This window comes from Bradyrhizobium sp. USDA 4452 (assembly GCF_054063575.1).
The window spans coordinates 6,317,321-6,778,693 of sequence record NZ_JBSSGK010000001.1 but is presented as its reverse complement, the minus strand read 5'-3'; the positions used below and the strand labels follow the sequence as shown (position 1 = coordinate 6,778,693).

Here is a 461,373-nt window from a genome sequence, read left to right as displayed (position 1 = left end):
TCGCGGGTACGCGGCGCCGAGACGGCGGATGAACTCGCCGCGATGCAGGGCGACGCAGACGCGCTGCTGCGCGAGGCGCTCGATTGCTACGACGACGGCGCGATCGAGGAAGGCGATCTCTCAGCGATCGGGCTGACGCTCGAGCAATTCCATCACGCGGTCTCCGACCGCCGCGCGGTGATCAACGGCGAGAAGCCGGCCCTGCCGAGGACACGGGCCAGCTAGGCGCGCACGGCGATTGCACCGAGAGCAATGTGCACCGAGAGCAATGTTTGGATTGCGCGTGCATCCGCGCGTGGCCATATCAGTACGACCACAACGCTCTGCACGACATTATGACCACATCCCTCATCGCCGACATGCCCGCGCCGTTCGTACTCGCGGTCGCCCTCGCCGGCGTGCTCCTGATCTCCTTCATGAAGGGCGCGTTCGGCGGCGGCTTTGCCATCGTCGGCATTCCGCTGCTCTCGCTGGCGATGGACCCGATCGCGGCCGGCGCGCTGCTCGCGCCGCTGTTCGTCGTCATGGACATCACGGCGCTGCGGTTCTGGCGCCCCAATACGTGGTCGCGCGCCGACCTCGCGATGCTGCTGCCGGCGCTCGTCGTCGGCATCGGCCTCGGCTATTTCGTGCTGCGCGACCTCGACCGGCACGCCGTCGAGATCGTGATGGGCCTGGTGACGCTGGTGTTCGCCGCGCTGTGGTTCATCGGCGGCGGCGAGATCAAGCCGCGGCCGCGCTCGACGGTCAAGGCGACGCTCGCGGGGCTCTCTTCCGGCGTCACAACCATGGTTGCCCATTCGGGCGGACCACCGCTTGCGATGTACCTGCTCCCGCTCGGCATGCCGAAGGCGCTCTACGCCGGCACCACCAGCCTGTTCTTCACGGTCGGCAATTTGCTGAAGGCCGGACCGTGGCTGGTGCTCGCGACGCCGTCGCGCAGCCTGTGGATGCTGATGGCGCTTTGCGTGCCGGCCGTGCCGGTCGGCGTCTGGGCCGGCTGGCGGCTGCATGAACGCCTCGACCAGCGCGCGCTCTACCGTCTCTGCTATGCCATTCTCGTCGTCACCGCGGCCAAGCTGCTGTGGGACGGACTGGCCGGATACGTTCGTTTCTGAGCGTCGGCGGCGCTCCTGCAGCTCTGGGCACGGACGGCGTTGTGGTGCCCGTCAGGAAGATCGTGCGCTCCGGCTGCCGCTCACACTGACGGCGAGTGGCCCGATCCCCTCGAGCGTTCGGGCCATATCGTCCGGCTCGAGCCGCCTGCGGGCCACGAACGAGAAACGGCGGCGCAGCTTCAGGACCGGCTTCTCGATCCAGTGCCAGGAGAACGCCGCGAACGTCGTGATCAGCACCAGCGCGACGGCGAACTGGACAATCGGCGATGCGTTCGGCAGCCAGACCTTCACCACCTGCTGCATCGGAAAACCGTACAGATAGATCCCGTAGGAATAGTCGCCCCTTGAAAACAGCGGCAGCCGCGGCAGCTTCGAGAGACCGAGGAACACGGTGATATAGACCAGCGCCGGAGCAACGACGGCGTTGAGGAGGGGCTGGGTGATCCAGGCAGCCGGTCCAAGTAGTGCGGCTCCGACGCAGAGCGCGCAGCAGACGGCGAGGATGCGCCCGTCATAGGGAATGCGGTCGCGGTAAAGGTAGATCGCGATCCCGAGCAGGCAGGCAACCGGCAGCTTCGCGCCGCGCCCGAGGAACAGCGCCGTGCTGAAGATCTTGTCGTACAGAGTGCCGGCGACGCCGGGAGGCAGTTGCGACGGCGTTGCGACATGTCCGGTGATCTGCACGGCAAAGCCGATTCCGACCAGCACGACCGCGCCGAGCACGATCAGCGCCGGCCTGCGCAGCAGCCCCAGCGTCATGATGACCGCCATCACGGCGTAGCAGCCATATTCGAACGGCACGGTCCACAGCGAGCTGTTGACCTCCGGCGCGGGATTGCCGGTGAACACGCCCGGCAGGGTGTAGTTCACAAGCCCGACGACATTGGTGAAATATTTCCAGGTGCCGGCGCTGGTGAAATAGTCCCAGAGCGGCAGCGTGGTGAAGATCGGCCCGAGGATCAGCGCCGACAGCACGATCTCGACCGCAAGCGCCGGAATGATCCGCATGCCGCGATTGATCAGGAATTCCTTCAGGCTGAGCCGCAGCCCGCTTGCGGCGATCAGGAAGCCGCTCAATGCGAAGAACATCACGAGGATGGCAAATTGCGGGAACCAGAGGATCCACGACGGATCGGCGTCGCCGCGACCGGTGGCGACATAGGACGTATGACCGGCGACCACCGAGATCGCGAGCGCAACGCGGAGAAAATCGAACCCGGGACCAAAGCCTTCCTGCTGATCCAGCATGCTGCCGATCGAAGGCGCTGGCATGATTTCCACTCCATTCCAAACCACGCCTTTGGGCAGCAAGCCTCGTGCCAGGATAGATGTCCTGATGCGGTACAACCTACCCGGCAACCGGCCCTTAACCGTTCGACGAAACACCCACGAAACAAATCCCTAACGGCACGAAACCATTTTGGCGATTTCGTGCAAACGTCCGGAAACGCCTCACCTGTACTGGTTTGACCCAACGACGCGCCGGAACTGGCGCGCAAGGCGCAAACAACAGGGGTCGACAATGTTCAATTCCATCAAGCTGAACGCACGTCTCGCTGCCGCCGCCTTCGGTGCGCTGGCGATCGGCACCGTCGCTGTCTCGAATTCCGCCGCGGCCGCGCCGCTGCCGATATTCCCCTTCATCCTGATGCCGCCGACCGAGGCGGTGCAGCCGCCGGTGCAGTCGATGCCGCAGGCGCAGGACCAAGACCGCTCCGTCGAATTGCCCGCCCGCCTGCGCCGCCAGGTCGTCGCCTATCCGACCCGCGAGGCGCCCGGCACCGTCATCATCGATACCCCGCACACCTATCTCTATCTCGTGCTCGGAGGCGGCCAGGCCATGCGCTACGGCATCGGCGTCGGCCGCGACGGCTTCACCTGGTCGGGCACCCAGACCATCACCAAGAAAGCGGAGTGGCCGGATTGGACCCCGCCGCCGGAAATGATCGCCCGCCAGCCCTATCTGCCGCGCCACATGGCCGGCGGCCCCGGCAACCCGCTCGGCGCCCGCGCCATGTATCTCGGCGGCACCGTGTACCGCATCCACGGCACCAACGCGCCGGAGACGATCGGCACCCACGTCTCCTCCGGCTGCCTGCGCCTCACCAATGAGGACGTCACCGACCTCTATTCGCGGGTCAACGTCGGGACCAAGGTGATCGTGCTGCCGATGACCGATCGCCGCGCCGATCTCGGCTCGGCCGTCCGCTGAGCCCGACACGTCAAGACATTGAGGGCGGCTCCGGCACCATGCCGGGGCCGTCGTCGCGTTCATAATCATTAACGTCCCGGTGATCTCGGGCGACCCGCCCGCCTCCGCCCCCGAAGCAGCTTGATCCCGCCACACTGGCGCCCTCGTCGGCGGGCCTGTACAACCCGTCAAGTTGATTTGATCCGGGGGAATGATGCGTCTACCGATGCATCCAAGAACAATCGCGCTCGCGCTCACGGTGGTGCTGGTCTCGTTCGCGATCAGCCTCAAGGCCATGGACTGGCTGGCGCCGAGCGTCACGGTGCAGGCGCCGCCGCTGGTGCAACTGCCGCCGCTGCCGGCGGCGCCGCGCTCTTCGACGGTCGTGGCGCAGGTCTCGGTCGCGCTGTCGGCGATCCGCGATGCCGCCGAACGCGGTGCGCCGAAGACCTTCGGCGGCAAGGCCGACAACCCGGTCCAGCAAATCCTGCAAAATGCCGACATCGGCTGGACCGCCTCGCGCGGCCCGATCGCAGCCACCGGCGCGCAGGACGTGCTGACGCTGACGACGCCGATCAACGGCACGCTGAAGGTCACCGGCTCGCTGTCGGCACAGGCGACCGGCGCGGTCAGCAACGCGCTTGGCAGCCTGCTCGGCGGCAACGTCGCCAAGCAGATCGGCGCGGTGAACATCAAGAACATCAACGCCAATGCGGACATCAAGGGCAGCGTCACGCTGACCGCGCGGCCGAAGCTCGGCGCGTCCTGGCGGATCGAGCCGAACCTGCAGGCGCAGGTCAATCTCGGCGACACCAGCCTGTCGGCTGCCGGCGTCCGCATCAGCGTGCCGGCCCAGGTCAAGCCTGTCATCGACAAGGCGGTCGCCGACCAGATTTCCGTGGTCGAGGCCCGGTTGCAGAACAATCCGGTGTTCCAGAACGCCGCCCGCGAGCAATGGGCCAAGGCCTGCCGCTCGATCCCGCTGCAGGGCACCGGCGGCACCGCATCGATGCCGCCGATGTGGCTCGAGTTGCGGCCGACCCGCGCGATCGCCGCGCAGCCGAAGGTCGATGCGTCCTCGCTGATCCTGACCATGGGGATCGAGGCCGAGACGCGGATCACGGAGACGCAGACCACGCCGAACTGCCCGTTCCCCGACAAGCTCTCGATCGTGCCGCCGATGCCGAGCCAGGTCTCGGTCGGCCTGCCGGTCGACATGTCCTTCACCACCCTGACGCAGCTGGTCGAGGCGCAGTTGAAGGGCAAGACCTTCCCCGAGGACGGCTCCGGCCCGGTCGACGTGACGGTCAAGAGCGCGAGCATCGCCGCCTCCGGCGACCGGCTGTTGATCTCGCTCCTGGTGCACGCCAAGGAGAAGAAGAGCTTCTTCGGCCTCGGCGCCGAGGCGACCGTGCACATCTGGGGCCGGCCGCGGCTCGATCAGGCGGCGCAGACGCTGCGGCTGGCCGACGTCGAGCTGGCGGTGGAGTCCGAGGCCGCGTTCGGCCTGCTCGGCGCCGCCGCGCGCGCGGCAGTCCCGCATCTGCAGCAGGCGCTCGCCGACCGCCTGGTGGTCGATCTGAAGCCTTTCGCGACCAACGCGCAGCGGAAGATCACCGCCGCGATCGCCGACCTGCAGAAGAACGAGGAAGGCATCCGCGTCGACGCCGACGTCACCAGCATCCGCCTTGCCGGCATTGCGTTCGATTCGAAGACGCTCCGGGTGATCGTGGAAACCGACGGCACCATCAAGGCCGCCGTCACCGCGCTACCGGCGCTGTAGGACGCAGCTCGATCGGATTGCTCTTTTACCTCTCCCCGCTTGCGGGGAGAGGGAGAAGTCTGGATCCGCCGCGCCCTGCGCATGCCCAAAAAGTCGTCTTTGCGACAGGTTGCCGCACCGGATAGAAGGTGCCCCGTGGAAGCCACCTCGAACGAAACATCAGGGAGAGAAACACGATGAAATCGCTCTTGGCCGCAGCGGCGGCCAGCCTCGCGCTTGCGGCCTCCGGCACGGCGGCTCACGCCCAGATCTCCGACGATGTCGTCAAGCTCGGCGTGCTCACCGACATGTCGAGCCTTTATGCGGACGCCACCGGCAAGGGCTCGGTCGCGGCGGTCGAGATGGCGGTCGCCGATTACGGCGGCAAGGTCAAGGGCAAGCCGATCCAGGTCGTCGTGGCCGATCATCAGAACAAGCCCGACGTCGGTGTCAGCATCGCGCGCAACTGGTACGACAACGAGAAGGTCGATGCGATCCTCGACGTGCCGACCTCCTCGGTCGCGCTGCCGATCTCGGCGCTGACGCGCGAGAAGAACAAGATCCACATCAACTCCGGCGGCGGCTCCTCCGATATCACCGGCAGCGCCTGCTCGCCCAACACCGTGCACTGGACCTACGACACCTACGCGCTGTCGAACGTCGCCGGCAAGGCGATGGTCAAGCGCGGCGAGGACACCTGGTTCTTCGTCACCGCGGACTACGCCTTCGGCATGGCGCTGCAGCGCGACGCCGCCAACGTCGTCAAGGAGACCGGCGGCAAGGTGCTCGGCGAAGTCCGCCATCCGCTCAACTCGTCGGACTTCTCGTCCTTCCTGCTGCAGGCGCAGGCCTCCAAGGCCAAGGTCGTGGCGCTGGCGAATGCCGGCGGCGACACCACCACCGCGCTGAAGCAGGCCGCCGAGTTCGGCCTGACCCAGGGCGGCCAGAAACTGATCGCGCTGCTGATGGAAATCACCGACACCCATGCACTGGGGCTGAAGGCGACACAGGGCCTGATCGTCACCGACGCATTCTACTGGGACATGAACGACGAGACCCGTGCCTTCTCGAAGCGCTTCAACGAGAAGGTCGGCCATATGCCGACCATGATCCAGGCCGGCCTCTACTCGGCGACCATGCATTACCTGAAGGCGATCGAAGCGATCGGCACCGACGAGGCGCCGAAGGTGATGGAGCAGATGCGCAAGACGCCGGTCAACGACTTCTTCGCCAAGAACGGCCATATCCGGATCGACGGCCGCATGGTGCACGACATGTACTTGTTCGAAACCAAGAAGCCCGAGGAATCCAAGGGCGAGTGGGATCTCTACAAGCTGATCGCCACCGTGCCCGGCGACGAAGCCTTCCGTCCGCTCGACAAGGGCGGCTGCCCGCTGGTGAAGTCGAACTGACGGACGCGTCGCTAAAGCGCGATGAGATGGGGTTGAACCGTCATCGCGCTTTAGCTTCTTGTTTGCGCATGATCTTTTCGGAAAACCGCTTCACACTTTTCCGCATCATGCTCTAACGGGCGGCCGGGCCGCCCGGCCACAGCAAACAAGAGAGCGCCCGGCTACCAACCGGGCGCTTTTCTTCGTGCGATCAATTCCGATCGACCGTCTGGTCAGTCAGCGTTGAAGCGGTCTCACCGTTATTTCATCGCTTCAATCGGCATTGCCGCGCGGGATCATCCAGGTCGAGAACGTCTGCCAGACGCCGGCGCCGAGATTGCGCTGATAAGCGATGAAATCGGCATGGTCGCCGTGCACCAGTTCGTAGCGATAGTAGTTCGAGAGGTCGTTGGTCTGCTGGGTCATGGAACGTCTCCGTCGTGAGGGAAGGTCCTGTGGTTCGAGTTAGTCCCGGCACGCCCGGCGTCAATAGAATGACATGTATCATTCAATCACAGCCGCGCGAGCGGCCCGCACCGTCAGCGCCTGGCGCGATGCGAAACGTGGCGCGGCACATCCGCAACGCCGATGCCGGCCTCCCGCTGCTGGATCGCCTGCAACACCGCCGGCGGTTGCAGCACCAGCGCGGCCGCGCGGGTCGGCGCGCCGTTATTGAGCACGTCACGATAGGGATACAGCGCCTGGTAGGCTGCCGGCTCGGAGATTGCAGCCTGGGCCGAGGCCGCCGTCGCCGTGATGGCCGACAGCGCTGCTGCCAGCGCGATGGATTTGAACGTCCTTGTTCTGAACGTCCCGGCGAGGTGAGAAATCCTGGTAGTCATGGTAACGCTCCCGCGATTTACATCGCATACGATTAATTCGTTCCCGCCTGATAAAGGCCTGACGCAATCGGTCTTCAAGTATCTTGATTTAATCGGATGCGATTTATTCGGGCGCGCGGCTTCAAATATCCGTGTCACCGGCGATGCCATGCGCAGCCCGCAATGGCGGCCTGCTCAGGCCACGCGACTGGTGCGGCTTCAGGCACGGATCTGGGCGGAATCCGACTTCGACGTCACGGCAGGATGGCTCGTCATTTGCGCCGAGCACGCGAGCTGCGCGCGCTTCAAGGCGTCCAGCCGATGCGCGGCACTAATCCGCCGCTGGAATCGTGCACCCAACCGCGCGTCGATGCGGCACACATCGAAACGAGTTCGCTTCGGCTACACCGGACGCGGTTACTTCGGTCAAATTCGAGCCGGATCGGACAGGCTGCCGAGGTTGGCAGGATTTAACATCCACGCCATAGTGAATGACTATCCTGGTCGTGAGCCAATGTGGGGGCAGCTATGGACGTGTCACCTTCTGGTAGCGAGAGCCGAAGCACGTCGGAGCCACCACAAGCAGCGCACGAGGCCAACGCACACGCGTCAACGCGCATGCCGGCCATCATCGTCGGCGTCATTGCCGCGATCATCATTGCGCTGTCCGTCTATTATCTGCTGCGGCCCGAGCCGCTGCTCGTGCAGGGCGAAGTCGATGCAACGCGGCTCGATATCGCCGCGCGCGTCGACGGACGCGTCAAGGAGATCCCGGTCGAGCGCGGCCAGAACGTGGCGGCGGGCGCCGTCCTGGTGAAGATCGACAATCCGGAAACGCTGGCAAAGCAGGATCAGATGCGCGCCGCCAAGGCGGTCGCCGACGCGCAACTCGCCAACGTCATGGTTGGAACGCGGGTCGAGACCATCGCCGCGCGGAAGGCGGAAATGCAGCGCGCGGAGGCCGCGCAGGTGCTGGCGCAGAAGACCTTCGATCGCGCCAAGACGTTGACCGAGCAAGGCAACGCGCCGCAGGCCCGCCTCGACCAGACCACCGATGCGCTGCACGAGGCCGAGCGCGGGCTCGATCAGGCGAAATCGGCCTATGAGCAGGCGGTCAACGGCTACACCAAGGAAGAACGCGCGATCGCGAAAGCCAATGTCGAGAAGGCCGAAGCGGACATTCAGAGTGTGCAATCGGTCATCGATCAGCTCGCGGTCTACGCGCCGGTCGCGGCGCAGGTTTATCAGCGCAACGTCGAGCCGGGCGAGTTCGTCTCGCCGGGCGCGCCGCTGGTGACGCTGATCAATCTCGGCGATCTCTGGATCCACTTCGATCTGCGCGAGGACCTCGTCAAGGGCCTGAAGGTCGGCGACAAGTTCGACGTCCGGATTCCGGCGCTCGACGACCGTCATGTCACGGTCGAGGTCAAGCTGATCGCGACCAAGGGCGAATATGCGAGCTGGCGCGCGACCCGCGCCACCGGCGATTTCGATCTGCGGACATTCTCGATCCGCGCCTATCCGGTGCAGCCGGTGCCCGAGCTGCGGCCCGGCATGAGCGCCTATCTCGACTGGCGGTCGCGGCAATGAGGCTGGCATCGCAGCCCGGATTCTGGCGGGTCGCGCAGCGCGAGTGGCGGTGGCTGCTCGGTGACCGCGTGGCATTGCTCTTGATCTTCGGCGTGCCGCTGTTCGCCTTCGTGGTGCTGACCACGGTGTTCAGCCAACCGGTGATCCGCGGCCTCGGCGTCACCGTCGTCGACACCGACAAGTCGGATACTTCGCGCGCGCTGACGCAGCACGTCGCAGCGTCGCCGAGTCTGCGGATCGTCGACGATTCCGGTTCGCTGGCGACCGCGGTGCAGGACATCCGGTCCGGCAAGGCGATCTCGGCGATCTTCATCCCGCCGAATTTCGAACGCGACCTGAAGGCCGATCGCCGCCCGCAGGTGGTCGGCTTCTACAACCAGCAATTCCTGACCGCGGCCGGCATCGCCTCGTCGGGCCTGAACGATGTGTTGTCCGCAGCTGCGAGCGCGGCAGCTCCGGCCAACCGCGCCGCGCCCGGCCCGGCATCGATGGGAACGCTATCCGCGGAGACCATCGCGCTGGTCAATCCGCAGAAGAACTATGCGCAATTCCTGCTGCGCGCGCTGCTGCCGACGATCATCCACGTCGTGATCACGCTCGCCGCGGGCTATTCGGTTGGCTCCGAATTCCGCCGCCGCAATGCGCGCGAGTGGCTGGAAAGCGCCGGCGGCGATCCGATCGCCGCACTCGCCGGCAAGCTGGCGCCGCTGTTCGTGATCTTCATCCTGATCATGCTGGCCCAGCCGCTGATCCTCGAGGGCGTGCTGCAGATTCCGTTCAAGGGCGACGTGCTGCTGATGATCGCCGCGGGCCTGCTGCTGATCATCGCTTATCTGTCGCTCGGCGCCCTGCTGCAGCTTTTGGTCGGCGACCTCGCGACCGGGCTCGGCCTTGCCGGCCTGATCGCCTCCCCTGCCTTCGGATATGCCGGTGTCGGCTTTCCCATCATCGGCATGAATACGTTCGCACAGGTCTGGAGCGCGATCCTGCCGCTGCGCTGGTACATGGCAGTCCTGATGGGACAGGCGGCGCGCGGATTGCCGGCATCGGAATCGGCAATCCCCTTCGCGGCGCTCGCGGGCCTCACGCTGCTGTTTGCCGCGCTCGCCTTGCTGCGCATGGCGAGCCTAACGCGCAGGGGCTGGTTCGCGGCGGCGCGGCCAAGCGAACCGGCGGTCAGCGAGCAGGTCGCACCCGGCGTCGGCGGCGCCTTCGTGGCGGAGTGGCGGCGCGTGCTCGGCACGCGCAACGCCTTCAGCCTGCTGTTCCTCGCGCCGCTGGTCTACGGCATCTATTATCCGCAGCCTTATCTGAGCCAGATCCTGCGCAAGCTGCCGATTGCAGTCGTCGACAACGATCTCAGCGATCTCTCGCGCCAGATCGTCGAGACGCTCGACGCCAGCGGCACGTTGAGCGTGACGGTGCGCGCCCGCACCCTTGCGGAGGCGAGCAGCGCGATCGATCGCGGCTATGCATTTGCCGCCGTGCAGATCCCCCCTGGCACCGAGCGCGATGTGCTCAAGGGCCTCACCGCGCACATCCCGGTCTACGCGGACGCCACCTATCTGTTCATCTTCCGGTCGACCGCAGGCGCCGTCGCCACCGCGATCGGCACGCTGACATCCGAGCTGGTGTCGCGCGGCGCCCGCGCCGACGCAAGCCTGGTCAAGGCGAAGCTCGCAAGCCTCAGCCCGGCCAACGTCCTGCTGCAACCGATCTTCAACCCGGTCGGCGGCTATGCGAGCTACATCGTCCCGGCGGCGTTCATCCTGATCCTGCAACAGACGCTGCTGATCGGCGCGGCGATGCTGACCGGCACGGCGCTGGCGAACTCCCGCAGCACGGTCGCGGGCGTGCTCGGTCGCAGCGTGGCCCATCTGACCCTCTATCTGCCGGCGCTCGCGCTGTATCTGATCGTGCTGCCGCGGATCTATGGCTTTTCGACGCTGGGCCATCTGCCGCAGATCTTCGCGCTGGCGACCGTCTTCCTGCTGGCGACGAGCTTCCTGGGACAGGCGATCGGCGCCTGGTTCACACGGCCGGAGAACGCCACCATCCTGCTGCTGGCAACCAGCCTGCCGCAATTCTTCACCGCCGGCTTCGCATGGCCGCGCGAGGCCATCCCCCCTGCGGCGACGGCGCTCGGCCGGCTGTTCCCCGCGGACTCGGCGATCGACGGCCTCGTGCGCATCAACCAGCTCGGCGCCAGCCTCTGGGAGGTCTCGCACGACTGGCTCAGGCTATGGTGCCTGGCGCTCGGCTATTTCGTGCTCGCCGTGATCTCCGCGCTGGTGTTCAAGAGAGGACAGCAACATGCCCAACGCTAGGCGCGTCGCCATTGTCGCGATCCCGCTCGTGCTCGTCGCGGGTGCGCTGGTCTATGCCGAGAGCCGCGCGACGCCGGCGCCCGCAATCGTCGGCGTGGTCCGCTCGACCGAGGTCAGGATCGAACCGGAAGTGAACGGCCAGCTGGTGTCGATCGCGGTCGAGAAAGGCGCGCAGGTGCACGCCGGCGACGTCCTCGCCAAGCTTTCCGCCGTCGAGCTGACCGCACAGGCGGACCAGGCGCGGGCCGCGCTCGCCGCCGCGGTGGCGAGCCGCAACAACGTCTATGCCGGCGTCCGGCGCGAGCAGATCGATGCGCTGAAAGCCGCGATCTCCAAGGCCAATTCGCGCCTCGACTATGTTGAGACGCAGCTCAAGCGGATCACCACGCTGGCGAGCCAAAGTTTTGAAACCCAGCAGGCGCTCGACCAGTCCGAGAACGACGTTGCCGCCGCGCGCGCCGGCGTGGCCGCGGCCCAGGCCAATTACGATGCCGCCGTCGCGGGACCGACCAAGGAGGAACGCGCCATCGCCGACGCACAAGTGCAGGCGGCCGCGGCCGCCGTCGCGGTGCTCGAGCGCCGTCTCGACAAGATGGTGCTGCGCGCACCGGTCGACGGCGTGGTCAGCGTGATCGCGGCCGAAGTCGGCGAGAACGTGCGTGCGGGTCAGCCGATCCTGATGATTGCGGCGGCCGGCAAGCAATGGCTGTCGTTCAATGTGCGCGAGGACCATCTGGACGGCCTTGCGATGCGCAAGACCGTGAGCGTGATACCGAACGGTTCCGGCGCCACCACCAAGGCTGCCATCACTGAATTGCGGCCGCTCGGGGTGTTCGCCACCTGGCAGGCCGAGCGCGTGATCGGCGATCACGACCGCAACACGTTGCGCCTGCGTCTCGATCCCGCAGGCGCCGCGGAAGGTCTCGAGCCCGGCATGAGCGTCCGGATCGAGCGTTGACAATGCGCGGCGTCTGGCTGCGTGCCACGATGACCAGCGTGCTGCCCCGGGCGCATCTCAATGCTTTTGACGGCCCGCCTCGGCCAACAGTCATCGGACTGTCAGAAGATTGAGACAAGACAGCAGCCCGGACCTTGTGGCATCGAGCCGCAGAAAAGATGGAGACTTGGCCGTGAAGCAGATTCGTTCGCGACGGAAGGTGCATGTTGGCGCGATGCTGCTGGGTGTGGCGGCCCTGGCCGTTCTGCCGCCGTCGATGGCATCGGCGCAAACCGGCGCGGCGCCATCAGGCGCGAAACCATTCCTGACCGTCGACGGCAAGCTGCCGCTCGTGATCGGGCATCGCGGCGTGCCGGGCCTGGTGCCCGAGGAGACCGAGGCATCGTATGAACTTGCCGCCGACCTCGGCACCGACTCGCTCGAGGAGGACCTGCATCTGACCAAGGATTGCGTGCTGGTGGCGCGCCACAATCCATGGCTCGGCGACAACACCAACGTCGCCGAGGTGGCGAAGACCAATCCGGAAGTCGCTAAGCGCAAGCGCACCGTGCCGGGCGTTCCGGTCAAGGTGAAATGGGCGCAAACCTCGACCAGCGGCCCCGTTGAATATCCCACCGATCTCGTCGACCCGGCCGATCCGAAATCGGTGCTGAAGGCGCTGATCGCCGATGGCGACGACCATACCAATGACTGGTCGATCACCGATTTCACCATGGCTGAGCTGAGAGAATGGATCGCCGGCACCACCTATGATGCGGCCAACGAACGGCCGAAACTGTTCAACGGCAAGTTTCCGATCATCAGTTTCCAGGACATCATCGACATCGCCAAGGCCAAGAGCAAGGCGACGGGGCGCACGATCTCGGTCTATCCGGAAACCAAGAACCCGACCTGGAACAATGCCCAGGCGATCGCCAATGGCTGCGGCGCGCCCGGCAGCCGCCCGCTCGAGGACGCCCTGATCAAGATCATCAAGGAGAACGGCCTCAACGCGAAAGACGCTCCGATCATCGTGCAGAGCTTCGAGCCCGGCAGCCTGAAATACATGCGCGGCCACGGACTGGAAACCCGGCAGGTCCAGCTGATCGACGGCAACGGCGTCGACTTCAAGACCGGCAAGGTGCTGCTCAACAACATCGCCAATTCCCGTCCGTATGACTGGACGGTCGCGGGTGACGGCCGCACCTTCGATGCGATGCTGACGCCCGAGGGCCTCGCCGAGATCAAGACCTATGCCGACGGCATCGGTCCGTGGAAGGCCTATATCGTGCCCTACAAGATCTCACCGTGGAAGGACAGCGGCGCCGACGGCAAGCCCACCAAGGGATCGACGGCGGAAGCTTCGACGCAGGAGCCAACCAGCGTCATCGCCGACGCGCACAAGCTCGGCCTGTTCGTGCATGTCTTCACGTTCCGGAACGAGAAGAAATATCTGGCTGCCGACTACCGCGGCGATCCGAGCCAGGAATATCTGAAGTTCTTCCGTCTCGGCGTCGACGGAGTGTTCACCGATTTCACCCACACCGGCGTCGCCGCCCGCGCTGCGTATTTGGGTGAACTCGGCTGGTGACGCCCACAAGGGAGCTGTCGTTCACCCCATTGACAAATGCGCCCGGCATCGCCGGGCGCATTCGACTTTCAGGCAACGCGATCCGGGTTACTCGGTCGTGTATTTGAACTCGGGCATCGCCTTCAGCTCATCCTTGGTCGCGCTGAACACCGCGTGATCCGGATACCAGGGATTCGTCTTCGACGTGGTGGCCGCGGGCGCCGCGCCCGTGGTGGTCGTCGACTTGTTGGTGCTGCCAGTGTTTGCCGCGCTGGTCGAGGCGACGGGCTCGTTGACGAACTTCACCTTGTCGAGCGGCACGGCGACCAGATGCTCGCCGACGCCAAGGAAGCCGCCGACGCCGATCACGACCGCCTTGATGGCACCACCCTTGTCCATCAGAAGGTCATTGATCGAGCCGACGCTCTCGTTGCTGTCGTTATACACGCTGAGGCCGACGACCTTCGAGGCGCGCCAGTCGCCCTTGTACGAGCTCGGCGACGTGGCCGTTGTCGTTGCCGCAGGATCCATCTTGTCGCCTTTGTCAGCGGGTGCCTGCGCAAACGCAACGGTCGCAAGCAGTGCGGAGCCGGCCACGCCGGCAACGATGGATTTGATCAACATCATGCGCTCTCCTCAGTTCGCAAAATCGATGCTGGGAAAACTCGTGATGTGCGCGACCGTTCCTAATCGGCCTGCGCCCAAACGCCGCCCGAGGTTTGGGAACGCATGCCCGGGAACGCCGTCGAGACGATACGGCAAGCCCGAAAGCTGCGCATATTGCAACGCATGGACGTTGCGGTCCTTGACGACAGCGATCGCGATCTCTCGAGCAGGCTGCGGTTGAGCCTTACCGCTGCACCGGGCGCGCAGTCCCTGATGTGACGATGTTTGGCTCACCAACCGTCCCGGCGAACCCCGCGCTACGAAAGCTGATCGAGCGTGACGTGCCTCGCTCAGAAGCCGCCCCAATAGGGCGGCACGCCGTAGAAGCGATGCAGCTCGACTTCCTGCGAGCGGTCGCCCCAATCGAAGTCCTTGTCGGCACGGAACGAGGGCGCACGCTTCAATTCGTCGTCCTCGATGTCGAGCTCGTAAGCCTCGAATTTGGGGTTGTAGTGCAGCCGGCCCCAAGGCAGCGGAATCAGATTGGATCCGATACCGAGGAAGCCGCCGAAGCTCAGCACCGCGTACGACACCTTGCCCGAGATCTTGTCGATCATCAGCCGTTCGATATGGCCGATCATGTCGCCATTGGTCCGGCGCACCGCCGTCCCCTCGACGCGATCGCTTGCAATGAGCTGATGCGGCCTTGTCCTGACCTCGACAGCCATCTCACCCTCCTGGCCTGAAAGAGAAACAACGCGGCGCCCGGGTAACGGGTTCCGGCACTGGATATGACAGCCGCCCTTCCCTTTTCCGGGCCGCCATGGCGCCGCGGGACCGACGCGCGCCATGGGACAGTTCTACCCGGATTTCAACCGATTAGGCTTGATGACAGAACGCTGACTTTTCTCCACGGTGCCAACCTGTTAACTCGTTATGCCGGGCAAGATTTCAGACATACACTGAAACAAAATTCCTGAGCCGCCTTCCCCCGAATCACGGACAAAAAGATCGGTATGACCCAGGCTGCGCCCAATATCCTCGTCGTCGAGGACGACCGCGAAACGCGGTCTCTCATCGCAAAATATCTCCGCACCAATTGCTGCCATGTCACGACCGCCTCCGACGGCCGTGAAATGGCCAAGGCCATGACCGACCACCGCGTGGATCTGCTGGTGCTCGACGTCATGTTGCCGGGCGAGGACGGCCTCAGCCTGTGCCGCAAGGTGCGCGCGGAGTCGCAGACGCCGATCATCATGCTGACCGCTCGCGGCGAGGACGTCGACCGCATCCTCGGCCTCGAGATGGGCGCCGACGATTACCTCGCCAAGCCGTTCAACCCGCGCGAGCTGCTGGCGCGGATCAACGCGGTGCTGCGCCGGCAGGCCGCCGCGCGCAACGCCAGCGCGATCGAGGGTGCGACCACGCTGACCTTCCTCGGCTGGCGCATCGACATCCGTCTGCGCGAGCTGCGCAATCCCGAAGGGGCGCGCGTCGCCATGACCAGCGCCGAGTTCGACCTGCTGCGCACCTTCTGCGAGCGGCCCGGCCGCGTGCTGTCGCGCGACAGCCTGCTCGATCTGACGCAGGGCCGCAGCGCCGGCTCATTCGAGCGATCGATCGACGTCTTGGTCAGCCGTATCAGACGCAAGATCGAGCCCGATCCGCAGGAAGCCACCATGATCAAGACGGTGCGGTCCGGCGGCTATGTGTTCACTCCGAGGGTGGAGGCGGTTGCCGCCACGAGCAACTGACCATGAAGCTGCTGCGCGTGCTGAGTCTGCGGGGGATCGGCGCCCAGATGGCGGCGCTGGTCGTCGTCTCGATCGTCGCGCTGCACCTGATCATCACCGCTACCTTCCTGATCCATCGCCCGGACCGGCCGGAGCCGTCCGACCGGTGGCACACCCAGCTCGCCGCCACCGCGCAGCTGCTCGGGCATGCCCCGGCATCGGAGCGGCCGCGGCTGCAGGCCGACATCATCAGAGCGTTCCCGCAGCTCGCGATCGGTGACTTCACGTCCGATGCCAGCGGCCTCACCGAGACCGACACGCCGAACCTCCATGCGCTGCGCCGGCTCGGCGCCGGCTATCGCGTCTTCCAGCTGCCGCGCGAGGCGGGCGGCACGCCGCATGACAACGAGATCCGCCGCGTCGCCATCCGCCTGCCTGACGGCGGCATGTTCGCCGCGAACCTGATGCCGGACCAGCACATCAGGCCATTCTGGGGCGGGCCGTGGATGATGACGGTGCTGTTCGCCGTCATCAGCGTCACCCTGCTCGGCCTGTGGGCGGCCTGGGCGCTGACGGCGCCGCTGTCGTCCTTCGTCAAGGCCGCGGAGACCTTCAGCCTGAACGGCGCGGCGGCGCCGCTGCCCGAACGCGGTCCCGAGGAGATCCGCTCGCTGGCCAAGGCGCTGAACCGGATGCGCGAGCGCATCACCGCATTGATCGACGACCGCACCAAGATGCTGGCCGCCATCAGCCACGACCTGCGCACGCCGATCACGCGGATGCGGCTGCGCGCCGAATTCATCGAGGACGAGGCCCATCGCCACCGCATGCTGCGCGACCTCGACCAGATGCGCTCGATGCTGGAATCGGTGCTGTCGTTCCTGCGCAACGACCGCAAGCTCGAGGAGATGACGCTGGTCGACATCGCGAGCACGCTGCACCTCGTCACCGACCAGTTCGCCGACATGGGACACAAGGTCAGCTATGAGGGTCCGCAGCACGCGATGGCGACCGCGCGGCCGGCCGACCTGCATCGCAGCATCACCAACCTGGTCGACAATGCCGTGCGCTTCGGCGGCGAAGTCGCGGTTCGCCTCGACGTCCAGCCGGATCGCCTCGTCATCGACATCGAGGATGACGGTCCCGGCATTTCGGACGCGCACAAGGCAAGCGTGCTGGAGCCGTTCGTGCGCGGCGACCAGGCGCGCAACATGGACGAGGCCGAGGGCTTCGGCCTTGGCCTGTCGATCGCCAACGCCATCGTGCTCGCGCATGGCGGCACGTTGTCGCTGCACGATCGCAAGCCGCATGGGCTGGTGGTCCGGATCGAATTGCCGACGCGGCAGCAGCTGCTGCACCCGCCGCGGAAATCCGCAGCCTGATCAGCCGGAGCTGATCGGCGCGAAGCGGACCGATCATCAAGACATCAGGCGGCGAGCGGCGTGAGTTGCGCGGCGTCGTAGATCGCGATCGCCTCGAAGCGGTAATTGCAGGCGCGGCAATTCCACAGGAACGACGTGCGCCCCTCGCTGTGCTCCACCCAATCGGGCCGGGCGATCGGCTTGCCGCATTGCGCGCAGGGATTTTCGCGAGGCATATAGCCGGTGTCCTGACGGACCATGGCGCATCTCCCGAATGTTGTTTCTTGCGTGCTTTGGAATGGACAGACGTGCTGACTCAACACGCGCGCTGTCATCCACAAGTGTAGCCCTTGATCGAGTCGTTTGCACGACAATCCGCTGTAGATAGCGTGCGGCAAAAAGCGGGCGCGAGAATCGGAGAAGAAATCAGGGGCCAGAACAATTTTCGGCTGAGACGATCGAAGCAAACAATTTGAAGCATCCCTCTGCGCAATCGCGTCGTCCGCTTCGCCCGCGCCCGGACAGTCACGGAGGCAGAACGTTCGCCGATGCGAAGGTTTTGCCACATTCCTGCCCGCTCGCCGTACCATTGAGACCGCAGAACCGACGCGCATTTGATCACCCCGGGCGACCCGAGATGAAGACCCTTCAGAGCCTTAGCTACCTTGCCGCCGCGATCGCGGTACTGGCGTCCTGCGCCGGTGCGCATGCACAATCGCGGGCGCAATATGAGGCGATGGTGGCGGCGGAGGCCCAGGCCAATCTGGTGCCGGAAGATCTGGTGCATCGCGTCATTGTGCGCGAGAGCAAATACCATCCGCAGCTGATCGGGCGCGGCGGCGCCATCGGGATGATGCAGATCAAGCTCGCGACCGCCCGCGGGGTCGGCTACACCGGTACCGCCGAAGGGCTGCGCGACGCCGCGACCAACCTCAAATACGGCGTCAAATACCTCGCCGGCGCCTATCGCGCCGCCAATGGCGATTTCGATCGAGCTGTGCGTTATTTCGCGGGCGGGTATTACTACGTCGCAAAGCGGCAGCGCGGCGGTCACCTCAAGGAGGCGATGCATGGCGGCGCAGGCGCGCCACTGAAAGAGCTCGCCAGGCAGGACCAGATGTCGGCGGATAATGCCGAGCCGAAGCCGGAACAGACAGAAAAATAAGGCTGATCGCGGCCACACCATCCTCACGTCCACGCCACGGCCGGCTGTCCTTCCCGCTGCAAATCACGCGATCGTTCCGCCGGCACCTCGCGCGCAGAGGTGCGGCACTGCAGCGCCGCCGCGCCTGGCATACAAGTTGACACGTCCGCCCATCCGCCTACATTAGGGGCGTTCCGAGGGGTGCTCCGAAGGAGGAGCTGAGATACCGCAAGCTTGGACTTCGCCGTCAGGCGATCAGTTCGGGACCGCGGTGACCCTTTGAACCTGATCCGGGTCATGCCGGCGAAGGGACAGGGATGTATCAGACATCAAGACTGCGGGGGGATTCCCCCGTCTCCATCATCGGCGCAGGCATAACCGGCGCCTGGCATGCGTTGTTGCTCGCAGAGGCCGGACGTGCCGTCACCCTGCACGAGCGCAGTGACGCGGCGATGACGCAATCCACAAGCCACTGGGCGGGCGGCATGCTGGCGCCGTGGTGCGAGGAGGAGGCTGCCGAGCCCGTCATCACCCGGCTCGGCATCCGCTCGCTCGCGCTGTGGCGGCAGCACGTTCCGGAAACCGCGTTCAACGGCTCGCTGGTGGTGACGCATCCGCGCGACCGCGCCGATTTTGAGCGCTTCGCCCGTCTCACGTCGGGCCATCAAAGGCTCGACGCCGAGGGCGTCCGCGCGCTCGAGCCGGCGCTCGAGGGCCGCTTCCGTGACGGCCTGTTCTATCCCGAGGAGGGCCATGTCGAGCCGCGCCGCGTGCTGCCGCGGCTGCATGCCGCGATCGCGAAGGCCGGCGGCGCCATCAAGTTCGGCAGCGAGGCCGAGGTTGATGATCTCGACGGCCTCGTGATCGACTGCCGCGGTCTTGCCGGGCGCGACCGCGAGCCGAGCCTGCGCGGCGTCAAGGGCGAGATGATCGTCATCGAGACCACCGAGGTCGAATTGTCGCGTCCGGTGCGGCTGATCCATCCGCGCTGGCCGCTGTACGTGATCCCGCGCGGCGACGGCCGCTTCATGCTGGGCGCGACCTCGATCGAGGCCGAGGACAGCGGCGTCAGCGTGCGCTCGGCGCTGGAGCTGCTCGGAGCCGCCTATGTGGTGCATCCGGCGTTCGGCGAGGCGCGCATCGTCGAATTCGGCGCCGGGCTCCGTCCGGCCTTCCCCGACAATCTGCCGAAGATCAGGATCGAGCAGGAACGCATCACGGTGAACGGACTCTACCGTCACGGCTTCCTGCTGGCGCCGGCGCTGGCCGAGCTGACGCTCGCCTATCTTTCGCGCGGCGAAATCGACAATGAGGTGATGCAATGCGCGTGATCGTGAACGGCGAGCAGCGGGAGATCAACGCCGGCAGCGTCGATGCGCTCTTGGCCGAGCTCGACTACGAGGGCACCCATTTCGCGATCGCACTGAATTACGACGTGGTGCCGAAGAGCCGCTGGGCCGAGACCCATCTCAAAGCCGGCGACGAGATCGAGATCATCACGCCGCGGCAGGGAGGGTGATGGTGAGTTTGTTCGCACGCTCCCTCCTCCCGTCGTCCCTGCGAAAGCAGGGACCCATAACCACGACCGGCTATTGGCGGAACGAACGCCTCCCCGTGTGCCTCATCGAAGGGCCGCGGCGTATCGGTCCCTGCTTTCGCAGGGACGACAGATTGATTTGAGGAGACACATGGTCACCTTCTACGGCAAATCCTTTCCCTCCCGCCTCCTGATCGGCACGGCGCTATATCCTTCGCCTGCAATCATGCAGAACGCGATCCGCGCCTCAGGCGCCAGCATCGTTACCGTATCACTCCGCCGAGAAGCCGCGGGCGGCAAGACCGGCGATGCGTTCTGGTCCTTGATCCGCGAGCTCGGCGTCACCGTGCTGCCGAACACCGCGGGCTGCCGCAGCGTCAAGGAGGCGGTGACCACGGCAAAGCTCGCGCGCGAATTGTTCGGCACGCCCTGGATCAAGCTCGAGGTGATCGCCGACAACGACACGCTGCAGCCCGACGTGGTCGGCCTGGTCGAGGCCGCCGCCATCCTGATCAAGGACGGCTTCGAGGTGTTTCCCTATTGCACCGAGGATTTTTCGGTCGCTTCGCGGCTGGTCGAAGCCGGCTGCAAGGTGGTGATGCCGTGGGCAGCTCCTATCGGCAGCGCCAAGGGCATCACCAACCGCGACGCGCTGAAGCTGCTGCGCGACCGCCTGCCCGACATCACGCTGGTGGTCGACGCCGGCTTGGGTGCGCCGTCGCATGCGGCGCAGGCGCTCGAACTCGGCTATGACGCCGTGCTGCTCAACACCGCGGTGGCGAAAGCCGCCGATCCGGTTGCGATGGCCAATGCCTTCCGGCTCGGCGTCGAGGCCGGCCGCACCGCTTATGAAGCCGGGCTGATGGAAGCCCGCGACTTCGCCTCCCCCTCCACCCCTGTCGTTGGGACCCCGTTCTGGCATGCCGTATCCTGATCCTTTCTATCCCGTCGTCGACAGCGTGGCCTGGGTCGAACGACTGACCAAGCTCGGCGTCGGCACCATCCAGCTCCGCGCCAAGGAGCTCGACGATGCCGGGGCGCTGCAGATCGTCACCGACGCGCTGGCTGTGACCAAGGGCACGGGCACGAGGCTCGTCGTCAACGACTATTGGCGTGCCGCGATCGTTGCCGGCGCCGAGCATCTGCATCTCGGCCAGGAAGACCTCGCCGATGCGGACCTGGCGGAAATCCGCAAGGCAAAGCTGACGCTCGGCGTCTCCACCCATGACGATGCCGAGCTCGCCACCGCGCTGGCCGCGAAGCCCGATTACGTCGCGCTCGGCCCGATCTTCTTCACCACGCTCAAATCGATGCGGTTCGCGCCGCAGGGCATCCCGAAGGTCACCGAGTGGAAGAAGCGGATCGGCGCGATCCCGCTTGTCGCGATCGGCGGCATCAAGTTCGAGCACGCCGCCGAGATCTTCGCCGCCGGCGCCGATTCGATCGCCGTCGTCAGCGACGTCACCCAGAACGCAGACCCCGACGCGCGGGTCCGGCAATGGCTCGGCATCCGTGCGGAGGCCGCGTGATGCACACAGCTCTCACCACCGTCATTGCGAGGAGCGCAAGCGACGAAGCAATCCATTCCTCCGCTTGCGGGTCCATGGATTGCTTCGCTGCGCTCGCAATGACGAATTCAACTGACACGAATTAAAACGGAGGATCCCTCATGAACATCCGCTCCAACCCCGACACCACGCTCCCCGCCGTCACCACAGGCTCCCTGCCCGCCTCGCGCAAGATCTTCGCGACGCCCGCAAGCGCACCCGACATCCGCGTGCCGCTGCGCGAGATCATCCTGTCGGAGGGCGCCGGCGAGCCGAACCTGCCGGTCTACGACACCTCGGGCCCCTACACCGATCCGACTGTCACGATCGACGTCAACGCCGGCCTGCCCCGCAATCGGCTCGCCTGGGTCAAGGAGCGCGGCGGTGTCGAGGAATATGAGGGCCGCACCATCAAGCCCGAGGACAACGGCAATGTCGGCGCATCCCACGCCGCCAAGGCCTTCACCGCGCATCACAAGCCGCTGCGCGGCCTCGACGGCCACAAGATCACGCAACTTGAATTTGCCCGCGCCGGCATCATCACCAAGGAGATGATCTACGTCGCCGAGCGCGAGAATCTCGGCCGCAAGCAACAGCTCGAGCGCGCGGAAGCGGCGCTTGCCGACGGCGAGAGCTTCGGCGCGTCGGTGCCGGCCTTCATCACGCCGGAATTCGTCCGCGACGAGATCGCGCGCGGCCGCGCCATCATCCCCTCGAACATCAACCACGCCGAGCTCGAGCCGATGATCATCGGCCGCAACTTCCTGACCAAGATCAACGCCAATATCGGCAACTCGGCGGTGACCTCGTCGGTCGAGGAAGAGGTCGACAAGATGGTGTGGGCGATCCGCTGGGGCGCCGACACCGTGATGGACCTCTCCACCGGGCGCAACATCCACACCACCCGCGAATGGATTTTGCGCAACTCGCCGGTGCCGATCGGCACCGTGCCGATCTACCAGGCGCTGGAGAAGTGCGACGGCGATCCCGTCAAGCTGACCTGGGAGCTCTACAAGGACACCCTGATCGAGCAGTGCGAACAGGGCGTCGACTATTTCACGATCCATGCCGGCGTGCGCCTCGCCTATATCCACCTCACCGCCAACCGCGTCACCGGCATCGTCTCGCGCGGCGGCTCGATCATGGCGAAGTGGTGCCTCGCGCATCACAAGGAGAGCTTCCTCTACACCCATTTCGACGAGATCTGCGACCTCATGCGCAAGTACGACGTCTCGTTCTCGCTCGGCGACGGCTTGCGCCCCGGCTCGATCGCCGACGCCAACGACCGCGCCCAGTTCGCCGAGCTTGAGACGCTTGGCGAGCTGACCAAGATCGCGTGGGACAAGGGCTGCCAGGTCATGATCGAGGGCCCCGGCCATGTGCCGATGCACAAGATCAAGATCAACATGGACAAGCAGCTCAAGGAATGCGGCGAGGCGCCGTTCTACACCCTCGGACCGCTGACGACCGACATCGCACCGGGCTACGACCACATCACCTCGGGCATCGGCGCTGCGATGATCGGCTGGTTCGGCTGCGCGATGCTGTGCTACGTCACGCCGAAGGAGCATCTCGGCCTGCCCGACCGCAACGACGTCAAGGTCGGCGTCATCACCTACAAGATCGCCGCCCACGCCGCCGATCTCGCCAAGGGCCACCCCGCAGCCCAGCTCCGCGACGACGCGCTCAGCCGTGCCCGCTTCGACTTCCGCTGGCAGGACCAGTTCAACCTCGGCCTCGATCCCGAGACCGCGAAGAACTTCCACGACGAGACCCTGCCGAAGGAAGCCCACAAGGTCGCGCATTTCTGCTCGATGTGCGGCCCGAAATTCTGCTCGATGAAGATCACCCAGGACGTCCGCGACTACGCCGCGACGCTCAATGACCCGACCGGCGTCGGGGCGTCGATCTCAGGCACCATCGAGGACGGCATGGCGACGATGAGCGCCAAGTTCAAGGAGATGGGCGAGAACCTGTATCTCGACGCCGACAAGGTGAAGGAGAGCAATCGGGTGTTGTGAGATTCACCGCTCGTCATGCCCGGCCCCTGAGCCGGGCATCCGTCAAAAGCGAAGAGGCCGGGCGAAAGCCCGGTCTTTTTTGCTTTGAAGGCACGCCCGTCCGGGAGCCGCACAGATTTGATCTGGATCAACGAAAGATCCGCGATCTCATCGCTTTCTATGAGGCTCAAAGTCGGGGGCTCCGTTGGAGGTGCCATCCCGGTTGCCTTGCAGACGACGATAATTCCCACGTCCGGTCCACAGTGAATGCTGCTGTACATTGCCTCATCAACTGGAGAGTTTCATGAAAGCCTACCTTGCGGCGTTATTCGTCCTTCTCGTTGCGCCATCGGGATCGACACAGGCCGGGAATTTGGACGGGGCCTGGGCGATGGACGCCTCGACATGCAACGACATATTCATCAAGGTGAACAACAAGCTCGCGTTCAAGCAGAATGCCGATCTCCATGCAGGCGGCTTGATCGTGCAGGGAAAGCAAATCACCGGCACTTTTCAAAAGTGCACGGTCAAATCGATGCACGATGATGGACAGAATGTACGAATGGTCGCGGCCTGCTCGGACGGCATCGCGATTTCGGACGTCACATTCGACGTGAAACTCTCCGGAGAGAACACGATCACGCTCAGCTCCAAGGAACCGGTGCCGGTGGAAACGCCCTATGTTCGCTGCTCGATGTGAGACGGCGGCGACGGCTTGAGATCAACGTTGATGATCCGGCTCTCGAAGCAAGCAGCTCGGACGAGCGAAGCGACGGCGACATCCGGGCAACGGCGACCCCGCTGGGCAGCTCCGCAAGGTTGCGCATTTCCGTTCGATGTGCGGCCCGCCGGCTCCAGCGTGTCCATGGTTGGATCGGTAGTCGTCCCTCACAGAACCGCCATGGGCCACAACAGCTTCACGATACGGTCGGCTGGTCCGCCTCCGGAGTTCAGTCAGTTGGCCTACGTGCAGTCGCCTTGATTGACGAACCGCAAGCAGCAGGTAGCCCGAATGAGCGAAGCGATATCCGGGTTTGCACCGGTCCCGCATATCGCTTCACTCATGCGGGCTACAGGCTTGCTGCTACGTCCGCTTGGGGTTCCACGCCTTGTGCACGAACTCGAGACGATTGCCGTCGAAGTCGGCGACGTTGGCGGCGTAGTAGCCGGGGGCGAAGTAGGTGCGGTCGGCTGGTCGCCCCTCGTCGGTGCCGCCGGCCTTGATTGCGGCGGCGTAGGCGGCGTCGACGAGCTCATTGGTGTTGCAGACAATTCCGAGATACAGCCCGGTCTCGCCGGGCATGCGTTGGCGCAGCCAGATGCTTGATCCGACCGCCTTGCCGCTGCCGTAGACATCGTCAACGATGCCGTAGAGATCAGGGACGCCTTCGGGACCCGAGGCGGAGTCGTAGTTGCCGAAGACCCTCCAGCCGAGTGGCTTCAGCGCCTCAGAGTAGAAGGCCAGCGACTTCTCGATATTGGTGACGGAGATGTAAACGTGATCGATCATTCGCCCGCCTTCCAGCTGGATGGTATCGCTTGCATTTTACGCCACTGAGCCCGACAAGCCAGTGGCCGCTGCATGCAAGGCACTCCGCGCCCCAGCCCTAAACTCAATCTCCCGATACCCCTCCGCCGCGACGCGGTTGATGATCCCCAGAAACTTCGGCGTGCCGCCGTTGTAGACGAAATACCTCACCGTCCCCTCCTCATGGCCGGGGACGTTGGAGTTGTAGCCGGTGAACCAGCCCTTGGCTTTGCGCATCAGCATGATCTCGTACATCTTGACGACATGCGCGGTCCAGCGCTGCTGCGCCTCGAGCGTCGCGTCGGCGCGGGTCAGGCCGCGGTCCCACATGTATTGCAGCAAATTGGTGCACCAGTTGACGCCGTTCTCGATGCCGCGCGGAAAGTTCGTCGAGGCGGAGGCGCTTTGCGGGCCCGTGGGCATCAACAGGTTCGGGAAGCCGTGGACCATCATGCCGAGGAAGGTCGAGGGCGCGTGCTTCCATTTGTCGGCGAGCTTTTCGCCGCCGATGCCTTCGATGTCGATCAGGTCGTAGGCGCCGGTGATAGCGTCGAAGCCGGTGGCGTAGACGATGATGTCGAACGCGTAGTCGCGCGCGGTGGTACGCAGGCCTGTCTCGGTGACGCGGAGCAGCGGCGTCTCGCTGAGATCGACGAGATGGACGTTGTCGCGGTTGTAGGCCTCGAAATAGTTGGTCTCCAACGGCAGGCGCTGCACGCCGAAGCCGTGATCTTTCGGGATCAGCTTTTCGGCGACATCAGGATCCTTCACGCGTTGGCGGATGCGGCCTGCGATGTATTCCGACAGCTCCGCATTGGCGGCTTCATCCATGAAGATCTCGCGGAAGTTTGCCAGCCAGATGCCGAAGCCGGGCTCGTCGTAGAGCCTGTCCCACAGCTTCAGCCGCTCCTCGCGGCTGACCTCGTAGAAGCCACGCTTGTCGGGGCCATGGACGAAGCTGCCTGGCGTCAGCGCACAGGCGGCGAAGATCTCGTCATAGCGCGCGCGGATGTCGGCCATTTCGGCTTCCGAGATTTCGCTGTTGTTGAGCGGCGCGCTCCAGTTGGGCCGGCGCTGGAACACGGTGAGCTCGCCGACCTTGTCGGCGATCTCTCCGATCACCTGAATGCCTGTCGCGCCGGTGCCGATCACGGCGACCTTCTTGCCGGAGAGATCGACCGGCTCGTGCGGCCAAAAGTAGGTGTGGAAGGAACGTCCCTTGAAGTCATCGATGCCGGGCACGCGCGGCATGGTCGGCGCCGACAAGAGACCGATCCCGAGCACGACGAAGTGGCAGGTGAGCGTGCGGCCGTCGCTGATCCTGAGCTGCCAGAGATCGCGCGCCGCGTCGAACTGCATGGCCTCGACCTTGCAATTGAACTGCATGTATTTGCGCAGGTCGAACTTGTCGGCGACGTAGTTGAGGTAGCGCAGGTTCTCGGGCTGACCGGAGAAGCGCTCCTTCCAGTGCCATTCGTCGAGCAGTTCGCGCGAGAACGAGAAGCCGTAGGTGTAGCTCTCCGAGTCAAAACGGCAGCCGGGATAGCGGTTCCAGTACCAGGTGCCGCCGAGATCGGGCGCGGCTTCCAGCACGGTGGCGTCGATGCCGAGATCGGCGAGCCGCTTGATCTGGTAGATGCCGGCGACGCCGGCGCCGACCACGATCACCTCGAAATGGGTTTTCGGCTCTCCCGTCATTGTCAGCTCCCAAAATTCTTCTTGATCTGTTGCGCCGGATTACAGACCGTTTTGCCGGATCAGGCAACCGCGCCGCCGCGCGTGCGACTTGCGTTGAGGCGCTGCCTGCACCACATCGATCCCAGCAGTTCAACGCGCGGACATCCGGGCCAGCGACATGGACGACAATCTCACCGGCGTCTGGGACGGCAGCTACATGCAGCCGAGCGGCATGGTCACGTTCCTGGCGACGCTGATCGACGCCGGCGGCGCGCTCGGCGGCAGCGTGACCGAACCCTGCGTCGCGCCGGGCTGCCCGATCAGCACCCACAATGCCTCGCTCGCGGGTCACCGTTCCGGCAACGCGGTGACGTTCGTCAAGCGCTACGAGCCATCGGGCTACGGCTACGACACCGTGCACTATGAAGGCGCCGTCAATGCCGACGCGACCGAGATCGACGGCCGCTGGAGCATCCGCGGCACGGCGTTCTCGGGACGGTTCCTGATGGTGCGCGCGACGGGGCCGGCGCAGGCAGCGACGGCCGAAGACGAGGTCAAGGAGCCGGCGCGCTAGCGCCGGATGAGATCAGGGGAATTGAGCCGCGACCTCGCTCGGCGGATGGCAGGCGGTCGCATATAGTTACGGCCATGTCCCTGGCGCGGGGTGGGGCGCGCCTGCACAACTTCGGAATAATCGAATAATGCCGCTGAGTTGCCCGACATGTCAAGTGGCCATATCGAGCGCCGACACGCCGCCGGCTACTGTGCATGGGGTTGTTTTCGATATTTTGGCCATGCGGTAGGCAGGAGCCCGAATGAACGACCTGCCCGACAGCAATCTCCACCGCCTTCCCGACCAGCTCCGCGCCGATCTGCGCCTGGTGTTCGCCGGCACGGCAGCGAGCACGCGGTCGGCGGCAGTCGGGCACTACTACGCGCATCCCGGCAATCGATTCTGGCGCGCGCTGCATGAGGTCGGCATCACGCCGCGGCTCTATCGGCCGGATGAGTTCACCGCGCTGCTGGAACTCGGCATCGGCTTCACCGATCTCTGCAAGACCGGCGCCGGGATGGATCACGAGATCGCACGGCAGTCGTTCGATGTCGTGGGCTTCAGGGCGAAGATCGAGACGTTCCGGCCGAAGACCATCGCCTTCACCAGCAGGAAGGCCGCGAGCCTGTTCTACAACAAGCCGACCAGCGCGCTTGTGCTCGGGCGGCAGCCGGCAACAAGCGGCTTTCCTGATGTGTTCGTATTGCCGTCGCCGTCAGGTGCAGCGTCCGGGCACTGGACGTTGCAGCCGTGGCGTGACCTCGCCGAGACGATCGCATAGACCTCCGGATGGAGCGACTTTCTCCGTCATTCCGGGGCGCGCTTCTTAGCGCGAGCCCCGGAACGACGAAGCGTTATTCCTTCAACGTGATCGCAAGCCCGCTGAGATCGACATTGGCCATCAGCCCGATCTGCTTGCCGCTCAGTTCGAGCACGGCACCGTTCTGGTTGGTCAACAGGATGCCGCGCACGCCGGCGCCGAGCGCAACGCCCATGCCCGCCGCGGCGTAGACGCCGGCGATATCCTGGGCGCGGCGGATGTTGCGCACCCGCCCCTGCAACGTGGTCTGCGAGCCGCCGAACACGAGGCCGTAATCCAGTCCGCCCGCCGTGAGCCCATAGGTCTGGCCGTGGAAGGTCAGGACGCCCTTGCCGGCGGAGCCGCCGAAGATCCAGCCGCCCTTGAAGATGACGAGCGTCACCGCGCCCTCGTCGGCCAGCGCGGCGGACGATCCGGTGAGCAGCGCCAGCGCAAACAGCACGGCGCGGGCGGCGGATGACAGTCTCATGGGGAATTCTCCAGATCGAATCGCGGCAATCCGACCGGGCGGCGGCACCTCGAAATGCCGGCAAAACACGCGGGATTGCGCTTGTTCATGTTGTCGCGGAGTCTATCATCGGCCACGCAGCCACGCGACCATCGGCGCATGTGCGCCCACCGCTTTGCGCCATCGCTGAGGAGTTTGCGCAACAGGGACCCGCACCGATGCACGATTTCACCCCAGTTTCCGGCTTCGCCGGCGGCGCACTGATCGGCCTCGCCGCCGCGCTCCTGATGCTGTTGACCGGGCGGATCGCAGGGGTCACCGGCATCGTCGGCGGCCTGCTCCAGCCCGGTACCGCCGACCGCTTCTGGCGCATCGCGTTCATCGCGGGACTGATCGCAGCGCCCTTGATTGCGGCGCTATTCGGCGCGCCGCTGCCGCGGCCGGCGATGAATGCGAGCCTCGTGGTGACCGCGATCGCAGGCCTGCTGGTCGGATTCGGCACGAGGATGGGCAATGGCTGCACCTCGGGCCACGGCGTCTGCGGCTTCGCACGGCTGTCCGGCCGCTCGATCGTGGCGACGTTCATCTTCATGACGGCGGCGATCATCACGGTCGCCATCGTCAGGCACGGGATCGGAGGCTAGCCATGCCGGTTCTTGCAAGCTTCGTGTGCGGGCTGATCTTCGGCGCGGGCCTGCTGATCTCGGGCATGACCGATCCGCAGAAGGTGCTCGGCTTCCTCGATCTGTTCGGCGCCTGGGATGCGACGCTCGCCTTCGTGATGGCGGGTGCGGTCGCGGTCGCAGCAACCGGCTTTGCGATCGCGCGGCGGCGCACCGCGCCCGCCTTCTCGGCGCGCTTCCTCTGGCCTGACCGCAACGACATCGATGCGCCGCTGGTCGGGGGCGCAATCCTGTTCGGCATCGGCTGGGGCCTCGCCGGCATCTGCCCCGGCCCCGCATTGGTCAATCTTGCCGGGCTCTCGCTGCCGATCGTGGTGTTCGTCATCGCGATGCTGGCCGGCATGATCGGCCAGAATCTGCTCGGCAAGAATCTCTGGCGCCGGCGTGCCGCTTCGCCGCGCGCCATCGAACCTTCTCCCCTTCCATCTCGCGCAGACGGGTAACCTCATGACAGAAAACACAGCGATCAAGCACTTCCCTCCTCCGCCCGGCATCCAGGCGCCGCCGCTCTCGTTCGGCGCCCGCGTCGGCGATCTCCTGTTCATCTCGGGCATTCCCGGCTTCGACGCCAACCGCGAGCTGCCCGACGGTTTCGAGGCGCAGTTCGCCAATGTCGTGACCAATTTCAAACGCGTGCTGAATGAAGCGGGCGCGACGATGCGCGATCTCGTCAAGGTCAACGTGCTGCTGACCCGCGCCAGCGACGTCGCCACGATGAACGCGCTCTATGCCGGCGCGTTTGGCCCCGCGCCCTATCCCGCCCGCACCACCTGCGTCGTGGTGGCGCTGCCCAATCCGAAGATGCTGATCGAGATCGAGGGCGTCGCGTCGGTGAAGGGGTGATCTCCGCACGCTCAGTGTCGCCCCGGCGAAGGCCGGGACGACGATGTGGGAAGAGCGGCGCGTGATCCTCCTCGCGCATCGCGCTCCTGCCGCTAGAATAACGAGCCCTGCCCGTCGTCCTCGCGCACCGGCGTCTTGCGCGGCGCGGCCTTCTTCGGCGCCGGCGCATCCTCCGCTGCGATCTCCTCGGCGGTCATCGGCAGCAGCAATTGTGCGTCGTCGTTGGCGACGGCGTTGACGCGCATCGTCACCTGGTGCCAGGCGAACTCGCCGACATCGGGCCCCTTCAGCATCGGCATCACGTCGTCGACATCGTTGGGCAGGCAGTCGAGCCAGCGCGCGAATTGCTCGGGCCTGATCGTGACCGGCACGCGGTGATGCAGTTGCGCGAGGTCCGCGCTCGCGGGTGCGGTGACGATCGCGACCGTGTCCTGCTCCTCGCCGTTCGGTCCCATCCAGGTCTCGGCCAGCGCGGCGAAGGCGAGCGGATGGCCGTCGCGGCGATGGATGAAGAACGGCCGCTTGCGGCCGCCGGCATCCTGCCATTCGTAATAGCCGTCGGCCGGGATCAGCGCGCGGCGCCGCTTGATCGCGTTCTTGAAGGCCGGCTTCTCTCGCACCGTTTCGGAGCGGGCGTTGATCAAAAGCGAGAACGTGCGGGGATCCTTGACCCAGGACGGGATCAGGCCCCAGCGCATCAATTGAAAATGCCGGCCGCCATTCTGCAGCAGCACGACGGGGATCGGCTGGGTCGGCGCAACATTATACCGCGGCGGAAAATTCGGCTGCTCGATGTAGCCGAACATCTCTCGCAAGGCCGCCGGCGGCGAGGTAATGACAAAGCGTCCGCACATATCCCGTCCCGGGTGGTATCCGTTTATTCCGCCTTAACTTGGACCGTTAAGACTGCGACCAATGACCTCAACGGCCGCCATAGCGGGCTCTTCCCCGCGACCGACGTACCCCGACGAGGCGCGGGCGGCGCAGTTGCGCGCCGCCAACATCAATCCCCGCACCGGGCTTGCGACCGACTACCTCAATCACTTCAACGAAGCCATCATGTTGCTGGAGATGGTCCCGGACCTGCCGGAATGCGCCGACGATTTCCTGGAATGGCAGCCGCTGTCCTATGCCGAGCATTTCACCGCGTCCAATTTCAAGGCACGCGACCTCGCGATCGAGGCCTATGAGATGGCGAACGCCAGTATCCGGGCCGAATTCGATCAGCTCACCGACAGCATGACCAGGATCCTGACCGAGGTCGGCGCCGCGATGCGGCAATTGCACCAGGACAAGAGCCGGGTCGCGCTCGCCGAGCAGGCGATCGTCTGGGTCAAGCCGCTGGTGATGCAGACCGCCGGTGTCATCAACGGCGCCGCAGAGGCCGATGTCGAGAGCATCATGGCGGGCGCCTGATTTATCGGGCATGATGGCCGTCAAAACTGGTTGTCGTCTTGAGCCCTCCCGAACCTCCGATCCGCCCGCAGCTCGCCGTCTCCGGCGTGATTTTCCGCGACGGCAAGGTGCTGCTGGTGCGCCGCGCCCGCTCGCCGGGCAAGGGCTTCTATTCGCTGCCCGGCGGCCGGGTCGAGTTCGGCGAGACCCTGCACACCGCCCTGCACCGGGAGATCGACGAGGAGACGGGCCTCAGGGTCGAGATAGTGGGGTTGGCCGGCTGGCGCGAGGTGCTGCCGACCGGCCCCGGCACCGGGCACTATCTGATCATGACGTTCGCGGCGCGCTGGGCCTTCCGCGAGCCCGTGCTGAACGACGAGCACGACGATTTCAAATGGCTGGCGCCGGAACAGATCGGCGATCTCAAGGTCACCGGGGGGCTGCACGAGGTCATTGCGGCCGCCCGGCGGCTGGTTTGAGGGCCGTGTCGGCGCTTTGGACCCGTCCTGCCGCCTTGCCTCGGGCGCATTGAGGGGGCATACCACGGCGATTCCGGAACCCCTGATGATCAGAGCCTTTCTCGCCGTTGTGATCCTGATGTCGGCATGCCTCGCGACGCCCGCCCGGGCGCAGGACGCGGCTGCGCCGTTCGACGGCGACCTGCAGCGGCTGGCCGAAATCCTCGGCGCCCTGCACTATCTGCGCGGCATCTGCGGCTCCAACGAGGGCGCCAAATGGCGCAACGAGATGCAGGCCCTGATCGATGCCGAAACCCCCTCCGGCGACCGCCGCGCCCGCATGGTTGCGGGCTTCAACCGCGGCTATAACGGCTTCCAGCAGACCTACCGGACCTGCACCCCCGCGGCCTCCGTGGCGATCCGCCGCTACATCGAGGAAGGCTCAAAAATCTCGCGCGACCTGACGGCTCGCTATGCCAACTGACCGCGCGATCTTCTTCGACCTCGACGGCACCCTGACCAACCCGAAGCCCGGCATCACCGGCTCGATCCAGTATGCGCTGGGCAAGCTCGGCCGCCCGGTTCCCTCGCAGGACGAATTGACCTGGTGCATCGGGCCGCCGCTGCGGGCGAGCTTTGCGATGCTGCTCGGCGGCGAGGAACTCGCCGACCGCGCCGTCGAACTGTACCGCGAGCGATTCGGCGACGTCGGGCTGTTCGAGAACAGCGTCTATCCCGATATCGCCGAGGTGCTGGCGGAGCTGCGGCAGGCGCCGGGGCGCATCTTCGTCGCGACCTCGAAGCCGCACGTGTTCGCGACCCGGATCGTCGCGCATTTCGGCTTGAGCAGCTATTTCGACCACGTGTTCGGCTCCGAGCTCGACGGAACGCGGGTCAACAAGGTCGACCTGCTGGCCTATGCGCTGGCGCAGACCGGGACCGATCCGGCGCATGCCGTGATGATCGGCGACCGCAGCCACGACGTGATCGGGGCCGTCAGCAACGGCATCCGCGCGGTCGGCGTCACCTATGGCTACGGCACGCCGGAGGAGCTGACCTCGGCCGGCGCCAGCCATCTGTGCGCCTCGCCGCGCGCGGTGCTGGATCATATCCACAGCTCATTTGGTTGATCGCGTCGGCGACGTCCGAAATTCCCCTTTAAATGCCGTGGTGGGCGTTAACCTTTTCGAAAGATGTGGGCTAGGCGGTACCCGCATGCGTGGTACATCTCGCGCGTCGCAGTGGTTCGCTCCCCGGACCGCGCGCATCCATTTTGCAGAGTTTCATGCGCCATCCAGCGTCCTTTCCCCATCACCAAGACCCGCGTCCCGATCACGAACAGAAGCAAGCCGCGCTGGGCTACCTGAACGAGGCCTGGGCGGAAGCGCGTCACGACGGTGTCGATGGCGACTGCCTCGCGCAGGCGAGCCTGTTTGCGGCGCTCGCCGAGCTGGTCGGCACCTATGGCGAGGATGCGGTGGCGAAGTTCGCCGAGGGACTCGCCGCGCGGGTGCGCAACGGCGAGTTCTCGCTGGCATTGGCCCGGCAGTAATCCAATCCGCTACGGCTTGAGAGTCTCCAGGAAGCGGACCGGCTCGCCAGTCGACGGCGTCGTGACTTCGCCCTGCCACATCACCCGCTTGCCGCGCACGAAGGTGCCGACCGGCCAGCCCTGCACGCGCACGCCGTCATACGGCGTCCAGGCGGCGCGCGAGGCGATCCATTTGTTGGTGATGGTCTCGCTGCGCTTCAGATCGACCACGGTGAAGTCGGCATCATAGCCCGCCGCGATGCGGCCCTTGCAGGCGATGTTGAACAACCGCGCCGGACCCGCACTGGTGAGATCGACGAAGCGCGCCAGCGACAGCCGCCCGGCGTTGACGTGATCGAGCATCAAGGGCACCAGCGTCTGCACGCCGGTCATGCCCGATGGCGAGGCCGGATAGGTCTTCTCCTTCTCCTCCAGCGTATGCGGCGCGTGGTCCGAGCCGAGCACGTCGATGATGCCCTGCTCGATGCCGTACCAGATGCCGGCGCGATGATCGGCCGAGCGCACCGGCGGGTTCATCTGCGCCAGCGTGCCGAGCCGCTCGTAGCATTCCGGCGCGGCCATGGTGAGGTGGTGCGGCGTTGCCTCGCAGGAGGCGACATCCTTGTGGTCGCGCAGATACAGGATCTCTTCCTTGGTCGAGATGTGCAGCACATGGATGCGCTTGCCGGTCTCGCGCGCGAGATTGACCAGACGCTCGGTCGCCATCAGCGCCGCGGTCTCGTCGCGCCACACCGGATGCGAGCGCGGATCGCCCTCGATCCGCAGCGGCTTGCGCTCGTTCAACCGATACTCGTCCTCGGCGTGGAACGCGGCGCGGCGCCGGATCACCTGGAAGATCCGCCGCAGGCTCTCGTCGTCCTCGACCAAGAGCGCGCCGGTGGACGAGCCGATGAACACCTTGACGCCGGCGCAGCCCGGCGCCCGCTCGAGCTCCGGCAGGTCCTGCACGTTCTCGCGGGTGCCGCCGATGAAGAAGGCGAAATCGCAATGCATGCGATGGTGACCGCGCTTGATCTTGTCGGTGAACGCTTCTTCGGTGACCGTCAGCGGGTTGGTGTTCGGCATCTCGAACACCGCGGTGACGCCGCCCATTACGGCGCTGCGCGAGCCGGTCTCGAGATCTTCCTTCTGCGTCAGCCCGGGCTCACGGAAATGCACCTGGGTGTCCATCACGCCGGGCAGGATATGCAGGCCCTTGCAGTCGATCACCTCGCCGGCCGAGGCCTGGCTGAGCGAGCCGATCGCGGCGATGCGGCCGTTGGTGACGCCGACATCGCGCACGCCCTCGCCGTCCTGATTGACCACGGTGCCGGATTTTAGAATGGTGTCAAAATGCTGATTCATCGGTCCTCGGCGCCCGCTTTCGGGTGTCGCGCGGGCCTTGTTCGGCGCATTGTAGCGCCTTAGCTAGGCTGGGGATATCCGCGCGGACCGCGTTTCCCAAGGAACTTGGAAAAGAGCGAATTTTGCGAATGAAAGCAGCGTTTCTTCCAGATCGGGGCGTGATCAAGGTCTCTGGCGAGGACGCCCGCAACTTCCTCAACGGCCTCATCACGACCGATGTCGAGCAACTGGCCCCGGGACAGGCCCGGTTCGGCGCGCTGCTGACGCCGCAGGGCAAGATCATCGTCGACTTCCTGATCACCGAGATACCCACAGGTCATGGCGGCGGCTTCCTGATCGATGCGCCGCGCGCGCTCGCCAAGGGGCTTGCCGACAAGCTCGGCTTCTACAAGCTGCGCGCCAAGGTCGTGGTCGAGAACCTCTCCGACAGCCTTGGCGTGCTGGCCGCCTGGGATGGCGAGCCCGCGGCGATTCCCGATCTCGCCTTCGCCGATCCGCGCAACGCGGCGCTCGGCTGGCGCGTCCTGATCCCGGAAGATCTGAAGCAGAAACTCGCTGACCTGATCGGCGCCGATCTCGTCGACAGCGGCGCATATGAAGCGCATCGGATCGCGACCGGCGTGCCGCGCGGCGGGCTCGACTTCATGTACGGCGACGCCTTCCCGCACGAGACCAATATGGACCGCCTCAACGGCGTCGATTTCGACAAGGGCTGCTATGTCGGCCAGGAAGTCGTGTCGCGCATGCAGCATCGCGGCACGGCGCGCACGCGCACGGTGAAGATCATTCTCGACGGCCCCGCCCCCGAGACCGGCGCGACGATCCAGGCCGGCGACAAGCAGGTCGGCACCATGGGCTCGACCGCCGGCGAGAAAGGCCTCGCGCTGGTGCGTATCGACCGCGTTGCCGATGCGCTCGACGCCGGCCTGCCGCTGACCGCGGGAGGGCTCGCGCTTCATCTCGCCGATCCTGATGCTGTCCGCATCACCCCTAAGAAGACCGTTGCATGAGTCGTACCGCACAGCTGCATCCTGACGGCAAGACGCGCTGCCCTTGGCCGGGCGAGGACGCGTTCTACGTCGCCTATCACGACAATGAATGGGGCGTGCCGGAATATGACGACCGTGCGCTCTACGAAAAGCTGATCCTCGACGGCTTCCAGGCCGGCCTGTCCTGGATCACGATCCTGCGCAAGCGCGACAACTTCCGCAAAGCCTTCGACGATTTCCAGCCCGAGAAGATCGCGCGCTACACCGACAAGAAGGTGCATGCGCTGATGAACGACGCCGGCATCGTTCGTAACCGCGCCAAGATCGAAGGCACGATCGCGAGCGCGAAGGGCTATCTGGAGATCATGGAGAAGGGTCCCGGCTTCTCGAAATTCCTGTGGGACTTCGTCGACGGCAAGCCGAAGGTCAATCAGTTCAAGACCACCGCGAGCGTGCCGGCCTCGACGCCGGTCTCGATCAAGGTCTCCAAGGAGCTCGGCGCCCGCGGCTTCAAGTTCGTCGGCCCCACCATCGTCTATGCCTTCATGCAGGCAACCGGCATGGTCAACGATCACCTCGTGACCTGCTTCTGCCACGAGGCCTGCAGCGGCAAGCTCCGCATGCCGCGGCTCAAGAAGAAATGACGGCACGCAGATCGACGGAGACGACCCGCGCCTGGCAGCGGATGTTGTCGGGGCGCCGGCTGGACCTGCTCGACCCGTCGCCGCTCGATATCGAAATCGTCGACATCGCACATGGACTGGCGCGGGTCGCGCGCTGGAATGGACAGACCTCAGGCGCGCACATCTTCTCAGTGGCCCAGCACACGCTGCTGGTCGAAGCCGTGATGCGGCAGCAGATGCCGCGGGTCGATATCAGCCATCGGCTCGCCGCACTGCTGCACGACGCGCCCGAATACGTCATCGGCGACATGATCTCGCCGTTCAAAGCGGTGCTGGCCGGTGAATACAAGGTGGTGGAAAAGCGGCTGCTGTCGGCGATCCATATCCGCTTCGGCCTGCCGGCGGTGCTGGCGGACGAGATCACCCTGCAGATCAAGGCCGCCGATCGTGGCGCAGCCTATCTGGAGGCGACGCATCTGGCGGGCTTTTCGCAGGCCGAAGCCAAGCGGTTGTTCGGCCGCGACCCGGAATTGCCGGAAGCGACCGAGCGCGACTATCTGACGCCCTGGACCGCAGCGAGGGCCGAAAAGCAGTTCCTCGAACGCTTCAAGGCATTGCACGCATCGTAGGCGTGCGGCGCGTAGCGTGCTGCCGGTTGCGCCGCAAAACGCAGCGCGGGCATCGCGCCGCGTACCTTTGCCCGCCCGGGAGCAGCCGTTATAATCGGGCGTACCGATAGCCAAGGACCATCATGCTTCACGTCTGCTCGCTTGCCGCGCTCTCCGACACGGTTCGTGCCACCGGCGCCAGCCACGTGCTGACCGTGATGGCCAATGTCGACCAGGTGCAGCGGCCGCCCTCCGTGCTTCCGGCCAACCACCTGAAGGTGTCGATGGACGACATCGTCGAACAGATGGACGGATTCGTTGCGCCGAACGAGACGCATATCGAGCGGGTGCTCGCCTTCGTGCGCGGCTGGGATCGCCGCGCGCCGATGGTGGTGCATTGCTACGCCGGCATCAGCCGCTCGACCGCCAGCGCCTTCGCCACGGTCTGCGCGCTCAATCCGCACCGCGACGAAATGTCCATCGCCCGGCTGATCCGCGCGGCCTCGCCGATCGCAGCGCCCAACCGGCTGATCGTCAGCCTCGCCGACAAGGCGCTGGGGCGCGAGGGCCGGATGCTGCGCGCACTCGATGCGATGGGCCCCGGCAGCATGAGCGTCGAGGGCCGACCCTTCCACATCGATCTGGAATAGCCAGAGCCTGCCAGGCCGGTGGCTTGAACTTCCAGTCCTCTCAACTGCACTACTAGGTTGCGACGGGCGGCCGGCTGGCCGATGGTCCGGCGCGTCCCGCCGGAGGCCCGATGTTCGATTCGCCGTTCGATTTCCTCACGCTTGTCATCGCCATTGTCGCGATCATTTTCGCGCGCAAGGCGCTGGGCCAGATTGCGGTGCTGCAGCGCCGGCTGGACGCGATCGAGGCCGCAGGTGGATCCGCCGCGCGGAGGGCCGCGCCGCCGCCGCTGGCGCCGCTCGAGGCGTTCGAGCAGACGCTGCCGGCAGCGCCTCCCATCGCGCCGCCGCCGCTCCCCGAGATGGCTGCGCGCGAGCCGGCCGCGCATGCAGAGGCAGCCGCAGACGCGGCAGGCGCCGCCCCGCCGCCGCTGCCAGAGCCGCCCGCCCCACAGCAAGCGGCGCCCGGCTTCGAGGAGACGCTCGGCACGCGCTGGGTGGTGTGGATCGGCGGCCTGACGCTGGCGCTCGGCGGCTTCTTCATGGTGCGCTATTCGATCGAGGCCGGGCTGCTCGGCCCCGGCGTACGCACGATGCTCGCCGCGCTGTTTGCGCTCGCTTTGCTCGGCGCCAGCGAGTGGACGCGGCGCAGGGAAAGCATCTCCAGCATCGCGGCACTGCCGGTCGCCAACATTCCGGCGATCCTCACCGCGGCCGGCACCGCGGTGGCGTTCGCCACGGTCTATGCCGCCTACGCGCTGTACGACTTCCTCGCACCGGCAACCGCCTTCATCCTGCTCGGCATGGTTGCGCTCGGCACGCTCGCGGCCGCGCTGCTGCACGGGCCTGCGCTGGCCGGGCTCGGCATCGTCGGCGCCTTCGTCACCCCGATCCTGGTTTCATCCGACAAGCCGGACTTCTGGTCGCTCTACATTTATCTTGCGATCGTCACCGCGGCGGCGTTCGGCCTCGCGCGGATCCGACTGTGGCGCTGGCTCGCCGTCACGACGATCGCCTTCGCGCTGCTATGGACCTTGCCGTGCCTGCAATGCGGGCCGGAGATGATCGCGCCGCACGTCTTCCACGTCATCGCGGGCTTCGTGCTGGCGGCGCTGCTGGTGGTCTGCGGTTTCATGTTCGGCCCCGACGGCGATGGCGAGGAGATCGAGCCGATCTCGTCCGGCTCGCTCGCGGCCTATCTGTTCGGCGCGACGCTGATCGTGCTCAACAGCGCGCATGCCGACAGCGCGATGATTGGCTTTGCGCTGCTGACGGCGGGCAGCCTTTTCGTCGCCTGGCGCGCGCCGGCCGCTGCCGGCGCCATCGCCGCCGCGTCGGTATTCGTCTTCGTCGTGTTCGGCGAATGGGCGGTGCGCCGCAACGTCGACATGCTGGTGCTGCCGGGCGGTGCGATCCCGGGCATCGGCCCGTCCGCGACCGATGGCTCGGTCTCGCTGCATCTCGTCACCGCGGCGCTGTTCGCGGCTGCCTTCGGCATCGCCGGCTTCCTCGCGCAATTCCGGTTTGTCACCACGAAGGTCATGGTGACCTGGGCCGCGGCAGCCGTGTTCACGCCGGTCGCACTGCTGGTCGCACTCTATGCACGCATCGCGCATCTCGATCGCTCGATCCCGTTTGCAATCCTTGCCGTGCTGCTCGCTGCGGCCTATGCCGCCGCGACCGAAGCGCTGACCCGGCGCCGCGAGCGGCCGGAACTGTCGCCTTCGATTGCGCTGTCAGCCACCGGCGCCCTCGCTTCGCTGGCGCTGGCGCTGACCTTCGCGCTCGACAAGGGCTGGCTCACCATCGCGCTGGCGCTGGTGTCGATGGGCACGGCATGGCTGTCAGTACAGCGGCCGATCCCGTTCCTGCGCTGGCTTGCCGCGATCCTGGCCGGCATCGTGGTGCTGCGCATCGGCTACGAGCCGCGGATCGCGGGCGATGCCGTCGGCGCCACGCCGATCTTCAACTGGCTGCTGTGGGGGTATGGCGTTCCGGCGCTGTCATTCTGGGCGGCAAGCCATTTCCTGCGCCGCAATGGCGACGACGTCCCGCTGCGGATGGTCGAGTCCGCCGCGATCCTGTTCACGGTGCTGCTCGCCTTCATGGAGATCCGCCATGCGGTCAATGCCGGCGATGTCTATTACGCCAGTGCCGGGCTGACCGAGGTCGCATTGCAGGTCGGCGTAACGCTCGCGATGGCGATCGGGCTGGAGCGGCTGCGGCTGCGCAGCGGCAGCATCGTCCACAATGTCGGTGCGATCCTGCTCACCGCGTTCGCCGGGCTTGCCAGCCTGTTCGGGCTGCTGGGGCTCGAGAACCCGATGCTGTGGTGGCAGGACGTCGGCGGCAGCTTCATCAATCTCTTGCTGCTCGGCTACGCATTGCCGGCCGTGCTGGCGCTGCTGCTGTCCTATGCGGTGGCGGGCCATCGTCCCGCGGGCTACGCCAACACGATCGCAGCCGGCGCGCTGGTGCTAGCGCTCGCTTACGTCACGTTCGAAATCCGCAGGCTCTATCATGGACCGGTGTTGACGCGCGGCGAGACCACAGGCGCCGAGCAATACACCTATTCGATCGCCTGGCTGATGTTCGGCGTCGCGCTGCTCGGTATCGGCATCGTCGTCAACTCGCAGCGGGCGCGGCTCGCCTCCGCTGCGGTGATCGGGCTGACGATCCTGAAGGCGTTCCTGGTCGACATGTCGACGCTCACGGGCGCCTACCGGGCGCTGTCGTTCATGTGCCTCGGCATCGTGCTGGTCGCGATCGGCTGGCTTTATCAGCGGATCCTGTTCCGCAGGCGGGCCGCTCCGCCTCTCCCGCAGGCTGAGGGTTCAAGTTAGTCGTCCTGAACGGCGAGCGCCTCAGTCGACGGATTCGGCAACCAGCCGAATCCTGAACACGGGCTTGCGGCTCTCGTCGAGCAGCTCCATGTGCCATTCGCTGTCTTGCTTCATGTTGCGCGAAATGCTGCCAAGGAAATTGCCGCACACCTTGGTCATCTCGGCCCAGGCCACGTCACGGCTCTCGAACTCCGTCGCGTGGTCGGATGCACCAGCGTAATCGCCATCACTGATACGGAAAAAATACTGCGCCATATGACTACTCAAATCGGTATCCTCGGCATCCCGCCTGTCGGCGAACGCTAGGCTATTGAGTAGCTATCAACGCGTGGCGACCGCCATCCGTATGACTACGGCTCGGCAGCTATTCCCGCTAGCGCGCAGATGAGAAATTAGTCGGTGGAGCGGCGCAATTCCGGCGCGCTCTCGACCTTCGCTGGCTCGGCCTTGACCGGCTCGAGCTTCGCCCTTTCGACCTGCGGCGTCTCGACGCGCGACACCTCGGTCGGCGAGGCATCCGCGGACCGGGTGCGCGGGTGCAGCGAACGCGGCCGCGCCGCCGCGCGGGCCATCAGCATCTGCTGACCGCCCTGGTGATGGAAATCGCAGTAGGCGAAGCCCATGCCGGAGACCGAGCCGCGGAACGTGCGGTCGTCCTGCTTGTCGAGATTGAAGCACGGTTCGAACGGAATGCCCTTCAGCGACGCGCAAACGCTCTGGCCGCGGATTTGCAGCGTATTGCCGGGCAGTCGCACGTGGCGGATCGGTCCGGAGCCGGAGAACTGGATCGAGCCCGTGGCGCCCAGATCGTCGAGGATCCGGCCGGCTCCGCGGGTACCGTCGAAACAGGTGAAGGCGAACACCTTGCCGGCGACGAACCTGCGCGCTTCATCGGCGTTCATCATGCCTGCGAATGCCGGCACGACCATTGCTCCGGCCGTGACGGCCCCCAACACCAAACGCGCAAGCATGAGCTACTCCACTTACGAGCGCGGGCACCCGCTCCTTGTTGAGCATGACCCCCGCTACCGACGCTACTCGAACGTCTGCGCGAGGAAACCCGGCCCCCCGGGATCATGCCGCAAGTCTCTTTACCCGCTGCTTACCATACCAACCGTGGCAACATTGGAGCAGCTTGGTTGGTAAAGTCTGAACGTCCTCAGACTATTTTTACCACGATCCGGCCGCGGACCTGGCCATCGAGGATTTTCGTACCATACGACATGACGTCGCCCAGGGCGATTTCATGAGTGATATCAGCCAGTTTTGCCTTATCGAGATCGCTGGCAAGGCGCCGCCAGGCGATCCTTCTGAGCTCGATCGGGCACATCACGGAATCGATGCCGAGAAGGCACACGCCGCGCAAAATGAAGGGCGCGACCGACGACGGCAGGTCCATGCCGGCCGCCAGGCCGCAAGCCGCGATGGCGCCGCCGTATTTGGTCATCGAAAGCAGATTGGCGAGCGTGGTCGACCCGACGCTGTCGACGCCGCCGGCCCAGCGCTCCTTGGCAAGCGCCTTGGGGGCACCCGACAGATCGGCGCGGTCGATCACCTCGGCGGCGCCGAGCCCCTTGAGGTAGTCGGCCTCTGACATCCGCCCGGTCGAGGCGATGACGTGGTAGCCGAGCTTCGACAGCACGGCGATCGCGACCGAGCCGACGCCGCCGGCGGCGCCGGTCACCACCACCGGACCGCTCTTCGGCGTGAGACCGTGCTTCTCCAGCGCCAGCACCGACAGCATCGCGGTATAGCCGGCGGTGCCGACCGCCATCGCGTCACGGGCCGAGATGCCGTCCGGCAGCCGTACCAGCCAATCGCCCTTGACGCGGGCCTTTTCCGCATAGGCGCCGAGATGGGTCTCGCCCATGCCCCAGCCGTTGCAGACGACCTTGTCGCCCGCCTTCCAGTCGGGATGGCTGGATTGCTCGACGGTGCCGGCGAAATCGATGCCGGCGATCATCGGGAAGCGGCGCACCACCGGCGCCTTGCCGGTCAGCGCCAGGCCGTCCTTGTAGTTCAGCGTCGACCATTCGACGCGGACGGTGACGTCGCCGTCCATCAATTCCGCGTCGTCGAATTGGGTCAGTGCGGCGGTGGTACCCTTGTCCGCCTTGTCGATCCTGATTGCCTTGAACGTTGCCACGATGAGCACTCCCGTAATCTTGGTTTCGGGGAGTGTTTAACCCATCAGGCAGGCTGCGCAACCGGGCGCACGACGGGCTTTTCGACGATCGGCAGGTTGATCAGCGCCGACAGCACGCCGAACAGCACCGACAGCCACCAGATCGGCGTGTAGGAGCCATACTGCTCGAACACGACGCCGCCGAGCCAGACCCCGAGGAAGCCGCCCACCTGATGGCTGACGAAGGCGAAGCCGTAGAGCGTGGAGAACCAGCGGGTGCCGAACATCAGCGCCACCAGCGCCGAGGTCGGCGGCACGCTCGACAGCCACAGCAGTCCCGAGACCGCGCCGAAGGCGATTGCTGAGAACGGCGTCACCGGGAACGAGATGAAGGCGACGGTCGCCAGCGCGCGCGAAAAGTAGATCACCGAGAGCAAATAGCGCTTCGGAAAGAAGTTCTGCAGCCAGCCGACGCTGAGCGAGCCCACGATGTTGAACAGGCCGATCGCCGCGACCACCCAACCGCCGGTCGAGGCCGAAATGCCGCGATCGGCGAGATAGGCCGGCAGATGGATGGTGATGAAGGCGAGCTGGAAGCCGCAGGTGAAGAAGCCGAGCACCAGCAGCACGTAGGAGCGATGGCCGAAGGCCTCGGCCAGCGCGGTCTTGAACGATTGCTGGTCGGCGGCCGGCACCTTGCTGGTCGCGGCGGGCGGGGTCGCAAGCGCGAGCGAGAGCGGCAGGATCAGCAGCATCAACGCGCTGAACACCACGAGCGCAGTCTGCCAGCCGAAATTGTCGATCATCGCAACGCCGAACGGCGCGAACAGGAACTGGCCGAACGAGCCGGCGGCGGTGCCGGCGCCGAGCGCAATGCCGCGCTTCTCCGGCGGCAACAGCTTGCTGAACGCCGCCAGTACCAGATTGAACGATGAGCCCGACAAACCGAAACCGATCAGCACGCCGGCGCTGATGTCGAGCGACAACGAGGTGGTCGAGTAACGCATCAGCAGCAGGCCGGCGGCATACAGCAAGGCGCCGACGATCATGACGCGCAGCAGGCCGAAGCGGTCGGCGATGGCCCCTGCGATCGGCTGGCCGAGACCCCACAACAGGTTCTGCAGCGCGATGGCAAGGCCAAACACGTCGCGGCCCCAGGCGAATTCGCGGCCCATCGGCTGCACGAAGAAGCCGAGGCTGGAGCGCGGGCCGAAACTCAACAGCGCGATCGCACAGCCGCAGACGATGATGACGAGCGGCGTGCGCCAGGTGCCGGACGTCGGTCGCAGATTCCCGGTGGTAGCGGCCATTTTGTCTCCCCCCGCAAACGCTGCGGGGGAACCGCCCCGCGAAACATTGCCAGGAGTTAATGCATCTGCATGAAAAGCCCAAGAGGCGAAGGAGAAAAATATTCGCTCGCAAGGCAGCTCTGCAGAATCCGAGAGGATGACGAGCGTCATTCCGGGGCATGGCCTGCGGGCCCGTCTTCTCCTTCCCTCTGAAAGGGGGAAGGTCGGGATGGGAGTCAGCCAGACGCACCGCTGCTCGTGGAGAGACCAGATCCTCACCCGCTTTGCTCTGATGAGCAAAGCGACCTCCCCTTTTCAAGGGGCGGGTGGGTTAGCGGCCCTACCGCTTGGCGCTGGCCTGCTCGGCCGAGCTCTGGGCCGCTTCGGCGAGTTGCGCCGAGATCTTGGCTGTCTCGGCTGCGCTGCCCCAGCTCGGCGCGTCACTGCCGTCGCCCCAGGCGCGCGGGCGATAGAAGGTGTGGACGCCGAACTTGTACATCTTCTTCATTTCACTGACCCAGGACGGCCGCACCCAATAGGCGTGGTAATGGGTCGAGCGATCGACCTCCGGCAGCCACAATTTGCCGTCGAGGATCGCCTTAGAGATCTTCTTGGCGCGATCCCACATGTCGGGCTCGCGAACGACGTCGGGGATGTTGTCGCAGGCGAAGGTGAACTGGCAGGCGTAGTGGCGGTTCTTGTTCTGGTAGACCACGCCGCACACCGTATCCGGATATTTGCCGGAGAAGGCGCGGTTCAGCACCACCTGGGCGACTGCGATCTGGCCGCGCACCGCTTCGCCGCGCGCTTCGAAATAGACCGCCTCGGCAAGGCACTTCTCCGACTTGGCGCGCGATTTCGCGTCGAACAGGCCGAGCCGTTCCGCCGGCGTCTTGGTGTGCTGGTCGTCGGCGTTGACTTCGCCCTTCGGCGCGATGCTCTCGCCGATCTCGCCGGCCTTGACCGGGCCGTCGGCATCGACCGGCAGTGACGCCATCACCTTCATGTCGGGATCGGGCTGCGCTGCGGGCGCGACGACGACCGGCGCCTCGCCCGGCTGCCAGCGCTCGAGATTCTCGGGCGTGCCGAGCGACGAGCCGAAGAACAGGCTGGCGGTCTTGAATGCGAACGGGTCGCGCTCGTGCGTTGCATCCGCAGGCGCAGCAGCGGGCTTGGCGGGCGCAGGCTTCAGATCATCGAGCGGACTGGCCTCAAGCGACATCGACACGTCGTATTGCTGCGGCGACGGCTTGGCATATTGCGGCAACGGCGGTGCTCGCAGCGCCTCCTGCAATTCGGGATCAAGTGGGGTGTTTTCGGCCGGCGCCGTCGCGGTCTTCATGCCCTTGACCGACGCATTCGATGTCGCGGGATCCTCGTTCGCCGGAGCCGTGTTCGTCGGCTGCGCAGGATCGGCCTGGTCCGGCCGCCCGACGACGAGACGATCGCCCTTCAGCGTGCGATCGACCTTGGGGAAATCGGATGCCTGGTAGCGCGGCGGCGGCGCTGTGATCGGATTGTGCGTCACCGCGCCGGTGATGTCGGCGCTCGGACTGTCGAGCCTTGCGAGCAGGATTTGCGGATCCTGCGGCGCGGAAGTTCCGATCGGACGGCCGAAGCTGTAGGTCGCGACCTGGATCGAGCCGACCGCGGAGGCGAAGACGCGCTTCTGCCAGCGCTCGGCGACGCCGGGCTGCCGGGCCAGGAGCGAGGCAATATCCTGATATCCGAGCTCGGTCGGCATCAGTGCGAAGATGCCAAGACCGAGACCAAAGAGCGCAAGACGTGCGCCCTTCGGCCGGTTACGCGACACAAACATCGTACGCTCACGCAACGCTTACTGAGTGCAATCGAACGCGGTACATCCGCGCAATTCGACCTTTCCCGTTGCTAACTTGTTTAGGTTGCCGCGGAGTTAATCGGCGTTGCCCGCGCGCTACACTCAAGCGGTCGCACACATGATGCGCGCTGCATCGCGCGCCTTGGTAAACGCGCGGCGCATGATAGTCGTAAACAGCAGGTCAACAAGGATGGTGAACAAGGCGTTACGCGCCGTCCTTCCACTGGCATTGCGAGGAGCGACAAGCGACGGAGCAATCCATGTCTCGGCAGGTGGAGACATGGATTGCTTCGCTTCGCTCGCAATGACGGTGCTCGTTGGCAGCCTAACCAAACAAAATGGCCGGGACTTGGTCCCGGCCATTTCACTTTCCGAATTGCTTGATCGCTCACGCCTGGCTGGCGATCTCCTTGCCGAGCGCGGCCTGGGCTGCGGCAAGCCGCGCGATCGGCACGCGATAGGGCGAGCAGGAGACGTAATCGAGCCCGACCTCGTGGCAGAACGCGACCGAGGCCGGATCGCCGCCGTGCTCGCCGCAGATGCCGACCTTGAGGCTCGGCCGCGTCTTGCGGCCGCGCGTCACGCCGATCCTGACCAGCTCGCCGACGCCGTCGCGATCGACCGAGATGAACGGATCGATCTCCAGGATGCCCTTGGCGACGTAGGTGCCGAGGAAGCTCGCGGCGTCGTCGCGGCTGATGCCGTAGGTGGTCTGCGTCAGGTCATTGGTGCCGAAGGAGAAGAACTCCGCGGTCTCCGCCACCTGGCCGGCCATCAGGCAGGCGCGCGGCAGCTCGATCATGGTGCCGACCTGGTAGGTCAGCTTGACACCTGTCTCCTTCATGACAGCGTTGGCGGTCGCATCGATCCGCGCCTTGACCAGATCGAACTCGGCCTTGGTCGCGATCAGCGGCACCATCACCTCGAGTCCGACCGGCTTGCCGGTGCGCTTGCCGGCTTCGACAGCGGCCTCGAAGATCGCGCGCGCCTGCATCTCGGCGATCTCAGGGTAGGCGATCGCGAGACGGCAGCCGCGGAAGCCGAGCATCGGATTGAACTCGGACAGTTCGCGGGCCCGATCGGCGAGCTTGCGCGGATCGGTGTTCATGGCGCGCGCCACTTCCTCGATCTCGGCCTGGGTGTGCGGCAGGAACTCGTGCAGCGGCGGATCGAGCAAGCGGATCGTGACCGGCAGGCCCTTCATGATCTCGAACAGCTCGACGAAGTCGGCGCGCTGCATCGGCAGCAGCTTCGACAGCGCGGCGCGGCGCGACTGCTCGTCCTCGGAGAGGATCATCTCGCGCACGGTGCGGATGCGGGTCTCCTCGAAGAACATGTGCTCGGTGCGACAGAGGCCGATGCCCTCGGCGCCGAACTTCACCGCGGTGCGCGCGTCATCCGGCGTGTCGCCGTTGACGCGGACGCCGAGCTTGCGGACCTCGTCGGCCCAGCCCATCAGCGTGCCGAACTCGCCGGACAGTTCCGGCTCGATCATCGGCATGCGGCCGGCCAGCACCTGCCCGACCGAGCCGTCGATGGTGATGACGTCGCCGGTCTTGAAGGTGCGCGAGCCGACGCTCATGGTGCCGCGGCCGTAATCGACGCGGATGGTGCCGCAGCCGGAGACGCAGGGCTTGCCCATGCCGCGCGCGACCACCGCCGCATGCGACGTCATGCCGCCGCGGGTGGTCAGGATGCCTTCCGCGGCGTGCATGCCGTGGATGTCTTCCGGGCTGGTCTCGATGCGGACCAGAATCACCTTGCGTCCGTCGGCCTGCAGCTTGGCCGCTTCGTCCGACGAGAACACGATCTCGCCGGAGGCAGCACCAGGCGAAGCCGGCAGGCCGGTCGCGATCACGTCGCGCTTGGCGGCGGGATCGATGGTCGGGTGCAGCAGCTGGTCCAGCGACGCCGGATCGATCCGCGTCACCGCGTCCTTGCGCGAGATCAGGCCCTCATTGGCGAGCTCGACCGCGATGCGCAGCGCCGCCTTGGCGGTGCGCTTGCCGCCGCGGGTCTGCAGCATCCACAGCTTGCCCTGCTCGACCGTGAATTCCATGTCCTGCATGTCGCGGTAGTGCTTCTCGAGCAGCGTGTAGATCCGCGTCAGCTCCTTGAACGCAGCCGGCATCGCGGCTTCCATCGACGGCTTGTCGGAGCCGCTCTCCTGGCGCGCCTCTTCGGTGATGTCCTGCGGGGTGCGGATGCCGGCGACGACGTCCTCACCCTGCGCGTTGATCAGGAACTCGCCGTACAGCTTGCTCTCGCCGGTCGAGGGGTTGCGGGTGAACGCGACGCCGGTCGCCGAGGTCTCGCCCATGTTGCCGAACACCATCGCCTGCACGTTGACGGCGGTGCCCCAGGACTCCGGAATGTCGTGCAGCTTGCGATAGGTCACCGCGCGCGCGTTCATCCAGGATGAGAACACCGCACCGATCGCACCCCACAGCTGGTCGTGCGGATCCTGCGGGAAATCGTGCCCGGTCTCCTTGGCGACGGCTTCCTTGTACTTGCCGACCAGCTCGACCCAGTCGTCGCCGGTGAGGTCGGTGTCGAGCGAGTAGCCCTGGCCATCCTTGAAGGTGTCGAGGATGTCCTCGAAATGATGATGCTCGAAGCCGAGCACCACGTCCGAATACATCGTGATGAAACGGCGATAGCTGTCATAGGCGAAGCGGCGGTCGCCGGAGAGCTCGGCGAGCGCTTCGACCGTGCGGTCGTTGAGGCCGAGATTGAGCACGGTGTCCATCATGCCCGGCATCGAGGCGCGCGCGCCCGAGCGCACCGACACCAGCAGCGGGTTCTTGGCGTCGCCGAAGGTCTTGCCGGTCAGCTTGCCGACATAGTCGAGCGCCTTCTCAACCTGCGCTTTCAATTCCTTCGGATACGTCTTGTCGTGGTCGTAGAAATAGGTGCAGACCGAGGTCGGAATGGTGAAGCCGGGGGGCACCGGAAGGCCGAGATTGGCCATTTCCGCGAGGTTGGCACCCTTGCCGCCGAGCAGATTGCGCAAGGTCGCCTGGCCCTCGGCCTTGCCGTCACCGAACGTATAGACCCACTTGCCGGCCTTGATCGCCGGCGGAGCCGCCTTTTTCGCAGCGGTGACGGCCTTTACCGGCGCCTTGCTGGCGGGCTTTGCGGCCGGCTTCGCAACCGATTTGGCGGCAGGCTTCGGGGCGCTCTTCTTCAGCGCCTTGCGCGCTGGAGCGGCCTTCCGGGCCGGCGCCGAGGACTTTGATTTCGCTGCGGTTTTCTCGGCATTTTTCTTGGACTTCGCGACGGCTTTGGCCATGTCAGACAACAATCCGAAAAGAGGGGTCGAAGATGCGCGCCTTACACCATTTTGAGGGGTTCCGCGCAAGCCGCGAAACCCCGCTTTCCCGCTACAGGTGCAGCCAGCGCAGCAGGCCCATCCCGACGAGCCCGACGAAGATCAGGTAGATCGCGACGATGTAATTGAGCAGCCGCGGCATGATCAGGATCAAGATGCCTGCGATCAGAGCGACGATGGCAGGCAGATGCGCAGCGGTGATGACCATTGACGTGTTCTCCGGCGATTTTTGGAAGAGCGAATCGAGCGGCAGTTTATCCGCTGCGGGGGGGTTCCCACATCAAGACGCCTGCACGGCCTGAGAGTTCCCGCAACTCACGAAAATTGCTCCAAATTGCCGCGTATATGGCGGCGGATTTCCGGAACATCGCCGCGGCCGATGCATTGGCTCGCCGTGCGCATCGGCCAAGGCTGGCGCGCGCGTGAAAAGAATGGAGCGAGCCATGCGAAACAGAATACTTGCCGTTGCGGCGGTTGCTGCTGCGATCACGGTGCCGGCTGTTGCCGCACAGGCCCAGACCGTTGGCGTCGTCCGCGGTGGCCCGCCGGTTGCGGTCGAGGATGACGAGGGCATTGCGATCGAGCAGCGCCCGGCGTTCCGCGAGTACATCGTGCGCGAGCGCGTGCCGAACTACACCGTTCCGGATCGCGTCGTGGTCGGCACCATACTGCCGGACGCCGGCGTGACCACTTACGACGTGCCGCAACGGTTCGGCGCGACGCCGTATCGCTACACCGTCGTGAATGGCGAGACCGTTCTGGTCGAGCCGCGTTCGCGGCGAATCGTTCAGGTGGTCGACTAGCGCAATGCCTACGCGATAGCCTGAACGGAGCAGTCCGGGCGCCGCGCAAGCGGATGTGCGCGAGGATCGACCGGACCAGAAAGCCCCGCCCGGCCTCCCCTCCGGGCGGGGCTCTTCGGTTGTCCTGCGCACCCAATTAGGACTTCAGGATCGAGAGCAGCGTCGAGGTCGACTTGTAGCTCTTGATCGCGGCGTCTTGGAAATCCTGCGTCCAGTTGGCCGCCTGGCGCTCCTCTGCGCTCATCGAGGAGTATTGCTTGAGGATGCCGAGTGAGAACTGGCGCGGATCGCCGGCGGACTGGCTCTGCTTCAACGCATCGAGCACCGCAAGACGCGTTCGCGTGTTGAGTTCCTGCTTGGCCGCGAAGATCTCCTCGCCGGAAAACTTGTTGTCCTGGTTCAGCGTGATCGCCGACAGCGAACGGTTGTCGAGCGAGGACAGATCGGCGAGTTGGCCGGTCTTGCGGCGGGAATCGTAGACCAGTTCCTTGCCGCTCTTCGCCGCCTCGCTCTTCTGCCGATCGAGGAAGGCGCGCACATCGCTTGCCACGCTGCTGAAATCGCGTGGCTTGCTGGTCGTGGGCGGCGTCGTCCCCGCCAGCGCGGCCGCGATCGGGTCTCCCGTAATTCCCGTCGGCGCCTTGTTCGGATCCTGCTGCGTCGCCTGAACCCCTTTCAGCACCGCGGCGCGCTCGCTGGCCCAGGTTGCGGTGGCCTTCTCCTCGTCGCTGGCGCCGTCAAGATAGTCGAGCGCGGCCTTGTAGCTGACGCTGTAGTCGCCGGTCAGCCGTGTGGTCGCAAGCGACGGCGCCATCGCCTCGTCGAAGCGCTGCTTCAGCTCGGTGGCGGCGACCGCCTGCTCGTCCGGGGTGAACTTGCCGCCATTGTTGGTCGAGATCGCAAACAGCGTGCGGCGGTCCAGTGTCGAGAGATCGATCGTGGTCTTGCCATCGACGATCGGCTTCTTGACGCCGGCGACCGTGTAGAGCCGGTCGAGCGTGACGCGCGCGTCATTGGTGACGGTCGCGAAATCCGGCAGCGGCGCCTTGACCGATGTCTTGGCGAGTTGCGCGCGGGCGGCATCCGACAGCGTGAGGTTGGTTGCAGCACTAGGCGTCGCGGACGCCGACAGGTCACCGGCCGTGCCGTCGCCCGACAACGTCGCTGCCAGCGAGGGCGTCGCTGCAGCCCGCGCGTAGGCCGAACCGTATTGGGCATAGGGATTGGGGGTGGTGCCGATCGAGGTCATCGGGGCGATCCCTGCATTGGCGCGAGGGGCGATTTCTTAAGAAATCGTTGATCCGCCAGGACCTTCGCAGGGCATGGTTAACAAATTGCAAATTGTGTCTAGATATTTCCGAGACCGCTTCAGCCGCGCTGGCGCGCCACGATGCGGTGAACGACCTTGCCGGACGAGGCGCTGACGACCTCCGTGTCGAGCAGCAACTCGGCCGCCGCAAGTTCAGTCCGCACCAGCGCAGCATCGAACGCCGCGTAGAGCCGGCCGTGCGCATCGCGTGCGTCGTCGCCGGCAGTGACGCGCCAGCTCAGATAGAAGATGCCGCCGGGCTTCACGATGTCGAACATGCGGCGCACCGATGGCCCGATCAGTGTGGGGGCGAGATGCATGATCACGGTCTCGCACAGCACATTGTCGAAGCTGCCGGAGGCGATGCCTGACAGATCAGGCAATTCGGCGCGCGTGAAGCGCAACGCCGGGTAGCGCGCACGAGCTTCCGCGAGCAGCCCCTCGGAGGCATCAAATCCTTCGGCCGGAAAGCCGTTGGCATTGAGCCAGGCCACCTCGCGGCCGCTGCCGCAGCCGATATCGGCGGTCGCGCCGCCCTTGATGAAGAATTGCCCGACGATCTCCTGCAGATCGCGAGGTGCCGGCTGGTCGTGCCAGTCCTGCGCAAACGCCGCCGCCTCCTTGTCGTAAGCGGCGAGCGTTGCACGGTCCATCGGTCAGCCCTCGATCCGGGAGAAATCTGCCACCGCGCGCGTCGCGGCGCGGATCTCGTTGAGCAGTTTTAGGCGATTTTCCCGCACCTTCGGGTCGTCGTCGTTGACCTTGACCTTGTCGAAGAACGCATCGACCGCCGGACGCAGTTTTGCCATCGCGCTCATCGCAGCGGCGAAGTCCTTCTTCGCTACCGCGGAGGAAGCATCGCTCTTCACTTGGCGGATCGCCTCCGCAAGCGCCTTCTCCTCACCAAGATTATAGAGCGCGGGGTCAGGCTCGTCGTCGAACTCACGTTTGTCTTTCTTCTCTTCGATGGTGAGAATATTGCTGGCCCGCCGCGTCCCTGCGAGGAGATTCTTACCGTCATCACTCTCAAGAAATTTGCCGAGGGCATCTACACGATCGACAATGGGTGTGAGCGGATGCCCTTGGAGTAACGAGCCGGTCGCGAGCACCGCGTCTACCAAATCGTGACGCGCCTTCTGATCTCGCAACTGAACCTTAAGGCGATCCTCGAAAAAGATCATCAGTTGATCAATAACCTCGGCGGTCCTCAAACCGTTCTTGGCATCGACCATATCCAAATAGTCTTTGCCAAATGAATGCTTGAAGTGAGACTCGACAACGTTGCGCAATCCAATGTTGGCTCGATTTTCAAGAATGATCCGAATTACTCCCAACGCGGCGCGCCGCAGCGCGTACGGGTCCTTCGATCCCGTCGGCTTCTCATCGATCGCCCAGAACCCCGCCAGCGTGTCGAGCTTGTCCGCCAGCGCCACAGCGACGCTGACCCGATCGGTCGGCACGCGATCGGTCGGCCCTTGCGGCTTCCAGTGCTCCTCGCTCGCGGCAGCAACCGACGCATCCTCGCCTTGCGCCAGCGCGTAGTATTTCCCCATCAAGCCCTGCAATTCAGGGAACTCGCCGACCACTTCGGTCAGCAAATCCGCCTTGGCAAGGCGCGCGGCGCGCCTGGTCTTCTCGACATCGGCGCCGACCAGCGGGGCGATCTCGGCAGCGAGCCGCTCGATCCGCTTGATCCGCTCCGCCTGCGTCCCGAGCTTCTCATGGAACACGATCTGCTCGAACTTGGGCAGCCGGTCTTCGAGCTTGGTCCTCAGGTCGGTCTCGTAGAAGAACTTCGCATCCGACAGCCGCGGGCGGATCACGCGCTCATTGCCGGCAACGATGGTCTTGCCGCCGTCGGGCGCCTCGATGTTGGCGGTCAGCACGAACTTGTTGGTCAGCTTGCCCGTCTTGGGGTCTTTGACCACGAAGCACTTCTGGTTGTTGCGGATGGTGGCGCGGATCACTTCGTCCGGGATCGACAGGAATTCCTTCTCGAACGATCCCATCATCACGACCGGCCATTCGACCAGGCCGGAGACCTCATCCAGCAGCACCTGATCCTCGACCAGTTCGAGGCCCTGCGCGAACGCCAGCTCCTTGGCGTCCTCGAGGATAATGTCCTTGCGCGCCTGCGGATCGAGGATCACCTTGGCGGCCTTCAGCTTGGCCTCGTAATCCTCGAAGCGGCGCACCGAGATCGCACCCGGCGCCATGAAGCGGTGGCCATAGGTGGTCTGCCCGGCCTCGATGCCGTCGACCGAGAATTTCACAATGTCCGGCTCTTCGGTCTCGAGCCCGAAAGTCGCGGTGATCGCGTGCAGCGGCCGCACCCAGGTGAGCGAGCCTGACTTCGCCGAGCGTGCGCCCCAGCGCATCGATTTCGGCCAGGGGAAGGTGCGGATGATCACCGGCAGAATTTCGGCGATAACATCGATCGCGGCGCGGCCGGGCTTCTCGATCAGCGCGATGTAGAAGTCGCCTTTCGCGTCCTTCTGGATCTTCGCTTCGTCCAGCGACTTGAGACCGGTCGCTTTCAGAAAGCCCTGCACCGCCGCATCCGGGGCACCGATCTTCGGACCGCGACGCTCGGTCTTCAGGTCGGGCTGGCGCGCGGGAACGCCGTGCACGGTGAGCGCAAGGCGACGCGGGGTCGCGAATGCCTTGGCGCCCTCGTAGACGAGGCCTTCGGCGACCAGTCTGTCGGTCACCATGCGGCGCAGATCGTCGGCCGCCTTGGCCTGCATGCGCGCGGGAATTTCTTCGGAGAACAGTTCGAGGAGAAGATCGGGCATCAGACCGCCCTGCCCGTTTCAGTGTGGATCCAAGCCTCGCCGCAGGCCTTCGCCAGATCGCGAACCCGGCCGATGTAGCTCTGCCGCTCGGTCACCGAGATGACGCCGCGGGCGTCGAGCAGATTGAACACGTGGCTCGCCTTGATGCACTGGTCGTAGGCCGGCAAGGCCATCAGATGTTCCTTGTGGTTGCTCCCCTCGCGCCAGCCGGCGGCGAGATATTTGCGGCAGGCCTCTTCTGCCATTTTGAACTGCTCGAACAGCATCGCGGTGTCGGCATATTCGAAATTGTGCCGCGAATATTCCTGCTCGGCCTGCAGGAAGACGTCGCCATAGGTGACCTTCTCGGCGCCCTCGCGGCCGTTGAAATTGAGATCGTAGACGCGGTCGACGCCCTGCACATACATCGCGAGCCGCTCGAGCCCGTAGGTGAGCTCGCCCGCGACCGGCGCGCATTCGACGCCGGCGACCTGCTGGAAGTAGGTGAACTGGCTGACCTCCATGCCGTCGCACCAGCATTCCCAACCAAGACCCCAGGCGCCCAGGGTCGGGCTCTCCCAGTCGTCCTCGACGAAGCGGATGTCATGAACCGCCGAATCGATCCCGATCGCGGCCAGCGACTTCAGGTACAGCTCCTGAAGGTTCGGCGGCGACGGCTTCATGATCACCTGGAACTGGTAATAGTGCTGCAGGCGGTTGGGGTTTTCGCCATAGCGGCCGTCCTTGGGCCGCCGCGAGGGCTGCACATAGGCCGCATTCCAGGGCTTTGGCCCCAGCGCGCGCAGCGTGGTCGCGGGATGGAAGGTGCCGGCGCCCATTTCCATGTCATAGGGCTGCAGGATGACGCAACCCTGCTCGGCCCAGAATCGCTGGAGAGCCAGGATGAAGCCCTGGAACGAACGTTCCGGGCGCATGTGATCAGGCAGGGCGTCCATCGTCTTGACAGGTCTCGCGAGGGGGTTGTGAAGCGCGCGGGACCGTATCGGCGGCGGCCAATGGAATCAAGGCGATGCGGGAAAATCCGGCACCGCCATCTTGCGGAATCCGACGGCTATTAGCCCGGGCGATAGGCCCCGGTCACGGGGTCGCGGCGCAGGGTCTTGATTTCGCTCGCACGCGTGGTCTCGGCCACGCGGGACAATCGCGCCTCTTCCAGTTCCTGGTTGATCCGGACGGCCGTCTTGTATGCCCAGCGGACCACGGCCAGGCCACCCAGGACGCCTGCGAATGCAATCAGCGGCGGCATCGGTCGATCCTTGTCGTTCACGTCTGTCAGGCCCCCAATGGCAGCCATTCTCGCCCAAGGCGGCCTGCGCCGCAATCACGCTTTTGGGGCTAAATGGCGCGCTCAAATCCCCGTGTTCAGAGCCCGAATCTGGCCCAGATCGCCCTCGTTTCGACCGCTGAGATCAAATCGTCCGGCAAGCTCGCCAGCCCATCCAGCGCCGCCATCGATCCCGCCCCCGGCGCCCGCCGGCCGAGCAGGCCGGACAGCATGCCACTGGCGGGCGCGATCACCGGGGTCAGCACCTTCTCGCCATAGCGGGCGCGCAAAACGGAGCGGAGATCGCCGATGCTGTCGGCGAGACCGAGGCCGATCGCGGTCTCGCCGGCCCAGTATTCACCGGTGAACAGCACGTCGTCGGCGGCCTTCAGACGACTGCCGCGGCTCTGCTTCACGAGGTTGATGAAGGTCGCATGGATCTCTCGCTGGATCGTCTTCAGCCGGGCGACGTCGTCGGGGTTCTCCGGGAGGAACGGATCGAGCATCGCCTTGTGGCTGCCGGCCGTGTACAGGCGCCGCTCGACCCCGATCTTCTTGATCAGCCCCTCGAGGCCGAAGCTGCCGCCGACCACGCCGATCGAACCCAGGATCGAGGACGGGTCGCAATAGATCTCGTCGCCGGCGCAGGCGATCATGTAGCCGCCGGAGGCCGCGACATCCTCCGCGAACACCAGCACCGGCAGCTTCTTCTCGGCCGCGAGTTGCCGGATGCGCAAATAGATTTGGCGCGACTGCACCGGCGAGCCGCCCGGCGAATTGATCACCAGCGCCACCGCCTTGGCATTCCGAGTACCAAACGCGCGCTCCAGCATCTTGGCGACGCCGGAGAGCGTCATGCCGGGCCGCAGCGGCGTCACCGCGCCGATCACGCCTGACAGCCGCACCACCGGCACGACGGCCGTGCCGCGCCTGAACCGCGCCGGCAGCATTTCCTGCACGCGATCGAGCAGTCCCGAACGTCCTCCAGAATGTCCTTGGCGATCACTTAATTGTTCATTCATGCCGCTACCTCGGATTAACCACTTTTTATCACGCCAGTGTCATTGGATTTCATGGAACGCGTTTTGCATTTTGTCATTGGGGATGCAACGCGCGGGCAAAGAGGGACCCATGAAGATCTACCTGCTGATTTTGCTGATCGGTACGCTCCTCACGGCGATCCACTTCACGTCCAGGCCGGATCGCCAGTCGGAAACGGCCTCGCAGTAGCTTTGTGCCAATGACGACGCGGGCAGCGCGCCTGCCCGCTAGCGCCGCGCCAGCGGCAATTCTCCCTTTCCAGCCAAAATCTCCTGCACCCATTTATTGGGCACACCTGACTCTTCATTGAGCAACAGCGCGGCATGCAGCCGCGTCGGCGCCCGGCCGCCCTTGATGGCCCGCACCAGGATTCGGATCGCCGGTGACGCCGCCTCGCCATGAACCGGCAGGATCTCGAGGCTGCCGAAGCCGCGGTCCAGCGCGGCCAGCAGCTCGGCAATTCCGTCGGCCCGCCAGATCAGCGCAAGCTGCCCGTTCGACTTCAAAATCCGCCGCGCCGCATGAACCCAGGCCGCAAGCGTGGTCACGGTCGCGACATGGGCGCGCTGCCGCAAGCCGTCCGGCGAGGCGCGGTGTCTCCCGGGATCGTTGAATGGCGGGTTCATCAGCACGACGTCGGCGCTGTCGGGTGTCAGGCCGGCTGCATCGAATGCTGAGGCGGCGGCCTCGACATCGAGCACGATCACGTCGGCCATGATCGCGTTGGCGGTGGCGTTATTCCGCGCAAGCTCGGCCAATGCAGGGTCGATCTCGACCAGGACCAGATCGATCCCGCCGACCCGCCGCGCCACCGCAAGTCCGGCTGCGCCGACGCCGGAGCCGAGATCCACGACCCGGTCGCCCGACCTTGCCGGCGTCGCCGCAGCCAGCAGGATCGCGTCGTGGCCGGCGCGGTGACCGCTGCGCGGCTGCCGCAGCCGCAATTGTCCGCCGAGGAATCCGTCCTCGGTGATCTCGGCGGCCACAGACTGCTTACTTGACGCGCTTTCCTCCCGCGAACCGGCGCCCCTTTCGCCTGAAAACGCTCTAGTCATCGGCCCGCAATTCGTGGCCCAGGCCGGCATCGGTCAGGAGCTGGCGGGCCTCGTGGTTGTCGTCCTCGTGCACCAGGATCCGCCGCGGCAGCACGCCGAGCGAGCCCTCGATGATGCTCATGTTCTGGTCCAGCACCAGATGATGGATGTTAGCGCTGTCGAGCAACGCCCCGATGGCGGAGACCAGCACCGCGTCATTGGTCCGTACCAATTCCCGCAAACCCACTCTCCTCTTGGCCCGGCTGTGCGGCCAATGCGTCACATGTCAACAACTTCGTGGCCTTGCCGCATACCTTCGCAGTTTCTATTGTTATAGCTGAGCTAGAGCGAATTCGGCAAAATTGGAGACCAGCGTGGCGGTTATTGTACCCTTCGAAAGCCCGTCCAATGCTTCGATCGACGGGCTGGTGGGACTTGTCGCCGCCGACATGGAGCGCGTCAACGCGACGATCATTTCGCGGACCGGCTCCGAGGTCACCATGATCCCCGAGGTCGCCAATCATCTGATCTCCTCCGGGGGAAAACGGCTGCGCCCGATGCTGACCCTGGCGATGGCCCAGCTCGCCGACTACACCGGCGACGGCCATATCAAGCTCGCCGCCGCGGTCGAGTTCATGCACACCGCGACCCTGCTGCACGACGACGTAGTCGACGAGAGCGAGCTGCGCCGTGGCAAATTGTCGGCGCGGATGCTGTGGGGCAACGAGGCCAGCGTGCTGGTCGGCGACTTCCTGCTCGGCCAGGCGTTCCGGATGATGGTCGAGGTCGGCTCGCTGCGCGCGCTCGACATTCTCTCAGCCGCCGCCGCCACCATCGCCGAGGGCGAGGTGATGCAGCTTGCCGCCGCCAAGAACACCGCGACCACCGAGGACGAATATCTCGCCGTGATCCGCGGCAAGACCGCCGAGCTGTTCGCCGCCGCCTGCGAGGTCGGTCCCGTGATCGCGGGCCGGCCGAAGGCCGAGCAGACCGCGTGCCGCTCGGTCGGCATGAATCTCGGCATCGCCTTCCAGCTGGTCGACGACGTGCTCGATTATGGCGGCAAATCCGCCAAACTGGGCAAGAACGTCGGCGACGATTTCCGCGAGGGCAAGATTACGCTTCCCGTGGTGCTCGCCTTCCGCCGCGGCAACGACACCGAGCGCCAGTTCTGGATCCGCGCACTGGAGCGCGGCGAGATCGGATCAGCCGATCTCGATCACGCGATCGGGCTGATGACCAAGCACCGGGCGCTGGAAGACACCATCAGCCGCGCCCAGCACTACGGTGCAATGGCGGTCGACGCGCTGGCGCTGTTCCCGTCCTCGCCGATGAAGACGGCGCTGGAACAGGTCGTGGCGTTCTGCCTCGCGCGCACGCACTAGGTTTGCGTGTAAGTCAATCCCCGCTATCTCTGCCGTCATTCCGGGGCTTGCGAAGCAAGAGCCCGGAATCCATTTCTCCACAGTCGGTGCGGCTTGACGGATTCCAGGTTCTCGCCTTCGGCGAGCCCCGGAATGACGAGCCAGAGGAAAGCAGCTACCCTTCCACCGGCACCCAGATCTCCAGCCCGCCATTGCCGCTGTTCTTGTCGAACGTCGCGCCGTAGCGCTCGAAGTTCGGCGCGTCTGCGACCTTCATGCCGGATTGCGGCAGCCAGCGATTCCAGATCGTGTTGACGGTGCGGCGGATGGTCGAGATGTGGTCGGCGTGGGTGAACACCACGTATTTCTGCGCCGGGATCCGGACCCGCGCGAACTCGCGCGGCAGGTCGGAGAAATCCGCGACCTCGACACCTGCGATGTAGTCGAAATTGCCGGCATCGTCGCCGTTGCAGCAGACGCCATAGGCGACATCGCCGACCTGGCGGGGAATATGCGCGCATTGCTGGTGGAAGCCGCTCCACTGGTTCGGAATGCCGGCCGTGCTGTCATTGGCGTGGTTGTAGCGATCGCCGACGCCGGCGACGAGAAGGGCTCTCCCCGTCTCAATGCGTGGCGGATCGATGTGATCGAGGGCGGTCGAGATCATGGTGATCGGCTCCTGCAGCTTGAGCTGTGTCAGACACGTCGTCGCACGCACGGTTTCCGGCGTGACGCCGAAATGGTCGCGGAACGCGCGGGTGAATGCTTCGTGGGAGCCGTAATCCGCATCCAGCGCCAGCGTGAGAATGTCGGGCGCACCGGCCGCGAGCGCGTGCGCGGCCTCGCTCAGCCGCCGCGCCCGCAGGTAGCGCATCACCGAAAACCCGGTCGCCTCCGCGAACGCGCGTACCAGATGGAAGCGGGAGACCCCGGCGACGACTGCGATGTCGTCGAGCGTCAGGGACCTGTGAAGGTGGCCTTCGATGTACCAGAGCGCCTTCTGGGCTGGATTCATTGGACGACGGCCTTCCTGCAAAGCTCCGGCATCATGCACGGCTGCGGTGCGCGCATTTGACAGTCCTTGCTGCGCGGCGGCGAAACCGTGGTTCCGCTCAGCGAAATTTTACCGCAAAGCCGTCGCTGGCAACACCGCTGCAATCGTGCATACTCGCAGTTGCATCGATCCGACGGCTCACTAAGCTGCCCGAAAATCAAGACTGCACGAGCCGCGGCCAGCATGTCAGGGAGGACAAGGATGCACCACCAACGCCTGAGCTATGCCAACTGCGTCATGTCAGCGGCGCTTGCGGGGCTTTTGACGATCGCCACCGCCGGCGCCGCCAACGCCCAGAAGAAGTACGATCCGGGTGCGACCGACACCGAGATCAAGGTCGGCAACATCATGCCCTATTCGGGCCCGGCATCCGCTTACGCCACGATCGGCAAGACCGAAGCGGCCTATTTCAACAAGCTCAACAGCGAGGGCGGCATCAACGGTCGCAAGGTCAACTTCATCTCCTACGATGACGCCTACTCGCCGCCGAAGATGGTCGAGCAGGCCCGCAAGCTGGTCGAGAGCGACGAGGTGCTGTTGATCTTCAATCCGCTCGGCACACCGGGCAACACCGCGATCCAGAAATACATGAACGCCAAGAAGGTGCCGCAGCTGTTCGTCTCCACCGGCGCCGCCAAGTGGAACGACCCGAAGAATTTTCCCTGGACCATGGGCTGGCAGCCGAGCTACCAGGTCGAGGCGCGCATCTATGCCAAGTACATCCTGCAGAAATATCCCGGCAAGACCATCGGCGTGCTCTACCAGAACGACGATTTCGGCAAGGACTATCTGATCGGCCTGCATGAGGGACTCGGCGATGCGGCCAAGAAACTGATCGTCGTCGAATCCTCCTACGAGACCTCGTCGCCGACGGTGGATTCGCAGATCGTACAGATCAAGGGCGCCAATCCGGATATCTTCATCAACATCGCGACGCCGAAATTCGCGGCGCAGGCGATCAAGAAGGCCGCCGAGCTGGATTGGCATCCGGTCCAGTTCCTGACCAACGTCTCGGTCTCGATCGGCGGCGTGATGAAGCCGGCCGGCTATGAGGCGAGCCAGGACATCCTGTCGACCCAGTATCTGAAGGATCCCGCCGATCACGAGTGGAAGAACGATCCGGCCATGAACGAGTGGCGCGCTTTCATGACCAAGTGGTATCCCGAGGGCGACCAGAACGACGCCTCGACCGTGTTCGGTTACGGCGTCGCCAAGGGGCTCGAGCAGGTGCTGCGGCAATGCGGCGACAACCTCACCCGCGAGAACCTGATGAAGCAGGCGGCCAGCCTCAACTTCGAGATCGGCATCTATCTGCCCGGCACCAAGATCAAGACCGGGCCGGACGACTACGCTCCGATCGAGCAGTTGCAGATGATGCGCTTCAAGGGCGAGAGCTGGGAGCGGTTCGGCCCCGTGATGAGCGGCGAGAAGAGCTCGTAAGTTCCGGCCAAATAACCGCCGTCATTGCGAGCGAAGCGAAGCAATCCATCGTGTCCGAGTACGCGGAGGGGTGGATTGCTTCGTCGCTCGCGCTCCTCGCAATGACGAACAAGGGAAGAGGACAACAACAATGAAAATCACCGACGTCCGCGCCCACCATATCCGCATTCCCTATGACGCAGGCCCCGCGAGCTTCCGCCAGGGCGCATCCGCGATCTCCGCGCTCGACATGGTGCTGGTCGAGGTATCGACCGATGCCGGCCTGACCGGCTGGGGCGATGCTTTTGCCTATGTCTGCCCGAAAACGAGTTGCACGGCGGTGACCGAGATGATCGCGCCGCAGGCCCGCGGCCTCGAGGTACCCGACGCCGCCCAAATTCCCGCCGCGATGGAGCAGATCCAGCGAAATCTGCATCTGTTCGGCCGCTACGGCATCACGATGTTTGCGATCTCCGCGCTCGACATCGCGCTGTGGGATCTCGCCGGCAAGGTGAACGGCGTGCCGCTGCATCAATTGATCGGCGGCGCCAAGCGCAGCACGATCCCGGCCTATGCAAGCCTGATGCGGATCGGCAACCCCGCGCACATCGCCGCCGAATGCAGGAAGGCGATCAAGCTCGGCTACGCCGCGATCAAGCTGCACGAGACCACCGTGCCCGCGGTGACCGCCGCGCGCGAGGCGATCGGCCCCGACGTGCCGCTGATGGTCGACATGAATTGCCCGCTGGACGGACCGGCCGCGATCCAGTTCGCCCGCGATTGCAAGCAGGCCGCGCCGATGTTCCTGGAGGAGCCGGTCTGGCCGCCGGAGGATTTCGCGACGCTCGCAGAGGTGCGCAGAGAGGGCCGGCTCGACATCGCGGCCGGCGAGAACGCCTGCACCGTGCATCAATTCCGCCAGATGATGACCGCGGGGGCGGTCAGTCACGCGCAACCGTCGGTGATCAAGGTCGGCGGCGTCACCGAATTCCTGCGCGTGGCCGTGCTCGCCGACGAGTTCGGCGTCCAGGTGATTCCGCACTCGCCCTATTTCGGACCGGGCTTCCTCGCCACGCTGCACCTGATGGCGATCCGCGACGCGGGGCTGATCGAGGTCTTCTTCATGAAGCGCCCCGCCTGCCTGTGGGGCGACCACATCGATGTCGACGCCACTGGCCACATCGCCGTGCCGCAGGGCCCCGGCCTCGGCTACGAACCGGATCGCGATGTGATGGAGAAGTATAGGGTGGCGTGAGCTGCGACCACGCCGGACCCGTCATTGCGAGGAGCGAAGCGACGAAGCAATCCATCGCTCCGCGTGCGCGGTGAAAATGGATTGCTTCGCTGTGCTCGCAATGACGGCCGCAGGCTACTTCGTCCCGTCCTTTGCGGCCGGCGTTGCATCCTTGGCCGGCGGCGCGTCGACCTTCTTCTTCATATCCTCGGTCAGCTTGACCTGCGCCGCCTGCAAATCGGTGACGAGCTTCTGCAAGCTTGCCAGCGCATTCTGCAAGCTCGCGATCTGCCGGTTGGCGGCATCGAGCTTCTGCTGATGATCCGATGTGAGCTTGCCGATCGTCTTCTGCAGGAAATCGACGTTGCTCTGCAGGCAGCTGGTGCGCCGCTCCATCGTTTTCTCGACGGTGCATATCTCGATGCCGGGAACGTCCTGCGCATGCGCGGTTGTAGTAATGTAGAATACAATCGGCATGAGCAGGACAAGAACGAAACGAGCGATCATCGGCATCCCCAATCACAGGCGTCATTCACAGATTTGTGCTCGCGACGCTGAAAGCGGGGCAGACATACCACACTGAAACCGCATTCGAGCGGTGTGCTTCACCCATTACGGGGACTACTCGTGGGGACGGGGGCCTTCGGAACTTGTTTGGTTCGACCCCTTTGGCTCGACCTTGGGCAGTGGAGATAGATCGCATGGCAACGCGCGAAAAACGTCTGGCGCAATTCGATGGCAATGGCGAACCCTCGCCGGAACAACGCGTGGAAGTGCTGTGTGAGGATCACAGCGGAACGTATCAGCTGCCGTTCGCCTGCCGTTTCATCGACGGCCAGTGGCGGAATGACGCAACCGGTGGCGCGCTGGAGGTCAACGTCATTGCCTGGCGGATGCCGCGCGTGAAGCAGGCGGGCATGGCCTGAGGGACGCATGGCGCGCGCTGTTTCAAAACGCGACGCGCGCGCACACGCGCCTTAAGATTTGGAACGCGGATGGAACGAACCGCGTCCGAATCGCTGATTGAGCTACGTACTCCGTTGTTCACGGCTAGATGTGGTCATCAGCCCGAGGCGGCGCACCACATACAGAAGCATGACGATCGGCCGCAGCCAGCGGCCGACGACAAAGGTTAACTCTTCCGCAGACGACATTTGTGATCCCCTCTCTGATCCTTCTTGGCGATCATTTCCACGGCGTGACCGGCGGTACCGTCTCGGTTGCCGGCGGCACATCCACGGTCTTGAAATCGGCGGGGCTGACGATCTCGAGGTATTCCATGTCCTTCGAGTAATCGAACAGATAGTGCGTGATGCCGGGGCGCTGATGGATCACGTCGCCGGCCTCGACCAGCGTCTCCTTGTCCTCGTACATGAAGCGCGCCCAACCCTTGGTCATGATCACGATCTGGAAATCGCACAGATGCTTGTGCCAGCCGGTGCCTTGTTCCGGCGGCAGGTCGGGATTGGCCTTGACCAGATGGCAGATCACCTGCCCGCCGGTGGCATCGGCGATACCGAGATCGCGATACAGGAAGAAGTCGCGCAGACCTCCGCCCTTGAACTCGGTGTCACCGGGTTTGACGTGGGAGAATTTGCTGACGATGGCGTGCTGGTTCATTTCAAGCCTCCACGGTTCTCGTATTCGCGAGATCGCGGCGCGGCTCAGCGTCCAAATTTTCGGCAGCGTCGCATCGTCGCGGTCACAGCTCGCTTGTTGCTATGCGAAATCCTTGCCAGCCCGGTCGTGCCGCGGCGATCGGCCTCGCCATGCGCTGGCATCGCAGCGGAAGCATTTGGCGTGAGGCGCGAATTTGAGTTCGGCGCGCGCTGCGCCCGATCGCCGCGCGACGCCGATGCCGGGCGGCGACGGCACGTCCATTGAGCAAAGCTTGCCCGGAGCTTGAGCCGCCGGCGCAGGCAGGCCGGACGCGCGCTGCCTAATATTCGACCTCGAGCTCCTCGACATCGGCCGGCTCGGCCTTCGCCGCCTCGATCCACTCCTGCATCTCGGGCATCGCCATGATGGTGCGGGCATACGCCGCCAGAACCGGGTCGAGTTTCACGTCATAGGTCATGAAGCGGGTCACCACGGGGGCATACATCGCGTCCGCCATGGTGCGGCGTTCGCCGAACAGGAACGGTCCGCCTGATTTGCCGAGGCAATCGCCCCAGATGGTGCAGACGCGATCGATATCGGCCTGCGCCCGCGACCAGATCTTGAAGCCGGGAAAATGCCCCTTCAGGTTGACCGGCAGCGACGACCGCAGCGTGGTGAAGCCGGAATGGATTTCGCCCGAGATCGAGCGGCAATGCGCGCGCTGGATCCGGTCCGCCGGCAGCAGCCCGGCATGCGGCATGATCTCGTTGAGGTACTCGCCGATCGCCAGCGTATCCCAGACCGTCGCGCCCTCGTGGCGCAGGCAGGGCACCAGGATCGACGACGACAACAGCAGCAGCTCGGCCCGCGCCGAGGGGTCATCGGGCGCGGTGACCACCTCCTCGAACTCCAGCCCAGCGAATTTGGCCAGCAGCCAGCCGCGCAGCGACCAGGACGAGTAATTCTTGCTGCTGATGGTGAGTGTCGCCTTCGCCATATCGGTCCCTCACGCCCTGAACGCGTCCTTACCGCCGGACACCGCGCGCCGGTCCAAACCGCCGCGCCCCCCGAAGCCGTTCATTTTTGCAGCAAGCCACGTGCCAATTTGCCGGGCACCCCGCCCCTCTCTGGCGTCGATATTGCATATCCAGCCGGGCAAGGGCGGATGCGTATGATGTCAATGCTTTACCAGGCCTATCAGAACCACATGGACCTCACGGCGCCGTGGCGGACCGGCGCCGCGGCGGCATTGCGGTATCTCAATCTGGTGCCGCGGGGCACCTCCGACCGGACGTTCGGCCGGCTCGCGGCGGCGCTCGAGCTGATCTCGCGCTCCACCCTGACCTACGCCCGTCCCGACTACGCCATCGGCAGCGTGTCCTCCGGCAACAGGGAATACGAGGTGACCGAGGAGGTTGCCTATGCGACGCCGTTCGGCTCGCTGCTGCATTTCAGGAAGGTGGACGGACCGGAGCAGCCGCGGCTGCTGTTGGTGGCGCCGATGTCCGGTCATTTCGCAACGCTGCTGCGGAGCACCGTGAAGACGCTGCTGCAGGATCACGACGTCTACATCACCGACTGGCACAATCCGCGCGACATTCCGCGCAGCGAGGGCCGCTTCGGGCTCGAGGACTACACCGACCACCTGATCGACTTCCTCGGCCAGCTCGGCCCGCGCGCGCATATGGTGGCGATCTGCCAGCCTTCGGTGTCGGCGCTGGCGGCGGCCGCGATCATGTCCGAAGACAATCATCCGGCGCGGCCGGCGTCGCTGACCCTGATGGCCGGGCCGATCGACACAAGGATCCAGCCGACCAAGGTGAACGAATTCGCCAAGAGCAAGCCGATCAAATGGTTCGAGGACAATCTGATCAACTACGTGCCGATGCAGTGCAAGGGCGCGCTGCGTCAGGTCTATCCCGGCTTCGTGCAGCTGACGGCGTTCGTCTCGATGAACCTCGAGCGTCACATCAAGCAGCACATCGACCTCGCCGACCATCTCGCCAAGGGCGAGACCGCGAAGGCCGAGGTGATCAAGACCTTCTACGACGAGTATTTCGCCGTGATGGATCTGCCGGCGGAATTCTACATCGAGACGGTGCGCGATGTGTTCCAGGAGCATCTGCTGCCGCAGGGCATGCTGATGCATCGCGGCCGCGCGGTGAATCCGGCAGCGATCCGGCGCATGGGCCTGATGACGGTGGAAGGCGAGAAGGACGACATCTGCTCGATCGGCCAGACCCTCGCCGCCCAGGACCTCTGCACCGGCGTGCGCACCTATCGCAAGGTGCACCACATGCAGGCCGGCGTCGGCCATTACGGCGTGTTTTCCGGCAAACGCTGGAACAACGAGATATACCCGCTGCTGCGCGATTTCGTGCACGTGAATTCGTGAGTGGATCCGGTAGCCCGACCGCTCCATCTGAGTCAGTGCGCGCCTCGCAAAGACGCAGCGGCTAGCCACGCATCCCCTCGCGCAGTACTCTCCCCGGCCACGACGACCCACGCGCCGCAAGAATCGTCCAGGGAGAAACTCCATGCGCGCCGCCTTCCGCACCCTCACGCTCGCCTTGATCGGCGCCCTCGCCCTCGCCCTCGCGTCAGCCGCATCCGCCGCCGACGTCCATGTCATGATCTCGGGTGGACTGACCGCGGCTTACAAGGCGCTGGTGCCGGAGTTCGAGCGCAAGACCGGGCACAGGGTGGTGACCGCCTTCGGGCCGTCGATGGGCACCACGACCAACGCCATTCCGGTGCGGCTCGCGCGCGGCGAGCCGGCCGACGTGCTGATCATGGTCGGCTATGCGCTGGGTGACCTCGTCAAGCAGGGCAAGGTGGTGGCCGACAGCCGCGTCGACCTCGTGAAGTCGCCGATCGGGATTGCGGTGAAATCAGGCGCACCGAGGCCGGACATCAGCTCGGCCGACGCCGTCAAGCAGGCGCTGCTTGCGGCGAAGTCGGTCGCCTATTCCGACAGCGCCAGCGGCGTCTATGTCTCGACCGAGATGTTCGCAAAACTCGGCATCGCCGACCAGATGAAGGACAAGGCGCGGATGATCCCGGCAACCCCGGTCGGCGAGATCGTCGCCAAGGGCGAGGCCGAGATCGGCTTGCAGCAGATCTCGGAGCTGAAGCCGGTTGCCGGCATCGACATCATAGGTCCGCTACCGGAGCCATTGCAGAAGATCACGGTGTTCTCCGCCGGGATCGCGACCGTCTCAAAAGAGCCCGACGCCGGCAAGGCGCTGATCAGCTTCCTCGCCTCATCAGATGCCCGCGACGCGCTGGTCAGGAGCGGCCTCGATCCGATCGCCGCCGGCGCGACGCATTAGCGAGACATCGCCAACTTTTTCGGCGCCCCTACCGCAAATGATGCGCGCCGTAAGCGAGCAGCAGCACCACGACCAGCGCCAGCACCAGCGTGGTCGACTTCCAGAACAGCACCGGGTTGCGCTCGATCAGCGGGGTCGATGACGTCGTCAGATATCTCGCATTGGGATTGCGCAGGTCGAACAGAAACTCCGAGAAGCTGTCGTAACGCCTCAGCGGATTGACCTGCACGGCATGCTCCAGCGTGCCGTCGACCCAGTTGGGAATGTCGCGGCCGCCATGCGCGGCCGGACGGTAGACCAGCCGGTTGAAGTCGGACCAGGTGCGGGCGCGCGCGATCTGCGCGCCGTAGGGCAAGCGGCCGGTCAGCATCTGATAGGTGACGACGCCGAGCGAAAACAGGTCCGAGCGCGCGGTACCGCCCTCGCCCAGGAAATACTCCGGCGCGGTGTATTGCTGAGTGCCCAGGATGTTCTCGACGCCCGCCGCCACCGCGTCGGCGACGCCAGAGATCCGCGTCGAGCCGAAGTCGATGATCTTCACCGTGCCGGTCCGGTCGATCATGATGTTGTCCGGCCTGACGTCCTGGTGCAGCATCTCCTTGCGGTGGAACGCGCGCAGCCCTTTTGCGATCTGCTCGGTGATGTCGCGCACCGTCTCCAGCGATGGCGCCGGGTTGTCGATCATCCACTGCGTCAAGGTCTGGCCGTCGATATACTCCATCGCGACATAGAGGAAGTTACGCTTGCGCTGCGGCAGGAACGGCTTCAGCACGTGCGGGCTGTCGATCCGCCGCGCGACCCACTCCTCCAGCATGAAGCGTTTCAGATAGGCGCCGTCGTCGCGCAGGTCGATCGAGGGGATCTTGATCGTGACCGTGGTGCCGCTCTCCTCGTCGACCGCGAGATAGATGTGGCTGCGATGCGATGCATGCAATTCGCGGACGATCCGGTAACCGTCGAACAGCATCCGTGCATCGAGCAGCGGCGGCAGCGGCAGCTCGGTCGGCTGGCCGAACACCTCGCTGGCTTCGCCATCGGGCAATTCGTCGATCCGGATGATCTGCGCGGTGAGATTGTCCGGGCTGCCGTTGTCATAGGCCTGCGCCACGATCGACTTCGCGGCGGCATCGAGATCGGCAGCGCCATCCCTGATCGTCTTCGCCAGCTGCCGCGCGGCAACGTGCTCGTAGATGCCGTCGGTCACCAGCAGGAAAGTGTCGCCGCGCTCCAGCCACAGATTCCGGTAGTCGATCTCGAGCTGCGGATTCACGCCGAGCGCGCGGCCGAGATAGCTCTGCTGCGACGACAGCACGACGCGGTGGTCGTTGGTCAATTGCTCGAGGCTGTTGCCCGCGACGCGGTAGATCCTCGAGTCGCCGACATGGAACAGATGCGCCGTGGTCGAGCGGATGACGAGCGCGCTCAGCGTGCAGACGTAGCCCTTGTCCTTGTCGTAGGGGTTCTGGCTGCGCCGCGTCTGCGCATGCAGCCAGGAATTGGTCGCCTCCAGCACCCGCTGTGCCGAGGTCTTCACCGACCAGGATTCCGAGGTGCAGTAGTAATCGGTCAGGAAGCTCTTGACCGCGGACTCCGCGGCGATGCGGCCGACGCTGCTCGAGGAGACGCCGTCGGCAAGCACCACGGCGATGCCCTTCAGCCCAAGCAGCGGCTCGTCGGGGATCAGGATGCCGTGGAAATCCTGATTGGTGTCCTTGCGGCCCTGATCAGAGAATTGCCCGACCGATATTGTCAGCGCGCGCGGCATCGACCGTCCCAATGCGAATGGGGCTCTCCGCGACAGGAGAGCCCCATAAGCCGTCCGGGATCAAGCCGCGAGGCGCTGGCGCTTCGGCGCCGTCTTCACATGCGTCGTGTAGAGCGTGAGCCCGGTGAAGGCGAGGCCCCCGGCGAGGTTGCCGAGCACGGTCGGGATCTCGTTCCAGATCAAATAGTCCATGATCGAGAACTTGGCGTGCAGCATCAGTCCCGACGGGAACAGGAACATGTTCACCACCGAATGCTCGAACACCATGTAGAAGAACACCAGGATCGGCATCCACATCGCGATGACCTTGCCGGGCACCGTCGTCGAGATCATGGCGCCGACGACGCCGGTGGACACCATCCAGTTGCAGAGCATGCCGCGGATGAAGAGCGTGGCCATGCCCGCCGCGCCATGCGCCGCATAGCCCAGCGTTCGCGCCTCGCCGACGTTTCCGATGGTCATTCCGACCTTGTCGGGCTCCTGCGTGAAACCGAACGTGGTCACGAACGCCATCATGAACGCCACCGTCAGCGCGCCGGCGAAGTTGCCGATGAAGACGAGGCCCCAGTTGCGCAGCACGCCGCCGAGCGTGACGCCGGGCCGCTTGTCGAGCAGCGCGAGCGGCGACAGCACGAACACGCCCGTCAGCAGGTCGAAGCCGAGCAGATAGAGCATCACGAAGCCGACCGGAAACAGCAATGCGCCGACCAGCGGCTGGCCCGTGTTGACGTTGATCGTCACGGCAAACCAGGCCGCCAGCGCCAGGATCGCACCGGCCATGTAGGCGCGGATCACGGTGTCGCGCGTCGACATGAAGATCTTGGATTCGCCGGCGTCCACCATCTTGGTGACGAATTCGGACGGTGCGAGATAAGCCATTCGTGAATTCCCCTTGCGCAATTCGGCCGCGCCGGCTGCCTGCCGGAAGCGACGCGGGTTGGTTGTAATGCTCATCCGTCCGGGGAGATGGGGTGACGATTGCTCACGACGCCCGGCCGGGCACCTTGGTCCCCTTGCCTCGGCCTGCACTGGCTTCGGCCATCCGGAGAACGGCAGTCGTCATTGACTGATGCAATCAAAAGCAATCGATGTGCCAACCGCCCTCGTCGGGGAAAAGCTAAAAACATATTGCAATACAATGGCTTAATCGAATGAACGCTGCCCGGCGCGATGGCGCGGAATTATGCAGCATGCCCAGATGTCGCCCACGGTGATCGGGATCGGATCGATACGCGCCGCTACTTCACCTCGGTACGGACCGGCGTGTCCTTCAGCCCGTTATCGTCGTAGGCCTTGCGCAGCGTGCCGTTGGCGATCGCCTCGGTCATGAACTTCGCGACGAACGCTGCGGCCAGCGGGCGGTCGAGCGGCACTGCGACCGCGGTGACGGTCTGCTTGAAGGTCTCGTCCAGCACGCAGGTGCCCGGAATCTTCTTGGCCATCGCCATCAGCTGATCGCGCGACAATGCGAAGGCGTCGACCTCGCCGTTCGCCAGGAGATGGAAGATCTCGTCATAGGTCTGATAACCCGTGACCTTGGCATGCTTGAGATGCGCGATCGCGCCACGCATGGTCGTGGTGTTGTTGACGGCAGCGACCTTGACGCCGTCCTGGTCGAGCGTGGCGAAGTTCGCGATCCTGGAACCCGGCCTGACGATATAGGTGGCGTCGGCGACCTCGTAGATCGGCCCGAACGTCATCCTGGTCTCGCGTTCGGGATCCTTGGGCAGGAATGTGACGTCCCAACTGTTCTTCGCCGCAGCGTCGGTGATCTGTCCGGAATTCTGGTGCACGACATATTCGACGGGAACGCCGAGCTGCGCCGCCATCTCGCGGCCGAGATCGACGGGAACGCCGGCATAGCCGTTCGCGGTCCGCGTCGACCAGAACGCGCCGCCCGCCGGGCTGATCGCGATCGCGACCCGGAGCTTTCCGGTCGGCGCGATCTGATCCTTCAAGGCGTCGGCGTTGGCGGATACGGCCATCACAATCACTCCCAGAACGACGCAGACCAGACGCAGCAGTCGAGACGACATCGGACGCCCTCCACGCCGGTCTTGCGCCCGGCGGCGCGCAACAAACCGCACGAGGCCGCTTTGCGCAAGCGGCGGTTCGCGCAAGGGAGCTATCCGTGTCGGTCTATTTGACCCGGATGGTGATCTTCTCGGAGACGACCGGCGGGTTGAATGGATAGTGCTTGGCGTCGCCCAGCACTAGCTGCAAGGTATGCTTGCCGGGCGCCAGATCGAGCTGCGTCTCGGTCTGGCCCGCACCGAAGTGCTGGTGAGACTTGTCCGACGGGATCGGCTCGTTCGGATTGAGCGGCTCATTCACATCGATCAGTAGATGGTGATGGCCACTGTTCGGATATTCGTCGCCGGCATGGGTGACGCCCATATTGCGCAGCCCAAAGCGGCACCAGAACGGGCTTTTGACCTTGGCTCCGTCGTGCGGCCAGATGAAATACAGCTTGGTGTCTTTCCCCGCCGGTTTGTTTTGCGCCGTGGCGGGACTGGCGAGCAATGCCAGTGCCGCAGCCAGGATGATCAAGCGTGAACTCTTCATAGCCCCTCCATGAACCTGGCGATTGCAGACGATCTCTCAGGGAGACAGCGCGACCCGGAAACCATGGGTCGGGTAGCGAACATTGGTGTCGTAATTGTCGCGATTGGCCGGACGGACATAGCGCGCGTCGTTCTTCCAGGAGCCGGAACGAATGACATGGGAGCCGCAGTCGCCACCAAGCCACACCGCACCGTCGACAGGGGCGCCCTGGTAGTTCCTGTGCCAGCAATCCTCGACCCACTGATCGACACTGCCGCCCATGTCGTAGAGACCAAACGGATTCGGCTTGAAGCTGCCGACCTTGACCGGCTGTTCGGCGGCAGCATCACCACCGCAATCCTTGCAGCCGGCATGGCCCGATTGCACCTGGTCGCCCCACCAGTATTTCGATTGCGTTCCGCCACGCGCCGCATATTCCCATTCGGCTTCGCTCGGCAGCCGGTAAGCCTTCCCGGTGCGCTCGGCGAGCCACGCCACATACTGCTTCGCGTCGCTCCAGCTCACATTGGTGACCGGCACGTCGTCCTTGCCAGTGGCGACGAAGCCGCATGCCTTGGCCGCCGCGCAGGCGTTCCATTCCCGCACGGTGACCGGATATTTGCCCATCGCGAAGGACTTGACCGTCACCCTGCGGATCGGCCGCTCCGAGGGATCGTCATTGCTCCCCATCGAGAAACTGCCGCCTTGAAGCGACACCATTTCGGGCTCCGGCACGGACGCTGTGGGACTGACGGAAGGGGCGACCTGAGGTGACGCCTGCTGGGCCGGCGTTGCGCTTGGAGCCGGACTTGCGGTCTGCGCTGGAGCCGGGCTCGGTGCAGGCTGCTGAGCCGCCGGCGGAGCCGAAGGCGCCCGCGCCACCTCGGACAGCTTGCCGCGCGGCTGCGCGAGCATATACCAAAGCGCGCCCGCGGCGATGATCGCGACGGCCAGTCCGAGCAGCGTAAGCAGGATGGACTCACGGCGCCGGCGGGTCCTCTGGTACGCGGCGGCGTCCGGCAGCACGCGATAAACCCTGACCGGATCGGTGATGTTCTTGACCTTCTTGTCGCCGAGCGATTCATACCCACAGACCATCTTGTGCTTGATCTGCTCGTAGATGCCGCCGGAGATGAAGACTTCACCGGGCGCCGCAATCCCCTCCAGGCGCGAGGCCACGTTGACGCCGTCGCCATAGATGTCGTCGGCCTCGATGATGACATCGCCGAGATTGACGCCGATCCGATACTCGATCCAGCGATCTCTCGCGATCGCCGCGTTGCGGCCGATCATGTTCTGCTGAATCACGATGCTGCACCGGACGGCCTCGACCGGACTGTCGAACATCGCGATGAAGCCGTCGCCGGTGGTCTTGACCAGCTTGCCATGGTGCTCGGCAATGGTCGGCTCGATCAGGTCGCGCTCGGCCCGCTTGACGCGGGTATGCGTGCCCTCCTCATCGAGTTGCATCAGCCGGCTGTAGCCGGCGATATCGCCGACCACGATCGCCGCCAGGCGCCGCGGCATCGAAGTGCCGGGCGGCTGTGTGTTGTCGGACGGTGACCGGCCTGACTTAAAGTCGCGAATTTCGCCCATGGCGCTCCGGCTGCTCCAAAATACGTGCAAGGAGGCGCAACCGGCGCCTTCGTCCCCGAGGCCCGGCTCAAGCTACCACACCTGCGGGTTGGAACAAAGTTCGCGAAGCGTGACCAAGTCACGAATGCCGGCAGGCCCCGATCAGCGCACCCGCTCGCCGACGGGTGCGCTTTGCCTCGACGGCAACGGCGCGCGGGACGCCCGGCATCAGCCCCCTTGCGGGGCCGGGGTGCGGATCTCGCGCGGCAGGATGATCGCGGCCGCAATCGCCAACAGGCACAGCGCCGCGAAGGCGCGCAGCATCATGGAGAAGCCGCCCTGGTCGTACAGCCATGCCACCAGGCCGACGGAAGCGCCCGCCCGCGGTGAAGCCGACGAAATAACGCACCGCATAGGCGCGCGAGCGCCATTCCTCCGTCGTGTACTTGCCGACCATGGCGTCGTTCACCGTGACCTGGCCGAACGCGCCCATCACGATGCCGATCGAGACCACGATCAGCGGCAGGTTGGACAGGCTCGCCGCCAGGTAGAGGAACGGTGCCAACATGAACGACAGCGGCAGCGCCACCGTCTTCAGCGAATGCCGGTCGAGCAGCTTGCCGATGGTGTACTGCGTCATCGCACCGAACACATACACCCCGGCCGCGATCACGCCGAGCAGCGCCGGGCTTTTGGTCAGATCGGCGAGCCGTTCGGCGAACAGCTTTGGCAGCGCCACCGTCACCGCGTTGAACGTCGTCGAAATCGCGATCACCACGATCAAGAGCGACAACACCACCCGCCACATGTCTTCCTTGGCGACGCGCACCTGCGCCGCGGCCTGTTTGGTGCCCTTGCGGTCCTCATGCACCACGGTCATCGCAAAGGCGATGCCGATCAGCACGGTGACCGCGCCGGGCACGATGAAGGCCCAGCGCCAGCCGAGATACTGGCCGATCACGCCGGTGACCAGCGCCGACGAGGCGACCCCGAGATTGCCCCAGACGCCGTTGATGCCCATCTGGGCGCCGAGCTTCTCGGCATAGGACACGATCATCGCGGTGCCGACCGGATGGTAGATCGAGGCGAAGATGCCGATCGAAAGCAGTGCCGCGCCGAGTTGCAGCGGCGTCTGCACGAAGCCGACCGAGATCATCGACAGGCCGATGCCGACGAAGAAGATCACCATCATGTGGCGGCGGCTCCAGCGATCGCCGAGCCAGCCAGTGACCAGCGAGCCGGCGCCGAACGCGATGAAGCCCGGCGTCGCATAGGGCAAGAGTTCCGAATAGGCCATGCCGAGCGCCGGGCCCATGATGATGACGGCGGCCGCGAAGATCAGCATCGCATAATGGTCGATGAAATGGCCGGCGTTGACGAAGCTGATCACCCGGCTCGGATTATTGCTTGGACTGTTCATAGGCACGTCTTTTCACGCGATTCTTCAATTGCTCGAAAATAGGTTATAGGTGCTTGCCCTGACGGGATGTCGCCAATGACTATCGCTGAGCCGCCAATAAGAGCCCTCCACAAGGACCGGCGCGTCACCGGCGACGGCGTGCATCTGGTGGCGCGCTCCTATGAGAAGGGCATCCGGCTCGAGGCCCACATGCACCGCGAGGCACAGCTGGTCTATGCCGCGAGCGGCACCATGCAGGTGACGACGCCGAAGGGCCGCTGGCTGGTGCCGCCGGACCGCGCGGTGTGGGTCCCCGCGCTGCTTCCGCATGCGATCGACGTGCTCGCCGACATCGAGATGCGCACGCTTTATTTCGACCAGGCCTGGCTCGCGCGCGAGAAGCGCAGCAACAGCCTCGGCCATGAATTCGTGGTGCGGGTGTCGCCGTTGGTGCACCAGGCGATCCTTGCGCTGTTCGACGCCGCATGCGGACGCGAGCGCACCGACCTCCTGATCAGGCTGGTGATGCTGGAACTGCACCAGGCCGAGGATTCCGCGACCTTCATTCCGCTGCCGCAGGAGCCGCGCTGCCGCCGCGCCGCGGACATCGTGCTGTCCGATCCGACCAGGGACCACGAGATCGATGCGCTGGCGCGCACGGTCGGCACCTCGGCACGGACGCTGTCGCGCCTGTTCGCTGCGGAGACGCAACTGTCCTTCAAGAGCTGGTGCCAGCGCGCCCGTATCGCGGCCGCGATCGAACGCCTCTCGACCAACGCAAACGTTTCGGTCAAGCAGGTCGCCTCCGACCTCGGTTATGCCAGCGTGCCGGCGTTCTCCCACGCGTTCCGCCAGGTTACCGGCAAGACACCGACCGCGTTCGCGGAGAAAACGTGAACGGGATTTGTCGCCGCACGCAGCGACGACGAATTATACCGCTGTCGGGCTGCGACATATTTCCGTACGATCCAAGCGCTTGATTGCATTCCTGCCGACCTTAAATCCCGTGTAAGGTCCGGCTTCACTGGATACGACCCGCTGGATACGAACTGCCCATGGCCAACGCCTTCTTCTCCGATCTGCTCTCGACGATTTCCGAACGCGGCCGCGTCCTGCTCGGCCGCGCCAGCCCGGCCGACGACAAGCAGGATGCGTCCGAACTGCTGGAATTGTGCGAGGCGCTGCTGTCCGGCCGCGGCGAGGCCTCCGGCACCGCGATGGCGCGCGAAGTGCTCGACCGCTACCACCACCTCGACGCCGCCGGGCGGCTGTCGTTCTTCCAGACGCTGGCGCGCGACTTCGGCCCCGATCACGCCAGGCTGGCGCAGGCGATCGAGAGCTGGCGCGCCAAAGCCAACGGCGAGGACGCCAGCGACCTGCATTTCGCGTCCGAGCCGCGTCGCCAGGAATTGATCCGGCGGCTCAACCGCGCACCGGGCGGCACCGGCGAGCTGGTGTCGATCCGCTCGGATCTGCTTTCACTGATGAAGGGCAACAAGGACCTTGCCGCGCTCGATCGCGACGTGGTGCATCTGCTCTCATCCTGGTTCAACAGGGGATTCCTCGTGCTGCGCAGGATAGACTGGTCGTCGCCGGCCAATATTCTGGAGAAGATCATCCGCTATGAGGCCGTGCACGAGATCCGCGACTGGGACGATCTGCGCCGCCGCATCGATCCGGTCGATCGCCGCTGCTACGCGTTCTTCCACCCGGCGCTGGCCGACGAGCCGCTGATCTTCGTCGAGGTCGCGCTGACCGAAGCCATCCCAGGCGCGATCGCGCCGCTGCTGGCGGAAGAGCGCGAGCCGGTGCCGGTCGAGCGAGCCCGCACCGCGGTGTTCTATTCGATCTCCAACACCCAGCGCGGGCTCGGCGGCATCTCGTTCGGCAGCTTCCTGATCAAGCAGGTGGTCGAGGAACTGCGCCGCGAATTGCCCAAGCTCGACAATTTCGTGACGCTGTCGCCGGTGCCGGGCTTCATGCAGTGGGTGAAGCAGGCCGACGACGTGCCGCTGACGGATGAAGACCGTCAGCTGCTGGAAAGCCTCGGCAAGCCGGACTGGTTCGAGAACGCCGAGCTCGCCACGCAGCTGCGCGCCGTGCTGGAGCCGCTCGCCGCCTACTACTTCCTCAAGGCGCGTACGCCGAAGGGACGGCAGATCGATTCAGTCGCGCGCTTCCATCTCGGCAACGGCGCCCGGCTGGAGCGGATCAACTGGCTCGGCGACCTCTCGCCCAAGGGCCTGCGCGAATCCGCCGGCGTCATGGTCAACTATCTCTACCGCCTCGACGACATCGAGAAGAACCACGAGGCCTATGCCAACAACGGCGAGGTGATCGCCTCCAGCGCGGTGAAGAAGCTGTTGAAGGGCGAAGGCCGGCGGCTGCTGGACATGCGGCTGTCGTAGGCGACAGCCGCGTTCTCGATGATGAACGCGCAGCGATCATGCGGTCGCGGAGCGCGGCCGCAGCCCGGCCGGCAGATGCGCCGCGAGCCAGGCGGCGATCGCATGCTCGTTGCGATGGTAGAGCAGGCCCGCGGCGATCACCGCAATTCCGATCAGCGACAGCGAGAACGGAAACCACAGCGAGTCCTTGAAGACGACGTCGGCGAGATGTCCGAGATAGATGCAGATGCCGAACGCGCCGAACACCGCATACGCGCGCCGCATCAGGATCACGGCGATCGCGATGAGACCGACATTGAGCAGGCAATAGAGCGCTTTCGAGAGTTCGGTTGAACTCGAGGACGCGGTAATGCCGCCCCAGAACGCCATCAGGCCGAACAGATGCAGCCAGAACGCAAAGTCGCCATTGCGGCTGCGATAATCGACGATCAAGGCCACCGCGAGCACGGCCAATCCGAACCACACCGACACCCGGCGCCGCATCTCGAAGTCGGCATAATTCGAGCCGCTGAACCACGGCGCCAGATCCATCGACATGAACCACAGCGCGAACGCGATGATCGCGACGATGAAGGCGAAGCGGAAGTAGCGCAGCGCAACGACGCCGGCGGCGACGGTTGCGATCTCCATGAAGATCCAGCTGCCCTTCACCCAGATGTAGAAGTCCTGCACGGTTCCGGGCTTGCCGAACTTGCCCCACCAGCCGAGCTCGTCCTGGATGCCGTAGACCGCGAGCGGCGCCATCGAAACCGCGATCGCGATCAGCAAGCCGCCGGGAACCCGCAGATTCTTGCCGTACCAGAGGTGGTGACCGGCCACAGTGAAGGCAGTGGCATAGGCGATCGCGCAGGCCGTCAGCGCCCGGCCGCCCATCTGGGTGAACGCCAGGGTCGAGAACAGTCCCATGGCGCCGATCACGATCAGTGCGCCGGCGTACCAGAGCACGTGGGCGGCATCGAACCGGGCCGCCGGAGCTGCCTCGCCGGCCGGGCCCTGCCCTTCATGGCTTGCCAGGAAGGCGAGCAACCGGTCCAGATCAGCGGCGCTGATCACCCCGGCATCGGCGGCGTCCCGGAGATTCTTCGCTGAATATGGCATGCGGCTATCCTCGTGGCCGGTTCGGGCGCCTGCTCCGGTGCCCTGGCAGAGGCGCCTCTGCTCCATGAGTATACCGAAACGTGAGCAACGTTCAATAATTTATTGAGCGTCGCTCAAAAGATTTTGCGAGCAGACTCGGCCTCCCGGGTGGCCGGACAGGCACTCCCTACTCCGCCAGCGCCTTCATCTCCCTGTAGAGATCCGACTTGCCCTCGAAGCCGATGCCGGGGAGGTCGGGCATCACGATGTGGCCAGCCTCGACGCGCACGCCGTCCGGGAACCCGCCATAGGGCTGGAACAGGTCGGGATAGCTCTCATTGCCGCCGAGGCCGAGCCCAGCCGCGATGTTGAGCGACATCTGGTGGCCGCCATGCGGGATGCAGCGGCTCGGCGACCAGCCATGGGTCTTCAGTACGGCGAGCGTGCGCTGATATTCGCAGAGCCCGTAGGACAGCGCGCAATCGAACTGCAACCAGTCGCGGTCCGGCCGCATGCCGCCGTAGCGGATCAGGTTGCGCGCATCCTGATGGCTGAACAGGTTCTCGCCGGTCGCCATCGCCCCCGGATAGAATTCGGCCAGCGCGGCCTGCAACGCATAATCGAGCGGGTCGCCGGCCTCCTCGTACCAGAACAGTGGATACTCGCGCAGCATCTTGGCATAGGCGATCGCGGTCTCCAGATCGAAGCGGCCGTTGGCGTCGACTGCGAGCTGCGCCTCGCTGCCGATCTCCTTCAGCACCGCCTCGATCCGCTCGCGGTCCTCGGCAAGCGGCGCGCCGCCGATCTTCATCTTCACGACGTTGTAGCCGCGGTCGAGATAGCCGCGCATTTCCTTGCGGAGCGCGCCGAGGTCCTTGCCCGGATAGTAATAGCCGCCGGCCGCATAGACGAAGACGCGCGGATTGGCGGTCAGGCCGTGGCGCTCGGCGAGCAGCCGGAACAGCGGCTTGCCGGCGATCTTGGCCACCGCGTCCCACACCGCCATGTCGATGGTGCCGACCGCGACCGAACGCTCGCCATGGCCGCCCGGCTTCTCGTTCGACATCAGCGTCGACCAGACCTTGTCCGGATCGAGGTTGGCGCCGGAGGGATCGAGCAGCGATGTCGGATCAGCCTCGAGCAAACGCGGCGCAAAGCGCTCGCGGATCAGACCGCCCTGCCCGTAACGGCCATTGGAATTGAAGCCGTAGCCGATCACCCGCCTGCCGTCGCGCACCACGTCGGTGACCACGGCGACCAGGCTCGAGGTCATCTTGCTGAAGTCGATATAGGCGTTGCGGATCGGCGAGGAGATCGGCTTCGTCACCTCGCGGACGTCGACGATGCGGACGGACATTGGGGAGCTCGTTGAGTTAGGCTTGATCCTCATCGTCATTGCGAGGAGCGAAGCGACGAAGCAATCCATTTCTCAGCGAGCGGAGGCATGGATTGCTTCGCTTCGCTCGCAATGACGGCGGGGGTGTCCGTCAGGACTTCGTCTTGTCCCGGAAATACGGCTCGACCGGCCCGTGCACCTTGATGGTCAGCGGATTGCCGTAGCGGTCCTTGGCATTGCCGGCCGTGACCCGCACCCAGCCTTCGCTGATGCAGTACTCCTCGACATTGGTCTTCTCCGCACCCTTGAAGCGGATGCCGACATCACGCGCGAGAATCTCCGCATTGTAGTACGGGCTGTTCGGATCGACCGAGAGGCGGTCGGGGAACTGGTCGTTGGTGTCGTCGCTCATAGCAGCGCCTCGATTTCCTTCTTCAATCCTTCGGGCCGGGCGGTCGGCGCATGCCGCGCCACGACCTTGCCGGCGCGATCGACCAGGAACTTGGTGAAGTTCCATTTGATCGCAGGCCCGAGCAGGCCCGACTTCTCACGTTTCAGGTGTTCGTACAATGGATGCGCGCCTGAGCCGTTGACGTCGATCTTGGCGAACATCGGGAACGTCACGGCGTAGTTGGTCTCGCAGAACGCGGCGATCTGCTTGGCATCGCCCGGCTCCTGCGCGCCGAACTGGTTGCAGGGGAATCCGAGCACCGCGAAGCCGCGCGGCGACAGGCCGGCGTGCAGCTCCTGCAGGCCCTTGTATTGCGGCGTGAACCCGCAGGCGCTCGCCGTGTTCACGATCAGCAGCACCTGCCCCTCGAACTGCCGCAACGGCATGTCCTCGCCGGCGAGCGACTTGGCGGTGAAATCGTAGACCGTCGCCATCTCAAGTCACCGGATCGATCGGCGACGACGGCACGCCGCCGGCTTCCACCGCCTCACCCGCGGCAAGGCAGAGGTCCTCGCGGTAGCGGGCCGCGACCAGCTGCACGCCGACCGGAATCCGTCCCACCAGCCCGGTGGAGACGACGAGCCCGGGAAGCCCCATGAACGGGATTGCGATCTGCGGCAGTTGCGCGTGCCATACCCGCGCGAACGAGGCCTCGTCCTTGCGGTCGAGATGATCGGGGAACGGCAGCTCGCCGGACACCGGCATCAGCAGCACCGGATATTTGTCGAGGAAGGCAAACCATTCACGCGTCAGCGTGGCGCGGCGGGTCAGCGCCTGCGACAGGTCGAACGGATGCACTCTTGAGCGGACGCCGCGCAGGCAGGCCAGCGCGCCGGGATCGCCCTCACGCTCCGCGAACGCGAGCTGGGCCTCGAAGCCGTCGCCGAGCCAGAGCCGGGTCTGGATCTCGGCCGCCTCGCGCAAGGACGGCGTGTCGGGGATTTCCTCGACGATCCAGCCGGCGTCTTGCAGGCGCTTGCCCGCATCGGCCACCGCGGCGACGACCTCGGGCACCGGGTTGAGGCCATCCGGGTTGAGGCACATCGCAACGCGCTTCTCGCGCGGCGGCCCGTTGAGCGGCACCGGCGCGTACCAGGGATCGCGATAGTCCGGCGCCGACATCGCCGCGAGCGAGATGCGCAGGTCGCCAATGGTGCGCGCCAGCGGACCCGACACCGCGCTGATCTGCGGGCCGATCGGCCGCTCCGGCAATGCCGAATTGAAAGCGGGAATCCGGCCCATGCTCGGCCGCAGGCCGTGCACGCCGCAGGCATAGGCCGGATAGCGGATCGAACCGGCGATGTCGGTGCCATGCGCAATGTGGCCGATGCCGGCCGCGACCGCGGAGCCCGCGCCGCCCGACGAACCGCCCGGGGTGATGCCGGGATCGCGCGGGTTCTTGGTGTCGCCGTGAATGAGATTGGTGGTGAACCAGCGATAGGACACTGCCGGACAATTGGTGCGGCCGAGCAGCACCGCGCCGGCCTTGCGCAGATTGGCGACCACCGGATTGTCGATCTTGGCGACGACGTCGCGCTGCGCCTTCAGCCCGTTGGTGGTGGCGTAACCCTCCTGGTCGACATTGACCTTGATGGTGACAGGTACGCCGGCCAGCGGCCCGACCGCCTCGCCGCGCGCAATGGCCGCATCGACCTTCGCGGCCTGCGCCAGCACGTCGTCCGGCCGGTGATCGACCACCGCATTGATCTTCGGGTTGACCGCATCGAGCCGGGCGAGCCCGGCCTCGGCCGCCTCCTTCGCCGATACCTTTTTCGATTTGATGAGAGAGGCGAGCTCGGCCGCCGACAGACGCCAAAGATCCTGCATGAGATACTCCGTATGACGCAGGCGTTTTAGCCCCACACGAACAGCAAGGCCAGCGGTCCGCCGCCCGATGTTTCAGCGGACATGCGCGATGTAATAGGCAAGGTCGCCGATCTGCTCCTTGGTGACCGTCTGCATCACGTCAGCCATGGTGGCGTCGTAGCCGTGGCGGCTGTTGTCCTTGTATTCGGCGAGCGTCTTGGCGAGGTAGTCCTCGCGCTGGTTGGCGATGCGCGGGACGTTGTCCTTGCCCGAGAAATCGGTGTTGTGGCAGCTGTTGCAGCGGTTCTGCTGCGCCAGCGCCTGGCCGCGCGCCATCCGTGCCGGATCGCCGGCATCCGCGGGCGGCGCAGGCTTCGGCAAGGTGGCGATGAAATCGGAGAAGGCGCGCAGATCGTCGTCGGTCATCGGTTTGGCCATCTCGTTCATCGGCTCAAACACCCTGAGCTTCTCGCGAAACATGAAGAGCTGGATCAGCGCATAGGGCGCCTGCTGGCCGCCGAGCGAGGGCGTGTTCTCGGTCTCGGACGTGCCATGCTCGCCATGGCAGGCAAAGCACGCCACCGCACGCTCCTGGATGGTCTCGGCATTTGCGGAGAATGCGATGGAGGCAAGTGCCAGGGTGGCGACGATCGTTTTGTGCATTGGCGGCTCCCGGCATGTTGCGTCATTGCGAGGAGCGAAGCGACGAAGCAATCCATAGTTCCGCAAGTGGCGGTATGGATTGCTTCGCTTCGCTCGCAATGACGACGATAGGTACTTACTGGTTCGCGACCTTCGGCTTGCCGTAGCTGACGCGATAGACCGCGCCGTTCCAGTCGTCGGAGACCAGCAGCGAGCCGTCCTTCAGCAGCATCACGTCGACCGGACGGCCGACATACTTGTTGTCCTCGAGGAAGCCGGTCATGAACGGCTCGACCGACTTCACGGTGCCGTCCTTGTTCAGCTTGACGACGACGACATCGCCGCCCTGCTTCTGCGACTTGTTCCAGGAGCCGTGACGCGCGATGAAGATCGCGTTCTTGTAGGACTTCGGGAACATGTTGCCGGTGTAGAAGCGCATGCCGAGCGAAGCGGTATGCGGACCCATCAGGCCGACCGGCGGCGTATAGTCCTTGCAGGACTTACCCCAGCCGAGCTCCTGGTCGATGATGTTGCCCTGGTAGCAGTACGGCGCGCCGAAATCCTCGCCCGCCTTGGTGACGCGGTTGAGCTCGTCTTCCGGCACCGTCTCCGACAGCCAGTCGCGGCCGTTATCGGTGAAGTACATCTGCTTGGTCTCGGGATTCCAGTCGAAGCCGACCGAGTTGCGGACGCCCAGCGCGTAGACCTCGGCGCCCGAGCCGTCGAGATTCATGCGGCGGATCTGGCCGTGGTCGGCATCATGCAGCACGTTGTTGCCGGGCTGGCCGACCGGGACATAGAGCTTGTTGTCGGGGCCGATGGCGATGAACTTCCAGCCATGCGCCTCGTCCTTCGGCAGCTTGTCGTAGATCACGGTCGGCTTCGGCGGGTTGTCGAGATTGTCCTCGATCTTGTCGATCTTGGAGATCTTCGACAGCTCGGCGATGTAGAGCGTGCCGTCCTTGAAGGCGACGCCGTTCGGGCGGTAGAGGCCGGAGGCGATCACCTTGACCGAACGTTTGCCGTCCTTGTTGACGATCGCATAGACCTTGTCGACGAGCCGGCTGCCGACGAACACGGTGCCCTTGTCGCCGAGCGCCAGCGAGCGTGCATTGGCCATGCCGGCGGCATAGACCTCGACATTGAAGCCGGCCGGCACCTTGAGCTTGGCGAGCGGTAGCTTGTCCGGCGCGGAGGGCAGTGGCGGGGGAGCCACCGGCGCCAGCTTGGCGGCGGCTTCATTGTCCGGACGCCCGATCAGGGGCGAGCCCGGCGGCAGCGGCTGGGCGGCCGGCGCGGCCGCCGGTTGTTGCGCCGCAGCAGAGAGCGTGAACGCCCCGAGCATGACGCCCGCGAGCAGCAGGCTGCGCGGTACGAACGATTGTTTTTTCATGATGATCTCCCCTGGGTGGAAGCCGTTGTTGATTGCGCCATTGACGTCGAGCGGCGCGGTTCGGCTTTCCGTTCATAGTCTTGCGAATTTGTCCGGACAATTGCAATCGGAAACATGCCGAGATCGGCCAACGCATGGTTGTGGCCGCGCGTCCCTTTCGGCCTGTCTCAGTGCCTTGTCATCGAGCGGTCCGGGCGATCGAGAATCGCCTCGGTGAATGGAAATTCGAGCACGATCTCGCCCTCGTCGTCGGTGACCTCGATCACCGCGCCGAGCAGCGCGCCGTCGGCCCCTTCGGTCTTGAGCAGCTCACGAATCATGGCCCGCGCCATTTCCCACGCGCGATCCGGGTCGCGCAGGATCTCGCCGTCGGGATCGGAGATCAGCTCGTCGCCGATACGGGTATTGAAGAAATAGCGTGGCATCGGCTGAACTCGGCTCGGTTAGTCGCTTCCCGTCACCGGGAAGCACAGGATCGTCATCAGGACCTTCGGAGGATCGAACGGCCTCCGTCTCTTAGTCCAAGATCACCATTCGCCGTGTGGCGAACAACAGGAAAAAGGTCTGATGGCACCGGGTTTTGACGGGAAAAGCGCGCACAAATTTGTGACTGGCCGGAGTTCACCCTTCGCAGTGCAGCATGCCCTCGAGCAGGGCAGCTTGCGAAAAATTTAAGTGGCGAACTTTTCGAACCGCAGTAGTTTACTCTGCAGGGCGGAAAGTTCGTCCGGTTGCAACAAGGAGAGCCAAATGGCCTGGAAAGCACCGAAGATTGTCGAAGTATCGGTCGGCATGGAAATCAACATGTATATGTGCGCCACCCGCAAGTAAGCGGCGGCGCCTTATACACGTTTAGCGTTTTAGCGCAGGTGGACATCCGGGCGTGACGCGCTCCCGAGCATGGGGGTGTGTGCCTAAGCCGGGGTCCACCTCGTAACGTTTCTGGGCCCAGCCTATCAAACGTCTCCAGGGGACGGATCATGCTTCGTGTCGTCGTCCTGGGTGCCGCGGCGGGTGGCGGCGTTCCCCAGTGGAACTGCGGATGTGCCGTCTGCAGGGCGGCGCGAGGTGAGCATCCCGAACTGCAGAGCACGCAAGCCTCGATCGCGATCAGCAGCGATGGCGCGCAATGGTTCCTGGTCAACGCCTCCCCGGATCTCCGTCAGCAATTGATCGCGACGTCGCAGCTGCATCCGAAGCACGGCGCGCTGCGCCACAGCCCGATCGCGGGCGTCATCCTCACCAATGGCGAGATCGATGCCGTCGCCGGGCTGCTCTCGATGCGCGAGGGCTCGCCGTTTGCGATCTATGCGCATGAACGGGTGCTGGCGATCCTGCGCTCCAACAGCATCTTCAATGTGCTGAGCGAGAAGAACGTCGCCCGCCGGCCGATCGCGGTCGACCAGGCCTTCGAGCCGGCACTGCCCGACGGATCGCCGTCCGGGCTCGAGGTGCTGCCGTTCGAGGTTCCCGGCAAGGGCGCCTGGTATCTCGAGGGCAAGGCGCACCCGGCAGGCGCCGACGGCGTCGGCGATACGCTCGGCCTGCGTATTGCGGACAAGCAGAGCGGCAAATATTTCTACTTCCTGGCCGCCTGCGCCCGGGTGACCGACGATTTGAAATCGCGGCTCAAGGGCGCCCCGCTGGTGTTCTTCGACGGCACGGTGTGGCGCGACGACGAGCTGATCGCGGCAGGGCTTGGCAACAAGACCGGCCAGGGCATGGGACATATCGCGATGTCCGGCGATCAGGGCGCGATTGCGAGCCTCGCCGGGCTCGACATCGGACGAAAAGTGTTTTTGCATATCAACAACTCCAACCCGGCACTGCTTGGGACGTCGGCCGAACGCAAGGCGGCCGAACAGGCGGGTTGGCAGATTCCCGCCGACGGAACGGAGATCGTGCTGTGAACGCCGTGCCCACCTCTGGAATGACCGCGCTCTCGATCGGCAAGGGCATCACGCTCGACAGCGCCGAGGCGATGGAGGCGACGCTGCGCACGATCGGCGCGACGCGCTATCACAGCCTGCATCCGTTCCACCGCCTGCTGCATGGCGGCAAGCTCAACAAGGGCCAGGTCCAGGCCTGGGCGCTGAACCGCTATTATTACCAGAGCACGATCCCGCTGAAGGACGCGATGGTGATGACACGCTTCCGCGACCGCATGACGCGGGTCGAGTGGCGCCATCGCATCGAGGATCATGACGGCGATCTCGGCAGCGAAGGCGGCATCGAGCGCTGGCTGAAGCTGACCGAAGGGCTCGGCCTCGACACCGCCTATGTCGAGTCCACCGAAGGCATCCTGCCGGCGACGCGCTTTGCCGTGGAAGCCTATGTGCATTTCTGCCGCGACCGCACGCCGCTGGAGGCGATCGCCTCCTCGCTCACCGAATTGTTCGCGCCGAACCTGCACGAGGAGCGCATCTCGGGGATGCTCAAGCACTACGACTTCGTCAATCCCGACATCATGAGCTATTTCAGCCGCCGCCTGACCCAGGCGCCGCGCGACGCCGGCTTCGCGCTCGACTACGTCAAGCAGCACGCCAGGACGCCCGCCGAGCGCGAGGCGGTGTGCAACGCGCTGATCTTCAAGACCAACGTGCTGTGGGTGCAGCTCGATGCGCTGTATCACGCCTATGTCGAAGGCCACATTCCGCCCGGTGCCTTCGTGCCCAAAGCGGGCTAGGGACGCTATCATGGCCAGCCGCAACATCAGTGTCAGCGAGACCAGCCGGCCGAAACTGCCGCGGCACACCAAGCTGAAATTCGACGAGACGCGGCAGGTCTGGGTGATCCTGGCGCCGGAGCGCGTGCTGGCGCCCGACGAAATCGCGGTCGAGGTGCTGCAGCTCTGCGACGGCGTGCGCAGCGTCGCCCAGATGGTGGACCAGCTCGCGGAAAAATACGCAGCCCCACGCGAGGCGATCTTAACCGACGTGGTCGCGATGCTGCAGGATCTGGCCGACAAGGGCTTTCTCACCGAAGCGCGCGAGAGCACAGCATGACTGACACGCTCGCCGGCAACAAGACAGCGACGGCAGGCCCGGCCGACGGGCTCGCCGTGCTCGAGCAAACCCGGTCGGCGGCCGAGACCTACGGCATCCCGCTCGCGGTGCTGCTCGAGGTCACCCACCGCTGCCCGCTGCAATGCCCGTATTGCTCCAACCCGGTCGAGCTCGACCGCGGCTCGACCGAGCTCAGCACCGAGGAATGGAAGAAGGTGCTGAGCGAGCTTGCCGAGCTCGGCGTATTGCAGGTCCATTTCTCCGGCGGCGAGCCGACCGCGCGCAAGGACATCGTCGAGCTGGTGCAGCACGCATCCGATGTCGGGCTCTATTCCAACCTGATCACCTCGGCGGTGCTGCTGACCAAAGACAAGCTGTCGGCGCTGGCCGATGCCGGCCTCAGCCATGTGCAGATCAGTTTTCAAGGCAACGAGCCCAACGTCGCCGACCGCGTCGCAGGGCTGAAGGACGCGCACAAGAAGAAGCTCGAGGTCGCGAAATGGACCCGCGAGCTCGACATGCCGCTGACGGTCAATGCGGTGATGCACCGGCAGAACCTGCATCAACTGCCCGACATCATCCAGATGGCGGTCGACCTCGACGCCGACCGGCTCGAAGTCGCCAACGTGCAGTATTACGGGTGGGCGCTGAAGAACCGCGCCGCGCTGATGCCGACCATCGCGCAGATCGAGGAAACCAGCCGCATCGTCGAGGACGCACAGGTGCGCCTGAAGGGCACGCTCGCGATCGACTATGTGGTGCCGGACTACTACGCGCTGCGGCCGAAGAAGTGCATGGGCGGCTGGGGCCGCCAGTTCTTCAACATCTCGCCGGCCGGCAAGGTGCTGCCCTGCCACGCCGCCGAAAGCATCACCGGGCTGGAATTCGAATCGGTGCGCTCGAACCATTCGATCGCCTGGATCTGGCAGAACTCGGAGGCCTTCAACCGCTATCGCGGCACCGGCTGGATGCCGGAGCCGTGCAAATCCTGCGAATTCCGCGAGGTCGACTACGGCGGCTGCCGCTGCCAGGCCTTCGCGCTGACCGGCGATGCCGGCAACACCGACCCGGCCTGCGCGCTGTCGCCGCGGCACGAGGAGATCTTCAAGCAGGCCGAGCGGGAATCCGCCGGCACGCAGAACCGCTTCCTCTATCGCAATTTTGCCGGCGGCACGCTGGAGACGAACGAACGTCAGGACGATCCTCATGGCGCCTGACGCTGATGCCGGTAAGGCTGCGAGGCGCGCCGATCCGTTTGCTCCGCTGACGTCGGAATGGCTCGATGTCGGCGACGGCCACGAGCTCCATGTCGAGAGCGTCGGGCGCGAGGGCGGCATCCCCGCGGTCTATCTGCATGGCGGTCCCGGCAGCGGCTGCCAGCCGGATCATCGCCGGCTGTTCGATCCCGAACGCTTTCACGCGGTGCTGTTCGACCAGCGCGGCTGCGGCCGCAGCCGGCCGAAGGGCAGCCGCGAGCACAACACGACGCAGCATCTGATCGCCGACCTGGAGAAGATCCGGGAGCGTTTCGGCTTCGCGCGCTGGATGGTGGTCGGCGGCTCCTGGGGCGCGACGCTGGCGCTGGCCTATGCACAAGCGCATCCCGAGCGGGTCAGCGGGCTGGTGCTGCGCGCGACGTTTCTCGGCACCAGTGAAGAGCTGGAAGACGTGTTCCTGCGCGCTTTGCCGCGCTTCTATCCCGGCCTCTACGAAGACTTCCTCAACGTCCTGCCCGAGGCCGAACGTGCGGCGCCGCTCGCCGCCTATTACCGCCGCATCCTCGATCCCGACGCCGCCGTACATGCACCGGCCGCGCGCGCCTGGCACGACACCGAGCGCACGCTATCGGAGCACACGCCAAAGCAGACGCGGCTCAACCTCTCGAACACGACGGGCGCCCTGCCCTCGACGCCGTTCATGGAGGCGCACTACTTCGCCAACGATTGCTTCATGCGGCCGAACCAACTGATGGAGGAGGCCGGCAAACTCGCCGGCATTCCCGGCATCCTGGTGCAGGGCCGCTATGATCTGCTGTGCCCGCCCGCGACATCGCACGCGCTCGCCGCGCGCTGGCCCGGCAGCGAAGTCCGCATCATCGATGGCGCCGGCCACATCCTCTACGACCCCGGCATCCGCAATGCCGTGATGAAGGCGATCGCGGATTTGGCGGCGAGACAATGACTACGCGCGCGCTCATAAACTGAATCGCCCGCACGGCCCATTGCTTGGACTTTGATGGCGACCTGAGCTCCGACGGGTCTGTTGGGTTTGTGGTGCAAGGTCGTTTGCGGCCTTGTCTGTCCAATCGGGATTGTGACAAGCCAGCCGGCGCGATCGACAAGATCGGGCCGTGCGATTTCATGCGCGGCCCCAGATTCCGGCTGCCCCTCTCCCACCTGCCGAATGGGTGGCCCCACGAAAATGTTCCGCCGTTAACCGACCGAATGGCCGAAATAGAGTTCCTTGTCTGAGGGAGCCAATCGCCGTCGCGCGCGTTCTGTTCCAGGAACAATGAAGGACAGGAGCATGGGTTTGAGCAGGATCGTCCTCTCTGACTCACACCTCAGAGGCGATGGTTGTGTTCACTAGTGAACATTTTGATCGGCGGCGGGCGACGTACCTTGGCAGCAGCCTTTTGCCTCTGCCGTCGTGTGCAGAACAACAAATATTGAGCCAGATACCAAACGCGCCATGGATCACACACGCAATCGCATTTCGACCGGAAACGCTGGTCTGGACTATATCCTTCGTGGCGGCTTGCCACGCAACCGCTTGTACCTTGTCGAGGGAACGCCCGGTTCGGGCAAAACTACGCTCGCACTCGAATTTCTCCAGGACGGTCAATCCGAGAATGAGCGGGTGCTCTACATCACATTGTCGGAAACGAAGGAAGAACTCGAGGTCGTCGCGGCCTCGCACGGTTGGAATCTGAGCGGAACTGATATTTTTGAACTGAGCGCTGCCGACGAAGTCCTCGGTCCAGGAAGAGATCAGTCGATACTCCATAGCTGGGAGATTGAGCTTGGAGAAACGATCAAGCTCATCAAGGCGCGGGTCGAGGAGATCAAGCCGACAAGGGTCGTGTTCGACAGTCTTTCCGAGATGCGGCTGCTCGCCCAGGATCCACTCCGATATCGGCGGCAGCTTCTCGTTCTGAAGCAATTTTTCTCCGGTCTCAGTACAACGGTCTTGCTGGTGGACGACTTGACCGGGTCAGGCGGCAATTTGGATAATCACTTACACAGCCTTTGCCACGGCGTGGTTACCCTGTCGCGGCTAACGCTGGACTTTGGCGCAGCACGGCGACGGCTTCAGGTTCAAAAACTTCGCGGCGTCGATTTCATCGCGGGATTTCATGATTTCGTCATTCGTCGTGGCGGCTTGGATATTTTTCCTCGACTGGTCGCAGCCGAGCATGAGATCGCAAACTCGCATGAACTCGTTGGTAGTGGCATACCGGAACTTGATGCGCTGCTGAATGGCGGCCCTGCGCGCGGCACAGGAGTGCTTATCACCGGGCCTTCCGGCGCAGGAAAGACGACTCTCGGGCTGCAATACCTTGCTGCCGCTTGCGAGAGAGGAGAGAAGGCAACGGTCTATCAATTCGACGAGCGCACCGACACCCTTCTCGCACGTGCGGAAGCAATGGGCCTCAACCTTCGAGCGTGCATCGACAGCGGGCAGCTTGTCGTTCGGCAGATCGACCCTGCCGAGATATCGCCAGGCGAGTTCGCCGCCAACGTTATCAAGGAAGTTCAACAACGCTCCATCAAGATCCTCATGATCGACAGCCTCAGCGGCTACGTCGCCGCGATGCCGCAGGAGCAGCAACTCATTCTGCAACTTCACGAACTCCTGTCCTATCTCAGCCAGTCCGGCGTCCTGACACTGATGATCAATCCCCAAACCGGCTTCTTCGGAAACATGCAGACGAATGGTTTGGATATTTCGTATTTGGCCGACACGGTCATCCTTCTCCGGTTCTTCGAGGCTGCAGGACGGATCCGGAAGGCTATCTCCGTCGTCAAGAACAGGTCCGGAAGGCACGAAGATACGATACGCGAGATGCGCATCGACGACCGAGGCGTGAGGGTCGGCGAGCCGCTGTCGGGGTTCAAGGGCGTCTTGACCGGAACGCCGGAATACATGGGCGCAGCCAATCCCCTCATGGAAGATCGCGGTTCAGGTGCATAGAACAGCCGCCGAAGGCCACCGCGTCCTGATCATCGCGCCTTACGGCCGCGATGCCGAGAGCGTATCGGGACTATTGGTGTCCCAGGGTTACGATACGAAGATCTGCGAAAGCTTCGTCGAACTCGCGCCACTGGTGGATGCTCATGCGGGCGTCGTTCTGATGACCGAGGAAGCACTCCGCGCAGACACGTCCGCGCTGCAATCCGCCTTGACGGCACAACCGGCGTGGTCGGACATTCCGTTCGTTCTGCTGTTCGGCCGACGAGCAGGACGCGAGCATCCGAATGAAGCTGTCCGCCGCAAACTGCCGCCAAGCGCAACGAATGTGGTCTTGCTCGAGAGGCCACTCAGCACCGAATCCCTGCTGAGCACGATCACGTCGGCTATGCGGGCGCGACAGCGACAATTCTTGATGCGCGATCAACTCGCGGAGCTCGAGACGCAGCGGGCCAGCTTGAGGACACTTCTCGACAATCTCCCGGTCGGGGTCGTGTTCCTTGACAAGACCGGAACCGGTCTGGTCTCGAATCCAGCATTCAAACGTTTTTCCAAGTCCGGCAAAAGCCCCGCTTTCGACTCTGCAGCGGAGCGTGAATGGCTTGCGCAGGACAGCGACGGCTCTCCGCTCTCGCGAAACCGTTTCCCGAGCGCGCGTGCACTGCAGGGCGAACATGTGACCGGGGTCGAATTTCTCTACACGGGCTTGGCAGAGGGACCAGTATGGACCCGCATCAGCAGCGTGCCAATCTTGAGAGACGACGGCGCGATCATGGGGGCGATAAGTGTCGTCGTCGACATCAACGAGCAAAAGCTTGCGCAGCAAAGGCTGGCAAAGGCTGCCGAGACCCTCGAGTTGCAGGTAGCCGAACGCACTGCGGAGCTTGAAAAGGCTTTGTCCGATCTCCGCAAGGAGACGGCAGAGCGGTCGCGGGCGGAATCCGCGCTGATCCAGGCTCAAAAAATGGAAGCTGTCGGCCAGCTTACCGGCGGCATTGCGCACGACTTCAACAACATGCTCACGGGCGTCATCGGCGCCATCGATTTGATGAAACGGCGCATTGCATCCAATCGGCTTGACGACTTGAATCGCTTCATGGATGCGGCGAGTACGTCGGCGCACCGGGCCGCCAATCTGACATCACGGCTTCTCGCCTTCTCGCGCCGGCAATCTCTCGACAGCAAACCGACCGACATCAATGCTCTGGTCCGGTCGCTCTCGGACCTGCTGCATCACACTGTGGACGAGAACATCTCGATCGCCATCGAAACCAACGAGGACGTGCCCGCCGCCATCGTGGATGCCAATCAACTCGAGAACGCCATCCTAAACCTCGCCATCAACGCGCGAGACGCGATGCCTCACGGAGGCAAGCTTACCGTCGAGACGTCCGTAGTTGACCTCGACGCGACATATACAAAGTCTCGACCAGGCATTTCGCCCGGCCGCTACGTGGTCTTGGCGGTTTCGGACACCGGTGTCGGAATGACGCCAGACCTGATCGAAAAGGTCTTTGATCCGTTCTTCACGACCAAGCCTGTGGGGCAAGGTACCGGTCTCGGTCTATCGATGGTCTACGGGTTCGCACGGCAGTCAAACGGCCAGGTCCGGATCCATTCGACGCCGGGCCAAGGCACCTCCGCGAAGATCTACCTGCCGGCCGCGGATCAAAGGGCGATCGAGACCACCGTCCATCATGAAGCGTCTCCGCAAGGAGCCGGTCAGCCCGTTCTGCTTGTCGAAGACGACCCTTCGGTTCGTCTTCTCATCGGCGAACTGCTCTCGGAGCTGGGGTACGGAACGATCGAAGCACCTGATTCTGAAACCGCAATCAAGCTGCTGGAAAGCGGCCGTCCGATAGACATGATGATTTCCGATGTTGGACTGCCCGGCATGAACGGCCGGCAACTCGCCGAAGTCGCTCGCAAGCATCACCCGAAGGTGCCGATCCTGTTCGTCACCGGCTATGCCGCAAACGCCGCCATTCGAGCCGGTTTCCTCGGAACGAACATGGCGATGATAAGCAAGCCCTTTCAGATCGAGGAACTGGCGGCGAAGATAGGTGAGATGCTGTCCTAGAAACCGGATTTAACTTCGGCATGTCGACCCGGTCGCGCATGTCGGCAATCGGCATGATTTCGGAATAATGGAAAAATACCGCTGAGTTGCCCGACGTGTCAAGTCGTCGTGCCGAGCCCCGGCGGCTACTGTGCATGGGGTTGTTTTCGATATTTTTGCCAGTACCCCCTTCAAACCAGGTTCAGATCCTTCGGCTTGATGCCGGTGAAGATGCGCTCGAGGCTCGCCTGCTGCAGGCCGTAGACGTGCTGGATCAGGCCGGCGAAGAACGCCTTGTAGTCGGTCAGGACAGGATAGTCGCGGTTCTGGAACAGCGTCGCCTGCGTGACCTGGACCTGCTCGCCGGCCATGCGTCCGCCGTTGATGCCGCCGCCCATCACCCAATAGACGCTGCCATGGCCGTGATCGGTGCCGCGATCGCCGTTCTCGCGGAAGGTGCGGCCGAACTCGGAGATGACGACCACCACGGTGTCGCGCCACATCGCCGGGCCGATCTCCTCGGAGAAGCCGGCAAGGCCCCTGCCGAGTTCGCCGAGCCGGTCGGCGAGATAGCCGGTCGCCGCGCCCTGGTTGACGTGGGTGTCCCAGCCGCCGACGTCGACGAAGCCGAGGTTGAACTGCTCGCGCATCAGGCGGCCGATCCGCCGCGCCGACAATTCGAAGCCGCGCGGCGACACCGCGCCGCGGTTGGCCGCCATCATCTCCTCGGAGACCGATTTGTAGACGTCGTCGCGGACGCGAAAGCCTTCCGACACCGAATTGGCGAGATCGCCCTTCGCATACATCTCCCGGATCAGCCGCGCCTGGCGATCGTCGACACCGGGCTTGCTGACGCTGGCGATGCCGATGTTCGGGATCTGGTTCTGGCCGCGGAAGATCAGCGGCAGCTGGTCGGTGAAGGAGATCGGCTTCACCCGCGTCAGTTCGGTCGCGAGCCGGCTCATGAAGCCGGAGCGGTAGTCGCGGCTGCCGCCGACCGCCTGCCCGAGTTCGATCGTGTCCTGGGTCTCGAAATGGCTGCGCGAGAGGTCGTCGCTGGTGCCGGCGAACGGGACGAACGCGATCTCGCGCTTGGCCCACAGCGGATAGATCGAATCGCGCAATGCCGGATGCAGCCCCCATCCGGCGTCGAGCGCCAGCGCCGCATTCGGATTGCCGGCGTCGGGCCGCGCAACTGCAAGCGTCGGGCGCGAGGCGTAATAGAACTCGCTGCCGACCGGCACCACCACATTGGCCGCGTCATAGGCGCCGCGCAGGAATACGACGAGCAGGCGCGCGTCGGTCGCGGGCGCGGCCCAGACCCGGCCGGCAAGGGTGAGCGAAGCGGAAGCGGCGAAGGCCTTGAGCAGTTCACGGCGGTCCATTGGCGAACCTCCCTTTCAGTGCATGAACTCGGGTGACGACAGAAACAGCGTGTTCCAGTCCTGCGGCGACACCGCCTGGTCGAGCGCGGCGAGCGTGGTCGGGCTCAGCGTCTGCCTGATATTGCTGAAGTAGAGCCCGTTCATGACCAGCGGAAACGCCGGCTGGTCGACCGCGTTGGGCTCGTTCGGCTTGAACAGGCCGGCCGATCCCGAGCCGATCGCACGCGCGATCTCGAACCGCAGCATCATCTGCCCGGGACCGTTCCAGGCCGCCGACAGCATCGAATAGCCGTCGGGCGTCTCGTGATTGAACAGGCCCTCCGACAGGCGGTTGAGCCAGCCCTGGATCGGCAGCGTGTTGAGGATGACCTTGGTGTCGTAGGCGAGCCGCACCGACGACATCACGTACAGCATCGGGTCCTTGAACTTGGCGCCGCCCTTCAGGCTGGCGACGAATTCGGGGGCATGAACCAGCGTCGACATCACGGCCGCGATATCGCCGTCGGTCTTCTGGAAGGTCTGCGCCATCTGCTGCACCAGCGCGGGCGGCGGATTGTCCGACACGAAATAGGTCGCAAGCTGCTTTGCGATGTGCGTCGCGGTCGCGGGATGATGGCAGAGGATGTCGAGCGCCTCGTCGACTTCGGCAAGGCCGCGGCCCTTGACCTGATGGCCGAGGAAGGTCTTGTCGCCGAAATCGTGGCGCGCCGGATTGAACTCGAAGGCACCCTCGCGGACCAGCTGGGATTGCTGCTCGGGCTTCAGCTTCGGATCCTCCGACTTGAAGTCGATGCCGACGCCGGTGAGGATTCGCGCCAGCGCCTCGACGTCGGCCTGGGTATAGCCGGAGCCGACGCCCATGGTGTGCAGCTCCATGATCTCGCGGGCGTAGTTCTCGTTGAGGTGGCCGGCTGCGTTGTCGGCATTGTCGAGATAGCGCAGCATCACGGGGTGATGCAGCGTCGCCGACAACAGGGTACGGAACTTGCCGAGCGCATTGGCGCGGATCGCGCGATCCTCGTAGTCGCCGACCAGCACGCGGATGTTGGACTTGTACTGGTGGACATTGAAGTGGTTGAACCAGAACCAGGTCAGCCGTTCGCGCAATTGATCCGGCGCGTAGAGCGCGTGCAGGATGGTGCGCGCCGCGGCCTGCCTGGCGCGATCGTTCATGGCCTGCTGATAGACCTGCTGCGCCGCCTTGCGCTGCTCGGGATCGGCGACCTGGTTGGCGGATTTCGCTTGCTGGTCGAACGAGGCCGCAATGTCGAACGGGAAGCGATGCACGTCCGGCATCGCCTCGATCTGCTTCTGCGCGGCGGCCGGCAATGCGACATTGGCCGGATGCAGCTGCTCCTGCAGCCAGCGTTCGGTGCCGACCTCGCGCAGATGCGCCGCGCTCGTGGCGTTGACGCCCCAGGTCAATCGATCGAGCAGCGCGATGTCCTGGCTCGCGAGTTCGGCTGCCCGAACCGGCTGGTGGAGAATCACCAGCCCCGCGATCGTGCCGATCATCAGTTTCGCTGATGTCGGCAATCCGAGTGTGGCCGTGATGCTCATGAAGGCTGACCTGCTCGGCTCATGGTGTCATGCCCTCAGTGTTTGCATTTGCCGGGAGGACATGCCGGCGCGGCGGGGCGTGGTGCTGCGGGTCTCGGCGGCGGCGCGGCCATCCGCGGCGGTGGCGCTGCACGCTGCGCCTGCACAGCCGGTCGTAGTGGCGGCGGCGCGGCGCGTGGAGCCGGTGCCGGATGCGGTGCAACGGCTGCGGCACGAGGCGGTGGGGGAGCTGCGCGGGCCGGAGCTGTGACCCGCGCCGGCGCGGACCGGGAGACCGGTGCCGGCGACACCGCGGCATGCGCGGGGGCCGAACGCGCGGCCGGCGTCTGCCGTGCCGGCGGTGTGCGGCTCGCCGGCGACGGCGCCGTCGCGGGCTTCACGTTTGCGGTCGGTGCGGTCGCGGCATGCGAGAGCGGTTGCGCGTTTGGCTTGCCGGCAGTCGCGGGCGAGGCCGGCGCGTTGGTCGCAGGGGCAACGCCGGGCTTGGACGGCGGAGCCGGCTGCGCATTGGCAGGCGCCATGGCTGTCGCCGGCTTGCCTGGCGTCACCGCGTTCGGCTTTGCTCCGGACTGCGCGGCACCGGGTTGCGCGGCACCAGGTTGCACGGTGCCCGGCTGCGCGGCGCCATGCTGCTGCGTCGGGTTGGCCGGCGCGGTCGCCGATTGCGGCAGCGGCGGTCCATTCTTTGCGCCAGGCAAAGTGTGCGCGCCCGTCGCATTCGGCGCGACGGTTGCGTTCGGCGTAGCGCCGGGTGCTCCCATCGCCGCCCCCTGCGCCGGTGTCGCGCCTTGCGGACCGCCCGGCTGGGCCAGATTGGCCCGCTGCATCGCCGCGGCCGGCAGTTGCGGCGCCGCCCTGACCGGCGCGCCGCCCATGGCCGCCGTCACGCCGGCCGCCTGGAGTTGCGCCGGCGTGGGGTTGGGATTGTTGATCACGGTGTTGATGACCGTCGTGTTGTGAATGTTGTTGAACACGATGTTGTTCTGCGGCGGCACGACATAGGCCGGTGCGGCGACGTAGGCCGGCATCGCCACGAAGAACGGCGTCGGCAGCACGAACAGGCCGATTGGCGGTGGCGGCGGCGGCAGCACGACGAAGTCCGGCGGCGGCGGCGGCAGGAAGAACACCGGCGGCGGTGGCGGTGGCGCGAAGTCGAACACCGGATCGCTGTAGTAGAGCACCGGGCGGTCGACATAGACGACCTCGTCGGGCGGCGGCGGTGGCACGTCGTAGTCGAGCGCCGTGAACTGCGGCGGCGGCTCCAGCGCGGCCGACAGATAGGCGAGCCGGCGCCGGGCGTCGTAGGCATGCGGCCCGCGCGGATAACGCCGCAGGTACGACCAATAGGCGTCAGGCGTGTCGGCGTTGTAGGTGCGCCGCCAGGTGATGGCCTCGCGCCGCGCCGCCACGATCGCCCGCACGCGCTTGGCCAGCGGATCGGTCGGATAGGCCTGCAGATAGTCCTCGTAGCCTTGCAGCGTGTCGCGCTCCAGCGCCGCGGCATAGGCGTCCCGCGCCGGGAAATCACGGATCGGCTTGGTGCGCAGCCCGGCATCGACCTGCTGCGGCGGCGCGTCCGGCTTGCGCTCGAAGAACATGAAGGGCGCGTCGACCTTCTGGGCATTCCATGGGATCTGGCCGCCCTTGGTCATTTCGTTGACGCGCAGGCGAACGCGGTCGAACACTTCGGGCAGAGTCAGGCCGCCGGCGCGAATCATTTCCGCCAGCGCCTGTGCATAGGGCCCGTAAGGCGGCGCGCCGTCAGGGGCGACGGTGCCGGGCGCCGAATTGAAGGCGATCAGCATCTTCGGATCAGGATCGACCAGCGCAAGGCCGCCGGCCAGCGGCTGGCCGTCCTTGGCGAAGGGATTGCTGCGCGCCGCATCGAGCACGATGACGCCGGCCTTGATCGGCAACGCCGAGAGCTGATGGCTGTAGTCGGAGAGGCGGATAGCCTCGACCGGGACGTCGGTGTCGCGGGCGATCTTGGCATCGACCGGCACGAAGTAGTTCTCGCCGGTGAGCTGCACGCCGTAGCCGGCAAGATAGACGAAGGCCACCGCATTGGGCCCTGCATCCTGCACCTTCTGGATGAAATCGCGGAACGACTTGCGCAGTGTTTCGCCGTCGAGATCGCGCGCCCCGACCACGTCGAAGCCGGCGGCCTGCAATGTCTGCGCGATCAGGCCGGCATCGTTTGCGGCGGTCTGCAACGCACCGGCCTGATAGGCGCCGTTGCCGACGACGAGCGCAAGGCGTTTCTCCTGATCCTGCGCATGGACGGGAAGCGACACGAGCGACACCAGACCGACGATCAGAGCCCACAGAATGCGCGCCATAGTGGTCGTCCCTTTTCTTCTCAAGAGTTGGCGTTACGGATGGAAAGGCTACTTCCGTGAATGCGCGCTGAACAGGATTGCGGCAATTGTGGCAATCCTTGGTCTGCACGGTCGCGGGCACCCCAGAATCGGCTTCCCGGGCGGGCGCGATCAGGCGATATTGCGCAGATAAAACAGGCAAAAAAGGAGCACTCGATGCCGATCGCCGGACAAGGCATGCTGCTGACCTCGATGGATATCGACAGCTTACACGAAGCTGAATTCAACCGCTGGTACGATCGCGAGCACCTCGAAGAACGGGTCGCCATCGACGGCTTCCTGGAAGCCCGACGCTACGTCGCTCATGACGGCAAGCCGAAATATCTCAGCCTCTACTCGACCGCGACCTTCGAGGTGCTCGAGAGCCCGGCCTACCGCACGGCGCTCGCCAACCAGACCGACTGGTCGAAGGCCAACATCGCGCGCTTCCAGAACATGATCCGCGGGGTCGCGCGCATCACGATCAGCCGCGGCGTCGGCAGAGGCGCGGCGCTCGGCATCATCCGGCTGCGCCCGCCCGCCGATGGAGCGGACAAACTCCGCGCTGCATTGCGGGAGCAACTCGATCCCGCCGCGCGCGACGGCATCATTTCGATGCATCTGCTCGAGAATGACCCCGTGCTCTCGAAGCCGCTGACGCCGGACGCCGGGAAAGCCGATCCCGGCGCCGGCGACTGGTTCGTCCTGATCGACGCCACCGATGTCAGCGCGGTGCCTGCAGCCGCGGCAAGCATCACCGGCAACCCTGCCTTGAAGCCGCTCGTGATCACCAGCGGCGTCTACCGGCTGTTGTGGGATATCGCGAAGAGCGATCTTCCGCGCGGCTGACGCTCAATCCGGCAAAGTGCGAAGCGGTTTTGGCTCGCGAGCAACGCGCTGCGCTTGCGCGGAAATCATGCTCAACACACGCGGCATCGCGGTGCAGACCATGCTGCACCGCGACATAACGCAATCGAGATTAACGCTACACGCGCATCAGCCGCGCGAAAGCTGATGATCGGACAATTTAGCCTTTGCCTTCTCTGGAACGGCTCTAATAAGATAAGCCTATGATCCAATTCAAAAACCAGAACAACGCCGTGTGAGCGTTCGTCGTCAACGATAAGGCCGCGCGGCCAGGCATTTTCGCGCGGGTCAAAGGTAGGAATGAAACCGACTGATATCTCGGCGCCGGATTACTTTCATAAAGTAGTCGATTGCCAATGGGCTTGTCCCGCACACACCCCCGTTCCCGAGTACATCCGGTTGATTGCTGAGGGGCGTTACAGCGACGCCTATATGATCAATTGGAAGTCGAACGTGTTCCCCGGGATTCTCGGGCGCACCTGTGACCGACCCTGCGAGCCCGCGTGTCGCCGCGGCCGGGTCGAGGACAATCCGGTCGCGATCTGCCGCCTGAAGCGCGTCGCCGCCGATTTCAAGGACGACATCAAGCACCGCCTGCCGAAGCCCGGCCCGAAGAACGGCAAGCGCATCGCGCTGGTCGGCGGCGGCCCCGCCTCGCTCGCGGTGGCGCGCGATCTTGCCCCACTCGGCTATCACTGCACCGTGTTCGACGGCGATCCCAAGGCCGGCGGCATGATGCGCAGCCAGATTCCGAAATTCCGTCTGCCCGACAGCGTGATCGACGAGGAGACCGACTACATCCTGGGCCTCGGCGTCGACTTCAAGGGCGGCCAGCGCATCGACAGCCTGAAGCAGCTGCTCGCCGAGAACTATGACGCGATCTTCGTCGGAAGCGGCGCGCCGCGCGGCCGCGAGCTCGACATTCCCGGCCGCAAGGAAGCCGCCGCCAACATCCATATCGGCATCGAGTGGCTGGCCAACGTGTCGTTCGGCCATGTCGACAAGATCGGCCGCCGCGTCATCGTGCTCGGCGGCGGCAACACCGCGATGGATTGCTGCCGCACCGCGCGCCGTCTCGGCGGCGAGAGCGTCAAGGTGGTCGTCCGCTCCGGCTTCGAGGAAATGAAGGCCTCTCCGTGGGAGAAGGAAGACGCCATCCACGAGGACATTCCGATCCTCAACTACATGGTGCCGGTGGCGTTCAAGCATGTGGCCGGCAAGCTGATCGGCGTCACTTTCCAGAAGGTGAAGGCCGAATACGACGCCAAGGGTCGGCGTAACCTGGTGCCGTCGGGCGAGCCGGACGAGACCATCCCCTGCGACGACGTGCTCGTTGCGGTCGGCCAGGAGAACGCGTTCCCCTGGATCGAAGCCGATTGCGGCATCGAGTTCGATAAGTGGCACATGCCGAAGGTCGACCCCAAGACGTTCGTCTCGACCAATCCCGAAGGTGTTCTTCGGCGGCGACGCGGCGTTCGGGCCGAAGAACATCATCTGGGCGGTGGCGCACGGCCATGACGCCGCGCTGTCCATCCACCGGATGCTGTCCGGCGAGGACATCAACGAGCGCCCGCTGCCCGAAGTGCACGTCTCCTCGCAGAAGATGGGCATCCACGAATGGAGCTATGACAACGACATCTCCGCCGACAAGCGCTTCAAGGTGCCGCATCGCGACAAGGTGGTCGCGCTGAAGGACATCCGCACCGAGGTCGAGCTCGGTTACGACCTCAAGCTCGCGCTCGGCGAGGCGCAGCGCTGCCTGAACTGCGACGTGCAGACGGTGTTTTCCGCGCCGCTGTGCATCGAGTGCGACGCCTGCGTGGACATCTGTCCGATGGACTGCATCACCTTCACCGAGAATGGCGAAGAGGACGACCTGCGGCAGCGCCTGAAGGCGCCCTCGCCGCATCACGACCAGGCGCTCTACGTCTCCGGCGACCTGAAGACCGGCCGCGTCATGGTGAAAGACGAAGACGTCTGCCTGCATTGCGGGCTGTGTGCCGAGCGCTGCCCGACCGGCGCCTGGGACATGCAGAAGTACCTCATCGATATGGTTCAAGCGGGATCAACATGTCAGTCCAAAGCCCGATCAGCAGCGTAAACGACTTCGTCGTCCGCTTCGCCAACGTCAACGGTTCGGGCTCGGCCTCCGCCAACGAACTGTTCGCGCGTTCGATCCTGCGTCACGGCGTGCCGGTGTCGCCGCGCAACATCTTCCCCTCCAACATCCAGGGCTTGCCGACCTGGTATGAGGTGCGCGTCACCGAGGACGGCCATCTCGGCGCCCGTGGCGGCGTCGACATGATGGTGGCGATGAACCCGCAGACCTGGGACAAGGACGTCGCCTCGATCGAGCCCGGCGGCTATCTGTTCTACGATTCGACCAAGCCGATGCCGACGTCGAAATTCCGCGAGGACATCACGGTGATCGGCGTGCCGCTGACCGCGATCACCAACTCGACCTACACCGATCCCAGGCAGCGCCAGCTGTTCAAGAACATCATCTATCTCGGCGCGCTCTGCGCCCTGCTCGACCTCGATCCCAAGCTGGTCGAGCAGCTGATCGGCGAGCAGTACAAGGGCAAAGAGAAGCTGCTCTCCTCCAACGTCCATGCGCTGCATCTCGGCCGCGACTGGGCGCTGCAGAACCTGAAATGCCCGATCGGGCTCCGGGTCAAGAAGTCCGACAAGGTCGGCGACCGCATTTTCGTGGAAGGCAACAGCGCCGCCGCGCTCGGCGCCGTCTATGGCGGCGCGACCGTGTGTGCCTGGTATCCGATCACGCCGTCGTCGTCGGTGGCGGAAGCCTTCACCAGCCACTGCAAGAAGTACCGCCACGATCCCGAGACCGGCAAGGCGAAATACGCCATCGTGCAGGGCGAAGACGAGCTCGCCTCGATCGGCATCGTGATCGGCGCCTCCTGGAACGGCGCGCGGGCTTTCACCGCGACCTCGGGTCCCGGCATCTCGCTGATGACCGAGTTCATCGGCCTGTCCTACTTCGCCGAGATCCCAGCCGTGATCATGAACATCCAGCGCGCCGGGCCTTCCACGGGCATGCCGACCCGCACCCAGCAATGCGACGTGATCGCCTGCGCCTATGCCTCGCACGGCGACACCAAGCACGTGCTGCTGTTCCCGGAAGATCCGGCGGAAGCGTTCGAGTTCGCCGCCGCTTCCTTCGATCTCGCCGAGCGGCTGCAGACCACGATCTTCCTGATGCTCGACCTCGACATCGGAATGAATCACCGGCTGTGCCGCCCGCTGAAATGGGACGATGCCAAGCAATATGACCGCGGCAAGGTGATGACCGCGGAGATGCTCGAGGAAGGCCGCGACTTCGGCCGCTATCTCGACGTCGACGGCGACGGCATCCCCTATCGCACCTATCCCGGCACGCATCCGACCAAGGGCTCCTACTTCACCCGCGGCACCTCGCGCGACCGCTACGCGCGCTATTCCGAGGAAGGCGCGGTTTACGCCGACAACATGCAGCGCCTGGTGCGCAAGTTCGAGACCGCCCAGGACATGGTGCCGCGACCGCTGCAGGCCAACGCGGCAAAGCCGACCAAGTACGGCGTGCTGTATTTCGGCTCGACCTCGCCCGCGATGGACGAGGCGATCGGGATTTTGGAGGCGCGCGGCCATCAGCTCGACCGCATGCGCATTCGCGCCTTCCCGTTCCACTCCAGCGTCGCGAGCTTCATCGCCGATCACGACTTCGTCTACGTGGTCGAACAGAACCGCGACGCCCAGCTCCGTCAACTGATCGTCAACGAGAACGGCATCGACCCGGTGCGGCTGGTGCCGATCCTGCACTATGACGGCACGCCGATCACCGCACGCTTCATCGCAGGCGCGATCGGCGACCACCAGGATCATCTCAAGGTGACCCCTCTCCGCAAGGCCGTGACATGACCTACATTGCAAAACCGAAGTTTCATCACCCCGGCCTGAAGAAGAACGAGCTGGGCTATACTCATCGCGACTACGAGGGGAAGATTTCGACCCTGTGCGCCGGCTGCGGCCATGATTCGATCACCGCCTCGATCATCGAAGCCTGCTACGAGCTCTCGATCGAGCCGCACCGGGTGGCGAAGATATCCGGCATCGGCTGCTCGTCGAAGACGCCGGACTATTTCCTCGGCAATTCGCATGGCTTCAACTCGGTGCATGGCCGCATGCCGTCGGTGCTGACCGGCGCCAACCTCGCCAACCGCGACCTGATCTATCTCGGCGTCTCCGGCGACGGCGATTCCGCATCGATCGGCTTCGGCCAGTTCGCGCATTCGATCCGGCGCGCCGTCAACATGACCTACATCGTCGAGAACAACGGCGTGTACGGCCTGACCAAAGGTCAGTTCTCGGCGACCGCCGACCGTGGCTCGAAATCCAAGAAGGGCGTCACCAACACCGACAATGCGATCGATCTGGTCGCGATCGCGCTGCAACTCGGCGCAACCTTCGTGGCGCGCAGCTTCTCCGGCGACAAGGCGCAGTTGGTTCCCTTGATTGCCGCCGCAATCCGCCACAAGGGCGCGTCGTTCATCGACGTGATCAGCCCCTGCATCGCCTTCAACAACCATGCCGGCTCGACCAAGAGCTTCGACTACGTCCGCGAGCACAATGACGCGGTGAACCGGCTCGACGTGCTGGTCGGCCGCGAGCCGATCAGCGTCGACTACGCGCCCGGCACCGTGCAGCTCGTCGAGCAGCATGACGGCACGCGGCTCGCGCTGCGCAAGCTCGACGCCGACTACGATCCGCACGATCGGCTCGGCGCAATGACCTTCCTGCAGAAGCACGCGGCGAAGGGCCAGATCGTCACCGGCCTGCTTTACGTCGATCCCGACGCCGAGGACCTGCACACCCATCTCGACACCGTCGAGACGCCGCTCAACACCCTGGACGAGCAGGCGCTCTGCCCCGGCTCGGCCGTGCTGGACAAGATCAACGCCAGCCTGCGCTGACATTCAATTCGGTTTCAAATCGGGCCTCCTGGCACTGCCAAGAGGCCCGATTTCTGTTTGGTACTACTTGTCGCTCAGGACGTCGCCGAACAGCGCCCAGGACTTGCCGTCGAACCGCGCCATCTGGATTTGGCGGATCGGCGTGACATTATCGGGCTCGGTCTGCACCTTGATGCCCGGCAGCAGCATCGGTAGTTCGAGCGGCTTCAGATTGGTCGCCTGCTTGATGATGTTGTCGCGGCTGTAGTCGCCATTGCAGTTCTTCAGCACCGCCGCCATCACCTGCGCGACCGTGTAGCCCTGCACGTTGAATAGGTCGCCCGGGCTGGCATTCGGCTGATACTTCTTCATCCAGGCGGAAAACACCTGCTGCGCGGGATCGTCGGCCCAACGCGGATCGGTCGGGTCCTTGAGATAGAGCCCGGTCACGACACCGATGACGTTCTCGAGCCCGGCCGGCTCGAGCACCGCGGAGACCGAGTTGGAGACGGTCGGCAGGATGGTGAGCGGCTTCCAGCCCATGCTGGCGGCCTTGCGCAGCGCCTGCGCCGCGAATTTCGGCGTCGCTTCGGCAAAGAACACGTCGGCACCGGACTCGCGCATCGTCACCATCTGGGAATCGATGGTCGGATCGGTGGTGAGGTAGGTGGTCTCCGCTACGATCTGGCCGACGTGCTCGCCGAGCCCGTCCTTGAAGCCCCTGAGATAGTCCTTGCCGGCGTCTTCGTTCGGCGTGATGACGGCGATCTTCGCGTCCGGCCTGGTCTTCAGGATGTACTTTGCGTAGAGCCGGCCCTCGAGCTCGTAGGTCGGATTGAAGCCGACGGTCCACGGGAACTGCTTCGGATCGTTCCAGCGCGTCGCGCCCGAGGATACGAATAGCTGCGGCACGTGCCTGATGTTGAGATATTTCTGCACCGAGATGTTGGGTGCGGTGCCGACTGCGCTGAAGATTGCCAGCACCTCGTCCTGCTCGACCAGCTTGCGGGTCTGCTCGACGGTTTTCGACGGCGAATAGGCGTCGTCGAGACTTTCGAAGTCGATCTTGCGCCCGCTGATGCCTCCCTGGTCGTTGAGCATCTGGAAGTACGCGGCTTCGGCGCGTGCGATCGTGCCGTAGGCGGAGGCCGGGCCGCTATACGGTGCGGTGTTTCCGATCCTGATGACGCTTTCTGTTGCGATGGATGTCGCAATCGATGAAGCTGCGAGCGCGGCGACGGCGATGACGCCCGCGAGGCGGGAGCGAGTTGACAAGGGCATATCCTTTTCTTGGTTTTCTTGACGCGGCGCACCTTATCAATCGCGCCCGCGCAGGCAATCGCCAACACCGTCTTGCGAAATCTCCGCATGACGGCATCTCGTTCGCGCATGGAACGTGATGCGATTGCAAATCCGGAATGTTGCCGGGATGTTCATGATGTGAGCCTTCGATGGAAATGAAGGTTCACCGAGCAAGAATGGCATTCCGCGCGGCGGTGTGCGCCGCGCTCATGATCGCGAGAGCGTGATCCTCAAGCAGCGACCGCAGCCGCGCGCGGGCTGACGACGTATTCCTTCAGCACCTTGTCGGTGCCGTCGACTTCGGTCAGTGCGACGTCGTAGGACCACAGATCGGCGAGATGCTGCAGCACGCGCCGCGTGTCGGTCTCGTTGAGCTGCGCGCCCTTCACGGTGGTGTGACGCAGCATCAGGCGGCGGTCGCCGTCGAGATCGACATCCATGACCTCGATATTGGCGTCGACGAAGCCGACATCGTATTGCCGCGCCAGCTCGCGGCGCACCCGGCGGTAACCACGTTCGTCATGGATCGCATCGACCTTGATCCCCTGGCTTTCGGCGGGGTCGTCGTGCAGATGGAACATGCGGAAGCGCCGGATCAGCGCCGGGCTGAGGAACTGGTTGATGAAACTCTCGTCGCGGTAGTTGCTCCAGATCTCGCGCAGCACGCCCTCGACGTCGCCCTTGCCGGCAATGTCGGGGAACCAGTCGCGATCCTCGTTCTCCGGGTTCTTCACGATCCGCTCGATGTCCTGCATCATGGCGAAGCCGAGCGCATAGGGATTGAAGCCGGAATAGCGGCGATCGTCGAACTCGGGCTGGAACACCACATTGGTGTGCGACTGCAGGAATTCGAGGAAATTGCCGTCGGTGAGCCGCCCCTGCTGATGCAGCCGGCTCATGATCCGGTAATGCACGTAGGTCGCGGTGCCCTCGTTCATCACCTTGGTCTGGCCCTGCGGGTAGAAGTACTGCGCGATGTGACGCACGATGCGGATCAGCTCGCGCTGCCAGCCTTGCAGGCGCGGCGCGGTCTTCTCGAGGAAATAGAGGATGTTCTCCTGCGGCAGGCCGAGCAGCGCGCGGCGCCGCTCGGCAGAGAGCGTCGCCTTGCTCTTGGCCCTGGTGTTCGGCACCGTCCGCCACAGATCGTTGAACACGGCCTCCTCGTGCTGCCGGCGCTCGCCGGCGCGCTTCTCCTCGGCACGCAGGTCGAGCGTCTTCTTGCCGGGATAGCGGTCGACGCCATGCGACATCAGCGCATGCGCGGCATCCAGCGTCCGCTCCACCGTCTCGCGGCCGTGGCGGTCCTCGCAGGCCGCGATGTAGCCCTTGGCGAATTCGAGATAATCGAGGATGCCGTCCGCATCGGTCCACTGCTTGAACAGATAGTTGTTCTTGAAGAAGTGATTGTGCCCGAACGCCGCGTGCGCGATCACCAGCGTCTGCATCGTCGCGGTGTTCTCCTCCATCAGATAGGAGATGCACGGCGAGGAGTTGATCACGATTTCATAGGCGAGGCCCATCAGGCCCTTGCGGTAGGAGGCTTCCTGGAAGGCGAACTGCTTGCCGAACGACCAGTGCTTGTAGAACAGCGGCATGCCGACCGAGGAATAGGCGTCGAGCATCTGCTCGGCGGTGATCACCTCGATCTGGTTGGGATAGACGTCGAGCCCGAGCTCCTTGCGGGCGACCTCTTCGCAGGCATCGTGAATCCGCTGCAACGTCTGGAAATCCCAGTCGGCGCCCTCGAACAGCCGTTCGCCGGAAGACCCCATCAACCTATACCCTTTCCTGACTGGTAGAGCGACGCTTGAACAGGTCCTGAAACACCGGGAAGATCTCGCCGCGCTCGCTCACCTTGCGCATCGACAACGGCGCGCCCTCGTTGCGCAGACGCTCATAGAGGGTCCAGAGCGAGGAGTCCGGCATGTCGAAGGTGTAGTTGGCGGCCTCGCCGACCTCGAGATAGGCGAAGAACTGGCAGACCGGCAGGATCTTGTCGGTCAACAGATGCCCGGTCACTCCGCTGTCGGAGGTCATGTTGTCGCCGTCGGAAGCCTGCGCGGCGTAGATGTTCCAGTCGGCGGGACGGAAGCGGGTGCGGACGATGTCATTCATCGCAACCAGCGCGCTCGACACCAGCGTGCCGCCGGACGCCGGTCCATGGAAGAACGTATCCTCGTCCACCTCCTCGGCGCGGTCGGTGTGCCGGATGAACACGATCTCGACATGCTTGTAGCGCCGCTTCAGGAAGACGTAGAGCAGCATGTAGAACCGCTTGGCGAGATCCTTCATGTGCTCGGACATCGAGCCCGAGACGTCCATCAGGCAGAACATCACGGCCTGCGCCACCGGCTTCGGCACCGTCTCGAAGCGGCGGTAGCGGATGTCGATCGGATCGATGAAAGGGATCCGCTTGGCCTTGGCCTTCAGTGCTTCGAGCAGCGTGAGCAGCTCGCGGCGGCGCGTCTCGTCCTCGCACTCCGCAAGCTCCGCCTCGAGCGCCTCGATCTCGTCCTTGCGCGGCCGGCGCAGCGCCACGCGGCGCGCCAGGGCCCGGCTCACGGTGCGGCTGATCGAGATGTTGGCGGGCGAGCCCGAGGTCGCATAGCCGGCGCGCTGGATGCCCTCGCTCTCGGTTTCCGCGAGCTTGCGCTTGGCAAGGTCGGGCAATTCGAGGTCGTCGAGGAAGAGGTCGACGAACTCCTCGCGGCTGAGCACGAAGCGGAACGCGTCCTCGCTGTCGCCCTCGCCCGCGCCGGAACCCTTGCCGCCGCTCTGGTTCGGGCGTTGCAGCCAGTCGCCCTCGACGAATTTCTTGTTGCCGGGCAGCACCATGTCACGCGTGCCGCCCTCGCGCCGGAACCGCGGCTCATCCATGCCGTCCAGCGGGATGGTCACCTCGCCGCCCTCCAGGACATCCTTGATGTCCCGGTCCTGCGACGACTTCTTGACGGCTCCCTGCACCAGCGCCTTGGCACGCCGCAGGAAGCGCTGGCGGTTCTCCAGGCTCTTGCTACCCGGATTCAACCGCCGATCGACGATATGCATGACCACGTTGCATCTGCCTCACCGGATGCGATCATGACAGTCGCATCGCATTCTTATTGGAAGGGACGTAACGAGACGGAAAGCCGTTACCGGCTTTCCGGACCGCGCATTAGCCGGCCTGCTTGACCCGCATGTACCACTCGACCAGCCGGCGGACCTGGCGCTCGGTGTAACCGCGCTCCACCATCCGCTCGACGAACTCGCCGTGCTTCTTCTCGGTCTCGCCGTCCTTCTTGGAGCCGAACGAGATGACCGGAAGCAAATCCTCGACCTGGGAGAATATCCGCTTCTCGATCACGTCGCGAACCTTTTCGTACGAGGTCCAGCTCGGATTCTTGCCGCCATTGTGCGCCCGCGAACGCAGCGAGAACTTGACGACCTCGTTGCGGAAGTCCTTCGGGTTGGCGATGCCGGCCGGCTTCTCGATCTTGGTCAGCTCCTGGTTCAAAAGCTCGCGGTTCATCAATTGGCCGGTGTCGGGATCCTTGAAGTCCTGGTCCTCGATCCAGGCATCGGCGTAGTCGACGTAGCGGTCGAACAGATTCTGGCCGTAGTCGGCGTAGGATTCCAGATAGGCCTTCTGGATCTCGTTGCCGATGAACTCGGCATAGCGCGGCGCGAGGTCGGCCTTGATGAATTCGAGATAGCGTTTCTCGGTCTCGTCAGGCAGCTGCTCGCGGCGGATCGCCTGCTCCAGCACGTACATGAGATGCACGGCGTCGGCGCCGACCTCGGTGGTATCGTGGTTGAAGGTCGAGGCCAGCACCTTGAAGGCAAAGCGGGTCGAGACGCCGTCCATGCCCTCGTCGACCCCGGCGGCGTCCTTGTACTCCTGAACGCTGCGCGCCTTGGGATCGGATTCCTTCAGGCTCTCGCCGTCATAGACGCGCATCTTGCCGAACAGCGTCGAGTTCTCGTGCTTGCGCAGCCGCGACATCACCGAGAAGCGGGCCAGCGTCTCCAGCGTGGCCGGCGCGCACGGCGCGGCGGCAAGCTCGGAGCCCTGGATCAGCTTCTCGTAGATCTTCTGCTCCTCGGTGACCCGCAGGCAGTACGGCACCTTGATGACGCAGATGCGGTCGATGAAAGCCTCGTTGTTCTTGTTGGTCTTGAAGCTCTGCCACTCGGCTTCGTTGGAGTGCGCGAGGATGATGCCGGTGAACGGGATCGCACCGATGTTCTCGGTGCCAATGTAGTTGCCCTCCTGCGTCGCCGTCAGCAGCGGGTGCAGCATCTTGATCGGCGCCTTGAACATTTCGACGAACTCGAGCACGCCCTGGTTGGCGCGGTTGAGGCCGCCGGAATAGCTGTAGGCATCCGGATCGTTCTGGGCGTAGGTCTCGAGCTTGCGGATGTCGACCTTGCCGACCAGCGAGGAGATGTCCTGGTTGTTCTCGTCGCCGGGCTCGGTCTTGGCGACCGCGATCTGGCGCAGCCGGGAGGGCTGGATGCGCGCGACGCGGAATTGCGAGATGTCGCCGCCGAAGGCCTCCAGCCGCTTATAGGCCCAGGGCGACATCAGCCCGCTGAGCCGGCGGCGCGGAATGCCGTACTTCTCCTCGATCATCGGCCCGAGCTGCTCGGGATCGAACAGCCCGAGCGGGCTCTCGAACACCGGCGACAACTCGTCACCCGCCTTCAGCACGTAGATCGGATGGATTTCCATCAGCGCCTTGATGCGCTCGGCGAGCGACGACTTGCCGCCGCCGACCGGTCCGAGCAGATAAAGGATCTGCTTGCGCTCTTCGAGGCCCTGCGCGGCGTGACGGAAGAAGCCGACGAGGCGCTCGATCGTGTCCTCCATGCCGTAGAAGCCGGCGAAGGCCGGATACGACCTGATCGTACGGTTCAAAAAGATACGGCCAAGGCGTGGGTCCTTGGCCGTGTCGATCATCTGGGGCTCACCGATTGCCGCTAATAACCGCTCGGCCGCATTGGCGTATCGCATCGGATCACTTCGACACGACTCCAGATACTCGGCCATCGACATGTCGGTCTGGCTTCGTGCTTCAAACGACCTTGCGAAGGCGTTGAACAAAGAATCGTTGTACATGATCCCTATCTCCACGATATGTATCGCCGCACGACTGACACGAGTCGCAACCAGAGCGTCCTAGGATCGAATCAGCGTCGGCACGCTGGGTCCATTGGACACTCGACCGACTCATTTCGGCAATGCACGGCGCGTGCAGCCTCTGCCTTATCAACAGGCAGGAAGCTTAATGGTTCATCAATATCCCCCGTTGGTAACCTGATTTTAGCGGTTGTAGCCCCTTAGCCACATCCGTGGTTTACCGGGGCCAGGCTTCCGAGGCGGACATCCGAGCGGGGCAACTTCCCCGTCCGGCGATGAACGTTAGGCTCCCTGAAAACGTGTGGCTGTCCAGCCTTGGCGTCAAGATGTGCGCGTCACAGATTCGGATGAACAAACATTCAGAAGCCGTTGAACGTGCCTCCTTGTCGCCGCGACTAAGGCAACGAGCCCGTGCAGTTCCACGCGGCACCATTGCCGCGCTGTAAAGATGACAGCTTGGAGACGTCGGCTATTCCCGAGGCGGTCATGAAGCAGACATTCCTCGTTGTCGCACTTGCCGCCGCAGCCTGCGTCGGCGCGGCGTTAACCGTCGAGGCGCAGGAAGGCATCGACAAGGCCAAGGCGGCCGCCTTCGACAACAGGATGTTTGCAGGCCCGCCGGGCGCGAAAGCCTATGCCTGCTTCGTGCGGCGATACGATGCAAATCATCTGGCGCAGCATCCGAAGCAGAAGGTCAGCGCGATGAAGCTCCTCGTCGCCGCCGAAGATGCGCCGGAGGACGGGACTACCAGTTACTCGTTCCGGCTTGGCGTTACCTATCGTCATCGCCCCGGCAATTTCGACTCCAGCGGCTACTGCAACCATGCGATCGCGACCGAATCCGGACACGAAATCCGCTTCGAATGCGGCGTGGATTGTGAAGGCGGCGGTATCAGCGTGGCGTTGTCGAAGGACGATAAGTCCGCGATCGCACGCCTCGCCAGCATCAGGATGTGGAATCGCAACAAGCCCGACGATGAGGCGAGCGAAGAGCTGCTTGCCGGCGCCGATGACAAGATCTTCCGCGTCGATCGGGCGGCTCCAGGCGAATGCGCCGAACTTGTGACCGACCGCAAGGAACTCGCTGCGCTCCGCCACAAGTGATAGGCTCGGCCCGGTCGACAACAATTGCGCGAGGGACGCCATGCAGCGACGCAGCATCCTGTGGGGTACGCTCTCGGCGGTCGGCGCGGCCTTCGCGGCGTCACGGGCGAACGCCGCTACTGAGACTCCACCACCGGCAAAGCTGAGGGTGGCCTACCACCTCGACGACCTCGACAAGGTCAATTTCGTGATCGGCAACATCCAGAACCATCTCGACGGCGTCGGCGGACCCGGCCATGTGACGATCGCGCTCGTGGTGCATGGCCGGGCGCTGAAGGCGTTTCATGCGGCGGCGGCCAATCCCGACCTGTCGAAGCGTGTCGGACAGTTCGCCAAGGATGGCATCGAGCTCGCCGCCTGCGGCAACACCATGAAATCGCAGAACATCACCCTCGCCGACCTGCTCCCGGGCTTCGTCGCCGCCGAGCGCGGCGGCGTGGTCCGGCTCGCCGAGCTGCAATCCGAAGGCTACCTCTACCTGCGGCCCTGACGCGCGCTGCGGCCGTGACGCACAGGCATGCGCCGCACGCGTCATAAAAATGTGCCTAGATCAGGGTCTGCTCCTACCACGCTCCGAGGGGATCGAACTGTTGTGAATGGCGTTATCCCTTGGGAATGCTGATATTCCGCCCGGGCCCCCAGTCATGTTGACAATCCGCCTCCACCCCCGAAAGCTGCCCGGGAACCCAAAAATCGACCCTCGATCGAACGAGAACAGGCACCCATGAACCCCGTCAAAGCACTCGAAAATCACCGCCAGGCCGTCTGGCTGGACTTCCTCGCCCGCGGCTTCGTCGCCAAGGGCGACCTGAAGCGGCTGATCGAGACCGACGGCGTCAAAGGCGTGACGTCCAACCCCTCGATCTTCGAGAAGGCGATCGGCAGCTCGGACGAGTATGACGGGGCGATCGGCCAGGCCCTCAAGAAGGGCGACCGCTCGGTCGCCGACCTGTTCGAGCATCTTGCCGTTGTGGATATCCAACATGCCGCCGACGTGCTGCGCCCGGTCTACGACCACAGCCATGGCGGCGACGGCTTCGTCAGCCTCGAAGTGTCGCCCTATCTGGCGATGGATACCAAGGGCACGATCGTGGAGGCCGAGCGGCTCTGGAAGGACGTCCGTCGCAAGAACCTGATGGTCAAGGTGCCGGCGACGCCGGAGGGTCTGCCGGCGATCGAGTATCTGATCGGCGAAGGCATCAGCATCAACATCACGCTGCTGTTCTCGCAGAAGGTCTATCGGCAGGTCGCGGAGGCCTATCTCAAGGGCCTGGAGAAGTACGTCGCCAAGGGTGGCGATCCTTCCCATGTCGCCAGCGTCGCCAGCTTCTTCGTCAGCCGCATCGATAGCGCCGTCGACAAGCAGCTCGACGAGAAGATCGCGCGCGCCAACGACCCATCCGAGAAGGAGCGGCTCGCGGCGCTGAAGGGCAAGGTCGCGATCGCCAATGCAAAGCTCGCCTACCAGGACTACAAGCGCCTGTTCTCGGGGGCGCGCTGGGACAAGCTCACCGCCAAGGGTGCCAAGCCGCAGCGGCTGCTGTGGGCGTCCACCGGTACCAAGAACAAGGACTATAGCGATGTGCTCTATGTCGAGGAGCTGATCGGCCCCGACACGGTCAACACCGTCCCGCCGGCGACGCTCGACGCCTTCCGCGACCACGGCAAGGTCCGCGACAGCCTCGAGGAGAATGTCGCGGACGCCCGCCACGTGCTGGAGCAGCTGGAGAAGTCCGGCATCTCGCTCGATGCGATCACCGAGGAGCTGGTGAAGGACGGCGTCAAGCTGTTCGCCGACGCGGCCGACAAGCTGTACGGCGCGGTTGCCCACAAGCGCGCGACCTCGCTCGGCGGCGGCATCGACCAGCAGAAGCTGGCGCTCGGCGCCGGCATCGCGAAGGCGGTCGAGAAGAGCACCGAGGACTGGCGCGCCTCCGCCAAGATCCGAAGGCTCTGGCACAAGGACAAGTCGGTCTGGACCGGCGATGACGAGGACAAATGGCTGGGCTGGCTGACCAGCGCCGCTTCCGCCGACGTCGCCGACTACGAGGATTTCGCCAAACGCGTGAAGGGCCAGAACTTCACCGACGCCGTCGTGCTCGGCATGGGCGGATCGAGCCTCGGGCCGGAGGTCCTGGCCCAGACCTTCCCGCACAAGTCCGGCTTCCCGCGGCTGCACGTGCTCGACTCCACCGATCCGGCGCAGGTGCGCGCGATGGAGGAGTATGTCGATATCGCAAAAACGCTGTTCATCGTCTCGTCCAAGTCCGGCGGCACCACCGAGCCGAATGTGATGAAGGACTATTTCTTCGACCGGGTGGCCAAGGCGATCGGCAAGGACAAGGCCGGACATCGTTTCATCGCGGTGACCGATCCCGGCTCGTCGCTGCAGAAGGTCGCGATCAAGCAGGGCTTTGCCCGCATCTTCTACGGCGACCCCGCGATCGGCGGCCGCTATTCCGTGCTGTCGCCGTTCGGCCTGGTGCCGGCAGCGGCCGCGGGCATCGACGTCCGCAGCCTGCTCGGCCATACGCTCGCCATGGTGCGCTCCTGCGGCGCCGACGTGCCGCCGCAGGAAAACCCGGGCGTCCAGCTCGGACTGGCAATGGGCATCGCCGGGCTGGAAGGCCGCGACAAGGTGACGATCTTCGCCTCGCCCGACGTCGCCGATTTCGGCGCCTGGGCCGAGCAGCTGATCGCCGAATCGACCGGCAAGGACGGCAAGGGCCTGATCCCGATCGAGGGCGAGACCATCGGCGATGCTGTGGTCTACGGCAACGACCGCTTCTTCATCGACCTGCGCACCGAGGGCGAGCACGATGCTGCGCATGAGGCCAAGCTCGCTGCGCTCGAGGCCGCCGGCCATCCCGTCGTCCGGATCGTGATGAAGTCGATCGACCATATCGGCCAGGAGTTCTTCCGCTTCGAGATTGCGACCGCGGTCGCAGGCTCGATCCTCGGCATCAACCCGTTCAACCAGCCCGACGTCGAGGCCGCCAAGATCAAGACCCGCGAGCTGACGGCGGCGTTCGAGAAGACCGGATCGCTGCCGGCCGAGCAGCCGGTGGTGTCGGCGGACGGGATCGAGCTCTACACCGACGCGCAGAACGCCGAGGATCTGCGCAAGGCCGGCGCCAATGGCGACCTCAATTCCTGGATCAAGACCCACCTGTCGCGCTCCGGCCGCGGCGACTATGTCGCCCTGCTCGCCTATATCGAGCGCGACGGCGACACCATCGACGCCATGCAGGCGATGCGGCTGAAAGTGCGCGACGCAAAGCACCTGGCGACCTGCGCCGAGTTCGGCCCGCGCTTCCTGCACTCGACCGGGCAGGCCTACAAGGGCGGGCCCGACAGCGGCGTGTTCCTGCAGGTCACGACCCACGATAGCCAGGACCTTCCGGTGCCCGGCCAGAAGGCGAGCTTCGGCGTGATCAAGGCGGCGCAGGCGCGTGGCGATTTCGACGTGCTCACCGAGCGCGGCCGGCGCGCGCTGCGGGTGCATCTCAAGGGCGATCTCACCTCCGGGCTTGCGGCACTCGATGCCGCGATCTCGGCCGCACTGAACTGACGGAGGCAGGGATGCAACTCGGCATGATCGGCCTCGGGCGGATGGGCGGCAATATCGTCCGCCGTTTGATGAGCAATGGCCACACCACCGTGGTCTACGACAAGGATCCGAAGGCGGTCGCGGCGCTGGTCGCCGACAACGCCACCGGCGCCTCGTCGCTGGAGGATTTCGTCCTCAAGCTGGAAGCGCCGCGCACCGCCTGGGTGATGCTGCCGGCCGGCAAGATCACCGAAGCCACCATCGAGGCGCTGTCGAAGCTGATGCAGCCGGGCGACGTCATCATCGACGGCGGCAACACCTTCTGGCAGGACGACGTCCGCCGCGGCAAGGCACTCCGGGAGCGTGGGCTGCATTACGTCGATGTCGGCACCAGCGGCGGCATCTGGGGCATCGAGCGCGGCTACTGCATGATGATCGGCGGCGACAAAAAGGTGGTCGACCGGCTCGACCCGATCTTCAAGACGCTGGCGCCGGGCATCGGCGACATCCCGCGCACCTCCGGCCGCGAGGGCCGGGATCCGCGCATCGAACAGGGCTACATCCACGCCGGTCCTGTTGGTGCCGGGCACTTCGTCAAGATGATCCACAACGGCATCGAATACGGTCTGATGCAGGCCTATGCCGAGGGCTTCGACATCCTGAAGAACGCCAATATCGAGGCGCTGCCGCCGGAGCATCGCTTCGATCTCGACATCGCCGACATCGCCGAGGTGTGGCGGCGCGGGAGCGTGATCCCATCCTGGCTGCTCGACCTCACGGCCTCGGCGCTGGCGCAGAACCACACGCTCGACAATTATTCCGGCTTCGTCGAGGATTCCGGCGAAGGCCGCTGGACCGTCAACGCGGCGGTCGACGAGGCAGTGCCGGCGGAGGTGCTGACGGCCGCGCTCTACACCCGCTTCCGCTCGCGCAAGGATCACACCTTCGCCGAGAAGATCCTCTCGGCGATGCGCGCAGGTTTTGGCGGCCACAAGGAGCCGCCGAAGAAGGCTTGAATTGAACGCGGAAGGTCACGTGCAGAAGAAACCCGATCCTTGCTCCTTCATCATTTTCGGCGCCACCGGTGATCTGACGCACCGGCTGGTGGTCCCGGCGCTCTACAATCTCGCCGCCGGCAACCTGCTGCCGGAGAAATTCTGCGTTGTCGGCATCGTCCGCAAGGGCATGTCGAACGAGCAGCTGACCGACAGCCTGATGCAGGGGCTGCGCAAGTTCGCCACCCGCCCGGTCGACGAGACGATCGCGAAACGGCTGTTCGAATGCGTCACCGCGATCGAGGCCGATCCGAGGGATCCGTCGTCCTTTGACGCCATGAACGAACGGCTCGATAAGCTCGAGACGGCGCGCGGCACCGGCGGCAACCGGCTGTTCTATCTCGCGACCCCGCCGAGCGCCTTCCTGCCGATCAGCGAACAGCTCGGGCGCACCGGCATGCTGGAGGAGAACGGCGCCTGGCGGCGGCTGATCATCGAAAAGCCGTTCGGCACCGATCTGGCGTCGGCCAGGGCGCTGAACGCCGCCCTGCTGAAGCTGATGGACGAGCACCAGATCTACCGGATCGACCATTACCTCGGCAAGGAAACCGTCCAGAACATCCTGGTGCTGCGCTTTGCCAACGGCATGTTCGAGCCGATCTGGAATCGCAACCACATCGACCACGTCCAGATCACCGTCGACGAGAAGCTCGGCGTCGGCCACCGCGGCAGCTTCTACGACGCCACCGGCGCGCTGCGCGACATGGTGCCGAACCATCTGTTCCAGCTGCTGTCGCTGGTGACGATGGAGCCGCCGGCGCGGTTCGACGCGCATGCGGTGCGCTCCGAGAAGGCCGAGGTCCTGAGCGCGATCCAGATCCAGAGCGCGCAGGAGGCGCTGTCCAACTCGGTGCGCGGCCAGTATCGCGGCGGCCGGATCGGCGACGCCGAGATCGAGGACTATCTCAAGACACCGGATGTCAGGCCGGACAGCTCGACCGAGACCTATGCCGCGCTGAAGCTGACCATCGACAATTGGCGCTGGGCCGGCGTGCCGTTCTATTTGCGCACCGGCAAGGCGCTGGCGACCAAGCGCACCGAGATCGCGATCAAGTTCAAGCAGGCGCCGTTCGCGATGTTCCGAGACACCGCGGTCGACCGCCTGTCGCAGAATTACCTCGTCATCTCCACCGAGCCGACCGAAGGCATCGAGCTGCAATTCAACACCAAGGTGCCTGGCCCGGCCATCGACATCGACGGCGTCGAGATGAAGTTCCGCTACAAGGACTACTTCAAGGCCGAGCCGTCGACCGGCTACGAGACGCTGATCTATGACTGCATGATCGGCGACAATTTACTGTTCCAGCGCGCCGATAGCGTCGAGGCCGGATGGCAGGCGGTGCAGCCCTTCATCGACGCCTGGAAGAGCGCCGGCGGGCGCGGCCTGCAGCCCTATAAGGCCGGCAGCGAGGGCCCCGAGGCGGCCAACGCGCTGCTGACCCGCGATGGCCGCAGCTGGCGGAAGCTCAGCTGAGATGACCACGCCCGGCGAGCGCAGGATCATCACGGTCGCCGATCCAGCGGCACTGGCGAAGACGGCGGCCGAGCGGGTACTCGCCCGGTTCGATCAGAACAGCGGCCGGATCGCGGTCTGCCTCACCGGCGGCTCCAGCCCCAAGGCGCTCTACCAGCTGCTGGCGACGCCGGATTATCGCGCGAGGATTCCGTGGGACCGCGTCGACTGGTTCATCGGCGACGAGCGCCTGGTGCCACGCAAAGACAAGCTGCACAATATGAGCATGGCGCGCCAGGCCTTCCTCGACCGCTGCGCTCCGGCCGCCAACGTCCACCCGATCGCAACCGACACCGCCGATCTCAGGGATCCTGACATCAGCGCGGCGCTCTATGAGAACGAGCTGATGGCGTTCTATGGCGCCGAGCAGCTCGATCCGAAGCGGCCGCTGTTCGACCTCGTGCTGATGGGCATCGGCCCCGATGGCCATACCGCCTCGCTGTTTCCGGGCTATCCCACGGTCGAGGAGACGCAGCGCTGGGTGGTCGGGGTCCCGAAGGCCAACGTCGAACCGTTCGTGCCGCGGGTGTCGCTGACCCTGCCCGCGCTCGCCTCCTGCCGCGAGATGCTGTTCGAGGTGGCAGGCGAAACCAAGCGCGCGATCTTGACGCGCCTGTTCGCAGGCGAGAACCTGCCGGCAAACCGCGCGCGATCGCTGGGCGAAACCGTCTGGCTGATCGATCAGGCTGCGCTGCCGGAGGATTCTGTTTGATGATTTGTTTGGGTGACTTTCTTGGGTGACGGGCAAAACCCCTGTGCACTGGTCGTGATGGGCGTCTCCGGCTCGGGCAAGAGCACCATCGCCGACCGCCTCGCGATCAGGATCGGCTGGCGCTTCGAGGACGGCGACAGCTTCCACCCGCCGAGCAATGTCGCGAAGATGCATTCCGGCCAGCCGCTCACCGACGAGGATCGCTGGCCCTGGCTGCGCGCGATCGCCGCCGAGATCGACCGTACCTGCGGCGTCCGCGAACCCGCCGTGATCGCCTGCTCCGCCCTGAAGCGCAGCTATCGCGACATCCTGGTGCATGGCCGCGACGATATCCGCCTCGTCTTCCTCGACGGCACGCAGGAGCTGATCGCGACGCGGCTGGCCGCGCGCAAGGACCATTTCATGCCGCCGGGCTTGCTCGCCAGCCAGTTCAAGACGCTGGAGCCGCCGACGCCGGACGAGCACCCGATCACGGTTGCGATCGACCGTTCGGTCGACACCATCGTCGCAGACATCGTCAATCAACTGAAGCTGGACCGCTCATGACCCGCATCGCCCTTGTCGTATCCGATGTCGACGGCACGCTGCTCACCAAGGACAAGACCTTGACCGACGGCGCCAGGGCGGCCGTGCGCAGGCTGCATGAGGCCGGCATCGGCTTCACCATCGTCTCCAGCCGGCCGACCATCGGGATGGGCTTCCTGGTCGCGCCGCTCGCGATCGCGCTGCCGATCGGCGCCTTCAACGGCTCCTCGATCGTCGATCCGCAATTGAAGCCGCTCGAACAGCATGTGATCCCGCCGGCCATCGCCAGGCGCTGCATCGAGCTGCTCCGCGAGCGCGGCATCGACATCTGGCTGTTCACCAACGACCGCTGGCTGACCCGAAATCCCGACGGCGAATATACCGCGCACGAGCAGCGCACGATCAAGCATGATCCGACCATCGTCGACGATTTCACGCCCTATCTCGACCAGGCTTGCAAGATCGTCGGCGCGAGCTCGGATGCGCCCCTGCTGCAGCGCTGCGAGGCGGAGATGCAGCAGATGGTCGGCCAGGATGCCACCGCGGTCCGCTCGCAAACCTACTATCTCGACGTCACCCCACCCGGCCACGACAAGGGTACCTTCGTCGAGGGTATCGCGAAACGTCTTGGCGTGTCGCTCGAGAATGTCGCCACGATCGGCGACATGCAGAACGATCTGCCGATGTTCGCGCGAAGCGGCGTCTCGTTCGCGATGGGCAACGCCAGCGACGACGTGAAGGCCCGCGCCACGCATGTCACCGAGACCAACGAGCGCGACGGTTTCGCGCGCGCGATGGACATGTTGCTGCAGCTCCACTGAAGCAGCGACCCCCCAGGATGCCCTGATCAGGTCGACCGCTGGACCGCCGGCTTCTCGGCGTCGGCCCTGGCGGCACTGAGATTGTGCGCGGTATTGATCAGCGCGATATGGGTCAGCGCCTGCGGGAAGTTGCCGGTCTGCCGGCCGGCGCCGGGGTCGAACTCCTCCGCCAGCAGCCCGAGATCGTTGGCGACCGCCACGACGCGGTCGAACATGGTCTGTGCCTTGTCGACGTCCCCCGCCAGCACATAGGCATCGGCGAGCCACAGGCTGCAGGCCAGGAATGCGCCCTCGATCGGCTGGACTTCGTCGGACACCTCGCGCGGATCGTGCCGCAGCACGAAGCCGTCGCGCATCATGTGGCGTTCGACCGCCGCGATCGTGCCACGGATGCGTGGATCGTCCGGCGGCAGGAAGCCGACCGACGGCAGCAGCAGCAGGCTGGCGTCGAGCAGCTTCGAGCCGTAGCTCTCGACGAAGCTGTCGAGATCAGGATCGAAGCCACGCCGGCAGACCTCGCGATGGATCGCCTCGCGCAGCACCCGCCATTTGACCAGCGGCCCCTTGAAACCGAACCGCTCCGCGCTCTTGATCGCGCGGTCGAAGGCGACCCAACACATCACCTTGGAGAACACATAGTGTCTCGGAGTGCCGCGCCGCTCCCAGATACCATGATCCGGCTGGTCCCAAACCTCGGCGAGATGGCTGACGACGGTGCACTCGAGCGACCAGCTTTCCTTGTCGAGATTCAACTTCGCCATGCGGGACTGATGGAAGGCGTCGATCAGCTCGCCATAGACATCGAGTTGAAGCTGCGCATGCGCGGCGTTGCCGATGCGGACCGGCTGTGCCCCCTCATAGCCGGACAGCCATCCGGCCTCCCATTCCAGGAGGCGCCGCTGGCCCAGGATGCCGTACATGATCTGCATGTTGGCCGGCGCGCCGGCCGCGGCCCGCAGCAGCCAATTGTGCCAAGCCGCCGCTTCCTCGGTGTAGCCCGAATTCATCAGAGCCAGCATCGTGAAGGTGGCGTCGCGCAGCCAGCAGAACCGGTAGTCCCAGTTGCGCGCGCCGCCGAGCTTCTCCGGCAACGAGGTGGTCGGTGCCGCGACGATGCCGCCGGTCGGCCTGAAGGTCAGCGCCTTCAGCGTGATGAGCGAACGCATCACGAGATCGCGCTGAAGGCTGCCGTCATAGGTCGAACGGCTGCACCATTCCTTCCAGTAGTCCTCGGTATCCTTCAGCGCCGCCTCCGGATCGATCGGCTCCGGCAGCTGCTGAAAGGACGCGCCATAGGTCATGACGAACGGCACGGTATCGCCCTCGCCTACCTCGAAATCAGCGATCGTGGTCAGGTCCTTGCCCGATGTCCTAACCGGCGTGCGCAGCACGGTCATGTCCTGCCCGCTGATCGCCAGCAGCCCCTCGCCGTCCGGGTTCTTCTTCACCCAGGGGACATCGACCCCGAAGCCGAAGCGGATCACCAGCTCCATGTGCATCTTGACTCGGCCGCTGATGCCTCGAACCAAGCGAACCACGTCGGAGGCATTGCCGCGCGGCGGCATGAAGTCGATCAGCGCGACCACGCCGCCCTCGGTCTCGAACCGCGTCTCCAGGATCAACGTATCGTCCCAATAACGCCGCGAGATCTGCCTGATCTCGCCAGTGGGCGCCAGCAGCCAGCGGCCATTTCGCGACGTGCCGAGCAGCGCAGCGAAGCAGGCGTCGGAGTCGAATCCCGGCCAGCACAGCCAGTCAATCGAGCCGTCACGGCCGACCAGCGCCGCGGTCTCGCAGTCGCCGATCAGTCCATAGTCTTCGATGCGAGAGGCCACGCGCCGTGCTCCGCGTTATTCCGCGTGCGACCGCTCGCGGGTTGCACGCTTGAGCGCGTCGATATCGATCGCCGACGCGAGATGCTCGAGCGAGACCGGCAGGCGCCGTTTCCAGTTCGGATGCTCGTAGACGGTGCCGGGGATATTCGGCTGCTCGACAATGCCGAGCAGATCCTCCATCGAAACCGCCATCATCCGCGAACGCGTCCGTGCCAAGAAGCTCGCGACCGAATAGAAGTCGTGGCTATTGATGCCGTGCCGGTGCAGCACCTCGTCGAGCTGGCCGAGCGCGTGCCAGCGTCGCTCGTCGGTCTCGCCGGGATCGATGCCGAGCGCGCGCTTGGTCTTGAGGTCGCTGAACGAACGCCAGCCGGCATAGGTCGACAGGTCGTGGGTGTTGAACGTCACCAGCGCGTTCGGCAGATAGTAGTCGGCGTTGCGGAAGGTGCCCTGGTCGTCGGTCTCGAACATCATCACGAGATAGGACCAGATGCCCCAGCCGTTCATCTGCTCGCGGAACCCCGGGGGCACCGTGCCGAGGTCCTCGCCAATCACGACGCAGCGGCTTGCAACGCTCTCCTGCGCGGTCGCCGCCAGCAGCGCCTCGAACGGCATCAGTACATACGCGCCGTTGGCCGGGCCGAAGCCGCGCGGTACCAGATAGAGCCGCTTCAATCCGAAAGCATGGTCGAGCCTGATGGCGCCGGCATGGTGCATCGAGGCGCGCAGCATCTGCCTGAACGGCTCGAACGCGCGCTGCTCGAGGCCCGCGGCATTGAAGCCGGCAAGTCCCCAGTCCTGGCCCGCGGTGTTGAGCGGATCAGGCGGCGCTCCGACGCCGAGGCGACGCGAGATCGCGGTCTGCTCATTCCAGGCGTCGAAGCCATCCGACTGCACGCCGACGGCAACGTCGAGATAGAGCCCGACCCGCATGCCGAGCCTGTGCGCCAGCGCCTGGCAAGCGCCGAGCTGCCGGTCCGCGGTCCATTGCACGAATTCGACGAACTCGACCTCGGCGGCGGTGTCGCGCGCCCGGCGCAATTTCGTGCACGCCGCATCATTGGGCTGCCGCCACTCGTCCGGCCATTCCCACCACGGCGTGTTGAATTTGTGCCGCATCACCTCGAAGCAGGCGAAGCGCGACAGCAGCGCGCCCTGCTCCTTGCGATAGGCCTCGAAATCCTGCCAGCGGCCGAGGCCCGGATTGGCCTTGAAGGCCGCGAAGGCGGCCCGCAGCGCCGGCCATTTCAGCGCGGCCGCACCGACATAGTCGACCATGTCGCGGCTACGAAGCTGCGCCAGCGCGGCTTGCACCTCGGCATCGATGTGGAATTCGGGAATCTTCGCGACGTCGATATAAAGCGCGTTGAGAAACAGCCGGCTGTTCGGCGAGTACGGGCTGCAATCGCCGGGCCGATCGTCGAACAGCGCGTGCAACGGATTGAGCCCGATACCGTCGGCGCCGAGCCGATGAGCGAATTCGAGCAGGCCCTGCAGATCGGTGAAGTCGCCGATGCCCCAGTTGTGGGCGGACCGCACGCCATAGAGCTGCACCGCGATCACCCAGCAGCGGTCGAACGCGCCGCCGAACGCAGCCTCGGGCGCTACCAGGAACGGCAGCTCCTCGCTGCCCGATGCGTCCTTGAGCTGCAACCGGTGCACGCCCTCGGGCAGGCCGGATGGCCACGCCACGCTCCTCCCATGCGCCTCGCCCTGCGCGAGCAGCGTGGCGCCATTGGTGATCGTCCACTGCACGGGAAGCCGGGCCGCCTCGGAGAGCTGCGTCTGTCCGCTATGGCTGCCTCTGACAACCACGGGATCGGCGATGATCCGCCGCGGCGTCTGGGGCGGCAGCGCCGCGAGGATCGCCGTCAGCGCCTCGGGGGTTGTCACACGGCGGTGACCGCTACCATCGATATACTCGGTCTGGATTCCCAGGGTCTGGGCTTTGGCGTAAAGGTCCATTCGGCACGCTGCCTGCTCGCAACGGTATTGGGATCGTTGCTAAATTGTACAGATACGGGAAAGGGATAGTTGATGTTCAACGCTCTACCCTATCCAGCGTTCCCACCGGGAACCATTGCCCGGCGAGCGGCTTTCTATATGGGTCTGGCGTGCCTCCTTCCCGGCGCGGGGGGTTCATTTGCCTATTCAATGGCGGCATCACCGTGAACAAAACCACCCGGCCTGTCGAGAGTGCCAATGGCACTTTTCATATCACCGATGTCTATCCGTCGGTTGATGGCGGCCGCTTTGCGGTCAAGCGCATTGCGGGCGAACCTGTCGAGGTGTGGGCCGACATCTACCGTGACGGACATGATGTGATCGCAGCGGCATTGGTGTGGCGGCATGAGGGCGACGGCGAATGGCAACGTGCGCCCATGACGCTGCACAGCGATGACCGCTGGGGCGGCGCCTTCGTGCCCGACCGGCCCGGCCGATACAGCTTCGCGATCGAGGCCTGGACCGACGAATTCGCCAGCTGGCGGGATCGCTTCGAGCAGAAGCAGCGCGACGGCGGCGACCACACGCTGGATGCCGTCGAAGGCGCGGGCATGCTGACCCAGGCGCAAGCCGGGGGACCTGCCGCAGCCGCAATCATCATCAGGCAGTGCGAGATCTTTCTGCAGACCGGCGAGCCCGGCGCGCTGCTCGCTCCCGAATTATGCGAGGCGATGGCCGGCAGCCAATTTCGCCGCGACCTGATGCGGTCGCAGCTCTATCCGCTCACCGCCGACCGGCCGCGGGCGCGCAGCGGCGCGTGGTACCAGATGTTTCCGCGCAGCCAGGGCAGGACGCCGGGCGTGCACGCGACCTTCAAAGACTGCATCGCGCGGTTGCCCGATATCGCCGCGATGGGCTTCGACGTCGTGCTACTGGCGCCGATCCACCCGATCGGGCGGACCCATCGCAAAGGCCGCAACAATGCCGCCATCGCGCAGCCAGGCGATCCCGGCAGCCCCTACGCGATCGGCGCGGCGGAGGGCGGCCACGACGCGGTGCATCCGGAGCTCGGCACGCTCGACGATTTTCGCGCCTTCGTCGCGGCATGCCATGCCCACGGCCTCGAGGTCGCGCTCGATTTCGCCGTGCAGTGCGCGCCCGATCATCCCTGGCTGACCGCACATCCGCAGTGGTTCAAGCGCCGTCCGGACGGCTCGATGCGCGCGGCCGAACATCCGCCGCAGCGCTGGGACGACGTTGTCAACCCGGATTTCGGTTCCGAGGACGCAGCCGCACTGTGGCGCGCGCTGCGCGATGTCGTGCTGTCCTGGGTCGAACAGGGCGTCAAGATCTTCCGGGTCGACAATCCGCACACCAAGCCGCTGGCATTCTGGGAATGGCTGATCCGCGAGGTGAGGGATCGGGATGCCGACGTGCTGTTCCTTTCCGAAGCCTTCGCGCGGCCAAAACTGATGAAGGGTCTCGCCAAGCTCGGCTTCACGCAGTCCTATACTTACTTCACCTGGCGCACGCAGCGCTTCGAGCTCGAACAGTATCTCGGCGAGTTGACCTCCTATCCCGATCGTGACTTCTTTCGGCCGAATTTCTTCGTCAACACACCTGACATCCTGCCCTTCCACCTGCAAAGCGGCGAATCCTGGATGTTCAAGTCGCGTCTCGCGCTGGCCGCGACGCTTTCAAGCAGCTACGGAATCTATAGCGGCTTCGAATTGCTCGAGCACGCGCCGATCCCCGGCCGCGAGGAATATCTCAACTCCGAGAAATACGAGATCAGGGTTCGGGACTGGGATCAGGCCGGGAACATCAAGCCCTATATCGCGGGCCTCAACCAAATCAGGCGCGGCAATCCGGCCCTGCAACAATTCGCCAATCTGCGCTTTATCAATGTCGATGACGGCGGCGTGATCGGCTTCGTCAAGGAGGCAGTCGATCAGGGCAATGTGATCGCGGCCGCGATTGCATTGTCGGCTGAGCCGCGTGAGGTCTGGCTTCCGCTCGGCGACGTCATGGTCGGCTGCGGCGATGGCCGCCGCCCCGTCACGGAAGTGGAAGACCTTGTTACCGGCGAGCGCCATGCGCTCGAATGGGGTGGCATCCGCCTGCGTCTAGATCCTGCGCGCGATCCCGCGTTGCTGTTGCGCTGTGTCGCCTGAAGGGGCCCTCATGAACGTATTCTCCTCCGTCAACACCGACGTGAAGGTCGCGACCGAGACCGCGGACCAGCTGTGGTACAAGGACGCGATCATCTACCAGCTGCACGTCAAGGCATTCGCCGACAGCAACAATGACGGCATCGGCGACTTCACAGGTCTGACGGAGAAGCTCGGCTATCTGCAGGAGCTCGGCGTCACCGCGCTGTGGCTGCTGCCGTTCTACCCCTCGCCCGGCCGCGACGACGGCTACGACATCGCGGACTATGGCGACATCAATCCCGATTTCGGGACGATGAAGGACTTCAAGCGCTTCATCCAGGAGGCCAAGCGGCGCGGCCTGCGCGTCATCACCGAGCTCGTCGTCAACCACACGTCGGACCAGCACGCCTGGTTCAAGCGCGCGCGCCGCAGCCCGCCGAATTCGAGCGCGCGCAGCTGGTACGTCTGGAGCGACACCGACCAGAAATACCTCGATACCCGCATCATCTTCACCGACACCGAAAAGTCGAACTGGACCTGGGATCCGGAGGCCGGCCAGTTCTACTGGCACCGCTTCTTCTCGCACCAGCCGGACTTGAATTTCGACAATCCGCGCGTGGTGCGCGCCATCGTGCAGGTGATGAAGCGCTGGCTCGACACCGGCGTCGACGGCTTCCGGCTCGACGCCATTCCCTATCTGTGCGAGCGCGACGGCACCAACAACGAGAACCTGCCGGAGACGCATGCCATCATCAAGCGGCTGCGCCAGGAGCTCGACGCCTATGCCAAGGGCAAGATCCTGCTGGCCGAGGCCAATCAATGGCCGGAGGACGTGCAGGAATATTTCGGCCATGGCGACGAATGCCACATGGCCTATCATTTCCCGTTGATGCCGCGCATCTACATGGCGATCGCGCAGGAAGACCGCTTTCCGATCACCGACATCCTGAGGCAGACGCCCGACATCCCGTCGGCGTGCCAGTGGGCGCTGTTCCTGCGCAATCACGACGAGCTGACCCTGGAAATGGTCACCGACGTCGAGCGCGACTATCTGTGGTCGACCTACGCCAACGACCCGCGCGCCCGCATCAATGTCGGCATTCGCCGTCGCCTTGCGCCGCTGATGGACAACGACCGACGCAAGATCGAGCTGATGAACTCGCTGTTGCTGTCGTTCCCCGGCACGCCGATCATCTATTACGGCGACGAGATCGGGATGGGCGACAACATCTATCTCGGCGACCGCAACGGCGTGCGGACCCCGATGCAATGGTCGCCGGACCGCAACGGCGGCTTCTCGCGCGCCGACCCGGCGCGGCTCTATGCGCCGATGATCATGGACCCGGTCTATGGCTATGAGGCCGTCAATGTCGAGGCGCAATCGCGCAGCCTGTCGTCGCTGCTGTCGGCGACCAAGCGGCTGATCGCGGTGCGCAAGTCGACGCTTGCCTTCGGGCGCGGCACAATGACCTTCATCCGCCCCGAGAACCGCTCGGTGCTTGCCTATGTCAGGCAGTACCAGGGCGAGGTCATCCTGTGCGTCGCCAACCTGTCGCGCTCGGCGCAGGCGACCGAGCTCGACCTCTCCGCCTTCAAGGACCGCATTCCGCTCGAGATGCTCGGGCGTACGCGCTTCCCGGCAATCGGCGAGCTGCCGTACATGATCACGCTGGCGCCTTACGGCTTCTATTGGTTCCAGCTGCAGGAGCGCGACAAGTCCGAGCCGGTGAAGCCGCGGGCGGTGCCGGAATTCGAGACCCTGGTGGTGCCGCTCAATTCGACCTGGACCTCGCTGGCGCGGGAGCGCGGCGTGTTCGAGCACGAAGTGCTGCCCGGCCATCTCGCGCGCACGCGCTGGTACCCGGAGCATTCCGCGAAGGCGATCCAGCCGACGCTGGTCGCCGCGATCCCGTTCTGCGACATCGGCGACAACCGGCCCTGGCTGATCTTCTTCGAAACCACCGAGCGCGGCACCACCAGCCGCTACGTGCTGCCGATGCAGATCGAATGGGTGCGCTTCGATCGCGAGCGCTACAACCCGCGCGCCTTTGCTGCGGTTCGTCAGGGCGCGCGCGAGGGCACGCTGCTCGATGTCGCCACCGACCAGATCTTCACCGGCCTGTTCCTGCGCAATTTGCGGGAAAACCTCACCGTCGACGAGGGCGAGCAGGGCCTGAAGCTCGAATTCCGGCCGACCAGCCGCTTCTCCGACCGCCCGGTGCGGCAGCCGGAGCGGATCCGCGTGTTCGAGAACGATCAGCCGCACTCGACCGCGCTGGTCGACAACGAGTATGTCACCAAGATCTACCGGAAGCTCGAGGTCGGCATCAATCCGGAGATCGAGATGGGCCGCTTCCTCACCGAAGTGGTCAATTTCCCCAACACGCCGGCGTTGCTCGGCACGTCCGAACTGGTGGACGGCGACAATCGCAGCGCGATCGCGGTGCTGCACGCGATGGTGGTCAACCAGGGCGACCTCTGGAACGTCGGCGCCGCGCACCTCGACCGCCTGGTCGAGCGGCAACGTCTGCTGGCGGCGAGCGAACATCCGGAGGAGGACGGCGATCAGGCCACTTATCTGCGTCACCTGTCGCACAGCGGAAAGCGTCTCGCCGAGCTGCACATCGCGCTCGCCAGCAACCGCGACCTGGCGGACTTCGCGCCCGAGCCGACCAGGCCCGAGGACCTGCAGCGCTGGAACGACGAGATCATGGCGCGCGCCGAGCGCGTGTTCGACACGCTGAAGCAGCGGCGCGGCTCTCTGAAGGAGGCCGACCGGGTGCTGGCCGATCAGTTGCAGGCTCAGCACGACGTGCTGCCGGAGCGGCTCAAGGCGCTGTTGCCGCGCGAGACCGACGGGCTGAGCATCCGCCATCATGGCGACCTGCATCTCGGCCAGCTGCTGGTGGTCAAGGACGACGTTTTCATCATCGATTTCGACGGCGGACCGGGCCGCACCATCGCCGAGCGGCGCCGCAAGGCACCGCCGGCGCGCGACGTCGCCGGCCTGATTCGCTCGATCGACTATGCCGCGATCGCAGCGCTGGAACGCGCGCTCAAGGTCGCTCCCGACGAGAGCGGCAGGGTGAGCCTTGCTTTGGCCGAATGGCGCGACCAGGCGACGGACGCCCTGCTGGCCGCCTACCGCGAGACCATGGCCGGGCAACGCCTGTGGCCCACTGAGGCCAGGGCAGCCGATCGCCTGCTCAACTTTTTCCTGCTTGAGAAAGCCTTCTACGAGATCGAGTATGAGCTGGCCAACCGGCCGGATTGGCTGCGGGTGCCGCTCGCCGGCCTGCTGAGGATCCTGGCGCAACAGCCGCATGAGGTTGCATGAACAAACTGCCCGCCGAGGCCTATGCCATCATCGAGGGCCGCCATTCCGATCCGTTCCACTATCTCGGGCTCCACGCCGAGGGGGATCGCAAGGTCGTGCGCGCCTTCCTGCCGGATGCAACCAATGTCGAGGCGATCGGCGAACATGGCGAAACGGCACCGCTGGCGCGGATCCATGACGCGGGCCTGTTCGCAGGTCCCCTGCCGAACGGCTCGACGCGCTACCAGCTCCGCGCCCGCTTCGGCGACAACATCGTCGAACTGGAGGACGCCTACCGCTTTCCGCCGATCCTGAGCGATTTCGATCTCTATCTGCTCGGCGAAGGCACGCATCAGCGCATCTACGACACGCTCGGCGCCCATCCGATGACGCTCGACGGCGTCGACGGCATCGGCTTCGTGGTGCTGGCGCCGAATGCGCGGCGGGTCAGCGTGGTCGGCGACTTCAATTTCTGGGACGGTAGGCGGCATCCGATGCGGGTGCGCGGCCCGGGCTATTGGGAGCTGTTCATCCCGCGCGCACGCGTCGGCGACCACTACAAGTTCGAGATCATCGGGCGCAACGGCCAGCATCTGCCGCTGAAGTCCGATCCGCTGGCGTTCGCCGCCGAGGTGCGCCCGAAGACCGCCTCGATCGTGATCGACGAGCGCAAGATCCCGCATCCGCGCCCGGCGCCCGATCGCGTCAACGCGCTGAGCTCGCCGATGTCGATCTACGAGGTCCATCTCGGCTCGTGGCGGCGCAAGGGCCGCAATGAGTGGCTGACCTATCGCGAGATGGCGGAGCAGCTTCCCGCCTATGCCAGCGACATGGGCTTCACCCATGTCGAATTCCTGCCCATATCAGAGCATCCGTTCGACGGCTCCTGGGGCTATCAGCCGACCGGCATGTTCGCCCCGACCAGCCGGTTCGGCTCGCCGGATGATTTCGCCGCGCTGATCGACGCCTGCCACGGCGCAGGCCTCGCGGTGATGCTCGACTGGGTCCCCGGACACTTCCCAGACGATCCGCACGGACTCGGCAATTTCGACGGCACCGCGCTCTACGAGCACGCCAATCCGTTGCAGGGCCGGCACCTCGACTGGGGGACGCTGATCTACAATTACGGGCGCACCGAGGTCACCAACTTCCTGGTGTCGAACGCGCTGTTCTGGCTCGATCGCTACGGCATCGACGGGCTGCGCGTCGATGCCGTCGCCTCCATGCTCTATCTCGACTACAGCCGCCCCGCCGGGGGCTGGATCCCGAACAAATATGGCGGGCGGGAAAACATCGAGGCGATCGACTTCCTGCGCCGTTTCAATACCGAGCTGTTCGCGCGCTTCCCGCAGGCGACGACGGCGGCCGAAGAATCCACCGCGTGGCCGCAGGTGTCGCGTCCGGTCGAATATGGCGGGCTCGGCTTCGGCTACAAGTGGAACATGGGCTGGATGCACGACACGCTGAAATACATCGGCAAGGATCCCATCCACCGCAAATTCCATCACGGCGACATCCTGTTCGGCCTGCACTACGCCTTCTCGGAGAACTTCATCCTGCCGCTGTCCCACGACGAGGTCGTGCACGGCAAGCGCTCGATCCTCGGCCGCATGCCCGGCGACGACTGGCAGCGCTTCGCCAATCTGCGCGCCTATTACAGCTTCATGTTCGGCCATCCCGGCAAGAAGCTGATGTTCATGGGCTGCGAGTTCGGCCAGGAGCGCGAGTGGAATCACGACTATTCGATCGATTGGCATCTGCTGCAGCAGCCGAGGCACAGCGGCATCCAGAAATTGGTCCGCGACCTCAACCGGCTCTATCGCGCACTGCCGGCGCTGCATGAGCTCGACTGCGACCAGGCCGGCTTCGAATGGGTCATCACCGACGATGCCAATAACAACATGTTCGGCTGGATCCGCAAGGGCAATGACGCGCGCGCCCGCTGCCTCGTGGTCCTGAACTTCTCGCCCAACGTCTACCGCAACTATCGCGTCCGGGTGCCGTTCGCGGGCAAGTGGCACGAGGTGTTCAACTCGGATTCCTCCCATTACGGCGGCACCAATGTCGGCAATATCGGCGAGGTCCGCGCTTCGGAAGGTACCGCGCCCGAGTTGAGCCTGACCATTCCGCCGCTGGCTGCGATCTTCCTCGTACCGGAAAGCTGACTCATGCGACTGACTGGGGGAACGTCCGCACGGCTCGGTGCAAGCTGGGACGGCAGAGGCACCAATTTTGCGCTGTTCTCGGCGAATGCGGAGAAGGTCGAGCTGTGCCTGTTCGACGGCCAGGGCCGCCGCGAGCTCGAGCGGATCGAGATGCCGGAGCGCACCGAGGACGTCTGGCACTGCTATCTCAACGACGTCTCGCCGGGCCAGCTTTACGGTTACCGCGTCTACGGGCCGTACGCGCCGGAGCGTGGCCACCGCTTCAACGCCAACAAGCTGCTGCTCGATCCCTATGCCAGGCGGCTCGCCGGCCGGCTGGTGTGGAGCGATGCGCATTTTGCCTACCGCACCGGCAGCGCCCGCGAGGACCTCTCGTTCGACCGGCGCGACAATGCCCGCGGCATGCCGAAGGCTGTGGTGGTCGACGAGAGCTTCAACTGGGGCCGCCGCGAGATCCGCCCGCAGATTCCCTGGGAAGACACCATCATCTACGAGGCCCACGTCAAGGGCCTGACGCAGAAGCGCGAGGACGTGCCGCCGAATTTGCGCGGCACCTATGGCGGCCTGTCGTCGCCGGCGATCATCGATCACCTCAAGCGGCTCGGCGTCACCACCATCGAACTGCTGCCGATCCACGGCCTGATCGACGACCGCGTGCTGGTCGAGAAGAAGCTGTCGAATTACTGGGGCTACAACACCATCGCGTTCTTCGCGCCGGAGGCGCGCTACGCCCAGGACAATGCGCTGGATTCGTTCCGCACCACGGTGGCGCGGCTGCACGATGCCGGCATCGAGGTTCTGCTCGACGTGGTCTACAACCACACCGCCGAGGGCAACCACATGGGCCCGACGCTGTGCTTCCGCGGCATCGACAATGCCTCCTACTACTGGCTGAACCGCGAGAACCCGCGCTTCTACGACGACTTCACCGGCTGCGGCAGCTCGGTCAACCTCACCCATCCGCGCGTGCTGCAGATGGTGATGGATTCGCTGCGCTACTGGGTCGAGGTCTGCCATGTCGACGGCTTCCGCTTCGATCTCGCCACGACCCTGGCGCGCGGCCCGAACGGCTTCGAGCGCAACCATCCCTTCCTCGCCGCGATCCGCCAGGACCCGGTGCTGGCAACCGTGAAGATGGTCGCCGAGCCCTGGGACCTGGGTCTCGGCGGCTACCAGGTCGGCGGCTTTCCGTCGCAATGGTCGGAGTGGAACGACCGCTACCGCAGCGCGATGCGGCGCTACTGGAGCGGCGAAGGCAGCTTGATCGGCGACATCTCGGGCCGCATGACCGCGTCCTCCGACCTGTTTCACCACGACAACCGCGCGACCCGCGCCAGCATCAACCACATCACGGTGCATGACGGCTTCACGCTCGCCGACCTCTTCAGCTACAACGAGAAGCACAATGAGGCCAATGGCGAGGACAATCGCGACGGTTCCAACGACAACCACAGCAACAATTGCGGCCATGAAGGCCCGACCGACGATCCCGCGATCATCGCGCTGCGCCGCCAGCTCAGGAAGAATGCGCTGGCCTGCCTGCTGCTGGCGCAGGGCACGCCGCTGATCCTCGCCGGCGACGAGGTCGCCAACACGCAAGGCGGCAACAACAACGCCTATTGCCAGGACAATGAGACCGGCTGGATCGGCTGGGAGAATCTCGGCACCGACGACGACGCCATCGCCTTCATCGGCCACCTCACCGCGCTGCGCCAGCGCTTCAGCCAGATCCGCTGCCAGCGCTGGCTGGACGGCCGCCGCACCGACGGCAGCTATGGCGTGCTCTGGCTAACGCCGGCTGCCGAGGAAATGACGGAGTCCGACTGGAAATTCCCGGAGAGCCGGTTCCTCGCCTACGTGCTGGGACCGATGGAACAAGGGCACGCGCCGATCTTTATTGTGCTGAATGCCGCGCCGCAGGAGATCGTGTTCAGGATGCCGAGGATGGCGGAATACAAGAGTTGGCAGCAGGTCTTGAACACGACCAAGGCAGAGCAAACGGCCGAGCAATTCGCAGCCGGCGCCGACATGACGGCACCGCCGCGCTCGGTGCTGGCATTTGCAGGCTCCCCATGAGCGCACGGCATTTCGGCCCTGAGCTGACACCTGATGGCACGCGCTTGCGGCTCTGGGCGCCGGCGGCCAAACGCGTCGATCTCCTGCTCGATAAACCGCATCCACTCACGCGCGATGCCGCCGGCTGGTACGTCGCCGAGATCCCGGGCGCGCGCGCCGGCACGCGCTACAAATTCCGCATCGATGACGAGGTCGATGTGCCCGATCCGGCCTCCGCGTTCCAGCCGGACGACGTGTTCGGCCCAAGCGAGGTGATCGATCACTCAGCCTTCAAATGGCGCGCAACGGAATGGCGCGGCCGCCCCTGGCATGAGGCGGTCATTCTCGAGGCCCATGTCGGCACCTTCACGCGGGAGGGCACTTATCTTGCCATGATCGACAAGCTCGATCATCTCGTCGCAACCGGCATCACCGCGCTCGAGCTGATGCCGCTGGCGGATTTCGCAGGCAAGCGCAACTGGGGCTATGACGGCGTGCTGTGGTACGCGCCCGACAGTACCTACGGCCGCCCCGAGGACCTCAAGACCCTGATCGACGAGGCGCATCTGCGCGGGCTGATGGTGATGCTCGACGTCGTCTACAACCATTTCGGGCCCGAGGGGAATTATCTCGGCCGCTATGCGCCCGCCTTCTTCAGCGACGCGCATACGCCGTGGGGCAGCGCCATCGATTATCGCGTACCCGAGGTGCGCGCGTTCGCGATCGGCAGCGTCGTGAGCTGGCTGCGCGACTATCGCTTCGACGGACTGCGCTTCGACGCGGTCAACACCATCGTCGAAGCCGGCGAAGTATCGATCCTGCATGACTTCAGCAAGGCCGCAGGCCAGCTCGCCACCGAGACCGGGCGGCAGATCAACCTCGTGCTCGAGAACGGCGACAACATCGCAAGCCTGCTCGATGCCGCCGAGGATCCGCCGGACGGCAAGTTCCGCGGCCAGTGGAACGACGACTATCATCACGCCTGGCACGTGCTGCTGACCGGAGAAAGCCAGGGCTACTATGGCGACTACCGGACGCCGAAGCAGCACCTCGCACGCGCGCTGTCGTCCGGATACGTCTACCAGGGCGAAGTATCCGAGTTCTGGGGCGGCAAGGCGCGCGGCGAAACGAGCGGTATGCTGTCGCCGACCTGCTTCATCAACTTCCTGCAGAACCACGACCAGATCGGCAACCGGCCGCTCGGTGATCGGCTCGAAAGCATCGCAAGGCCAGAGGCGATCGAGGCGGCGCTGGCTGTCACGCTGATCGCGCCCAACACGCCGATGCTGTTCATGGGCGAGGAATGGGGCGCGACGACGCCGTTCCCGTTCTTCTGCGATTTCAAGGGCGACCTCGCCAATGCCGTCCGCGCGGGCCGGCGCAAGGAGTTCGCCTGGGCCTATGCCAAATACGGCGACGACATTCCCGACCCGCTGGCCGAGGCGACGGTGCGATCGGCTGCGCTCGACTGGGCGGCGCTTGGCCACGATCCCGCCCGTGCGCGCCTAAAGCTGGTGCGCGACCTGCTCGCCGTGCGCCGGCGCGAGATCACGCCGCGGCTCATTGGGGCGCGCTTCGGCGGCGACCGCGTCACCGGCGATCTCCTGACCGCGCATTGGCAGATGAGCGATGGCCGCACGCTGTGGCTCACAGCCAATCTGTCGGATCGGGCCATCGCCGGCGTTGCGGGGCCGAAGGGAACTGTGATCTGGGGCGGCGCGTTGTCCGGCGACCTCCCTGGCTGGGCGGTGCGCTGGCACATCGGATAGCACAATGCCTCCGGCGATCCCGATCGCGACCTACCGACTGCAACTCACCGCCGATTTCGACTTCGATGCCGCCGCCGCGGTGGCGCCGTATCTGAAGGCGCTCGGCATCAGCCATGTCTATGCGTCGCCTTTCATGAAGGCGCGGAAAGGGTCGACACATGGCTATGACGTGGTCGACCACACCGAGTTCAATCCGGAACTCGGCGGCGAAAACGGCTTTGCGCGGCTCAGCGACGCGCTGAAGCAGAACGACCTCGGCCTGATCCTGGATTTCGTGCCGAACCATGTCGGCGTGCACTTTGCCGACAATCCATGGTGGCTCGACGTGCTGGAATGGGGACCGGCCTCGCCGCACGCGGTCTCCTTCGACATCGACTGGGACCAGCTGCCGTATCGTGCGCGCGGCGGCGTGCTGCTGCCGATCCTCGGCTCGTCCTATGGTCAGGCGCTGGAGCGCGGCGAGATCGCACTGCGCTACGAAGCGACCGAAGGCAGCTTCTCCGCCTGGTACTTCGAGCACCGCCTGCCGATCGCGCCGGAGCGCTATGGCGAGGTGCTGCGGACCATCGTCCGCGAGGCCGGCGCCGAGGACAGCCCGGCCGGCCGCGCGCTGCTCGAGCTCGCCGCCAGATATCGCGGGCTGCGCCACCCGAACCGCAGGGAAGCACCGGCCCTGAAGGCCGCGATCCAGGCGATCGAAGGCGGTGCCGGGATCATCGCGCGCGGGCTGGACGCCTATCGCGCCGCCGAGGACCGGCCTACCCAGACGCTGGCGCTGCATCATCTGCTGGAACGCCAGCACTACAAGCTCGGCCACTGGCGGCTTGCCTCCAGCGACATCAACTATCGCCGCTTCTTCGACGTCAACACGCTGGCCGGCCTCAGGGTCGAGGACGCTGCCACGTTCGAGGCGAGCCACAGCCTCGTCAAGCGGCTGATCGCGGAGGACCGGCTGCAAGGCCTGCGGCTCGACCATATCGACGGCCTGCGCGATCCCGCGCAATATTTCCAGCGGCTGCGCCGCCTGATCCGCTCTGCGCAGGGCGGCAAGGCCAAGCCGTTCTACATGGTGATCGAGAAGATCCTCGGCGAGGATGAGAAGCTGACGAAGTTTGCCGGCGTGCACGGCACTACCGGCTACGAATGGATGAACACGATCAGCCAGGTGTTGGTCGATGGCACCGGCCTCGAGCCGCTCAACGAGATCTGGCGCCAGATCAGCAACCAGTCGCCGAACCTGATGCCGGTGCTGCGCGCGGCTAAGCGCCGCGTGCTGGAGACCTTGCTGACCAGCGAATTCACCGTGCTGGCGCGGCTCGTCGCGCGCATCGCCAGCGGGCACTATTCGACCCGCGACTTCTCCGCCGACAGCCTGCGGCAGGCGCTCGAGCTCTACGTGCTGCACTTCCCGGTCTATCGCACTTATCTTACCGCCTCCGGCCCGACCGCACATGACCGCGCGCTGATCAGCGCGACCATCGAGCGCGCCCGCGCCGACTGGTACGCCGCGGACGAAGGCATCTTCGACTTCCTGCGCGATGCCCTGACCATGGATCTCCTGAAACCCGGCCGGCCGCCGCACAGCGCGCCGCGGGTGCGCCGCTTCGCGCTGAAGGTGCAGCAATTCACCGGGCCGATGATGGCGAAGTCGCTGGAGGACACCACGTTCTATCGCTACCACCGCCTGCTCGCGCTCAACGAGGTCGGTGGCGATCCGGCCGCCGGCTCAATCGCGCCCGAGACCTTCCACGCCATAATGCAGACCCGCGCCCGCGAATGGCCGCACGGCATGACGGCGACCGCGACCCATGACACCAAGCGCGGCGAGGACGCCCGCGCCCGCATCATGGCGCTCGCCGAAATTCCCGGCGAATGGACCAGCGCGGTAGCGCGCTGGAAGGTGCTCAACGCGCCGCATCTGGTGCTCGACGGCGAGATGCGGGCTCCATCGGCGACGTTCGAATACATGCTCTATCAGGCCCTGCTCGGCGCCTGGGACCCGGACGACCCGTCGCTGGTCGGCCGCATCCAGGCCTATGCCCTGAAGGCCGCGCGCGAGGGCAAGCAGGAGACCAGCTGGCTCAATCCGCACGAACCGTATGAAGCCGGCGTGAAGACCTTCATCGCGCGGATCCTCGATCGCAGGGCCTCGCCTGAATTCCTCGATGCGCTGGAGGCGCTGGCGCAGCGCACCGCGCTGATCGGCGCGTTGAATTCGCTGAGCCAGATCACCCTGAAGGCGACGATGCCGGGCGTGCCGGATTTCTACCAAGGCACCGAAAGCTGGGATCTATCGCTCGTCGACCCTGACAACCGCCGTCCGGTCGACTTTGCCGCACGCGCTGACCTGCTCGCGGCACTGGAGGCCTCGGATTGGGATGCACTGGCGGAAAGTTGGCGCGACGGCCGCCTGAAGTTCGCATGGACGCGGCATCTGCTACGGCTGCGCAACGAGCTGCCCGAGGTTTTCACCAGCGGCGACTACCAGCCGCTCGCGGTCAGCGGCGCGCATCGCGATCATGTCATCGCCTTTGCACGGCGCCATGGCCGCGATGCGGTCATCGTCGCGGTGGCGAAATCATTTGCCCCGCTCACGCAAGGTGGACGCAGCTGGCCGCGCGCTGAGGCCTTTGAAGGCGAGATCGACGTGGCTGGATATGCGCTCCCCGGCGGCGACGGCAACAACGTTCAGCTCTCGACGTTGTTCGCAAAACTGCCGGTTACGGTGCTGAAGGCGAAGGCCGCGGCTGGAACGAAGCAAGCCCCAAAACGCGCACGCGCGCATGGCTAGAGCATGATCCGGAAAAGTGTGAAGCGGTTTTCCGACAAGATCATGCTCAAACAAGGAGCCAAAGCGCGATGACGATTCAACTCAATCTCATCGCGCTTTAGCGCCGCGCATCAGCGCTTGGTCAGCAGCAGCTGCCCGCTCTTCTGAATCGCGACCTGCGCGACCTCGGCGAACCGTTGCAACAGCCACGGCAGTGTCACCTCAAGCCGCACATGGGTGTCCTCGACATCGAGATGTCCGGCCGCGACCTGGCCCAGCGCACGGACGCGGAAGTTCATGCGGTTATTCTCCCAGCGCTCCTCGTCGACGCTCATGACCGGCACGTTCGCCGCTGCGCGCGACAGGCCTGTTTTCAGGCGGCGCATGGCCTCGTCGCGGCCGAGGCTGTGGGGGATCGAGACGATCAGCGGAGCCGACATCGCAGTGCACTCCTCCATGGTTTCCGTTGATGTAGTTCTGTTCCAAAGCAAATGGAAGATCGCACAGTTTTATCGCACCGCTCAAACCGGAACCTTCATAGTTGCAGGTTGTTTCCTTCCCGACGGGCAGCGACGACGAGCCCGCGGGGCTGAGGAGGACTGACATGTCAATTGGAACGATCATTCTTATCATTCTGGTCATTGCGCTGCTTGGCGGCTTCAGCGGCATCGGCGGCGGACCGTTCTACGGCACCGGTTACTATGGCGGGGGCGGTCTCGGCTTGGTGATCGTGATCCTGCTGATCCTGCTGCTGCTGGGACGATTGTAGCGCCCCCCCGGCGCGCCGTGTCATATCAATGACTATCGTCACCCGCGAAAGCTTTCGCGGGTGAACCAGTTTTGAAGAGGCGCTGGCGATTAAGCCGATAAGCCGCGGCGCACTCGATACCTTGCCTTCGAGCGGGTAGGACGACTACGCCAGCGGCACAAGCTTGCTTAAACCTTTGCTAGTGCGCCCCGAGCTTCTTCATCGCCGCCTTGATCGACGACGCCGCATCCTCATAGCCGTTCCACGCCTTGCTCCTGGCGAGCAGCGCCGGCACGGTCCTTACCGTGTATTTCTTCGGATCGAGGTCGCCGCGCACCTGGGTCCAGGTCAGCGGCATCGACACCGTGGCGCCCGGCCGCGCCCGCGGCGACAGCACCGCGACCGCGGTCGAAAGCCGGTCGTTGCGCAGATAGTCGAGGAAGATCTTTCCGGTGCGCTTGGCCTTCGACATGTTGATCAGATAGCGCTCGGGTTCGTCCTGCGCCATCCATTTGCAGATGCCTTGCGCGAACGCCTTGGCTTCCTTCCACGTCACCTTGTCCTTGGCGCCTGCGAGCAGTGGCGCCACGACATGGAGGCCCTTGCCGCCGGTCGTCTTGCAGAAGCTCTCGAGGCCGACCGCGGTAAGCCGCTGGCGCATGTCCTTGGCGGCATCGACCACGTCGGAGAACGCGACGTCGGGTGCGGGATCGAGATCGAACACCAGCCGGCCCGGCGTGTCATAGGCATCGGGCGCGCAATTCCAGGGATGCAGCTCGAGGCCGCCGAGCTGCGCGACCGCCGCGAGGCCCTCGACCTGGTCGATCTGCAGATAGGGCTTGCGGTCGCCGGAGACCTTGGCGAGCTTGAGGAGCTTCGATGTGCCGGCCATCGCGTGGCGCTGGAAGAACGTCTCGCCCTTGATGCCGTCGGGCGCGCGCACGATCGAGCACGGCCGGCCCTTGAGGTAGGAGATCATCCACGCACCGACCGCCTCGAAATAGTTGGCGAGGTCGAGCTTGGTCACCGGCTTGCCGTCGCCGGCGTCGGGCCACAAGGCTTTGTCGGGATGCGAGATGGCGACGCCCATGACCTCGCCGGATTTTGCTTTCGCCATCGGCTTCACCACTTTGGTTGCCACCGGCCGCTCGGCCTCGACTTCATGCGCCGGCTTGTCCTGACGCAGGCCCTTGAACGCTGCCTGGCGGATATTGCCGGCATCGGTCCAACCGGCGAACTCGATCTCGGCGACCAGCTCAGGCTTTAGCCAGTGCACGTCGCGGGTCTTCTTCGGCGCGTCCTTGCCGCCGAACGGGCTGGTGTCGGATGCCGCCGCTTTCAGCGCCGGCATGATGCGACGGACGGTGTCCTGGCCGAAGCCGGTGCCGACGATGCCGACAAACGCCAGGTGGCCATCACGATAGACACCGGCCATCAGCGAGCGGAATTTGCCATTGGTGGTCTTCCAGCCGCCGAGGACCACCTCGTGGCCGGCACGAACCTTCGCCTTTGTCCAGTCATCGGATCGGCCCGATCGGTATGGCCTGTCCAGACGCTTGGAGACGATGCCTTCCAGCCCGAGCTTGCGCACGGACTCCAGCACGGCCTCGCCGCTCTCCTCGAAATGCTCGACATAGCGGATCAAGGGGTTCTTGCCCTTGCGCGCCCCGAGCACCTTCTTCAGCCGCGCCTTGCGCTCGCTGAGCGGCCGCGGACGCAGATCCTCGGTACCGGCAAACAGCAGGTCGAACGCATAGAAAACCAGCTGGTCTGTTTTGCCGTCCGATAGCGCCGCCTGCAGCGCGGAAAAATCCGGCGTTCCGTTCTTGTCCAGTGCGACGATCTCGCCATCGATCAGCACGTCCGGCAGCCTGCCGGCTTCCTTGGCGATCGCGCCAAATTTGTCGGTCCAGTCGAGCGCCTTGCGGGTTTTCAGCACGGCCTCGCCACCCTCCACACGGAGCTGCACGCGATAACCGTCGAACTTGATCTCATGGCACCAACCTGCGCCACTGGGCGGGCTCTCGACCGCGGTGCAGAGCTGCGGCGCGACGAAATCCGGCATCTCCGTCACTTGCTTGGCCTTCGCCTTCCGCGGCGCCTTCAATTGTCCCTTTAATTTCTGCTTGGGCGCCGGCGCCTTGGTCCTGGCGCGCGCGTCCGCCGCCATGCCATGGTTGGACTGCCAGACCGCATCGGCCTTGGCCTTGCCATTGCCCTTGCTGGTCCCCTTGGCCAGCATGAACGGCTTCGGCGCCCGACCCTTGCCGGCCGCGATCTCTGCCATCGAGCGGCCGGAGGCGACCGAGCGGTCCTCGTCGAGGACCGCCTCGCCGTTGCCATCGACGGCATATTCGTCGCGGTGCTTGATCAGCAGCCAGTTGGTGCGCTTGCCGCCGAAGCGGTCGTTCTTCATCCGCACCAGCACCCAGCTGCCGTGCAGCTTGTCGCCATGCAGCGTGAACTTCAGATCGCCTTTCTTGAAGCCGCGCTCGGGATCGTCCGATTCCCAGGTGCCGCGATCCCAGAGCTGCACCGTGCCGCCGCCATACTGGCCTTCCGGAATGGTGCCTTCGAAATCGCCATAGTCGAGCGGATGATCCTCGACCTCGACCGCCAGCCGCTTGTCATGCGGATCGAGCGACGGCCCGCGCGTCACCGCCCAGGACTTGAAGACGCCGTCGAACTCCAGCCTTAAATCATAATGCAGCCGCGTCGCGTCGTGCTTCTGGATGACGAAGCGCCGCTGCTGGCCGGGGGCGACCTTGACGTCGCCCGACGGCTCATCGGTCTTCTCGAAGTCGCGCTTCTTGCGATAGGTGGTGAGGTTTCTCAGCGGCACGTGATTTCTCAGCTATACGTCCACGCCTCGGCGCAAACGGTGGCCGCCGCCTCTGCGCGGCCTTCAGGAACCAAAACCTACGGTATCCGTTCAAGTTCCAAACTCAAGCTGTTTGGAGGCGATCATGGCCGCTCCCCGCGCCTACTGGAAAGGCACGCTCAAACTCTCGCTGGTGTCGTGCCCCGTGGCGCTCTATCCGGCCTCCACCACGGTCGAGAAAACCCGCTTTCACATGATCAACCGCGAGACCGGCAACCGGCTGAAGCAGCAGATGGTCGATAGCGAGACGGGCGACGTCGTCGACGGCGACCAGAAGGGCCGCGGCTACGAGGTCAGCAAGGGCAAATATGTCGAGATCGAGAAGGACGAGCTCGAGGCGGTGCAGATCGAGAGCAACCACACCATCGACATCGACAGCTTCGTGCCCGAGGGCGAGATCGACAAGCGCTATCTCGACCATCCCTATTACATCAGGCCCGACGGCAAGGCCGGCGTCGACGCGTTCGCTGTGATCCGCGACGCCATGAAGGACCAGGACCGCGTCGCGCTGGCGCGCATCGTGCTGACCAACCGCGAGCACGTGATCGCGATCGAGCCGCTCGACAAAGGCATGCTCGGCACCACCTTGCGCTACCCCTACGAGGTACGCGATGCCGACGATTATTTCGACGATATCAAGAGCCCGAAGGTGACCAAAGACATGATCGAACTGGCCGGTCACATCCTCGACAGCAAGGCCGCGCATTTCGACCCGTCGAAATTCAAGGACGAGTACGAGACCGCGCTGAAGGCGCTGGTCCGCCGCAAGGCCGCCGGCAAGCCGATCAAGGCCGCGGCGCGCGAGGAGAAGCCGAGCAATGTGGTGAGCCTGATGGACGCGCTGAAGCAGAGCCTGAAGGACCGGAAAGGTGGCGCCAGGCGCTCAGGCTCAAGCGCCCGCCGGCCGGCTGCGCATCGCCGTCCCGCCAAGAAGGCGCACCGGTCTAGCGCGCGATCGCGCAAGGCGGGGTAAGGCCTCTTCACGTCATTGCGAGCCACCCGGTCGGCGCGCAGCGCCGCCGGGTGACAGGGTCCGCGAAGCAATCCATCTGTCCCGGCGTGGAGAGGTGGATTGCTTCGCCGCTTCGCTCGTTGCAATGACGAGGATCGATATGCGAAGACTACTTCTTCTTCGCAGTCTTCCGCTTCTTCGCCGTCTTGCGCTTCGCTGTCTTCTTGGATGCCTTCTTCGGCACCTTCCGCCCCTTGGCGCGCGCCTCGGACAAGCCGATCGCGATCGCCTGCTTGCGGCTCTTCACCTTCTTCTTGGAGCGGCCGCTGCGCAGCGTGCCGGCCTTGCGTTTCTTCATGACACGCTCGACATCGCCCGATGCCTTCCGCGAGTATTTCCTTGCCATGGCTTGTTCTCCCGGTAACGGAAAACAAGCCTTGATGGGAGCGAAAGTTCCGAAGCTCTCAGTCCGCCGCGCGCAGCCGATAGCCGATGCCGGTTTCGGTCAGCACGAACTGCGGACGCTCGGGGTCGGCCTCGATCTTCTGGCGGAGCTGGCGCACATAGACCCGCAGATATTGCGCATCGGTCAATTCGTCCCACAATTCCTTCAGGAGGAAGCGATGGGTCAGCACCTTGCCGGCATGCTGCACCAGCACGCGCAACAGGTCGTACTCCTTCGGCGACAGCTTGATCTCCCTGTCGCCGACCTTGACGATCCGGCGCACCAGGTCGACCGAGAGATCGCCGGAGCGGAACACCGGGCGCTCGCCCTGCACCTGCAGCTGGTGGCGCAATGCAGCGCGCAGCCGCGCCAACAATTCGTCCATGCCGAACGGCTTGGTCAGGTAGTCGTCGGCGCCGAGATCGAGCGCCTGCACCTTGCCGGCCTCGTCGCCGCGGCTCGACAGCACCACGATCGGGACGCTCTCGTTGCGGCCGCGGATCATGCGCAACAGGTCGTGGCCCTGGATATCGGGCAGGCCGAGATCGAGGATGATCAGCGCCGGCTCTTCGCCCAGCATTTCCAGCGCGTTTCTGCCGTTGGAGGCTTCGAGGATGTCGTAGCCCTGCGTACTCAGCCCCATCCGCAGCAGCTTGCGGATCGGCGGCTCGTCGTCGATGACTAGGACCTTGATCGGCGTGGCGTTCATGCAGCAGTGTCCAGCGCGTTGGCGTCGGCCGGGATCGGCAGGCGGATAGAAATGACGGCGCCGCTGCGGTCGGCGCGGTTGGCGGCCGCGATCGTGCCGCGCATCGCCTCGACGAAGCCGCGCGAGATCGCAAGGCCGAGGCCGGTGCCTGGGCGGATATGGTCGCCCTTCTCGGCGCGATAGAACTTGTCGAACACGCTTTCGAGCTCGGCGGCGGGAATGCCGTTGCCTTCATCGAGGATCTGCAGCGTCACGGCATCGCGGTCGCGCACGCCGCGGATCGAGATGGTGGTGTCCGAGGGCGCGTATTTCGCGGCGTTGTCGAGCAGATTGAACAGCACCTGCTCGAACAGCACGGCATCGAGCTCCAACATCGGCAGGTCGGCGGCAAGCTCCAGCGAGACGCGGTGATGCACCAGGATCTTGGCGGCACGGCGCAGCGCGCTGCCGACGATCTCGCCCACATCGTGCCGCGCGGTGTTCGGCACGATCGCGCCGGATTCCAGCTTGGTCATGTCCAAGAGATTGGCGATGAACCGGTTCAGCCGCTCCGACTCGTCGATCACGGTCGCGAGCAGGTCGTGCTTCTGGGCGTCGCTCAGGCTGGCGCCGAGATCGCGCAGCGCCGAGGCCGAGCCGAGCACCGAGGCCAGCGGCGTCTTGAGATCGTGCGAGATCGAGGTCAGCAGCGCGCCGCGCAGCCGGTCGGATTCGACCGTGCGCTTGACCCGGTCCATGTCCTCGACCAGCAGCACGCGCTCGATCGCGAGCGCACCCTGGTCGACCAGCGCGTCGAGCAGCCGGCGCTGGTCCGGGGTCAACAGCGGCCCGGTGCGGTCGTCGTCGATGCCGATCACGCCGATCGGGCCGCGGCCGGTGCGCATCGGCAGGAACAATCGCTTGCCGCCCGGCAGCGTGTCGGAGCCGCGGCCGGCGGGGCGATCGTTGCCCCAGGCCCAGTTGGCGGCGGCAAGATCAGCCTGATCGAGCTGGTCCTCGGGCGGATAGCCGCTCTTGACGGTCAGCATGCCGCCCTCCGGCAGCAGCAGCACCACGCGCACCTTCAGCATCAGGGCGATCTGGTAGGCGGTCGCCCACAGCACGTCGTCGAGCGTCGCGGTGCCGGCGAGCTTGCGGCTGAAGGCGTAGAGCGATTCGGTGGTGCGGACGCGGCCGATCGCGGTGTCGGCCTGGGTGCGCACCCGTGCCGCGACGTTGGAGACGATCAGCGCGATCAGCATGAAGAAGAAGAACGCCGCGACGTTGGTCGGGTCGGTGATGGTGAAGGTGTAGACCGGCGGCAGGAAGAAGAAGTTGTAGCACAGCGAGGCCGCGACGCTGGCCAAGAGCGACGGCCCCAGGCCGTAGCGCGCCGCCGCACCGACCACCGCGGTGATGAAGACGAGGTCGACATTCTCGATGCCGAAAAACGGCTGGATCAGCTTGGCCGCGCCGAGCCCGATCGCCGTCAGCAGCAGCGCCATCAGATAGGGCCGCGGATTGAATGGCTCCTGGCGCTGTGCGGTCTGTACCGCCGCCTTGCCGACCGGCAGCTCGTCGCCGGCGATCACGTTGACGCTGATGTTGCCGGCGCGGCGCACCAGATCGTGCACCACCGAACCGCGCGTCAGCTCGAACCAGCGCGAGCGCGTCGACTTGCCGATGATGATCTGGGTGACGTTGTTGGCCTGGGCGAAATTGATGACGTCGTCGGCGATGCGGCGGCCGACGCCGGGAAGGGTCAGCGCCTCGCCGCCGAGCGATTCAGCGAGCCGCATGGTGTCGGCAAGCCGGTCGCGCTGCTCGTCGCTGAGTTGAAGGCTGCGCCGCGTTTCGATGCTGACCGCGGTCCATTGCGCATGCAACCGGTCGGCCAGGCGCTTGGTGTAGCGCACGAGGCCGGCCGCGCGCGGATCCTCGCTCAGGCACACCAGGATGCGCTCGCCGGCGGCCCAGGGCCCCTGGATCGCATTGGCCTGCATGTGGGTGAGCAGCTGCTCGTCGACCCGTTCGGCGGTGCGGCGCAACGCCAGCTCGCGCAGCGCGGTGAGATTGCCGGGCGAAAAATAGTGCTCCAGCGCCCGCTCCGCCTGCTTGGGCACATAGACCTTGCCCTCCTTCAGCCGCTGGATCAGGTCGTCGGGCGTAAGGTCGATCAGCTCGATCGCATCGGCGCGATCGACCACCGAGTCGGGCACAGTCTCGCGCACCCGCACATGGGTGATCTGCGCGACGACGTCGTTGAGGCTCTCGATGTGCTGGATGTTGATCGCGGTGTAGACATCGATGCCGTGCGACAGCAATTCCTCGACGTCGAGATAGCGCTTGGGATGCCGGCTGCCCGGCGCATTGGTATGGGCGAGCTCGTCGACCAGTGCGAGCTGCGGCCGCCGCGCGATCAGGGCGTCGAGGTCCATCTCCTCGATGGTTTGGTCGCGATAGGTCAGCCGCTTCCGCGGTATCACCTCGAGACCCCTCAGCAGCGCCTCGGTCTCCACCCGTCCATGGGTCTCGACGACACCGACCACGACGTCGACGCCCGCCTTGAGGCGGGCGTGAGCGCTCGAGAGCATCTCATAGGTCTTGCCGACGCCGGGAGCGGCGCCGATGAAGATCTTCAGCCGCCCCGACCGATCGGTCTCGCGGCGCGCCGCCTCGAGCAGCGCATCCGGCGAGGGTCTTTTATCGGGGTCACGCTGATTGGCCATACCGCAATATAGTCATCCTGCGAGAGCGGGCCTACTCCCCTATTTCGCCTTTGCCGCGTCGAGCGCCAGGTTGAGCGCAAGAACGTTAACGCGGGGCTCACCGATCACGCCGGCGAAGCGACCCTGCGTGTTCTGCGTCACCAGCTCGCGCACCGCGTCCTCCGACATGCTGCGCGCCTTGGCCACCCGCGGCACCTGGAACAGCGCAGCGTCCGGCGAGATGTCGGGATCGAGGCCGCTGGCCGAGGTGGTGACGAGATCGACCGGCACGCTGGCCGACGGATTCTCCGCCTTCAGCTTCTCGACATCCTCCTTGACCCGGTCGCTCAGTGCCTTGCTGGTCGGGCCGAGGTTGGAGCCGCCGGAATTGGCCGCGTTGTACGGCGCCGGCACGGTCTTGGAAGCGTCGTTCGGATCGGGCGCCGTCGTCGCCGACGGCCGGCCGTGAAAGTACTTGTCCTCCTTGAACTCCTGCCCGATCAGGGCGGAGCCGATCACCTTGCCGCCCTTCTCGATCAGGCTGCCTTGCGCCTGCTTCGGAAAGATGACGCCGGCGATCGCCGTCATGGCGAGCGGATAGGCAAGGCCCGTGATCGCAGTCAGCAGGACCAGCACGAGGATGGCGGGGCGGATTTCTCTCAACATGATTGCGGCTCCTTAAGCCAGGCCCAGGGCGGCGACGATGAGGTCGATCGCCTTGATGCCGATGAACGGGATGATGATGCCGCCGAGGCCGTAGATCATCAGGTTGCGGCTGAGCAGCGCACCGGCACCGACGGCGCGATACTTGACGCCCTTCAGCGCCAGGGGAATCAGCGCGATGATGATCAGCGCGTTGAAGATGATCGCCGACAGGATCGCGCTCTGCGGGCTTGCCAGGTGCATGACGTTCAGCACCTGGAGCTGCGGGTAGAACGCGAGGAACATCGCCGGGATGATCGCAAAGTACTTTGCGACGTCATTGGCGATCGAGAACGTGGTCAGCGCACCGCGGGTCATCAACAGCTGCTTGCCGATCTCGACCACCTCGATCAGCTTGGTCGGGTTGGAGTCGAGGTCGACCATGTTGCCGGCTTCGCGGGCCGCCTGGGTGCCGGTGTTCATGGCGACACCGACGTCGGCCTGCGCGAGCGCCGGCGCGTCGTTGGTGCCGTCGCCGCACATTGCGACCAGCTTGCCCTTGGACTGCTCGTCGCGGATCAGCTTGAGCTTGTCCTCGGGGGTTGCCTGCGCCAGGAAATCGTCGACACCGGCCTCGGCTGCGATCGCGGCCGCGGTCATCGGGTTGTCGCCGGTGATCATCACGGTTCGGATGCCCATCCGGCGCAATTCGGCAAAGCGCTCTCGGATGCCGCCCTTGACGATGTCCTTGAGATGCACGACGCCGAGCAGCTTGCCGTCCTTGGCGACCGCAAGCGGCGTGCCGCCGGCCTTGGCGATCTCGTCGGCAATAGCCTGGATCTCGCGCGCTTCTGCGCTCATCGTCGCCGCGACCGCACGGACGGTGTTGCCCGATGCGAGGGTGCGGGGCGAGCCGCCGTCGACATAGGCGAGGATGGCGTCGACCGCACCCTTGCGGACCGACGAGGTGCCGGCATCGATGCCGCTCATCCGGGTCTGCGCGGTGAACGGCACGAAGGTCGCGGCGAGCTCGTGCATGTCGCGGCCGCGGATGCCGTATTTCTCCTTGGCGAGCACCACGATGGAGCGGCCTTCCGGCGTTTCGTCGGCGAGCGAGGCGAGCTGCGCCGCGTCGGCGAGGTCCTGCTCGGTGACGCCACGGATGGGGCGGAACGCGGTCGCCTGGCGGTTGCCGAGGGTGATGGTGCCGGTCTTGTCCAGCAGCAGCGTGTCGACGTCGCCGGCGGCTTCCACCGCGCGGCCGGACATCGCCAGCACGTTGAAGCGCACCAGGCGATCCATGCCGGCGATGCCGATCGCCGACAACAGCGCACCGATCGTGGTCGGGATCAACGTGACAAACAGCGCCACCAGCACCACGACCGAGATCGAGCCGCCGGCATAGGCGGCATAGCTCGGGATCGTCACCGTCGCGAACACGAAGATAATGGTGAGGCCCGCGAGCAGGATGTTGAGCGCGATCTCGTTGGGCGTCTTCTGCCGCTCGGCGCCCTCGACCAGCTTGATCATGCGATCGATGAAGGTCGAGCCCTGCGCCGCGGTAATGCGGACGCGAATCCAGTCCGACAGCACCTGGGTGCCGCCGGTGACTGCCGAACGGTCGCCGCCGGACTCGCGAATGACCGGCGCGGATTCGCCGGTGATCGCGGCTTCGTTGACCGAGGCGACGCCTTCGATCACCTCGCCGTCGGACGGGATGTTGTCGCCGGCCTCGACCAGCACGATATCGCCGACCTTCAGCGAGGTGCCGGGCACCATGCGATAGGTCCGGTCGGTGCCGGTCAGCAGCTTGGCCTGGCTCTCGGTGCGGGTCTTCTTCAGCGACTCCGCCTGCGCCTTGCCGCGCCCTTCGGCGACGGCTTCGGCGAAGTTGGCGAACAGCACCGTGAACCAGAGCCAAAGGATGATCTGGAAGGTGAAGCCGAGATTGGCGTTACCGGTGACGAGATCGCGCACGAAGATCACGGTGGTCAACGCGGCCACGACCTCGACCACAAACATCACGGGGTTCTTCGCCATCAGCCTCGGATCGAGCTTGACGAAGGCCGATTTGATCGCCGGCACCAGGATCTTCGGGTCGAGCATGGTCGACGCCGTCACCTGCTTCTGCAGTTTCATGGTTTCCATGGATGTCACTCCGGACGTATTCAATCAGAACAAGGTATTGGCGTTCATGGCGAGGTGCTCGACGATCGGCCCGAGCGCAAGCGCCGGGAAGAATGTGAGGCCGCCGATGATGAGGATCACGCCGATGACGAGGCCGACGAACAGCCCGCCGGTGGTCGGGAAAGTGCCCGCCGAGGCCGGGATCGATTTCTTCTCGACCAGCGATCCCGCGATCGCCATCGCCGGCACGATCATGAAGAAGCGGCCGACGAACATCGCAGAGGCGAGCGTCAGATTATAGAACAGCGTGTTGCCGGTGAGGCCCGCGAAGGCCGAGCCGTTGTTGCCGGTCGAGGACGTATAAGCATACAGCACCTCGGTGAAACCATGCGGGCCGGCATTGGCCATCGATGCCACCGCCGACGGCAGCACCACGCCGACGGCGGTCCAACCGAGGTACATCAGCGGCAGCACCAGGATCGCGAGCATCGCCATCTTGACCTCGCGCGCCTCGATCTTCTTGCCGACATATTCCGGCGTGCGGCCGACCATCAGGCCGGCGACGAAGATAGCCAACACGACGAACAGCAGCATGCCGTAGAATCCGGCGCCGACGCCGCCGATGATGACCTCGCCGAGCTGCATGTTGATCAGCGGGATCATGCCGCCGAGCGCGGTGAAGCTGTCATGCATGGCGTTGACCGCACCGCAGGACGCAGCTGTGGTAATCACGGCGAACAGCGAGGACGCGACGATGCCGAAGCGGACCTCCTTGCCCTCCATGTTGCCGCCGGTGAGACCAAGCGCCTGCAGCGCCGAGGTGCCGTTGGCTTCTGCCCAGTAGGTGACGGTAACGCCGGCGACGAACAGGATGCCCATCACAGCGAAGATCGCCCAGCCCTGGCGCTGATTGCTCACCATGCGGCCGAACACGTTGGTCAGCGCGGCACCGAGCGCGAAGATCGAGATCATCTGCACGAGGTTCGACAGCGCGGTCGGGTTCTCGAACGGATGCGCGGCGTTGGCATTGAAGAAGCCGCCGCCATTGGTGCCCAGCATCTTGATCGCGACCTGCGAGGCGACCGGTCCGAGCGCGATGGTCTGCTTGCCGCCCTCCAGCGTAGTGGCGTCGACATAGGCACCAAGCGTCTGCGGCATGCCCTGCCAGACCAGGAACAGCGCATAGACGACGCAAATCGGCAGCAGCACGTAGAGCGTGCAGCGCGTGACGTCGACCCAGAAATTGCCGACCGTGCGCATGGACGAACGGGTGAAGCCGCGGATCAGAGCCATCGCCAGCGCGATGCCGGTCGCAGCCGACAGGAAGTTCTGATGCGTCAAGCCCAGCATCTGGACCAGGTAGGACAGCGTGCTCTCGCCGCCGTAGTTCTGCCAGTTGGTGTTGGTGATGAAGGAAATCGCGGTATTGAAGGAGAGATCTTCGGCAACTGCGGTCTGGCCGGCCGGGTTGAACGGCAGCACCGCCTGCAGCCGCATCAGGCCGTAAATGAGCGCGAAGCCGCCGACATGGAATAGCAGCATGGCGACAGTATAGGTCAGCCAGTGCTGCTCGCGCCGCTCGTCGACGCCGCCGACCCAGTAGATGCCGCGCTCGACCGGGCGCAGCACGGGTGAGAGGAAGGTGCGCTCGCCGTTGAACACGCGGGTCATGTACCAGCCGAGCGGTTTGACCAGCGCGACCACGATCGCGCAGAACAGAATAATTTGAATCCAACCGATGACGGTCATTGCGTCAAACCTTTCGAATGGGGGCGAAGCGCAACAGCGAGGCGAACATGCCGAGCAACAGCCCGGTCAGCACCGCGTCGGCCAACAGAATTGTGCAAAGCGCAGACATCGCGAACCGCCTAGAAGCGTTCGGGCCGCAGCAACGCATAGGTGAGGTAGAACAGCAGGCCGAGCGAGACGAGGCCGGCGAGCGAGTAATCGAAGATCATCGCCGCCTCCCTTACAGCCGTTCGCAGGCGTAAGCGTAGCCGATGCCGGCCGCGAAGAAGCCGATCGCCAGCGCCGCCATGAGAATGTCCATCATGAGAGACTCCTATGCATCACAGGGCCCGGAGCGATCTTATAAACGCTCCGCGCCGGATACTGGTGAGGTGCCATCCGGAGCATAGGTTTTCGAGATGTGACGCATAAGGACGTTATAGGAATCCTATAAAAACCCGGTGCGCTCCGCCTCTATAGCGTAACTTACGAGCAGGAGACGACCATGTGCTTGACCAAAATCAAACCCGCCTTGCTGCTCGATGGGAAAATAGCCAAACGTTCGATCGTCCCCCGAGACTGGGCTTGCCGCCTTCGCCAGGCCCGTTTCATCTTTATGGAATCCCTATATCTCCACCGCTTGCCTCCTCTCGTTTTCAAATGGCTGTGCGGCCATTTTGGGCGTGCGGCCAATGCCTTGAGCCTCACCTTGTTGGGCCGCGCCTTCGACGGGATGACGCCATGTCAGTACTATCCCAAAACACCTCCGCCGACCTCGCCGACCGGCTGCGCGATGCCTATGCCGTCACAGCCGAGCTCATCGCCGACATCGTTAGCCAGACCTGCCGGCGATTTCCTTCGGCGGGATACGGCGGCAAGAGCGCCCGCATCAAGCGCCTGATCCAGTCCGGCGCCTGGACCGATGCCGCGATCGCGCTGCTCGATCTCGAACTGCCGCAATGGCAGGTCCGCCGCCTGGTCTATGACGAGGGCGAGTGGCACTGTGCATTGTCGCGCGAACGCGAGCTACCTGACTGGCTCGACCAGTCGATCGAGACCCGCCATGCGGATCTTGCGCTCGCAATCCTGAGCGGCTTCGTCGAGGCGCAGCGGATCTTCGCGCCCGAGAACCGCACCAGCGTGCCGACCGTCCGTCGCGGCATCAGCTCGCTCTACGAGCCGCTGCTCGTCGACAATATCGGCTGATGGCGGCGACGTCGTGAACGCCAAACAACTGCCGCAGCAGCTGCAGTCGGTCCAGGTCATCGTCCGGTTCGGTTTCCGGCTGGCCATCATGATCGGCTTCGCCGTGTTCGCCGGCGCAGGCTTCGGCAGGGGCCTCGTCACGCTGCTCTGGATGTCGGCGCTGATCTGTGCACTCGCGGGACTGGTGAAGCGCGAGATGCCGTTTGCCGCAAATCTCAATCACTGGGACGAGATGACCGCCTATGTCGCGCTGTGCGCGCTCGGCACCGGCATCGTCCAGCACGTCTAAGCTCACCCCTCAAATCCTATGCCGCTCCTATGAAGTCGGCCGTCCGCCGCGCTCGATTTCATATCCGTCACAACAGACATTGAACGCGTGACTTGTGATTGGAAGGACTACCACCGTGAAACTCGTCGAACCTCCCTCGTGTAGCGCAGCGTCCACCGTCGTCTTCATCGGCCGCAACCAGCGCGGCCAGTGGGTCGCCCAGCAGCAGAACGGCCTCTATGGCGGCCTGTTCGTCAACCGCGCCCAGGCCGTCAAATACGCGCTGTTCGAGAATGGCCAGCACCCCGAAATGATCGTCGAGCTGTCGCGCGGGCTCGAGCTCGACATGCACGGCAAGACCGCGCCCCTCCGCGCAAGCCGCGTGGCTTGAGCCATTCCCATGACTGCGAAAGCGACTACGAAAGTCATTTCGAGCATGGCCGCGAACGCGGATTCGGCCAAATGGCTGTCGGGCTTCATCCCCGATCTTCCGACCCCCTTCACCCACCAGGACGAAATCGACACTGATGCATTCGGCCGGCTGTGCGAGCGTCAGATCGCAGCCGGCGCCACGGCGCTCGTGGTCGGCGAGACTGCAGGTGAAAGCTCGACGCTGGAGCCTGCGGAACGCGCAGAGTTGGTTCGCATCGCAGCCCGCGTCGCGCGCAGGCGGGTCCGCATCATCGCCGGCGCCGGGTCGAACGCCACGGATCGCGCCGTCACGTTCACCCGCGCGGCGGAAGCGGCCGGCGCCGACGCCATCATGTCGGTCGTGCCGTATTACAACAAGCCGATGCCGCAAGGCATGGCTCCGCATTTCCGCGCCGTCGCTGCGGTCACGACGCTGCCCCTGATCCTGCACGACATCCCGTCGCGGACAGTGAAGGGGCTGACAGACGAGACGCTGGTCGAGCTCGCCGCATCGCCCCGCTTCATTGGATTGCGCGACGGCAGCAGCGATGTCGCCCGCCTCAGGCGCCTTCGTCCACGCCTGCCGGCGACATTCCGGATGCTGACCGGCGACGACACCACCTCGCTCGCCTATATGGCCGCCGGCGGTGACGGCTGCATCTCGTCGGTATCGAACCTCGCGCCCGATTTGTGCGTGGCGGTGGCCCGGCATCTGCGTGAGGGCCGGCTGTACCAGGCGCGCGAGTTGCATCAGCGCCTGGTGCCGCTCGCGACGCTGCTGGAGCGCGAGCACCCCGCCGCGCTGAAATTCGCGCTGGCACTGTTGGGGTACATGCAGCCGACGACGCGACTGCCGATCGCGCAGCTGGATACGACGGCTAAGGCGGAAGTCGCGCAGGCGATGGCTGAGCTTGCCGACGAATACCTCGCTGCTGCGCAGTGAGCTTTGCCGACCCGACACCGGCCATCGCAATGCACAACGGGACCGGCGCACGGCGTCGGTGACACCGCGCCATATTGAGGTTCCGCAACGGCATCCCATATCCACGGCAAGGGAGTGCTTGCCGTGCAGACCTTCAAGGCGGCTCTCGTTGTGGCGACCGCGCTGGTCGCTCTGGTTGTTTCCATCAGTCCCGGTACGGCCGCGGATAACAACCGCGTTGCCCTGACCATTTCAATCGATGGCGCGATCGGGCCGGCATCCGCCAGTTACGTCAAGGATGGCCTGGCGAAGGCCGCAGAGCGGCACGCCGAGATCGTCATTCTGCGAATGAATACGCCCGGCGGACTCAGCAGCAGCATGCGCGAGATCATCACCGACGTGCTGACCTCGCCCGTTCCCGTGATCGGCTATGTTGGGCCCGCCGGCGCCCATGCCGCGAGCGCCGGGACCTACATTCTCTATGCGACCCATCTTGCGGCGATGGCGCCCGGCACCAATATTGGCGCCGCGACACCGGTGCAGATCGGCGGCCCGCTGCCGGGCCTGCCGGGCGGCACCCCGGACAAGGACGGCAAGGACAAGGACACCGGCAACCCGTCGGGGACCAAGGATGCCATGACGGCGAAGGTGACGAATGATGCCGTCGCCTTCATCCGCAGCCTAGCCGAACTGCGTGGCCGCAACGCCGACTGGGCCGAGAAGGCGGTGCGCGACGCCGCCACCCTTTCCACCAACGCCGCGCTGCAGGCCCGTGTCATCGAGTTCACCGCGCACGATCTGGCCGATCTGCTCAGGCAGGTCGACGGCCGGACGGTGGAGCTCGCCGGCGGCAAGACCCAACGGCTGGCGACCAAAGATGCCGTGATCGAAGCCATCGATCCCAACTGGATCTTGCGCGTGCTTGCTGTCATCACCGACCCCAACATCGCATTCGTTCTCCTGATGGTCGGGATCTACGGCCTGATCTTCGAATTCATGTCCCCCGGCGCCGTGGCGCCCGGAGTTGTCGGCACGATCTGCCTGCTGCTCGGGCTCTACGCGCTCAACATGCTGCCGATCAACTATGCCGGCTTCGCCTTGATGCTGGTCGGGATGGCGCTGCTCGCGATCGAGGCCTTCAACCCGACCGTCGTGATTGGCCTCGGAGGTATCGTCGCCTTTGTCCTCGGAGCCGCCATGCTGTTTCGGATCGAGGCGCCCGGATACGCCCTGTCATGGCCGCTCATCGGCATCGTCGCGGCGATGTTCGCAGGTCTCATTCTGGTCGTGCTCGGCGCGCTGCGCCGCGCGCGCAACGGTCCGCTGCGGACGGGTGCGCAAGCCATGCGCGGACTATCGGCCGAGGTGCTCGACTGGTCCGAGACCACGGGTCACGTCTTCACCAACGGCGAACGCTGGCAGGCGCGCGGCACCGAGCCATTCCGAGCGGGAGAGACGGTCGAGGTCGCCAACATCATCGAGTTGACGCTGGTCGTGCGGCGTGCGCCGGCTTCGGCCGGCGAAGGAGGTACAGCATGATGCTTGATTATTTCACCTATGCGGCGATCGCACTGCTGGTCATCATGTTCCTGACCCAGGCGGTGCGCGTGCTCCGCGAATACGAGCGCGGCGTCATCTTCACGCTCGGCCGCTTCACCGGGGTGAAGGGCCCGGGGCTGATCATCCTGATTCCGGTGGTGCAGCAGCTGGTGAAGGTCGACCTCAGGGTGGTGGTGCAGGTCGTGCCGCCGCAGGACGTGATTTCGCGCGACAACGTCTCGGTCAAGGTCAACGCCGTGCTCTACTTCCGCATCGTCGATCCGGAGCGCGCCATCATCAAGGTCAGCGACTACATGGCCGCGACCAGCCAGCTGGCCCAGACCACGCTGCGCTCGGTGCTCGGCAAGCACGAGCTCGACGAGATGCTGGCCGAGCGTGACCGGCTGAACGCCGATATCCAGGAGACCCTCGACAAGCAGACCGACGTCTGGGGCATCAAGGTCACCGCGGTCGAGATCAAGGACATCGACATCAACGAAACCATGGTGCGGGCGATCGCCAAGCAGGCCGAGGCGGAACGGCTGCGGCGCGCCAAGGTGATCAACGCGATGGGCGAGCAGCAGGCCGCCGAGAAGCTGGTCGAGGCCGGCCGGATCCTCGCCCAGGAGCCGCAGGCGATGCAGCTGCGCTATTTCGCCGCGCTGCATGACATCGCCGGTGAACGCTCATCGACCGTGGTCTTCCCGCTTCCGATGAACCTGCTCGATCACCTGACGCGGCGCAGCGAAGCCACCTGAGGTGGCTGATGCTTGGCCCGCCACGCCGGCCCCGGGCCGCGCATGTAATGCGCCTCGGGCCGGTAGCCGCCGATCGGCTCCTCGCCGATCCAGGCGAGGAATTTGAGCATGCCTTCCGCGACACGGCGCAGCAGGGCGGCGACGAATGAAGCCACGCTCATGTCAGTAGTCCCACTTCTCGCCGAGCACGACCGGCGCGCGCGGATATTTCTCGGCATCGCCGCCGAGCAGGCCGACATGGAGATGGGTGCGTGCCCAATCCTCATGGCCGCGATGCAGCAACAGCTCGTTGCGCAGCCGATGGATCTTGGCGGCGGCGATGGCGCGGTGAACGGTGCTGAAAGCGAGGCCGATCCGCCGGATCGTCCGCTGCAGCGTCGCTGGCATCGCACCGGCCGAACCGTGCGGCCGGGCATCGTGGTAATGGAGCAAGGTCATGTCCCACCTTCTTCCTGTGGCGGCGCGCGAGCGCAACGCGTCACGGCAAAGATGCTGGGAAGGCCGTAGGAATTCGAGAGGACCGGCAGCCCTGTCACATAGCCGCGGCATAAGCGGCCGGACGCGCCGGGCGGATCGCAAATCGCGAGATTTCGGACAATTTTGGCCTCGATCGGCGGCGCGAGGGGCCGGTTTACGGTCGGCGGCAAGACCGGTAACCTCGCCTCCCAATGCGACGTGGAGAGTGCCCATGCGGCCCAAGGATCAGACCAACTGGATGCTGACAGATGCGATCGAGGCGCTCGCCCGCGCCGAACGGTTGCACCAGAGCTTCCTCAATTTACACCCGCGCGCGGGCACCAGCGAGCCGAGCTGGGAACCGCCGATGGACGTGATCGAGACCGAGGAGGAGATCCTGATCCTGGTCGCGCTGCCGGGGGTCGACCCCGACGAGGTCGAGGCCGCGCTCGACGGCGGCACGCTGGTGATCTCCGGCCGCCGCACTTTGCCCGCCGAGCTGCGCAACGCGCGCATCCTGCGCCTCGAGCTGCCTCAGGGCCACTTCGAACGCCGCATCGCGCTGCCGACCGGCCGCTACACCATCAGCCGCTTTGCCGCGCATGGCTGCGTCGGCCTGCGGCTCGGAAAATCGAGCTAGGGGATTTCGACATGGCTGCTTCCAACCTTTCAAGCCCGTCGAATTCGGCGCCGATCCCGAGCGACGCAACGATCATCGTCCCGGTGCGCAACACCGTGCTGTTCCCGGACGTCATCATCCCGATCACGATCGCGCGTGCGACTTCCATCGCCGCGGCCCAGCAGGCGGTGCGCGAGCAGCGGCCGATCGGCATCCTGCTGCAGCGCGATCCCGAGACCAACGATCCCGGCCCCGACGGGCTCTACCGCGTCGGCACCATCGCCAACATCGTGCGCTACATCACCGGCGCCGACGACAGCCATCATCTGGTCTGCCAGGGCGTGCAGCGCATGCGCGTGCTCGACTATCTGCCCGGCACGCCGTTCCTCGCCGCCCGCGTGCTGCAGATTCCGGAGCCGACCACCACCTCGCCCGAGATCGAGGCGCGCTTCCTCAACCTGCAGCGCCAGGCGCTGGAGGCCGCGCAATTGCTGCCGCAGACGCCGCCCGAGCTGATCGCCGCGCTGCAGGGCACGACGTCGCCGGCGACGCTCGCCGACCTTGCGACCTCCTACATGGACATCAAGCCGACGGAGAAGCAGGACATCCTCGAGACCATCGATCTCGTGGCCCGGATGGACAAGGTCTCGCGGCATCTCGCCGAGCGCATCGAGGTGCTGAGGCTGAGCCAGGAGATCGGGCAGAAGACCAAGGCGGTTTTCGACGAGCGGCAGCGCGAGGCGATCCTGCGCGAGCAGATGGCGACCATCCAGCGCCAGCTCGGCGAGGGCGACGGCAAGGCGGCCGAGGTCGCCGAGCTGACCAAGGCGATCGCGGAGGCCAAGATGCCGCCGGAGGCCGAGAGCCAGGCGCAGAAGGAATTGCGCCGCTACGAGCGGATGCCGGAGGCCGCCGCCGAGTCCGGCATGGTGCGCAGCTATCTCGACTGGCTGATCGACCTGCCCTGGAGCCTGCCGGACGAGAAGCCGATCGACATCGCGGAGGCGCGCAAGATCCTCGACCAGGACCATTACGGCCTCGAGAAGATCAAGAGCCGCATCATCGAATATCTCGCGGTGCGCAAGCTCGCCCCCGGCGGCAAGGCGCCGATCCTCTGCTTCCTCGGGCCGCCCGGCGTCGGCAAGACCTCGCTCGGCCAATCGATCGCGCGCGCGATGTCGCGACCGTTCGTGCGGGTCTCGCTCGGCGGCGTGCATGACGAGGCCGAGATCCGCGGCCATCGCCGCACCTATATCGGCGCGCTGCCCGGCAACATCATCCAGGCGATCAAGAAGGCCGGCGCGCGCAATTGCGTGATGATGCTGGACGAGATCGACAAGATGGGCCGCGGCATCCAGGGCGATCCGTCGGCCGCGATGCTGGAGGTGCTCGACCCCGAGCAGAACTCGACCTTCCGCGACAATTACCTCGGCGTGCCGTTCGACCTCTCGCGTGTCGTGTTCATCGCCACCGCCAACATGCTCGACGGCGTGCCGGGCCCGCTGCTCGACCGCATGGAGTTGATCAGCCTCGCCGGCTACACCGAGGACGAGAAGCTCGAGATCGCCAAGCGCTATCTGGTGCGGCGCCAGCTCGAGGCCAACGGGATCAAGGCCGAGCAGGTCGAGATCGAGCCGGACGCGCTGCGGCTGATCATCAAGAGCTACACCCGCGAGGCCGGCGTCCGCAACCTGGAGCGCGAGATCGGCAAGGTGCTGCGCAATGTCGCGGTGCAGATCGCCGACGGCAGCACCAGCCACGTCACCATCGCGCCGAAGGACATCGTGGCGCTGCTCGGCCAGCCGCGCTTCGAGAACGAGATCGCGCAGCGCACCAGCATTCCCGGCGTGGCCACCGGACTTGCCTGGACGCCGGTCGGCGGCGACATCCTGTTCATCGAGGCCTCGCGCACGCCGGGCCGCGGCGCGTTGATGATCACCGGACAGCTCGGCGACGTCATGCGCGAGAGCGTGCAGGCCGCGATGACGCTGGTGAAGAGCCGCGCGACGCAACTCGGGATCGATCCCGCGGTGTTCGAGAAGAGCGACATCCACGTCCACGTTCCCGCCGGCGCCACGCCGAAGGACGGCCCGAGTGCGGGCGTTGCGATGTTCACCGCCCTCACCTCGCTCCTGACCGATCGCACCGTGCGCAGCGACACCGCGATGACCGGCGAGATCTCGTTGCGCGGCCTCGTGCTGCCGGTCGGCGGCATCAAGGAGAAGGTGGTCGCCGCCGCGGCCGCCGGCCTGACCCGGGTGATGCTGCCGGCGCGCAACAAGCGCGACTACGACGACATCCCTGCCGGCGCCCGCGCCAAGCTGGAGTTCATCTGGCTGGAACGCGTCGATGAGGCGATCGCGGCAGCGCTGGAGCCCGCCAAGGTGACACCTGCGGCCGCGGAGTGATCGGCGGCCCGCTGCTCCATCGAGCATCTCGCCTGTGGGGCGCAATCCCTCCGCTCAAGTTCAACGCGCTCGGAACGACGTGGCTCAGCTCCTGGCCATGCAGTCCGAGATGTAGAACCAGCGGTCGTCGCCGATCAGGCCCTTCTGCTTCACCTCTTTGCGGCAGGCCTTGAGCTTCGGCTTGTTGGCGCGCCACTGCGCCTTCATGGCCTTCAGTTTCTCCATCGTGAGCTTGATCTTCGACGGCTTGGCCGTGGTGGCGGCGGCCGGTGCCGGCGCTGCCGGCGCCGCCGTCTGGGCCGACGCGGCATGGAGCCCTACGGCGAGCAGCGCGGCGGCAAGGCAAATCCGGGTGCGAAACATTGAAATCCCCAATGCGATTTCTATTCATGAAATTGAGCGGTCGCCGCGGGCGCCGGAGAACCGGCGGCCCGCGGCGATGATGGTCGCGATCAGAGAATTTTGACCGCGCTGAGCAGCGTCATGTAGATGCCCCAGGCAAGTGGAATGCCGACGAACAGCCAGAACAGCGCCGCCCTGCCATCGAGGCCGCCCTTGCCGATGCCGAACGATCCGGTCGCGCCGTTGCCTCCGGTCGCCGTCGCGGCTTGCAGCTTCGCCACCTCGGCGTCGCTCATGTGCCACTTCGGATCGACCGGCTTGATCATGTAATTGCAGATGAGGCCGGCGATCAGCATGGCGCACAGGATGTACATCGTGGTGTTGTAGAGCTGGTCGCGCGGCACGCCGGCAGCGAGCTGGAATTCGCGGAGATAGTTCACCACGACCGGGCCGATGATGCCCGCGGTCGACCACGCCGTCAGCAGCCGGCCATGGATCGCGCCGACGAACTGGGTGCCGAACATGTCGGCGAGATAGGCCGGCACGGTGGCGAAGCCGCCGCCATACATCGACAGGATGATGCCGAAGCCGAGCACGAACAGCAGTTTCGATCCCATCGCGGCGAAGGTCGGCGCCAGCGCGTAGAGCGCGATGCCGAGGATGAAGAACGTATAGTAGGTGTTCTTGCGGCCGATCTTGTCGGACAGCGACGCCCAGAAGAAACGGCCACCGATGTTGAACAGCGACAGCAGGCCAGCGAAGCCGGCGGCGATCGCCGCGATCTGCGCCTTCTGCGACGCGTCGAGCGCGTTGAAGCCGACATTGGGCAGCCCGATCAGCTTGCCGGCGAAGATCTCCTGCAGCATCGGCGAGGCCATGCCGATCACGCCGATGCCGGCCGACACGTTCAGGCACAGCACCCCCCAGATCAGCCAGAACTGTGGCGTCTTGTGCGCGTTGTCGAGATGGACGTTCTTGCTCGAGATCATCGCGTTGGCTTTCGCCGGCGGCGTCCAGCCGTCCGGTTGCCAGCCGGTCGGCGGGAGGCGATAGCGGAACGCTCCGATCATCATGAACACGAGATAGATCGCGCCCATCGCGAGGAAAGTCTCCCAGACGCCGACCGAGGTCGGGGTCTTGAAATAGTTCATCAGTCTGTCGGCGAGCGGCGCGCCGATCATGGCGCCGCCGCCGAAGCCCATGATCGCCATGCCGGTCGCCATGCCGCGGCGATCCGGGAACCATTTCACCAGCGTCGACACCGGTGAGATGTAGCCGAGGCCGAGGCCGACACCGCCGATCACGCCGGAGCCGAGCCACATCAGCCAGAGCTGGTGCGTGTAGACGCCCAGCGCGCCGATCACGAGACCGCCGGCCCAGCACAGCGCAGCGACGAAGCCGGCCTTGCGCGGACCGACCTTCTCAAGCCAGCCGCCCCAGATCGCGGCGGAGACGCCGAGCAGCACGAAGAACAGCGTGTACATCCACCCCAGGCTCGCGACCTTCCAGTCGCAGGTCGTCGTGAACAGCTCCTGGACCAGCGAGATATCCGGGCACGCCTTCGGCGCGGTCAGCCCGATCGCGCGCGACAGCGGCAGCCAGAACACCGAGAAGCCATAGGCCATGCCGATGCACAGATGGATGCACAGCGCGGCCGGCGGCACCAGCCAGCGGTTGAAGCCGGCGGTCGCGATCGTGTGTTCCTTGTCGAGGAAACCTGCACCTGCCGCGGATAAGCGTCCGGCGCTGCTCACTGTGGTCATTGACTCCTCCCCTGCAGTCGCCGTTTCGTCAGGCGCATCTGCGTCTTCGATCCCGTCTCAGCCCGTTGCGGCAACCGCCGGCCCGACTGCTCCGCACATTCCCTCGGTGCGCCGGGACCAACCACGCGCACTCCGGAAATGTTAACCCCCAATGCGAACGGATATGCCAAGCCGTGCCGCCCGATCCGGGCGCAGGCCGGTTTTGTCCGTCCACATGCCCACATCCGGGCACGGCTCCACCTCCACAGGCCGGCGGAGATTATCAATTCGTGCAGAAGGGGAAATAGGTGTCGATAGGCAAAAGGTAGATATCAGGCTGGATCTAGCGCGTACGTGGCGCTGCAGCATTTGAATTATCTATCATTCCATTCGTCTTCTCGATCAGGAAAACGATCCGAACCTCGCTTCGTTCGGTGATTTCGACCTTGTCGCCGGTCTCCTGGATGAGCGCCGGGATATCGATCACCGAAAGCGGATCGGTGCAATGCACTTCGAGGAAATCACCCGCCGTCACGCTCCTGAGGGCCTTGCGCGTCTTCAGCGCAGGCAGCGGGCATTTCAGGCCGGTGAGATCGAGCTTCGTCGTTGTCATGATCGGACCTTGGCGAAGCCGCCCCGCGTCGTCAACGCCGACGCTTCCTCAACCATGTTCAGCTGTCGGCCGGAGCCGAAGCGAGCACATCGTCGACGGGAATCGCGGAACGCAGCATCAATTCGGCGACATCCTCGATGTCGTCGAGATGCGCGATCGGCAGCGTGGTTTCAACCGCGACGTCGCTGGCGATCCCGACCACGCACGGATCGTCGGGAAACAGCAGCGGCTTGCCGTTGGCGGCGCGATACACCTCGATCTTGCTGACCGGCTCGCGCCTGAAGCCCTCGACCACGACCAGATCGACCGGCGCCATCTTGGCGAGCAGTTCCGGCAGTCGCGGCTCACTCGCGCCACGCAGCTCGTGCATCAGCGCCCAGCGCCGCGTCGAGGACACCAGCACCTCGGTCGCGCCGGCCTGCCGGTGCACCCAGGAGTCCTTGCCGGGAATGTCGACGTCGAATTCGTGATGGGCGTGCTTGATCACGGAGACGCGCAAGCCCCGGCCAAGCAGATGGGGGATCACCCGCGACAGCAGGGTGGTCTTGCCGGCTCCGCTCCAGCCCGCGAGGCCTATCACCTTCATACGCAATCTCCGCAGACATATAACGTCCAATGCTGCTTATATCAGCCTTGACGCAATGTCATGCCAGCCCTGCCAGCGGGTGGCGATGGATCAGGCTCCCGGGATCGCCTTGGGAGGCTCCTGGACGGGTTGCGCGCGCGGCAGCGCAAACCCGAGCAGACCGCCCATAAGGGCAATCTTAACGGCATTTGCCGTACCAGTTCTCCCGATCAATGGGAGGCCTCTCCAGTGCCCAATCACGATGGTGTTCGAGACGCCATAAGCCTGAAGAACAGGGTTCTGGTCACCACGATCTTTCTGGCATCGGGCGCGGCATCCCTGATCCTGCAGGTTCTCTGGTTCAAGCAACTGCAATTCGTGCTGGGAAGCGCGACCGTCTCCGTAAGCGTTACGGTGGCGAGCTTCTTTTTCGGTCTCTCCCTGGGCAGCGCTTTCGGGGGCCGAGTCGCCGACACCGTCAGCCGCCCCCTGAAAATATACGGCTTTCTCGAACTCGCGCTCGCGGTCGTTTCCCTGGCGGTAACCGCGTTCCTGTCGCACTGGTCGACATGGGTGGGCTGGCTGGCGCCCATGCTGGACCTGGAGTCCCCGTTCCGGTTGCCGCTGATGGTCGCCCTGTCGCTCGCCGTCCTGTCGCTGCCGACCATGCTGATGGGTGCGACCCTGCCCTTCCTCGTGAAATTCCTGACCCGCACGCAAACCGATCTCGCCAATCGCATCGGCCTGCTCTACGGGTTCAACACCCTGGGCGCGGCGATCGGCACCCTCGCCGTCGGCTTTGTCCTGATGGGCCTCTGGGGGATCACGGGATCGGGCCTGGTCGCAGCAGGCCTGTACGTCTGCGTCGGCGGCGTGGCCCTGCTGCTCGCGCGCGGCGCAAGCCCGCTGTCGCCGGTCGCCGCAGAAGCGCCGGCGCAAACCGCCGTGCCCGGGCCTGGCAAGACGTCCATCCTCATCGCGATCTTCGCGTGCTCCGGATTCGTGTCCATCGCCTATGAGGTCGTCTGGTTCCGCTTCCTGACCAATGTCAGCACCTCGAGTGTCTACGCCTTCTCGGGCATGCTCGGTGTCTACCTGCTGGGCTTGGTGATCGGCGCCCTGATCTGCGCGAGGCTGCTCGCGCCGCGCAAGGATCAACTGCTGCGGTACTTCGCCGTCACGCAGCTGCTCATCGCGGTTGCGGCCACGCTAACCGTCGGAATCCTCGGCAAGGCGCGCACCGTGGGAGCGGCGTTGTCTCCCATCGTATCAGGCCTCGTTCCAGTCCCGGCGCAGGAGCTTTTGGGAGGCGATGTTTCATTCTTCCTGATCTGCGCCGTTGCCCTGTTGCTGCCGACCACGCTGATCGGCATCAGCTTTCCCCTGGCCAGCGAACTGACCGTGATGCAGATGAGCGCGCTGGGCCGCCGGATCGGCACGCTCTACGCCGTGAACACGATTGGCGGCGTGCTGGGCTCCCTGGCGGCAGGGTTTCTTCTGATCCCTTATCTGGGCAGCCAGGGGGCGCTCACCGTCCTGATCGCTCTGAACGTCGTGCTCTTTGTTGCGGCCACCGTATCGCAACCGGGTCTTCTGAAAGAAGGCAGCCTTTGGCGACAAGGGGCAGTCGCAGCAGGCATCATCGCTGCGGCGCTCCTGCTCTTCACCCCGCACTATCTCGAACGGGTCCTGACCGCGATCGAAGGCGGCAATGTCCTCGAGTTGCGCGAAACCAAACAAGCAACATTTGCGGTGGTCGAGTATCGCGAGAAGGCGGCGGGCACCTATCAGCAACTCGTGGTGAATTCGAAGAGCTATGCCAACAACCGTCCCGAGGGACGACGCTACATGGCGGCAATGGGGCACTATCCGATTCTGCTGCACCCGGGCCCGGTTGAAACGGCTGTCGTCATTTGCATCGGGACCGGAACCACGGTGGGTGCGGTCAGCACGCACCAGGAACTAAAATCCATCGACGCGGTCGATCTGGCTCCGACCGTGTTCGAGTTTGCGCCTCACTTCGTGCCGATCAACAAGCGGTTCTACCAGAATCCCAAGGTCCATCAGATCGTCGCGGACGGACGCCACTTCCTGCTGGGAACAAACGAGACATTCGACGTCATCACCCTCGAGCCGCCGCCGCCCCATGACGCCGGCGTCATCAACCTCTACACAGAGGAATTCTATGCGCTGGCAAAACAGAAGATGCGTCCCGGCGCCGTCCTCGCGCAGTGGGTGCCGCTGGATTTCAACCGCGGCATTCTTCCGAAGATGATCCTCAAGGCCATGATGGGCCAGTTCAAGCACGTCTCCCTGTGGTTGCCGTCCAGAATGGAAGGCGTGGCCATCGCCTCCGATGAACCGCTGACAATCGATCCTGGCGAGCTCGCCGCGCGCATGTCGAAGCCTGGGGTGGCTGAGGACCTGACAGCCAACGGCCTGCGCTCATCCGAGGATTTTCTGGCGACGTTCATCGCCGCCGATGAAAAACTCGCGGCCTTTGTCAGGGATGTGCCGAGCCTCACGGACGATCGGCCACGCCTCGAATATTACAACTGGTATCCGCTGAGCTCGGTCAGCGTGGACGAACTGAAGCGCCTCCGCGAGCCGGTCGAAACCTATCTTGCCGATAAGTCCATCGACGAGGCCCGCCTCGACACCGCGCGCACGGTGGCCAATGCGATCCTGGATGAGCACCAGGCCACGGCTGACGGCGACAAGTCCGCCGCCCGTGCCGCGCTTCGCCTGGCCCTCAAGCTGGATCCGGATAACTCCTATGTCGGCTTCCTGGACCGCAAGCTGCGCGAGTGATCGGCCCCTAGCGGATCGCCTTTGGAGACTATCCAGCGGATATACCTCGAAGTTTCCAATGCACCGGGTGACCGGAACACGATATTGTGGCGTACTGGAGCACCTCCATGCCTCGCTCGCCTTCGATCGTGCCGCACCAAATCGACCACGACACCTATCTGGTGCTCAACGATTTCGGCCGGCTTGGCCGCGCCTGGTGCGAGACCGACGAGGAAGGCACCGACCGGAAGACGCTGATCCGCCGTCTCCTGGATGACCAGTACAGCCATCCGGTCCGTATCATAGCCTTCAATACCAGCGAAGGATGGTCGCGCGACGTCACCACCGATATTGCCGACGAGCTTCGGCGCCGTTTCGTCGAATACGACGAGGTCCCGCGCTCCGTCCTGGAGTTCGTCGAGATGGCCATGCGGCACTGAACCGGATTCGCAATCGCACCGGGACCTGCGGCAAAATTACCCGACGGGCAACTCAACAGAAACCTGTCAATCCCCGCCCGCGAAAATATTTCGCTTTATCCGAAAACCAACTCAGTGCTATAAGTTCGTCGTCTCACCCGATCGAGGGGCGCTGCGCATCGTCACGGGTGTTGCGGTGAGATGCGGTGGACGCCGATCATGCTGGAGACGAGAGCATGTGAAGCGGACGGTGAAGTCGTGTGGTCCTGACGCCCTAGCGGCAGGTGTCCTCTCGTGAAGCGCGCAAGCGTTTTGCGAAGGCGGTGACAAGCAAGCCCAGTCTCGCCGGGGAGAGCACGAAGTAAGCCGTAACCCATCGCGCAGGGAAAGCCGGATTGCTCCGGTTACACCTGTGGTCCTACCCCCGTGCTTTCTACCCTTTGCACGGGGCCCATGGGTGCGATCGGCACCCGGCTTTCCCTGCGCCCTCTGATGAGCGAGGGTCGAACGAAATCCAAAGCTCGGACGATTCATGTCGCGAGAGTGCCGAAGTATGACTGACAAGCGGAGCCAGACATTCGGTGTCGTCCCGGCGAAAGCCAGGACATATTGCCCCAAATCTCAATTGTTGCGCGACACTGGGGCCACAGCTCTGTTCAACAACCAACCCTGTGGTTATGGCTCCCCGCTTTCGCGGGGACGACAGCGGTGAATCTGGCGCCGATCGCCTACGCCGGCCTAAACCCCGCCTCGGTCAACGCGGCGCGCCCCTCATCAGATGCCAGTGCGTCGAGGAAAGCCTGCACCGCGGGCCGCTGCTTGCGCACTGTCACCAGCGCAAAATCGTAATGCTCTTCGGCAAGCGGAATGAAACCGAGCCCGGAGGCCGCCGCGACCGGTGCGATGGTCATGCCCCAGTCGGCGCGATGCTGTGCCACCGCGGCCGCAACCGCATTGTGCGAGCGGGGCTGATTCCAGTAGCCGTCGGGCCGGCTGCCTGCCAGCAGGCGGTCGATCAGGATCCGGGTGCCGGCACCCTGGTTGCGGTTGACCATGATGCAGGCGGGATCGGCCAGCGCGGCGCGCACCGCCTGTTCTGCGCTCAAACCGGCAAAGCGCGTGTCGTCCTTGCGGAACACGATGCCCTGCATGCGCCGCCAGCCCGGCACCAGCTCGAGGCCATCGGCCAGATACGGCGTGTTGTAGGTCCCGGTCTTGTCGTCGAACAGATGGATCGGAGCGAGATCGCACTCGCCCCGTTTTGCGGCGGCGAGGCCGCCGAGGCTGCCGACCGCGATCGAACGCACCACCAGGCCGGCATGGGCCAGCGGCGCGGTGACGAGATCGAGCCCGATGCAATGGCTGCCGACGATCACGAGATCAGGCACCCGCACATGCGGCGTGAACAGCGTCACCTCGGCGTCGCTGCCGGTCGGCAGCTGGTCGGCCAGCGCCTCGATCTTCAGGAAACCGTCAGCCTGCGCGAACGAAGTGATCGCCCCCGAGCCCTTGCCGCTGGGATAGGCGATCAGGCCGTCGGCGCCCTCGACCAGCGACACCATCACGAACTCGGTGCGCCCGAGCTCGGAGGCGATGCGCACCGGCACCTTCGCCGCCACCTTGGCATCCGACCGCGGCGGCAGCCCGGCCATTCGCCGCAGCACCGGCACGATCATGTCGTGGAAGGTGAACATCGCCGAGGTCGGAAAGCCCGGCAGGATCACCACCGGCTTGCCGTCGCAGACCGCAAGGCACAGCGGCTTGCCCGGCTTCAGCGCCACGCCATGCGCGATGATGCCGGACTTGCCGAGCCTCGTGACGATGCGGTGCGAGACGTCGCCCGCGCCCTTGGAGGTGCCGCCCGAGAGCACCAGCATGTCGCTGTCCGCGAGCGCCTTGCGCATCGCGGCTTCGAGCATCGCCTCATTGTCCGCGATCGCGCCATGGAACGACACGTCACCGCCGTTCTCGGCAATCGCCGCGGTGACGATCGCGCCGTTGGTGTCGTAGATCGCGGCCGGCCGCAGCGTCTCACCAGGCTGCACCAGCTCGTCGCCGGTCGAGAGGATCGCAACGCGCGGCCGTCGCGTCACCGCGACTTCGGCGATGCCGCAGGCCGCGAGCATGCCGATCTCGCGCGAGCCGATGATCGTGCCCGCCCGCAACAGAGCCTCGCCGCGCGCGATGTCGGAGCCGGCATAGGACACGAACTGCCCGGGCGACGCCGCGCGGCGAACCTCGATCGCATCACTGCCGGAGGGTTGGGTGTGCTCGACCATCACGATCGCATCGGCGCCGCGCGGCACCGGGCCCCCGGTCGCGATCGCGGTCGCGGTGCCCGGCAGCACCGGCCGGGTCGGCGCGACGCCGCACGAAATGATCTCGTCATTCACCGCGAGGTGCACTGGGGCACCCTCGCCAGCGCGTGCAAGATCGGCCGAGCGCACGGCGAAGCCGTCGACATTGGAGCGATCGAACGGCGGTACGTCGATCGGCGCCACCACATCCGCCGCAAGCGCGCGGCCGAGCGCGTCGGCGAGCTGCCGCGTCTCGGACGGCAATTGGCGCGGGAACAGCGCCGCCTCGAAGCGCCCGATCGCCTCCTCGCGCGACAGGATGGTCAGGAACTGGTCCTGCTCGATGGAGGGGTGGGGTTTCGGCGTGAAAATATTGGTCATCTCGGGAACTCACTCCCGCAACATATAGGCATCGACGATCGTGCCCGCAGCAAAGCCCTCCGCGGCGCCAGGCACGATCAGCAGGCCTTCGGCACGCGCGATCGCATTGAGCGACAGGTCGCCGGTCGCAAGCGCGGCCCAGCAGCCCTGGCGGCGCGTCAGCAACACGACCTCTGCAATGCCGACGCCGGAGGCGATCTTGCGTTCCAGCGGCAGCGGCAGTGTCTGGCGCGCCCGACGGCCGGACAGGCGATCGAGCGCCGGGAGCGCGATCGCCCAGCAGGCCGCGAATGCCTGATCCGGCGCGCCCGGCAGGGCAACGACCGGCGTTGTGTCGATCCGGCCGACCGCTGCGGTACGCCCGGGCTGCAGCGCAATGCCATGCGCGAGCAGCGTGCCGCAGCTCGCCAGCGCATTCACCGCCGCATCGGTGCGGCCAACGCCGGTGCCGCCGATCGTGACGATCAGGTCGCAGCCGGCGGTCTCGAGCGCGTCAGCGATCGCCGTCGCATCGGGTGTCGCCTCGGCATAGACGATCTCAGCGCCCGCGAGACGTGCGGTGTCGGCGACCAGTTGCGCGGTCAGCTGGCCGTTGCAGATGTTGACGATGCGAAGCCGAGGCCGTCGGACGCGCAACAGGTTCACTCCAGCCGCGCGCGCGAGCAACAGACCGCGCGGCAACAGCGGCTCGCCCGCCGACATCACGGCACGCCCAACCGCGATGTCGCTGCCGGCACGCCGGACGCCCTGCCCCGGGATGGCTTCGGCGAGCACCTGCGGCAGCGGACCGGAGGTGTCGACGGCATCGGCATCGACGACACAGTCGGTGCCGTCGGGCATCGCCGCGCCGGCCGCCACCCAGACCGGAGGTCCGGCCAGCGCCAACGGTGCATAGGAGGACGCTCCGACGAGATCATGGGCGCGCATCGCCCAGCCGTCGCCGACGGCAACGTCGTGCGGCGGATAGGCGCGCGGGGCCGGCATCTCGGCCGCGACGCAGTGCACTGCGTCGGCCGGCGGCAGTTCGATCGGCTGGACCGGCACGAGGTCGCGCAACAGGGCGGTCAGCACCGCATCGAGCGGGGTGAGCGAAGCCGGAAGGCGCTGGGCGGTGATCATGGCCCGCTATGGACTGAATCGGCCCCGAAAGAAACTGCCTCGGGCCGGTCCGGACCTTCGTCATTAGACCGATGGCGCGTTGACGCGGACCCCAAACTAGTTGCAAAAGAAACCAATATGACCGGGTTCCAGAGGCCCGGCACAATCATAATGGCCAATGCGCCAATTCAGGAGGGAGACACAATGAACGCCGCCAGACTTGCCATGTTCGGGATGCTCGCAGCCGCGCTGCTGGCCTCCTCGGCCGTATCGGCGCAGGTATCCGACGACACCGTCAAGATCGGTGTGCTGACCGACATGAACGGCCCGGCCTCGACGCCGACCGGACAGGGCTCGGTCACCGCCGCGCAGATGGCGGTCGACGATTTCGGCGGCAAGGTGCTCGGCAAGCCGATCTCGGTGATCGTCGGCGATCACCAGCTCAAGCCGGACATCGGCGCGACCATCGCGCGGCGCTGGTATGACGTCGATCAGGTCGACCTGATCGTCGACGTGCCGGTGTCGGCGGTCGGGCTCGCGGTACAGAACATCGCCAACGAGAAGAAGAAGCTGTTCATCACGCATTCGACCGGCGCCACCGACTTCCACGGCAAGTTCTGTTCGCCCTACGCGATGCAGTGGGTGTTCGACACCCGTGCGCTCGCGGTCGGCACCGCGCAGGAGGTGGTGAAGCGCGGCGGCGACAGCTGGTTCTTCATCACCGACGACTATGCGTTCGGCCATTCGCTGGAGAAGGACGCCTCCGCGATCGTGACCAAGAACGGCGGCAAGGTGCTCGGCGCGGTGCGTCCGCCGTTCGCGACGCCCGATCTGTCATCCTTCATCCTGCAGGCGCAGGCCTCGAAGGCCAAGATCATCGGCATCGCCGGCGGACCGCCGAACAACACCAACGAGATCAAGACCGCCGCCGAGTTCGGCGTCTTCGCCGGCGGGCAGCAGATGGCCGCGCTGCTAGCCTTGATCACCGACGTCCATTCGATCGGCCTGTCGGCCGCGCAGGGCCTGTTGCTGACCACCTCGTTCTACTGGGACATGGACGACAAGACGAGGGAATGGTCGAAGCGCTATTTCGCCAAGATGAACCGGATGCCGACGATGTGGCAGGCCGGCGTCTACTCCTCGGTGACCGCGTATCTGAACGCGATCAAGGAGACCGGCACCGACGATCCGCTCAAGGTCGCGGCCAAGATGCGCGAGAAGCCGGTCGAGGATTTCTTCGCCCGCAACGGAAAGCTCCGCGAGGACAATCTTATGGTGCACGATCTCTGGCTGGTCCAGGTCAAGACCCCGGCCGAGTCGAAATATCCGTGGGACTACTACAAGGTCCTCGCCAAAATCTCCGGCGAGGACGCGTTCGGTCCGCCGGACCCGGCGTGCGCGATGGCGAAGAAATGAGATCGGCGAATGGCGAATAAGGAGTAGCAATAGATGCGATCGTCAGCTACTCGCCACTCACCATTCGCCGCGCTATTTCACCGCCCCGATCTCGCGGAAGTATCTGAGCACGCCGGGATGGATCAGGTTGATATCGGGCGCGGCGGCGACGGTGTTCGCCGCCGTGGTCTCGCAGGCCTGGGCGAGCTTCTTGCAGAAATCAGCCTCGACGCCGTGCAGCGTCTTCGCGAGCCGATAGGCGATGTCGTCCGGCAACGTCTCGCGCACCAGGATGTAGCTCCAGGAGCCGACCGAGTTAATCGCAGCAGTCTGCTTCGGATAGCTGCCGGCTGCGATCGTCAGCGGTTTCAGGAAGGTGTGCTTGGCGCGGATGCGGGCGATCTCGTCGGCGGTCGGCGCGATGAAGCGCGCGCCGGTCGCGCTCTCCGCCATCTTGCTGAAACCGGGCCAGCCGACGCCGGCGCCCCACAGCGCCACGGCGCGGCCGTCCTCGACCATCGCAGGGCCATCGCCGGCACGGTCGAGATAGATCGGCTTGAAGTCCTCGTCCTGCTTCAGCCCGATGCCGTCGAGAATGTAGCGCGACAGGATCGGCAGGCCGGAACCCTTGGCGCCGAACGCCACGAGCTGACCGACCAGGTCCTGGATCGTCTTGTAGGGGCTGTCGGCACGCACCACGAACATGCCCGGGCTCGAGTACATCGCCGTGAGGATCTTCAGCCTGGTGGCCTTCGGCCGGCCGATGCCCATGAAGGCCTCGTAGGACGGCTCACCTGCGACGGTTGCGATGTCGACGCTGCCGGCCTCGAGCAGCGGGATGTTCTCATTGGAGCCCTTGGTGTTGCGCGGCTCGATCGACAACGTCGCATCGGCCGCGTTCATCACCTCGGCGAAGGCATTGCCATAGAGCGGAAAGCCGCCACCCGGCGTCGCCGTGGCGAAACTGATCGTGGTTTTGGAAATGGTCTTGCTCCCCTCTTGCGCCGCCGCACCGCCCGCGAGCAGCAGCGCGCCGGCGCAGATCATAGCAGCGAATTTCATGCCGAGCCTCAAGCATTGCAGATGAGCGCGACTATCGTCGCACGGGCGGGATCGTAGGCAAAGCCGGCGTTTTGTGAAACCATGACGACAACAGTCACAAGAAAATGACGGGAGAGACGATGTTCCGGTTCGCACGTGCCGCATTGCTTGGTTTGATTTGTTGCCTTGGCTCCGTTGCCCCCTCATCCGCGTCCGACTATCCGAACCGTCCGGTGCGCTGGCTGATCGGGTTTGCCGCCGGCGGCCCGGTCGACATCGTGGCGCGCATCATGAGCCAGTGGCTGTCGGATCATCTCGGCCAGCAATTCGTGGTCGAGAATCGCGCCGGCTCCGGCGGCAACATCGCAGCCGCCGCCGCGATCAACGCGCCGGCGGACGGCTATACGCTCTTGTTCGTCGCGCCCAACAACGCGATCTCGACTTCGCTCTACAAGAAGCTGCCCTACGACTTCCTGCGCGACACCACGCCGGTGGCCAGCATCATGCAGCTCACCAACATGCTGGTGGTTTCGAACGCGATGCCCGTGAAGACGGTTCAGGAGTTCATCGACTACTGCAAGGCCAACCCAGGCAAGATCGCCTACGCCTCGTCCGGCAACGGCACCTCGGTGCATATGTCGGCCGAGCTGTTCAAGGCGATGACCAAGTGCGACATGCAGCACGTGCCGTATCGTGGATCCGCGATCGCCTTCCCCGACATCATCTCCAACAAGGTGCAGTTGATCTTCGACAATCTGCCGTCGGCGCTGGAGCAATCGCGCGGTGGCAGCGTCCGCGCGCTCGGCGTCACCTCGCCGAAGCGTTGGCCGGGCGTACCTGATGTGCCGGCGATCGCCGAGACCGTGCCGGGCTTCGAGTCGGTCGGATTCTATGGCATCTCGGCGCCGAAGGGCACGCCGCCGGAAATCGTCGACATCCTCAACAAGGCGGTCGGCGAGGCCCTCAAGGACCCCAAGCTGGTGGGGCGCCTCGCCGAGGTGGGCGGCATCCCGAAGCCGATGACCCCGGCCGAATTCGGCAGGCTGGTCGCCGACGAGACCGAGAAGTGGCGCAAGGTCGTCGAGTTCGCCGGCGTCTCGGTGGATTGAGGGCGGAGGTTCGGGGGGCAGATGGGCGGCTTGCGGCACCGGGGTTCCGGCAGCGGCATTGCCGAAACCCCGCGCAGCCTGTAAACGAAGCCCGCACCGTTGCCGGCCGCACCCCGCGGCCCCGCAAGGCGGCGGGGCCTGTAGCTCAATGGTTAGAGCCGGCCGCTCATAACGGTCTGGTTGCAGGTTCGAGTCCTGCCGGGCCCACCAGCGAGTTCAGAGGGTGGCAGACTGAGCCCCAAGCTCTGAATCCGCCGGCCGACTTTGCCGACCATTATAGTTTTTGATGGGGCCATAGTTGTCGATAGTTCGATCAGGCCCGGCGAAGCTTTCGCTCATTCAAAATTTACTCAATTTTGATTTTTTGTTTGACGACGATGGCCTGCGTGTCCGGGCACAATTGGCGATGAAAACGAATTCATTGGAAGATACCGAAGACGTTTGCCGGCTGACCAGGAGAGCGGCCCGCCCGGTTTTCGATCCTTGTCGAACGATTCGCGTCCGCGACGACCGCGGACCTTTGCTGAAGCGACGAATGGGACAGGCTGCGCGAACGGGAGCGTTCGCACTCTTCGTTGCCGTGGCATCCGGTTATCAAACGTCCGCCCAGGCCGGCACATCGACCGCAAATTTGACCGTTCAGATCACCATCACCGCGTCTTGCACAATCAACGCTGCGACGCTCAATTTCGGGAGCGTGTCCGGCACAACGCTCGCGACCACCTTGCAGTCGGGCAGCACAACCGTCTCGGTCACCTGCACCAATGGCAGCCCGTACTCCATCGCCATGGACAACGGAGCAAATGTGTCCGGCAGCCAGCGGCGGATGGCGAATGCCGGGAATTTTATCAACTACGATCTCTATACTGATTCAGCCCACACCAACCCTTGGACTACGGCTACCAGCAGCACCGCCTGCACGACCACGAACGGCTGCTTTCTCGGCACCGGTAACGGATCGGCGCAGACGATCAACATTTACGGCACCGTTCCCGCTACCGGCACCGCACCGAGCACCGGCACCTATACGGACACGGTGGTCATGACCATCACCTATTGAAGAAGGGGCCGCAGCAGCGGCCCGTTATTCCGTTGCATCTGCGTATCGACGAAAAGCCTTTTAAGCGCACGATTTCGAAATCGATTGGGCATCGCGATGCATCAAAATCCGACGCTGCTGGCCGCGTTTGCCGCAAACTTGGCATGCATGGAGGTTGCCCATGCCGCCGCGCTTCGCGTTGAGCCGGTTCTCCTGGAACTGAATGCGCCGGCGGCGGCGGCTTCCTTGACGCTGCGCAATGACGAAGATGCCGACGTCGAGGTCCAGACCCGCGTGCTTCGCTGGTCGCAGTCCGACGGCAAGGAGAGTCTTGAACCGACAACCGATGTGGTGGCATCACCTCCGGCCGTCAGGATGACACCTCATTCAGACTACGTCGTGCGGGTCGTGCGGGTGTCGAAACAGCCGGTCAATGGCGAAGAAAGCTATCGTGTCATCGTCGACCAATTGCCGCGAGCAGGCGGCAGCCAAGGTCGCAGCGTCAATCTATTGGTACGACAGTCGATCCCGGCGTTTTTTCGTGGTCGCGAGATCAGCCGGCCACAAATTACCTGGGCGCTCCGTACTGAAGCCGGCCAACTGACCGTCGTGACCAGCAATGCCGGCGACGAGCGGCTACGCATCGCAAACTTGGGGCTTAAGGACTCTTCGGGAGCTACCTTGTCCTTTGGCAACGGTCTCCTCGGCTACGTCCTCGGACATTCCTCCATGAGTTGGGCCACGCCGAAATATCCTCGCGGCTTCGGATCTGGCGGATCCATCTCTGTCACGGCGGAAACGGACAAGGGCCAGACTCATGCGGTTATTGAGTCGCCTACTCGGCGGTAGAAGAGGCTCCACGCTTGCGTCCGTCTTAGCACTCCTCGGCATGGTCCTCTGTGCCGGGCGTTCGCACGCGGGAGAAAACCAGACAAATCTGCAACTCGATGTCGTGATCAACTCCATGCCAGCCCGAACAATCGGATCATTCGTGCGGTTCGACGACGGCCGTATCGGCGGAACGGTAGAGGAACTTGAAAGCCTCGGCCTGCAACCGGGCCCATCGCATCGACTGGGCGAAATCATCGCACTGGATGATGTCCCGACCCTAAAGTATCGATATGAGGAGAGAACACAGCGGATATTCATTGCCGTCGACGAAGCCGGACGCAAGCCGCAGCTCTTTGACGCAGGCGGCTCCGGCGGGAACCTGCCAAGGGCGCGGGCCGATCCCGGTGCGGTGCTGAATTATGACCTGTTGAGTTCAACCAGCAACGCAGCTACCCCGCGATTGATCGGGGTCGGTAACACATCGCTTTTGCTCGATGCTCGGGCGTTTTCGCCATACGGCACCGCCGAACAGTCGGCGATCGTCCGCACTGGTCCGCAGCAGCCTGCGCAGGCGACACGGCTGAATTCGTCTTTCCAGTATTCCGACCAGGACCGGATGATCGGCTACGTTGCTGGGGATACGATCAACGGTGGACTGGCCTGGTCGCGGCCGATCAGGATCGGTGGCCTTCAGGCTCAGCGCGATTTTGCCCTGCGGCCCGATCTCATTACCGCGCCGCTCGCGACCATCGGCGGAAGCGCGGCAGTGCCGTCAACCGTCGATGTCTATGTCAACAACATCAAGACATTTTCTCAGGACGTCGCGTCCGGCCCTTTCAGCGTGAACAACGTACCGCTGATTTCCGGCGCCGGTACGACGCAACTCGTGGTGCGGGATTCGGCAGGTCACGAAATCCAGACGTCAGCGCCGTTTTATGCGACTTCGAGCCTGCTTGCGCCCGGGCTGAGCAGCTGGTCGGTGGAGGGCGGATTGCCGCGGCTGTCCTACGGCTCGAGCAGTGACGTCTACATCGGCTCGCCGGTCGGCTCTGCGACCCTGCGACGAGGTATCTACGATGGCTTGACGGCAGAGGCGCACGTCGAAGGCGGAGCTGGCGTGATCAATGGTGGCATCGGCGGTATCTTCAGGACCGGGACGATCGGTGTCGCCGCCGTGGCCTTGGCCGGCAGCGGAAGCGGCACGAACCGCGGTCTGCAGAGCTACGCTTCCTATGAGACGCGGCTCTTCGGCGTGAGCATTTCGGCGAGTTCGCAGCACACCTTCGGCACCTATGACGACCTTGCCTCGGTGACCGCAAGATTGCAAAACATCGTGGCGTTGAACGGGGGCCTGCAAAATCTGAACGGTCTGTTCAACTACCTGCCCGGCAGTATTGCCTCGTTGTCGAACTCGTTTGCCTATGTGACCGGCATCTATGGCAGCGCCCGTGCGCCGGTCGCACTCGATCGCATCACTTTCAGCGCTCCGATGCCGTTCGACCCCCGGGCCAGCCTGAGTGCAAGCTTTGTCGGTCTGCGCGATGACTCAGGCCATCGTTCCAATATCGTGACGGCCTCTTACTCGCGTTCGTTGCCCTACCCTGCGTCGATATTCTCCACCGTCTTCCACGATTTCCGTGCCAAAAGAAATACCGGCGTGTTCGCCGGTTTGAGCATCCCTTTTGGCGACTCAGCTTCTGTTACGACCGGGGTTTCGAGCGGACGGGGCGGTACAACCGGCACCGTCGATGCCGTCAAGTCGCTTGGGCCGGAGCCCGGCAGCTACGGCTGGCGCATCCACGATTCCGAAGGCTCATCGAGGTACCGGGAGGCAACGGCTTCCTACAGGTCGAGCTACGGCACCATCCAGGCAGGCGCAAGCCAGGCCGGATCCGGCAGCGTGGGATCACTGGAACTGCGTGGGTCGATCACGACCATGGGGGGTGGCGTTTTCCTTTCGAACTGGATCGATGACAGTTTCGCGGTGGTCGCGACTGGCGTGCCGGATGTCGAGGTCCTCAGCGAGAACCGCCGGGCGGGTGTCACCGATTCCAGCGGCATGCTGCTGATCCCGACGCTCCGGTCCTACCAGAAGAACAAGATTGCGATCGATCCGACGAACCTTCCGGTCGACGACGAAGCAGCGACGACACATGACATCGTCGCTCCGGCCGATCGCGCCGGGATGCTCGTCAGATTCGACGTCCGCAAGGAGACCACGGCTGCGCTGGTTACCTTTGTCGGGCCTGACAATCGCGTTCTGCCGGCCGGGGCCGTCGGCCAGATGACTGGCGGAGGCGGGTTTGTCGTAGGCTACGACGGACAGGCCTATATCAAGGGGCTATCGTCAATGAACGAAGCCGAAATCGAGTTAGCTGGCATGCGCTGCCACGCAACGTTTGCGTTTGTTCCGAGGCCCGGCGAACAGGTCCAGATTCCTGGCGTCGCGTGCCGATGATGCAGTCATTCATGCGTAAACAGCGTCTTCGAACATCAATCTCCTCGATCATTCGTTCCGACCAACGCGCATTGTGAGATCGAAATCGTGCTCATCGGCTCAAAGCGAACTTTGCTCTTCGCCTTGCTCCTGCAATTTGCGGCATCGTTTTCGGCCCACGCCCAAAGCTGCTCCGTTACCTCGGCGTCCGGCAACTACGGATCCGTCGACATTCTGGCGGGCGGCGCCGTCGATACGACTTCGACATTCACCGTAACATGCAGCGGCTGTGCGCTCGGCTGCACGGTCAATGCGTGTGTGCAATTCAACCATGGGGCGCCCAACAGCAGCAGCTCGGTTCGATCGCTGGGAAGTGGAGCGAATACGGCAGTACACGAGCTCTATTCGGATTCCGGGCGCACGCAGGTCTGGGGATCCTGGGGATACGGAACCACCGCGTATGGCTCCGGTGGCGTCAGCATCAATCTCAGCCTTCCTCTTTTGGGCGGGCCCGCGCAACAAAGCTTGACCGTCTATGGACGCTTCCTCGCCAATCAACAGGCAACCATACCTGGGACCTACGTCTGGAGTACGAACTCTCCGGTCGTCGCCTACGCGGCCTATCTTCTTACAAGCCCGAATTGTTCGTCGAACCCCGGAACGACGACAAATGCAGGCTCCTCACCATGGACGGCGACAATCGCCGGAAATTGCATTGTTTCGACCACGCCGCTCAACTTCGGTAACGCTTCGCTGTTGACGTCGAATATTGACGGCGTTGGGACGATTTCGGTGAAGTGCACCAATACGACCCCCTACTCGATCGGCCTCGACAACGGACTACACGCAAGCGGCAGCCAGCGGCGCATGCAGGCAAACTCCAGCTTCATCAACTATAATCTTTATACAGATGCGGCGCGGACCGGTGCCTGGACGAGTACGACATCCGCCACGACCTGCACGTCCGGCGCCAGTACCTGCGTGCTTGGCACAGGAACAGCGTTGAACCAGAACGTTTCAGTCTATGGGCGCGTTCCACCGCAAATCTCGCCCCCTCCAGGAGCCTACGCCGACACCATCGTCGTCACCGTGACCTTCTAGCCCGACCTTCCCGGATTATCGGCTTGAAGATCCGAAGGTTAAAATCGACAGATCGCCGATCGCGGCAGATGTCCAACTCTTTCAATTTCGAACGCCGATGACCGCAACAGTTTCGCACCAGAACCTTGGCTCCGGGACCCACGTGCGCTGCGGCGATGGAGCCGTTCGGCATCGCCGGCCAGAATCATCGCTGCGCTCTATTCACTCCCAGGCCGCCTGGAAAATGGCGCGATAGCCGTCGGCATCCACCGGACGCGGATTGGTGGCGGTGGAATGATCCTTCGCCGCCTTCTCCGCCATGTCGTCCAACACCGAGGCCGGCACACCCATGGCACGCAGGCCGCGCGGCAGATTGAGCTCGGCATTGAGCGCATCGAAGAACGCGGCGATGTCGGCATCATCAGCCAGACCGAGCGCCAGCCGCAGCAGCGGCAGCCTGGCCGCGATCGCCGGACCATTGTAGCGCATCACGGCAGGCATCAGCACCGCATTGAGTGTGCCGTGATGCAGGCTCGGCGACGCGAGGCTGCCAAGCGCGTGCGACAACCCGTGCACCGCGCCAAGGCCCTTCTGGAAGCACAGGCCGCCCTGCAGCGCGCCCATCATCACTTCGGCGCGGGCGTCGCGGTCATCGCCCGCCGTCACGGCCTGTTTGAGATGGCCGACGATGCGCGCGGCGCCATCGAGCGCAATCGCATCCGCTGGTGGATTGAAGCGCGGCGACAGAAAAGTCTCGACGCAATGCGACAGTGCGTCCATGCCGGTTGCGGCCGTCATTACCGGCGGCAGGCCGAGCGTCAGCAGCGGATCGCAGATGGCACGCGCCGGGATCAGATGCGGACTGATCAGGCCGACCTTGCGGCCGTCCCCGAGCGTGATGAGGGCCGCGCGACCGACCTCACTTCCGGTGCCGGCAGTGGTCGGAATCGCGATCACCGGCGCGACGGCGGCGGTGATCCGCGCGACGCCGCCGTCGATCGCGGCATATTGCGCCAGCGGACCGGCATGGGTGGCGAGCAGCGCCACCGCCTTGGCGAGATCGATCGGCGAGCCACCACCGAGCGCGACGAGGCCGTCGCATCCGGCCTCGCGATAGCGTGCGAGCGCCTGCAGCGTCGCGCGCTCGGTCGGGTTCGGCGGCGTCGCGTCGAACACGACAGGCGCAGTGCCGAGCGGGGCGTTCACGCGCTCCGCCAGGCCGGCCGCGACGATGCCGCGGTCGGTGATGAGCATCGGCCGACGGATACCGAGCGCTGCGATCTCGTCGCCGAGCGCATCCGCCTCGCCGAAGCCGAAGCGAATGGTGGTCAGATAGGTGATCAGCGCCATGGCCAGTCGTCCGTTGCGTCGATCGATCAGAGATCGGTGCGTTCTTCGGAGATGTCGCGGCGCTGCTCCATGTTGAAGCGCCCCGCATAGATCGGCCGCCCGCCGGTGGTCGGACCGGGATACTGCACGATCAGGATATCACCGCCGGTCGCGGTCTCGAACTTGCCTTCGAAATGCGGGTCCGGATGAAAGATCATCGTGCCCTGCGTGTAGACATTGTCGTCGATCCGGAATTCGCCGCTCAGGATGTACCAGACCTGCGCGAATTCGTGATTGTGGATCGGATGATGCGCGCCCGGCTCCAGCCGCAGGATGCCCGCGTTCGGCTCGGTCGGCCGCTCCGGCCGCGGGTGGAACAGCATCTTGCCGGTCTCGCCGGGCCAGCGGATGGTCTCCCACTCCACATCGTCGATGTGCTTCGCCTCATAGGGCAGGTGCCTGCCGGTCGCGGTTGCGGTCTGCATGGATCAGTCTCCTTGGGGCTTGCTCTTGGGTGATCGAGGTGGGGCGGCGGCGCTCGGCACGCGCCACCAGTCGAAATGCTCGACCTTCTGCGGCGACTTCGCGACCACCATCAGGATGCGGGCTTCGTCCTCACTGATGTTGTCGGCGCGGTGCGGCAGCTCGGAGTTGAGAAAAATGCCTTCACCGGGCGAAAGATCGAACACCTCGGCGCCGACGTGAAAGCGGATGCGACCGCTGATCACGTAGCAGTATTCCTGCCCCGGATGAGACACCATCAGGTCCATCCGGTTCTTGCGCGGGAACGAGAGGTGAAATACCTCGAGGTCATCGTTCGGCATGCCGCCCGCGAACAATCGCCAGCGGTAGCCGGTGCTCGGGATGCTCTGGTCTTCGCCATCGTCACCATGGCGATGCAGCGTGACGTGGCTGCGCGACTGGTCCTGCGGCGCGGCGAACAACTCGCTGACGCCGATGTCGAGCGCCTGCGCGATCTGGATCAGATTGGCAACGGAGCTCGACACCTGCCCACGCTCGAGGCGCGACACGAAGGCATCGGACAGCCCGGTGCTGTCGGCCAGATCCTTCAGCTTCATGCCACGCTCCTCCCGCAGCGAGCGAATGCGTGCTCCAAGCCTCGCCAGCGTCTCGTCCTGCGTTTTCATTGCTCCGCCCCTCTCTCGAATTTGCTTCTCTGTCAATAAAAATTGCTCTACAAGCAATTTACATTGTGGCCCGCGCCGAAACTGCTGGAGATGCCTACGGCTCTCCGCGTCGAGCACAAGCAAATTTGCGTACCACGCAACAAAGCCAAACGGCAAACAAGACGCCCCCGGAGGAACCCCCGACCATGACAACCACTCTCAGGACCCTATGCGCGGCCATGACCGCGACGCTGCTGCACATTCCCGTCGCGCACGCCGCGATGTCCGACCATGTGATCCGCATCGGCGTCCTCAATGACCGCTCCGGCGCCTATGCCGATCTCGGCGGCGAAGGCTCGGTCGTCGCGGCCAAGATGGCGGCAGAGGAATTCGCCAACAGCATCGGCGGCGTGCCGGTCGAGATCGTCTCGGCCGATCACCAGAACAAGCCGGACATCGGGCTTGGCATCGTGCGGCGCTGGTTCGACACGGAGAAAGTCGATGCCGTCGCCGACATTTCAAATTCCGGCGTCGGTTTCGCGGTGACCGCTCTCGCCAAGGAACGCAACAAGATCGTGCTAAACGCGTCTGCCTCCTCGGACTTCACCGGCAAGGCCTGTACGCGGACCTCATTCCAGTGGGTCTACACGAGCTATACCAACGGCTACGGTCTCGCGCGGGCGCTCACCGCGCAGAGGCTCGACAGCTGGTTTCTGATCGCAGTGGACTATTCGTTCGGCCACGCCTTCGCCGCCGACATGCGCCGCGCAGTCGAGAACGGCGGCGGCAAGGTAGTCGGCGAGGTACGCCACCCGCTCAACACCGCAGACTTCAGTTCGGTGCTGCTGCAGGCGCAGGCGTCCGGCGCCAAGGTGATTGCGCTGGCCAACGCCGGCGCCGACATGACCAATTCGGTGAAGCAGGCCGCCGAATTCGGCATCACCCGCGGGCAGGCATTGGCGGCACCGACCGTATTCCTCACCGACGTCGACGCGATGGGCCTCGCAGCCGCGCAGAACCTGCAGTTCGTGACCGCATACTACTGGGATCGCGATGCCGAGTCGCGGGCGTGGGCCAACAAGTTCTTTGAGAAGGTTGGGCGGATGCCGACCATGACCCAGGCCGGAGTTTATTCGGCCGTGCGTCACTACCTGCGCGCGGTTCAGGCCGCAAATTCCGACGATGGCCTTGCCGTCGCAGCCAAGATACGCGAATTGCCCGTTGGCGACGCGTTCGCGCGCGGCACGGTGCGCCCAGACGGCCAGTTCGTGCACGACATGTACCTGGCGCGCGTCAAGACACCGGCAGCCTCGAACCGACGATGGGACTACTACGACATCGTCGCGACGATACCCGCCGAACAGGCCTTCCGCCCGCTCGGCGAGGGCGGCTGCGAGCTGGTCTCGCAGTAACGGCGCAGGCGGACGGTGACCTACACCACCGTCCGCCATCGCCGTAACGGCTTGTATGCAGGTTATCGAGCGGCGTCTCGTGGCCTCTGGCGTGCTTTCGTCACCAAGGCCTGAAATCGATGGACGGTTCTGCAGCGTTCAACTGCCGCAGTCAGTTGCGTGGCTCCCGCCGAAGGAATTGAGCAATCGGCGTCAAGGCGTCGATTGATGGCAAACCAGCCCACGCCTCGCTGCATGACGACCAGGGATAGGGAACCAGCGAAAGCCATTGCAGGACGGGCGCTTGATAGCTGGCCGGCAGCACGCACATCAACTCAATCTTGATGAATAGCCGCTTGACGCGACCGTCTCCGGCGGCATCGAAATCCCAAGTGTACTCACCGCACCCGACGCGCACGCCGCCGTCCGACCTGTTCGACATTCCCACCAGCCAGTCGCATTGAAACCGCGGAGTGCGATCGACGGCAGGACGTGAAAGGCAGAAGGTGCGCACATTGTCGTACTGCAATCCGAAGCTTCTTACGAGAACATCGGTGACGTTCTCCAAGCCGTGAGCGGAGCTTGGAAAGGAGATTGCGTCGGTCAGGAGCTGCATCTGAAGCTCGCAATCCGGCACGAACGCACGCTTCATCAGCAGGGGCAGGTTTCGATCCTTTGCCGCGATGTACGTGCTGATCGCCCCCGCTGCTGTGGTTGATCGAGGCTCACTCAAGCATTCTCTCCGGAGTTGCGCGACCACATGCCCGGTGACAACGGCGCTAACGACATCGCAGGAAACAACAAAATGGGCGCCGCCCAGCCAAGACTCACAATATCCCGCAAGCTTGATTCCTTCACCTTCTGCGAAGACGATTACGATCAGGCTGCCGGAAAGACGGAACATCGATCTGCTTGGATAGCTACGCCGACAGGCGCCCCCATTGGCCAGCGCAGAACGGCCTGCTCCCCCGGAGATCGCACCAGCAACCGGTCCCCAACGCTTCCAGAGCACTCGATCTGAAGATCGACGTGGCCACCCTGGTAGATCTGGGCAACAACGCTCCCCTTGATGACGCACGGCTCCCCGGGCGCCACAATCCTGAACTGCTCGGGGCGGACGAACAAGTCGACCGCCGCGGACTTCTCGAGCCCGGACAGGCGCTCGCCCGGCACCTGCACCAGGGCATCGCCAAGTGCGACGATCGCTTGCTCGGCCTGTATGCTCACAAGCTGGCCGCGCAGCCTGTTGTTGTCGCCGACAAAGCTGGCGACGAACGGGTCCGCCGGGCTGCGATAGACGTCGACAGGGCTTCCGAGTTGCCTGATACGGCCCTCGGACATCACCGCCATGCGGTCGGACATGCTCAGGGCCTCGCCCTGATCGTGCGTCACGAAGATCGTGGTCAGGCCCAGCTTGCGCTGAATCTCCCGCAACTCCACCTGCATCGAGCTCCGCAGACTCTTGTCCAGCGCCGAGAACGGCTCGTCGAGCAGCAGCACGGTCGGATTGATGACGAGCGCGCGCGCGAGCGCAACGCGCTGCTGCTGGCCACCGGACAATTGCCTGGGCTTGCGGTTCTCCATGCCCATCAGCTTAACCAGCGCCAGCGCATCGGCGACGCGCTTGTCGCGCTCAGCCCTGGGGACGCGCCGCGTCTTCAGGCCGTAAGCGACGTTCTCCGCCACACTCATGTGCGGAAACAGCGCGTAGTTCTGAAACATCATGCCGATGCCGCGCTGGTAGGTCGGAATGTCGTTCACGCGCTTGCCTTCGATCGAAATCGAACCGCCGTCCGGCCCCAGAAAGCCAGCGGCCAGCTTGAGCAGCGTGGTCTTGCCGCATCCCGATGGACCAAGCAGCGTCACGAACTCGCTGCGGCCGATGCCGAGCGTCACGTCGTTCAAGGCCACCACATCGTCAAATCGCTTGCTCACGACGTCGAAATGGACCGCCGCTTGTTCCCCTTCAAGATTCGCAGACGGCTTCAAGATCCGTGCTCCCTAGTGAGACTGCTCGATATTGAGGACCTTGCCGAGCCCGAGGAACGCATTGGCAAAGGCGATCAGGGCGGCGGTCCCGACGATGTACATGACCGACAATGCCGCCATCGATGGATCGGCGAACTCGCGCACGTAATTGTACATCGCGACGGGAAGCGTCTGGGTGCGTTGCGAGGTCACGAACAGCGAAGCCGTGAACTCGTTGAACGACAGGATCGCCGCGAACAGCCAGCCGCTGACGAGCCCGGGCAGCAGCAGCGGCAGGGTGACGGTGGCCAGGACACGAAGCGGTCCGGCGCCGAGGCTTGATGCCGCGTGTTCGTAGCTCTGATCGAGATTTCTCAGCGACACGTACACACTGCGCAACACAAACGGCAGCACCAGGATGACGTGACAGATCACGACGATGGCAAAGCCGCGGCTCAGGCCGACTTGCGCCGCAAGGATGAGAAAGCCGAGCCCGACCGTGAAATGCGGAATCACCAGGGGCGAGATGAGGATTCCCTCGATGGCGGACTTGAGCGGAAACTCGTAGCGATCGATGACAAATGCGAACATGCCGCCGACGCACAGCGCGATCGTCGAGCTCCAGGTCGTGACGATCAGGCCGTTGAAGAACCCTTGCCGGAAATCCTCGTAGGCGAGGGCCCGACCGAACCAACGCCACGACCAGGTCTGCGGCGGAAACGACAGGATGGGTTTGTCGTTGAACGCGGCGATCGTCACGACCGCTGCCGGCAAGATGAGAAACGCGACGATGACGAACACCGTCAGCAATCCGATCCAGCCGAGCACTTTCTGATAGGTCGAGCGCGGGATCATCAGTGCACCTCGATCTTCCGAAGCGGGCGGGAGGCAAGCCGAAGAAGTCCAAGCACCAGAGCCGTCAAAGCCAGCCCGGCCACGCACAACGTCGCGGCGAAGGGGAAATTGAAGCTCGAGAACCCAAGCTGGTAGACCAGATTTGAGATCATATTGACGCGGCCGCCGCCGATCAGCTGCGGCGTGGCGAATGCCGAGAATGTCCAGGCGAATGCCGTCGTGGTGCCGGCGACCACGCCCGGCAGCGACAGCGGCAATGTCACCGTCAGGAACACGCGAATGGGCCCGGCTCCCAGACTTTCGGCCGCTCGGGGATAGTCGCGGTCTATATGGGATAGTCCGGCGGCCAGCATGATGACCATGACCGGTAGCGTGACGTGCACGAGAGCGACCACAACGCCGAATGACGTGAACATCAGCTGCAGCGGCTTGCCGATGAGGCCGAGCGACATCAGCAACGAATTGATGAAGCCGTTGTTGCCAAGGACGATGATCCACGCATAGGTGCGAACGACCTCGCCCAGAAACAGCGGCGTCACGACAATCACGAGGAGAATGGATCGCAGGATCGGCTGTTCGACGCGCACCAGCGCATAGGCCAGCGGATATCCGACGATCAACGTCACGACCGCGGTCATCGCGCACACGACGACGGTATCGAGAAACACGCGCGCATAGAGTGGTTTCAGGAGGTCAGCGAAATTCGCCAGCGTCAATCCGCCGGGATCGAGCGATCCCGGCACGTAGGCCCTGAGGCTGTACTGCAGGACCGCAGCCATCGCCGCGAGGAATCCGACGGCACACAGCGTCGCCGGCGCTGTGAAGATGCGCAGGAATGGCTGCTGATTCATGAGCGGGGCCGATCTGGCAACGGATCAGTTCATGATGTTTTCGGCGAACCATTTGCGCCATTCCGCCGTCTTGCCGGCGCGCAGCTTGGCGTCGATGTTGATCTGCTGCTTCCATTGCTCCGCCGACGTGAAGACGCCAGGAAGCTTGGCGATGTCCGGGTCGATCTTCGCGTTGAGGACTGCCGGGCTCCCCTTTTTCTGCTTCGAAATCTCGGCCTGGATGTCGGGGTCATAGAGCGTGTTGATGAACTTGTACGCGAGGTCCGCCTTCTTCGACCCCTTCATGATCGCGACGGTGTCGATACCCAGCACCGCGCCTTCCTTCGGCATCGCGAGTGCAATCGGAATGCCCTGCCCGATCATGTAGTAGGCGTTCATCGAGAGCACGATCTGCACCGGCGTCTCGCCGCTCGCGAGCAGTTGCTGGCTGTTGGCGTCGTTGGTGTAGAACGCCTTGAAGTTTGGCTTCAGCGCCTTGAGCTTCTCCTCGCCCTTTTCCCAATGGGCCGGGTCGGCGCCGGCAAGAATGGCGGAGACTGCAATGATGTGGCCGGGATCGAAATCCGGAGCGGCGAGCTTGTCCTTCAGCTCCGACTTCCAGAGATCGCTCCAGCTCTCGAACTTGGTATCCTTGATCAGATCGGGGCGGTAGCCGATCGTGTAGACATAAGCCCAGGCGCCGAGGTGATAGGGACTGATCCGCGCCTCGTCCGCGAGATTCTTCGCATTGGGGATCTTCGAGGTATCGATCGCCTCGAACAACCCGTCATTGGCATAGAGCCACCCGACATGCGAGGTCGTGAACGTCACGTCGCTTTCGGGATTTCCCTTGGCGAGCTTTTCCTTGTTCAGCCGATCGATCGTGCCGCCAGTGATGAATTCGACCGGCACGCCGGTTTCGGCGGTGAATTTCCTGGCAACCGTCTCGGCCACCAGATCACGCCAACTGCCGCCCCAGATACTGACAACGAGCTTGTCTTGTGCGTGAGCCGGCAACGCAATCAGAACAGCGATCAACACAGACCAAAGGCGAAGCATAGGTGCAGTCTCCCTCCAGCGAAGGAATGCAGCGCCCGGCTCCAGCTGCAATCCTCGGTCATGAAATTAAACTTATCATCTGCTTAATAGTACCTTTTATCAGGCGGCCCATCGACCCGCAATAGGTTTGTCTTATCGACAATAGTACCTTTTGCGATTAGCCTGCGCTCGACGTTGGTTGAAATCGCGGAGGCAGTCGATGACGACATCGACGGAAGCTTTAGAGGCCCATCGGCCGTCGGCCGTTCTGAATGCGCTCAAGCGTCTTGGATTCGGCACCGTCGTCTCCGTCCCCGACAGCTGGCTGGGCGAAATTCTCATTCGCATCGACCGGGAGCCGGGCATGACGCTGGTGCGCGCAACCCATGAGGAGGAGGCGCTCGCGATCGCTTGCGGAAGCCGGCTCGGCGGCGTCCGCACCGCCCTGCTGGTGCAGAATGCCGGCGTGCTCAGCATGGGCGCGGGCATGGTGTCGCTCGCGCAGCGTTACCAATTCCCGCTTCTGATGCTGGTGTCCTACCGGGGCACGCCCGACGATCCGGTGTTCTACCACATACCGAAGGGCCGAGCGACGGAGCCGGTCTTCCGTGGCATCGGCCTCGCCCATGCCTGCACCGATCGATACCGTCCGATCGGTCCGCAGATCGAACATGCCGCAACCTATGCGGAGGAAGCTTCGTGTCCGTTTGCCCTGCTGATGGGTCGGGAGGATATCCAGTGGTGACCAATGCACGACCGACCCGCACCGATTACTACAGGGTGCTTGCCGGCAGTCTGCCGTCCCGCGCGCTCGTCGTGACGTCGCTCGGCAATGCCTCGTATTTGTGGGCATCGCTGCATCACGCGCCGGAGAACTTCTACTTCGAAGACGCCATGGGACTAACCCTCCCGCTGGCGCTGGGCCTGGCGATTGCTCAACCGGACCGCCCGGTCATTGCGGTTGAGGGCGATGGCGCCCTGCTCATGCATATGGGCGCGCTCGTTACGATTGGCGCGATGAACCCATCCAATCTCACCATCCTCCTGATCCAGAACGGCGTTCACGCAGCTTCGGGCGGCCAGGCCCTGACCAACGCAGCGCTCGATCTGGCACAACTGGCGCGCGCCTCGGGAATCCAGCACGCCGAGAATCTGAATGCGCCGGGCGCACTCGCTGCCCGCATCGCCGCGGCCGAGAAGCGCGATGGCGTCGGAGTCCTGGTTCTGGCGACAGAGCCCGACATCGAAGTCGTACGGCCCCCGATCTCGCTCGATCCGGTCGCAACAAAACATCGCTTCATGGCTGCGATTGAGGCGCCACGGTACATCCCGACGCTGTTCGGCGGCGGGATGCTCGAGCGGCCCTAGCCGACCGGATTTTGCATTTGTGCAAATCATAGCGGTCCGCTTCGTTATCGAAGCGGGCCGCTTTTTGCGCGCTCCCACATGTCACCAGGGGACGACGCTGCGATCTTAGGCACGGGACGTCGAAACTTTGAACTTGTCCGTCATTCATCACCTAGTACGATGTGTAGGACCATGGACTATTTGCTGGTTCGCTCGCTCTTGATGAGGACGACGACAACGATGCACAGCAACCAGGACGGCTTGCGGATTGATGTGGCCGCGTCGATTTCCGTCGGCATGCCGGTTATTCACTTCAATGACGGCGGCTCCCCGGTCCAAGCTGATGAGTTTGGTGAGACGGCGGCTGCAGATCATCCGCAACGCGGCGAACGTCGAATGTCGGTGCCCCAGGCCTTGCTGATGTGGATTTGCTCGTCTTCCGGTGAGGCATGGCCTTCCCTTGAACTCATCCTGGGCGCTGCGCCGTCGCGGCAGGACCGGATCTGGCGGGCTCCGGTTCACCTGCGGTCAGCCACCCAGGTAAGCGGACCGCACATGCTCATCGTCAATCAGATCCTTGCCGCTGCCGGATAGAACGATCGAACCGGTCTCCAGAAGATATGCATAGTCGCACATCTCGAGCGCCGAGTAGGCGTTCTGCTCGACCATCAAGATCGTCGTCCCGGACTTCCTGATGCCATCGATGATCGAGAACACCTGCTCGACGATGTTGGGGGCCAGACCGAGCGATGGCTCGTCGAACATCATGAGCCTGGGCTTGGACATGATCGCGCGCCCGATCGCCAGCATCTGCTGCTCGCCGCCGGATAGCGTTCCCGCCACCTGATGGCGGCGCTCGGCCAGTCGCGGAAACATCGCGAAGATCCGCTCCCGATCTGCCGCGATCTCCCGACGGTCGGAGCGCAGATACGCGCCCATGTCGAGATTTTCGTCGACGGTCATATCAGGGAACACACGCCGCCCCTCAGGGCAATGCGCGATTCCCTTGCCCAGGATTTCCCGCGCCGAGCACTTCGTAATGTCGTGCCCGTCGAACGTAATACGTCCGGCCGCCGACGGCAGGATTCCCGAGATCGCCCGCAACGTCGTGCTTTTGCCGGCACCGTTCGCTCCGATCAGCGCGACCAACTGTCCCTGCCCGATCGACAAGGTGACGCCCTTGAGCGCCTCGACCTTGCCATACCGGCAAACCAGACCGTTAATGTGCAGCATGCCGGCTGGCTCCTTCACCCAGATAGGCACGGATGACCTCGGGATTGCCGCGGATCGCCGCAGGCGGCCCTTCGGCAATGATGCGGCCGTAGTTGAGCACGACAATGCGATCGGAGACGCCCATGACCATGGGCACATCGTGCTCCACCAGCAATATCGACATGCCGCGGCCGTGCAGCCTGTTGAGCAGTTCCATGAACCGGGCGGTTTCCGTCGCGTTCATGCCTGACACCGGCTCATCCAGCAAAAGCATCGACGGGTCCGTTGCAAGTGCAAGCGCGACGCCGAGCAGACGCTGGTCACCGTAGGACAGCGACCCCGCGAGCTCGTCCGCACGGCGCGCGATCCCTACGATCTCGAGCAGTTCGTGCGCCAGATTCCTCAGCTCCGCCTCCGCGCGCCCTTCGCGCGGCAGTGCCAGCAGCGTATCCAGCAGCGTCGACCGGCTGCGCCGGTGCAAGCCGATCATCACATTCTCGAACACGGTCACGCTCTGGAACACGCTGGTACGCTGAAAGGTCCGCGCCAGGCCAAGTGACGTGACTTCATGCGGCTTGAGGTTACTCAGCGACGTATTCTTGTAGCGCACCTCGCCCTTGGTCGGCCGCAGAAAGCCGGTGATGACATTGAAGGCCGTCGTCTTGCCGGCGCCGTTCGGTCCGATCAGGCTGACAATTTCACCCTGGTTGACGACGAAGCTCATGTCGGTGATCGCAATCAACCCGCCGAAATGCACGGCGATATGTTCAACGGACAGAACCGGCTGCGGGGTATTGGCGGGCATAATGCTCATGGCGCGTCGTGCATCTTGGCTTGGAGCGGCTCAGGATCGGCGCGGGCGCCAGACGCTGCGAACCACTTCTCGATGGCGGGGACAATTCCCTTGGGCAGCACGAAGACGATGATGATCATCAGCAGGCCATACAGGATCCACTGAATCTCAGGGGTGGCGAAAGACCGGGCGGCGACCGGAATGAAGCCGAAGATGAGGCCGCCGACGATGGGGCCCGCGAGGGTGCCCTTGCCGCCCGAGATCACCATGATCACCATCGTGACCGTGTAGAGAAACGCAAACACGTCGGGATCGATGATCTTGAGGTAATGGGCGTAGAGGCTGCCGGCGGCCCCCGCGATGCCCGCCGAAAAGACCGCGGCCAGCACCAGATAGCGGGTCACGTCGATCCCGACCGAGACCGCGAGCGACTCGTTCTCCTTGAGCGCGATCATTGCCCGCCCGACACGAGAGCAGACGAGACGCTGGATGACGATGTAGGACACCACAAGGACGGCTAGCACGAGGTAGTAGTTGGATTGCTTGCTGTAGAAGTCGAGATAGCCGACCCCGGGCAGCCCCAGCGTCATTGGCGGGATCGAGGTCAAGGCCAGCGGTCCTTGGGTCAACTCGACCCAGTTCAGCGCGATCAGCCGGACCACTTCCGCAAAGCTGATGGTCACGATGACGAAGTAGGCACCTCGCACCTTGAAGGATAGCTTCCCGACGGCGTAGCCGCAGAGCGCGGCACCCAGCGTGCCGATCACGAACCCGATCCAGACCGGCCAGGGTTCGTGAACCACGCGGATACCGCCGATCAATTCGACATCGAAGCCCAGCGACACCAGCGCGCTGGTGTAGGCTCCGATGCCAAAGAATGCGACGTGACCCAGGCTCAGCTGTCCCGTGTACCCGAGCAGGAGATTGAGGCTCATCGCCGCAATGATGAGGATACCCGTCGTGATGAAGGCGTTCAGCAGATACGGATCGTGCAGCCAAAGCGGGACTGATGCGAACGCTGCGAGCGCCACATAGCGGATCAGGCGATTCATCCGATCCGCTCCGCGCGTGCAAACAGGCCGGTCGGCTTGAAGAGGAGAACGGCTATGATGATCAGAAAGCCCATGGCGTCGCGGTAGCCCGACGAAACGTATCCGGCACCAAGCTCCTCAGCCAGCGCCAGCAGGAAGCCGCCGATGGTGGCCCCGCCGATGCTGCCGAGACCGCCCAGGATGACGATGGCGAAAGCCTTCAATGATGCGAGATTGCCCATTTGCGGGGAGATGACATAGACCGGCCCAAGCAATGCGCCCGCCGCTGCCGCGAGGCTCGAGCCGATCGCGAACGTCGCCATGTAGATGAACTGGATGTTGACGCCCATGAGCGCCGCGGCGTCACGATCCTGGAAGGTCGCGCGCATTGCCTTGCCGAGCTTTGTGCGGTTGATCAGGAGATAGGACACGCCGATCAGGGCGAGGGCCGCGCAGAAGACGAACAGGCGCAACCAGGACACCGAAATCGAACCAACGACGAGCGGAAGTTCCGGAAACGGCGTCGAAACCGACTTCGCAACGCCACCCCAGACGAACTGCTCGCCATTCTGCATCACGATCATGGCGCCGATCATGACCAGCATGGTCGTATCGATGTCCGCGCCACGCATCGGGCGCAACAGGACGACTTCGATCAGTGCACCAGCAAAGCAGCCCAACACGACCGCCACGATCAGCGCAAGGAAGAAATTCAGGCCGAGCATCACACCGACGAAATACAGCGCATAGGCCCCGAAGGAGTACAGCTCGCCATGCGCGAAATTGACGACGCGCATGATACCGAAGATGAGCGTGAGCCCAATACCCAGCAGCGCGTAGGTGCTGCCCAGGATGAGCGTGTTGACGATGTGTTGCAGAAGCTCGGTCATGCTGATTTCCCGGCCGGACGACCGCTGATCCTCTCTTCAGAGCATGTTCAATGGGCGATGCAGTGCCAAGGCGCCACCAATTATGGCGGCGCCTTCCGCAAGTCGTCGAGCTCAGGAGCCGGACAGGACGATCTTCTCGTTCTCGATCTTGATCAGATAGAGATTGGGCATGCTCTGGCCGCTTTCCTTGCCGGCCGGCCCCTGTTTCTGGAACTTGATCTGACCATTCAGGCCGGCAAAGTCGGTCGTCCAAAGCGCATCGGTGATCGCCGCAGGCTCTGCCTTGCCGGCCCGCTGGATCGCATTGGCGATGGTGCGAATACCGTCGTAGCCGCGGAAGCTCTCGGTCGCTCCGGCGATCGCATAGCCGCGCTTCTTCCATTCGCCGAGGAAATACTTCGTCGCTGCCGGGTCAGGGGTCTTGTCCGGATACCAGGGCGCGAAGGTCGTCAGATGCATGGAGCCGTTCGCCGCGGCGCCGGCCTGCTCGATCAGCTGATCCGGATTCTGCGAGCCGCCCGTGGTGACGATCCGCTTGGTGATGCCGAGCGCGGCGGCCTGCTTCAACACCAGGGTGAGTTGCTCGACCGCGGTCGTGACCATGATCGTGTCCGAGTCGGTCGCCTTGATCTTGGCAAGCTGGGCGCTCATGTCCTGCGCGGCCTGATCCATGATCTCGACGAGGCCGACCTGAATGTTTTGCGCCTTCATGACCTTGCCGAAGTCCTCGGCCGATCCGCGGCCCCAGTCATTGTTGATGACGAGGAAGTCGGCCTTCTTGATGCCGAGTGACGGCATGATGGACTTGAACTCGGTCGCCTCGACCGAGGACGGCGGTGAGATACGGAAGATGTAGGAATTGCCCGACGTCGTGATCTTGCTGGAGGACGAGGTCTCCACCACCATCGGGACCTTGTATTCCATGAGCTTCGGCATCACTGCGAGCGTCAGGCTCGAGCCCCAGGCGCCCATGATCACTGGCACCTTGTCGCCGGTGATCAGCTTCTCGGCTACGGCTGCGGCCTCCGTCGGATTGCTCTTGTTGTCTTCGATGACCAACTCGATCTTGCGACCGAGCAGACCGCCCTTGGCGTTGATTTCGTCGGCGGCAATCTTGGCGCCGTTCACGACATACGTACCGGAAGCGGCGAACGGACCGGTGAGCGGCTCATTGACACCGATCTTGATGGTCTGAGCCGCCGCGCCCGTCACCAGTGCGGTCGACATCGCCGCGGCGAGGGCCGCGCCCGTAATCAATCCGTGTGCTCGCCTCATCTTTCCTCCTGTGCTCGCATGAGCCATGCCTAGGGAACGAAACACCGGTGCAGCGCGCCAGCTTATGGATGCTGGCCATTCGTCACCGCGGTGATGATCCTATCATCCTATTATTAGTATCTTAAAGATACTTGTGATCTGTCGTCAAGCAGGCGCCCTGCTCTATTTTTGTTTTGCATTGCCCTCATTTGACGCAGGCCGCTCATCATTTGCGCGATTGCTTTCGGCTAGACCAATTTCGAAACTCCTTCGACGGACACGATGCCGCGCGTGCGGATCAGGCGTTCGCCAAACTCGCTTCTTTGTTGAACTCGATGGTGAGTTGATCCCATTCGCCCAGGCTGTCCTGAATCTTGCTCCAGAAGGACTGCGACCGGCGTCGCTCAAAATCGGCGACTGAAACGCCTTGCTGTTCGACCCAGGTGTAGTAGCCGAGGTTGAAGACGGCGCGTCGCGAAAGCTCCGTCAGCTCGACAACATTGTCGGATGCGGCGCCGAGCAGGCAGGCGCCGAAGATTTCGGCGGCATTCACCTGATCAAGACCACGCGCGTAGTGCTTCTCTTCGAACTGCCTGCGTTCGCTGCCGTACATGGAGGCACTGTCCGTCGCCACGGTGACGATGGCCTTCTCGGGCCCGTAGTTCATCAGCTTTGCCAGCTTGATCGAGGCGATGACGTTGGCGAGCCCGGAGATGCCGACATGGTCAAAGGCGCGCACCAGCACGGGGTCGAGTCCGCAGCGCGTCTCGAGATAATCCCGGCCCGCTTTCGAGCCGAACAGCAGATTGAGCTGGTCCGTGGTTCGGTCCGAGACCCCGACGACGAAGTCGAGGTTCATGACATTGTGAATCAGCGGAATGTGCTTGTCGCCGATCCCCTGGATGTTGTGCTCGCCATAGCCGTTGTTGAGCATCGTTGGACACTCGAGCGCCTCGACGGCAACGACTTTCGAGCCCCAGCGCGTCTTGAGAAAATCACCCGCGGCGATCGTCCCCGACGATCCGGTCGCCGAGACGAAGGCCGCCAGTTCGTGGCTCTCGTTTTGGTTGAATGCCTTGAAGGCATCTTCCGCCGCGCGCCCCGTGCATTCATAGTGGATGAGATAGTTCGAGAACGACGAGAACTGGTTGAGAATGATGTTGCTGTCGTCCCGCCTGAGCTCCGCGCACTTGTCGTAGATCTCCTTGACGTTGCTCTCGGTGCCGGGTGTCCGGATGATGTCGGCAGGGTCGCTGACCCACTTCTCGAGCCATTCGAAGCGCTCGCGGCTCATGCCTTCGGGCAAGACGGCCACGCCGCGACAGCCGAGGATCCGTGAAACGGCGACACCGCCGCGACAGTAATTGCCGGTGGAAGGCCAGACGGCCTTCTGCCTTGACGGATCGAAGCGCCCGGTCACGAGCTGCTCGATCAAGGCAGCATAGGCCGGCAGCACCTTGTGTGCGCCGATCATCGGAAAGCGGTCACCGAGCAGCACGATGATCTTGGCATCGACGCCGGTGATCTCCTTCGGCAGCACGATATGGCCCGGCACCAGGTCCCTGCCCCGGCGGTTTTCCGCATTGTACCAGTGCATGCGCCAGAGGTTCGCGGCACTCGGCTCGTCCGGTCCTACCGCCGCGATGTCCTCCCACACCTTGGCCGACGGAAGCGGTGGGTGCGCGAGCTGGGAGAAGGTCGGCAGCTTCAGGTTAAGTCTGCGCGCCTGCGCCGCAGCCTGCCGCCAGCCTTTTCTGTCGACAATATTCGGCTCGATCACAAACGCCATTTTCAAACATCCCTGTTGGAGAGTTCTCTGCTCTCGCGGCCTTCCGGGTCCTTTAGCACCCCGCGGATCGCATCTCGGTGCCGGTCTGCCGCTCGCGGACCGCGTCAAATGAGCGCTGCCTCCGCACCTCGTCCGCGACGCCGTAGGTCGTCGTGCGCTGACGCGGCACACGGCCTGCCGAAACGATGATCGATTCGAGCTCCTGCGGCGTCATCTCCTGGCCGTGCGAGGCGCCGGCCGACCGCGAGATGCTTTCATCCATCAGAGTACCACCGAGGTCGTTCACGCCGGCCGAAAGGCAGTGCCGCAGCCCCTCCGGTCCCATCTTGACCCAGGACGCCTGGATATTGGTGATGTGCGGATTGAGGACGAGGCGCGACACCGCGTGCATGAGGACCGCCTCGCGGAATGTCGGGCCCGGACGCGCCCGGCCCTTGAGATAGACCGGCGCTTCCATGTGAACGAACGGCAACGGTACGAGCTCGGTAAATCCGCCGGTCTCCGCCTGCAGGCGTCGCAGCCGGAGCAGATGCCGCGCCCAATGGTCGTAACGTTCGATATGGCCGAACATGATGGTGGCCGTCGATCGGAGCCCGATCGAATGCGCCGTGCGCATCACGTCGAGCCACTGCTGGGTCCTGATCTTGTCCGCGCAGAGCATCTCGCGCACCTCGTCGTCGAGGATTTCAGCGGCCGTTCCCGGCAAAGTGCCGAGGCCTGCCGCCTTCAGCTCCTGCAGGAACTCGGCGACGGAAATGCCGAGCGTGTGCGCGCCCTGATGGATCTCGAGCGGCGAGAACGCATGAAGATGCATGGCCGGAACGGCGCCCTTCACGGCCCGGCAGATATCCAGATACTTCTGCCCGGTATAGGAAGGATGGATGCCGCCCTGCATGCACACCTCGGAGGCGCCGCGGTCCCAGGCCTCGGTGACCCGCTGCGCGACTTCGGACATCTCGAGGTCGTAAGGCCGCCCGCGCAGATTCTCGCTCATCTTCCCCTTCGAGAAGGCGCAGAACTGGCATTTGAAGGAGCAGATGTTGGTGTAATTGATGTTGCGGCAGACGACGTAGGACACCACGTCGCCGTTGACGCTGCTGCGCAATTCGTCGGCCGCCCGGCAAATGCTGGTGAAGTCGGTCTCGTGAGCGCGGAACAGCCTGACAATCTCGCCTTCCGACAGCTCATTGCCGCGCTGAGCCCTGGCGATTACGGATGTCACCTCGCCGCCATGCCCGATGCGTGGTGCGGACTTCAGCCATCCGAGCTCGCGCGACGGAATCCCGCCGACGTGGCCCGGATGCCAGTCGTCGCTGCGCGGAAATCCGTCGCCGTCGATGCGATCGAGGACCGACTTCAGCAGCTTGGTGTCGAGCCAGCGCGACGGATAGCGTGCGAAGCTCGGATAGATCGGCAGCCGCTTCTCGAGCCGCTTGCCGGTGGACCGTGTTGCAGCGTCCAGCAGCCGCAGATGCGGCCATGGTGCTTCGGGATTGACGTGGTCGGGCGTGACAGGCGACACGCCGCCCCAATCGTTGATCCCTGCCGCAACAACGCGCCCCAGGGCTGCCGGGCTCAGGTTCGGCGGCGCCTGAATGTTCATCTCCGGCTCGAAGATCAGGCGGGCAATGGCGATGGTCCAGAGATGATCGTCCACGGAGGGTGCCGGCGCATTGGCCATGCGCGTGCCAACCTTCGGCCGGAAGTTCTGGATGATGATCTCCTGCAGATGGCCATGCGCATCATTCAGGTCGCGCAGCGCAAGCAGCGCATCGATCCGTTCGGCCCGGGTCTCCCCGATGCCGATCAGGATTCCCGAGGTGAAGGGAACGGCCTGCTCACCGGCGGTCTTGATCGTCTGAAGCCTGACGGCCGGCACCTTGTCCGGCGATCCGAAGTGCGGACCGCCCTTCGCGCAAAGCCGGTCGGACGCGGACTCCAGCATGATGCCCTGCGAGACCGAGACCTTGCGCAGCATGGCAAGGTCGAGCTCGCTCATGATCCCGGGATTGACGTGAGGCAGCAGGCCGGTCTGCTCGAACACCGCCCTTGCAACTTCGGCGAGATACGACAGCGAGGATTCGTGGCCCAGCCTTGTCAGCTCCTCACGCGCGACGCGGTAGCGAAGCTCCGGCTTGTCACCGAGCGTAAACAGCGCCTCATGACAGCCGGCTTCCTTGCCGGCCCTGGCGATCGCGACGGCTTCGTCGACCGAGAGATACGGTTTGACGTTCGAACGCGGCGCGTGAGCGAACGTGCAGTAGTGACAGACATCGCGGCAGAGCTGGGTGAGCGGGATGAATACCTTGGGCGAATAGGTGATGACATCACCGTGCGCGGTATCCCTTCGCCTGGCGGCAGTCGTCAGGAGCTCGTCGATGTCAGTGAGATCGATGAGCCTGTAAGCCTCGCTTCGGGACAGGCGACGGTCGAACGGAAGACTCAAGACGGACGTCATCAGAACAGCCTCACGGGAACGGGATGGTCGTCGATGCCGAAGCGCTCGGCAATTCTGAGGTCATCAAGAAGCGAACCCGTCGTTCCGAGGTTTTGCGACGAGATCAGATACGGACCAAAATCGATCGGGCAGTCGATGTCCTTGCCGATACCATGGGACTTGAACACGCTGCAGCTCAGTTGCCGCTGCCGCGCCAGGTCGCGGTGCGCGCGAAAGCTCTCTTCGCCAAATCGAGGCTCCAGCATGTCGGGCGCCCGCATCGCCAGGGCATTGGTGCCACCATCGTAGAGTGCAGGTACGAGCACGACCGGCGTGTGGTCCAGCAACCGGATGACGTGTTCGAAGTCCTCCGGACGGGCGAACGGAATATCGGCGGGGACAACAAGAACCCGCCGCCCGTACGGCCGGAACGCATCGAGACCGCGCCGCACCGCGGCATTAACGCCGGTCTCGACCTCATCAAAGATCATGGCCGCGCCAAAACGCTTGGCGATCGCGAACGCCTCGGGATCGGCACTCACCACGGCGATGCCGGCCAGCGAGCGCGTATCCCGCAGGTTGCCGAGCACGTCGCACAGCATGGCTTGCGCCAGTTTTGCGCGCTCGGTCGCCACCAGGATATCGCACAGCCTGCTCTTTGCTTGACTGAACCGCTTGACCGGCACCAGCGCCCAGGTTTCGGAATCGTCCATCGCTTCGCTCAACCTTTCAGTCGATCAAGAAACTGAAGACACTCGCGTGCCAACTGAACACGCTCTTCCTTCGCGCGCATGATCGTGTTGGTCACATGCACGGGAATCCCGATCGCACCGGCGTCGGCCTGATCCTCTCGATCCATCACCAGACCGTCGAGGAAGCCATAGTGCCTGACGATCGAGGCGCAGTTTGTCGCGACGCCGAGCTCGTTCATGATCTTCACGGTCGGTCCCTTGATGGCGCGGCCGCCGACCAGCGGCGAGACTGCCACAATGGGGGCCCTGGTCGTGTCCAGGGCCGCCCGGATACCTGGAACGGCCAGGATCGGATCGATGCTGAGATACGGATTCGATGGACAGACAATGATGGCATCGGCGGCGCCGATGGCCCGCAGCGCGGCGTCGGTCGCGGTTGCATCGCTGGGGTTCTGGAATTCGATCTTCCTGACCTCGGGCCGGGCCTGCAGCTCGACGAAATAACGCTGAAACGCGAGCCTCTGATCGGCCGTGACGACGATCGTCGCAAACGGATCGTCGGTCATCGGCAGGATGCGCGCCTCAATGGCGAGATGCGATGCAATCCTGCCCGTGAAGTCGGTCAAGGTGACGCCGGCGCCGAGCGCGCGCGAGCGCAAGACGTGCATGGCAAGATCGCGGTCGCCCAAACGAAACCAGGTCTCGCCCTTGAGGCCGCCGAGCGCCTCCATGAAATTCCAGCTTTCGCCAGCACGTCCCCAGCCACGCTCTTCGTCGGCGAGTTCGCCGAGCGTGTAGATGACCGTGTCGATGTCCGGCGAGATCGTGAGACCGAGATGCTCGAAGTCGTCGCCCGTGTTCACGACAACGGCGAGCTTGGCGCCCAGCAAGCGATTGAGGCCATAGGCCAGCTTGGCGCCGCCGACCCCGCCGCAAAGCGCAACAACGTTGAGGTCGGCGCCACTCATCGAAACATGTCCTGGCTCTTGGGCCGCGCGAGCGCGGCCGCGGGTGAGACCGGTCCATCAAGCGTGAGGCCACGGACGAGGATGATCGGCATCCCCTCGCCCGCCTGCCCCATCAGGAGTGAAGCGCCGCCGGCGATCTCATCGGCGATGGCGATCTCGGTCACGCGCATCGCCCGGCCGAACATGTCGGGGACACCGATCTGGCTCAGCAGCGAGGGAATGCCGGCCGCGCCGATCGCCACCCCGACGACACCGTTGCGCCAGGGGCGGCCAAAGCTGTCGTTGATGATGATTCCAAGATCGAGGTCGCCGGCTGCGTCCAGCGCGACCTTCAGCTTCTGCGCGGATCCGTCGGGATCCTTGGGCAGCAGCAAGACGCGCTCTTCGTCGTCACGATGCTCGATGTTCGATTGATCGATCCCGGCGTTGGCCATGACGAAGCCGAGCCGGTGGGCGGCGATGACGACGTTCGGCCGGGTCTTGACGACCTCTGCGGATTCGCGAAGCACGACCTCGAGGAAGCGCGGGTCCTTGCCGACCGTCGTTGCGAGTTCGAGCGCCTGCGCGGACGGCTCGACGTCGCTCAGCCGAACGTAGCGCCCTTCCGATTTCGAGACGATCTTCTGCGCAATGACGAGGATGTCGCCCCGCTGCAGGTCTAGGGACATCCCGGCGAGGCTCTGCCTGATGAGCGCGGCAAGATCCTCGCCCGGCTCGACGCGCCGAATGTCCTGCAGGGCGATGTATTCGACTCGCGTCCCCACGGGCATGGATCAGACACCCGGGCTCGCAGACAGGCCGGTGATGCGGATGCCGGCACCGGGCACCTTGTAGCGCCGATTGATCCCGATCAGCACGGATGTCAGCGCCTCCGCCGCCGCCGAGTTTGCCAGCACGCCGCCGTCGATGCCCGCGGATGCAACTTCGTTCGCAAGACCAATGACGATGTCGCGCGCCGCCTTGTCGTCGCCAAAGACCAGAACGTCGCAATCCGCCTTGCCGCCCTGGTGCAGCTTGGTTGCGCCCACATTGTGGAACGCGGAGACGACGCGCACGCCGGGTCCCAGCAACTGCTGCGCGATCTGCGCGGCCGATCCGGCGGACGGAAGCTGGACGACCGACACTTTCGGCGGCACCAGCGGGACCGCCGCATCCACCACGATCTTGCCCTGCACCACGTCCTTGACTTCGTTCAGCGTCGCATCATGGCTGGCGAATGGCACAGCAACGACCACGATGTCGGCAGCCCTGGCAGCGGCGGCATTGTCGTCGCCCGCGACGTCACCGGTCATGGTCTCAGCCGTGCTCCGGGCCTTCTCCGCGGAGCGTGAACCGAGAATGACCCTGTAACCGGCCGCAAGCCAGCATTTTGCGAGGCCGGATCCCAGGTCACCGGTTCCTCCAAGGATGGCAATCGTCGACTTCGTGTTCATGTCTCGGTGGCCTTTCCAGGATTAGTCGAGGGGCATTTCGGTGAGCGGCACGAGCTTGACGCCGGCCTTCTCGAGGCCTTCCCGCACCGCACGGGCCGTGGCGACGCCCGTGGGCTCGTCGCCGTGGACGCACAGCGAATGGACCTTGCATTTGATCTTCTTGCCGTTGCGGGAGGTGATGGTGTTGTTCAACACCATGTCCAGCACCTGCCGGGTCGCGACCGCGGCGTCCTTGATGACCGAGCCCGCGATCTTGCGCGAGGTCAGATTGCCGTCGTCGTCGTATTGGCGATCGCAGAAGCCTTCGATCGCGACGGCAAGTCCGAGCTTGCGGCCGGCCTTCTCCATCTCCGACCCCGCCAGCGCCACATAGATGATGCGCGGATCGACGGCCTTGATGGCGCGGCCGATGGCCAGCGCGTATTCGGCGTCTTCGGCGGCCATGTTGTTGAGCGCGCCGTGCGGCTTGAGGTGGGTGACCCGCTCGCCCTCGTAGGCCGCCATCGCCTGCAGCGCGCCGATCTGATAGGCGACCATGTATTCGAGGTCATCGGGGCGCATATCGATGCGTCGACGCCCGAAGCCCCAGAGATCGTTGAAGCCGGGATGCGCACCGATCGTGACGCCGAGGCGCTTGGCTTCGCGCACGACGTTGCGCATCACCCGCGGGTCACCGGCGTGAAAGCCGCAGGCGATATTGGCCGATCCGATGATCTCAAGGATTCCGGCATCGTCGCCGATGTCGTAGGCGCCGAACCCTTCGGCCATGTCGGCGTTCAAGTTGATCGATATGGTCATCCGTCACCTCGTGCGCTTGAGCTATAACATCCTATTATTGGTATGACAATATGTTTACCTAGACAATTTTCCCGCTTTTCCGAACATTGGTTTGGACTACGAAGACAGTACGGAGGTGGTGAGAACCGCATTGAACTATCATACCAATGATAGTATGTATTCAACTCTCTAGCAAGCTACGCTGCCCGACGACGATACGACCGATCAGCGGCGGCTGCTCCACCAAACAACTCATCGCGAAGGCCGGTTCGAATGTTCCTGTCGAATACAAGTTCATCTCACGAGCAACCGCTTGACCCGGCGGATGCCGCTACGCTGGCGCGTGAGGAAGCCAGCGAAGTCGAGCGCTTTCTCAGCTTCCGGCCGAACCACGCCGAAACGCCGCTGCGATCGCTGCCGGCGCTCGCCCGCGAATTCGAGGTGAAGTCCATCCATATCAAGGACGAATCGCATCGGCTCGGCCTCGGCAGCTTCAAGGCCCTGGGCGGATCCTACGCCGTCGTCAGGCTACTGCTGGAGCATGCCGGCAGCAAGCTGGGCCGCGCGGTGGACATCAGCGAGATCGGGACCCCTGCCATCCGCGAGATCGCGCGCAGCCTGACCGTCGGCTGTGCCACCGATGGAAATCACGGCCGATCGGTCGCAGCCGGCGCGCAGATGGTCGGAGCCAAGGCGGTCATCTTCGTGCATTCCGGCGTCACGGACGAGCGCGTACAGGCGATTGCCCGCTTCGGCGCGGAAATCGTTCGGGTGCCCGGCACCTACGACGACTCCGTCGCTGTCGCCGACAAGGTCTGCCAGGACAATCACTGGATCGTCGTCTCTGATACGTCTTGGCCCGGCTATGAGCGCATCCCCGGACTGGTCATGCAGGGCTATACGGCGATGCTGAACGAGATCCTCCGGCAGCAGCCGGAGGCGCCCACCCATGTCTTCGTCCAGGCCGGAGTCGGAGGCCTCGCGGCGGCAGTCGCCGGTTACTTCGATGTCGTCTTCGGCAAGAGCCGGCCGACATTCGTGGTCGTAGAGCCCGAACGGGCTGCGTGCCTCTATCAAAGCGCCGTTGCGGGCGCGCCGATCAAGATCGCCCATGGCGAGCCAACGATCATGGCGATGCTCGAATGCTACGAGCCTTCTCTGGTTGCGTGGCGCATCCTGTCGCGAAAGGCGGATGCGTTCATGATGGTCGGCGAAGAAGGCGCCGCGGCAGCGATGCGCCGGCTCGCGCACCCGACCGGCGGCGACCCGGCCATTGTGGCCGGCGAAAGCGGCGCCGCGGGACTGGCTGGCCTTTGGCGCGCCGCCAAGAGCAGCGTTACGCGTGAAAAGCTGGGCTTGAACCAGGCATCGCGTGTGCTGCTGATCAACACCGAAGGCGCGACCGACCAGAAGCGCTACACGGAGATCGTGGGAGCTTCGCCGGCGAGCATCCTCGCTTAGCGGCAATGAGGAGCGGGTCTTGCGCCCGCTCCCTCGTCAGGCCTTCGTTCGCTTCTTCGATTTTTCGAGAAGATCGGAACGAAGCGCGAAGCAACTGCGATGATAATGGATATTGGCGACGTAGACCGCGATGTCGTTGCTGTCGACCAACACCAGGCGACAATCGGCAGTTGGTTCACCGAGGCCGATCTTGAGCAGCTCGGCCGTTTCGGGATCGGCCACGCCGATCGTCACGACCTGATGGGCATGGGCGAGCGTGATGTCGTCCATCTCCATGATCTTGGTCAGCGCAGCCGTGTGGGTGAAGCGCTTGCGGTCCTTGAGATAGAGGTTGCGCGCCAGATGGAGATTGACGACCGAAAACGGCTCGTCCTCGTTGTACTGAACGCTTCTGAGAAAGGCGTAGCCGGCGGCAGGCTTTCCTTCATGCGCGGCGAGCCGGGGCGGCTCCGCATTCTCCTCGACATAGACGCGCTTGAGGACGTTGTTCCTGACGGAATCGACCATCGACTCGAAATCGTTGGCCAAGTTCAGCCAGTGACGATTCTTGGGCCGTCCGGACACGAAGGTCCCACGACCCTGCTGCGCATCGAGAAGACCCTCGTTCCGCAACATCTCGATCGCCTGCCGGACCGTAACGCGCGCGACACCGAATTCGGTTTCCAGCTCCTCGATGGTCGAGATCTTGTCGCCCTCTTGCCATTGCCCGGACTCGACACGCTGACGCATCACGGATGCGACCTGCACGTAGAGGGGGACCCGGCTGCGCTCGTAGTTTGGGACTAGCTTATTCATGATAGTAAGATAGTCCATTTCATCGCCAAAGGCGAGTTTTTATCGCCGGACAACTAGGATCGTCGCAACAGCCATCGAAGCCCGCGTCTCAGATAATCCAACGCCATCGATCGCATGAGCGCGCCGGCGTCGAATTCCCTGACCATGGCCGGCTCACCCTCGCCCCCTCCCGATCGATGGGAGAGCCTTGTCTCGAGGTTCTGGACAAAGACAGCGATGATTCGTCCGGCCACATCCTGGATCAGGCCCGAGCGGCTGAACTGCGCCAGGGCCCCAGTCAAAGTGAAGCCAATGTTGAGATCGACCCTGGTTTGGCTTTCCGCGTCACCCGGCTTGACGGCATAGCCGATCAGACCGCGGGTCGAGGAGTTGCTGCGCTTGTCCTTGCCTGCGCCGACAATCGTGCCGGTGCGGGTCGCATCGTCGCGCGTCACGTCGGCGATGCCCTGAAATTCGGCAGAGATCGGCCCGACCTTGATCTTGATCTGGCCGTCGACGTGACCATCGACCGGCTCTCGGGCGAGCGATGCGCCCGGCAGGCAAGCCGCGACCGCACCGATGTCGGAGAAGAAATTCCAGACGTCATCGACCGGATGCCCGACGGTGAAGCTCTGCATGAAGGTCGTTTGCGGCTTCCAGCTCGTATCCCTGAGCGAGGCCGCCGCCGGAGCTTCTGCTTTTTTCACAGCTGGTGCGGCGTTTGCCTTGGGCCGGACGGAAGCCGCAGTCACCGGGGTCGCATTGCCGGAGCCCGACGGTCCAAGGCGCGTCCGGTTTCCGTTTGGAATCGCCGCGATCCCTCGCTCCCGGCGATCCGCGATCACACCCTGGATCGCACGGACAATGCCGACATAGCCGGTGCAGCGACAAAGGTTTCCGCTCATGGCCACGCGAATGTCGCGCTCGCTGGGGTCCTGCATGCGCAGCACGACATCGCGCGCCGACACGACCATCCCCGGCGTGCAATAGCCGCATTGGAGGCCGTGTTCCCTTGTAAAGGCCGCACGCAGCTCGCGCGTGATCTCGTCGTCGTCAAGCCCCTCGATCGTCGTGACGTCTGCCTGCTGGCATGCCAGCGCGAAGGTGATACAGGAGCGCGTCGGCACGCCATCGACAAGCAGCGTGCACGCGCCGCAGACGCCGTGCTCGCAGCCCAGATGGGTGCCGGTCAGATTGAGCTTCTCGCGGAGAAAATCCGCAAGATGCGTCCGCGGCTGAATCTCCGCGCTGACCGCGCTTCCGTTGATGTTGAGGCTACAGATGCTCATTGCGGCCGCGCCTGCTCGATCGCGCGGCGCAGCGCGGCGACGTGGGTTTGCTTATCCAGGGGATCGACCATCCCTGCCTTCTCCAAAATCTCGCCGACGGCCCTGCCGTCGAAACTGTCGCTCAAACGCGGCGCGCGACCGTCGCCGATTACATTGCATGCCTTGGCAATGACGACCGGACGGCTCTCCGTTGCGCCAATCACCGCACGGCTGACGCCACGATCGGGGTCGGTCATGAAGGCGCCTATCGCGTGGGCGAATTCGCCGGTCTTGCGACAGCTCTTGTAGTAGCCCCAGCGCGCCGACTTGCTCAGTCGCGGCACCACAACGCGAACCAGAACTTCGCCGGGGCGCAGGTCGGCTTCCAGCGCGCCCACCATGTAGTCCTCAACGGTCACGATCCGCTCTCCGGCCGGACCACGCAGCACGACCTTCGCGCCTACCGCAGCGAGGATCGAGTGCCAGTCGGCCGACGGATCGGCATGCGTCAAGCTTCCGCCGATGGTGCCGCGATTGCGCACCGCGCGATATGCGATGCCATTGGCCACTGTCGGCAGCGCGCCGCGGGTGACGTCGGTGACGCGGAGATCCTCGATATCGGCATGCGTGACACAAGCCCCGATCGAGATTTCGTCCGCCCCATCACTGAAACAACGCAGCTCCTCGATCCCGGTCAGGTCGACGATCAGATCGGGCTGCACGAGCCTGAGATTCAACATCGGCCCGAGCGACTGGCTCCCGGCCATCATTTTGACGGTCCTGCTGTCGTCCGCGATGAGTCTGATCACCGCGTCGATCGCATCGGGGCGTGCGTAGTCGAAATTGACAGGTTTCACGCCGGCAACCCTTCCGCAACTTTGGGCGCCTTCTCCTCGCGGCGCTCGGCCGCGGTCCGAATGGCTTCGAGAACACGCCGTGGCGTCATTGGCGTGTGCAAGACCTGGGCTCCAAGAGGCCGCAATGCGTCATTGACCGCATTGCCGATCGCGCCTGGAGGCGCGATGGCACCGCCCTCGCCGATGCCTTTGACACCGAATTCCGTATAGGGCGCCAACGTCTCCATGTGGCCAAGCTTGGGCGCCGGCACTTCGGTCGGGCCTGGCAGCAGATAGTCGGCAAAGGTCGAAGCGAGCGGCTGCCCCGAGCTATCAAAATTCATCTCTTCATACATCGCGGTGCCGATGCCCTGCGCCAGCCCGCCGTAGATTTGCCCGTCGACGACCATGGGATTGATCAGCTGGCCGCCGTCTTCGACGACCACGTAGTCGATCAGCTCGATATCGCCCAGTTCGGGATCGACGGCGACCACCGCGATATGCGTTGCATAGCTGAACGTGCCGGAATCGCGCGCCGGCTTGTAGCCGATGGTGACTTCCAGGCCCCGCGGATCGACGGTTGCCGGCAGGTCCTGCGGCCGGCGGTACCAGGTGTGCGCGATTTCGTCGATCTTCACGCTGTTGGACGGACCAACGACCGCGCCATTCTGGAGCTTGACGTTCTCGACCTCGGTCTGCAGCAGATGCGCGCCAATGCCCTTGATGAGCTTGGCGAGCTCACGCGATGCGGTCGCAACGGCGCCGCCGGACATCACCGCGCAGCGCGATCCCCAGCTGCCCGTCGAGTAAGGCGTGTACTCGGTGTCGCCGTGAACCAGCTTGATGCGCGCGATGTCGATGCCAAGGATCTCGTGCGCGACCTGCGGAAGCGTGGTCTCCATGCTCTGACCATGCGAATGCGCGCCGATGCGCAGCTCGAGGCCGCCGTCGGGAGTCATGCGGGCGGTCGCCTGTTCGTGCCCCGGAACCATCGGGATGCCCCAGCCTGCGTAGACCGACGTGCCGTGCGCGCCCTGCTCGCAATAGACGGATAGACCGACCCCGATCAGCCGACCGTCTGGCTCACCTTTTTTCTGGCGCGCACGCAGACCGGGCAAGTCGATCTTTGCGAGAGCCTGCCGCAACGACTCCGGGTAATTTCCGCTGTCGAAATGCTTCTTGGTGATGTTGTCGAACGGCATCTGCTCCGGCCGCACCAGGTTCTTGAGCCTCACCTCGTAGGGTTCAAGACCGCATTCGTGTGCGATCGCGTCCATCATCAGCTCGATCGCGTAGCAAACGCCGGTGCGGGCAACGCCGCGGTAAGGCAGGATCGGGCACTTGTTGGTGGAGACCGACCAGGTGCGGCAGCGATAGGACGGGAAGTCGTACGGGCCGGGCAGGATGCTGGCGATCTGCGCAGCTTCGAGACAGGCCGAAAACGGATAGGACGAATAGGCACCTGAATCGACCGAGGCTTCGCACTCGACACCGCGCAATTTCCCGTCGCGATCGGCATAGACGGTGATGTTGTAGTGATGCTCGCGGCAATTCGCCCCCGCCGTCAAATGCTCGCGACGATCCTCAATCCAGCGCACCGGATAGCCGCAGCGCATGGCGAGCCAACCGAGGCAAACATCCTCCGTCAGCACGATGCCCTTGTAGCCGAAGCCGCCGCCGACATCGGGCGAGACGATGCGGATATTCAGCTGCTCAAGCTTGAGGCACTCCGACAGACCGTTGCGCACGATGTGCGGTTGCTGATTTCCGGTGTAGAGCACGAGCTGATCCATCCGCTTGTGCCAGACAGCGACCGTGCCGCGGCCTTCCATCGGCGCCATGCTCTGCCGCGCGGTCGATATCTCGCGCGTGATCTTGATCGGAGCGTCGTAGGCCGCCTCCATGTTGATGTCGACGAATGTCTCGAGGAACACATTGTCGCCCCACTCCTCGTGCACCAGGGCGGAGTCCGGACGCCGCGCCAGGAGCATGTCATGCACGGCCGGCAACTCCTCGAAATCAATTTCGACGGCAGCCGCAATGTCCTCGGCTTCCGCGCGGGTATCGGCGACGCACATCGCGATCAATTCGCCGACCTGACGGACCTTCTCGAACGCCAGGATCGGCTGATCGGAGGGCTTGAAGCCCGGCAATCCGGACACGGCGCGAATCGGGCGCGTGTCGGCCGCGATATCCGACGCAATGAACACGCTGCTGCGGAGATGTGACGGGATGCGAATATCCTTGATCCGCGCATGCGCAAGCGGACTACGGACGAACGCGACGTCGCGCATGCCGGGCAAGCGAATATCGCCGACATATTCGCCCCGCCCGCGAAGAAAGCGATCATCTTCCTTCCGGGCAATCGAAACTCCAACGCCCTGCTTTCCCACTCCGCGCCCTCTCTATCGTCCGCGTCCGAAGCAATCGACTGCTCGAACGAGATTCATTCTATTATCGCAATGATAGCATCACCACGATTGAGCGTCGAGTCTGGAGAACCCTCCCGCGTGCGACAATAGCGAGTTCGCACCACCGACGCCGCCAAAAAAAGGGGCCCAAACCGCGGGCCCCCTTTCCGATTGATCCGGCCTTTTGATTATTTGGCCGGGGCGGAGTTGCACCAGTCGTGGATGCTGAGCGCCATGACCTTGATGGCCGTCAGGTAATCATCGATCGAGACATACTCGTCATTCGCATGCATGACCGCCGTCGAACCGGGTCCGAAGATCACGGTTGGCGTGTTCGCGTACTTGTTCAGGAATCGCGTATCCGCCGCCCCCTGGCGACCCGAGATCGTCGGCTTCTTGCCGGTCACTTCCGTATAGACGTCGCAGACGGTCTGCACGATCGGATGCTGCACCGGAATCTCGGAAGCCTCGGCGTCGTAACCGACGAACTTCACCACGGGCGGATGGTCCTTCATCCAGGGATCCTGAGCCGCAACCTCGGCGATCTTCCTGACGAGGCTCTGCTTGACGCCCTCGTGGTCCTCGCTCGGCACGGTGCCGATCGATCCCTTCAGAACGGCGCTCGCCGGGAAGGCGCTCGGATAGTTGCCGGCCTGGAAGCTGCCGATGATGCAGGGCAAGGAGTCGATGGCGCTCGGGTAGAGCGCATGCTTGACGGTCGCAACGCGCTCATCTTCCAGCTCCTGCACCGCTTTCACGATCTTGTTGCCGAGCTCGATGGCGCTGATGCCGAGGTAGCGCTGCTGGATACCGGCAGGCTTGCCTTCGATGTCGATCTGGAACCAGATGCGCCCGATGCAGGCCGGCTGCACGAACAGGTCGCTGGTTTCGCCGGAAATGCCGGCATCCGCCTTGTAGCCGCGGATGACGGTGTCGAGCGTGCCGTGCCCGCTGACTTCCTCGTCGATGACGATGTTGATCATGACATCGCCCTTCGGCGTGAGTCCAAGTTCCTTCAGGTACTGGACCGCAAGCACATGGCTGGCAACGCCGCTCTTCATGTCGCACGAGCCACGGCCGTAGATGCGCCCGTTCTTGATCGAAGCCGACCACGGATTGTCGCTCCATCCCTCGCCGTTGCCGACGGGGATCACGTCGGTATGACCGTTGAGCAGCAGCGAGCGGCCACCGCCGGTGCCCTTCAGGGTCGCAACGATGTTGGGACGATTCTCATAACCGCGATCGACCGGGCGATAGCCGGGATGCTTCTTCAGCTCGTCCCAATTGGTCTCCCACATGTCGACGTCAAGACCGATCTCGGTCAGGTAGCCGTGCATGTGCTTCTGGATCGCGGCTTCGTCGCCGGTCACGCTCGGGATCGCGACCATATCCTGGAGGAACTTGATCGCGTGATCCTTCGAAGCGTCGACCTTGTCGATGATCTTCTTGCGTACGGGGTCAGTCATCTGCTTGTCGCCTGTGTTGATCGTTTCCGGGTTGGTTACTTGGCGCGCAGGCGCGGGATGATCTCACGCGCGATGGTTTCGACCTGGTCCGCCTGATACTTGTACGGGACGAAGATGATCTTCTGAACGCCGAGCGCAATGTGCTCACGCAGCTGGGCGACGCATTCATCGACCGAGCCCATGATGGCGCTCTCGCGGCTGCAATCGCTGTGAGCCGGGAAATCCCACTCCTTGTTGAGCCAGTCCATCATGTCGGCTTCGACCGCCTGCCGCGATTTGCCGATCATGATCGGCAATTGCGAGGCGTTCTTCAAAGTCGACGGATCCTTGCCGCCCTCCTTGGCGAAATTGATGATCTTGTCCCAGGACTTCTTGAAGTCGGCGGGACGATAGAAGTAGGTGAGCCAGCCGTCCCCGTTCAGTGCGGCGCGCTTCAGCACGGGATCGGCGTAGCCGCCGATCAGCAGCGGAATTTGCGGCTGCGCCGGCTTGGGATACATCACCGCCTTGGAAATGTTGTGGCGCATGTATTCGCCCGAAACGGATTCTTCAGTCCACAGCCGGCGCATGATCTCGAGATTTTCATCCATGATCTTGCCGCGCTTCTCGAAGGGAATGCCGAGCGCGTCGAACTCGCGCTTGTACCATCCGGACGCCATGCCCATGATCAGGCGGCCCTCGGACAGCTGATCCATGCTCGAGAGCTGCTTGGCGAGCGCCACGGCGTTGCGGAGCGGCAGCACCAGGATGCCGGTGCCCATCTTGATCCGCTTGGTGCGCGCGGCAATGCCCGTCAGCGTGGTCAGGGAGTCGATGATCGGGAAGTTCGGATCGACGCCGAGAAGCATGTGATCCCAGACCCAGACCGAATCGTAGCCGAGCTCCTCGACACGAACGCCATACTCGACGAGCGCCCGGGCGTTGGGCATTTCGGGATAAGCGGTGAAGTTGCGCGCGGCAATACCAAACGTGTTGGCGAGCGTGGTCATCAATAGATCTCCGGACTTGGTGTAGCTTTAAGCGGTGAAGAGACGGTCGGGATCGAGCACCCGCAGCGTCTCGAGTTCGTGATCGGTCGGCGGCGACGTGACGTGGAGGTTCTCGTCGAAGTCGAGCCTGAAGCCGGTATTGTCCTGCACTTCCTCGCGGCTGACGCCGGGATTGAGCGCCAGCACCTTGATGCGCCGGGTCCTGTCATCGAAGCCGAACACGGCGAGCTCGGTGATCACACGCCACATGCCGCCGCTGGGCAGGCCGGAGTCGCGCCGGCTGGCGCCGCCGCGGATGAAACCGGGGCTGGTGATGAAGTCGACCTTTTCGACGAAGCGACGCTTCTCGTGCTTCATCGCGACGATCATGTTGGTCAGGCTTGAGATGTCGTTGCCGCCGCCGGTACCCGGCAGGCGCGTCTTCGGCTTCGCCGGATCGCCGATGAACGACGAGTTCAGATTGCCGAACTGATCGATCTGGGCGCCGCCCATGAAACCGACGTCGACGTAACCGCGCTGGAGCAGCAGCAAGACATCGGCGCTGCCGAGGACCATGTTGGCGCGCTTGGTGCAGCGCTGGTCGTTGGTCGACGGAGGCAGTTTGCCGGGCTCGACGAAGGCGCCGACCACGCCGCCCTCGAACAGAATGGTGAGGGCCGGACAGCGGGTGCGCTGGGCCAGGGTTGCAGCGAGTAGCGGCACGCCGATGCCGGCGAACACCACCTGCCCGTCCTGCAGCTGGCGCGCGCTCAAGATCGCGAGGATTTCGCTTGCGGTGTAGCGCTGCGCCTCAGTCATTAAAGATGCTCCTGCCCTTCTGCGTTGCCTCCAACACCTCATCCATGCCGATCAGCGAGAGATATTCGTTCCAGGACTTCGGGCTGTAGAAATAGCGGTCGAGATATTCCTGCATGCCCTTGACGGGATCCGCGTTGACCTGCGTGACATAGGCTTCCATGTGCCGCATCATCGGCTCATAGAGGCCGTAGCATTCGTGGGGCGCCGATCCGTAGGGAACCTCGACCACCGCGTCGACGCAGAAGAACGGAATCTTCGTCTGGTCCGGCGCGCGCCGGATCTGGTCGTTCGAGACGATCCGCTCGGTCGTGAGGATCACGCTGTTGGCGGCGAGCGCAAGATCGATGTCCATGAATTGCAGGCCGTCGATCTGGGCGTTGCCGTAGGGGTCGCAGCGCTGGACGTGGATCAGCGCGACGTCGGGGTTGAGCGCGGGAACCAGCAGCACTTTCTCGCCGGTGAACGGACAATCGATCTGCTTGGCCTCGGGGCGCTGACCGACGATATCCGACCCCAGCATGGCGCGGGTCGGCAGGAACGGAACGCCCATGCCGCCTGCGCGAAAGCGCATGCCGACGGCCATGTGGCTCCATTCCTCATAGCGCTTGCCGCCATTCTCCACGTGATGCCGCATCACCTTGGACAGACCCCAGAGAATCCCCTGGGCGAACCAGCTGGTGACGACGTGGTTCGCAATGCCGGATCCGAACACGAGGTCGCCGTCCGTCGAGACGATGCAGCGCGAAATCGAAAGATCCTTGCGATGCTGGCGGATCAGCTCCCAGAGCATCGCCATCGGCGTGCGGGACATGGTCGACCCGCCAATTCCCACCTTCATGCCGTCTTGGACGAAGCCGGCCGCTTCCTCGAGCGACACCACCTTTTCGCGCAGGCTTCGATCGCGCTGCGCCATCTTCTCTCTGAGCCGCGTATACGGCTCCACCAGTGTATCCGGCAAAACATCCTCCTTGTCGGCAACCGGCAGCGGCTGAGGAGCGAACCGCAGGCCCTTCCTGCCAATTGGACCTATCGTACTAATGTTAGTCCCATACGTCTAGCGGAATCTTCGCAACGTCCCAATCGTGACGGGTTCAGCATCCCGCGAGATGCGGTGGGTTTGCTATCGCCAAGCGGCACAATGAACGACGAGCGATGCCCGCCATTCCAGCCTGTTGCTCTCGAGCGTCACGGTTCTTCCCATTCGCTACGCGAGCGGACGCGAGCCGCCGCGCTGTTGACCCGGCAAGTTCAAGATGCAGGCGCGAAGCGGGGAGAGCATAAAGACTATAAGGCGGTAGATAGGATGTCCCGCCTAGCGGCTCTTGGCACAAATCGTGCTTATGGAGCCACCGTCACTTTGACAGCGTCGTCATGCATCGCCTGCTTTCACGGCGATCATCGGGTCGGAGTGGCCGCCTGATGCGGTGGCGTGCGCACAGGCGTCAACTAGAACTAATAAGAAAGGATGGACCGTGGAGCATTATCTTACCTCGACACCAGATCATCTTCATTGGGGACCGTGGGACGGTCGGCTCAGTCCCGTCATCAGGATCGCTCCGGGTGATCGGGTGACGATCGAAACGCTCTCGGCCGAACCGGATGAAGCTTTCGATCTTGTGCGCGACCTGATCGAACCGCTTGGCGGCAGCGACATTCCCGGCTCCCACGAAGCTGCGCCACGGCTATTGACCGGACCGATCCACATCGAGGGCGCCGAACCGGGTGACGTGCTCGAAGTTCGTGTCCTCGATGTCCGCCTGCGATCGGATTGGGGTTGGAACATGAGGACCCCGACAAGCGTGGCGCGGGAAACGTCACTGGACTTCTGCTGCCGGCACGTCCTGCTCGATCGCACGCGCAATATCGCGCGTCTGCCTTGGGGACGGGAACTGAAATTATCGCCCTGCTTCGGCAACTTTGGTGTCGCGCCGCCGGCGAACTGGGACCCGCGCAAACCGAGCGATCCGAATGGGTTCAGCGGGCGCATCGACGACAGGTATCTCGGCGTCGGATGCACCGCCTATTTTCCGATCTTCGTTGCAGGCGCATTGTTCTCGGCTGGGCATGGCCACGCGCTGCTCGACGATGGAGATACGCACCTTTCCGCCATCGAAACGGCGCTCGCCGGCACGTTCGAGTTTCACGTTCGACGCAATCTGCATCTTGCGAGCCCTCGGGTCGAGACCGCGTCCGCGTCGATGGGCACATCGATCGTCAATGCGCATGCACCGCAAGGCTGCACCCGACGCACGAACTAATGCTGCACGCCGCACACAGCGGCACCTTACATCGTTGCTCACGGCGGCTCAGCACCGCCCGCGCAACGACACCGCCGCCTATTGCTGCTGCAGCGCGCGATCAACGATAGCAACGGCTTCCGGAGGAGCCTTGGCCTTCCACGCAGCGATCGGCGCCGACGCCCCCTGCTTGAGCGCGGCGAGAACAGGGGCCGGCGCCGGCTCGGTGATCTGAACCCCATTGGCGCGCATGCGCGCGTAATTCTCGGCGGTCCGATTGGCCAGAAGCTCGAACTGGCTTTGTTCCGTCTCGGCAGCCACCTGCATCACCTGGCGTTGAACCCTCTTCGGGAGTGCTTCAAAGGCATCGGTCCTCACAAAGGCGATCGAGATCGGAATCGCGTAGTTGATCGCCGTGAAATGGGGCAGATCCTGCCAGAGCTTTCGGCCGGCCCCGCCGTCGCCCGATGTGAGGATGGCATTCAGCTCATGGCTTCTGACCTTGGCGATTGCCTCGTTGAACGGAAGGTACTCCGCCGTTGCACCGACCGCGCGCATCACCTCGGCCGAATTGTAATCATAGGTCCGCGCGGCGATGGATCGAAGGTCCGGCGGCGCAGAGATCGGCTGGACACTCCAGAGGCCGGTGGACGGCCAAATGGTGATGTACAGGAGCTTGAGGCCCTGCGCGGCCAACGCCTTCTCATAGAGCGGCCGCGCGCGCGCATTGATGGTCCGCGCCGCCTCGATCGATTGGACAACAAACGGCAGCGACGGAAGGCCGAACACCGGATCGGACGCCTCGAGCGGCCCTGCAAATGCGTCGCCGCCGGCAATCCGCCCCGCCTGGGCCGCGCGCAACATTTCGCCGGAGCTGATCTTCAACTCGTTATCGAACGCATTGCGGACCGTAACGTATCCATTCGTCTGCGCGGACACGAGCTCCGCGAATCTTTCCAAGCCAACACCGGAGATATTGCTGCGAGGATACTCGGTCGCCATTTGCCACGCCACTTGAGCGGACGCAGGTGCGCTGAATATAGCCGCCGACGCGATGAGAAGCGCCGCCATGGCAGAGCGTAAGCCCGCCCAGTTGATCGACGAGGGCAAAGCAGAAACCGAATTGAGCACCGGAAATGTCCCGCAAGCACAGTTTGACTCGATCAATCTTGCCCATGCTGACGGGGCCGTCAAATGGCCCGGCCATCTGCGGCTCGTCGCGCGCTCGTTCGGTTCAATCGGAGCCGGGCTTCTCGCTTCCTTGCACATGCCGTCCTAGATCGGCGCAGTGCCCGTCATCGCTTGCTGCTGCGCCTTTTCTGGGCGCGGCGCGGCGCCGTCGCGCGGGCCTTGTTCGGCTTTGGCACCTGCAACCCGTAGCTGGAGAACCCCTTCGCGGCATCGGCGATCTCCTCGTCGCTCAGGATGATCTGCGAGTCGAGCGCCAGCGAGAGGTAGTACTGCCGCGCGATGGTCTCGAGCTCGACCGCGAGCCACATCGCCTTGTCGAGATTGGCGCCGAGCGCGATCATGCCGTGATTGGCGAGCAGGCAGCCATTGCGACCTTCGAGTGCCGAGATCGCGTGATCCGAGAGTTCCTTGGTGCCGTAGCGCGCGTAGCCGGCGCAGCGGATGTCGGTGCCGCCGAATGCCGCCATCATGTAGTGGCAGGCCGGAATCGGCTTGCGCGCGATCGCAAGCACGGTCGCATAAGTCGAGTGGGTGTGGACGATGGCGCCGACATCGGGCCGGGCGCGCGTGATGTCGAGATGGAAGCGCCATTCGGTAGACGGCTGCAGCGGCCCTTCCCACGTGCCATAGTCGCCTTCGAGCGGCATCGACGCGATCATCTCCGGTTTCATCGAATCATACGGTGTTGCGGACGGTGTGATCAGCATCCGGTCCTTGTAGCGGGCGGAGATATTGCCTGATGTCCCCTGGTTGAGACCCGACGCATTCATCCATCGGCACTTGGCAATGATTGCCTCGCGCAATTGTCGTTCCTCACGGGTCATACCGATAGCCTTTCCCTTCAGCGCGGATTGCGTCTCGGCTCGCCGATGTCTTGACCGGCAACCGTCCTCTTTACTCTGGACCAGCGTAAGACCCTGCCCGCCGCTTCATCCCTTCTCGGCGGAGAGGAACAGGCGATAGGCCGGATTTTCGCTCTCGTTCCAGTAGGGATAACCGAGTGCATCGAGCGCTTGAACGAACCGCGCGCGCTCGCCTGGCTTGACCTCGATGCCTGCCAAAATGCGTCCGTAGTCGGCGCCGTGATTGCGGTAGTGGAACAGCGAGATGTTCCAGTCGGGCGCCAGGCTCTCAAGGAACTTCAGCAACGCACCGGGACGCTCCGGAAACTCGAAGCGGTAGATCACCTCGTCCTTGAGCAGCGGCGCGCGGCCGCCCACCATGTAGCGCACATGGTCCTTGGCCATCTCGTTCTCGCTCAGATCCAGGATCGGATAGCCCTCGCGCCGCAGCAGCTCCATGACTTCCCGCTTCTCGGCTTCGCCACGGCTCAGCGCGATGCCGACGAACAGCTGCGCCGGCGCGGTCGTCTCGGCAAAGCGGTAGTTGAATTCGGTGATGGCGCGCGAGCCGAGGATGCGGATGAAGTGGCGATAGCTGCCCGGCTTCTCCGGCACGGTGACCGCAAGCAGCGCCTCGCGATGTTCGCCGACCTCGGCGCGATCGGCAATCGTGCGCAGCCGGTCGAAATTCAGGTTGGCGCCGCTGTTGACGGCAATCAGGCTCCCGTCGCTCAGCGTGCCGCGTTCGGCATAGGCCTTGAGGCCGGCAAGCGCCAATGCCCCGGACGGCTCGGCGACCGATCGCAAATCGTCGAAGATATCCTTGATGGCCGCACACATCGCGTCGGTATCGACGGTGACGACCTCGTCGAGCAGGTCGCGGCAGAGCCGGAACGTCTCCGCTCCGACCTTGCGGACCGCGACGCCGTCGGCGAACAGCCCGACCTGGTCCAACGCGACGACGCTCCCCTTGGCGAGCGCCGCCGCCATCGAGGCAGCGTCGGCCGGCTCCACGCCGACGACCTTGATCGACGGATTGAGGAACTTCACGAAAGCGGCGACGCCGGCCGCCAGCCCGCCGCCGCCGATCGGCACGAAGATCGCCTCGATCGGATCGGGATGCTGGCGCAGGATCTCCATCCCGACGGTGCCCTGGCCGGCGATCACGTCGGGATCGTCGAACGGATGCACGAAGGTCAGGCCCCGCGCGACCTCGATCTCCCTCGCCTTGGTTTGGGCGTCGTCGAAGGTGTCGCCATGCAGCACGACGTCGCCGCCCAGGCGCCGGACGGCTTCGACCTTGATGGCCGGCGTCGTCCGCGGCATCACGATCGTCGCGGGAATGCCGAGCTTGCGCGCCGACAGCGCCACGCCCTGCGCGTGATTGCCGGCCGACGCGCAGATCACGCCCTGTCTCCGCTGCGCATCCGGCAGCCTGACGATCTTGTTGTAGGCGCCGCGAAGCTTGAACGAAAAGATCGGCTGGAAGTCTTCCCGCTTCAGCAGGACGGTGCGCGACAAACGCTCCGAGAGCCGCGGCATCGGATCGAGCGGCGTCTCCACCGCGACGTCGTAGACACGGGCGGTCAGGATGCTTTGGGCGTAGTCACGGAGCGCGTTGGCGGTCATCGGGTCGCTTCTGTCGATGGGGCGGCAATCGATATCGGTTGCACCTTACCATCGTCGGCGCCGACCCGGCGAGCGGACAGCACGAGGCGGTTACCGCTTCCAGTTCGAAGCATCGCATGACCGGAGGCTCGCGTGAAGCAAAGACCCGCCGCTGCCAAAATATTGAAAACAACCCCATGCACAGTAGCCGGCGGGGGCCGACATCGGCCGGGCCACTTGACGCGTCGGGCAACTCAGGGATACATTTCTAGTATTCCGAAGTCAGCCACGAGCGGCTCCGGGACCACAGCTGAATCAGTGTGACCCATCCCAAGATGCCGCCCTGGCGTTGACTGCTTCACACCATGCGATGCGACGAATTCCATTCCCGGCCATGGTCGCCGGGAGCTTTCCAGCCCGCCTCGGAGACGAGTAGCGTGTCCTCGAGCTTGATGTAGCCGCGCGCCGGATGCAGCAGCGCGGTTTCGATCGAGATCACCATCCCGCATTCGAGCGGCCGATCGGCGTCATAGGCCGCGTAAGGCACCGGGCCGGTCGCGGTGAGGCGCGGCGCCTCGTGACTGACAAGCCCGATGCCATGCGCGGTGAAGTCGAGCACCGCGCGATGCGGCGATGACCTGGCAGCGGTCTCCCCCGCCGCAATGATGTCGCCACCCGAGGCGCCCGGTCGGATGGCGCGCCGGGCCACCTGCTGGATGTCCTCGATCTCTTGCAGCAACTCGCGCAGCTCGCTGTCGGGCTCGCCCAGAATACCCATGCGGCTGAGATCGCCGATATAGCCCCGATAGTTACCGCCGGAATCGATCGAGATCACGTCGCCCTCCGCAAGACGCTGGTCCGACGGCGCGCGGTTATGGCTCTTGCCCGCGGCGATCAGGCAGTATTCGAAGACGAGATCACGTTGCTGCTCCTCACGGCGCAGGCAGGCGACGACATCGTTCTTGGTCATGCCCGGCGCACAGGCCTTGAACGTCGCCATCATCGCATCGACAACCCGTTCGGACGCCTCCTTGATGAGGTCGAGTTCGGCCGGCGACTTCACGGCACGAAGCCGTTCCAGCGTAAAATGGGCCTCGCGGAGCTCGACATGGCCAAGGCGGGCAAGCAGATGATCCCTGGCGTCGGCCGGCAGAAAACCTGCCTCGATGCCGATGCGCCTCGTCGCGCCCCCGAGCTTTCTCACGTGATCGATGGCGAGGCCGATCGCATCGATCGTTCCCCAGGCATCCGCCTTGACGGCCGGCGTCCATATCCGTCCGAGCGCGTGCTCGAACTTCTCCATCCGGTTACCGATATATGCGGAGTTCTCGGGGTGGCCTTTCTGATAGACGAACACCGGCAGATAGCGGCTCGTGCCGATCGCTTCCATGACGTCGAAGAAGAAAAAGCGGTATCCGCCGAGCAGATACTGCACATTGTGACGCGAGGTGACGACCAGGATGTCGAGCCCTGCCTCGTCCATCAGCCGATCGAGCTTGGCGGTATCGAAGGGCGCAGCCGTTGCGATCGTGTCGAGCGTATTGTCCATGATATGCCCTTTCGTTTTCACTGTCCCGCGGACGCTTTTGCGGCCAGCGGTTTCGGCGCGGCGTTCGAGCCCATGTTGTCACCAAACAGAGCGACCGGACGTCCGTGCGGCTCGACGCCGAGGAAGGTGAAGGCAAGTCCGATCAGAAGGCCCGCGCCGGCGAGAAACAAAAACGCCGGCGCCACCGCCGACGCGGTCGCGCTGGGTTGCACGACATTGTCCGCACCGGCAATCAATGCGAGACACAGGGGACCCACGATCTTGCCGACCCCGTTCGAGAGCTGGGCAAGCCCGACCGCGCGCCCCGAAAGCTGGACCGGAAAAATCTCCGCCGGATAGGGCCCGATGTTGGAGAAGCCACCATCGAAGAACACGGCGCCGATGATCAGGAAGACCAGGAATAGCGGGACCGAGCCGGCAAAGTCGTTGTGGAAACAGGCAGCAAGCGCCAGCGAGATCGCGGTGCCGTAGCCCATCAACTGGCCGCATGGCTTGCGGCCAATCCGATGGGCGAGAAAGGCAAAGCCGGTCCGGCCAACGACGCCGGCGAGGCTGACATAGATGAACATCTTCGCCGCATCCTGGGGCGCGACGCCGAGCAGCAACGCCACGATGGTCGGCCCCCACAGGAAGACGCCATAGTTTGCCGTGCTGGCGCCGAACCAGATCAGGACCGTCAGCCAGAAGCGCCGCTGCTCGGCAAACAGATCGGCAAATGTCGCCGGGTTCGCCGGCGGCATTGCAGGCAGCTGGAATGACTGGCCGCCGACCCGATAGAGTTTCCGGATGCTCGCCTGGGCATCGCGCACGCGGCCCTTGCTGATCAACCAGCGCGGCGATTCCGGCATGATGATCATGGTGAGAATTCCGAGCACGATCGGCAGGAAGCCGACCGCCGCCAGTCCGCGCCAGCCGACCAGCGGCAGCAGGAAGCTCGCCGTCACCGACGCGGACAGCACGCCAAAGGCAACCGGGACGACCACGAGGCTCGTGACCAGCGTGCGATGACGGGTCGGCGCGAATTCGACGATGGCAGGAACCGCCGCGGCCGCGCCCGCGGCAAGGCCGAAGCCGACGAAGAAACGCAGGATCGCAAACGCAACCCAGCCGTCGTCCGGAATGAACGCGATCGCGCCCGAGGTCAGGCCGCACAGCAGAACGCCGGCAACCGCCAGCGGCTTGCGCCCGAACCGATCGGCGAGGACGCCCGCGGCAAACGCCCCGAGCATCGCCCCGATGCCCGCACTCATCAGCATGATCGAGGTCTGGCCGAACGTCAGGTGCCATTTCGGCGCCAGCACCGAGACCAGAAAGCCGACCACAAAGAAATCGAAGAAATCCACCACGCCGGCAGCGGCGAAGATGATGATCGATAGCCAATAGCGCGTCGTCACCGGCGCTTCGTCGAACGGCACCGCGTTCACTTGCTCAGCCATGGTCCCCCCTGTTGTTATCAAGCCGCCTTCTTTTTCGAATTCAGGAACGCCGTCACCGCTTCCGCGACCCGTTCGGGCGCCTGGATCGACGCGACGTGGCCGACGCCTGCGATGGTCTTGGTCTCGACGCGCGCAAGATCGCGAGCGAGCGCAAAGGTCTCCGCATTCGGGATCAGCCGGTCGTCACCGCCCGCGAGCAGCAAGGTCGGACGATCAAAGCCGGTCAGATCGGCGGCGACGGGCTGCGCGAGCAAGGCGCCGCGTCGTGCCTTCTGGCCGTCGTCGCGGTTCGAGCCACGGAAGATGTCGATCAGCTCGGGCCGCGCGCGCAGATAGTCGGGTGGAAAGAAGAACTCGGCGATCTTCGGCGCATTGCCGGCGGTGTCCGCGCGGTAGGACGCGAGTGTGCGGAAGACATCCGCATTGACGTCGAGAGGGCTTCTGTTGACCTTCCAGGTGCTGCTCAGGATCAGGCGGTCGATACAGCCGGGATGGCGGGCCGCCAACACTTGCGCGATCTGTCCGCCCAGCGAAGTTCCGAAGACATGGGCGCGATCATAGCCGAGGCCCCTGATCAAGGCCGCGGCATCATCGGCCAGGTCGGCCAGCGAATAGGACGACGGCGGATTTTTGGTAGCGCCGGAATCGCGCTGGTCGTAAGCGATCACCGTGAAATCCGCCGCGAGGGCAGGCGCAAGGCCGTCGAACATCGAATGATCGGCCTCGCCGCCATGCAGCAACACGATCGGCTCGCCACGTCCGGTCTTCTCAAACGCCGTGACCACGCCGCTGGATTCGAACGATTGCATCGGAGCCTCCGTCAATGCAGCAGCGTTGAAAGGGCGCCGGCCAATTCCTTCGCCGGATCCGACGGCAGCCACGGCATCCGCCACGCCACGTGTCCATCGGGCCGCACCAGCACGGCGCCGCGCATGCCGAGCTGGAAGCCGTCCGCCGGGTCGGCTGACGGCAGCTGTTTCAGCGATAGCGGCATGCCGGTCTTCTCCGACACCTGCCTTCCCGCCTCGAGCCATTCGGCGCCGAGCGGCCCAGTGACGACGGTGAATTCCTTGTCGAACCAGTCGAGCGTCGATGTCTTGCGCGACGGCTCGAGCCACATATGCGGAAAGCGCGCGCCGGGACGGTCGGTCGGCGTGTAGTAGCGGGAGTTCAACGCCTTCGCGACGGTGCCATCGGGGATGACAGCGCCTTCCTCGTAATTGTGCCCGAGGTTCTGCCCGATGCTGTGCAAATGATTGTCCATGTCGTTGATCCAGAACCTGATCCGGTCCGGATTGCGCGAACGCACGGCGTCGTCGGTCAGCCCAAATCGCAATCTGTTGCCGTAGCTGAAATTGGCATTGGATTGCGCGATCGGGCGGCGCTCACTGGAATAGCTGTCGAGCAGCTTCTCGTCCGCGAGGCCCTTGAGCACGAAGGCGAGCTTCCAGGCGAGATTATGCGCGTCCTGAACGCCGGAGTTGAGGCCGAAGCCGCCGGTGGGCGGAAAGCGGTGCGCGCAGTCGCCGACGAGAAACACTCGCCCCTTTCGAAAGGTCTCGGCCACCTGCATGCTGACGCGCCAGATCGAACGGTTCAGAAGCGTGACATCGAGGTCGGGAATGCCGACATGACCGCGCGCGATCTCGATGAACTCCTGGTCGGTCCAAGGCCGCTCGCGATCGTCCTTGGTCAGGCCGATTTGCGTCACGGTCAGCCAGCGATCCCGGCCGTTGGTGTTCAGGATGGCGGCGCGCGGCAGATCGGGCCTGTCAGGGACGATGATGAAGCCGGCGGCCTCGCGCGCGATCGGCAGCCGCGACAGGTCGGCCCGCCAGTACTCGTTCGACATCACCGCCAGCGTGGACGGCCCGACCATCTCGATCCCGGCGCTGCGCCGGGTCTGGCTGCCCGCGCCATCGGCGGCGATCAAATAAGTCGCCGTCCACTGCGTCACCTCGCCGCTCTTCTCGCAACGTGTCGTGACGTTAACGCCGCTGTTGGTCTCCTCGAACGATTCACAGGCCGTGTTGAACAGCACGGTGGCGTGTCTGGACTTCTCGACCACCCGCAGGATTTCCTCCTCGACGGCGTCCTGGGCAACCAGGCTCTTCCAGGCGGGGGTGTGACCGACATTCGGCTCGGGACGGGTGCGGCCGAACTCGTGACCCGCGATGCTGTCGAGGAACACGAACATGTCGGAGTTGTCCTGCAGGCCGCGCTCGCGGATCGCCTGCTCGATCCCCCACTGCCGGAAGATCTCCATGGTGCGGACCCAGCAGCCGCGCGACTTCGGATGATCCGTCGTCGTCGGGCTCTTCTCGACCACCACGCAGTCGATGCCGAAGCGATCGAGCAGCAGTGACATCGCAAGCCCGACCGGCCCGCCGCCGGCGATGAATACGGACGTCTGGCGTGCCTCATCGGTGGCGATGCCCATCCTCGTCTCTCCTCCGTTTGACCGTTGCGAAGAGACTGCGCTCTTTTTGGTATCTCACAAGAATATGTTTGATATGGTATCCATCTCGATTTGAGATGGAGTGCCCCGTCATGGACCTGCGGCAGATCCGCTATTTCGTCGCCGTTGCCGAGCGCAGCGGCTTCGCCGCCGCCGCGAGCACGCTGAACGTCGCCCAATCGGCGCTCAGCCGCCACGTCAAGGAACTCGAAGACGAATTGGGCGGCGCCCTGCTCGAACGCGGCGCACGCGGCGTCTCGGTCACGGAATCCGGCAAGGTGCTGCTCGCGCGCGGGCGCTGGCTGCTTGGCACCATCGACGACATCAAGGCCGAGGTACGCACGGAAAATCGCGAGCCGAGCGGCACGGTGCGGATCGGCGCGCCGCCAAGCCTCGGCGATATCCTCTACCCGCCGCTTGCCCAGGCCTTCGTGAAGCAATTTCCGCGCGTGCGGCTCGAGTTGAATGAAGGCCTGACCGAGAACGCGTCCGAACGCCTGTTGCGGGGCGAGCTCGATCTGGCGATCGTGACGACGCCGTCCCCCAATGACCATCTCGACTATGAAACGCTGGTTGTCGAGCAGGTGTTTCTGATCGGGCCAGCGCGCGATCCGCTACTGAAGCGCGGCAGGCTGACCCGCAAGGAGTTCGACGCCTTGCCGGCCGCCGTTGGCCCGCTCAGCCGCAACCCGTTCCCGTCGACAATGCGCTGTGCGGTGCGGGTCGACAACAGCACCCCGATGAAGCGCATGGTGGCATCCGGCCTCGGCTATGCATTGCTGCCCTTCTCCGGCATTCACCAGGAAGTGGCCGACGGCGTGCTATCGGCAGCGTTGTTGCCGTGGATGCGCGCCGACCGCGTGCTGGCGCTGCCGCGCGGACGGCCGGTGAGCCGGGCGACGCGCGAAGCGATTGCAACGTTGAAGAAGATCTGCCGCACTTTGATCGATGACGGGATCATCCTGACCGCGCCGGCGCGCAAGACCTGAGCATGATTCCGCGCTGCACGCGCGGGCTCCATTCGCGGCATCCCGCCGCCCGTTCCAGGCGGCCCCGGCCTCACAGCGTCCGGTCAGGTCCACCAATCGCCTTGACCATAGTTGTCATGACAACTATAGAGTCGTTCAAGATTGGCGATCAAGCCGGCTGTTCCCGCCGAGGAACGCGCCTTGCGGCCGGCGGCAAGTCGTAGGGAGGACGTGATGAACGCTGCTTCGCAGAACCACGCGGCACGGCTGCGCGAGATTTCCCGGCTGATTGACGACCGCCCCAGCGAACGCATATTCGAGGTCGACCGCCGGATATTCACTGATCCGGACGTATTCGATGCCGAGCTCAGGCATATCTTCGAGGCCACGTGGAATTTCATCGGCCTGGAATCCCAGGTCGCGCGGCCCAACGACTTCGTCACCACCCATATCGGCCGGCATCCGATTCTGGTGATGCGCAGCGCCGACGGCAAGGTCGGCGCGTTCCTCAACACCTGCCGGCATCGCGGCACGATCGTCTGCCCGTTCAAGCAGGGCCGGCAGAAATTCCATGTCTGCCGCTATCATGGCTGGGCCTATGACTCGAGCGGGCGCAACATCTCGGTGACGGAGGAAGCGAGCGGGCAGTATCCGCCGTCATTCTCGAACCAGAACCACGACCTGCTCCCGGTCGCGCGGCTCGGCTCATACCGCGGATTCATGTTCGCCAGCCTCTCGGCCGACGTCCCGCCGCTGGAAGAATTTCTGGGCGACACCCGCGCCTTCCTCGACCTCATCATCGATCAGAGCGACAGCGGCCAGGTCGAGTTCGTGCCCGGCGCCAGCACCTATACGTTCGATGCGAACTGGAAGCTGCAGTTCGAGAACGGCCTCGACTATTATCATTTCGCCACCACCCACAGCTCCTACGTCGATATCCTGAAGAAGCGCAACGCTAACGCCGGACCCGACGCCGGCTTCACGGTGGAGCCGGAGGGCGAGCAGGAAGGACAAGGCAGCTTCAGCTTCGACTATGGCCACGCCGTGAACTGGTCGATCAAGCGAACGCAGCTCTATGGCCGTCCGCTCGGGATGGACCCGGCGCGTCTCGATGCGGTGCGGCAGCGGGTCGGCAGTACCCGCGCCAAGTGGATGCTTCGCCAGCGCAACCTCACGATCTTTCCGAACCTGCAGGTGATCGACATCCTGTCGGCGCAGGTGCGGACCTGGCGGCCGCTGGCACCGGACAAGACCGAGATGGTGTCGCATTGTCTCGCTCCGGTCGGCGAAAGCGCCGCGGCGCGCACCCTTCGGATTCACAACTACGAGGATTTCTTCAACGCTTCGGGGCTCGCGAGCTCCGACGACAACGTGATGTATGAATTCTGCCAGACCGGCTATGAAGCGACATCAGCCGCACCCACGCAAGGCTATCTGCGGGGCGTTGCAGACGTCGGCCACGGCGAGAGCGCGCATTCGCGCGAGCTCGGGATTACGGCGTCCGAATGGTCGTTCGGCCCCGCCAGCTTCGGCGGCGAGACCAATTTCCACCCCGGCTATCGCGAGTGGCGCAGGCTGTTGCAGCACGCCGCGGGGGAGACGGCATGATGGCTGCTAGCGCAATCGAACAAGCCGACGCGCACGCGATCGCGGCCGCGATCATCTTCCGCGAGGCCCGCCTGCTCGATACCGGCGAATGGACCGATTGGGTCGCGATGTACCGCGAGGACGCCGTCTATTGGGTGCCGGGATGGCTCGACGAATACACCACCACCAGCGATCCCAAGACGCAGGTCTCGCTGCTCTACCACGATGCACGGCGCGGGCTGGAAGAGCGGATCGCGCGCATCGAGTCGCGCAAGTCGATCACCGCGCTGCCGTTGCCGCGCACCGTGCACCAGATCTCGAACCTGGAGGCGTCCGAGAGCGCGCCTGGCGAGATCACCTGTCACTCGGTGTTCTCGGTCCACGTCTACGACCCGCGCGTCGCCAAGGAGCATCTGCGCCATGGACGCTACGCGCACACGCTGCGGCGTGACGGCGACATTTGGAAGATCACGCGCAAGGTCATCACGCTGGTCAATGACCGGGTCCCGACCGTGCTCGATTTCTACAGCATTTGAGAGGCTATATGGCGGATCAGGGAATCTGGCACGAGGCCGCCGCGCTCGGCGCGCTGAACGAAGGCGAGCCCCACGGCATCGAGATCGCAGGCCGCCACATCGCGCTCTATCGCGTCGGCAGCGAGTACTACGCCACCAGCAACATCTGCACCCACGCGGAAGCGCTGCTGTCCGATGGTCTGCTGGACGGCTGCGAAATCGAATGCCCGCTGCATATGGGCCGCTTCGACATCAGGACCGGCGAGGCGCTGACCAGTCCGGTCGAGGTCGACATCCAGACCTATCCGGTCCGTGTGGTTGGCGACAGGCTGGAAGTCTGCCTGCCCGCATAGCGCGACCGTCAAATAATCAAGAATCGGGGGGAAGCCGGGATGACCGAAGTCGTGATGGACAAGGTGGCGAGTGCGATCGCCGATGAGATCGAGCGCAGCACCGTCCGCAAGGTCGCGCTGCGCCTGATGTGGTTCGTGATGGCGATGTACTTCCTCGCCATTCTCGACCGCGGCAACATCTCCTTTGCCGCGTTGCAGATGAACAAGGAACTCGGCCTCAATGCCGAGATGTTCGGCATCGCGGTCGGGATCATGTATTTCACCTATTCGATCTTCGAGATCCCGAGCAATCTCATCCTCAGCAAATACGGCGCCCGTATCACGCTGACGCGGATCGCGATCCTGTGGGGCATCGCCACCGTGCTAATGGCCTTCACGCAGGGCCCATTGAGCCTCTATGCTTTCCGCGGCTTCCTCGGCTTTGCCGAGTCCGGCCTGTTTCCCGGCGTCATGCTGCTGCTGAGCCTCTGGTTTCCGTTCAGCTATCGCGCCCGCTACAACGCCATGTTCAATTATGCGGTACCGATCTCCTACATCTTCGCCTCGCTGATTTCAGGCGCCATCCTCGAGCTGAACGGGGTGTTCGGCATTTCCGGCTGGAAATGGCTGTTCATCCTCGAAGGCGTGCCGCCCGTGATCCTGGGGATCGTCGGCATCTTCTATCTGACCGACCATCCACAGCAGGCGAGCTGGCTGTCGACGGCGCAGCGCAACTGGCTGACCGGCGCGCTGGAGCGCGATGCCAAGGCAACCGGCGTGGTGCACGCCGAGGGCGTGCTCAGGACCATCACCAAGCCGATGGTGCTGCTGTTCGGCCTGTGCAATTTCGGCCTGTTCTGCGGGCTGGCGTCGCTGTTTCCCTGGCTGCCGCAGATCATCAAGTCGTTCGGCCTGCCGAATTCGCAGGTCGGCTTCGTCACCGCGATCCCGCCGATCGCCGGCCTGATCGGCATGATTGCACTGTCGCGGCACTCCGATCACGTCGGTGAGCGGTTCTACTATGCCGCGACGACCTTCGTGATCGCGGCGGTGGGCTTCGCCATCGCTGCGTTCTCCACATCGCCGGCCTGGATCATCATCGGATTCATGGTTGCCAATGTCGGCGTCTATGGTACGCAGGCCGTGTTCTGGACCATTCCGCAGTCCTACATGTCGCGGCAGAGCGCGCCGGGAGCGATCGGTCTGGTCGGCATGATCGGCAGCATCGGAGGCGCGACGATCCCGATCGTGATCGGACGCGCCAAGGATGCCTCGGGCAGCTTCACCACCGGATTCCTCGTGGTCACAGGCGTTCTCCTGGTCGCGGCGGTCCTGGTCTTGATCGCGCGCACACAACTCGTGAAAGAATGAAGAGCCGGACTGCAACAAGTCGTACCAAAGTCGCTGATCCGCGCCGCCCCCCGCAGGAGGACGCGGGATCGGAACTGGTGATCGATTTCGAACGCTACGTGCCGACGGTGCTGTCGAGCCTGGTCGCGAAGCTGCGCGCCAACGCCAACGCGTTCTTCCCGCAGGCCTACGGCGTATCGCTCGCGGAATGGCGGGTGCTGTCCTTTCTCAGGGAGCATGAGCCCGCCAGCGCCTACGACATCTGGACCAACGCGCAGCTGGACAAGGCCGTCGTCAGCCGCGAGACGACGTCGCTGAAGAAGAAGGGGCTGATCGCGCTGACCCCAGTCCGTGGCAGCGCCCGGAACCGGAGCGAGATCCGCCTGACGGCGCAGGGCGTGGCGCTGCTCGACCGCAGCCTCGACGAAATCCTGCGCCGGCACAGCAACCTCACGGCCGGCCTCGACGCCAGGACGCTGGAGACCTTCTTCCGTGTCGTCGATCACATCGAGCACCGCATTCCTCATATGGCCGATCCGTCCGAACACGCCGCGCCGGCCCATGCACCGGTCAAGCGCATTGCAAAGCGGAGACCGCCAAGCGGCGCCTGAACGCGGCGAGCCGGGACGGCGGCCGATCGCAGATCGAGATTCGATTCACGGTGCGGTGAGCGCACGAGGGAACCCGGCGTAATTTATGTTTCAGTAAGCAAGTTGTAGCTAGGATCGATCAGTGAGTTGCGTATAGGAGACTTCCAGTGATCGACTTTGACGAACTTCGTAGTATCGCCGCGGATGTTCGTATCTTCATCGATGCTTCGGAAGACAAGGGTGGCGCGCTGAAGGCCATCGTCGACGCCTACGACGTCGTTCTCGGCATCTTCCCGGCCGGCCCCGGAATGGACCTTCACGTGGTCAAGGGCACCGAGGTTCTCAATCACATCGCGCAGACCCAGGCCTCGTCGGGCTTCACGCACACCGCCATCGCATTCCAGACCCGCGAACAGGCGGTTGCGCTCGAGCATCTGATGGCGGCCTGACCGCCGGCGCGGCGCGGCCAAAGGCTGCGCATTTCGCTTTTGGGATCAAGCGATTGCCGGCCATGCGGCGGGCGTGATATGCAGTTTGTGCCAGTCCCGCCCCAAGGGTGCGCGATCCGGCAAGAACGACGTCCCGATCCCGCCGATCCCGCGGCTTCGTCCGCGTTGCCTTCCCGAGCAAAACCGGCAAAAATCCCGCTGACGATTCCGCCGTGGGTAGCGTGGATATGGGGCAGCATCTTACGGTTCACACCGGTGTGCTCGACGGCTTCGAGGGACTCCACGACGCCGTCAAAGGCTCGCATGTCGAGGTGATGCAGCTCGAGCGCGGCAAGCTGCGCGGGACGTTGTCCCATGTCGGGATCGGCGATTTCTCGCTCAGCATCGGCGCATTCAATGTCGGGGTCCGCACCCAGCGCACCTCGGCCGACGACAAGCTGATCATCGGAATGCTGCTGAACGCCACCGACCGCGTCACGCATTGGGCATTCGACATGCAGCCGGCCGACGTGCTGGTGATCCCTCCCTCGGTCGAGCATGACGGCGTCTTTCACAAGGCCTCGTCCTATGCCGCGATTCGCTTCGACATGGCCGATCTGCCCGACATATTCGGCGACGAGCCGCGGCTGGCGGATGCCGAAACATGGCAAGCCAAGAACCACTTTCGCGCCGACCCCGCGCTCGGCATGGCCGGGGCGACCAGGCTGCCGCAAATCATCGCGCATCTCGCCCGGTATCCGGACGCGCTGTCGGACACCTCGTCCGAGTTCTGGAAGCGCGCGATCATCGATTGCATCAGGCCGACGGCGATCACATCGCTGCCGTCAGACGGAACCAGCTATCTGCCGTCGGCGATGAGGCTGGTCCGCGACGTCGAGGACTATCTGCATGCCGCGGGCGCCCGCCCGGTGCATGTCTCGGAAATCTGCACCGAGCTTCGGCTGTCGCGGCGCAGCCTGCACCGCGCTTTCCACGAGGTGTTCGGCGTCGGTCCGGTGACCTTCCTGCGCTACAAGCGGCTCTGCACGGTCCGCGAGATCCTGCGCGAAAGCACGCCGGCGCAGACCACCGTTTCCAGGGTCGCGATCGAACAGGGCTTCATCGAGCTCGGGCGCTTCTCGCAATATTATCGCGCGATGTTCGGGGAGTACCCGTCGCAGACGCTGGGCTACGCCGGCTGAAGCACGTTCATTTCGATCGGCCCGGATCGCCATTGCCGGACAGCACCTGCGCGGCGCCGCCGACGCCGCGGCGGAAGGCCTCATCGAAGGTGACGCCGCGAAACTGCCATCTGTAGTCCTTGCCGCGCCACCCCATCCGCCATTGCGTGGCCCAGCCGAGATCCTTGTCGTCCCAGACCAGCTGCCCGACCAGAATGGCCTCGCCGCCCTGCGGCGCCACGATCGGGCTCAGCTGCGCGGGCGGCATCTTCAGGAGCCCGGCCGCCGTGACGTTGGCGCGCGTCACGGCAGCCGTATCCGGCAGCACGACGCGCATGCCGCGCTTGCCGGCCGCAGCCGCCAGCGCATCGCGCTGCAGATCGGACTGCGTCCCGTCCGACGTGACGACATAGTCCTTCGGACCGTGCAGCATCTCGACGAAGACGCCGAGCGCCGGCCGCTGCGCTCGCCACGGCTTGAGGCCAAGCTCGCCGAGAATGCCGTCGATCTTGTTCTGGTCGAAAGCGACCGTCAGGTCGTAAGGCCGGTCGCGGGTGCCCTGCTCGTCATGATGCGGCTTGCCGGCATATTGGTCGTGATAGTCGAAACTGCTGACGAACGCCCGCGCCCTGGACTTGTAGCCTGCCAGTCGACGGTCGCTTGCCAGCATCGGCTGGCCGGAGACCTTGATCAGCACGTCCTCCAGGCATGCACCGAACCCGATGATGCGGTTCGGCTCGCCCTGGCCAGTGACGACGGTCTGCGCGCGGTAGAGGCTGTCATCCGCCGCCATCGCAACGCTGCAACAGATCAATGCAGCGGCAAGCAAGATCGCGCCGCGCGAGAATGTCGCGATCGGATTGCGTTTCGTCTCAAGCAAGGCAGCCATCGTCACCTCCGCTCGCTCACGTCGTCAACGGCACATTGGCGGTATTTTCCGGCAGCGCCAATCCGTTCGGACATGGGCGCCATTCCATCGGCTAGAACGCGCGCTATGGCCACACACGGCAGGCCTGACATATGCTCGGTGAAAGCGCGGCGGCGCACGGCGCCGCCCATCACAACACGCAGCAGGAGACGTCCCGTGAAATGCTATGAGTTGCAAGGTCCCGGCGGCGTCGACGCGCTGACGCTGGTCGACAAGCCGGTTCCGCAGGCCGGCCCCGGCGAGGTGCTGGTGCGGCTGACGGCGGCGACGCTGAACTATCGCGACCTGCTCACGGTCAAGGGCGGCTACGGCTCGCGCCAGAAGTTTCCGCTGGTGCCGGTCTCCGACGGCGCGGGTGTGGTCGAGGCGGTCGGCGCTGGGGTCAGGAGTTTTGCGGCCGGCGATCGCGTGATCGGCAGCTTCTTCGAAAGCTGGCTCGGCGGCGCGCCGAGCGAGGCGCGGATGCGCGCAGCGCTCGGCGGCAGCGTCGACGGCGTGCTGACCGAATACCGGGTGTTTCCGGCGCACGCGCTGGTGCGCACGCCGGAGCATCTGAACGACGTCGAGGCTGCGGCGCTGCCCTGCGCCGGCCTCACGGCGTGGAGCGCGGTGGTCAAGCTCGGCGACATCAAGCCGGGACAGACGGTGCTGACCCAGGGCACCGGCGGCGTCTCGCTGTTCGCGCTGCAATTCGCCAAGATGTGCGGCGCCCGGGTCATCGCGACCTCCTCCAGCGACGCCAAGATCGCGCGGCTGAAAGAGCTCGGCGCCGACGTCACGCTGAACTACAAGACCACGCCCGACTGGGGCAAGAAGGCGCGCGAGCTGACCGGGCGCGGCGTCGATCTCGTCGTCGAGGTCGGCGGCGTCGGCACGCTGAACGAGTCGATCCGCGCGACGAAGATCGGCGGCACCATCGCCTTCATCGGCGTGCTCGCCGGTCCCGCCTCGTCCGACTCGCGGCTGCCGCTGATGGTGATGCAGCAGCAGCGGCTGCAGGGCGTCACCGTCGGCTCGATCGAGGATCTGCAGGCATTGTGCGACGGCATCAGCATGCACGGCGTCAAGCCCGTGATCGACAAGGTGTTCGCATTCGACCAGGTCAAGGACGCGTACGCTCACATGGCGAGCGGCGCGCATTTCGGCAAGATCGCGATTGCGATCGGCTGATTTGCCCACCACCAAGGCCTAGCGCCCCGTGAATTGCGCCTTGCGCTTCTCGACGAAGGCCTGGCGGCCTTCCTTCGCGTCGGCGCTTTCGCGGATCACCTGCTGCAGCTCGATCTCGCGGCGGAACTGATCGGCGTAGCTGGCGTGCTCGCTCTCCTCGAGCAATTGCCGTGTCGCGACCAGCGCACGGGTCGGGCCATCCGCGAGGCGACCGGCGAGCGCCCTCGCCTCCTCGAGCAGCCTTGCGTCATCGACCACGTCGCGCACCAGTCCCCACTCCTTGGCCCGCTCGGCCGGCAGCGGCTCGTTCAGCAGCATCAGCTCGAGCGCGCGCTGGCGCCCGATCAGCCGCGGCAACAGCCAGGTCGAGCCGAGGTCAGGCACCAGGCCGATCCGGCTGAACACCTGGATGAAGCTCGCCGAGCGCGCGGCCAGGATGATGTCGCCGGACATCGCCAGGCTGAAGCCGCCGCCGGCCGCAACGCCGTTGACCGCGACCACCACCGGCATCCGGCATTCGCGCAAGGCCTGCATCGCCGGCCAGTAATGCTTCATCACGCCGGTATAGATATTGTCGCCGAGCGAGTTGAACGCCTTGAGATTCTGCCCGGAGCAGAAGCCGCGTCCCTCCCCGGTCAGGATCAGGGCGCGGATGCCGGGTTCGATGCCCATCTCGCCGACGGCGCGTGCGAGATCGCCGAGCAGTTCCGGCGTCATCGCGTTCAGGCTGGCGGGATCGTTCAGCGTCAGGATCCCGACCTTGCCGTCCCGTTCGCGCTTCACACTGCTCATTTTCCGCTCCCCGAAATTGGTTCTTGTTGCACTGACAGCGCCAAGCTTGGCATGCTACGCCAACGTGTCCCGCCCGCAACAAGAACAGCGAAAGCAACGCCATGTCCGACCAGTTCTCCAACTCGCAAGTGATCCGCAAGCCGGCCGTCAGCGCCAAGGGCGGCATCGTCGCCGCGCAATCGCGCAAGGCGGCCGAAGTCGGCGCGGAGGTATTGGCTGCGGGCGGCGATTGCGTCGACGCCGTGATCGCAACCACCTTTGCCCTCGGCGTGCTGGAGCCGTGGATGAGCGGGGCCGGCGGCGGCGGCGCGATGGTGCTGTACCGCGCCAAGGAGAACCGCGTCGAGGTGATCGACTACGGCATGCGCGCGCCCGACGGCCTGCGCCTGGAGGACTATCCGCTGACCGGCGGCGCGGCCTCCGACCTGTTCCCGTGGGCGCGGGTCAAGGACGACCGCAACCTGCATGGTCCCGGCTCGATCGCGGTGCCCGGCGTCGTCGCCGGCATGGAAGAGGCGCATCGCCGACACGCCAAAATGCCGTGGAAGGACCTGCTGGCGCCGAGCGTCAAGCTCGCCGGCGAAGGCCTCTTGGTGGATTGGTGGACCACCGACATGATCGCAAGCTCGGCCGCCGATCTGCGGCGCTATCCGGCCAGCGCCGCGGCATATCTGCTGGACGGCCTGCCGCCGAATGCGCAATGGGGCATCCGCTCGGAGGTCCGCATGCCGCAGGACAGGCTGCGGGCGACGATGGCGCAGCTTGCCGCAGCCGGCCCTCGCGATTTCTACGAGGGCGACCTGGCGCGCAGCCTCGCCGACGATATCCAGGCCGCCGGCGGTGCGCTGTCGGTGCGCGATCTCGCCTCGTTCCGCGCCCATCTGCGCGAGCCGCTCAAGATCCCCTATCGCGGCGGCACGGTCTACGCGACGCCGGAACTGACCGCGGGTCCGACCATGGCGCGCACGCTCGGTCTGCTGCAGAAGGCGCTCGCGCCCGCGCAAGGCGGTCCGGATGCGGCGGCCTATACGGCGTACGCCGAGGCGCTGCAGGCCGCCTATCGCGAGCGGCTGAAGGACATGGGCGATGTCGACGGCCGCCGCGCGCTCGGCGCCGAGGCGGTCGCGCCATCCTGCACCACGCATTTCTCCGCGGTCGACCGCGACGGCAACATGGCCGCGGTGACGCAAACCCTGCTGTCGACCTTCGGCTCCAAATTCGTGACGCCGAACACCGGCCTCACCATGAACAACGGCATCATGTGGTTCGATCCGACGCAAGGCAATCCGAACTCGCTCGCGCCCGGCAAGCGCTGCCTGACCAACTACACGCCCGTGGTGGCCGAGGCTGCCGACGGTCGCCGACTTGCCGCCGGCGCATCCGGCGGCCGCCGCATCCTGCCGGCGGTGTCGCAGCTGCTCTCCTTTGTGATGGATTTCGGGATGGACCTCGACGCGGCGATCCACCAGCCGCGGATCGACGCCAGCGAAGGCGCCATCGTGATCGGCGATGTGCGCCTGCCCCAGGCTGTGCGTGAAGCGCTGCGCGGCCGCTTCGACTATGAGGAGGCGCGCATCCAGACCCAGCCGAAGAAGTTCGCCTGCCCCAGCATCGTGCTGCGCGACGGCACGACCAACAGCGGCGCCAGCGAGCCGTTTCATCCGTGGAGCGATGCGATCGCGGAGCGGTGAAGGCGCGGACATCCGTCATCGCCGCCGTTCCGGCGGCGCGCTGGATTGCCCGGTCCATGTGCGCAATTGCGCACGGGCCGGGCGATGACAGGTGAGGATGGGATCCGGCTCCGCATTCTCGCGACATGATTGCCCGATCGAGCGCACGCCCGGAGTGGCGCGAATCCACCGCCGGGATATAGTGACGACGGGTAGTTCGACGACGGTTCGGAGCACTGCGGGATGATTACCTGTTACCTGCGTTACGAGGTCAGGCTGGGCAAGCTCGCCGAGTTCGAAGCCTATGCTGCAATGTGGCTCGACCTGCTGCCGCGGTTTGGCGGCATCCATCACGGCTACTTCCTGCCATCCGAAGGCGCGAGCGACGTCGCGCTGGCGATGTTCAGCTTTCCCAGCCTCGCCGCTTACGAGCAATATCGAAAGGATTCCGCAGCCGATCCGGAAGTTCAGAAGGCGATCGCCTTCGCAAAGGAGACGGGCTGCTTCACGCGGTACGATCGGTCGTTCTTCCGGCCGCTGTTTCCGAAGGCGGCCGAGCAGCAAGCGCGGTGACCGAATTGAATGAAGCAAGTGCAGACGTACCGCCCGGCGCGCAGCTCCTTGGACGCGAATGGCTGGGCTTCGACGGCGAGACCACCTCGATCCGCTTCGAGGCGAAACCCTTGTTCACCAACCGCCATGGCACGATCCAGGGCGGCTTCCTCGCCGCAATGCTGGACTCGGCCACGGGCCTCGGCGCGCTTGCAGCACTTCCCGCAACACAGACGGTGGTGACCAAAGCCCTCGCCACGCGATTTCTCAAGCCGGCGCGAGTTGGTCCGATCACGGCCAAGGCGAAGGTCATCTCGCAGACCGGGCGCGACATGATCGTCGAGGCCGATCTGACCGACGCCGAAAACATCACCGTCGCCACCGCCACCGCCGAACTGCGAATTCTCGACAAGCGATCGTGATGCGTCATCTTCCCTTGATATTGTCCGCGCTGCTGTTGCTTGGCCTCTCTGCGGCACAGGCCGCCGGGCTACGAGCCTTCGACGTGCCTGCCGGTCCTGACGGCCCCGCGATCCGAGGGCTCATATGGCATCCCTGTGCGGAGACGCCGCACGAGATCGATGCCCGCGGTGGCAGGACATTCTTCGGCGTGAACGACTGCCCGATCGTGGGCGACAAGCTGCCATTTATCGTGATCTCGCATGGAAGGCGTGGATGGCTTGGCGGTCATCACGACACTGCCGCGGCGCTGGCGGATGCAGGATTCATCGTTCTGACGATCAATCATCCGACCGATACCGAGCGCGACACCAGCGGTACGGACAGTCTTGCCGTCACCGTCGAGCGCCCTGCCGACATCAAGCGCGCAATCGATTACGCCTTCGGAAGCTGGCCGGACGCGGCGCGCATCGATGCCGCACGCATCGGTCTCTATGGGTTTTCCTGGGGCGGGTACACCGGCCTTGTCGCGATCGGCGCCGCACCCGATCTCCGCGAGGGACTGCCGAACTGCCAGGCCTCGAGCTTGCGAGCATGCAAGGAACTCGGAGCTGGACTGCACCCGAGCGGGCCGGTGGTCCATGATCCACGGATCAAGGCCGCGATCATCGTCGATCCATATCCGGTGCTGTTCTTCGCGGTCGAGAACCTCAAGACTGTCACGATCCCCGTGCAACTCTGGAGCTCGGACCCCGCGCAAAGCGGCGACGGTCTGTCGGGCTGTTGCGCCGCCGACGTCAGGGACATGCTTCCGTCGCCGCCCGACTATCATTTGGCGAAGGACGCAAAGCACTTCTCTTTCCTTGCAACCTGCACACCGAAGGAGGCCGAGAAGATTCCAAGCATCTGCACCGACGCGCCCGGCTTCGATCGCGTCGCGTTTCATCAGCGCTTGCACGCCGAGGCCGTCGCGTTCTTCAGAAAGCATCTGGGCGAAGCGGGAACGCGCTGAGCGCGGACGCGGTCCGATCAGGACTCGTTGCACCGCGCCAGCAGGGTGACTTCGTTCATGCCGTAGCCGTCGATCGTCTCGACGGTGCAGCCGAGCTCCCGTTCGCAATATTGGATCCAAGGCTGGGGGCTGGTGCGATAGAGCTGCACTGGTGCTGCATCCGCATCCGCCGTGCCTGCGACCTCGCCGATGATGAAGTTGACGCTGAAGCCGCGCAGGCTGGCGCGGCAGAGGTCGGCCAGCATTTCGGCGACGAACGCTTCCCATGATGCACGGGAGCCGCCGACATTGATGTTCATGATGCCGCTCGCGACCGAATAGGTCGCGCGACGCGGACTGACTTTGCCGACCTTGAAACGCCGTCCCGACGCCGAGAAACGGCGGCGCGCGCGGCTGACCATGGAGAGCGACAGGTCGATCCCCAGATAGTCGATCGCGGCCTGCGGGTGGCGCTTCGCGAGATAGGCGCACAGCGCACCGTATCCGCAGCCGATGTCGTTCAGGCTGAACGGCGCGGAAAAATCGCAGAGCTTGAGCAGCTGGACGAAACGCAGGTCCTGGGTGGCCTGGCAAGACCAGTCCACTCCGCGCGGGGTGGCGCCGTATTTGGCGACCCGCGCGCTGTAGTAGGATTCGACATCGGCACACAGACCGGAGAACCGCGCCCGGTTGCCGTCGACGCCGGAACCTGCGGTCTCCGTTGCCATGCTCATGTCTCACTCATTTCTTGGCGGCCTTCTTGGCCCGCCGTTGCTTTGCCACCGCCGCAACCTCCTTGCGGGCGACCTGGCTCGGCTTGGTCGGGATCGACAGCACCCGATACGTCTGGGTCGAGTAGATCAGCGGCGCGCTGCCATCGGCCGCAAACGTCACCTGCGGGTTTTCCTTCATGGCGTGAACGCTCACGAGCACCGGCAGATACGGGCTCTGCGTGAGCGCTTGCCGGAACGCCTGGATCACCCGCTTGTATCCGTTCACATTGGGCTGATCGGACGGATAGTCCTTCAGCGTGCCGAGGAAGTTGTACCAACGCTGCCGCTCGCCCCGGTCCGCCGGCTCGATCCCGATCAGCCTGAAGGACTGCTCGAGGGGATGATCGGAAGAGAAGATGTCGAACTCCTTTTGCAGCTCGACCATCTCCATGATCCCGCCGGGACCAAACCGCTTGTTCAGCATGTCCAGCACATCGCGCGTCGTATCGTCTTGAATCATCCGTCCCATCAAAAACCCCCTCAGTACGCTGTTTCCAGAAATGAAAAAATCGTCGCGTTAGTGGCGTCGCTCAAGGTGCAATCGAAGCTGATCGAGTTGTGGCGTGAAGTAGACTGCCCCGGAGACATCGAGCAGATTCTGAGCGCCGCCGACAATCTCGTCAAGCTCATCATGTGACGTACTGCCCAAGGCACAGATGATCAGGCCGCGCATGACGGTCGCGTGCAGCTCGGCGATGCGATCGGTCCTTCGCCGCGCGACCATCAGCGCCTCGTCCGCCGTTTGCAGGGCCGCGTGATGGTCGGCGGCGCGATACAGCGCTTCGGCCAGATCGGCGAGCATGCGAGCCTCGAATTCCAGCCCGGCTCGCGCGGAGCGTGCAAAGTCGATTGCCTCCCGAAGCTGGGCCGCGGCGACCTTGAAGTCGCCGGCAGCGCCGCTGGCGAGGCCGGCACTGGCGACCGCGGCAACCCTGAGGTAGGGCGTTCCGGACTGCTCGGCCAGTTCGGCGATCCTCGCCGCATGCGGCTTTGCGAGTTCCGGCCGGCCGCGGCTCCAGCCCATCTCCACCATCGCGAAATGTGGAATGAACTGCACGACGGCCGCGAAGCGTTCCGGCTCGGCCCTCAACAGCTCGGCAATCCGCCGTTCGGCCTCATCGAACCGGCCCAGCCGAACCAGAATCCTGGTGCCAAGGCACTTGATCCAATGCTCGACGTCGAAGCCGAGAATCTGGTTCGGGTTGAGGCCGAGTGTGACGTTGTCGTGAAAACCACCCTGCTCGGCGATGGCGTCGACCGCGACCTGCCCGGCATCCAGCGCCTCGCCGAGGCGGCCCGACAGGAAGAACGCCTGGCTCAGCATGGCGTTGACCGTCGCAAATCGTCCGACGTCTCCGGTGCCGGAGGTGAGCTTCAAGGCGCCCTGCACGAGATTGACATAGTCGTCGGCGGCCGCGGTCGCGGCCAGGATCCTGCCATAGGCGCCGAGCAGGATCGGCTCGTGCACCGGGTCCGCCGCGCGTGCGTACTTGATCGCCTCCTCGGCGTAGGGCTTGACCTCTTCGGCGGACATCCCCTCGCGCCAGCCGAAATTGAGGATCTGGCCGCTCGACATCGCCCGCAGCCGGTCGACGTATTCGGACGAAGGCAGGTCCTGCAGCAGGGCACGTACCTTTTTCCAGCTCTTCATCGCCTCGGCGGAGTTGGTCTTGCCGATCCAGCGCGCCGCCCGCTGCAAATGCGAGACCGCCTCCAGTGGCTGGCCCGCGGCCTCGTAGTGATAGGCGAGCAACCCGGCAAACTCGTCGAGCTTGCCCCAGTCGAAGCTCTCGATCGCCTTGGCGACGGTGGCATGCAATGTGACGAGCCGCGATCGCAACTGGGTCGCATAGGCCACTTCCTGGATCAATGGATGGCGAAACGCCAGCAGTCCCTTGTCGTAAGGCGGCAGGTCGTACAGCAGCTCGGCCTGCCGGAGCTGCGCGATGGCGTTCTGCAGATCGTCGTTCGGCAGCGCCGCAACCGGACGCAGCACCGACATCGCGACAAGCCGGCCGATGACGGCCGCAGTTTCGAGCACCTGCTTGGCGACTTCCTCGAGATGATCGATACGGGCGGCAACGACGGCCTGCACCGTCGCGGGCAGCGGCACCGCGTCGACGCCGTGCTTGAGCCGGTAATTGCCGCGCTCGCCCTCGACATTGCCGCGTTCCACGACGGTGTTGGCAAGTTCCTCGATGAAGAACGGATTGCCCTGCGCCCGTTCGATGACGTTGCTGCTCAGCGCGGCCAGCGAGGGATGCTTGCCAAAATGCTCGCGCAGCAGCTCGTTCGAATCGGCCCAAGGCAGCGGAGGTATCGCGATCTGACGGTAATGGGAACGCTGCATGAACGGAGCGGCGAAGCCCGGCCTGAAATTGACCACGAGCAAGGTCGCGGTGCCGACGGTCGCATCGACCAGCGTCTCGATGAACTCCTCGCTCGCGGCGTCGATCCAGTGCAAATCCTCGATCAGGACGACCGTCGGCGTATCACCGGGGCGGACACGCACCAGGGTTCGAACGAGATCGAGCAGCTGCAGCTTCAGCGCGCGTGGATCGAGCTTTGGAGCCGGCCGCTCCGGATCGGCGAGCCCGAGAAACTCGAGCATCACGAGCAGTTCCTGGTCCGACGAGCCCATCTCGGCAAACCGGTCGATGACGCGACGCCGGGAGGTCTCGACCGGCTCCTTGTTGCGGATGCCGAAGATGTCGCGCAGCAGCTCGAGCACGGGCTGGAACGGTGTTGCGCGCCCGTGCGCCAGCACACGGGCCTCGTAGACGCGAATACCCTTGCGCCGGCAGCTTTCGGTGAACTCGAAGCAGAGCCGGCTCTTGCCGATGCCGGCGTCGCCGACCATGCCGACGACCCGGCCGGCGCCGCCAACCGCACGCGACAGCTCATGGTCGAGCGCCGCCGTCTGCGCGACTCGGTTGACCATCGAGGTCAGGCGCCGGCCGCTGCGGAAGACGTCGCTCGCGGGCGCATTGAGCAGCCCGGTCAGCCTGAAGACCTCCACGGGCGTCGAGATGCCGCGAATAGTCTGCATACCGAGCGGCAGGACCTCGACGAATTGCCTGGCGCCGAGATAAGTGTCGCGGGTGACCAGGATCGCCCCCTCATCCGCCATCTGCTCCATCCGGTTGGCGATATGGACGTTGGCGCCGGCGGCGTCGTAGGTCTGATAGATGGTGTTTTCCACCGTCTGAACGACGACTTCGCCGGTGTGCAGCCCGACCCGGATCTGCATGCCGGGATCGCCCAGCCGTGCAACCGAATCCTGCATCGCAAGAGCGGCGAGACAGCCGCGGACCGCATGGTCCTCATGGGGGCGCGGCGGTGCGCCGAACAGCGCCATCACACCGTCGCCCTGAATCTTGTTGACGATGCCGTCGTAGCGGTGGACGGCTTCCTTCATCAGGTCGAGCACCGGCTCCAGGCGCCGCATGCCGAGTTCGGGATCACCGAGGCTGTCGATCAGATTGGTCGAATTGCGGATATCGGCAAACAGCAGAGTGAGGTTCTTGCGCTCGCCGCCCTTGCTGCTGAGCGAACGGAGCATCCGCTGCGAGGGCACGTCGGGCCGGGCGGCTGTCGCGGTGAGCACGGTTCCGCAGCGGCCGCAGAAGCGGCTGGACGGCCCGTTCACATGGTGACAGGAATCACATTTGAGGCCTAACGGCGCACCGCAATCTTCACAATAATCGTTGCCAGCCCGGTTTGCATGACCGCATCGCTCGCACTGCATGAACAGCCTTTCAATAAAGACTGCGAATATATCCGACGCGTCAGATTAGCCCAGCACATTCTGTAATTGTGTTAAATCCTTCACACACCGAGCCGGTCCCTCACCCGCCCGGTCAGCACCGCCGTGGTGACGCCGACCCGCCAGAAGGCGTGCAGCGGGATCGGCTTGATGCCGGTCACTGGCATGTCGATCTCGGCATTCGTACCTCCGATCAGCCGGCGGGCGAGTTGCGCGCCCATCGCGGTCGAGAGCGCGACGCCGCGGCCGTTGCAGCCGAGCGAGATCAGCAGATTCTCGGCCGGCGCATGGACGTGCGGATAGTGATCGGCGGTGATGGCAAGACGGCTGTTCCAGCCATGGGTCCAGCTGACGCCTTTGAGCTGCGGCCACAGCCGCTCGGCGTAGCGAATCAGGTAGGCGACGTCGGTCGGCTTGCTGATCCAGCGCATCGGGCCGCGGCCGCCCATCAAGAGGCGGTTGTGCTGGTCGATGCGGTAATAGACCGTGATGTGGCCGCTTTCGTAGAGCACCGGGCGGCCCGGCATGATCGAGGCTGCGACCGCGTCGGACAGCGGCGCGGTCGCCGCGATCGACGAGAACACCGGCACGATGGTACGGCGGAGCGCCGGCCAGAGATCGTCGGTAAAGCCGTTGGTCGCGAGCAGCACCTTGTCGGCATGGACGATTGCACGCGGCGTTTCGATCCGCCAGCGGCCGCCATCACGGCGGAGCGACAGCGCCGGCGTCTCGCCATGGACGGCGGCGCCGGCGCCGATCGCGGCACGCGCCAGGCCGCGCGCGTAGCTCAGCGGCTGCAGGTCGCCGCCACGCGCATCCAGCATGGCGCAGAGATAGCGGTCGCTGCCGGTCATCTCGCGCAGCTCGGCGGCGTTGAGCAGTTTCACCGGCATGCCGCGCCGGATGCACTGCTTGGCCGTGGTCTCGATCGCGGTCGCGCTGGCTTCATTGTAGGCGGCGCGCAGCGTGCCGTTCTGCCGCGCCTCGCAGGGGATCTGGTAGCGGCGGATCAGATCGTGGGTGAAGTTGGTGGTGCCGTAGGAAAATTCGATCATGCGGCGACCGAGATCGGCGCCGAAATCCTGCTCGATCTGGTCGGGGTCGTGCTTCAGCCCGGGATTGGTCTGGCCACCATTGTTGCCGGAGGCGCCCCAGCCCGGTTCCTGCGCCTCCAGCACGGTCGCGAACACGCCCTGCTCGGCGAGATGCAGCGCGGTGGACAGACCCGTGAAGCCGCCGCCGATGATCGCAACCGGCACGCTCTTGTCCGACGTCAACTGTGGCGTCGGCGTCGCCTCCACCGCGGTGTCGGCGTAGAGACTCGGTGGCAGCGGCAGGCGTGATATTGCGGTCATGACTGGAGCTCGCGTTTCACCTCTCCCCATCGGGGAGAGGTCGCGCCGAAGGCGCGGGTGAGGGATTCAGGTCCCACGAGAGAGCGTAACCCCTCACCCGGATTGCATCTGACGATGCAATCCGACCTCTCCCACAAGGGGAGAGGTGAACCGTTGATGCAACGACTCGACCAGACGACATCATCTTCCAATCACAACGGGTGCAGCACGCGGCGCAGGAAATCCTGGGTGCGCGGGTGTTGCGGTTGGTTGAGGACGGATTTGGCGGCGCCCTGCTCGACGATGACGCCGCCGTCGATGAACAGGACGCGGTCGGCGACGTCGCGGGCAAAGCCCATCTCATGGGTGACGACGACCATGGTCATGCCGTCATCGGCAAGCTTGCGCATCACCGACAGCACCTCGCCGACCAGTTCGGGATCGAGCGCCGAGGTCGGCTCGTCGAACAGGATCGCCTTCGGCTGCATCGCCAGCGCTCGCGCGATCGCGACGCGCTGCTGCTGGCCGCCGGAGAGCTTTGGCGGATGCACCTCGGCCTTGTCGGCAAGGCCGACCTGCGCCAGCAGCGCGCGGCCGCGGGCGATCGCCTGTTCGCGCGGCTCCTTCTTCACATAGAGCGGGCCCTCGATGACGTTCTCGAGCGCGGTGCGGTGCGGAAACAGGTTGAAGCGCTGGAACACCATCGAGACCTGGGTACGGATCGCGACGATCGAGCGGTCATTGCTGTCGACGCGTGCGCCCTCGACGCTGATCTCGCCGCGATCGTAGCTCTCGAGCCCGTTGATGCAGCGCAGGATGGTCGACTTGCCGGAGCCGGACGGACCGATGATGCAGACCACCTCGCTCCTGGCGACCGAGGCCGTGATGCCCTTCAGCACCTCGACCTTGCCAAAGCTCTTGTGGACGTCGCGCAGCTCGATCATTTGCGGTTCGCCTTGTTCTCGAAGTGCCGAACCAGCAGGATGAGCGGGATGCTCATGGTGAGATACATCAGCGCCACCAGCGTGAACACGCTGGTGTTCTTGAAGGTCGAGGAGGCGATCAGCTTGCCTTGCAATGCGAGCTCGGCCACCGTGATGGTCGATGCCTGCGAGGAGTCCTTCAGCATCATGATCATGATGTTGCCGTAGGGCGGCAGGATGATCCTGACCGCCTGCGGCAGCACCACGCGCCGCATGGTGAGCCACCAGCCCATCCCGATGGTCTGCGCCGCCTCGATCTGCCCCTTGTCGATCGCCTCGATGCCGGCGCGGAAGTTCTCCGCCTGATAGGCCGAATAGGCGATGCCGAGGCCGATGATCGCGGCCTGCAGCGCCGACAGCGCGATGCCGAAATCGGGCATCACGAAATAGATGTAGAACAGCAGCACGATGATCGGGATGCCGCGGATCACGTTGATCAGCGCGGCGCTGAGCCCTGTGAGGATGCGAATTCCCGACACCCGCATCAAGGCCCACACCAGCCCGAGCACGGTCGACAGCAGGAGCGAGCCGACAGTGACGACGATGGTCAGCCAGACGCCCTGCAACAGGATCGGCACGAACTCGACGGCGTCATGGAAGAATTTCTGCATCGGTTAGAGATATCCAGTCCCGTCACACGCTCGAATATCGTTTCCGTCACCCTGAGGAGCGCGCAGCGCGTCTCGAAGGGTCGACGGCCACCGGCCGGGCCGTGCATCCTTCGAGACGCCTGCTGCGCAGGCTCCTCAGGATGACGGATCACTTGAATTCCGCCGAAGCACCGGCCTTCACGACGCGCTGGCCTTCTGGCCCCATTTCTCCAGGATCTTGGCGATCGTACCGTTGGCCTTCAGCTTCACCAGCGAGGTGTTGATCTTGGCCAAGAGCTCGGTGTCGCTCTTGCGGACACCGATCGCGACCGTGCCGACGGTGACCGGCTTGTAGCCGTCGACCAGCCGGACGTCGGCGAAATTGCCCTGCTGCAGATTGTAGGCGAGGATCGGATAGTCGGCGAAGCCGGCCTTGAGGCGGCCGGCATTCACATCGCGCAGGATGTCGGGAATGGTGTCGTAGACCTTGACCTCGCTGAACAGCCCGGTCTTCTTCAGCGCGTCGACGAACGCCGTGCCGACCTGGGCGCCGACCACCGTGCCCTTCAGGTCCTCCTGCGAGGCATAGGCCTTGGTGTCGGCCTTCGGCACCACCAGACCTTCGCCATAGGTGTAGACCGGCTCGGAGAAGTCGATCACCTCCTTGCGCGCGGCGGTGGCGAACATCGCGGCGGCAATGATGTCGATCTTGTTCGCGGTCAGCGAGGGGATCAGCGCCGAGAATTGCATCGGCTCGATCTGCACGGTGAAGCCGGCGTCCTTGCCGATCTCGGTGGCGAGATCGACCATGATGCCCTGGATCGAATTGGTCTTGGTGTCGAGGAAGGTGAAGGGGATGCCGGTCGGCGTCGAGCCGACCTTGAGCACCTGCTGCGCGCCCGACGGCGTACTCACGGCAAGGGCGAGCGCCGCGACTGCGGCCTGAACGAGACGCTGAAAGGACATCGCACCACCTCCCAAACTGGCGCCGGTGCCGCCTCGCCCGCTGTTTCGGCGCTTTTGGTTGCGGGCGACGCCGTTCCGGCCTATTTTCACCAATATGAAATTGTGGTCACGAAACCGCGGCCAATGCAAGCGGTTTTCATGCACATGAAGGAAGCGGGCTGACGTGAGCGGCGGCAGGAGAATGCGCAAAGGCGCGGCAGCGAAGCTCGTGACAGCCCGCCGGGCGGCCAAAAAGCCCGTGAAGAAGCCGGCCGAACCCGCGATGGATCTCGCGGTCGGACGCCGGATCCGCGACCTGCGTCGCACCAAGCAGTTGTCGCTGGAAACTGTCGCCGCGCGCAGCGAGCTTTCGATCGGCTTCATCAGCCAGATCGAGCGCGGCCTGTCGTCGCCCTCGCTGCGCGTGCTGGCGACACTCGCCGACGTGCTCGGCGTCGGCATCGCCGCGCTGTTCGGCGCAGCGCCGCGGGATGACAACACCAATGGCGTTGTCACCCGGGAGGTGCAGCGCGCCGAGCTGAAGCTGTGGCGCACCGGCATTTCAAAGCAGCTGCTGAGCCCGGCGGGCAGCGAGAGCCGGCTCAATCTGTTCCTGGTCCATCTCGACCCCGGCGGCAACACCGGCGACGAGTTCTACACCCATGACGGCGAGGAGGCTGGCCTCGTACTGTCAGGCGAGATGACGCTGACCGTCGATAGCGAGACTTGGACGCTGAAGCAGGGCGACAGCTTCCGCTTCGCCAGCCGCAGGCCGCATCGCTTTTCCAATCCGGCCCGCGATGCCAAGGCCGTGGTGCTGTGGGTGAATTCCGTGACGGCGGCGGGGTGATTTTCGGCTGCCGTCATTGCGAGGAGCGAAGCGACGAAGCAATCCATCGTTCCGCATGCGCGGTGATATGGATTGCTTCGCGGAGCCTGTCATCCGGCGCCGCTTCGCGCCGACCGGGTGGCTCGCAATGACGGAGAAAGCTAGCTTCCCAACCCCATCACGATCTCCTCGATCTTGATCGGGAAATTCCGCACCCGGATGCCGGTGGCGTGGAAAACGGCGTTGGCGACGGCGCCGGCGCTGCCGGTGATGCCGATCTCGCCGACGCCCTTGATGCCGAGCGGGTTCACGTGCGGATCGTGCTCGTCGACGGTGATGACATCCATCGGCGGCACGTCGGCATTCACGGGCACATGATACTCGGCGAGGTTCGCATTGAGGATGCGGCCGGAACGATGGTCCATCACCGCCTCCTCATGCAGCGCGAAGGAGAGGCCCCAGATCATGCCACCGCGTAGCTGGCTCTCGACCAGCAACGGATTGATGATGCGGCCCGCAGCGAATGCGCCGACCAGCCGCGTGGCGCGGATCTGGCCGAGCTCCGGATCGACCTTGACCTCGGCAAAGACAGCACCGTGCGCGTGCATCGCATATTGCGACTGCGCCGTCGCATCGGCTGCCCCGCTCCCTGTCGCGTCGACCTCGGCGAGGCCGGCGCGCGCCAGGATCTCGGCATAGCTCTCGCTGCGCGCATCGTCGTCACGGCGGTGCAGCCGCCCGGCCCGCGCCACCACGCCGGCATTGCCGGCGCCGAACAGCGGCGAGCGCTCATCCGAGGTCGCAAGCTCGGCGAGCTTTGCGATCACGGCCGCACCTGCATTGTGGATCGCGGCGCCGACGGTTGCAGTATGCCCCGAACCGCCGGCGATGCCGGCATCGGGCAGATCGGAGCTGCCGGAGCGGAACGTCAGCTGATCGAAATTCAGACCAAGCGAGTCGGCCGAGATCTGCGCCAGCGCGGTCCAGGCGCCCTGCCCCATGTCGTGCGCGCCGGTCTCCATCACGCCCTTGCCATCGGCGCGGATCACCGCCCGCGCATTGCCCTGGAACATGATCGCCGGGAACGTCGCGGTACCCATGCCCCAGCCGACCAGAAAGCCGTTCTCGTCGCGCATCTGCTTCGGCTGCAACGGACGGCCGGCCCAGCCGAACCGTTCGGCGGCCTTGGCGTAGCACTGGCGCAGCGCCTTGGAGGAGAACGGCTTGCCGGTGGTCGGCTCGACCTCGGCGTAGTTCTTCAGCCGAAACTCCAGCGGATCGATGCCGCAGGCGAACGCCGCCTCGTCGATCGCGCTCTCCAGCACGATTGAGCCGGTAGCCTCGCCCGGCGCGCGCATGAACAGCGGCGTGCCGGTGTCGACGCGCACCGCTTCGTGCGCGGTGCGGATCGCAGGACTGGCATAGAGCGTATGCGAGGCGTCGGCGGCGGGCTCGTAGAAATCGTCGAAGCTCGACGTCGTGACGCGCGCCTCGTGATTGATCGCGGTGAGCTGGCCCGCATCGTCGGTGCCGATCCGGATGCGCTGGCGGGTCGGCGGACGATGGCCGACCGGGCCATACATCTGGCTGCGGCGCAGCACGAGCTTCACCGGACGGCCGATCAGCCTGGCGGCCATGATCCCGAGCACCTGCGGCCCGGAGATCAGCCCCTTGGAGCCGAAGCCGCCGCCGAGGAACGGGCTGTTGATGTGGATGTTCGCCGGCGGAATGCCGAACAAGCCGGCGATGCGCATCTGTGCGAAGCCCATGCCCTGGCTCGGCGTATCGATGAACAGCCGGTCGCCGTCCCACACCGCGACGATCGCATGCGGCTCCATCGCGTTGTGATATTGCGCCGGGGTTTCGTAGGTCGAATCGGTCAGCTTCGACGCGGCAGCCATGCCGGCGTCGATGTCGCCGTGGCGGACTTCGGCGGGATTGCCGATACCGACCACCGGCGGCGTGTAGGGCTCGCCGGCGTCGAGGCCGACGCGTGCGATCTCGACCTGATAGCGCGGCGACAGCAGCGCGGCGCCCTCGGTCGCGGCCTCCAGCGTCTCGGCGATCACGACCGCGATCGCCTGGTTGGCGTAGCGCACCTCGTCGCTCTGCAACAGCTCCATGCGGAAGGCGAACGGGTTGCCCTTGGCGTCGGGGTCTTCGGCAAGTTCAGGCTTGTGCGCCGGCGTCATCACGTCGATCACGCCGGGATGGCGCTTGGCGGCGGCGACGTCGAGCGATTTGACACGGCCGCGTGCGATGCAGCTGGTCGCGATCACGGCATAGACCATGCCGGGCGGATGGTTGTCGGCGGCGTAGCGCGCCTTGCCGGTGACCTTCAGCACACCGTCGGTGCGGGTCATCGGCTGGCCGATATTCGAGCCGTGCCTGATATGGGCGGGGTCGCGGGTCAGACTGAGTTCAACCGTCATGCGTTACGCTCCTGCAACGGAGGAAAAGGGAGAGCCGGGCAAAGCGGGAATCCGGTCCGGCGTGCCTGCGGCAGCAAGGGTGAGCGCGCGCACGAGGATGCGCTGCGCGAGCTCGATCTTGAAGGCGTTGTCGCCGGACGGTTTTGCGCCGGCGAGTGCGGCGCGTGCCGCCTCGCGATAAGCAGCCACATCCGGCGCAGCGCCTGCGAGCACCTGCTCGGCCTCGCGCGCCCGCCACGGTTTGGCGGCGACGCCGCCGAGCGCAATCCGCGCCTCGCGGATGCTGCCGTCCTCGATGCGCAGGCTAGCTGCCGCCGAGACAACGGCGAAGGCGTAGGAGGTCCGCTCGCGCACCTTGATGTAACGGGCATGCTTCGCAAAGCCCTGCGCCTCGGCCGGCAGGCGCAGCGCGACGATCAGATCGCCGCGTTCCAGCGCGGTCTCGCGCTCCGGCGTCTCACCGGGCAACCGATGCAGCGCCTCGAGCGGCAGCTCGCGCCGGCCGCTTTTGCCCTCGATCTCGACGATGGCATCGAGCGCGACCAGCGGCACGCAGAAATCCGACGGATGGGTCGCGATGCAGCCCTCGCTCCAGCCGAGCACCGCGTGCAGGCGATTCTCGCCGTTCAGCGCATCGCAGCCGGCACCCGGCCAGCGCCGGTTGCAGGCGCTGCCGGCGTCGTAGAAATAGGCGCAGCGGGTCCGCTGCATCAGATTGCCGCCAACCGTCGCGGCATTGCGCAGCTGCGCGGACGCGCCCGACAACAATGCCTCGGCGACCGCGGGATAGTTGCTCGCGAAGCCGGCGTCATGCGCGAGATCGGCGTTGCGCACCAGCGCGCCGATGCGCAGGCTCCCGTCGGGAAGATGCTCGATGCGATCGAGCCCGGGCAGCCGCGTGAGGTCGACGAGACGGCTCGGCCGGCTGACGCCGCCCTTCATCAGATCGAGCAGATTGGTGCCGGAGGCGAGATAGCTCGCGCCCTTCTCGGAGCCCGCCGCGATCGCGTCCGCGACGCTGGCCGGCCTGACATAATCGAAGTTCATCATGCGGAGCGCCTCTGCTTGCTGGCGGTCATGTTGGATTGTGCCTCGAGCACGGCTTCGGTGATCCCCTGATAGGCGCCGCAGCGGCACAAATTGCCGCTCATGCATTCGCGCACCCGCTCCGGGTCGTCGCCGGCTTGGCCTTCCCCGATCAGGCCGATGCCGCTCATGATCTGGCCCGGGGTGCAGAAGCCGCACTGGAAGCCGTCATGGGCGATGAAGGCGGCCTGCACCGGATGCAGCTCGCCGCCGTGCCCGACGCCTTCGATGGTGACGATCTCGGCGCCGTCATGGCTGACGGCGAGCGCGAGGCAGGAATTGATGCGGCGGCCGTCGACCAAGATGGTGCAGGCGCCGCACTGGCCGCGGTCACATCCCTTCTTGGTTCCGGTGAGGTCGAGCCGCTCGCGGAGCAGGTCGAGCAGGGTGACGCGGGGGTCGTCGACGGTAATTTCCCTGCGCACGCCGTTGATGGTGAGACTGAGTGGAAGATTCATGCGGGGCTCCGATCCGTGTATGGTCGGGTTGAATCGAGGCAACGCGAGCCCGTGGCCGCCGATGCATGATCGGCGCGCCTTGTCAGGCCCGGTGCTGGTCGCCATATACGGAGGCATCCTCCGTTTACAAGGGAGGATGAAAAGAAAAGGATGGCCGATTCTTCACCAGAAATAGTCCGCAAGCCGCGCGCCGACGCCGTGCGCAACCGCGAGCGTGTGCTGGAAGCGGCCAAGGCTGTGTTCTCGGCCGGCGGCAACGAGGCGAGTCTGGAGGCCGTGGCGCGCCATGCCGGCGTCGGCATCGGCACGCTGTATCGCCACTTCCCGACCCGCGAGGCGCTGTATGAGGCGGTCTATCGCCGCGAGGTCGCGCAGCTCGGCGATCTTGCCGAGCAGTTGCAATGCGCGCCCGAGCCGGTCGCGGCGCTGCGGCGCTGGCTGCGCGCCAATGTTGAATTCGTCGCGACCAAGAAGGGCATGGTCGCAGCGCTGGCGCTGGTCGCGGCCGGCTCGAGCGAGCTGCAAGCCTATTCGTTCGATCGCCTGACCAAGGCGATCGGCACCCTGCTCGCGCGCGCCGTCGCCGCCGGCGCCATTCGCGACGACATCAGCGCCGAGGACGTGCTGCGCGCGCTGATCGGCATGTGCTACATGCACGACCAGCCGGGCTGGCAGACCACGGCGCTCAGGCTGCTCGATGTGTTCGTGGACGGCTTGCGGGTGCAGCCCGATCACAAGGCGCCGACGGCAAAGCCTGCGAAGAAACCGAAGCGAAAACCGCGCCAAGCATAGCCCTACCGGAGCAGCCGAAAGAAGCCCCCGGCAAATGTGCCAAAGTGCACAGACCAACTGGCCGGCTTTCGGCTAGATCGGCACATTGCTAAGTCCAAACTCATATTTGCTGTAGTGAATATTTGCGATCCAGCCCGGCCAGCGTGCCGGGCTTTTCGTTGATCGATCCTGGGCAACGAAAAGCCCCGCGCGAGGCGGGGCTTTTGTGACTATCGCGGATTGGTCCGCGTTCCGCTGTTGTTGCCTGGAAGGTTCGACGTTCCGGTCCCGGTCGCGGAATTGTTATTCGGATCGGTCGAATAATTCGGCGTCGAACTGCCGGGGTTGTTCATGCTGCCGGTGGTGCTGCCGGGTGGATTGCTCATGCCCGAGCCCGTTCCCATTCCCGTGGTGCCGCCGGTGCCCGACGAGCCGGTGCCGGTGCCGGTTCCTGAGCTCGAACTTCCCGTCCCTGCGCCCGCGCCGCCAGCCGATCCGCCCCCGGCCCCGCCTGCTCCACCACCCGCTCCTTGCGCAAAGGCGAGCGGTGTCGAGAGCACCATCGCCGCGGCCAACCCGATCATAGCCAATTTCTTCATGTGACATCCTTTCCTGGTTCGAGCCGGAGCAACGAAGTCCGCGAGGCAGTCGTTCCTGGGCAGCAGGTTCACGTTCAGCGCAGCACGAGGAACATGATGCCGGGTGTCCTGTTGAGCGGAAACAGCGTTCCGGGAGATGCCCGATGAAAACACTTCAGATGCAGCACGAGATCACGGCCGAACTGGAAAGGCGATCCGGCGTCAAAGGACTGAAGCTGATCCGCCTGAAGGGCTACAGCCCAAGTTGGGATCTCGGCGGCACGCGACAGACCGCGCTGGATGAGGCAAAGGAAAGCGAACTGCGCGACACCGTGACGGCGATGCAGGACGAGTTCGACATCGCCTAGGCCCGGTGCGCGCGCAAATTGCAGCTGGGACATCGCCGAGGAAGGCCAGCCTCGCCTCTCGCCGGCATTGCCCCGCCGCTGATCAGGCGCGCGGGCTACGACTAGCCCGCCCGCTTGAGTGGTCAGCCGAACCTCGCGTCGTAGCGCTTGATCGACAGCTCCTTGGTGTCGATCTCGGGCTTCTTGCCGGACAGCATGTCGGCCAGCACCCGGCCCGAGCCGCAGGCCATGGTCCAGCCCAGCGTGCCGTGGCCGGTGTTGAGATGCAGATTGGCAAACCGTGTCGCGCCGATCACCGGCGGGCCGTCCGGCGTCATCGGGCGCAGGCCGCACCAGAAGCTGGCCTTCGGAAGATCGCCGCCGCGCGGAAACAGATCGGTCAGCGAATGGTCCAGCGTCGCGCGCCGCGCGTCGTAGAGCTTGGTCGAATAGCCCGAGATCTCCGCGGTGCCGCCGACCCGGATGCGATCGCCGAGCCGGGTGATCGCGACCTTGTAACTCTCGTCCATCACGGTGGATTCCGGCGCACCCGCCGCGTCCTTGATCGGCACCGTGATCGAATAGCCTTTCACGGGATAGACGGGCAGCAAGATGCCGAGCGGCCGCACCAGATGCGGCGAGTAGCTGCCGAGCGCGAGCACATAGGCGTCGGCGGTCATCAGGCCGGCACTGGTGGCAACGCCGGTGATGCGGGTGGCATCCGCGTTCAAGCCGTCGATGCCGACATTGAAGTTGAAGCGCACGCCGATCTTCTCGGCTTCCAGCGCTAGGGCCTGCGTGAACATGTGGCAGTCGCCGGTCTCGTCATGCGGCAACCGCAGCCCGCCGGCGAATTTCTCTTTCACGCCGGCCAGCGCCGGCTCTGCCTTGATGCAGCCGTCACGGTCGAGCACTTCGAATGGGACGCCATACTGCTTGAGTACGGCGATGTCGTCGCCGGTGTGGTCGAGCTGGGCCTGCTCGCGAAACAGCTGCAGCGTGCCCTGCGCGCGCTCGTCGTATTTGATGCCGATCTCGCTGCGCAACGCCTGCAGGCAGTCGCGGCTGTATTCCGCGATTGGGATCATCCGGCTCTTGTTCACCGCGTAGCGCGCCGTGGTGCAGTTGCGCAGCATCTTCAGAAGCCAGAGCCACATCACGGGATCGAGCTTCGGGCGGATCACCAGCGGGCCGTGCTTCATCAAGAGCCACTTCACCGCCTTGACCGGCACGCCGGGGCCGGCCCAGGGCGACGAATAGCCCGGCGACACCTCGCCGGCATTGGCAAAGGACGTTTCGAGCGCGGGCTTCGGCTGACGGTCGATCACCGTCACCTCGTGGCCGGCGCGCGCAAGATAATAGGCCGAGGTGACGCCGATCACGCCACTGCCGAGAACCAGGACCTTCACTTTTCCTCACATCCTGCAGCGAAAACGCAATCGCCGCTGCGAAACCACTCTGCTTCGCAACGGCGACAGCAATTTGTAGAGCTAGCGATCAGCCAGCTAGCAATTATCAGGCCACCCGCTTGATGGAGTCACCGAGGATCGAGACGATGTCGTCGATGTGCGACTTCTCGACGATCAAGGGCGGCGACAGCGCAAGCGAGTCGCCGCTCATGCGGAAGTAGAGGCCGCGGTTGAAGCAGTCGACCATGATGTCGTAGCCGCGCGCGCCGACGACGCCCTCGCGCGGTCCGACTTCGACCGCGCCCATCAGGCCCTGGTTGCGGATGTCGACGACGTTCGGCAGGCCCTTGAGCGAATGCAGGCCATCGCGCCAGTATTCGGAGAGCGAGGCGCCGCGGGTCAACAGACCCTCGTCCTTGTAGATGTCGAGCGTGGCAAGACCCGCCGCGCAGGCCACCGGATGCGCCGAATAGGTGTAGCCGTGGAACAGCTCCATGGCGTTATCAGGACCGACCATCAGGCCGTCATGGATCTGGCGGCTGGCGAACACCGCGCCGCACGGCACGGTGCCGTTGGTGATGCCCTTGGCGGTGGTCATCATGTCCGGCGTCACGCCGTAGAAGTTGGCGGCGAACGGCGCGCCGAGGCGGCCGAAGCCGGTGATGACCTCGTCGAAGATCAACAGGATGCCGTGCTTGGTGCAGAGCTCGCGCAGCCGCTGCAGATAGCCCTTCGGCGCCGGCAGCACCGCGGTCGAACCCGGCACAGGCTCGACGATCACGGCCGCGATGGTGTCCGCACCATGCAGCGCGACCATCCGCTCGACGTCGTCGGCGAGCTCGGCGCCATGGTCCGGCTGATCCTTGGCGAAGGCGTTGCGGGCGAGATCATGGGTGTGGCGGATGTGGTCGACGCCCGGCAGATGGGTCGCGAACTGGCGGCGGTTGGCGACCATGCCGCCGACCGACATGCCGCCGAAGCCGACGCCGTGATAGCCGCGCTCGCGGCCGATCAGCCGGGTGCGGGTCGGCTGGCCGGCGGCGCGATGATAGGCCAGCGCGATCTTCAGCGCGGTGTCGACCGATTCGGAGCCCGAATTGGTGAAGAAGATCCGGTCCAGCCCCTTCGGGGCGATCTCGGCGAGGCGCTCGGCGAAATCGAACGCCAGCGGGTGGCCCATGTTGAACGACGGTGCGAAATCCAGCGTGGAGAGCTGGCGCTCGACCGCGGCCGCGATCTGCGGCCGGCCATGGCCGGCGTTGACGCACCAGAGACCCGCGGAGCCGTCGATCACCTGCCGGCCATCGACCGAGGTGTAGTACATGCCCTTGGCGGAGGAGAACAGCCGCGGCGCCTTCTTGAACTGCCGGTTGGCCGTGAACGGCATCCAGAACGAATCGGTCTTGATGGTGTTCGGAATCTGATGAACGGTCACGGCGCACTCCATGGGCTGGGGATGCGTAGTCGGACCACTCTTCGGTGCACTCAACAAGTCCTTTTCTGTCGCAGCGCAAGCCATTGATCTTGCTGAGGCGGTCTGCCAAGATTTGTTCGATCCGCAACACCTGCAACAGGGATCTGTCATGAGCGTCGACATCGGCGGTCGGCTTCGATTCATCCGCGCGCGGCACAAGATGTCGCAGCGCGAGCTCGCCAAGCGCTCCGGCGTGACCAATTCGACGATCTCGCTGATCGAATCCAACCAGATGAACCCGTCGGTCGGCGCGCTGAAGCGGATCCTCGACGGCATTCCGATGGGGCTTGCGGAGTTCTTCGCGATCGAGCCGGAGCGGCCGCGCAAGGCGTTCTATCGCGCCGACGAGCTGACCGAGATCGGCAAGAAGCCGATCTCCTACCTGCAGATCGGCGACAGCCTGTTCGGACGGGCGTTGCAGATCCTGAAAGAGCGCTACGAGCCCGGCAGCGACACCGGCCGGGTGCCGCTGGTGCACGAAGGCGAGGAAGGCGGGATCGTGGTCTCGGGCCGGCTCGAGGTCACGGTCGACGACGAGCGGCGGGTGCTCAATGCCGGCGATGCCTATTACTTCGAAAGCCGCCGCCCGCACCGCTTCCGCTGCATCGGCGCCAAGCCGTGCGAGGTGATCTCGGCCTGCACGCCGCCGACATTTTGAACCCGGCGCAGGCGCTGCGCGACCCAAGCCGCAAGAGCCGCATGTCGCGGCCTTGCGGGTGACATCGATGCCTCGCTCCCCATGGCTTGCCGCCGCCGTCGCGGCCATCACGGTCCTTGCCTCCGGCGACCCATCGCTGGCGATGGACGATTATCTGCGGGCCTCGAGCAGCGCACCGACCACGATCAGCCTGTGCGGCAATAGCGGCGACGACCGGATCAAGACTGCCGACTGCAGGAAGGCCGGCTATGACAAGCTCGTGGCGCAGATCGACAAGGCGTTCGATGCGGCGCTTAGCAAGCTGCCGGCCAATGTCAAGCCGCTGCTGAAGCGCGACCAGGCCTGGTTCAACGAGATGATCATCGACGCCGCCGAGGTGCGCGCCGATGCCAACGAGGACGAGCTGAAGCAGGCTTTTGCCGAGGCTTTACGGCGCCGGGCGGCAGCCCTCAACGGTATCGGATCCGGCCGGAGCGGCCTGTCAGGCACATGGGTCAATGCGTTCGGCAGTGTCAAGCTGACGCCGGCCGACGGCGGCGGCTATCGCCTCGCCGCCGATCTGCGCGGCGATTATGGCGGCGACCGCAGGCGGAGCTGCAAGCTCACCGCCGAGTTGAAGACCTCGGGGACTGGCTGGCCCTCTGGTGCCGTGGTGATCGAAGCGGACGCATCCGCCGACAAGCCCAAGACAGACGCGGCCGCCGTCCCCGCCAAACCACCTTCAATAAAACTCCGCCGCCAGGGCGAGACCTTGCGGATCGTCGGCAGCATCGATGACGAGGAGTTTGCCGGGCTCAACGACTGCTCGTCGATGTGGCAGGTCACCGGCAGCTACTTTGCTGTCGGCAAGGATGCGGCATCCGACAAGGCCGACACCGCGTTCGTCGCGCCGACCTTCGACTGCACCAGGCCCGAGACCGCAACCGACGAGGAGATCTGCGCCGATCCTGATCTCGCCGACAACGACCAGCGGCTGAACCGCGCCTGGAAGGCGCTACAGCCGCGGCTCGACGAGGCGACGCGGCGCGCGCTGATCGACGACCAGCGCAACTGGGTGAAGAGCCAGACCCAACAATTCCCGGAATTCCTGCATCCGGCCTGGAACAAGCAGAACTCGCAGGTCCACTTCACCGTCGATGCGCGCGATCACGTCAACGGCTTGCAGCGCGAGCGCCTGGCGCTGCTCGACGGCTTCGACGACAAGCGCAGCGGGCTGGCCGGCATCTGGCTCGCCTACAACGCCATCATCAAGGTCACCGCGGAGAAGGACGGCACGCTGAAGGCCGTCGGATGGAAGTGGGACCAGGGCGACTGGAAGGCCGGCTGCGATTACGAGATGACGGGCAAGATGATCGGCGGCGCATTCCGCTCCGACGCGCAGCGTGAGAATCCGGATACGCTCGAGCGCGACCACGCGATGCTGATCGTCAACCGGCAGGACGATGCCTTTGCCAAGAAGCGCACCGACGACAGCGCCGACGAAGCCAAATGCAAGCGCCGGCTCGACAACTCCTCGACTGCGCGGCTGTTTCCCGCCCGCCCCTCGCCCGACATCGACAATCTCAAGGGCTCGATCCGCTGAAGAGTCGGATGGCGGGCTGTTACGGTCACAAATTGCGCGTCTGCCTGTCGCCATAGGCGATCACGAAGGCGACCGTCCCGAACATCATGGTTACGGCGATGACAACGAGAATGGTATCGAGGGTCATGGCAGTCCTCCAAGGTTGACGAATCAAGGCTAGTGCGCCGGCCGGAAGGAACCTTGCGGCAGATCAATTTTCTGAGGAGATCGATCGTTGGTGAAACCATGCGACCGGCTTTCACGTAAGCTGGGGCAGTCGCCACGGAGCATCCGCATGCGCGCGATCGCCCTCATTGCCGCCATCCTGTTCGCCCTCGCCTCGCCGGCGATCGCCGATGACGTCGCCACCGCGCAAGGCGTGATCCGCGCCCAGGAGCAGGCGTTCGGCCGCGACGATGCCGCGGCGGCCTATTCCTATGCCGCGCCGGCGATCCGGCAGATATTTCCGCAGGCCGATATCTTCATGTCGATGGTGCAGAACCAGTACGCGCCGGTCTATCGCCACAGGAGCTTCGAATTCGGCGCGGCGCAGAGCGACGGCGACCGGATCGCGCAGCGCGTTCAGATCGTCGACGCCAATGGCGAGGCGTGGGAGGCGCTCTATACGCTGGAGCGGCAGGCCGACGGCAGTTTGAAGATCACCGGCTGCTCATTGCAGAAGGCAGGCCAGGCGGTGTGACCGCACGGATCGGCGCCGCATCGGTCGCCTTGGGCCGGTCGCTTCAGGACAAGCCTTTTCTCAGCCGAAGCCTGTCTTCAAGCCAGTCGAAGATGACTTCATTCGCCAAAGTAGGATTGTCGATATGCCCCTGCATCGCAGCGGTTTCGGCGCGCCTGAACAGGATCAGGCTGGCGTCGCGATGAATGCTGCTCAATTGATCGCCGAATTCGATCAGGGCGCCGGGAAGAAGCCAGCCGCCCTCGCCCGCGGTGACCAGGAGCGGACAATCGATGCTCCGCGAGATCGCATTGGCTTCGTCGAGCCATCCGGCCTGCTCGCCGTCGCCGGCTTGCCGATAGAAGAAACTCTTCTCGTGCGAGTCCCAAATTCCGGCGTCGCACACCGCGGCGGCAAAGCGGGCGTCACTTGCGGCTGCGCGGGCGACCAAGGAGGAGTTGCAGGCGTCCGCGACGATGGCGATCCGCGTGCTGTCGACACCGGGCTTCTCCCAAAGAAAATCGAGCACCCGGCTCATGGCGGCTTCGAACTTGTGGCCCTCGAGCCGTTCCGGCGACAAGGCCGTCTGCGTCCCCAGCAGATCCACGGCGAGCAGCGAGAACCCGCGCTCGTTGGCATGACCTGCGTATTTGGTGATCAACTCTTCCTTGTAGGAACCCGGCTCGCCGACGCACACGATGACGGGTCCATCGTCGCGAAAGGCTGACGGCAGATAGTAGGCTTGAAGGGACAGGTCCTCGGTCCAGGGAATCGAGAGCACCTGGCCGACCGGAACCCGGCTCTTCAAGAAGCTGGTTGCGCACCGCCGCATGCCGTCGACGGCACGGTTCAGCAAATCGTTGGCGTATCCGGGAGGCCTTGCGGCGGCGTGAAAGTAGGTCGTAGCCCGAAGCCAGTTGCGACGTGCGGTGACCAGATTGTTGTTCAGCAGCGAATGCTCGGCTCTCGTCTCGTTCCGTTCCGCGGTCTTGATCCACTCCGCGGACCACGAGCTCTCCGAAGCGAGGTTTATCTTGCTCAATGTCAACCAGCATTCGGAGACCGTCGAACCGCCTTCCTGTGCTGCGGCCAGGAGCTTGATGAACTCCGCCGACAGATCCTCGCGATCCGGCCAGGCGGGCCAGCCCTTGTCATCGAACTCGACGCTGCTCGACGAGGCACCACGCGCCCCACAGTGGTCACGCATATTTGGTCAACTCGTTCGCAGCCCGGCTCTGCCGCCGGTACGCGTTATCGATACGAGTCCGCCCATTGGCGTCGGCGTGCCGGCGCCTCGGTGGCCGCGCGAAATCGGCGCTGAAATCGCGAACGCCAATCACCCGGCCCTCCCAAGAAATTATTCCAATACTGATTCATATAATTGAAGTAATTCGGCGGCGGCAAATGTTGATATGGCGGCGCAGGAATGCGTTGCGCTTATGCCTGAGTGGAATGTTGCTGCGGCAATCGTTGCCGAGCAGATGCTCGGTCATGTTCAGGATACCGCCAACTCGCTTGCCTCGTGCAGCGAACTTGCAGCGCGCTCACGAGATCGCGAGAACCAGCGTGCCGCACTTCACTCGGCCGTGACTTCACAGATCGCGAATTCATCGTCGTTCATCGCAAATAAAAAGCCTCCGGCAGGGCATTGCCGGAGGCTTTGGAGGTTAGTTCATGAAGAAGTCTGATATCTCCTCGTCATGGTCGGCAGAGCAACCGACACACGGTTTGTACATGATGCAATAATGTTAGTAAATCATATAATAGGCTCTTCTTTCAAAATCAAAGCCCCGACAGTTTCCCGTCGAGGCTTTGGGTCGCGATCAAGTCCGGATCTACCGGGCCTTACCAGTTGCGCTGCGCGCGCAGCAGCAACATGTAGGTATCCTGGTTGCTGAGGGAGTAGACCGCGGCCGGCTTGCCGATCGCAGCGCTACCCGGGTAGGTGATCGTGCCCGCGTAGTTCTGATCCAGATGGGTGTAGGTGAAGTCAGCCGAGAAGGTCAGGTTCTTCACCGGGGTCCACTGGGTCTGCGTACCGATCTGGGCAACGCTGTAGTCCGGATTGCACGAGGTCAGGTTCGAGGTGGCGCCGATCAGGACGCCGAACGAGCCGCCCACGCCGGTCCCGCCCGGGCCGCAGATGTAGCTCTTGGCGGTGCCGTTGTAGTTCACCTGGGCCCACGCACCATAGACACTGGTGTTCCAATAGGGATTCCAGTTGTGCACGTATGCACCGCGCACGCCGTACGTCGTGATCAGCTGCTGCGAGCCGCCGCTGACGAACACGCTGTCCGGCGCGATGCCGAAGCCGATGCTCTGGTAGGCACCGGGAACGCTGGTGTTGCCGAAGGTGGTGAACGCACCGGCCCCCGAGAGATCCTGGATGTTGTAGCGCGTCGCACCGTTGGTATAGACGCCCTGGACGTTGATGGTATCGCCGGGTCCGGTCGGGATGTTCTTGATCGACAGCGCCAGCTGACCCGCCCAGCCCCACTTGTCGTCGGGATGACCGGTCAACTCGGTGGCGCCGTAATAGGCCGCGTGATTGTCATGCGCCGCGAACGACGCCTGGAACAGACCCCAGGCCTGGTCGACGCGGAGCGAGGCGACCAGATCCGGAGCAATCGTGCCGGCATAGTCGCTCGCACCGTAAGGACCGAGCGCGCCGGTCCCCTGCACGCCGAGATTCTGCACGCCGGCCTGATAGTAGGCCGACTGATCCTGGGCCGACAAAGCCAGCGACACGCCGTTGCCGAACTGCGCGGTGTAGGTGAACTGGTTCACACCCGTGACCGTACCGCCGCCACCGACGAGACCGTCGAAGTTGTTGCCGGGATAGTTGGCCCATGGCGTCGCGAACTGCGAGACCGCCTTACCCATGGTGAAGCCGGCGAACTGGATGAAGGCGTAGTAGACGCCGACCGTGCCGGCGGCGACACCGCCCGAACTTGCGTTGTTCGGCGCAGCAGACGTTCCGATCGGCGAGTAGACCGTCGAGCCAGCCGCCGCGCCCGCGCCGTAGCTGTCCGAGGTCCAGCTGAAGGTCGCATCGAAGAAGGTGCGAACCACGCCGTACTCGGTCGCGGTGCGGGTGTCGACGTTGAGGTCTTCACGCGAGCGCCAGGTGTAACCGTTGGTGAAGCGGTTCTGTGCGCCGCCCGCGCCGGCGTAGTTGCCGGTGTGGTCCGAGTTGGTGTTCGCCAGAACGTCGACGCGCAGGTAGCCGCCCAGCTTGATGCAGGTGTCGGTGCCCGGAATGAAGTAGAAGCCCGGGCCATAGAGCGAGCAGACCTTCACGTACTCGACTGCCTTGGCCTTGACCGGAAGGTCGGCCGCCATGGCGCCACTGCTCGCGGCGAGAGTTGCCACCGAGGCCAACAAGAGGCCCTTAATTATCTTCATGCTATCCTCCAAGTGATGCCTTGCACTGCTGGCAAAGCGACAAACGTTCCCCTCCCGAAAACCGCTGCGGCGCAGCCATTTTCAAGATGCTCGTGGTCAACTCGGCCACTGCAGGCGTGAGATGGTGGATGCCCCCCATCTACGACGGGGAACAATGCAATCGGGTAGTCACATATTCAACTTATATTAGTTAGTCACCATATGTTTGCGCACCCATGTGTCATTCAGGCAACGCATCGACGAACATTTTTGTCAGGCCAGCTTCAAAAATCGCCCGATATAGGTGAAGATGAATTTTTGTTAAGGAACGCCATGAGCGAGCGCAGATCGACCGACAAAGTGCAGGACGCGGCTGAACGTTTGGCTTGGGAGATCGTGTCGACCAGCATCCGACTCGACGAGTTGCGCAGCATCTGGGCCAAGATGATCGGGGTCACCGGACCGCAATGGATGATCATGACGGTGCTGGCGAACGCCGAGGACCGCAGCGTCGGCCTGCCGGTCGGCGCGGTTTCGCGGGCGCTGCGCGTCGATCAGTCGTTTGTGGTGACGCAGTCGAAGCTGCTCGAGAAGAAGAACCTGCTGCGCCGCAAAAATTCGACCGAGGATGCCCGGGTCGTGAACCTGTCGCTGACCGAGCATGCGAAGAAGCAAATGGCGAACCTGTCCGCGCAGCGCAAGGAGTTGAACGAGTTCGTCTATGCCGAACTCGACCTGCGCGAGCTGCAGCAACTCACCGGCAAGATGGACTCCATCAAGAACCGCCTGGAAAAGGCGATCGCGCGGATCTCGCTCGATCTTTAATGGATCAGGCGATGGCGAGCCGCTGCCGCGCCCGCATCAGGAGCAGCAGCATGATGCTGACATTGAGCAGGTTCCAGGCGAGACCATTGGTGAAGGCAGCGGCGTAGGAGCCGGTGGCGTCGAAGATCACGCCGGAGATCCAGCCGCCGAACGACATGCCGAACACCGAGGCGAAGATCACGATGCCGATCCGGGTCGCAGCCTCCGACGCCGGCATCGCCTCCCGCACGATGATGGCGTAGCTCGGCACGATGCCGCCCTGGAACAGGCCGAACATCGCCGAGATGATGTAGAGCGAGCTCAGGCTGTCGAAGAACAGATAGAACAGCAGCGCTGTGCCCTGCGCGATCGAGCCGATCAAGAGCGTGCGGATGCCGCCGATCCGGTCGGCGAGGAAGCCGGAGCCGATTCGGCTGATGATGCCGAAGCCGAGCATCAGCGACAGCATCTCGGCGCCGCGCGCCACACCGTAGCCGAGATCGCCGCAATAGGCGACGATGTGGACCTGCGGCATCGCCATCGCCACGCAGCACGCGATTGATGCGAGCGACAGGATCGCGGTCAGCGCATTGGTGGAGAGCCGCATGTCGACCCGCGGCGGCGCCGCGTTGACATGGTTGCGCCTGACGGCCGCCCCCATCAACAAGCGCAGCAACATGAGTGCAAGCATCATCGCGACCGCGGTGAAAATGCCGATCACGATGTGGGTGGTGCGCCAGCCGACGCTCTGGATGCCGAAATTGACCAGCGGCGGCCACACCGTACCACCGATGTAATTGCCGCTCGCGGCGATCGCGACCGCAAGGCCACGGTAGCGCTCGAACCAGTGCGAGGCCTCCGCCATCAGCGGACCGAAGGTCGCAGCCGACGACAGGCCGATCGCGAAATGCAGCAGGATGAAGGCCCAGACCGACGGCGCGTAGCCGGCGCCGATATAGCCGAGACCGAGAATGCCGATCCCGGCGCCGATCGCGGCGACGATGCCGAAGCGATCGCTGATCTTGCCGGTCACGACCTGGCCGATGCCGAAGCCGAGCATCACCATCGTGAAGGCGAGCGAGGCCGTTCCGCGCGTCGCGCCGAAGTCGGTCTGCACCGCTGGCAGCGCCACCACCACCGACCACATGCCGACGCTGCCGAGCGAGCCGATGACGACGGCGACGCCGAGGCGCAGCCATGCCCGGCGCGAGTCCGGAATGAACAATGCGGTTTCGGGGGAATATTCAGAAGAAATTACCACGGCACGTGGAACTTCGTCGGCATTTGCCTCGAGGTCAAGCGCGTTGCCGAGAGATTAGGCATGCACCAACAAGGGGACGCGCCGAACCCACCGATGCGTGACGCGCCTCAATTGCCGTAGTTCGGATCCTGTGCCTGGAACGGACCGCACTTCGCATCGAGGCCAAAGCGGTGGTCGAAGTCCACGGTGCCACCGCCAACCGGTATGCGCGTCGGCGGCAAGCCGCGCGTGTACTGGTCGACGGTGACGAATTTCTTGTCCGCGCTCATCGTCACGTGCACCGGCTCGAGATCCTTGCCCTTGTTGAGCTCGGTCAGATCGAGCGTGTAGTAGCCATCCGCCGTCTTGCCTGCGGCCATGCCGCCATGCGGCGCGAAGACCACCGATTGCGGCAGGTAGACCTCCATCAGGACACCGTTACCCTTGCAGGCGATCATGCGGATCATCCAGGCGCGGTCGTCCGGCAGCGTTGCGGCCGATGCCGGCAGCGACAGCAGCGCAATTGCGGCAGCAAATCCTGCCGTCACGGTTCGACCTGCCTGATTGGTCATGGATGGCCTCTGGCGGCTGAGTGGCGTTGCTGGCGTTTCGTCGGGGACCGGGCCGCTAAAGTTCAATCTGCGTTGTGCGCCGCGGGAATCGCAGTCCACCCGACCGGGAATATCGCCCGTCGAGCCGCGATCCATCCTGACGAGAAAAACTGCTACAATGCGAGCCGGTTCACATTGGCGGCTTGCCGTCCGGACCTATCATCCCGTCGGATGGCGCGCAGCTCGCAAGGTAGCCGGATCGAAGCGCACACTGCCGGAGGATCGTCATGCATTCGTTGTCAGCAGAATGGTTACCCGTTGCGTCAGCGCCGTCGGACCGGGAGCTCGAGGTCTGCGTCCTCGACTATGACGGCATGGTTCACGCGCTCATGTTCCCCTGCCACCGCGACGGCACTGCGTGGGTCGACCATGCCAGCAGCAAGCCTCTCGACATCCAGCCGACGCATTGGCGCAGATGGGTGCAGTCCGCCAATTAAGGCGGCCATGACCGGCTCCAGGCCAACGCCGATCTCGCGCCGCTCGGTAGATTGAGCTAGGATTGCCACGTGAGGTTCAACGGTGGGCCAGGAGGCTCGTCATGGAATCACACGTGATCCCTTTCGAAAATCGCTGGACGAACGGCAAGCATGCCTGGGAATGGCATTGCGAGCTCGAGCGGCTGGGCGTGCCGACGGTCCGGACGATGTATTGCGAGCATGAGACGCACTATCGCGATCAGGCGGCAGTCGTGTTCGACATCCCTGCCGGCTTTGTCCACGACTGGCTGGCCTTCCACGATCGGCGCGCCGCCCGGCGGCAATTGCTGTGGCGCGCCAGGGTCATCGGGCTCGGCATCATCGCAGCATCGGGCACCGTGCTCGGTGCGCTCCGATAGAGGCCGGTGACACCCGCGCCCGGAACCGCCGGACGGGTCCCGCCCCTCCTGGCCCAAAATCCCAGTGACCTGAAGCCTGCGACGTCCCGCGCGGCCCCTGGACGGCATTTATTAACCCTTTGCTAACCATACACCCGGCAAGAATTGCCGAGTGAAGTCGAGTGTCGTCGAACGCGTCTAACGGGCGGAGATCCCCGTGAACGCCAGCGCGGTGCCTCACTTTCGGAACGGCGGCCCTGCGGCCGTCGCGCAGACGCTTGGCGGCCGTAGCCGCCAGTCGCGGGGGAGAGCGGCTACCATGGTCGACGTCACGGCGGGGCAAGGCACGGCAGGCAAAGGCGGATTGCCTGGTCTCGGCGAGATCGGCGACATCCTCAAGCGCGGCGATCTCGCGCTGGCGCTCGGCGTCCTCACCATCCTGGTGGTGCTGATCCTGCCGCTGCCCGCGATCGTGCTCGACCTGTTTTTGGCGGTCTCGATCACTGTCTCGATCCTGATCCTGATGACCTCGCTGTTCATCCAGGCGCCGCTGGAATTCTCGTCGTTTCCGACCATCCTGCTGATCTCGACCATGCTGCGGCTGTCGCTGAACATGGCCTCGACCCGCCTGATCCTGAGCCACGGCCACGAGGGCACCGCGGCCGCCGGCCACGTCATCGAGGCGTTCGGCAACTTCGTGATGGGCGGCAACTTCGTGATCGGCATCATCGTGTTCGCGATCCTGGTGATCGTGAACTTCGTGGTCATCACCAAGGGTTCGGGCCGTATCGCCGAAGTCGCGGCACGCTTCCAGCTGGACTCGATGCCCGGCAAGCAGATGGCGATCGACGCCGACCTGTCCGCCGGCCTGATCGACGAGAAGGCCGCCAAGGAGCGCCGCAAGGCGCTGGAAGACGAGAGCGGCTTCTTCGGCGCGATGGACGGTGCCTCGAAATTCGTCCGCGGCGACGCCATCGCCGGCCTCCTGATCGTCGGCATCAACATCGTCGGCGGCATCATCATCGGCGTCGCCCAGCAGGGCCTCTCCTTCGGCGAAGCCGCCCGCACCTACACCGTGCTGACGGTGGGCGACGGCCTCGTCACCCAGGTGCCCGCGCTGATCGTCTCGACCGCCGCCGGCCTCCTGGTTTCCAAGGCCGGCATCACCGGCGCCGCCGACAAGGCGCTGATGCGCCAGCTATCCGGCTATCCGCAGGCGCTCGGTATGTCGGCCGGCGTCATGCTGGTGCTGGCGCTGCTGCCGGGCATTCCGACATTGCCGTTCCTGGCGCTGGGCTCTGGCGCCGCGGCGCTGGCCTGGAATGCCCGCAACCAGAAGCGCGCGGCCAAGGCGGCCGAAACGGCAGCGGCCGCCGCCCCCGCTGCAGCCGCGGCCGCCGCCGCTGCCGCCGCGGAGGAGCCGATCGCCGCCGCGCTGAAGATCGACGACCTCAAGATCGAGCTCGGCTATGCGCTGCTGCCGCTGGTCAACGGCCCCGACGGCACCGATCGCCTCACCGAGCAGATCAAGGCGCTGCGCCGTTCGCTCGCGATCGAGATGGGTTTCGTGATGCCGGCGGTGCGCATCCTCGACAATGTGCAGCTCGAGGCCAACAGCTACGCCATCAAAATCAAGGAAGTCGACGCCGGCACCGGCAAGATCTGGCCGAGCCAGTTCATGGTCATGGATCCCGCCGGCAACCAAGTGCAGCTGCCCGGCATCCACACCATCGAGCCGACCTTCGGCCTGCCCGCGACATGGGTCGACGCCGGCCTGAAGGAAGAGGCCGCGCTGAAGGGCTACACCGTGGTCGACGCCGCGACCGTGCTGTCGACGCACCTGACCGAGCTGCTGAAGACCAACATGTCGGACTTGCTGTCCTACGGCGAGGTGCAGAAGCTCTTGAAGGACCTGCCGAAGGAGCAGGGCGAGTTGATCAAGGACATCGTCCCGAGCCAGGTCACGGTGTCGGGCATCCAGCGCGTGCTGCAATTGCTGCTCGCCGAGCGGATCTCGATCCGCGACCTCTCGACCATCCTCGAGGGCATCGCCGACGCGCTGGCGTTCTCGCGCAATCCGGCCACCATGGTCGAGCACGTCCGCGCCCGGCTGGCGCGCCAGATCTGCGCCCAGAACACCTCGCCGAACGGCTACCTGCCGCTGATCGCGCTGTCGGCGCGCTGGGAGCAGGCGTTTGCCGAATCGATCGTCGGCACCGGCGACGACCGCAGCCTGGCGATGCAGCCCTCGAAGCTGTCGGAATTCATGACGGCCGTGCGCAACGCCTTCGAGCAGGCGGCGCGCGAAGGCGAGGCGCCGGTACTGGTGACATCGGCGGCGATCCGGCCGTTCGTTCGCTCTCTGGTGGAACGGTTCCGCTCGCAGACCACCGTTTTGTCGCAGGCCGAGATCCATCCGCGGGCCCGGCTGAAGACCGTCGGCAGCGTGTAGGGCTTCTTGTCTGGACGCGTTTTCTTCACGCGAACCCGGCGTCCATCCCGCATCAAGTGCGGGATAGGCTTCACTCAAAATCGCTCTAGCCGTCGCAAATCACTTGCGTTTTCGCCTGTGCTTTCTCGCCACAGGCAACTGATTTATGTGAAACTGTCCGGAACGGCCCTTTATCGGGTAACATGATCCGGATACTTAGCAAGTTACTGATATTACGCGCAGTTAATGTTGGCTTTGGAAGCTGAAGGCAGCTTTTGATCGCGATTGATCACGTATCATCACGCCCTTGTGATGACCTCTGGGGAACGGAATCGGGAAATCCTACGTTAGTGGGGCACGAGACGTTGAACCGGACAGCAAACCGAACCGACAGATTTAGCGAGAGCAGGAAGGCGGCAGGAGACTTCCATGAACCACTCGATCTACAGCGCCGATCGTATGACGCACCTGAAGATTGTGGTCGTGGCGTTGTTCGCCGGTATCCTGGTCGCGGGCTTTGGCATCGCGGCACATAACTCGTCGGATGATGGTTACACGCAGACGGCGCGGGTCATGAAGGCTGGCAAGCCGGTCGCGATCACTAGTTCGGGCACGTCGCTGGTCCGCTAACAGGAGAGTTTCACGAATTCACGTGGTGTTCTTTACAGCCCCCCAAAGTCGCCACGTGGATATTTAAGACCCTCAACTACCCCCAAGTTGACTATCGAAAACGCCCGCTCCCCACGGGCGTTTTCTTTTTTGCGGATGAGCTGCGCGAAGTCACACCCTGAAACGCACAAACTCCATCCACGTCATTGCGAGCGAAGCGAAGCAATCCATTGTCACCGAGCATGCGGAAGGATGGATTGCTTCGTCGCTGACGCTCCTCGCAATGACGGGCTACAATGGAATATTGAGTTCGCGCCTATCGCGGCGACCCCGACGCGCCCGGCACGGTCTCGATCAGCTTGCCGGTGAAGATCGGCGCCGAGGTCGGCTGGCCGTTCGGCGAACCGCCGGCCTGCTCGACCGTCACCGCGTAGGTCGCGCCGTTGATTACATCGGGATCGTAGCCCGACAGCACCGGGCGCGCAGTGAAATCATCGGCGCCGATCACGCCGAGCGAGCGCGGCTGCGGCAGTCTGTCGGAGATCAGCCAGAGCTCGAAGCTCTTGCCGGGCTCGGACGCGGCGTCGACCTTGCGCACCGTGAAATTCTTGGTCGCGCCATCGATGGTCATGATGAAGGCTGGCCCGCCATTCGGCCCCTGCAGCAGCGCGACATATTGCGCCGACGGCGCGAGCGCCGGCGCCGGCGTCTTCACTTCGACGGTCTGGATGCGCGGCTTCGGCCGGATCGCGTTCGGCAAGGCGTCGGGCCGGTAGATCTGCAATCCGAGTGTCACCAGCAGCGCGGCCGCGATCGCGGTCGCGGCCGAGGCGATGCCGCGCCAGCGCTTCACGCGGTTCGAAAGCGCGGTCACGTTGCGCTCGTCGAAGACGACCCGTGGCTGCCGGAGCTCGGGCAGCCGCCTAGGCTCGGCTGACTGCGGCATCCCGGCTGACGGCGGCGGCTCCGGATCGAACGCCGAGCCGAATTCGGGATCGTCGGTCGTCGGCGCAGGCGGCGGCGTCACCGTCGCGGCCGGCGTCTCAGGCAGCACCAGCGGCGCCTGCGGCGGGCCGGCATGGCCGATCGCCGCCTTGATGTTCTCCCAGACCACCGGACGCGGCTCGACGAGGCCGACCATCTGGTTCAGCGTCCCGAGCCTGAACTCCCAGGCCTGCACGAGGGCTGCGAACTCGTTGTCGACGGCCATCATGGTCTCGACCTGCGTACGCTCGTCGGCATCGAGGGTACCGAGCGCATATTCCGCGGCGAGCGCGATATGGTCTTCGCTATAGGCCATCAATCAGAGTCCAAGACACTCCCGGATATCCATCAGGCTGCGGCGCAGCCAGGTCTTCACCGTATTCACCGGTGTCTCGAACTTTGCGGCGAGCTGCTCGCGGCTCCAGCCGTTGTAATAGGCGAGCAGCACGAGCTTCTGACGATCGGGCTCCAGACGACCGACGCACTCCAGCAACCGCTTCAACTCTTCCGTCATTTCCCGCCGCGCCAGCGGATCGGGCTGGTCGGCGGCGACTTCCATCGCGGCCGGCTCTTCTTCCAGCGAGGTCTCGCCTCGCTTGCGCACGACATCGATGGCGCGGTTGCGCGCAATCGACGTCATCCATGTGATCGGCGAAGACAGGGCCGGATTGAACTGCCCGGCGCTGTTCCAGACCTTGACGTAAGCCTCCTGAATGACCTCCTCGGCGAGGTCCTGACGCCGCAAGATACGGAGCACGACGCCAAAGAGTTTCGCCCGGGTCGCGGCGTACAGCCGCTCGAAGGCGGCCTGATCCCCCTTCGCGACGGCGGCGATCAGCCAGACGAGCTCAGCCGGCGTCAGCATTCAGCGCCCTCCGAGCCTGCATCCCCCACCGCCTCATTGCCACCGCTGCCGATCATCATCTGGTCCGGACCGGTGGTAGCATATTTTGGGACACCACGATCCGCCAAGTGGTCGACAGACGGCGGGCTTGTGGACAGGCGCCCAGCAAAAAGCCCGGGTGATCGGCCCGGGCTCGCAATCTGGTCAGCGGAGGAAGCGAGGTTCAGGCGATGACGCCGAGCCGGGCCCGCATCAGGCCGATCGAATCCATGTCGGCTTGCTCACGGGCACTCTCCTCCGCGCGTTCGCGCGCCTGGTCGCGCTCGTCGAGCAGCTCGACCTTCTTCAGCTCCTCGAATGCTTCCGACAGCAGCGCCTTGGCGTCGTCGAGCTGGGTACGCAGTTCGTCGGCCGAACGGGTCAGGTTCTCGCGGCGCTGGATCGCGGCCTTGGCGTAGGTCGGATAGGCGAAGTGCGAGGGATCGTTGATCCCGGCGCGCTCCTGCTCGGTCTGGATCTCGCGCTCGAGCTCGACGGACATGCGCTGGAAGTCGGCGATCATGCCTTCGATCTGGGTAACCCGACGGCGCTTTTCATCGACCTGAAACTTCTTCAGGCGGATCAGCGTTTCACGTGACTTCATCGACTCATACTCCCCAGAAGTCCCAATTCTGAACGCGGGACAGAACCGGCTCCCCGCTGGGCCCCGCCGGCATAGCTATGGTGTGCCGGGGATGATGGCCTGACAAAGTTAGCGTTCCGTTTCCAAACCCGACAGGATTTGAGCGAGTTGCCGGTAGCCGTCGCCCAGACTGGTCGCTTCGTCCTTGGCCTGGCGCAGGAAGGCCTCCAGCGGCTCGTGCAGCCGGATCGCCTCGTCGACCTCCGGGCTGGAGCCCGGCCGGTAGGCGCCGAGCCGGATCAGTTCCTCCATGTCGGCATAGGTCGCCATCACCTGCCGCGCCTTGTTGATGAAGGGCAGGAACTCAGGGTCGGCGGACCGCGGCATGGTGCGGGAAACCGACTTGAGGATGTTGACCGCGGGGTAGCGGCCGCGCTCGGCGATCGCCCGCTGCATCACGATGTGGCCGTCGAGGATGCCGCGCACCGCGTCAGCGATCGGCTCGTTGTGGTCGTCGCCGTCGACCAGCACGGTGAAGATCGCGGTGATGGTGCCCTCGCCGGTGCCCGGCCCTGCCCGCTCGAGCAGCTTCGGCAGTTCGGTGAACACGGTCGGCGTGTAGCCCTTGGCGGTCGGCGGCTCGCCCGCCGAGAGCCCGATCTCGCGCTGCGCCATCGCAAAGCGCGTCACCGAATCCATCAGGCACAGCACGTCCTGGTCCTCGTCGCGGAAATATTCCGCAATGGCGAGCGTGAGGTAGGCCGCCTGGCGCCGCATCAGCGCCGGCTCGTCCGAGGTGGCGACCACCACGACCGAGCGCGCCAGCCCCTCCTCGCCGAGATCCTCCTGGAGGAATTCCTGCACCTCGCGGCCGCGTTCGCCGATCAGCCCGATCACCGAGATCGCGGCATCGACATTGCGAGCCAGCATCGACAGCAGCACCGACTTGCCGACACCGGAGCCGGCGAAGATGCCGAGCCGCTGGCCGCGGCAGCAGGTCAGGAAAGTATTGAGACCGCGCACGCCGAGGTCGAGCGGCGGGCCCACACGCTTGCGCGAATGTGCCGGGGGCGGCGAGTTGCGGTAGGACATCGGCGAAGCGCCCTGGACCAGCGGCCCCTTGCCGTCGATCGGTTCGCCCATCGCGTTGACGACGCGGCCGAGCCAGGCCGGCGACGGCCGCACCTGGCTCGCCGCGTTGGCGATCACGGCGCGGCAGCCGCGCCTGACGCCCTCGAGCCCGCCGAACGGCATCACCACAGCGTTCTCGCCGGAGAAGCCGATCACCTCGGCCGGGATGGAGCGGCCGGCGCCGACGTCGATCACGATGCGCGCGCCGACCGACATCGCATGAATGGGACCGGCGATCTCGACCATCAGCCCGCGGACGCCGACCACGCGGCCATAAATATTGACGCCGTCGATGTCGCCGATCTGCTCCGCGAGTGCCTTCATTGCGAAAACCTTAAGTTTCGGCAATTTTGCTCCGGCCGCTTAACTTCGTGTTTACCCGCATCATTAATCATTGCGTCACTGTCTTTGGTGACTGAGGTCGCTCGCCCATCAGAAGAAGGGCGAGTCGCGAGAGTCGGTTAGGCCCGGCTCTTAATGTGGAAACTGAACGAGCGCGGTTAGGAAAAGCTTCTTCTACGCAATATCTTAGGGCGATTCGACAAAAATTGCACGGTTAGAGCTTGCGTCGAGGAATCAGTTTTTGTTAACCATATCTCGTCAGGATCCGAATCAGTTGTTCAAAGGCGTTTTGTGAGTGCCGCAAGTGCGGCCGACCTGACGCCCGGAGCGGCGACTATAGGGGACTGGCATGCGCGTTTTGCTGATTGAAGATGATAGCGCCGTCGCGCAGTCGATCGAATTGATGCTCAAATCCGAGAGTTTCAACGTCTACACGACGGATCTCGGTGAAGAAGGCGTCGACCTCGGCAAGCTTTACGACTACGACATCATCCTGCTCGACCTCAACCTGCCCGACATGTCCGGCTACGACGTGCTCAAGCAGCTCCGGGTTTCGAAGATCAAGACTCCCATTCTGATCCTCTCCGGCCTCGCCGGCATCGAGGACAAGGTCAAGGGTCTCGGCGTCGGCGCCGACGACTACATGACCAAACCCTTCCACAAGGACGAGCTGGTCGCCCGCATCCACGCGATCGTGCGCCGCTCCAAGGGTCACGCCCAGTCGGTGATCCAGACCGGCGATCTCGTGGTCAATCTGGACACCAAGACGGTCGAGGTCGGCGGTCAGCGCGTCCACCTCACCGGCAAGGAATACCAGATGCTGGAGCTGCTCTCGCTCCGCAAGGGCACCACGCTCACCAAGGAAATGTTCCTCAACCATCTCTACGGCGGCATGGATGAGCCGGAGCTGAAGATCATCGACGTCTTCATCTGCAAGCTCCGCAAGAAGCTCGCCAACGCCTCCGAGGGCCGCAATTTCATCGAGACCGTGTGGGGCCGCGGCTACGTGCTGCGCGAGCCGCACGAGGCCGACGAGCGCATTCCCGCCTGACGCTTCGCTTTCTACAGCAAACCTCCTGGACCCCGCCGCAAATGGCGGGGTTTTTGTTTGAGAAATTACGCCACCGGGATCGCGGTCAAGGCGGCAAGCAGATCCGCGCCCTTCGGAACGCCGAGCCCGGTGCAGGCGTTCCAACCGGGGCCGGCATCGTAACCCCTGCCGCCGACGCGGTTATTGCCCTGCACGACCGCACGGAACGCGCCAGGGTTGGAATACAGCGCCGCGTTGAGCAAGCCGATCTGCTCGCCGCGCGCGGCGACGGCCATTGCGACCAGCGCGGCCCATAGCGGCGTCGCGGCGCTGGTCCCGCTCATCGCCATCGCCTGTCCGTTGACGATGATGCGGTAGCCCGGGCTCGCCGACGCCGCGCAGGCGACATCGGGCACGCCGCGCCTGATGGCGCCGTCGTTCTGCGATTCCGGCAGCGTCACATGCAACTGATAGTCGGGGACGGGAAACGCGTCGCTGATGCCGCCGCCGGTGCCGACCGCGCCGGCGTTCCAGACCGCCTCCGCGGCGGCCGCCCCATTGCCCACGGGCTGGGTGCCGCCGCAGCTCGTCGCATAAGGGCTCGAGGCGGGAAACCAGACATGGACTTTGCCGTCGGTCAGGCCGCTGGTCGCGAGCTGATCACCCGAGGCGAACAGCACGCTGACCCGCAGCCGCGCGGCATCGGCCAGCACCGCCTGCATCGCGTCGCGCCCCGGCTCGGTCCAGTATTTCTCGGCGCTACCCCAGCTGACGGAGATTACCTGCGGCGCGTGCTTCTCATCGAACACCGCCTGATGGATCGCGCCGGTGAGACCGGCGGCGGAGTTCTCGGCAAAGTAGACCGCGATCTTGCCCTTCGGCAGCAGGCCGGCGAGCACCTGGAGATCGAGCGCGATCTCCTGATCGGCGACATCGTTGCTGCCGAAGCTGCCATCATTGCCGGCCGGCGGCACGTTGACGACCACCGGCGGCGGCCGGTCCATGCCGGCCACCGCCATGGCGAGATCGCTCGCGAGATAGCCGCCACCGAGCGCGATGACGCCGACGCAGATCGACGACACGTCGCGATCGAGCGGAATGCCGTAGAGCGCCGCGACGTCAGTCGGCCACAGTCCGCTGCCGCTGCCCGTGTCGGCCTCGGCCCTCACAAGCGGCGTCCTGGTCCGCAGCGGCCGCTGATCGAAGCCGAGAATGGCGCGGGTCCATGGCGCGATCTCGGCCGGCACCGTCAGGCCGCCGACGCGGGCGCGAAACGTGCGCTCGCCGTCGTGGTAGGTGCGCAGCGTCGCGCCGAAGATCTCGACCATCTGCCGCGCGGTGCCTTGCAGCTCGACCGTGCGCGCGACCGGATCGCTGCGGCCGACGGTCAAGCCTCGCTCGGCCGCCAGCCGCACCACGCGGGCGATGGCGCGGGCATGGCTGCGGTGACGCTCCGTCGCGAGCTGGTGCCGCGTGATCGGCCCGGCGAGCCGGGCAAGATCACCGGCGCTGCCCGGCGCAAACTTGTCGGGGGTGCGCCGCTTCACATAGACCACGATGGGGATCCGCTCATCGGGATCGACATCGCCGACCAGCGTCGCACCGACGGGCGCGGCGCGGTTGCTGCCGGCTAGCGGAACCCTGCGCTCGGAGGCGCCCGCCATCGCTGCGATCTCACTTGCCGCTACATGGCGTCGGCTGTACCGGAGTTTGCGTATCGTCGTAGGCGCAGAACGGGATCGACCACACGAAGTCCGCAGCCGTTGCGATGCGCGTGAGGCCCGGCTTGCCTTCGAAGATCGGCGGCTGGCCCGAGAACTTCCAGTACCATTCCGGCAGCAGCGGCCCGAGCGGAGCGACCGGGCCATTCGGACCGAACGACAGGAATCCCGCCTGCGAGGCCGGCGTGCCGTCGGCCTTGAAGGCCGCTCGTCCGTGACAGGTGATGCAGGACGACGTCGCGACGAAGCCGTCCTCGGTGACGGAATTGCCGACCCTGATGTCGAGCCCGACGTTGTCGACGAAATCGGCCTGTGATCCCTTCAGGCAGTAGTTGTTGTAGACGGGATCGATATCCGCGCTCGACAGCATCGCGGTCAGTGCGGCCGTCTTCACGCAATCCGGATAGCCCTGGCCGGCGATCCGGTTCGACGGCACGAATGCGGTCTGCACGCCGAAATTATCGCGGCAACCGATGATGTCGCAGCGGCCCGGATTGAAACGGTGCTCGAACGTCGCCCAGGTCCAGTTCGGCACCTGCTTGCTAATGACATGCATCGAGACCAGGGCGTACTGCACGCCGGCCGCGCTGTTGACGTGATAGAGCTGCGGCACCTGCGCCACCGTCACCTTGTTGTTGGTGAATTGCGGAATGTCGCTGACCGGCATCCAATTGCCCTTCACCTCGATCGAATCGACCGGGAACGACAGCTGCTTGCCGAAGGCGGCCTTCACGCCCGAGCGCTTGTAGAGATTGTTCTGCACGATGAAATCGAACGTCGGCTTGTTGTGACGCGTTTCCTCCATCTGCCCCTGTGCGGCGCCCGGCGGCAGCGCCGGCAACAATCCGCCGCTCTGCTGCACGCCTTCGCGCGCCACCTGCGGCAGGATCGGCGGCCGCAGCGACGGCGGCGTCGCTGCGGCCGGGAACTGCGGATTGGGCTGGAACAGATCGGTATCGCTCGCCCAGGTCTCGAACGTCGAATTGCTGCCGCCGGCGCGGGTGTTGGCCTGGATGAAGAGCTGCCAGGCGACCTGATCCGGCGCGCTCATCGCAGGGTTCGGCGGCGATTGCGCCGCAGCCGGAAGCCCGAGAAGCACCAGCAGACCACAGACGAGCAGCGTGTCGATCGATCTTCTCATCTTGCTCTCCACATTGGATTCAAGGTTGGGGTTCAAGGTTGCAATCCGTTCAAGGTTGGAAGCCGTCCCCCATCCAGCTCGCATAGGTATCGAGCGCGTCCTGCGACCATCGGTGACCGGGCGGCATGAAGCCGGACGACAGTGCAGCGAAGACGCGGCGTGCGTTGGCATGATCGGCAAAGTCATCATTGCCGGCCGGGTCGCAGATCCAGTCGGCGTCGCCGAGCCGAATGCCCTTCGGCGTCATGCAGGCGATGTCGCCCGGTCGAAACATCGGCAGGATGTCGTTGCCAAAGCTGGTCGTCATCGGGATCACCGAGCCCATTCGCGACATGCACTTCTGGTTGCATATCGTATAGGCGACTATCGCTGAAACCGCTGTGAAGCGGCTCACACCGCCGCGCAGCAATTTTCTGCCGGCGGTCGGCGGCCAGCCCACAGCTCAAATCGAACCGAAGCTTCGCGAACCGCGACCAATCAGCTATAGGATGACCATCTAGGGCTGTTCGGGCGCATCACATGATCCTGCAATCCCTCGCCGGCCTGCCGGCGTTCCTGGTCTATTTCTGCACAGCGCTGATCGCCGTGGTCGCCTACCTCTTCGTCTACACACGCGTCACCCCACATGACGAATTCCAGCTGATCCGCGACAACGATCCGGCGGCGGCGATTGCGCTCGGCCTCAGCCTGCTCGGCTTCGTGCTGCCTGTTGTCAGCGCCATCGCGCATTCGGCCAATGTGATCGACTGCATGATCTGGAGCATCATCGCGCTGATCGTGCAGATCATCGTCTTCTACATCGTCAAGATCCCGGTGCCGAACCTGTCGGCGCGGATCGCCTCCGGCGAGATGGCGGCGGCGATCTGGCTCGGGCTGTCCTCGCTGGCCGCAGGCGCGCTGAACGCGGCCTGCATGATCTACTGAGCGATTGAGCTGACCATGGCGCGCAAACCGAACCCGGAATTCGGCAAGCGGCGGCCGGTGGTGCCGGCGGTACCGCCGCGATTGGAACCGCCTTCCAAACGCTCCAACCATGTCGCGCTGCTGGTGATGGGCACGCTCGCGGTCGGCGGCGGCGCCTATGCGCTGATGCCGCGGCAGAATTGCCAGCCCATCCCACCGACGCCTCCGGGCGTGACCGCGCCGGCCCCCGTGCAGCCCGGCGCCGACTGCGCGCCGCGCAGTTCGTCATCCGGATCGGGCGGCAGCGGTGGAGGCGGCGGCTCGTCGCGCAGCAGCTTCTACAGCAGCAGTTCCTCGTCCGGCGGCTCTTCATCCTCGTCGGGTTCATCGTCAACTTCGTCGGTCAGCCGCGGCGGCTTCGGCTCGTTCGCGCATGCGTTCGGCTTCGGCGGCGGCTGACACCGAGCTGACACGCATCGTCTGAAGATCACGGACTCCCTTATGCAACGCATCGCATGTTCCGAGCGCGACGATTGGCAGGCGACCGCCGAAAGCGCCGGCTTCACCTTCCACACCATCGACGGCGAACGTTACTGGGACGAGCGCGCCTATTACGGCTTCACGCTCGACGAGATCGAGCGCGATATCGAGGCGCCGACCGGCGAGATCGACGCGATGTGCCTCGAACTCGCCGGGCGTGCGGTCAAGGATGAACGCTATCTGCGCCGGCTGAAGATACCGGAAGCGTTTTGGGATATGATCGCGGCGAGTTGGCGCCGCAAGGAGCCGAGCCTCTACGGCCGGCTCGACCTCAAATTCAGCGGCAGCGGCCCAGCCAAGCTGCTCGAATACAATGCCGACACGCCGACGTCGATCTTCGAGGCCGCGGTGTTCCAATGGACCTGGCTCGAACAGGCAATCGAACGCAACATCATCCCGAAGCGCGCCGACCAGTTCAACTCGATCCACGAAGCGTTGATCGCGGCCTGGAAGACGATCGGCGCGACCCGCCCGCTGCATCTCACCGGACTGACCGGCAATTCCGAGGACGCCGGCACGCTCGCCTATCTCGAGGATACCGCGGCGCAGGCCGGGCTGAAGACGACGCTACTCGACATCGAACAGATCGGGCTGCGCAATGACGGCCAGTTCGTCGACCTCGACGAACGCCCGATCGCGCTCGCGTTCAAGCTCTATCCATGGGAGTGGATGTTCCACGACGCGTTCGGCAAGAACCTTTCGACGGCACCGACGCAATGGATCGAGCCGCCGTGGAAGGCGATCCTCTCCAACAAGGGCATCCTGCCGCTGTTGTGGGAAATGTTCCCAAATCATCCCAACCTGCTGCCGGCCTATTTCGAGGACGACCCGCAGGCCGCGCAGCTCGGCACCTCGTTCGTGCGCAAGCCGATCTATTCGCGTGAGGGCGCCAATGTCGAACTGGTCAGCGCCGGCATCACGCTGGTCGCGGAGCAAGGCCCCTACGGCGCCGAGGGCTTCATCCAGCAGGCGCTCGCGCCGCTGTCGAATTTCTCCGGGCAGTACCCGGTGGTCGGCAGCTGGCTGGTCGACCACACGCCCTGCGGGCTCTCGATCCGAGAGGACGAGAACCCGATCACCGGCAACACTTCGCGCTTCCTGCCGCACGCGATTTTGTAGCGGCGTTGACGCAAGCGCGCGTCTTCACCCCGTCATCCCGAGAAGATGGACTTTGCATCGCCGTCATTGCGAGGAGCGATAGCGACGAAGCAATCCATTTCTTCGCTCGCGGCGGAATGGATTGCTTCGCTTCGCTCGCAATGACACGGAGAAAGCGGACGCCGCCTCAGCGCATTCTGCTCAACGAGCAGCGGACGCGACCGCCTTCAGCACATGCGCGGCGCCGGCGCGCGCGACGGGCGCGGTGCTGGGCTGATAGAGCCCGCGGCGGTCCGGATAGGGCCTGAACAGATTGGTGATGCCGACCACGGATTCCGCCGCACCGAGCGCCAGCACGCCGTCGGGCTCGAGCATCCGGGAGATCTTGCCGAAGATCGATGCCTTGGTCTGCTGATCGAAATAGATCAGCACGTTGCGGCAGAAGATCACGTCGAAGGTGCCGAGATGCGAAATGTCCTGCAGCAGATTGAGCTGGCGGTGCTGCACCATGCCGCGGATATCGGCGTTGAGCTGCCAGAGCTCGCCCTGCTGCACGAAGTGCTTGACCAGCAGCTGGATCGGCAGCCCGCGCTGCACCTCGAACTGGCTGAACAGGCCGGCCTTGGACTTTTCCAGCACCGCCTGCGACAGGTCGGTGGCGATGATCTCGATGCGCCAGCCGGCGAACAGCGCGGTCATCTCCTTCAGCAGCATCGCGATCGAATACGGCTCCTGCCCGGTCGACGAGGCCGCGCACCAGACCCGCAAGCTGCGGCGCGCGGCACGAGCCTGCGCCAGCGCCGGCAGCACCGCTTCTTTCAGATGGTCGAACGGGATCTTGTCGCGAAAGAAGAAGGTCTCGTTGGTGGTCATCGCCTCGACCACCTCCGACGTCAGCATCTCGGCGCCGCCCTTTATCTTCTGGACGAGTTCGGGAATGCCGGCGAGGTTCGATCTGCGCGCCAGGGGCAACAGGCGGCTCTCGACGAGATATTGCTTGTCGGCCGACAGATCGAGACCGGAACGTTCCTTCAGCAGCTTACGCAGATACTCGTAGTCCAGCGGCGTCACGAACGGTCTCCCGCAAACACGCGAACGAGCTTCGGTGCGATCTGATTGAGCGGCAGCACGGCTGCGCAGATGCCGGCATGGACCGCGGCACCGGGCATGCCCCACACCACGCTGCTCGCTTCGTCCTGGGCGATCACGCTGCCGCCGGCGGCGACGATGTCCTTGCCGCCGCGCATGCCGTCGGAGCCCATGCCGGTCAGGATCACCGACATGATGCTGCCCTGCCAGACATCGATCGCGGAGGTGAACATCGGATCTACCGCGGGCTTGCAGAAATTGACCGGCGGCCCGTCATCGAGCGCGATCGTGGCATCGATGCCGTGGCGGACGATGCGCATATGGCGTCCGCCCGGCGCCAGATAGATCTGGCCCGGCTTGATGGTCTCGCCGTCGATCCCCTCATGCGCTGGCCGCTTGCTGGTGCGCGCCAGGTGCTCGGCAAGAATGGTGGTGAAGGTCGGCGGCATGTGCTGGGTGATCAGCACCGGCACGCGATCGATCACGGGGCCGATCTCTGCGACCAGCGACATCAGCGCCTGGGGGCCGCCGGTGGAGGAGCCGATCAGCAGCACCTTCGGCTGCAGCAGGCCGAACGAACGGCGCGCGACCTGGGCGGGTGCTGCGGCGGGGGCCAGCCCCGTGCGCGGCTTGTCATGTCCGGGCGCGAGCGGCGGGCTCGCCGTGGTGTGCACCGTGCTGCGCCGCGCCTTGGCGCCGAGATGACGGATCTTCTGGATCAGGTCGTGGCGGAAGGTTTCCGCGGCGGTGGCCTCGCGCGTGCTCTCAGGCTTCGGAATGTAATCGGACGCGCCGAGCGAGAGCGCCTTCAGGCTGATCTCCGCGTTGCGGCGGGTCAGCGTCGAGGCCATGATGATGACGAGGTCGCGCTTCTTGGCCAGGAGCTGCGGCAGCGCCGAGATGCCGTCGAGGTCGGGCATCTCGATATCGAGCACCGCAACGTCGGGGTTGAAGCGCTCGAGCTGGTTGACGGCATCGAGGCCGGTGCGCAGCGAGGCCACGACCTCCATGTCCGGCTCGGCGCCGATCCAGCGCGAGATCATCCCGCGGATGACCACGGAATCGTCAACGACCATCACCCGCACCTTGTCGGATCGGGTCGATGTCGGGACCACAGTACTTGTCAACGCAACACTCATGACTTCACCAGCGACGCAACACGACGCACAACAACCGTTGAGCCGAAGGCTTCTGCCGCCGGATCGAAGGTAGAATTTAGATTAGCCCGACCTCCTGGAACTTCGCGGTGACGATGTCCCGGTCGAACGGCTTCATGATGTATTCGTTGGCGCCGGCATGCAGCGCGCGTGCGATATGCGCGACATCGTTCTCTGTGGTGCAGAACACGACCTTGGGCTGATCGCCGCCGGGCATGCGGCGGAGATTGCCGAGAAACTCGTAGCCGTCCATCACAGGCATGTTCCAGTCGAGCAGCACGGCCTCGGGCATCGCGCGCTTGCAGGCTTCGAGCGCCTTGGCGCCGTCCTCGGCTTCGACGATCTGGAAATCGAGCCCTTCCAGGATACGGCGGGCGACCTTGCGGATGACGCTGGAGTCATCGACAACAAGACACGTTCTCATCTGCGACCTCTACTTCCTCATCCCCGGCGGGATGTTTCAGTTCTTCTGTTCTATCGGCCCGTCTCAGGCCGCCTTGGCATCAGGCACCAGTTCGAGCACGCGATCGATATCGAGGACGACCATGAGCTGGCCGTCGAGGCGGTGGACGCCGCCGGCGAGCTTGGCCATGCGGGGATCGAGGTTGACCGGGTTGTCCTCGCGGCCGTCGTCGGGCAGCCGCAACACCTCGCCGATCTGGTCGATCAAAAGGCCATAGGATTCGCCGCGCTGGTCGACGCCGACCGCCATCGGCAACTGGCCGTCGTCGGCCTTCGGCAGCCCGAGCCGGGCGCGCATGTCGACCACGGTGACGATGCGGCCGCGCAGATTGAGCACGCCGGCGATCTCGCTGGAGGCCAGCGGCACCCGCGTCAGCCGCTCCGGCATGAACACGTCCTGCACCCGCGAGATCGGCAGCCCGAACAGCTGCCCGCCGATCACGGCGGTGACGTATTCGGCCATCGCGCCCTCACTGGTCTCGGTCTTGCTGGTCATCGATTGGTTTCCTTGCATCCGCTCAGGCCGCCCGGCGCAGTTCGGCGGTCTGCTCTTTCAGCGCCGCGATCAGCCCGGGACGGTCGAACTTGGCGACATAGTCGTGGAAGCCGGCCTGCCGGCCGCGCTCGATCGCCGCCGGCGACACCATCGCCGACAGCGCGATGATCGGCAGCCCGACCAGGTTGTGGTCGCTTCGGATGTTCTCGGCGAACTCGAAGCCGTTCATCTCGGGCATCTCGATGTCGGTCAGCACGACGTCGAACGCCTGCCCCGAGCGCAGCGCCGCGAGCCCTTCCTGGGCATTCGGTGCGGTCCGCACCTTGTAGCCGGCGGCCTTCAGGACCGGCGCCAGCATGTTGCGGAAGAAGGCGCTGTCATCGACCAGCAGCACCGACTGCGCGCTAGCCGAGGGGCGCATCTCCTTGCGCGAGAACCAGTCGGCGAACGCCATCGGCAGGAAGTGGCCGACATCGATCACCTCGGTGGCCTGGCCCTTGATCACGGCCGAGCCCAGAATGCCGTCCTGGGAGCCTGCGACCTCGATGTTGAGCTTTTCCTCGACGATGTCGATGATCTCGTCGACCACGAGCCCCATCGAGCGGCCGTCGTCGGCGAACACCAGGATCGGCTGCGCCCCCTGGGTCTGCACCTCGACCCCGGCCATCTGCACCAGCGGCATCAGCTGCTCGCGGTACTGCACCATGTAGCGGCCGTTCGAGAGCTCGATCTTGTCGGTTGCGATCTCCTCCAGCCGGGTGACGAGGCCGAGCGGCACCGCCTTGGGCTGCGAGGAGCCCGCGCGGAACACCAGCAGCGAGGTCAGCTGCTCGCCGCTATTGGCATGTGCGCTGGCATTGTCGTCGGCCATGTCATGGGCCGAGGAGCCGGACGCGCCGAGCGCCTTGGCGATCCCGTTGGGATCGATGATCATGATCACGGCGCCATCGCCCAGAATGGTATTGCCGGAGAACATGTCGATGTGCCGCAGCTTGGTCGACATCGGCTTGACCACGATCTCCTCGGTGTGGAACACGCCGTCGACCACGATGCCGAAGGTCTGGCTGCCGACTTGCGTCACCACGATGAAGCCGTTCTCGGCATCGGCGGTCGACGCACCGTCGTCGATCTTGAGCAGCTTCTTCAGATGGATCAGCGGCAGCAGCTTGTTGCGCAGGCGCAGCACGGCGGTGTCCTTGATCCGCTCGATGCGGTGCTCGGAGTTGGCGCGGGCCCGCACCAGCTCGACCACGGACAATTGCGGAATCGCAAAACGGTCGCCGCCGGCTTCCACGATCAGGGCGGAGACGATCGCAAGCGTCAGCGGGATCTTGATGGTGACGGAAGCGCCCTCGCCGGCCACGCTCTTGATGTCGATGGTGCCGCCGATCTGGTCGATATTGGTGCGCACCACGTCCATGCCGACGCCGCGGCCGGACACCGAGGTGACTTGCGCCGCGGTCGAGAAGCCCGGCGCGAAGATGAACTTGTGGATCTGGGCCTCGGTCATCTTCTCGAGCTCGGCCTCGGTGACGAGACCGTTCTGAAGCGCCTTGGCCTTGATCCGCTCGGTGTTGAGCCCGCGGCCATTGTCGGCGATGCAGATGATGATGTGGCCGCCCTCGTGATAGGCGGACAGGCGGATGGTGCCCTGCTCTCCCTTGCCGGCGGCGAGACGCTCGGCGGTGGTCTCCAGGCCGTGATCGGCGGAGTTGCGCACCATGTGCGTCAACGGATCCTTGATCAGGTCGAGCACCTGGCGGTCGAGCTCGGTGTCGGCGCCGTGCATCTCGAGCTCGATCTGCTTGCCGAGTTCGCCGGAGAGGTCGCGGACGATGCGCGGCAGCTTCTGCCAGGCATTGCCGATCGGCTGCATCCGCGTCTTCATGACGCCTTCCTGCAGCTCGGCGGTGACATTGGAGAGCCGCTGCAGCGGCACCTTGAACTCGGTGTCCTCGTTGCGGCGGGAGATCTCCAGCAGCTGGTTGCGGGTCAGCACCAGCTCGGAGACCATGGTCATGAGGTGTTCGAGGGTGTCGACGTTGACCCGGATCGACTGGTTGGCGATCTTGTCGCCTTCCTGGACATCCTCGGTGGCGACCTTGCGGGCCGGCTTCCTGGCAGCCTCCGTCGGCTCGGCGGCGGGGGCAGCAGGCGCGGCGGCGACGGGCTTGGCGACCGGCGTCGGTGCTGCGACTTCGATCTCGGTCTCGCGGAAGGCGCGCTCGAGCTCGTCGAGCGAGACCTCGCCCGGACGTAAGGGACGCTCCAGCGTCTGCACCACCAGCGTGCCTTCGCTCATCGCGGCCTGCACCGGCGGCGCTTCGACCACAGGCACATCTTTTTCAGCAGCCGCCATCGCCGCCATGCCGTGCTCGACCATCGCCTCGAGCTGATCGATCAGGTCGCGGTCGTTGCCCTCGGGCTCGGCCTCGGTCGCCTCGAGCCCGCCGAGGATCTCCTTGATGCGGTCGATCGAGGACAGGATCAGCGTCACGGCTTCCGCCTTCACCGGCATGCCGTCGCGGAATTTGCCCATCAACGTCTCGCCGGCATGCGCCAGCGCTTCCAGCCGCGGCAGTCCGAGGAAGCCGCAGGTCCCCTTGATCGTGTGCACGAGCCGGAAAATGTTATCCAGGATCTTCGCGTTGTTCGGATCCTGCTCGAATTGCACCAGCTGGTTGTCGACCGTATCCAGGCTCTCGCTGCTCTCCGTCAGGAACTCGCGCAACAGATCGTCCATGAAACCAACCTTCGAAAAACGCCGAAAACGCTGCGGCGCGCGACATCGACGCGCCGGCCGGAACTCAGGTCAGCTTCTCCGCAAAGCGTTTAAGTTTGGTTGAGTAATTGGAAAAGAACGGGATCAACAAAGAGATAAGGCCGCACGATCGGATCGCGCGGCCGGTCGTAACCTTTGCTTAAGGATGTTGCCGCGGCCCCGTTCAGGACGCCGCGATGATGACCTTGTCGCCGTCGAGCGCGAGCGTCACTTTCAACCCGCAGGCATCAGCCAACAGGCGGGTGTAATGCGGCTGCACCGCATGCGCATCGACCGTGTTCGGCGAGCTTGCATTGAGCAGGTCGACGATGTTCTGCGGCACCCGCGCATTGAGGCCCGCGGCCAGGATGCGGAAGCTCATCGTCTCACCCTCACCGACCGGATCGATGGTGAGCGTGCCGCCGCGCGGAATGGTCTGCTGCGCGATGACCAGCATGTTCAGCAGCAGCTTGACGCGATTCTTGGGCAGCAGCAGCCGCGGCAAATTCCAGCTCAGCGTCACCTTGCCGTCCTCGATATGCCCCTTCGCCATGTTCTGGGCGTCGCCGAGGTCGATCTGCGCGCCGGAGGAACCCGCGGCACCGAACGCCAGCCGGCAGAACTGCAGCCGCGCCGACGCGGTCTTGGCGCTCTTGCGGATCAGGTCGAGCGCGAAGTCGCGGTCTTCGGGCTTGGGATTGTCGTCAAGGACCTCAAGCCCATTGACGATCGCGCCGACCGGACTGATGAGATCGTGACAGACCCGCGAGCACAGCAGCGCCGCGAGTTCGAGTGCATCGGGAGCGGGACCGGGAGACGAAGTGCCAGACATCAATTGTTTCCTGGAAAGCCGCACGCCGCGGGAGGAGTGCGAATCACGCATGCCTGTGGGCTTGATACACCGCGCAGACGGATGCTGCCAGCTTGCGGCGGGGCTGATAAGGGAACACAAACAGGATATGCGACCGCTGATATGAGACCCGCTCATGAATGAGGCAAGATCGCCCGCCCTTGGCTGCGAGGCCGCCGCGACGCTGCTCGAATCACTGACCAAGCTGGTGATCGAGGCCGGCCAGGCGATCCTTGCGGTCAATCGTTCCACGATGCATGTTGCCGGCAAGGGCGACGGGTCGCCGGTCACGGAGGCCGATCTGGCCGCCGACCAGATTATCGTCGAAGGGCTGGCAAGGCTTGCGCCGCGGATATCGCTGCTCTCGGAGGAGCGCGTCCATCTGGCGACGCCGCCCTACAAGGACAGCTTCTTCCTGATCGATCCGCTCGACGGCACCAAGGAGTTCGTCGCCGGCCGCAACGAGTTCACCGTCAATGTGGCGCTGGTCACACACGGCGTGCCGCTGCTCGGCATCATCGGTGCGCCCGCGCTGGGGCTGATCTGGCGCGGCATCGTCGGCAAGGGCGCCGAGCGATTGACATTGCGGGACGACGGCACCGTTTCGCAGGCGATGCCGATCAAGAGCCGTCCATGCCCGCCACGCGGCGCGCCCTGGACCGTTGCGGTCAGCCGCTCGCATGGCGATGCGCGCACCGAAGCCTTCATCGACGCACGCGGCGGCGCGGTGCGCGCCGTGCTGGGCTCGGCCGTCAAGTTCGGCCGCGTCGCCGAGGGCGAGGTCGATATCTATCCGCGCCTATCGCCGACGTCCGAATGGGATGTGGCGGCCGGTCACGCGGTCGTCGTTGCCGCCGGCGGCAAGGTGACCGATTCGAGCGGGCGCCCATTGCATTTTGGGCTCGGCCGCGAGGACTTTCTGGTGCCCGAATTCATTGCGTGGGGCGACCCGTCCGCAGCGGCGTGATTACTGCGCGAGACTTTCTTCCAGCTCCGGCCAGCGCGCCGCGGCTTCCTTCAGGAAGCGCGCGGGATCGGCGGCGAAGGCGTCGCGGCTGTGTTCACGATTGAACAGATAAAGCCTGTTCCCGACGACAGCCCAGAATCTCGGATTGCCGGCGCAGGTCACGCCCCGCACCAGGTCGGTCGGATCGTAGCCGCCGAACTGCGGACCATAGATTTCGGGATGCGCCACGAACGAGGCGCGGTTGCCTTCGTTGCGGAAACGCCAGACCACGCCGCTCTCGGCGGCCTCGTATTCCGGCCGCCCCTGGGTGGCGGCGGCATCGGTGAAGTAGGCGACGGGATCGAATCCCTCGATCGCCAATCCGGAGTAGCGGTTGGTCACCACACGCTCGGTCGTGGTGGCGTCGACAGGCAAAGGGAGCCAAACAGCCGTCAAAATGCCCGCCAACAGGCCGAAAAAGGCCATGCCGCGGCACGATCCATATCTTTCCTGCCGTTGTGCCGTCATAGTTGATACCGATAACATCCGAGTCGAGGGGACACTGGGCGCAACCTAGAGCCGTGCCTGTTGGCATCAGGTTAAAGGGCAACGCCCGGATTTCGATAGCAGGGGTTCTTAATGACTTTCGCATCACGCCTTGCCGCGGTCGCGTTTGCCGCGCTGATGTGCTGGAGCGCAGGGGCGTCCGCGCAGCAGCCCCCACCACCGCAATATCCACCGCCGCAGCGTGAGCAGACACCGTATACTTACGGGCCCGACGAGTTGGTCGGCGCCGGCCACAAGTTCTTCGGCAACGTCTCGCGCGGGCTCGCCTCGGTGATCGAGCGCGCGGTCAGCCAATGGGGCCTGCCCAACGGTTACGTGCTCGGCGAGGAAGGCTCCGGCGCTTTCGTGGCTGGGTTGCGCTATGGCGAAGGCACGCTCTACACCAAGAACGCCGGCGACCTCAGGGTCTACTGGCAAGGCCCCTCGGTCGGATTCGACTGGGGCGGCGACGGCGCCCGCACCATGACGCTGGTCTACAACCTGCCCTCGACGCAGGCGATCTATCAGCGCTTCGTCGGCATCGACGGCTCGGCCTATATCGTCGGCGGCTTCGGCATGACGGCACTGACCGCCAACAACATCGTGCTGGTCCCGATTCGCTCCGGCATCGGCCTGCGGCTCGGTGCCAGCGTCGGCTATCTCAAATACACCCCGCGCGCGACCTGGAACCCGTTCTAGGTCGCTGCGCCGATCGGGCGACTGTGCCGGGCGCTTCGGCGCGGTTAGCGATTCACCTTAACGCGGCAATCGGGCTGGCCTTTGGCCGGCCCGCCGTGGCATTGTGATTAACAAATTCCTTCTTTGCTTTGGAGTGACCCTTCATGATCGAGCCGATCATGTACGCGGCGATCGGTTTCCTGATCTCGATGCTCTGTGGCCTGATGATCGTTCCGCTGGTGCATAACCGGGCGGTGCGGCTGACCACGCGCCGCATGGAGGCGGCCACCCCGCTGTCGATGGCCGAGATCCAGGCCGACAAGGACCAGCTCCGCGCCGAATTTGCCATGTCGGCCCGCCGGCTCGAGATGAGCGTCGACCAGCTCAAGAGCAAGACCACGAGCCAGCTCGCCGAACTCGGCAAGAAGACCGATGCGATCAACCGCATGAAGATCGAGCTCGGCGAGAAGAACGCCGCGATCTTCGCTCTGGAGGCGCGCGAGAAGGCGATGAAGGAGCAGCTTCGCGCCACCGAGGAAGAGTTTTCCGCCAAGACCGAGCTGTTGCGCAACGCCGAGCAGGCGCTGACCGACAAGCAAAGCGAGCTCGGCAAGATCAACGCCGAGCTCAGCGACCGCTCGATGAAGGCGGACAGCCGTCAGGTCGAGCTGGTCGCGGTGCGGACCCAGGTCGAGGAGTTGAAGAACCGCGTCAGCGATGCCGCCAGGGAGTTCGCGGCGACCGAGGCCCGCCTCGCCCAGGAGCGCAACCAGTCGGAGACCGCAACGCGCGATCTCACGGACGCGCGCGGCCGGGTCGAGAATCTGAGCCAGCGGGTGACCGATCTCGACCGCCAGCTGATCGTTCAGGTCAAGGAAGCCGAGATGCTCGGCAACCGCGTCGTCGATCTCGAGACCCGGCTTGCGACCCAGGGCAAGCTGCTTGCAGAACGCGAATTCGAGAACAGCCAGCTCAAGCAGGCCAACGCCGCCGCCGAGCGGACGATGCAGGAGCTGCGCGAGGAGATCGCTGCGGCAAGCGGCGGCAAATCGTCCGTGCTCGAGAAGCTGCGCCAGGAGAAGGCGGCGGTCGAGGAGCAGCTGCGTGTCGCCCGCGACGATCGCGGCAAGCTGCAGCGCGACATCAACGCGATCCAGCAGCAGGCCGAGAGTTCCTGGGCGACCGAGCGGATGGAGAACGCGCTGCTGCGCGAGCGCATCAACGACATCGCCGCCGAGGTGGCCAAGCTCGCGATCCAGCTCGAAGGCCCCAATTCGGCGATCGAGGCGATGCTGGCGGCGGAGCCGACCGTGCCGGCCAAGGCGGCCGCCAACGGCGCCGCAAATGGCGTCCCGCCGGGCAGCGGGATGCCCGAAGGCGGCGGCACGCTCGCCGAGCGCATCCGGGCGCTGCAGTCACACGCCTCCCGCGCCCGCCAGCAAGGCGCTTAATTCCTGCAGGGTTTGGCTTGACACCCCTGCCCGGCACTTCGTAAATCGCACGCTCTGACGAAGCGCCCATTTTCGACCGGCCGGCAACGGCCCTTGGTATGTCAGATCCCGGACGCATAGCTCAGCGGGAGAGCGTTCCCTTCACACGGGAGAGGTCCAAGGTTCGATCCCTTGTGCGTCCACCATTTAGCTCCAGATTTCAAAGACTTAATAGATCGATTCCCTTAGCGTATGCCCCAGAAAAGTCGGGGCACAACGGGGGCACATCGCTTGCGGCACGGCTGGCAAAGAACCGCCTCCTGTCCCAGCCGCCGCAATTTCGAGGCCGATCAATGCGCTTGGCTGATCCCTTGGTCAGGCTGCATCTACGAGCCTGCCAGCAGCGTCTTCGGTGCTGTTGCTCAGGCGTCACGCGCGACGAACTGGGTTTTCGCGCGACAGGCGAACTGGCGCCGATGCGACGGGAGAGCCCGCCCGGCGCCCCCCGGCGTTCGAAGGATTCGATTCCACGGACGACAGGAAGCCGGAAACCGGGTGCGAGCGGTCCCGCCGGTGGTCCGGTTCCGGATCCGCTCCGATTTCCAATCCTTGGAATGCGGGTTCCCAGGATGGCTTCGCGCCGACGCCGAACCGAAGATTCCGGCCGGCCGACACGGCGCCCCCGACGCCCGGCGCGCCGGTCAGGAAGCGGCGCATGTGCGCCAAACAGCGTCTTCGCAAGGAGATCGTGAGGAAGGCAGGCGATCGTCGAAGCAGCCGAGAAATCTAGCAGAAAGGACGCTGACCACGAGGATTGAATAGCGCGGGTCCCGAGCTGATCGTTCGCTGGCGCGGTCTCACCGCCTCGCCTTCTTGGGTGGGGATCAGCCGGTGGAAAACGACTCGGAAAACACCAGCCCCCAGCCTGCTGATCGGCGCGCCCCGGCCACTCGTCCTCCGCAGATAGGCCTCTCAAACTCGTCACTCTGGATCTTGCCGGACGAAAACCTGCTGTCCTTTGGGACGCAAGTCGACGATCGGATGCCCCAAGGCAATGCGGAACGCCGTGCGGTCTACACCCATCGCCGCAAAGCAGTCCTCAAGCGTAGTGTTATCATCGACGGCATGGTGCATTGCAGACTCTGAAACTCCCGCGCGCATTGCGTGCCTTAGCAGCTTGAGGACCTCGTCATCGCCTCCCGAGCAGTAGAATTTCAAGCGCATCCTGCCGCGGACGAGATAACAGCCCTTCATCCCGGGCTCCCGATCCGCGGCGCGCTCTACCACGGCGTATCTCGGAATGTCCCGAATGTCCGGAGGCAAGCGCTAGCCGTCCTCAGACGGGGAGCCGACGCCATCTGAACCGCGTCCGAGACGCGCCGGAAACCGAATCTCTCGATCCAATCGGAGAATGCATTGGCCCAACCGGGCCGAGCGGCTCGTCGGGCCAAGCCTTGTGTTCCCACATGTCGCGCAATTGACGCGCCGCAGCCCGCCATTCCGGGTTGGATGCCATAGTCGTTCGCCTGTGGAAAGACAATTCGAATCGTGTGGAGTCCTACGCCCCGGTGGCTCTCGCGAACCAGCTATGTTCATGCGGATATTGGTAGAAAAATATTTGTTGGGACGGGCCAGCGACTCTTGGATCGGATCGATGAATTGCGGGGAAGGCGGTTCGACAAGCCCACCGGACGAAACTTCACAGACCGACAGGCGGCGCCCGATCCATCCCAGCCACGTCTATCTTTCAGGGAGATCATCCCGTCGAACGCGGCCAGTTTGGCCTTCGCTTCGGATTCATATCGCCGTAACGAAGCGTCCTGCGGCTTTTTCGGTGAGCCTGCCCGAAGCTGTTGCCAAGCGACGAGATCCTCCAGCGGCGATCGAGCCAACGGCTCTTTAGTCCAGCGGCCCCTCTCAGTGCGCACTCGCGTCGCGCCGGCTCGCAATCATACCCGTGAGGCACCGCCGTATTCTCTGCCCTCAGCAATCCGCTGTCGTAGATTCAAGTTAAGAATATGGCTCGGGCAACGGGCAGCAGTTCAAGGAAAGCCAGACGTTCAGAGCGACGAATAAAACCGAGCTACCGGTGCACCCGGACTTGCCGCCCGGTCCATTACAATTGCCTTGCTCAGCTTCTTCACGGCCCCAGAAGTGCGTGAGGGGTGCGATCATCAGCCGGCGGGGCCACGAGCAAGGCAGCTCGATCCAACGTGGAACCTCTACAGGCCGACTGAAACTGGCAGTTTTCTAGCATACTGACCTGGGTTTATCTCGACGACCTCCAACGGAGAACCTTCATGTACATACCACCCCACTTTCGAGATGACGACCTGGAGAACATTCGAGCGACAATCCGGTGCGCCCGATTGGCCAACCTGATCACGGCCACGTCTGACGGGCCCCTTGCGACGCCTCTTCCGCTCTTTCTCGATGAGAGCGAAGGCAAACACGGCGCGCTGTACGGCCATCTAGCGAAGGGCAATCCGCAATGGCGCACGCCCCCGATCGGAGAAGCTCTCGCGATCTTTGCTGGCGCAGAGGCTTATGTGACGCCATCCTGGTATCCCAGCAAACGACAATCTGAACGTGAGGTGCCGACATGGAATTACATCGCGGTCCACGCCCATGGGCCGACCGAGTTCTTCGAGGATCCCGATCGCCTGCTTGAAATCGTGACGCGTCTGACGAATATCCATGAGACGTCACGAGCGACGCCTTGGGCTGTCAGCGATGCTCCCGCGGATTTCATCGCCGCCCAGTTGCGTGGGATCGTCGGCGTGCGCATCCCCATCACCAGGGTCGAAGGCAAGCGCAAGATGAGTCAAAACCGTCCCGCTCCTGACCGCCTTGGTGTCGCCACCGGCTTGGCGGCGAGCAAACTGCCACGGGATCAGGAAGTTGCAGCTCTTATCCTGATTCAGGGCTGAGGCGACAATGTGCATGACTAGCGCCAACAGGGCCGGTCGACAGAAAGCGAGCCTACATCTGCTCTCACGGGCCCCAGCGGCATTAGTCTTGCCGTGACGCCGGTCGAGGCATTAAGGATTGGCTGCAGCGGCGGCCTCTCAGTCGAAAGTTGTTCAACACCCCGGAGCTTCGACTTAGTATTCCGAGAGTCTGAGAATCCAATTTGCCCCACCGGAGTGAACCGATCTCGGAGAGATCAACCTAGCCCATCGATTAACTCGCAAAATTCACTTACGGAACGGTCAGCTCGAACTTACCGCACCATGTAGACTCTTGTTCGTATTCTGACAGAGACGCAATGTCGTGTCAGGTCCAGTGCAGCGCGCATAGTAAGCGTTGAGACCTTCCAAAGCCCTTCCGGCCTTATTGCATGCCAACGCTGGCTGGCATGGCCATTGCTTCAACTAAATCAATCCAGAAATAGAGCTACAGAAGCAGCAATGCGTACGCTCTCCACCCGCCCTCTCGCCTCGGAAGAACGGTCCGCCTGTTCAACTCACTGGCGCGCGCTGCACCCGTGACGACTCTGTTCGAACCGCGACGATCGCCCCAGACATGTAGACGAGTAAATATCTAAGTCTCGAACACATTCTATCGCACGATCACATTTGCCTTAGGTTCATGCATGAAATCCGCAATTATTTTCGACTGGAATGGCACGCTGCTCGATGATGCCAACGCAGTGCTGCAAACCATCAATGCAATTTTGAGCCGCTTCGGTCGCGCAGCTGTGGATATGCACAAGCTTCGAGAGAGGTTCGAACTTCCTCCTTCGGCTCTTTTCCGCAACCTAGACATGTCGAAAGATGAAATCGAAGTCCTACAGAGCAACGACAACGCCATTTTTCACGACACTTACGAGTTTCTGGCGCGCAACGCGGCCTTACGTAAAGGGGCTCGAAATGTTTTGCTCGCCGCTGATCAGCAAGCCATCCAAACCGTCATTGTCAGCCACCACATTGTTGGACCAATTCGCACACAATTGCGAAGACTTGGGATCAAGACTCACGTCACCGACATTTTGGCATTTGAGAGCCGCGCAACTCAGTTTAGGAGCATGAGCAAGCAAGAACGGCTGCGCTTGTATATGCAGGCCAATGATCTATCCCCAGAAAGAACTGTCATCGTGGGCGATATGCCAGTTGAGACCGAGATTGCTCGCAATCTTGGCCTTATCAACGTATCAATCGTGGGAGGATATGTTTCCGAAGGGCGCTTACGCGCGGCAGGGCCCGACTACATGATTTATGATCATCATGAATTATTACCAATCTTACGGAAGCATTGCCTTTTTGAGGGCAGTTGAGTGATTGCAATAACATAACCGAATGTCTTCCGTCGGCTGCCGCTCTCTTTGCACCATATTCGATGGGTGAGGTCGACGATCGCGCTTCTTTGTCGTTCGGTCGAATCATCGGTTGGTCCGAGAACTCGCGCCAATTAGCGCAATTCGTTTCCATGGAGGCTACATGTTCTTCTTTCGCCTGGCACGTTGCTTGCTGAAGATCATCCACCCCGAGAAGCAGAAACTTCAAGGGCTTGGAAAAACAACATGAGCACAACGGCTTTGATCGGTGACGTCATTCCGGGCGCCGATGTTCTGAAACGTGCAGCGCGCATCGGTGCCGAAGTCAAAAATATCGAGCTATCGGGCGATCTACCGGACCGCACGATCGCTGCGATCAACAGCTTGCTGCTCGAGCACAAGGTGATCTTCTTCCGCAACCAACGACATCTCAATGACGTTGAACAGGAGCGCTTTGCTGCTCGTCTTGGAAAGCTAACGCCTCATCCGATGCTTGGCGCCGCCAGGGGGACGGCCTCGCTCCTCGAACTGGACTCCACTCGCGGCGGCGGCCGTGCCGATGTTTGGCATGCGGATGGGACCTTCGCCGATGCCTATCCCAAGATTTTAGTCCTGCGGGCCGTAGTAATGCCAGCTTACGGAGGCGACACCGTGTGGTCAAACACAGCTTCCGCGTATCTCGATCTGCCGCCGCCGCTACAACGGCTTGCCGAGGAGCTATGGGCCGTTCACAGCAACGTTTTCGATTACGCCGGGATCGCGCGTGTCCGCGAGGTGGACAAGAAACACTTCGACGAGGTATTCACCAGAACGGTTTTTGAGACCGAGCATCCCGTCGTGCGCGTCCACCCCGAAACAGGCGAGCGGACGCTAGTGCTCGGTGCTTTGGTGAAGCACTTTGTTGGGATCTCCAAATACGACGGACAAAAGCTCTTCGATCTGTTCCAGTCTCACATCACCGCGCCCGAAAACACTGTGCGCTGGAACTGGTTAGAGGGCGATATCGCGATATGGGATAACCGCGCAACGCAGCATTACGCCGTCAACGATTACGGGGACGGGCATCGCGTCGTACGTCGGGCGACAATCGAGGGCGACGTGCCTATCAGCGTCGATGGCCGGAGTAGCGTACCGCGCCTGAAGGTGACCGAATAAATGCCCATCGACGCCAGGCGCTCTTGCATCTGAAGACAGAGAAAGCCCGGTGATCGGCGTTATTTCGGGGCAGACGCAGGAACACGCTTTCCGACACGATATCTTAGCTCACGGGCCAAACCCGGCAGCGTCTCGGTTGATGCATCGTACTGTTAGCTTTGACCGGCAGCTTCGAGAAGCCTTGAGCATCACTGTCATTCGCCGGCTACCGGTACGCGGCCGCCACGTTTCAATTTAGAAAATCCTCGATCCGTGGCCATAAAGCGCGCCAACATGGGAGCGATGAGCTTAGTCGGTTCGACCACTTGACCACCTTGAAGCGTAAGGGCTTCTGCATATGCGATGAGATCGCGATGCACGGCCGCCGGCAGTTCCGCACTCACTTTGACCGGCTTGTCATCTGGAAGCTCTCCTATTTTGAGCTTTGGCATGTTGTCACCCTCTATACGGCGTAAGTATGAGGTCACGATTGACAAGAACACGAACCGGGAAACCAGGTCGTACGGTCAAAGTAGGCTGGATGTTGAGACTGCGTCGAACCACCTGCTGTCCGGTTTGGTTTAGGGAGTCGGAGGCACCGTGTCGTAATGCCTGGATGATGGCGCTGTCGTTGCTGTTGGTGTCCGAGCCGACCCCCAGTTCAGTCCCGACCGCCAGAAACGTCGATAGCGCTGCAGCCTTGAACAGCTCGCCCCAGTGATTATCGACCTGATCTTCGAGGCCTGCATATCCGGCAGCGTCAGCGCCAGGTTGTCGCTCGAGAACGATGGAACGTCCATTCGGCATGATCAGCCGGGTCCAGACGAGTAGGACGCGTGACTGGCCGAAAGTGACCTGGCTGTCGTAGACCCCGATCAGACGCGCGCCCTGCGGCACTAACAAGAATCGACCGGTGGGTGAGTCGTACACGTTGTCTGTCACCTGCGCGGTGATTTGGCCTGGAAGATCCGATCTAATCCCCGTAATCAGAGCTCCCGGAATCACAGTTCCAGCCTGTACGATGTAGGGTGAAGCCGGCCGGGTAATGCGGTCAGGACTTACCGTGCGACGATCCACAGAGGCGTTCACGAAGGCAAGCTTGCGGTCCTGGCCGTTCTGCGCAGACCCATCGTCGCCAGTGCCCGTTGCGTTCGGTAGCACGGCGCGATCGCTTGCAACCGCTGCAGCGGTGGGCGCACGCACTCATCCTCCATTGGTCGAAGCGAATAGATGACTGATGCGGGCTGCCTCGGACTCCTGATCTCGGCGCTGCTGGTCCGGATCAGCGCCGATCGCCGGCAACTGGCCTTGAGCGGCAAGGATCGGTCGACCGAGATCCCCGGGGAGCGGCGGACCAAGCTGTGGGACGGGTTGGCGCGGAACGCCAGCATAGTCCTTCGGCAGCGTCGTAATACCGTCCGCAACATTGTGGTGGTCGGTACTGTAAAGCTCATCGGCCGTTTGATTACGGGAGCGATTGCTCTGTAGCGACCACAACACGGTTCCGCCGATGACGAGCAATGCAACGGCGCTTCCGCCGGCCAAGACCTTCCGCGACAACCGCGTGACGCGCGGCTGCTCAGCTCTCAAGCGGAAGCTTTCGGACGGCTCGCCTTGTGTCGCTGGCGGAACTGCTTGCTCGTGATCGTTGGGATTCCGAGTATTCATGACGACGGCCTCCCGTCGGTCCTGACAATACGGACCTTCTGCTGGTGCTCGCCGCCAAGCCGCAATTCGGCGGCAGCAAACAGCCGATCGACGATCAATACGTTCCCGTAGGCGCGGTAGTTGACGAGTTCGGTCTTGCCGTCTGGACCGATGACGAAGAGCGGAGGCATCTCGCCCTGCACGATGCCTTGCGGGAATTCGACATAGACCTTGCGGCCATCGTCATATGCGGCGATCGGCCGCCAGGGAGGACTGTCCCCTTCGATGGCATAGCGAGAGATGCGCTGCGCCGGATCCGGAAGAACGGGTTTCAGAGCGACTGCACGTGAACGGTCACGTGCGGTTTCTGGATAGTACCAGGCAACAGACGGCATGTATGGTCGCTCGCGGGAGCGGAGTTCGATCAGGTAAGTGCGCCGGTCAGTATTGACCACCAGGTTGGTCTCAATCGAAGCTCGGGTCGGCTTGACCAGGATATGGACGCGCCGCGTGTCGCCGCTCCCGCTCTCGGTATCGCCCACGACCCAGCGTACGGTATCTCCGGCCGCGATCGGCCCTGATCCCATCAACTGTTCTCCTTCCTCGAGCGCGATATCCGTGATCTGCCCGGGCGCGGCGTACACCTGATAGAGAGCGCCAGGACTGTAGGCGTAGATTTGCGCCGCGTTGAAATACCCACGTTTGCGCGGTTCGACCCTCGCTGCGCTGTTTGCCGTCTCAACCCGGCTCACGGGTTCGGGCTTTTCTTTCTCGGCCGATTTGCCGCCGAGAGTTGGCTTCCAGAGCGGTGGAACGTGAAGCGGCCGCAAGCTGTCGTCCAGTGCCCACTGGAGCTGCCGGCAGCGGCGGGACCTCCGCGTCATAGCTGATCTCCGGCGGTACGTAGGTCGCGCACCCGCCGAGCGCCGACGAACAAAGCAAGAGCGCCGACAGGAGCGCTCGCTTTGAGGTCACGAACTCGGACCGAGGCACATTGAGCTTGCTGTGCGGGAGGAAACGCTTCGAATGAACGTCGGACGGCGGCTTGGTCACTGACTCAACTCCTTTGACCAGTTGATGGCGCGGACGCCAAGAGGGTTTTTGCGCAGGCGTTCGGCATCGCGCGGCGTTTCGATCACGATCGTAAGAATCGCGGTCCAACGCTCCGTCGAACTCAACGATCCGTTGTCGTAGGTGCGCTGAGTCCACCCGACGCGAAAGCTTTCCGAAGAGGCGCGAATGACGCTCGAGACGTCGACGGAGATTTGCGCCTTACCCAGCTTGGCAAAGGGATCGTTGTTGCGCGCGTAGTCGTTGAGCGCAGCGGCGCCGCGATCTGTCGTAAAGTCATAGGCCCTGAGCCAGTTTTTTCGCAGAACGATGCCGTCCGCCGGCAGACCTCTGACATCCTCGATGAAGCGCGCCAGATGGTAGGCGATCTGCGCATCAGTCGGTTGATAGTCGATGTTGGCCGGCGCAACCCTTTGAGCCTGGCCGAGATGATCCACTTCGACCACCCACGGCGTGATCGATCCTTGGCTCGACTGCCAGACAAGGCTACCTGCTAGGCCAGCGGATAGCATCAGGCAGCCGAACGCCATCAAGCGCCAATTCTTGGCCTGCACGCGGGCAGATCCAATGCGTTCGTCCCAAACTTGGGCTGCCTTTTGATAAGGCGTGATCGGTTCGGGCATGCGCCCGTAATGAACTGATGGTCGTTTGAACATCGATGTTTGCCCCTGCGATCAAGTGATCGGTTTCAAGTCGTGCGAGGGAAGGGTTTGAGGTGCTGCTCTGCGTTGGGGATGCAGTGGTGCGTCTCAGCGCTCTCCTTCAGACAAATCGACGGAGGAGCCGCTGCCGCCGTGATCGCCTGAGCGAGCCGCGTGGCCGGCTACCGATGCGCCGTGCCGAATAGTCTCGGCACGCTTCATGCGCCGCGCCCAATCGGGCTGACCTTCGGCCGAGGTGCTCGCGGCCTGTGCGCCGGTTTCCCCACTTCCGCTGAGCGCACCCGCCGCACGACGTAACGGACTCATTGCAGCCGAAGTGCCAGCCTCCGCGACGCCAGCAAGGCCTCCGCTTCGATAGGCGGCTGATGCTCCGCTTATGACAGCGCCGCCACCGCGCGCGGCGCCTGCAATCGCCCCACCAGCGAGGCCAGCGCCACCGGCAACAACACCTGCGCCTGCCGCAACAATGCCGCCGGCAGCAAGGCCTGTTCCAATCGCGGCACCCGCGCCGAGCTGAGGTCCGCCCGACACCAGGCCGTTTGCGATACCCGGACCGAAGATGCCGAGCCCCAGCAAGGAGAGCGCCGCGAGCACCAGTGTCATCGCGTCTTCAATGGTCGGCTGTGCGCCGCCGAAACCAGCGGTGAACTGCGAGAACAGGGTCGAGCCGATGCCTATGATGACGGCCAGGACCAGAACCTTGATCCCTGAAGATATGACATTGCCCAAAACCCGCTCCGCCGCAAAGGCGGTCTTGCCAAACAGACCAAATGGAATGAGCACGAAGCCGGCCAGTGTCGTGAGTGTGAACTCAATCAGGGTGACAAAGAGCTGAATCGCCAAAATGAAGAAGGCGAGCAACACTACGACCCAGGCGAACAGGAGGATGACGATCTGGACGAAATTCTCGAAGAAACTGATGTAGCCCATCAGGTTGGAGATCGAATCGAGCAACGGTCGGCCGGCATCGAGTCCGACTTGAGCGATCTTTCCCGGTCTCAGAAAGTCGGATGCGGACAGGCTTGCGCCCGATGCTTTCAGCCCAAGACCCGCAAAACTCTCGAAAACAATGCGCGCCAAGCCATTCCAGTTGCCGATGAGGTAGGCAAAGACGCCGACGAAAAGCGTCTTCTTGACGAGACGTGCGACGATGTCCTCGTCCGTTCCCCAACTCCAGAACAAGGCGGCGAGTGTGATGTCGATCGCGGCAAGAGTCGTCGCGAGATAACCGACGTCACTTCCCAGCAACCCGAATCCGTTATCGACATAACGCGTGAATGTTTCCAGAAACTGGTCAATGATCCCCGTACCGGTCATGGCTTGCTCGCCTCAGGTGCCGCCAGGTTCGGAAATCCCTGCGGGATCCGGCTTTGATCTTTTGGGGCAGGCGCCGAACTGGCCGAGTCATCGTGGCCAGAAACTACAACGCCGCCTTTCTTGCCAAGGAACCGACGCCGGTTTTCAGCCCAAATCTGCTGGCAGTGGCGATAGCCTGCCGTCTCCTCTGGAGTGACGCCGCGGCAGCGTGCGAGATCGGAGGCGGTTGCATCGGTCGTCTGCCCCGCCTGCGGTGTCGGCGGAGAATCGTCTCCGCCACGCAGCTGAATCGTGCAGGCGGCGACGGCCACCAGGCCGATCGTCGTAAGCAGCGACAGCGCCTTGAATGCCCGGATGTTGGTCATCAGTGAAACATCTGCACGTTGGAGGATTGATAGCCCTGCCCCGGTGTCAGGAACCGCCGAAGCTGTTCTCGGCCTTGATCTTGAGCCGATGCGCGCTGAGCGGCTTCAAGGCTCTGCGCCCTGCCCTGCGCCGTCATGACGGCGGTGAGGTCGGCGAGCTGCTGCGCGTTCAACGCAAGGATCTGATTGCCAGCCTGGGTTGCCTGCAGCGCGCCGCTGGCACCCTGGCTCGACGTTACGAGTGTGGATGTCTGGATACGATTGGTGTCGAGGTTGCCGACGATGCCGGCCTGGACGCGAAGCGCGTCCTGAGTTGCCGAGTAAGTATTTGCCAGCGCGATTGAGCGTTGGAGATGAGTAACTGGCTCGACTGGCTGCCGGTCGCCGGTGCATAGCTGGTCGAGAAGGCACGATCGATCTGCTGCACGTCGTAGGCAATGCGCTGTGCCTGCGCCAGCAATTGCTGGGTCCGCTGGATCGATGATTGCAGTTGCTGCAGCGACGAATACGGCAGGTTTGCCAGATTCCTGGCCTGGTTGATCAGCATCTGCGCCTCGTTCTGCAACGAGGTGATCTGATTATTGATCTGCTGGAGCTCCCGCGCGGCCGTCAGGACATTCTGGACGTAGTTGGTGGGATCAAAGACGATCAGCGCCCGTGCGGGCGGCGTAACGCCGAGCAGCAGCGCGAAGGCGGCCGTGGTCGCCAATAGGCCAAGAGGTCTCATAGCGAATTCTCCAGATTGACGAGATTGGGAATCAGATCTGTCGCCCAGGCGACGCCACGGTGCTGGAGCCAGGCCGGCACGAAACCGTCAGGTCCATGCTCGGCGATGAGTAGCGAGATGGCGGCCTGGTCTGTCTTGGAAGAGGCCGCGGTGAAGGCGAGCGCAACCTCACCAAGGCCAAGTTCGAACATCCGGTTGCCGCGACGAGACTGGCAGTAGTAGTCGCGCTTGCTTGGGCGTTGCCCGGCTCAGAAGCTCGATCTGGCGATCATTGAGGCCGAAACGGCGATAGATCGCAGTGATCTGCGGTTCGATCGCTCGTTCGTTCGGCAGCAACAGGCGCGTTGGGCAGCTTTCGATGATCGCCGGCGCGATCGCGGAGCCGTCAATGTCCGAAAGCGACTGGGTGGCGAAGATGACGGACGCGTTCTTTTTCCGAAGCGTCTTCAGCCATTCCCGGAGTTGCCCCGCAAAATGCTCGTCATCGAGGGCAAGCCACCCCTCGTCGACAATCAGGAGTGTCGGCCGGCCATCGAGACGATCACCAATACGATGGAAGAGGTACGCCAGCACGGCCGGCGCCGCACTCGTTCCGATCAAGCCTTCGGTCTCAAACGCCTGGACCGACGCCTCGCCGAGACGCTCGAATTCGGCATCAAGCAAGCGCCCGGAAGGTCCGCCCAGGCAATATGGTTGCAGGGCGCGCTTCAGGGAGTTCAATTGAAGAAGGACTGACAGGCCCGTCAAGGTCCGTTCCTGCCTCGGCGCCGAAGCGAGAGATGTCAGCGCCGACCACAGATGATCCTTGACCTCAGGAGTGATCTCGACCTTTTCCCGTGCCAGGATGGCCCCGATCCACTCGGTGGCCCATCCCCGCTCGGAAGGATCGTCGATCCAGGCCAGCGGCTGCAGGGCGACGGGGTTTTCGTCCCCGTCCGACAAGGCACCACCTAAATCGTGCCAGTCGCCACCCATGGCGAGCGCGGCCGCCCGGATCGAACCACCGAAATCGAACGCGAAGACCTGAGAGTTCGGATAGCGGCGGAATTGCAGCGCCATCAGAGCCAGCAACACGGATTTGCCGGCGCCAGTCGGGCCGACCACGAGGGGTGTGGCCGACGTCGCCGACGTGGAGCGAGAATCGGAAGGGAGTAGATCCCTCCGTCTTGCCGAACAGAAGCGGCGGACCCTTGAAGTGCAGATCCCTCGCCTCGCCCGCCCAAACGGCCGACATCGGAATCATATGGGCGAGGTTGAGGGTCGACACCGGTGGCTGCCGCACGTTGGCGTAGACGTGCCCCGGCAGACTGCCGAGCCAGGCTTCGACGGCGTTCACCGTCTCGATCATGCACGTGAAATCGCGCCCCTGAATGACTTTCTCGACGAGACGGAGCTTCTCATCGGCGGCGTTAGTATCGCGGTCCCAGACAGTTATTGTCGCCGTGACAAAGGCTTGTCCGATCTGATCCGACCCCAGTTCCTGCAATGCCGCGTCGGCATCAAGCGCCTTGTTGTGGGCGTCGGTATCGAGCAGCGTCGATGCCTCGTTGGTCATGACCTCCTTGAGGATGGCACCGATGGATTTTCTCTTGGCGAACCACTGACGGCGGATTTTGGTCAGCAGCTTGGTGGCATCGGTCTTGTCGAGCATGATCGCTCGGGTCGACCACCGATACGAGAATGCCAGGCGATTCAGGTCGTCCAGGATCCCCGGAGTCGTCGCCCCCGGAAAGCCCACGATCGTCAGAACTCGCACATTGGCCGAGCCCAGCATCGGCTCGAGCCCGCCGGTCAGCGGCTGGTCGGCCAAGAGCGCGTCGATATACATCGGTATTTCGGGCACCCGAACGCGGTGACGTTTGGTCGAGATCGTCGAGTGCAGGTAGGTCAGCGTGTCCTGATCATCGAGCCAGGCACATTCGGGCATGAAACCTTCGACGAGTTGAAGCACACGGCTTGTCTGGTCGATAAACCCACGGAGGACCTCGCGCGCGTCGGCTCCGACGGTGCGGTCGCGACCTTCGTAAAGCAGTTGCTCTGCCCTGGCGGCCCCTTCCTCCGGAGGCAGATAGAGGAAGGTCAGGAAGTAGCTGGACTCATAGTGGGCGCCCGCCTCCTCGAATTGAGCCCTGCGTTCCGCGTCAACCAGCGCAGACGCGACATCCGGAAAGGTGCTCGCAGGATAGGCTCCGGCAAAATGCCGCTGCGCCTCAACGAACACAGCCCAGCCTGATCCCAGGCGGCGCAGAGCGTTATTCAAGCGGCCCGCGACGGCGACGAGTTCGGCCGGCACTGCGCTATCGAGGTCCGGTCCTCGGAACTTTGCTATCCGCTGGAACGAGCCGTCCTTGTTCAGGATGATTCCCTCGTCGACGAGCGCTGCCCAGGGCAGGAAGTCGGCGAGGCGCGCGCTGGAATGGCGATATTCGGCAAGATTCATCATGACCGAGGCTCAGGTGTTGAGGTGACCGGGAATGCGCAGATGTCGGCGCACCACATCGACGAAGGCAGGATCGCGCTTGGCGGCCCAGACGGCGGCCATGTGGCCGATGAACCAGAGGACAAGACCCGCGATCCAGAGCCGAAGTCCCAGCCCCAGGGCTGCCGCAAGCGTGCCGTTGACAATCGCAACCGACCGCGGCGCGCCGCCCATCAAGATCGGCTCGGTGAGTGCGCGGTGAACGGGCACGACAAAACCTGCGACCGGGTCATCCATCAGATCACCACGCCGCCGCCGAAGGAGAAGAACGACAGGAAGAAACTCGAGGCGGCAAACGCGATCGACAGACCGAACACGATCTGGATCAGCCTGCGGAAGCCACCTGACGAGTCCCCGAACGCGAGCGTGAGCCCGGTCACGACAATGATAATGACAGCGATGATCTTGGCGACCGGGCCTTCAACCGACTGCAGGATCTGATTGAGTGGCTGCTCCCACGGCATATTCGAGCCGGCAGCCCACGCCGGTGCTGACGCCAAAAGAACCATCCCGGACGTGGTCAGTGAAGCGACATCTCGAAGAAAACGAAATTGCGGGCGCATGTCAGTCTCCTGCTGATGAAAGGTTGTAGTCACCGGCGGCCCCGAGCCCGGTGACGATGGCGAGTTCAGCGAGGCGACGGTCGGCGCCGCGCCCCGCCAGCACGACGATAACGTTGATGGTCTCCGCGATCAGGGCGCGCGGAACCGTGATGACGGCTTCCTGGATGAGTTGCTCGAGTCGCCGCAGCGCGCCGAGCGCGCTGCCCGCATGGATAGTCCCGATGCCACCGGGGTGACCGGTGCCCCAGGCCTTGAGCAGGTCGAGCGCTTCGGCACCGCGAACCTCGCCAACCGGAATGCGATCCGGGCGCAATCGCAGCGATGAGCGAACCAGGTCGGAAAGCGTGGCCACCCCATCTTTGGTCCGCAAAGCTACGAGATTAGGCGCCTTACATTGGAGTTCGCGCGTATCTTCGATCAGCACGACCCGATCGGAGCTCTTCGCGACCTCGGCCAGCGCGCGTTCGTCAAGGTTGTCTTGCCGGTCGATGTCCCGCCGGCGACGAGGATGTTTTTCCGTGCCGCGACCGCGTCCCTCAGGTTCCTCGCCTGCTCCGAGGTCATGATCCCCCTGGCGACGTAGTCGTCGAGCGTGAACACCGCCACTGCCGGCTTGCGGATAGCAAAGGCCGGTGCCGCAACGACCGGAGGCAACAGCCCTTCGAAGCGCTCGCCTGTCCCAGGCAATTCGGCCGAGACCCGCGGCGAGCCGGCATGCACCTCCGCACCTACATGGTGCGCTACCAGGCGAACAATGCGCTCGCCGTCCGCCGCCGATAAAGTTTCGCCTGTGTCGATCAGGCCATTCGACAACCGGTCGATCCACAACCGCCCATCCGGATTGAGCATCACCTCGATGATCGCTTCGTCTTCGAGGTAGCCGGCAATCGCAGAGCCAAGCGCGCTGCGCAGCATTCGCGCGCCGCGCGAATTCGCTTCCGATTGAATGGAATGAATTGCCACCGCCGCCCCCACTAAACGAGGCGCCTACGGGGCGCCTAAGATGGGGATGATTAGAAAAGGCACCGATGGACTTGGCGCAACAAGCGGCTTCAACGATCGTGGACTAGCGTAGAAAAAGAAAGTCTGAGAATTGATGCTTGAGGTGACGGTTCGCTGGGAGTGGCTTGCTCACCACTCCACATCGTCATTCGCGGGCAAGAGGATGACCGAATCCTCATACAACCCAACTGACTCGACAGCGCAGCGAATGTCAGCCGGCCTGAAGAAGAGGATTGAACTCATCCACGAAGCGATGGATCGGCGCCAGGGCAGCGCGAACCAGACCAGCGTCGCGATCTGCAGTACTACGTTGAGACCAAAAGCGACTTGATAGGCTTGGACGGGCCTATGGCCATCGTTCGTCGCCCATTGCGAAAGGATCAGGCCTGTTGCAGATTGCGCCAGAAAGGCCCAGCCAAAGTGCAAGACGTTCAAAGCGCCATTGGCACGACCAGCAAGCTCAGGCGGAAAGTAATCCGCTATTACCGCAAAACTGACCACAGTCGCCGTTCCGGCAATTGCGACAACGGACCAAGGAAAAATGGACGGCAGAGGCGCTCGCAGGATCAAGGCCAGCTCGGCTGCGATAAGCAAGACTGCAACGATCCTTAATATCGTCTCCGCCCCGATTCCCCTTCGTTTGATGTGATGAACCGTCATGCCGAACAGCCAGGCACCGCCGCCAAGCATGATCGACATTATGAACAGTTGTCTGACAAGACTTGAACGGTCAAACCCCTCGACGTCTGTCAGCCACGGCGATGCCCACAATCCCTGCAGGGACCAGGACGATCCAACGCAAGTCGCCGACAACGGTGCCATTCGCCAAAAGCGCCGATCGCTGAAGACGGAGCTCAGGGAAGCGGCCGCTGTTGATGGGGCCACGCTTCGTTCAGGCACTACGACGTAGATGAGAATGGCTGTCGTACCGGTCGCGAGTGCAATGATGTCAAAGAGCTGCCGCCAGCCCATCCAGCCAAGCAGGTATTCGACGGGAGCTGTGGCGGTCACTGCTCCAAGCGATCCCAACATGATCATGTAGCCATTGAGCAACGCAACTCGCTCCCTGGGGAACCAAAGGATGATGGACTTCAGTCCTGCCGTGAGCGACGCCGCGACACCAAGCCCGATCATTGCGCGCGCGATCAAGAGGAGTAGGAAGCCGTTCGATACCGCGAATAGTCCGGCGCCGACTGCTGCGAGCAACAGCAAAACGCTCTGGACGCGACGTGGACCAAAGCGGTCCAATAGAATACCGATGGGGATCTGAACCGCTGCGAAAACAAAAAAATAGACTGACGTAAGCAACCCGAGATCAGCAGCACCAACGCCCGTATCCGAGCTGAGATGGCTGGCGATCAGAGCGTTGATCGTTCGAAACAGATAAGAGAAATAGGACCCAGCTGCAAAAGGCAGAAAGACGCGCGCGATTCGACGCCATGCTGTTGAAATTTGCATGCTGGCCCCTTTGCTCTCAGCTCGCTCGAGCCGATAGCGCGTCCAGCTTTTGTCAGTTCGGCTAAATCGCTGCGGTCGTAGGCTGGGGTAGAAAAAGAAAGACCGGCGAAATGGTCTTTCTACATGGTTCAATCAGATTTCTTCGGCCGGTTCCTGACGGCGTATATCTTCTGGAATTTCGCGCAGAAAGCTTTGCCCCTTTTGCAAACGCCGACCGAGCGCCTGGACAAATCCTTCAAAGCGCTCCCGGCCCTTTGCCTGTGCGGCTGCCTGCGCGTCGTTGGGTAGCGGTGGCGTGATCGTCAGCCAGAAACGGATGAACAGGGCCAAGCTCTCGGCGGTCAAACCGACGTCGCGTTCCAGTCTCTGCATCTGACGGGAAAGCCGATCTAGGCGCCGGGTAAACGCTGCCTCCCGCCTGTCCGCGCCGTCCGGCGACAGGAACGAAGCAACCGCCGCCTCTACGATCGCAGACCGGGAAAGCTTCTTGCGATCGGCAAGCTCCGATATCTGTTTCAGAATCTCCGGTGGGAAGTAGACGTTCATCCGGTCGCGCATATTGCCTCAGAGCTCCATACCGTCATTCGGGTCCATGGCGACTTGACGGGCGACACCGCGCATCTGCTGGCGTATGAGCCGGGACTGACGGATGGCATCCTCGTCGTCGTCAAGAACGGCCGCAAATTCCTCTGCCGGCGTCGGTTCGGTCGTCTCCTTAGCGATCGCGACGTGATCGGCGAGTTCGGGCTCACGACGGAGCCCGCTGTTCGCCGCATCTTCCTCGACCTCCGCGGCTTTGTCAGCTGGACCTCGCGTCGGCTTCAGAGTTCCAAGTGTTGACCATCCGTCCGTTCGCGATGACTGACCTGATGCCGCCGGCTCGGGCGGTGGCAAGACACGCTCGGTAAATCGCTGATCCTCGTAGTAGCGGACCTTCTTCGCCCGGATTGGCGGCGTGCCAGCCACCATCACGATCTCGTCCATCGGTGGAAGCTGCATGACTTCGCCGGGGGTCAAGAGCGGCCTCGCCGTCTCCTGGCGCGAGACCATGAGGTGCCCCAGCCATGGGTTCAACCTGTGCCCGGCGTAGTTCTTCATCGCCCGCATCTCGGTCGCCGTACCCAGCGCGTCGGACACCCTTTTGGCCGTCCGCTCGTCGTTGGTCGCGAAACTGACGCGGACGTGACAATTGTCGAGAATGGCGTTGTTGGGGCCGTAGGCCTTCTCGATCTGATTGAGCGATTGCGCGATCAAGAAACTCTTGATGCCGTATCCCGCCATGAAGGCCAGCGCGGACTCGAAGAAATCAAGCCGTCCGAGTGCCGGGAACTCGTCGAGCATCATCAGAACGCGATGCCGGCGATCGCGGGCGTGTAAGTCCTCGGTTAGGCGCCGGCCGATCTGATTCAGCACCAGACGAATCAATGGTTTGGTTCGCGAGATATCAGAAGGTGGCACCACAAGGTAAAGCGTCGCCGGTCGGCTATCTGCGATCAGATCGGCAATCCGCCAGTCGCAGCGACAGGTCACCTGGGCCACGACGGGATCGCGGTAAAGGCCGAGGAACGACATCGCGGTGGACAGGACGCCTGAACGTTCGTTCTCGGATTTGTTGAGGAGTTCGCGCGCGGTTGAGGCGACCACGGGATGGGCACCATGCTCGCCAAGGTGCCGGCTGGTCATCATCGCCTTCAACGTGGCCTCGATCGGCCGCTTCGGATCGGATAGGAAAGCTGCGACGCCGGCCAGGGTCTTGTCTGCCTCAGCATAGAGAACATGGAGTATGGCGCCGACCAGGAGCGAATGACTGGTCTTCTCCCAGTGGTTCCGCTTGTCGAGCGAGCCTTCGGGGTCGACCAGGACGTCGGCCACGTTCTGGACGTCGCGAACCTCCCATTCCCCACGTCGGACTTCGAGGAGCGGATTGTAAGCTGATGACTTTGGGTTGGTGGGGTCGAACAACAGGACGCGGCCATGCCGCGAGCGGAAGCCGGCGGTCAGTTGCCAGTTCTCGCCCTTGATGTCGTGCACAATGGCCGAACCCGGCCATACAAGAAGAGAGGGAACGACGAGACCAACGCCTTTGCCGGACCGGGTGGGCGCGAAACACAGCACGTGCTCCGGTCCGTCATGACGGAGGTAGTCGCGGTCGAGTTCGCCGAGCACCACACCGTCCGGACCAAGAAGTCCCGCCACTCGAATCTCTTCCGCATCAGCCCAGCGCGCTGAGCCATAGGTCTCGACGTTCTTGGCTTCACGCGCACGCCACACCGACATGCCGATCGCCGCCGCGATCGAAACGAAGGTCCCGGACGCGGCGATGAAGGCTCCCTCGACAAAGACCTGAGGCGCATAAGCATCGTAGACGAACCACCACCAAAAGAAGATCGGTGGGTAATAGATCTTGAGGCCCAACAGTTCGAACCAGGGCCGGCCAAGCTCCGGTTGATAGGCGAGCCGCCAAGCCGTCCACTCTGTTGCTCCCCAGATGGCCAGCAGAACGATCAGGCCGACAACGATCACCTGCCCCCAGAGGATTTTGGTTCCGGACATTCCGAACGTCCCTTCCGCAACTTGATTGGAGAGATTCCTAGAGACCGAGGTCACGCTTCCGACCAAAGCCCCATTCGATGCCCCCGCCGTCCTTCACGACGCCGGTGACGTGTTGGCCAAGCTTCTTTTCGAGTTCGCGCGACCAGGGCACCAGCTGAAAGCCCAACCCATTATCGATCATGGCGAAGCGTCCCGAGGCTAGCGTCAGCCGCTGGCGATACGTGCCCGCCACATGCTCCCCGGAGTCAGCCTTTACCCGTGGTAGGCGGATGTCGGCCGAGACTTTTGCGGCAGCCTCGTCCAGTTCGCGCCGGCGCAACGTGTTCAGGAGATCGCGCTGCAAGATAATGCGTTGCCCCTGCCGCCGCGCTAGGCCCTCCTGGATCAGATGCTCGGTACGGGCTTCCATGGCGTCGCGGGTCTCACGCCCAAATCCTCCCATGGCGAGTGGCATGGGGTCGCGCTCGACCAGCCGGTAGTCGACCCAGGTTGCCCCCTTCGCGGTGACCTGCTCACCAAGATCGAGATCTGAACGGGTCGCGAGCACCAGGGTGGGACGCGGGTCGCCGGCTTGACCGAAGCGTCGGACTTCGACGATTCCGCCGATCGGCGGTGCGTGGTCGAAAGCTTCGAGACCTCGGAAGCGCACGTGATGCGCGCGTCCGTCTATTCCATCGATCAGGGCATAGGCTTCCCCGGTCAGTTCGTCATGCAGTCCACGGTCGACCAGGCGTCCGATAAGCTGGGACGTCGGCTGTTCGCCTTCGATGACGTAGTCGGCAACGCCGCGCGCTTCCCCGCGGTTGGTAAAGGCGCGGTGCATGGCCTTGATGATATCGCCACGCATGCCGAGGTCGCAAAGATTGCGCTCGGCCTCGAGCCCGACCATCCACTCCCCCGGCGAGGCGGGTGCAGCAAGACCCATCTTCTCCAGGTGTTGAAGGCGACCGACCATCAGGCGCCGGATCTCGGGATCGGACTTGCCGGAATTCTCCGGGCGAAGATCGATAGTGCCGGTCTCATCGGCCGCCAGCCGGATCTCCCGATCGAGCCGCGTCCATCGTTCCGCCGTGACTTCCCTCTCTAGCGAATTGCGGATCTCGTGCTCCGGTTTTGGACCCAACTCGCAGGCGACCAGTTCCTCGGCGCGGGAGCGCAGGCCTTGGCTGATGTAGTCGCGGGAGATCACGAGATCCGCCCCCTCCTCATCTACTCCCCGAACGAGAAGGTGGACGTGAGGGTTGTCGGTGTTCCAATGATCGATAGCAACCCAATCGAGCCGCGTGCCGAGATCGGTCTCCATCTGCCTGACGAGATCGCGGACAAAGGCCTTCAAGTCGGTCATGTCGCCGGCATCCTCTGGCGAGACGATGAAGCGGAAATGATGCCGGTCGTCCTTGCACCGTTCTGCGAAAGCCAGGCCATCAGCACGGTCGCTGCCGGCATCAAACATCTCGGCCCGCTCACCACTCCGGGTCACGCCGTCGCGCTTCAGATACGAGAGGTGGGCGGTCAGTGGTGCTGAACGGAAGGCTCGCCCTTTGTGCCGGACCACGCGCGCTTTCAGCACAACGCGCCTCGTCGAGCTGAATAATCTGGCGCGGCTAAAGGCGAACCGACCACGGCCAAACGTCGAGCGTCCATGGCCCGGCGAACGCCTGCCGGCCATGGTGTGACCCGAGCTGTGTCCGGCTTTCTTCGCCGCCCGCAGCACCTGGTTGATGAAGCTCTTGGGCTTCGGCGCGCGTGTACTGCGGATGCGCCCAGGCCGAATTCGCAGGTCGCTATCGCCTGCCGTCATGACCAGGCCTCGAAGAACGCAGCGACACCTACAGTGCCGAAAACTTGTTTGAATGTCCGGGAAAAAGTCTTTGGCGCGGCACGCGCCCCGACCGACCGGCACGCCGGAACCCAAGCCATGTCAATGGCTTGTGGTTCGACCGGCGAGCCCCTTTTATCTCGCCTTCCTAATCCGGCGTTCAAAGTCAACGTCTTCCTACGCTTTTCTTCGACTTTTCGCACTTCAGCCATGACAGACTCCCTGCATCGACAACACGCAAACGTCACCGCACCGCGCTTGCAGTCGCATTCACCAGACGGGGTCCATGCGTTCCTTCGCGTTCAGCACTTCGGCCGTCGCATGCTCTTCACCAGGTTCGTAAACAGGGCTGTCCAAGCAGTTTTGCGCTCTCGTCCCCTAGGGGCGGGAGCAGGCAAGAGATAGCGGACATTTCCCCGTTTCGCGCACCCGCCAGGGGGCGCTCACCGCGCGCGGATCTCTAATTTCGTTCCTCCTCAACATGCCGGCGCAAACCCAGCGCTAATCCGTCGTCGCCTGCACCGCGGTTAACGTGCAGGTTTCCACCGCAGCCGCTGCGTGACTTTGGCGCCAAAACGAACGTGGAAACCGGTCTCGCTGACCCACATCCGGTGCAGAATGCTCGCAAGCTTGCGCGCGACCACGGTGATCGCGCACAGCATGCTCGACCGTTTGGCGATCCGCAGGCCCCGCGCTCGCGGCACCGACCATTTCCTGACCCGCAGCAGCAGGCTTGCGGCCGCCTCGCACACTGCGACGTCACCCAGTTTGCTGATGCGCCCTTCGTGATCGATCGACATGCCGGACCGTTGCCGCCTCGACGCCAAACCAAAATGCTCGCCTACCGTTCGCGATCTGGCAAAGCGCCAGGGATCATCGACGCCGACCTTGAACGACATGGCGGTCGCAACGGGACCGACGCCAGGAACCGTCATCAGGCGCCGCCACACATCATCACACTGGACGACCTGGAGCAGCACACGGTGCAGCCAGTCGTACCCCTCCAGGATGGCGCGACGCACATCCAACATGGCCCCGATGGTCATTACGAAGATCGGATGGCTGCGCTCGAAAAGCTCGCGGACGCGAGCCTCAAAGGCGCCACGGGCGACCGTTCGAACGAGCAAAGCATAGGCACGCAGCGCACCACGAATGTGGTCCTCGAGGTCGATTAGTTTGCGCTTGAGCAGCCTTCGGCTGGTCAGCAGCGTACACATCTTCTGCATGTCGATATTCTTGACATGAACGGCGCGATACCAGCTCAACCGCGTCATCCGCCCGATGCCGCGCGTGTCATTCTGGTCGGTCTTGTTACGCATTGTCGACAGCGAAACGCACATGTGACGCGCTTCGACGACAATGATCGGTAGCCCCGCTGTCTGCAGTTGGCGATGCAGCCAGATGCCAAGCGATGACGGCTCGCCCCCCGCTCTCTCTAGGCGATCCGCGCAGCCTTCGACTGCGGAAGGGATCGCAGCTGGCTCGATCATAATGTTGACCTCGCGAACGGCGAGACCCCCGCCATCGACGATGCAAAGACTGGTCTCCTCAAGACCGATGCCCGACCCAACGCAAAGCTTCATCGGAGCTCTCCCATGTGGCTATGACAAGCTAAGTCGCTGCACCGGGATCCGGATTCGCCCACACGGCGGCTATCCCTGTGCACCGGTTTCTCGAAGCCCAACTTGAAGGGCCGCTCTGCCGTCATGTTCCGTAGGCAAACGCAATAATCATTTATTGCGACGACGTTGCCTGACGGTTCACAATTGCGATGCGGCGACTCTAAAGAGGTGACGCGCTCTTCCCGCGATGAGTTGAATGCCAAGCTGCTCTCCGAAGCCATTGCCGTGCTTCGCGAGCTGGTTTCACGCGCGCAGGACGCCACAGACGAGTCGTACGATGACGGCCATTCGGTTGATACTTGGAAGAGCGAGGATTTCCGCGCCGCGATCGAGCGCGCCGAAGCAGTGATCGCGAAGGCGGCAGCTGCCACGGCAGGGCCCCGCACAGAGTAGGAGCTCGCCGAGTCGATGCAATCCCGGCCGAGGCCACTAGTCTCGTCAAGACATGACGTCATATGCAGCCCCGGAACACGCGTCGTGCCTGCCCACTGCTCTCGCTCCTCCGCCGATTGCTTGCTGAAGCACGCCATTGCTGATCATCGCAGCGCCCTCGAGTCCGATCGAGCTACAAAAACGCCAGTACGCCGGGGTGCCAACTGCGAGACATCGGGCGACGAGATTGCAATCGTTGCGCAGCGCGAGAGCACGAACGATGTCGGCCTACCTCGGATTTCCATCAGCTCAGCTCGTTCAACGAACAGCGTCGGGGCTGTTGATGACCTCCAGCTCGTGGTACACGTCGGCGGCAGTTGAATGCCAAGCAAATTTGCAAGCTTTGCCACGTATGCTCGCGTCTCGTCAGGTAACGGTGCTCCCGCGAGATGTTCCTCATAGCGAGTTGGTCCCGCATTGTACGCAGCAAAAGCGCCACGCGAACCGTAGCGGTCGAGCAATTCACGGAGATACGCCGTGCCGGCCAGAATGTTGTCACGCGGATCGTACGGATCGTTCCCTAGATCATAGCGTTGGCGCAGTTCCGCCCAAGTCGCCGGCATGATCTGCATCAGTCCCATTGCGCCCTTGGGCGACTTGGCGTGCATATCTCCAGCAGTTTCTATGCTCAAAACCGAGCATATCCACCGCGCCGGGATCGCAAAGCGTTGTGAAGCTTCTTCGATGAAGGCCGAAAGCTTGTGGGTGGTTCGACAGATCGCTGGGAGCGCAGCGGACCCGCTTTGGGCCAGAGCGGTAGTGTCCGACGCGGTCAGAGCAAGCAGCAGCGACACGACCACCCAAACAGACGCACCTGGCCGAGCCGAGTCTGCTGCCGTGCTCGCGCCCGTCCAAGGTAAAGCCGCTTCGCGCCGGCCATTTGGACCACCGCCGGGTGCGCCAGGCTTGCGAGCGTTGGCTGGGTCGGAGGAATGGTCCCGCAACCGATCGAACCGAGGGTGAACACGTAGAGCACGCACGGTCACTCCTCCCAGGTCCAGACCGGGAGCGCACAGCCAATCACCGCAGACGCCGGAAGAAATCCAAAATATCGGCCGTCCATGGAGTCGTCCGACTGCCAATTCATGAGAAAGAGCTCGCCGTCGCCGACGACGCGGCAGCCCTGCCATTTGGGCAGTGGCCGGCCACGTCCGTCGCGATCCTTCGCCTCGCCCACCGCAACATCATCCACCAAAATCGCCCGCCCGCTTCTACAGACCGTCTGCCCGGGCAGTGCCGAGATCCGCTTAAGCATGGGGACGCCGACCGGCAGATAGCCGTTCAAATCGAGGAAGGTCGCAAGCGGCTCCGGCGGTTGAACGGCGACCAGCTCGGTGACATGGAAGCGCTTCGTCGGTCGTAGGCTGTAGAGACCGATTGGCACGCTTGCCGATGCATTCCAAATGTAGAGTGGAAGCGGCACCAGGACGATCGTCGCGATGAGCGCGGCAGCCACCGCAACCGTCGTGGTCAGCGTCATCAGGCGGCTCTTCATCGCATCACTCTGCGACGATGGAGCCAGGCCTGGTGGCGTGTTTTGGTGTATGGACGCGGGTTTTCGTTGACGGAGAGACGGTTATGAACATGATGCCAATGATCGGGCGCGACGTCAGCCGGATCGATTCCAAGCGCCTCGACGGCATCAACCATCTGCAACACTCGCTCGACCTTCGGCCATCCAGAGAGCCGCAGCACGATCTCTCCGCCGGGCCTCACATACGGTACGGTCGAGCAACGCTGTCCCGGTGCGACAGCGCGCAAGATGTCAATCCGCGACATGGTCGTGCCAAAGTCGTTGGATGTCCAACGGACGAAGGCAAAGATGCTACCCGGTGCAAATGATAGGACACGCCGGTGACGATCAAGCTTTCGTTCCTTGACAATACGACCGAACCGAATGCGGTTTTCGATACGCTTCTCGAGCCACAAAACTTCCACTTCCGTGAGATCGTTCATGCCGCCGCTCCCTGACGCTCGAATCGGGAACGGTATGCTTTGGGCAGAGCGAACCACGTGTGTCTCTTCTGAAGGTGAGCAGGCCTAGCGGCCTGACGTTGCCAGTCAGTTCCCATGTAAGTTGAGGCCTGGTCCGCCAGAAAGAAGCCCAAGTATTTATGGCTAGCAGCAGTACTGAGTTGTGCCCCCTTGCATGCCGCGCTACGGCGACGATACCGCGCGACGATTCGCGGCTGGAGCGCACCACGCATTCCAGCCGTCGGCGACGAAGTCGAACGATGGACTTGCACGCAGGGTTCGACGTTTCGCTGGATCCGAGACGATCTAGGAAATCGACCAATGTCCGGGCCCACTTCGGATTGGCGCCACGGCGCCATCAATCCGGACAGACCGGTCGCATCGTAAGCATCACCGAATGCGGCGACGAACTGACGCAGGCGATGCCGCAAAAGGCGGCCATCACGATCCTGACCAGCATTCCCGACAATTTCAAGCCGGGTCTCGGGAGCCCGTAGCTCGCCGGGAAAAAGGGTCTGAAGTGCGCCGCGACACCGGCGGCGGTGCGCTGAGGATTTGCTAACGGACATGGCCTAGCGCCGCTCTTTACCCGCATAGGGAATTGGCGCTCGCCGTTTTGCGGGCAGTACGGTGCCGACACCAGGATCCGAGGTCGACTTCTTCTTGCCGAGTTTGGCCCATGCTGTCAGGTCAGCTACTGAATAGACCACGCGTCCGCCAATCTTGTGATACTCGGGACCGGTTCCGTAGGTTCGGTGTTTCTCCAACGTGCGGCCGGACAAACTCAAGAAGCGCGCGGCTTCGGACGTGCGTAAGTAACGCGGCGGCTTATCCGTGTTCGGATCGGACATTTGAGAAGCTCCGTGCTCCTTTGGAGCGCATGCGAGGTTCGCCGCGCGTCGACTGCCATGATCGCGGAGTAGAGGTGCTTAGGGGGATGCCGAAGATGATGCGGTGATTTTCGACACCCACATCGAAGGCGTTCGCCTCAGAAGTCTTGCAGTAGCCGGCAATCTATCAAGGCGAGGCTCCGCCCCCTCGGATGGTCCAATTGCGAGGAACCGTGTCTTCTGAGCACGGCCGGGATGCGTTTTTGTCGAGCAGCGCTCCGGCGATGGTTCGATAGACGCTCATCGCAGCAATGAGCGGCGAGCGCTCCGATAACAGCAGCACGTTGGAGAGGGCGAGCTGCCCTATAGGAGCGTCGGCGGTCTGAAATGTCATGCCGGCGAAGTGGGCCTCGACGCCGGTACACGCTTCTACAATCGCAATTCCTTGTGAAGCCGAGGTGGCAGTATTCCGCGGCGCGCGACCTGAGATGATCGAGCAATATTTCCGCAGGACCGTGGCACGGTCATGCTCGGAAGCAAGAGTGAGGCGCGACGTGCGGCCACGCTCGGCTGCTAGCTCTTGCTCAAAAATTGAAATGATGCGCTCGAATCGAGGCCGTGCCTTGGCACCGGCTTGCCAATCGATCGAATCCTGAGGGAAGCAGATGGCTCAGTCAGATTGACAGAAATTGCAGCCAGTCCCCTGATGTAAAGGCCAGAGCGAGGGGGCCGCCGAGCTCGGAAATTCAAGGCCGAGGCCTGCGCATGAGGTAACATAGAACCTTCAATCGTTCGGCTCATCTAGGAAAATTGTGATCTTCGTGCTACATATTCATCGAATTTGATGCAGGAAGACGTCAACAATGCCTACTCCACACAATCCTCCTGCTGCGGTAAGGCGCGCGCTACGCAAGCTTGGGGCGGACATCCATGACGCCCGTCGACGCCGACGGTTGCCGATGGCGGTCGTGGCCGAGCGCGCCTTCACGTCCCGGTCGACCCTGCAAAGGGTCGAAGCTGGTGATACCAGCGTCGGCATCGGCATCTACGCTGGCGTGCTGCAGGCGCTCGGCCTGCTCGACGGCCTGGGTCAGGTCGCCGACATCAGCAACGACAGCGTCGGCCAAGCCCTCGCCAGCGCGCACCTTCCCAAGCACGTCCACCTCAAGCGGCCAACCGGACCATCCCACGATGGCTGACTTCGAGGTGCACATCGATCTGGACGGCCGCACGCGCCCGATAGGGTTGGCGAGGAGCAATCGCGTCAGAGGCGCGGAGACCATCCTCTTCGAGTACGACGCTGCATGGCTTGAGGATCCGGACCGCTTCTCGCTGGAGCCGGCACTTGCACTGACACGCGGCGCATTCGCTCCTCCCGCCCGATTAGCCATCTTTGGCTCCATTGGCGACTCGGCGCCGGACACCTGGGGCCGCCGCCTCATGCAGCGCGCCGAGCGCCGCCTCGCCGAACACTAGGGCCGTGCCGTTCGCACCCTCGCGGAAAGCGACTATCTGCTGGGCGTCGCCGACGAGAGCCGGCTAGGCGCGCTCCGTTTCCGCTGGGTCGGCGACCGTGTTTTCCAGGCGCCGACCCGGGCCGGCGTGCCTGCCCTGATCGAACTCGGCCGGTTGCTCCAAATCACCGAGCGGATTCTCCGGGATGAAGAAACAGATGAGGAGCTCCAACTCATCTTTGCCCCCGGCTCTTCGCTCGGCGGCGGGCGTCCGAAGGCCTCAGTCATTGACCAGCATGGTCACCTCTCCATCGCCAAATTCCCGAAGGAGACCGACGACTATAGCATGGAGACCTGGGAAGAGATCGCACTGCGGCTCGCTGGCCAGGCAGGTATCGCCACTCCGCAGCACGAACTGATCGACGTCGGCGGCAAGCCGGTCATGCTGTCGCGGCGCTTCGATCGTGAGGGTGCGATCCGCATCCCGTTCCTGTCGGCGATGGCGATGATGGGCGCCAAAGACGGAGAGCGCGGCAGTTATCCGGAGATCGTCGATGCCCTTGCTCAACACGGCGCACAAGGGAAAACGGATGCCCATGCCCTTTATCAGCGTGTCGTCTTCAACGTGCTGATCTCAAATGTCGACGATCACCTCCGCAACCACGGTTTCCTGTGGCTGGGAAAGGCAGGATGGTCTCTCTCGCCGGCATACGACCTCAATCCCGTTCCAACTGATCTCAAGGCCCGCGTGTTGTCGACGAACATCGATCTGGACGAGGGCACTTGCTCGCTCGACCTGCTGGAGGCCGCATCGGAGTTCTTCGCACTCACGCTGCCGCAGGCCCGCACGATTATCAAAGAAGTCGCGAGCGTAACGGCAACCTGGCGCGAAGCCGCTAAGGCGGTCGGCGCCCGCTCGGCCGAAATCAACCGCATGGCCAGCGCCTTCGAGCACGACGATCTAAAACGGTCGCTGGCGCTATGACGAGAACGTTCCTTCACAGCTTCAAGCCAGCGACAGTGGTCCGATCACCGGCAGATCAAGCTCGAGGCAGCCGACATCAAGCGCTCGTCGCGATCTGCAAGGGCGATGCGGCGACCGCCTCGCTCGAGGCGAGCCGTGTCAGGGACTGCAGCCGGCCACGTCATCCCTCGGATCGGCGCCCTCGCAGCCTGTCTCATGTCAAGACGCTGGCGCCGGGTGGGCGCCTCTGGTTCGGGAAAAACGGGCCTGACCGTCATTGACGGCGACAATGGCGCCGGTAAACCCGGCTGAGCGCCCGCCACGTCGGCGCGACCGGCGGCGCCAAGCGGATCGCAGCGCCTCTTAAGCTGCCGGGAAGCGCCCCGCCGGATCGGCGGGGCGCCAGCACTCGGCCAAAGTTTCGCGGTTCTTGCGCGGCCGCGACCAGAGAAGCGTGTAGCCTTCGCCGCCTTCGTCGTCGAACAAGTTCGCGTAGATCGGTGCATTGAACGAGGGGTCATCCAGCTTGACCGAGAGGTAATCGCGGCCCTCTTCTGAACGCTTCGACCAGGCTGCGCCGATCTCAACTCGGCCGACATAGACCCGGTGGCTCGGTGCATTCTCGCCGGAGCGGTTGGTTTCGGGGACGATCCGAATGCTCCTGGCCTGGAGCGAGAGGGTGACGATCTCGCCGGTGAACTCGTTGTTGCCGGTCTTCTTGAAGGTGCCGATGGTCGCCATGGTAGTTCTCCTTGATCTCTGTTTTCCGAGCCCGCACCATGCGGCCTCGATGGTGATCGACAGGCCGGAGGCGATCGACGGCGCACCCCGAAGGGGCCTGACAGCAAAGGAGCAACTTTCTTGGCTCGCGCGAGGAATGACGGCGCAGCCGGCAGGGGAAGAAAGTTGTGACGCCGCTGTTGCGCCATAGGCGGTCGAGGCGCAGCCGTCCTTCGGGCAGATCCATCCATCGAAGAGGCCGTTTCGTGCGCTCGATCCGAACAGAGCTGACATCAAGGACAACGTGGCGATGCCGAGTCCCGCCGAGAAGCAGGCCCAACGAATTGAGTGGTGATTGGCTCTTTGTGCTGCCAGGCGCAGATTTCCGATTCCGCGATCAACGCCTCGGCCCTACGCTCGGGCTCACAATAGTCGCCGGCCGTATCTGTGATCCGCCGCTATTTGGTTGACCGCTCACAACGGTCGCCGCGTATCTATCTCCTGCGGCAATCGGTCAAGCCGCGACGCTTGGGCTGCTCTGAGTGACGTATCAAAGACGAGGACGGCGAGAGCTCCATCTGCATGATCCAGTCAACCTCACGCGATGTGACGTTATCAGCCTATCACCGAGCACCTTGCCCCGCGGGTCCGGGCGCGGTCACTCGCAGGGCTCGGCATCGACAAATCCAGCCAGAGCGTGGCCGCTCAATGGCAGCGGCCGGGCGAGCGATCACCTTGCCGAAAACACGCAATTCCCTGCGGCCTGTGCCACCTGCGCATTCTGTCGGAATACAAGCGCGCTTCATGTCTGAAACCCGCCCCCGACTGTCTTCGAAAGCCACATTGCGTAAAAACGCGCGGGAGCGCCCCTTCTATAGTGCTGGCCTAAATCCTGCACCCGCTCTCTGCGCCAGGAAGTTTGACGACGGCAACAAGATGGGAGTCGCGTTTGGGCCTCGATCCGTCAATCGACACGGCGTTTGCCGCACCCGAGGTCGTTTGTCCGCACCACGCTGGGAGAACGCAAGACGTTCCTGCTCACCACGACCTCGCACGGCATCGGTCATGCGACCAGACAACTGCTTTCAGAAGAGGGCCGGCGTATCTTCACTTGCACGCGGCACCCCTTCGGTGGCGGGCGATGTCGGCGGGGTTCGGAGACAGACAACCCTGTCCGTGTAACTCCAAGCATTCGTCGGACGGTACGGCGGGCCATCGTCAAGGTCGCGGAACGGCTTGCTGGCGCACCGCTAGACTTATTAAGCCGCGACGCCGGCATTTCGCCATAGACACCGGACCGTACCCGGCGGATGCCGGTGATGGCGTCATTCGAAAGCTGGATGAGGCTGATCCATGCCAATCTGCCTGGCCTAACCCTCCTGCCGCAAGACCTCTTTCCCGAGTTCGAGGCGGCTTCGGTCATGATCGTCGACATGGCTTGATCAGCAACCTGGCCGTGCGCAACGGTTTCCCGGCACCGCCATTGCCTCCCGCGTCAAGGCTCGGTTGCCTGCTCACCCTGAAGCAAGGCGTCAATACATGATCGATGAACTGGACCTGCGAACCTTCACGCCACATCCGCAACGCGACGCTGTGCTCGGCGAAGTGCACGCGCGCCCTTTTACGCGCCTGGTTTCGCCCTTCAGCGTGATCCACTTCGCTTTTCTTGCACAGGGCGAAGCGGCCACGAGCGATCGCTGCCGCTTTATCGATTTTTGCCTCGAGCGTAATCTTGCGCCGCCTGATCAGTCGGCGAAACTTCATCAGATCCTCATCGGGCCCGCTACGCTACGCTGGGAGCAGCATTCGGAATTTACAACATTCACCTGGATCTGGACCAACGCAAATTGTTCTGCCGCAGACCGATTTGACAAGGTTGATTGTACCGTCCGATCGCTGATCCGCGCGTTGCGTCAGACCGGGCAGTTGCTGGTCGCGATCAGGCTAGAGGTCGAGCAGGACGCCTCGCCGACCAGACGGGCCGAACAGATTTTTGACAAGAACAGCCTGGCCATGGTTGCCACAAAGAGCGGCGCAGGCGTTGCGGCCTCAGACTTCCGCGTAGACGAAAAAGGCTTCACGAAAATCCTCGTCTGCGACCTCGGGTTGACGTCGCACGATCTCGGAGCGCTGGTGCAACGGCTCCTGGAAATTGCGACCTACCGTCCACTGGCGCTGCTTGGCCTGTCGGCGGCCCTTGAGCTTGCACCATCTGTTGATCGCATCGACCGCCGTCTTGTTGAGGCACTCGAGAAAATGCAAAGCGGTGAAGGGCTGCAGTTCAACAACCATCTGCTTGCCGAGCTGACGGCGCTGGCCGCATCCTTCGAAAGAGGCGCAGCCGGCAGCCTGTTTCGCTTCGGCGCCAGCAGGGCCTATAACGAGCTGGTCCAATCGCGACTGTCCATCATTGAAGGCACCGATGTCTCGGGCTATCCGACCTGGTCGTCGTTTCTGGCGCGCCGCATGGCCCCGGCGATGCGAACCTGCGCGACCGTGGAGGATCGTCAGGCGACTCTCTCGGTCAAGCTCGCGCGTGCCGCCGATCTGTTGCGAACTCGGGTCGACGTCGAAATCGAACGACAGAATCGTGACCTGTTGCAGGCCATCAACGAGCGCGCAAGACAGCAACTTCGGCTGCAGTGCACGGTCGAAGGATTGTCGGTCGGGGCGATAGGATATTATGTGGTCAGCCTGTTTAGCTATCTTGCCAAGGGCGCGCATGATGTCGGACTGCGAGTAGAGCCCTCGTTCCTGACCGCAGCCTTCGTGCCGATCGCGGTCGGCGTCATCTGGCTGGTGAGTTATAATGTCCGAAAGCGGCACCTCAAGCACGACGACGCGCCCTCGGTTAGTTGCGACTAGAGCTCCTTGAGGGGATCGGTGCGTCCGTCCGGCGAGGCTCGCATGGTTGTGGTGCGACGCTGCCGCAAGATCGCGGCCGCCTCCTGCGCAGGGTAATGCCCCGCCCGGACCAGCCGGGCGAGGCGTCGTGGGTCGGGTCAGTCGCCGTTGCGACGGCTGGGACGGGACCAGATCAGGCTGAAGCCCTCGCCTTCCTCGTCGGCGAAGAGGTTGGCGAAGATCGGAGCGGTGAAGCTCGGATCGTCGAGCTTGAGGCTCAGATAGTCGCGCCCCTCGTTGGAGCGCTTGGACCAGCCGGCCCCGATCTCGGCCCGGCCCACGTAGATGCGGTGGCTCGGAGCGTTGTCGTTGGAGCGGTTGGTCTCGGCGACGATACGGACGCCCTTGGCTTGCAGGCTCAGGGTGACAATCTCGCCCTGGAAATCGTTGCCCGCCTTCTTGAAAGTACCGATGTTAGCCATGTCACTTCTCCTGTTGTGTTTCGAGCCCGCGACCACCGCGGCCTCGATGGCGATCTAAAGGCCGAGGACGATCGGCGACGCACCCCTTGCGGGCCGGAGCGCAGCGGAGGACGCCGTTGTGGCGACTATCTTGCCTCGCGAGGAATGGGCGAAGCCCAGGGGAAGAAAGTCGCATCAACGGCGTTGCGGCTCAGACGATCGAGGCGAAGCCGGTCTTCGGCCAGATCAAGCCATCCAAGAGGCCACGTGCGTCCGCGGGCTGGATCGCAAGCTCGGGAGAAGAGACTTGGCAAATCTCGGTTGGGCTGCACAAGAAGCTGGAACGGCTCGGCGAACAAAGAGAAACAACCTGCCGCAAAGGGCGGTGTCGTCATGAGAGAACGATCGAGAACGACTCAACGTGCCAAGCGACGAGGTGGGCCGGGCCGAGATCGGCGCAGCCTGGTCGAAGCGTTCCGAAGAGGGCCGCGATACCTCTCACTCGAGTCACTTACCCCCCGGCTCAATATGGCGATCCTGCGCAACCTGTTTGATGAGGAAGGTGACGAGGGATCATCCTTCGCGCATGGCGGCCATGAGAATCGTTGAGACTGTTGCTCCACCAGTTCAGCCGGCTCCAACAGGCGGGTCTTCGCAAGCAGGAACAGTCACCTGCGTCCATGTCGCGCGCCAACGCAAAGCGCGTCAGCGGCCCGATCTGCGCAAGCGTGAGCACCAGTGCGACGAAAGGGCCAGGCCGCCACTGACCGCCCGGCAGAACAAGCCGATGCATGATGTGGTAACAACAAGACCAGGCGCGAGCACTGTGGCGGCTTCATCCGGATGGATGACGATCGCGTCTTTCACCACCATCACAAGTCGCAACTTCGGATAGAAGGCTGGACGCGCCGGAGTGCCAGGCGTCCAGCTCCGCGCGATGGTTCGAAAAGACGGCGCTCACGCGCCGCCGAATTTCCAGACGGGGATGCCGAAACGCCTCGCCTTGTCGGCGAGGTTATCCTGAATTCCCGAACCCGGGAAATGCATGACGCCGATCGGCAAGAGCTCGAGCATGGCGTCATTGCGCTTGAAGGGTGCCGCCTTGGCGTGCTTCGTCCAGTCGGGCTTGAACGCGATCTGGGGCACCTTGCGGGTCGTCGCCCATTTGGAAGCGATTAGTTCGGCCCCCTTGGGTGAGCCGCCATGGAGCAGGACCATGTCGGGATGCTTGGCGTGAACCTTGTCGAGGCGATCCCAGATGAGGTGGTGGTCGTTGAAGTCGAGCCCGCCGGTGAGTGCGATCTTCGGTCCTGCCGGCAACATGACCTCGGTCTGGGAACGGCGCTTGGCGGCGATGAAGTCCCGCGAGTCGATCATGGCTGCCGTGAGCGTGCGGTGGCTCACCAGCGAGCCCGACCGAGGACGCCAGGACGAGCCGGTGTGAACCTCAAATTGCTCTATCGCCTGGTCGCGGAAGAGTTCCAGGCAATTTCGGCGCTCGATCAAGGTGAGGCCCTCCGCCGTGAGGCGCTCGAGCTCGACCGATCGCACCTCTGACCCATTCTGCTCCCGCTGGCTCTTGTGCTGCGCTTGTTCATTGTCGTCGAGCTGGCGTTCGATGCGATCGACAGCCCGATGGAACAGATTGACGGTTGACCAGAGGAGTTCGCTGAGATCCGGTTCGAGCCGTGTATCGCTTAGCGCGGCAACCAGGATGTCGAACATATCGACGATGGTAGCGGCGATCATCTGGCTCTCGGGGAGAGGTCTTGGGTCTGGCTGATCGTCGTAGGGGCGATAGCCGAACAGCTGCAATTCGCTGATGACGTGCTCGGTCGGAGACGGGGCGTGCGTCGGTTCGATGTCGTCGTGGTCGGTCATCGCAAGAGATCCTTTGGCGGAGCGGCCGCGCCCATCGCGGCCTTCGTGGCGATCACTCAGACGGCGGGCGGAACGGGTCAGAACCCGGAGCGCCTTGTCCGCCCAGGCCCGCAGGGCGTGGGCGGTAGCGCAGGGCCGAAGCGGCAGCGGAGGATGGCGAAGACCGGCTATTTTGCTTCGCGATGCAAAGCGCGCTCGCCAAATCGCGATCATGTCTTCTCATTGCCTGCGCGCGGCGGAAAATAGCCGGACGCAGCCATTGCCGGCCCGGGCCGCTTGCCGTCCGATCGCCCACTAGAAGGCCGAAGGTCGCGTCCGCTCCGCCAATTGGCCTCGGCTATGACCGATCTTTCGCCATCGGTCGAACAACCGCGACTACCCGGCGTCGATCATGGAGGAGCGCAGGAAGCGGGCGGCATCGTCAGGAACAAGTTGAAGCCGCAACGCTGCCCGGAGAGCCTCAAGGCCGAAGACATGCAGATCTTCATTGAAGTCACCGAGCCGAGGCGACAGCGAGATCGCTTCAACGCCGGCGTCCTCCGCGCGGTGGGTAAGGATGGCTTGTACGGCGTCTCCGGCGGCATCGGCGTCACGGGCGATATAGAGCCGACGCAAGCCAGCCGGCAGCAACATGACTGAGAGATGATTGGCCGAAAGCGCAGCAGCCATCGGCAAGGTCGGCAGCACGCAGCGCAGCGACAGCATGGTCTCGATGCCCTCGCCGGCAGCGAGCACATCATCCACCGGGCCGAAACGAACAGCGTTACCGAGCAGGTCGCCCATGGCCCGCCGTGGGGTGTCGATGGGAGCCTTGCCGAGCCGGATGCGATCAAAGCCGTCCGGATCGAGCCAAGCGCGATGCACGCCGCAGATCCGCCCATCAAGATTGGTGACGCTGGCTATCATCGCTGGCCAGGTTTCCATCGGCAAATGCTCGTCCGGTCGATAATAGCAACGCGGATGGAAGCGCAAGCTGCCGCCATGGTGGATACTGACCATTCCGCGACGCCGCAAATAAGCTTCGACCACGGTACCGTCGATGGGGCTGGACATTGCAAACAGGCGACGGGCGGCTTGCTGCGATCCGGCTCGCGCTGCTGGACTGACGGCATTCGGGGCGGGTTGCTGCTCGCAATGAGGTAGCGTTAGAAAGCGTCTTGCCTCCTCGGCCACCTCGCGAAAATCGCGCAAAGCCATGCTTTCGCGGATGATGTCGAGCAGGTCCCCATGTTCTCCGGTGGCGGCATCGGTCCACTTTCCGGCGGGCCCCTTCGTCGATTCCTGGAGCCGTACGAACAACGAGCGTCCTGGCGTGTTGCGGACGTCGCCAACCACCCAGTACCGTCCCACCCGCTTGCCGTTGGACAGATAGTGTCGGCATACGCCCTCGGCCTCGCGTGCAAGGCGATGTACCAAATCTGAGACATCAAAGACCATCACGCGCCCTCCCGTTCAACGAAACGGCTCAAGACGAATTTGCTTAAGAGGATGTCGCACGACGGCGACAGCTTGATCTTCCAAACGGCGCTTGCCATGTCAGCTTCTCCGAACCGGGCGGCCGGGAGCCTCTCTCTCGGCCTCCAACCCGTTCGCGGACAAGCCTGTCCAGCTCTCGCTCCGGCTTGCGGCGGCAAATGGCGTTCGTTGGCGGCAGCCGCGCTATCGGAACAAACCAGGTCGCGCCGTTCACATCCCGGATCAGATGAAGCTCGAAATGGCCGCCGGCGGTGCCAGAGGCGGTTATGTTGACTGTCCCCGAGGCAATACGTTTGACTGGACGCGAAGCCGAACGCACGCACGAAGGCGGTTCGTGGCGGCAATTGTATGAGTCAGCCGATCGTGTTGACGCGAAAAGCCAGATATTCCGGATGTCGTCGTCGCAATCTCACTCGCGGGTCTCAATCCCGCGGGACTCCGAAACCGCCAAGACCTGTCAGCCCGCGATGGACATGACGGCGCGAGAGCAGCGCCCATCACCCGTGAATGGAAAGGGTAGACGTACCAGGCCGGAGACCTAGATCTCCGGCCTGGCTGACATTAGGCCGCCCGGTCGAGCAACTTCTTGGCCTTGGTCTCCATGTCGAGGCGGACATCTTGATGCGGCTTGTCGCGCGCGACGGCGGTGATGCCCTGCACGAAGTCGAAGATGCTTTCAGGCGGGCGCCCCTCCTCCGCCAGCGCCGCGTCTATCACCTTGCCTGTCTCCGCCTTGGAGAAGCCGCGGCGGCGCAAGAACTCGTTGCGATCCTCGTCACTGCGGGCCACGATCCGCTCGCGAGCGGCCTTGATGCCGTTGACGAAAGGCATGGGTGAAGAGTTGGCGAAGTTCGACAACGCCGGGCCTGCTTCGTGAGCAAAGCGTGAGGCTGCGTATTTGGAATGGCGGATGGTGATCTCCTCGAAATCTTCCACGCCCCAGAGATTGCGATTCTGGCAAACCGCACGAAGATAGAAGCTCGCCATGCCGAGGGTCTTCGCGCCGACTTCTGAGTTCCAACAATAGAAGCCTCGGAAATAGAGGTCGGGCGAGCCGTCACGAAGACGGCCGGCTTCGATCGGATTCAAGTCATCAGAAAGAGGAAAACGTCCCTGTCTGATGCATACAGGGTCGTCGTGGCCTTGGAAATGTCGACACGGGGATCGTAGATGCCGCTCGACCAGTCGAGTACACCGGGCACCTTCCACCTTGTATCGCCTGTGCCATTGCCGGCGATGCGCTGCACGGCCTCGACCAGCTCGTGGTCGTAGATCCGGCCATAGTCGGGGCCGGTGACGGCGCGAAGCTCGACACGGCTATCCTCGGTCTCGAGCGTTTTGATCTGCTCGACGCGATTGGCGTTCAAGCCATATTGCAGGTTGATGGCCGCGAGTGACGCAGGGAGCTGCCGCAAATAAGCGGCCGGAGCGCCAACCTGGCTTGCAAGCTGACCGAAGCTCCAATGCGTCGGCGCAACCGGCGTGTCGGAGCCAGGCAACATCAAGGTCAGCCGCTCAGGGGCGGCACGGCTTGCGTCGACATGGATGAGCGCGCTTTCGACCACGCGCGTCCGGCTGCGGTTCGCGCGATCGTGCACCGTGCGGGCCAGCTCATCGAGCGACAGGTAACGCTCATCCGCCGGGCGTGAGAACCACTCCGAGGACACCCGACCGACGCGCTCGCCGCGGCTCACATCCACTCTGTATCCGCCGCTCGCAACGCGGCCGGCATCAACAATCTGCGTATTCATGGCAGCAATCTCCATGACGAGCGCCGGAAGACTCTCCTCCGGCCTTCAACCCGTCATGGCCAAGGCCATTCCACTCTGCCTCTCCCTTTTCATCGGCCGCTGAGGCCCAAGAGGATTCCGCGTCGCCGCAGCTCCCGTCAGGGATGGAAGCCCGAAGGGTGAAAACCCGGCGCAAGCCGGGGTTTCAGCGTGAGCCGACAGCCCGCTCCCGCAGGGAGACGGCGATGAACCCAGCACCTACGGTCCATGGATGCTCACGGCGTGACGATGCCAGATTGCGGCGGCGGAACATACCGATTGCGGAAAACGCGAATGTCCCGTGACCCTCCCGGCCCCCGCACGACTGTATAGGCCACACTATTGATCTCGATCGTCGTCTGTCGCTGGCTCGAACTCGGCAGTAAGCCGTGCTGATGTAACTGAAGAATCAGGGAAGCAGGGGCCGGTTGATCGCGATGGACCCAGTTCGGGCCGACAACAGGGCCGAAGTCTAGATGCCCGGAGTCATTCATCGGCCCTGTTACTGCGTGATCCAGTCGCCGCTGATGGCGCGAAGGCTCGGCGGAAGACGAAGGTCCGGCCGCTTCTTGATTCTGAAAGCCGCCGCGGAACGGACCCACGACTGACGGCCCGGCTTGTTGGCCGCGCTGCATCGCGAATACGTGGGCGACTTCGCGTACCGTTGAGTCGTCGCTGCGTACTCTGTCTCGGGGCGGCACCGGTCGAGTCACCTCGAGGAGGGCGCGCTGGCGACGCAGGTTCTCCTCTGAAGCAGTGAAACCCGCGCTGTCGCTGGTATCATCTCGGCTCTCGATGAAGTTATCGAAAGTGTCGACGGTGTCGTGGCGACGCCCCAGAGTTTGCGCTTCGTGATGACGCACGGTCTCGACTGAACGTGACGAGGCGGCTTGTTGACCCGGAGTGGTCGGTTCACGGGCGCTATCATGCCGCACAAAGCGAGACTCGACGGGCACCGCAAGCGGCATCCGCTCCGCCGAAGCTCCCTGCCTATTGGCGTCCAACCGCGCAAGGCACCACTGCCGATACTCGTTAATATCCGCCTCGGAGGCGATACCGCCCGAGCTATCTAAAATGCCGTTGCGGTCGACGATCCCCGTAAGGCCGTCAGTAGGGCGGCCCTGCGACGGATTTCGTACAAAGCGAGGACCGTCGCGCAACACAGACTCACGATAGGGACGATTCAAGCGAGATTCCGGGCGACGCTCCCCTATCCCGGCCAGCACCGCGCGAAACTCCTGCGACATACTGCCCAGGGAATTGTCGCACGCGTTGGATGACCCGACTCTTCTCAGCGCGGCTGGTTGCTGGCGAAAATCCGTTGGATCAGCTGATGGAGAGGTTTCCGTCCTCGGATGCTGGATTTCTTCATCTTCGATGATTGTTGGCATTGCGCGCGCAGACGAAGCTCGCTCGATAGAATCCATACCTAGTCTCCCGTTGAGAACCGCCAAAGCCGGCCTTCGGATTGCGGTAGACTGCCGAGCTTAGCTTACAGGATGCTGACAAGCTCGACGACAAACGCGGTGGCTGCCTTGAGACGACTCCAGACGTGAGAACTTCAAAGCCGCCAGTCGCGTGCGTCTATCTCCCCGGCCGGGGACGTCGGCGACTTCAGCAGCGCAGATCGTAGACTCGTCCACTCAGTCGTGAGCAGGGTTCGACGATACGGATGTTCTATCGCCACAGGTAGGACAACAACTTCGCGAATTTACCCCAAATCTCCTAAACGATGACCACACAAGAGAGATTAGATGAAGCCGCGCTGCTCATACACTTAACGCGATGCAAGCGGTGCAGGCGAACGGCGCGGCGTTGAGCCGAAATCGTTCGTCGCAAGCAAATCGATCCAGGAGACACGAATGAATTTGGTGAAGACCTCTGTACTCGCATGCGGCCTTGCAACTTTCCTTGCGTACCCAGTCATTGCGCAGAGCCTTGCTGCGGACGCCAAGGCTCGCAAAGGCGTGCAAGGAACAAGCATACAGAGCGGGATAAGCGATGACGAGGACTCCCCGCCCAAGCTCAGGACCACGGGTGCAAAGGCGGGCAGGAAGTCGACCAAGGGCGCAAAGAATGCCGCGGACGGCAACGCATCCGACGATGAGGCAGTTGACGATACTGCGACCAGCACGCCGATAAGCGGCAAGCGGCACTGACGCGAAGCCCTGTTGGGGCCAACCTCCGGTCGCGCCCTGCGGCCGGAGGTTCATCTAGTCTAAGGCGCAGCAATACGGATAGCTAGATTGTGATGGTCGCCAGCTTCCGAGTGACGGCGAGGGAAAGGAAGGGTCCAGGCGTGCACTTGCGCGGCTGTCCCGGACTGGCGCCATGGCCCTGATCAACCACAGCGCAACGACCGCCATACCCAAGAACACGAACAGCTAGATGATCTCGAAGTACCGCCGACGTTCAAAGTCAGTCACCCGATGTTGAACGGCCTCCCACTCCCAGCGCCGGGAGCAGGAAAAGGCCTCGACAAACCTTTCTCCGAACACATCATTGGCCGCCGGCGACTCTGCAAACCGATATGTTGCCTCCGACAGGCTTTGAGGCAGCCTTCCGGAGCGCGGACACATTTCCATGCTTGCATCACCGACGATCGAAGCCGGCAAGGCCGCATCTGTCTCGACGCCCAGCATGCCCGAGCCGATGGCGCATGCGAGAGCGAGATATGGGTTCATGTCTGCACCAGCCAGCCTGTACTCAAGGCGATGTGCAGACGGCTCTCCCGGGATGGCCCGCACCGCGCAGGAACGGTTGTCAATTCCCCAGCTTGGGCAGACCGGCGCCCAGTAGCCGGGGACCAATCTCTTGTAGCTATTGAAGTTCGGCGCGGCGAGCACGCAGAACTCATTCATGTAGTTCAGTTGTCCGCCGAGAAATTGCCTCATGATCTTTGAGAGGTTGCGAAACGCGTTACTGTCGTAGAACACATTCTGACCGTCAGAGGACATCGAGATGTGAATATGACCCGACTGGCCGGGCCACTCCTCACAAACCTTGGCCATGAACGTTGCCATCATGCCTTTCGTCTGCGCCCAGGCCTTTATCATTGCCTTGAAGATGATCGCTCGATCCGCAGCTTCCAGGGCATCACAATGATGAAGTGATGCTTCAATCACGCCCGGCCCTGTCTCGAAGTGCAGGCCGCTGAGAGGTATTCTGGCCTTCTCACAAAGCGCCAAGATCTCGCCGAACAGCTCCTGGTGCGCGACAGAGCGCGCAATCGAGTAACCAAAAGGACCTCGCGTGAACGGAGCCCATTGGCCGAACGGCTTGTCCTCAATTGTATCGGCGTTCTCATTGAACAGCATGAACTCGAACTCGAACCCGGCCGTGCAGCCGTATCCGTGGTCAGCTGCCCTTTTTAGGACTTTGCGCAGGATACCTCGCGGGCAGATGTCCTCATGCGCGCCCATAAACTCCGCAAGGTAGAGATCCTGATCGCCGAGATAGGACACCAAACGGCCGGTGCCGGACAGAACACGCAGATCGGCATCTCCAAATGCTGAGAGCGGCTTTTTGGTGAATCCTGCGGGAATGACCCGGTCCGCACAATCCCACGCCAGCACAGCCTCAGAGAACTTGACGATCTTGTCTCCATCCGAGAGATCTTCACCCAGGACGTGCTTACCTCGAAGGATGCCGTCAAAGTCACTTACGCCAATCATCGCCGCACGAGCTGAGTTCGCGCGGGCCCCACGGATGTCGGTCATTCGCCGCTTTCCTGCGCCATCAGATCGAACACCTGGTTCATCCGCAGCGCACGCAATTGGCGATAGTCATCCTCAAGCTGTACCAAATCGTTGTTGACGAGGTACACAATGCCTGGTGTGGACACCAGGTCGATGGTCGGGACCAGCTTTTGGCCTATGGGAACGAATGCGATGGCATCAGCGAAGCTCGCGAGGTTACGGATTGCAGCCAATCCGGAGTATCCGGCAACGACACCGCTCATATCGGAAATCAAAGAGACGCATAGCGCATGAGCCTGTCGCTTGTAGGCCCCACGCAACCTCATACACTCACCAAATTCCTTGGGTTTTGCGTACCGCCAGGCCGTTAGCGACATATGATTGTCACCCAACGCCATGGTCCGGGCTTTTGCTGACATGGATCCTTGCAGTCTCGCTCCGAAGTCGACCAACACTGGTCCGCGATCATCGACGATGATCTCTGCATGCGAGGGTCCGTTGACGATCCGAAGCGCCTGCAACGCACGCATAAGATAATCGGACAGCTCCAGAACGATTGGCTCCCTGGCTCCCAGCAACCACTCGCGTGAGCAGACCGATGACGCGCCCTCGACGGGAACGGTCTCATAGGTCCAGGCCTCGGTGACGAACGCTTCTCCATCGATCGAGACGGCATTCACGGTATATTGCTGACCCTTTATTCTCTCCTGTGCAAGCGCCAGTTCATTGAACGCTCCGACCCGGTTCGTTTTTCCGACGATGGCAGCCAGAGCGCGCTCGACATCCGCATCAGCCGAGCAAAAGAACACGTCCTCCGTGCCTGTGCTGTTCAGCGGCTTGATCACGATCTCATCGAAGTTCTCTTGACGTTTCCAGCGAGCGATCTCAACGGCGTTGTCTGACACGACCTGCCTGATCGATCGCACGCCTGCTGCGGCCAACGCTTCGGACATCCGCGATTTGTCACGCCGGGCGGCTGACAGAGCCGTGCCATTCGAAGGCAACCCCAGCCGTTCCGAGATGGAATCGGCGAGCTCAACTCCGGTCTCGGACCCCGCAATAACGAACTCGAGCTCCCTGCCGCGGAGCGCCTGAAGATGAAATTCAACGATCTCGTCGTGGGCCATGCATTCGCGGGGACGAATGACTTCATCATACAGGTCCGCGTCGAAATGCGACTGGAAGATGCCTGGGATCTGTGCAGCCGACATCACGTGCACCGTTCCAATTCCGTACCGCCTGAACTCTTCAGGTAGAAATCTGCCAGTCGAATATGCGTCGACGATTACACATTTGCGTTCGTTCATGCGGTCCTCCGATATTGCGAGTAGACGTTGCCGACAGCGACGATCGTGATGAGAACATTTCCAATGAACGTGTGGAGCGAAGGCACGATACGAGAATCGAAGTACTGGAACAGGAACGTGATGACAGGAGCGGTGGACAACACCATGTTGACGGTAAAGGGCTCGACGCGGCGGATGCCCTCCTGGATCAAGAGCAGCGGAACAATGATCGTGGAAAGCCCAATCGCCGCGATCGCACGCCAATGTTGCGAGATCTCGAGCATCATGGAGGAATAGTCGACCAGTCCCAGCAACAGCAGAATCGTTCCGTAGAACCGATGCGCCAATACCTGTCTGCCGGAAAACCCGCAATCAAACAGCAGTTTGACCAGTACATTTGTAAGCGCCAGCGATAGGCCGGCCACGATTGCGAGGACGATGCCCAAAGACGATCGAGAACCCCACTGCACCCCTGCATTGCCGCTGACCGAGATCCAGATCATGTAGCCGCCAATCGTCGCAATCATGGCGCTCACGACGATGTCGGATGCTGGAGGGATACCCTTCCGCCTGATCAGCGCATTCAACCACACCGTTGCGGCGGGTCCTAACGCCACCATGAACGCGACGACGATGGCAGGTTCGGCGTATTTCAGGCCGACAAACAATCCGATCCAGCTGATCGCGGTCACGAGATTGAGCGACACAAAAGCCACGAGCGCGGGCTTCGTCACTCGTGCCTTGCCCGTCCCGTGACCAGCCAGCAGATTGAACGACAGACATACCGCGGCAAAGGACACCAACAGAGCCACGAACAGGTCCGCCTGCTGAAAATACGATGCCGCATACACCTCGCCCGCCGCGCTCAGAACGACGTAAAGCGCCACAAAGAGAACTCCCAGAGCGAAGCGGCTTGTCGATCGCCCGCCGTTCGTTTGAGGCTGTCGCGGCGCAGCGCGCCCCCCGAACCATGCCGGCGCGTCGGTTCCGGTGAACTCCTCTTTCGATCTGGGCGGACCGCGCTTGGTTTGCAATGTCACTGTCCACCTCTCGTGCTTCTTTGTTCGGCGTACGCATGACACGCCTCTCCGAACGCCGTAAATAGTCGCTTGCTCAACAGATCGGTTGAGGCGTGCCATTCAGGGTGCCATTGCACCGCGATCTGCAGCGTCGGCGCGCCCACGACCGAGACCGCTTCGACCAGACCGTCAGGCGCCCACGCCTCCCCTCTTAGCGCACTGGCCAGCACCTCTATGCCTTGATTGTGAAGGGAGTTGACCTGTGCTTCGACGGTACGCGCGATCGGAAAGAGCGCACCGTCCGGACATACCCTGATACTATGCGCGACATCGTACTGGCGATCTCTCGGGCGGTCTGTCTTCTCGGCGTGCATCTGGCCACTTCCCAGACTCCACTCGCTAAGGGATGAGCGAAGTGTGCCGCCGAAATAGACGTTGAGCTCCTGCAGACCGCGGCAAATGCCCAGGATCGGCATTCCCTGGGCAATGGCGTTCCTGATCGCTACCCCGGATAGCCTGTCCCGGGGACGATCACGGATTCCATTCTCGATGTCTTGCTGATCAGGCCCTGGACAGGACGCAGGCGCCCTCAGAACGGCAGGATCGACGTTGGATTCGTCTCCTGTCAACACGAGCCCGTCGAGAGCCCGCATGATCGCCCGTGCGCTCTCAACCGGCGCATCTTCAGCGTCGATCGTCGGCAATATGACGCACGCCACTCCCGCATGATGAAGCAGGGCCTTGACGTACTTGCGCCGCAACCAATCGCGATGCACGCCATCGACCAACAGACGGTTCGAGGTGATGCCGACCACGGCGCGGGCTTTGTCTGGCCGTTGCAACGTCACGCGGGTTGTCCGCTCGTGTTGGCACCGCGCATAGACTGCTCATACAGACGGCGGTTTCGCTCCTTCAGCTGAGTGATGACGCTCGGCTGACCTTGCGGCCCCTTGACAAAGAGCCCTCCCCAGCTTGCGGCAACCTTTGCGTAAGCCGGATCCTGCATCCTGATTTTCTGGGCTTTGTGCAACAGCCAGAACGGGATGCCGGGCGAGAGGTGATGCTCGAGGTGATATTCATCCAGGTTTTGCCCCAGGATGGCCCGCTCCAGGAAATTTCCTTTGCGATTCCTGGTCAGATAGACGTTCTGCGTCTCGGTCTCGCACATCGGTGAGTGCTCGGCGAGTTCGACAAACCAGCCAAGCACCTGGAACGTGGTGAGATAGGGCACGATCCAGAACAGGATCACGATGTGGAGCAGCCCAAGGGCATATGATCCGCCCAGGATGCAGATCCAGAAGAGATAGAAGCCATATTTGTCGATAAGTATGCCTGAGCGGCTCTCGTCCTCGGCATCTCTGATCGAAAACCGGTTGGTCCAGAGATACTTCAGGTACGCCACCGTCGCACCGCCAAATATCGGCTTCCAGATCAGGTTGAACGCGTACCGCTCAGGCGGCTGCACGTCGTAAACACCATTGGCCAGGAAGAACTTCAGATCAGGGTCCTTGTCCGGGTCGCCGAGATAGGGATGGTGCAAATAGACGTGTGAGATCCGATAGGCCCAGTGGCGCTGGAACAAAGGATAGGCAGCGAACAGAATCCCGAGAACGTAGTTCCAGGTGGTGTTCTTCGCGAGCGTGCGGTGAGCCGCATCATGCGCGATCGTCGTCAATCCGCGCTGGTAGGCGCCGATCAGAAGAACCGCGAGCGGATACAACCACCATGAGACCGACACGGTCGCGAGCGTGCACGCCGCGATCACGACGTAGTCTTTCGCGATATACACAGCACCCGTTATGTTATCGGGCCTCAGCTCGGAGAGCTGCCTGTTGATCTCGCGGCTGAATGGAACGGCCTCATAGCGTGACGACCTCAGTTTCCAAGCTTCTGGCTGATTCATGAGAATCCCTTCCTGATCACCTTCTAGGTTGTCAGATTGCGGAGAGCGCCTTGTGCAGATCGCGGACAATATCGTCGACGTCCTCGATGCCGACGCAAAGCCGGATCGAACCGCCAAATATGCCCGCGGCCTCGCGCTTCTCCCGTGGAACGGTTGTGTGTGTCGTGGAGACGGGATGCGTCACCAGGGTGCGGGCATCCCCCACATTCGAAACGTGATACATCAAGTCGACGTTCTGGATGAACTTGCGTCCGGCCAGCTCGTCCTCCACCTCGAACATGACCATTGCGCCGTGCCCATATGCCGGGTTGAGCGTCTGGTCGACGGTTTCCCGATCGGCGCCTTCGAAAAGCCCCGGATAGAAGACACGGCGCACCTTTGGATGCTTCTTGAGAGCGTCTGCGACGACCCTGGCGTTGGCGCAGTGCTGCTTCATGCGGAGCGGCAGCGTCTCAAGCCCCTGGATCAGTTGGAAGCTCGCAAACGGAGCGATCGCAGCCCCCGTATCGCGCAGCCAAGTCATGCGAGCCTTCAGCAGAAACTCGCTTTTTCCAAGATCGTCGACATCCTGCAGTGCGCTGCGCCAGATGATCCCGCCATGCGCCTCGTCAGGACCGTTGAACAACGGAAAGCGGGAGGCTCCGCGGTAGCTGAACTTGCCGTTGTCGACGATCAGCCCGCCCAGCGTGGTGCCATGGCCGCATATGTATTTCGTGGCGGAGTACGTCGTGATCGCAGCACCGAGATCTGACGGCCGGCATACCAATGGCGTCGTGGTATTATCCACCACCAGGGGAACGCCGTACTTCCGACCGATCTCCGCCAACTGCTTGACCGGTAGCGGAATCAGACAGGGGTTCGAAATCACCTCTCCGAACAGGCATATCGTGCGATCATCGATGGCACGTTCGAAGGTCTCAGGCCTTCGAGGATCCGCCGTCCTGACGCTGATGCCAAGACGCTTTAGCGTGTTATGGAGCAGGTTCCAGGTATTGCCATACAGATAGGGCGAGGCGACGACATTATCCCCGACTTGCCCGCTTGCCAGGTTGACGATGGCAAGAAAGGTTGCCGCTTGCCCTGATGCGACGGCGAGCGAGTCCCTTCCCGTATCGACCGCCGCATACCTTCTTTCGAGCGCGCGGGTCGTCGGATTGATGATCCTTGTATAGGTGAAGCCATCAGCCTTCACGTTGTAGACATCGGCAATGTGGTTCAGATCGCCATCGAGTTCATAGGCCGTGTTCTGATATATCGGCACGGCCACAGCTTTCGTCACCGGGTCGCGTCGGTAACCCGCGTGCAGAACGGCAGTCTCGGGGGACCACGGCACTTGCGCGCCCGCTGTCACGCGAGGCGGCACCTTGGCGAGCGCCTGGGATGTCTCCTGAGCGGATATTGGTCGCGCTGCCGCACCCTGACCAGGGCGGAAGTATGTCCGGAAGGCGCAACCCAACTGCTGGATCCAACTGGATTGAATTTCCCCGATGCAACCGACCCGAAAACTCCGCGTCGCACCGTGCAGCTTGGAGTAGATGTAAAGGTTGTGGCTCGCCAGGTGGCGATACAGCCCATCGAATGCTGCCTGATCCGCCATCCCCGACGGCGCAACGAACGCAACACAGACCGGTGACTGCACGTTCGGGGCTAGCAGCGGGGAGACCAATCCCTCGAGCTCCTTGATGAGATCGTCCCTGACCTTCTCATACCTGCGGCAGCGGGCAGGAATGCCCTCTTCCTCCAAGATTTCCAGTGCCCTGGTCGTTGCCTGAACGATATGGGTGGGAGGTGTCGAACGCCATTCACCTGTGCGCTCTAGCGAGAGCCATTGATCTCTCACGTCGAGCACAAATGACCTCGGCTCTTGAACCGCTTTCTCCAACAGTTCGCGAGCGGCGATCACAAACGCTACTCCCGGAGGCCCCTCTATGCACTTGTTGCTCGACGTGACCAGGACGTCAGGCCCCCCCTTGCTCAGGTCAATATCGATGCCGCCAAAAGAACTCATCCCGTCGACGATCGTCTTCACGCCCCGCCGCCTCGCCTCCTCCACGATCGCATCCAGCGGATTGACGATGCCGGTCGTGGTCTCGCAATGCACGAAACACAGGTGCGTAACGCCGGGATTTCGGCTCAGATGCTCGCCGATTTCCTGAGGGTCCAAAGGGTCGGTCGCGCGCTTGGCAAGCGTCACCGCTTCGACACCCCATAGCCGCAGCATCTTGTATATGCGCTCGCCATAGATGCCATTTACGCAAACGAGCGGCTTGTGGGCTGAAGACACGAATGTAGACAGAGCGGCTTCCATCGCAAAAGAGCCGCCGCCCTGAATCGGGACCACCGAATAGTCATCGGCATTTGCCAGCAAATGGAGCATCAGCCGCCTCATGCGGGCGGTTACTTCCTTGAACTCGCAATCGCGCGATGCAAGGTCGAGCTGCATTTGGCTCCTGACGTCCAGCGATAACGACAATGGACCAGGCGTCAGCAAAGAGCGCTGTCTTGTCACACTATTCCCCCTTAGTTGTATTCATCGATGACCTGAAGCAAAACCGCCCTAGCAAAGAGACGACGAGCGCCGTTCAACAGCCTGGAGCCCTGCGCGATAGAGCCTCGAGCGATGTCATTCAGATCTCTGACCGCTCCTCGAACCCATTCGGCGCGACGGCTCACTCTGATCGCACACCGAAGATTTGAGCGCGCGTGCCGGCTCGTCCCCGCGCATCGGCAGTCCAGCTGACCGGCTTACGTGCGTCGTGTGCCACTCCGGCAATGTTGAAATCGCACTAGCAGCGCGCGTCGGACGGTGGCGACCGGCCCCGATCCCGGCATGGCGCCTTTGGTGATTGCCGCTTCCTGCGTGAGCCTAAGACTTGAGACATTCGCACACTGTCGCTCGTTGGAGGTTTTTGTACGCTGACGACCCTCGCCGTCCATTTTTCAGATCGTACAACTTGACGTTAGGTGCGTTTCAACCCTCTCTGGAATTTTCTCGTGTGAATTTTTCCTGACGTACGCCTCCACCTTCGGGAGACAAGACGACGGGTGCGGAGATTCTCGGACGAGCCCGGTAGTAGCCTGGAGTTCAATGACGCTGCTGGAATTCACCCGAGCTCGATGGCCACGGACAGGTCAGTTGACATGCTCCGCCCGCCTTGCGTGCGCGGCGCTTTGTCACATCGGCAAACAGATACACGGCGTCTGTTTGCGTTCGATGGAGCGTCCGGAAAGCAGACTTTGGAACGAGACGATGAGCGCATGGCCGGATAGCGATGAGTAAGCAGCTTGCGCGGGTTCGAAGGCAGGTTTTCTGACAGAACGATGATGGTCTAGAACGCGGGTTGCTGAGGAAATCGCTTGTTGATTAAACCTCCTGAGTCTCGCACGTTTGGATCGCAAGTCATGCGCGGTCTGTCAGCAGCCGACCGCACGATTTTCCGTCCTGTCTGCCTGGTCACTACGCTCTGTCGAGTACTGTCTGTTTGCTACTCTTGCACGTGACCCACTTGGCACATGAATTGCTGCGAACCCTATCGGCTTGGCTGTTTATCTTCACGCCCCCCAAGGCGGCCAAGCTGGCGAAGCAAACTTGACGCGGGTGGCTCCTCCAAACACCCGCGCCTTCTTTCCGAAGTGCTGTAAAAGTGGAGAGTTTCGGCAACAGACGCGCTGAGAAGATCAACTCATGGCCCGTAGGAGCCACATAAAATGCATGCCGGTTCTGGGGAATCGAAAGGACGAATCGAAGCTCGCCTGGTACTTGCGGCGAATAAAAGCTTGCTTCATGAGCCAGCCCCTAACGATCACTTCACGGAAGTGTGCCGCAAGGGAAGGGCTCAAATTCATTTCGGCTCTCCAGGAAGCGCTTGGCTCTACCAATTCCGAAAAGCGCGTCTCACAGGGAAAGCGGTTCGCGAGCCTTGAGGCCGAACAAAATTCGCTGGGCCTGTGGCAACAACACTGTCGAGAAGTGGTTCGGATCATCGTTGACGACCTTGGTGATACCATCGGCGCGGTAGGTCCGCCGTCGGTATAATTCAGCACTTACAGGTTTTGGCCGAGGAGACGATGACAGCGCGGTGTTTAGCGTCGCCGTCAGGATCTACGAATGATGCGCTCTTCCGTGAATGCGATCGGGCGGATCGCGCGCGGCAGCGTTATCGTCGAGCTCGATTCGGCCATCTTCGGCGAAGCGTGTCACGCCCGCGCCGCCCGGCGTGAGAGCGCGCATCAGATGCCATCCGCCAGCTTGCTGCTTGGCTGATCAAGCCGGGTTTTGTTCGCAGCCATTTTGGGACTGCGTCGTCTAGCGGCCGGACGACGCAATCCAAGACTGGTCCCTTGAGCTCTGTCCCACAGCATCAGCGACATTATGTTTGTGCGAACGCGGGCTTGCTCGTGACGAGGTCTGGTGTCGGCCTCACTTCATCAGCGCTTCGACCTCTGCTCGAAGAGCGTGGCGCGACGCGTCTCGTGAATAGAACATGTGGCCCCCCGGAAAAACGACAAGTTTGACGCGCGGTGTGGAGGCAAATGGCGGCAGTTGATCGAGCACGATCTGTGATCCGAAATATGGCGTGGCCAGGTCAAACAGCCCGTGCGCGACCAGCAATTTCATATTCCGGTCCGTCGCCAAGATCTTGCGCAGCTCCGAAACTGACTCCGGAGGGCTACGGCCGAAATCCCAGGCCTCCCTGACCTTGCGATTGGCCAATTCGTAGGAGCCCTCCGGCCGCCAGCCAAGCTTGCGCGTAAGGAGATCGACAGTGGCGCTGGTCAGAGGCGCCACCAGCGTATCGCTTGAGGGATCGCCTGAAAGCTGGAAATTCGACTCCGGATATGGATCGAGGCCACGCACCGAGGCGTCAAACCTGCCGATTAACTTGCCATTCTTGCGATCGAACTCACGGCGGAACTCGGCGACTTCGAAACGGCCGGCGAGCCGGCGGCTCACCGCTTGGTCGATGCCGGTCAGCACCGCGACCTTGTCGGCCAGACGCGTGGTTGCTTCCTTGTCGGCCTGGCCTTTGATGAGATCAACCAGAAACTCGCCGCGCGCATAGGCTTCCACGTGGGCGAGATCTGTTCGGTTTACCGAACCTTCGGCTTCACGCAGGGTCGCGACATAGCTCGGCAGCGTGGCGACGTACTGCAGCACGCTCCTGCCGGCGCTGTAGTCGAACACTGGCGAGACCATGATCAGGCCCCTGACGCCTATCCCCTGCCGCGTCTGCAACTGGTCGACGACCTTCGGCCCACGAATGCCGCCATAGCTTTCACCCGCGATGTACTTCGGCGACAACAGCCGGTCATGCTTTTCGAGCCAGCGGCGGATCACCAGCGCGAGCGCGTTGACGTCGCCCTCAACGGAATAGAGCCATTTGCGCGCGTCATCGCCGGCCGCCACGAAACGGCTATAGCCGGTGCTTACAGGATCGAGAAACACCAGATCGGTGAAATCGAGCCACGTTTCCGCGTTTGGCCTCACCTCGGGAAATGTCGATGGCGTGACCTCGTCAGCATTGATCGGCAGCCGCCACGGTCCGGCATTGCCAAGCTGCAGCCACGCCGATGATGAGCCTGGTCCGCCGTTGAAGAGGAATGTAACCGGGCGCGTGCCGAGATCAGTGCCTTCAAGCTGATAGGAAGTATAGACGATATCGGCCTGCGGCTCACCCTTATCGTCAAACAGGCGGATGGAGCCGGCGGTCGCGACGAAAGAAAGCGTCCGCCCGGGCAGCTCAAGCGTGTGCCTGCTGCTGGAGTCCGGCGGCAGGCGATGCTGCTCGGTCAGCGACGACATACTCGGGGTTTGACCGCCGCCACCCTTCTGGCCGGCCGGTATCGTGACCTGGGCGGGGGAAGGATTGTTGGCCCGAGCGCTCTCCGTTGCCCCGCAGGCGAACAGGATCAGTGCAAGAGAGGTGAGACCCGGAGCGGTCAATTTCATCGCGTTTCTCCTGCCCCGGTGCGCCCCCTTGGTGCGCGAGGCGTGTCTGTCAAAACGGCCCTAACGACTAGCTCATGCGGCTGAACAACAAAGCTACCAGATCAAGTAGTCGTCACCCTCGCCCGAGACGTAAAGCCCGTCATTCCACACACTTCCAAGAAGTGCCCGTCACGGTTTCAGCAAAGCGCCTCAAGAGGGCGCGCATGTCGTGCGTGTGGACTTTGCGCACAAGACGAGGCCGTGGCTGTCAGGCAAGTCGAGATCGACCATAGGCAAGGGCAAGGCTTCGCGAGTGGTTAGAGAGCCACGCTACATCAGTGAAGCGGATTGCAGATCTGCGTGCTAAGAGCAATCGCAGCATCCGGCCGTTGGATGCCGATCAGCTTGCTGATTTACGAGTAGAATGTCAGCGCCGCGTCACGGCCGTCAGGGCAACTGTCGCGAACGGCGACGATGCCAGACAAGTCTGTAGCGACCTTGGACTACTGCATCTCGACCCGATGAGCGGCCCGATAACTACGGCGCGGCAACTCTTTCACTGTGCCAGGCCAATGGCGATGAGCGGCACGGCTGATGGATATCGGTCGAGTTGCATACCTGGGCAGATGCGGACGCCGCCGAGCACCGGCCACATTGCCCGGCACCCCATAGCGCAGTTGCATTGGCGTTTCACCACCCTCGACTACCTCGGCGCCCGTGTTGGACTGCCGCCATAAATCGCAACCTCCGCCCAACAATCGGCAGTCTCATAAATCCGCACACTCGCGCAATTGGGAATGCGATCAAAGAACCAACGAGCGATTATCTCGGCGGTTGGATTCTCCAGTCCATCGACATCGTTGAGCAGTCGGTGATCGACGAGCTTCAGCAGCGGCTCCAGTTCGGCATCCATCTCAGCGAAATCTTTCACAAAGCCCCTCGCATCCACTCCTCCGCGCATCACCACTTCCATACGGTAGTTGTGGCCGTGTAGGTTCTTGCATTTGTGGCCATCGGGGAGATGGGGAAGGCGATGAGCTGACTCAAAACTATAGGTACGGCCAATCAGCGTGAGCACTGCATCATCGTCGTTCATTGCGTAAGTCCCTCGCGCCGACAACTTGCTCTGCAGCAAGGGGCCTACTAACCCTCGCCGGCCCTTCTTTATCAGATTGACGGAGCAATGCCAGGCCGAGCAAGGCGGAGAGAGCAGAGCCAAGGCCCGGCAGTATCAGCGTGACAGCATAACCTAACCTCGCCACGGCAAACCCACTCGCTGCGAAGCCCACCAACGCTGACGCCGACATGACCGAAGTCAGAAACGTGACATCTGTCCCCGCCTTGCCTGGCCGGGCGAGCCCGAGAAACCAGTTCGTGAATGTAACATGCTGAACAGCGAGGGCCGCGAACACGATGCCGACGCTCACAACGGCGCTCAGGCGAACGTTGACGTAGCGATCAACCGTCGCGAGCACGCCGAAACTTATGGCCATGACTGCGCAGCCCCAGATCAAGCCTCGCTGCGGTGCCATTCGGCCGATGATTGCGCTGGTCAACGGCGCTACCAGCGTATACGTCAATACGTTCGAAAGCGCTCCGATCCATCCAATGTCTGCTGCGGCGAAGCCCAGGTCAACAAGCCGCAACTGAACCGTCGCGAACGCCACAGCGATCCCGATAACCGCCGGCGCGATCAATGCGGCCGTCGTCCACAGGCCATGGTAGCGAAAGATCGCGGAGATCGAGGGGCGTTGCGTCGAGCTCCATCGGTCGCGGCGTTGGAGCGGTTCAGAAATAGCGAACACCCAACCAGCGAAGACGGCTAGCAGCAGCGCCAAACCCAACAAAGCTGGACGCCATCCGACCATCTCGATCAATTGGAGGCAGACGGCGCCACCGATCACATGGCCGATGGCCCGGCCCCAACCCAGCAGCGCGGCCCCGAGGGGCCGTTCGCTGGAATCGAGAGCTTCAGCTATATAGCCCAAAGTTGCGATCCGCTGCGTGGCAGCAATGGTCGCAAGTACCAGGGAAACAAGAAAAAGCGAGACAAAATCGGTTTTTGGATTCAAGAATGCCATCGCTGCCAGCACGATGGTACTGGCAACTTGGGTCAACAGTATCCACGAACGTCTCAGCCCGAGACGATTGAGGCTCCATCGATCCACCACCGGGGCCCAAAGGAAGTTAACGGTGAATGCAAAGAAAGCAGTGCCATATAGGCCGACTAGTTCCAAGCTAGCACCGTTGCCCCGAAGGATCACGGGAATGGCCGAATAGATGAACGCGATCGCCAGATACTGCTGACTAGCCAACGCAACCATCCCAATATATGGCAGGTAACGATTTCCCATCCGCTTACTTCTCCCGAAATCGATTTCGCGCATGCCTTAAGAGCACTGTTTGAAAAGACAGCGGCGGGCCGTTATCCGTTCGGATCGGGCCATACTCAATTCAATGCACACCGCGCCTGGCCTTCATCTTGTTGAGCCCAGTTGCCTTCCCAGTAGACGGCGCTATCGACGTCACATTGGCAAGCAAGGCTCCCTGGCGTACGCCGGTCGTAACCATCGTCGACCCAGCGCGTCTCCAGCTCCGCAGGGAGGTCGACAGCTTGGTCGCTGGTTGAAGGTCCACAGTCCGAGGAAAAAGGTGCGCTTGCCGGTAGCGCTGTCCTCTCCAACGGTCGCGCTTGCCGGCAGCAGCGCCAGCGCAGGGATGACACCTGTTCCTGCATCAGGTCTTCACCACGCGTTCGTGCAATCGGGTAGTGGCGTCGAGCGCCGACAGGATCGCGCCCTCCTGCCATGGCAGCTGCGAGGCGTGCTCGCCCGCCAGCGCGATGCGGCCGTCGATCTGGCACAGATTGCGGTAGTTCTGCGCGCGGGCGGCCTCGGTCCACTGGCCGGCGCAGCCGAGCGTGAACGGCACGCGATGCCAGGCCACCGCGACGCCGTTCTCGAATTCGCTTTTGTATTGCGGATGGATCGCGGCCCCGAACTCGACCGCGCTGGCGACCCGCTCGGCCGGCGTCATGGCGGTGAACTCGAACGAATTGGCGCCGCCATACATGTAGGCACCGAGCAGGATGCCGCGGCCGCCGCGGTTGAAGCCATAGTTCGGATACGCGATCTGCTGGATCGGCAGGTCAGTGTAGCTGATGCCGCCATAGATCGCGTCGTCCTCCTCCCAGAAGCGGCGTTTGAACTGTAGCCCGACCTTCACCGAGGCTAGGTAGGGCAAGGAATCGATCGCATTTTTCATCGGCCCGCCGACATCGATCGGCAGCTGGCTCAGAATCGACAGCGGAATGGTACAGATGCACCAGCCGGCGGTCGCCTGCTGCACGGCGGACGGGTTGGCGGTGTCGACATAGCTCACGGTGACGCCGGAGCCGTTCTGCTGGATCTGCGTGACCTTGGCGTTATAGCGGATGAGATCGCCAACCTCGCGCGCGAACGCCTTGCCGATCATGTCCATGCCGCCGACCGGCTGGAACATGGTGGTCTGGAAGTCGTAGCGCGCGTAGCTCCGCACATAGCGCCACATCCGCGACCGCAACAGCTCCTGCAGCGAGATCGGGTTGCTGGGCAGCGGATCTCTCATCAAGCCACCGCCCGGATCGTGGGCATAACCGCGGAATTCGGCGGCGACGAGATTGGCGTTGTACTTGCAATCGCGATCCAGCGCGCCCCAGTCGCGCAGCGCTTGCAGCAGGATCTCCTGGTCTTCCTTGCTGACGAACTCCTCGAGCCTGCCCCGCTGGCTGACCTTCGCGAGCAGCTCGGCCACGCCGCCCTGGAAATCCGCCTTGATGCTGCGAAAGCGTTGCGGCTTGCCTTCGAAGGCGCGCGTCGCGTGCAGATAGGCATTATGATTGAGCTGGATGAAAGGTTCCAGCGACACATTGAGCCTGCGGCAATAATCGAGCAGCGCCCGGTGGTGACAGGGAATTCGCCACGGGCCGGGATTGAGGTAGAGCCCCGGCTCGAACTGGCAGGCCTGCTTAAAACCGCCGAGCTCGACAAAGCTGTCCCCGCCACGGATCGACCAGTTGCGACCGCCGGCACGGCTGTTGAATTCGAGGATCTGGACCTTGTAGCCGGCCTTGCGCAGTTCCAGCGCCGCCGTCATGCCGGCAAGACCAGCGCCGAGAACCAACACCGAAGCGCCCTTGACATCGCCCGCCAGCCTGAGCGGTCCCTTGTAGGCGGACTCGGATGCAAAGCCGAGGCTCGTCATTGCGTGATACATCGCCGAACTGCCGGCGATGGTGCCGATCAGCGCCAGCAGATCCCGCCGCCTGATCACCGATTCATTCTGCACCTGCGTTCACCCAGCCGTTGATTTCGATGACGAAGGCGAACGCCTCGTGCGATCAGTTTCAAGAAAGTGCGCACGCTGCAGTGCAGACTGGTGGCGCCACCGCGGTGTGCCTGCGAGATCGTCTTCGATTATCTCATTCCGACATTGGTCGTGTGCCGCGTTGATCGCCGTCGATAAAACAATCATAGCTATCTATCCGCAGTCTTGAGGTAGGCAGGCCGATCCGCGGTCGCAGGAGCTGGTCAGTACACCTGAGTTGATGAACCAACGTCCGGTCACCTCTGGCGACGATTAGCGAGCCGTCGATCATATCTCGACGCGTCGAAGATGCGGACGTTTCGTTTATCGAGGCGCTTGCCGGACATGTATAGCCGTTCGACGGAAAACGAAGCAGTTGATTACGCGGCACGATCCCCTCGAGCGACTTCTTAAACATTCGACTGAGTTTGTTGTGCACCAGCAAGAGCGATGCCAACGTTTTACGACATCGATAGGCGGAGAAGCCGACTAGCCCAGATGTGCGGTAGGCCAGACGATGACTGATCTCCTCAGAGATGTTGCCGCTCTTTCATTGGCGACTTTCGAGCTCGATATCGGAGGTTTCTGGTTCTAGTCGCACAACCAAGCCACTCCGCCAGCGATGCTGATACAGCTAACCAGTGGAGCGCCGGGACTAACCGCGCCTGGCCAGAGCGTAAACTATTCGCAGTTTTGAACGCCTGCGATCGGCTATTTCGAAGTCGCTTTTGCGCTGGTGGTATGGAACCCGACATTGTTCGATGTCAGACGCTCGTAGCTAATGACGCCGAAGACGTGCGATGATTGGTTGTATGAGTTCACCCCGGCTTGAGCGGCTTTTCGAGTCCTTGCCAGCGATAGATCGCAAATGACAGCGCCCAACTGACCAGGAAGACGCCGACGACGAGATAGCCGAAATTGGCCAAGCTGCCGTTGAGATCGTCCACCGCGCTCCAGAAGGTGCCTTCAAGCGCTAATTTGTTGGCGAGCAGGCCGAGTGCCTCGATGCCGCCGATCAGCAGCGCCACGACGACTGAGATCGCCGTAATCGTCAGATTGTACCAGATCTTGCGGATCGGATTGAGGAAAGCCCAGCCATAAGCACCGACCATCAAGACGCTGTCGGTCGTATCGACGAGCATCATGCCGGCGGCGAAGAGAGCCGGAAATATCATCACCGTAGTGAAGTCCAGCCCTCCTGAAGCTTGCCCGGCTGCGACGGTGAAAAGGCTGATTTCCGTCGCGGTATCGAATCCGAGGCCGAACAACAGACCGATCGCGAACATCTGCCAGCTCGCCGTCACCATGCGAAACAGTGGGCGCAAGAGCCGGGACAGCAAGCCACGACCGGACAGAAGCAGATCGAACTCATGCTCTCCAATTCGTTCGCCACGCCGCGCACGCTGAAAGCTTCGCCAGACATCGCGTAGGATCACAAGGTTGATGGCGGCAATCGTCAACAAGAAGAAGGCTGATGCACCGGTACCGATGATGCTGCCAACCGCCCGGAACTCCTGGAAACCGCTTTGCAGGGCGAGTGCCGCAGCTGCGATCGCGGCGACCGCCACTGCAACCGACAAGGAATGGCCAAAGGCGAAGAAAAGTCCGACCGCGAGAGGGTGCCTGCCATCCTGCATCAGCTTGCGAACGACATTGTCGATGGTCGCGATATGATCGGCATCGACGGCGTGCCGAAGGCCGAGCACATAGGCCAGCAAGCCTGTTGCCAGCAGCGTCGGCCTGTCGGACAGCGCTACCATGGCCCAGGTCCAGGCCAAGCAATTGATGGCCAACAAGAAGGCATAGAGCGAGATGATTCGACTACGCGAGGCCGCCGATCCGTCGTCTAAGGCAAGCTTTAGATATGAGAACATGATCAAAGCCGGTCCGGTCCGGTCAGACTGAAGACGAACCGACGGATACAGCATACGATGATCATGACCATTCGCAGCACGAGGTGGACAATTGCGCTGGTCGCAACGGCAGTGGAGTTGAGTGGCATTTCCTACTTTTCATGGCTGGCGCCTCCTTCGCGGTGCAGGTTTCGTGCCGCTCTGCTGGGCTGACGTGCTGGACCGCTTCGTGCGGCTCATACCGGCCGTGAGCTCGTGTCGCGCGATTGTGCCGCCGCGTTGACGCGTTGACGCGTTGACGCGTTGACGTTGCAACCTCGATCTGAGCCGTAGTCAAGTCTAACGAGCCAACCAGTGCCTCAGAGCACCCCGTCCGACGCATTGCGCATGACAATGGCTGCTAGCAGGTTTGCTGGCTGCGGTTCGCCGCTCTTGCCCCCTTCTCGGGATTGCGAATCCCGGTGGCAAAAAAGGGTCATCGTCTCGCCACTTACAGTTGCGCAGGGCCGCGCCGGCATTGTCCTGCCAGAACCCACCGAACCCCCTTGAAGAGCCTTTCGAACACTACCGATGACAAAGCGAAATGACCTCACGGGCGCGTCAAGCAGTCGCCGGCGAACAGCGTGAGACGCCGTGGCTGAAGAAAAAGAGGTAACTTTGCCTCTCAATCTCGGAGTTGCGGACGAGATCGAGGCTCCAAGACACTGCGGCTCTGCCTGCACAGCAACTCGGCGCGGCGCTAGCCCCACGCAGAAAAAAGGACGCTTGAAGACACTTAGGCGACTGGAAGGCTGACTTCGTCTCTGTCCTTCGTCATGGCGTCATAGACTTTGACCTGGAGCATGGGACGGCGCTTCTTAAGCTCTTGCGCTCCTGCCCAGTCGCCGTCTCTTGTCGCGAACTCGGTTTTCAATTGACCGTCGACTTCTAGCACATAACCGGAAGCGGGCAATCGACGAGCGGATGCAACCATCTTAATTCCTTAGCATCGACGAATCCGATCGATGCTCGCACCTAACCCGAGTCGCCTTCGGCAGGCCAGTAGGCAGGAGAGCAGCATCCGCGACCACGAAGCGGCAGGTTTATCGCCGCTCGTCGCAGAGGACTGCGCGCTCCATCACGGCGTTGACGACGACTTCCGCTGCTTGCTCTGGCGCCTGCTCCATTGTCCTGAGATGAATTTCGGGCGTTATCGGCGCTTCGTAGGACGCATCGATGCCCGTGAAGTTCTTGATCTCACCGGCTTTTGCCTTTGAGTAGAGACCTTTTGGATCCCGCCTTGCGCATTCCTCGATTGGCGTATCGACAAAGACTTCGATGAACTCGTCCTTGCCAATCAGACTGCGAACCATATCTCGTTCGGACCTGTAGGGAGAGATGAACGAACAGATCACGATCAAGCCGCTGTCCAGCATCAACTTGGCAACCTGTCCGGCACGCCGAATGTTTTCCACCCGCGCAGCCTTCGAGAAGCCCAGGTCCGCGTTCAATCCGTTCCGGAGGTCGTCACCATCCAGCAGCATGGCATGCCGCGACATTGCGAGCAGCTTCTGATCAACCATGTTGGCGATCGTCGACTTTCCCGCGCCAGACAGACCGGTGAACCAGACGACGCAAGGCTTCTGATCCTTGAGCGCGGCGCGCTCACTCCTGCCCACCGAAAGCGCCTGGCAGGAAACACTGGTGGCCCGCCGCAGCGGAAACGCAATCATGCCGGCGCCGACGGTGCGATTGGTGCAACGATCAATGACGATAAATGATCCGGTTTTCCGGTTGACGTCGTAAGGATCGAATGCGGTGGGCAGTGCAGTCGCAATATTGCAGAACGCGATCTCGTTGAGAGAAAGCGTCTCGGCAGCCAGGTGCTCACATGTGTTGACATCGATCCTATGCCGGATCGCGGTAATGCTGCCGGTTACCGTCTGCAAGCCAATCCGCAGGATGTAATTTCGTCCGAGAGCGAGCGACTCGTTGTCCATCCAGATCAGATAAGCGGCGAATTGATCGGCGACGCTGGGTCGTTCGGTTGGTCGCGTCAGAAGATCGCCACGGCCAATGTCGATCTCGTCTTCCAGCGTAATGGTGACGGCATCGCCGGCTTCGGCGTCGACAAGGTCGCCATCATAGGTCACGATCCGCCTGATGCGGGTGGTCCGTCCGGATGCGGCGACAACGATCTCGTCGCCTGCCGAGATCCTGCCGGAAGCCACCGATCCGGCGTAGCCGCGAAAATCCGGATCGGGCCGGTTCACCCATTGGACTGGAAAGCGGAACGCCTGGCTTGCGGTGTCGGACTGGATATCGACGCTCTCCAAATGCTCCATCAGGCATTGACCATGATACCACTTGGTATGGGCGGACCGGTCGACGACGTTGTCACCGTAGCGGGCAGAGATCGGGATCGGGACAATTGAGCTAAAGCCAAGGCCGGCGGCAAAGGCCAGATAGTCGGCGACGATCCGATCGAAGGCAGCCTTGCTGTATGCGACTAAGTCGATCTTGTTCACTGCCAGCACAACATGGCGAATGCCAAGCAGCGAACAAATGAAGGAGTGGCGGCGGGTCTGAACCAACACGCCCTTGCGGGCATCGATCAGGATGATTGCGAGCTGCGCATTCGAGGCGCCGGTTGCCATGTTGCGGGTGTACTGCTCGTGACCGGGAGTGTCAGCCACCATGAAAGAGCGCCGCGGCGTCGTGAAGAAGCGGTAGGCGACGTCGATCGTGATACCCTGCTCCCGTTCGGCCTTGAGCCCGTCCACGAGCAGCGCGAAGTCGATCTCGGCGCTGCCATGCCTGACGCTGTCGCGTTTCACCGCCGTGAGCTGATCTTGGTAGATCATCTTGCTGTCGTGCAACAACCGCCCGATCAGGGTCGATTTTCCATCGTCCACCGAGCCGCATGTTATGAAGCGCAGCTGGTCCCTTGCACCAGGGTGGACAGGTTTCGACAATGCTATGGAAATCATCAGAAGTAACCTTCCCGCTTCTTCTTCTCCATCGAAGCGGCTTCATCGGTATCAATCAGGCGCCCCTGACGCTCGGACACCGTCGCTGTCTGCATTTCTGCGACGACCTCTTCGATCGTCGTCGCATCGGATTCAATGGCCCCGCTCAAGGGATAACATCCCAGCGTGCGAAAGCGGATCATGCGCATTTGCGGCGTCTCATCGCAGTTGAGCGGCAATCGCCTGTCGTCGACCATGATCGTCGCGCCATTTCGGCGCACCGTGGGTCTTAGCTTTGCGAAGTAGAGCGGGACGACCTGGATTTTTTCGAGCATGATATATTCCCATACATCGAGCTCGGTCCAGTTTGACATCGCAAACACGCGCATGCTTTCGCCCTGGCGTATCCGTGTGTTGAACAGGCTCCAGAGCTCCGGCCGCTGGTTGCGGGGGTCCCATACGTGTCCGGCCGAACGGAAGGACAGTATCCGTTCCTTGGCACGGCTCTTTTCCTCGTCACGCCTGGCTCCGCCAAGCGCGGCATCAAATCCGTAAAGCTCGAGCGCCTGCTTCAGGGCGTCGGTCTTCATCACCTGGGTATGAAGCGCCGAGCCGGAGTCGATCGGATTGATTCCGCGCGCAGTGCCCTCCTCATTCACATGGACGATCAGCTCGACGCCGAGTCGTTTGGCCGTCGCGTCCCGGAAGCTGATCATCTCGCGGAACTTCCAAGTCGTGTCGACGTGAAGCAGGGGGAAAGGCACTTTTGCCGGATAGAACGCCTTGATCGCTATGTGCAGCAGCACGCTCGAGTCTTTTCCGATCGAGTAAAGCATGACCGGCCTTTTGAACTCGGCGGCCACCTCACGCATGATTTCGATCGATTCAGCTTCAAGACGGCGCAGATGTTGTGGCAGCATATATGTTCTTTTCTCGGTTCTGCAGCGCCGGCCCAGAGGAGGAAGTCGGGTGCGGAGCGAGCTCGCCGGTGCGCTTGGCTATCCAAGTGATCAAGTGCCGGTTGGGCAGTAGACCGACTGACACACCCCGGGCAGGTCGCGTTCTACCGTGGTGCCGCCGGCGCCTGCCTCACACGCTTTTGGCGTAGATCAGTTCGTTGGGGGGGGGGCCTGGCTAAATCAGCCAGCGTGTTTTGATCGCAAGCATCGAGATCACCCTAAGCCATCTTGAGGATCTGCTCAAGCCGCGCGACCTCACCTCGCAAGAGCTCGATCGCCGCATCACGAGTCCGAATAGCATCCAGCCCTGCGGCTCGATCAGCTTCTGACGCCAACAGTGCCTGTTGCAACTGCGCTCTCATTGAATCGGCCAGCCGCAAATTTTCCGCAATACTGGCGGCGGACAGATCCTGCGGCTGGACCACGGACATGTCGCACTTGGAACGAAAGCTCTCCGGAACCTGCGGAGCAGGGTGGACTTGCCCGGATTGAGATAACCCGCACAATGCTCCCGCCTTGCCAGTTCGCAAATTCCGCCAGGTTTGGAATATTTGTCGATGAAGTTCAGTTAGCCGAGGCCCCCTATCCACAACTCCGGCTTGCTGTGCTTGCAGCAGCTCCGCCTCATATCCCAGTTCTGTCAGAAGCCTGGTGCCGACCAGATCGGTCACAGTTTGCATCTCTTCGATGCTTAGTTGGGATTGCCATGTCTTGACAGAGTTTTGATCGACCGCATTTCGTTCCAGGATTTTTCGATCTCCAAAGCTGCTGGATCGAAGATAATCTACTTGTTCTATGCTGGCCGCTGCGGTTGCCGCGGGATCACAGTCGAGCCCACTTAGCAGGCGCCGAAGCTCTTCGTCTGGATGCGTCACGAGCAGCTCATATCTTACCAGCTGTGTGCGCGGGCGCGAGCGGTGCGCGGCGAGCATCGGAAGGCCCAGAACCAAATCGGCAATTGAAGATATTAAGGCATCAGGCAGACGGAGCATGAGATCGGCGAGACTAGATACGCTGACCGAGTAGGAGCTTTCGGCTCGAAGCGGGATGCCCCACGTGGATTTCAGTGAAGCCGCGATGGCATAAGGATTGCGTATCAAAAGGATGTGTGGTGCCTCCGGATAGACACGTTCAAGGAATTCGAGCGCCGCCCAATAGCGGGGCGTTTTGTCTATGATGATCCGCTTGCCGGCTGTTGCCAGATACTGACCATATGCTGCATCGGCAAAAGCGCGGCTGGCAATTGTCCGATCGATGCGCCCCAGGAATTCGGAGGTTGCGCTCTCAATCAGCAAAGATCCTGCCGGGTGGCGCTGATCCACCTTGCCGATTGCCTCGAGCGCCAGCATCAACCAGGGTTCAGGCGGAGCTACAATATCTGGATGTTGCTGGAGCAGGTGCGCGAGGAGTGTCGTCCCCGATCGTGGAAGTCCGAGAAGAAAGCAGACCGCGGGCGAACGGCCAAAAGCATCGCTCATAGTTCGGACCTCATGCTTGAAAAAGTGAACCGCGACGCTCGTTTGACTTCGAAGAGGAGCCAGGCGCTGAACAGTTAGGGACGACTGCTTGCGTACCAGCTATCGCTGCGACAGGAATTTGCGGCTCATGATTCGATAGCCGTTCGGTTCGATCGATTGGACGAGATCGCAGACGCATTTGTCAGCTGCGATGCCCCCGATTGCTCGACAGTCGAGATGAAGTCAAGGGCCAGCTCAATTGCGCGAAGACTGGCTGCGGATTCGAAAGGCTGCAAAGAATTCTAATGCTTAGCAGGTACCTGCGCGCGGCACATGGGGAGTTGCTATGTGCAGTCGACGTGCTGCCGTTTTTCTCGACCATTGAAAGCATAAATGCGACATGCACCATGCACTTCGCTGTCTTGGCATAGGCCGGAAGAGTCCGGCAATAGAACGGAGAGCTCGGCGAGAGGGACAAGAAAGCACACAGGCGGACATCTGAAATGCCAGGCGGATCAGATCTTTCAGCGCGCGCTATCCGCCGCAACTGTCTGCGGTCAACACAATGAGCGCGTAGCGGCTCTGCCCGCCGTGCTATCGCAAGTCCCACAATCCGTCCGAACTGTACCAAGTATCTGAGTTGCTTGCTCTTGCGGCGTTGTCCCGATTTGTGATCCGCGCTAATAAAAGTCTGTGAAGGATGGAACCTTGGCTCACCATGCCGCCGGATTTACCTAATCCAGCAACCGCGCCTTATCGTATCTCCACTGACGGACAGGAGATATTCCGGCCGTTCATGTGGGAGATCAGATCGATCAGTGCCTGCCTCGAAGAACTCGCCAAATTCCGTGCCAATATGCTTGGCATCACTGGGCCACAGTGGATGATCCTGATGGCAGTGGACTACCTGGGCAAAGAAAAAGGTGTGTCCGTCAACCTGGTGTCACGGTTGATGCACGTCGATCCTTCTTTCGTCACGACCCACTCAAAACTCCTGGAGAAAAAGGGATTCCTGCGGCGCAAACCCTCCACAGCCGATGCGCGAGTAGTTCAGATGTCGCTGACCGCCAAAACGCGCAAGCATCTCGCAAGTTTGACGCCTCGAGAGGAAGCGCAGGATATACAGGCTTTTGACGAGTTCGGCCCTGACGGATCAAGCGAGTTCATTACCGGGCTGGCCGCAGTGAGGCATCGCTTGGAGAAGGCCCGCTCTGGCATCCAGACCAAAACGAGCAATCGTCAGAAATGAAGCTGGCTAACCATCCGACTCTCCCGGCCTTCGAATATTTCGTGAGGCGGCGCGGTCGAAGGTGGTTATGGTCCCTTCACACCGCCGAAGGCGCGCAGGTGATGAGGGGTTTCGCACGCAATCGCTCCGCCGCCGTCTATCAAGCTAACAGAGCGCTTTTTCAGTTGCTGCTGAGCGCGCCTTATCGCTTGGCAGCTCAAGTTCACCAACAAACTCCGCGGCCACCGCTTACGCCAAAGCTTTAGCCTAGCATGAGCTTCAACTGCGGCGGCGTGGGTGTCAAGACTTGCAGCGATGCGGTTTGCTAATTGGAGCGCCCCCTCTCGCCGTCTCCGAGAACAATCGAGGCCCTTGACGGCGATCCGCCGCATTCCTCGACCCCTTAACGGGAACGAGCGACCATCGAAACAATTTCCAACCTTGAAACATTCGAAGCAGGACCGGTTGTACGATTGTCTCGTCGCTCTCGATCATACCGGGGGCCTTCGCGGCCGTACTCCTTTAAACCTCAAGGCTCACGAAGCACTGGAGCCCTTTCCTCGAGAGTGACAGACCAAGCGCGTGAAAAGCTCTTTCCACAAAGCAATTGGCAACCCCTGCAAAACAATTTCAACGGCCGTAAAGGGCGGCCTGCGACCGCCCTTTTGTGCCGGCTACCAGCGCTGCTAAGTAAGCTACCGCTGATGTCCGAGTCCTATTCCGAGATTTAACGCCTTCTGGCGCAACGCACCGACGCTGCGTTTGGTCATTTTTGCAATTTTTATGACGGGAGTCCGAGCCTTCGAATGGACTTTGAGCTCCTTGATATCTGCCTTGGTCCACTCGCGCCGCTTAACGCGTTTCTTGGTTGCTTTTTTCACAGTGAATGCTCCTTTTGAGAGGTGCGGCTTGTAACATAGTTTTTTAGGAGCGACGACCGTAAAAAAAGAGGCAATCATGGGAACTCGCGCCATGATATGTATTCAGAAAACAACGCAGCTCGACTATTGTGAACTTAGTACAGATGCCGTCTTGAGGGGCTTCGCCTGGTTATTCGAAGCTAAGCCCGCAGACTAGCATGTTGCTGGAAGGAAGTGAGCAAGCAGGGTGTGGTAGGCTTGCACAAACTCCGAATCAGGCATGTTCGTGATTTGTATTAGGCGGGGAGGCTCAACGCTCGAGGACTAGGTGGTGTGGACTCTAAGGATTCCCTTTTAGGAGCAAATCAGATTCAAGGCTGCTTTTGGGGAGGCCGCCTTGGGTGTGATGGACCGTTTGGTATTGAGCGACGCGGCGTGGGAGCGGATGGCGCCGTTGATTATAGGGCGCCCCGATCAGAAGGGTTCGACCGGGCGCGACAACCGAATGTTCGTTGAAGGAGTGCTGTGGATCGTGCGTACGGGGTCTCCCTGGCGCGATCTCCCGGAGGTCTTCGGCGATTGGAACAGCGTGTTCCGGCGCTTCAGCCGATGGAGCATCAAGGGTGTTTGGTGGCGGATCTTCGAGGCGATGTCCGATGATCCGGACTTCGAATATCTGATCGTCGATTCCACCATCGTTCGGGTGCATCAGCACGCTGCCGGCGCCAAAAAAGGGGGTCTGAAGATCAGGCGATCGGCCGCTCGCGCGGGGGCCTGAGCACCAAGATACATCTGGCCGTTCGAGGCTTGGGATGTCCGGTGCGGTTCACGCTGACCGCGGGTCAGAGGGCGATGCACCGCAAGCCGCCGCATTGATCGAAGGCTTGTCCGCCGAGGTCGTCATGGCCGACGCCGCCTATGACGCCGATCACTTGCGCCAAGCCATCGCGGCCAAAGGCGCGCTCGCCGTCATTCCCAACAACCCGTCACGCGCGCTCAAATACCCACTCGACAAGCATCTCTACGCCCAGCGTCATCTCGTCGAATGCTGCTTCTCAAAGCTCAAGCAGTTCCGACGTGTCGCAACCCGCTTCGAAAAAACGGCCCGGAATTACCGGGCCGTCGTCACTCTCGCTGCCATTGTTCTATGGATGCGCTAGTGTCCAACCACCTAGGAGATATCGTAGCAATCTCTACCACGGTCGCCCTACTACGCTTGGCGCGCTGCGCTGTCTAGACTGTCAGAGCCTCCTTGCGCTGGCGAGAACACCAGATCGAATCTCCTCTTCGTACCCGTCGTCCGGTCTCGGCTCAAGGTTGGAGGGACAAGTGTGTTCTTATGAACAGGCAGCTTTCACCTCTCTTGACGCAGGCCGAGAACGGCAAACGCTGGATTGACCGCCCGCGATGATCTCTCATAGAGGGGCTTCGGATGACGTTAAGATGAGCGGCCACCGCTTCAGCCTTAATGGCGCGATCTTCCTCCAATTTTCTTTTGATGTGATGTATGCATATTTGGCGAGAAAGGAAGACGAAGCCGCCGCCTGATGGTTCGCAATCGGTGCTATTGCGCCGCGAAAAATGCGGCCGCCTTATTGGGCCAAGGCGCGATAAGATGGCTTAGCCTGACCGATCCAAAGCTGACCGGCGTTATCGATCGACTTTTTCCTCGCCGCGAGGCCGTCCTCAAGCTTGCCGGACAATGCGACCTCGCGGTGTCTCGGTAGCCAGACGTGCTGCCGAGCATTTGTTGCGATCATGGCGCATTGCTGCCCTGGCAATGGAAGCTCCTGCGCCGAGCCGACAAGCCCGCCGATCAGCAGGTCGCCTGACCTTTACGCAATGCCATTCATGGAGCTCGCCGTGCCCGCGTTCATGCGTCGCTCAGGTGGTCTCGTCGTATGCGTACTCAGCTCCTCACGTGAGACACTATGATGCTTTGCGAACACGCCGATTGCGGATTTTCGATCGGCGAGAAGCGCATTTACAGGCACGCGCCCTGTTCAGCTGAAGCCGACACCAGCGTCTAGTCGGTCCCGCAGTGCCGGTCGACTGATGACAAGATCGTTGAGGTTGAGGCTGAGGTTCAGGTCCGGCCGCCTTGCTGCCAATCGTTTTACAAGTTCCCGGGTGCCGTCCACGACAAAGACGCCGCAGTCATAGCCGTTCTGCTGCTGTCTTATCGGGGCCCGTTGCAGGTTAGCGTCGAGCCGTCCTGCGAGTACCGCTGCGGGCCTGTCATTGTATTCCTGGGTGGAGTCATAGTGAAAGGCGATCGGCCCGCCCCAATTGCGGCGGTCAACCAGCAGCAGCGACCAGTGACGGCCGCGCTGATGTCTATCCGTATCGCTGGCATCGCTTACCGGCAGAAACAGGAAGTCGACGGTATCATGACGAACCCACCCTAATGCTCGTTCGGCTATCTCCTTGGAGGGGGATCGCAGCATTTGGGCTATCAGGGGATCCACAAACCGCGTCCGGGCGGCGAGATCCGGATTGTTCTGCCGCAACTCCTGCGCCAGGAGCTCATAGTCCCGCTGGATATGCTCGTCACCCAACCACTGGGTGGGGCCGAGGACGGCCTCGCTGTGCTGGCCGGAAGAGGCAACGGCAGCCGAGGGGCCGATTTGAGCACCCTGGACGGGAGACGGGCGAGGATGATGGATGACCTGCGCACCGCGGCGTCCTAGCGGCCCCAGTGGGATCGAGCGGGTCTCACCATTGACGGAGACCTGGGTTGGGCCGCTGGACTGGGGCGGCAGGACCTCGATGTTATCCCGGACATTGTGTAAGAAATCCGGCACCGGCTGGCGGCCATCCTGCCAATCCGCGTCGACTCGGTGTCCGATGTCCTCAAGCGCCTGACGTACGCCCGACCGCCCGACGAAGAACGCGGGTTTACCGGCAGGGCTGAGCACTGGCGCTGACTGAGCATCGTCGCGCATCTGCTGCGGCGTGTGCGGCAGATCAACGAAAGACTGAAGACCGCGGAAGGTATCTCCCGACTGAGCTGGCGCGTCCGACGGTCCGGTGAAGAGCGGCGGTTTGGCGGCAGTCCCACCCACCGGCGCGGACTGAGCATCGTCAAGCATCTGCTGTGGCGTGTACGGCAGATCAACGAAAGACTGAAGACCGCGGAAGGTGTCTGCCGACTGAGCTGGCGCGTCCGATGATCCGGTGAAGAACGGCGGGTTGGCGACAGCCCCGCCCGCCGGCGCTGACTGAGCATCGTCAAGCATCTGCTGCGGCGTGTACGGCAGATCAACGAAAGACTGAAGACCGCGGAAGGTGTCTGCCGATTGAGCTGGCGCATCCGATGGTCCGGTGAAGAGCGGCGGTTTGGCGACAGCCCCGCCCACCGGCGCTGACTGAGCATCGTCACGCATCTGCTGTGGCGTGTACGGCAGATCAACGAAAGACCGAAGTCCGCGGAAGGTGTCTGCCGACTGAGCTGGCCCATCCGATGGTCCGGTGAAGAGCGGCGGTCTGGCCACAGTTCCACTCACCGGCGCTGACTGGGCATCGTCGCGCATCTGCTGCGGCGTATACGGCAGGTCAACGAAAGAGTCGAGACCTTGGTAGATCGCCGACGACCCATCTGGTACCGCTTCCGGCGTCGGCCGCTCAAAATCGTGCGGCAGGTGCGGCGACCACGTTGAACTCGACTCCTCACGCCGCGGCTCCTCACCCGCCTGTTCAGGGGAGACGCCCAGCGCAGCGTTCGCCTTGACGAGCCATAGGTAGCTCCGAAGACGATCGAAGCCCATGTCATCGTTTCGGCTGGCTTTTTTAAAGTCCACGTGATCGTCGTTCAACGACTTTTGCTGCTCACTGGTGCCGGTAAGCCGGCTCACTATGCTCCCTCGCCCGTTCCTTTGTAGCCAAGCGCCGAATCTTCGTTGGTTGCCGGCCAGATTTTGAACAACTTTTCTCCTAGTATCCTCGGAGTTGAGCAGGCTCAGCTCTGCCTTTTCCAGGCTATCAATGATGCGGGCGTCATCGGGATAAAGATGCAATGTGGGCGACGGGACAGTATGACCGCGGGCTTTCTGAGACGCACCCACTCCGGAAACGTGGTCGGCATCGCCGACCTTGCCTAACGCGATCAATAGATGCTCGTCCTTTGGGAACAACTTCTGAGCAAATGCGATGCGCGCAGCGTGGTCTAGCCCGGATATCGAGTAGCCCTCTGATTTAAGGGCGTTAGAAAATCTGCGAAGACTACGATCATAAAGAGCAACGCTGCACGACGTCATGCCGCTGGCATTAAGCCGCTCTGAGAGGGGGGCGTCTTCCGCTGAGGGGATCGTGCGCGGCCGCCCGCCAGAAGCTACATAGCTCCGATCATGATACGAACGAAGGATATTCAACCCCTTCTTCATGTCTTCGTCTTTTGGGAAGTAAGTCTTGACGTGACGGACCAAGGACTCGTGGTCCCCCAGAACAATCGTTTGGCGATGAGCGCCAAGATGATTTCCAAGTCGACGAAGCGCCTGAGTATAGCGCTTAACCGTCTTCGGGCTTGGCTTTTTCTGATCCGCATATTGGGCAATCGCCTTATCGATAACGTCTCGATGTTCTGTAGAGAGATCGGGATGGTAGTTGCGGCCGCCACGGGAGACAGGACCCGGATCGGGTGGGCGCGCCTCGGCCAAGTGCTGCTCAAAGCCCGCTTGCCCGGCCTGGCCGCCCTGGTTCTCTTCCAAGACGGCGTGATGCACCTGGGACCAAGCTGTTACATTGGATGGATCGGAATTGTACGGGTCCACGCTAGCCTCACGTCCAAGAAATCAATTGATCTGATCCTATCTGGATAGGCTTTCCGGAAGCTGACGAGGCCGTCGCTTGTGGAACAATGCATCGCCACATCCGCAACATGAAACGCCCCCCGCGGGCTCTCAATCGTCGCAGGCTTCGTGGGTTTCAGGACCCGCCTTCCTTGCCGCCGATGACGCCTTCCGCCGGCATGGGAGCCGAGGACTCGTCATTGCTCTGGTTGCAAAGCGGCATACGGCGGCACCGCAGGTGCACGCATAGGTGCCAAGCCGCAGTTGATCCATGGATCGCTCTCGCAAATCCGCGACGAGCCTTCCGCGATTCGCTCCTGCTTCATTCGCTCTCTCATCGGCTATTCACGGAGAGGGCGCTGGGACGACTTCGCCCGCTTCCTCGACGATGGCAGGATCTGCATAACCACAATTGTGCTGGGCGTGCATTGAGAGGCATCGTTTTGGAAGGTGAACTGGACCTTCGCCGGCAACCAGCGCGGCGCCAACCGGGCCGCCATCATGTTGACGATGATCACGACCTGTCGCCTTGACGAGGTCAACCCAAGGCTTGGTTCGCCCACGTCCTCGCCGGTATTGCCAAATCTTCCCGCATCGCGTCTGCACGAATTGCCCTGATCAACAAGTTATCGCTGCCAGTCCTTGCGACCACGCGTCTTTCAGTTGCCCCGCGGACCACCGGAACGGCCGAGCTAGCACTCTCGTCCCAGCTCGCTATTACGCTGGCCCATCTGCACTATTTGGACCGGCGCCTCGTCGGGCTCGTCATCGGCGAGGGCGCGCCAGGCCGCGCCATCGAGATCGTCATACTGACCACTGTTCAGCGCCCACAGAAAGCCGAGCAGGCCAACGAAGCCCAGTGCAAGAGCGAGTGGAACCAGATAGAGCAGAACCTCCATCAGACTGCCTCGCCCCTTCGCGCCCGCAGCGCATTGAGCATGACCAGCACGGACGAACCTGACATCGCCGCGGCGGCAATTAGCGGCGTCACCAGGCCGGCGATCGCAACCGGGACTGCCAGGACATTGTAGACGACAGCGAGCCAAAGGTTCTGCCGCATCAGCCGCAGCGCCTTGCGCGAGGTCATAACCGCCGTCATCACGGGCCAAAGACGCTCACCGAGGAAGACCGCATCAGCGACCGCCTGGCTCATATGAGTGGCCGTAACAGGGGACATCGAGGCATGAGCCGTTGCGAGCGCGGGCGCGTCGTTCAAGCCATCGCCGACCATCAGCACCTTGTATCCCTCGTCCGTCAGGCCTTCGACCCGGGCGACCTTATCCGTCGGCGAGACGGCGGCGCGCCAATTTTGAATGCCGAGCGTCTCGGCCGTGCGCCGAACTGCTGGCTCGCGATCTCCCGACACGATCTCTACCGCGACCCCAAGGCTCACGAGGCCCGCGACGACCTCATGCGCGTCTGGCCGCATGCGTTGGCGGACGGCGAAGACGTGCTTGCTGTCGCCGTGTCTAAAGGCGACGATAGAAGCCTCTGGATCTCGGCAAAGAGCCTGATCGGCGAGGCTGTCAGCGCCACAGAAGGACGGGCGGCCGAGCCGGATCTCCGACCCTTGATAGTAACCCCTAACACCCTGCCCCAGCTCCTCTTCGATATCGGCCAGCGGCTCGCTTGCGCCAGCAGCTCGGGCCACGGCCGTGGCGACCGGATGGCGGCTCGATAATGCAAGCCGGCCCGCCAATTCGACGACATCTTCCGGGATGTTGGCGAGATTGGCGACATCGAGCTCCAGCAACGTCAGCGTTCCGGTCTTGTCGAAGACCACCCGGTTCACTTCGGCCATGCGCTCGATCGCATCCCCGGCGTTAAGCAGCACTCCGGACCTGAACAGCACGCCGGACGCCACGGTCTGCACCGCCGGTATAGCCAGACCCAGCGCGCAAGGACACGTGATGATCAAGACCGCGATCGCCGTGACGATCGCATCATGGAAGGTTGCGCCAGAGGCAAGCCAACCGAGCATCGTCAGAAAGGCAGTTGCATGGACGATCGGGGATAGAGCCGCGAGGCGCGCTCGGCTAGGCGTAGGTAGCGCGAGCGGGCTTGCAGGGCATGATCAAGTAGCCGACAAATCTCGGCGAGCAGCGTGTCCTGCGAGGCCGCCACCGCGCGAACGCGCAAGGTACCCGATCGCACCAATGTACCGGCGAACACCGCGCTGCCGGGCACCACTAGCGCGGGCAAGGTCTCACCCGTAATGAGGCTTTGATCGACCTCGGAGCGGCCGTCGATCACGTCGCCATCGACGGTACAGCATTCGCCGGGTCGGACCAGCACGACGTCGCCCGGTTTGATCGTTGATGCCGGAACGGTTCTGATCTCCGTCGGGCTTATGAACTTCGCGGCGGTCTCCGCCTTGAGCGCGGCAAGATTGCCGGCGAAGGCGCGGGTGCGCCGCCTCACGTTCTGGTCGAGATAGCGGCCTGCGAGTAGGAAGGCGATCAACATGATCGCCGCGTCAAAATATGCATACTCGGCATGAGCGATGGTCTCGATCAGCGACGACGCCAACGCGAGTACGATGCCGATGCTGATCGGCACGTCCATATTGGCCCCGCGCGCCCGTAGCGCGGTAAAAGCTGAGAAGAAGAACGGCTGCGCCGAATAAGCCGCGGCAGGAAGCACGATCAGCGCGGAGAGCCAGTGAAAGAAGTCGCGCTGCTCCGGCAGCATGTCCGAGACATTGCCGGACCATACCGGGATCGAGAGCATCATAACGTTCATCGCGGCAAAAGCAGCCACGCCCAGCCGCCGCAGTAAGTCCCGCGCCCGCTCCGATTCCAGTGTCTCCGCATTGTGCTGTTGAAAGGGATATGCGCGATAGCCCAGTTCAGCGAGCCGCTTGATGAATAGCGCTGGATCGAGCGCGCCTGCTTTCCATTCCAGCGCCAGTCGGTTGTCGGTGAGATTCACGCGCGCCGAGGTCACGTCCGGAATGCTCGATAGATTGCGCTCGATCTTGCCCATGCAGCCCGCGCAATTGATCCCTTCTACCGCGAGGTCGAGTTGGACGAAGCCCGTGCCTGTCCTCTTCAAATAGTGCGAAAAGTCGACGTCCTCCTGCATGCTCATCTGCCCTCAGTCCAAGACGATGCGATTTTTCGACAAAAACATGCGGCGGCCGTCAGCGCCGCCTTCGATCACGAGATCCCACCGTCCGAGAGCGACCCCCGCGGCGTCCCCTCGGTAGGTTCCAGCACTGCGCTCCGCCACGTTGATCGCGCGATCGGCCCGGCGGTCCACCGGTCGCTCGAGCCGGGCCTCGAAATTCATTCCGACGAGAGGCGCGCCTGCGCGGTCGCGCGCCTCGATCGCAAGCACCGCCCGGCCATCGAACTGCCGTAGGACATGTACCTGCACCTGCCAGCTTCGCTCGTTCTGGTCCCGCGCCGCCAGGATCTCGCGCTGATAGGCGAGGCTCGCGCTGTAGGCGCTGTCAACCTCAGTTGCTGGCAGCGTCGTGATGGCAAAGCGCATCATGATCAAATTGGCAACAATCACAACCGAGAAGAAAGCCAGTATGGCGATCAGGACAAAGCGTCCGGTGATGGGCCGAGCGACTAAAGTTGATGCGGTCATTGGCAAGATCTCGTCAGTAATTCTTAGGGGAAGACGAAGTGGTCCGTTGCGGTGGCGACCTCACCGAGGCCAATGTCAGTGACCCGAAATGTCACCGGCATCGACCGTTCCGACGTGTCGTCGGCTGGCGCGGTCACCAACAAGCGGAGTTCTGTCGTGGTATCGCGAGCCAGGACAATCGTCGGTCGTTCCACGGTCACAGAATCTACGCCGACGACGTGGACGGACGTTTGGGGCGGCCCATCGATGTCGATCGCAATGACGCGGTCGAACGCGAGTTTGTTAAGCAAGCGTACCGTGTAGCCGTTGCGAATGGAACCATCGCTGAGCCTGACCGCTATCGGATTACGATCGTGCAGCACGTTGATGTCGAGCAGTGTTCTGGACAACACCCCATAAAGCATCATCGCACAGACGACCGAGATCAAAGACGCATATACGATCGTCCGCGGGCGTACCGGCTTGAACACCTCCGACTTGCCTTCCATTCGGCGCCTGATATTGATGTCGTTGTCGTAGCCAATCAGGCGACTTGCGCGCCCGATCTTCTTCATGACGGCATCGCAGGCGTCGATGCATAGCCCGCACTGGATGCAGCCGAGCTGGGCGCCGTTGCGAATGTCGACGCCGGTCGGACAGACCGCCGCGCATTGATTGCAATCGATGCAGTCTCCAATCTTTTCGCCCCGCGCGCGCAGATCGAATGACTTCTTCAACGAGCAGCGCTGTTCGCCGCGATCGTACTTGTAGGTGACATTGAGTGCCCACTCGTCGGTGAGCGCAGCCTGGATGCGCGGCCAGGGGCACATATACACGCAAACCTGTTCGCGCATGTAGCCGGCCAACAGGTACGTCGTAGCGGTGAGGATCCCGATCCAGATATAGGCGATCGCGGGCGCCTGGAATGTCGCCAGATCGCGGACCAATGTATGCGCGTCGGAGAAGTAGAGCACCCAGGCACCACCGGTCCACCAAGCGATCATCAACCAGACCGCGTGCTTTAGCACGCGCTTTGCCGCCCGCCCCACTGTCATCGGGCGTGCGGCGGCCCTCAGTCGGTCGCGACGATCGCCCTCGATCCAACGCTCTACCGCATAGAACAGATCGGTCCATGCCGTTTGCGGACAGAGATAGCCGCACCAAATACGTCCGCCCAGGGCGTTCATCAAGAATAGTGCCAGCGCGGCAAGCACGAGCAACCCGGTGAAGTAATAAAGCTCCTGCGGCCACAACTCGATGAAGAAAAAGTAGAACCGTCGGTTCGGGAAATCGAGCAACACCGCCTGGTCAGGAACGCCTAAGCCACGACGCCAACGCACGAACGGCAGCAAATAGTAGATGCCCAGACACACCACCATCAGCCGCCATTTGATGGTGCGGAAAGTGCCGCAGACGCTCTGCGGCTGGACCTTCTTATGAGTTGTATAGAGAGGCCCATCTTCGCCGATCGGCGGGTTAGCGCGCGCACCAGTCTTGTTCAGGGCTAGCTTCATGGCCGACCTTACATCTGGCCCGGGTGACTGATTTAGAGCCTTGTCGATGGGCCGATGGCTTCTCGGCTCATCTCACCTATTGTCCACCACCGAGCGAGTGCACATAGACCGCAAGTGCCTTGATCGTGATGGAATCGAACCGCCCGCTCCAGGCCGGCATGATGCCCCCACGGCCATAGCTGATCGTCTCGATCAGCGTCTCCTCGTCCGAGCCGTACAACCAAATGTGGTCCGTCAGATTCGGCGCGCCGAGCTCATGGTTGCCTTTGGCGTTCTCGCCATGACAGACCGCGCAATTGTCGGCAAAGATCCTTGTGCCGGCCGCGGCATCGAAATTGGCGACTGTTGACAGGCCGGACAGCGATCGCACGTAATTCGCTACTGTGGCGATCTCATCCTTCCTGAGGATGCCGTCGCGGCCGAAGGCCAGCATTTGCCCTTCATGGGCCTGGGCGTGCCCGGACCGTGCGCCAAACTGGATGGTCCGCTGGATCTGATCGAGCGATCCGCCCCACAACCAGTCATCGTCGTTGAGATTGGGATAACCCTTGGCACCTGCGCCGCCGCTGCCATGGCATGGCGCGCAATTGTCTGCAAACACCGTCTTGCCCCGGGCACGGGCCAGTGCCAGCAGGGCCGGATCCGTCTCTATCTCTGTCAGTGACGCTTTGCCGAGAACCGCCATCTTCTCGCCGCGCAGCCTCTCGAGCCCGGCAAGATCGTTGACGACACTCGCGCGGGTCGAATGTTGAAATACGCCGGTCGTGTAGCTGGAGAGGAGCGGCCAGGCCGGATAGACGACCCAATAACCGATCGCCCAAAGGATGGTGGCGTAGAAGGTCGAGATCCACCAGCGCGGCAGCGGCGTGTTGAGCTCCTTTATGCCATCCCATTCGTGTCCCGTCGTGGAGCGGCCAGAGATCCGATCGAAGTCGTTGCGGTCAGTCATGGTCTGTCAATCCCGGCACAGCGGCATGCGCGCCGCAGAGTCAAAACGCCGCCTATTGCCGGGCCACAGCGCATAAACAACAATGGCCATGAAGATACCGACAAACAACGGCGTCCAGAGGCTCACGACGAAGCTTGACGCCAGGCTCTCGATGGAAATGACGGCTTTCATCACAGGATCCTTCAGCGCAGATTGGCTTTTTCGTCGTAGAGCTTGAAATCGATCAGCGTTCCGAGCATCTGCAGGTAGGCGATGAGCGCATCGAGTTCGGTCGGATTGCCAACGCTTCCGTCGAAATTGCGCACAGCTGCCTTCGGATAGCGTTTCTGGAACGAGGCGAGGTCCGCGCCGTCAGGATCGAGTTGGGTCTTCAAGTCAGTGACCGCGTTCTTGATCTGATCTTCGGTATAGGGGACACCGACCGCCCGGTTGGTGCGCAGATGTGCAGCCACGTCGGTCAGGTCGAGCTCGGTGCGCGCCAGCGTCGGGTATCCAGGCATGACCGACCGCGGGACGATGGCCCGCGGATTGGTCAGATGCGTGACGTGCCATTCGTCGGAGTATTTCGCGCCGACACGCGCGAGGTCCGGGCCGGTACGCTTCGAGCCCCATTGAAACGGGTGATCATACATGCTCTCGGCGGCCAGCGAGTAATGTCCGTAGCGCTCGACCTCGTCACGCAATGGCCGGATCATCTGCGAGTGGCACACATAGCAGCCTTCGCGTATGTAGATGTTGCGGCCTGCAAGCTCAAGCGGGGTATACGGTCGTACGCCATCCACGGCCTCGACCGTACTTTTGAGGTAGAACAGCGGCGTGATCTCGACCAGCCCCCCGATCGCGATCACGGCAAGGATGCCTGCGATCAGGATGATCGAGTTCTTCTCAAAGATCTTGTGTCGGTTCCAAAGAGACATGCGATGACCTATTCCGCGACTTGGAGTGCTCCAGTGTCCTGGATTTGATCGGTTTGCTTTGCATTCACGGTCATCCAGAGATTGGCGGCCATGATCAGCGCTCCAATCAGGAACATTGCGCCTCCCGCGGCGCGGATGATGTAGAAGGGATGCATAGCCTCGACCGACTCGATGAACGAGTATTCGAGGAAGCCTAGCGGGGTATAGGCGCGCCACATCAGGCCTTGCAGGACACCAGACACCCACATCGCCGAGATGTAGAGCACGATCCCGATCGAGGCGATCCAGAAATGCCAGTTGACGAGCTTGAGGCTGTACAGCTCGCGCTTCCAAAGCCAGGGAACCAGGCAATAGAGCGCACCGAACGATACAAAACCGACCCAGCCCAGCGCACCGGAATGCACGTGGCCGACGGTCCAGTCGGTGTAATGACTGAGCGAGTTGACCACCTTAATTGCCATGGTGGGGCCCTCAAACGTCGACATGCCATAAAAGGCCACCGAGACCACGAGCATGCGGAGCACCGGGTCAGTGCGCAGCTTGTCCCACGCACCCGAGAGCGTCATCAGGCCGTTGATCATGCCGCCCCATGAGGGCATCCACAGCATGATCGAGAACGTCATGCCCAGGGTCTGTGTCCAATCCGGCAGCGCGGTGTAATGTAGATGGTGAGGGCCGGCCCAGATGTAGAGGAAGATCAGCGCCCAGAAGTGGATGATCGAGAGGCGGTAGGAATAGACCGGGCGCTCGGCTCTTTTCGGAATGAAATAATACATGATGGCCAGAAAGCCGGCGGTCAGGAAGAAACCGACCGCGTTGTGGCCGTACCACCACTGAAACATGGCGTCCTGCACACCGCCCCAGGCGATGTAGGATTTCGCGCCGAACACGGAGACCGGTAATGCTGGATTGTTGCCGAGGTGGAGCACCGCAATCGTAACGATAAAAGCGAGATAGAACCAGTTGGCGACGAAAATGTGCGGCTCTTTCCTTTTCACCAATGTCGCCAGGAACACGATGAGATAAGTGACCCAGACGATGGTGAGCCAGAGATCGGCGTACCATTCGGGTTCGGCGTATTCCTTTGACTGGGTGGCGCCGAACAGATAGCCGGTGCCAGCGATCAGGATGAAGAAATTATAGCCAACTACCACGAACCACGGCGCAAGATCGCCCGCGAGGCGCGTGCGGCAGGTCTTCTGCACGACGTAGAAAGAGGTCGCGATAAGTACGTTTCCGCCGAACGCAAAGATCACGGCCGACGTATGCAGCGGGCGGAGTCGGCCGAAGCTCGTCCAAGGCAGATCGAAATTCAGTGCGGGCCAGGCGAGTTGCGAGGCGATAAAAACGCCGACCGAAAAGCCTGCGATACCCCAGAACATCGCCATCACTGAGGCGAATTTGATCGGAGCGAGATTGTAATTCGGCCGGCCCTTGATCTGCGCCGGCGGCAATTGCGCCGGCCGTTCATAGTAGCGATTGAGAATAACGCCTGCGGTGGCCAGACTGGCGGCGGACGCCAGCAATGCGTGGAAGCTAAATGCGGAATCGTGCCCCATCGCTCCTGCGAAAAAGCAAACATAGGCAGAAACGGCGAATACCGACATCAGGCCTGCTTCACCCATGGTCATGGATTTCGAGGTGGGGGACGGGCTTGTCATGTCTAGGCCTTCTTTGAAAGCGGGCTTGCCAGGAGATCACATTTTCGGAGGACGGGACGAGAGCGCGATCAGTCGCTAGAACGCTGCGGAGCGCTGCCGATATCACGCGCGAGCGCGCGCAGAGTATGTTCGTTGGGGCAGCCTTTGAGGGGATTTACAGGCTTATGCCGCTCGAGGTCGGCCGCGCAGCGGATCTTGGTCTGACAAAGGCCGCATACCCGCTGCAAATCGCGCACCACGTCTCCATGGCGGGCAGCCAGCGTATTTCCGGAAAAGCCGGCGAGTGCGAGGCGCTTGCTTAAGAGTTCAGGAGAGCCCGGATTTTGCGCCATCTTTCGAAAGTCCGACGTGGACAGATTAAGTTCACGTGCGATCGCGTCGATATCCTGCGCGCTCAAATAGGCCAATTCGGCTGTTCGTGACAGCTTCGCTCGTAACCGGGTAAGCAGATTCTTGAACCCCCAAGGGCGACCGACAGATCCAGAGTGGCTAACCATGAGTCATCCCCCTCAAAGCAGCCATAGCTTCCGGCAGCAGACTTGTTTTTGACATGCATCAAAATAAGGCCCGTCTGTGCGAGAAAATCATCGATCCGGATCGCCCCAGAAGGACGATGATGCGCTGCGAGCCCGCAGAACCGCAGGCCGGCAAATGTCGGGTGCGAGCTCTAGGAGGGTGTCACAAACAAGAGGGCCGCCTGCCCAATTGGCGGCAGCACCGCGAGCTGTTCTCTCGATCGACGTTCGGGAAGACGTTTTGTAAATCTCACCCTCGATTCGCGGAGTATCTCCACGATCAAAATTCGCGGACTTCCCTAGCCGAGCTCAGGCTAACCACCCCATGCCGGGGGCAACGCAGGCGGGGTTCGAAGCTCCATTGCATCGGCAAAGATGGTCCAATCACGGACACCTTTTTGCCTGCAGAAATCGGTTTCTGCCTGTTGTGCAGCAGCACTCAGCGAGGCTGCATGCACCCGGAACGTTGCCTGACAGGCACGATGCTCGTGGCCGGTCTCGTCACAAACGGTCTTGATGAACCGAACGTTAAATGAAGGCATGATACCCTGTTCCTGTGCGTTTGCTTATGTTGCATTCTGCCAGCCGCGCCAGGCGAGTATTTAATTTGTCTCAAGCAGCACCCAAAAAGATTGTTGCTCCATCGAGATAAGGTTGAGACTTGGGCAGGTGATGTGAGTGCTCTTTCGTCCGAAGAAGCTCCAAAGCATCAAGCGTCGGTTTGGCGGATCACATCTGGTTGAGGTCGCTGAAGAACAACAGCTCTCGTCTTCCCGTGCGTTGGGCCGGCAGAGTTGAGAAAATTCTCATGACACGGTTGGAGGCAGATGGCGATTATCGATCAATCGCAACTTCAATCGCCGGCAATGTGGAAGCCTGTGGCGCCGCGAACCTTGCACGGTGCTTGGTCGTCTCACAAGGCATTCCCGACCGCTCCGCCTGATTGTGAGGCAGCGGGCAAAGGCATTTCCGACCGGCACCGGCGGCCGAAGACTACCGGCGGCGAGAACTACCCGCACGTGAGCAAATGAGGCGAACCGGCTTCATCTCGCTCGTGATGGTCCACCCTATCGCCGCAACGGCAAAGCCGATGATCAGGCTGGCCGCGGCCAAGGTTTCGATAAGCCCAAGGTTAAAGAGTTCCGCGCCATAGCCGATGGCTACGATCAGCGCGAGCAAGACGAACGACAATGTGACGCGAGCAATCAACTTAGCATCTCCTTCGCGACTCTCGCAGCTCAATGAACGCGCTGTGATGATGCAATGCCCGTACGCTGCGCAGCAACATTCGCACATTGCGCGCCCCTACATTTTGATTTCAATCAAACCCGCTACACGCTGGCGTGTCGCGTGGATCATTGCGCGGCCCTGCCGGATAACCCGATTCAATGCGTGTTACCGGCAACGCACTGGCAGTGACCACTCGTCCTCGCCCCGTTCTAGACGCGCGTCGGCTTCTTTTTGACCTGCATCAATACGGCGGCGGCGGCTTGCGGATAGAAACGACTTTCCAGTCAAGCTCAGTTAAATGGCAGATAGAAAGACTTGGCGCCCCATCATCTTTTCGTATCCAATACCGGCGACTGGGCTCACGAGCTGCTGCCGAACGCACCCGAGCGAGTTGCACCCGGTCACCTGCGCCGCGTGTAATGCTGAGCACTTCATCGACGCGCAGATCGGCACGATGCTCGGGCCGAGCGCAGCTAACCTGAATGCCATCAAGCCAATCCCGGCGTCATACCGTTCGCGCACGGACACGCCGCCAGACTCGCAAAATCACGCTCGAGGGCATCAAGACTCCAGGCCCCACGCGGACCTGGTAGGACGGGGAGACTTCCGACCGACAAAGGATATTCGACATGACAGACCAGGGCGACAAATGTCCCGCTGCGGCAAGCTTGCGGGAACGGCAGTCCACTCCAGCTGCTGTCCAACAGTAATCAATACCAACCGGCGCTGGTCCGGTTCGACTCGACCGGATCGCGGGAACTGTTTCGTAGCCCAAATTCTTCGGTCGGCGACGGATCACGTCTCAGCACGATCCGATCGGTGGCGCTACGCGCCAAAGCATCTGAATCGCAACTGGCGTGATCGAGACCATGCGCCGCTTTGGCGAGATCAGGCCGAGCCTGTTGGGCCAGCGGCCGAGCGATCTCGCCCTTAGTATCGGAAGGTTGCCTAATTTTGTCAGTCAGCGGCGATGAACACCGTCCGGGGTCTCTAGGCAACTTGACCTGGGAGCGCATTGAAACGGCGCCCTTTGACCGGGAGCTGGAGATCGCGGTGATCGAGGGTAATACCATTCACCGGCTGGTCTTTCCTTGCCGCCGCACCTTCGGCGGCTGGATCAAGGCCTTGACCGGAGAGCACGTCGCTGTGCAGCCCACGCACTGGCGCATCTGGCCGAGATAGCGGCGGCCGCCCTGCACGCAATAGGTAGCGCAACGAAATGCGGCTGCATTCGGTCGCCTCACATAGATAAACTATGTACAGTCGATCGAATGAAAGGGTTTGTCCGGAAACATGTCCGACCACATTTGGTACCGCTATGGCACAGCCGCGGCGGCCGCCGCGCTGGCGGTCGTGCTTCGTGCGGCACTGGATCCGTATCTTCAGGACCGCACGTTCACGATCATCTACCTTCCAGTCATCGTTTTTGCCGCTTTCGCTGGGGGCCGCGGACCGGCCATCTTCGCTACGCTGCTCTGCCTCATCATCAGCGCGGCACGTCTTGGGAACAACCTCATCTCCGATTCCGCAAACATGATCGATATAGCCGGACTCGCGGTACTTGGCCCCCTGCTCGGCTTCATGGGCGATCGGCTGCGGCGAGAATCAGAGCAGGCACGGTACCGGCAAGCCCATCTGCAGTCGATCCTGGACACCGTGCCGGAAGCCATGATCGTGATTGACGAGAGGGGAATCATTCGCTCGTTCAGCGCCGCGGCAGTGCGTTTATTCGGCTGGTCTCCGGACGAAGTGATCGGATCGAATGTATCCAGGATGATGCCACAGCCCTACCGCGGCGAGCATGACCGCTACATTGAGCGCTATCTGGCTACCAGAGAACGGCGCATCATCGGCATCGGCCGTATCGTGGTCGGCGAGCGAAGCGACGGCTCGACCTTTCCGATGGAGCTTGCCGTCGGTGAGGCCAAAGTGAGCGGGGAACGATTCTTCACCGGCTTCATCCGAGACCTCACCGAACGGCGAGCGCAGGAACGGCGATTGCAGGAACTGCAATCTGAGCTCGTGCACGTCTCGCGGTTGACCGCCATGGGGGAGATGGCCTCGTCTATTGCCCACGAGATCAACCAACCGCTCTCCGCAATCACAAACTACATGCGCGGCGCCAAGACGCTGCTAGCATCAGACAAGCCGGACGCCAATCGTGTTGGTGATGCCATCGAAAATGCCGCCCAGCAAGCGCTGCGCGCCGGCGATATCATCAAGCGCCTGCGGGAATTCGTTGCCAAAGGCGAGACGGAGCACACGGTGGAGAATCCTCTCACCTTGCTTGAAGAGGCGGTCGCTCTGGCCTTGCTCGGCGCCAAGGAGCAAGGCGTGCGGGCGACGATCCGCAGCGATCGCGATCTGCCATCGATAATCGTGGATGCGCCGCGGGCATGACCTACCCGCCAGCCCATCAGTAACCGCGATATTTGAGGCAGCGCAAAGCTTACCAGGCTCCTGTCCGGTAATCGTGCGGCCCGAGAGCGAGAGAGGCATCGCAATGCGACCGGACCTAGCACAATCCTACGGGCAGCACCGACTACCGCGCTACACCAGCTATCCGAGCGCCCCGCATTTCTCGACATCAGTCCGGGCGCTCGACTATCAAGCTTGGCTCAACTCCCTCGACGGCCGGCAGTCCGCCTCTATCTACCTGCACGTGCCATTTTGCCGAAGCATGTGTTGGTACTGCGGCTGCCATACATCTGTCACGAAACGCGACGATCCGATCGCGATCTATGCGGCTGGATTGCGCACTGAGGCCTACCTCGTTGCAGAAGCCATTGGCCAACGGCAGGCAATCTCTCATATCCACTTCGGGGGCGGCACGCCGACGATCCTGACACCTGAAGCATTCGCCGATTTGGTCGGCTCGTTGCGTTATTCATTCGCCGTCCTGCCTGATGCTGAGATCGCCGTCGAGATTGATCCCCGCATGTTGAGCAATCCGATGGCCGAAGCCCTGGGCTATAGCGGTGTCAACCGGGCAAGCCTTGGCGTGCAGAGCTTCGACCCGGTCGTCCAACAGGCCATCAACCGCCCTCAGAGCTTCGAACAGACCGCCGTTTCGGTCGAGCGGTTACGCCACGCCGGCATTTGCCGGATCAATTTCGACCTGCTGTATGGGCTGCCCGGGCAGACGGTCGATTCGTGCCTGGATACCGTCGGCAAATGCCTCGAATTGCATCCGGACCGGTTTTCGGCCTTTGGTTACGCGCACGTTCCGACCTTCAAGAAGCATCAACGCAAGATCAACGAATCGACTCTGCCCGACAGCGTCGAGCGCTATCTCCAATCCGAAATGGTAGCTGACACTTTGGTAGACGCTGGATACGTACGCGTAGGCCTCGATCACTTCGCCCTGCCGCATGACAATCTCGCTGTGGCGGCGAAGCAAGGCAGGTTGCGCCGCAATTTCCAGGGATATACTGACGATTGCGCAGGCGCGCTTATTGGCCTCGGTGCCAGCGCCATCGGCCGGCTGCAGCAGGGGTTCGTCGCGAATGCTGTCTCGACCAGGGATTATCTCGCTCGCATCACCGAGGATCGGCTCGCGACGGCGAAGGGCTATTTACTGACTGATGATGATCGCTACCGGGCGGAGATCATCGAGCGAATCATGTGCGACATGACAATCGATCTCTCCGAGACATCTCGCCGTCACGGCAGGGATCCGGATTCGGCCGTTGTCGATCATTCCCGGCTTGAAAGCCTCATCGCAGATGGCGCCGTCGTGTTCGACAATGGCCGCCTTTCCGTAGCCGGCGGCGCCCGGTTTCTGGTCCGGAGCGTCGTTTCCGTGTTCGACGCTCACCTCGCTCGGTGCGGGGCTACGCACAGCGCGGCGGTCTAATCGTGTGAACGGCGGCCGTGCCACTCTAGTCATCCCGCACTTCTGCACCAGTGAACTGGTATGCGCGGCTCGGGTCGATCTCGTGATCGTGGAGCATCTTATATGTCAGCCACTTTCATGGTCACGCGTCGACTTGCCCATCCATTCCAAACAGAGTTCCAGACCTTCGCCAGAGTGGAACCAGACAGACTGCCTGCGCAGCCTGATCAACAAAAAACCACTCATGCATTGATTGGTTGAGTAATCCTTGCGGTCGCGTTTGCTCGCATGGTCGCGCCGATCCAGCGGCGGGCAGGCGCCGTTAATTGCACTTAAGGCGGCCGGGCGTCGCCAGCCGTGGTCTTCGCTCGCCTCGGCAACCCGTTGTGAACGCGGCTCATCGCGGACAAACCTTGGTCTAGTCTTCCAATACTCAACTACGTTGGTCGCATACCACAGCATGATTGAGCCACGCTGAGCCGTGCTTTAACTTGGGTTCAGATTTACGGCGAATGTCCTCGCCGGCAATCGGACCATCGGCGGTCCTCCCTGCGCCGGTGGAAGTCGGCGATGTGTCAGCGTCGCTCCCCTCAGACTTAACTTTCGCCCGGCCTGCTAAACGCGGCCGGGCGTTTTTTTTGTCCGAGCTCGGTCGAGATGATCCAGAGCGCAAACGCGCTATGAGCGGATCAGCGTCCTGGAGGAGAGAGCCAAGCGCAGGATCAACGACCTGGCCGATCGGATGCCGCGCGCAGTTGCCGGGCGGCGGCGACCATATTGATCAGCGCCGGTCGAACCTCCTCCCATTTGCGCGTCTTCAGACCACAGTCCGGATTTACCCAAAGCTGCGAGTCCTGCAACCGCTGCCGAGCCAATGCTATCAGCTCCTTCATTTCCCCTGCCTCGGGAATGCGGGGAGAATGGATGTCGTATACGCCCGGCCCGATTTGATTGGGATATTTGTAATTCCTGAACGCGTCCAGCAGCTCCATCTTCGAGCGCGACGTCTCGATCGAGATGACATCCGCATCCATTGCAGCAATGGCGCCGATGATGTCATTAAACTCCGAATAGCACATGTGCGTATGAATCTGGGTTTGATCTGCAACGCCTGATGAGCATATCCGGAAGCTATCGACGGCCCATTGAAGGTAGGTCGCCCACTCCGATCGGCGCAATGGCAATCCTTCGCGGAGGGCGGCTTCGTCGATCTGGATCATGCTCGCACCGGCTATCTCGAGATCACGGACTTCGTCGCGGATCGCCAGTGCGATCTGCCGGCAGACCTCGCCTCTTGGAATATCATCGCGAACAAACGACCAATTCAGGATCGTTACTGGTCCGGTCAACATCGCCTTCACCGGCTTACTGGTGAGTGATTGCGCGTAGAGCCACCAATCCACGGTGATCGGCTTTCGCCGCAAAACATCGCCAAACAGGATCGGTGGCCTGACACAGCGCGAGCCATAGGATTGTACCCAACCATTCCTGGTAAATGCGAACCCGGCGAGTTGCTCGCCGAAGTACTGCACCATGTCATTGCGCTCAAACTCGCCATGCACGAGGACGTCCAGCCCGATGTCCTCCTGCCAACGCAGAGCGCGCGCGGTCTCCTCCTTGAGGAACTTGTCGTATTGCTCGTCGCTCATGGCGCCTTGCGCATGTGCTGCGCGGGCGTTACGGACCTCTGGGGTTTGCGGGAATGATCCAATCGTCGTGGTGGGAAAGGCCGGTAGTCCAAAGCGCTTGCGCTGGATCTCGGCCCGACGGACAAATGGGCTGGCGCGCCGCCGCATGGCCTGGTCGATCGCTCGCATCCGTACCGCGAGAGTTGCATCGCGGATCTTTGGTGAAGTCCGGCGGAACGTCACGGCCGACTCCGATTCAGCGAGACTTTCAGCAACATTCTGATCACCCGCGAGTGCCCGCGCCAGGATCGCGAGCTCACGCATCTTCTGTACCGAAAAGGCAAGCCAGCTCTTGAGATCGGATGCAAGTCCGGTCTCAAGTTCAACATCGACGGGCACATGAAGCAGCGAGCAGGACGGAGCGATCTGGACACGATCCCTGCCTAGCTTCGCAATGGCGGGATCCAGTTGCTGGCGGAGCGTCGACAGGTTCGACCGCCATACATTTCGTCCGTCGATGACGCCGAGAGACATGACGAGGTCGCTTCGCCGGGCAGCAATGATCCGGTCCAACAGGTTCGGCGCGCGAACCAAATCCACGTGCAGTCCGGCAACGGGCATGTTCAAAGCTGTGTCCAGATTATCGCCGAGATCGCCGAAATAGCTCGCGACCATGATCTTGACGTCGGGTACTTCCTTGGCAAGCCAATCGTAGACGTGCAGCAAAGATTTTCGCGCCCGCTCCTCCAGATCAAGGACCAGGCAGGGCTCGTCGCATTGAACCCAGTTTGCTCCTCGTTTGGCTAGTTCTCGCAGAACCTCGACATAGACCGGTATTAGCTCGTCCAGGAGCGACAGTGGCTGGAACGCAGGATCCGCACTCTTGCCAAGCTTCAAGAATGTGACCGGCCCGATCAGGACAGGGCGGGTCTGGAATCCCAGGGCTTTGGCTTCCTCGTACTCCTCGATAGGCTTTCGCGAGGACAGGCGGAACGTCTGTCCCCGACGAAATTCAGGGACCATGTAGTGGTAGTTGGTGTCGAACCACTTGGTCATCTCCTGTGCGGGCGCGCCATATCCGCCCGATCCGGGGCTGCAACTCGCATTCTGGCGGTCCCACTGTGAACCGCGGGCCATCTCGAAGTACGTCCTGAGCGAAACCGGCTCGACTTTCGACGCATAGACTTCCGGAATGGCACCAACCATGACAGAGGTGTCTAGCACCTGATCGTACAAAGAGAAATCGTTGGACGGAATGACGGTGACACCGAGGGATTTTTGGCGGGCCCAGTTCGCAGCGCGCAGGCCCGTTGCGTCCTCGAGCAATTGCTGTTCACTGATTGCGCCGGCCCAGTAACTTTCAAGCGCGCGTTTGAGCTCGCGTCTTGGACCGATCCGAGGCGTTCCAAGCGTGGCAACCGGAAGGGAGAGAAGAGACATAGCGCTAACCCCGTAGTTGGGGGCAAAGGCCATGGCGGACGCAAGCACGATCGCCCGGAGGGCGGCTGCTTGGCGTACCACCGGGACACCCCGCCCGTGGACGTAAATGTGGTCGAGGCAGGTCTCCTGGCTCGCGGGTCATCGCCGCTGTCCGGTCTTCCCAAAGCCCCACGGGCTTCAGTGACTTTGTTGGACAGCGGCTCGCCGCTTACAGTTGCGGGGGCAGCGCCGGCCTGTTCACCGGCTTCCCTCTTAGCTCCGGATCGAGCGGGACCGGAGAACCTCTACGATTTCGATTATCTGCAACAGACCTCTTCCGTCAACCTCTCAGATGACTCTCTCACGTCAATGCTGCCATCATCGGTGACTCAAATGGCTATTTGACATCGAAAGTGGACCACGAGTGGAAGCTCTCTCCAATATAGGTTTCAAAGGAATTGTCGAAAGGCGCAAGTCGCGCGCTTCGAGCGTGCCGGCATTCGGTCTCTCGGCAGTCGAGAAGGGGCGCCGGGGGCAAAACGCCGCACGCCATCAGCATGCCCGGCGCGCATGTTGATCTGCGTGCCAACCAATCCTGGTAGGCGACTTGCGGTCTGTGATGCCGATAATGCGCAGGAACGCATGTCGATTCGACTCAACGAACACTGAGAAGCCCCGCAATGAAAATGGCTGTTTGGAGTGCCGTTGGCGTCTTTGCTGTCACCATCTTTGCGGTCGGCCTGTTCGGGCGATTGGTGAAAGCGTTCATGAATCAATCCGTCAGACAGATGCTTTCGAGAATGTTGAGCAACTCGAGAGGAAGTAGTTAGCGCGACTTGATCATTTCTCGCTTGCCGGCCGGCGCCACTGGAAATAGCGGCTCACCCAGCCATGCATATGGAACCGAGGCAGCTGGACGATTGACCAGATTGCACTATCGTGCGCGTAGGCAGACAACGCGCGCACCATATCGTTTGCCTGCCTGACGATGCGCTTCCGAACTGTTCCGTACGCCCGGCGGCGATGAGCGACTTTGGCATATTATCATTTGCGAGCCGATAGAGATCGCAAGCGTTCGGGTAATAACACCGGATCAGACAGTTCAACAGCTTTCAAAAGTGCTGCCCAATTCCTCTTTCGTAAGTTGGCAACGGCCTTCGTTTGCGCCTCGAGGATCGGCACGACAAAAGCTGAACAAGCCCGTGTGGATCGGTTGAATGGAAACATTGAAACGAGCGCCGTCGGAAAGCCGACAAACATTGCACTAATCTGGCGCGATTCGCCGGCTATTTCCTGGCACGAAGGATGCAAGCTCCGGGATGCCCAGGCTTCTCCCCCTGGGCAGGTCCAGCACAGCAAATTGAGGTTGTGATTGGCCCACTGAAGTTAGCGGCGCGCGACATCGAGGGGATAGCGCCTGCTCGCGCGGGACATCGGCAGGCGCCCGCGTCGCGTTGCCGCTAACTTCTTCCAATCGAGCATAGCATTGAAGGCGCCGTATTGACGTGTAGATGAAACCCGATGGTCCAGCCGTTATGACGAGAATGTCTGCAAGAGGCGTACACCGTCTCTGTCAATCGCTGATTTTCCTTGCTGGGCTGGTTGCGGCGGCCAACAGTGCGCGAGCCGGCGAAAACGCGCTCGTCGAACGCGTCAAGTCAACCTGGCGAGCACAAGACGGTGAGACAATCGAGCACATTGTCTCAAAGGTCTCGAAAGTGGCGCACTTTGTCCCTCGAAACTGGGGAATCGCCGAAGGCATCGACCACACTGAGTATGTTTATCTTTCCTGGACCAGACATCAGGATAACAGTTCAGACGAACATTACGTTATTACCTGGAAGGTCGGGACCGACGGAAAGGTTGAAGTTGCGTCTCCCTATGCAAAGCCCATCGAACTCGGCTGGCGCGCCCTGGCGCTTTCTCTCATCGCCAGTGAAGTCACCGACGGCGAAAAAGAAGCAAACCTTAGTTTTCTGCATAATCCGGTCAATTTCAACTTTGTGACGACCGCGCAGGGCAAGCTCGGAAATCTTCTCCGCCACGGCCGTTGTCACATCATCGAACCAGTTGTCGTGGATTACGTTACGGCGGCGAATGACAAGCCGACCGAGAAAGCGCACCGGTGGCGCGTTCTGCTGCTGGTGAACTGCAACATACCAGGCCCCCGCTACTTTACCGAAAATGGGGTCATCACCTTCGAGAAGCGCGAGGGACACGATTGGGAGCCGCAATCTTTCCTTGCCAAGAGGATTGCGACTTTTCCTCCCGGCTCCTGGTTCCATCACACAGAGCCAAACGAACGGGACGCGTTGGAGGGGGTGCGAAAGGCCTCGACGGATGATCAGGATGGCAGCGCTACTCCTTGAGCGCTGAGCGCGCCAATAGCAGGAGCCATGCGCTGGAAAGTTGACGCGTCCAGCTCTGCCAGCAGGAGGCGAGCCTCGCTCCGGCCTGCAAGCCACACATATACACACACACTGGAAAGCCAGGCATCAGGATGGCTGTTGCCCCTTCAGACGAGTAGCCACAACGGAACTGGTACAAAAAGACACATCCGAGCTCTCGCCCGAGCGCCATGTCGTCCTTCGCGAACCAAGCGAGGCGATGCTGAGGCCAAGCCCGATCCAGCGTGCGCGCAGCGCATCGCACGACCAATAAGCACCCGCGGGAGCGAGTGCAGCGACGAGACCGGTTTAAGAGGGCCCCCGGGAACGGGGCAGTGATAGCGACGCCGGCATCCTCGATGGCGGCGGGACCCTTTCCCGAGTGCCCCCGGCGAGGAGCTCCGCAGCCTTGCTGCGAGGATCGAAATTGAGCCTGATCTAGTCTAAATTTCCTCGCTCGCATTCGTCTGCGAGTCATAGATCTTGATTTGAAGCGCGAGAAAACGCTTCTTTAGTTCTGCTCCACCAGCCCGGGCGCCGTCTCTGGTAGAGAATTCGGCTTTGAGTCGGCCTCGACTTCTAGCGCGTAACAAGAGACCGGCAATTCAGGGGTGGCCATAACCATTTCAATCCCATTGTGCAGCGAGGCGGTCGAACATGATTATTGGGATGAGTCGCCTAAGCCCTGCCAGCGCTAACTGCCGCAATGCCCTGAGTGCCGACACGTGTTGTGGACTGATTCATCCTCTGAAATGGCAACCAGATTGCCACTCGCAATCGTGCGAGGAAGCCTTAACACCGCAAGCCCGTAAAAGGCGGCCCCGTCAGTCCGCACGCTCGCCGTTATGCCGGGCCGTGCGTTGTTCCGTTCGAGCATCAAAGGCCAGCCAGGCGTTGTGGAATTCACTTCACGCGCAGCATTTCGGGGCGGATAAGGTCGCGGACGCGGGCCACCGTGTGAGTGATGCATGGTGGTTTTGTGCCGGGACCAGGCGACAGGCCGATCTCTTTTGCGCAATCACTCTTATCATGCCTTGTCCAAGCCTCCGCTTGCCTCACCATGATGGACCGCGTGCAGACCCGTCGAACGATAACAGTCAACAAGGCCTAGCAACGCCGCTTCTTCCGCTCGGCGGCGGAGATTAGCACCCGCCCGCTTCTTCCGAGCCCTTGGAGAAATAGCGTGCCAAGCGCCCTTCCCGGGTCGCGCGTCCAGCGATGAAACATGCGGGATCTCTTCCTCAGGTCCAGAGCGGGAGATATGTCCGGGGAGAAGCAGAGTGAGCTTCAGATGCCAGCACCGCATCGGAAAATACCCCCAAAAGAAATCTCTTGAATCTCACCCAGCGTCAGGTCGTAGGCTGAAAATGTAGGCAAGCTTACACAAAAGCATGGTCGGACGATGCTGACCAGATGACGGACCTGTGCGGTCAAACAGTCCGCTGTGACGGCACCGGATCGCTGGGATTCGAGCCGATGAACCATGAGCGAAAGGATACCAGGATGAAGTACCGCGTAATGATGGCAGCATTCCTCGCTATCATCGCGTCTCCTGTTTGCGCGGCGAAACTCAGCGGTACTCCCCAAATCCTCGACGCCAACATGATAGAGATCGAGCAAACGCGAATTCGGCTTTCGGGTATCGAGGCCCCCGAGACCGATCAGATTTGCCTGGACGCTCATGGTCGAAAATGGGCCTGCGGGGTCGCTGCTCGTGACGCCCTTATCAGCTACTCGAATGGACGAATATGGGATTGTCAAACCGCAGGAGTAGATAAGTACGGCAGGTCTCTCGGCAGTTGCTTTATCGAGGGCCAGGACGTGAACGCCTGGATGGTAAGCTCCGGTTGGGCACTGTCATCCGGTCCATCCACCCATGTCTACGTTGTCAATGAAGTGGTGGCGAGCAATGCCTTTGCCGGCTTGTGGTCGGGAGCATTCATCACCCCCTGGGACTGGCGCCACCGCAACAAGAGCACGATTATTGTCGGCGCGAGCTCGGTGCCGAACAAGGCCCAGGAACTCCTGCTCGGGTCCACGCTGCTATCTGACCCACCCTCGCCCGACTGCCTGATAAAGGGCACCGTCGACGGCACCGGCGAGCGCACGTATCACTCTCCGGGGCAAATCAGCTACGGACAAATCGACATGACGAAGAAACCGGCTGAACGCTGGTTCTGCAGCGAAAACGAGGCCGAAGCCATGGGGTGGCATAGAGCCGCGCGATAGAGGTCCTACCATGCATGCAAACCATACACGGGGCACTCCGTATCCGGCCGAGGTCGCGCCTTCGCGCCGCTCCCTGTTGCTGTTCGCTGTTTCGGCATTGGTCGTGCCGTTTGCCGGCAACATTGTCGACGCGAAGCAATCAACAGCACCGCCGAAGCCGGATAACCAGCTCTCGCCCGATGCTGCGCTGAAGCGGCTGATGGAGGGTAACGATCGTTATGTGCAGAGCGTGTCGCGAGGGCGCGATCTGGAACGCGAGCGCCGACTTTTAGTCAATGGTCAGAATCCATATGCGGCGGTTCTGAGCTGCGCCGATTCGCGGGTAGCGCCCGAGCTTGCCTTCGACAGCGGACTTGGTGATCTATTCGTATGCCGCCTGGCCGGTAACTTCGTCAACGATGACACGCTAGGTAGCCTGGAGTATGCGGTTTCTGCACTGAACACGCCGTTGATTCTGGTACTCGGTCACGATCACTGCGGCGCGATAGACGCCACGATCAACTCGCTTGACGAAGGCAAGCCGGCGCCGGGACATATCCGCTCCCTCGTCAGCGCGCTCGCGCCTGCCGTAAGCGGGGCGCGCCACCAACCAGGTGACAGCTCTGCCGATGTGATCCGGCAGAATGTGATCGACAATGTCAATAAGCTCAAATCCGCCAGCCCGATCCTCAACCCGGCTGTCGAGCAGAAAACACTAAAGATCGTCGGCGGATTATATCGGCTCGAAACCGGCAGGGTCGACGTATTGGGCTGACCTGATGCCTTCGCGCGATCGCCCAGCGGGGTGACCTCGCCCCCTCAATCGACTGGCACAACATTCGCGGATCCATCGGGCTACGTCAAGTGCACCGGAACGTGGACCCGCGTCACGATCGTCTTAACTTCGGGATAATGTTGGCGTGGTCTCCTGATCGTGGTCATGTTCTTCGTACGGATGTTGGTAACGCGCGGGCCAGCATCCGGACTCTCGATATCGCGGCCGATGTTGTTTATTATCGTTGTCTTTAGCAGCGTGGAGACGGCCAGAACGGATTCACCCGCTGCCATCGCCGTGGAGAGGCTATCCTTCGCGTAGTTGTTTTGTGGCCTTCTAGTGCGTTCGAAGCCGATGCCGACGGCGATTTCACGAAACCGGTTCACACGGGCGCTTCGGCGGCTTGCTGAATCTGCGATCCGCCAGGGGCCGATGCTGTCCAACCGCTGGCGCACGCGACAGTCCATTGCTGAGCTATGAACAGCCGAGATAGTTGGAACCGAATGACCGCAAGACTGTAGCGGCTAGCTCCGCGGGTTCTATCTCGGCGCCTTTCATCCAGCCCTCCTGAGCCTGACGAACCCTCCCTGCATTAATTCCGCATTGTAAGTTCGGCCATTGAGGGCAATGGTTGTTGTGTGGTTTGGACTAGGCATGAAGCCCGTTTCCTGCAGCTTCTCGATTAGGGCTGGGGTCGCCCACTGCTCCGGAAGCGGGAAATCTCTGCGCGACGTCTCGAAAATGAATGCTCCGAAATCTGGTAGCCCCGCTGGCCCAGCCCCAATATTTTGGTCCTCCGGAGGGTTATGAATGAGACGCACGCCGCTAGAGGGGTCTAGGGCAGCCGTATAGCGATGCCCCTTGATTTCATAGGTCATACTCGGCTGGTCGGCATCAGGCAGGAGACCCAAGTGGTTCAGTCTCTCGACCATTTGCCCGGGGGCGGATTGGGTGCCGTGGGAAAACTTGTGGGGAACGGCGAATGAGACATCGTATGCCGTCTCCTCAGGCACGGCGGATGACGATGGCCCGGGTTCATTGATGATCCGACTAAATAGATCATGATCTTCTTGTGTCCAGGCGTATTCTCCCGGAGACTCTGGGGATCCGCCGCGGCTGATCTCATTGAAATCCATACAGCTCTCCTTTCTTAATCTCTTGCAGATCCGCACCGCCGTTACCTCCGCCGGTTCGGTCATCGAGAGGGAAGGTCTATGCTAAGAGGCCTGGCTTTCGAGAAGCTGACGCGTTTCGGGGAGACGAGCGCAGCGGCAGACGCGGCGGTCGTGGTTCACAGGAAAGGTGATGTCTCGGTCCGGGCTCGAGCTCCGGTCGACAAGTCAAAGCGAGCGACCTACGATCAAATCGACCTTAAGCCGACATCGAGAAAGCGCCGGGGAGCGATCCTAGACCTTCCCACAATTCCTCCCGCGGACGGGAGCTTTGGTCCGGATCCCGGACAACATCAATATCCAACGAGACTATTGTTGACTCGAATTCGCGTGTGACCGGTACCTGCCATCCCTTCGGAGTTGCTTTCCCCATCCATCATCAGATGACACTCACCTGTCGAGCTTGGCCGTCTTCGCGGCCCGACGAGGTGTGCTTAACAGGGGGCCTTCCAGCGACGCTATCCATCGACATTCGTGAGCCTGATTGTCGACTGTGACGTGGGTCGATCCGCCGATCGGTCGGCATGCTGATGGATGTTCAGTAAGCCTTCAATATCGAACAGGTTGAGAAGCCATACGACGCGGATTGTCCGGCCTTGGCCATCAAGCAGGACTAAAGATTACATACAGGAAAATTGCGACGACGATGGCTGTCCAGCCCACCGATGATACGAAAAGTGCTACGCGCGCCGACATGGGGCGTTTTCTCCTTCGTCAGCCAACGAAGCCGCCGCCAGTGTCGCAATGAGCAGCCTCGTCGAATTCATGTCGAGTTTATATTTGCGCCGCATAGGGCGGAACTAACGAGCGCAGGACCTCGTGATTACCGATCGGCGGGAGGATTTGCGCGCCCCGGCGCATTCCTTGGAAGATCGTTGATCGATCCTAATACCGACCAGCATCACGATTGTGGGACCTCACCGTAGCTTACCCCAGGTCTCTTCGACCAACGCATCGATCATCTCGGATACATCATCTTGCTCGACATTAAGGGTTAACGAAATCCGCAACCTTGCCCTGCCCGGGGGCACTGGCGGTCGTATTGCTCGGACATCAAAACCGCGCGCCTGCAGTGCTGCGGCCAGCCGCATCGTGCGGGCGTTGTCACCGACCCTGTAAGGAACGATCTGGGAGCTCGAACGGGTCGGGCGGCCGCAGATGGCGAGCTGACGGTGTGCAAACTCGACAAGATCGATCAGGCGTCGCCGCCGCTCAGGCTCCTCCTGTACAATCAAAAGCGCCTGCCGAACAGCGACTGCCATCAGGGGCGACGGCGCGGTAGCGAAGATAAATGGACGACACCGATTGGCCATGAAATCGCGCAATACGCGGGACGCAGTGACAAGAGCACCGGCCGCGCCTAGAGCCTTCCCGCAGGTGTGGATCACCAGAATATATTCGCATCCCTGGTATGGCGCTGTGAGCCCCCGCCCCTGCTCGCCGTAAATGCCTGTGGCATGGGCCTCATCCACAACCAGGAACGCCTCGTACCGTTCAGCGATTTCAACCAGATCTGCAAGCGGTGCGAAGTCACCATCCACACTGTAGAGGCTCTCGACCAAGATCCAGACGCGCCCTACGCCGCCTTTGGCGCGCCAATTACCAATCGTGTCTTCAACCGATTGAGGATCGTTATGGGCTGCTATCCGGAACTCCGCTCGGCCCGCGCGCGCGCCTTCATGAATGCTGGCGTGCACAAGCGAATCGAGAACCAGCAGATCGCCTCGCTGCGGCAGCGTTGTCAGAACAGCAAAGTTTGCGATGTAACCGCTACCGAAGAACAGCGCTGTCTCCGCCCGAAAGAACCGCGCCGCTTCCGTTTCGAGAGCTTCGTGTTCCTCGCAATTGCCGCGCAGGAGCCGTGACCCGCCAGCTCCGATGGGCGCTCCAGCCAGGAGCGCAGCGAACAGAGCCTCTTTCATACGTGGCGCGCTCGCCAGTGCCAGATAATCGCTGGAAGCAAAATCAACACCTGCGCGGGCCTTGAGGCCGTGCCGCCAGCCCTCGTCTCTCATAGCTTCTACGGCCGCAGCATAGCGCTCAAGCTTGCTTGGGTGAGTTAAGTTCATTGCCTGATCCAGCCCATGCCATCGAAAAGGAAGACGATAGAACGCCGCGCGGTTTTTGATCCTGTTGGAACGAGCTGTCTTCTCTCAAGCAGAGCGACGCGCGACCTTTGCGCCTTCGCATGGCTGCAGCCTGTCAATCGGAGGCGCCAGTCCCGATTTCGGAACGCTTCGATCACGTAGATGGCCGTCGTCGCTTCGGCTCCCACAAGTCACGTCTTGTCCGCTCAAACGCCTATCCTGGCCACGCGACCGCGCAATCGATCGAGTCTTTGTCCAACAATCTGGCTCGGGCACTTGGAGCGCGACGCATTCGCGGGACGTTCTACGGCATGCTGGGCAGAGCGGCCAACCACCGCGATACCTTCCGTCGGGTCGGTAGACGCGATGAACAGGAGCGTTGCTGAGGCGCCCTTCGATTTGGGCCATCACGACCACCAGCCCGCGCTCGAACGTCTCAAGGGCGTTGCCAAATAACCGCTCTCAAGGTCGAGCCACAGCCGCCGCCAGTCAAATAGTACTGGCATTTCTGGCCTGGTCTCCACATGCTCGCCCAGTCCAGCGCTGCTGCCGCGGCTGAATCGTTGACCTCGCACGGAGACACTAGCGTCTTTGATCCCTTGCACCCGAAAAGCGCTTTACCGAGAGGGCCCGATAAGGGGACGAGCCTTGCGCTGCGCACTTTTTCACTCGCGGAAAGTCATGTTAGCAGATTACTGTTTGCCATTCGCGCGCAACCTCGGCACGAACCGGACAAACGCGCATCACGGCAGTGAGTGTGATCCAATTGCATCACAATTGTTCGATACGTACAAAACCGTTTCCAACGCCACTGCCGATTCTATCGCTCGCCGCCCTGTGATCTTGCGGAGCGCATCACGGCAACCGGAGCAGCGTCGCGGTGCAGCCAATGCCACGATAGCGTTCTGACCGGTTTGGGCCGCGAGCTCGGATGTCTCACGATTCGTCACATGGCTTGTTCACTGACACGAATGAGTTCAGTCCAAGCGAGTTTCGACGGCAGACCGGAACTCGTAACCTTCGCTGGGATAGGTCGAATGATCCAACTTGGCAGACCTAGCCCGCCGATGCGTCGCGTTAATCCGGAAGGCATCCACTCCTTGCGAACTCATAACGCTTACGGAAACCGAAAAGGAACAGCTCGCCACATTTTCAGTGGTTGGTACGGTACTGGGTTCGGACGTTTGGACGGTACAAGGCTTGACCGATGGTGAGGCGTGAAGGTCTGCTCGCCTGGCCAGCTCGTGGTATCATTTGCCATCGGCACCTCGCGAGTTCTAATCAGGTCCCGTTGCACGTACAGTGAGGAGGCACGGGAGTTAGGTCGTTCTTCCGGCTGGTGCCAAGGGTAAACAGCGACAAATGCCGGCGCGTGCTGGCATTGGGCGGTAACATTAGCTTTGCCCGGAGCGGTTCCTTACAACTTACAACAGGGAGCGGCGACATATACGGGCACCCGCGCGCGCCAACATCGATCGCTATCTGAGCTGTCGCATAGCACTGATCTCGCCAGCAGGGACCGGCAGACGATGAGCACTGACAACACTTTTGCTGGATGAGCTGCATAAGTTCAGTTGGGATCCGAGGCAGTTGAAATTCGTCGAACAAAGGCTGCCAGCGACCTTCGAGAGCATGAACCAAGCCAAGAGACTGGGCGACTGCTTGTGTCCGACACCGCGGATATAGTCAGTGGATCTCTTGCCGGCAGGCTGGAAAGGCTTCAAAAGCCCCAGGAAGCTCTCTGTAGCCTCGTGCATGAGCTGGAGTCCGCAGCACATAGGGCAGGACTAGGCAATGCGAAGGCTGCGTCTGCAGCTTGTCCCTCGCGTTTGTCACGCGGCCTGCGTCTACCATCGCCTCTTACCAGGGCGCAAGCGGCACGGGCGAGCCGCGTCAACCTTGGAACAAAGTAGAAAAATACTGCATGCTCTGCCATGCATCTTGGGTGCCTTTGCAGCGATACGCCATATCGCCAAGTCGCAGTGACGGCAAATGACCGAGGCGGGCCCGCCCTCGGTCCAGGTCCTCAACAGTCATTCACTTCGCGTCCTGTCCGCTTGATGACACGATGTGGCTGGAACCAGACACAGATGGTGCTCACATCCCGCTGACCCGGTTCGTACCAACGATTCACTCCCACGGATACACAGCTAACAGGCCCTGTTTGATGGCACATCGATTGCTGGTGAGACGATACACGGATCCACAGGGTCGTGAGGCGTCGCAACTCCCAGTTTGAGAAGAGATGGGGAAGCAAGTGCTATCGTCAACTCTCGCAGTCCTGGTGAAACGGATGAGGACGGATGCCGTCGCCGCCGTTGTTTGCTTACCGGCCAACCTCGAGGGCAGCGCCGATGGCCATGTGTTGCTCGGCCTTCGGGCCCCTCAAGACCGTGTTGTTGATCCGATCCGTTCGGCAAGCGGTTTGGAGAGGAAGGATCCTGCTGGCTGGTCACGATCGATATCAATTGCGGCAATCGGCGATCTTCTCCGGCTTCACTCAATACGGCCGGCTCTGCCATGCGCTCGCAATCTCCGTCGGCTACACCGCTGGTCGTCAAAGCACGGAGGACAAACATGAACGTTCCGCCAGGAATGATCGCAGCAGAAACGGATGTTTCGGCTGCAACGAGTGATGATCTGTCGCCGCTGCTGGCCGATATCCGTGCGCGCCGAAACGAGTTCGCCCGCGCGCAGAGGGTTCCAGATGACGTTATTCAGGCATTCAAACGCGTTGGCGTCTACCGGGCTTTGGCCGCCAAACGCTTCGGCGGCGACGAGAGAACGCCTGCCGACTTTTGTCGCCTGATCGAGCGCATTTCCGAAGCGGACGGATCGGCCGGTTGGGTCGCCAGCTTCGGCGATGGGGCTCGCTACCTCTCTGCTCTCCCTGAGGGCACGCTTAGCCGCGTATATGCCAATGGACCTGACGTGGTGTACGCAGGTGCAGTTTTCCCGCTCCAGCCCGCTCAACGAAGTGCCGACGGGTTTGTTGTGAACGGCGTATGGCCTTTCGCCAGCGGATCGCCGGGCGCGGAGCTAATTGGTGTTGGTATCACCGTAGACGATGATCCAACAAGTGGACTTGCACGCATAGCCGTGATCCCGGCCGACAAGGTAACAATCCGTCCAAATTGGGACGTCATCGGCCTGCAAGGCACCGGCAGTCATGACATCGTTGTCGACAATGTTATTGTACCAGAGGAATGGACACTGATCCGCGGCGGTCCATCGGCTTTCGACGGGCCCCTCCATCGCTATCCTTCGGTGACTTTCGCTGCGCAGGCGCATGCGATTGTGGGCATCGGCATTGCGCGCTCCGCGCTGGACGAGGTGATCGGCATGGCCCGGAGCCGCACCTCGATTACTGGAGCGCCGGTGATGGCAGAGCGCGGCTACATCCAGCTGGAGGCCGCCAGAGCCGAAGCCATGTTGCGCTCCGCACGCTCCTTCTTCTATGAAGTCACCCAGGAGCTTTGGAACGAAGCGTTGCAGGATGCGGTCCAGTCGACTACGACGACCCTGATGCGCCTTGCCGCAACCAATGCTGCCCGACAGAGCGCCGAGGTCTGCAAGATCGCGAGTGGTCTCGCAGGAACGCAATCACTCTATACGACAAGCAATCTCGCGCGCGCGATGTGCGACAGTTTCGTGGTTGCCCAGCACGCAGCCTTGAACGAGGGAACACTTCAGAGCGCAGGTCGTCTCCTGCTCGGAAGTTCAGCGCCATCAGGGTTTCCGTGAAGACCGGCCATCCACAAGCAACTCCGCACGACCCGCAACAACGGTCTGCCGAATCCCGCGTCATGCTCGCTCGCCCGAGAACTCGTCCGAGACACTCATCCGAACGAGTAGATACCGAAGCGGAAAGCCTTGAACCAGGCTATCAATCCGCACCTCGGTAGAACCGATGTTGCAGCTTTCGAATATTTCATCCGAGCTGCGACTAACTCGCAGCCATTGAGGTAACAATTGTCGAGCTAGGCCGGGGTGGCTCGATCTGCTGCATCACATTGCCTTCTGGATGGAGATCCTTCGCAGAAGCATCGGTCGCGCGGGGTGGGACAGGCTGATTATTCTCAGAGACGCAACCACTCGCCCTGAGTGACAACAAGGTCTACCTGACGCTGCGAAACCCATGAACCATGGGTAGTGCTGCGTCGTTGGCCTTCGACTTCTTTGCGAAGAGGCCGTACTTCACTCTACCCACCGACGAGTGATCCGCACTCGTCGACTTCATCATTTGTTCGTTTCGTACAAAGATTGCGCGCGAGCGATACAGCGTCTGTCAATCTGTCCTGTACGCGATGCGCTGGATGCAGCATTAAGGTCACCAATGAACAACGCTTCATACGTCACCAATGCTGTGCTTACTGGAATGGAAGATCGGCAGCCAACGGAACATCGCCAGATCGAAACGTCTTATTCCGCTGCGATATCACGTCGGGAACATCCTTGTGATCCGCACCAGAATCAAATCATGATAGATCATCACGATCCGACATGAGCGATTCAGCCAAAGCCCCGTCGCGTCGCGCCGAAAGCATCACAGCGCCTCTGCGGCACGTAACCTTCCGTCGTATCTGGATTGCGAGCCTTCTGTCCAATGTCGGCAGCTTGATTCAAGGTGTGGGTGCAGCCTGGGCGATGACGCAGATGACGTCGTCGGCTGACAAGGTGGCGTTGGTACAGACAGCGCTTTTGCTGCCAGTGATGCTGATTTCGATACCAGCGGGCGCAATCGCTGATATGTACGATCGCCGCATCGTGGCACTGGTTTCGCTTGGCATTGCGCTCGCCGGCGCAACTGGCCTAACGGTGGCCGCCTGGCTTGACTTGGCCACACCGAACGTCTTGCTCGTACTCTGCTTCGCGGTCGGCAGCGGCATGGCGCTTATGGGACCGGCCTGGCAATCATCCGTAAGCGAACAAGTACCGTTGGAAGCGCAGCTACCTGCGGCCATTGCGCTGAATGGCATCAGCTATAATATCGCACGGAGCGTCGGCCCGGCGATCGGCGGCGTGGTGGTCGCCAGCGCCGGTGCAGTGGCCGCATTCGCGCTCAACACGGTGCTCTATCTACCGCTGATAGCCGCATTGTTCCTTTGGAAGCGCGTCAGCGCTCCCTCACGGCTGCCGCCTGAAAGATTGAGCCGCGCAATGGTATCTGGCGTGCGCTACATCAGCAATTCGCCATCGATCAAGGTCGTGCTGCTGCGCACCCTTGTAACCGGCGTCGGAGCCGGCGCGATTACTGCGCTGATGCCTCTGGTGGTGCGGGATGTATTGCATGGCGACGCCCAGACCTACGGCATCATGCTTGGCGCTTTTGGCGCGGGGGCCGTGGTCGGCGCGCTGAACATTGCCGAGATCCGCAGGCGGATGAGCGGCGAGGCTGCGATTCGGGCCTGTGCATTGTCCATGGGCGCGGCGATGGCTGCCGTGGCGCTAAGCCGCCAACCGTTATTGACCGCGGCCGCACTGGTCCTGGCGGGAGCCGTCTGGATGCTGACATGGGCGGTGTTCAACATCGGAGTTCAACTGTCGGCGCCACGCTGGGTAACCGGTCGCTCGCTTGCGGCCTATCAGGCCGCGAGTTCAGGCGGGATTGCCGTCGGCAGCTGGGGTTGGGGCCATCTGACGGACGCGGCCGGCGTTGAAACCGCGTTGCTGGTGTCGGCCGCCCTGATGCTCGCCTCGACACTCATCGGCCGTTGGCTACCCATGCCCCGTGTCGGCGCGCGCGGCGAGGAGCCTGAACTGCTCGCCGATCCCGAAGTACGGCTCGCCTTGACTGGACGTAGCGGGCCGCTCGTCGTCGAGATCGAATACCGGATTGCACAAGAGAATGCCCGCGCGTTTCACAACATCATGCAAGACGTGCAAATGTCCCGCCAGCGAAACGGCGCCTATGGCTGGTCGATCGCGCGCGACCTCGCCGATCCCGAGCTTTGGACCGAGCGTTATCACTTTCCGACGTGGTTTGATTATTTACGCTGGCGCAACCGCCCGACCCGGTCGGAACGTGCCCTGGAACGGCAGGCCGTTCACTTTCATATTGGCCCCGCGCCGATACGTGTGCGCCGCATGCTGGAGAGGCCGTTCGGCTCGGTACGTTGGAAGGACGACACGCCTCAGCACGTGAGGGCGGAAATATCGCCAAACACGGCAAGCACGGGTGGCCGGTCGCTTCGGCCGACCAAGTAATCAGGTTTGCCCGAAGCCCCGGGAGCCTTGGTCGGACGGATGTGCACGAATGCAGAAGGTCAGTTTCGGGCAGGCTGCACGGCTAGTTCAAAGTGCGAGCGGCCCGCCAGGGAATCAAGTCCCTGCGCGTTTCTGCATCATGACCAGGGAACCAAGCGGGCGCCGAGCCAATTTGTCAGTGATGCGACAATCTGCTGAGTTAAGTCTTAATGGAGGAGCGTCGCCACCCGAATAGCAAATCAGGACACAGCACGGATAATCTATCCCGCGAATACATCTTTAGCGACCTTGAGTGGTGATGCCTTAACGGATTTGCGAGCCGGCTTTGCCGCGAATTTCATCGGCGCCTTCGTAAAAGGATTGACGCCAATGCGGGCTTCAGTAGGGGGTTTGTTCACAATGGACATTTTTACCATGCCGGGAATGACGAACTCGCCGCAGTCATGCAATTCTTTGTAGCCGACAATCGCCAGGTGCTCAATCACGGCCCGTACGTCAGCTTTGGGAAGCTGCGTTCCATCAGCAATCGAGGCAATTAGCTGGCTCTTGGTCATTTTGGACATCGTGACCCCCCTCTTACGAGGCAGAGAACGGTTTCGAATAGCCGAACTCCGCCGATCTTCACGTTGAGCACGGCAACGTGCAAATTGTTAGGCCGTCGGACATGGTCCGGAAGTGATGGCTTGAAATAGCAAAACACAAGGCTCACTTCCGTATGCGGCGCTTTGCCGGTTCATACATCAGAAAATTGGTCGTGTCTCACCTGACCGACTGGGTCAACCGGCACGATGTTGCCAGCCGCGTCCGCCAGTCGGGGATTCCATAGCGGAGAGGCATCTTGGCCGCACAAGGAATACGATGCCGGTGACATCAAGCGTAAGCGCCGTTCCAAGCACGCGGGTCGGAACGCTGATTCGTATGTTTTTCGGTTGTGGAGGTCTGCCGGTCATCCACCTCAGCTAGGGTCCTTGAGCGCTGTCATGTTCATTGCTCTTTCAGCTTGTTGCGTCGTTCAACGAGACGTCCGATTGCTCTCATGGTGTCCATACGCTCTTTGTGGTTATCCAGTTTTTGCGCCTTGCGCTTGAGTTGATCGATCTCCTTGTTGATCCGTTCGAGGTTTCGTTCGCAGCCATTTTTCGAATGCGTCGGCGAGCGGCCGGCTTTTTTTGTTGTCGATCGAGACCTCGCTCCTCGGTGCGGCGGCCACGGATGTCCTTCTCGATGGCATAGAACCCGGCGATATGCTTGAGCGCCTCGCTTGCCAGCGGCGCCGGGAGCCTGCGGTTCGGTTTGGACCGTTAGGCTTAGAATGGACATAGTGCATACGGCTGTCACGGAGCCAGTGCGGCGGGTCGAAGTCTTCACTGGAGCCAGCCGTCGGCGGAAGTGGAGCGACGAGGACAACGCATGGATTGTCGCAGAGATCATCGGCTGCTCGAGAGCCTGCAGAGCTATATTTTTCCGTGCGATACGCCTCATGTCCATCGATCCGCGAACCGATTCGACGCCGCGCTGCGGATCATAATGGCTGTTGTCTAACGTCCATCATCTGCGGATTGACCATTCGGTATACGGCCGAGCGCGTCAGCCGGACTGCGACTTTCGCCCTCTGCATTTTGCGTGACATTTCGCAAGACGAGTTCAGAAAGCTGCACGACCAGCTGTTTGAGACGCGCTATCTCCTGTCTGCAGCGCACCAGCTCACGCTCTTCATCTGTCGTTGTCGACAGTTCATGGCGGCGCCCAACCGCATGATTCATTTGACCTCTATCCGACAAGATAACCGCGAACGACAATTCAAGCACACCCTATTGCCCCGTCATTGTACGGGCACGTCGGCCTTTCGACGCCACTATATACTGTACGCAGCGGTCAAACTGTCTCGCCAAGTGGATCAATGTGTTACCCACGCTACAGATCCGTCCGTTTCGTACATCCATAAACTCGCTGGCATGACGCGCCAGGACGTCGAGCCTTGTCCTCTTGGAGCCGGAACGAATAATCACTCGGATTTCTATTGCCAGCCTGATTTGCACGTCACGTCGACCACGGCGCGCACACCCCCGAAACCTATCCCAGGCTGACGAGGCGATCGCCGTTCCTGCTGAGAAGGTCTGCCGATCGTGTTTCACGGGGCTTCATATCCAGCCGCCGATTCGACGGGGCCCTTTCCACCCTCACTCATGATCCACCGCAAATTAGATGCATTCTTGCGTGACCAAATGAGCCGCGCCGGCTCCGGAATTGCTTGTCTTGGTGCCAAGGCACGATGCGGAAGGTGTTAGTGTCGAGCCTGCGTTGGCTGTACGCTCGTGAGCCTTGACTTTCGGTTGGAGGGTACCGCAGCCCGGCGGTCCACGCGATCGCACGCCATGTTTCGTCGTTCTCCAGAAGCAAGCGGTTTATCGTCGAGCTTTAAGGGATAGCCAGAAGGTCGTCGTCCGGTACGTTTGTGGCTATCCCGCATCTCCCCTGGAGATCCCGTAGAGCTCGAATAGGAGAGTAGAAGAAACGTTGAACATCAAGAGGAACCGTGCAGAATGGCTGCGGCCATAGCTGGTGGGGATAGGTGTCGATATCGGCGTACCCCGGCGATAGAACGGGGTACGCTTGCCGCACCAAATGCTCATTGCGCGCCTCCGGGGCGTCACGGGCTTGTCCGAGCAAGACCATGCTGAGCTCGAAAGCATGCCTCACACTATCAAACGGTTTGCTCCGGGCGAGTGTCTGGCACGCCAGGGGGATCGGCCTGTAAGCTGTGCAGTCGTGATGGGCGGCTTTCTGTCTCGCCAAAGAGTGGCATCGGATCGGACTCAGATAACGTCCTTCTATGTACCTGGGGACATCCCCGACCTGCACACCCTTCACTTCCCGGAAATGGATCGCGATCTCTGCAGCATCGGCATGAGCGTCATTGCCTTTGTACCTCACTCCTACCTCAGGGATATCCTCGCGAAGTCCGCTGCGCTCGCCCATGCGTTTTGGCGGGAGACGTTGATTCATACGGCGATCTATCGCGAATGGATCGAAAATCTTGGCTCCCGGGAAGCGCTGCCTCGACTTGCTCATCTTATCTGCGAGGTCGCCGCGCGGCTTGAGCTCGTCGGTCTTCTGCACAATGGTCGCTTCCATGTTCCGTTCACACAGCAAGACATCGCCGATGCATGCGGCCTTTCGACGGTGCACGTGAATCGGACAATCCAGGAGCTTAGGCGCAGGAAGCTCATTGAATGGAACGGACATGCTGTTGATCTTCTTCAGCGAGATCGACTCGAGTTGCTTGCAGAATTCCGTCCCTCCTATCTGATGCGCTGAATTGCTTCGGCCGTTGCTGCCTGCGCAGCCTGGTCTAGACATCGCGGGCGGCGTTCACCATTCGACAGGTAGGATCGAGCGCTGGGTTGTAATTGGCTTTGAGGCGAATGCATTGCTCGTGGGCGAAATCCGGGGCAATTTTCCCGCCCGGCCAGCGTCCCGCCGCGACCTCACCGCAGCGAACGTGTGTCGCCGACCGGATTTTGAGGAACGCCGGCAAGATCCACAAGATCTGCATCGTCAATCGCTGAGGAGCTCGAGGCCACGGGGAGAGTGATTTCCGTGTTGCCAGCCCAGCTTTGGCGCTTGGCTGTGATGTGCCCGCCGAATGAGCCGCGCCGCAACTCCCCGGTAAAGATGCTCGGATCGGGCATCGACTCCATCATGCCCGGACCGATCCTGTCCAGTCTTGGTAAAATGATCATCGCGCATTTGAGATCGTCGACACCGACCGTGTCATTCGGCTGGCTAACAAGACGCTCAAAAGGTGCGCCGAAGATTCTCGGCCGCCAATCAGAAAGCACGTCAGTTTCTGGAAAGGCCAAAAGGCATGAGATCACATGGAAAACATGACGCACAGCGCGTCTCGATCACGGTGTAGTACGCGACTATCAAGGAACGAGTGCAACACGTACGTCTGCCCCTCTCGAAGGTACTTAGCTGATTGTAAAAGGCTCCGGTTGAATTGTATGCGGGTCAGCTCAAAGAGCTTGAATCGCACGCGGCGGCACGTTGTATCATCTCAGAGTAGCTCAGAAGGGAGTCCGAAAGGACCAACTGTTGCTGCCATGATGAGACGCTGATGCGGTCGATATGTGTGCAGCAGAGACCAACTCCACTGTTGCGACCATTATCTATGCGATGACGCAAGGAGGAACACTCCACACCAGATCTGCCCGACATGATCCTTCGCAATTTGAATTTGCGGTGAAATCTTTGCCGCAAATAACCGTCGGCCCTCCCTCTGTCGACGGAAGCCGGCGCGATGCTTAACAGCCTCGCTCCCCCAGACTGACTCCGCCCGGCCATCGATGATGGCCGGGCCTTTTTTTGCCGCCCATGAAGGGCGTATTTTGAGGCGTTCTCGCCGGCGTCTGTTGATTGCGGAGAGTTGAGAACGAATTTGAATTGCCGGTGGGCCGGCTGAGTATCTTGCGATCAAACCGCGTACAATTCGGACGATGATATACGAGAGTGGCGACCGATCGACACATTCCAGCGACTGCGGCTTTAAAAGCTTCCACAGGGCGTCGCGAAGCTGAACTTGCGAGCGCCTTCTTGATCACGAAATTATATGTCTGGTGCCCGCATCGGGAGCACATGTGGGTGGATTTGCTTTGAGAGCTCTTGGATCTATCAAAGATAGCATTCCGGAAAAGCCGCTTGCTCATGCATTTGCCGCCTCGAAGGGCTTGAATCGCACGCGACGTCATATTGTACGATCTCACGGCGATGATCCTTGGCAAACGAGCGAAGCCAAACCGGATAATCCGGAGCGATCGCACGGATCAGCCGCGCGTCCAACGCTCGCGATGAGACTTAGCTCGATGGCACTTCCTCTCTAATGAATAAGGCGCGATAGCGCATCGGCGATATTTGTTGCCAGAAGATGGGATAATGATGGCCGATATTGTTGATGTATGTGTAATCGGGAGCGGCGCCAGCGGCTCGACGGTCGCTCACGAGATCGCGCAACGCGGATTGCGAGTACTCCTTCTCGAAGAGGGGCGAACACTTCCTCCCGGCGCTTCGCTGGCGAGCGTCCAAAAAGACATGGATAGCGCCCTCGTGCAGACTGCGGCAGGAACGTTGATGCCGTTCGGGCGTCCGTGGACCGTCTGCGCGCTCGGCGGCGGAATGACCTTATATGCCGGAATAGCCTTCCGCTGTCGCGCCATCGATTTTGACGCACGAGCGCATGTGGCCGGGGACGCGCTCGACCCGAGCTGGCCGATCGACTACACGGACCTACGCCCATTCTATGATGAGCTGGAACGGCGCGTTGGAGTGGCGCGCGTAGCCGGAGCCGACCCGCTCGAGCCACCGAGCGATCCCCCCATTCTGCCACCGCACCGGTACAGTGTGCAGGGCCAGTTGATTGCCGATGCCGGGGCACGCCTGGGCCGGCTCCCGTTCCCCACTCCATTGGCAATCAACTCGATCCCATATCGTGGCCGGTCAGCCTGTCGCTGCGAGGGACCATGCAACGAACATCTGTGCCCGAGCGGCGCAAGGGCCGACGCACGCTCGCCGTTCACAGGTATCGCCCTGCCGCCGGACGCGCTGACGATTGCGCTCGGCAGCAAGGCCGTCCGCATCGATCTCGGCAACGTCAGTCGAGCCGATTCGGTGGAATGGGTGGACACGCTCAACCGACAACGCGCTCGGGTTCGCGCCCGCTGCGTGGTACTCGCGGGCAACGCAGTGCAGTCTGCCGCCCTGCTCCTACGGTCGGCGCAGCCGGCAGCGCCCAACGGAATCGGCAACGCATCTGGCATGGTAGGCAGTGGTATCTCGTTTAAGATCAGCGGTTACGTGTCCGGTAGGACCACGTTGAATCCGCCGATCACGCCCCAGCCCGGCCGCCCCTTCTCCACTGTCGCGGTGTCCGATCACTACCTGGACGACGAGGCGCCTTCGGGGCTCGGCGGAATGATCTACGAAGCAAGTCCGCCTGAACGCACGGATTCCGACGGAGAGATAAGGCTACGGCTGCATTTTTTGGCAGCCGATCAACCCATGCGCGACAATGCGGTCCGGCTGGCCACCAGCCGGGACGGGCTAGGTTTGCCCAAGATCATTCTCGATTACCGGACCCATCCCCTCGACAAGCGCCGACTAGGCTACTTGTCGCGACATGCGTCGAACTTGCTGGTCGAGGCTGGGGTAAAACAAGTCGATTATCAAGATTCCAATTATCAGTACGGCAGCGGCCACCTGCATGGCGGCTGTCGGGCCGGAATCGATCCGACACAGTCGGTGGTTGACCATTGGGGCCGCGTGCATGACATCGACAATCTCTATGTCGCAGATGGCGGCTTCTTCCCCTATGCCGGGGGTGTCAACCCGACCTTCACTATTCAGGCGAACGCGCTGCGGATCGCTCGAAGAATAGTCACGCAGCTGACGTAGCGAGCGCAACGGAGACGGGTTTTGTCGATCAGCACGCCTACTGCCACCGTGACCGCGACCGACGGGCATGGATCGGCACTGCGACGCGCCCTGCGCGTCACCGCCTCGCAGAAGTGGGATCTCAACAGGCGTTTTCCGGTGGTGATGACGCGCGCGTCAGGCGCGCATGCATGGGACATTAATGGAAAGCAATACATCGATTTCACTTCCTGTAGCGGTGCCGCGCCGCTCGGGGCCGGATACGAGCCGGTCGTGGCTCACGCAGCCGCTGAGATGCGCCGCACCGGGGGGATTCTGCCCGGACCGCTGTCCGTGCACCGGGTCGAACTGGCCGAACAGCTGGCGGAGATCTTCCCCGTCGCGGAACGCTCGATGTTTTTTCGCACCGGATCTTGCGCTACCACCGCAGCCGTGCGCCTTGCCCGCGCGTTCACGGGCCTCAACCATGTACTGACCAGTGGATATCACGGCTGGCATGACTGGCAATTGCAGGACCGACCGGAGATGGGGTTGCCCAATCGGGACCGGGACAGCGTGGACTTCCGCTACAACCTCGACTTGCTCGACGAACTGGCAAGTGTCCAGCGCGTCGCCGCGGTGATCGTCACCCCGGAGGTCAACTTCTTCCCGCCTGAATACCATCAGGAACTGCAGAGGCTGGTGCATCGGCACGGCGCCCTGCTGATCCTTGACGAGGTGATGACCGGATTCCGCTACGCCCTTGGCGGGTACCACATGGCGATCGGCCTCACGCCCGATCTGATTACACTGAGCAAAGGACTGGCGAACGGAATGGCGCTGTCGGCAGTCGCGGGTCGTGCGGACGTACTGGCCGCGGCCGAAAAGACATACATGGGAAACACTTACCAGCGCGAAGTAACCCCGTTCGCCGCCGCATTGAGCACGCTGCACGCCCTGCGCGACGGGAGCGCCCTGGCCCGGATGCGCGAGGTCGGCGAGCAATTGATCAAGGGGCTCAACGGGGTCTTCACAAAACAGCAGGTCGCGGCATGGGCGTTTGCCTGGCCAACCATGTTCGACGTCGTATTTGCTGACGCCGAGCTTGGCCATGCCTTCTTCCAGGAAATGTGGGGTCGGGGCTTTCTGATGCAGTATGGTGGGCGTTTCATGCCATCGGCGGCGGTATCCGACACCGATGTGCAGGCCGCCGTCGAAGCAGCTGGAGATGCCCTTGCGGCGGCGCTGTCCCGCATGGAGAGCCCGGCTCGCGACCCGGATCCAGTCGCAGCCGCAGTAAGGTTCGCCAGAGATCATTTCGTTGCCACCCCGGGAGCGGTTCGGCGCTGGTTCAATGCGCCCGTCCGCTGACAAGCACGCATGTCGAACAGAGAACAAGGCCATGTCGCAACCGGATCCATTTTCCACATCGCCGGTGCTTCTCGGAGGTGACAACCGGTCGGGCACCACCCTGCTGAGTATCGTGCTCGACTCGCATCTGGATCTGGTAGCCGGGCCAGAGATCGACTTCCTCGAACCGCCCGATCTCGGGCCGCACATTCTTGGTGCCATCGATCTGCTTGCGGCCGATTCGCGGCTCATGAGCGCAAGCCAGAACACAATTGATCCGTTCTGGTACGACGGGATGCATTTTTTGGTGCAGTGCCGCCGCTTCGGTCTCGACTTCGATGACGTGCGCGAACTTGTCGGCAAGGTCATGGTCGTCACCGGCAATGACATTGTTTCGTTCGCCGACCGATGCCACCTCATCAACGAGATCGGCGAGTTGCGCCGGACGCGCAGCGGAGCCCAACGCTGGGGATTGAAACTGCAGCGGAAGATCACCCGGATCGACGACTTCGCCCGCCTGTGGCCGCGTGCACATTTCGTGCATATCGTGCGGGACGGCCGCGACGTTGCCGCCTCTCATCTGAGGACAGTTCCTGATTGGGGGTACCGAACAATTGCCGATGCCGCCCAGGGTTGGGCTGAAGTGGTATCCCGGCCGCACGGAATCGCGCCGCCTGGCCGTTACCTCGAGGTGCGTTACGAGGACCTCGTCAGCAGTCCCCGCAGTACTCTGGCGGCGATTTTGGATCACCTCGGCTTGCTTTGGCACGAGGCCGTGCTGCGTCACGCTGAATACGAACACGCGTTGTTCGAACAACCGCACGACCATCCGGCAGCCGAGGCTGCGGGAAAGCCGCTGCATCAGGGGCGGATCGGTCGCCATGTCCAGGATTTGACACCAGCTCAGATTCTGGAGTTTGAGGAGATCGCCGGAAGTGAACTGGCCCGACTAGGCTATCTGTCCACATCAACCCCGTCTGGCGACGCGTGAGTCGCCGGCACCGATCTGCTGCGCCTCACCGGCTGCCGAGCAGCTACCTTGCGCTGCTCGTCGGCCAGACCATTTCCTTGCTGGGCTCCAACGTAACCGTGCTGGCGCTGCCGCTCACTGCAATTACCCTGCTGGATGCCGGACCGGCGCAGGCGGGGCTCTTGCTGGCCTGCGGTCGGGCACCGTGCCTTTTCGTGAGCCTGTTCGCCGGCGTCATCGTCGACCGTCTCCCGCACCGACGAATCCTTCTGACCGCCAATGTGGTGATGGCGGTAACGCTCGCCACCATTCCGTTGTGCGCCAGCGTTGGACATCTGGGAATGGTTCAGCTGTACATGACAACCGTGCTGGTTGGGGTAGCCGCGGTGATCGCCGACGTGGCTTATCTGGCGTGCATACCCGCAGTGCTGGACCGGTCTCAGCTGGTTCGGGCGCAGAGCTCATTGGAGTTCAGCCAGGCGACCGCGATGGCCGCAGGTCCGTTTCTGGCCGGCTGGCTCATCAACGCGTTTTCCGCTCCAACCGCAATTCTGGCCGACTGCGTCTCCTTTCTGCTTGCCGCCGCGTTGCTCTCGCTGGTGCCGATGCGTGCCGCCTCATGCTCAGCGGCCCCCTCGAGCACTGTGCTCGTCCAAATGGCGGAAGGGTTGGCGAGCGTGTTCGGCAATCCAGTTTTAAGGGCCGTTACCCTGGCCACCGGCACATTCATCTTTTGGCACAACGCGTATTCTGCGGCTTTTCTGCTGCATCTGACCAGGACTCTCGAATTCGACAGCCGGATCGTCGGCATGGTTCTCGGTATCGGCGCTCTTGGCGGTGTGGTGGGCGCGGCGGGCTCACCGTGGGCGGGCCGGACAATTGGGCTTGGTCCCGTATTAATGACCGGTTTGGCGGTGAGCGCGGCAGGCATGAGCCTTGCGGCCCTGCTCACCGGGCCCTGGTGGGCAGCAGTGGCATGCGTGGCGCTTTCCCAATTCATTCTGTGGATCGGCCAGGGACTCTACCACGTGCAGCAAGTTCCAATTCGATATGGGTTGGTCCCGCAGCACCTGCAAGGCCGGGTCAATGCGAGCATCCGCTGCGTCGTGTGGGGACTGGGCTCATTGGGCGCACTGGTCGGCGGCGCGGCCGCCGCTGCAACGGGCCTGCGCACCATGTTGCTGACCAGCAGTGTGCTAGGCACTGCCTCGATACTCTGGATCTGGCGCTCGCCGCTGCGCCGCATGCGCAGCTTGCACCTGTAACCGTCGCGACGGCCCTTCATGGACATCAAGGAATTTTGCGATACTGATCGGCAGCCGGGGCGGCTGATGGTGTGGCGGGTCAGCGTTCCCGACCCGGTCAGCTGGCGGCCGGACCCGCGCCGTCCGTCCCATGTTCAGGAAGACCATCTTCGCTTTGCGCACGATGGCCAGCCCGGCTGGCTCGGCACCGCCTTCGACTTGCCGGGCGAGTTCAACAGCGCTGCGCTGACCAAATCGATCCTTGGCTGGGTCGACCGGCACGAGGCGCTACGCAGCCAGTTGGTCAGGGATGGATCGACAATTCGTCGTGCCACGATTGATCCAGGCGCGGCAGCGCTTGAAAAAACCGTGGTCGGCGACTGCGCCGGTCCCGATGAAATAGCTCAATTGCTGGAAGAGCTGTTCGACGCAGAGACCAAGCCGCTGTCCTGGCCGGCATATGTCTTCGTGACGATCACCCGGCCGACATCGACATGCCTCCTCTTGGCCTGCGACCACTCCGTCAGCGATGCCTACTCTATCGCTTCGGTGCCATACGAAATCCGGGAGCTGTACACAGCCGCAATCCTGGGAGTGGCGCCCGGGCTGGCGCCGGTGAGCAGCTATCTGGACCACGCTGAATCCGAACGAGAGCGACTGGGCGATTTGACCGATGATCATCCTGCTATCGCTCACTGGCGCGAACTGATCGCCGCAAACGGCGGTCAATTGCCGGATTTTCCGCTACCACTCGGTGCGCCGGAGGGGACCTTACAACGCACAGGGCGAATGTGGCTGCTCGATGCGGCACAAGCATCTGAGTTCGATCGCGGCTGCAGGTCCCAGGGCGGAAACGCGACGACGGGATTATTCGCCTGTCTGGCGCTCGCCGGAAAGACACTGGCAGACCAACAAGAATTCCTCACCGTTGCCCCCTTTCACACGCGGTACGATCTGCGCTCGATGCGCTCGGTAGGATGGTATGTCGGGATGGGCCCGGTGCGTTTCCGCCTGGCTGGCACGTTGCCGGAGCTCCTGCGCGCCGCGCGGCTCGAGCTCAAGCGAGCCAGGAAAACCGCTCAGGTGCCATTTCCAAAAGCGATGGAGCTGCTCGGCACCGCGCTGCGCGACCGTTTCATGGTCTCTTATATGGACAATCGCACTGTGCCCGGGTCAGACCTGTGGCCGCAGTGGCGGACACGATTTATGATCAGTCGTAGTTCTGATGCTTGCGAGACATACCTTTGGATCAGTCGCTGGCAGGACGGAATTTACGTGCACTTCCGTCACCCCGGCACCGCCCTCGCGCGAACCGCGATGGATCACTATCTCGCTGAAGTGGCGGCGCACGCTCATTTCATCAGTCGCGCTCGTCCGCTGCCGCAACTTTCGAACTGACCAAAAGGCGCACAGCATCCTCACCTGCCTTTTATGCACTGAGCTTGGCGATGGCACAGTCCTTGCCAAGCCTTGGCCGTGAGATTAATTCGTCCGAGAATGGCCGAGGAGGCCTACGGGATGGTCGGCTGCTGCAGTTATGCTCGCATGGATAGAGGGAGCTTCAATGAGCCTGCTATGACCAAGTTGTCCGCAGATGCAGACCGTTCGAACAAGGAAGACGCCAGGGATGGCGTGCGGACCAACTCACGCCATGAATAACAATAGCGGCGCCAAGTGCGTGACGAAATCCGACCAACTCAAGGAGCTACGCGAACTCATGCAATTGCTTTGGCATTTGTTCGAACGAGTGCACGAGCTTCCAAGAGGCCCAGAACATACAGCAGCCGTTCAGACGCTTAAACGCTTGGAGCGCCGGCTGGTAGTCCTGGTTCAAGCATCTGAAACGGCTCGGGCGATTGACCGCAAACTCGCCGGTCGTGCCGGCTCGCTAAGCCGGTGATTGTCACACTCTCACCAAAGCCTCGACGTGGCCGCCATCGGCGGGGTCTGCAATAACAGCCGCGAACAAAAAGGACGCTTGCAAGCCTGTCCGGCCGTTACATTTGTTCGCCCTATTGATCATTGATTCTGCAGCTTTGGGCGGCATAAACTGCGCAAATCAGTCTTCCAGCTACGAATGAGCGCCGTATTCAAGTAGCCGCTAGAAGCGCGTATTTTTAAGCAATACATCGCCTTCCACGTCGCGCGGATAATGCGCCGCCACTTCGAACGATGGTAACAGGTCAAGAATGGCCTGGAGAGACAGCTGCCCTTCGTACAGCTCGCGGTCGCTGTATTCCGTGTAGATGAAGCGCGTGTTGCTGACGGTCTGCATCCCGCCGGCGATGACATCGGCTTCGGCTCCCTGGACATCCATCCAGATGAAATCGACCCTGTTCAGCCCGGCTTCGTTGCACCAATCGTCAAGCCGCCGCGTTTGAACCGGGACGGGACGATCGAAACGAACCCAATCATACTCAGTCAAATGATTTTTCGGGCGGCGTATCGAGCCGGAAAGGTCCCATTCCTTCGCATCACCATCTGCATTGCTTGGATGGAATTCGATCATCCCGTTTCGATCGCTGATCGCGATTTCAAGCAACTTCACCTTGTCGAGAGATGGGCCCAGCTTCTTCCTGAAGCGCGCGATCGCTCTGGGGTCAGGCTCGAAGCAGTAGAGCTGCGCTTGCGGGCACAGGTTGAGAAAGTGTTGTGTGTCGGTTCCGTCGTTACATCCGATATCCAGGATGACCGGATCCGACTTCTGAAGAAGGGAAACAATGTGCTGATGTATTTCCACAGAAGACACCGGTTTTTCCCCAACAGTTGAGATTTGTGCTCGAAGCCGCAATCACATGCCAGACGACCCCGCACAACGTATATCAACGTATATAATTCATATGCCCGCCCTTCCTTATCCATCTCCATCTGGACGCTGATACCAAACGGCAGTCCGTCGCGGCGAAAGCCGCAGCAATTGTCCTGGGGCGACAGAGCTGTCCGGAAGGACCTAAATCGGACAACGCGCAGGAGAAGCGGATAGCCATGCCGGTGTGCGGTCCCTCGCCCTCGAGACTAAGGATCGTCTTCCTCCAAACATCGTCGTGCGGGCGCATTACCCGTCGGCGGCTCTCGATGGAGCGGTCGAGGACAGAGTGACCGCTCCTGTGCAACGATGACCAGTCACCGTCTATCGCAGTTGCAGCCAGCCAATGTCTTCCTCCATCTGATAGTCGGCGTTCCGGATTCGCGCACTCTCGATCCTTCGGCTCACGACTTTTAGGCTGTTTGGCCTGAAGGAGCGCGATCACGCCGGCGATCCTGAGAGCGCGCCCCAGGCCACGCTGACCGCCACTGAATGATGGGCAGAACTCACCGCAACGTTCGCCGATGGCGCTCGGAGAAAACAGCATTGCTGCGGCGCGAACTCCTTAGGGAGCATCGATCACGGCCACTCCGACGGGGCACGCGGCCTCCCAGGTGGTCGGGCGCTCCCGACGGATCGGCTCGGTTCCGGAAGGCTACGCCAATTCGGGCCGTCGACCGCGGGTCACGCTACGTTCCGCTACCCTTCACTTCGCCGGAGCCGCTGGGTGCATCCAGAGACCGCGAGATGGGGGTATAGGGGGAATGTGGTTGTGTTGATGAAATGCAATGTCATTTTCGCAACAGCTTGGCTGTCTCTAGACATGATGACGTCTGCTTCCGACCTAGGACACGCGCAGTCCAGGCGCACGATTCAGCAGAACCGCAGGCACGAGGCGCTCCTCATCGTTGGCCTGGCTCTTGCTATCACCGATACTGTTGCAATGTGGCGAAACGCCAACTCGTTCAAATGCTCAGGAGGTCCGTATGAATTTCCGTCCGCTTCACGACCGCGTCGTGGTCAGGCGCATTGACGCTGAAGAGAAGACCGCTGGCGGTATCATCATTCCCGACACAGCCAAGGAAAAGCCCTCGCAAGGCGAAGTCATCGCCGTTGGCCCGGGCGGCCGCGACGAAACAGGCAAGCTGATTCCGATCGACCTCCAGGTCGGCGATCGTGTCCTGTTCGGCAAGTGGTCGGGTACCGAGGTCAAGATCGACGGCGAAGACCTGCTGATCATGAAAGAAAGCGACATCATGGGCGTGCTCACCGATGTGTTTTCCAAGAAGAAGGCCGCCTGACCCGGCTACTCGCACATCTCACCCCGACGGGCGCCTGTCGGCGCGCCGAAGGATGAGAGAATAACCGAAGGAATTGTTTATGACAGCCAAAGAAGTCAAATTCGGAGTAGACGCGCGCGACCGCATGCTGCGTGGTGTGGACATCCTCGCCAACGCGGTACAGGTCACGCTCGGTCCGAAGGGCCGCAACGTGGTGCTCGAGAAGTCGTTCGGCGCTCCCCGCATCACCAAGGACGGCGTCGCCGTCGCCAAGGAGGTCGAGCTGGAGGAGAAGTTCGAGAACATGGGCGCCCAGATGGTGCGCGAAGTCGCCTCCAAGGCTGCTGACGCGGCCGGCGACGGCACCACCACGGCGACCGTGCTTGCGGCCGCCATCGTCCGCGAGGGCGCCAAGTCGGTCGCCGCCGGCATGAACCCGATGGATCTGAAGCGTGGTATCGACCTCGCGGTCGAAGCCGTCGTGGCCGACCTCCAGAAGAACTCGAAGAAGGTCACCTCGAACGAGGAGATCGCCCAGGTCGGCACCATTTCGGCCAACGGCGATGCCGAGATCGGCAAGTTCCTCGCCGACGCCATGAAGAAGGTCGGCAACGAGGGCGTGATCACGGTCGAGGAAGCCAAGTCGCTCGAGACCGAACTCGACGTTGTCGAGGGCATGCAGTTCGACCGCGGCTACATCTCGCCCTACTTCGTCACCAACGCCGACAAGATGCGCGTTGAGATGGACGACGCCTACATCCTCATCAACGAGAAGAAGCTTTCCTCGCTGAACGAGCTGCTGCCGCTGCTCGAGGCCGTGGTGCAGACCGGCAAGCCGCTGGTGATCGTCGCTGAAGACGTCGAAGGCGAAGCCCTCGCCACCCTCGTCGTCAACCGCCTGCGTGGCGGCCTGAAGGTCGCGGCCGTCAAGGCTCCGGGCTTCGGCGATCGCCGCAAGGCCATGCTGCAGGACATCGCGATCCTGACCGGCGGTCAGGCCATCTCGGAAGACCTCGGCATCAAGCTCGAGAACGTCACGCTGCAGATGCTCGGTCGCGCCAAGAAGGTGATGATCGACAAGGAGAACACCACGATCGTCAACGGCGCCGGCAAGAAGGCCGACATCGACGCCCGCGTTGCCCAGATCAAGGCGCAGATCGAGGAAACCACCTCGGACTACGACCGTGAGAAGCTGCAGGAGCGTCTCGCCAAGCTCGCGGGCGGCGTCGCGGTGATCCGTGTCGGCGGCTCGACCGAGGTCGAGGTGAAGGAGCGCAAGGATCGCGTTGATGACGCGATGCATGCGACCCGTGCGGCTGTCGAGGAAGGTGTCCTGCCGGGCGGCGGCGTCGCCCTGCTCCGTGCCTCCGAGCAGCTCAAGGGCCTGCGCACCAAGAACGACGACCAGAAGACCGGCGTCGAGATCGTGCGCAAGGCGCTGTCCTGGCCGGCCCGCCAGATCGCGATCAACGCTGGCGAAGACGGCTCGATCGTGGTCGGCAAAGTCCTCGAGAACGACCAATATTCTTTCGGCTTCGACGCCCAGACGGGCGAGTACAGCAATCTCGTCACCAAGGGCATCATCGATCCGACCAAGGTCGTGCGCATCGCGGTCCAGAACGCGTCCTCGGTGGCGGCTCTGCTGATCACCACGGAAGCGATGGTCGCCGAGCTGCCGAAGAAGGCCGCGGTGGGTCCCGCAATCCCACCCGGCGCCGGCATGGGCGGTATGGATTTCTGACTGCGCCCCTCAAAGCGCCGACACATGCGGAGCCCTGGCAGGAATGCCAGGGTTTTTCAACTTCGGGCGAACCATCTAGACACCATTTGAGGGTGACATCGAGAGCCGCATCGGTCATCCATGTCAGTAACGGTTGGCCCGACCAAGCCGTCTGGTCTGACGTGTCCCCTCGGCCTCGGCAGGGTAAAAAACGAGCCCAGCTTGTGACGGGCCCCTGGCTTGCCGGCCATTCGGTCTGACGAAGCCGCCTCTGTTCATTCGAATCTTCGAAGATTCTTGTCTGAGCAGACGCATAGCTCGTACCAAGCTAGGCTTTTACCCTTCCGCCGACATTCCAATTCTGATGCGTAGTCCGAAGCGCCAGATACCGTTCCCGGCTTCGGTCCGACATTTCATCAGGCCGCTTTGAAACACACTTCAAGAGAACGGATCCCTCAATTCCGCGGTCCATCTTCCTGGTATCGACATATCGATCTTGGAGCGACGTAACAGCATTGTAATTGATGGTGTTGAATGTTTGATAGGCAGACCGCGGGACTCTAACGAAGCAACCACTTGCTTAAGAGGCTGCAAAGATACTCCACTGCTACGAGCCATTCGCTTTGATCAAAGATCAAGCGGTGCGGCGAATTGTCCGGGCTGTACAAGCAACGGCCAAAGTCCACAGAGCCGACCGAGCACTGAACGCGGCCGCAAGACCGCCAACCTGATACATCTGTTTCACGAAAGAAAGGTCCCCAGCGAGGACCTCTCGCTGAAGTCAGATTGATGTTACCGAACCGCTGCTCGCCGAAATCAGCGGCCGTCCTTTGGGCTGAAAAAATACGAAATGAAAATTACCTGCCCATCCCGGCATGATCTGAGCGAATCTGGGTTCCGAAAATAACAGATGTGAATCTTAGCTGAGAATTCTAGATCAATGGCTGAGGTATCATAGTTCCACCTGCCAATATTTCGCTCATCGGCGGCCCGGAGGACACAGCTCGGTCTCGCCGGCGCCGGGCCTGATTTCACAAGATGCGGGCAAGAGACCATGCAGCGGATGAGCAGCGTGGGCGAGCGCCAGACGACGAGCAATGGTCAGCGTCCGGTTGCTCCACTAATCAAAGATATGCCGGCAGCTTGAAAGGAGAGCTGCACGTAGAATATGGAAGGCTCGTTCTACGCCGACCTGACGGTAACGACTCGCGATCTCAAAGCAGGGCGGGACGAGCCCAAGCGCATCAAAGGATCGATTACATCTTTCCAGAAATGAAGCTGTTCTGTTGGCCTGCTGCATACCAAAGGGCGGCAACACTGCTGACTCTCGCTTGCGTCGAAATCGGCCTGCTCGAACGAAAACGCATTGAGGACAACGCTGGGCAAGCATTGCCGGTAACGGAAGAGCTCTCCTGCCGACCACCCGCCGACCTGGCGCACCGAGAGCCGCGACTCTCCATCAGAGCCGAGGTTCGCAAATGAAGCCTATGACCGCCTGCACCTAAGATGCGGATGAACTCTTCTTTTGTAGATCAAGCCACCTTGTCAGCTAGCGTTTTCAGCGCGTGGCTGAGAGGACGCGCAAGCTCCCCGAATACGCGGCCTGGCTGTAACACTTCGCCGATGGTAGCCGTGCGTCCGGATGTCTTCGCGGATTTGCTCGCTCACCGACCGCACGACGCGTTTCTTCCGCCAGTTCCTGTTGAAATGGAGCGGAATGGAATCGCCCCGAGGAACAACGAGAAGGTCGTTCCGTTCGTTCACGTAGATATCGTACATGGATCCTCGCTCCCGACGAACATAGGCCGATGCTCAAGCGTTTTGGTGACTTTGACGACACGGTCGCGAGAAACCCACATGAGCCGCTTTGCTCCTCGAGAGGGTCACAATTGAGCCGCCGCCTCCACGGCAACGCGGCGCCGAGCGTGAACTAGCCGAGTCGCAAGAATCCCGCACGCGGACATCGAAAGACGCCTCGGCGTCTTCCACAAGTTCGGTTTCCACGTCGGTCTTCAAATTACTCAGCATGCTGCGGCAATAACCTGCAACGTAGTGAGCGAGAGGAAGGCCTCGGGGTCTACGAGCAGCTTGCCGACCAACCTTTTGACGTCCTCTGGAGAACGGCCCCAGCACCTCTGGGGGCCAAGGGCCGGTACTGGGGCCGCCATCTTGCCTGACTCAGGGATAAGAGACGGGCAACTTGACAATAAAGAGCGGGCCAAACTGGGCAATTAGCATATGTGAATCTCGGCCACGTTTTCCAACGAGAAGCGATCGTAGCCGACCTTACACCCCCGCCTGAACTGGATGCGCGCCAATATTCTTTTCACCAAAGCGGCGGTTGACTCGCTTCTGAACGTTGGGCCCCCTCTGTCGCGAGGTCGGCGCAGCGTCTCGGTTCGAAATCGAACCGACATCGATCGGGCCGACTTCGTAAAGCTCTATGTGGGGAATCACCGGTGCCAGTCGGTGGGACGGTCCGGGTCGCCGTCTGGCAGGCCGTCAGTCTGATCAAGACTTTTCCGCTTCGCAAGAATTCTGCGGAGTGACCGGTGCCACGAGCCTGCTGCAGGTCGTTCGCCATCGGGGAAGCGGACAACGCCGGGCGCCACGTTCTAATGCGGAGTAAAGGGGTCCTCAGAACCGACGGTGCGCTCTGACCGGCAATTCCGCGGGCGTCCTGTTGCCTAGCGTCCCCCGCACAAATTCTGGGGCTCTGGCGAGCGAGCTATACCAATGTGTATTCCGGCGAGCCGCAGGGATAATTGGCATAAAGCGCAGGGGCAATCATTCTGGCTGCATGGCTATGTCCTCTCAAGTTTGCGCCCTTTTCGAGGAGGCGCCGGAACGCTCAGCCGGAGTTCGTGCTTCCAGCCTGTACTCCACTCTGATCGATGACCTCAGTCAGCTAAATTTCGCAGACGCGGATGACCGTCGAGCATTCCCTCCGACCCTACATAGTATGCTGGCAAGGCATGGACTGTTCGGGCTCACCATACCGGCAGATCGCGGCGGATTGGCTCTTTCCCTGCAAAAGGCCATCGAGCTCATCTCTGCCACTGCATCTTTCGATGTCTCCGCTGCCTCTACCCTCGTCATTCATAACTTTCTGGCCTTGCCCTGCATCGAAGCGGCACCGCATCTGCCCAACCAAGAGCAGGTCATACGGGGTGCAACACGCGGCGATCTTTGCGCTTTCGCTTTGACGGAGCCTGGAGCAGGTTCTGCCCCGAGGCACATAGAAGCTTCGGCATTCATGCATGAAGATAAGGTCCGCATCTGCGGCCGTAAGATTTGGATTGGCCTCGCTGACTGGGCCCGGTGGATCGTTTGTTTTGCGCGAGCGTCCGGTCATGATGCCAAAGGTCGCCTCGTTGGTATACTGGTTGATAGGCAGGCTCCCGGCCTTAAAGTCACGCACGAGCATCGCACCCTCGGTTTGCGTGGAATTATACAGAATACTCTCGAGTTCCAGGATGTCGAGGTGCCACGTGCTTACGTGCTTTCTCGCGACCAAGACGGTTGGGGCGCAGCGGCATCCAGTATGAACCGCGGCCGAATAGGTGTGGCTGCGATGGGCCTTGGCGCCCTTGAGCGCGCGATCCAGGTCGCGGCTTCATATGCAAATCATCGTCGCCTAGGTAAGCTGCGCATGATTGAGAACAGCTACATAGAGCAGCTGTTTGGGCAGATGGTACTTCGCCGCGAAGTCGTGAAGGCGATGCTTACGGCATCCTGCCGACTCGTCTCTGGGCGGGGATCTCCCAATAACCACCTTGCGTCGGCAACGAAGGTACTGTCGTCCGAATGGTGCGGCCTTGTCGCCGATCAATGCGTCCAACTGTTGGGTGGCCGAGGGTACGATGAGGGGACGCCCTTAGCTAAAATCTATCGTGACGCCCGTATTCTCCGCATCTTCGAAGGTCCGACGGAGACGCTTTTATCCCATCTTGGCCGTTGTCTTCTTTCCAGAGCCACACGCGACGAAATAGCCGATCTTTTTGTCTCTCTGGGTGCAGCGTCGGTCCATGCGGACGCCGTTGAGGAGCTCCGCGGCCTCGATGAGACAGATGGTGCCGTGCTAATCTATGCAGGTTGGCTCACCACATTGGGATTAGCACAAGCTGTCATGACTGCTGGCACTTTCACTGCCTCGAACTGTGCCACAGCGGCGGCCGATCTGGTCAGCACCGAACTCGCTGCTGTGCGTTCTCGCGCGCCGACGCGCCTAAGTGTCGAACGCCGCAGTCATGCCAGCCAGACGCTGGCCAGTTTTCTTCAAGACGCGGCATGCTCCATCCGCTCCCCTGTTCTCTCAGACGATTACCTTAAATTGGTACAATATGTCTAACGTCCAGCCACGAGCTGGAGCGAAGGCGAACTGCCACACAGGCATTGCGGATGCGCCGAGTCTCCTCCAGCATGACCTGACCTTGTCAGGGACAATAAGTCGCCGACCACGCAAAGCTGCCAGTTCATGATGGCGCATCGCGTCAGCCTTGAGATGCTCCATCCACCGCCCCGCCGGACGAAGGATCCACGATCGCACGGGGCGGGACTTTCCGTTGAAAGCGATCGGGTGGCTCCTGCAGCATTTTCGCTCTGGACCGTTGCTTGCTCGCGGCGTCCGCATTTGAGACACGTTGAACGGCATACGCTTGCTAAGGCTTGTATCCGCGGAACAATCCCTACTTCACTGAATCGGTGCTCAAAACCGACTTGCATTTTATCTTTCTGTCGATACCTACGACGAGGCAAGCGTCGCCCCCTGCTCCCCCTTCTGCATGTCTCGTAAGACGAACGCGAATAACCTTCACACCCGCTCGTTACTGAAATGAAGGAAATTACAGACGTCAGAGTATTTTGCCTCATTCAAGCGGAATCCAAATGCCGATATTCGGCTCGTCAGAACACACGGATCGAAAGCAAACGCCTCGAAGCCGTTCGAGCAATCTAATCGGACGTAGTCATCTGTCCGCACGACAGCCTGAACGTTTATTCCGCAAAGATCATAATATTCTAGCCGCGCAGCGGTCGCTGCCTCGCTCGTTGAAAAGAGCGACAAAGCGAGATCAAAGGGCGTCTGGCAGATTAGCGTGAGAAATTCGATTGGACGATCCATGGTGCCAAGAAAATTGAACGGCAACATGCAAAGCACTCTTCCGTCATATCGCCGCATGATCTCACCGACCAGACGCCTTCTTTTGAAGAATCTGTTGGCCTCGCAGCGGACAACAGCCGCGTTGTCATCCTTTAACCTTCGCGCACGAGGTGGATTGATATCGACACCGAGGTAATCACTGTCATCGTTCTTGATGCCGACAAGGCGGTAGCAACTGCAACCTACCTCAATAATCAACCGGTATGTGGTCGAACGCAGGAGTTCAAGATAGAAGGCTCTCTCACGTTCATGGAACTGACGCACCCGAGCGGTGAAGTAGCCCGGACGCATGAGCCGCATACCTTCGTCGCCCAGATAGATCGCTCGATTCGCTTGGCGAGATCGGAATGCAGAGGAGTTCATTGGCGCCTCATCTGATCCCGCTTGGCCGAAACATAAAGTCTGCGACATCGTTGTCCGATCGCCGTGGTTAATTCATCGCTCAGCATATTCGCGGCCAAAGCCACATCTGCAACGGTCTGCTCGGGGCAGATCAGGTCGACCGTTGTACCCGGCGCAGTCCAGCTCTCGGGCAAATCCGTCACATCGATACTGATGAGATCCATCGAAACGAAGCCGACGATTGGCGCGCGAGCACCACATATGAAGACATGACCTCGACTGCTGAGACTACGCGGAAACCCATCTGCATAACCGATAGAGGCGGTCGCGACACGCATCCGTCTCTTCACTGGGTATGACCTGTGGTATCCGATCGCTTCCCCGACCTTTACCCTGCGACTTTGAAGGATTCGCGTTCGCAGGCGGACGACTTGCGACGGCCTGAAGTCGGGATCACCGGATATTGAAAGGCCGAGAATTCCTCCACCCGACCGTATGAGGTCGAAATGAAATTCACATCCGGCAAATAGTCCCGCGGAGTTCGACAGCGAAAGGATCGCTTTGGGAAACAGATAGGTGAGTTTGCGGAACTGATACAATTGTTGCCGACTGATTTCGTTGCGCCACTCCGCGCAGGCGAGTTGGCTCATGAACAGCACGACCGGCAACTCCAACAGCCCCCTTTCATTCTCGGCGACTTTTTGCAGCTCATCGATGGGAAACCCCAGTCGAGACAAGCCCGTGTCGACATGGATACCTGCGGGCAACAGCCGGTTGCGAAGGCGGCAATGCCCAAGCCATGCATCCAGCTGTTCCCTGCTGTTCAGGATCGGCAGCAAGTCATGGTGCTCAATCGCCGCCTCCGAACCGGGCATAACCCCATGAAGCAGGTAGATTTTCGCAGCTAAAGGCAGCACCTTGCGCAAGGCCACGCCTTCTTCCACATCGGCCACGAAGAAATGCCCGCAGCCAAGCCGCGCAAGAAACGGCGCTATGCGGAGCGCGCCAAGGCCGTACGCGTCTGCCTTGAGAACTGCGCCGCAAGCGCTTTGGGGCGCCAGCATCCGAAACTTCCGGTAGTTAGATTCTATCGCGCCGAGATCAACGACCATGGTCGATCTCGATGTATTGGCATAACCGGCATCTGACGGATTATCAGAGAGATTGGAGTTGAGACCAATCACATCCGGCATATGCCGCCCCTCATGTCGCCGTACTGGCGCGCCGATCCGCAGCATATAGGGATCGTACCGCCTCTTCCGCACACGCCGGCCCAAAGCGAAACCCATTACCCGAACCACCGCCGATCACATGCAAACCTGCGATATCTTTCGCAGGACGGGAGAACGGGACACCATCCGCCGAATAGCAGTCGCAGAACACACGTGCTGATGCCACTGCTGGCACTTCGGCGGAAAACCACTTGGCCAGAATTGCGGTAGCACCCGCGAGATCATCCGAACTGAGCCGCAGTTCATCGGAGACCGGATTCACATCCCATTCCTGCGAGGTAAAGCTAAAAAGCCAGTATCCCTGCTCGATCATGGGAATGAGGAACGCGTAGTCATCGAATAGCCCGATCATTGGACAGTTCGGCGTGGGCCGTGCGGCCAAATGGAGCGCGACTACCTTCTTAACTCGCAATCCCGACTCGTCTGTTAGATGCCGGCGCAACGGTGACCTTGGGTAACCAGGGCCCGATTGCAAGAATGGCCCGCTTCGTCGAGAGCTCGCTGTTATCAGAGGTCTGGAGAAGAATATTGCGCGGCCCCTTCCGTATTCTTGTAATCGATGTACGCTCGCTTATCGAAACACCTTCAATCTTGAGCCTTTGAGTCAGATCCTGAATGATGGAATCGACTTGACAGTACGAACCACGATCCACCAGGACGGCCACATCGCCGGGGACGAAAAACTGTGGCAGCGATAATAACCTCTCGGCCAGAGCGAAGGATGTTGATGGGGTCGGGTGGCCCACGCTGCTCTGTCGCGCGAGTTCGCCGGGATTGTGCGTCAACCAAAACACATCACAGTCTCGTCCCTTGGGCCATTGTCCGTCGGGATAGATCCCGCGCCAGAATTTTGAACCACAATTGATGAGGCTCCTTTCCTTCTGGTTACGACAGATGTTGATCTGGATCCCAGGCGCAAACCCGCTGGTCCCAGATCCAACGATATCTCGTTCAACGATGACTATTCTTTTTTCCGGGCCATCGCTCGCCGCGATGAAGGCAGCACTGAGGCCCATAACGCCGGCCCCGATGACAGCGAGGTCGTAGATCTTGTCAGTCATTGAGTTTGTATCCAGGAGATGGAGAAGGCGCTCAGAACTTCGCTGCCACTATTCCGCAAGTGATGGGTCTGATTTGGCTGCAGAAACACCAGATCGCCGGCCTTCACGGCCAACTCACCATCGTCGGTCACTACCTGACCGCACCCGCTCGTGATCCGCCAGATCTCGGTAGAAGGATGGGAATGAGGCGTCGACACCGCGAGTGGATCGAGGCGGAATTCGATGAATTCAACCGGAACGGTGATATCCGGATCATCTATGCCTTTGACGTCCTGTACCAGTACGCCGGGGCTATAGACCGTTACGTCCCCTAAAGTCATCAGCTGAGCATTCTTCACGGTGTATCTCCAATCATGCAGCTGGACCGCGACATGCTGCGCATTGCCGATCCTCAGCGGGCGCTCTCACGCACCGCACCATGCCACTCGAGAGCTCCTGTTGCAGGCCCGCAATCGTAAGCTACCCGACCAATGATCGAATTGAGTACCGTCGAGGCGCGCCAAGGAACCAAACTCAGATTTGTGTCGGCGATGCCATGTTGAAATCGTGCGCCATTCTGGACGTATAAGCGGCAGCTTTCGGGACCATCAAACCGGGCCCGGAACTCCTTGCCGACCACGATCTCCCGAGAGCCACCAGGCGCACTCACAATCGAAAGCCGGTTTGCGACCGGCTCCAGAAAGGGAGGGATCTCGGTACGGTAGCCCGTGGCCAGCACGATAATGTCAGCGACATGTTCTGCGCGGACGCCGGTGGCCTGCTGACGCACTCCCAGGCGAAACGGAGATGTGGCACGCAGCTCCTCAGCCATGGTGTCGACGCGTATTTCGACCTGAGCGGGATACGAACCTCGACCAACCTCGCGATCGTAAAGTGCGTTGTAGATCGCGCGTAGTGTCGATGGGTTGACGCCATCGCTCGCCAAAACCTGCCGTGCAAGGGTTTGCGTTCTGGCGGCGTCGCTTTGCTCAAGGAACCATGCGCCAAACTGTGGAAAGAACCACTCATTGACGAAGGGGCTATCTTCGAGGGCAAATATGCTTGCGCGGCGCGTGACCCAGGTCAAGGCTCCCAGCGCGCCGCATGCACCGGTTAGCAAATGAAGAAATATTTCTGCTCCGCTTTGTCCACCACCGACCACAACAACACGCTTGTTGGGAAACTCGCGGCGTCGCAGGAGAAAGGTACTCGCGTGAAACACCTGATTCTCCGGTGCATTTCTGCTCCAGTCAGGAACAGAGGGCACCCGGCCTACGCCGACCACTGCCGTACGGGTCTGATAATCGCGGCGGTTGGTAGCGATACTGAACGCATCACCGCGTAGTTCGACTGCAATAACCTGTTCGCCGAATTGAACGTTCGCTAGCTTTTCTGCTGCCCATTTCAAATAATCTTCAAATTCGCTCCGGCCAACCGAAGCGATTCCTCGAACAATGGCTTGATAAAGCCGTCTTCTCTCGTGCAGGTAGGCGAGAAAGCTATATGCACTGGTCGGATCTGCTGGCGTTACCAGGTCCTTTAAGGGGCTGGTTTGCATAAGAGCCCCATCTAGAAGCAACCCCGGATGCCAACTCGGCGCCTCCGATCTTTCCAGGATGTGCAAGGAAATTTCCGGAATCGGGGCCGCGAGCGCTGCCAGACTCAGATTCGCCGGGCCCGCGCCGATTGCCGTTACCTGATGGCCGCCGCCCTGCTTCGACATCACACTGTCCGCGAGACGAGCCATTTAGCGCTCCCGGCTGGTTGAAAACACTTGAATTGCGAGAACGATGCCATTGCCACCGACAAGCATCATCATGCTGATCAGCAGATCATCGAAGCTGTGGACGCTCACGATCTGCCCGGCGATATATGGAAATCCGAATAGACCAACGAAGTAGGAAAGCGTGAAGACCTGAGAAGCAACCGCCAATGATGTCCCGTCTGTACCTGCAATGAAGACAACCATACCGTTCAGAGTCGAATAGCTAAGTCCGTATCCAAGGGCGAATATCGCTGTACCGAGGATGTAGATCTCCGCACTCCTTGCATTGATCAAAAGCAAGAATAGTCCCGCCATGGTGCACACGACGAGAAACGCACCGACCCACTCAAGCCGGACCTTTCCGATGACGGGCGCCGCCGCGAAGCGCAAGAAAACAGCTGTCAACGTGAAGACCATAAAGAATGTATCGGCGGATTGCCCCCGCGATGAAGCGTAAAGCGTCTGGAACGTGGACAGACCGGAAAACACGCATGCGCCGATGCCGATCATGACGATCGGATACCGCGTATTCGACTTGAAGGCCTCTCGCACGCCCTCAAACGTGAGTCGAACAGTCGCCATTTTGATCTGAGGAGCCTGCGCCAGTGCCCTGCCGGCTAACTCCAGCAGCATGGCGCCAACGAGACATCCAGCCGCGAACAGAGAGTACGCTGCGATATAGGATCCGAAAATCTCCACGACAGTGCGCGCCAGGGGAACAGCAAGTCCGATCCCCAGCATCTGGGATCCGGAAAGCAAGGTGAGATACTTGACACGAGCCGCAGGCCGCACGCGTTCCAGTATTTGAAGCGGCGCCAGCATATAGAAGATTGACCATCCAATGCCGAGCGAGAGCCCGCCGAGATAAGCGAGGAACATAAACGCCGGCGCCGCTGCAAAACAGATCATTGCAATTGCCATCACCGAGGCAGCAAGGGTGATCGTTCGCATCACCCCAAATAGATCGGCGATCCGGCCAGCTACAAGCGAACATAGTATTGTCGCGACCGTACCGGTCGAAATAACTGTTCCTGCTATGGATGCGTTCTGTGGAGCCGACCGCAGAGCATCCACGAGAAAGAAGCTCGACCCATACGACGCGGCCACGTTGATGCTACCAAGCATAAATGGAATCGAGACCTCGAGCGGCACTTCATCGGGCAAGTTCTCGGCGGCGATAATGTTCGCTGCAGCGCTCATTGTGCAACTTTTCCCGGAAGGCACCGATCAATGTCTGCGGCCGTCAAGCTGCGCCCATCGATTCTTGGCACGCTTCCGCTTCGTTCGGATGAGGGTCTCGCCGCGCGGGCTGCGAGGGGATGTCCTTCATGACCGAGCCAATGCCACAGAGCTTCTGTTATCCTGGGCATCAGCGGCCAACCCAGTATGCTGAAGCCCATCAGCCATGTGTAAGCGATCTGATGGTTCGGATTGGAATCAAGACAATCGAGCCATTCGGTTACCGATCTGGACGCGTGCGATACGCGCAGATGATCTAGCGAGAGAGCGGAGCACTGTTGGTCGTACAGCCGGTCCAGCGTGATCATCATTGCATCATCTACGTGACACGCGGCGAAGGCCGGCATCGCGTTGATGATGTCCGTACAACGGTTGATGACCCCAGCGCTCTTGTCGAGAATTGCATTATAGCGATCAATCAGTTGCTTTGGGATCAGATCGGTTTCGGCTTCTTCGGGGCAGATTTCCGACAGACATGCTCTGAGAATATCGATAGATATATCCGGCACTTGAGCTATTTCACCAGCCCAAATCACGTGGCCGCGGCTGGTGGAAAACTTCGATCCGTTCAACCGAAGGAAATGATTAAAGAAAATTCGGTCAAATTGACGAAATGACTCTTGGCCCAATGCGCACCCGGTGACTCCCACGAGCATCGGAATTGTATTGTCGATGCCGGTCGCGCCGATCAGGAAAGTATCGGAATTGCGCGCAAAGGCACTTGGCGTGCCGGATGTCTCCACATCTTTATGCCCGCAATAGAGGGAATGAGCATAGAGCAACGAGGAGTAGCTAAACAGGATCTGACGTGTGTTGAACTGCCCCGAATTCCAGGACAATCCATGCAGGCCAGGAACGGTCAGCCGCATTTGCGGCCCTTTGCGTGCGATATACCGCTTCCCTATCTCCACAAAGCCAGGTTCGATAGCCGCATCGTCCCACGCCCGGACGAGTTGGTCTTTTCGTGCAATTGAGAGAAAGGCAGAAATGTTATCTGTCCATTCTACAATCTGTCCCCGCCTCGACACCGGATTTCGTGCTTCATCTGGCTCGAAATGATGTCCACACTGTTCGCAGAAGAAGCTCCCTGCGGACGCCTCGCATACGGGGCAGGTTGCACCAAACCAGCCTCCAATGCAGAAACGCTCTTCCGTTGGCGTCAGAGCAGAACCAGCATCGTCGACGGGTAGCCGCGCTGCGCGAAACTCCAGCGATCCTGCTGCAGATAATGCATCCATGAGCACGTTGCTGACATTGGAAAACCGCTGAAGATTTTTACCGTGGGCTGGATCATCGAAATGGTCGAAAACGATCCCTAGTGAGGCGAGATCATGAGCAATCCCGACATGGAAGCCATGAGCCAAGTCCGACGGGTCGATGTTCTCGCGGGCTGCTCGGACTAGAACATGGTTCTCGAAACCGTCGGTCGTCAGACCGGAGCGAACATGATGGCCTGCCCTCTTCAGGTGCCTTTGTAGAACGTCTATTCTGAGAAATGGGCCGGCAGCGTGGCCAAGATGTGCCCTGCCATTAGCCGTCAAGTTGACGGGCGAGATATATACGTCGGCGGGCTTCGTATTCGCTACGCTTAGCGGTGTGATGATTGGGCTTCTTCTCATATCTGCACAAATGACATCCAGGAACCGATCCTGAAAACACCCGAATAGACATCCAGATAGTTCGGCACGACAACGGGAATACGCGCGCGGCTTGATAGGTTACGGCTCCCATCGGGTAGCGGATCCAGGGCGTTCAAAGCGCGTCACACACTGTTTGAATACCTCTAGACCCTCTCCTAGCTGGACACGTCACGTGTCGATTCACCTCAGCTCGCAACCTGGCCACCCTCTCCACCTCTGCTTAGTCAATCTCACGGGATCGCCCCTGGAGCGATCGAGATGACGCCGTGAAGAAGCAAGCGGCGCGCCAATTCAAAATCGCTGATTTTGCCCATGCCGAGGCCTGCATTTAGGTCGACTACCAACATTTTGTCGCGAACCTGACAGACGGCTCGGCAGGGCCGGCAGGAGTCCGCCACAGGCTCTTTCCCATTACTCCCTCACGAGCAACGGCGACCTGTGGGCTGGGCAACCGGCGTCGGCCTGGGCGACTGCGAGGTCACGATCTACGCCGGGCGACCATTCCGGCGATTGCAAGGTTTCAGATGATGCTGCCCAAGCGAACGACCGCGCAGCGATCAAATAGGCCCGCGCGAAAGGATGCATGCGCTCTCACTGAACGAGATCCGATAGCTTGCTGCGAAACACGGACCTTACCGACCAGCCGATTGCGCTTCGGAGCAGGTCGTTTCCGCGCGCCGCTGAGAACTGGCCGGCGAGCATGCCGACCTCCGCAGGTCGACAAAGCCATTGAAGCCAACACCAGGAGCTTAACCCTGCTTTGAACGGTTGAGACGGCTTCAATCTTGTGCCTCAAGGAGCCGAGTGGTCGCCCCAACTCAACCGAGACCATTCAACAGACACCGTTATTGTGCCCTCCCGCGCAGCACAATCCTGGCGTAGGGCGACTCAGCCCCTTAAGTTTGAGCCAGGCGCGCTCTGTCGTGCGTGAGCTGTCGGCCAAGCAAGCAAGGCAATCTCGCGAACGTACAGCACCTCATGCGCAACCATCGTGAATCTCGGCACCAAGCTACGATACCTTCGGGGCACTACCGGGACGTGGGCAGCAAATTCGATCTTCGATGGCTTCGGAGTTGGCACCTCAAACCAATGCGGCTTCCGATCTCGATCGTTGCCGTCATGCAAAACAACTCGGGCGAGGACGTCGGACCGGCCTCCGGAGCCCTGTTATGCCACTCACATCATTCTTTGCGTGACGACCGTGGATATTCGAAGCTTGTTCGGGGGATTCCTGTATCGGTCGCCGAGACTTTTGAACAACTCGCCCATCTGGTCTGACCGAACGGTAAATTCTCCATAATTAGGATCAAACAGGGTCGTCATTCCATTCGATGTCGAGGTCGCAATTGTATGCGCGTCACGCGGTTTAAAACGCAGGCTCATCAGATAGACCGATGGATCGTGGGTAACTTCATGCACTATCCGGGCAATTCCGGAGGACGTTCCAAACTCATATCGGGTCTGAGCGTTCGCAGGATCTAATCCCGCCTCCCGCAACATAGCGGTTTTTGCCTGAAGGTTGGTAGAATCCCCCGCCCTGTCACTTCGCAACAACGCCTTGAGATCTTCATACCGTCGCTGCCGCACTGCCGCCGAGACATGATTTTCAGCGCCCGGTACCAGCGCGCGCATTCGAGACGATGGACTTCTGGCGAGATTGAGGAGCCACTCAGCTGCCAAGCCCACGCAGATGCCATTGACATTGGCGCCAGATAATTCGGCAGTTCTGTATCGGAACAAAGGCTGGCTCGGCTCCGCCGGAGAGGCTGAACCTGAACCGGAAGACAGAGAAGAGGTGGTGAGGTCCGATGAGACAGGGGTGTGGACGTTCGCATCCGAGGTATGCGGCCTGCTGCAGCAGAGCCCCATTTTATCCGACAGCTCTTCGGGAGGCAGGGTCTCTTCCTGCGCGAGAGCCGTAAGCACCTGCTCGAAGTTGCTGTTATCCGTCGACTGACTCAGTTCATCCGCTTGATCGGCGCGCGTGGCTTGGTCAATTACCGGATTGAACATGGCAGTCCCGTGCCTCTAGCGTATGCTTGCCTGGACCGAGTGGGGCTGGGCGAGCTCTACCTGCGAATGGTATTGCGGCAAGCTGACGACGAGCTGACGAGCAAGAATAGGTTGGAGAAGCCGCCGAATGGCGTCTCTTGGATGGCCACCTTTCCGCTTACCTAATCCCGGCCGAAATGCCGGCGCCCTGGTCGACGACTTCAAGGATACGGAGTGGCCGGGCACAGTCGTCGGTGGATGCAATTTTATCCCGAGCTCGGGTTTGGCGCGGCTCTCCACGCAGATTTGACGCGGCGATGGCCCGATTCTGACGATGTCGTTCCCTCAATTCGCCAGCACAGGACTCGCCGGGCCGGTGCGTTATCATCACCTCCTGTTTCGCTCGGCTGGCAAGCCCGCGAGGTTAGGCAAACAGAACCGCCGACACTTTCCGTTGCGGTGTGGGGCTGACAACAGCGCCGAACCACTGCTTTTCATCTGCCACGCGGACAATCCTTAGCCTACCTCATAATGCGGTCGCACTCATGCGAGCAAACCACATTGCCGCCTCCGATGGGCCGAGCCCAACGACGCCTACAAAGCCCGATGGCGGCATTGGGATGTCCCGATGAGTTGGCCTCCACAGATGCAGGCAATACCGACTGTTATTTACATATTGCGAGTGTGGGGGATGCAGCTGCATCACGCATTCCTCTTCATCCCAGAACAGGTCTTTGACGAAGCACATCTCTTCCCAATTCGGACAACGTCGCGGCGTTGAGACAGCAACATGCTCCCAGCCAGGACGAATTAATCCGCTGATCCTCAGTTCACAGCCGCAAGGTCCCTGTACAACGAACATGCCGCAAGGACCTGATCCTGGAAGGCTGGCAAGCTGGCCATATTGTACGCGACCGGCCTCCAGCTTCTCTATTACTTGCGTCCGCACGTTTCCTCCTTTGCCTCGTGGACCGCCTTGAAGTCGATGTAGATGACGTTGTTGTTTTGCAACTCACAACTTGGCGCATGTTCCGTCCTCTTTGGGACGGCGCTCCAATACCATTCTTCAGCGAACCACCTGCTGAGAAAGCCGCAGATGTCCATCACTTGTTCTCCTGTCTTTTTGGACGCTGACGCCCTGCCCAGGGCGCTTGCCAGTCCTTGCGGGGCCTTTATTGCCCGAATGCAAACCGTGCAAGATCCACTCGATATGACCCGGCGCATAGGTTGAGAATTGCCACTCTGGGAGGCTCGGCGGTTATGGGAGCCGACATCTCGATCACCGCACAAGGCCCATGCGGAGCGCCTTGCTCATCGACTGCAGCGTACACCGCCGAACAACGTGCGCATCAGCATACGATGTATGCCTTGAGCTTTAGCAGTTAACGCACAATGTTTCGTTGCGTGCGCCGCGTCGAGGTCACGCGGAGATGCGCTTGATCCTACAGAGGCGTCGAGGGCCACCACCTCATCGTCGCCGGATCGACCACAATGCTTGGTATGCACTCCGACATGGCCTGACATCTACATTCCATTATCGCTCGCAATACCACAGCATATTTCGCCTATCCTCGTTCAATGCTTCGCAAGGGCGATATTGCTGCCTTACCACCTGTCCTACGATCATTCGCCGCTTTCTGCTCGCCGGCTCTGAAACAGTGCCAATGCGTCATCTATGTGACCGTAATTGATTCGTGCGGTAGCAAAATCGAAATGCGCTCGCGTTACGCCGTGACGGTTAAGCATACATTGTCCCCATACCGATAACATCCATGGGTTGATGCGATCTCGTAAGCTAGTGGTCAGAGAAGCTGATTAGTCTATCTATCTTGAGGCACTGCAATCGCGCTGCCGCCGGCTGCCCCTTTGCCGCGTCCCTACAACGCAACTCACACCCTCTATTTGTCGAATGTCGCTAGCGAGCTCTTGCCTTCTTTCAATGCCGATGTCGCCTTCCGGACACCAAGGTGGCAACTCCGACCAAAGGCAGCGAGCTCGCGTGGCTTACTTCGCGTCAAGGCTGCGCCGGCACCTGTCCGCTCGTGGCACGCTGATTGCTGCAGTTGAGTCCAGGCTGAGTCCACGCGCCACTTATCTGGCTATTTGTTTAGTTCTGAGCGATGCGCTGCCCAGCGCCCCTCAGCTTTGGTAGCACCTCCTCTAACCGCCCATTGCATGAGAACGCCATCACCTGGATGCAGGTGGCGCTGCAGACAAGACTCTGACAACCCGAACCATGAAGGAAGACTGCGAACTTATGAACGATACGATGCATCCGGAAACCAACCGTTCCCCGCGGACCAGTGCGGCACGTGGTCAATGACTCACTGGCGCGCACCGAAGGACCCCACTGTCAGGCATTATGGTGCCGATTGCCGTTGTTCGCAGGCGCAACGGCGATGGAATCTATGGCCGCTGGCCGCACTCCTCTTGGGTGCGCTGCTCTGGGCCAGCATTTACTGGATCGTCGCGGCGGTCTTATGAGCCAAAGAAGCTAGCAGAACCGAAAAATCGCAAGGGAAGCTGCGTCGGGTGGCACGCCCACGCACTTCCCGACCTCGGCGGTTCGATTGCCGGGCAGGAATATGCCCGCCGTCAGCGGAAAGCGGGCGCTTCTTTCACGAACCAGCCTTGTCTTTCACGAGCCAGCCTTGCGCCCCGGCTTGGCTAGCGGGATATGAATTCGCAACTGAGGCAAGAAGACGCACCCGGCATACCGTGCCGAACCAGCTTCGAGGCCACTCAATGTGCCTGGAAGCCAAACGGCCCATCGTGGACCAAAGCGCCACCTTCAGCGCTACTTACTTGGATGCGACGATTGCCGAGTGACATTTGCTCCGCGATTGGCGCTGCGGCCGTCCAGCTGAGGTGCGGCTTCTCGAAGCCCAGCAAAGCCCTACAGCTCTCGCTCTGGCCATGTTTCGTCCTCCCTTCTACGCGTCTGCCACTCTTGGGCACGCCGAGCCAGCTTATCGTACTCGATCGCAACGTTAAGAAGCCTGTCTCTGGGTTTACCGTAAGCGAGTCCTTCCGCCTTTTTTCGCGTTGCTTCCGCACGGCTTCGCCAGTGGTCGGGCTGATAGAGTTTACTTTTCGGATTCATGCCGTGAGCATGCAATTGAGACATCAAAGAAATGCGACACCGGCGCTCCGTATAATCACGTAAGAGCCGGCGGCCATCAAAGCGCCGTTCGCCACCGCAGAGGATACTCGGTTGACTTGATCCAAGAAGAGGGTTGAATCATACGCAGCGTCAGATTGTACGATCCTGGACAGGCCGGGAGCGCCTCCGGCAATGCAGACGCTTGCTGCAGGCAATGAGAAGAGCGAATGTGTCGAAGATCTAAACTCACCTGGCGAGAGTCGCACGGGATCACACGCTTTTGCAGACACGTGCCTGTTCACACGTTATCCGAGGCTAACTCGGCTAGCGGCGGAAGCAATCGGGCCCTTCGATATTTCTACAGAAGGCATCATCCCGATCGCCGTCTCCACATTAATGTGGAGCGCAGGCCGACTACACTAAGCATGACCTGCTGGTGCCCCAGCAGGGTTCGTTACGCAGGATCAATTGCGTCATCAGCTGGCGCACCTGGCGTTTGGCTCATCTCTCTGCCTCGATAAGTCCGGCACCAGTCCGCAGGTCTTGTTCGATCCCGTATCGCGCCCGCGTGACGGCAACTATCGGCCATGAGGTGGGGCTGCGCTCAAACACCGAAAGACGTACCACGCCGAATACCTCAGGACATCGAGGCATATCAGAGAAAGGCGAAACGGCACTCTGGGCATTGCACCTGGCGCTACACGTCTATTGGCCGACGGACAGACGATTTTGCGCTTCGCTCAAGACATCGCAGACCTACCACTCTTAAGGAATGGCATGACTCAATACCAACTGACCGGTTTGGCTTCGCTCCTAAAATCCTGCCGCGCCGTCGCTATAGCTGCCGCAGTGACTGCTGTAATCCCGCGGCAGGTAAACGCGCGAGATCAAGCCCCGACTCCCGAGGAGAGACAGGCGTGTATGGAGGACGTGTTCCGCCTTTGCAGCAATCACATACCGAGCTACGTCGCTATCCTTGCTTGCCTCAGATCCAAGCACAGCAGCCTCAGCCAGCAATGCCGTTACGTGATCTCCTCACGAGATATGGGCAAGAACGGCGGCACCTCGAAGTAGAGGATCAGGTGGCCTGTTCGCCCGCCTCACGTTCCGAGATAGCCGCCCTCGCACACAGGACGGTCACGAAACGTCGGCAGGAGGCAAGGAGCCTAGCCACTCACGACGGTTTGGTCCCTTGGTGCTTATCTAGATAGGCAAATGCAACAATTATCCTTCGATACAGTACTGATCGCCAACAGGGGCGAGATAGCCGCCCGCATCGTCAAAACATTACGTAGGCTTGGACTCCGTTCCGCAATTGCCTACCACGAACTAGATACGAGAACACCCGCCGTCTCCATAGCCGACCTGGCCATTCAGGACGGCGGCAGAACGCCGATCACAAGTTATCTCGATCTTGGGCAGATCATCGCGGCTGCCGACCAGGCGCGCGCCGGTGCGCTGCTCCCGACTATGGGCTACTTTCCGAAATGCGGAGTTCGCCAGAGCCGTGACAATCGCCGGCGTTGCGTTCGCCATCCTTTGCTGGCGCAGCGACGGCACTGCTTTCATCGGCCAGCGATCTCTTGAAGCATCCGCGACATTGAGAGCTTGACCCTCACGTTGCGTCAGGTTGTAGCCTTGACAGAATGGCGGTGCGCAACCACCCGATCACTCAAACCTCGACGTTCGGGCGTGCGTCGATGGGCAAGACGGCTTCATCAAGACAGGCAGTGCCATGTCTCTTCAACAAACGCCTCCGTCGAATCGAAACGCTTCGGATGCCGACGATGAACGTGTCAAGTCGATGGAAGCGCTGAAATCAATTATCGGTAAAGTTGCTACCGGCGCCACCCTGACCCGTGCGGAAGCTGCGTCAGCATTCGACGGCCTATTGTCGGGTCATGCGACTCCGTCGCAGATCGGCGGCTTGTTGATGGGTTTGCGAGTCAGGGGCGAAACGATCGAAGAGGTCACCGGTGCCGTCTCCGCGGTACGCGAGAGAATGCCGCGGATCGAGATCGCATGCGATCCCATCAATATGGTTAGTACGAGCGATACCGCTGCGTATTCGGCCGCCGTCATGACCTGCGCCTCATTTATCGTCGCCGGAGCCGACGTTCCTGTCGCCAGGCATGCCCACAGCGATACATCTTCAAGTCCTAGCACGGCAGGCCTATTGGCGCATCTCGGTGTCAACGTTGACCTCAAGCCTGAGGCCGTTGCGCGCTGTGTCAACGAAGCCGGAATCGGCTTCTCATTTGCGTCGGCCCAATATCCAGCGATGCAGCGCGTCGGCCAGATCCGGACCGCACTTGGGACCCATACCATCCTTAACCTCATCGGGCCCCTGTCCAATCCAACCAGGGCCAAGCGGCAGATCGTTGGGATATTTGCTCGCGAATGGGTCCAGCCTCTGGCTTACGTGTTGAAAAACCTCGACGTCGAATCGGCATGGGTGGTTCATGGCTCTGACGGGGTCGGCGAAGTTACCCTCGCCGGACCGACCTTTGTTGCTGCGCTTGCGGCCGGCACAGTGCGGACCTTTGAAGTAACGCCGGAACAAGCCGGGCTTGCCCGCTGCGACAGGGAGACGCTGGAGAGCGGCGAAGCGAAGGTCAATTCCGTCGCCCTGCAAGACGTACTCAATGGCATTCCAGGTCCACTTCGCGACGCAGCACTTTTAAATGCGGCGGCGACACTGATCGTGGCCGGTCGCGTCCAGACGCTGCAGGAGGGCGTCGCCCTTGCACAACATGCGCTTGACGGTGGCGGCGCAGCCGTTCGACTGAAACGCCTGATTGCGGTCTCCAACGGCTCGGGGTTCGAAGGAGATTCCGGCGGAGGCCGATCGTGACAAGCGCTAAGCAATTTCAGCTGCGAATGGGTGTCGATTCCTTGGAGCTCTCGATGAGCATGCGCCGCCTGCCGCGCGCCGATCAAGGCAATCCGCATTAAGCACGCGGACCCGCGGCGTGCGCTGCGTTCCAAAGGAGATAATCAGGTAATGTCATCACAGAAGCTGGAAGCACTCGGATCCATCGCAATGATAGAACACATCATTCGAAAGTTTCGTGAATTGATCGATACGGATGGCTCGATCCCGCCCGAGCTGCGCGGTTCGCTGCACGCGACGCTCGATGTGCATCTTCTAGATGCAAAAAAGCGTGTTCTCTTGCGAGTGCATTGAGCGCGCTAACCAGGGCGGCACTCCGGTCGAAAGCTGATTATGAAGCACCAGTTCCCCTGGGTCGGGACACTGCCGTCTATCCAGCCGGCAGACCCGTCCGGCAATGCGAACTCTGGCAAGCGGTGCCGCCATCGTGACGCCCGGAGCGGCCGGCGGACGACGCCGACTGATGGCGAATTCCATGCCTCCATCTGCATCCCACTCGACGTGCTTGCTTGTCGGCATTCGCTCCTCTGAGTTGCATGACGCGATACTTGGTAGGTGCAGTTCTGCAATCAATCTTATCCGCAGCGACGAGGAGGACTTAGTCTGCGTTTTTGCGGCCAGGAGGAAGCGACACGTGTTCATCGCTTCGGCACTGCTTCCTGGACTCAAGGCATATTGATGTGCCGTTATTATACCAAGCATTTTGCGCGCTCGAATGCGCTTGGTATGACGACAAGATCATTGGCACACATAGGATCTTTATCGGACAAGTTGCCGCAGCGCGGACTTGCCGCGGCTGTACATTGTTCAATTTCGAGCGCGCGCTTCGAGTTTTGCGCAGAACGTCGTTAGAATAGAATACATGCTGAGCGGATGACCGGTACTGGAGCGACCGTTATCAAACAATCATCTCGCCGACTCGTGGATTGGTTTGGTTCTTACGGGCCACCACACGTTGAGAAGCACGCATTCCTCGCGACTAGCTACACTTTGCGACTAGCTACACTTTCCTACCGCAGGCTGGACCCACATGGTCCACGACGTAAACTACCAGCTTTGGTAGCTCAGTTCTCCTCGGTGGGCGCGTAGCATCGCGGCAAGGTCGTGCTTCAAACGCGCACTGCATCGCAACAGACAGCCAAGCTGAGAGCTCCGTGCTCGATCTCGATGCGGGCAAGCGGACGTACCATGATCTTCGGCGAGTGATGAAAGTTCAGATTCGAGGGGCATCAGACAACTATGTCCAGTCACCCGTTTGAAACCTCCGTGATCCTGGATGGTATCCGCCGATGGGTCGAACTCGAGTCGCCGACGGAGCAGCCGGATCAGCTCAACAAGCTGGCTGACGTCGTAGCGGCAGGCTATCGCGACCTACCGGCGACCATCGAACGCATTGCGGGACGCGAGGGTTGCGGCGATCACCTGGTCGCGCGTTCGTCCTGGGGACAAGGCGTGCCGGGCATTCTGGTCTTGAGCCATCTCGACACAGTCCATCCGATGGGATCCATAAGACGACTACCGTTCAAAATCAACGGTGACAGCGCGTTCGGCCCGGGCACCTACGACATGAAGGGCGGTGCCTATCTGGCCTATCATGCATTTCGGCAGATCTGCGCCGACGACGCACGCCCACCGCTCGGCATCACCCACCTCTACGTGTCGGATGAGGAGATCGGCAGCCCGACCTCGCGGGCGCTGATCGAGGCAGAGGGCCGCAAGGCGAAATATGTGCTGGTTACCGAACCAGCGCGCGACGGCGGCAAGGTCATCACCGGGCGCAAGGGCGTTGGCCGCTTCGATGTGCTCATCAAGGGCGCATCGGCGCACGCCGGTACACGCCCCGAGGACGGCCGTAGCGCGATCCGGGAACTAGCCAATGTGATCCAGACGCTCGAGGCAATGAACGACCTTTCGCGCGGCATCACCGTCAACGTTGGCGTCGTCCGCGGCGGCACTAAACCAAATGTAGTCGCCGAACAGGCTTATGCGGAAGTCGATCTGCGCGTGCCGACCATGGCTCATGCGGACGAGTTGGTGCCAAGAATCCTCCGAATGACCTCGCGCACCGATGACGTTCGCCTGAAAGTATTGGGCGGCTTGAACCGTCCTCCCTATGAGAAGAGCAAGGCCGGCGCTACGCTCTACGAGCACGCCAGGCAACTTGCCGCTGAGATCGGCTTCGATCTGCTCGACGCGTTCAGCGGCGGCGGCTCCGACGCCAATTTCACCGCGCCGCATACCGCAACCCTCGATGGCCTCGGCGTAGACGGCAAGGGCGCGCATACGCATTATGAGCAACTCTATATTTCATCGATCGAACCTCGCGCGCGGCTGCTGTATCGCCTCTGTCAGACACTGCGATAACCACGAAACGGGACGTGAGCGTGCCTAAGCGGACGTTGTCGCGGAACCGCTAGAGCTGCGAGCAGTCGATCGCTGGACGAGCGAGCCTCTCCAACAAGGACCCGGTCGGCAGTAGAACCGTTCTCATAAGAGCGCCACTTTCTGACGGAAATCGCGCTGCAAGCTCTCCACCCACCACCGGGATCTGCCCCGACATACCCATTGGGATGTACACGCAGATTGTCAGAAAGAACTTGAAACGGACGTAACGTTAAGTTGTACGATATTTCGGTTGGCACCCATCTTCATCCGCCGCCGGGACTGACGAATGTCTCAGCTGGTCAGAACAATCCCGCACCCTGGTTGGTCATGATCTTCATCCCTGGCGGCCTGTCGGTCGAAACAGTAACGCAGCGCCCCTTGAACGCAGCCTTACGCCTCGCGGCTAGTTGCAATGGTCGGGCATTGCAGAATCGCAACACTGTGGCTGGCGCAAGTCGGCCCAGCAACGAGCAGGTGACGTGAGAAGAGATCAATGCAGAGTTCGATGCAGCGCCCCTGCAGGGCGCGGCCTCTTCCCGATATTGAACCCGAACCCCTCTTCTGGCGGAACACAGTCCCAAAGGCGTTCCGCCGAACCGGCTCTTCGCTCCGTTCATGCCGGCCTGCCGGTTGGTTCTCGTCGCGGAGATGTGCGACCGGCCGTGAACCTCCAGAGGATTTCAACGGGCCCCCGCTGCAAGTATCACTCGGCGTGAACGGAACGCACCGAAGAGATTGCCTGGTATCCTGGAGCAGCAAGTTGAAAGAGCCTGACGGCGTCAACAAGGTCTTGTTGATCGATCACATTGAAGGCCAGTGCCGGGCCATCATCGGCTTCAAGGATGGAGACGCCCGAGCTGCCTATATGTGCGGCGAGCCTGTCTGTCAAAGACCAGGCAAGAAACAGTCGTCATGGTGCGCTTACCACTACGGGCAGATGCACACCGCCACTGCTGAGCCAAGCAGAATGAGTAATCAATCGCCAGCGATTGGCCAGGCAATATCCGTTGATCGTCCCCGTAACGACCATCAATAGCTGCATTGTCCTGCCGAAGGTCGTGATTATCGCTTGTGCAACGGACGCCGAACCATGTGATGGCGGCCTCGCGAGGGCGTTGCGAGGTCGCGCCCGGATCGAAGCAGAAGCGCTGATGGCGCATGTCCGGTCGCGCCTCGCCCGTTTAAAGGTTCCAAGCGAGATCATTTTCACGCATGGGGAAGGTCCAGCATTTTGTGTGGAAGGAAGCCAGCAGGCAATCGAGCGGCAAGGGAGGCGGCAGTTGAGTTCGACGGATGCAGACACGCCGTGCTTTCCAGCAACCCTGCCGATGATGCCGCGATGCCGCGAAATGATCTTGTCGGCCGCATTTCCAGGTCACGGCAGCCGGTTCATCCGTTTTTGCTAACGCTCTCTGAGTAACCGACTACGCAAAGGTGACCGATGCCACGGATCATAATCATGAATGCCGGTACGCCCCAAATGTCGGGCTCCGATCTGACAGCAGCTCAACTCGCGCTCGCTGCCAACTCGGCTTACCGTTCGACGTGGTTTGCTAAGGAGGGTGATCTGATTGTCTCGCCACTTTCCATCCCGGCAGATCTGCTCTCCTACATCGGCGAGACACTCGATTTCGACGCCTCAAGCGTTTCATTGCTTGTACCTGAATTTGGTCACGAAGCGCCGGTCTTGAATGATTGCACCCTGCTGTCCAGCAGCATCGTTGAGGGGCTCAACAGCCGTATTCGTCAAACATCTTCGTGGAGCATGTATCCCTGCTACTCCAGCGAAGGCGTCGCGCGATTGGCGGCGATGCTGGGCATTCCGCAATCCGGGGACGATTTCGCTCTGCAGCGAGGACCTGATCTGCTGAACCGCAAGAGCCATTTCCGTCAATTGGCGACAAGTGTCGCGCTCCCGATGCCAAATGGAATCGTCACGACGAACTCGAACGAATTGTTCCGGGCGGTCAACTTGCTCCGCCACGAGACCGGCAGGGTCATCGTGAAGCTGGACAATGGGGCCGGCGGCGTCGGCAATATCATTCTGGCCAGTAACGAAAGCGGTCCACTGCCTGGGGCAAGAGATACGCGGCGGATTCCATGGCCGTCGTTTGATCCTGATGCACTTTGGGCCGAGATGGCCACGGCGTCGTGCAACACGCTGGTCGTGGAATCATATCACCGTGCCAGGTCCCTCTTCTATCTTGAGTATGAGATCGAGAATGATGGTTTAATCTTCATCAACAGTGGAAACATACGTCTGCGTCGAAGCACAGATCAATCCGAAAAGGCTCTGATCTGGACAGGACTAGAGCTTCCAAGCGATCTGAGGAATGAGCAATGGTTGACTGCGCAGACGCATGCTCACCGCTTCGTGTCCCTTGTCCGCAATCTAGGATATCGCGGACCGGTTAATATTGACGCCATTTTCACGAACGACGGGCGGCTGCTCTTCAATGAAGCGAACGGCCGCTGGGGTGGCGGCTCGGTATTACACAGCATTGCCGTCCGGCTCCTGGGCTTCGACTACTCCGGTTCCCACGTTATTTCATCCGTGAGGAATGTTCGATCGAGTTCGCTCAAGGCTGCACATGAACGTTTCGCCAGGGAGGGCTTTCTATTCGATGGCGCACGCAAGCAGGGCGTGATCCCGCTCGCCAGTGACCAGGAGGCTGGCACGGTGGAGTGCCTCGTGATTGCGTATGACCGGCCCGCCGCCGGCGATCTCAAACAACGGCTACTCACATTGGTTTGATTGGGGTCATGGTAACCACATGTATCCTGCCACTCCAATCATTCGAACTTACGCCTGCTTCCGACAGCGTGCTGGAGGACGGTACCTGGGAGGCGACCGGGATCCGCGTCCATCTCGCCTGATGCGGATATCCGTTGCCGGCTGCGCTGTTCAGCCGACAGACGGATCCGGGCGAAAACCGGCGGTCGGATGGAGTCCGTCAGCGTAAGGCGCGATCAGTCCCGAGGCGATCCTGAAGTGCCGGTCGATCGGCGATGAGGCGCTCGAGGTGCAGCGGCTCACGGTCCGGCCGCTCTCCTTGCGCCAATCGTCCGGCCAACGCTCGCGTCGCGTCCACCACGAAGACTCCGCAATCATGACCGTTCAGCTGCTGGGCCATCCGTGCCGCTTGCAAGCGGGAGCCAAGACGTGCTGCGAGCTGTTCTGCAACGGCACGGTTGCGAAGCCCGGCAGAGTCATAGTGATAGGCAACCGCGGCTGTCGGCACGCGCCGATCAACCAGCAGCAGCGACCAGTGCGATCCGCCGCCAGCAACTCCACCATCATTCACGGGGACGAACAAGAAGTTGGCGACATCTGTATGTTCCTCATTGAAGATCTGCAGCAGGATCTGCATGCGGTCGCTCTCACTCGGAACCAGACGCAATATCTGGGCTTGCGCCGGGTGTACGAATCGCGTCTGGCGAGCAAGATCGGGATTGTTCCAATATAACTCCTCTTCAACCAGCGCGTACTCGGCGGCGATATGTTCGTCGTGCAACCATTCGGTCAGGCCTAGCCGCTGTCCGTTGTGCCCGTCCACCTTGACCGCCGCAGCCACGCCTTGGATGCCGGCATCACTTGGCGTGCGTAACTGGCCATCATCACGCAATTCTTGAGACAGCAAATCCATCAGGGCCTCGACACCGCGCTCGACATCAGACGAACGAGTCTCGACAGAGGATGGCGTAGCGAGCAGCATGCTCCAATCAAAGTCGGGCGACATCGGCAGCGACCAGCTCGAGGTTGGTCCAGCGATTGCCGGCCTTGCTACTTGATCTATCTCTGGCGCGCGCTCGGGGCTGGCTAACCCGGACCTCGCCGGAAGCTTTACTAACAACCCCCAAAGCTGATCCTGATCGTAAGCCGTCGGCAGAAGCAATGGCCAGCTGACAAGCCGCTGCGGCGATCGTTGCTGCGAAGCTTCGTCCACAACGTGCCCCGGGGCAGCTCGTGGCGGTGTCTCGTGGCCATGTCCATTCTGTTCCTGTGAAACGGACGCATCCGGCTGATTGGCTGGAAGCTGCACTAACGCTTCGGCTTTTGAACCGCTGTTGTGGCTCGACTGCCGCTCGAACGCGCCGTTTTGCGGATCATTGTCGATCCGCTGTCTCTTCGTCGATCTGGCGCCCGCGATTACGTGCTCATCATCGCCAACAACGTACTCGGTGGAGAGCAAATCGTCCCAATCAAGTGCGTTGGTCAGCCCCTCCGCGGCAATCGCATTCTCGTAATTCTCGCTCAAGGCATCCAGGCTCTCTCCAGGATCTGGAGCCTCGTGAGGGTGCGGGATCGACGCGAGCAGCGAGGAAGTGCTGGCTGCAGGCGGTCCCGCCGACAGATGGTCGTGCTCTTCCGCGGCAACATCCACAGGCGAATTGACGGCACCTAGGGGTGCATTGTCCGGCGCAACTTCATCAGTTGTGCGCCTGAGTTCCGTGGCGTCCACACCTGCGGCCGATTTTGCCAGCGTCCGATCTGGCCTGCTTGCCGAACCAGATAAGCCGAGGGGCTCGGTTGATCCATGACGCTCGAGGGCGCCCCTCCTGACCTTGCGCAGGCAGCATCTCTGACCAGCCGACCGTTCGCTGCCACACGCCGTCGGGCGCAACGGCGTCTGCCGACCGCATTTCATCCGTTCCGACCGCCGCTTCCGTATCGGGACGAATACCGCCATCAAGCTCGACCGCGTCGTCGCCGGCCAGTGTCTTTCGCAAGTGGGCTAGTGCAGCTCGAACCTTCAGGTGATGATCGGGTGTGGCCCCCATCCAGCGACTTGTCGTGAAGCCGGGCAGCGATGGCGAGCTTGGCATTGTTACGCAGGTACTCGCTGAATTTGCCTAGGGCAGTTCCATACTTGTATGCTGTGGCTGCTTCCTTCTTGCCCTCGTTAATGACAGTCGACTTGTACTCCTTGATGAGCTCGGCGTCCTGAGCAAGGGGCTAGTCCGCGGGATAGCCCCCTCGGCCCGACACCTAAGAGGTCCGCAGATGGCCGAGCGCAGTGAGGATACCCCGCCCGCTAATCTCTTCGAAAGCCGCTGCGTCGCTGTCCAGCGTACTGTCGTGAAGACGCTGGGCAATTCCCTGCTTGCTGTGTTTGACGGGCCAGCGTCCTAACCTGAGAAGCGAATCGACGTGCCCTTTTGCAGTACGCTCCTTGAAGCCGCGTTGATGAGTGCTGCTCTCAAACCCTCGACGAGAGGCACATCTTCAGAATAAAGGGGCTCACTGCTACGGCCTGCGAAAGCCCACACTGCCTGGCCCTGGCTCGACTGCTGCACGGAGGGCAGCAGCATCGCCCGGGAGCTTCCGCCATGCGATAGCGTCGAATATTCATGCTGATCGGTATCCGTAAGGGGCAGCCCCACGCTTCGTGATGCGCCGACCAGTTGGGCGGAGGTCTGCTCCGGCACGCCACTGCCCGCATTGGCGATCTCTCTCAGCTGTTGTTCGAATGCCGCCGGGTCCGCCAAGGGGGAGACCGACGAGTTGTCTTGCGCGCCCGCGCTGCCCGACTGCTGAAGCACGCGACCAGGAGAGGGAACGTTCATTCGCTGTCACTTTCGACGGTGAAATATCTGGACCTCGGCTGCGGCATGGGACAATCGGGCGATCGAGCGACTGCGATGAGAGCATCAGCTAACCGCTTTTCTTTCGCCTGCCCTTTGCACTAGAGTCTGTTTTCGCACACGCCGTCCCAAATGGTCCCAAGATCCGCCTGTTTTGTTAGGTCGGATAGCTGTCGAGAACCTGACGAGCCCGTAGCTTTCTACGAGCGGCGCGACAACACGGTCGCGCACGCGCCGGAACACCCGCAGTTCGAAAACAGTGACGAGGTCCTGCCCCGACGTTGCCCCAGTATTCTTATGAGGCAGATTGCGCGATTCTGTCGATCGTGGCTTCCATGGCTCGGATCAGCATTCCGGCAGCCTGGCCGAGCAGTGGCCTGTCCGCGCGGGTGTTTGCGCCGACTCCCTTAAGCCAGAGCAATTGCGGTCGTCGAATTCACCATCTACCGCCACGCTCATTCCAGCAAGCGATCGGCAGGCGGTGGGTGCCAACGAAGGCATCGCCGTACAGGCCCTCCAAAACAAATGGACCCGGCAAAAAACGTATTCACTGCTCGAAACACCCGGTTCCCGCTTTGACCAAAGTTGGCGCACCCCGCCCCGGGTGGAATGTGGAACCGCCGACGCGCCTTTGTGCGCCCGAACTCGCTGCGGGGATCCTGGCGGGTCACCACGTCGTTCCTTTCCGAATGGCTCTCGCCGACGGCCCTCACCAGAGCCAACCTGAAAGCGCGCGCCGCAGCGACAAACCATCTCGCAAGACAGATCTTCTGCAAGATGGGTGCGATCTGCCGATCTCACTGCCTCAGAGCACTTGCGCCACTCAACCTATTCGCAAGTGTCTGAGCTAACTTGCTTTATGGCCGCTGGTAGAGCTTTCGATGATGCGCCGGTTTGTGCCGCTGCGCTTCGAACAGAAGTAGACCAGCGACCGGCGCTCCCCGGCGGACACAGGCTTCACCTCATGGCGCAGCCTACATGTTGTGACGAGCACCGCACCAAGCGGTGGTCGAAATATCTGCTGCTCATACGCGCTCGGATATACGACGAATTCACCCCCCTCAAAATCCTGCGCGAGCTGCACAATTACGGAGTATTCAAAGTCTGGATCGCTCTCGGCATCCAAATGGATGCCGACAAACGAACCAGGCGGCATACGATGCAACTGGCATCTGCGAATCACATAATCCGACGACGCTCCCAGGATCCGTTTTAAGGCGAAGCCGCGGTCCTTCCTTTCAAGTAGATCGATGATTTGCCCCGCCGCTGCGCCATCCACATTGCTGGGATTGCGGCCGGGCGGGTCCACCCTTACGCGTTTGACGAAGACGTTGTGCGCGTCGCCTGCATCTCCCAATCGCACCTCTTCTTCGGGAATCTCAGCCTGCAGCTGATTGATCCTTGCCAATTCATCCTGCGTAAATAACGTCTGGGGGCTGATCACGATCGTACCCTTCACCAGCAGCTCTACGCGGAATTTCGTCAGAGCCTCTTCTGAAAGCAGGCCTTTTTTGTCATTTGCTGAACGCGCCATTGGGTTCACTCCGGGGTTTGTTCTTCAATGCAGAGCCAGGATCCTGGTCGCTTCGAGCGGAATGCTTGTTCCCAATGCTCGCCATCGAACTCGTCTATTCTGATGCCTTCGATCGTTCTTTTATCCAGGCATCGAACATTGACGCTGAATCCGGAGGGATTCGAACGCGGCCGATAGAATGGCTTGACGCCGCAAACCCGACAAAACGTGTGCCGGGCGATGTTCTTATTGAACTGGTAAGTAGTGAGGAACTCTTCGCCGCATTCAATCGTGAGCCTATCGCCAGGTACCGGCAAATGCATAAATCCAGACATCCGGCAGATCGAGCAATTGCATCGAACTGCAGATAGCTGCCGCGGCGCCCGCACGAGGAATTTGACAGAACCACAATGACAATGGCCACGGTGTTCGATTTCAGCTCGGTCATTTTGCTCAAGTGAGGGAATTCGGAGCAGATCCTGGCACCACTTTAAGTTCAGTCGATAGGCCCGATCGAACTCGTCCAGAAAACGACCATTGCAATCCGCCGAGACAAGTTCGCCAATGAGGCGGCTTGTCATCTCTCCATGATACTTTTCGGCTGGATCTTCTCCACCGACGTGGCTGCGGAAGTACTCAAGATCGTCGGGCCTCGTGTCAAAGGTTTTGACCGTGGTGGTCCACAGCGCCTGGATCATCTCCGCAGCGTGCAGCTCAAAGGCGACCATGTAGGCGCAACGTACCACAGGGTCTTTTGCTGATAATCCGTCATAGAGAGAATGCAGGTACCGGTTCGTCGTGGCGCTATAGTTGGGGCGTATTGCTCTGCCGAGCAGTCGCGATGCATCCCTTCTGAACAGGTTCGAGTGAAAATTTTCGGTCAGCAGAATGTCGGGTAGCGCCACCTTGCCACCCTGGATAATTCGGCCGTAGCCGCCCGTCTCATCCCAGCAAATGAAATTTGCGACGACGCTGGTCAGCTCAATATCCCTGGGAAGATCCCGATTATGATGCATTGCTTCGAATATGAGATCCTTTTGCGATCCTGCCTGCAGATAGGGAAACGCCTGCGACATCGCCAGATATTCAGGCAGCAGGCTAGCAAACTGCTCTTCGGACAGTTCCTTAGCAAAGGGATGTGCGCCAAACTGAGCTCGCGCGCGCTCAGTCAAATGCGCGCAAAATATCTGCGGAGTCTGATCCGGCGAAAATCGAGAAGCGTCAGAAGACGTCATTTGGACGATGGCCATAAGAGAGAACAAACCCTGAAGAAACGAATTTTCGTCGTGACCAACTATTGGCCGGTCGAGACAGAAGAGCTCGATGGCTCGATGGCGCTCGTGACCACCGTCGCCTTCCAGACGAGTTCTACTCTTTGCATCCTCGCGGCCCCCTTAGCCGGGCGTCGTGAGCCCAATCCTTTTCACACATGGAGCACGCCCATTGATTGATGCGGCGACAACCCTGTCAGAAAAAGGAGGCGCATCTGCCGCGCTCTTGAGAGTTTCAGCCGCAATCTGCACGAGATGTCGGCAGCTCGCCGCCACGAGCATCTGAGAAAACACCGCCGCTGGTTCTTTCCGCCTGCACTCGTCCGCTCCTGTTGTTTCGCACGTCTTCAGCAATCGTCGTGCCAAAACCTGCTCTCACGCCATAAGCTTCGGAATAGTTTGGGAAAACGTTCATACGGGCTCGTCATGGCAAGCGTCTTGAGTCTGACACGGTTTGCATGGCTGTCGGAGATCGAGCAGCGAAAAAGTGTCAGCCTCTGCCCGCAAGGGGCATACGTCCTTGACCACCGAGATCGCTCCAACAAGCTTCATAGCTGCCGTGCCGGCAAACGAATCACCTTCTGAATTCTCAATTTGGTTTGAAATGAAGCTAGCTTGCGGCAATTGTCGTTGAGATCTGCTGGTGCTCCGCGAACGGGCGCTGAAATATCTGCACTAATCTAATTATCGCCGAAAATACGCCGAAAAGATCTGGCGCCTTCCGCGCGGCCGGTAATGTCACCAACGACAAAGTCACGGCCTGACGCAATTGGGCTGGCGTGAGGTTTTCCGAACCGGCCATTCTTGACGGGAAGGAAACTCGCGTGTCACATAGACTTATTCAGCCCGGCACGGTTAAATCGCGCCTCAATGCAATCCTGCGTGCAACCAGCGGCAATTTCCTGGAGCAATTCGACTTTTTCCTGTTTGGCTTTTACGCCAGCGCTATCGGACGAGCCTTCTTCCCGTCCGAAAGTGAAACAGCCTCGTTGCTCAACACCTTCGGCGTGTTCTGGTTGGGAGCCTTAATGCGTCCGGTAGGCGCAATCGTCCTCGGCGCCTATATCGACCAGATCGGCCGTCGAAAAGGCCTGATCATCACGCTATCGATCATGGCGATCGGCACTGTCATCATCGCCTTCTGTCCTAGTTACGCGACCATTGGCATTGCCGCCCCGATTATCGTTTTAGCCGGACGGCTGCTCCAGGGTTTTTCCGCCGGCGTCGAGGTCGGCGGCGTTTCAGTCTACCTGGCGGAGATCGCAACCCCAGGCAATCGCGGCTTCTATACCTCCTTTCAATCGTCCAGCCAGCAGGTCGCGATCTTTGTCGCGGCGAGCGTGGGCTACCTGCTGAACGAGTCGATGCCGGCCGAAACCGTTGCCTCCTGGGGGTGGCGCATTCCGTTCTTTCTCGGCTGCCTTATCATCCCGCTTATCTTCCTTCTTCGTCGAACACTGGAGGAAACGCCGGAATTTCTGGCGATGAAGAAGCACCCGAAAGCCCGCGAGATCTTTGCCTCGGCGCTGGTCAGCTGGCGCGTGATCGTTCTCGGAATGATGATGGCGATCCTGAGCACAACGACCTTCTATTTCGTCACCGTTTACACGCCCACTTTCGGCAAGACAGTCTTGAAGCTATCCGCTCAGGACGCTCTCCTTGTTACGCTTCTGGTCGCCATGACCAATTTCTTCTGGAATCCGATTGGCGGCGCCGTCTCCGACCGTATCGGCCGAAAGCCTGTTCTGCTCACCATTGCCGGCCTTGCATTGATGACCGCGTATCCGGCTTTGAACTGGCTGGTAAGCGCTCCCACCTTCGGGAAGATGTTGGCAGTCGCGATGATGTTCTCGTTCTATTTTGGCACCTACAGTGGAACTATGTTGGGCACGCTCGTTGAGATCGTGCCCGCGCATGTGCGCACAACTTGCTTTTCTTTAGCCTTCGCACTTGCGGCCGCCTTGTTTGGGACCTTTACGCCATTGGCCTCGACCTGGCTCATTGAGCGGACCAACGACAAGGCCTCCCCGGGGTATTGGCTGATGTTTTCAGCCGCGCTCGGCATCATCGCGGCACTGACGATCTATCGGGGCACCGCCAAACCGTCGAGAACCGCGGACCGTTCACACCCTGAACCAAAGGACAGCACTTTGGGCGTGCAGACGGCATCGCCCTAGCATGATGCTTCCTGATGCAGACCGTTTCGCCTCGTCGTCACTGCCACTTCGAAGCTGGCCTTGTGTTATGGCCTGACTGAGCTTCTATCCAGATCAAGCATCACGGGCGGATGCCGCAAGATCGGCTTCGAGCTTGGGTTGATGCTTGAAAATGGCGTCTATCAGCGCCTGCGCCGGTTGCTCTGTGGCCTCAACCAAAGCCGCCTTCTCAGCGCGTGCAGATGGCGCGAACACTCGCTTGACGACGGTCGGCGAGCCCTTGAGACCGCATTTGGAGATGTCCTCGACGCCGGCGTCATGCGCGCTCCATTTCACGATCGGCGCCCGTGCGGCACGTAAGGCATCCGCCATCGCGCCGCGCCGTATCTGGTTTGTCGCCTCCAGCATGGTGACGAGACAGGGAAGTCTCGTGTGCAGCACCTGGATACCACCTTCGGAACGTCGTTCTGCTTCGATTGTATGTGCGACGAGATCCAGGGATCTAACCTTGGCGACGTAGGTAAGCTGCAACACGCCCAGCCGCTTTGCGATGCCGGGCCCAACCTGCGCGGTATCGCCGTCGATGGTCTGCTTACCCGTGAAGATGAGGTTTACCGGGCCATATTCCTTACCAATCTTCCGGATAGCTGTTGCCAGTGCATACGTCGTGGCAAGGGTGTCAGAGCCCGCAAAGCATCGATCGGTGAGCAGTACGGCGCGATCAGCGCCATAGGTCAGCGCCTTCCTTAAAGAGTCTTCCGCCGAGGGCGGGCCCATTGTCAGCACGGTTATTTCGCCGCCGAACCGATCGCGCAGCTCCAGCGCGGCCTCAAGCGCAAAGAGGTCATATGGGTTGATGATGGTCGGCACACCCTGACGCATGATTGTATTAGTAACGGGGTGCACGCGGATCTGCGCAGAGTCAGGAACCTGTTTGATGCAGACGACATTGTGCACGGAGTTGCTCCAAAAGTTGCGACAGCTGCGAAGAGGCCAGCAAGTCTCGTACCATCACGGCTCTCCTTGGACTTTGCTCGCTATTACAAAGGCCTGGACCGAGCCGATCGAGCGACCTGGCCCGGTTTTGTGAGGGACGAATACCGACATGCGTCGAGCCCGCGACAGCGCCCTGACGCCGCCCGGCACGTCAGGTAAGTGACGCCAAGATCCTTGCGGTCAAAACCGCTTGATTTCGATTCCGTATTTTCTCAGCGCGTAACCAATCTGGCGCGGCGTTAGCCCCAGCAAGCGCGCTGCCTTTGCCTGCACCCATCCAGATTTTTCCATGGCTGCAATGACTCGCTCGCGATCGGCTATCTTCGCGCCGCTTACGAGGACTGTACCGGGAGGAGCAGTCAACGAGGCCAACTCGCTGCCGCCTGGCGGAGCCGGCGCGGTCGCTTCCGATAGCGGAGCGATCGACTTAGCCAGCACCGGCGTGCTCGGGACCGGTGGCATAATCATCTGCTCCGAGGTGCTTTTCCACAGCATCGCGGAAAGACATTGGCCGTGGCAACAAGCGAAATCATTTCTCACGATTGCTGGCCCAGCGGACAGCGTCGCCGTGCGCTGAATGCAGTTCTCGAGTTCTCGGACATTTCCGGGAAATCCGCAGCTCATCAGCACATCAATCGCGCTCGCCTCCAAGGTCAGCGTACGCCCGTTCTCATTGTTGAAGTTCCTGAGAAACTCGCTGGCCAACAGCGGAATATCACTGCGCCGTTCGCGCAGCGGTGGCAGAAGCAAAGGAACGACGCTGATCCGATAGTATAGGTCAGCACGAAACTCGCTCTTTGCCACGGCCTCTTCCAAATTCCTGTTCGTCGCTGCTATGACACGAACATCGACCTTGATGGTCTGGTTGCTGCCGACGCGCTCGAACTCTTGCTCTTGCAGAACTCGCAGCAATTTCGCCTGGAACGGCGCCGAGATCTCGCCGATTTCGTCAAGAAATAGTGTCCCTTTGTCAGCAAGCTCGAAGCGCCCCTTGCGCGAGCTGAACGCGCCGGTGAAGGCACCTTTTTCATGGCCAAACAATTCGGACTCCAGGACCGTCTCAGGCAGCGCCGCGCAATTCAGTTTGACGAAGGGCCGCTTGGCGCGAGATGACGACTCGTGAATGGCTTTGGCTACCAACTCCTTTCCGGTCCCGGATTCACCGCGCAATAGAACTGTGCTGTTCGACTTGGCTACAATCGCGATCTTCTCGAGAAGCCCACGGAGCGCCGGGCTGTCGCCAATGATACCGTGGACCGGGAGCTTCTTACGATCCCGTGCAGGTTGCCTAAGCTCAAACAATTGCTTTTGTAGCCGGTCCTTCTCCACCATCAGCCGTTCGCGATCGCAAGCGAACAAGCGATGCAGCTTCACTGTCTGTCCCACCAAGTTGGCGATCATGGCGAGTAGTTGTGTATCGTGATCGAGCCGCAGACTCGACCTGTCGTCCCGGATACGGTCAACTGTCAGCGTACCCACGACCTTGGGGTCGATGCGAATTGGAACCCCGATGAACGACACGGGCGTACCATCCGAGGCGCCCAGCACCTCGAGATCGGCGGCGCTGAATGCCGGATCGGCTGCCACATTTTCGGCGACAAGAGGCCGGTCCGCCGCGACGATTTGCTCGATCGCCTTTCGGGGCAAGCGCAGCCGGTAGCGTTCGTCGCTGCCCTCGCTCCAGCCGGCGCCAACCGTGATGTCTGGCATCCCATCATCGTCGAACAGTGAGACGATACCGTGTCGCATCTGCACAAACGATTGCAGAAGATCGAGGACGTTGGCCAATGTGACTTCAAGCCGGCAAGGAGCGTTCAGTATCTTCGATATTTCGAAAATGCCGGTCAGTGCGCTCTCGCGCAACGGCTCGAAGGAGAGCTCGCGCTCCGGCTCCACTTGTGAGGCAGGCCTTTCGCGTGCGGTAGCGATATGCAGCATGAGACGGTCTCCGATGTTTTGATCATCCTCCCTGACGCCTTGTTCTGGTTTGCGAGCTTCGTTCCGCATGTCATTCTCGATCTAGCGCCGAGAGATAACGAGATGACATAGAAACGTAACAGCTTTTCGTAACACGACGATAAACTTTCAGTGCGTTTGCTTTTGCGGAATGGGTGACCGACGCCGGCGTGAAACGCACGTTCCACTGCTGCAGCTCACGTCAGCTGCGTTGCCAGACGAGGCCAATCACAGATGTTGCCCACCGTTGATTGGCAGCTCGGCTCCCGTGACGTAGCTCGCAGCATCTGAACACAGGAAGAAGATGACCTTCGCCACCTCTTCTGGCGTTCCCACTCTGCGCAGCGGGATCGTTGGCACAAGACGCGCTTCGGTGTCGGGCGACAACATGTCCGTCCCGATTTCGCCGAGAGCAATCGCGTTCACACGAACGCCGTGCGGCGCATAATCATGGGCCATTTCGCGTGTGAGACTTGCAAGCGCCGCCTTCGACGTCGCATAGGCACTTCCAGCAAACGGATGCACCTTCGATCCGGCGATCGAAGTCACATTGACGATCGATCCCGACCCAGCTCTCAGCTCGTCAAACAAACCCTGCGCCAGCAGGATCGGAGCCACGAGATTGAGGTGGAAGACCCTCATCCAAGTCTCGGTGGATGTCGTCAAGGATGTTAGCCGGTCCCCGCTAGGTGTTTTGGGCGAAACCCCGGCATTATTCACCAGCGCATGCAAAACTCCACCGCTCAGGCGCTTCTTGACCTCGCTTACCGCGCGCGGCAGCATTCGATGGTCGCTGAGGTCGATCTCGACATGATCCTCGTTCCCTGATTCCCACGGGCAGCGCTCGCCGTCGAACGGCTGGCGTGCGCAAGAAATGATACGCCAGCCAGCTTCTGAAAACAGCTTGGCAGTAGCGTGACCAATTCCGCGCGATGCTCCGGTTAGCAGCATCGCCTTCCGTTCTCCTCGATGCAAGCCAGCCTTATCGGCCTGAAAAGGACAGGTTGAGTGCATCGCCGATGGCGCGCCCGGGATCAGATCATCATTTGGCAGATCGAGACCCACGCCCCACCTCCTCTCCTGTTGCGTGCTCGCGCACTCCAAGCAGGAATTGGGCCACCATAGCCAAGGCAATGCCGCTCTGTCTTTGCGGCCTGGTGTCGCGCACATCGAACGTCTGGCGGGCTCGCGAGGCGTCGCGTTGCCTTTGCGACGACAATGGCGCATCACCGATAAAATGTCAGGAGTCGGCTCTCGTCTGTGTCGCGAGCAAGACAGGTCACGAGGCGTACGCTGAATCCTGAACCGCGCAATCGAAGGCGCTAACCGCGGGCAGAGCTTTCGCAGCGCAAGGATCGGTCCACGGAACTCGGCCCGTCGCCGTAGCTCGAGCGATCCAAAGCTAACGTAATCGTCATCGCACGTCCGATTTTCCTGCGCGTGACTCTAACGTGCAGTTCACCGTCAGTGATGGTCAGATTAACCCAATCCGGGCGGTCTGTGGACAAGCATGCTCCCTGGCTGCGCCTGAACACCTTCAGAAGATCGCCGCAGCATGCACGGAAGACGAACCGGCTGAGTGGATCTTTGCCCGGGACGTCCTTCGTCTACGGATCTGCGTTCCGTCGACGATCTCACCCAGATGAAGCCCATTTTTCGCTGACGGGGACAATGCGGCCCGCGAATAACACTTGGGGCATCAGGGCCTAAAGGATCAGGTGCGCGCCAGTGAACTGGACCCGCGGCACATGACCAATTGAGCCGTTTGTTGCACTTACCGCTCCTGATCCTTATCTTCGCGCTGCCAGAGTCTCGGTCTGCTGCAGGTGCTGTGGCCATGTGGTCAACGCATCAGCGTTGCCCGCCACCGTGTCCACAGCCTTCGCTGGCCTGCATCCGTTCGCGCCAGACCGCCATCGGCATGCGACAGCCCTGCGCCTGATGAAGGCGACGATCGTTATAGAAGGCGATCCAGCTCGCGACCCCTGCCTTGAGCTCGCGGCAGCCGGCATAGCCTTTGATACAGATGTCCTCGTGCCGGAGCGACCGCCACAACCGCTCGCTGAAGACCTTATCTATCCAACGACCGCGGCCATCCATGGAGATCTTGCCCCTGCGTTCGCGCGCTCATGAGGGTTGGACTGATGAATTGGCTCGCTGATCGGTGTTGAAGATCTCCGGAGTGTCAGCACCTCGTCCAGAGCTGCTCCGCAGAACGAGACGTCGATCGTGATCGACAACCGCCACGCCAGAACCGCACAGCTCGCCCAGTCGATGATGGCGACGAGATAAAGAAAGCCACGACCGATGGGCAGATATGTGATGTCGGCAATCCATACCTGGTTTGGCCGTCGATCGTCATGTTGCACAAAGATAGGGATATGTCTTGTGGCCCAGCACCAGCCCCGTCACAGTGCCGCGATGCCCATCTTCCGCATCAACCGCTGCACGCTTGCGATTGACCTGAAGCCCCTCAACCTTCAGCATCGCGGTCAGTCGCCGCGAGCCCAGGAGCGGCCAGGCGGTGAACAGCCCGTCGAGACGCCGCATGAGGTAAGGTCGTTATCGTTGGCCGGCCGTGGCGGCCGGCAGCCCCCAGAGCGCGCTAGCCAAGCAACGTGCATTGCCGGCGAGTCGACAGCGCCATGTCGGCGCGATCGAGCACTGGCGTGCAGCTTCTCGATCTAGCGTTCGCAAACGTCCTGGCTCTCCCGCCCGACGCCCGCGTCAAGGGGTCAAAGGCCCGGACCGCCTGATCCAGCGGTTGCTGCTTCCAGGCGCAGATCTGGTTTGGGTGAGCCTCATAGCGCTGGGCCAGATCGGCCACCGTCGCCTGCTCCGCACCGCTTCCAGCGCGATCTTTGCTTCAGCAGCGCGTTCCGGCTCGTCTTTCATCACCGGTCGCACCTTTTTGAGCCCGGCAGAGCACTCTTCACGGAGATCGAGTACCGTGGTCGCCATGTAGCTGTTGGCGGGTGGCGTCCTTTGATGGAACTTGGCCGCCAGGAGCTGCTTTGGCAACAATTCTGCGCGCGGAGAAAAAGTGACAGTACTTCTCGATGCAAAGAGCGGCCAACAGATCGATCAGGCGGGCAACGAACTTCATAGTGTCACAAGCTCTTGGGCTGCCTCTTCAATCAAGATTAGCCGTCCTGGATCGCTCAGGTCGAATTCTACCACACGAGGCGCAAACAGGCGCGCATAGCGCGTGAATGCGCTCGTCGGGGGAAAGCGAATGGCAGTGTCGCACCTTGCAAGAAGATACATTTCGATAAGAGCGGAAAAGCCGCCTGCGGTTCCGAGCGCGCCGCTATGCAATGGTCCGGCATGAGGCGCCTGGAAACTCTTGGGAATCACGAAGACATCAGGAAATTTCGCCGAGATCTCTTCCAGGACGAGCGCACTGTCCGTGCAAAGGAACACCCTCGCAGGCTTTTTGTGTGGCAACGCTTTGGCCATTTCGACAGCATTACAGACCTGTCGCAGGGCCCGCTCCGGATCGGTCCAATACGGGGTATGCCCCATAATGTCCTCACCATTGCCATGTCGAACATGCACGCCGATCATGCTGTATGGCTCAAACTGCTCGCGGTAGATCGCATCAATCCGGGCCTGAATCTCAGATCGTGGTTTGATGGTCCGAAAGATTTCTCGTTCTGCTCCTTGATCGCAGCGCCACATCAGGCAGGCGTCACATACAACTGTATTAGCTTCACTATCCTGCTGACTTTGAAACAATTGGTCGAGCTCGTCACGTTCCTGGAAAATCTGCTCGTCTGGCCGATAGACGCAGTCGATCGATGGCTTGTTCCACCAAGCCGGGAAAAATGGTCCCGGAAACGAACATTGATTGATCTGGTCGTCGCAAATCACCCGCACACCCGCAATGTCTTGAATTGGTTCGAAGAACACGGGGAAGGCATTGATGAACGGTTGGTCGAGATAACAGGATCCCCGCCAATCGATCACCAGGGTCCGCTCGGTCCGCTGTGCAAAACGCCAGGCTGCCGCCAGCGACCACAGGCAGTCGCCAAATCCGGTACGCCGTCGGGAGACAACGAACCGATCGTTCTTCGAGCTGCCAAGCATCTGCACTACCTCATTCCGCGCTTCGGGTTGGGCTAGAGACGTCCTAAGCGACCCCAAACGCTTTGTCCTGTCCGAGGCCACGCTCGGCGATTGAGGCGCTGTCGATGTCCTTCGGTAGAATTTCATCGCAGTGTCTATCCCTGCTGTCGCCCGCACTCGTTCGCACCCGATCCGGTGACGAGAGCGTAAACGGATGTCCGGCGCGACCTAGCGCGTCTGAGGTGATCACGTGACACTGCTTCAATCGATTTTTTCCCGGCGCTGCACTTCATGTCAACGCAGCAAGCGACGCCGAAACAGCGCTGTCGACACGAAGAAGGGAAAGACGGCGTATAGACAAAGCGCCCCGATGTGCAGCGCAACGCCGCCGGCATCGTGCTCAAGCATTACTGGACGAATAAGGTCGACCGAATGCGCCAGCGGCAACAAGCCAGCCAAATTCTGTACCGAGCCGGGCAGTTGGCTGGTCGGGAAGACGACGCCACATAAAAACACCATCGGTGTGAGGAAGAGAGTCTGGTAGAAGACGAAATAGTCGTAGGTTGGAGCAAGAGATATGACGACCATGGCTAGGCTGGCGAAGACAACACCGGTAAGAGCAACGGTTGGAATCGCGTAAAAAATCGAAAGCCAAGATGCATAACCAAGCGTGGCGGCGACGATCCCGATCGTTGTTCCGGCCAGAACCGACTTGCTAGCCGCCCACACCAACTCACCGAGAACGATATCGCCAAGCGTAAGCTGTGTGGATAGAATGGCCTCCCAAGTGCGCTTTGCATCCATGCGCGCGAAAGCCGCATACATTGTTTCGAAGGTAGCGGAAGTCATAGCGCTGGTCGCAACCATGCCCGCCGCTAAAAATGCGATGTACGAAGTCCCCTCAACGCGCCCCACAATCAGTCCAAGGCCAAAGCCAAGGCCGAACAGATTAGTTATGGGATCTGCGAGATTGCCGAGAATAGCGGCAAGAGCGACCTTCCTCCACGCCAGGAAGTTCCGCCGCCACACCGCCATCCAGTTGTAAGCGTTCGCTGGCATCATCGTCGCATAACTTTCGGCCATCGCTCACTTCTCCATTTCGCGTCCGGTCAGGCGCAAAAATACGTCCTCGAGATTTGGCGGTCGCTGCAGAATGCGTAGACCCACACGGCCCCGCAGTTGCACACGGACCTGCTCCGGATATGGCGCATAGCAAAAGAGTGTCTCTCCACTCACCTCGACATGCCGTGCATAGGGCCTTACCAGGTTGCAAAGCTCATGTGGATCGCCGCCATAAACTTCAATTACGTTGCAACCAATATGCTCGTCGATCAGCGCGTCCGGTTTGCCTTCGGCGATCTTGCGTCCACTCTCGAGCACACACAAGCGGTCGCATAGGCGCTCGGCTTCTTCCATGAAGTGGGTTGTCAGCAGGATCGTCTTGCCACGCGCCAGCAGAACCCGCAGGCGCTCCCAGATCAGGTGGCGTGCGTGCGGATCCAGGCCAGTCGTCGGCTCGTCCATTACGAGCAGATGCGGGTCATTTATTAGCGCGCGTGCCAAGGTCAAACGCCGCTTCATGCCACCAGACAGTTCTGAGACCCGTGCGTCCGCCTTGGTTTCCAGCCGCGCGAACTCGAGCAGCGATGGTACGATGGCTTCGATCTTGCGGGCGCTCATTCCGAAATAGCGACCAAACACCAGCAGATTCTCGCGTACGGTAAACTCAAGCTCAAGGTTGTCGAACTGTGGTACGACACCGACCCGCATGCGTGCGACGCGAGCGCGCGCCGGTACAGGTTCATTGAGTACCATTATCTCGCCTGCGTCCGGCGAGATCATGCCGAGGAGCATACGGGCGATCGTGCTCTTGCCGGCTCCATTTGGCCCGAGTAAACCAAAGCACTCTCCGCGGGCAACCGAGAACGACAGTTCATCGACGATAATTCTGCCGCCAAATGACTTTCTGACGCCGGCGAGGTCGATTGCTACCGTGGACATGCTCATCTTAGGCCGACTGGAGCCGTTTAGCCGGCGGCTGTTTCCTTACGGCCGGCTTGGTCCAGAGCTGGCCATCACACCACACATGCTCCACGCGCCCCCATTGACAGGCCGCCGCGGCGTCGGGAAAGAACCCACGCCCGTTCAGGTTTGCGCTCGTGTTGCAGAGCAACGGAAGCCCCGTAAGGCGCTCGAATTCGATGAGAAGCTCAGCGACTTTGTGCGGAGAGCTGCGGGAGATTGTCTGTAGTCGCGCCGAGCCGTCCAGATGGATGACAGCGGGGATTTTGTCACACCATTCCGCCCTGGTCTGATGATCGAACAGCATGTAGGGGTCCGGCGTACCTGGGTTGAATATCTCTGGCGCGCGATCCTCCAAGCAGATCGGCGCCACCGGTCGGAAGTGCTCACGACACTTAATGTCGTTGAGGTGATCCTTCATCGCCGGTGACGTGGGAGCCGCCAGAATACTTCTGCCGCCCAACGCTCGCGGACCCAGCTCGGCGCGCCCGGACAGAAACACTACCGGCTTGTTGTCGGCGAGAATGGCGGCAAGCTCACGCAGACTGCACGGCTCGGCCTCCCATTCCGACAACCCCTCGGTGGCCCGCAGAGCCGGACCGCTGTAAACAGACCATTCCAACGGTCCAAACCCATTTCGCGCCGCCACCGCCGCGCAAGCAACACCTATTGCCGAGCCGCTGTCATTCGGGAAAGGCGGTACCCACACCTCATCGAACAGGCCCGTCGCGCGAAGCGCACTATTCCACTTGATGTTGAGACCGCACCCACCTGCCACACATAGATTTCGCGCGCCCGGAAGAGAGGAGTGCTGTAACAGAACCATCGCGATTTCCCGAACCAGAAGCCGTTCCAGGAAAATATGGAACGAGGCAAGGATATCCTCGGCTCGTCTGCCTGTAAGGCGCAATGCGCTTGCCTCGAAAAACTCGTGCGTAGCCGCAAGTAACGCTTCCGGATTGTGGATGTCCGCGCGGTAGCGACGAGCCTGCTCCGTGTCCGCGGCGAAGCGCTTCTCGTACAGTTCTTGAAAAATTGCGACAGCGTCTTCGTCGACAGAGCCAAGCGCGATATACGCCATCAGCTTGCCGGCGATGCCCAAATCCCAGCTGGTGCGGTTCGGCTGCCGGTAAGGCCCGAAGTGAAGGCCGGCGGCAGCATAGGCCTGACCAATCATGGGACACAAGGATCTCACAAGCCGCGCGCCGCGAGGTTCGACATAGTAAAGCCGGGGAAAGATGGAGCCGTCCCATACTAGACAGAACGCGGGCTTTCCGGTGCTGGCAAAGGGGCTGGTGCTATAGGCTGATGCAACGTGGCCCGTGACGTGCGGGTAACTTTTATAGGGAAAGACCTTGTCGCCCAGGATCAGGCCAAAGCCTTCGACGGAATCAAGAAGGCCCTCAGCATGACGCTCGACATATGGTCCTCCTTTCAGCGTGATCGGCACCGCCCCACTAATGACCTGGAACCGCGACTCGATCTCTCCATCCCAGCCATCGATGACGAACTGATCAATATCTCGCGGATCAAATCCATGCTCCGCCAACGCACGCACGACTTCATCGAGGTTATCGATGGACTGATAGCGCGGGTTGTTGCTGCGCTTTTCCTGCTCGGTGCAAAAAACGAGCCGCCCGTCCTCGACGAGAGCAATTGCGCCGTCATGTGTTAATTTGATGCCGCAGATGCGCATACGACCCCCTGATCTAATGACCGACGATTGAGTGTTTTAACGGCTGCCCCGACTTCCGGAACAGGACGAGCAAGCAATCTTCATTGACTGACGTGGTTTGGCAGTGCAGGCGCTCCACCTCCGACAAGCTCTCCTTGAAGAGAGAGATCACCGTCTCGGCACCAGCGGCATGACCCCAGTGTCGACAGGTGGCATCACGCGCGGACCCGAACACCAGAGCGCCGTCTGGGGCAAGCATGCTCACCAGATTGCGGACCGCCGCGTGCATCTCGGAAACGTCATTGAGATAGTAGAGAACCTCGGCGACGACGATCAGATCGAACTTCTCTTTGGTCGAAAATTGCTGAATATTGCAGGTTATCCAGTTTATATGTGACCAATGCCCGGTCCGCAGGCGCGCTCGTTCAATCGCCTGCGGCATGATATCGACTACCGTTAGGCGCTGGCAACGCAGTGCAAGCATTTCCGTGAATACCCCGGCTGCGCATCCAACTTCGAGGGCATGCTCGACATCTCCATTGCAAGACGACATCCGGAGCATTTGCGCGTACCGTTCCTGCTCGAATGCACTGCTGTCGAGATGCCATGGATCATCCACAGCGAGCTCGCGTTCCAGCAATTGATGGTTCTTGTACACAGTCATGCGCCGATCCACCTACTTATAACGCGCCCGATCGTTTCCGACCGCAGATGCTCTCCGGCACCGCCAAGCGCGACGGACCGTGAGGAACCGCCGGCTTCGGAATTGTGCCAGACACGCTCCCTGCAGCCACAGGACCTGCTGCACTGTTTGGCACCGACATGACCGCCTGCTCATCTCCTTCAGTTGCCGCGCTCACGATTGTGCGCGACAGCCAATCGCTATTGCTCAATGTACAGAGGGCATACGCTTTGAGTGGCAGTAAAAGAAAAATGTTTATCGGTGTGTGGAGCGAGAAGCCGAGAAATCGCAATTCCCCCGCCCGAAGTGCAGCTACACTGCACCGGACCATCGTCATCGCCACAATTGTCAAGCCCGTCAACCAGGGTACAGATCCGTCGACTGCAAGCTCTGCAAGCGCAGCCAGTGCCGAAAGGGCGAGTAGCAGTGGGCCGAGATTCTGCCCGACAACGTCCAGTGTGAGGTAGCCATCGAGTTCCGGCAGCAGACGCAATGCGAGAAACGTATCGCGAAAGGTGCTCCGCGCCCAGCGCAGCTGCTGACGCAGGTATGGCCCGAGAGCGTCGGGGACAAGTGTTGCCGCGATCGCGTCCGGAACATACTCGGTTCGAAACCCCGCCTTGAGCATGAGGATCGTCAAATGGCGATCTTCGCCAAAGTCACTCGGCTTGCCGCGAAAGAATTGCGTTTCGTACTGATCAAGCAGCAGGGAAAGAGCGGAGCGACGATACATCGCACATGGACCGCAGCAGCACATGACCGCACCGAAGCGAGCTTGCGCCGCGCGCTCTTCGTTGCACGCCAACCAGTATTCCATGTCGATCAGACTGGTCAGCCATGTGTCGTTGCGATTGCTCGCTACCAACTGGCCCATCGCGGCACCAATGTCGGGGTCCCGCATCTTCGCCGCAAGCTTAGTGACCACGTCAGCGGCCAGTATCGTATCCGAATCGACGTTAAGCACCAAGTCACCGGACGAGCCGCGTATTGCGGCGATCTGCGCTTTGCGCTTGCCAACGTTCCTGGCAAGCAAGATGATGCTGAAGCGCGCATCGTTGGCATAGATCTTATGTACAGGCCCCACAACGTCGCGATTTGCCGAGCCATCGTCGACCACATAGACCCGCAGCTCTCCTTTGTAGTCTTGCCTGGCGAGCGACTCCAAACACTGGGCGAGCGTGTCCGGCTTCTCGTTGAAGCAAGGCACGATAATATCCACACTTGGCAGAGCCAGCTCGGGTTGTCCCAGATCGTTGCGCAACGATGGGGCATTCCCCCGCCGCGCATACAGCGCCTGCATGCTTTTGTAGATGGTCGAGAGCAGCGCGTAAGACGAAACCGCGACGGCGCTGGTTGTAGCGAGCAGGTCCATAGGGTGCCAGTTGTTGTTCAGTGAAGCTGAGGGAGCGGGCGAATCACGAAGCCGCGGTGTTGTAGTGCTGGGACCAGGTAAGAGAGCGCTCTGACCGTCTGATCTCGCCGAGTTGCATCAGCCCACGGCCCGTCCTCATCGGGAGGATATCCATCGTGCAGGAGAACAATTGAACCCGGCCGAACGGCTCCGAGCACCGAGGTCACAATTCTGTTCACCCCGGGCTGGGACCAATCCCTCGGATCGACCGACCAGTGCACAGCCGTAAGGCCAGCCTGTGCCGACGTAGCCAGCACCTCTTCGGTCCATTTACCGTAGGGGGCCCGCATGTGCCTGGGCGCGGCCTGCGGACACGCCGAACGAATCGCGTCGCTGGCCATTAGCAGCTCACCGCGCACCTCCGCCGACCCACATCTGGACAGATCCGGATGCGTCATCGTGTGGTTCGCTACCTCATGGCCTTGCGCGACCATCCGTCGAATGAGCTCCGGCTGCTCGACCGCGTAGGTACCGATCACAAAGAACGTCGCTGGCACCCGATGTTGCGTCAACACATCGAGAACCTCTGGCGTGCAGAATGGATTTGGCCCATCGTCAAACGTCAAATAGACAGGGAAGCTTCCGCTCACATCAGCGTAGTCGCAAGGGACGGCAGACACGGGGAGACGTTCTTTCACAGCTCGGGCCCGTTGCGATCGATCATTGCGCCGGCGGGCCACTCGCTCATCGCGCTCTGAACCGGGAACACCACCACGATCACCTCTTCGATGCGGATCGGCGACAAATTGGGATAGACATCCGGAAGCGTTGATCGGACGCGAAGGCCTGACATCAGCGTCGCGAGGCCCTGTCTTTGCACCAGTCGGGTAAGATGCTTCTCAAGCGCGGGCCGGACCGTCCCGAAGCCGAACGGGACTCTAAGTTCGTGCAATATGGGATACATCACCCGCAGTGCCTGGCTGATCCCCAGTCCCTCGAGATCCGGCCGCACGGCATACAGTCCCAGTTCGGCCACGAGTAGATCGACTGCACCAATCTTGATGAAGCGGCGCAGTAGACCGACGTGAGCAGCCACGCCATGGACGTCCCGACCAATCACGCGCACCTCAGGCCTAGCGCCGGCCCAACTTCTGTTGCCTTCAAATGGCTGCGCATTGAAAGCGCCGGTCGGCCCGTAACTCTTGCGAAAAAATTCGGCGAGCTCGGCATGCTCAGTGAGCCGCAGCTCGTTTTCCCAGCGAATGCTCCAATGAATTTGGGTGCGTGTAGAAGGCGCTTCCGCGGTCCGAGATGCGACAATGTTCATGGCGGGCTTTCCTACGCGAGGCATTTCAAGAGCGGGGTCAGTCACGCAACCTCACTCACCGGACGCAGATCGATCGAGAAATGCGCCGTCGCGTTGTGGTGGATGCCCGTTCTCCTTTGCGCGCCGGCGCCGTAGCAGATCGCTTGGGGTCGCGCCTCTGTGTGCGATCAGTTGATCGCTCCGTTGAGGCTTGTCATTCCGATCGAATGCTGTGCGGAAGGCGTACGGACGGGGCGATCTAAACGTGCAGATGTTATCTGCACCAGGGCGCCCTTCTGCCTCGTCTGTGGCGACCATCGGGGCTTTGCCGCAAGTGACCGGGCCTTCGACGCGGACCACCTTGTTGAAGGAGCGTCCCCATGACACCTGATCAACGTGGTATTTCTCATGCATCTTCGACACGCCCTGAATGCAATCGACAGTCGAGCGAATGGACTGTCGCCAGAAGTGCTTGGCATCGGCAATTTGCGCCGGCCTCTCTGTCGCGACACTAGGGCGATGCGGATCCGGCCCTCAAGTGTACGCGGGTAAATCGCCGATATGGAAAGGGTTGGAATGCACATACGAAGGTTTACCCAGCGCTTCGCGTTACAACGAATGCGCGGGTTGCGCCGGTCACGACCGACGCCACTCGTGCGCCTTGGTCTTGAATAGCCGACCCAAGAGGCCGACAGCAGCCGCTCGCGTTCAAGAGGTTGTCCAGAGCCCGCGCACGACCAACAGCCATTGTGGTGTTCAGTCCTTTTCCAAACTGATGTTTGCTATCCAACATCCCCCAGTTTGGTAAAATCGATTGTTTCGATAGAATGCATCCAGACGATGGATAGACTCAAAAGATGCGATTCAAAGGACTTGATCTAAACCTACTCGTTGCGCTCGATGCTCTGATGACCGAACGCAACCTCACAGCAGCGGCGCGCAAAATTAACCTGAGCCAGCCCGCTATGAGCGCGGCAATCGCGCGGCTTCGCACCTACTTCGGCGATGAACTTTTCACGATGCGCGGTCGAGAGCTCGTGCCGACACCGGGCGCGGAAGCGCTCGCGGGTCCCGTTCGCGAGGCCCTCTTGCACATTCAAATTTCGATTATTTCACGAGATTCGTTCGACCCTGCTCAGTCCAGCCGTCGCTTCAGGGTCATTCTATCCGATTTCATGACAATCGTCTTTTTTCGGCAAATTATGGACCGCATCGCACAGGAAGCCCCGGCTGTGCGCTTTGAATTGCTGCCTTTTTCGGATGAGCCAGACGAGTTGCTCCGCCGGGGCGAGGTCGACTTTCTCATTCTGCCGGAATTATTTATGTCGAGCGCTCATCCCAAGGCGATGCTGTTCGACGAGACTCTCGTATGCGTGGGATGCCGCACGAACAAGCAGCTGTCACGCCAGCTGACGTTCGAAAAATACCTTTCGATGGGTCACGTTACGGCCAAATTCGGACGGGCCCTGAGACCCAACCTGGAAGAATGGTTTTTGCTTGAACACGGCCTGAAGAGACGGATCGAGGTGGTTGTGCAAGGCTTTAGCCTTATTCCACCCATAATATTGGACACCCGCCGTATCGGCACGATGCCTTTGCGACTCGCCAGGCACTTCGAAAAACGTATGCCCGTGCGGATTGTCGAACCACCCTTGCCTCTGCCTACATTCACCGAAGCATTGCAATGGCCTGCGTTTCACAACACCGACCCAGCGAGTGTTTGGATGAGACGGATATTGTTGGAAGAGGCGTCCAACCTCGCATCTGGGCATCTCGAGACATCTACTCGCAGGCGATGTTAAGTTTAGCATAAGGCGATTCCGGCCGATTCTCGGGTACGGCGGCACACATTGATTCTCTGCCGACGCTTTCCATTTCTCGACGCGCGATGTTGCAGGCGTCTGACGTTAAATGACGACCCGCTAAGAGGGCTTGGCAGGCCGTGCGCGTAATAATGTTCCGGTTGAGGTTGGGATACCCGCGATACTGGTCGACGGAGGTCCAGCATTAGGCGGGTACATACGCCTTGTTGGGAAGCAAATGTCCGGCACGTCAATTATTCGCTTGAATCCCACGCTGCGTGAGGTTGTAGGCTGCACGCCTTGGCTGACGCTGCGGTAAGCGGCGGTCGACCGGGCGCACAGCCGAACTCACGGCTTTGGCGGAACACCTGGACTGGTGCCAATAGTTAACGACCGGGTCTTGTTACGGGGCACGCAGGAGCGGCGAGCCTATTAGCTTCGGGCTTGTAACGGTTTCCGGCCTCTGATGTCCGCCAACGGCCGAACTGTCCATCGTTGCGATGATTGCGCGGCCTTCCTCTCGCGATCGCAAGGTGGGACGAAACTGATTCGGACAAGCCGGTGAGACCGCCTCAGACGTAGCCGCGGCCGGTCGTTTGTACACCGCAAGCACGTTTGCGCCGGACAAGAAGATATGCGTTTCAAAGGACTCGATCTAAACCTTCTCGTCGCGCTCGATGCTCTAATGACCGAGCGCAGCCTGACTACAGCAGCACGTAAGATCAAACTTAGCCAGCCCGCTATGAGTGCAGCGGTCGCCCGACTTCGCTCCTATTTTGGTGACGAGTTGTTTGCAATGAGAGGACGGGCACTTGTCCTGACCCCACGTGCAGAGGCACTCGCCGCTCCGGTTCGTGAGGCGCTGCTGCACATTCAGCACTCGATTATCGCGCGGGAGGCCTTCGACCCCGGTCGGTCGAACCGGCGGTTCAGGATCTGCCTGTCAGATTTCATAACCGTCGTATTCTTCCGCCACGTCGTGGAGCGCGTCGCACGAGAAGCCCCCAATGTCGGATTCGAGTTGGTGACGCTCACCGACGAGCACGACAAGCTACTTCGGCGCGGCGAGGTCGATTTCGTCATCCTGCCGGAACTATTCATGTCCGGCACGCACCCCAGAGCGGCCTTGTTCGAGGAGAGCCTCGTTTGCGTGGGCTGCCACACAAATAGTCACCTACTGAGGCGGTTGACATTTGATCGGTATATGTCGATGGGCCACGTTGCAGTCAAGCTCGGAGGCACGAGCTTCGTCGAGGATTCCTTGTTACTCGATCTCGGCCTCAATCGGCGCATCGACATTCTTGTACAGAGCTTCAGCATGATCCCACCCCTGCTGGTGGGCACAGGCCGCATAGGGACCATTCCACTACGGCTCGCGAAGCATTTTCAAAGAACCGCACCGCTTCGGATTGCCACGCTTCCGCAGCCATTCCCCACCTTCACCGAGGCAGTCCAATGGCCAGTCTTGAACAACAGCGATCCAGAATGCATCTGGCTGAGAGAGATATTGCTGCAGGAGGCCGCTCGCATAACTGCGCATGAAGAGGCACTCAACATTAGCAATCCGGAGCAACCAAACGATGCCGGCGGCTTCGCGCGATCGGACTCGCCGTTAGCGTAAGGACTTTAGCAAAGGTGAACGAACCCGGCCACCGGACCGTGTCCCAGCGCGTGCAAATTTGGATCGCCTCGCTCGAACTCGTTGTCTCTCGCTAAAGCTCCTTATAGCTGGCGAACGTCACAAGCGTGCCCCGCCGTCTTTCCCGCACCGGCGACCGGCTCGAAATAAAGCGGTTGCTCGAGCACTGGCCCGGCTTTGAGAGACAGAGAGGTCGCTACGTGCTCGCGCCAAGCTACGCTGGCGCATTGCAAGCCCGGCTTCGCGGCCGCGCCGCTCACGAGACGCCAGAATCGGCTCGGCGGCTAATCGCATCAACACGGCGAATCGGTCGCGGCGCTCGCAATGAGCAGGGCAGTTCGGCATCGGCCGAGACCCAGCACCCCGACAGCGAATGCCGTGCCGATTGATTGTGCACATGAATATTGAACTAGCTCCGTCCAAGCAAGGCATCGCACGTGCGTGTTGCTCTGTCGCATCACCCTAGAGCCCATCGCATCTTCGTCTCTCTGCGCCGCGGGTCTGACTTCTTTTGGCCCAACCTCGGCCCAACGTCTTGACGAGGTGCGCTATGCCGACGCAATGACGAACAAGGAGCCGTACGTTGGAGCAACACAGTGGAGTATTCGATCCCGAAGAGCTTTCTTTCTTAGGAAGCCTTTTTGACAGGACAGTCTTCGCGCTACCGCCATCAATGCGAACTCCGGACAATCGAACGGCGATCGCGAAACTTATTCTGGAGCGTACAGCGGCCGGCGATACCCAGCTGGCATGCTTAACGAACCTGTTGATCACCCTTTCCCCTCAGGGTTGATCGCGCGCCGTTCTAGGGATAGTCACCACTCCTGCGCTGGAATGGAAGACGATCCAGCTAGAGCTTTGAAATGGCTTGAATCCAACGTGACGTCAGGTTGTAGGCTTTGAAATTGAACAACATGAGCAAAGCTACACCAAGACGGCGTCGATGGCGCATTGGCGAACTTGCGGAAGCGACCGGAGTGACGGTACGCACGCTGCATCATTATGAACACACCGGCCTGTTAGCCGCTTCAGAGCGCACGGACGGCGGCCATCGTATGTACGACCGCGAAAGCGTCCAGCGGGTTCACCAGATCCGGGCGTTACGTGAGCTTGGCTTCTCCCTTTACGAGATCCGTAAAGCCATGGAGGGAACGACTTCGCTGATCGACCTATTGCGCAAACATTTGGAGCGTATTGAGCTTCAAGTTGCTCGAGCAACGCTGTTGCGAGATCGATTGCGCAACATGACGACCGACAGTGACGTTCAGGTTAGCGTGGATGAGCTACCTGCCACCTTGGACGCCATGTCGCGCGTTGAGACACGGAGCCAAACATCCCGATGCACATGCAAGTTGGCTGCAGAACGCGAGGAGCGATGGCGACGCATTCGGGACGACCTGCGCGATTGTATGGATAGAGGCGAACATCCTTGCGGCGAGCGCGCGAAAGCCGTCGCGATTGCCGCGCGCCTACTGATCGGCGAAATCGCTGGAGCGGATTCTCGGGTTTCGACGATCCTGAAGGTCCTCGCACGCCTAAGTGCCCCACGCAGTTTGGCTGGTTGGGATCCCTGCCTCATGCAATATCTCGATCTTGCCCTCACCGGCCTGGAGGACCAGCCATACTGAGATCAGAATGCGGCTTCGGACGGTTGACCAGTCCGCTTGGCCGGCTCGATCGCCATGGCGGTTCGGCGTGATCCGCGGGCTTTGATGCCCGACGGCAGCTTTCCCAATCACCGGTCAGATTTTGTGGAAGGCTCTCGGCAATCCGCTGCTTTCTCTCCGAAGCTCCCGTTCAAGGGGTCTTGAATCGCACGTAACGTCAAATTGTAGGCTCCGCCATGGTCGTCGCCCGAGCTGGCGCATGCTTCGCTTGGCGATCCTTCGATCTGCGGGCCCGTGCTGGTCGCAGACAGTTTGGCTTAGATCGAGGTGAGCACTAGGAGTTCTGCAGTGTTGAATAGGCGTTACACTCCAGCTGCAAGTGCAGCCTTCCTCTTCTGTGCCCTCGCCTCGACTGCGTGGGCTTCGGACGTTCATATTGCCGTGGCTGGCCCAATGAGCGGAAGCAGCGCGGCGTTCGGCGCGCAGATGCGCAACGGCGCCGCTGCGGCTGTCGAGGCATTGAACGCCTCGGGGTTCCTTCCCAACACCAAGGTGCTACTGAGTGTCGCTGACGACGCCTGCGACCCAAGGCAAGCGGTCGCCGTTGCAAATAAGCTCACAATGGCTCAGGTGCGTCTGGTCGTCGGCCATTTTTGCTCGTCCTCGTCCATCCCAGCCTCCGACGTCTATGCCGAAGCAGGTATCATCCAAGTGTCACCTGGCTCGACAAATCCTCAGCTAACAGAACGCGGCATCCCGACCGTATTTCGGATCTGCGGCCGCGACGACCAGCAGGGTGCCGTTGCGGCTGAGTACATTCACCGAAACTACCATAACGACAAGATCGCAGTACTCGACGACAAGAGCACCGCCGGCAAGGGTATTGCCGATGCGGTGGAAGCACAGCTTCAGAGATTCGGCAAACGCGTCACTCGGCAGAGCTATATCGCCGGTGAAAAGGATTATACGGCGCTGATCTCTAGATTGAAGAAGGACGGGGTACGCCTCGCCTATATCGGCGGTTATCACACCGAGATTGGGCTAATCATCCGTCAGGCATCAGAGGCAGAGGCCGGCCTTACCGTCATGGCCAACGACCCGTTGATGACCTCCGAATTCTGGGGCATCACCAGCAGCGCGGGAAACGGTACGCTCTTTACCTTCATGCCCGACGTGGCGACGAATGCCAATGCGGCCGACGCCGTGGCCAATCTCAAGGCTTCCCAACTGTCGTCCGAAGGCTACACACTTTACGCCTATGCCGCAGTGCAGGCGTGGGCAGAGGCGGTGAAGCGGGCTGGTTCCCTCAATGCTGCGCGGGTCGCAACCGAACTCCGTTCACTTCCGATCGAGACTGTCGTTGGTCCGGTCAGGTTCGATACCAAGGGAGACAATGCAGCCCCAGGCTTTGTAGTTTACCGCTGGCTTGACGGGCGTGTTGAAGCGCTGGACCAGAATTGATCGACGCGATCACAGCCTTTCTCCCTCAACCTAGCTACCGACACAGATGATGAAACGACATCAAGACCTTGCTGCCGTTATACTCGCGAGCTCTCTTGTGCTCGCGGCTTTCGGAGCGCTTATCGCCCTCGCTGCAGCGCTTGCAGAATTACCAGACGTCGACGTAGAGGAGGAGCTACGTCCGATGTTAGACAAATAGCATCCCGATGAAGGCCAGTTCTTGCGACGCTTCACTGCCAAACATCCGCAACAGTCTGATTGGCAATGCTACGCAGGTCCGGCCGTTGCCGCTCATGCGACAGCAGCTATGACGGCCAAACCATCGGGGCAATCTCTCTGTCGACCACGCTTGCTGACAAATGCAACTGTACTTCGCAACTTCCGGCGACCTCACATTGCGCGCAAGGCGATTGGGATCCAATTGCTGTTTCCTTGCCAACAACATTTTCTACGTTGACCGGCAGTCGGCACGTCGGGCATGGCGCCTCGACAAAGAGGCAGGATTACAACATTGAGATTGAGATTGTTATCGAATGACTTCGATCAGCCGTCCTATCGGCCTGCGCACTTTCGACGTTGCTCTACTTTAAGGCACAGCCGCCGATCCATTTGGCATGAAAGATGGAAAGCTCCATCTGACATAGCGGATACTCGGAATCTCTACTGCGGTTTCGAGCCGCGCTTCGTAAGGGCGCCTACGACAGATGATGTCACATTGCATATTGCCGGCACTTCGAGTGCAAGTGCTGTGCAAAGCGGAACGGACAGATGAAACGACCGGGATTCACAGAAGAGCAAATTATCGCGATACTGAAGGAGCATGGGGCTGGTGCGAAACCGGCTGATCTAGCTCACAGACACAAGATCTCTGAAGCGGCGATCTACGACTGGAAGGCCAAGTTCGGTGGCATGGACGTTTCAGCCGCCAAGCGGTTGAACGCCCTGGAAGAGGAGAACGCGAAGCTAAAGAAGCTTCTGGTGGAGCACATGCTCGGCGTGGATGCACTTCGCGAACTCCTATCAAAGTAGTCGCCACCAATTTGCAGGCTCCCACGCCGCTGCACGGCGCAAGCCCAGAGCGCTAGCTCCCGCAGAATTGCCAGATCGGCCAAGTGATGCACGCCACCTCTTTGAGGCCGAAGGCACAAAGCAAAAGGACGCCTATTCCAGAATCGGAGATGATCGAGTGAGAAGCGGCCTTCCCTCAAGACTGACATGCGCGATCTTTGACCACTTGGACGACGACGGCCGCGATATCGCGCGACAGTATGAAGATCGTCTCAAGTTGGCGGAGGCGTGTGATTCTCTGGGCTTTTACGCTTATCACCTGGCGGAGCACCACTGCACCCCGCATGGCAGAGGGCCGTCGCCGAACCTGTTTCTAGCAAGTCTTGCGCAGCGCACCCGAAGGCTTCGCTTTGGTCCCCTTGTTCTGTTGCTCAACCTCCATCATCCATTGCGCGCGTTCGAAGAGATCTGCATGCTCGACCAATTGAGCGGCGGTCGGCTCGAACTCGGTATCGGTCGCGGCTCCCAGCCGATCGAATGGGGTTATTTCGGAATCAGCGCAGACGCGGCGCCAAGCCGCTTTTCGGAGGCCAGCGAAATCTTAAATGTTGCGCTGAAGGGCGATACGCTATCCTACCGAGGAAGCCATTTTGAGCTGAACCGTGTACCCCTAACTTTGAGGCCTCATCAGCGCCCTTATCCACCTACCTGGATGGCCAGCAATCGGACCGAATCGGCGGAATGGGCCGCGGCAAATGGTGCAAATCTGGCGTGTGTCGGTCCCGCCGCTTCTGTACGAAGCATTACGAATGCTTTTCGTTGCCGTCGAGCGCGCCGCACAGTCGCGAACGATCGAGAGCCATTCCTAGGGTTGGCTCGTATGATCGTGATTGCGAGATCTGACGGAGACGCTCATGAGGCTGCCGAAGCCGCTTATAGACAATGGCTG

At 62.6% G+C, this 461,373-nt stretch carries 389 protein-coding genes, 2 tRNA genes, 14 pseudogenes and 3 riboswitches (2 of these 408 only partly in view); of the genes and pseudogenes, 174 read left to right on the top strand and 231 right to left on the bottom strand.

All coding sequences use genetic code 11. From position 1 onward, the window contains the following. Together ACVISU_RS31705 and ACVISU_RS31700 are read left to right on the top strand one after the other, a co-directional pair. Positions 1-225, top strand: the 3' portion of a protein-coding gene (locus tag ACVISU_RS31705; RefSeq protein WP_456709552.1) for a TAXI family TRAP transporter solute-binding subunit. Its footprint begins 1,161 nt before the window's first position; only the last 225 of its 1,386 coding nucleotides appear in the window; its start codon lies off the left edge, out of view; the stop codon is at positions 223-225. Positions 226-335: 110 nt separating this feature from the next. Then, positions 336-1,118, top strand: coding sequence for a sulfite exporter TauE/SafE family protein (locus ACVISU_RS31700; RefSeq protein ID WP_456709551.1), 783 nt, complete (start codon positions 336-338; stop codon positions 1,116-1,118). Between the two features lie 51 nt (positions 1,119-1,169). On the opposite strand, the gene ACVISU_RS31695 is transcribed toward ACVISU_RS31700, so the two are convergent. After that, positions 1,170-2,390 (bottom strand): acyltransferase family protein, encoded by a 1,221-nt coding sequence (locus ACVISU_RS31695; protein ID WP_456709550.1) that lies wholly within the window; start codon positions 2,388-2,390, stop codon positions 1,170-1,172. Positions 2,391-2,640: 250 nt separating this feature from the next. Between ACVISU_RS31695 and ACVISU_RS31690 the strand changes: the two genes are divergently transcribed. From ACVISU_RS31690 to ACVISU_RS31680, 3 genes are all read left to right on the top strand, one after another. After that, positions 2,641-3,330 carry a L,D-transpeptidase gene (locus ACVISU_RS31690; protein ID WP_456709549.1) on the top strand — a complete coding sequence of 230 codons (690 nt, stop codon included), beginning with the start codon at positions 2,641-2,643 and terminating at the stop codon, positions 3,328-3,330. A gap of 193 nt (positions 3,331-3,523) precedes the next feature. Next, on the top strand, positions 3,524-5,092 hold the full coding sequence (locus ACVISU_RS31685; protein WP_456710945.1) for a DUF4403 family protein: 1,569 nt from the start codon (positions 3,524-3,526) through the stop codon (positions 5,090-5,092). Positions 5,093-5,268: 176 nt separating this feature from the next. Continuing rightward, complete coding sequence (locus ACVISU_RS31680) at positions 5,269-6,483, top strand: ABC transporter substrate-binding protein (RefSeq protein ID WP_050403199.1); 1,215 nt, start codon at positions 5,269-5,271, stop codon at positions 6,481-6,483. Between the two features lie 252 nt (positions 6,484-6,735). Here ACVISU_RS31680 and ACVISU_RS31675 read toward each other — a convergent pair whose 3' ends face one another. Both ACVISU_RS31675 and ACVISU_RS31670 read right to left on the bottom strand, forming a co-directional pair. After that, the gene (locus tag ACVISU_RS31675) at positions 6,736-6,888 is read right to left on the bottom strand and encodes a hypothetical protein (RefSeq protein WP_456709548.1); all 153 of its coding nucleotides are present in this window, start codon (positions 6,886-6,888) and stop codon (positions 6,736-6,738) included. Between the two features lie 113 nt (positions 6,889-7,001). Further along, positions 7,002-7,304, bottom strand: a complete 303-nt coding sequence (locus ACVISU_RS31670) for a hypothetical protein (protein WP_456709547.1) — start codon at positions 7,302-7,304, stop codon at positions 7,002-7,004. 597 nt (positions 7,305-7,901) lie between these two features. On the opposite strand from ACVISU_RS31670, the gene ACVISU_RS31665 reads away from it, so the two are divergent. From ACVISU_RS31665 to ACVISU_RS31650, 4 genes are all read left to right on the top strand, one after another. Next, positions 7,902-8,873 (top strand): HlyD family secretion protein, encoded by a 972-nt coding sequence (locus ACVISU_RS31665; protein ID WP_063695358.1) that lies wholly within the window; start codon positions 7,902-7,904, stop codon positions 8,871-8,873. After that, complete coding sequence (locus tag ACVISU_RS31660; protein WP_456709546.1) at positions 8,870-11,200, top strand: ABC transporter permease; 2,331 nt, start codon at positions 8,870-8,872, stop codon at positions 11,198-11,200. The genes ACVISU_RS31665 and ACVISU_RS31660 overlap by 4 nt, the downstream gene beginning before the upstream one ends. Next, entirely contained in the window at positions 11,187-12,158 is a 972-nt protein-coding gene (locus ACVISU_RS31655; RefSeq protein WP_456709545.1) for an HlyD family secretion protein, read from the top strand. The genes ACVISU_RS31660 and ACVISU_RS31655 overlap by 14 nt, the downstream gene beginning before the upstream one ends. 172 nt (positions 12,159-12,330) lie before the next feature. Continuing rightward, the gene (locus ACVISU_RS31650; RefSeq protein ID WP_456709544.1) at positions 12,331-13,728 is read left to right on the top strand and encodes a glycerophosphodiester phosphodiesterase family protein; all 1,398 of its coding nucleotides are present in this window, start codon (positions 12,331-12,333) and stop codon (positions 13,726-13,728) included. An 87-nt stretch (positions 13,729-13,815) separates the two neighbouring features. Here the strand turns inward: ACVISU_RS31650 and ACVISU_RS31645 are convergent, their stop codons facing one another. Next, entirely contained in the window at positions 13,816-14,331 is a 516-nt protein-coding gene (locus ACVISU_RS31645) for a PRC-barrel domain-containing protein (protein ID WP_456709543.1), read from the bottom strand. Between the two features lie 332 nt (positions 14,332-14,663). Continuing rightward, positions 14,664-15,041, bottom strand: a complete 378-nt coding sequence (locus tag ACVISU_RS31640; RefSeq protein ID WP_050403195.1) for a PRC-barrel domain-containing protein — start codon at positions 15,039-15,041, stop codon at positions 14,664-14,666. 288 nt (positions 15,042-15,329) lie between these two features. On the opposite strand from ACVISU_RS31640, the gene ACVISU_RS31635 reads away from it, so the two are divergent. Together ACVISU_RS31635 and ACVISU_RS31630 are read left to right on the top strand one after the other, a co-directional pair. Further along, positions 15,330-16,067: a response regulator gene (locus ACVISU_RS31635; protein WP_456709542.1), complete on the top strand. Its 738-nt coding sequence runs from the start codon at positions 15,330-15,332 to the stop codon at positions 16,065-16,067. A 2-nt stretch (positions 16,068-16,069) separates the two neighbouring features. Then, positions 16,070-17,428, top strand: coding sequence for an ATP-binding protein (locus tag ACVISU_RS31630; protein WP_050403194.1), 1,359 nt, complete (start codon positions 16,070-16,072; stop codon positions 17,426-17,428). Positions 17,429-17,472: 44 nt separating this feature from the next. Here ACVISU_RS31630 and ACVISU_RS31625 read toward each other — a convergent pair whose 3' ends face one another. Beyond that, positions 17,473-17,667, bottom strand: a complete 195-nt coding sequence (locus ACVISU_RS31625; RefSeq protein ID WP_456709541.1) for a hypothetical protein — start codon at positions 17,665-17,667, stop codon at positions 17,473-17,475. A gap of 377 nt (positions 17,668-18,044) precedes the next feature. Between ACVISU_RS31625 and ACVISU_RS31620 the strand changes: the two genes are divergently transcribed. From ACVISU_RS31620 to ACVISU_RS31590, 7 genes are all read left to right on the top strand, one after another. Then, positions 18,045-18,572 carry a transglycosylase SLT domain-containing protein gene (locus ACVISU_RS31620; protein WP_456709540.1) on the top strand — a complete coding sequence of 176 codons (528 nt, stop codon included), beginning with the start codon at positions 18,045-18,047 and terminating at the stop codon, positions 18,570-18,572. 166 nt (positions 18,573-18,738) lie between these two features. Further along, positions 18,739-18,881, top strand: a riboswitch (TPP riboswitch). Next, positions 18,869-19,882 (top strand): FAD-dependent oxidoreductase, encoded by a 1,014-nt coding sequence (locus tag ACVISU_RS31615; RefSeq protein WP_050403191.1) that lies wholly within the window; start codon positions 18,869-18,871, stop codon positions 19,880-19,882. Its footprint overlaps the riboswitch before it by 13 nt. Beyond that, positions 19,873-20,070 carry a sulfur carrier protein ThiS gene (thiS, locus tag ACVISU_RS31610; RefSeq protein WP_456709539.1) on the top strand — a complete coding sequence of 66 codons (198 nt, stop codon included), beginning with the start codon at positions 19,873-19,875 and terminating at the stop codon, positions 20,068-20,070. Before ACVISU_RS31615 ends, thiS begins: the two co-directional genes overlap by 10 nt. 169 nt (positions 20,071-20,239) lie before the next feature. Continuing rightward, positions 20,240-21,022 carry a thiazole synthase gene (locus ACVISU_RS31605; protein WP_050403189.1) on the top strand — a complete coding sequence of 261 codons (783 nt, stop codon included), beginning with the start codon at positions 20,240-20,242 and terminating at the stop codon, positions 21,020-21,022. Continuing rightward, positions 21,009-21,617 carry a thiamine phosphate synthase gene (locus ACVISU_RS31600; protein ID WP_456709538.1) on the top strand — a complete coding sequence of 203 codons (609 nt, stop codon included), beginning with the start codon at positions 21,009-21,011 and terminating at the stop codon, positions 21,615-21,617. The genes ACVISU_RS31605 and ACVISU_RS31600 overlap by 14 nt, the downstream gene beginning before the upstream one ends. A gap of 140 nt (positions 21,618-21,757) precedes the next feature. Beyond that, a complete protein-coding gene (gene thiC / locus ACVISU_RS31595) occupies positions 21,758-23,656 on the top strand; it encodes a phosphomethylpyrimidine synthase ThiC (protein ID WP_050403187.1) in 1,899 nt (632 codons plus the stop codon). Positions 23,657-23,939: 283 nt separating this feature from the next. Then, positions 23,940-24,335 (top strand): hypothetical protein, encoded by a 396-nt coding sequence (locus ACVISU_RS31590; protein WP_456709537.1) that lies wholly within the window; start codon positions 23,940-23,942, stop codon positions 24,333-24,335. Between the two features lie 384 nt (positions 24,336-24,719). On the opposite strand, the gene ACVISU_RS31585 is transcribed toward ACVISU_RS31590, so the two are convergent. Further along, entirely contained in the window at positions 24,720-25,145 is a 426-nt protein-coding gene (locus tag ACVISU_RS31585; protein WP_456709536.1) for a VOC family protein, read from the bottom strand. Positions 25,146-25,181: 36 nt separating this feature from the next. Then, on the bottom strand, positions 25,182-26,861 hold the full coding sequence (locus ACVISU_RS31580; RefSeq protein ID WP_456709535.1) for a flavin-containing monooxygenase: 1,680 nt from the start codon (positions 26,859-26,861) through the stop codon (positions 25,182-25,184). 157 nt (positions 26,862-27,018) lie between these two features. On the opposite strand from ACVISU_RS31580, the gene ACVISU_RS31575 reads away from it, so the two are divergent. Both ACVISU_RS31575 and ACVISU_RS31570 read left to right on the top strand, forming a co-directional pair. Then, complete coding sequence (locus ACVISU_RS31575) at positions 27,019-27,414, top strand: hypothetical protein (protein ID WP_456709534.1); 396 nt, start codon at positions 27,019-27,021, stop codon at positions 27,412-27,414. A gap of 250 nt (positions 27,415-27,664) precedes the next feature. Beyond that, positions 27,665-28,174, top strand: a complete 510-nt coding sequence (locus ACVISU_RS31570; protein WP_456710944.1) for a mismatch-specific DNA-glycosylase — start codon at positions 27,665-27,667, stop codon at positions 28,172-28,174. A gap of 73 nt (positions 28,175-28,247) precedes the next feature. On the opposite strand, the gene ACVISU_RS31565 is transcribed toward ACVISU_RS31570, so the two are convergent. Next, positions 28,248-28,682, bottom strand: coding sequence for a hypothetical protein (locus ACVISU_RS31565; RefSeq protein WP_050403182.1), 435 nt, complete (start codon positions 28,680-28,682; stop codon positions 28,248-28,250). 197 nt (positions 28,683-28,879) lie between these two features. Here ACVISU_RS31565 and ACVISU_RS31560 point away from each other — a divergent pair, with 197 nt between their 5' ends. From ACVISU_RS31560 to ACVISU_RS31550, 3 genes are read left to right on the top strand one after another with little or no spacing between them, the layout of a single operon-like run. Beyond that, a complete protein-coding gene (locus ACVISU_RS31560; protein ID WP_050403181.1) occupies positions 28,880-29,305 on the top strand; it encodes a YeeE/YedE family protein in 426 nt (141 codons plus the stop codon). A gap of 2 nt (positions 29,306-29,307) precedes the next feature. After that, positions 29,308-29,787: a DUF6691 family protein gene (locus ACVISU_RS31555; protein ID WP_050403180.1), complete on the top strand. Its 480-nt coding sequence runs from the start codon at positions 29,308-29,310 to the stop codon at positions 29,785-29,787. 4 nt (positions 29,788-29,791) lie between these two features. Further along, a complete protein-coding gene (locus tag ACVISU_RS31550; protein WP_050403179.1) occupies positions 29,792-30,187 on the top strand; it encodes a RidA family protein in 396 nt (131 codons plus the stop codon). Between the two features lie 92 nt (positions 30,188-30,279). On the opposite strand, the gene ACVISU_RS31545 is transcribed toward ACVISU_RS31550, so the two are convergent. After that, positions 30,280-31,041 carry an SOS response-associated peptidase gene (locus tag ACVISU_RS31545; protein ID WP_456709533.1) on the bottom strand — a complete coding sequence of 254 codons (762 nt, stop codon included), beginning with the start codon at positions 31,039-31,041 and terminating at the stop codon, positions 30,280-30,282. Positions 31,042-31,102: 61 nt separating this feature from the next. On the opposite strand from ACVISU_RS31545, the gene ACVISU_RS31540 reads away from it, so the two are divergent. From ACVISU_RS31540 to ACVISU_RS31520, 5 genes are all read left to right on the top strand, one after another. After that, positions 31,103-31,603, top strand: coding sequence for a hypothetical protein (locus tag ACVISU_RS31540; RefSeq protein ID WP_050403177.1), 501 nt, complete (start codon positions 31,103-31,105; stop codon positions 31,601-31,603). Positions 31,604-31,641: 38 nt separating this feature from the next. Next, a complete protein-coding gene (locus tag ACVISU_RS31535) occupies positions 31,642-32,061 on the top strand; it encodes an NUDIX hydrolase (RefSeq protein ID WP_456709532.1) in 420 nt (139 codons plus the stop codon). Between the two features lie 85 nt (positions 32,062-32,146). After that, the gene (locus ACVISU_RS31530) at positions 32,147-32,524 is read left to right on the top strand and encodes a TIGR02301 family protein (protein ID WP_050424352.1); all 378 of its coding nucleotides are present in this window, start codon (positions 32,147-32,149) and stop codon (positions 32,522-32,524) included. Continuing rightward, the gene (locus ACVISU_RS31525) at positions 32,514-33,170 is read left to right on the top strand and encodes an HAD family hydrolase (protein ID WP_456709531.1); all 657 of its coding nucleotides are present in this window, start codon (positions 32,514-32,516) and stop codon (positions 33,168-33,170) included. The genes ACVISU_RS31530 and ACVISU_RS31525 overlap by 11 nt, the downstream gene beginning before the upstream one ends. Before the next feature lie 155 nt (positions 33,171-33,325). After that, positions 33,326-33,592, top strand: a complete 267-nt coding sequence (locus tag ACVISU_RS31520; protein WP_028332620.1) for a hypothetical protein — start codon at positions 33,326-33,328, stop codon at positions 33,590-33,592. A 9-nt stretch (positions 33,593-33,601) separates the two neighbouring features. Here ACVISU_RS31520 and ACVISU_RS31515 read toward each other — a convergent pair whose 3' ends face one another. Then, positions 33,602-34,936: a dihydroorotase gene (locus ACVISU_RS31515; protein ID WP_456709530.1), complete on the bottom strand. Its 1,335-nt coding sequence runs from the start codon at positions 34,934-34,936 to the stop codon at positions 33,602-33,604. A 128-nt stretch (positions 34,937-35,064) separates the two neighbouring features. Between ACVISU_RS31515 and ygfZ the strand changes: the two genes are divergently transcribed. The 5 genes from ygfZ (at position 35,065) to ACVISU_RS31490 (ending at position 40,628) form a co-directional block, all read left to right on the top strand. Beyond that, entirely contained in the window at positions 35,065-35,946 is an 882-nt protein-coding gene (ygfZ, locus tag ACVISU_RS31510) for a CAF17-like 4Fe-4S cluster assembly/insertion protein YgfZ (protein WP_456709529.1), read from the top strand. Beyond that, positions 35,943-36,569 (top strand): DNA-3-methyladenine glycosylase I, encoded by a 627-nt coding sequence (locus ACVISU_RS31505; RefSeq protein ID WP_050403171.1) that lies wholly within the window; start codon positions 35,943-35,945, stop codon positions 36,567-36,569. Before ygfZ ends, ACVISU_RS31505 begins: the two co-directional genes overlap by 4 nt. After that, the gene (locus tag ACVISU_RS31500; protein ID WP_456709528.1) at positions 36,566-37,177 is read left to right on the top strand and encodes a hydrolase; all 612 of its coding nucleotides are present in this window, start codon (positions 36,566-36,568) and stop codon (positions 37,175-37,177) included. Before ACVISU_RS31505 ends, ACVISU_RS31500 begins: the two co-directional genes overlap by 4 nt. Positions 37,178-37,299: 122 nt before the next feature. Beyond that, on the top strand, positions 37,300-37,806 hold the full coding sequence (locus tag ACVISU_RS31495) for a tyrosine phosphatase family protein (protein WP_050403169.1): 507 nt from the start codon (positions 37,300-37,302) through the stop codon (positions 37,804-37,806). Positions 37,807-37,916: 110 nt separating this feature from the next. Beyond that, positions 37,917-40,628: a DUF2339 domain-containing protein gene (locus tag ACVISU_RS31490; protein WP_456709527.1), complete on the top strand. Its 2,712-nt coding sequence runs from the start codon at positions 37,917-37,919 to the stop codon at positions 40,626-40,628. Positions 40,629-40,649: 21 nt separating this feature from the next. Here ACVISU_RS31490 and ACVISU_RS31485 read toward each other — a convergent pair whose 3' ends face one another. From ACVISU_RS31485 to ACVISU_RS31450, 8 genes are all read right to left on the bottom strand, one after another. After that, on the bottom strand, positions 40,650-40,883 hold the full coding sequence (locus tag ACVISU_RS31485) for a DUF6894 family protein (protein ID WP_050403167.1): 234 nt from the start codon (positions 40,881-40,883) through the stop codon (positions 40,650-40,652). A gap of 137 nt (positions 40,884-41,020) precedes the next feature. Further along, complete coding sequence (locus tag ACVISU_RS31480) at positions 41,021-41,599, bottom strand: hypothetical protein (protein WP_050403166.1); 579 nt, start codon at positions 41,597-41,599, stop codon at positions 41,021-41,023. A gap of 188 nt (positions 41,600-41,787) precedes the next feature. Continuing rightward, positions 41,788-42,774 carry an acrylyl-CoA reductase (NADPH) gene (gene acuI / locus ACVISU_RS31475; RefSeq protein ID WP_456709526.1) on the bottom strand — a complete coding sequence of 329 codons (987 nt, stop codon included), beginning with the start codon at positions 42,772-42,774 and terminating at the stop codon, positions 41,788-41,790. Between the two features lie 44 nt (positions 42,775-42,818). Beyond that, positions 42,819-44,063 (bottom strand): MFS transporter, encoded by a 1,245-nt coding sequence (locus ACVISU_RS31470; RefSeq protein ID WP_050403165.1) that lies wholly within the window; start codon positions 44,061-44,063, stop codon positions 42,819-42,821. Between the two features lie 319 nt (positions 44,064-44,382). Further along, entirely contained in the window at positions 44,383-45,861 is a 1,479-nt protein-coding gene (locus ACVISU_RS31465; protein ID WP_456709525.1) for a cell wall hydrolase, read from the bottom strand. Positions 45,862-45,984: 123 nt separating this feature from the next. Further along, positions 45,985-46,245 (bottom strand): hypothetical protein, encoded by a 261-nt coding sequence (locus ACVISU_RS31460; protein ID WP_157113401.1) that lies wholly within the window; start codon positions 46,243-46,245, stop codon positions 45,985-45,987. A 25-nt stretch (positions 46,246-46,270) separates the two neighbouring features. Next, positions 46,271-49,174 (bottom strand): pyruvate, phosphate dikinase, encoded by a 2,904-nt coding sequence (ppdK, locus tag ACVISU_RS31455; protein ID WP_456709524.1) that lies wholly within the window; start codon positions 49,172-49,174, stop codon positions 46,271-46,273. Between the two features lie 91 nt (positions 49,175-49,265). Next, positions 49,266-49,421 carry a DUF3096 domain-containing protein gene (locus ACVISU_RS31450; protein ID WP_083992077.1) on the bottom strand — a complete coding sequence of 52 codons (156 nt, stop codon included), beginning with the start codon at positions 49,419-49,421 and terminating at the stop codon, positions 49,266-49,268. Positions 49,422-49,656: 235 nt separating this feature from the next. Between ACVISU_RS31450 and ACVISU_RS31445 the strand changes: the two genes are divergently transcribed. Beyond that, on the top strand, positions 49,657-50,016 hold the full coding sequence (locus tag ACVISU_RS31445) for a DUF1236 domain-containing protein (protein ID WP_050403162.1): 360 nt from the start codon (positions 49,657-49,659) through the stop codon (positions 50,014-50,016). A 136-nt stretch (positions 50,017-50,152) separates the two neighbouring features. Here ACVISU_RS31445 and ACVISU_RS31440 read toward each other — a convergent pair whose 3' ends face one another. The 8 genes from ACVISU_RS31440 to ACVISU_RS31405 all read right to left on the bottom strand — a co-directional run bounded on the left by ACVISU_RS31440 (position 50,153) and on the right by ACVISU_RS31405 (position 57,700). Further along, entirely contained in the window at positions 50,153-51,265 is a 1,113-nt protein-coding gene (locus tag ACVISU_RS31440; RefSeq protein WP_456709523.1) for a hypothetical protein, read from the bottom strand. Positions 51,266-51,384: 119 nt separating this feature from the next. After that, entirely contained in the window at positions 51,385-51,978 is a 594-nt protein-coding gene (locus ACVISU_RS31435; RefSeq protein ID WP_456709522.1) for a class I SAM-dependent methyltransferase, read from the bottom strand. Between the two features lie 3 nt (positions 51,979-51,981). Continuing rightward, a complete protein-coding gene (gene glyS, locus ACVISU_RS31430) occupies positions 51,982-54,120 on the bottom strand; it encodes a glycine--tRNA ligase subunit beta (RefSeq protein ID WP_456709521.1) in 2,139 nt (712 codons plus the stop codon). Further along, entirely contained in the window at positions 54,120-55,055 is a 936-nt protein-coding gene (locus tag ACVISU_RS31425) for a glycine--tRNA ligase subunit alpha (RefSeq protein WP_050403158.1), read from the bottom strand. Before ACVISU_RS31425 ends, glyS begins: the two co-directional genes overlap by 1 nt. A 119-nt stretch (positions 55,056-55,174) precedes the next feature. Beyond that, a complete protein-coding gene (locus tag ACVISU_RS31420) occupies positions 55,175-55,366 on the bottom strand; it encodes a hypothetical protein (protein ID WP_050403245.1) in 192 nt (63 codons plus the stop codon). 116 nt (positions 55,367-55,482) lie between these two features. Continuing rightward, positions 55,483-56,406 (bottom strand): S49 family peptidase, encoded by a 924-nt coding sequence (locus ACVISU_RS31415; RefSeq protein WP_050403157.1) that lies wholly within the window; start codon positions 56,404-56,406, stop codon positions 55,483-55,485. A gap of 246 nt (positions 56,407-56,652) precedes the next feature. Further along, complete coding sequence (locus tag ACVISU_RS31410; RefSeq protein WP_456709520.1) at positions 56,653-57,411, bottom strand: tRNA1(Val) (adenine(37)-N6)-methyltransferase; 759 nt, start codon at positions 57,409-57,411, stop codon at positions 56,653-56,655. A gap of 61 nt (positions 57,412-57,472) precedes the next feature. Further along, on the bottom strand, positions 57,473-57,700 hold the full coding sequence (locus ACVISU_RS31405) for a putative signal transducing protein (RefSeq protein WP_050403155.1): 228 nt from the start codon (positions 57,698-57,700) through the stop codon (positions 57,473-57,475). A 133-nt stretch (positions 57,701-57,833) separates the two neighbouring features. Here ACVISU_RS31405 and ACVISU_RS31400 point away from each other — a divergent pair, with 133 nt between their 5' ends. Beyond that, on the top strand, positions 57,834-58,844 hold the full coding sequence (locus ACVISU_RS31400) for a polyprenyl synthetase family protein (protein ID WP_050403244.1): 1,011 nt from the start codon (positions 57,834-57,836) through the stop codon (positions 58,842-58,844). A gap of 154 nt (positions 58,845-58,998) precedes the next feature. Here the strand turns inward: ACVISU_RS31400 and ACVISU_RS31395 are convergent, their stop codons facing one another. Next, entirely contained in the window at positions 58,999-59,838 is an 840-nt protein-coding gene (locus tag ACVISU_RS31395; protein WP_456709519.1) for a GyrI-like domain-containing protein, read from the bottom strand. A 240-nt stretch (positions 59,839-60,078) separates the two neighbouring features. Between ACVISU_RS31395 and ACVISU_RS31390 the strand changes: the two genes are divergently transcribed. After that, complete coding sequence (locus ACVISU_RS31390) at positions 60,079-61,317, top strand: ABC transporter substrate-binding protein (protein WP_456709518.1); 1,239 nt, start codon at positions 60,079-60,081, stop codon at positions 61,315-61,317. Between the two features lie 130 nt (positions 61,318-61,447). Continuing rightward, positions 61,448-62,551 (top strand): mandelate racemase/muconate lactonizing enzyme family protein, encoded by a 1,104-nt coding sequence (locus tag ACVISU_RS31385; RefSeq protein WP_456709517.1) that lies wholly within the window; start codon positions 61,448-61,450, stop codon positions 62,549-62,551. Positions 62,552-62,665: 114 nt separating this feature from the next. On the opposite strand, the gene ACVISU_RS31380 is transcribed toward ACVISU_RS31385, so the two are convergent. Continuing rightward, complete coding sequence (locus ACVISU_RS31380) at positions 62,666-63,037, bottom strand: hypothetical protein (protein ID WP_050403243.1); 372 nt, start codon at positions 63,035-63,037, stop codon at positions 62,666-62,668. Positions 63,038-63,231: 194 nt separating this feature from the next. On the opposite strand from ACVISU_RS31380, the gene ACVISU_RS31375 reads away from it, so the two are divergent. Further along, positions 63,232-63,456 carry a hypothetical protein gene (locus ACVISU_RS31375; protein ID WP_050403151.1) on the top strand — a complete coding sequence of 75 codons (225 nt, stop codon included), beginning with the start codon at positions 63,232-63,234 and terminating at the stop codon, positions 63,454-63,456. Between the two features lie 259 nt (positions 63,457-63,715). Here ACVISU_RS31375 and ACVISU_RS31370 read toward each other — a convergent pair whose 3' ends face one another. Next, positions 63,716-64,150, bottom strand: coding sequence for a cupin domain-containing protein (locus ACVISU_RS31370; protein WP_050403150.1), 435 nt, complete (start codon positions 64,148-64,150; stop codon positions 63,716-63,718). Positions 64,151-64,469: 319 nt separating this feature from the next. After that, positions 64,470-65,126 carry a glutathione S-transferase gene (locus ACVISU_RS31365; RefSeq protein WP_050403149.1) on the bottom strand — a complete coding sequence of 219 codons (657 nt, stop codon included), beginning with the start codon at positions 65,124-65,126 and terminating at the stop codon, positions 64,470-64,472. Between the two features lie 174 nt (positions 65,127-65,300). On the opposite strand from ACVISU_RS31365, the gene ACVISU_RS31360 reads away from it, so the two are divergent. Both ACVISU_RS31360 and ACVISU_RS31355 read left to right on the top strand, forming a co-directional pair. Then, positions 65,301-66,524: a polyhydroxyalkanoate depolymerase gene (locus ACVISU_RS31360; RefSeq protein WP_456709516.1), complete on the top strand. Its 1,224-nt coding sequence runs from the start codon at positions 65,301-65,303 to the stop codon at positions 66,522-66,524. Positions 66,525-66,666: 142 nt separating this feature from the next. Continuing rightward, a complete protein-coding gene (locus tag ACVISU_RS31355) occupies positions 66,667-67,461 on the top strand; it encodes a substrate-binding domain-containing protein (RefSeq protein WP_456709515.1) in 795 nt (264 codons plus the stop codon). Positions 67,462-67,489: 28 nt separating this feature from the next. On the opposite strand, the gene ACVISU_RS31350 is transcribed toward ACVISU_RS31355, so the two are convergent. The 6 genes and pseudogenes from ACVISU_RS31350 to ACVISU_RS31325 form a co-directional block, all read right to left on the bottom strand. Next, on the bottom strand, positions 67,490-69,226 hold the full coding sequence (locus ACVISU_RS31350) for a protein kinase domain-containing protein (protein ID WP_456709514.1): 1,737 nt from the start codon (positions 69,224-69,226) through the stop codon (positions 67,490-67,492). A gap of 60 nt (positions 69,227-69,286) precedes the next feature. Next, positions 69,287-70,105, bottom strand: coding sequence for a formate/nitrite transporter family protein (locus tag ACVISU_RS31345; protein ID WP_050403146.1), 819 nt, complete (start codon positions 70,103-70,105; stop codon positions 69,287-69,289). Positions 70,106-70,464: 359 nt separating this feature from the next. After that, positions 70,465-71,211, bottom strand: a complete 747-nt coding sequence (locus ACVISU_RS31340) for a transporter substrate-binding domain-containing protein (RefSeq protein ID WP_456710943.1) — start codon at positions 71,209-71,211, stop codon at positions 70,465-70,467. Between the two features lie 154 nt (positions 71,212-71,365). Then, positions 71,366-71,791, bottom strand: coding sequence for a DUF4399 domain-containing protein (locus ACVISU_RS31335; protein WP_050403144.1), 426 nt, complete (start codon positions 71,789-71,791; stop codon positions 71,366-71,368). A 36-nt stretch (positions 71,792-71,827) separates the two neighbouring features. After that, positions 71,828-73,366, bottom strand: coding sequence for an SUMF1/EgtB/PvdO family nonheme iron enzyme (locus ACVISU_RS31330; RefSeq protein WP_456709513.1), 1,539 nt, complete (start codon positions 73,364-73,366; stop codon positions 71,828-71,830). 207 nt (positions 73,367-73,573) lie between these two features. Continuing rightward, a pseudogene (locus ACVISU_RS31325) lies at positions 73,574-74,765 on the bottom strand (MFS transporter). Positions 74,766-74,840: 75 nt separating this feature from the next. Here ACVISU_RS31325 and ACVISU_RS31320 point away from each other — a divergent pair. Next, positions 74,841-75,641: an AraC family transcriptional regulator gene (locus ACVISU_RS31320; protein ID WP_050403241.1), complete on the top strand. Its 801-nt coding sequence runs from the start codon at positions 74,841-74,843 to the stop codon at positions 75,639-75,641. Positions 75,642-75,799: 158 nt separating this feature from the next. Next, positions 75,800-77,152, top strand: coding sequence for a malonyl-CoA decarboxylase (locus tag ACVISU_RS31315; protein WP_050403141.1), 1,353 nt, complete (start codon positions 75,800-75,802; stop codon positions 77,150-77,152). A 36-nt stretch (positions 77,153-77,188) separates the two neighbouring features. Here ACVISU_RS31315 and ACVISU_RS31310 read toward each other — a convergent pair whose 3' ends face one another. From ACVISU_RS31310 to ACVISU_RS31275, 8 genes are all read right to left on the bottom strand, one after another. After that, positions 77,189-78,250 (bottom strand): hypothetical protein, encoded by a 1,062-nt coding sequence (locus ACVISU_RS31310; RefSeq protein ID WP_050403240.1) that lies wholly within the window; start codon positions 78,248-78,250, stop codon positions 77,189-77,191. A 166-nt stretch (positions 78,251-78,416) separates the two neighbouring features. Then, positions 78,417-79,586, bottom strand: a complete 1,170-nt coding sequence (locus tag ACVISU_RS31305; protein ID WP_456709512.1) for a mandelate racemase/muconate lactonizing enzyme family protein — start codon at positions 79,584-79,586, stop codon at positions 78,417-78,419. A gap of 130 nt (positions 79,587-79,716) precedes the next feature. Then, entirely contained in the window at positions 79,717-79,977 is a 261-nt protein-coding gene (locus tag ACVISU_RS31300; RefSeq protein ID WP_050403139.1) for a DUF3297 family protein, read from the bottom strand. Beyond that, positions 79,974-80,450, bottom strand: a complete 477-nt coding sequence (locus tag ACVISU_RS31295) for a glutathione peroxidase (RefSeq protein ID WP_456709511.1) — start codon at positions 80,448-80,450, stop codon at positions 79,974-79,976. The genes ACVISU_RS31300 and ACVISU_RS31295 overlap by 4 nt, the downstream gene beginning before the upstream one ends. 1 nt (position 80,451) lies before the next feature. Next, the gene (locus ACVISU_RS31290; RefSeq protein WP_456709510.1) at positions 80,452-81,843 is read right to left on the bottom strand and encodes an amidase family protein; all 1,392 of its coding nucleotides are present in this window, start codon (positions 81,841-81,843) and stop codon (positions 80,452-80,454) included. Between the two features lie 72 nt (positions 81,844-81,915). Beyond that, the gene (locus ACVISU_RS31285; RefSeq protein WP_456709509.1) at positions 81,916-82,485 is read right to left on the bottom strand and encodes a c-type cytochrome; all 570 of its coding nucleotides are present in this window, start codon (positions 82,483-82,485) and stop codon (positions 81,916-81,918) included. Positions 82,486-82,600: 115 nt separating this feature from the next. Further along, positions 82,601-83,857: a PQQ-dependent sugar dehydrogenase gene (locus ACVISU_RS31280; protein ID WP_456709508.1), complete on the bottom strand. Its 1,257-nt coding sequence runs from the start codon at positions 83,855-83,857 to the stop codon at positions 82,601-82,603. A 167-nt stretch (positions 83,858-84,024) separates the two neighbouring features. Continuing rightward, complete coding sequence (locus ACVISU_RS31275; RefSeq protein WP_050402107.1) at positions 84,025-84,282, bottom strand: DUF6894 family protein; 258 nt, start codon at positions 84,280-84,282, stop codon at positions 84,025-84,027. Between the two features lie 325 nt (positions 84,283-84,607). On the opposite strand from ACVISU_RS31275, the gene pqqA reads away from it, so the two are divergent. From pqqA to ACVISU_RS31235, 8 genes are all read left to right on the top strand, one after another. Next, on the top strand, positions 84,608-84,688 hold the full coding sequence (gene pqqA, locus ACVISU_RS31270) for a pyrroloquinoline quinone precursor peptide PqqA (RefSeq protein WP_035635412.1): 81 nt from the start codon (positions 84,608-84,610) through the stop codon (positions 84,686-84,688). A 149-nt stretch (positions 84,689-84,837) separates the two neighbouring features. Next, complete coding sequence (gene pqqB / locus ACVISU_RS31265; RefSeq protein WP_456709507.1) at positions 84,838-85,767, top strand: pyrroloquinoline quinone biosynthesis protein PqqB; 930 nt, start codon at positions 84,838-84,840, stop codon at positions 85,765-85,767. Positions 85,768-85,787: 20 nt separating this feature from the next. Beyond that, positions 85,788-86,543, top strand: coding sequence for a pyrroloquinoline-quinone synthase PqqC (gene pqqC, locus ACVISU_RS31260; protein ID WP_456710942.1), 756 nt, complete (start codon positions 85,788-85,790; stop codon positions 86,541-86,543). A 10-nt stretch (positions 86,544-86,553) separates the two neighbouring features. Beyond that, the gene (gene pqqD, locus ACVISU_RS31255; protein WP_456709506.1) at positions 86,554-86,862 is read left to right on the top strand and encodes a pyrroloquinoline quinone biosynthesis peptide chaperone PqqD; all 309 of its coding nucleotides are present in this window, start codon (positions 86,554-86,556) and stop codon (positions 86,860-86,862) included. Continuing rightward, a complete protein-coding gene (gene pqqE, locus ACVISU_RS31250) occupies positions 86,859-88,079 on the top strand; it encodes a pyrroloquinoline quinone biosynthesis protein PqqE (protein WP_456709505.1) in 1,221 nt (406 codons plus the stop codon). The genes pqqD and pqqE overlap by 4 nt, the downstream gene beginning before the upstream one ends. After that, positions 88,069-89,043 carry a prolyl aminopeptidase gene (pip, locus tag ACVISU_RS31245; RefSeq protein WP_456709504.1) on the top strand — a complete coding sequence of 325 codons (975 nt, stop codon included), beginning with the start codon at positions 88,069-88,071 and terminating at the stop codon, positions 89,041-89,043. The genes pqqE and pip overlap by 11 nt, the downstream gene beginning before the upstream one ends. A 510-nt stretch (positions 89,044-89,553) precedes the next feature. Further along, complete coding sequence (locus tag ACVISU_RS31240; protein ID WP_456709503.1) at positions 89,554-91,056, top strand: ATPase domain-containing protein; 1,503 nt, start codon at positions 89,554-89,556, stop codon at positions 91,054-91,056. After that, on the top strand, positions 91,049-93,133 hold the full coding sequence (locus ACVISU_RS31235) for an ATP-binding protein (RefSeq protein ID WP_456709502.1): 2,085 nt from the start codon (positions 91,049-91,051) through the stop codon (positions 93,131-93,133). The genes ACVISU_RS31240 and ACVISU_RS31235 overlap by 8 nt, the downstream gene beginning before the upstream one ends. A gap of 170 nt (positions 93,134-93,303) precedes the next feature. On the opposite strand, the gene ACVISU_RS31230 is transcribed toward ACVISU_RS31235, so the two are convergent. Genes ACVISU_RS31230 through ACVISU_RS31220 form a run of 3 tightly spaced genes read right to left on the bottom strand, consistent with a single transcriptional unit; the run spans position 93,304 to position 98,396 of the window. Further along, positions 93,304-94,497, bottom strand: coding sequence for a DUF1501 domain-containing protein (locus ACVISU_RS31230; protein WP_050402099.1), 1,194 nt, complete (start codon positions 94,495-94,497; stop codon positions 93,304-93,306). 15 nt (positions 94,498-94,512) lie between these two features. After that, positions 94,513-96,057 carry a DUF1800 domain-containing protein gene (locus tag ACVISU_RS31225; protein ID WP_456709501.1) on the bottom strand — a complete coding sequence of 515 codons (1,545 nt, stop codon included), beginning with the start codon at positions 96,055-96,057 and terminating at the stop codon, positions 94,513-94,515. A gap of 35 nt (positions 96,058-96,092) precedes the next feature. Further along, positions 96,093-98,396 (bottom strand): caspase family protein, encoded by a 2,304-nt coding sequence (locus tag ACVISU_RS31220; RefSeq protein ID WP_456709500.1) that lies wholly within the window; start codon positions 98,394-98,396, stop codon positions 96,093-96,095. Positions 98,397-98,591: 195 nt separating this feature from the next. Between ACVISU_RS31220 and ACVISU_RS31215 the strand changes: the two genes are divergently transcribed. The 4 genes and pseudogenes from ACVISU_RS31215 (at position 98,592) to ACVISU_RS31200 (ending at position 104,251) form a co-directional block, all read left to right on the top strand. After that, positions 98,592-99,263, top strand: a complete 672-nt coding sequence (locus ACVISU_RS31215) for a hypothetical protein (protein WP_456709499.1) — start codon at positions 98,592-98,594, stop codon at positions 99,261-99,263. 318 nt (positions 99,264-99,581) lie between these two features. Further along, positions 99,582-101,382 (top strand): annotated as a pseudogene (locus ACVISU_RS31210) (FAD-dependent oxidoreductase). Continuing rightward, complete coding sequence (locus tag ACVISU_RS31205) at positions 101,352-103,199, top strand: 2-oxoacid:acceptor oxidoreductase subunit alpha (RefSeq protein WP_456709498.1); 1,848 nt, start codon at positions 101,352-101,354, stop codon at positions 103,197-103,199. The pseudogene ACVISU_RS31210 and the gene ACVISU_RS31205 overlap by 31 nt, the downstream one beginning before the upstream one ends. Further along, the gene (locus ACVISU_RS31200) at positions 103,196-104,251 is read left to right on the top strand and encodes a 2-oxoacid:ferredoxin oxidoreductase subunit beta (RefSeq protein ID WP_456709497.1); all 1,056 of its coding nucleotides are present in this window, start codon (positions 103,196-103,198) and stop codon (positions 104,249-104,251) included. The genes ACVISU_RS31205 and ACVISU_RS31200 overlap by 4 nt, the downstream gene beginning before the upstream one ends. Positions 104,252-104,314: 63 nt before the next feature. Here ACVISU_RS31200 and ACVISU_RS31195 read toward each other — a convergent pair whose 3' ends face one another. The 4 genes from ACVISU_RS31195 to ACVISU_RS31180 all read right to left on the bottom strand — a co-directional run bounded on the left by ACVISU_RS31195 (position 104,315) and on the right by ACVISU_RS31180 (position 110,636). Continuing rightward, positions 104,315-105,511, bottom strand: a complete 1,197-nt coding sequence (locus tag ACVISU_RS31195; RefSeq protein ID WP_456709496.1) for an ABC transporter substrate-binding protein — start codon at positions 105,509-105,511, stop codon at positions 104,315-104,317. A 251-nt stretch (positions 105,512-105,762) separates the two neighbouring features. After that, a complete protein-coding gene (locus ACVISU_RS31190) occupies positions 105,763-107,307 on the bottom strand; it encodes a SpoVR family protein (RefSeq protein WP_456709495.1) in 1,545 nt (514 codons plus the stop codon). Positions 107,308-107,311: 4 nt separating this feature from the next. Next, positions 107,312-108,583 (bottom strand): YeaH/YhbH family protein, encoded by a 1,272-nt coding sequence (locus ACVISU_RS31185; RefSeq protein WP_050402091.1) that lies wholly within the window; start codon positions 108,581-108,583, stop codon positions 107,312-107,314. A 109-nt stretch (positions 108,584-108,692) separates the two neighbouring features. After that, entirely contained in the window at positions 108,693-110,636 is a 1,944-nt protein-coding gene (locus ACVISU_RS31180; protein ID WP_050402090.1) for a PrkA family serine protein kinase, read from the bottom strand. A gap of 507 nt (positions 110,637-111,143) precedes the next feature. Here ACVISU_RS31180 and ACVISU_RS31175 point away from each other — a divergent pair. The 8 genes from ACVISU_RS31175 (at position 111,144) to ACVISU_RS31140 (ending at position 119,937) form a co-directional block, all read left to right on the top strand. Next, positions 111,144-111,761 carry a hypothetical protein gene (locus ACVISU_RS31175; RefSeq protein ID WP_050402089.1) on the top strand — a complete coding sequence of 206 codons (618 nt, stop codon included), beginning with the start codon at positions 111,144-111,146 and terminating at the stop codon, positions 111,759-111,761. A gap of 40 nt (positions 111,762-111,801) precedes the next feature. Further along, positions 111,802-112,251 carry a DsrE family protein gene (locus tag ACVISU_RS31170; RefSeq protein ID WP_050402088.1) on the top strand — a complete coding sequence of 150 codons (450 nt, stop codon included), beginning with the start codon at positions 111,802-111,804 and terminating at the stop codon, positions 112,249-112,251. Between the two features lie 234 nt (positions 112,252-112,485). Next, positions 112,486-115,332: a bifunctional transaldolase/phosoglucose isomerase gene (locus ACVISU_RS31165; RefSeq protein ID WP_456709494.1), complete on the top strand. Its 2,847-nt coding sequence runs from the start codon at positions 112,486-112,488 to the stop codon at positions 115,330-115,332. A gap of 11 nt (positions 115,333-115,343) precedes the next feature. Next, positions 115,344-116,327, top strand: coding sequence for a phosphogluconate dehydrogenase (NAD(+)-dependent, decarboxylating) (gene gnd, locus ACVISU_RS31160; protein ID WP_456709493.1), 984 nt, complete (start codon positions 115,344-115,346; stop codon positions 116,325-116,327). A gap of 19 nt (positions 116,328-116,346) precedes the next feature. Beyond that, positions 116,347-117,840: a glucose-6-phosphate dehydrogenase gene (gene zwf, locus ACVISU_RS31155; protein ID WP_172803556.1), complete on the top strand. Its 1,494-nt coding sequence runs from the start codon at positions 116,347-116,349 to the stop codon at positions 117,838-117,840. 1 nt (position 117,841) lies between these two features. Continuing rightward, positions 117,842-118,591, top strand: coding sequence for a 6-phosphogluconolactonase (gene pgl, locus ACVISU_RS31150; protein WP_456709492.1), 750 nt, complete (start codon positions 117,842-117,844; stop codon positions 118,589-118,591). A gap of 57 nt (positions 118,592-118,648) precedes the next feature. Further along, positions 118,649-119,137 carry a gluconokinase gene (locus tag ACVISU_RS31145; RefSeq protein ID WP_456710941.1) on the top strand — a complete coding sequence of 163 codons (489 nt, stop codon included), beginning with the start codon at positions 118,649-118,651 and terminating at the stop codon, positions 119,135-119,137. After that, positions 119,134-119,937 carry an HAD family hydrolase gene (locus ACVISU_RS31140; protein ID WP_456709491.1) on the top strand — a complete coding sequence of 268 codons (804 nt, stop codon included), beginning with the start codon at positions 119,134-119,136 and terminating at the stop codon, positions 119,935-119,937. Before ACVISU_RS31145 ends, ACVISU_RS31140 begins: the two co-directional genes overlap by 4 nt. A 26-nt stretch (positions 119,938-119,963) precedes the next feature. Here ACVISU_RS31140 and ACVISU_RS31135 read toward each other — a convergent pair whose 3' ends face one another. After that, positions 119,964-121,772: a glycoside hydrolase family 15 protein gene (locus tag ACVISU_RS31135; protein ID WP_050402081.1), complete on the bottom strand. Its 1,809-nt coding sequence runs from the start codon at positions 121,770-121,772 to the stop codon at positions 119,964-119,966. 15 nt (positions 121,773-121,787) lie between these two features. Beyond that, positions 121,788-123,737 carry a 4-alpha-glucanotransferase gene (malQ, locus tag ACVISU_RS31130; protein WP_456709490.1) on the bottom strand — a complete coding sequence of 650 codons (1,950 nt, stop codon included), beginning with the start codon at positions 123,735-123,737 and terminating at the stop codon, positions 121,788-121,790. Positions 123,738-123,940: 203 nt separating this feature from the next. Between malQ and ACVISU_RS31125 the strand changes: the two genes are divergently transcribed. The 6 genes from ACVISU_RS31125 to treY are packed head-to-tail and all read left to right on the top strand — an operon-like array spanning position 123,941 to position 137,965. Beyond that, on the top strand, positions 123,941-125,890 hold the full coding sequence (locus ACVISU_RS31125) for an alpha-1,4-glucan--maltose-1-phosphate maltosyltransferase (protein WP_456709489.1): 1,950 nt from the start codon (positions 123,941-123,943) through the stop codon (positions 125,888-125,890). A 10-nt stretch (positions 125,891-125,900) separates the two neighbouring features. Next, positions 125,901-129,206, top strand: a complete 3,306-nt coding sequence (treS, locus tag ACVISU_RS31120; protein WP_050402078.1) for a maltose alpha-D-glucosyltransferase — start codon at positions 125,901-125,903, stop codon at positions 129,204-129,206. After that, positions 129,203-131,350, top strand: coding sequence for a 1,4-alpha-glucan branching protein GlgB (glgB, locus tag ACVISU_RS31115; RefSeq protein ID WP_456709488.1), 2,148 nt, complete (start codon positions 129,203-129,205; stop codon positions 131,348-131,350). Before treS ends, glgB begins: the two co-directional genes overlap by 4 nt. A gap of 3 nt (positions 131,351-131,353) precedes the next feature. After that, positions 131,354-133,426, top strand: a complete 2,073-nt coding sequence (glgX, locus tag ACVISU_RS31110) for a glycogen debranching protein GlgX (protein WP_050402076.1) — start codon at positions 131,354-131,356, stop codon at positions 133,424-133,426. Further along, a complete protein-coding gene (treZ, locus tag ACVISU_RS31105) occupies positions 133,423-135,174 on the top strand; it encodes a malto-oligosyltrehalose trehalohydrolase (RefSeq protein ID WP_456709487.1) in 1,752 nt (583 codons plus the stop codon). Before glgX ends, treZ begins: the two co-directional genes overlap by 4 nt. A gap of 4 nt (positions 135,175-135,178) precedes the next feature. Beyond that, positions 135,179-137,965: a malto-oligosyltrehalose synthase gene (gene treY / locus ACVISU_RS31100; protein WP_456709486.1), complete on the top strand. Its 2,787-nt coding sequence runs from the start codon at positions 135,179-135,181 to the stop codon at positions 137,963-137,965. 110 nt (positions 137,966-138,075) lie between these two features. Here treY and ACVISU_RS31095 read toward each other — a convergent pair whose 3' ends face one another. Further along, positions 138,076-138,384, bottom strand: a complete 309-nt coding sequence (locus ACVISU_RS31095) for a polyhydroxyalkanoic acid system family protein (RefSeq protein WP_456709485.1) — start codon at positions 138,382-138,384, stop codon at positions 138,076-138,078. Between the two features lie 164 nt (positions 138,385-138,548). Between ACVISU_RS31095 and ACVISU_RS31090 the strand changes: the two genes are divergently transcribed. Further along, on the top strand, positions 138,549-138,713 hold the full coding sequence (locus ACVISU_RS31090; protein ID WP_021080901.1) for a DUF3309 family protein: 165 nt from the start codon (positions 138,549-138,551) through the stop codon (positions 138,711-138,713). 178 nt (positions 138,714-138,891) lie between these two features. Here the strand turns inward: ACVISU_RS31090 and ligD are convergent, their stop codons facing one another. Next, the gene (ligD, locus tag ACVISU_RS31085; RefSeq protein WP_456709484.1) at positions 138,892-141,534 is read right to left on the bottom strand and encodes a DNA ligase D; all 2,643 of its coding nucleotides are present in this window, start codon (positions 141,532-141,534) and stop codon (positions 138,892-138,894) included. Positions 141,535-141,658: 124 nt separating this feature from the next. Between ligD and ku the strand changes: the two genes are divergently transcribed. Then, positions 141,659-142,546, top strand: a complete 888-nt coding sequence (ku, locus tag ACVISU_RS31080) for a non-homologous end joining protein Ku (protein ID WP_456709483.1) — start codon at positions 141,659-141,661, stop codon at positions 142,544-142,546. Between the two features lie 148 nt (positions 142,547-142,694). Here the strand turns inward: ku and ACVISU_RS31075 are convergent, their stop codons facing one another. The 7 genes from ACVISU_RS31075 to ACVISU_RS31045 form a co-directional block, all read right to left on the bottom strand. After that, positions 142,695-142,931 carry a DUF6496 domain-containing protein gene (locus ACVISU_RS31075; RefSeq protein ID WP_050402072.1) on the bottom strand — a complete coding sequence of 79 codons (237 nt, stop codon included), beginning with the start codon at positions 142,929-142,931 and terminating at the stop codon, positions 142,695-142,697. A gap of 58 nt (positions 142,932-142,989) precedes the next feature. Next, complete coding sequence (locus ACVISU_RS31070) at positions 142,990-143,679, bottom strand: response regulator (RefSeq protein WP_050402071.1); 690 nt, start codon at positions 143,677-143,679, stop codon at positions 142,990-142,992. Then, the gene (locus tag ACVISU_RS31065; protein ID WP_050402070.1) at positions 143,676-146,387 is read right to left on the bottom strand and encodes a sensor histidine kinase; all 2,712 of its coding nucleotides are present in this window, start codon (positions 146,385-146,387) and stop codon (positions 143,676-143,678) included. The genes ACVISU_RS31070 and ACVISU_RS31065 overlap by 4 nt, the downstream gene beginning before the upstream one ends. 39 nt (positions 146,388-146,426) lie before the next feature. After that, positions 146,427-147,032, bottom strand: a complete 606-nt coding sequence (locus tag ACVISU_RS31060) for a K(+)-transporting ATPase subunit C (protein WP_456709482.1) — start codon at positions 147,030-147,032, stop codon at positions 146,427-146,429. Positions 147,033-147,044: 12 nt separating this feature from the next. Next, positions 147,045-149,156 carry a potassium-transporting ATPase subunit KdpB gene (kdpB, locus tag ACVISU_RS31055; protein ID WP_063695355.1) on the bottom strand — a complete coding sequence of 704 codons (2,112 nt, stop codon included), beginning with the start codon at positions 149,154-149,156 and terminating at the stop codon, positions 147,045-147,047. Positions 149,157-149,180: 24 nt separating this feature from the next. Continuing rightward, positions 149,181-150,884, bottom strand: a complete 1,704-nt coding sequence (gene kdpA / locus ACVISU_RS31050) for a potassium-transporting ATPase subunit KdpA (RefSeq protein WP_456709481.1) — start codon at positions 150,882-150,884, stop codon at positions 149,181-149,183. Positions 150,885-151,003: 119 nt separating this feature from the next. Continuing rightward, the gene (locus tag ACVISU_RS31045) at positions 151,004-151,093 is read right to left on the bottom strand and encodes a K(+)-transporting ATPase subunit F (RefSeq protein ID WP_016846764.1); all 90 of its coding nucleotides are present in this window, start codon (positions 151,091-151,093) and stop codon (positions 151,004-151,006) included. A 511-nt stretch (positions 151,094-151,604) separates the two neighbouring features. On the opposite strand from ACVISU_RS31045, the gene ACVISU_RS31040 reads away from it, so the two are divergent. From ACVISU_RS31040 to ACVISU_RS31015, 6 genes are all read left to right on the top strand, one after another. Further along, positions 151,605-152,069, top strand: coding sequence for a hypothetical protein (locus ACVISU_RS31040; RefSeq protein WP_456709480.1), 465 nt, complete (start codon positions 151,605-151,607; stop codon positions 152,067-152,069). A 13-nt stretch (positions 152,070-152,082) separates the two neighbouring features. Then, entirely contained in the window at positions 152,083-152,358 is a 276-nt protein-coding gene (locus ACVISU_RS31035) for a hypothetical protein (protein ID WP_083992074.1), read from the top strand. 115 nt (positions 152,359-152,473) lie between these two features. Beyond that, on the top strand, positions 152,474-152,728 hold the full coding sequence (locus tag ACVISU_RS31030) for a hypothetical protein (RefSeq protein ID WP_050401192.1): 255 nt from the start codon (positions 152,474-152,476) through the stop codon (positions 152,726-152,728). Positions 152,729-152,737: 9 nt separating this feature from the next. After that, positions 152,738-153,691, top strand: a complete 954-nt coding sequence (gene dapA, locus ACVISU_RS31025; RefSeq protein WP_456709479.1) for a 4-hydroxy-tetrahydrodipicolinate synthase — start codon at positions 152,738-152,740, stop codon at positions 153,689-153,691. Positions 153,692-153,814: 123 nt separating this feature from the next. Continuing rightward, positions 153,815-155,209: an NfeD family protein gene (locus tag ACVISU_RS31020; RefSeq protein WP_456709478.1), complete on the top strand. Its 1,395-nt coding sequence runs from the start codon at positions 153,815-153,817 to the stop codon at positions 155,207-155,209. Further along, positions 155,206-155,967 (top strand): slipin family protein, encoded by a 762-nt coding sequence (locus tag ACVISU_RS31015; protein WP_456709477.1) that lies wholly within the window; start codon positions 155,206-155,208, stop codon positions 155,965-155,967. Before ACVISU_RS31020 ends, ACVISU_RS31015 begins: the two co-directional genes overlap by 4 nt. Here the strand turns inward: ACVISU_RS31015 and ACVISU_RS31010 are convergent. Together ACVISU_RS31010 and ACVISU_RS31005 are read right to left on the bottom strand one after the other, a co-directional pair. Next, the gene (locus ACVISU_RS31010) at positions 155,937-156,128 is read right to left on the bottom strand and encodes a hypothetical protein (protein ID WP_456709476.1); all 192 of its coding nucleotides are present in this window, start codon (positions 156,126-156,128) and stop codon (positions 155,937-155,939) included. The two genes, ACVISU_RS31015 and ACVISU_RS31010, sit on opposite strands and share 31 nt — an antisense overlap. Position 156,129: 1 nt before the next feature. Beyond that, entirely contained in the window at positions 156,130-156,405 is a 276-nt protein-coding gene (locus tag ACVISU_RS31005) for a hypothetical protein (RefSeq protein WP_456709475.1), read from the bottom strand. A gap of 250 nt (positions 156,406-156,655) precedes the next feature. Between ACVISU_RS31005 and ACVISU_RS31000 the strand changes: the two genes are divergently transcribed. Then, complete coding sequence (locus ACVISU_RS31000; protein WP_050401197.1) at positions 156,656-157,063, top strand: Hsp20/alpha crystallin family protein; 408 nt, start codon at positions 156,656-156,658, stop codon at positions 157,061-157,063. Positions 157,064-157,074: 11 nt separating this feature from the next. Then, positions 157,075-159,450: an endopeptidase La gene (gene lon / locus ACVISU_RS30995; protein WP_456709474.1), complete on the top strand. Its 2,376-nt coding sequence runs from the start codon at positions 157,075-157,077 to the stop codon at positions 159,448-159,450. Between the two features lie 84 nt (positions 159,451-159,534). Here lon and ACVISU_RS30990 read toward each other — a convergent pair whose 3' ends face one another. The 4 genes from ACVISU_RS30990 to mobB form a co-directional block, all read right to left on the bottom strand. Then, positions 159,535-159,813, bottom strand: a complete 279-nt coding sequence (locus ACVISU_RS30990) for a hypothetical protein (RefSeq protein WP_050401199.1) — start codon at positions 159,811-159,813, stop codon at positions 159,535-159,537. Positions 159,814-159,902: 89 nt separating this feature from the next. After that, a complete protein-coding gene (locus ACVISU_RS30985; protein WP_050401200.1) occupies positions 159,903-161,555 on the bottom strand; it encodes an OFA family MFS transporter in 1,653 nt (550 codons plus the stop codon). A 322-nt stretch (positions 161,556-161,877) separates the two neighbouring features. Beyond that, positions 161,878-162,147 carry a sulfurtransferase TusA family protein gene (locus ACVISU_RS30980; protein ID WP_050401201.1) on the bottom strand — a complete coding sequence of 90 codons (270 nt, stop codon included), beginning with the start codon at positions 162,145-162,147 and terminating at the stop codon, positions 161,878-161,880. Between the two features lie 58 nt (positions 162,148-162,205). Next, positions 162,206-162,733, bottom strand: coding sequence for a molybdopterin-guanine dinucleotide biosynthesis protein B (gene mobB, locus ACVISU_RS30975; protein WP_050401202.1), 528 nt, complete (start codon positions 162,731-162,733; stop codon positions 162,206-162,208). A 228-nt stretch (positions 162,734-162,961) separates the two neighbouring features. On the opposite strand from mobB, the gene ACVISU_RS30970 reads away from it, so the two are divergent. Continuing rightward, the gene (locus tag ACVISU_RS30970; RefSeq protein WP_456709473.1) at positions 162,962-165,523 is read left to right on the top strand and encodes a fused MFS/spermidine synthase; all 2,562 of its coding nucleotides are present in this window, start codon (positions 162,962-162,964) and stop codon (positions 165,521-165,523) included. Positions 165,524-165,630: 107 nt separating this feature from the next. Beyond that, on the top strand, positions 165,631-165,942 hold the full coding sequence (locus ACVISU_RS30965; RefSeq protein WP_050401007.1) for a hypothetical protein: 312 nt from the start codon (positions 165,631-165,633) through the stop codon (positions 165,940-165,942). 707 nt (positions 165,943-166,649) lie between these two features. On the opposite strand, the gene ACVISU_RS30960 is transcribed toward ACVISU_RS30965, so the two are convergent. Both ACVISU_RS30960 and ACVISU_RS30955 read right to left on the bottom strand, forming a co-directional pair. Beyond that, positions 166,650-168,599, bottom strand: a complete 1,950-nt coding sequence (locus ACVISU_RS30960) for a molybdopterin biosynthesis protein (RefSeq protein ID WP_456709472.1) — start codon at positions 168,597-168,599, stop codon at positions 166,650-166,652. Positions 168,600-168,608: 9 nt separating this feature from the next. Then, entirely contained in the window at positions 168,609-169,718 is a 1,110-nt protein-coding gene (locus ACVISU_RS30955) for a molybdopterin-binding protein (RefSeq protein WP_456709471.1), read from the bottom strand. A gap of 183 nt (positions 169,719-169,901) precedes the next feature. On the opposite strand from ACVISU_RS30955, the gene ACVISU_RS30950 reads away from it, so the two are divergent. Beyond that, positions 169,902-171,113 carry an ABC transporter substrate-binding protein gene (locus ACVISU_RS30950; RefSeq protein WP_456709470.1) on the top strand — a complete coding sequence of 404 codons (1,212 nt, stop codon included), beginning with the start codon at positions 169,902-169,904 and terminating at the stop codon, positions 171,111-171,113. A 72-nt stretch (positions 171,114-171,185) separates the two neighbouring features. Here ACVISU_RS30950 and ACVISU_RS30945 read toward each other — a convergent pair whose 3' ends face one another. Further along, positions 171,186-172,154, bottom strand: a complete 969-nt coding sequence (locus ACVISU_RS30945) for a TAXI family TRAP transporter solute-binding subunit (RefSeq protein ID WP_456709469.1) — start codon at positions 172,152-172,154, stop codon at positions 171,186-171,188. A gap of 119 nt (positions 172,155-172,273) precedes the next feature. On the opposite strand from ACVISU_RS30945, the gene ACVISU_RS30940 reads away from it, so the two are divergent. The 6 genes from ACVISU_RS30940 to ACVISU_RS30915 all read left to right on the top strand — a co-directional run bounded on the left by ACVISU_RS30940 (position 172,274) and on the right by ACVISU_RS30915 (position 178,650). Beyond that, on the top strand, positions 172,274-173,242 hold the full coding sequence (locus ACVISU_RS30940; protein WP_456709468.1) for a Bug family tripartite tricarboxylate transporter substrate binding protein: 969 nt from the start codon (positions 172,274-172,276) through the stop codon (positions 173,240-173,242). 134 nt (positions 173,243-173,376) lie between these two features. Continuing rightward, positions 173,377-173,452: transfer RNA gene (locus ACVISU_RS30935), tRNA-Ile, on the top strand. An 88-nt stretch (positions 173,453-173,540) separates the two neighbouring features. Then, positions 173,541-174,302, top strand: a complete 762-nt coding sequence (locus ACVISU_RS30930) for a Csu type fimbrial protein (RefSeq protein ID WP_456709467.1) — start codon at positions 173,541-173,543, stop codon at positions 174,300-174,302. 84 nt (positions 174,303-174,386) lie between these two features. Then, positions 174,387-175,130, top strand: a complete 744-nt coding sequence (locus tag ACVISU_RS30925; protein ID WP_456709466.1) for a fimbrial biogenesis chaperone — start codon at positions 174,387-174,389, stop codon at positions 175,128-175,130. 142 nt (positions 175,131-175,272) lie between these two features. Next, complete coding sequence (locus ACVISU_RS30920) at positions 175,273-177,570, top strand: fimbria/pilus outer membrane usher protein (RefSeq protein WP_456709465.1); 2,298 nt, start codon at positions 175,273-175,275, stop codon at positions 177,568-177,570. Positions 177,571-177,657: 87 nt separating this feature from the next. Then, complete coding sequence (locus ACVISU_RS30915) at positions 177,658-178,650, top strand: Csu type fimbrial protein (protein ID WP_456709464.1); 993 nt, start codon at positions 177,658-177,660, stop codon at positions 178,648-178,650. 201 nt (positions 178,651-178,851) lie between these two features. On the opposite strand, the gene ACVISU_RS30910 is transcribed toward ACVISU_RS30915, so the two are convergent. Genes ACVISU_RS30910 through ACVISU_RS30900 form a run of 3 tightly spaced genes read right to left on the bottom strand, consistent with a single transcriptional unit; the run spans position 178,852 to position 181,223 of the window. After that, positions 178,852-179,979: an iron-containing alcohol dehydrogenase gene (locus ACVISU_RS30910; protein ID WP_456709463.1), complete on the bottom strand. Its 1,128-nt coding sequence runs from the start codon at positions 179,977-179,979 to the stop codon at positions 178,852-178,854. A gap of 26 nt (positions 179,980-180,005) precedes the next feature. Then, the gene (locus tag ACVISU_RS30905) at positions 180,006-180,443 is read right to left on the bottom strand and encodes a cupin domain-containing protein (protein ID WP_050401047.1); all 438 of its coding nucleotides are present in this window, start codon (positions 180,441-180,443) and stop codon (positions 180,006-180,008) included. A gap of 3 nt (positions 180,444-180,446) precedes the next feature. Beyond that, complete coding sequence (locus ACVISU_RS30900; protein WP_456710940.1) at positions 180,447-181,223, bottom strand: helix-turn-helix domain-containing protein; 777 nt, start codon at positions 181,221-181,223, stop codon at positions 180,447-180,449. A gap of 68 nt (positions 181,224-181,291) precedes the next feature. Here ACVISU_RS30900 and ACVISU_RS30895 point away from each other — a divergent pair, with 68 nt between their 5' ends. Beyond that, the gene (locus tag ACVISU_RS30895) at positions 181,292-182,497 is read left to right on the top strand and encodes an ABC transporter substrate-binding protein (protein ID WP_456709462.1); all 1,206 of its coding nucleotides are present in this window, start codon (positions 181,292-181,294) and stop codon (positions 182,495-182,497) included. A gap of 151 nt (positions 182,498-182,648) precedes the next feature. On the opposite strand, the gene ACVISU_RS30890 is transcribed toward ACVISU_RS30895, so the two are convergent. From ACVISU_RS30890 to ACVISU_RS30870, 5 genes are read right to left on the bottom strand one after another with little or no spacing between them, the layout of a single operon-like run. Then, positions 182,649-183,380 (bottom strand): hypothetical protein, encoded by a 732-nt coding sequence (locus ACVISU_RS30890; RefSeq protein WP_456709461.1) that lies wholly within the window; start codon positions 183,378-183,380, stop codon positions 182,649-182,651. After that, positions 183,356-184,465: an ABC transporter ATP-binding protein gene (locus ACVISU_RS30885; protein ID WP_050401050.1), complete on the bottom strand. Its 1,110-nt coding sequence runs from the start codon at positions 184,463-184,465 to the stop codon at positions 183,356-183,358. Before ACVISU_RS30885 ends, ACVISU_RS30890 begins: the two co-directional genes overlap by 25 nt. A gap of 12 nt (positions 184,466-184,477) precedes the next feature. Further along, positions 184,478-185,299: an ABC transporter permease gene (locus ACVISU_RS30880; protein ID WP_456709460.1), complete on the bottom strand. Its 822-nt coding sequence runs from the start codon at positions 185,297-185,299 to the stop codon at positions 184,478-184,480. Further along, positions 185,299-186,150: an ABC transporter permease gene (locus ACVISU_RS30875; protein WP_456709459.1), complete on the bottom strand. Its 852-nt coding sequence runs from the start codon at positions 186,148-186,150 to the stop codon at positions 185,299-185,301. Before ACVISU_RS30875 ends, ACVISU_RS30880 begins: the two co-directional genes overlap by 1 nt. A gap of 24 nt (positions 186,151-186,174) precedes the next feature. Next, positions 186,175-187,188 carry an ABC transporter substrate-binding protein gene (locus tag ACVISU_RS30870; protein WP_456709458.1) on the bottom strand — a complete coding sequence of 338 codons (1,014 nt, stop codon included), beginning with the start codon at positions 187,186-187,188 and terminating at the stop codon, positions 186,175-186,177. 199 nt (positions 187,189-187,387) lie between these two features. On the opposite strand from ACVISU_RS30870, the gene ACVISU_RS30865 reads away from it, so the two are divergent. The 3 genes from ACVISU_RS30865 (at position 187,388) to ACVISU_RS30855 (ending at position 189,108) form a co-directional block, all read left to right on the top strand. Then, entirely contained in the window at positions 187,388-187,912 is a 525-nt protein-coding gene (locus ACVISU_RS30865; protein ID WP_456709457.1) for a thiamine pyrophosphate-binding protein, read from the top strand. Next, a complete protein-coding gene (locus tag ACVISU_RS30860) occupies positions 187,906-188,535 on the top strand; it encodes a thiamine pyrophosphate-dependent enzyme (RefSeq protein WP_456709456.1) in 630 nt (209 codons plus the stop codon). The genes ACVISU_RS30865 and ACVISU_RS30860 overlap by 7 nt, the downstream gene beginning before the upstream one ends. A gap of 171 nt (positions 188,536-188,706) precedes the next feature. After that, positions 188,707-189,108: a hypothetical protein gene (locus ACVISU_RS30855; RefSeq protein WP_456709455.1), complete on the top strand. Its 402-nt coding sequence runs from the start codon at positions 188,707-188,709 to the stop codon at positions 189,106-189,108. Here the strand turns inward: ACVISU_RS30855 and ACVISU_RS30850 are convergent. The 12 genes from ACVISU_RS30850 to ACVISU_RS30795 form a co-directional block, all read right to left on the bottom strand. Next, complete coding sequence (locus ACVISU_RS30850; protein WP_050401140.1) at positions 189,043-189,747, bottom strand: ABC transporter ATP-binding protein; 705 nt, start codon at positions 189,745-189,747, stop codon at positions 189,043-189,045. The genes ACVISU_RS30855 and ACVISU_RS30850 overlap by 66 nt on opposite strands. After that, positions 189,734-190,531, bottom strand: coding sequence for an ABC transporter ATP-binding protein (locus ACVISU_RS30845; RefSeq protein WP_157113445.1), 798 nt, complete (start codon positions 190,529-190,531; stop codon positions 189,734-189,736). The genes ACVISU_RS30850 and ACVISU_RS30845 overlap by 14 nt, the downstream gene beginning before the upstream one ends. Positions 190,532-190,536: 5 nt before the next feature. Continuing rightward, entirely contained in the window at positions 190,537-191,571 is a 1,035-nt protein-coding gene (locus ACVISU_RS30840) for a branched-chain amino acid ABC transporter permease (protein ID WP_456709454.1), read from the bottom strand. Beyond that, the gene (locus ACVISU_RS30835; protein ID WP_050401059.1) at positions 191,568-192,440 is read right to left on the bottom strand and encodes a branched-chain amino acid ABC transporter permease; all 873 of its coding nucleotides are present in this window, start codon (positions 192,438-192,440) and stop codon (positions 191,568-191,570) included. The genes ACVISU_RS30840 and ACVISU_RS30835 overlap by 4 nt, the downstream gene beginning before the upstream one ends. Positions 192,441-192,551: 111 nt before the next feature. After that, the gene (locus ACVISU_RS30830; protein WP_050401060.1) at positions 192,552-193,715 is read right to left on the bottom strand and encodes an ABC transporter substrate-binding protein; all 1,164 of its coding nucleotides are present in this window, start codon (positions 193,713-193,715) and stop codon (positions 192,552-192,554) included. A 277-nt stretch (positions 193,716-193,992) separates the two neighbouring features. Then, positions 193,993-195,483, bottom strand: coding sequence for a pyridoxal-phosphate dependent enzyme (locus tag ACVISU_RS30825; RefSeq protein WP_456709453.1), 1,491 nt, complete (start codon positions 195,481-195,483; stop codon positions 193,993-193,995). Positions 195,484-195,535: 52 nt separating this feature from the next. Then, positions 195,536-197,941: a 5-amino-6-(D-ribitylamino)uracil--L-tyrosine 4-hydroxyphenyl transferase CofH gene (cofH, locus tag ACVISU_RS30820; RefSeq protein WP_456709452.1), complete on the bottom strand. Its 2,406-nt coding sequence runs from the start codon at positions 197,939-197,941 to the stop codon at positions 195,536-195,538. After that, positions 197,941-198,633: a 2-phospho-L-lactate guanylyltransferase gene (gene cofC, locus ACVISU_RS30815; RefSeq protein ID WP_456709451.1), complete on the bottom strand. Its 693-nt coding sequence runs from the start codon at positions 198,631-198,633 to the stop codon at positions 197,941-197,943. Before cofC ends, cofH begins: the two co-directional genes overlap by 1 nt. An 8-nt stretch (positions 198,634-198,641) precedes the next feature. Next, on the bottom strand, positions 198,642-199,580 hold the full coding sequence (gene cofD, locus ACVISU_RS30810; protein ID WP_456709450.1) for a 2-phospho-L-lactate transferase: 939 nt from the start codon (positions 199,578-199,580) through the stop codon (positions 198,642-198,644). Beyond that, positions 199,577-200,350, bottom strand: a complete 774-nt coding sequence (gene cofE, locus ACVISU_RS30805; protein WP_050401065.1) for a coenzyme F420-0:L-glutamate ligase — start codon at positions 200,348-200,350, stop codon at positions 199,577-199,579. Before cofE ends, cofD begins: the two co-directional genes overlap by 4 nt. Before the next feature lie 3 nt (positions 200,351-200,353). Beyond that, positions 200,354-201,013: an NADPH-dependent F420 reductase gene (npdG, locus tag ACVISU_RS30800; protein WP_456709449.1), complete on the bottom strand. Its 660-nt coding sequence runs from the start codon at positions 201,011-201,013 to the stop codon at positions 200,354-200,356. Positions 201,014-201,034: 21 nt separating this feature from the next. Beyond that, positions 201,035-201,811, bottom strand: a complete 777-nt coding sequence (locus tag ACVISU_RS30795; RefSeq protein WP_083992067.1) for a LamB/YcsF family protein — start codon at positions 201,809-201,811, stop codon at positions 201,035-201,037. 252 nt (positions 201,812-202,063) lie between these two features. Here ACVISU_RS30795 and ACVISU_RS30790 point away from each other — a divergent pair, with 252 nt between their 5' ends. Next, positions 202,064-203,251, top strand: a complete 1,188-nt coding sequence (locus tag ACVISU_RS30790) for a diaminopropionate ammonia-lyase (RefSeq protein ID WP_050401067.1) — start codon at positions 202,064-202,066, stop codon at positions 203,249-203,251. Between the two features lie 36 nt (positions 203,252-203,287). On the opposite strand, the gene ACVISU_RS30785 is transcribed toward ACVISU_RS30790, so the two are convergent. The 8 genes from ACVISU_RS30785 to ACVISU_RS30750 all read right to left on the bottom strand — a co-directional run bounded on the left by ACVISU_RS30785 (position 203,288) and on the right by ACVISU_RS30750 (position 212,706). After that, a complete protein-coding gene (locus ACVISU_RS30785; protein ID WP_097677035.1) occupies positions 203,288-204,046 on the bottom strand; it encodes a GntR family transcriptional regulator in 759 nt (252 codons plus the stop codon). A 53-nt stretch (positions 204,047-204,099) separates the two neighbouring features. After that, positions 204,100-205,314: a xanthine dehydrogenase family Fe-S subunit gene (locus tag ACVISU_RS30780; protein ID WP_456709448.1), complete on the bottom strand. Its 1,215-nt coding sequence runs from the start codon at positions 205,312-205,314 to the stop codon at positions 204,100-204,102. Beyond that, positions 205,311-206,150 carry an FAD binding domain-containing protein gene (locus tag ACVISU_RS30775; RefSeq protein ID WP_050401070.1) on the bottom strand — a complete coding sequence of 280 codons (840 nt, stop codon included), beginning with the start codon at positions 206,148-206,150 and terminating at the stop codon, positions 205,311-205,313. The genes ACVISU_RS30780 and ACVISU_RS30775 overlap by 4 nt, the downstream gene beginning before the upstream one ends. Beyond that, positions 206,147-208,522, bottom strand: coding sequence for a xanthine dehydrogenase family protein molybdopterin-binding subunit (locus ACVISU_RS30770; RefSeq protein ID WP_456709447.1), 2,376 nt, complete (start codon positions 208,520-208,522; stop codon positions 206,147-206,149). The genes ACVISU_RS30775 and ACVISU_RS30770 overlap by 4 nt, the downstream gene beginning before the upstream one ends. 206 nt (positions 208,523-208,728) lie before the next feature. Beyond that, entirely contained in the window at positions 208,729-210,006 is a 1,278-nt protein-coding gene (locus tag ACVISU_RS30765) for an ArgE/DapE family deacylase (protein WP_050401072.1), read from the bottom strand. Positions 210,007-210,041: 35 nt separating this feature from the next. Then, a complete protein-coding gene (locus ACVISU_RS30760; RefSeq protein ID WP_050401073.1) occupies positions 210,042-210,995 on the bottom strand; it encodes an LLM class flavin-dependent oxidoreductase in 954 nt (317 codons plus the stop codon). Positions 210,996-211,022: 27 nt separating this feature from the next. After that, positions 211,023-211,793, bottom strand: coding sequence for a CoA-transferase subunit beta (locus ACVISU_RS30755; protein WP_456709446.1), 771 nt, complete (start codon positions 211,791-211,793; stop codon positions 211,023-211,025). After that, positions 211,786-212,706 carry a CoA transferase subunit A gene (locus ACVISU_RS30750; protein ID WP_456710939.1) on the bottom strand — a complete coding sequence of 307 codons (921 nt, stop codon included), beginning with the start codon at positions 212,704-212,706 and terminating at the stop codon, positions 211,786-211,788. Before ACVISU_RS30750 ends, ACVISU_RS30755 begins: the two co-directional genes overlap by 8 nt. 511 nt (positions 212,707-213,217) lie before the next feature. On the opposite strand from ACVISU_RS30750, the gene ACVISU_RS30745 reads away from it, so the two are divergent. Beyond that, positions 213,218-214,051 (top strand): acetamidase/formamidase family protein, encoded by an 834-nt coding sequence (locus tag ACVISU_RS30745; protein ID WP_456709445.1) that lies wholly within the window; start codon positions 213,218-213,220, stop codon positions 214,049-214,051. 78 nt (positions 214,052-214,129) lie between these two features. Here the strand turns inward: ACVISU_RS30745 and ACVISU_RS30740 are convergent, their stop codons facing one another. Then, the gene (locus ACVISU_RS30740) at positions 214,130-215,101 is read right to left on the bottom strand and encodes a TRAP transporter substrate-binding protein (RefSeq protein ID WP_050401077.1); all 972 of its coding nucleotides are present in this window, start codon (positions 215,099-215,101) and stop codon (positions 214,130-214,132) included. Between ACVISU_RS30740 and ACVISU_RS30735 the strand changes: the two genes are divergently transcribed. Beyond that, positions 215,100-215,309, top strand: a complete 210-nt coding sequence (locus tag ACVISU_RS30735) for a hypothetical protein (protein ID WP_456709444.1) — start codon at positions 215,100-215,102, stop codon at positions 215,307-215,309. The two genes, ACVISU_RS30740 and ACVISU_RS30735, sit on opposite strands and share 2 nt — an antisense overlap. 16 nt (positions 215,310-215,325) lie before the next feature. Here ACVISU_RS30735 and ACVISU_RS30730 read toward each other — a convergent pair whose 3' ends face one another. From ACVISU_RS30730 to ACVISU_RS30705, 6 genes are all read right to left on the bottom strand, one after another. Continuing rightward, positions 215,326-216,045 carry a class II aldolase/adducin family protein gene (locus ACVISU_RS30730; protein ID WP_456709443.1) on the bottom strand — a complete coding sequence of 240 codons (720 nt, stop codon included), beginning with the start codon at positions 216,043-216,045 and terminating at the stop codon, positions 215,326-215,328. A 105-nt stretch (positions 216,046-216,150) separates the two neighbouring features. Beyond that, positions 216,151-217,692 carry a threonine ammonia-lyase, biosynthetic gene (gene ilvA / locus ACVISU_RS30725; protein ID WP_456709442.1) on the bottom strand — a complete coding sequence of 514 codons (1,542 nt, stop codon included), beginning with the start codon at positions 217,690-217,692 and terminating at the stop codon, positions 216,151-216,153. A gap of 337 nt (positions 217,693-218,029) precedes the next feature. Then, the gene (locus ACVISU_RS30720) at positions 218,030-219,220 is read right to left on the bottom strand and encodes a M24 family metallopeptidase (protein ID WP_456709441.1); all 1,191 of its coding nucleotides are present in this window, start codon (positions 219,218-219,220) and stop codon (positions 218,030-218,032) included. A 17-nt stretch (positions 219,221-219,237) separates the two neighbouring features. Then, positions 219,238-220,656 (bottom strand): MFS transporter, encoded by a 1,419-nt coding sequence (locus ACVISU_RS30715; RefSeq protein ID WP_456709440.1) that lies wholly within the window; start codon positions 220,654-220,656, stop codon positions 219,238-219,240. Between the two features lie 17 nt (positions 220,657-220,673). After that, the gene (locus tag ACVISU_RS30710; protein ID WP_456709439.1) at positions 220,674-221,465 is read right to left on the bottom strand and encodes an alpha/beta fold hydrolase; all 792 of its coding nucleotides are present in this window, start codon (positions 221,463-221,465) and stop codon (positions 220,674-220,676) included. An 11-nt stretch (positions 221,466-221,476) separates the two neighbouring features. Beyond that, the gene (locus ACVISU_RS30705) at positions 221,477-223,096 is read right to left on the bottom strand and encodes an FAD-dependent monooxygenase (protein WP_050401084.1); all 1,620 of its coding nucleotides are present in this window, start codon (positions 223,094-223,096) and stop codon (positions 221,477-221,479) included. A 110-nt stretch (positions 223,097-223,206) separates the two neighbouring features. On the opposite strand from ACVISU_RS30705, the gene ACVISU_RS30700 reads away from it, so the two are divergent. The 8 genes from ACVISU_RS30700 (at position 223,207) to ACVISU_RS30665 (ending at position 230,086) form a co-directional block, all read left to right on the top strand. Further along, positions 223,207-224,103, top strand: a complete 897-nt coding sequence (locus ACVISU_RS30700) for a LysR family transcriptional regulator (protein WP_050401085.1) — start codon at positions 223,207-223,209, stop codon at positions 224,101-224,103. Between the two features lie 213 nt (positions 224,104-224,316). After that, positions 224,317-225,690 (top strand): aromatic ring-hydroxylating oxygenase subunit alpha, encoded by a 1,374-nt coding sequence (locus tag ACVISU_RS30695; protein WP_456709438.1) that lies wholly within the window; start codon positions 224,317-224,319, stop codon positions 225,688-225,690. Beyond that, entirely contained in the window at positions 225,690-226,205 is a 516-nt protein-coding gene (locus tag ACVISU_RS30690; protein WP_456709437.1) for an aromatic-ring-hydroxylating dioxygenase subunit beta, read from the top strand. Before ACVISU_RS30695 ends, ACVISU_RS30690 begins: the two co-directional genes overlap by 1 nt. Before the next feature lie 8 nt (positions 226,206-226,213). Beyond that, positions 226,214-226,537 (top strand): non-heme iron oxygenase ferredoxin subunit, encoded by a 324-nt coding sequence (locus ACVISU_RS30685; RefSeq protein WP_456709436.1) that lies wholly within the window; start codon positions 226,214-226,216, stop codon positions 226,535-226,537. Positions 226,538-226,576: 39 nt separating this feature from the next. Further along, a complete protein-coding gene (locus tag ACVISU_RS30680) occupies positions 226,577-227,887 on the top strand; it encodes an MFS transporter (protein WP_456709435.1) in 1,311 nt (436 codons plus the stop codon). Positions 227,888-227,964: 77 nt separating this feature from the next. Then, positions 227,965-228,477 carry a MarR family winged helix-turn-helix transcriptional regulator gene (locus ACVISU_RS30675; RefSeq protein ID WP_050401089.1) on the top strand — a complete coding sequence of 171 codons (513 nt, stop codon included), beginning with the start codon at positions 227,965-227,967 and terminating at the stop codon, positions 228,475-228,477. A gap of 146 nt (positions 228,478-228,623) precedes the next feature. After that, complete coding sequence (locus ACVISU_RS30670) at positions 228,624-228,905, top strand: hypothetical protein (RefSeq protein ID WP_050401090.1); 282 nt, start codon at positions 228,624-228,626, stop codon at positions 228,903-228,905. Between the two features lie 227 nt (positions 228,906-229,132). Then, on the top strand, positions 229,133-230,086 hold the full coding sequence (locus ACVISU_RS30665; RefSeq protein ID WP_456710938.1) for a helix-turn-helix domain-containing protein: 954 nt from the start codon (positions 229,133-229,135) through the stop codon (positions 230,084-230,086). A gap of 7 nt (positions 230,087-230,093) precedes the next feature. Here the strand turns inward: ACVISU_RS30665 and ACVISU_RS30660 are convergent, their stop codons facing one another. Then, complete coding sequence (locus ACVISU_RS30660; protein ID WP_456709434.1) at positions 230,094-230,954, bottom strand: DUF2066 domain-containing protein; 861 nt, start codon at positions 230,952-230,954, stop codon at positions 230,094-230,096. 195 nt (positions 230,955-231,149) lie between these two features. Here ACVISU_RS30660 and ACVISU_RS30655 point away from each other — a divergent pair, with 195 nt between their 5' ends. Further along, positions 231,150-232,163 (top strand): zinc-dependent alcohol dehydrogenase family protein, encoded by a 1,014-nt coding sequence (locus tag ACVISU_RS30655; protein WP_456709433.1) that lies wholly within the window; start codon positions 231,150-231,152, stop codon positions 232,161-232,163. 18 nt (positions 232,164-232,181) lie between these two features. Here ACVISU_RS30655 and ACVISU_RS30650 read toward each other — a convergent pair whose 3' ends face one another. Next, positions 232,182-232,955: an enoyl-CoA hydratase-related protein gene (locus ACVISU_RS30650; protein ID WP_050401094.1), complete on the bottom strand. Its 774-nt coding sequence runs from the start codon at positions 232,953-232,955 to the stop codon at positions 232,182-232,184. Positions 232,956-233,056: 101 nt separating this feature from the next. On the opposite strand from ACVISU_RS30650, the gene ACVISU_RS30645 reads away from it, so the two are divergent. The 4 genes from ACVISU_RS30645 to ACVISU_RS30630 all read left to right on the top strand — a co-directional run bounded on the left by ACVISU_RS30645 (position 233,057) and on the right by ACVISU_RS30630 (position 236,588). Then, positions 233,057-234,646, top strand: a complete 1,590-nt coding sequence (locus tag ACVISU_RS30645) for a gamma-glutamyltransferase (protein ID WP_456709432.1) — start codon at positions 233,057-233,059, stop codon at positions 234,644-234,646. A 222-nt stretch (positions 234,647-234,868) separates the two neighbouring features. After that, positions 234,869-235,198 (top strand): NIPSNAP family protein, encoded by a 330-nt coding sequence (locus tag ACVISU_RS30640; protein WP_456709431.1) that lies wholly within the window; start codon positions 234,869-234,871, stop codon positions 235,196-235,198. Continuing rightward, on the top strand, positions 235,195-235,599 hold the full coding sequence (locus tag ACVISU_RS30635) for a PaaI family thioesterase (protein WP_456709430.1): 405 nt from the start codon (positions 235,195-235,197) through the stop codon (positions 235,597-235,599). Before ACVISU_RS30640 ends, ACVISU_RS30635 begins: the two co-directional genes overlap by 4 nt. Continuing rightward, positions 235,599-236,588: an alpha/beta hydrolase family protein gene (locus ACVISU_RS30630; RefSeq protein WP_456709429.1), complete on the top strand. Its 990-nt coding sequence runs from the start codon at positions 235,599-235,601 to the stop codon at positions 236,586-236,588. Before ACVISU_RS30635 ends, ACVISU_RS30630 begins: the two co-directional genes overlap by 1 nt. Before the next feature lie 17 nt (positions 236,589-236,605). Here the strand turns inward: ACVISU_RS30630 and ACVISU_RS30625 are convergent, their stop codons facing one another. From ACVISU_RS30625 to ACVISU_RS30595, 7 genes are all read right to left on the bottom strand, one after another. After that, complete coding sequence (locus ACVISU_RS30625; protein ID WP_456709428.1) at positions 236,606-237,301, bottom strand: class I SAM-dependent methyltransferase; 696 nt, start codon at positions 237,299-237,301, stop codon at positions 236,606-236,608. 7 nt (positions 237,302-237,308) lie between these two features. Continuing rightward, entirely contained in the window at positions 237,309-237,809 is a 501-nt protein-coding gene (locus ACVISU_RS30620; protein ID WP_456709427.1) for a hypothetical protein, read from the bottom strand. A 48-nt stretch (positions 237,810-237,857) separates the two neighbouring features. Next, entirely contained in the window at positions 237,858-241,088 is a 3,231-nt protein-coding gene (locus tag ACVISU_RS30615) for an adenylate/guanylate cyclase domain-containing protein (RefSeq protein WP_456709426.1), read from the bottom strand. 80 nt (positions 241,089-241,168) lie between these two features. Next, positions 241,169-242,461, bottom strand: coding sequence for an NAD(P)/FAD-dependent oxidoreductase (locus ACVISU_RS30610; RefSeq protein ID WP_456709425.1), 1,293 nt, complete (start codon positions 242,459-242,461; stop codon positions 241,169-241,171). 191 nt (positions 242,462-242,652) lie between these two features. Then, the gene (locus ACVISU_RS30605; RefSeq protein ID WP_038378946.1) at positions 242,653-243,384 is read right to left on the bottom strand and encodes an amino acid ABC transporter ATP-binding protein; all 732 of its coding nucleotides are present in this window, start codon (positions 243,382-243,384) and stop codon (positions 242,653-242,655) included. Then, positions 243,381-244,034: an amino acid ABC transporter permease gene (locus tag ACVISU_RS30600; RefSeq protein WP_050401103.1), complete on the bottom strand. Its 654-nt coding sequence runs from the start codon at positions 244,032-244,034 to the stop codon at positions 243,381-243,383. The genes ACVISU_RS30605 and ACVISU_RS30600 overlap by 4 nt, the downstream gene beginning before the upstream one ends. 177 nt (positions 244,035-244,211) lie before the next feature. Continuing rightward, entirely contained in the window at positions 244,212-244,979 is a 768-nt protein-coding gene (locus ACVISU_RS30595) for an ABC transporter substrate-binding protein (protein WP_456709424.1), read from the bottom strand. A 181-nt stretch (positions 244,980-245,160) separates the two neighbouring features. On the opposite strand from ACVISU_RS30595, the gene ACVISU_RS30590 reads away from it, so the two are divergent. Further along, on the top strand, positions 245,161-245,808 hold the full coding sequence (locus ACVISU_RS30590) for a cupin domain-containing protein (protein WP_456709423.1): 648 nt from the start codon (positions 245,161-245,163) through the stop codon (positions 245,806-245,808). Positions 245,809-245,948: 140 nt separating this feature from the next. Here ACVISU_RS30590 and ACVISU_RS30585 read toward each other — a convergent pair whose 3' ends face one another. The 3 genes from ACVISU_RS30585 to ACVISU_RS30575 are packed head-to-tail and all read right to left on the bottom strand — an operon-like array spanning position 245,949 to position 249,763. Then, complete coding sequence (locus ACVISU_RS30585) at positions 245,949-248,219, bottom strand: xanthine dehydrogenase family protein molybdopterin-binding subunit (protein WP_456709422.1); 2,271 nt, start codon at positions 248,217-248,219, stop codon at positions 245,949-245,951. Between the two features lie 3 nt (positions 248,220-248,222). Next, positions 248,223-249,269, bottom strand: a complete 1,047-nt coding sequence (locus ACVISU_RS30580; RefSeq protein ID WP_456709421.1) for an FAD binding domain-containing protein — start codon at positions 249,267-249,269, stop codon at positions 248,223-248,225. Next, positions 249,266-249,763: a (2Fe-2S)-binding protein gene (locus tag ACVISU_RS30575; protein WP_456709420.1), complete on the bottom strand. Its 498-nt coding sequence runs from the start codon at positions 249,761-249,763 to the stop codon at positions 249,266-249,268. Before ACVISU_RS30575 ends, ACVISU_RS30580 begins: the two co-directional genes overlap by 4 nt. A 150-nt stretch (positions 249,764-249,913) precedes the next feature. On the opposite strand from ACVISU_RS30575, the gene ACVISU_RS30570 reads away from it, so the two are divergent. Beyond that, a complete protein-coding gene (locus ACVISU_RS30570; protein WP_050401109.1) occupies positions 249,914-250,555 on the top strand; it encodes a TetR/AcrR family transcriptional regulator in 642 nt (213 codons plus the stop codon). Positions 250,556-250,764: 209 nt separating this feature from the next. Here ACVISU_RS30570 and ACVISU_RS30565 read toward each other — a convergent pair whose 3' ends face one another. After that, complete coding sequence (locus ACVISU_RS30565) at positions 250,765-251,133, bottom strand: hypothetical protein (protein ID WP_456709419.1); 369 nt, start codon at positions 251,131-251,133, stop codon at positions 250,765-250,767. A 143-nt stretch (positions 251,134-251,276) separates the two neighbouring features. On the opposite strand from ACVISU_RS30565, the gene ACVISU_RS30560 reads away from it, so the two are divergent. Beyond that, positions 251,277-251,480 carry a hypothetical protein gene (locus tag ACVISU_RS30560; RefSeq protein ID WP_456709418.1) on the top strand — a complete coding sequence of 68 codons (204 nt, stop codon included), beginning with the start codon at positions 251,277-251,279 and terminating at the stop codon, positions 251,478-251,480. A gap of 122 nt (positions 251,481-251,602) precedes the next feature. Here the strand turns inward: ACVISU_RS30560 and ACVISU_RS30555 are convergent, their stop codons facing one another. Together ACVISU_RS30555 and ACVISU_RS30550 are read right to left on the bottom strand one after the other, a co-directional pair. Continuing rightward, complete coding sequence (locus ACVISU_RS30555; protein ID WP_456709417.1) at positions 251,603-252,868, bottom strand: D-amino acid dehydrogenase; 1,266 nt, start codon at positions 252,866-252,868, stop codon at positions 251,603-251,605. Between the two features lie 106 nt (positions 252,869-252,974). Beyond that, entirely contained in the window at positions 252,975-254,303 is a 1,329-nt protein-coding gene (locus ACVISU_RS30550) for an aminotransferase class III-fold pyridoxal phosphate-dependent enzyme (RefSeq protein WP_456709416.1), read from the bottom strand. Positions 254,304-254,451: 148 nt separating this feature from the next. Here ACVISU_RS30550 and ACVISU_RS30545 point away from each other — a divergent pair, with 148 nt between their 5' ends. The 3 genes from ACVISU_RS30545 to ACVISU_RS30535 all read left to right on the top strand — a co-directional run bounded on the left by ACVISU_RS30545 (position 254,452) and on the right by ACVISU_RS30535 (position 257,261). Next, positions 254,452-255,000: a cupin domain-containing protein gene (locus tag ACVISU_RS30545; RefSeq protein ID WP_050401113.1), complete on the top strand. Its 549-nt coding sequence runs from the start codon at positions 254,452-254,454 to the stop codon at positions 254,998-255,000. Positions 255,001-255,067: 67 nt separating this feature from the next. After that, entirely contained in the window at positions 255,068-256,582 is a 1,515-nt protein-coding gene (locus tag ACVISU_RS30540; protein WP_456709415.1) for a lysozyme inhibitor LprI family protein, read from the top strand. A 274-nt stretch (positions 256,583-256,856) separates the two neighbouring features. Further along, positions 256,857-257,261: a DUF4864 domain-containing protein gene (locus ACVISU_RS30535; protein ID WP_050401115.1), complete on the top strand. Its 405-nt coding sequence runs from the start codon at positions 256,857-256,859 to the stop codon at positions 257,259-257,261. A 43-nt stretch (positions 257,262-257,304) separates the two neighbouring features. On the opposite strand, the gene ACVISU_RS30530 is transcribed toward ACVISU_RS30535, so the two are convergent. Continuing rightward, on the bottom strand, positions 257,305-258,447 hold the full coding sequence (locus ACVISU_RS30530) for an alpha/beta hydrolase family protein (protein WP_456709414.1): 1,143 nt from the start codon (positions 258,445-258,447) through the stop codon (positions 257,305-257,307). 205 nt (positions 258,448-258,652) lie between these two features. On the opposite strand from ACVISU_RS30530, the gene ACVISU_RS30525 reads away from it, so the two are divergent. Beyond that, positions 258,653-258,928 carry a hypothetical protein gene (locus tag ACVISU_RS30525; RefSeq protein ID WP_456709413.1) on the top strand — a complete coding sequence of 92 codons (276 nt, stop codon included), beginning with the start codon at positions 258,653-258,655 and terminating at the stop codon, positions 258,926-258,928. A 157-nt stretch (positions 258,929-259,085) separates the two neighbouring features. Here ACVISU_RS30525 and ACVISU_RS30520 read toward each other — a convergent pair whose 3' ends face one another. Beyond that, positions 259,086-260,645, bottom strand: coding sequence for a porin (locus ACVISU_RS30520; RefSeq protein WP_063695346.1), 1,560 nt, complete (start codon positions 260,643-260,645; stop codon positions 259,086-259,088). Positions 260,646-260,957: 312 nt separating this feature from the next. Here ACVISU_RS30520 and ACVISU_RS30515 point away from each other — a divergent pair, with 312 nt between their 5' ends. Further along, positions 260,958-261,449 carry a MarR family winged helix-turn-helix transcriptional regulator gene (locus tag ACVISU_RS30515; protein ID WP_456709412.1) on the top strand — a complete coding sequence of 164 codons (492 nt, stop codon included), beginning with the start codon at positions 260,958-260,960 and terminating at the stop codon, positions 261,447-261,449. A gap of 4 nt (positions 261,450-261,453) precedes the next feature. Here ACVISU_RS30515 and ACVISU_RS30510 read toward each other — a convergent pair whose 3' ends face one another. Beyond that, positions 261,454-262,653: an MFS transporter gene (locus ACVISU_RS30510; protein ID WP_456709411.1), complete on the bottom strand. Its 1,200-nt coding sequence runs from the start codon at positions 262,651-262,653 to the stop codon at positions 261,454-261,456. Positions 262,654-262,796: 143 nt separating this feature from the next. Next, positions 262,797-263,240 (bottom strand): hypothetical protein, encoded by a 444-nt coding sequence (locus ACVISU_RS30505; RefSeq protein WP_050401118.1) that lies wholly within the window; start codon positions 263,238-263,240, stop codon positions 262,797-262,799. Positions 263,241-263,506: 266 nt separating this feature from the next. On the opposite strand from ACVISU_RS30505, the gene ACVISU_RS30500 reads away from it, so the two are divergent. From ACVISU_RS30500 to ACVISU_RS30485, 4 genes are all read left to right on the top strand, one after another. After that, complete coding sequence (locus ACVISU_RS30500; protein WP_456709410.1) at positions 263,507-263,716, top strand: hypothetical protein; 210 nt, start codon at positions 263,507-263,509, stop codon at positions 263,714-263,716. A gap of 101 nt (positions 263,717-263,817) precedes the next feature. After that, a complete protein-coding gene (locus tag ACVISU_RS30495; RefSeq protein ID WP_456709409.1) occupies positions 263,818-264,114 on the top strand; it encodes a hypothetical protein in 297 nt (98 codons plus the stop codon). A gap of 298 nt (positions 264,115-264,412) precedes the next feature. Beyond that, positions 264,413-266,545 (top strand): flagellar biosynthesis protein FlhA, encoded by a 2,133-nt coding sequence (flhA, locus tag ACVISU_RS30490; RefSeq protein ID WP_050401121.1) that lies wholly within the window; start codon positions 264,413-264,415, stop codon positions 266,543-266,545. Between the two features lie 408 nt (positions 266,546-266,953). Further along, complete coding sequence (locus ACVISU_RS30485; RefSeq protein WP_050401122.1) at positions 266,954-267,154, top strand: hypothetical protein; 201 nt, start codon at positions 266,954-266,956, stop codon at positions 267,152-267,154. A 295-nt stretch (positions 267,155-267,449) separates the two neighbouring features. Here ACVISU_RS30485 and ACVISU_RS30480 read toward each other — a convergent pair whose 3' ends face one another. From ACVISU_RS30480 to fliI, 4 genes are all read right to left on the bottom strand, one after another. After that, positions 267,450-268,433: an anti-sigma factor gene (locus ACVISU_RS30480; RefSeq protein ID WP_050401123.1), complete on the bottom strand. Its 984-nt coding sequence runs from the start codon at positions 268,431-268,433 to the stop codon at positions 267,450-267,452. A 3-nt stretch (positions 268,434-268,436) separates the two neighbouring features. Next, positions 268,437-268,982 carry a sigma-70 family RNA polymerase sigma factor gene (locus ACVISU_RS30475; protein WP_456709408.1) on the bottom strand — a complete coding sequence of 182 codons (546 nt, stop codon included), beginning with the start codon at positions 268,980-268,982 and terminating at the stop codon, positions 268,437-268,439. 202 nt (positions 268,983-269,184) lie between these two features. Next, on the bottom strand, positions 269,185-269,604 hold the full coding sequence (gene fliJ / locus ACVISU_RS30470; protein WP_050401125.1) for a flagellar export protein FliJ: 420 nt from the start codon (positions 269,602-269,604) through the stop codon (positions 269,185-269,187). A 108-nt stretch (positions 269,605-269,712) separates the two neighbouring features. Further along, positions 269,713-271,038 (bottom strand): flagellar protein export ATPase FliI, encoded by a 1,326-nt coding sequence (fliI, locus tag ACVISU_RS30465; protein WP_050401126.1) that lies wholly within the window; start codon positions 271,036-271,038, stop codon positions 269,713-269,715. Between the two features lie 367 nt (positions 271,039-271,405). On the opposite strand from fliI, the gene ctrA reads away from it, so the two are divergent. After that, positions 271,406-272,107: a response regulator transcription factor CtrA gene (gene ctrA / locus ACVISU_RS30460; RefSeq protein WP_016848562.1), complete on the top strand. Its 702-nt coding sequence runs from the start codon at positions 271,406-271,408 to the stop codon at positions 272,105-272,107. Positions 272,108-272,172: 65 nt separating this feature from the next. On the opposite strand, the gene ACVISU_RS30455 is transcribed toward ctrA, so the two are convergent. The 3 genes from ACVISU_RS30455 to ACVISU_RS30445 are packed head-to-tail and all read right to left on the bottom strand — an operon-like array spanning position 272,173 to position 275,255. Further along, entirely contained in the window at positions 272,173-273,750 is a 1,578-nt protein-coding gene (locus ACVISU_RS30455) for a S53 family peptidase (protein ID WP_456709407.1), read from the bottom strand. Positions 273,751-273,760: 10 nt separating this feature from the next. Beyond that, positions 273,761-274,948, bottom strand: coding sequence for a hypothetical protein (locus ACVISU_RS30450; RefSeq protein WP_456709406.1), 1,188 nt, complete (start codon positions 274,946-274,948; stop codon positions 273,761-273,763). A 49-nt stretch (positions 274,949-274,997) separates the two neighbouring features. Beyond that, a complete protein-coding gene (locus tag ACVISU_RS30445; RefSeq protein WP_456709405.1) occupies positions 274,998-275,255 on the bottom strand; it encodes a hypothetical protein in 258 nt (85 codons plus the stop codon). Positions 275,256-275,467: 212 nt separating this feature from the next. Here ACVISU_RS30445 and ACVISU_RS30440 point away from each other — a divergent pair, with 212 nt between their 5' ends. From ACVISU_RS30440 to ACVISU_RS30430, 3 genes are read left to right on the top strand one after another with little or no spacing between them, the layout of a single operon-like run. Then, entirely contained in the window at positions 275,468-275,872 is a 405-nt protein-coding gene (locus ACVISU_RS30440) for a DUF350 domain-containing protein (protein WP_050401130.1), read from the top strand. A 15-nt stretch (positions 275,873-275,887) separates the two neighbouring features. Beyond that, on the top strand, positions 275,888-276,310 hold the full coding sequence (locus ACVISU_RS30435; protein ID WP_456709404.1) for a hypothetical protein: 423 nt from the start codon (positions 275,888-275,890) through the stop codon (positions 276,308-276,310). 42 nt (positions 276,311-276,352) lie between these two features. Beyond that, a complete protein-coding gene (locus ACVISU_RS30430) occupies positions 276,353-277,510 on the top strand; it encodes a glutathionylspermidine synthase family protein (RefSeq protein ID WP_456709403.1) in 1,158 nt (385 codons plus the stop codon). A 180-nt stretch (positions 277,511-277,690) separates the two neighbouring features. Here ACVISU_RS30430 and ACVISU_RS30425 read toward each other — a convergent pair whose 3' ends face one another. The 6 genes from ACVISU_RS30425 to chpT form a co-directional block, all read right to left on the bottom strand. Then, entirely contained in the window at positions 277,691-278,560 is an 870-nt protein-coding gene (locus ACVISU_RS30425; protein WP_456709402.1) for a CheR family methyltransferase, read from the bottom strand. Beyond that, the gene (locus tag ACVISU_RS30420) at positions 278,557-279,717 is read right to left on the bottom strand and encodes a protein-glutamate methylesterase/protein-glutamine glutaminase (protein ID WP_050401134.1); all 1,161 of its coding nucleotides are present in this window, start codon (positions 279,715-279,717) and stop codon (positions 278,557-278,559) included. The genes ACVISU_RS30425 and ACVISU_RS30420 overlap by 4 nt, the downstream gene beginning before the upstream one ends. 76 nt (positions 279,718-279,793) lie before the next feature. After that, complete coding sequence (locus ACVISU_RS30415) at positions 279,794-280,159, bottom strand: response regulator (RefSeq protein WP_018273268.1); 366 nt, start codon at positions 280,157-280,159, stop codon at positions 279,794-279,796. 63 nt (positions 280,160-280,222) lie between these two features. Beyond that, positions 280,223-280,693 (bottom strand): chemotaxis protein CheW, encoded by a 471-nt coding sequence (locus ACVISU_RS30410; protein ID WP_063695760.1) that lies wholly within the window; start codon positions 280,691-280,693, stop codon positions 280,223-280,225. A gap of 22 nt (positions 280,694-280,715) precedes the next feature. After that, a complete protein-coding gene (locus ACVISU_RS30405; RefSeq protein WP_050400306.1) occupies positions 280,716-283,436 on the bottom strand; it encodes a chemotaxis protein CheW in 2,721 nt (906 codons plus the stop codon). 202 nt (positions 283,437-283,638) lie between these two features. Beyond that, positions 283,639-284,286 (bottom strand): histidine phosphotransferase ChpT, encoded by a 648-nt coding sequence (gene chpT / locus ACVISU_RS30400; protein WP_456709401.1) that lies wholly within the window; start codon positions 284,284-284,286, stop codon positions 283,639-283,641. 154 nt (positions 284,287-284,440) lie between these two features. Between chpT and cysQ the strand changes: the two genes are divergently transcribed. After that, positions 284,441-285,271, top strand: coding sequence for a 3'(2'),5'-bisphosphate nucleotidase CysQ (cysQ, locus tag ACVISU_RS30395; RefSeq protein ID WP_456709400.1), 831 nt, complete (start codon positions 284,441-284,443; stop codon positions 285,269-285,271). On the opposite strand, the gene ACVISU_RS30390 is transcribed toward cysQ, so the two are convergent. Next, on the bottom strand, positions 285,272-285,736 hold the full coding sequence (locus ACVISU_RS30390) for a YHS domain-containing (seleno)protein (RefSeq protein WP_456709399.1): 465 nt from the start codon (positions 285,734-285,736) through the stop codon (positions 285,272-285,274). 153 nt (positions 285,737-285,889) lie between these two features. Here ACVISU_RS30390 and ACVISU_RS30385 point away from each other — a divergent pair, with 153 nt between their 5' ends. From ACVISU_RS30385 to ACVISU_RS30375, 3 genes are all read left to right on the top strand, one after another. Beyond that, positions 285,890-286,495, top strand: coding sequence for a DUF1134 domain-containing protein (locus tag ACVISU_RS30385; protein WP_063695545.1), 606 nt, complete (start codon positions 285,890-285,892; stop codon positions 286,493-286,495). Between the two features lie 143 nt (positions 286,496-286,638). After that, complete coding sequence (locus ACVISU_RS30380; RefSeq protein ID WP_456709398.1) at positions 286,639-287,925, top strand: hypothetical protein; 1,287 nt, start codon at positions 286,639-286,641, stop codon at positions 287,923-287,925. Positions 287,926-288,035: 110 nt separating this feature from the next. Continuing rightward, positions 288,036-288,110 (top strand) — tRNA-Val (locus tag ACVISU_RS30375). A 775-nt stretch (positions 288,111-288,885) separates the two neighbouring features. Here the strand turns inward: ACVISU_RS30375 and ACVISU_RS30370 are convergent. Continuing rightward, complete coding sequence (locus ACVISU_RS30370) at positions 288,886-289,158, bottom strand: hypothetical protein (RefSeq protein WP_456709397.1); 273 nt, start codon at positions 289,156-289,158, stop codon at positions 288,886-288,888. A gap of 1,046 nt (positions 289,159-290,204) precedes the next feature. Here ACVISU_RS30370 and ACVISU_RS30365 point away from each other — a divergent pair. The 3 genes from ACVISU_RS30365 (at position 290,205) to ACVISU_RS30355 (ending at position 293,335) form a co-directional block, all read left to right on the top strand. After that, a complete protein-coding gene (locus tag ACVISU_RS30365) occupies positions 290,205-290,834 on the top strand; it encodes an FMN-binding negative transcriptional regulator (protein ID WP_456709396.1) in 630 nt (209 codons plus the stop codon). Between the two features lie 665 nt (positions 290,835-291,499). After that, positions 291,500-292,180, top strand: coding sequence for an HAD family hydrolase (locus ACVISU_RS30360; RefSeq protein WP_456709395.1), 681 nt, complete (start codon positions 291,500-291,502; stop codon positions 292,178-292,180). A 246-nt stretch (positions 292,181-292,426) separates the two neighbouring features. Continuing rightward, positions 292,427-293,335, top strand: coding sequence for a TauD/TfdA dioxygenase family protein (locus ACVISU_RS30355; RefSeq protein ID WP_456709394.1), 909 nt, complete (start codon positions 292,427-292,429; stop codon positions 293,333-293,335). A 194-nt stretch (positions 293,336-293,529) separates the two neighbouring features. Here the strand turns inward: ACVISU_RS30355 and ACVISU_RS30350 are convergent, their stop codons facing one another. The 16 genes and pseudogenes from ACVISU_RS30350 to ACVISU_RS30275 form a co-directional block, all read right to left on the bottom strand. Further along, positions 293,530-293,766 (bottom strand): DUF2274 domain-containing protein, encoded by a 237-nt coding sequence (locus ACVISU_RS30350; RefSeq protein ID WP_229195521.1) that lies wholly within the window; start codon positions 293,764-293,766, stop codon positions 293,530-293,532. A gap of 4 nt (positions 293,767-293,770) precedes the next feature. Beyond that, positions 293,771-294,982: pseudogene (locus ACVISU_RS30345) on the bottom strand (TrbI/VirB10 family protein). Further along, a pseudogene (trbG, locus tag ACVISU_RS30340) lies at positions 294,979-296,014 on the bottom strand (P-type conjugative transfer protein TrbG). Before trbG ends, ACVISU_RS30345 begins: the two co-directional pseudogenes overlap by 4 nt. Next, positions 296,011-296,688 (bottom strand): conjugal transfer protein TrbF, encoded by a 678-nt coding sequence (gene trbF / locus ACVISU_RS30335; RefSeq protein WP_456709393.1) that lies wholly within the window; start codon positions 296,686-296,688, stop codon positions 296,011-296,013. The pseudogene trbG and the gene trbF overlap by 4 nt, the downstream one beginning before the upstream one ends. A 93-nt stretch (positions 296,689-296,781) precedes the next feature. Beyond that, complete coding sequence (gene trbL / locus ACVISU_RS30330) at positions 296,782-298,011, bottom strand: P-type conjugative transfer protein TrbL (RefSeq protein ID WP_456709392.1); 1,230 nt, start codon at positions 298,009-298,011, stop codon at positions 296,782-296,784. After that, a complete protein-coding gene (trbK-alt, locus tag ACVISU_RS30325) occupies positions 298,008-298,376 on the bottom strand; it encodes a putative entry exclusion protein TrbK-alt (protein ID WP_456709391.1) in 369 nt (122 codons plus the stop codon). The genes trbL and trbK-alt overlap by 4 nt, the downstream gene beginning before the upstream one ends. Further along, positions 298,376-299,103: pseudogene (trbJ, locus tag ACVISU_RS30320) on the bottom strand (P-type conjugative transfer protein TrbJ). The gene trbK-alt and the pseudogene trbJ overlap by 1 nt, the downstream one beginning before the upstream one ends. Beyond that, positions 299,100-301,546, bottom strand: a pseudogene (trbE, locus tag ACVISU_RS30315) (conjugal transfer protein TrbE). The pseudogenes trbJ and trbE overlap by 4 nt, the downstream one beginning before the upstream one ends. Positions 301,547-301,555: 9 nt before the next feature. After that, positions 301,556-301,819: a VirB3 family type IV secretion system protein gene (locus tag ACVISU_RS30310; protein WP_165127949.1), complete on the bottom strand. Its 264-nt coding sequence runs from the start codon at positions 301,817-301,819 to the stop codon at positions 301,556-301,558. Further along, positions 301,819-302,091, bottom strand: a complete 273-nt coding sequence (locus tag ACVISU_RS30305) for a TrbC/VirB2 family protein (protein ID WP_244486413.1) — start codon at positions 302,089-302,091, stop codon at positions 301,819-301,821. Before ACVISU_RS30305 ends, ACVISU_RS30310 begins: the two co-directional genes overlap by 1 nt. Before the next feature lie 55 nt (positions 302,092-302,146). Further along, positions 302,147-303,060 (bottom strand): annotated as a pseudogene (gene trbB, locus ACVISU_RS30300) (P-type conjugative transfer ATPase TrbB). A gap of 216 nt (positions 303,061-303,276) precedes the next feature. Further along, positions 303,277-304,605 (bottom strand): MFS transporter, encoded by a 1,329-nt coding sequence (locus tag ACVISU_RS30295; protein WP_456710937.1) that lies wholly within the window; start codon positions 304,603-304,605, stop codon positions 303,277-303,279. 132 nt (positions 304,606-304,737) lie between these two features. Continuing rightward, positions 304,738-305,163 carry a ribbon-helix-helix domain-containing protein gene (locus ACVISU_RS30290; RefSeq protein ID WP_456709390.1) on the bottom strand — a complete coding sequence of 142 codons (426 nt, stop codon included), beginning with the start codon at positions 305,161-305,163 and terminating at the stop codon, positions 304,738-304,740. 6 nt (positions 305,164-305,169) lie between these two features. Next, positions 305,170-307,158, bottom strand: coding sequence for a conjugal transfer protein TraG (locus tag ACVISU_RS30285; RefSeq protein ID WP_456709389.1), 1,989 nt, complete (start codon positions 307,156-307,158; stop codon positions 305,170-305,172). 37 nt (positions 307,159-307,195) lie between these two features. Further along, complete coding sequence (locus ACVISU_RS30280) at positions 307,196-308,959, bottom strand: relaxase/mobilization nuclease domain-containing protein (protein ID WP_456709388.1); 1,764 nt, start codon at positions 308,957-308,959, stop codon at positions 307,196-307,198. A gap of 545 nt (positions 308,960-309,504) precedes the next feature. Further along, positions 309,505-310,560 carry a transposase gene (locus tag ACVISU_RS30275; protein ID WP_456709387.1) on the bottom strand — a complete coding sequence of 352 codons (1,056 nt, stop codon included), beginning with the start codon at positions 310,558-310,560 and terminating at the stop codon, positions 309,505-309,507. A gap of 231 nt (positions 310,561-310,791) precedes the next feature. On the opposite strand from ACVISU_RS30275, the gene ACVISU_RS30270 reads away from it, so the two are divergent. Continuing rightward, on the top strand, positions 310,792-310,992 hold the full coding sequence (locus tag ACVISU_RS30270) for a hypothetical protein (RefSeq protein WP_456709386.1): 201 nt from the start codon (positions 310,792-310,794) through the stop codon (positions 310,990-310,992). A 143-nt stretch (positions 310,993-311,135) separates the two neighbouring features. Here ACVISU_RS30270 and ACVISU_RS30265 read toward each other — a convergent pair whose 3' ends face one another. The 3 genes from ACVISU_RS30265 to ACVISU_RS30255 form a co-directional block, all read right to left on the bottom strand. After that, on the bottom strand, positions 311,136-311,831 hold the full coding sequence (locus ACVISU_RS30265; RefSeq protein ID WP_456709385.1) for a lytic transglycosylase domain-containing protein: 696 nt from the start codon (positions 311,829-311,831) through the stop codon (positions 311,136-311,138). Positions 311,832-312,013: 182 nt separating this feature from the next. Further along, positions 312,014-312,526 (bottom strand): S26 family signal peptidase, encoded by a 513-nt coding sequence (locus tag ACVISU_RS30260; protein WP_456709384.1) that lies wholly within the window; start codon positions 312,524-312,526, stop codon positions 312,014-312,016. Then, entirely contained in the window at positions 312,523-312,987 is a 465-nt protein-coding gene (locus ACVISU_RS30255) for a DUF2840 domain-containing protein (protein ID WP_456709383.1), read from the bottom strand. Before ACVISU_RS30255 ends, ACVISU_RS30260 begins: the two co-directional genes overlap by 4 nt. Positions 312,988-313,265: 278 nt before the next feature. Between ACVISU_RS30255 and ACVISU_RS30250 the strand changes: the two genes are divergently transcribed. Beyond that, entirely contained in the window at positions 313,266-313,502 is a 237-nt protein-coding gene (locus ACVISU_RS30250; protein ID WP_456709382.1) for a transposase, read from the top strand. 75 nt (positions 313,503-313,577) lie between these two features. On the opposite strand, the gene ACVISU_RS30245 is transcribed toward ACVISU_RS30250, so the two are convergent. After that, entirely contained in the window at positions 313,578-313,856 is a 279-nt protein-coding gene (locus tag ACVISU_RS30245) for a helix-turn-helix transcriptional regulator (RefSeq protein WP_083992262.1), read from the bottom strand. Positions 313,857-314,698: 842 nt separating this feature from the next. Between ACVISU_RS30245 and ACVISU_RS30240 the strand changes: the two genes are divergently transcribed. Next, positions 314,699-315,034, top strand: coding sequence for a helix-turn-helix domain-containing protein (locus tag ACVISU_RS30240; protein ID WP_456709381.1), 336 nt, complete (start codon positions 314,699-314,701; stop codon positions 315,032-315,034). After that, a pseudogene (locus ACVISU_RS30235) lies at positions 315,027-316,274 on the top strand (type II toxin-antitoxin system HipA family toxin). Before ACVISU_RS30240 ends, ACVISU_RS30235 begins: the two are co-directional and overlap by 8 nt. Before the next feature lie 342 nt (positions 316,275-316,616). Here ACVISU_RS30235 and ACVISU_RS30230 read toward each other — a convergent pair. Then, complete coding sequence (locus ACVISU_RS30230) at positions 316,617-316,994, bottom strand: DUF736 domain-containing protein (RefSeq protein WP_456709380.1); 378 nt, start codon at positions 316,992-316,994, stop codon at positions 316,617-316,619. 1,298 nt (positions 316,995-318,292) lie between these two features. Between ACVISU_RS30230 and ACVISU_RS30225 the strand changes: the two genes are divergently transcribed. Together ACVISU_RS30225 and ACVISU_RS30220 are read left to right on the top strand one after the other, a co-directional pair. Further along, positions 318,293-318,415 carry a hypothetical protein gene (locus ACVISU_RS30225; protein WP_456709379.1) on the top strand — a complete coding sequence of 41 codons (123 nt, stop codon included), beginning with the start codon at positions 318,293-318,295 and terminating at the stop codon, positions 318,413-318,415. Positions 318,416-318,512: 97 nt separating this feature from the next. Further along, positions 318,513-319,838 (top strand): DUF3422 family protein, encoded by a 1,326-nt coding sequence (locus ACVISU_RS30220; RefSeq protein ID WP_456709378.1) that lies wholly within the window; start codon positions 318,513-318,515, stop codon positions 319,836-319,838. A 137-nt stretch (positions 319,839-319,975) separates the two neighbouring features. On the opposite strand, the gene ACVISU_RS30215 is transcribed toward ACVISU_RS30220, so the two are convergent. Further along, positions 319,976-320,299: a DUF736 domain-containing protein gene (locus tag ACVISU_RS30215; protein ID WP_456709377.1), complete on the bottom strand. Its 324-nt coding sequence runs from the start codon at positions 320,297-320,299 to the stop codon at positions 319,976-319,978. 376 nt (positions 320,300-320,675) lie between these two features. Here ACVISU_RS30215 and ACVISU_RS30210 point away from each other — a divergent pair. After that, positions 320,676-320,887: pseudogene (locus ACVISU_RS30210) on the top strand (DUF736 family protein); the annotation flags it as partial. A gap of 348 nt (positions 320,888-321,235) precedes the next feature. On the opposite strand, the gene ACVISU_RS30205 reads toward ACVISU_RS30210, so the two are convergent. From ACVISU_RS30205 to ACVISU_RS30190, 4 genes and pseudogenes are all read right to left on the bottom strand, one after another. Beyond that, on the bottom strand, positions 321,236-322,159 hold the full coding sequence (locus tag ACVISU_RS30205; RefSeq protein ID WP_456710936.1) for a DUF2493 domain-containing protein: 924 nt from the start codon (positions 322,157-322,159) through the stop codon (positions 321,236-321,238). A gap of 375 nt (positions 322,160-322,534) precedes the next feature. Then, positions 322,535-323,596: a DUF7146 domain-containing protein gene (locus tag ACVISU_RS30200; RefSeq protein ID WP_456709376.1), complete on the bottom strand. Its 1,062-nt coding sequence runs from the start codon at positions 323,594-323,596 to the stop codon at positions 322,535-322,537. A gap of 600 nt (positions 323,597-324,196) precedes the next feature. Beyond that, positions 324,197-325,386: pseudogene (locus tag ACVISU_RS30195) on the bottom strand (DUF932 domain-containing protein). 254 nt (positions 325,387-325,640) lie between these two features. Continuing rightward, positions 325,641-326,831, bottom strand: a complete 1,191-nt coding sequence (locus tag ACVISU_RS30190; RefSeq protein ID WP_456709375.1) for a hypothetical protein — start codon at positions 326,829-326,831, stop codon at positions 325,641-325,643. 435 nt (positions 326,832-327,266) lie between these two features. On the opposite strand from ACVISU_RS30190, the gene ACVISU_RS30185 reads away from it, so the two are divergent. Next, positions 327,267-327,563 carry a hypothetical protein gene (locus tag ACVISU_RS30185; protein WP_456709374.1) on the top strand — a complete coding sequence of 99 codons (297 nt, stop codon included), beginning with the start codon at positions 327,267-327,269 and terminating at the stop codon, positions 327,561-327,563. Between the two features lie 225 nt (positions 327,564-327,788). Here the strand turns inward: ACVISU_RS30185 and ACVISU_RS30180 are convergent, their stop codons facing one another. Genes ACVISU_RS30180 through ACVISU_RS30155 form a run of 6 tightly spaced genes read right to left on the bottom strand, consistent with a single transcriptional unit; the run spans position 327,789 to position 335,753 of the window. Continuing rightward, positions 327,789-329,123: a glutamine synthetase family protein gene (locus ACVISU_RS30180; RefSeq protein ID WP_456709373.1), complete on the bottom strand. Its 1,335-nt coding sequence runs from the start codon at positions 329,121-329,123 to the stop codon at positions 327,789-327,791. Continuing rightward, entirely contained in the window at positions 329,120-330,409 is a 1,290-nt protein-coding gene (locus tag ACVISU_RS30175; RefSeq protein WP_456709372.1) for an ATP-grasp domain-containing protein, read from the bottom strand. Before ACVISU_RS30175 ends, ACVISU_RS30180 begins: the two co-directional genes overlap by 4 nt. Continuing rightward, complete coding sequence (locus tag ACVISU_RS30170) at positions 330,406-331,428, bottom strand: EamA family transporter (protein WP_456709371.1); 1,023 nt, start codon at positions 331,426-331,428, stop codon at positions 330,406-330,408. Before ACVISU_RS30170 ends, ACVISU_RS30175 begins: the two co-directional genes overlap by 4 nt. Beyond that, positions 331,425-332,255, bottom strand: a complete 831-nt coding sequence (locus ACVISU_RS30165; RefSeq protein ID WP_456709370.1) for a gamma-glutamyl-gamma-aminobutyrate hydrolase family protein — start codon at positions 332,253-332,255, stop codon at positions 331,425-331,427. The genes ACVISU_RS30170 and ACVISU_RS30165 overlap by 4 nt, the downstream gene beginning before the upstream one ends. Then, complete coding sequence (gene rtxC / locus ACVISU_RS30160; RefSeq protein WP_456710935.1) at positions 332,252-333,310, bottom strand: dhydrorhizobitoxine desaturase; 1,059 nt, start codon at positions 333,308-333,310, stop codon at positions 332,252-332,254. Before rtxC ends, ACVISU_RS30165 begins: the two co-directional genes overlap by 4 nt. A 31-nt stretch (positions 333,311-333,341) precedes the next feature. Beyond that, positions 333,342-335,753, bottom strand: a complete 2,412-nt coding sequence (locus ACVISU_RS30155; protein WP_456709369.1) for a 2-aminoethylphosphonate--pyruvate transaminase — start codon at positions 335,751-335,753, stop codon at positions 333,342-333,344. Between the two features lie 1,665 nt (positions 335,754-337,418). On the opposite strand from ACVISU_RS30155, the gene ACVISU_RS30150 reads away from it, so the two are divergent. After that, entirely contained in the window at positions 337,419-337,574 is a 156-nt protein-coding gene (locus tag ACVISU_RS30150; protein ID WP_456709368.1) for a hypothetical protein, read from the top strand. Between the two features lie 156 nt (positions 337,575-337,730). Here the strand turns inward: ACVISU_RS30150 and ACVISU_RS30145 are convergent, their stop codons facing one another. From ACVISU_RS30145 to noeE, 9 genes are all read right to left on the bottom strand, one after another. Beyond that, entirely contained in the window at positions 337,731-339,260 is a 1,530-nt protein-coding gene (locus ACVISU_RS30145; protein WP_456709367.1) for a S10 family peptidase, read from the bottom strand. Between the two features lie 682 nt (positions 339,261-339,942). Beyond that, a complete protein-coding gene (gene queD, locus ACVISU_RS30140; RefSeq protein WP_456709366.1) occupies positions 339,943-340,335 on the bottom strand; it encodes a 6-carboxytetrahydropterin synthase QueD in 393 nt (130 codons plus the stop codon). Beyond that, a complete protein-coding gene (locus ACVISU_RS30135; RefSeq protein WP_456709365.1) occupies positions 340,322-341,593 on the bottom strand; it encodes an MFS transporter in 1,272 nt (423 codons plus the stop codon). The genes queD and ACVISU_RS30135 overlap by 14 nt, the downstream gene beginning before the upstream one ends. Before the next feature lie 382 nt (positions 341,594-341,975). Continuing rightward, the gene (locus ACVISU_RS30130; protein ID WP_456709364.1) at positions 341,976-343,565 is read right to left on the bottom strand and encodes an FAD-dependent oxidoreductase; all 1,590 of its coding nucleotides are present in this window, start codon (positions 343,563-343,565) and stop codon (positions 341,976-341,978) included. Positions 343,566-344,401: 836 nt separating this feature from the next. Continuing rightward, the gene (locus ACVISU_RS30125; RefSeq protein WP_456709363.1) at positions 344,402-345,511 is read right to left on the bottom strand and encodes a HoxN/HupN/NixA family nickel/cobalt transporter; all 1,110 of its coding nucleotides are present in this window, start codon (positions 345,509-345,511) and stop codon (positions 344,402-344,404) included. 310 nt (positions 345,512-345,821) lie between these two features. Then, a riboswitch (cobalamin riboswitch) is annotated at positions 345,822-346,020 on the bottom strand. A 191-nt stretch (positions 346,021-346,211) separates the two neighbouring features. Beyond that, positions 346,212-346,409 carry a hypothetical protein gene (locus tag ACVISU_RS30120; protein ID WP_456709362.1) on the bottom strand — a complete coding sequence of 66 codons (198 nt, stop codon included), beginning with the start codon at positions 346,407-346,409 and terminating at the stop codon, positions 346,212-346,214. Positions 346,410-346,518: 109 nt separating this feature from the next. Beyond that, a complete protein-coding gene (cysN, locus tag ACVISU_RS30115; RefSeq protein ID WP_456709361.1) occupies positions 346,519-348,405 on the bottom strand; it encodes a sulfate adenylyltransferase subunit CysN in 1,887 nt (628 codons plus the stop codon). Next, the gene (cysD, locus tag ACVISU_RS30110; RefSeq protein WP_456709360.1) at positions 348,405-349,304 is read right to left on the bottom strand and encodes a sulfate adenylyltransferase subunit CysD; all 900 of its coding nucleotides are present in this window, start codon (positions 349,302-349,304) and stop codon (positions 348,405-348,407) included. The genes cysN and cysD overlap by 1 nt, the downstream gene beginning before the upstream one ends. A 257-nt stretch (positions 349,305-349,561) precedes the next feature. After that, the gene (gene noeE / locus ACVISU_RS30105; RefSeq protein ID WP_456709359.1) at positions 349,562-350,821 is read right to left on the bottom strand and encodes a nodulation protein NoeE; all 1,260 of its coding nucleotides are present in this window, start codon (positions 350,819-350,821) and stop codon (positions 349,562-349,564) included. A 679-nt stretch (positions 350,822-351,500) separates the two neighbouring features. On the opposite strand from noeE, the gene ACVISU_RS30100 reads away from it, so the two are divergent. Then, the gene (locus ACVISU_RS30100; RefSeq protein ID WP_456709358.1) at positions 351,501-352,049 is read left to right on the top strand and encodes a MarR family winged helix-turn-helix transcriptional regulator; all 549 of its coding nucleotides are present in this window, start codon (positions 351,501-351,503) and stop codon (positions 352,047-352,049) included. A 674-nt stretch (positions 352,050-352,723) separates the two neighbouring features. On the opposite strand, the gene ACVISU_RS30095 is transcribed toward ACVISU_RS30100, so the two are convergent. Beyond that, positions 352,724-352,909: a hypothetical protein gene (locus tag ACVISU_RS30095; RefSeq protein ID WP_076829490.1), complete on the bottom strand. Its 186-nt coding sequence runs from the start codon at positions 352,907-352,909 to the stop codon at positions 352,724-352,726. 376 nt (positions 352,910-353,285) lie between these two features. Between ACVISU_RS30095 and ACVISU_RS30090 the strand changes: the two are divergent. Next, positions 353,286-354,048, top strand: a pseudogene (locus ACVISU_RS30090) (IS5 family transposase). An 843-nt stretch (positions 354,049-354,891) separates the two neighbouring features. Here ACVISU_RS30090 and ACVISU_RS30085 read toward each other — a convergent pair. After that, positions 354,892-357,657 carry a Ulp1 family isopeptidase gene (locus tag ACVISU_RS30085; protein WP_456709357.1) on the bottom strand — a complete coding sequence of 922 codons (2,766 nt, stop codon included), beginning with the start codon at positions 357,655-357,657 and terminating at the stop codon, positions 354,892-354,894. A 375-nt stretch (positions 357,658-358,032) separates the two neighbouring features. Between ACVISU_RS30085 and ACVISU_RS30080 the strand changes: the two are divergent. Next, positions 358,033-358,293, top strand: a pseudogene (locus ACVISU_RS30080) (IS66 family transposase); the annotation flags it as partial. Positions 358,294-358,367: 74 nt separating this feature from the next. Here ACVISU_RS30080 and ccoS read toward each other — a convergent pair. The 10 genes and pseudogenes from ccoS to ACVISU_RS30030 all read right to left on the bottom strand — a co-directional run bounded on the left by ccoS (position 358,368) and on the right by ACVISU_RS30030 (position 368,016). Continuing rightward, entirely contained in the window at positions 358,368-358,574 is a 207-nt protein-coding gene (gene ccoS / locus ACVISU_RS30075; protein ID WP_456709356.1) for a cbb3-type cytochrome oxidase assembly protein CcoS, read from the bottom strand. Then, positions 358,574-360,759: pseudogene (locus ACVISU_RS30070) on the bottom strand (heavy metal translocating P-type ATPase). The gene ccoS and the pseudogene ACVISU_RS30070 overlap by 1 nt, the downstream one beginning before the upstream one ends. A gap of 12 nt (positions 360,760-360,771) precedes the next feature. Continuing rightward, the gene (locus ACVISU_RS30065) at positions 360,772-361,272 is read right to left on the bottom strand and encodes a FixH family protein (RefSeq protein WP_456709355.1); all 501 of its coding nucleotides are present in this window, start codon (positions 361,270-361,272) and stop codon (positions 360,772-360,774) included. A 23-nt stretch (positions 361,273-361,295) separates the two neighbouring features. After that, positions 361,296-362,765: a cytochrome c oxidase accessory protein CcoG gene (gene ccoG / locus ACVISU_RS30060; RefSeq protein ID WP_456709354.1), complete on the bottom strand. Its 1,470-nt coding sequence runs from the start codon at positions 362,763-362,765 to the stop codon at positions 361,296-361,298. 76 nt (positions 362,766-362,841) lie between these two features. Next, entirely contained in the window at positions 362,842-363,714 is an 873-nt protein-coding gene (ccoP, locus tag ACVISU_RS30055) for a cytochrome-c oxidase, cbb3-type subunit III (RefSeq protein WP_456709353.1), read from the bottom strand. Positions 363,715-363,720: 6 nt separating this feature from the next. Next, positions 363,721-363,885: a cbb3-type cytochrome c oxidase subunit 3 gene (locus ACVISU_RS30050; RefSeq protein WP_456709352.1), complete on the bottom strand. Its 165-nt coding sequence runs from the start codon at positions 363,883-363,885 to the stop codon at positions 363,721-363,723. Between the two features lie 11 nt (positions 363,886-363,896). Next, entirely contained in the window at positions 363,897-364,631 is a 735-nt protein-coding gene (ccoO, locus tag ACVISU_RS30045; protein WP_456709351.1) for a cytochrome-c oxidase, cbb3-type subunit II, read from the bottom strand. Positions 364,632-364,639: 8 nt separating this feature from the next. Next, positions 364,640-366,292: a cytochrome-c oxidase, cbb3-type subunit I gene (ccoN, locus tag ACVISU_RS30040; RefSeq protein ID WP_456709350.1), complete on the bottom strand. Its 1,653-nt coding sequence runs from the start codon at positions 366,290-366,292 to the stop codon at positions 364,640-364,642. A 68-nt stretch (positions 366,293-366,360) separates the two neighbouring features. Further along, complete coding sequence (locus tag ACVISU_RS30035; protein WP_456709349.1) at positions 366,361-366,699, bottom strand: hypothetical protein; 339 nt, start codon at positions 366,697-366,699, stop codon at positions 366,361-366,363. A gap of 1,101 nt (positions 366,700-367,800) precedes the next feature. Continuing rightward, the gene (locus ACVISU_RS30030; protein WP_456709348.1) at positions 367,801-368,016 is read right to left on the bottom strand and encodes a hypothetical protein; all 216 of its coding nucleotides are present in this window, start codon (positions 368,014-368,016) and stop codon (positions 367,801-367,803) included. Positions 368,017-369,036: 1,020 nt separating this feature from the next. Here ACVISU_RS30030 and ACVISU_RS30025 point away from each other — a divergent pair. The 3 genes from ACVISU_RS30025 to hemN all read left to right on the top strand — a co-directional run bounded on the left by ACVISU_RS30025 (position 369,037) and on the right by hemN (position 371,893). Further along, on the top strand, positions 369,037-369,219 hold the full coding sequence (locus ACVISU_RS30025; RefSeq protein WP_456709347.1) for a hypothetical protein: 183 nt from the start codon (positions 369,037-369,039) through the stop codon (positions 369,217-369,219). A 111-nt stretch (positions 369,220-369,330) separates the two neighbouring features. Next, a complete protein-coding gene (locus tag ACVISU_RS30020; protein ID WP_456709346.1) occupies positions 369,331-370,437 on the top strand; it encodes a PAS domain S-box protein in 1,107 nt (368 codons plus the stop codon). Between the two features lie 103 nt (positions 370,438-370,540). Beyond that, positions 370,541-371,893, top strand: a complete 1,353-nt coding sequence (gene hemN / locus ACVISU_RS30015; protein ID WP_456709345.1) for an oxygen-independent coproporphyrinogen III oxidase — start codon at positions 370,541-370,543, stop codon at positions 371,891-371,893. Between the two features lie 105 nt (positions 371,894-371,998). Here the strand turns inward: hemN and ACVISU_RS30010 are convergent, their stop codons facing one another. Both ACVISU_RS30010 and metE read right to left on the bottom strand, forming a co-directional pair. Further along, on the bottom strand, positions 371,999-372,334 hold the full coding sequence (locus ACVISU_RS30010; RefSeq protein ID WP_456709344.1) for a hypothetical protein: 336 nt from the start codon (positions 372,332-372,334) through the stop codon (positions 371,999-372,001). A 260-nt stretch (positions 372,335-372,594) separates the two neighbouring features. After that, the gene (gene metE, locus ACVISU_RS30005) at positions 372,595-374,940 is read right to left on the bottom strand and encodes a 5-methyltetrahydropteroyltriglutamate--homocysteine S-methyltransferase (RefSeq protein ID WP_456709343.1); all 2,346 of its coding nucleotides are present in this window, start codon (positions 374,938-374,940) and stop codon (positions 372,595-372,597) included. A 99-nt stretch (positions 374,941-375,039) separates the two neighbouring features. Next, a riboswitch (cobalamin riboswitch) is annotated at positions 375,040-375,241 on the bottom strand. A gap of 1,189 nt (positions 375,242-376,430) precedes the next feature. Here metE and ACVISU_RS30000 point away from each other — a divergent pair. The 3 genes from ACVISU_RS30000 to ACVISU_RS29990 all read left to right on the top strand — a co-directional run bounded on the left by ACVISU_RS30000 (position 376,431) and on the right by ACVISU_RS29990 (position 380,289). After that, positions 376,431-377,288 carry a nodulate formation efficiency C protein gene (locus ACVISU_RS30000; protein WP_456709342.1) on the top strand — a complete coding sequence of 286 codons (858 nt, stop codon included), beginning with the start codon at positions 376,431-376,433 and terminating at the stop codon, positions 377,286-377,288. Positions 377,289-378,809: 1,521 nt separating this feature from the next. Continuing rightward, a complete protein-coding gene (locus tag ACVISU_RS29995) occupies positions 378,810-379,535 on the top strand; it encodes a thermonuclease family protein (RefSeq protein WP_456709341.1) in 726 nt (241 codons plus the stop codon). A 10-nt stretch (positions 379,536-379,545) separates the two neighbouring features. Further along, positions 379,546-380,289 (top strand): carbonic anhydrase, encoded by a 744-nt coding sequence (locus ACVISU_RS29990; RefSeq protein WP_456709340.1) that lies wholly within the window; start codon positions 379,546-379,548, stop codon positions 380,287-380,289. A gap of 80 nt (positions 380,290-380,369) precedes the next feature. On the opposite strand, the gene ACVISU_RS29985 is transcribed toward ACVISU_RS29990, so the two are convergent. The 3 genes from ACVISU_RS29985 to ACVISU_RS29975 form a co-directional block, all read right to left on the bottom strand. After that, positions 380,370-380,744 (bottom strand): hypothetical protein, encoded by a 375-nt coding sequence (locus tag ACVISU_RS29985; protein ID WP_456709339.1) that lies wholly within the window; start codon positions 380,742-380,744, stop codon positions 380,370-380,372. A 99-nt stretch (positions 380,745-380,843) separates the two neighbouring features. Next, positions 380,844-381,425 carry a hypothetical protein gene (locus ACVISU_RS29980; protein WP_456709338.1) on the bottom strand — a complete coding sequence of 194 codons (582 nt, stop codon included), beginning with the start codon at positions 381,423-381,425 and terminating at the stop codon, positions 380,844-380,846. 953 nt (positions 381,426-382,378) lie between these two features. Further along, on the bottom strand, positions 382,379-383,530 hold the full coding sequence (locus ACVISU_RS29975; RefSeq protein WP_456709337.1) for an 8-amino-7-oxononanoate synthase: 1,152 nt from the start codon (positions 383,528-383,530) through the stop codon (positions 382,379-382,381). Between the two features lie 2,595 nt (positions 383,531-386,125). On the opposite strand from ACVISU_RS29975, the gene ACVISU_RS29970 reads away from it, so the two are divergent. After that, on the top strand, positions 386,126-387,292 hold the full coding sequence (locus tag ACVISU_RS29970; protein WP_456709336.1) for an acyl-CoA dehydrogenase family protein: 1,167 nt from the start codon (positions 386,126-386,128) through the stop codon (positions 387,290-387,292). 759 nt (positions 387,293-388,051) lie between these two features. Beyond that, the gene (locus ACVISU_RS29965; RefSeq protein WP_456709335.1) at positions 388,052-389,755 is read left to right on the top strand and encodes an MFS transporter; all 1,704 of its coding nucleotides are present in this window, start codon (positions 388,052-388,054) and stop codon (positions 389,753-389,755) included. Positions 389,756-390,015: 260 nt separating this feature from the next. On the opposite strand, the gene ACVISU_RS29960 is transcribed toward ACVISU_RS29965, so the two are convergent. Then, positions 390,016-390,309 carry an HU family DNA-binding protein gene (locus tag ACVISU_RS29960; protein WP_456709334.1) on the bottom strand — a complete coding sequence of 98 codons (294 nt, stop codon included), beginning with the start codon at positions 390,307-390,309 and terminating at the stop codon, positions 390,016-390,018. A 984-nt stretch (positions 390,310-391,293) separates the two neighbouring features. Next, positions 391,294-391,518: a hypothetical protein gene (locus tag ACVISU_RS29955; protein ID WP_456709333.1), complete on the bottom strand. Its 225-nt coding sequence runs from the start codon at positions 391,516-391,518 to the stop codon at positions 391,294-391,296. A gap of 895 nt (positions 391,519-392,413) precedes the next feature. Here ACVISU_RS29955 and ACVISU_RS29950 point away from each other — a divergent pair. Further along, the gene (locus ACVISU_RS29950; protein WP_456709332.1) at positions 392,414-393,073 is read left to right on the top strand and encodes a Crp/Fnr family transcriptional regulator; all 660 of its coding nucleotides are present in this window, start codon (positions 392,414-392,416) and stop codon (positions 393,071-393,073) included. Between the two features lie 170 nt (positions 393,074-393,243). Here ACVISU_RS29950 and ACVISU_RS29945 read toward each other — a convergent pair whose 3' ends face one another. Then, positions 393,244-393,651, bottom strand: coding sequence for a hypothetical protein (locus ACVISU_RS29945; protein ID WP_456709331.1), 408 nt, complete (start codon positions 393,649-393,651; stop codon positions 393,244-393,246). A 1,039-nt stretch (positions 393,652-394,690) separates the two neighbouring features. Between ACVISU_RS29945 and ACVISU_RS29940 the strand changes: the two genes are divergently transcribed. Genes ACVISU_RS29940 through ACVISU_RS29920 form a run of 5 tightly spaced genes read left to right on the top strand, consistent with a single transcriptional unit; the run spans position 394,691 to position 401,125 of the window. Beyond that, on the top strand, positions 394,691-396,205 hold the full coding sequence (locus tag ACVISU_RS29940; RefSeq protein ID WP_456709330.1) for an FAD-dependent oxidoreductase: 1,515 nt from the start codon (positions 394,691-394,693) through the stop codon (positions 396,203-396,205). A gap of 21 nt (positions 396,206-396,226) precedes the next feature. After that, positions 396,227-397,534 (top strand): aminotransferase class III-fold pyridoxal phosphate-dependent enzyme, encoded by a 1,308-nt coding sequence (locus tag ACVISU_RS29935; RefSeq protein ID WP_456709329.1) that lies wholly within the window; start codon positions 396,227-396,229, stop codon positions 397,532-397,534. A 31-nt stretch (positions 397,535-397,565) separates the two neighbouring features. After that, positions 397,566-398,504, top strand: coding sequence for a sulfotransferase family protein (locus ACVISU_RS29930; RefSeq protein WP_456709328.1), 939 nt, complete (start codon positions 397,566-397,568; stop codon positions 398,502-398,504). After that, complete coding sequence (locus ACVISU_RS29925; protein ID WP_456709327.1) at positions 398,501-399,748, top strand: MFS transporter; 1,248 nt, start codon at positions 398,501-398,503, stop codon at positions 399,746-399,748. The genes ACVISU_RS29930 and ACVISU_RS29925 overlap by 4 nt, the downstream gene beginning before the upstream one ends. A gap of 18 nt (positions 399,749-399,766) precedes the next feature. Next, positions 399,767-401,125 carry a condensation domain-containing protein gene (locus ACVISU_RS29920; RefSeq protein ID WP_456709326.1) on the top strand — a complete coding sequence of 453 codons (1,359 nt, stop codon included), beginning with the start codon at positions 399,767-399,769 and terminating at the stop codon, positions 401,123-401,125. Between the two features lie 703 nt (positions 401,126-401,828). Here ACVISU_RS29920 and ACVISU_RS29915 read toward each other — a convergent pair. Beyond that, entirely contained in the window at positions 401,829-402,476 is a 648-nt protein-coding gene (locus ACVISU_RS29915) for an FkbM family methyltransferase (RefSeq protein ID WP_456709325.1), read from the bottom strand. Between the two features lie 1,043 nt (positions 402,477-403,519). Between ACVISU_RS29915 and ACVISU_RS29910 the strand changes: the two genes are divergently transcribed. The 3 genes from ACVISU_RS29910 (at position 403,520) to ACVISU_RS29900 (ending at position 409,884) form a co-directional block, all read left to right on the top strand. Continuing rightward, complete coding sequence (locus ACVISU_RS29910) at positions 403,520-403,834, top strand: co-chaperone GroES (RefSeq protein ID WP_076829306.1); 315 nt, start codon at positions 403,520-403,522, stop codon at positions 403,832-403,834. A 79-nt stretch (positions 403,835-403,913) separates the two neighbouring features. After that, positions 403,914-405,554: a chaperonin GroEL gene (gene groL / locus ACVISU_RS29905; RefSeq protein ID WP_456709324.1), complete on the top strand. Its 1,641-nt coding sequence runs from the start codon at positions 403,914-403,916 to the stop codon at positions 405,552-405,554. Between the two features lie 2,779 nt (positions 405,555-408,333). Next, a complete protein-coding gene (locus ACVISU_RS29900; RefSeq protein ID WP_456709323.1) occupies positions 408,334-409,884 on the top strand; it encodes an acyl-CoA dehydrogenase family protein in 1,551 nt (516 codons plus the stop codon). 462 nt (positions 409,885-410,346) lie between these two features. Here ACVISU_RS29900 and ACVISU_RS29895 read toward each other — a convergent pair whose 3' ends face one another. From ACVISU_RS29895 to ACVISU_RS29850, 10 genes are all read right to left on the bottom strand, one after another. Then, positions 410,347-411,057: a hypothetical protein gene (locus tag ACVISU_RS29895; RefSeq protein ID WP_456709322.1), complete on the bottom strand. Its 711-nt coding sequence runs from the start codon at positions 411,055-411,057 to the stop codon at positions 410,347-410,349. Beyond that, the gene (alr, locus tag ACVISU_RS29890) at positions 411,054-412,229 is read right to left on the bottom strand and encodes an alanine racemase (RefSeq protein ID WP_456709321.1); all 1,176 of its coding nucleotides are present in this window, start codon (positions 412,227-412,229) and stop codon (positions 411,054-411,056) included. The genes ACVISU_RS29895 and alr overlap by 4 nt, the downstream gene beginning before the upstream one ends. A 10-nt stretch (positions 412,230-412,239) precedes the next feature. Beyond that, a complete protein-coding gene (locus ACVISU_RS29885; protein ID WP_456709320.1) occupies positions 412,240-412,620 on the bottom strand; it encodes a hypothetical protein in 381 nt (126 codons plus the stop codon). A gap of 49 nt (positions 412,621-412,669) precedes the next feature. Next, on the bottom strand, positions 412,670-413,329 hold the full coding sequence (locus ACVISU_RS29880) for an FAD-dependent oxidoreductase (RefSeq protein WP_456709319.1): 660 nt from the start codon (positions 413,327-413,329) through the stop codon (positions 412,670-412,672). Next, entirely contained in the window at positions 413,326-413,667 is a 342-nt protein-coding gene (locus ACVISU_RS29875; protein ID WP_456709318.1) for a cupin domain-containing protein, read from the bottom strand. The genes ACVISU_RS29880 and ACVISU_RS29875 overlap by 4 nt, the downstream gene beginning before the upstream one ends. Positions 413,668-413,720: 53 nt before the next feature. Continuing rightward, positions 413,721-415,055 (bottom strand): lysine N(6)-hydroxylase/L-ornithine N(5)-oxygenase family protein, encoded by a 1,335-nt coding sequence (locus ACVISU_RS29870; RefSeq protein ID WP_456709317.1) that lies wholly within the window; start codon positions 415,053-415,055, stop codon positions 413,721-413,723. Next, the gene (locus ACVISU_RS29865; protein ID WP_456709316.1) at positions 415,056-416,273 is read right to left on the bottom strand and encodes an MFS transporter; all 1,218 of its coding nucleotides are present in this window, start codon (positions 416,271-416,273) and stop codon (positions 415,056-415,058) included. Beyond that, the gene (locus tag ACVISU_RS29860; RefSeq protein WP_456709315.1) at positions 416,270-417,931 is read right to left on the bottom strand and encodes a class I tRNA ligase family protein; all 1,662 of its coding nucleotides are present in this window, start codon (positions 417,929-417,931) and stop codon (positions 416,270-416,272) included. Before ACVISU_RS29860 ends, ACVISU_RS29865 begins: the two co-directional genes overlap by 4 nt. A gap of 1,197 nt (positions 417,932-419,128) precedes the next feature. Further along, complete coding sequence (locus ACVISU_RS29855; RefSeq protein ID WP_456709314.1) at positions 419,129-419,965, bottom strand: YopT-type cysteine protease domain-containing protein; 837 nt, start codon at positions 419,963-419,965, stop codon at positions 419,129-419,131. Between the two features lie 505 nt (positions 419,966-420,470). Continuing rightward, a complete protein-coding gene (locus ACVISU_RS29850) occupies positions 420,471-420,806 on the bottom strand; it encodes a DUF7694 domain-containing protein (protein WP_430640556.1) in 336 nt (111 codons plus the stop codon). A gap of 3,456 nt (positions 420,807-424,262) precedes the next feature. On the opposite strand from ACVISU_RS29850, the gene ACVISU_RS29845 reads away from it, so the two are divergent. The 7 genes from ACVISU_RS29845 to ACVISU_RS29815 all read left to right on the top strand — a co-directional run bounded on the left by ACVISU_RS29845 (position 424,263) and on the right by ACVISU_RS29815 (position 431,080). Continuing rightward, a complete protein-coding gene (locus tag ACVISU_RS29845) occupies positions 424,263-424,634 on the top strand; it encodes a biotin carboxylase N-terminal domain-containing protein (RefSeq protein ID WP_456709313.1) in 372 nt (123 codons plus the stop codon). 217 nt (positions 424,635-424,851) lie between these two features. After that, entirely contained in the window at positions 424,852-425,901 is a 1,050-nt protein-coding gene (gene trpD / locus ACVISU_RS29840) for an anthranilate phosphoribosyltransferase (protein ID WP_456710934.1), read from the top strand. 150 nt (positions 425,902-426,051) lie between these two features. Further along, entirely contained in the window at positions 426,052-426,234 is a 183-nt protein-coding gene (locus ACVISU_RS29835) for a hypothetical protein (RefSeq protein WP_253624336.1), read from the top strand. A 945-nt stretch (positions 426,235-427,179) separates the two neighbouring features. Continuing rightward, positions 427,180-428,304 carry a M20 family metallopeptidase gene (locus ACVISU_RS29830; RefSeq protein WP_456709312.1) on the top strand — a complete coding sequence of 375 codons (1,125 nt, stop codon included), beginning with the start codon at positions 427,180-427,182 and terminating at the stop codon, positions 428,302-428,304. A 781-nt stretch (positions 428,305-429,085) separates the two neighbouring features. Beyond that, entirely contained in the window at positions 429,086-429,361 is a 276-nt protein-coding gene (locus ACVISU_RS29825) for a hypothetical protein (protein ID WP_456709311.1), read from the top strand. After that, on the top strand, positions 429,333-429,731 hold the full coding sequence (locus tag ACVISU_RS29820) for a hypothetical protein (RefSeq protein ID WP_456709310.1): 399 nt from the start codon (positions 429,333-429,335) through the stop codon (positions 429,729-429,731). Before ACVISU_RS29825 ends, ACVISU_RS29820 begins: the two co-directional genes overlap by 29 nt. Before the next feature lie 53 nt (positions 429,732-429,784). Beyond that, positions 429,785-431,080: a preATP grasp domain-containing protein gene (locus ACVISU_RS29815; RefSeq protein WP_456709309.1), complete on the top strand. Its 1,296-nt coding sequence runs from the start codon at positions 429,785-429,787 to the stop codon at positions 431,078-431,080. Between the two features lie 199 nt (positions 431,081-431,279). Here the strand turns inward: ACVISU_RS29815 and ACVISU_RS29810 are convergent, their stop codons facing one another. The 4 genes from ACVISU_RS29810 to ACVISU_RS29795 all read right to left on the bottom strand — a co-directional run bounded on the left by ACVISU_RS29810 (position 431,280) and on the right by ACVISU_RS29795 (position 436,674). Then, positions 431,280-432,788, bottom strand: coding sequence for a Ulp1 family isopeptidase (locus tag ACVISU_RS29810; RefSeq protein WP_456709308.1), 1,509 nt, complete (start codon positions 432,786-432,788; stop codon positions 431,280-431,282). 667 nt (positions 432,789-433,455) lie between these two features. Next, positions 433,456-433,893: a hypothetical protein gene (locus ACVISU_RS29805; protein ID WP_456709307.1), complete on the bottom strand. Its 438-nt coding sequence runs from the start codon at positions 433,891-433,893 to the stop codon at positions 433,456-433,458. Between the two features lie 865 nt (positions 433,894-434,758). Next, positions 434,759-435,445: a 2OG-Fe(II) oxygenase gene (locus ACVISU_RS29800; RefSeq protein WP_456709306.1), complete on the bottom strand. Its 687-nt coding sequence runs from the start codon at positions 435,443-435,445 to the stop codon at positions 434,759-434,761. 5 nt (positions 435,446-435,450) lie between these two features. Further along, positions 435,451-436,674, bottom strand: a complete 1,224-nt coding sequence (locus ACVISU_RS29795; protein ID WP_456709305.1) for a GFA family protein — start codon at positions 436,672-436,674, stop codon at positions 435,451-435,453. Between ACVISU_RS29795 and ACVISU_RS29790 the strand changes: the two genes are divergently transcribed. After that, complete coding sequence (locus ACVISU_RS29790) at positions 436,660-436,875, top strand: hypothetical protein (protein WP_456709304.1); 216 nt, start codon at positions 436,660-436,662, stop codon at positions 436,873-436,875. The genes ACVISU_RS29795 and ACVISU_RS29790 overlap by 15 nt on opposite strands. 644 nt (positions 436,876-437,519) lie before the next feature. After that, positions 437,520-438,872, top strand: coding sequence for a tricarballylate/proton symporter TcuC (gene tcuC, locus ACVISU_RS29785; protein ID WP_456709303.1), 1,353 nt, complete (start codon positions 437,520-437,522; stop codon positions 438,870-438,872). 93 nt (positions 438,873-438,965) lie between these two features. Here the strand turns inward: tcuC and ACVISU_RS29780 are convergent, their stop codons facing one another. The 14 genes from ACVISU_RS29780 to ACVISU_RS29715 all read right to left on the bottom strand — a co-directional run bounded on the left by ACVISU_RS29780 (position 438,966) and on the right by ACVISU_RS29715 (position 452,928). Next, positions 438,966-439,808: an electron transfer flavoprotein subunit beta/FixA family protein gene (locus ACVISU_RS29780; RefSeq protein WP_076829357.1), complete on the bottom strand. Its 843-nt coding sequence runs from the start codon at positions 439,806-439,808 to the stop codon at positions 438,966-438,968. A gap of 219 nt (positions 439,809-440,027) precedes the next feature. Further along, entirely contained in the window at positions 440,028-441,854 is a 1,827-nt protein-coding gene (gene nifA, locus ACVISU_RS29775; protein WP_456709302.1) for a nif-specific transcriptional activator NifA, read from the bottom strand. A 177-nt stretch (positions 441,855-442,031) separates the two neighbouring features. After that, positions 442,032-442,868 (bottom strand): SDR family NAD(P)-dependent oxidoreductase, encoded by an 837-nt coding sequence (locus tag ACVISU_RS29770; protein WP_456709301.1) that lies wholly within the window; start codon positions 442,866-442,868, stop codon positions 442,032-442,034. A 786-nt stretch (positions 442,869-443,654) separates the two neighbouring features. After that, positions 443,655-443,903: an integrase core domain-containing protein gene (locus tag ACVISU_RS29765; protein WP_456709300.1), complete on the bottom strand. Its 249-nt coding sequence runs from the start codon at positions 443,901-443,903 to the stop codon at positions 443,655-443,657. After that, positions 443,879-444,172 (bottom strand): DDE-type integrase/transposase/recombinase, encoded by a 294-nt coding sequence (locus tag ACVISU_RS29760; protein ID WP_456709299.1) that lies wholly within the window; start codon positions 444,170-444,172, stop codon positions 443,879-443,881. Before ACVISU_RS29760 ends, ACVISU_RS29765 begins: the two co-directional genes overlap by 25 nt. Beyond that, on the bottom strand, positions 444,162-444,353 hold the full coding sequence (locus tag ACVISU_RS29755) for a hypothetical protein (protein ID WP_456709298.1): 192 nt from the start codon (positions 444,351-444,353) through the stop codon (positions 444,162-444,164). The genes ACVISU_RS29760 and ACVISU_RS29755 overlap by 11 nt, the downstream gene beginning before the upstream one ends. A gap of 552 nt (positions 444,354-444,905) precedes the next feature. Next, entirely contained in the window at positions 444,906-446,018 is a 1,113-nt protein-coding gene (locus ACVISU_RS29750) for a nodulation protein NodZ (protein ID WP_456709297.1), read from the bottom strand. Between the two features lie 147 nt (positions 446,019-446,165). After that, complete coding sequence (locus tag ACVISU_RS29745) at positions 446,166-446,954, bottom strand: ABC transporter permease (RefSeq protein ID WP_456709296.1); 789 nt, start codon at positions 446,952-446,954, stop codon at positions 446,166-446,168. 3 nt (positions 446,955-446,957) lie between these two features. Then, a complete protein-coding gene (nodI, locus tag ACVISU_RS29740; protein WP_456709295.1) occupies positions 446,958-447,878 on the bottom strand; it encodes a nodulation factor ABC transporter ATP-binding protein NodI in 921 nt (306 codons plus the stop codon). Position 447,879: 1 nt separating this feature from the next. Further along, positions 447,880-449,589: a nodulation protein NodU gene (nodU, locus tag ACVISU_RS29735; RefSeq protein ID WP_456709294.1), complete on the bottom strand. Its 1,710-nt coding sequence runs from the start codon at positions 449,587-449,589 to the stop codon at positions 447,880-447,882. Between the two features lie 13 nt (positions 449,590-449,602). Next, positions 449,603-450,232, bottom strand: a complete 630-nt coding sequence (gene nodS, locus ACVISU_RS29730; RefSeq protein ID WP_456709293.1) for a nodulation methyltransferase NodS — start codon at positions 450,230-450,232, stop codon at positions 449,603-449,605. 16 nt (positions 450,233-450,248) lie between these two features. Continuing rightward, on the bottom strand, positions 450,249-451,622 hold the full coding sequence (nodC, locus tag ACVISU_RS29725; RefSeq protein WP_456709292.1) for a chitooligosaccharide synthase NodC: 1,374 nt from the start codon (positions 451,620-451,622) through the stop codon (positions 450,249-450,251). A gap of 17 nt (positions 451,623-451,639) precedes the next feature. Further along, positions 451,640-452,281 (bottom strand): chitooligosaccharide deacetylase NodB, encoded by a 642-nt coding sequence (nodB, locus tag ACVISU_RS29720; protein WP_456709291.1) that lies wholly within the window; start codon positions 452,279-452,281, stop codon positions 451,640-451,642. A gap of 14 nt (positions 452,282-452,295) precedes the next feature. Next, a complete protein-coding gene (locus ACVISU_RS29715) occupies positions 452,296-452,928 on the bottom strand; it encodes a NodA family N-acyltransferase (RefSeq protein WP_456709290.1) in 633 nt (210 codons plus the stop codon). An 836-nt stretch (positions 452,929-453,764) separates the two neighbouring features. On the opposite strand from ACVISU_RS29715, the gene nodD1 reads away from it, so the two are divergent. The 6 genes and pseudogenes from nodD1 to ACVISU_RS29685 form a co-directional block, all read left to right on the top strand. Continuing rightward, positions 453,765-454,709, top strand: coding sequence for a transcriptional regulator NodD1 (gene nodD1, locus ACVISU_RS29710; RefSeq protein WP_076829387.1), 945 nt, complete (start codon positions 453,765-453,767; stop codon positions 454,707-454,709). A 634-nt stretch (positions 454,710-455,343) separates the two neighbouring features. Next, positions 455,344-456,330, top strand: a complete 987-nt coding sequence (locus ACVISU_RS29705) for a LysR family transcriptional regulator (RefSeq protein ID WP_456709289.1) — start codon at positions 455,344-455,346, stop codon at positions 456,328-456,330. Between the two features lie 932 nt (positions 456,331-457,262). After that, positions 457,263-457,976: a MerR family transcriptional regulator gene (locus ACVISU_RS29700; RefSeq protein WP_194295372.1), complete on the top strand. Its 714-nt coding sequence runs from the start codon at positions 457,263-457,265 to the stop codon at positions 457,974-457,976. 432 nt (positions 457,977-458,408) lie between these two features. Further along, on the top strand, positions 458,409-459,416 hold the full coding sequence (locus ACVISU_RS29695; protein ID WP_456709288.1) for a branched-chain amino acid ABC transporter substrate-binding protein: 1,008 nt from the start codon (positions 458,409-458,411) through the stop codon (positions 459,414-459,416). Positions 459,417-460,184: 768 nt separating this feature from the next. Next, a pseudogene (locus ACVISU_RS29690) lies at positions 460,185-460,442 on the top strand (transposase); the annotation flags it as partial. Between the two features lie 160 nt (positions 460,443-460,602). After that, a protein-coding gene (locus tag ACVISU_RS29685) for an LLM class flavin-dependent oxidoreductase (protein WP_456709287.1) crosses the window boundary here: on the top strand, positions 460,603-461,373 show its 5' portion. Its footprint extends 258 nt past the window's final position; 771 of the gene's 1,029 nt are visible here — the first part of the coding sequence; it begins with the start codon at positions 460,603-460,605; its stop codon lies beyond the right edge, outside the window.

Coding starts and splice junctions, on each gene's coding strand:
- ACVISU_RS31700 (WP_456709551.1), top strand. CDS start 336: ATGACCACATCCCTCATCGCCGACATGCCCGCGCCGTTCGTACTCGCG.
- ACVISU_RS31695 (WP_456709550.1), bottom strand. CDS start 2,390: ATGCCAGCGCCTTCGATCGGCAGCATGCTGGATCAGCAGGAAGGCTTT.
- ACVISU_RS31690 (WP_456709549.1), top strand. CDS start 2,641: ATGTTCAATTCCATCAAGCTGAACGCACGTCTCGCTGCCGCCGCCTTC.
- ACVISU_RS31685 (WP_456710945.1), top strand. CDS start 3,524: ATGCGTCTACCGATGCATCCAAGAACAATCGCGCTCGCGCTCACGGTG.
- ACVISU_RS31680 (WP_050403199.1), top strand. CDS start 5,269: ATGAAATCGCTCTTGGCCGCAGCGGCGGCCAGCCTCGCGCTTGCGGCC.
- ACVISU_RS31675 (WP_456709548.1), bottom strand. CDS start 6,888: ATGACCCAGCAGACCAACGACCTCTCGAACTACTATCGCTACGAACTG.
- ACVISU_RS31670 (WP_456709547.1), bottom strand. CDS start 7,304: ATGACTACCAGGATTTCTCACCTCGCCGGGACGTTCAGAACAAGGACG.
- ACVISU_RS31665 (WP_063695358.1), top strand. CDS start 7,902: ATGCCGGCCATCATCGTCGGCGTCATTGCCGCGATCATCATTGCGCTG.
- ACVISU_RS31660 (WP_456709546.1), top strand. CDS start 8,870: ATGAGGCTGGCATCGCAGCCCGGATTCTGGCGGGTCGCGCAGCGCGAG.
- ACVISU_RS31655 (WP_456709545.1), top strand. CDS start 11,187: ATGCCCAACGCTAGGCGCGTCGCCATTGTCGCGATCCCGCTCGTGCTC.
- ACVISU_RS31645 (WP_456709543.1), bottom strand. CDS start 14,331: ATGTTGATCAAATCCATCGTTGCCGGCGTGGCCGGCTCCGCACTGCTT.
- ACVISU_RS31640 (WP_050403195.1), bottom strand. CDS start 15,041: ATGGCTGTCGAGGTCAGGACAAGGCCGCATCAGCTCATTGCAAGCGAT.
- ACVISU_RS31635 (WP_456709542.1), top strand. CDS start 15,330: ATGACCCAGGCTGCGCCCAATATCCTCGTCGTCGAGGACGACCGCGAA.
- ACVISU_RS31630 (WP_050403194.1), top strand. CDS start 16,070: ATGAAGCTGCTGCGCGTGCTGAGTCTGCGGGGGATCGGCGCCCAGATG.
- ACVISU_RS31625 (WP_456709541.1), bottom strand. CDS start 17,667: ATGGTCCGTCAGGACACCGGCTATATGCCTCGCGAAAATCCCTGCGCG.
- ACVISU_RS31620 (WP_456709540.1), top strand. CDS start 18,045: ATGAAGACCCTTCAGAGCCTTAGCTACCTTGCCGCCGCGATCGCGGTA.
- ACVISU_RS31615 (WP_050403191.1), top strand. CDS start 18,869: ATGTATCAGACATCAAGACTGCGGGGGGATTCCCCCGTCTCCATCATC.
- thiS (WP_456709539.1), top strand. CDS start 19,873: ATGCGCGTGATCGTGAACGGCGAGCAGCGGGAGATCAACGCCGGCAGC.
- ACVISU_RS31605 (WP_050403189.1), top strand. CDS start 20,240: ATGGTCACCTTCTACGGCAAATCCTTTCCCTCCCGCCTCCTGATCGGC.
- ACVISU_RS31600 (WP_456709538.1), top strand. CDS start 21,009: ATGCCGTATCCTGATCCTTTCTATCCCGTCGTCGACAGCGTGGCCTGG.
- thiC (WP_050403187.1), top strand. CDS start 21,758: ATGAACATCCGCTCCAACCCCGACACCACGCTCCCCGCCGTCACCACA.
- ACVISU_RS31590 (WP_456709537.1), top strand. CDS start 23,940: ATGAAAGCCTACCTTGCGGCGTTATTCGTCCTTCTCGTTGCGCCATCG.
- ACVISU_RS31585 (WP_456709536.1), bottom strand. CDS start 25,145: ATGATCGATCACGTTTACATCTCCGTCACCAATATCGAGAAGTCGCTG.
- ACVISU_RS31580 (WP_456709535.1), bottom strand. CDS start 26,861: ATGACGGGAGAGCCGAAAACCCATTTCGAGGTGATCGTGGTCGGCGCC.
- ACVISU_RS31575 (WP_456709534.1), top strand. CDS start 27,019: ATGGACGACAATCTCACCGGCGTCTGGGACGGCAGCTACATGCAGCCG.
- ACVISU_RS31565 (WP_050403182.1), bottom strand. CDS start 28,682: ATGAGACTGTCATCCGCCGCCCGCGCCGTGCTGTTTGCGCTGGCGCTG.
- ACVISU_RS31560 (WP_050403181.1), top strand. CDS start 28,880: ATGCACGATTTCACCCCAGTTTCCGGCTTCGCCGGCGGCGCACTGATC.
- ACVISU_RS31555 (WP_050403180.1), top strand. CDS start 29,308: ATGCCGGTTCTTGCAAGCTTCGTGTGCGGGCTGATCTTCGGCGCGGGC.
- ACVISU_RS31550 (WP_050403179.1), top strand. CDS start 29,792: ATGACAGAAAACACAGCGATCAAGCACTTCCCTCCTCCGCCCGGCATC.
- ACVISU_RS31545 (WP_456709533.1), bottom strand. CDS start 31,041: ATGTGCGGACGCTTTGTCATTACCTCGCCGCCGGCGGCCTTGCGAGAG.
- ACVISU_RS31540 (WP_050403177.1), top strand. CDS start 31,103: ATGACCTCAACGGCCGCCATAGCGGGCTCTTCCCCGCGACCGACGTAC.
- ACVISU_RS31530 (WP_050424352.1), top strand. CDS start 32,147: ATGATCAGAGCCTTTCTCGCCGTTGTGATCCTGATGTCGGCATGCCTC.
- ACVISU_RS31525 (WP_456709531.1), top strand. CDS start 32,514: ATGCCAACTGACCGCGCGATCTTCTTCGACCTCGACGGCACCCTGACC.
- ACVISU_RS31520 (WP_028332620.1), top strand. CDS start 33,326: ATGCGCCATCCAGCGTCCTTTCCCCATCACCAAGACCCGCGTCCCGAT.
- ACVISU_RS31515 (WP_456709530.1), bottom strand. CDS start 34,936: ATGAATCAGCATTTTGACACCATTCTAAAATCCGGCACCGTGGTCAAT.
- ygfZ (WP_456709529.1), top strand. CDS start 35,065: ATGAAAGCAGCGTTTCTTCCAGATCGGGGCGTGATCAAGGTCTCTGGC.
- ACVISU_RS31505 (WP_050403171.1), top strand. CDS start 35,943: ATGAGTCGTACCGCACAGCTGCATCCTGACGGCAAGACGCGCTGCCCT.
- ACVISU_RS31500 (WP_456709528.1), top strand. CDS start 36,566: ATGACGGCACGCAGATCGACGGAGACGACCCGCGCCTGGCAGCGGATG.
- ACVISU_RS31495 (WP_050403169.1), top strand. CDS start 37,300: ATGCTTCACGTCTGCTCGCTTGCCGCGCTCTCCGACACGGTTCGTGCC.
- ACVISU_RS31490 (WP_456709527.1), top strand. CDS start 37,917: ATGTTCGATTCGCCGTTCGATTTCCTCACGCTTGTCATCGCCATTGTC.
- ACVISU_RS31485 (WP_050403167.1), bottom strand. CDS start 40,883: ATGGCGCAGTATTTTTTCCGTATCAGTGATGGCGATTACGCTGGTGCA.
- ACVISU_RS31480 (WP_050403166.1), bottom strand. CDS start 41,599: ATGCTTGCGCGTTTGGTGTTGGGGGCCGTCACGGCCGGAGCAATGGTC.
- ACVISU_RS31470 (WP_050403165.1), bottom strand. CDS start 44,063: ATGGCCGCTACCACCGGGAATCTGCGACCGACGTCCGGCACCTGGCGC.
- ACVISU_RS31465 (WP_456709525.1), bottom strand. CDS start 45,861: ATGTTTGTGTCGCGTAACCGGCCGAAGGGCGCACGTCTTGCGCTCTTT.
- ACVISU_RS31460 (WP_157113401.1), bottom strand. CDS start 46,245: ATGGCCGGGACCAAGTCCCGGCCATTTTGTTTGGTTAGGCTGCCAACG.
- ppdK (WP_456709524.1), bottom strand. CDS start 49,174: ATGGCCAAAGCCGTCGCGAAGTCCAAGAAAAATGCCGAGAAAACCGCA.
- ACVISU_RS31450 (WP_083992077.1), bottom strand. CDS start 49,421: ATGGTCATCACCGCTGCGCATCTGCCTGCCATCGTCGCTCTGATCGCA.
- ACVISU_RS31445 (WP_050403162.1), top strand. CDS start 49,657: ATGCGAAACAGAATACTTGCCGTTGCGGCGGTTGCTGCTGCGATCACG.
- ACVISU_RS31440 (WP_456709523.1), bottom strand. CDS start 51,265: ATGACCTCGATCGGCACCACCCCCAATCCCTATGCCCAATACGGTTCG.
- ACVISU_RS31435 (WP_456709522.1), bottom strand. CDS start 51,978: ATGGACCGTGCAACGCTCGCCGCTTACGACAAGGAGGCGGCGGCGTTT.
- glyS (WP_456709521.1), bottom strand. CDS start 54,120: ATGCCCGATCTTCTCCTCGAACTGTTCTCCGAAGAAATTCCCGCGCGC.
- ACVISU_RS31425 (WP_050403158.1), bottom strand. CDS start 55,055: ATGGACGCCCTGCCTGATCACATGCGCCCGGAACGTTCGTTCCAGGGC.
- ACVISU_RS31420 (WP_050403245.1), bottom strand. CDS start 55,366: ATGCCGCCGCTGATTGCATTCGCAGGCGTCCTGGGTGGCCTGGCCGTG.
- ACVISU_RS31415 (WP_050403157.1), bottom strand. CDS start 56,406: ATGAATGAACAATTAAGTGATCGCCAAGGACATTCTGGAGGACGTTCG.
- ACVISU_RS31395 (WP_456709519.1), bottom strand. CDS start 59,838: ATGAATCCAGCCCAGAAGGCGCTCTGGTACATCGAAGGCCACCTTCAC.
- ACVISU_RS31390 (WP_456709518.1), top strand. CDS start 60,079: ATGCACCACCAACGCCTGAGCTATGCCAACTGCGTCATGTCAGCGGCG.
- ACVISU_RS31385 (WP_456709517.1), top strand. CDS start 61,448: ATGAAAATCACCGACGTCCGCGCCCACCATATCCGCATTCCCTATGAC.
- ACVISU_RS31380 (WP_050403243.1), bottom strand. CDS start 63,037: ATGATCGCTCGTTTCGTTCTTGTCCTGCTCATGCCGATTGTATTCTAC.
- ACVISU_RS31375 (WP_050403151.1), top strand. CDS start 63,232: ATGGCAACGCGCGAAAAACGTCTGGCGCAATTCGATGGCAATGGCGAA.
- ACVISU_RS31370 (WP_050403150.1), bottom strand. CDS start 64,150: ATGAACCAGCACGCCATCGTCAGCAAATTCTCCCACGTCAAACCCGGT.
- ACVISU_RS31365 (WP_050403149.1), bottom strand. CDS start 65,126: ATGGCGAAGGCGACACTCACCATCAGCAGCAAGAATTACTCGTCCTGG.
- ACVISU_RS31360 (WP_456709516.1), top strand. CDS start 65,301: ATGATGTCAATGCTTTACCAGGCCTATCAGAACCACATGGACCTCACG.
- ACVISU_RS31355 (WP_456709515.1), top strand. CDS start 66,667: ATGCGCGCCGCCTTCCGCACCCTCACGCTCGCCTTGATCGGCGCCCTC.
- ACVISU_RS31350 (WP_456709514.1), bottom strand. CDS start 69,226: ATGCCGCGCGCGCTGACAATATCGGTCGGGCAATTCTCTGATCAGGGC.
- ACVISU_RS31345 (WP_050403146.1), bottom strand. CDS start 70,105: ATGGCTTATCTCGCACCGTCCGAATTCGTCACCAAGATGGTGGACGCC.
- ACVISU_RS31340 (WP_456710943.1), bottom strand. CDS start 71,211: ATGGCCGTATCCGCCAACGCCGACGCCTTGAAGGATCAGATCGCGCCG.
- ACVISU_RS31335 (WP_050403144.1), bottom strand. CDS start 71,791: ATGAAGAGTTCACGCTTGATCATCCTGGCTGCGGCACTGGCATTGCTC.
- ACVISU_RS31330 (WP_456709513.1), bottom strand. CDS start 73,366: ATGGGCGAAATTCGCGACTTTAAGTCAGGCCGGTCACCGTCCGACAAC.
- ACVISU_RS31320 (WP_050403241.1), top strand. CDS start 74,841: ATGACTATCGCTGAGCCGCCAATAAGAGCCCTCCACAAGGACCGGCGC.
- ACVISU_RS31315 (WP_050403141.1), top strand. CDS start 75,800: ATGGCCAACGCCTTCTTCTCCGATCTGCTCTCGACGATTTCCGAACGC.
- ACVISU_RS31310 (WP_050403240.1), bottom strand. CDS start 78,250: ATGCCATATTCAGCGAAGAATCTCCGGGACGCCGCCGATGCCGGGGTG.
- ACVISU_RS31305 (WP_456709512.1), bottom strand. CDS start 79,586: ATGTCCGTCCGCATCGTCGACGTCCGCGAGGTGACGAAGCCGATCTCC.
- ACVISU_RS31300 (WP_050403139.1), bottom strand. CDS start 79,977: ATGAGCGACGACACCAACGACCAGTTCCCCGACCGCCTCTCGGTCGAT.
- ACVISU_RS31295 (WP_456709511.1), bottom strand. CDS start 80,450: ATGGCGACGGTCTACGATTTCACCGCCAAGTCGCTCGCCGGCGAGGAC.
- ACVISU_RS31290 (WP_456709510.1), bottom strand. CDS start 81,843: ATGCAGGATCTTTGGCGTCTGTCGGCGGCCGAGCTCGCCTCTCTCATC.
- ACVISU_RS31285 (WP_456709509.1), bottom strand. CDS start 82,485: ATGCACAAAACGATCGTCGCCACCCTGGCACTTGCCTCCATCGCATTC.
- ACVISU_RS31280 (WP_456709508.1), bottom strand. CDS start 83,857: ATGAAAAAACAATCGTTCGTACCGCGCAGCCTGCTGCTCGCGGGCGTC.
- ACVISU_RS31275 (WP_050402107.1), bottom strand. CDS start 84,282: ATGCCACGCTATTTCTTCAATACCCGTATCGGCGACGAGCTGATCTCC.
- pqqA (WP_035635412.1), top strand. CDS start 84,608: ATGGCCTGGAAAGCACCGAAGATTGTCGAAGTATCGGTCGGCATGGAA.
- pqqB (WP_456709507.1), top strand. CDS start 84,838: ATGCTTCGTGTCGTCGTCCTGGGTGCCGCGGCGGGTGGCGGCGTTCCC.
- pqqC (WP_456710942.1), top strand. CDS start 85,788: ATGACCGCGCTCTCGATCGGCAAGGGCATCACGCTCGACAGCGCCGAG.
- pqqD (WP_456709506.1), top strand. CDS start 86,554: ATGGCCAGCCGCAACATCAGTGTCAGCGAGACCAGCCGGCCGAAACTG.
- pqqE (WP_456709505.1), top strand. CDS start 86,859: ATGACTGACACGCTCGCCGGCAACAAGACAGCGACGGCAGGCCCGGCC.
- pip (WP_456709504.1), top strand. CDS start 88,069: ATGGCGCCTGACGCTGATGCCGGTAAGGCTGCGAGGCGCGCCGATCCG.
- ACVISU_RS31240 (WP_456709503.1), top strand. CDS start 89,554: ATGGATCACACACGCAATCGCATTTCGACCGGAAACGCTGGTCTGGAC.
- ACVISU_RS31230 (WP_050402099.1), bottom strand. CDS start 94,497: ATGGACCGCCGTGAACTGCTCAAGGCCTTCGCCGCTTCCGCTTCGCTC.
- ACVISU_RS31225 (WP_456709501.1), bottom strand. CDS start 96,057: ATGAGCATCACGGCCACACTCGGATTGCCGACATCAGCGAAACTGATG.
- ACVISU_RS31220 (WP_456709500.1), bottom strand. CDS start 98,396: ATGGCGCGCATTCTGTGGGCTCTGATCGTCGGTCTGGTGTCGCTCGTG.
- ACVISU_RS31215 (WP_456709499.1), top strand. CDS start 98,592: ATGCCGATCGCCGGACAAGGCATGCTGCTGACCTCGATGGATATCGAC.
- ACVISU_RS31205 (WP_456709498.1), top strand. CDS start 101,352: ATGTCAGTCCAAAGCCCGATCAGCAGCGTAAACGACTTCGTCGTCCGC.
- ACVISU_RS31200 (WP_456709497.1), top strand. CDS start 103,196: ATGACCTACATTGCAAAACCGAAGTTTCATCACCCCGGCCTGAAGAAG.
- ACVISU_RS31195 (WP_456709496.1), bottom strand. CDS start 105,511: ATGCCCTTGTCAACTCGCTCCCGCCTCGCGGGCGTCATCGCCGTCGCC.
- ACVISU_RS31190 (WP_456709495.1), bottom strand. CDS start 107,307: ATGGGGTCTTCCGGCGAACGGCTGTTCGAGGGCGCCGACTGGGATTTC.
- ACVISU_RS31185 (WP_050402091.1), bottom strand. CDS start 108,583: ATGCATATCGTCGATCGGCGGTTGAATCCGGGTAGCAAGAGCCTGGAG.
- ACVISU_RS31180 (WP_050402090.1), bottom strand. CDS start 110,636: ATGTACAACGATTCTTTGTTCAACGCCTTCGCAAGGTCGTTTGAAGCA.
- ACVISU_RS31175 (WP_050402089.1), top strand. CDS start 111,144: ATGAAGCAGACATTCCTCGTTGTCGCACTTGCCGCCGCAGCCTGCGTC.
- ACVISU_RS31170 (WP_050402088.1), top strand. CDS start 111,802: ATGCAGCGACGCAGCATCCTGTGGGGTACGCTCTCGGCGGTCGGCGCG.
- ACVISU_RS31165 (WP_456709494.1), top strand. CDS start 112,486: ATGAACCCCGTCAAAGCACTCGAAAATCACCGCCAGGCCGTCTGGCTG.
- gnd (WP_456709493.1), top strand. CDS start 115,344: ATGCAACTCGGCATGATCGGCCTCGGGCGGATGGGCGGCAATATCGTC.
- pgl (WP_456709492.1), top strand. CDS start 117,842: ATGACCACGCCCGGCGAGCGCAGGATCATCACGGTCGCCGATCCAGCG.
- ACVISU_RS31145 (WP_456710941.1), top strand. CDS start 118,649: ATGGGCGTCTCCGGCTCGGGCAAGAGCACCATCGCCGACCGCCTCGCG.
- ACVISU_RS31140 (WP_456709491.1), top strand. CDS start 119,134: ATGACCCGCATCGCCCTTGTCGTATCCGATGTCGACGGCACGCTGCTC.
- malQ (WP_456709490.1), bottom strand. CDS start 123,737: ATGGACCTTTACGCCAAAGCCCAGACCCTGGGAATCCAGACCGAGTAT.
- treS (WP_050402078.1), top strand. CDS start 125,901: ATGAACGTATTCTCCTCCGTCAACACCGACGTGAAGGTCGCGACCGAG.
- glgB (WP_456709488.1), top strand. CDS start 129,203: ATGAACAAACTGCCCGCCGAGGCCTATGCCATCATCGAGGGCCGCCAT.
- glgX (WP_050402076.1), top strand. CDS start 131,354: ATGCGACTGACTGGGGGAACGTCCGCACGGCTCGGTGCAAGCTGGGAC.
- treZ (WP_456709487.1), top strand. CDS start 133,423: ATGAGCGCACGGCATTTCGGCCCTGAGCTGACACCTGATGGCACGCGC.
- treY (WP_456709486.1), top strand. CDS start 135,179: ATGCCTCCGGCGATCCCGATCGCGACCTACCGACTGCAACTCACCGCC.
- ACVISU_RS31095 (WP_456709485.1), bottom strand. CDS start 138,384: ATGTCGGCTCCGCTGATCGTCTCGATCCCCCACAGCCTCGGCCGCGAC.
- ACVISU_RS31090 (WP_021080901.1), top strand. CDS start 138,549: ATGTCAATTGGAACGATCATTCTTATCATTCTGGTCATTGCGCTGCTT.
- ku (WP_456709483.1), top strand. CDS start 141,659: ATGGCCGCTCCCCGCGCCTACTGGAAAGGCACGCTCAAACTCTCGCTG.
- ACVISU_RS31075 (WP_050402072.1), bottom strand. CDS start 142,931: ATGGCAAGGAAATACTCGCGGAAGGCATCGGGCGATGTCGAGCGTGTC.
- ACVISU_RS31070 (WP_050402071.1), bottom strand. CDS start 143,679: ATGAACGCCACGCCGATCAAGGTCCTAGTCATCGACGACGAGCCGCCG.
- ACVISU_RS31065 (WP_050402070.1), bottom strand. CDS start 146,387: ATGGCCAATCAGCGTGACCCCGATAAAAGACCCTCGCCGGATGCGCTG.
- ACVISU_RS31060 (WP_456709482.1), bottom strand. CDS start 147,032: ATGTTGAGAGAAATCCGCCCCGCCATCCTCGTGCTGGTCCTGCTGACT.
- kdpB (WP_063695355.1), bottom strand. CDS start 149,156: ATGGAAACCATGAAACTGCAGAAGCAGGTGACGGCGTCGACCATGCTC.
- kdpA (WP_456709481.1), bottom strand. CDS start 150,884: ATGACCGTCATCGGTTGGATTCAAATTATTCTGTTCTGCGCGATCGTG.
- ACVISU_RS31045 (WP_016846764.1), bottom strand. CDS start 151,093: ATGATCTTCGATTACTCGCTCGCCGGCCTCGTCTCGCTCGGCCTGCTG.
- ACVISU_RS31040 (WP_456709480.1), top strand. CDS start 151,605: ATGTCAGTACTATCCCAAAACACCTCCGCCGACCTCGCCGACCGGCTG.
- dapA (WP_456709479.1), top strand. CDS start 152,738: ATGACTGCGAAAGCGACTACGAAAGTCATTTCGAGCATGGCCGCGAAC.
- ACVISU_RS31015 (WP_456709477.1), top strand. CDS start 155,206: ATGATGCTTGATTATTTCACCTATGCGGCGATCGCACTGCTGGTCATC.
- ACVISU_RS31010 (WP_456709476.1), bottom strand. CDS start 156,128: ATGAGCGTGGCTTCATTCGTCGCCGCCCTGCTGCGCCGTGTCGCGGAA.
- ACVISU_RS31005 (WP_456709475.1), bottom strand. CDS start 156,405: ATGACCTTGCTCCATTACCACGATGCCCGGCCGCACGGTTCGGCCGGT.
- ACVISU_RS31000 (WP_050401197.1), top strand. CDS start 156,656: ATGCGGCCCAAGGATCAGACCAACTGGATGCTGACAGATGCGATCGAG.
- lon (WP_456709474.1), top strand. CDS start 157,075: ATGGCTGCTTCCAACCTTTCAAGCCCGTCGAATTCGGCGCCGATCCCG.
- ACVISU_RS30990 (WP_050401199.1), bottom strand. CDS start 159,813: ATGTTTCGCACCCGGATTTGCCTTGCCGCCGCGCTGCTCGCCGTAGGG.
- ACVISU_RS30985 (WP_050401200.1), bottom strand. CDS start 161,555: ATGACCACAGTGAGCAGCGCCGGACGCTTATCCGCGGCAGGTGCAGGT.
- ACVISU_RS30980 (WP_050401201.1), bottom strand. CDS start 162,147: ATGACAACGACGAAGCTCGATCTCACCGGCCTGAAATGCCCGCTGCCT.
- mobB (WP_050401202.1), bottom strand. CDS start 162,733: ATGAAGGTGATAGGCCTCGCGGGCTGGAGCGGAGCCGGCAAGACCACC.
- ACVISU_RS30965 (WP_050401007.1), top strand. CDS start 165,631: ATGCCTCGCTCGCCTTCGATCGTGCCGCACCAAATCGACCACGACACC.
- ACVISU_RS30960 (WP_456709472.1), bottom strand. CDS start 168,599: ATGACCAATATTTTCACGCCGAAACCCCACCCCTCCATCGAGCAGGAC.
- ACVISU_RS30955 (WP_456709471.1), bottom strand. CDS start 169,718: ATGATCACCGCCCAGCGCCTTCCGGCTTCGCTCACCCCGCTCGATGCG.
- ACVISU_RS30950 (WP_456709470.1), top strand. CDS start 169,902: ATGAACGCCGCCAGACTTGCCATGTTCGGGATGCTCGCAGCCGCGCTG.
- ACVISU_RS30945 (WP_456709469.1), bottom strand. CDS start 172,154: ATGAAATTCGCTGCTATGATCTGCGCCGGCGCGCTGCTGCTCGCGGGC.
- ACVISU_RS30940 (WP_456709468.1), top strand. CDS start 172,274: ATGTTCCGGTTCGCACGTGCCGCATTGCTTGGTTTGATTTGTTGCCTT.
- ACVISU_RS30910 (WP_456709463.1), bottom strand. CDS start 179,979: ATGGCGCTGATCACCTATCTGACCACCATTCGCTTCGGCTTCGGCGAG.
- ACVISU_RS30905 (WP_050401047.1), bottom strand. CDS start 180,443: ATGCAGACCGCAACCGCGACCGGCAGGCACCTGCCCTATGAGGCGAAG.
- ACVISU_RS30895 (WP_456709462.1), top strand. CDS start 181,292: ATGACAACCACTCTCAGGACCCTATGCGCGGCCATGACCGCGACGCTG.
- ACVISU_RS30890 (WP_456709461.1), bottom strand. CDS start 183,380: ATGTTCCGTCTTTCCGGCAGCCTGATCGTAATCGTCTTCGCAGAAGGT.
- ACVISU_RS30880 (WP_456709460.1), bottom strand. CDS start 185,299: ATGATCCCGCGCTCGACCTATCAGAAAGTGCTCGGCTGGATCGGATTG.
- ACVISU_RS30875 (WP_456709459.1), bottom strand. CDS start 186,150: ATGAATCAGCAGCCATTCCTGCGCATCTTCACAGCGCCGGCGACGCTG.
- ACVISU_RS30870 (WP_456709458.1), bottom strand. CDS start 187,188: ATGCTTCGCCTTTGGTCTGTGTTGATCGCTGTTCTGATTGCGTTGCCG.
- ACVISU_RS30865 (WP_456709457.1), top strand. CDS start 187,388: ATGACGACATCGACGGAAGCTTTAGAGGCCCATCGGCCGTCGGCCGTT.
- ACVISU_RS30855 (WP_456709455.1), top strand. CDS start 188,707: ATGGACTATTTGCTGGTTCGCTCGCTCTTGATGAGGACGACGACAACG.
- ACVISU_RS30850 (WP_050401140.1), bottom strand. CDS start 189,747: ATGCTGCACATTAACGGTCTGGTTTGCCGGTATGGCAAGGTCGAGGCG.
- ACVISU_RS30845 (WP_157113445.1), bottom strand. CDS start 190,531: ATGCCCGCCAATACCCCGCAGCCGGTTCTGTCCGTTGAACATATCGCC.
- ACVISU_RS30840 (WP_456709454.1), bottom strand. CDS start 191,571: ATGAATCGCCTGATCCGCTATGTGGCGCTCGCAGCGTTCGCATCAGTC.
- ACVISU_RS30835 (WP_050401059.1), bottom strand. CDS start 192,440: ATGACCGAGCTTCTGCAACACATCGTCAACACGCTCATCCTGGGCAGC.
- ACVISU_RS30830 (WP_050401060.1), bottom strand. CDS start 193,715: ATGAGGCGAGCACACGGATTGATTACGGGCGCGGCCCTCGCCGCGGCG.
- ACVISU_RS30825 (WP_456709453.1), bottom strand. CDS start 195,483: ATGGCGTTTGTGATCGAGCCGAATATTGTCGACAGAAAAGGCTGGCGG.
- cofH (WP_456709452.1), bottom strand. CDS start 197,941: ATGACGTCCGTCTTGAGTCTTCCGTTCGACCGTCGCCTGTCCCGAAGC.
- cofC (WP_456709451.1), bottom strand. CDS start 198,633: ATGGACGATTCCGAAACCTGGGCGCTGGTGCCGGTCAAGCGGTTCAGT.
- cofD (WP_456709450.1), bottom strand. CDS start 199,580: ATGAGTGGCGCCGACCTCAACGTTGTTGCGCTTTGCGGCGGGGTCGGC.
- cofE (WP_050401065.1), bottom strand. CDS start 200,350: ATGCCCGTGGGGACGCGAGTCGAATACATCGCCCTGCAGGACATTCGG.
- npdG (WP_456709449.1), bottom strand. CDS start 201,013: ATGAACACGAAGTCGACGATTGCCATCCTTGGAGGAACCGGTGACCTG.
- ACVISU_RS30795 (WP_083992067.1), bottom strand. CDS start 201,811: ATGACCATATCGATCAACTTGAACGCCGACATGGCCGAAGGGTTCGGC.
- ACVISU_RS30790 (WP_050401067.1), top strand. CDS start 202,064: ATGTTCCTGTCGAATACAAGTTCATCTCACGAGCAACCGCTTGACCCG.
- ACVISU_RS30785 (WP_097677035.1), bottom strand. CDS start 204,046: ATGAATAAGCTAGTCCCAAACTACGAGCGCAGCCGGGTCCCCCTCTAC.
- ACVISU_RS30780 (WP_456709448.1), bottom strand. CDS start 205,314: ATGAGCATCTGTAGCCTCAACATCAACGGAAGCGCGGTCAGCGCGGAG.
- ACVISU_RS30765 (WP_050401072.1), bottom strand. CDS start 210,006: ATGACTGACCCCGTACGCAAGAAGATCATCGACAAGGTCGACGCTTCG.
- ACVISU_RS30760 (WP_050401073.1), bottom strand. CDS start 210,995: ATGACCACGCTCGCCAACACGTTTGGTATTGCCGCGCGCAACTTCACC.
- ACVISU_RS30755 (WP_456709446.1), bottom strand. CDS start 211,793: ATGACTGAGGCGCAGCGCTACACCGCAAGCGAAATCCTCGCGATCTTG.
- ACVISU_RS30750 (WP_456710939.1), bottom strand. CDS start 212,706: ATGGCGCAGCGCGATCGAAGCCTGCGCGAAAAGGTGGTGTCGCTCGAG.
- ACVISU_RS30735 (WP_456709444.1), top strand. CDS start 215,100: ATGGCAGAGCGTAAGCCCGCCCAGTTGATCGACGAGGGCAAAGCAGAA.
- ACVISU_RS30740 (WP_050401077.1), bottom strand. CDS start 215,101: ATGGCGGCGCTTCTCATCGCGTCGGCGGCTATATTCAGCGCACCTGCG.
- ACVISU_RS30730 (WP_456709443.1), bottom strand. CDS start 216,045: ATGACCCGTGAGGAACGACAATTGCGCGAGGCAATCATTGCCAAGTGC.
- ilvA (WP_456709442.1), bottom strand. CDS start 217,692: ATGACCGCCAACGCGCTCCGTGACTACGCCCAAAGCATCCTGACCGCC.
- ACVISU_RS30720 (WP_456709441.1), bottom strand. CDS start 219,220: ATGGACAATACGCTCGACACGATCGCAACGGCTGCGCCCTTCGATACC.
- ACVISU_RS30715 (WP_456709440.1), bottom strand. CDS start 220,656: ATGGCTGAGCAAGTGAACGCGGTGCCGTTCGACGAAGCGCCGGTGACG.
- ACVISU_RS30710 (WP_456709439.1), bottom strand. CDS start 221,465: ATGCAATCGTTCGAATCCAGCGGCGTGGTCACGGCGTTTGAGAAGACC.
- ACVISU_RS30705 (WP_050401084.1), bottom strand. CDS start 223,096: ATGGGCATCGCCACCGATGAGGCACGCCAGACGTCCGTATTCATCGCC.
- ACVISU_RS30700 (WP_050401085.1), top strand. CDS start 223,207: ATGGACCTGCGGCAGATCCGCTATTTCGTCGCCGTTGCCGAGCGCAGC.
- ACVISU_RS30695 (WP_456709438.1), top strand. CDS start 224,317: ATGAACGCTGCTTCGCAGAACCACGCGGCACGGCTGCGCGAGATTTCC.
- ACVISU_RS30690 (WP_456709437.1), top strand. CDS start 225,690: ATGGCTGCTAGCGCAATCGAACAAGCCGACGCGCACGCGATCGCGGCC.
- ACVISU_RS30685 (WP_456709436.1), top strand. CDS start 226,214: ATGGCGGATCAGGGAATCTGGCACGAGGCCGCCGCGCTCGGCGCGCTG.
- ACVISU_RS30680 (WP_456709435.1), top strand. CDS start 226,577: ATGACCGAAGTCGTGATGGACAAGGTGGCGAGTGCGATCGCCGATGAG.
- ACVISU_RS30665 (WP_456710938.1), top strand. CDS start 229,133: ATGGGGCAGCATCTTACGGTTCACACCGGTGTGCTCGACGGCTTCGAG.
- ACVISU_RS30660 (WP_456709434.1), bottom strand. CDS start 230,954: ATGGCTGCCTTGCTTGAGACGAAACGCAATCCGATCGCGACATTCTCG.
- ACVISU_RS30650 (WP_050401094.1), bottom strand. CDS start 232,955: ATGAGCAGTGTGAAGCGCGAACGGGACGGCAAGGTCGGGATCCTGACG.
- ACVISU_RS30645 (WP_456709432.1), top strand. CDS start 233,057: ATGTCCGACCAGTTCTCCAACTCGCAAGTGATCCGCAAGCCGGCCGTC.
- ACVISU_RS30640 (WP_456709431.1), top strand. CDS start 234,869: ATGATTACCTGTTACCTGCGTTACGAGGTCAGGCTGGGCAAGCTCGCC.
- ACVISU_RS30630 (WP_456709429.1), top strand. CDS start 235,599: ATGCGTCATCTTCCCTTGATATTGTCCGCGCTGCTGTTGCTTGGCCTC.
- ACVISU_RS30625 (WP_456709428.1), bottom strand. CDS start 237,301: ATGAGCATGGCAACGGAGACCGCAGGTTCCGGCGTCGACGGCAACCGG.
- ACVISU_RS30620 (WP_456709427.1), bottom strand. CDS start 237,809: ATGGGACGGATGATTCAAGACGATACGACGCGCGATGTGCTGGACATG.
- ACVISU_RS30615 (WP_456709426.1), bottom strand. CDS start 241,088: ATGCAGTGCGAGCGATGCGGTCATGCAAACCGGGCTGGCAACGATTAT.
- ACVISU_RS30610 (WP_456709425.1), bottom strand. CDS start 242,461: ATGACCGCAATATCACGCCTGCCGCTGCCACCGAGTCTCTACGCCGAC.
- ACVISU_RS30605 (WP_038378946.1), bottom strand. CDS start 243,384: ATGATCGAGCTGCGCGACGTCCACAAGAGCTTTGGCAAGGTCGAGGTG.
- ACVISU_RS30600 (WP_050401103.1), bottom strand. CDS start 244,034: ATGCAGAAATTCTTCCATGACGCCGTCGAGTTCGTGCCGATCCTGTTG.
- ACVISU_RS30595 (WP_456709424.1), bottom strand. CDS start 244,979: ATGTCCTTTCAGCGTCTCGTTCAGGCCGCAGTCGCGGCGCTCGCCCTT.
- ACVISU_RS30590 (WP_456709423.1), top strand. CDS start 245,161: ATGCGCAAAGGCGCGGCAGCGAAGCTCGTGACAGCCCGCCGGGCGGCC.
- ACVISU_RS30585 (WP_456709422.1), bottom strand. CDS start 248,219: ATGACGGTTGAACTCAGTCTGACCCGCGACCCCGCCCATATCAGGCAC.
- ACVISU_RS30580 (WP_456709421.1), bottom strand. CDS start 249,269: ATGATGAACTTCGATTATGTCAGGCCGGCCAGCGTCGCGGACGCGATC.
- ACVISU_RS30575 (WP_456709420.1), bottom strand. CDS start 249,763: ATGAATCTTCCACTCAGTCTCACCATCAACGGCGTGCGCAGGGAAATT.
- ACVISU_RS30570 (WP_050401109.1), top strand. CDS start 249,914: ATGGCCGATTCTTCACCAGAAATAGTCCGCAAGCCGCGCGCCGACGCC.
- ACVISU_RS30565 (WP_456709419.1), bottom strand. CDS start 251,133: ATGAAGAAATTGGCTATGATCGGGTTGGCCGCGGCGATGGTGCTCTCG.
- ACVISU_RS30560 (WP_456709418.1), top strand. CDS start 251,277: ATGAAAACACTTCAGATGCAGCACGAGATCACGGCCGAACTGGAAAGG.
- ACVISU_RS30545 (WP_050401113.1), top strand. CDS start 254,452: ATGAGCGTCGACATCGGCGGTCGGCTTCGATTCATCCGCGCGCGGCAC.
- ACVISU_RS30540 (WP_456709415.1), top strand. CDS start 255,068: ATGCCTCGCTCCCCATGGCTTGCCGCCGCCGTCGCGGCCATCACGGTC.
- ACVISU_RS30535 (WP_050401115.1), top strand. CDS start 256,857: ATGCGCGCGATCGCCCTCATTGCCGCCATCCTGTTCGCCCTCGCCTCG.
- ACVISU_RS30530 (WP_456709414.1), bottom strand. CDS start 258,447: ATGCGTGACCACTGTGGGGCGCGTGGTGCCTCGTCGAGCAGCGTCGAG.
- ACVISU_RS30525 (WP_456709413.1), top strand. CDS start 258,653: ATGGCGGCGCAGGAATGCGTTGCGCTTATGCCTGAGTGGAATGTTGCT.
- ACVISU_RS30520 (WP_063695346.1), bottom strand. CDS start 260,645: ATGAAGATAATTAAGGGCCTCTTGTTGGCCTCGGTGGCAACTCTCGCC.
- ACVISU_RS30515 (WP_456709412.1), top strand. CDS start 260,958: ATGAGCGAGCGCAGATCGACCGACAAAGTGCAGGACGCGGCTGAACGT.
- ACVISU_RS30505 (WP_050401118.1), bottom strand. CDS start 263,240: ATGACCAATCAGGCAGGTCGAACCGTGACGGCAGGATTTGCTGCCGCA.
- ACVISU_RS30500 (WP_456709410.1), top strand. CDS start 263,507: ATGCATTCGTTGTCAGCAGAATGGTTACCCGTTGCGTCAGCGCCGTCG.
- ACVISU_RS30495 (WP_456709409.1), top strand. CDS start 263,818: ATGGAATCACACGTGATCCCTTTCGAAAATCGCTGGACGAACGGCAAG.
- flhA (WP_050401121.1), top strand. CDS start 264,413: ATGGTCGACGTCACGGCGGGGCAAGGCACGGCAGGCAAAGGCGGATTG.
- ACVISU_RS30485 (WP_050401122.1), top strand. CDS start 266,954: ATGAACCACTCGATCTACAGCGCCGATCGTATGACGCACCTGAAGATT.
- ACVISU_RS30480 (WP_050401123.1), bottom strand. CDS start 268,433: ATGGCCTATAGCGAAGACCATATCGCGCTCGCCGCGGAATATGCGCTC.
- ACVISU_RS30475 (WP_456709408.1), bottom strand. CDS start 268,982: ATGCTGACGCCGGCTGAGCTCGTCTGGCTGATCGCCGCCGTCGCGAAG.
- fliJ (WP_050401125.1), bottom strand. CDS start 269,604: ATGAAGTCACGTGAAACGCTGATCCGCCTGAAGAAGTTTCAGGTCGAT.
- fliI (WP_050401126.1), bottom strand. CDS start 271,038: ATGAAGGCACTCGCGGAGCAGATCGGCGACATCGACGGCGTCAATATT.
- ctrA (WP_016848562.1), top strand. CDS start 271,406: ATGCGCGTTTTGCTGATTGAAGATGATAGCGCCGTCGCGCAGTCGATC.
- ACVISU_RS30455 (WP_456709407.1), bottom strand. CDS start 273,750: ATGGCGGGCGCCTCCGAGCGCAGGGTTCCGCTAGCCGGCAGCAACCGC.
- ACVISU_RS30450 (WP_456709406.1), bottom strand. CDS start 274,948: ATGAGAAGATCGATCGACACGCTGCTCGTCTGTGGTCTGCTGGTGCTT.
- ACVISU_RS30445 (WP_456709405.1), bottom strand. CDS start 275,255: ATGACGACCAGCTTTGGCAACGACATCCTGCCGATGTTTCGACCGGGC.
- ACVISU_RS30440 (WP_050401130.1), top strand. CDS start 275,468: ATGATCCTGCAATCCCTCGCCGGCCTGCCGGCGTTCCTGGTCTATTTC.
- ACVISU_RS30435 (WP_456709404.1), top strand. CDS start 275,888: ATGGCGCGCAAACCGAACCCGGAATTCGGCAAGCGGCGGCCGGTGGTG.
- ACVISU_RS30430 (WP_456709403.1), top strand. CDS start 276,353: ATGCAACGCATCGCATGTTCCGAGCGCGACGATTGGCAGGCGACCGCC.
- ACVISU_RS30420 (WP_050401134.1), bottom strand. CDS start 279,717: ATGAGTGTTGCGTTGACAAGTACTGTGGTCCCGACATCGACCCGATCC.
- ACVISU_RS30415 (WP_018273268.1), bottom strand. CDS start 280,159: ATGAGAACGTGTCTTGTTGTCGATGACTCCAGCGTCATCCGCAAGGTC.
- ACVISU_RS30410 (WP_063695760.1), bottom strand. CDS start 280,693: ATGACCAGCAAGACCGAGACCAGTGAGGGCGCGATGGCCGAATACGTC.
- ACVISU_RS30405 (WP_050400306.1), bottom strand. CDS start 283,436: ATGGACGATCTGTTGCGCGAGTTCCTGACGGAGAGCAGCGAGAGCCTG.
- chpT (WP_456709401.1), bottom strand. CDS start 284,286: ATGTCTGGCACTTCGTCTCCCGGTCCCGCTCCCGATGCACTCGAACTC.
- cysQ (WP_456709400.1), top strand. CDS start 284,441: ATGAATGAGGCAAGATCGCCCGCCCTTGGCTGCGAGGCCGCCGCGACG.
- ACVISU_RS30390 (WP_456709399.1), bottom strand. CDS start 285,736: ATGGCCTTTTTCGGCCTGTTGGCGGGCATTTTGACGGCTGTTTGGCTC.
- ACVISU_RS30385 (WP_063695545.1), top strand. CDS start 285,890: ATGACTTTCGCATCACGCCTTGCCGCGGTCGCGTTTGCCGCGCTGATG.
- ACVISU_RS30380 (WP_456709398.1), top strand. CDS start 286,639: ATGATCGAGCCGATCATGTACGCGGCGATCGGTTTCCTGATCTCGATG.
- ACVISU_RS30370 (WP_456709397.1), bottom strand. CDS start 289,158: ATGAAGGGCTGTTATCTCGTCCGCGGCAGGATGCGCTTGAAATTCTAC.
- ACVISU_RS30365 (WP_456709396.1), top strand. CDS start 290,205: ATGTACATACCACCCCACTTTCGAGATGACGACCTGGAGAACATTCGA.
- ACVISU_RS30360 (WP_456709395.1), top strand. CDS start 291,500: ATGAAATCCGCAATTATTTTCGACTGGAATGGCACGCTGCTCGATGAT.
- ACVISU_RS30355 (WP_456709394.1), top strand. CDS start 292,427: ATGAGCACAACGGCTTTGATCGGTGACGTCATTCCGGGCGCCGATGTT.
- ACVISU_RS30350 (WP_229195521.1), bottom strand. CDS start 293,766: ATGCCAAAGCTCAAAATAGGAGAGCTTCCAGATGACAAGCCGGTCAAA.
- trbF (WP_456709393.1), bottom strand. CDS start 296,688: ATGTTCAAACGACCATCAGTTCATTACGGGCGCATGCCCGAACCGATC.
- trbL (WP_456709392.1), bottom strand. CDS start 298,011: ATGACCGGTACGGGGATCATTGACCAGTTTCTGGAAACATTCACGCGT.
- trbK-alt (WP_456709391.1), bottom strand. CDS start 298,376: ATGACCAACATCCGGGCATTCAAGGCGCTGTCGCTGCTTACGACGATC.
- ACVISU_RS30310 (WP_165127949.1), bottom strand. CDS start 301,819: ATGGATGACCCGGTCGCAGGTTTTGTCGTGCCCGTTCACCGCGCACTC.
- ACVISU_RS30305 (WP_244486413.1), bottom strand. CDS start 302,091: ATGGTTCTTTTGGCGTCAGCACCGGCGTGGGCTGCCGGCTCGAATATG.
- ACVISU_RS30295 (WP_456710937.1), bottom strand. CDS start 304,605: ATGCAAATTTCAACAGCATGGCGTCGAATCGCGCGCGTCTTTCTGCCT.
- ACVISU_RS30290 (WP_456709390.1), bottom strand. CDS start 305,163: ATGCGCGACCGGATGAACGTCTACTTCCCACCGGAGATTCTGAAACAG.
- ACVISU_RS30285 (WP_456709389.1), bottom strand. CDS start 307,158: ATGTCCGGAACCAAAATCCTCTGGGGGCAGGTGATCGTTGTCGGCCTG.
- ACVISU_RS30280 (WP_456709388.1), bottom strand. CDS start 308,959: ATGACGGCAGGCGATAGCGACCTGCGAATTCGGCCTGGGCGCATCCGC.
- ACVISU_RS30275 (WP_456709387.1), bottom strand. CDS start 310,560: ATGAAGCTTTGCGTTGGGTCGGGCATCGGTCTTGAGGAGACCAGTCTT.
- ACVISU_RS30260 (WP_456709384.1), bottom strand. CDS start 312,526: ATGAAGAGCCGCCTGATGACGCTGACCACGACGGTTGCGGTGGCTGCC.
- ACVISU_RS30255 (WP_456709383.1), bottom strand. CDS start 312,987: ATGAACGATCTCACGGAAGTGGAAGTTTTGTGGCTCGAGAAGCGTATC.
- ACVISU_RS30250 (WP_456709382.1), top strand. CDS start 313,266: ATGGACTTGCACGCAGGGTTCGACGTTTCGCTGGATCCGAGACGATCT.
- ACVISU_RS30245 (WP_083992262.1), bottom strand. CDS start 313,856: ATGTCCGATCCGAACACGGATAAGCCGCCGCGTTACTTACGCACGTCC.
- ACVISU_RS30240 (WP_456709381.1), top strand. CDS start 314,699: ATGCCTACTCCACACAATCCTCCTGCTGCGGTAAGGCGCGCGCTACGC.
- ACVISU_RS30230 (WP_456709380.1), bottom strand. CDS start 316,994: ATGGCGACCATCGGCACCTTCAAGAAGACCGGCAACAACGAGTTCACC.
- ACVISU_RS30225 (WP_456709379.1), top strand. CDS start 318,293: ATGGCGTCATTCGAAAGCTGGATGAGGCTGATCCATGCCAATCTGCCT.
- ACVISU_RS30220 (WP_456709378.1), top strand. CDS start 318,513: ATGATCGATGAACTGGACCTGCGAACCTTCACGCCACATCCGCAACGC.
- ACVISU_RS30215 (WP_456709377.1), bottom strand. CDS start 320,299: ATGGCTAACATCGGTACTTTCAAGAAGGCGGGCAACGATTTCCAGGGC.
- ACVISU_RS30205 (WP_456710936.1), bottom strand. CDS start 322,159: ATGACCGACCACGACGACATCGAACCGACGCACGCCCCGTCTCCGACC.
- ACVISU_RS30200 (WP_456709376.1), bottom strand. CDS start 323,596: ATGGTCTTTGATGTCTCAGATTTGGTACATCGCCTTGCACGCGAGGCC.
- ACVISU_RS30190 (WP_456709375.1), bottom strand. CDS start 326,831: ATGGATTCTATCGAGCGAGCTTCGTCTGCGCGCGCAATGCCAACAATC.
- ACVISU_RS30185 (WP_456709374.1), top strand. CDS start 327,267: ATGAATTTGGTGAAGACCTCTGTACTCGCATGCGGCCTTGCAACTTTC.
- ACVISU_RS30180 (WP_456709373.1), bottom strand. CDS start 329,123: ATGACCGACATCCGTGGGGCCCGCGCGAACTCAGCTCGTGCGGCGATG.
- ACVISU_RS30175 (WP_456709372.1), bottom strand. CDS start 330,409: ATGAACGAACGCAAATGTGTAATCGTCGACGCATATTCGACTGGCAGA.
- rtxC (WP_456710935.1), bottom strand. CDS start 333,310: ATGAATCAGCCAGAAGCTTGGAAACTGAGGTCGTCACGCTATGAGGCC.
- ACVISU_RS30155 (WP_456709369.1), bottom strand. CDS start 335,753: ATGCAGCTCGACCTTGCATCGCGCGATTGCGAGTTCAAGGAAGTAACC.
- ACVISU_RS30150 (WP_456709368.1), top strand. CDS start 337,419: ATGATGCGCTCTTCCGTGAATGCGATCGGGCGGATCGCGCGCGGCAGC.
- ACVISU_RS30145 (WP_456709367.1), bottom strand. CDS start 339,260: ATGAAATTGACCGCTCCGGGTCTCACCTCTCTTGCACTGATCCTGTTC.
- queD (WP_456709366.1), bottom strand. CDS start 340,335: ATGAACGACGATGATGCAGTGCTCACGCTGATTGGCCGTACCTATAGT.
- ACVISU_RS30135 (WP_456709365.1), bottom strand. CDS start 341,593: ATGGGAAATCGTTACCTGCCATATATTGGGATGGTTGCGTTGGCTAGT.
- ACVISU_RS30125 (WP_456709363.1), bottom strand. CDS start 345,511: ATGCTGTATCCGTCGGTTCGTCTTCAGTCTGACCGGACCGGACCGGCT.
- ACVISU_RS30120 (WP_456709362.1), bottom strand. CDS start 346,409: ATGGTTGCATCCGCTCGTCGATTGCCCGCTTCCGGTTATGTGCTAGAA.
- cysN (WP_456709361.1), bottom strand. CDS start 348,405: ATGATTTCCATAGCATTGTCGAAACCTGTCCACCCTGGTGCAAGGGAC.
- cysD (WP_456709360.1), bottom strand. CDS start 349,304: ATGCTGCCACAACATCTGCGCCGTCTTGAAGCTGAATCGATCGAAATC.
- noeE (WP_456709359.1), bottom strand. CDS start 350,821: ATGAGCGATGCTTTTGGCCGTTCGCCCGCGGTCTGCTTTCTTCTCGGA.
- ACVISU_RS30100 (WP_456709358.1), top strand. CDS start 351,501: ATGGAACCTTGGCTCACCATGCCGCCGGATTTACCTAATCCAGCAACC.
- ccoS (WP_456709356.1), bottom strand. CDS start 358,574: ATGGAGGTTCTGCTCTATCTGGTTCCACTCGCTCTTGCACTGGGCTTC.
- ACVISU_RS30065 (WP_456709355.1), bottom strand. CDS start 361,272: ATGACCGCATCAACTTTAGTCGCTCGGCCCATCACCGGACGCTTTGTC.
- ccoG (WP_456709354.1), bottom strand. CDS start 362,765: ATGAAGCTAGCCCTGAACAAGACTGGTGCGCGCGCTAACCCGCCGATC.
- ccoP (WP_456709353.1), bottom strand. CDS start 363,714: ATGACTGACCGCAACGACTTCGATCGGATCTCTGGCCGCTCCACGACG.
- ACVISU_RS30050 (WP_456709352.1), bottom strand. CDS start 363,885: ATGAAAGCCGTCATTTCCATCGAGAGCCTGGCGTCAAGCTTCGTCGTG.
- ccoO (WP_456709351.1), bottom strand. CDS start 364,631: ATGTCTCTTTGGAACCGACACAAGATCTTTGAGAAGAACTCGATCATC.
- ccoN (WP_456709350.1), bottom strand. CDS start 366,292: ATGACAAGCCCGTCCCCCACCTCGAAATCCATGACCATGGGTGAAGCA.
- ACVISU_RS30020 (WP_456709346.1), top strand. CDS start 369,331: ATGTCCGACCACATTTGGTACCGCTATGGCACAGCCGCGGCGGCCGCC.
- hemN (WP_456709345.1), top strand. CDS start 370,541: ATGCGACCGGACCTAGCACAATCCTACGGGCAGCACCGACTACCGCGC.
- ACVISU_RS30010 (WP_456709344.1), bottom strand. CDS start 372,334: ATGCTGTGGTATGCGACCAACGTAGTTGAGTATTGGAAGACTAGACCA.
- metE (WP_456709343.1), bottom strand. CDS start 374,940: ATGTCTCTTCTCTCCCTTCCGGTTGCCACGCTTGGAACGCCTCGGATC.
- ACVISU_RS30000 (WP_456709342.1), top strand. CDS start 376,431: ATGAAACCCGATGGTCCAGCCGTTATGACGAGAATGTCTGCAAGAGGC.
- ACVISU_RS29995 (WP_456709341.1), top strand. CDS start 378,810: ATGAAGTACCGCGTAATGATGGCAGCATTCCTCGCTATCATCGCGTCT.
- ACVISU_RS29990 (WP_456709340.1), top strand. CDS start 379,546: ATGCATGCAAACCATACACGGGGCACTCCGTATCCGGCCGAGGTCGCG.
- ACVISU_RS29980 (WP_456709338.1), bottom strand. CDS start 381,425: ATGGATTTCAATGAGATCAGCCGCGGCGGATCCCCAGAGTCTCCGGGA.
- ACVISU_RS29975 (WP_456709337.1), bottom strand. CDS start 383,530: ATGAACTTAACTCACCCAAGCAAGCTTGAGCGCTATGCTGCGGCCGTA.
- ACVISU_RS29970 (WP_456709336.1), top strand. CDS start 386,126: ATGAACGTTCCGCCAGGAATGATCGCAGCAGAAACGGATGTTTCGGCT.
- ACVISU_RS29965 (WP_456709335.1), top strand. CDS start 388,052: ATGAGCGATTCAGCCAAAGCCCCGTCGCGTCGCGCCGAAAGCATCACA.
- ACVISU_RS29960 (WP_456709334.1), bottom strand. CDS start 390,309: ATGACCAAGAGCCAGCTAATTGCCTCGATTGCTGATGGAACGCAGCTT.
- ACVISU_RS29955 (WP_456709333.1), bottom strand. CDS start 391,518: ATGAATCATGCGGTTGGGCGCCGCCATGAACTGTCGACAACGACAGAT.
- ACVISU_RS29940 (WP_456709330.1), top strand. CDS start 394,691: ATGATGGCCGATATTGTTGATGTATGTGTAATCGGGAGCGGCGCCAGC.
- ACVISU_RS29930 (WP_456709328.1), top strand. CDS start 397,566: ATGTCGCAACCGGATCCATTTTCCACATCGCCGGTGCTTCTCGGAGGT.
- ACVISU_RS29920 (WP_456709326.1), top strand. CDS start 399,767: ATGGACATCAAGGAATTTTGCGATACTGATCGGCAGCCGGGGCGGCTG.
- ACVISU_RS29910 (WP_076829306.1), top strand. CDS start 403,520: ATGAATTTCCGTCCGCTTCACGACCGCGTCGTGGTCAGGCGCATTGAC.
- groL (WP_456709324.1), top strand. CDS start 403,914: ATGACAGCCAAAGAAGTCAAATTCGGAGTAGACGCGCGCGACCGCATG.
- ACVISU_RS29900 (WP_456709323.1), top strand. CDS start 408,334: ATGGCTATGTCCTCTCAAGTTTGCGCCCTTTTCGAGGAGGCGCCGGAA.
- ACVISU_RS29895 (WP_456709322.1), bottom strand. CDS start 411,057: ATGAACTCCTCTGCATTCCGATCTCGCCAAGCGAATCGAGCGATCTAT.
- alr (WP_456709321.1), bottom strand. CDS start 412,229: ATGCCGGATGTGATTGGTCTCAACTCCAATCTCTCTGATAATCCGTCA.
- ACVISU_RS29885 (WP_456709320.1), bottom strand. CDS start 412,620: ATGATCGGGCTATTCGATGACTACGCGTTCCTCATTCCCATGATCGAG.
- ACVISU_RS29880 (WP_456709319.1), bottom strand. CDS start 413,329: ATGACTGACAAGATCTACGACCTCGCTGTCATCGGGGCCGGCGTTATG.
- ACVISU_RS29870 (WP_456709317.1), bottom strand. CDS start 415,055: ATGGCTCGTCTCGCGGACAGTGTGATGTCGAAGCAGGGCGGCGGCCAT.
- ACVISU_RS29865 (WP_456709316.1), bottom strand. CDS start 416,273: ATGAGCGCTGCAGCGAACATTATCGCCGCCGAGAACTTGCCCGATGAA.
- ACVISU_RS29860 (WP_456709315.1), bottom strand. CDS start 417,931: ATGAGAAGAAGCCCAATCATCACACCGCTAAGCGTAGCGAATACGAAG.
- ACVISU_RS29855 (WP_456709314.1), bottom strand. CDS start 419,965: ATGTTCAATCCGGTAATTGACCAAGCCACGCGCGCCGATCAAGCGGAT.
- ACVISU_RS29850 (WP_430640556.1), bottom strand. CDS start 420,806: ATGTTCGTTGTACAGGGACCTTGCGGCTGTGAACTGAGGATCAGCGGA.
- ACVISU_RS29845 (WP_456709313.1), top strand. CDS start 424,263: ATGCAACAATTATCCTTCGATACAGTACTGATCGCCAACAGGGGCGAG.
- trpD (WP_456710934.1), top strand. CDS start 424,852: ATGGAAGCGCTGAAATCAATTATCGGTAAAGTTGCTACCGGCGCCACC.
- ACVISU_RS29835 (WP_253624336.1), top strand. CDS start 426,052: ATGTCATCACAGAAGCTGGAAGCACTCGGATCCATCGCAATGATAGAA.
- ACVISU_RS29830 (WP_456709312.1), top strand. CDS start 427,180: ATGTCCAGTCACCCGTTTGAAACCTCCGTGATCCTGGATGGTATCCGC.
- ACVISU_RS29815 (WP_456709309.1), top strand. CDS start 429,785: ATGAATGCCGGTACGCCCCAAATGTCGGGCTCCGATCTGACAGCAGCT.
- ACVISU_RS29805 (WP_456709307.1), bottom strand. CDS start 433,893: ATGAACGTTCCCTCTCCTGGTCGCGTGCTTCAGCAGTCGGGCAGCGCG.
- ACVISU_RS29800 (WP_456709306.1), bottom strand. CDS start 435,445: ATGGCGCGTTCAGCAAATGACAAAAAAGGCCTGCTTTCAGAAGAGGCT.
- ACVISU_RS29795 (WP_456709305.1), bottom strand. CDS start 436,674: ATGGCCATCGTCCAAATGACGTCTTCTGACGCTTCTCGATTTTCGCCG.
- nifA (WP_456709302.1), bottom strand. CDS start 441,854: ATGCGGAACGAAGCTCGCAAACCAGAACAAGGCGTCAGGGAGGATGAT.
- ACVISU_RS29765 (WP_456709300.1), bottom strand. CDS start 443,903: ATGGATGGCCGCGGTCGTTGGATAGATAAGGTCTTCAGCGAGCGGTTG.
- ACVISU_RS29755 (WP_456709298.1), bottom strand. CDS start 444,353: ATGCGGCGTCTCGACGGGCTGTTCACCGCCTGGCCGCTCCTGGGCTCG.
- ACVISU_RS29750 (WP_456709297.1), bottom strand. CDS start 446,018: ATGAAATTCTACCGAAGGACATCGACAGCGCCTCAATCGCCGAGCGTG.
- ACVISU_RS29745 (WP_456709296.1), bottom strand. CDS start 446,954: ATGGCCGAAAGTTATGCGACGATGATGCCAGCGAACGCTTACAACTGG.
- nodI (WP_456709295.1), bottom strand. CDS start 447,878: ATGAGCATGTCCACGGTAGCAATCGACCTCGCCGGCGTCAGAAAGTCA.
- nodU (WP_456709294.1), bottom strand. CDS start 449,589: ATGCGCATCTGCGGCATCAAATTAACACATGACGGCGCAATTGCTCTC.
- nodS (WP_456709293.1), bottom strand. CDS start 450,232: ATGACTGTGTACAAGAACCATCAATTGCTGGAACGCGAGCTCGCTGTG.
- nodC (WP_456709292.1), bottom strand. CDS start 451,622: ATGGACCTGCTCGCTACAACCAGCGCCGTCGCGGTTTCGTCTTACGCG.
- ACVISU_RS29715 (WP_456709290.1), bottom strand. CDS start 452,928: ATGAACATTGTCGCATCTCGGACCGCGGAAGCGCCTTCTACACGCACC.
- nodD1 (WP_076829387.1), top strand. CDS start 453,765: ATGCGATTCAAAGGACTTGATCTAAACCTACTCGTTGCGCTCGATGCT.
- ACVISU_RS29705 (WP_456709289.1), top strand. CDS start 455,344: ATGCGTTTCAAAGGACTCGATCTAAACCTTCTCGTCGCGCTCGATGCT.
- ACVISU_RS29700 (WP_194295372.1), top strand. CDS start 457,263: ATGAGCAAAGCTACACCAAGACGGCGTCGATGGCGCATTGGCGAACTT.
- ACVISU_RS29695 (WP_456709288.1), top strand. CDS start 458,409: ATGAGCGGAAGCAGCGCGGCGTTCGGCGCGCAGATGCGCAACGGCGCC.